Annotated in this window: 384 protein-coding genes, 4 tRNA genes, 3 rRNA genes, 8 pseudogenes and 1 riboswitch (2 of these 400 cut by a window edge); of the genes and pseudogenes, 170 read left to right on the top strand and 229 right to left on the bottom strand. The window is 71.2% G+C overall.

All coding sequences use genetic code 11. The features are described from left to right. The 8 genes from OHO83_RS27335 to OHO83_RS27300 form a co-directional block, all read right to left on the bottom strand. Positions 1-642, bottom strand: the 5' portion of a protein-coding gene (locus OHO83_RS27335) for a bifunctional glycosyltransferase/CDP-glycerol:glycerophosphate glycerophosphotransferase (protein WP_330279840.1). It extends 2115 nt beyond the left edge of the window; 642 of the gene's 2757 nt are visible here — the first part of the coding sequence; the start codon lies at positions 640-642; its stop codon lies off the left edge, out of view. Further along, the gene (locus OHO83_RS27330; protein ID WP_330279839.1) at positions 639-4148 is read right to left on the bottom strand and encodes a bifunctional glycosyltransferase/CDP-glycerol:glycerophosphate glycerophosphotransferase; all 3510 of its coding nucleotides are present in this window, start codon (positions 4146-4148) and stop codon (positions 639-641) included. The genes OHO83_RS27335 and OHO83_RS27330 overlap by 4 nt, the downstream gene beginning before the upstream one ends. 193 nt (positions 4149-4341) lie before the next feature. After that, positions 4342-5178 (bottom strand): TylF/MycF/NovP-related O-methyltransferase, encoded by an 837-nt coding sequence (locus tag OHO83_RS27325; protein ID WP_330279838.1) that lies wholly within the window; start codon positions 5176-5178, stop codon positions 4342-4344. 60 nt (positions 5179-5238) lie between these two features. After that, positions 5239-5955 carry a methyltransferase domain-containing protein gene (locus OHO83_RS27320; RefSeq protein WP_266671121.1) on the bottom strand — a complete coding sequence of 239 codons (717 nt, stop codon included), beginning with the start codon at positions 5953-5955 and terminating at the stop codon, positions 5239-5241. 66 nt (positions 5956-6021) lie between these two features. After that, positions 6022-7161, bottom strand: a complete 1140-nt coding sequence (locus OHO83_RS27315) for an acyltransferase family protein (RefSeq protein ID WP_329434949.1) — start codon at positions 7159-7161, stop codon at positions 6022-6024. Beyond that, on the bottom strand, positions 7158-8897 hold the full coding sequence (locus OHO83_RS27310) for a hypothetical protein (RefSeq protein WP_330279837.1): 1740 nt from the start codon (positions 8895-8897) through the stop codon (positions 7158-7160). The genes OHO83_RS27315 and OHO83_RS27310 overlap by 4 nt, the downstream gene beginning before the upstream one ends. Beyond that, positions 8894-10495 (bottom strand): glycosyltransferase family 39 protein, encoded by a 1602-nt coding sequence (locus tag OHO83_RS27305; protein WP_266671124.1) that lies wholly within the window; start codon positions 10493-10495, stop codon positions 8894-8896. The genes OHO83_RS27310 and OHO83_RS27305 overlap by 4 nt, the downstream gene beginning before the upstream one ends. Positions 10496-10687: 192 nt before the next feature. Further along, the gene (locus OHO83_RS27300) at positions 10688-11101 is read right to left on the bottom strand and encodes an organic hydroperoxide resistance protein (RefSeq protein WP_116512677.1); all 414 of its coding nucleotides are present in this window, start codon (positions 11099-11101) and stop codon (positions 10688-10690) included. A gap of 138 nt (positions 11102-11239) precedes the next feature. On the opposite strand from OHO83_RS27300, the gene OHO83_RS27295 reads away from it, so the two are divergent. The 4 genes from OHO83_RS27295 (at position 11240) to galE (OHO83_RS27280) (ending at position 15775) form a co-directional block, all read left to right on the top strand. Beyond that, complete coding sequence (locus OHO83_RS27295; RefSeq protein ID WP_330279836.1) at positions 11240-11713, top strand: MarR family winged helix-turn-helix transcriptional regulator; 474 nt, start codon at positions 11240-11242, stop codon at positions 11711-11713. 113 nt (positions 11714-11826) lie between these two features. Next, the gene (locus tag OHO83_RS27290; RefSeq protein WP_330279835.1) at positions 11827-13065 is read left to right on the top strand and encodes a glycosyltransferase family 87 protein; all 1239 of its coding nucleotides are present in this window, start codon (positions 11827-11829) and stop codon (positions 13063-13065) included. Between the two features lie 57 nt (positions 13066-13122). Further along, complete coding sequence (locus OHO83_RS27285) at positions 13123-14736, top strand: glycosyltransferase family 2 protein (protein ID WP_330279834.1); 1614 nt, start codon at positions 13123-13125, stop codon at positions 14734-14736. A 58-nt stretch (positions 14737-14794) separates the two neighbouring features. Beyond that, positions 14795-15775 (top strand): UDP-glucose 4-epimerase GalE, encoded by a 981-nt coding sequence (gene galE, locus OHO83_RS27280; RefSeq protein ID WP_266671131.1) that lies wholly within the window; start codon positions 14795-14797, stop codon positions 15773-15775. A 731-nt stretch (positions 15776-16506) separates the two neighbouring features. Here galE (OHO83_RS27280) and OHO83_RS27275 read toward each other — a convergent pair. Then, positions 16507-17127 (bottom strand): TetR/AcrR family transcriptional regulator, encoded by a 621-nt coding sequence (locus tag OHO83_RS27275; protein ID WP_266671133.1) that lies wholly within the window; start codon positions 17125-17127, stop codon positions 16507-16509. Positions 17128-17249: 122 nt separating this feature from the next. Here OHO83_RS27275 and OHO83_RS27270 point away from each other — a divergent pair, with 122 nt between their 5' ends. The 4 genes from OHO83_RS27270 (at position 17250) to OHO83_RS27255 (ending at position 22976) form a co-directional block, all read left to right on the top strand. Further along, positions 17250-18167, top strand: coding sequence for an ABC transporter permease (locus OHO83_RS27270; RefSeq protein ID WP_266671135.1), 918 nt, complete (start codon positions 17250-17252; stop codon positions 18165-18167). Next, positions 18160-18996: an ABC transporter ATP-binding protein gene (locus tag OHO83_RS27265; protein ID WP_266671136.1), complete on the top strand. Its 837-nt coding sequence runs from the start codon at positions 18160-18162 to the stop codon at positions 18994-18996. Before OHO83_RS27270 ends, OHO83_RS27265 begins: the two co-directional genes overlap by 8 nt. An 81-nt stretch (positions 18997-19077) precedes the next feature. After that, positions 19078-21288, top strand: coding sequence for a bifunctional glycosyltransferase/CDP-glycerol:glycerophosphate glycerophosphotransferase (locus OHO83_RS27260; RefSeq protein WP_330279833.1), 2211 nt, complete (start codon positions 19078-19080; stop codon positions 21286-21288). Continuing rightward, positions 21285-22976, top strand: coding sequence for a glycosyltransferase family 2 protein (locus tag OHO83_RS27255; RefSeq protein WP_266671138.1), 1692 nt, complete (start codon positions 21285-21287; stop codon positions 22974-22976). The genes OHO83_RS27260 and OHO83_RS27255 overlap by 4 nt, the downstream gene beginning before the upstream one ends. Here OHO83_RS27255 and OHO83_RS27250 read toward each other — a convergent pair. The 5 genes from OHO83_RS27250 to OHO83_RS27230 all read right to left on the bottom strand — a co-directional run bounded on the left by OHO83_RS27250 (position 22973) and on the right by OHO83_RS27230 (position 32031). Continuing rightward, the gene (locus OHO83_RS27250) at positions 22973-24487 is read right to left on the bottom strand and encodes a hypothetical protein (RefSeq protein ID WP_330279832.1); all 1515 of its coding nucleotides are present in this window, start codon (positions 24485-24487) and stop codon (positions 22973-22975) included. The genes OHO83_RS27255 and OHO83_RS27250 overlap by 4 nt on opposite strands. After that, positions 24471-24941: a GtrA family protein gene (locus tag OHO83_RS27245; RefSeq protein ID WP_330279831.1), complete on the bottom strand. Its 471-nt coding sequence runs from the start codon at positions 24939-24941 to the stop codon at positions 24471-24473. The genes OHO83_RS27250 and OHO83_RS27245 overlap by 17 nt, the downstream gene beginning before the upstream one ends. Continuing rightward, entirely contained in the window at positions 24938-25642 is a 705-nt protein-coding gene (locus tag OHO83_RS27240; RefSeq protein ID WP_266676390.1) for a polyprenol monophosphomannose synthase, read from the bottom strand. The genes OHO83_RS27245 and OHO83_RS27240 overlap by 4 nt, the downstream gene beginning before the upstream one ends. Before the next feature lie 86 nt (positions 25643-25728). Beyond that, positions 25729-26832 (bottom strand): NDP-sugar synthase, encoded by a 1104-nt coding sequence (locus OHO83_RS27235; RefSeq protein WP_330279830.1) that lies wholly within the window; start codon positions 26830-26832, stop codon positions 25729-25731. Positions 26833-27099: 267 nt separating this feature from the next. Further along, positions 27100-32031, bottom strand: coding sequence for an NAD-glutamate dehydrogenase (locus tag OHO83_RS27230; protein ID WP_266671143.1), 4932 nt, complete (start codon positions 32029-32031; stop codon positions 27100-27102). A 478-nt stretch (positions 32032-32509) separates the two neighbouring features. Between OHO83_RS27230 and OHO83_RS27225 the strand changes: the two genes are divergently transcribed. Then, a complete protein-coding gene (locus OHO83_RS27225; RefSeq protein ID WP_330279829.1) occupies positions 32510-33076 on the top strand; it encodes a DJ-1/PfpI family protein in 567 nt (188 codons plus the stop codon). A gap of 266 nt (positions 33077-33342) precedes the next feature. On the opposite strand, the pseudogene OHO83_RS27220 reads toward OHO83_RS27225, so the two are convergent. The 3 genes and pseudogenes from OHO83_RS27220 to OHO83_RS27210 form a co-directional block, all read right to left on the bottom strand. Further along, positions 33343-33544 (bottom strand): annotated as a pseudogene (locus OHO83_RS27220) (response regulator transcription factor); the annotation flags it as partial. A 58-nt stretch (positions 33545-33602) separates the two neighbouring features. Further along, on the bottom strand, positions 33603-34277 hold the full coding sequence (locus OHO83_RS27215; protein ID WP_266671147.1) for an HAD family hydrolase: 675 nt from the start codon (positions 34275-34277) through the stop codon (positions 33603-33605). A gap of 46 nt (positions 34278-34323) precedes the next feature. Beyond that, positions 34324-34839: a DUF6912 family protein gene (locus tag OHO83_RS27210; protein WP_330279828.1), complete on the bottom strand. Its 516-nt coding sequence runs from the start codon at positions 34837-34839 to the stop codon at positions 34324-34326. A 289-nt stretch (positions 34840-35128) separates the two neighbouring features. On the opposite strand from OHO83_RS27210, the gene OHO83_RS27205 reads away from it, so the two are divergent. Beyond that, a complete protein-coding gene (locus tag OHO83_RS27205) occupies positions 35129-35620 on the top strand; it encodes an Rv3235 family protein (RefSeq protein WP_266671151.1) in 492 nt (163 codons plus the stop codon). A gap of 12 nt (positions 35621-35632) precedes the next feature. Here the strand turns inward: OHO83_RS27205 and OHO83_RS27200 are convergent, their stop codons facing one another. The 3 genes from OHO83_RS27200 to secA are packed head-to-tail and all read right to left on the bottom strand — an operon-like array spanning position 35633 to position 39269. Next, positions 35633-35821 carry a hypothetical protein gene (locus OHO83_RS27200; protein ID WP_266671153.1) on the bottom strand — a complete coding sequence of 63 codons (189 nt, stop codon included), beginning with the start codon at positions 35819-35821 and terminating at the stop codon, positions 35633-35635. Then, the gene (locus tag OHO83_RS27195) at positions 35815-36417 is read right to left on the bottom strand and encodes a hypothetical protein (protein WP_330279827.1); all 603 of its coding nucleotides are present in this window, start codon (positions 36415-36417) and stop codon (positions 35815-35817) included. The genes OHO83_RS27200 and OHO83_RS27195 overlap by 7 nt, the downstream gene beginning before the upstream one ends. 47 nt (positions 36418-36464) lie before the next feature. Next, positions 36465-39269 (bottom strand): preprotein translocase subunit SecA, encoded by a 2805-nt coding sequence (gene secA, locus OHO83_RS27190; RefSeq protein WP_266671157.1) that lies wholly within the window; start codon positions 39267-39269, stop codon positions 36465-36467. A gap of 243 nt (positions 39270-39512) precedes the next feature. Between secA and OHO83_RS27185 the strand changes: the two genes are divergently transcribed. Both OHO83_RS27185 and OHO83_RS27180 read left to right on the top strand, forming a co-directional pair. Then, on the top strand, positions 39513-40085 hold the full coding sequence (locus OHO83_RS27185) for a GNAT family N-acetyltransferase (protein ID WP_266671159.1): 573 nt from the start codon (positions 39513-39515) through the stop codon (positions 40083-40085). 111 nt (positions 40086-40196) lie between these two features. Beyond that, a complete protein-coding gene (locus OHO83_RS27180) occupies positions 40197-41375 on the top strand; it encodes a winged helix-turn-helix domain-containing protein (RefSeq protein WP_330279826.1) in 1179 nt (392 codons plus the stop codon). A 60-nt stretch (positions 41376-41435) separates the two neighbouring features. Here OHO83_RS27180 and OHO83_RS27175 read toward each other — a convergent pair whose 3' ends face one another. The 8 genes and pseudogenes from OHO83_RS27175 to mtnA all read right to left on the bottom strand — a co-directional run bounded on the left by OHO83_RS27175 (position 41436) and on the right by mtnA (position 50783). Further along, positions 41436-42191, bottom strand: a complete 756-nt coding sequence (locus OHO83_RS27175; protein ID WP_266671163.1) for a response regulator — start codon at positions 42189-42191, stop codon at positions 41436-41438. A gap of 226 nt (positions 42192-42417) precedes the next feature. Next, positions 42418-43107, bottom strand: a complete 690-nt coding sequence (gene hpf, locus OHO83_RS27170; RefSeq protein WP_382482117.1) for a ribosome hibernation-promoting factor, HPF/YfiA family — start codon at positions 43105-43107, stop codon at positions 42418-42420. A 326-nt stretch (positions 43108-43433) separates the two neighbouring features. After that, positions 43434-44015: a ComF family protein gene (locus tag OHO83_RS27165; RefSeq protein ID WP_389574798.1), complete on the bottom strand. Its 582-nt coding sequence runs from the start codon at positions 44013-44015 to the stop codon at positions 43434-43436. 455 nt (positions 44016-44470) lie between these two features. Next, positions 44471-44786 (bottom strand): annotated as a pseudogene (locus tag OHO83_RS27160) (ComF family protein); the annotation flags it as partial. A gap of 183 nt (positions 44787-44969) precedes the next feature. After that, positions 44970-46763, bottom strand: coding sequence for an LpqB family beta-propeller domain-containing protein (locus OHO83_RS27155; protein WP_330280796.1), 1794 nt, complete (start codon positions 46761-46763; stop codon positions 44970-44972). 94 nt (positions 46764-46857) lie between these two features. Continuing rightward, complete coding sequence (mtrB, locus tag OHO83_RS27150; protein ID WP_266671167.1) at positions 46858-48939, bottom strand: MtrAB system histidine kinase MtrB; 2082 nt, start codon at positions 48937-48939, stop codon at positions 46858-46860. Between the two features lies 1 nt (position 48940). Next, a complete protein-coding gene (gene mtrA / locus OHO83_RS27145) occupies positions 48941-49630 on the bottom strand; it encodes a two-component system response regulator MtrA (RefSeq protein WP_189491636.1) in 690 nt (229 codons plus the stop codon). A 4-nt stretch (positions 49631-49634) separates the two neighbouring features. Then, entirely contained in the window at positions 49635-50783 is a 1149-nt protein-coding gene (gene mtnA / locus OHO83_RS27140) for an S-methyl-5-thioribose-1-phosphate isomerase (RefSeq protein ID WP_330279825.1), read from the bottom strand. 140 nt (positions 50784-50923) lie between these two features. On the opposite strand from mtnA, the gene OHO83_RS27135 reads away from it, so the two are divergent. From OHO83_RS27135 to OHO83_RS27115, 5 genes are read left to right on the top strand one after another with little or no spacing between them, the layout of a single operon-like run. Further along, positions 50924-52264, top strand: coding sequence for a glycerophosphoryl diester phosphodiesterase membrane domain-containing protein (locus OHO83_RS27135; RefSeq protein ID WP_330279824.1), 1341 nt, complete (start codon positions 50924-50926; stop codon positions 52262-52264). A gap of 4 nt (positions 52265-52268) precedes the next feature. Continuing rightward, entirely contained in the window at positions 52269-52967 is a 699-nt protein-coding gene (locus OHO83_RS27130) for a DUF4129 domain-containing protein (RefSeq protein WP_266671177.1), read from the top strand. Continuing rightward, positions 52964-54223, top strand: a complete 1260-nt coding sequence (locus OHO83_RS27125) for a DUF4350 domain-containing protein (protein ID WP_330279823.1) — start codon at positions 52964-52966, stop codon at positions 54221-54223. Before OHO83_RS27130 ends, OHO83_RS27125 begins: the two co-directional genes overlap by 4 nt. Then, positions 54220-55212, top strand: a complete 993-nt coding sequence (locus tag OHO83_RS27120; protein ID WP_266671181.1) for an AAA family ATPase — start codon at positions 54220-54222, stop codon at positions 55210-55212. Before OHO83_RS27125 ends, OHO83_RS27120 begins: the two co-directional genes overlap by 4 nt. 17 nt (positions 55213-55229) lie before the next feature. After that, entirely contained in the window at positions 55230-56540 is a 1311-nt protein-coding gene (locus OHO83_RS27115) for a DUF58 domain-containing protein (protein WP_330279822.1), read from the top strand. Between the two features lie 160 nt (positions 56541-56700). Here the strand turns inward: OHO83_RS27115 and rrf are convergent. The 4 genes from rrf to OHO83_RS27095 all read right to left on the bottom strand — a co-directional run bounded on the left by rrf (position 56701) and on the right by OHO83_RS27095 (position 63481). Continuing rightward, positions 56701-56817: ribosomal RNA gene (rrf, locus tag OHO83_RS27110) — 5S ribosomal RNA — on the bottom strand. A gap of 89 nt (positions 56818-56906) precedes the next feature. Then, a 23S ribosomal RNA gene (locus OHO83_RS27105) occupies positions 56907-60028 on the bottom strand. 319 nt (positions 60029-60347) lie between these two features. Further along, a 16S ribosomal RNA gene (locus tag OHO83_RS27100) occupies positions 60348-61875 on the bottom strand. The 16S, 23S and 5S rRNA genes sit together here, the layout of an rRNA operon. Positions 61876-62473: 598 nt before the next feature. Continuing rightward, positions 62474-63481 carry a stage II sporulation protein M gene (locus OHO83_RS27095; RefSeq protein ID WP_266671185.1) on the bottom strand — a complete coding sequence of 336 codons (1008 nt, stop codon included), beginning with the start codon at positions 63479-63481 and terminating at the stop codon, positions 62474-62476. A gap of 110 nt (positions 63482-63591) precedes the next feature. On the opposite strand from OHO83_RS27095, the gene OHO83_RS27090 reads away from it, so the two are divergent. Then, complete coding sequence (locus tag OHO83_RS27090; RefSeq protein ID WP_330279821.1) at positions 63592-64530, top strand: RDD family protein; 939 nt, start codon at positions 63592-63594, stop codon at positions 64528-64530. 17 nt (positions 64531-64547) lie between these two features. On the opposite strand, the gene OHO83_RS27085 is transcribed toward OHO83_RS27090, so the two are convergent. The 9 genes from OHO83_RS27085 to OHO83_RS27045 all read right to left on the bottom strand — a co-directional run bounded on the left by OHO83_RS27085 (position 64548) and on the right by OHO83_RS27045 (position 74351). Next, entirely contained in the window at positions 64548-65162 is a 615-nt protein-coding gene (locus OHO83_RS27085) for a hypothetical protein (protein WP_266563514.1), read from the bottom strand. A 124-nt stretch (positions 65163-65286) separates the two neighbouring features. Continuing rightward, positions 65287-66750 carry an adenosylhomocysteinase gene (ahcY, locus tag OHO83_RS27080; RefSeq protein ID WP_266671189.1) on the bottom strand — a complete coding sequence of 488 codons (1464 nt, stop codon included), beginning with the start codon at positions 66748-66750 and terminating at the stop codon, positions 65287-65289. Between the two features lie 266 nt (positions 66751-67016). Then, complete coding sequence (locus tag OHO83_RS27075) at positions 67017-67988, bottom strand: cation diffusion facilitator family transporter (protein WP_266671191.1); 972 nt, start codon at positions 67986-67988, stop codon at positions 67017-67019. Between the two features lie 128 nt (positions 67989-68116). Continuing rightward, complete coding sequence (gene manA / locus OHO83_RS27070) at positions 68117-69268, bottom strand: mannose-6-phosphate isomerase, class I (protein WP_330279820.1); 1152 nt, start codon at positions 69266-69268, stop codon at positions 68117-68119. A gap of 62 nt (positions 69269-69330) precedes the next feature. Beyond that, on the bottom strand, positions 69331-70455 hold the full coding sequence (locus OHO83_RS27065; RefSeq protein WP_266671195.1) for an SIS domain-containing protein: 1125 nt from the start codon (positions 70453-70455) through the stop codon (positions 69331-69333). A 44-nt stretch (positions 70456-70499) separates the two neighbouring features. After that, positions 70500-70670: a Trm112 family protein gene (locus tag OHO83_RS27060; protein ID WP_100597970.1), complete on the bottom strand. Its 171-nt coding sequence runs from the start codon at positions 70668-70670 to the stop codon at positions 70500-70502. A 110-nt stretch (positions 70671-70780) separates the two neighbouring features. After that, positions 70781-72145: a phosphomannomutase/phosphoglucomutase gene (locus tag OHO83_RS27055; protein WP_266676394.1), complete on the bottom strand. Its 1365-nt coding sequence runs from the start codon at positions 72143-72145 to the stop codon at positions 70781-70783. A gap of 68 nt (positions 72146-72213) precedes the next feature. Continuing rightward, complete coding sequence (locus tag OHO83_RS27050; protein WP_266671196.1) at positions 72214-73830, bottom strand: L-lactate permease; 1617 nt, start codon at positions 73828-73830, stop codon at positions 72214-72216. A gap of 143 nt (positions 73831-73973) precedes the next feature. Next, positions 73974-74351, bottom strand: a complete 378-nt coding sequence (locus OHO83_RS27045; protein WP_206302118.1) for a DUF3499 domain-containing protein — start codon at positions 74349-74351, stop codon at positions 73974-73976. Positions 74352-74673: 322 nt separating this feature from the next. Between OHO83_RS27045 and OHO83_RS27040 the strand changes: the two genes are divergently transcribed. Beyond that, the gene (locus OHO83_RS27040) at positions 74674-75129 is read left to right on the top strand and encodes a metallopeptidase family protein (protein ID WP_266676396.1); all 456 of its coding nucleotides are present in this window, start codon (positions 74674-74676) and stop codon (positions 75127-75129) included. 25 nt (positions 75130-75154) lie between these two features. On the opposite strand, the gene OHO83_RS27035 is transcribed toward OHO83_RS27040, so the two are convergent. The 3 genes from OHO83_RS27035 to OHO83_RS27025 all read right to left on the bottom strand — a co-directional run bounded on the left by OHO83_RS27035 (position 75155) and on the right by OHO83_RS27025 (position 80896). Further along, the gene (locus OHO83_RS27035; protein ID WP_330279819.1) at positions 75155-76651 is read right to left on the bottom strand and encodes a DUF5719 family protein; all 1497 of its coding nucleotides are present in this window, start codon (positions 76649-76651) and stop codon (positions 75155-75157) included. Further along, a complete protein-coding gene (locus OHO83_RS27030; RefSeq protein ID WP_330279818.1) occupies positions 76648-80358 on the bottom strand; it encodes a glycosyltransferase family 2 protein in 3711 nt (1236 codons plus the stop codon). The genes OHO83_RS27035 and OHO83_RS27030 overlap by 4 nt, the downstream gene beginning before the upstream one ends. 274 nt (positions 80359-80632) lie before the next feature. After that, positions 80633-80896, bottom strand: coding sequence for a WhiB family transcriptional regulator (locus OHO83_RS27025; RefSeq protein ID WP_093617031.1), 264 nt, complete (start codon positions 80894-80896; stop codon positions 80633-80635). 697 nt (positions 80897-81593) lie between these two features. Here OHO83_RS27025 and OHO83_RS27020 point away from each other — a divergent pair. The 3 genes from OHO83_RS27020 to OHO83_RS27010 are packed head-to-tail and all read left to right on the top strand — an operon-like array spanning position 81594 to position 84385. Then, positions 81594-82097, top strand: coding sequence for a cysteine dioxygenase (locus OHO83_RS27020; RefSeq protein ID WP_266671202.1), 504 nt, complete (start codon positions 81594-81596; stop codon positions 82095-82097). Between the two features lie 33 nt (positions 82098-82130). Beyond that, positions 82131-83090, top strand: coding sequence for a 2-phospho-L-lactate transferase (cofD, locus tag OHO83_RS27015; RefSeq protein WP_266671204.1), 960 nt, complete (start codon positions 82131-82133; stop codon positions 83088-83090). Beyond that, positions 83087-84385, top strand: coding sequence for a coenzyme F420-0:L-glutamate ligase (locus OHO83_RS27010; protein WP_330279817.1), 1299 nt, complete (start codon positions 83087-83089; stop codon positions 84383-84385). Before cofD ends, OHO83_RS27010 begins: the two co-directional genes overlap by 4 nt. A gap of 9 nt (positions 84386-84394) precedes the next feature. On the opposite strand, the gene OHO83_RS27005 is transcribed toward OHO83_RS27010, so the two are convergent. From OHO83_RS27005 to OHO83_RS26995, 3 genes are all read right to left on the bottom strand, one after another. Then, positions 84395-85420: a DNA-3-methyladenine glycosylase family protein gene (locus OHO83_RS27005; RefSeq protein WP_266671208.1), complete on the bottom strand. Its 1026-nt coding sequence runs from the start codon at positions 85418-85420 to the stop codon at positions 84395-84397. Positions 85421-85527: 107 nt separating this feature from the next. After that, complete coding sequence (locus tag OHO83_RS27000) at positions 85528-86610, bottom strand: nucleotidyltransferase family protein (RefSeq protein WP_266671210.1); 1083 nt, start codon at positions 86608-86610, stop codon at positions 85528-85530. 83 nt (positions 86611-86693) lie between these two features. Then, a complete protein-coding gene (locus OHO83_RS26995) occupies positions 86694-88073 on the bottom strand; it encodes a peptidoglycan recognition protein family protein (RefSeq protein ID WP_266671212.1) in 1380 nt (459 codons plus the stop codon). A 149-nt stretch (positions 88074-88222) separates the two neighbouring features. Between OHO83_RS26995 and OHO83_RS26990 the strand changes: the two genes are divergently transcribed. From OHO83_RS26990 to OHO83_RS26975, 4 genes are all read left to right on the top strand, one after another. After that, positions 88223-88978 (top strand): TIGR03089 family protein, encoded by a 756-nt coding sequence (locus OHO83_RS26990; RefSeq protein WP_266671214.1) that lies wholly within the window; start codon positions 88223-88225, stop codon positions 88976-88978. Positions 88979-89162: 184 nt separating this feature from the next. Next, the gene (locus tag OHO83_RS26985) at positions 89163-90419 is read left to right on the top strand and encodes an LCP family protein (RefSeq protein ID WP_266676398.1); all 1257 of its coding nucleotides are present in this window, start codon (positions 89163-89165) and stop codon (positions 90417-90419) included. A gap of 226 nt (positions 90420-90645) precedes the next feature. Next, complete coding sequence (locus OHO83_RS26980; protein WP_330279816.1) at positions 90646-92379, top strand: LCP family protein; 1734 nt, start codon at positions 90646-90648, stop codon at positions 92377-92379. Positions 92380-92460: 81 nt separating this feature from the next. Continuing rightward, positions 92461-94128, top strand: coding sequence for an LCP family protein (locus OHO83_RS26975; RefSeq protein ID WP_266671218.1), 1668 nt, complete (start codon positions 92461-92463; stop codon positions 94126-94128). An 81-nt stretch (positions 94129-94209) separates the two neighbouring features. Here the strand turns inward: OHO83_RS26975 and OHO83_RS26970 are convergent, their stop codons facing one another. Next, positions 94210-95238, bottom strand: coding sequence for a glycosyltransferase family 2 protein (locus OHO83_RS26970; RefSeq protein WP_266671220.1), 1029 nt, complete (start codon positions 95236-95238; stop codon positions 94210-94212). Between the two features lie 127 nt (positions 95239-95365). On the opposite strand from OHO83_RS26970, the gene OHO83_RS26965 reads away from it, so the two are divergent. Further along, on the top strand, positions 95366-96838 hold the full coding sequence (locus OHO83_RS26965) for an LCP family protein (RefSeq protein WP_443066063.1): 1473 nt from the start codon (positions 95366-95368) through the stop codon (positions 96836-96838). Between the two features lie 24 nt (positions 96839-96862). On the opposite strand, the gene OHO83_RS26960 is transcribed toward OHO83_RS26965, so the two are convergent. After that, positions 96863-97411, bottom strand: a complete 549-nt coding sequence (locus OHO83_RS26960; protein WP_266671224.1) for an acyl-CoA thioesterase — start codon at positions 97409-97411, stop codon at positions 96863-96865. Positions 97412-97529: 118 nt separating this feature from the next. Between OHO83_RS26960 and OHO83_RS26955 the strand changes: the two genes are divergently transcribed. Continuing rightward, complete coding sequence (locus OHO83_RS26955; RefSeq protein WP_329434903.1) at positions 97530-98828, top strand: LCP family protein; 1299 nt, start codon at positions 97530-97532, stop codon at positions 98826-98828. Between the two features lie 39 nt (positions 98829-98867). On the opposite strand, the gene OHO83_RS26950 is transcribed toward OHO83_RS26955, so the two are convergent. Genes OHO83_RS26950 through OHO83_RS26930 form a run of 5 tightly spaced genes read right to left on the bottom strand, consistent with a single transcriptional unit; the run spans position 98868 to position 103511 of the window. Next, the gene (locus tag OHO83_RS26950) at positions 98868-99839 is read right to left on the bottom strand and encodes a hypothetical protein (protein WP_329434901.1); all 972 of its coding nucleotides are present in this window, start codon (positions 99837-99839) and stop codon (positions 98868-98870) included. Further along, positions 99836-100927 carry a protein phosphatase 2C domain-containing protein gene (locus OHO83_RS26945; protein ID WP_330279814.1) on the bottom strand — a complete coding sequence of 364 codons (1092 nt, stop codon included), beginning with the start codon at positions 100925-100927 and terminating at the stop codon, positions 99836-99838. The genes OHO83_RS26950 and OHO83_RS26945 overlap by 4 nt, the downstream gene beginning before the upstream one ends. 17 nt (positions 100928-100944) lie before the next feature. Next, a complete protein-coding gene (locus OHO83_RS26940) occupies positions 100945-101610 on the bottom strand; it encodes a vWA domain-containing protein (protein WP_266671229.1) in 666 nt (221 codons plus the stop codon). Between the two features lie 27 nt (positions 101611-101637). Continuing rightward, positions 101638-102129 (bottom strand): hypothetical protein, encoded by a 492-nt coding sequence (locus OHO83_RS26935; RefSeq protein ID WP_329434897.1) that lies wholly within the window; start codon positions 102127-102129, stop codon positions 101638-101640. Next, positions 102126-103511 carry a hypothetical protein gene (locus OHO83_RS26930; RefSeq protein WP_330279813.1) on the bottom strand — a complete coding sequence of 462 codons (1386 nt, stop codon included), beginning with the start codon at positions 103509-103511 and terminating at the stop codon, positions 102126-102128. The genes OHO83_RS26935 and OHO83_RS26930 overlap by 4 nt, the downstream gene beginning before the upstream one ends. Positions 103512-103800: 289 nt before the next feature. On the opposite strand from OHO83_RS26930, the pseudogene OHO83_RS26920 reads away from it, so the two are divergent. After that, positions 103801-104036, top strand: a pseudogene (locus tag OHO83_RS26920) (MerR family transcriptional regulator); the annotation flags it as partial. Positions 104037-104079: 43 nt separating this feature from the next. On the opposite strand, the gene OHO83_RS26915 reads toward OHO83_RS26920, so the two are convergent. The 4 genes from OHO83_RS26915 to OHO83_RS26900 all read right to left on the bottom strand — a co-directional run bounded on the left by OHO83_RS26915 (position 104080) and on the right by OHO83_RS26900 (position 107832). Then, positions 104080-104466, bottom strand: coding sequence for a hypothetical protein (locus OHO83_RS26915; protein ID WP_266671232.1), 387 nt, complete (start codon positions 104464-104466; stop codon positions 104080-104082). Further along, positions 104466-105728, bottom strand: a complete 1263-nt coding sequence (locus OHO83_RS26910) for an amidase domain-containing protein (RefSeq protein ID WP_266671234.1) — start codon at positions 105726-105728, stop codon at positions 104466-104468. The genes OHO83_RS26915 and OHO83_RS26910 overlap by 1 nt, the downstream gene beginning before the upstream one ends. Positions 105729-105730: 2 nt before the next feature. Further along, on the bottom strand, positions 105731-106186 hold the full coding sequence (locus OHO83_RS26905) for a hypothetical protein (protein ID WP_266671236.1): 456 nt from the start codon (positions 106184-106186) through the stop codon (positions 105731-105733). A gap of 470 nt (positions 106187-106656) precedes the next feature. Beyond that, positions 106657-107832, bottom strand: a complete 1176-nt coding sequence (locus OHO83_RS26900) for an acyl-CoA dehydrogenase (protein WP_330279812.1) — start codon at positions 107830-107832, stop codon at positions 106657-106659. A 172-nt stretch (positions 107833-108004) separates the two neighbouring features. Here OHO83_RS26900 and OHO83_RS26895 point away from each other — a divergent pair, with 172 nt between their 5' ends. Continuing rightward, the gene (locus OHO83_RS26895) at positions 108005-109348 is read left to right on the top strand and encodes a UDP-glucose dehydrogenase family protein (RefSeq protein ID WP_330279811.1); all 1344 of its coding nucleotides are present in this window, start codon (positions 108005-108007) and stop codon (positions 109346-109348) included. Positions 109349-109352: 4 nt separating this feature from the next. Here OHO83_RS26895 and OHO83_RS26890 read toward each other — a convergent pair whose 3' ends face one another. Continuing rightward, positions 109353-109853 carry a CGNR zinc finger domain-containing protein gene (locus OHO83_RS26890; protein WP_330279810.1) on the bottom strand — a complete coding sequence of 167 codons (501 nt, stop codon included), beginning with the start codon at positions 109851-109853 and terminating at the stop codon, positions 109353-109355. 91 nt (positions 109854-109944) lie between these two features. Here OHO83_RS26890 and OHO83_RS26885 point away from each other — a divergent pair, with 91 nt between their 5' ends. Next, the gene (locus OHO83_RS26885; RefSeq protein ID WP_266671242.1) at positions 109945-110307 is read left to right on the top strand and encodes a VOC family protein; all 363 of its coding nucleotides are present in this window, start codon (positions 109945-109947) and stop codon (positions 110305-110307) included. Between the two features lie 21 nt (positions 110308-110328). Here OHO83_RS26885 and OHO83_RS26880 read toward each other — a convergent pair whose 3' ends face one another. The 4 genes from OHO83_RS26880 to OHO83_RS26865 form a co-directional block, all read right to left on the bottom strand. Continuing rightward, positions 110329-111435 carry a dipeptidase gene (locus OHO83_RS26880; RefSeq protein ID WP_330279809.1) on the bottom strand — a complete coding sequence of 369 codons (1107 nt, stop codon included), beginning with the start codon at positions 111433-111435 and terminating at the stop codon, positions 110329-110331. Between the two features lie 217 nt (positions 111436-111652). Continuing rightward, a complete protein-coding gene (locus OHO83_RS26875; RefSeq protein WP_329434890.1) occupies positions 111653-112840 on the bottom strand; it encodes a dipeptidase in 1188 nt (395 codons plus the stop codon). A 5-nt stretch (positions 112841-112845) separates the two neighbouring features. After that, complete coding sequence (gene purE, locus OHO83_RS26870) at positions 112846-113373, bottom strand: 5-(carboxyamino)imidazole ribonucleotide mutase (protein WP_266671248.1); 528 nt, start codon at positions 113371-113373, stop codon at positions 112846-112848. Next, entirely contained in the window at positions 113370-114533 is a 1164-nt protein-coding gene (locus OHO83_RS26865) for a 5-(carboxyamino)imidazole ribonucleotide synthase (protein WP_266671250.1), read from the bottom strand. Before OHO83_RS26865 ends, purE begins: the two co-directional genes overlap by 4 nt. Before the next feature lie 123 nt (positions 114534-114656). On the opposite strand from OHO83_RS26865, the gene OHO83_RS26860 reads away from it, so the two are divergent. Beyond that, on the top strand, positions 114657-115199 hold the full coding sequence (locus OHO83_RS26860) for a GtrA family protein (RefSeq protein WP_330279808.1): 543 nt from the start codon (positions 114657-114659) through the stop codon (positions 115197-115199). Between the two features lie 42 nt (positions 115200-115241). Here OHO83_RS26860 and OHO83_RS26855 read toward each other — a convergent pair whose 3' ends face one another. Continuing rightward, the gene (locus OHO83_RS26855) at positions 115242-116516 is read right to left on the bottom strand and encodes an ATP-binding protein (protein WP_266671254.1); all 1275 of its coding nucleotides are present in this window, start codon (positions 116514-116516) and stop codon (positions 115242-115244) included. Positions 116517-116531: 15 nt separating this feature from the next. Then, positions 116532-117209, bottom strand: coding sequence for a response regulator transcription factor (locus OHO83_RS26850; RefSeq protein ID WP_116512611.1), 678 nt, complete (start codon positions 117207-117209; stop codon positions 116532-116534). A gap of 491 nt (positions 117210-117700) precedes the next feature. On the opposite strand from OHO83_RS26850, the gene OHO83_RS26845 reads away from it, so the two are divergent. After that, on the top strand, positions 117701-119188 hold the full coding sequence (locus tag OHO83_RS26845) for a peptide MFS transporter (protein WP_266671257.1): 1488 nt from the start codon (positions 117701-117703) through the stop codon (positions 119186-119188). Between the two features lie 85 nt (positions 119189-119273). Here OHO83_RS26845 and OHO83_RS26840 read toward each other — a convergent pair whose 3' ends face one another. The 6 genes from OHO83_RS26840 to OHO83_RS26815 form a co-directional block, all read right to left on the bottom strand. Then, entirely contained in the window at positions 119274-120554 is a 1281-nt protein-coding gene (locus tag OHO83_RS26840) for a hypothetical protein (protein WP_266676402.1), read from the bottom strand. Between the two features lie 38 nt (positions 120555-120592). Further along, positions 120593-121723 carry a hypothetical protein gene (locus OHO83_RS26835; RefSeq protein WP_330279807.1) on the bottom strand — a complete coding sequence of 377 codons (1131 nt, stop codon included), beginning with the start codon at positions 121721-121723 and terminating at the stop codon, positions 120593-120595. Beyond that, positions 121720-122685 carry a COG1470 family protein gene (locus OHO83_RS26830; RefSeq protein WP_330279806.1) on the bottom strand — a complete coding sequence of 322 codons (966 nt, stop codon included), beginning with the start codon at positions 122683-122685 and terminating at the stop codon, positions 121720-121722. Before OHO83_RS26830 ends, OHO83_RS26835 begins: the two co-directional genes overlap by 4 nt. A 52-nt stretch (positions 122686-122737) precedes the next feature. Continuing rightward, positions 122738-123427, bottom strand: coding sequence for an LPXTG cell wall anchor domain-containing protein (locus tag OHO83_RS26825; RefSeq protein ID WP_266671263.1), 690 nt, complete (start codon positions 123425-123427; stop codon positions 122738-122740). Between the two features lie 194 nt (positions 123428-123621). Then, positions 123622-124143, bottom strand: coding sequence for an ATP-binding protein (locus OHO83_RS26820; protein ID WP_266671265.1), 522 nt, complete (start codon positions 124141-124143; stop codon positions 123622-123624). A gap of 214 nt (positions 124144-124357) precedes the next feature. Beyond that, a complete protein-coding gene (locus OHO83_RS26815; RefSeq protein ID WP_266671267.1) occupies positions 124358-124726 on the bottom strand; it encodes an STAS domain-containing protein in 369 nt (122 codons plus the stop codon). 262 nt (positions 124727-124988) lie between these two features. On the opposite strand from OHO83_RS26815, the gene OHO83_RS26810 reads away from it, so the two are divergent. Next, entirely contained in the window at positions 124989-125873 is an 885-nt protein-coding gene (locus tag OHO83_RS26810; RefSeq protein ID WP_116513615.1) for an RNA polymerase sigma factor SigF, read from the top strand. A 73-nt stretch (positions 125874-125946) separates the two neighbouring features. Here the strand turns inward: OHO83_RS26810 and hutI are convergent, their stop codons facing one another. From hutI to hutU, 4 genes are all read right to left on the bottom strand, one after another. Then, positions 125947-127116, bottom strand: coding sequence for an imidazolonepropionase (hutI, locus tag OHO83_RS26805; RefSeq protein WP_266671269.1), 1170 nt, complete (start codon positions 127114-127116; stop codon positions 125947-125949). 164 nt (positions 127117-127280) lie between these two features. Further along, the gene (locus OHO83_RS26800) at positions 127281-128618 is read right to left on the bottom strand and encodes a formimidoylglutamate deiminase (RefSeq protein WP_266671271.1); all 1338 of its coding nucleotides are present in this window, start codon (positions 128616-128618) and stop codon (positions 127281-127283) included. After that, on the bottom strand, positions 128609-129811 hold the full coding sequence (locus OHO83_RS26795; protein ID WP_330280795.1) for an allantoate amidohydrolase: 1203 nt from the start codon (positions 129809-129811) through the stop codon (positions 128609-128611). The genes OHO83_RS26800 and OHO83_RS26795 overlap by 10 nt, the downstream gene beginning before the upstream one ends. A 20-nt stretch (positions 129812-129831) precedes the next feature. Further along, on the bottom strand, positions 129832-131496 hold the full coding sequence (hutU, locus tag OHO83_RS26790) for a urocanate hydratase (protein WP_266671273.1): 1665 nt from the start codon (positions 131494-131496) through the stop codon (positions 129832-129834). A gap of 425 nt (positions 131497-131921) precedes the next feature. Here hutU and OHO83_RS26785 point away from each other — a divergent pair, with 425 nt between their 5' ends. From OHO83_RS26785 to OHO83_RS26770, 4 genes are read left to right on the top strand one after another with little or no spacing between them, the layout of a single operon-like run. Next, the gene (locus tag OHO83_RS26785) at positions 131922-132320 is read left to right on the top strand and encodes a hypothetical protein (RefSeq protein ID WP_266671275.1); all 399 of its coding nucleotides are present in this window, start codon (positions 131922-131924) and stop codon (positions 132318-132320) included. A gap of 59 nt (positions 132321-132379) precedes the next feature. Then, on the top strand, positions 132380-133114 hold the full coding sequence (locus tag OHO83_RS26780; protein WP_266676406.1) for a transcriptional regulator: 735 nt from the start codon (positions 132380-132382) through the stop codon (positions 133112-133114). A gap of 38 nt (positions 133115-133152) precedes the next feature. Beyond that, positions 133153-133626 (top strand): roadblock/LC7 domain-containing protein, encoded by a 474-nt coding sequence (locus tag OHO83_RS26775; RefSeq protein WP_266671277.1) that lies wholly within the window; start codon positions 133153-133155, stop codon positions 133624-133626. A 40-nt stretch (positions 133627-133666) separates the two neighbouring features. Continuing rightward, positions 133667-134041 (top strand): hypothetical protein, encoded by a 375-nt coding sequence (locus OHO83_RS26770; RefSeq protein ID WP_330279805.1) that lies wholly within the window; start codon positions 133667-133669, stop codon positions 134039-134041. A 22-nt stretch (positions 134042-134063) separates the two neighbouring features. On the opposite strand, the gene OHO83_RS26765 is transcribed toward OHO83_RS26770, so the two are convergent. From OHO83_RS26765 to OHO83_RS26735, 7 genes are all read right to left on the bottom strand, one after another. After that, the gene (locus OHO83_RS26765) at positions 134064-134639 is read right to left on the bottom strand and encodes a hypothetical protein (RefSeq protein ID WP_266671282.1); all 576 of its coding nucleotides are present in this window, start codon (positions 134637-134639) and stop codon (positions 134064-134066) included. Between the two features lie 87 nt (positions 134640-134726). Continuing rightward, a complete protein-coding gene (locus tag OHO83_RS26760; RefSeq protein WP_330279804.1) occupies positions 134727-135152 on the bottom strand; it encodes a hypothetical protein in 426 nt (141 codons plus the stop codon). A gap of 72 nt (positions 135153-135224) precedes the next feature. Beyond that, positions 135225-136625 (bottom strand): purine-cytosine permease family protein, encoded by a 1401-nt coding sequence (locus OHO83_RS26755; RefSeq protein ID WP_329434880.1) that lies wholly within the window; start codon positions 136623-136625, stop codon positions 135225-135227. A 14-nt stretch (positions 136626-136639) separates the two neighbouring features. Further along, positions 136640-137575 carry an ABC transporter substrate-binding protein gene (locus tag OHO83_RS26750; RefSeq protein ID WP_329434878.1) on the bottom strand — a complete coding sequence of 312 codons (936 nt, stop codon included), beginning with the start codon at positions 137573-137575 and terminating at the stop codon, positions 136640-136642. An 11-nt stretch (positions 137576-137586) separates the two neighbouring features. Then, positions 137587-138258 carry an ABC transporter permease gene (locus OHO83_RS26745; protein WP_116512595.1) on the bottom strand — a complete coding sequence of 224 codons (672 nt, stop codon included), beginning with the start codon at positions 138256-138258 and terminating at the stop codon, positions 137587-137589. A gap of 1 nt (position 138259) precedes the next feature. Beyond that, the gene (locus OHO83_RS26740; RefSeq protein WP_266671290.1) at positions 138260-138907 is read right to left on the bottom strand and encodes an ABC transporter permease; all 648 of its coding nucleotides are present in this window, start codon (positions 138905-138907) and stop codon (positions 138260-138262) included. Continuing rightward, a complete protein-coding gene (locus OHO83_RS26735; RefSeq protein WP_266671292.1) occupies positions 138904-140019 on the bottom strand; it encodes an ABC transporter ATP-binding protein in 1116 nt (371 codons plus the stop codon). Before OHO83_RS26735 ends, OHO83_RS26740 begins: the two co-directional genes overlap by 4 nt. Positions 140020-140173: 154 nt before the next feature. Here OHO83_RS26735 and OHO83_RS26730 point away from each other — a divergent pair, with 154 nt between their 5' ends. Further along, positions 140174-141745 carry an aromatic amino acid ammonia-lyase gene (locus tag OHO83_RS26730; RefSeq protein ID WP_443066062.1) on the top strand — a complete coding sequence of 524 codons (1572 nt, stop codon included), beginning with the start codon at positions 140174-140176 and terminating at the stop codon, positions 141743-141745. Further along, positions 141742-142575 carry a MurR/RpiR family transcriptional regulator gene (locus OHO83_RS26725; protein ID WP_266671294.1) on the top strand — a complete coding sequence of 278 codons (834 nt, stop codon included), beginning with the start codon at positions 141742-141744 and terminating at the stop codon, positions 142573-142575. Before OHO83_RS26730 ends, OHO83_RS26725 begins: the two co-directional genes overlap by 4 nt. Positions 142576-142857: 282 nt before the next feature. Here the strand turns inward: OHO83_RS26725 and OHO83_RS26720 are convergent, their stop codons facing one another. Continuing rightward, positions 142858-144249 (bottom strand): cystathionine beta-synthase, encoded by a 1392-nt coding sequence (locus OHO83_RS26720; protein ID WP_266671296.1) that lies wholly within the window; start codon positions 144247-144249, stop codon positions 142858-142860. A gap of 171 nt (positions 144250-144420) precedes the next feature. Here OHO83_RS26720 and OHO83_RS26715 point away from each other — a divergent pair, with 171 nt between their 5' ends. The 3 genes from OHO83_RS26715 (at position 144421) to OHO83_RS26705 (ending at position 147977) form a co-directional block, all read left to right on the top strand. Next, positions 144421-145449, top strand: a complete 1029-nt coding sequence (locus OHO83_RS26715) for an SGNH/GDSL hydrolase family protein (protein WP_329434875.1) — start codon at positions 144421-144423, stop codon at positions 145447-145449. A gap of 237 nt (positions 145450-145686) precedes the next feature. Continuing rightward, on the top strand, positions 145687-146907 hold the full coding sequence (locus tag OHO83_RS26710; RefSeq protein ID WP_266671300.1) for an acetyl-CoA C-acetyltransferase: 1221 nt from the start codon (positions 145687-145689) through the stop codon (positions 146905-146907). 251 nt (positions 146908-147158) lie between these two features. After that, the gene (locus OHO83_RS26705) at positions 147159-147977 is read left to right on the top strand and encodes a hypothetical protein (RefSeq protein WP_266676410.1); all 819 of its coding nucleotides are present in this window, start codon (positions 147159-147161) and stop codon (positions 147975-147977) included. A 52-nt stretch (positions 147978-148029) separates the two neighbouring features. On the opposite strand, the gene OHO83_RS26700 is transcribed toward OHO83_RS26705, so the two are convergent. Then, on the bottom strand, positions 148030-148341 hold the full coding sequence (locus OHO83_RS26700) for a hypothetical protein (protein WP_266563390.1): 312 nt from the start codon (positions 148339-148341) through the stop codon (positions 148030-148032). Positions 148342-148443: 102 nt separating this feature from the next. On the opposite strand from OHO83_RS26700, the gene OHO83_RS26695 reads away from it, so the two are divergent. Further along, a complete protein-coding gene (locus OHO83_RS26695) occupies positions 148444-148674 on the top strand; it encodes a DUF4287 domain-containing protein (protein ID WP_266671302.1) in 231 nt (76 codons plus the stop codon). 106 nt (positions 148675-148780) lie between these two features. On the opposite strand, the gene OHO83_RS26690 is transcribed toward OHO83_RS26695, so the two are convergent. From OHO83_RS26690 to OHO83_RS26675, 4 genes are all read right to left on the bottom strand, one after another. Then, positions 148781-149668: a Bax inhibitor-1/YccA family protein gene (locus OHO83_RS26690; protein ID WP_266671304.1), complete on the bottom strand. Its 888-nt coding sequence runs from the start codon at positions 149666-149668 to the stop codon at positions 148781-148783. 66 nt (positions 149669-149734) lie between these two features. Then, positions 149735-151099: an MFS transporter gene (locus tag OHO83_RS26685; protein ID WP_330279803.1), complete on the bottom strand. Its 1365-nt coding sequence runs from the start codon at positions 151097-151099 to the stop codon at positions 149735-149737. Positions 151100-151158: 59 nt separating this feature from the next. Then, positions 151159-152334: a 4-hydroxybenzoate 3-monooxygenase gene (locus OHO83_RS26680; protein WP_330279802.1), complete on the bottom strand. Its 1176-nt coding sequence runs from the start codon at positions 152332-152334 to the stop codon at positions 151159-151161. 232 nt (positions 152335-152566) lie between these two features. Then, positions 152567-152650, bottom strand: a tRNA-Leu gene (locus OHO83_RS26675). A gap of 391 nt (positions 152651-153041) precedes the next feature. Here OHO83_RS26675 and OHO83_RS26670 point away from each other — a divergent pair. Together OHO83_RS26670 and OHO83_RS26665 are read left to right on the top strand one after the other, a co-directional pair. Further along, positions 153042-153812: an ABC transporter ATP-binding protein gene (locus OHO83_RS26670; protein WP_266671310.1), complete on the top strand. Its 771-nt coding sequence runs from the start codon at positions 153042-153044 to the stop codon at positions 153810-153812. Positions 153813-153882: 70 nt separating this feature from the next. Continuing rightward, the gene (locus OHO83_RS26665; protein WP_330279801.1) at positions 153883-156414 is read left to right on the top strand and encodes an ABC transporter permease; all 2532 of its coding nucleotides are present in this window, start codon (positions 153883-153885) and stop codon (positions 156412-156414) included. A 62-nt stretch (positions 156415-156476) separates the two neighbouring features. On the opposite strand, the gene OHO83_RS26660 is transcribed toward OHO83_RS26665, so the two are convergent. The 8 genes from OHO83_RS26660 to OHO83_RS26625 all read right to left on the bottom strand — a co-directional run bounded on the left by OHO83_RS26660 (position 156477) and on the right by OHO83_RS26625 (position 165607). Further along, entirely contained in the window at positions 156477-157775 is a 1299-nt protein-coding gene (locus tag OHO83_RS26660; RefSeq protein WP_266671314.1) for an SAM-dependent methyltransferase, read from the bottom strand. Between the two features lie 226 nt (positions 157776-158001). Beyond that, positions 158002-159393: an NAD(P)/FAD-dependent oxidoreductase gene (locus OHO83_RS26655; protein ID WP_266671316.1), complete on the bottom strand. Its 1392-nt coding sequence runs from the start codon at positions 159391-159393 to the stop codon at positions 158002-158004. A gap of 509 nt (positions 159394-159902) precedes the next feature. Next, positions 159903-160847 carry a Ppx/GppA phosphatase family protein gene (locus OHO83_RS26650; RefSeq protein WP_266671318.1) on the bottom strand — a complete coding sequence of 315 codons (945 nt, stop codon included), beginning with the start codon at positions 160845-160847 and terminating at the stop codon, positions 159903-159905. Beyond that, the gene (locus OHO83_RS26645) at positions 160844-161374 is read right to left on the bottom strand and encodes a DUF501 domain-containing protein (protein WP_266671320.1); all 531 of its coding nucleotides are present in this window, start codon (positions 161372-161374) and stop codon (positions 160844-160846) included. The genes OHO83_RS26650 and OHO83_RS26645 overlap by 4 nt, the downstream gene beginning before the upstream one ends. A 90-nt stretch (positions 161375-161464) precedes the next feature. Beyond that, the gene (locus OHO83_RS26640; RefSeq protein ID WP_266671322.1) at positions 161465-161953 is read right to left on the bottom strand and encodes an FtsB family cell division protein; all 489 of its coding nucleotides are present in this window, start codon (positions 161951-161953) and stop codon (positions 161465-161467) included. 103 nt (positions 161954-162056) lie between these two features. Then, entirely contained in the window at positions 162057-163343 is a 1287-nt protein-coding gene (eno, locus tag OHO83_RS26635) for a phosphopyruvate hydratase (RefSeq protein ID WP_116512577.1), read from the bottom strand. A 318-nt stretch (positions 163344-163661) separates the two neighbouring features. Then, a complete protein-coding gene (locus OHO83_RS26630; protein ID WP_266671324.1) occupies positions 163662-164342 on the bottom strand; it encodes a transglycosylase family protein in 681 nt (226 codons plus the stop codon). A 4-nt stretch (positions 164343-164346) separates the two neighbouring features. Then, positions 164347-164517, bottom strand: a riboswitch (cyclic di-AMP (ydaO/yuaA leader). A 169-nt stretch (positions 164518-164686) separates the two neighbouring features. Then, the gene (locus OHO83_RS26625) at positions 164687-165607 is read right to left on the bottom strand and encodes a transglycosylase family protein (RefSeq protein WP_330279800.1); all 921 of its coding nucleotides are present in this window, start codon (positions 165605-165607) and stop codon (positions 164687-164689) included. A 459-nt stretch (positions 165608-166066) separates the two neighbouring features. On the opposite strand from OHO83_RS26625, the gene OHO83_RS26620 reads away from it, so the two are divergent. Further along, complete coding sequence (locus tag OHO83_RS26620) at positions 166067-167305, top strand: cytochrome P450 family protein (RefSeq protein ID WP_266671326.1); 1239 nt, start codon at positions 166067-166069, stop codon at positions 167303-167305. On the opposite strand, the gene OHO83_RS26615 is transcribed toward OHO83_RS26620, so the two are convergent. From OHO83_RS26615 to OHO83_RS26595, 5 genes are all read right to left on the bottom strand, one after another. Continuing rightward, a complete protein-coding gene (locus OHO83_RS26615; protein ID WP_266671327.1) occupies positions 167299-168297 on the bottom strand; it encodes a nucleoside triphosphate pyrophosphohydrolase in 999 nt (332 codons plus the stop codon). The two genes, OHO83_RS26620 and OHO83_RS26615, sit on opposite strands and share 7 nt — an antisense overlap. Positions 168298-168330: 33 nt before the next feature. Next, positions 168331-169011 carry a SurA N-terminal domain-containing protein gene (locus tag OHO83_RS26610; RefSeq protein WP_330279799.1) on the bottom strand — a complete coding sequence of 227 codons (681 nt, stop codon included), beginning with the start codon at positions 169009-169011 and terminating at the stop codon, positions 168331-168333. 147 nt (positions 169012-169158) lie between these two features. Continuing rightward, the gene (locus OHO83_RS26605) at positions 169159-170643 is read right to left on the bottom strand and encodes a serine/threonine-protein kinase (RefSeq protein WP_264484725.1); all 1485 of its coding nucleotides are present in this window, start codon (positions 170641-170643) and stop codon (positions 169159-169161) included. Positions 170644-170693: 50 nt separating this feature from the next. Then, positions 170694-171344: a hypothetical protein gene (locus OHO83_RS26600; RefSeq protein WP_330279798.1), complete on the bottom strand. Its 651-nt coding sequence runs from the start codon at positions 171342-171344 to the stop codon at positions 170694-170696. Positions 171345-171456: 112 nt separating this feature from the next. After that, positions 171457-173541, bottom strand: a complete 2085-nt coding sequence (locus tag OHO83_RS26595; protein ID WP_330279797.1) for an N-6 DNA methylase — start codon at positions 173539-173541, stop codon at positions 171457-171459. A 198-nt stretch (positions 173542-173739) separates the two neighbouring features. Here OHO83_RS26595 and OHO83_RS26590 point away from each other — a divergent pair, with 198 nt between their 5' ends. Both OHO83_RS26590 and OHO83_RS26585 read left to right on the top strand, forming a co-directional pair. Then, positions 173740-174231, top strand: coding sequence for a hypothetical protein (locus tag OHO83_RS26590; RefSeq protein WP_266671333.1), 492 nt, complete (start codon positions 173740-173742; stop codon positions 174229-174231). A 57-nt stretch (positions 174232-174288) separates the two neighbouring features. Further along, positions 174289-175044 (top strand): hypothetical protein, encoded by a 756-nt coding sequence (locus tag OHO83_RS26585; RefSeq protein ID WP_266671335.1) that lies wholly within the window; start codon positions 174289-174291, stop codon positions 175042-175044. A gap of 18 nt (positions 175045-175062) precedes the next feature. On the opposite strand, the gene OHO83_RS26580 is transcribed toward OHO83_RS26585, so the two are convergent. The 4 genes and pseudogenes from OHO83_RS26580 to OHO83_RS26565 form a co-directional block, all read right to left on the bottom strand. Further along, the gene (locus OHO83_RS26580; RefSeq protein WP_266671337.1) at positions 175063-175776 is read right to left on the bottom strand and encodes an HNH endonuclease family protein; all 714 of its coding nucleotides are present in this window, start codon (positions 175774-175776) and stop codon (positions 175063-175065) included. 273 nt (positions 175777-176049) lie between these two features. Beyond that, positions 176050-179601, bottom strand: a complete 3552-nt coding sequence (gene mfd / locus OHO83_RS26575; protein ID WP_329434863.1) for a transcription-repair coupling factor — start codon at positions 179599-179601, stop codon at positions 176050-176052. Positions 179602-179816: 215 nt separating this feature from the next. Further along, positions 179817-182387: an ABC transporter permease gene (locus OHO83_RS26570; RefSeq protein WP_330279796.1), complete on the bottom strand. Its 2571-nt coding sequence runs from the start codon at positions 182385-182387 to the stop codon at positions 179817-179819. Then, positions 182384-183174: pseudogene (locus OHO83_RS26565) on the bottom strand (ABC transporter ATP-binding protein). The gene OHO83_RS26570 and the pseudogene OHO83_RS26565 overlap by 4 nt, the downstream one beginning before the upstream one ends. A 406-nt stretch (positions 183175-183580) precedes the next feature. On the opposite strand from OHO83_RS26565, the gene OHO83_RS26560 reads away from it, so the two are divergent. From OHO83_RS26560 to OHO83_RS26550, 3 genes are all read left to right on the top strand, one after another. Then, entirely contained in the window at positions 183581-185197 is a 1617-nt protein-coding gene (locus OHO83_RS26560; RefSeq protein ID WP_266671345.1) for an MFS transporter, read from the top strand. A gap of 115 nt (positions 185198-185312) precedes the next feature. Further along, positions 185313-185903 (top strand): DUF485 domain-containing protein, encoded by a 591-nt coding sequence (locus OHO83_RS26555; RefSeq protein WP_323186883.1) that lies wholly within the window; start codon positions 185313-185315, stop codon positions 185901-185903. Then, positions 185900-187525, top strand: a complete 1626-nt coding sequence (locus OHO83_RS26550; RefSeq protein WP_329434858.1) for a sodium/solute symporter — start codon at positions 185900-185902, stop codon at positions 187523-187525. The genes OHO83_RS26555 and OHO83_RS26550 overlap by 4 nt, the downstream gene beginning before the upstream one ends. A gap of 639 nt (positions 187526-188164) precedes the next feature. Here the strand turns inward: OHO83_RS26550 and OHO83_RS26545 are convergent. From OHO83_RS26545 to OHO83_RS26535, 3 genes are all read right to left on the bottom strand, one after another. Then, positions 188165-189064 carry a cellulose-binding protein gene (locus tag OHO83_RS26545; RefSeq protein WP_330279795.1) on the bottom strand — a complete coding sequence of 300 codons (900 nt, stop codon included), beginning with the start codon at positions 189062-189064 and terminating at the stop codon, positions 188165-188167. Between the two features lie 271 nt (positions 189065-189335). After that, the gene (locus OHO83_RS26540; RefSeq protein WP_330279794.1) at positions 189336-192155 is read right to left on the bottom strand and encodes an SUKH-4 family immunity protein; all 2820 of its coding nucleotides are present in this window, start codon (positions 192153-192155) and stop codon (positions 189336-189338) included. A gap of 7 nt (positions 192156-192162) precedes the next feature. Continuing rightward, the gene (locus tag OHO83_RS26535; protein WP_266671353.1) at positions 192163-193188 is read right to left on the bottom strand and encodes an SMI1/KNR4 family protein; all 1026 of its coding nucleotides are present in this window, start codon (positions 193186-193188) and stop codon (positions 192163-192165) included. Between the two features lie 221 nt (positions 193189-193409). On the opposite strand from OHO83_RS26535, the gene OHO83_RS26530 reads away from it, so the two are divergent. Beyond that, positions 193410-193982, top strand: coding sequence for a YwqJ-related putative deaminase (locus OHO83_RS26530; RefSeq protein ID WP_266671355.1), 573 nt, complete (start codon positions 193410-193412; stop codon positions 193980-193982). Positions 193983-194052: 70 nt separating this feature from the next. Next, positions 194053-194538: an SUKH-3 domain-containing protein gene (locus tag OHO83_RS26525; protein WP_266671357.1), complete on the top strand. Its 486-nt coding sequence runs from the start codon at positions 194053-194055 to the stop codon at positions 194536-194538. 313 nt (positions 194539-194851) lie between these two features. Here OHO83_RS26525 and OHO83_RS26520 read toward each other — a convergent pair whose 3' ends face one another. After that, entirely contained in the window at positions 194852-196156 is a 1305-nt protein-coding gene (locus tag OHO83_RS26520) for a sensor histidine kinase (RefSeq protein ID WP_329434852.1), read from the bottom strand. A 167-nt stretch (positions 196157-196323) separates the two neighbouring features. Here OHO83_RS26520 and OHO83_RS26515 point away from each other — a divergent pair, with 167 nt between their 5' ends. From OHO83_RS26515 to OHO83_RS26485, 7 genes are all read left to right on the top strand, one after another. Continuing rightward, a complete protein-coding gene (locus tag OHO83_RS26515) occupies positions 196324-197196 on the top strand; it encodes a hypothetical protein (protein ID WP_266671361.1) in 873 nt (290 codons plus the stop codon). A gap of 11 nt (positions 197197-197207) precedes the next feature. Continuing rightward, positions 197208-197278, top strand: a tRNA-Gln gene (locus OHO83_RS26510). A gap of 117 nt (positions 197279-197395) precedes the next feature. Next, complete coding sequence (glmU, locus tag OHO83_RS26505; protein WP_266671363.1) at positions 197396-198844, top strand: bifunctional UDP-N-acetylglucosamine diphosphorylase/glucosamine-1-phosphate N-acetyltransferase GlmU; 1449 nt, start codon at positions 197396-197398, stop codon at positions 198842-198844. 119 nt (positions 198845-198963) lie between these two features. Then, a complete protein-coding gene (locus OHO83_RS26500) occupies positions 198964-199941 on the top strand; it encodes a ribose-phosphate diphosphokinase (RefSeq protein ID WP_100596162.1) in 978 nt (325 codons plus the stop codon). A gap of 179 nt (positions 199942-200120) precedes the next feature. Further along, positions 200121-200705 (top strand): 50S ribosomal protein L25/general stress protein Ctc, encoded by a 585-nt coding sequence (locus tag OHO83_RS26495; RefSeq protein ID WP_266671366.1) that lies wholly within the window; start codon positions 200121-200123, stop codon positions 200703-200705. Positions 200706-200805: 100 nt separating this feature from the next. After that, the gene (gene pth, locus OHO83_RS26490) at positions 200806-201402 is read left to right on the top strand and encodes an aminoacyl-tRNA hydrolase (protein ID WP_227295189.1); all 597 of its coding nucleotides are present in this window, start codon (positions 200806-200808) and stop codon (positions 201400-201402) included. Between the two features lie 94 nt (positions 201403-201496). Next, positions 201497-201952 carry a hypothetical protein gene (locus OHO83_RS26485; RefSeq protein ID WP_266671369.1) on the top strand — a complete coding sequence of 152 codons (456 nt, stop codon included), beginning with the start codon at positions 201497-201499 and terminating at the stop codon, positions 201950-201952. Between the two features lie 31 nt (positions 201953-201983). Here the strand turns inward: OHO83_RS26485 and ppc are convergent, their stop codons facing one another. Then, entirely contained in the window at positions 201984-204722 is a 2739-nt protein-coding gene (gene ppc, locus OHO83_RS26480; RefSeq protein ID WP_266671371.1) for a phosphoenolpyruvate carboxylase, read from the bottom strand. 275 nt (positions 204723-204997) lie between these two features. Here ppc and OHO83_RS26475 point away from each other — a divergent pair, with 275 nt between their 5' ends. Continuing rightward, entirely contained in the window at positions 204998-205993 is a 996-nt protein-coding gene (locus OHO83_RS26475) for an acyl-CoA desaturase (RefSeq protein WP_266671373.1), read from the top strand. Beyond that, positions 205990-206673 (top strand): TetR/AcrR family transcriptional regulator, encoded by a 684-nt coding sequence (locus OHO83_RS26470; protein ID WP_266671375.1) that lies wholly within the window; start codon positions 205990-205992, stop codon positions 206671-206673. Before OHO83_RS26475 ends, OHO83_RS26470 begins: the two co-directional genes overlap by 4 nt. Here OHO83_RS26470 and OHO83_RS26465 read toward each other — a convergent pair. Then, positions 206670-207044 carry a VOC family protein gene (locus OHO83_RS26465; RefSeq protein WP_266671377.1) on the bottom strand — a complete coding sequence of 125 codons (375 nt, stop codon included), beginning with the start codon at positions 207042-207044 and terminating at the stop codon, positions 206670-206672. The two genes, OHO83_RS26470 and OHO83_RS26465, sit on opposite strands and share 4 nt — an antisense overlap. Then, positions 207044-207835, bottom strand: coding sequence for a trans-aconitate 2-methyltransferase (locus tag OHO83_RS26460; RefSeq protein WP_266671379.1), 792 nt, complete (start codon positions 207833-207835; stop codon positions 207044-207046). Before OHO83_RS26460 ends, OHO83_RS26465 begins: the two co-directional genes overlap by 1 nt. Before the next feature lie 89 nt (positions 207836-207924). Between OHO83_RS26460 and OHO83_RS26455 the strand changes: the two genes are divergently transcribed. Further along, positions 207925-208422: a MarR family winged helix-turn-helix transcriptional regulator gene (locus OHO83_RS26455; RefSeq protein WP_100596154.1), complete on the top strand. Its 498-nt coding sequence runs from the start codon at positions 207925-207927 to the stop codon at positions 208420-208422. 25 nt (positions 208423-208447) lie between these two features. Here the strand turns inward: OHO83_RS26455 and OHO83_RS26450 are convergent, their stop codons facing one another. Then, positions 208448-209197 (bottom strand): LuxR C-terminal-related transcriptional regulator, encoded by a 750-nt coding sequence (locus OHO83_RS26450; RefSeq protein ID WP_266671381.1) that lies wholly within the window; start codon positions 209195-209197, stop codon positions 208448-208450. Positions 209198-209463: 266 nt separating this feature from the next. Between OHO83_RS26450 and OHO83_RS26445 the strand changes: the two genes are divergently transcribed. Continuing rightward, positions 209464-209919, top strand: a complete 456-nt coding sequence (locus tag OHO83_RS26445) for a GNAT family N-acetyltransferase (protein WP_266671383.1) — start codon at positions 209464-209466, stop codon at positions 209917-209919. A gap of 203 nt (positions 209920-210122) precedes the next feature. Here the strand turns inward: OHO83_RS26445 and galK are convergent, their stop codons facing one another. The 3 genes from galK to galT are packed head-to-tail and all read right to left on the bottom strand — an operon-like array spanning position 210123 to position 213322. Continuing rightward, positions 210123-211295, bottom strand: a complete 1173-nt coding sequence (galK, locus tag OHO83_RS26440) for a galactokinase (protein WP_266671385.1) — start codon at positions 211293-211295, stop codon at positions 210123-210125. 3 nt (positions 211296-211298) lie between these two features. Then, complete coding sequence (gene galE, locus OHO83_RS26435; protein ID WP_266671387.1) at positions 211299-212264, bottom strand: UDP-glucose 4-epimerase GalE; 966 nt, start codon at positions 212262-212264, stop codon at positions 211299-211301. Continuing rightward, on the bottom strand, positions 212261-213322 hold the full coding sequence (galT, locus tag OHO83_RS26430; protein ID WP_266671389.1) for a galactose-1-phosphate uridylyltransferase: 1062 nt from the start codon (positions 213320-213322) through the stop codon (positions 212261-212263). Before galT ends, galE (OHO83_RS26435) begins: the two co-directional genes overlap by 4 nt. A gap of 211 nt (positions 213323-213533) precedes the next feature. Between galT and OHO83_RS26425 the strand changes: the two genes are divergently transcribed. Both OHO83_RS26425 and OHO83_RS26420 read left to right on the top strand, forming a co-directional pair. Continuing rightward, positions 213534-215216: a sodium:solute symporter family protein gene (locus tag OHO83_RS26425; protein ID WP_266563290.1), complete on the top strand. Its 1683-nt coding sequence runs from the start codon at positions 213534-213536 to the stop codon at positions 215214-215216. 18 nt (positions 215217-215234) lie between these two features. Next, positions 215235-215513 (top strand): hypothetical protein, encoded by a 279-nt coding sequence (locus tag OHO83_RS26420; RefSeq protein WP_266671391.1) that lies wholly within the window; start codon positions 215235-215237, stop codon positions 215511-215513. 22 nt (positions 215514-215535) lie between these two features. On the opposite strand, the gene OHO83_RS26415 is transcribed toward OHO83_RS26420, so the two are convergent. The 4 genes from OHO83_RS26415 to OHO83_RS26400 form a co-directional block, all read right to left on the bottom strand. Beyond that, positions 215536-216273, bottom strand: a complete 738-nt coding sequence (locus OHO83_RS26415; RefSeq protein WP_266671393.1) for a helix-turn-helix transcriptional regulator — start codon at positions 216271-216273, stop codon at positions 215536-215538. Positions 216274-216519: 246 nt separating this feature from the next. Then, positions 216520-218376 carry an outer membrane protein assembly factor BamB family protein gene (locus OHO83_RS26410; RefSeq protein ID WP_266671395.1) on the bottom strand — a complete coding sequence of 619 codons (1857 nt, stop codon included), beginning with the start codon at positions 218374-218376 and terminating at the stop codon, positions 216520-216522. 73 nt (positions 218377-218449) lie between these two features. Beyond that, the gene (locus tag OHO83_RS26405) at positions 218450-220249 is read right to left on the bottom strand and encodes an outer membrane protein assembly factor BamB family protein (protein ID WP_266671397.1); all 1800 of its coding nucleotides are present in this window, start codon (positions 220247-220249) and stop codon (positions 218450-218452) included. A 180-nt stretch (positions 220250-220429) separates the two neighbouring features. Next, complete coding sequence (locus tag OHO83_RS26400; protein ID WP_266671399.1) at positions 220430-222250, bottom strand: ABC-F family ATP-binding cassette domain-containing protein; 1821 nt, start codon at positions 222248-222250, stop codon at positions 220430-220432. A gap of 91 nt (positions 222251-222341) precedes the next feature. On the opposite strand from OHO83_RS26400, the gene OHO83_RS26395 reads away from it, so the two are divergent. After that, the gene (locus OHO83_RS26395) at positions 222342-222425 is read left to right on the top strand and encodes a type II toxin-antitoxin system YoeB family toxin (RefSeq protein WP_266676414.1); all 84 of its coding nucleotides are present in this window, start codon (positions 222342-222344) and stop codon (positions 222423-222425) included. Here the strand turns inward: OHO83_RS26395 and OHO83_RS26390 are convergent. The 7 genes from OHO83_RS26390 to rsmI all read right to left on the bottom strand — a co-directional run bounded on the left by OHO83_RS26390 (position 222413) and on the right by rsmI (position 228545). Next, a complete protein-coding gene (locus OHO83_RS26390; RefSeq protein WP_266671401.1) occupies positions 222413-222685 on the bottom strand; it encodes a hypothetical protein in 273 nt (90 codons plus the stop codon). The genes OHO83_RS26395 and OHO83_RS26390 overlap by 13 nt on opposite strands. A gap of 76 nt (positions 222686-222761) precedes the next feature. Further along, positions 222762-223661, bottom strand: coding sequence for a 4-(cytidine 5'-diphospho)-2-C-methyl-D-erythritol kinase (locus tag OHO83_RS26385; RefSeq protein WP_330279793.1), 900 nt, complete (start codon positions 223659-223661; stop codon positions 222762-222764). Continuing rightward, positions 223658-224521: a 16S rRNA (adenine(1518)-N(6)/adenine(1519)-N(6))-dimethyltransferase RsmA gene (gene rsmA, locus OHO83_RS26380; RefSeq protein ID WP_266671404.1), complete on the bottom strand. Its 864-nt coding sequence runs from the start codon at positions 224519-224521 to the stop codon at positions 223658-223660. The genes OHO83_RS26385 and rsmA overlap by 4 nt, the downstream gene beginning before the upstream one ends. A gap of 65 nt (positions 224522-224586) precedes the next feature. Then, positions 224587-225936 carry a ubiquitin-like domain-containing protein gene (locus OHO83_RS26375; RefSeq protein WP_323186884.1) on the bottom strand — a complete coding sequence of 450 codons (1350 nt, stop codon included), beginning with the start codon at positions 225934-225936 and terminating at the stop codon, positions 224587-224589. A 135-nt stretch (positions 225937-226071) separates the two neighbouring features. Then, on the bottom strand, positions 226072-226953 hold the full coding sequence (locus OHO83_RS26370; RefSeq protein WP_266671406.1) for a TatD family hydrolase: 882 nt from the start codon (positions 226951-226953) through the stop codon (positions 226072-226074). A 75-nt stretch (positions 226954-227028) separates the two neighbouring features. Then, on the bottom strand, positions 227029-227454 hold the full coding sequence (locus tag OHO83_RS26365; RefSeq protein WP_266671408.1) for a hypothetical protein: 426 nt from the start codon (positions 227452-227454) through the stop codon (positions 227029-227031). A gap of 194 nt (positions 227455-227648) precedes the next feature. Continuing rightward, positions 227649-228545 (bottom strand): 16S rRNA (cytidine(1402)-2'-O)-methyltransferase, encoded by an 897-nt coding sequence (rsmI, locus tag OHO83_RS26360; protein ID WP_266671410.1) that lies wholly within the window; start codon positions 228543-228545, stop codon positions 227649-227651. Between the two features lie 110 nt (positions 228546-228655). Between rsmI and OHO83_RS26355 the strand changes: the two genes are divergently transcribed. The 5 genes from OHO83_RS26355 to OHO83_RS26335 all read left to right on the top strand — a co-directional run bounded on the left by OHO83_RS26355 (position 228656) and on the right by OHO83_RS26335 (position 235408). Next, positions 228656-230419 (top strand): dolichyl-phosphate-mannose--protein mannosyltransferase, encoded by a 1764-nt coding sequence (locus OHO83_RS26355; protein WP_266671412.1) that lies wholly within the window; start codon positions 228656-228658, stop codon positions 230417-230419. 151 nt (positions 230420-230570) lie between these two features. After that, positions 230571-232208: a penicillin-binding transpeptidase domain-containing protein gene (locus OHO83_RS26350; protein WP_266671414.1), complete on the top strand. Its 1638-nt coding sequence runs from the start codon at positions 230571-230573 to the stop codon at positions 232206-232208. A 91-nt stretch (positions 232209-232299) separates the two neighbouring features. After that, positions 232300-233964: a penicillin-binding transpeptidase domain-containing protein gene (locus OHO83_RS26345; protein WP_266671416.1), complete on the top strand. Its 1665-nt coding sequence runs from the start codon at positions 232300-232302 to the stop codon at positions 233962-233964. A 68-nt stretch (positions 233965-234032) separates the two neighbouring features. Next, a complete protein-coding gene (locus tag OHO83_RS26340) occupies positions 234033-234557 on the top strand; it encodes a YbaK/EbsC family protein (RefSeq protein ID WP_266671418.1) in 525 nt (174 codons plus the stop codon). Beyond that, on the top strand, positions 234554-235408 hold the full coding sequence (locus tag OHO83_RS26335; RefSeq protein ID WP_266671420.1) for a DMT family transporter: 855 nt from the start codon (positions 234554-234556) through the stop codon (positions 235406-235408). Before OHO83_RS26340 ends, OHO83_RS26335 begins: the two co-directional genes overlap by 4 nt. Before the next feature lie 9 nt (positions 235409-235417). On the opposite strand, the gene OHO83_RS26330 is transcribed toward OHO83_RS26335, so the two are convergent. The 5 genes from OHO83_RS26330 to OHO83_RS26310 are packed head-to-tail and all read right to left on the bottom strand — an operon-like array spanning position 235418 to position 240021. Further along, on the bottom strand, positions 235418-236191 hold the full coding sequence (locus OHO83_RS26330) for an SDR family NAD(P)-dependent oxidoreductase (RefSeq protein WP_266671422.1): 774 nt from the start codon (positions 236189-236191) through the stop codon (positions 235418-235420). Between the two features lie 40 nt (positions 236192-236231). Continuing rightward, positions 236232-237389 carry a serine hydrolase domain-containing protein gene (locus tag OHO83_RS26325; RefSeq protein WP_266671424.1) on the bottom strand — a complete coding sequence of 386 codons (1158 nt, stop codon included), beginning with the start codon at positions 237387-237389 and terminating at the stop codon, positions 236232-236234. A gap of 52 nt (positions 237390-237441) precedes the next feature. Then, the gene (locus OHO83_RS26320) at positions 237442-238218 is read right to left on the bottom strand and encodes an energy-coupling factor ABC transporter ATP-binding protein (protein ID WP_227295220.1); all 777 of its coding nucleotides are present in this window, start codon (positions 238216-238218) and stop codon (positions 237442-237444) included. Beyond that, positions 238206-238967 (bottom strand): cobalt ECF transporter T component CbiQ, encoded by a 762-nt coding sequence (cbiQ, locus tag OHO83_RS26315; protein ID WP_266671428.1) that lies wholly within the window; start codon positions 238965-238967, stop codon positions 238206-238208. Before cbiQ ends, OHO83_RS26320 begins: the two co-directional genes overlap by 13 nt. Before the next feature lies 1 nt (position 238968). Beyond that, positions 238969-240021, bottom strand: a complete 1053-nt coding sequence (locus OHO83_RS26310; RefSeq protein ID WP_266671430.1) for an energy-coupling factor ABC transporter permease — start codon at positions 240019-240021, stop codon at positions 238969-238971. A gap of 192 nt (positions 240022-240213) precedes the next feature. Here OHO83_RS26310 and OHO83_RS26305 point away from each other — a divergent pair, with 192 nt between their 5' ends. Further along, on the top strand, positions 240214-240543 hold the full coding sequence (locus OHO83_RS26305; protein ID WP_266671432.1) for an SsgA family sporulation/cell division regulator: 330 nt from the start codon (positions 240214-240216) through the stop codon (positions 240541-240543). A gap of 36 nt (positions 240544-240579) precedes the next feature. On the opposite strand, the gene OHO83_RS26300 is transcribed toward OHO83_RS26305, so the two are convergent. Then, positions 240580-242790 carry an MMPL family transporter gene (locus OHO83_RS26300; protein ID WP_266671434.1) on the bottom strand — a complete coding sequence of 737 codons (2211 nt, stop codon included), beginning with the start codon at positions 242788-242790 and terminating at the stop codon, positions 240580-240582. Positions 242791-242895: 105 nt separating this feature from the next. Beyond that, the gene (locus tag OHO83_RS26295) at positions 242896-243486 is read right to left on the bottom strand and encodes a TetR/AcrR family transcriptional regulator (RefSeq protein WP_266671436.1); all 591 of its coding nucleotides are present in this window, start codon (positions 243484-243486) and stop codon (positions 242896-242898) included. Between the two features lie 176 nt (positions 243487-243662). On the opposite strand from OHO83_RS26295, the gene OHO83_RS26290 reads away from it, so the two are divergent. Continuing rightward, positions 243663-246947: a S41 family peptidase gene (locus OHO83_RS26290; RefSeq protein WP_266671438.1), complete on the top strand. Its 3285-nt coding sequence runs from the start codon at positions 243663-243665 to the stop codon at positions 246945-246947. Positions 246948-247190: 243 nt separating this feature from the next. Here the strand turns inward: OHO83_RS26290 and OHO83_RS26285 are convergent, their stop codons facing one another. From OHO83_RS26285 to OHO83_RS26270, 4 genes are all read right to left on the bottom strand, one after another. Further along, the gene (locus OHO83_RS26285) at positions 247191-247403 is read right to left on the bottom strand and encodes a hypothetical protein (RefSeq protein WP_266671440.1); all 213 of its coding nucleotides are present in this window, start codon (positions 247401-247403) and stop codon (positions 247191-247193) included. A gap of 134 nt (positions 247404-247537) precedes the next feature. Further along, complete coding sequence (locus OHO83_RS26280; protein WP_266671442.1) at positions 247538-248413, bottom strand: SDR family oxidoreductase; 876 nt, start codon at positions 248411-248413, stop codon at positions 247538-247540. Then, complete coding sequence (locus tag OHO83_RS26275) at positions 248410-249363, bottom strand: alpha/beta fold hydrolase (RefSeq protein ID WP_266671444.1); 954 nt, start codon at positions 249361-249363, stop codon at positions 248410-248412. The genes OHO83_RS26280 and OHO83_RS26275 overlap by 4 nt, the downstream gene beginning before the upstream one ends. Then, positions 249360-250913 carry a flavin-containing monooxygenase gene (locus OHO83_RS26270; protein WP_266671446.1) on the bottom strand — a complete coding sequence of 518 codons (1554 nt, stop codon included), beginning with the start codon at positions 250911-250913 and terminating at the stop codon, positions 249360-249362. Before OHO83_RS26270 ends, OHO83_RS26275 begins: the two co-directional genes overlap by 4 nt. 211 nt (positions 250914-251124) lie before the next feature. Here OHO83_RS26270 and OHO83_RS26265 point away from each other — a divergent pair, with 211 nt between their 5' ends. After that, positions 251125-251751, top strand: a complete 627-nt coding sequence (locus tag OHO83_RS26265) for a MerR family transcriptional regulator (protein ID WP_266676416.1) — start codon at positions 251125-251127, stop codon at positions 251749-251751. A gap of 13 nt (positions 251752-251764) precedes the next feature. On the opposite strand, the gene OHO83_RS26260 is transcribed toward OHO83_RS26265, so the two are convergent. Together OHO83_RS26260 and OHO83_RS26255 are read right to left on the bottom strand one after the other, a co-directional pair. Next, positions 251765-252661, bottom strand: coding sequence for a DUF6528 family protein (locus OHO83_RS26260; RefSeq protein WP_266671448.1), 897 nt, complete (start codon positions 252659-252661; stop codon positions 251765-251767). 287 nt (positions 252662-252948) lie between these two features. Next, entirely contained in the window at positions 252949-253749 is an 801-nt protein-coding gene (locus OHO83_RS26255; RefSeq protein ID WP_266671450.1) for an exodeoxyribonuclease III, read from the bottom strand. Between the two features lie 67 nt (positions 253750-253816). Between OHO83_RS26255 and OHO83_RS26250 the strand changes: the two genes are divergently transcribed. Continuing rightward, on the top strand, positions 253817-254314 hold the full coding sequence (locus tag OHO83_RS26250) for a GNAT family N-acetyltransferase (protein WP_266671452.1): 498 nt from the start codon (positions 253817-253819) through the stop codon (positions 254312-254314). A gap of 96 nt (positions 254315-254410) precedes the next feature. Here the strand turns inward: OHO83_RS26250 and OHO83_RS26245 are convergent. From OHO83_RS26245 to galU, 7 genes are all read right to left on the bottom strand, one after another. Beyond that, positions 254411-254484, bottom strand: a tRNA-Ala gene (locus tag OHO83_RS26245). A gap of 86 nt (positions 254485-254570) precedes the next feature. Beyond that, positions 254571-255965, bottom strand: coding sequence for a divisome protein SepX/GlpR (gene sepX / locus OHO83_RS26240; RefSeq protein WP_266671454.1), 1395 nt, complete (start codon positions 255963-255965; stop codon positions 254571-254573). A gap of 171 nt (positions 255966-256136) precedes the next feature. Then, on the bottom strand, positions 256137-256808 hold the full coding sequence (locus OHO83_RS26235) for a GNAT family N-acetyltransferase (RefSeq protein WP_266676418.1): 672 nt from the start codon (positions 256806-256808) through the stop codon (positions 256137-256139). Further along, positions 256805-257305: a MogA/MoaB family molybdenum cofactor biosynthesis protein gene (locus tag OHO83_RS26230; RefSeq protein WP_266671456.1), complete on the bottom strand. Its 501-nt coding sequence runs from the start codon at positions 257303-257305 to the stop codon at positions 256805-256807. Before OHO83_RS26230 ends, OHO83_RS26235 begins: the two co-directional genes overlap by 4 nt. After that, positions 257302-257796 (bottom strand): cyclic pyranopterin monophosphate synthase MoaC, encoded by a 495-nt coding sequence (gene moaC / locus OHO83_RS26225; protein ID WP_116512507.1) that lies wholly within the window; start codon positions 257794-257796, stop codon positions 257302-257304. Before moaC ends, OHO83_RS26230 begins: the two co-directional genes overlap by 4 nt. Positions 257797-257881: 85 nt before the next feature. After that, positions 257882-259231, bottom strand: a complete 1350-nt coding sequence (gene glp / locus OHO83_RS26220; protein ID WP_266671463.1) for a molybdotransferase-like divisome protein Glp — start codon at positions 259229-259231, stop codon at positions 257882-257884. A gap of 4 nt (positions 259232-259235) precedes the next feature. Then, positions 259236-260138 carry a UTP--glucose-1-phosphate uridylyltransferase GalU gene (gene galU, locus OHO83_RS26215; protein WP_266671466.1) on the bottom strand — a complete coding sequence of 301 codons (903 nt, stop codon included), beginning with the start codon at positions 260136-260138 and terminating at the stop codon, positions 259236-259238. A gap of 84 nt (positions 260139-260222) precedes the next feature. Here galU and OHO83_RS26210 point away from each other — a divergent pair, with 84 nt between their 5' ends. Beyond that, positions 260223-260825 carry a 5-formyltetrahydrofolate cyclo-ligase gene (locus tag OHO83_RS26210; protein WP_266671468.1) on the top strand — a complete coding sequence of 201 codons (603 nt, stop codon included), beginning with the start codon at positions 260223-260225 and terminating at the stop codon, positions 260823-260825. A gap of 74 nt (positions 260826-260899) precedes the next feature. Here the strand turns inward: OHO83_RS26210 and OHO83_RS26205 are convergent, their stop codons facing one another. After that, on the bottom strand, positions 260900-263710 hold the full coding sequence (locus OHO83_RS26205; RefSeq protein WP_266671470.1) for a penicillin acylase family protein: 2811 nt from the start codon (positions 263708-263710) through the stop codon (positions 260900-260902). Positions 263711-263927: 217 nt separating this feature from the next. Here OHO83_RS26205 and OHO83_RS26200 point away from each other — a divergent pair, with 217 nt between their 5' ends. The 6 genes and pseudogenes from OHO83_RS26200 (at position 263928) to mscL (ending at position 270079) form a co-directional block, all read left to right on the top strand. Beyond that, a complete protein-coding gene (locus tag OHO83_RS26200; protein WP_266671472.1) occupies positions 263928-265499 on the top strand; it encodes a potassium/proton antiporter in 1572 nt (523 codons plus the stop codon). A gap of 478 nt (positions 265500-265977) precedes the next feature. Further along, positions 265978-267264, top strand: coding sequence for an MFS transporter (locus tag OHO83_RS26195; RefSeq protein ID WP_266671473.1), 1287 nt, complete (start codon positions 265978-265980; stop codon positions 267262-267264). Between the two features lie 67 nt (positions 267265-267331). Beyond that, positions 267332-267673 carry an FmdB family zinc ribbon protein gene (locus tag OHO83_RS26190; RefSeq protein WP_266671474.1) on the top strand — a complete coding sequence of 114 codons (342 nt, stop codon included), beginning with the start codon at positions 267332-267334 and terminating at the stop codon, positions 267671-267673. Between the two features lie 93 nt (positions 267674-267766). Next, positions 267767-268642, top strand: a complete 876-nt coding sequence (locus tag OHO83_RS26185; RefSeq protein ID WP_266671475.1) for an S-methyl-5'-thioadenosine phosphorylase — start codon at positions 267767-267769, stop codon at positions 268640-268642. A 239-nt stretch (positions 268643-268881) separates the two neighbouring features. Continuing rightward, a complete protein-coding gene (locus OHO83_RS26180) occupies positions 268882-269472 on the top strand; it encodes an RcpC/CpaB family pilus assembly protein (protein WP_266671476.1) in 591 nt (196 codons plus the stop codon). Between the two features lie 150 nt (positions 269473-269622). Next, a pseudogene (gene mscL, locus OHO83_RS26175) lies at positions 269623-270079 on the top strand (large conductance mechanosensitive channel protein MscL). Between the two features lie 6 nt (positions 270080-270085). Here the strand turns inward: mscL and OHO83_RS26170 are convergent. Then, positions 270086-270268 (bottom strand): hypothetical protein, encoded by a 183-nt coding sequence (locus tag OHO83_RS26170; RefSeq protein WP_266671477.1) that lies wholly within the window; start codon positions 270266-270268, stop codon positions 270086-270088. 344 nt (positions 270269-270612) lie between these two features. Between OHO83_RS26170 and OHO83_RS26165 the strand changes: the two genes are divergently transcribed. The 3 genes from OHO83_RS26165 (at position 270613) to OHO83_RS26155 (ending at position 274109) form a co-directional block, all read left to right on the top strand. Continuing rightward, positions 270613-271701 (top strand): P1 family peptidase, encoded by a 1089-nt coding sequence (locus tag OHO83_RS26165; RefSeq protein ID WP_266671479.1) that lies wholly within the window; start codon positions 270613-270615, stop codon positions 271699-271701. Positions 271702-271920: 219 nt separating this feature from the next. Then, positions 271921-273204 (top strand): L,D-transpeptidase, encoded by a 1284-nt coding sequence (locus OHO83_RS26160; protein WP_389568437.1) that lies wholly within the window; start codon positions 271921-271923, stop codon positions 273202-273204. Between the two features lie 134 nt (positions 273205-273338). After that, positions 273339-274109: a DUF6227 family protein gene (locus OHO83_RS26155; protein WP_266671483.1), complete on the top strand. Its 771-nt coding sequence runs from the start codon at positions 273339-273341 to the stop codon at positions 274107-274109. Between the two features lie 36 nt (positions 274110-274145). Here the strand turns inward: OHO83_RS26155 and OHO83_RS26150 are convergent, their stop codons facing one another. Then, entirely contained in the window at positions 274146-274379 is a 234-nt protein-coding gene (locus tag OHO83_RS26150) for a hypothetical protein (protein ID WP_266671485.1), read from the bottom strand. 1432 nt (positions 274380-275811) lie between these two features. Continuing rightward, positions 275812-277365 carry a hypothetical protein gene (locus OHO83_RS26145; protein WP_330279792.1) on the bottom strand — a complete coding sequence of 518 codons (1554 nt, stop codon included), beginning with the start codon at positions 277363-277365 and terminating at the stop codon, positions 275812-275814. Between the two features lie 167 nt (positions 277366-277532). Between OHO83_RS26145 and OHO83_RS26140 the strand changes: the two genes are divergently transcribed. Further along, positions 277533-277898 carry a hypothetical protein gene (locus tag OHO83_RS26140; RefSeq protein ID WP_266671491.1) on the top strand — a complete coding sequence of 122 codons (366 nt, stop codon included), beginning with the start codon at positions 277533-277535 and terminating at the stop codon, positions 277896-277898. Between the two features lie 231 nt (positions 277899-278129). Here OHO83_RS26140 and OHO83_RS26135 read toward each other — a convergent pair whose 3' ends face one another. Then, on the bottom strand, positions 278130-278345 hold the full coding sequence (locus OHO83_RS26135; protein ID WP_266671493.1) for a hypothetical protein: 216 nt from the start codon (positions 278343-278345) through the stop codon (positions 278130-278132). Between the two features lie 303 nt (positions 278346-278648). Here OHO83_RS26135 and OHO83_RS26130 point away from each other — a divergent pair, with 303 nt between their 5' ends. After that, positions 278649-278966, top strand: coding sequence for a hypothetical protein (locus OHO83_RS26130; protein ID WP_266671495.1), 318 nt, complete (start codon positions 278649-278651; stop codon positions 278964-278966). 115 nt (positions 278967-279081) lie between these two features. Here the strand turns inward: OHO83_RS26130 and OHO83_RS26125 are convergent, their stop codons facing one another. Together OHO83_RS26125 and OHO83_RS26120 are read right to left on the bottom strand one after the other, a co-directional pair. Continuing rightward, on the bottom strand, positions 279082-279846 hold the full coding sequence (locus OHO83_RS26125; RefSeq protein WP_266671497.1) for a glucose 1-dehydrogenase: 765 nt from the start codon (positions 279844-279846) through the stop codon (positions 279082-279084). A 63-nt stretch (positions 279847-279909) separates the two neighbouring features. Beyond that, positions 279910-280557: a TetR family transcriptional regulator gene (locus OHO83_RS26120; protein ID WP_266671499.1), complete on the bottom strand. Its 648-nt coding sequence runs from the start codon at positions 280555-280557 to the stop codon at positions 279910-279912. 71 nt (positions 280558-280628) lie between these two features. Here OHO83_RS26120 and OHO83_RS26115 point away from each other — a divergent pair, with 71 nt between their 5' ends. Then, entirely contained in the window at positions 280629-281888 is a 1260-nt protein-coding gene (locus OHO83_RS26115; protein WP_266671501.1) for an extracellular solute-binding protein, read from the top strand. An 82-nt stretch (positions 281889-281970) separates the two neighbouring features. On the opposite strand, the gene OHO83_RS26110 is transcribed toward OHO83_RS26115, so the two are convergent. Then, positions 281971-283473 carry an MFS transporter gene (locus OHO83_RS26110; protein WP_266671503.1) on the bottom strand — a complete coding sequence of 501 codons (1503 nt, stop codon included), beginning with the start codon at positions 283471-283473 and terminating at the stop codon, positions 281971-281973. A gap of 153 nt (positions 283474-283626) precedes the next feature. Between OHO83_RS26110 and OHO83_RS26105 the strand changes: the two genes are divergently transcribed. After that, positions 283627-284622 carry a helix-turn-helix transcriptional regulator gene (locus OHO83_RS26105; protein ID WP_266671505.1) on the top strand — a complete coding sequence of 332 codons (996 nt, stop codon included), beginning with the start codon at positions 283627-283629 and terminating at the stop codon, positions 284620-284622. 42 nt (positions 284623-284664) lie between these two features. Here OHO83_RS26105 and OHO83_RS26100 read toward each other — a convergent pair whose 3' ends face one another. Then, entirely contained in the window at positions 284665-285666 is a 1002-nt protein-coding gene (locus tag OHO83_RS26100) for a sigma-70 family RNA polymerase sigma factor (protein WP_266671507.1), read from the bottom strand. A gap of 154 nt (positions 285667-285820) precedes the next feature. Here OHO83_RS26100 and OHO83_RS26095 point away from each other — a divergent pair, with 154 nt between their 5' ends. Next, positions 285821-286393 carry a GNAT family N-acetyltransferase gene (locus OHO83_RS26095; protein WP_382475174.1) on the top strand — a complete coding sequence of 191 codons (573 nt, stop codon included), beginning with the start codon at positions 285821-285823 and terminating at the stop codon, positions 286391-286393. 78 nt (positions 286394-286471) lie between these two features. Here the strand turns inward: OHO83_RS26095 and OHO83_RS26090 are convergent, their stop codons facing one another. After that, entirely contained in the window at positions 286472-287233 is a 762-nt protein-coding gene (locus OHO83_RS26090) for a dioxygenase family protein (RefSeq protein WP_266676420.1), read from the bottom strand. 117 nt (positions 287234-287350) lie between these two features. Here OHO83_RS26090 and OHO83_RS26085 point away from each other — a divergent pair, with 117 nt between their 5' ends. Beyond that, positions 287351-287854 (top strand): MarR family winged helix-turn-helix transcriptional regulator, encoded by a 504-nt coding sequence (locus OHO83_RS26085; protein ID WP_116513600.1) that lies wholly within the window; start codon positions 287351-287353, stop codon positions 287852-287854. A 21-nt stretch (positions 287855-287875) separates the two neighbouring features. Here OHO83_RS26085 and OHO83_RS26080 read toward each other — a convergent pair whose 3' ends face one another. Both OHO83_RS26080 and OHO83_RS26075 read right to left on the bottom strand, forming a co-directional pair. Next, positions 287876-289360 (bottom strand): MFS transporter, encoded by a 1485-nt coding sequence (locus tag OHO83_RS26080; protein WP_266671513.1) that lies wholly within the window; start codon positions 289358-289360, stop codon positions 287876-287878. A gap of 153 nt (positions 289361-289513) precedes the next feature. Further along, the gene (locus OHO83_RS26075) at positions 289514-290185 is read right to left on the bottom strand and encodes a TetR/AcrR family transcriptional regulator (protein ID WP_266676422.1); all 672 of its coding nucleotides are present in this window, start codon (positions 290183-290185) and stop codon (positions 289514-289516) included. A 231-nt stretch (positions 290186-290416) separates the two neighbouring features. Between OHO83_RS26075 and OHO83_RS26070 the strand changes: the two genes are divergently transcribed. Then, complete coding sequence (locus tag OHO83_RS26070; protein WP_389562385.1) at positions 290417-291724, top strand: M6 family metalloprotease domain-containing protein; 1308 nt, start codon at positions 290417-290419, stop codon at positions 291722-291724. Positions 291725-291730: 6 nt separating this feature from the next. Here OHO83_RS26070 and OHO83_RS26065 read toward each other — a convergent pair whose 3' ends face one another. After that, positions 291731-293455, bottom strand: coding sequence for a class I adenylate-forming enzyme family protein (locus OHO83_RS26065; RefSeq protein ID WP_266671515.1), 1725 nt, complete (start codon positions 293453-293455; stop codon positions 291731-291733). Between the two features lie 294 nt (positions 293456-293749). Here OHO83_RS26065 and OHO83_RS26060 point away from each other — a divergent pair. From OHO83_RS26060 to OHO83_RS26045, 4 genes and pseudogenes are all read left to right on the top strand, one after another. Continuing rightward, positions 293750-293822, top strand: a tRNA-Arg gene (locus OHO83_RS26060). 336 nt (positions 293823-294158) lie between these two features. Next, a pseudogene (locus OHO83_RS26055) lies at positions 294159-295241 on the top strand (NAD(P)/FAD-dependent oxidoreductase); the annotation flags it as partial. A 366-nt stretch (positions 295242-295607) separates the two neighbouring features. Then, complete coding sequence (locus OHO83_RS26050; protein ID WP_266671517.1) at positions 295608-296456, top strand: alpha/beta fold hydrolase; 849 nt, start codon at positions 295608-295610, stop codon at positions 296454-296456. Positions 296457-296775: 319 nt separating this feature from the next. After that, complete coding sequence (locus tag OHO83_RS26045) at positions 296776-297255, top strand: GNAT family N-acetyltransferase (protein WP_266671519.1); 480 nt, start codon at positions 296776-296778, stop codon at positions 297253-297255. A 16-nt stretch (positions 297256-297271) separates the two neighbouring features. Here the strand turns inward: OHO83_RS26045 and OHO83_RS26040 are convergent, their stop codons facing one another. Then, entirely contained in the window at positions 297272-297568 is a 297-nt protein-coding gene (locus OHO83_RS26040; protein WP_266671521.1) for a hypothetical protein, read from the bottom strand. A gap of 537 nt (positions 297569-298105) precedes the next feature. Next, positions 298106-299473 (bottom strand): FAD-binding oxidoreductase, encoded by a 1368-nt coding sequence (locus OHO83_RS26035; RefSeq protein ID WP_266676426.1) that lies wholly within the window; start codon positions 299471-299473, stop codon positions 298106-298108. Between the two features lie 284 nt (positions 299474-299757). Here OHO83_RS26035 and OHO83_RS26030 point away from each other — a divergent pair, with 284 nt between their 5' ends. Continuing rightward, positions 299758-300885, top strand: a complete 1128-nt coding sequence (locus tag OHO83_RS26030; RefSeq protein ID WP_266671523.1) for a sulfite oxidase — start codon at positions 299758-299760, stop codon at positions 300883-300885. A 56-nt stretch (positions 300886-300941) separates the two neighbouring features. Here the strand turns inward: OHO83_RS26030 and OHO83_RS26025 are convergent, their stop codons facing one another. Further along, entirely contained in the window at positions 300942-302189 is a 1248-nt protein-coding gene (locus OHO83_RS26025; protein ID WP_266671525.1) for a globin domain-containing protein, read from the bottom strand. A gap of 127 nt (positions 302190-302316) precedes the next feature. On the opposite strand from OHO83_RS26025, the gene OHO83_RS26020 reads away from it, so the two are divergent. The 4 genes from OHO83_RS26020 (at position 302317) to OHO83_RS26005 (ending at position 308978) form a co-directional block, all read left to right on the top strand. Next, on the top strand, positions 302317-304596 hold the full coding sequence (locus tag OHO83_RS26020) for a serine/threonine protein kinase (protein WP_266671527.1): 2280 nt from the start codon (positions 302317-302319) through the stop codon (positions 304594-304596). Further along, positions 304518-305831 (top strand): hypothetical protein, encoded by a 1314-nt coding sequence (locus OHO83_RS26015; protein WP_330279791.1) that lies wholly within the window; start codon positions 304518-304520, stop codon positions 305829-305831. The genes OHO83_RS26020 and OHO83_RS26015 overlap by 79 nt, the downstream gene beginning before the upstream one ends. Then, complete coding sequence (locus tag OHO83_RS26010) at positions 305828-307144, top strand: extracellular solute-binding protein (protein WP_266671530.1); 1317 nt, start codon at positions 305828-305830, stop codon at positions 307142-307144. Before OHO83_RS26015 ends, OHO83_RS26010 begins: the two co-directional genes overlap by 4 nt. A gap of 127 nt (positions 307145-307271) precedes the next feature. Then, positions 307272-308978, top strand: a complete 1707-nt coding sequence (locus OHO83_RS26005; protein WP_405636101.1) for a hypothetical protein — start codon at positions 307272-307274, stop codon at positions 308976-308978. A 100-nt stretch (positions 308979-309078) separates the two neighbouring features. Here OHO83_RS26005 and OHO83_RS26000 read toward each other — a convergent pair whose 3' ends face one another. After that, positions 309079-311769, bottom strand: coding sequence for a D-alanyl-D-alanine carboxypeptidase (locus OHO83_RS26000; protein ID WP_443066103.1), 2691 nt, complete (start codon positions 311767-311769; stop codon positions 309079-309081). A 276-nt stretch (positions 311770-312045) separates the two neighbouring features. Between OHO83_RS26000 and OHO83_RS25995 the strand changes: the two genes are divergently transcribed. The 3 genes from OHO83_RS25995 to OHO83_RS25985 all read left to right on the top strand — a co-directional run bounded on the left by OHO83_RS25995 (position 312046) and on the right by OHO83_RS25985 (position 314434). After that, positions 312046-312777 carry a GOLPH3/VPS74 family protein gene (locus OHO83_RS25995; RefSeq protein ID WP_266671532.1) on the top strand — a complete coding sequence of 244 codons (732 nt, stop codon included), beginning with the start codon at positions 312046-312048 and terminating at the stop codon, positions 312775-312777. Positions 312778-313099: 322 nt separating this feature from the next. Then, positions 313100-313969 carry a helix-turn-helix domain-containing protein gene (locus OHO83_RS25990; protein WP_266671533.1) on the top strand — a complete coding sequence of 290 codons (870 nt, stop codon included), beginning with the start codon at positions 313100-313102 and terminating at the stop codon, positions 313967-313969. 255 nt (positions 313970-314224) lie between these two features. Beyond that, positions 314225-314434, top strand: a complete 210-nt coding sequence (locus OHO83_RS25985; RefSeq protein ID WP_266671534.1) for a DUF397 domain-containing protein — start codon at positions 314225-314227, stop codon at positions 314432-314434. Positions 314435-314580: 146 nt separating this feature from the next. On the opposite strand, the gene OHO83_RS25980 is transcribed toward OHO83_RS25985, so the two are convergent. Beyond that, positions 314581-315423 carry a hypothetical protein gene (locus tag OHO83_RS25980; RefSeq protein ID WP_266671536.1) on the bottom strand — a complete coding sequence of 281 codons (843 nt, stop codon included), beginning with the start codon at positions 315421-315423 and terminating at the stop codon, positions 314581-314583. An 81-nt stretch (positions 315424-315504) separates the two neighbouring features. Here OHO83_RS25980 and OHO83_RS25975 point away from each other — a divergent pair, with 81 nt between their 5' ends. Together OHO83_RS25975 and OHO83_RS25970 are read left to right on the top strand one after the other, a co-directional pair. After that, positions 315505-316287, top strand: coding sequence for an SDR family oxidoreductase (locus OHO83_RS25975; RefSeq protein WP_266671538.1), 783 nt, complete (start codon positions 315505-315507; stop codon positions 316285-316287). A gap of 207 nt (positions 316288-316494) precedes the next feature. Next, complete coding sequence (locus OHO83_RS25970; RefSeq protein WP_266671540.1) at positions 316495-318081, top strand: sodium:solute symporter family protein; 1587 nt, start codon at positions 316495-316497, stop codon at positions 318079-318081. Positions 318082-318140: 59 nt separating this feature from the next. On the opposite strand, the gene OHO83_RS25965 is transcribed toward OHO83_RS25970, so the two are convergent. After that, positions 318141-319280 (bottom strand): ADP-ribosylglycohydrolase family protein, encoded by a 1140-nt coding sequence (locus tag OHO83_RS25965; protein WP_266671542.1) that lies wholly within the window; start codon positions 319278-319280, stop codon positions 318141-318143. A 272-nt stretch (positions 319281-319552) separates the two neighbouring features. Between OHO83_RS25965 and OHO83_RS25960 the strand changes: the two genes are divergently transcribed. Both OHO83_RS25960 and OHO83_RS25955 read left to right on the top strand, forming a co-directional pair. Next, a complete protein-coding gene (locus tag OHO83_RS25960) occupies positions 319553-320623 on the top strand; it encodes a tyrosine-protein phosphatase (protein ID WP_330279790.1) in 1071 nt (356 codons plus the stop codon). A gap of 184 nt (positions 320624-320807) precedes the next feature. Then, entirely contained in the window at positions 320808-322238 is a 1431-nt protein-coding gene (locus OHO83_RS25955) for an FG-GAP-like repeat-containing protein (protein WP_266671545.1), read from the top strand. 55 nt (positions 322239-322293) lie between these two features. Here OHO83_RS25955 and OHO83_RS25950 read toward each other — a convergent pair whose 3' ends face one another. Beyond that, complete coding sequence (locus OHO83_RS25950) at positions 322294-324891, bottom strand: bifunctional FO biosynthesis protein CofGH (RefSeq protein ID WP_266671547.1); 2598 nt, start codon at positions 324889-324891, stop codon at positions 322294-322296. A gap of 98 nt (positions 324892-324989) precedes the next feature. Next, a complete protein-coding gene (locus OHO83_RS25945; RefSeq protein ID WP_266671549.1) occupies positions 324990-325820 on the bottom strand; it encodes an LLM class F420-dependent oxidoreductase in 831 nt (276 codons plus the stop codon). Between the two features lie 166 nt (positions 325821-325986). Here OHO83_RS25945 and OHO83_RS25940 point away from each other — a divergent pair, with 166 nt between their 5' ends. Beyond that, the gene (locus OHO83_RS25940; RefSeq protein WP_266671551.1) at positions 325987-327516 is read left to right on the top strand and encodes a CehA/McbA family metallohydrolase; all 1530 of its coding nucleotides are present in this window, start codon (positions 325987-325989) and stop codon (positions 327514-327516) included. 28 nt (positions 327517-327544) lie between these two features. Here the strand turns inward: OHO83_RS25940 and OHO83_RS25935 are convergent, their stop codons facing one another. The 7 genes and pseudogenes from OHO83_RS25935 to OHO83_RS25905 all read right to left on the bottom strand — a co-directional run bounded on the left by OHO83_RS25935 (position 327545) and on the right by OHO83_RS25905 (position 337073). Continuing rightward, positions 327545-329110 carry an APC family permease gene (locus OHO83_RS25935; RefSeq protein ID WP_266671553.1) on the bottom strand — a complete coding sequence of 522 codons (1566 nt, stop codon included), beginning with the start codon at positions 329108-329110 and terminating at the stop codon, positions 327545-327547. 257 nt (positions 329111-329367) lie between these two features. Then, positions 329368-330834, bottom strand: a complete 1467-nt coding sequence (locus tag OHO83_RS25930; RefSeq protein WP_266671555.1) for an aldehyde dehydrogenase family protein — start codon at positions 330832-330834, stop codon at positions 329368-329370. A gap of 89 nt (positions 330835-330923) precedes the next feature. Then, a pseudogene (locus OHO83_RS25925) lies at positions 330924-332657 on the bottom strand (N-acyl-D-amino-acid deacylase family protein); the annotation flags it as partial. A 154-nt stretch (positions 332658-332811) separates the two neighbouring features. Then, positions 332812-333930, bottom strand: a complete 1119-nt coding sequence (locus OHO83_RS25920) for an LLM class flavin-dependent oxidoreductase (protein ID WP_116512464.1) — start codon at positions 333928-333930, stop codon at positions 332812-332814. A gap of 145 nt (positions 333931-334075) precedes the next feature. Beyond that, entirely contained in the window at positions 334076-334855 is a 780-nt protein-coding gene (locus OHO83_RS25915; protein ID WP_266671559.1) for an SDR family NAD(P)-dependent oxidoreductase, read from the bottom strand. Between the two features lie 26 nt (positions 334856-334881). After that, a complete protein-coding gene (locus tag OHO83_RS25910) occupies positions 334882-335760 on the bottom strand; it encodes a TIGR03619 family F420-dependent LLM class oxidoreductase (protein ID WP_405638357.1) in 879 nt (292 codons plus the stop codon). Positions 335761-335822: 62 nt separating this feature from the next. After that, entirely contained in the window at positions 335823-337073 is a 1251-nt protein-coding gene (locus tag OHO83_RS25905; protein WP_266671563.1) for an amidohydrolase family protein, read from the bottom strand. Positions 337074-337238: 165 nt separating this feature from the next. On the opposite strand from OHO83_RS25905, the gene OHO83_RS25900 reads away from it, so the two are divergent. The 3 genes from OHO83_RS25900 to OHO83_RS25890 all read left to right on the top strand — a co-directional run bounded on the left by OHO83_RS25900 (position 337239) and on the right by OHO83_RS25890 (position 341198). Continuing rightward, positions 337239-340238 carry an AfsR/SARP family transcriptional regulator gene (locus tag OHO83_RS25900; RefSeq protein ID WP_266671565.1) on the top strand — a complete coding sequence of 1000 codons (3000 nt, stop codon included), beginning with the start codon at positions 337239-337241 and terminating at the stop codon, positions 340236-340238. A 204-nt stretch (positions 340239-340442) separates the two neighbouring features. Beyond that, the gene (locus tag OHO83_RS25895; RefSeq protein ID WP_266671567.1) at positions 340443-340613 is read left to right on the top strand and encodes a hypothetical protein; all 171 of its coding nucleotides are present in this window, start codon (positions 340443-340445) and stop codon (positions 340611-340613) included. 189 nt (positions 340614-340802) lie between these two features. Beyond that, positions 340803-341198, top strand: a complete 396-nt coding sequence (locus OHO83_RS25890) for a hypothetical protein (RefSeq protein WP_330279789.1) — start codon at positions 340803-340805, stop codon at positions 341196-341198. A gap of 261 nt (positions 341199-341459) precedes the next feature. Here the strand turns inward: OHO83_RS25890 and OHO83_RS25885 are convergent, their stop codons facing one another. The 3 genes from OHO83_RS25885 to OHO83_RS25875 are packed head-to-tail and all read right to left on the bottom strand — an operon-like array spanning position 341460 to position 342990. Beyond that, entirely contained in the window at positions 341460-342308 is an 849-nt protein-coding gene (locus tag OHO83_RS25885; RefSeq protein ID WP_266671571.1) for a DUF3626 domain-containing protein, read from the bottom strand. Between the two features lie 23 nt (positions 342309-342331). Next, the gene (locus OHO83_RS25880) at positions 342332-342571 is read right to left on the bottom strand and encodes a hypothetical protein (RefSeq protein WP_266671573.1); all 240 of its coding nucleotides are present in this window, start codon (positions 342569-342571) and stop codon (positions 342332-342334) included. Beyond that, positions 342571-342990: an ATP-binding protein gene (locus OHO83_RS25875; protein ID WP_266671575.1), complete on the bottom strand. Its 420-nt coding sequence runs from the start codon at positions 342988-342990 to the stop codon at positions 342571-342573. The genes OHO83_RS25880 and OHO83_RS25875 overlap by 1 nt, the downstream gene beginning before the upstream one ends. 119 nt (positions 342991-343109) lie before the next feature. Between OHO83_RS25875 and OHO83_RS25870 the strand changes: the two genes are divergently transcribed. From OHO83_RS25870 to OHO83_RS25860, 3 genes are all read left to right on the top strand, one after another. Beyond that, entirely contained in the window at positions 343110-343961 is an 852-nt protein-coding gene (locus OHO83_RS25870; RefSeq protein ID WP_266671577.1) for a helix-turn-helix domain-containing protein, read from the top strand. Continuing rightward, positions 343942-344148 carry a DUF397 domain-containing protein gene (locus tag OHO83_RS25865; RefSeq protein WP_266671579.1) on the top strand — a complete coding sequence of 69 codons (207 nt, stop codon included), beginning with the start codon at positions 343942-343944 and terminating at the stop codon, positions 344146-344148. The genes OHO83_RS25870 and OHO83_RS25865 overlap by 20 nt, the downstream gene beginning before the upstream one ends. A gap of 551 nt (positions 344149-344699) precedes the next feature. Further along, positions 344700-345728, top strand: a complete 1029-nt coding sequence (locus OHO83_RS25860) for a hypothetical protein (RefSeq protein ID WP_266671581.1) — start codon at positions 344700-344702, stop codon at positions 345726-345728. On the opposite strand, the gene OHO83_RS25855 is transcribed toward OHO83_RS25860, so the two are convergent. Then, positions 345638-347221, bottom strand: a complete 1584-nt coding sequence (locus tag OHO83_RS25855; protein ID WP_266671583.1) for a FadD3 family acyl-CoA ligase — start codon at positions 347219-347221, stop codon at positions 345638-345640. The two genes, OHO83_RS25860 and OHO83_RS25855, sit on opposite strands and share 91 nt — an antisense overlap. 123 nt (positions 347222-347344) lie before the next feature. Between OHO83_RS25855 and OHO83_RS25850 the strand changes: the two genes are divergently transcribed. From OHO83_RS25850 to OHO83_RS25840, 3 genes are read left to right on the top strand one after another with little or no spacing between them, the layout of a single operon-like run. After that, positions 347345-348496 (top strand): lipid-transfer protein, encoded by a 1152-nt coding sequence (locus tag OHO83_RS25850; protein WP_266671585.1) that lies wholly within the window; start codon positions 347345-347347, stop codon positions 348494-348496. 47 nt (positions 348497-348543) lie between these two features. After that, on the top strand, positions 348544-348996 hold the full coding sequence (locus tag OHO83_RS25845) for a Zn-ribbon domain-containing OB-fold protein (protein ID WP_266671587.1): 453 nt from the start codon (positions 348544-348546) through the stop codon (positions 348994-348996). Continuing rightward, positions 348993-349766 carry an enoyl-CoA hydratase/isomerase family protein gene (locus OHO83_RS25840; RefSeq protein WP_266671589.1) on the top strand — a complete coding sequence of 258 codons (774 nt, stop codon included), beginning with the start codon at positions 348993-348995 and terminating at the stop codon, positions 349764-349766. Before OHO83_RS25845 ends, OHO83_RS25840 begins: the two co-directional genes overlap by 4 nt. 19 nt (positions 349767-349785) lie before the next feature. Here the strand turns inward: OHO83_RS25840 and OHO83_RS25835 are convergent, their stop codons facing one another. After that, complete coding sequence (locus OHO83_RS25835; protein WP_266671591.1) at positions 349786-350382, bottom strand: hypothetical protein; 597 nt, start codon at positions 350380-350382, stop codon at positions 349786-349788. Positions 350383-350524: 142 nt separating this feature from the next. Between OHO83_RS25835 and OHO83_RS25830 the strand changes: the two genes are divergently transcribed. Next, a complete protein-coding gene (locus OHO83_RS25830; RefSeq protein WP_266671593.1) occupies positions 350525-351265 on the top strand; it encodes a hypothetical protein in 741 nt (246 codons plus the stop codon). On the opposite strand, the gene OHO83_RS25825 is transcribed toward OHO83_RS25830, so the two are convergent. Both OHO83_RS25825 and OHO83_RS25820 read right to left on the bottom strand, forming a co-directional pair. Further along, positions 351262-353676, bottom strand: coding sequence for an outer membrane protein assembly factor BamB family protein (locus tag OHO83_RS25825; RefSeq protein WP_266671595.1), 2415 nt, complete (start codon positions 353674-353676; stop codon positions 351262-351264). The genes OHO83_RS25830 and OHO83_RS25825 overlap by 4 nt on opposite strands. A gap of 216 nt (positions 353677-353892) precedes the next feature. Next, positions 353893-354576, bottom strand: coding sequence for a VOC family protein (locus OHO83_RS25820; protein ID WP_266671597.1), 684 nt, complete (start codon positions 354574-354576; stop codon positions 353893-353895). Positions 354577-354875: 299 nt separating this feature from the next. Here OHO83_RS25820 and OHO83_RS25815 point away from each other — a divergent pair, with 299 nt between their 5' ends. Beyond that, a complete protein-coding gene (locus OHO83_RS25815) occupies positions 354876-355523 on the top strand; it encodes a TetR family transcriptional regulator (RefSeq protein WP_116512450.1) in 648 nt (215 codons plus the stop codon). A gap of 101 nt (positions 355524-355624) precedes the next feature. Here the strand turns inward: OHO83_RS25815 and OHO83_RS25810 are convergent, their stop codons facing one another. Together OHO83_RS25810 and OHO83_RS25805 are read right to left on the bottom strand one after the other, a co-directional pair. After that, entirely contained in the window at positions 355625-356101 is a 477-nt protein-coding gene (locus tag OHO83_RS25810; RefSeq protein WP_266671600.1) for a nitroreductase family deazaflavin-dependent oxidoreductase, read from the bottom strand. Further along, the gene (locus tag OHO83_RS25805; protein ID WP_266671602.1) at positions 356101-357303 is read right to left on the bottom strand and encodes an acyl-CoA dehydrogenase family protein; all 1203 of its coding nucleotides are present in this window, start codon (positions 357301-357303) and stop codon (positions 356101-356103) included. Before OHO83_RS25805 ends, OHO83_RS25810 begins: the two co-directional genes overlap by 1 nt. 142 nt (positions 357304-357445) lie before the next feature. Between OHO83_RS25805 and OHO83_RS25800 the strand changes: the two genes are divergently transcribed. The 4 genes from OHO83_RS25800 to OHO83_RS25785 all read left to right on the top strand — a co-directional run bounded on the left by OHO83_RS25800 (position 357446) and on the right by OHO83_RS25785 (position 362133). Beyond that, complete coding sequence (locus OHO83_RS25800; RefSeq protein WP_266671604.1) at positions 357446-358624, top strand: thiolase C-terminal domain-containing protein; 1179 nt, start codon at positions 357446-357448, stop codon at positions 358622-358624. Positions 358625-358815: 191 nt separating this feature from the next. Further along, positions 358816-359772, top strand: a complete 957-nt coding sequence (locus OHO83_RS25795; protein WP_266671606.1) for a hypothetical protein — start codon at positions 358816-358818, stop codon at positions 359770-359772. Positions 359773-359925: 153 nt separating this feature from the next. Beyond that, positions 359926-361377 carry an amino acid permease gene (locus OHO83_RS25790; RefSeq protein ID WP_266676430.1) on the top strand — a complete coding sequence of 484 codons (1452 nt, stop codon included), beginning with the start codon at positions 359926-359928 and terminating at the stop codon, positions 361375-361377. Positions 361378-361479: 102 nt separating this feature from the next. Then, positions 361480-362133, top strand: coding sequence for a pyridoxine/pyridoxamine 5'-phosphate oxidase (locus tag OHO83_RS25785; protein WP_266671608.1), 654 nt, complete (start codon positions 361480-361482; stop codon positions 362131-362133). A gap of 9 nt (positions 362134-362142) precedes the next feature. Here the strand turns inward: OHO83_RS25785 and OHO83_RS25780 are convergent, their stop codons facing one another. The 4 genes from OHO83_RS25780 to OHO83_RS25765 are packed head-to-tail and all read right to left on the bottom strand — an operon-like array spanning position 362143 to position 364502. Then, a complete protein-coding gene (locus OHO83_RS25780; RefSeq protein ID WP_266671610.1) occupies positions 362143-362718 on the bottom strand; it encodes a GNAT family N-acetyltransferase in 576 nt (191 codons plus the stop codon). 6 nt (positions 362719-362724) lie between these two features. Further along, the gene (locus OHO83_RS25775; RefSeq protein ID WP_266671612.1) at positions 362725-363612 is read right to left on the bottom strand and encodes a GNAT family N-acetyltransferase; all 888 of its coding nucleotides are present in this window, start codon (positions 363610-363612) and stop codon (positions 362725-362727) included. Positions 363613-363636: 24 nt separating this feature from the next. Beyond that, entirely contained in the window at positions 363637-364053 is a 417-nt protein-coding gene (locus tag OHO83_RS25770) for a Zn-ribbon domain-containing OB-fold protein (RefSeq protein WP_266671614.1), read from the bottom strand. Beyond that, on the bottom strand, positions 364050-364502 hold the full coding sequence (locus OHO83_RS25765; RefSeq protein ID WP_266671615.1) for a DoxX family protein: 453 nt from the start codon (positions 364500-364502) through the stop codon (positions 364050-364052). Before OHO83_RS25765 ends, OHO83_RS25770 begins: the two co-directional genes overlap by 4 nt. Before the next feature lie 149 nt (positions 364503-364651). On the opposite strand from OHO83_RS25765, the gene OHO83_RS25760 reads away from it, so the two are divergent. The 4 genes from OHO83_RS25760 (at position 364652) to OHO83_RS25745 (ending at position 369811) form a co-directional block, all read left to right on the top strand. Further along, positions 364652-365803 carry a flavin-containing monooxygenase gene (locus tag OHO83_RS25760; RefSeq protein WP_330279788.1) on the top strand — a complete coding sequence of 384 codons (1152 nt, stop codon included), beginning with the start codon at positions 364652-364654 and terminating at the stop codon, positions 365801-365803. A gap of 249 nt (positions 365804-366052) precedes the next feature. Continuing rightward, positions 366053-368269: an acetate--CoA ligase family protein gene (locus tag OHO83_RS25755; RefSeq protein ID WP_266671617.1), complete on the top strand. Its 2217-nt coding sequence runs from the start codon at positions 366053-366055 to the stop codon at positions 368267-368269. A gap of 54 nt (positions 368270-368323) precedes the next feature. Then, entirely contained in the window at positions 368324-369112 is a 789-nt protein-coding gene (locus tag OHO83_RS25750; RefSeq protein ID WP_266671618.1) for an enoyl-CoA hydratase/isomerase family protein, read from the top strand. 81 nt (positions 369113-369193) lie between these two features. Next, positions 369194-369811, top strand: a complete 618-nt coding sequence (locus tag OHO83_RS25745) for a flavin reductase family protein (protein WP_266671620.1) — start codon at positions 369194-369196, stop codon at positions 369809-369811. Here the strand turns inward: OHO83_RS25745 and OHO83_RS25740 are convergent, their stop codons facing one another. Then, on the bottom strand, positions 369812-371140 hold the full coding sequence (locus OHO83_RS25740) for an MFS transporter (RefSeq protein ID WP_266671622.1): 1329 nt from the start codon (positions 371138-371140) through the stop codon (positions 369812-369814). Between the two features lie 104 nt (positions 371141-371244). Between OHO83_RS25740 and OHO83_RS25735 the strand changes: the two genes are divergently transcribed. Beyond that, complete coding sequence (locus tag OHO83_RS25735) at positions 371245-372306, top strand: GlxA family transcriptional regulator (protein WP_266671624.1); 1062 nt, start codon at positions 371245-371247, stop codon at positions 372304-372306. A 45-nt stretch (positions 372307-372351) separates the two neighbouring features. Here OHO83_RS25735 and OHO83_RS25730 read toward each other — a convergent pair whose 3' ends face one another. The 3 genes from OHO83_RS25730 to OHO83_RS25720 are packed head-to-tail and all read right to left on the bottom strand — an operon-like array spanning position 372352 to position 375536. After that, positions 372352-373401: a Zn-dependent alcohol dehydrogenase gene (locus OHO83_RS25730; protein ID WP_266671626.1), complete on the bottom strand. Its 1050-nt coding sequence runs from the start codon at positions 373399-373401 to the stop codon at positions 372352-372354. After that, positions 373398-374597 (bottom strand): acyl-CoA dehydrogenase family protein, encoded by a 1200-nt coding sequence (locus tag OHO83_RS25725; RefSeq protein ID WP_266671628.1) that lies wholly within the window; start codon positions 374595-374597, stop codon positions 373398-373400. The genes OHO83_RS25730 and OHO83_RS25725 overlap by 4 nt, the downstream gene beginning before the upstream one ends. A 27-nt stretch (positions 374598-374624) precedes the next feature. Then, a complete protein-coding gene (locus tag OHO83_RS25720) occupies positions 374625-375536 on the bottom strand; it encodes an SDR family NAD(P)-dependent oxidoreductase (protein ID WP_266671630.1) in 912 nt (303 codons plus the stop codon). Between the two features lie 85 nt (positions 375537-375621). Between OHO83_RS25720 and OHO83_RS25715 the strand changes: the two genes are divergently transcribed. Then, entirely contained in the window at positions 375622-376548 is a 927-nt protein-coding gene (locus OHO83_RS25715; protein WP_266671632.1) for a cyclase family protein, read from the top strand. A gap of 362 nt (positions 376549-376910) precedes the next feature. On the opposite strand, the gene OHO83_RS25710 is transcribed toward OHO83_RS25715, so the two are convergent. The 4 genes from OHO83_RS25710 to OHO83_RS25695 form a co-directional block, all read right to left on the bottom strand. After that, positions 376911-377372 (bottom strand): ATP-binding protein, encoded by a 462-nt coding sequence (locus tag OHO83_RS25710; RefSeq protein ID WP_266671634.1) that lies wholly within the window; start codon positions 377370-377372, stop codon positions 376911-376913. A gap of 427 nt (positions 377373-377799) precedes the next feature. Beyond that, positions 377800-378663, bottom strand: a complete 864-nt coding sequence (locus tag OHO83_RS25705) for an acyl-CoA dehydrogenase family protein (RefSeq protein WP_266676432.1) — start codon at positions 378661-378663, stop codon at positions 377800-377802. A gap of 2 nt (positions 378664-378665) precedes the next feature. Further along, complete coding sequence (locus tag OHO83_RS25700) at positions 378666-379901, bottom strand: acyl-CoA dehydrogenase (RefSeq protein WP_266671636.1); 1236 nt, start codon at positions 379899-379901, stop codon at positions 378666-378668. Between the two features lie 11 nt (positions 379902-379912). Further along, positions 379913-381103: an amidohydrolase family protein gene (locus OHO83_RS25695; protein WP_266676434.1), complete on the bottom strand. Its 1191-nt coding sequence runs from the start codon at positions 381101-381103 to the stop codon at positions 379913-379915. A gap of 189 nt (positions 381104-381292) precedes the next feature. Here OHO83_RS25695 and OHO83_RS25690 point away from each other — a divergent pair, with 189 nt between their 5' ends. Further along, positions 381293-382873 carry a class I adenylate-forming enzyme family protein gene (locus OHO83_RS25690; RefSeq protein WP_266671638.1) on the top strand — a complete coding sequence of 527 codons (1581 nt, stop codon included), beginning with the start codon at positions 381293-381295 and terminating at the stop codon, positions 382871-382873. Here the strand turns inward: OHO83_RS25690 and OHO83_RS25685 are convergent. Continuing rightward, on the bottom strand, positions 382857-383384 hold the full coding sequence (locus OHO83_RS25685) for an EF-hand domain-containing protein (protein ID WP_266671640.1): 528 nt from the start codon (positions 383382-383384) through the stop codon (positions 382857-382859). The two genes, OHO83_RS25690 and OHO83_RS25685, sit on opposite strands and share 17 nt — an antisense overlap. Before the next feature lie 171 nt (positions 383385-383555). Beyond that, a complete protein-coding gene (locus tag OHO83_RS25680) occupies positions 383556-383930 on the bottom strand; it encodes an STAS domain-containing protein (RefSeq protein ID WP_266671642.1) in 375 nt (124 codons plus the stop codon). 279 nt (positions 383931-384209) lie between these two features. On the opposite strand from OHO83_RS25680, the gene OHO83_RS25675 reads away from it, so the two are divergent. Together OHO83_RS25675 and OHO83_RS25670 are read left to right on the top strand one after the other, a co-directional pair. Beyond that, a complete protein-coding gene (locus OHO83_RS25675; protein ID WP_266671644.1) occupies positions 384210-384797 on the top strand; it encodes a sigma-70 family RNA polymerase sigma factor in 588 nt (195 codons plus the stop codon). Further along, positions 384794-386110, top strand: coding sequence for an MDMPI N domain containing protein (locus OHO83_RS25670; protein ID WP_266671646.1), 1317 nt, complete (start codon positions 384794-384796; stop codon positions 386108-386110). The genes OHO83_RS25675 and OHO83_RS25670 overlap by 4 nt, the downstream gene beginning before the upstream one ends. Positions 386111-386129: 19 nt before the next feature. Here OHO83_RS25670 and OHO83_RS25665 read toward each other — a convergent pair whose 3' ends face one another. The 3 genes from OHO83_RS25665 to OHO83_RS25655 form a co-directional block, all read right to left on the bottom strand. Beyond that, positions 386130-387713 carry a transporter gene (locus OHO83_RS25665; RefSeq protein WP_266671648.1) on the bottom strand — a complete coding sequence of 528 codons (1584 nt, stop codon included), beginning with the start codon at positions 387711-387713 and terminating at the stop codon, positions 386130-386132. Continuing rightward, on the bottom strand, positions 387710-388501 hold the full coding sequence (locus OHO83_RS25660; RefSeq protein WP_266671650.1) for an ABC transporter ATP-binding protein: 792 nt from the start codon (positions 388499-388501) through the stop codon (positions 387710-387712). Before OHO83_RS25660 ends, OHO83_RS25665 begins: the two co-directional genes overlap by 4 nt. Positions 388502-388610: 109 nt before the next feature. Then, complete coding sequence (locus OHO83_RS25655) at positions 388611-389318, bottom strand: bifunctional DNA primase/polymerase (RefSeq protein ID WP_382758126.1); 708 nt, start codon at positions 389316-389318, stop codon at positions 388611-388613. A 306-nt stretch (positions 389319-389624) separates the two neighbouring features. On the opposite strand from OHO83_RS25655, the gene OHO83_RS25650 reads away from it, so the two are divergent. Both OHO83_RS25650 and OHO83_RS25645 read left to right on the top strand, forming a co-directional pair. Next, on the top strand, positions 389625-391007 hold the full coding sequence (locus OHO83_RS25650; RefSeq protein ID WP_227295414.1) for a transcriptional regulator: 1383 nt from the start codon (positions 389625-389627) through the stop codon (positions 391005-391007). Between the two features lie 216 nt (positions 391008-391223). After that, positions 391224-392723, top strand: coding sequence for a hypothetical protein (locus OHO83_RS25645; protein WP_266671655.1), 1500 nt, complete (start codon positions 391224-391226; stop codon positions 392721-392723). A gap of 26 nt (positions 392724-392749) precedes the next feature. Here OHO83_RS25645 and OHO83_RS25640 read toward each other — a convergent pair whose 3' ends face one another. Then, positions 392750-394045: an ABC transporter substrate-binding protein gene (locus OHO83_RS25640; protein WP_266671657.1), complete on the bottom strand. Its 1296-nt coding sequence runs from the start codon at positions 394043-394045 to the stop codon at positions 392750-392752. A gap of 117 nt (positions 394046-394162) precedes the next feature. Here OHO83_RS25640 and OHO83_RS25635 point away from each other — a divergent pair, with 117 nt between their 5' ends. From OHO83_RS25635 to OHO83_RS25625, 3 genes are all read left to right on the top strand, one after another. Continuing rightward, complete coding sequence (locus OHO83_RS25635; protein WP_266671659.1) at positions 394163-394663, top strand: SCO4402 family protein; 501 nt, start codon at positions 394163-394165, stop codon at positions 394661-394663. A 73-nt stretch (positions 394664-394736) separates the two neighbouring features. Further along, positions 394737-395621 carry a formyltetrahydrofolate deformylase gene (gene purU, locus OHO83_RS25630; protein WP_266671661.1) on the top strand — a complete coding sequence of 295 codons (885 nt, stop codon included), beginning with the start codon at positions 394737-394739 and terminating at the stop codon, positions 395619-395621. A gap of 473 nt (positions 395622-396094) precedes the next feature. Further along, a complete protein-coding gene (locus OHO83_RS25625) occupies positions 396095-397492 on the top strand; it encodes a PAS domain-containing protein (protein ID WP_266671663.1) in 1398 nt (465 codons plus the stop codon). Between the two features lie 14 nt (positions 397493-397506). Here OHO83_RS25625 and OHO83_RS25620 read toward each other — a convergent pair whose 3' ends face one another. Continuing rightward, positions 397507-398262 (bottom strand): SIS domain-containing protein, encoded by a 756-nt coding sequence (locus tag OHO83_RS25620; RefSeq protein ID WP_266671665.1) that lies wholly within the window; start codon positions 398260-398262, stop codon positions 397507-397509. 202 nt (positions 398263-398464) lie between these two features. On the opposite strand from OHO83_RS25620, the gene OHO83_RS25615 reads away from it, so the two are divergent. Both OHO83_RS25615 and OHO83_RS25610 read left to right on the top strand, forming a co-directional pair. Next, positions 398465-399157: a metal-dependent transcriptional regulator gene (locus OHO83_RS25615; protein ID WP_266671667.1), complete on the top strand. Its 693-nt coding sequence runs from the start codon at positions 398465-398467 to the stop codon at positions 399155-399157. A gap of 561 nt (positions 399158-399718) precedes the next feature. After that, a complete protein-coding gene (locus tag OHO83_RS25610; RefSeq protein ID WP_266671669.1) occupies positions 399719-400579 on the top strand; it encodes an alpha/beta fold hydrolase in 861 nt (286 codons plus the stop codon). 48 nt (positions 400580-400627) lie between these two features. On the opposite strand, the gene pdxH is transcribed toward OHO83_RS25610, so the two are convergent. After that, positions 400628-401266, bottom strand: coding sequence for a pyridoxamine 5'-phosphate oxidase (pdxH, locus tag OHO83_RS25605; protein ID WP_266676436.1), 639 nt, complete (start codon positions 401264-401266; stop codon positions 400628-400630). 423 nt (positions 401267-401689) lie between these two features. Here pdxH and OHO83_RS25600 point away from each other — a divergent pair, with 423 nt between their 5' ends. Continuing rightward, on the top strand, positions 401690-402820 hold the full coding sequence (locus tag OHO83_RS25600) for a citrate synthase 2 (protein ID WP_266671671.1): 1131 nt from the start codon (positions 401690-401692) through the stop codon (positions 402818-402820). A 76-nt stretch (positions 402821-402896) separates the two neighbouring features. Here the strand turns inward: OHO83_RS25600 and OHO83_RS25595 are convergent, their stop codons facing one another. The 9 genes from OHO83_RS25595 to OHO83_RS25555 all read right to left on the bottom strand — a co-directional run bounded on the left by OHO83_RS25595 (position 402897) and on the right by OHO83_RS25555 (position 412356). Then, positions 402897-403499, bottom strand: coding sequence for a TetR/AcrR family transcriptional regulator (locus OHO83_RS25595; RefSeq protein ID WP_266671673.1), 603 nt, complete (start codon positions 403497-403499; stop codon positions 402897-402899). Next, complete coding sequence (locus OHO83_RS25590) at positions 403487-404233, bottom strand: enoyl-CoA hydratase family protein (RefSeq protein WP_266671675.1); 747 nt, start codon at positions 404231-404233, stop codon at positions 403487-403489. The genes OHO83_RS25595 and OHO83_RS25590 overlap by 13 nt, the downstream gene beginning before the upstream one ends. 157 nt (positions 404234-404390) lie before the next feature. Continuing rightward, positions 404391-404630: a hypothetical protein gene (locus OHO83_RS25585; protein WP_266671677.1), complete on the bottom strand. Its 240-nt coding sequence runs from the start codon at positions 404628-404630 to the stop codon at positions 404391-404393. Next, a complete protein-coding gene (locus OHO83_RS25580) occupies positions 404614-404865 on the bottom strand; it encodes a DUF6400 family protein (protein WP_266671679.1) in 252 nt (83 codons plus the stop codon). The genes OHO83_RS25585 and OHO83_RS25580 overlap by 17 nt, the downstream gene beginning before the upstream one ends. A gap of 292 nt (positions 404866-405157) precedes the next feature. After that, positions 405158-406327 carry an acyl-CoA dehydrogenase family protein gene (locus tag OHO83_RS25575; RefSeq protein WP_266671681.1) on the bottom strand — a complete coding sequence of 390 codons (1170 nt, stop codon included), beginning with the start codon at positions 406325-406327 and terminating at the stop codon, positions 405158-405160. Further along, a complete protein-coding gene (locus OHO83_RS25570; RefSeq protein WP_266676438.1) occupies positions 406324-408183 on the bottom strand; it encodes an acetyl/propionyl/methylcrotonyl-CoA carboxylase subunit alpha in 1860 nt (619 codons plus the stop codon). Before OHO83_RS25570 ends, OHO83_RS25575 begins: the two co-directional genes overlap by 4 nt. Before the next feature lie 17 nt (positions 408184-408200). Next, entirely contained in the window at positions 408201-409799 is a 1599-nt protein-coding gene (locus OHO83_RS25565; RefSeq protein WP_266671683.1) for an acyl-CoA carboxylase subunit beta, read from the bottom strand. After that, positions 409796-411562, bottom strand: coding sequence for an acyclic terpene utilization AtuA family protein (locus OHO83_RS25560; RefSeq protein ID WP_266671685.1), 1767 nt, complete (start codon positions 411560-411562; stop codon positions 409796-409798). The genes OHO83_RS25565 and OHO83_RS25560 overlap by 4 nt, the downstream gene beginning before the upstream one ends. Beyond that, positions 411559-412356 carry a TIGR03084 family metal-binding protein gene (locus tag OHO83_RS25555; protein WP_266671687.1) on the bottom strand — a complete coding sequence of 266 codons (798 nt, stop codon included), beginning with the start codon at positions 412354-412356 and terminating at the stop codon, positions 411559-411561. The genes OHO83_RS25560 and OHO83_RS25555 overlap by 4 nt, the downstream gene beginning before the upstream one ends. Before the next feature lie 291 nt (positions 412357-412647). Between OHO83_RS25555 and OHO83_RS25550 the strand changes: the two genes are divergently transcribed. Continuing rightward, positions 412648-413751, top strand: coding sequence for a hypothetical protein (locus OHO83_RS25550; RefSeq protein ID WP_266671689.1), 1104 nt, complete (start codon positions 412648-412650; stop codon positions 413749-413751). Between the two features lie 34 nt (positions 413752-413785). Here the strand turns inward: OHO83_RS25550 and OHO83_RS25545 are convergent, their stop codons facing one another. Continuing rightward, positions 413786-414748 (bottom strand): RNA-guided endonuclease InsQ/TnpB family protein, encoded by a 963-nt coding sequence (locus OHO83_RS25545; RefSeq protein ID WP_266671691.1) that lies wholly within the window; start codon positions 414746-414748, stop codon positions 413786-413788. Here OHO83_RS25545 and OHO83_RS25540 point away from each other — a divergent pair. Beyond that, on the top strand, positions 414735-414842 hold the full coding sequence (locus OHO83_RS25540; RefSeq protein WP_266671693.1) for a DUF397 domain-containing protein: 108 nt from the start codon (positions 414735-414737) through the stop codon (positions 414840-414842). The two genes, OHO83_RS25545 and OHO83_RS25540, sit on opposite strands and share 14 nt — an antisense overlap. A 13-nt stretch (positions 414843-414855) precedes the next feature. Here OHO83_RS25540 and OHO83_RS25535 read toward each other — a convergent pair whose 3' ends face one another. After that, complete coding sequence (locus OHO83_RS25535) at positions 414856-415773, bottom strand: EamA family transporter (protein WP_266676440.1); 918 nt, start codon at positions 415771-415773, stop codon at positions 414856-414858. 272 nt (positions 415774-416045) lie between these two features. On the opposite strand from OHO83_RS25535, the pseudogene OHO83_RS25530 reads away from it, so the two are divergent. Further along, positions 416046-416973: pseudogene (locus OHO83_RS25530) on the top strand (LysR family transcriptional regulator). A 120-nt stretch (positions 416974-417093) separates the two neighbouring features. On the opposite strand, the gene OHO83_RS25525 reads toward OHO83_RS25530, so the two are convergent. Then, the gene (locus OHO83_RS25525) at positions 417094-420039 is read right to left on the bottom strand and encodes an FAD-binding and (Fe-S)-binding domain-containing protein (RefSeq protein ID WP_266671695.1); all 2946 of its coding nucleotides are present in this window, start codon (positions 420037-420039) and stop codon (positions 417094-417096) included. Between the two features lie 61 nt (positions 420040-420100). Between OHO83_RS25525 and OHO83_RS25520 the strand changes: the two genes are divergently transcribed. Next, positions 420101-421312: a cytochrome P450 family protein gene (locus OHO83_RS25520; protein WP_266671697.1), complete on the top strand. Its 1212-nt coding sequence runs from the start codon at positions 420101-420103 to the stop codon at positions 421310-421312. 94 nt (positions 421313-421406) lie between these two features. Continuing rightward, positions 421407-422525: a phosphoserine transaminase gene (gene serC / locus OHO83_RS25515; protein WP_266671699.1), complete on the top strand. Its 1119-nt coding sequence runs from the start codon at positions 421407-421409 to the stop codon at positions 422523-422525. Positions 422526-422673: 148 nt separating this feature from the next. On the opposite strand, the gene OHO83_RS25510 is transcribed toward serC, so the two are convergent. Then, positions 422674-423648 (bottom strand): WD40 repeat domain-containing protein, encoded by a 975-nt coding sequence (locus tag OHO83_RS25510; protein WP_266671701.1) that lies wholly within the window; start codon positions 423646-423648, stop codon positions 422674-422676. Between the two features lie 69 nt (positions 423649-423717). Here OHO83_RS25510 and OHO83_RS25505 point away from each other — a divergent pair, with 69 nt between their 5' ends. Further along, positions 423718-424410 (top strand): GDSL-type esterase/lipase family protein, encoded by a 693-nt coding sequence (locus OHO83_RS25505; RefSeq protein WP_266671703.1) that lies wholly within the window; start codon positions 423718-423720, stop codon positions 424408-424410. A 30-nt stretch (positions 424411-424440) separates the two neighbouring features. Then, entirely contained in the window at positions 424441-425436 is a 996-nt protein-coding gene (locus OHO83_RS25500; protein WP_266671705.1) for an aldo/keto reductase, read from the top strand. Positions 425437-425597: 161 nt separating this feature from the next. Here OHO83_RS25500 and thpR read toward each other — a convergent pair whose 3' ends face one another. Then, positions 425598-426167 carry an RNA 2',3'-cyclic phosphodiesterase gene (gene thpR / locus OHO83_RS25495; protein ID WP_266671707.1) on the bottom strand — a complete coding sequence of 190 codons (570 nt, stop codon included), beginning with the start codon at positions 426165-426167 and terminating at the stop codon, positions 425598-425600. Positions 426168-426184: 17 nt separating this feature from the next. Here thpR and OHO83_RS25490 point away from each other — a divergent pair, with 17 nt between their 5' ends. Continuing rightward, positions 426185-426682, top strand: a complete 498-nt coding sequence (locus tag OHO83_RS25490; RefSeq protein WP_266671709.1) for a GNAT family N-acetyltransferase — start codon at positions 426185-426187, stop codon at positions 426680-426682. Positions 426683-426699: 17 nt separating this feature from the next. Here OHO83_RS25490 and OHO83_RS25485 read toward each other — a convergent pair whose 3' ends face one another. Both OHO83_RS25485 and OHO83_RS25480 read right to left on the bottom strand, forming a co-directional pair. Continuing rightward, positions 426700-428043 (bottom strand): MFS transporter, encoded by a 1344-nt coding sequence (locus tag OHO83_RS25485; RefSeq protein WP_266671711.1) that lies wholly within the window; start codon positions 428041-428043, stop codon positions 426700-426702. A gap of 69 nt (positions 428044-428112) precedes the next feature. Next, positions 428113-428550, bottom strand: coding sequence for a MarR family winged helix-turn-helix transcriptional regulator (locus OHO83_RS25480; protein WP_266671713.1), 438 nt, complete (start codon positions 428548-428550; stop codon positions 428113-428115). A gap of 154 nt (positions 428551-428704) precedes the next feature. Here OHO83_RS25480 and OHO83_RS25475 point away from each other — a divergent pair, with 154 nt between their 5' ends. Continuing rightward, positions 428705-428887 carry a ribbon-helix-helix protein, CopG family gene (locus OHO83_RS25475; RefSeq protein WP_266671715.1) on the top strand — a complete coding sequence of 61 codons (183 nt, stop codon included), beginning with the start codon at positions 428705-428707 and terminating at the stop codon, positions 428885-428887. Between the two features lie 55 nt (positions 428888-428942). On the opposite strand, the gene OHO83_RS25470 is transcribed toward OHO83_RS25475, so the two are convergent. Next, entirely contained in the window at positions 428943-430388 is a 1446-nt protein-coding gene (locus OHO83_RS25470) for an NCS2 family permease (RefSeq protein WP_266671717.1), read from the bottom strand. A 192-nt stretch (positions 430389-430580) separates the two neighbouring features. Between OHO83_RS25470 and OHO83_RS25465 the strand changes: the two genes are divergently transcribed. After that, positions 430581-430847, top strand: coding sequence for a DUF2530 domain-containing protein (locus tag OHO83_RS25465; RefSeq protein WP_227295457.1), 267 nt, complete (start codon positions 430581-430583; stop codon positions 430845-430847). A gap of 143 nt (positions 430848-430990) precedes the next feature. Beyond that, positions 430991-433393, top strand: a complete 2403-nt coding sequence (locus tag OHO83_RS25460) for a cation-translocating P-type ATPase (protein ID WP_266671720.1) — start codon at positions 430991-430993, stop codon at positions 433391-433393. Here the strand turns inward: OHO83_RS25460 and OHO83_RS25455 are convergent. The 3 genes from OHO83_RS25455 to OHO83_RS25445 all read right to left on the bottom strand — a co-directional run bounded on the left by OHO83_RS25455 (position 433390) and on the right by OHO83_RS25445 (position 438651). Then, positions 433390-434328: a hypothetical protein gene (locus OHO83_RS25455; protein WP_266671722.1), complete on the bottom strand. Its 939-nt coding sequence runs from the start codon at positions 434326-434328 to the stop codon at positions 433390-433392. The two genes, OHO83_RS25460 and OHO83_RS25455, sit on opposite strands and share 4 nt — an antisense overlap. A gap of 163 nt (positions 434329-434491) precedes the next feature. Continuing rightward, positions 434492-437638 (bottom strand): sacsin N-terminal ATP-binding-like domain-containing protein, encoded by a 3147-nt coding sequence (locus OHO83_RS25450; protein ID WP_266676442.1) that lies wholly within the window; start codon positions 437636-437638, stop codon positions 434492-434494. Positions 437639-437727: 89 nt separating this feature from the next. Continuing rightward, on the bottom strand, positions 437728-438651 hold the full coding sequence (locus OHO83_RS25445) for a DUF3027 domain-containing protein (RefSeq protein WP_266671724.1): 924 nt from the start codon (positions 438649-438651) through the stop codon (positions 437728-437730). 335 nt (positions 438652-438986) lie between these two features. On the opposite strand from OHO83_RS25445, the gene OHO83_RS25440 reads away from it, so the two are divergent. From OHO83_RS25440 to OHO83_RS25425, 4 genes are all read left to right on the top strand, one after another. Then, positions 438987-440384: an MFS transporter gene (locus OHO83_RS25440; RefSeq protein WP_266671726.1), complete on the top strand. Its 1398-nt coding sequence runs from the start codon at positions 438987-438989 to the stop codon at positions 440382-440384. 102 nt (positions 440385-440486) lie between these two features. Further along, positions 440487-440963 (top strand): DUF2771 domain-containing protein, encoded by a 477-nt coding sequence (locus OHO83_RS25435; protein WP_266671728.1) that lies wholly within the window; start codon positions 440487-440489, stop codon positions 440961-440963. Further along, entirely contained in the window at positions 440933-441640 is a 708-nt protein-coding gene (locus OHO83_RS25430; RefSeq protein ID WP_266671730.1) for a futalosine hydrolase, read from the top strand. Before OHO83_RS25435 ends, OHO83_RS25430 begins: the two co-directional genes overlap by 31 nt. Next, complete coding sequence (locus tag OHO83_RS25425; RefSeq protein WP_266671732.1) at positions 441637-442494, top strand: 1,4-dihydroxy-6-naphthoate synthase; 858 nt, start codon at positions 441637-441639, stop codon at positions 442492-442494. The genes OHO83_RS25430 and OHO83_RS25425 overlap by 4 nt, the downstream gene beginning before the upstream one ends. Before the next feature lie 6 nt (positions 442495-442500). Here OHO83_RS25425 and OHO83_RS25420 read toward each other — a convergent pair whose 3' ends face one another. Next, complete coding sequence (locus OHO83_RS25420; RefSeq protein ID WP_116512381.1) at positions 442501-442884, bottom strand: cold-shock protein; 384 nt, start codon at positions 442882-442884, stop codon at positions 442501-442503. A 154-nt stretch (positions 442885-443038) separates the two neighbouring features. Between OHO83_RS25420 and OHO83_RS25415 the strand changes: the two genes are divergently transcribed. Beyond that, positions 443039-443320 carry a hypothetical protein gene (locus OHO83_RS25415; protein WP_376223070.1) on the top strand — a complete coding sequence of 94 codons (282 nt, stop codon included), beginning with the start codon at positions 443039-443041 and terminating at the stop codon, positions 443318-443320. Here OHO83_RS25415 and OHO83_RS25410 read toward each other — a convergent pair. After that, positions 443299-443946, bottom strand: a complete 648-nt coding sequence (locus tag OHO83_RS25410) for an HAD family hydrolase (protein ID WP_266671734.1) — start codon at positions 443944-443946, stop codon at positions 443299-443301. The two genes, OHO83_RS25415 and OHO83_RS25410, sit on opposite strands and share 22 nt — an antisense overlap. Positions 443947-444011: 65 nt before the next feature. On the opposite strand from OHO83_RS25410, the gene OHO83_RS25405 reads away from it, so the two are divergent. From OHO83_RS25405 to OHO83_RS25390, 4 genes are read left to right on the top strand one after another with little or no spacing between them, the layout of a single operon-like run. Beyond that, on the top strand, positions 444012-445028 hold the full coding sequence (locus tag OHO83_RS25405) for a FecCD family ABC transporter permease (protein ID WP_266671736.1): 1017 nt from the start codon (positions 444012-444014) through the stop codon (positions 445026-445028). Continuing rightward, positions 445025-446086 (top strand): FecCD family ABC transporter permease, encoded by a 1062-nt coding sequence (locus OHO83_RS25400; protein WP_266671738.1) that lies wholly within the window; start codon positions 445025-445027, stop codon positions 446084-446086. The genes OHO83_RS25405 and OHO83_RS25400 overlap by 4 nt, the downstream gene beginning before the upstream one ends. Continuing rightward, positions 446083-446922 (top strand): ABC transporter ATP-binding protein, encoded by an 840-nt coding sequence (locus tag OHO83_RS25395; protein ID WP_266671740.1) that lies wholly within the window; start codon positions 446083-446085, stop codon positions 446920-446922. The genes OHO83_RS25400 and OHO83_RS25395 overlap by 4 nt, the downstream gene beginning before the upstream one ends. Next, on the top strand, positions 446919-447896 hold the full coding sequence (locus OHO83_RS25390; protein ID WP_266671742.1) for an ABC transporter substrate-binding protein: 978 nt from the start codon (positions 446919-446921) through the stop codon (positions 447894-447896). The genes OHO83_RS25395 and OHO83_RS25390 overlap by 4 nt, the downstream gene beginning before the upstream one ends. A 12-nt stretch (positions 447897-447908) precedes the next feature. On the opposite strand, the gene OHO83_RS25385 is transcribed toward OHO83_RS25390, so the two are convergent. Then, positions 447909-448910, bottom strand: a complete 1002-nt coding sequence (locus OHO83_RS25385) for a hypothetical protein (protein WP_266671744.1) — start codon at positions 448908-448910, stop codon at positions 447909-447911. Between the two features lie 141 nt (positions 448911-449051). On the opposite strand from OHO83_RS25385, the gene OHO83_RS25380 reads away from it, so the two are divergent. Next, entirely contained in the window at positions 449052-451577 is a 2526-nt protein-coding gene (locus OHO83_RS25380) for a helicase C-terminal domain-containing protein (protein ID WP_266671746.1), read from the top strand. A 117-nt stretch (positions 451578-451694) separates the two neighbouring features. Then, entirely contained in the window at positions 451695-453347 is a 1653-nt protein-coding gene (locus OHO83_RS25375) for a DNA repair helicase XPB (RefSeq protein ID WP_266671748.1), read from the top strand. A gap of 61 nt (positions 453348-453408) precedes the next feature. Here the strand turns inward: OHO83_RS25375 and OHO83_RS25370 are convergent, their stop codons facing one another. Next, on the bottom strand, positions 453409-455685 hold the full coding sequence (locus tag OHO83_RS25370; protein ID WP_266671750.1) for a heavy metal translocating P-type ATPase: 2277 nt from the start codon (positions 455683-455685) through the stop codon (positions 453409-453411). Positions 455686-455866: 181 nt separating this feature from the next. On the opposite strand from OHO83_RS25370, the gene OHO83_RS25365 reads away from it, so the two are divergent. Both OHO83_RS25365 and OHO83_RS25360 read left to right on the top strand, forming a co-directional pair. Next, a complete protein-coding gene (locus OHO83_RS25365) occupies positions 455867-456814 on the top strand; it encodes a hypothetical protein (RefSeq protein WP_266671752.1) in 948 nt (315 codons plus the stop codon). 134 nt (positions 456815-456948) lie between these two features. Continuing rightward, entirely contained in the window at positions 456949-457644 is a 696-nt protein-coding gene (locus tag OHO83_RS25360) for a copper homeostasis protein CutC (RefSeq protein ID WP_266671754.1), read from the top strand. A gap of 6 nt (positions 457645-457650) precedes the next feature. Here OHO83_RS25360 and OHO83_RS25355 read toward each other — a convergent pair whose 3' ends face one another. Then, positions 457651-459696 (bottom strand): HelD family protein, encoded by a 2046-nt coding sequence (locus tag OHO83_RS25355; protein WP_266671756.1) that lies wholly within the window; start codon positions 459694-459696, stop codon positions 457651-457653. Positions 459697-459958: 262 nt separating this feature from the next. On the opposite strand from OHO83_RS25355, the gene OHO83_RS25350 reads away from it, so the two are divergent. The 3 genes in view from OHO83_RS25350 to OHO83_RS25340 are tightly spaced (at most 50 nt apart) and all read left to right on the top strand, a layout consistent with a single transcriptional unit that may run on beyond the window. Continuing rightward, positions 459959-460150, top strand: a complete 192-nt coding sequence (locus OHO83_RS25350) for a hypothetical protein (protein ID WP_266671758.1) — start codon at positions 459959-459961, stop codon at positions 460148-460150. A gap of 50 nt (positions 460151-460200) precedes the next feature. Next, the gene (locus tag OHO83_RS25345) at positions 460201-460851 is read left to right on the top strand and encodes an HD domain-containing protein (RefSeq protein ID WP_266671760.1); all 651 of its coding nucleotides are present in this window, start codon (positions 460201-460203) and stop codon (positions 460849-460851) included. Positions 460852-460882: 31 nt separating this feature from the next. Continuing rightward, on the top strand, positions 460883-461373 hold the 5' portion of the coding sequence (locus OHO83_RS25340) for a GNAT family N-acetyltransferase (RefSeq protein ID WP_266671762.1). Its footprint extends 10 nt past the window's final position; only the first 491 of its 501 coding nucleotides appear in the window; it begins with the start codon at positions 460883-460885; the stop codon falls past the right edge of the window.

Raw genomic sequence — 461373 nt, 5'->3', positions numbered from 1 at the left:
GCGCTGGGCGCCGGCCGCGCGGGGCAGGTCCCGTACCGGGTCGGCCGGAGCGCATCCGGTGGTGATCAGGTTCGGGACGAGAGCGATGCGCCGGGCGGCGAGCGCGGCCCGCACGCCGAAGAGGGCCCGCCCGGCGTCGGGCAGCGCGCCGAGTACGCCGCGCCGCACACAGAACCCGCCGCTCAGGCTGTCCCGCGTGACGAGTTCGGGCGCGTCCGCGAGGTCCTCGACGACCCGGGACCTGGCGTGCAGCTCCTTGTGCCAGGCGGGCGCCCCGTCCCGGCGGCCCGCGACCAGGTCGGCGTCCGTGCGGCGGCCCGCCTCGAAGAGGTTGCGGCAGGCGTGCCGTTCGAGCCGCTCGCCCGGGGCGGCGACCAGGACGTACCGGCCGCGGGCGGCGGCGAGACCCAGGTCGCGCAGGACGCACGCGGGGCTCTCCGCGCCGGCGTGGACGACCCGGATCCGCTGCGGATCGGCGGCCGCGAGGGACGCGGCCGTGTCGTCCGCCCCGGCCGTGACGAGGACCGCCTCGGTGCCGGCCAGCGTCTGCTCGAGCACGGAGCGCACGGTGGCGCGCAGGCCGGCGGCGTCCGTGCCGCACACGACGACGCAGCTCATGTCGTACGCCTCGGGGGTGGTCATCGGCGGCCTCCCGGCAGCATGGCGTCGGCGACGTGGGCGGCGGCGCGCCCGTCGTCCAGGTCGCAGAACACCTCGCGGAAACGGCGGTAGGCCTCCTCGTGCCCTGCGGTCGCGGCGACCGGGTCGCGCAGCGCCTCGACGACCTCCTCGCCGGTGGCGAGCAGCGGCCCCGGCGCCTGCGCGACGAAGTCGAAGTAGAAGCCCCTGAGGGTGTCCCGGTAGTGGTCGAGGTCGTAGGTGTGGAACAGCATCGGGCGGCCGGTCTGCGCGAAGTCGAACATCAGCGACGAGTAGTCGGTCACCAGCACATCGCTGATCAGGAGGAGTTCGCCCACGTCCGGGTGGCGGGTGACGTCACGCACGAAGCCGGACGTGGTGCCCGGGACGGTGCCGCCGACCAGGTAGTGGCGGCGCACGAGCAGGACGTGGTCCTCGCCGAGCGCGCGCCGGGCCGCCGCCAGGTCCAGGCGCAGGTCGAGCCCGTAACGGCCGCCCCTGCGCGGCTGGTTCTCGCGCCAGGTCGGGGCGTAGAGGACGACGCGCCTGTCCTCGGGGATGCCGAGGCGTTCGCGGACCTCGGCGGCGACCTTGGCGCGGTCCGCCGCGTGCAGCAGGTCGTTGCGCGGGTAGCCGGACTCCAGGACCTCGCCGTGGTAGCCGAACGCGCCCCGCAGGACAGGGGTGGAGAAACGGTTCGGGGAGACGAGCAGGTTCCACTGCGCGGCACGCTCCGGCAGCGTGGCGATGTAACGCCGGTCGCCGGACGGGCTGTCCGCCAGGTCGCGGCCGATGCGCTTGAGCGGGGTGCCGTGCCAGGTCTGTACGACGTACTGGTCCTCGGCACGCTCGAACCAGTCGGGCAGCTGCGTGTTGGTGACGACGTAGCGGCTGCGGGCCAGCGCCTCGTACCACTCGGTGCTCCACAGGACCACGGGCCGGCCGCTCGCGGGCACCGTGACCTGCTGGTCGCGCACGACCCACAGGTGCTCCAGGGGTTCGCCCCGGGCGACGAGCTCCTCGTGCACGGCGCGCGGCGAGTCCGAGTACTGGCGGCCGTCGAAGCTGGAGTACAGGACCGTGTCGGTGCGGGGCTCGACGCGCAGGGACGCGTAGCGGGTGCGCAGCGCGCCCTGCTGGGCGCCGCCGCGCTCCGTGACGGCGAGGACGGATCCCGACTCGATGACGAGGCGGTCGTAGTGGCGGCGCCCGACGGTGAAGTCCCGGCCGCCCAGGGCGCGTACCAGGGGCAGGCGCTCGTGCCGGGCGGGCGCGACATGGACCTGGCGGTAGCGGCCGGGGTCCGTCTCGCCCGGCTCACGCAGGAACAGGTACCAGCGGCCCTCGGCGAGCGGCAGGACCCCGGCGGGGCCCGCGACCGCGTCCGGACACAGCGTCGCGCCGAACCGCCCGTCGGTCACCTCGACCGGGAGGACGGCCACCTCGTCGTGGCCGCTGTGCTGGAGCAGCAGCTCCCACGCGGTGTCGGACTCGTCGGGGAAGCTGCCCCCGACGGCGAGCAGCCCGTCCTCGTCCCAGGTCAGGGTGTCGACGAGGGGCCGTACGGTCTGGTTGCGCAGCTCCACGTTCCCGGCGGCGTTGGCGAGGACGAGCAGTTCGCGCCCGGCGCCGAGGGGGTGGCGGCCCGCCGGGGTGTCGGGGCGGACCGCGAGGGCCGACCACTCGTCCTCCCCGCGCACGAGGCCGACCCCCCACGGGTCGGTCTTGCGGGGCGCCCCGGAGTCGTCGGTCCCGGCGCCCGCGATCAGCTCCAGGCGCAGCTCGGCGGCGAAGGTGCGCCCCGAGCGCTCGACAGGGAGGTCGTGCGCCTCCTTGGTGTGCCAGTTCTCGACGCGCAGCGCCTTGAGGTCCGCGGGCGTCCCGGGGGCGAGTTCACCCTCCAGCCTGAGGGCGCCGCCGGACTCCTCGTGCCGCACCAGCCGGGCCTTCACCCGCTCGGCCCGCAGCCGCAGCCGGCCCGCGCTGAGCCGGGGCGCGATGCGCAGGAAGTCGTCCAGATAGCGCACGGGCAGGTCGGCGAGCCCGCCCATCCGCACGGGCCCGGTACGCAGCAGGCCGCCTCCGAAGGCGGCCATCTCGACGTTCCAGGTGGTGCTCGGCCGCTTGGTGACGAGCCGGGCCGGGTCGATGACCGTCTCGAACCCGGACCGGTCGTAGCTGTGCAGCCCCTGCTTGGAGCGGTAGGTGGCCTCGCGGGAGCGGACGGTACGGACCTTCAGGGGCACCGCGCGCCGCTTGCCCGCCCGCAGCCACGCGAACTTGGCGCGCGCCCCGACCCGGCCCGCCGGCAGGTTCCGCACATAGGCGAATCCCTTGAGCCGCAGCCGTCCGTCCTGGTCCCAGGACGCCTCGGTGATGTGCGACTTCAGCGGCAGGTCGGCCCGCCGCAGCGCGGTCACGCCACGCGGCAGGGGCCCGGTGACGGGCGGGAACTGCGCCCGGCTCCTGCGCGGCCCGCGCGCCACGAACGTCGTGCCGTTGCTCTTCTCGTACGTCATGAACGCGAGCAGCTCGGTCAGGCGGCGCTCCCGGATGAGCTGCCACTTGACACGCAGGGCCAGCGGAAGACCGGTGAGGACGGCCGGGTCGACGGTGTCCGCGAAGGAGTTGGCGTGGTCGAGGAACGCCTCGTGGTATTCGGCGTCGCCGAGCGGCAGCGCCTCCATGAACAGCCACAGGTCCCCGGCGAGCACCGTCGCGTCGTAACGCCGCTTGCCCTCCGCCCAGCCCGCTCCCTCCGGGGTGCCGGCCGTCTCGCGCACCCTGTCCCCGAGGAAACCACTGACCGAGCGGACGGCGGCGGTGCGGTCGGCGACGGCGCGCGGCCTGGCCCGCCGGTTGGTGATGGAGCCGTCGCGGTCGCGCCACAGATAGACGGGCCCGGACAGGACGTCGACGCTGCGGGCGAGGAAGTGCGCGGGCACCACGACCGGGGTGTCCTCGAAGAGCACGCCCACGGGGAACGCGAACGCGTGACGGTCCCAGAAATCCTTGCGGAACACCTTGTTGCAGGCGATGCGGTCCCCGAGCAGGTCCCAGTGCCGGGTGACGTGGGTGGCGGCGCGGTCCTTGCCCATCACCTTGCGGAACATGGCGGACTGCTCGGTCGTCCCGTCGACGCGCAGCCGGTGCACATTGCCGGTGGCGAAGTCGGAGCCCGACTCCTCCAGGGCGTCGAGCATGCGCTCGTACGCGTCGAGCGGCACCACGTCGTCGCTGTCCACGAAGGCGAGATGCGCGCCCGTGGCCCGCGCCGCACCCGCGTTGCGCGCCGCTCCGAGGCCCGCGTTCTCCTGCGCCACGTAACTGAAGCGCGGGTCGCGTCCGGCCATGGCGCGGGCGATCACCGGACTCCCGTCGGTGGAGCCGTCGTCGACCATCACGACTTCGAGGTCGGGCATGGTCTGCGCGGCCAGCGACTCCAGGCAGGCGTCGAGGTACGCCTCGACGTTGTAGATGGGGACGACGACGGTGAGTCGTGGTGTCATGCGCTGCGCACATTCCTTTCGGAGAACTGACGGGCACGGCTGCTCGACCCGCGAGGGACCTACTCGTAACAACCGGCCGTGCGGATCCGGGTCACCACGCCTGAGCCATTCGGGTGATCACGCACGCGATCCCGCGCAGCGGCCGGCGGGCGGCCGCTGCGCGGGATCGGACGGGTCGGGGTGGCGGGCCGGGTCAGGGCTTGACTGCGATGCGCCCCTCGTCCATGCGCAGGAGCAGCAGCCGCTCGCCGGTCTTCTCCAGGAATTCGTCGACGGCCTGGCGGGAGCCCTGCCAGTAGCCGTAGTCGTCGATGAGGAGGACGCCGCCGGGCACCAACCGGTCGTAGAGATGGTCGAGTTCGTGCTTGGTGGAGGCGTACCAGTCGGTGTCGAGGCGCAGGATCGAGATCTGTTCCGGCGCCTGCCCGGGGACGGTGTCCTCGACCTTGCCCCGCACGAAGTGGAGGCGGTCCTCGGGGTACGGCACGGCCCGGAAGCCGGACTTGACGTCGTCGAGGGTGGCGACGGCCCAGATCGGGCGGTCCTTGCCCTGGACGGCGAGCAGTTCCTCGGCGGACTTCCCGTCGCGCCTGAGGTCCTCCTCGGTGGGCGGCGTCATGCCCTCGTACGTGTCGAAGAGGTAGAGGTCGCGTCCCGTGTCGCCCTGCGAGAGGAGGGCCTTGGCGCACGCCTGCATCGAACCGCCGCGCCACACACCGCACTCGACGATGTCGCCAGGGATGTCGTGCCTGACGATGTGGCGGGTGGCGAGGATGAAGGCGTTGAGCCGCTCCGGGGACGTCATCGTGTACGGCTTGACCGCGCGGATGATGTCCTTCGCCTCGTCGTCGTAGTCCTCGGGGAGGACCAGGCCCTTGGGTTTCGGCGTCTGCTTCGGCCTGGGCGCCGCGGCCGGCGGCGCAGACTCGTGCGCGCGGGCGGCCTGCCGGGGAGCGGGCACCGGTACACGGGTCAGCTGGTACCCGGTGAGCTGCTTGATGACGCCATTCACTGCTCTTCGCCATGCCATGCGCGGCACCTTACGTCCGCGTTATTCCGCATGTCACTTTTCGTCAACCAGCACTGATTTCTAACCATTTGATACACCCGCGGGCCTGGGAATCGCCGCCGGGCGGCCGCACTGCTCCCGTCCGGCGAGCGGCGCGGGCAGCGGCACCCCGTCGACACCACCGACACGGTTGGCCCACCAGCGCGTGGTCGAGCGCACGAAGGCCATGGTGAGACGTGGGTACTTGGCCGGCTTACGGAAGACGCCGACGGTGTCGCCCCAGTAGGCGTGCTTGGCGTCGATGCTGCCGTAGGCGTGCCGGATGCCTTTCATCGGCGGGAAGTCGGTGTACGCCTCGCGCAGTTCGAGACGTGTGTACGCGGCCAGGGCGCGCATCCCGTCCGGGTAGTAGCGCCAGCAGTCCTGCACGTCGTGCACATGGCCGCGCGAGGGGGCCGTGATGAACGCCGTACCCTCCGGCTTGAGGACGCGGGCGATCTCCAGCATCGACGCCCAGAAGAACGGGATGTGCTCGAAGGCCTGGCCGGAGATGAGGAAGTCGGCGCTGTTCGAGCGGACCGGGATGCGGTACGGCTTCGCCATCACCGCGTCGACGTTGCGCCCCTTCAGCACGTCGACGCCCACGTACTCGGTGTCGTACCCCTCCAGGAGCGACTTGTGTGTGCGCACCTGCCCGTCCGACACCCGCGCCCCGAGATCGACCACCCGCAGCCGCCGCCCGCGCGGCAGGTAGCTCCGGACACAGAGCTCCATCTGTTCGTACGCGGACTGGTGCATGACGCGGCCTCCATCAAGAGGGTTGGGGTGACTTGATGGCTTTTCAACGCGCGTGTCCGCGTGGGGTCACCGTGCGAGACGGCGCGGCGTGTGCCGGGACCACCACTTTCTGGCCGGTTCCTCGACGTACGTGAACAGCGCCCAGGACAGCGCGACCACGGCGACGGCGAGCCCGCACAGTGCGAACAGGGCGGAGTTGTCGGGCCGCATCGGGCCCCAGGTGTCGTGCACGTACCGGTTCAGCGTCTGGTGCAGCAGATAGAACGCGTACGACCACGCGCCGAGCAGCACCATGGGGCGCGAACAGAGCGCTCCGCGGCGCCCGGACAGCTCGCGCTGGGCGTACGCGACGATGAAGAGCGCCGAGAACACGGCGACGAACGGTCTGACCGTCCATTCCAGTTGACCCACTGTGCCCGGCGGGAGCCAGTCCGCCCGGTGGCAGTACACGGCCGTGTACGCGGCGAAGGCGGCGAGCAGTACGGCCGGGCGCAGGGCGATCCGGTGGCCGCGGCGCAGGGCGATCGCGCAGACGAGGCCGGCCGCGAACTCGGGCAGGCGGGTCACCGGGTGGCGCATGACCCATTCGCGTGCGAAGGGCGAAAGGTGCGCGGCGGCCCACCAGTTGACGGCCCACATGACGGCCAGACCGGACGCCGCGAGGAGCACGAGGGTGCGGGTGCGCAGGCGCAGGGCCGGACCGATCACCCAGGGGAACAGGAGGTAGAAGAACACCTCGACGCTGAGCGTCCAGGCCACGCCGTTGCCCGGGAACATCGGCACGACGCCGGGGAACCAGGTCTGCACGAGCAGCAGCGACGTGACGAAGCTGAACGCGTCCGTGGGCACGCCGCCCCAGAGGTAGAACACCCAGACGCACGGGATCGTGGCGGCGAGATGCGCGGGCCAGATGCGGCCGGCGCGACGCCAGTAGAAGAGGCCGCGACGCGTGCCGGGGCGGTGCCCCCAGGCCAGCAGGAACCCGGACAGCACGAAGAAGAACCCGACCCCGTTGACGCCCATGGTCGAGTACGGGAACAGGACCGGCGCCTGAGCCAGGCCGCTGCCCGGGGCGAGCCCGGTGGTGTGGTGCACGAAGACGGCGAGCGCCGCCACGAAGCGCATCCCGGTGAGCGAGTCGAGCCGCGGCGCCCGCGCCTGCGCGCCGCGGGAGCGGGTGGGCGCGGGGAGGAGGGTGGCTGTCACAGGGCGGCTCCCCGACCCGGGGTGAGCGTGGCGCCGCAGCTGCCGGTGTGGTCCTGCTGCGCGATCAGGTGGTCGAGGCGGGGTGCGGCCCAGGCGCGTACGGCCGCGATGCGGGCCGGATCGTGGACGGCGTCGGCCCGGACGAAGTCACCGCCGTTCTGCTGCCGGTACAGCGGGACGTAGCCGGCGTCCGCCAGGCGGGCGGCGGTCAGGCCGGGCTTGTTCACCCAGGCCCCGTGGACGTGCAGGAGTTCGGGGCGCTCGGCGCGCAGGACGTGGTCGCGCAGGGCACGCATGTCACCGGAGGCGTACGCGTCCGCGATGCGGCGGTCGGTCAGGCCCGCCAGGTCCAGCACCCGCAGCCGCGTGGTGAGCAGCGTGCCGCCGAGGTCGGGCAGGGCGACGGTGGCGTGCCGCAGGCCGAGGCGCTCGGCATACGTGTTGAACATCCGGCCGTAGCGTTCGGCGACGAAACACATGGAGAGCGTCGGGTGGGCCTTGAACGAGGCTTCGCGTCCGGCCCGTCCGGTGTGCGCGAGGACGAGCGCGCCGGTCAGCGCCACGACGAGGACGGCCCGGCCACGGGCACGTTCCGCCTCCCACAGCACCACGGCCGACAGCGCGGCGACGGCCGCCGCGAGAACCCACACCGGGGTCGCGAACCGGTACAGGGCCATCCAGTCCCGGCCGAGCACCCCGTACGCGAGCAGCGACAGGAGCAGCGGCACGAGCAGCGCCGCCATGGCCCGGCGCGCCGTGCCGGGCCGGGCGAGCACGGCACCGGCGCACAGCGCGCCGACCAGCGCGAAGGCCCAGCCCGCGTACGTCAACAGGTCGCCGCTCTGGGCGAGTTGGGCGAGTTCGGGGGTCTGCTGCGCCTTGGCGACCGCGGTGTTCGGCACCCACAGTCCGAAGACGGCGTGCCGCCACAGCAGGAACGCGCCGTAGGGCACGGCGACGACACCGGCGTGCAGGGCCAGCGCGTGGACGGACCGGGCCAGGTCGCGGCGGCGCGCGAAGAGGGCGAGGACGAGGGGGTAGGCGGCGGCGAGCACGGCGCCGTCGGGCCGGGTCAGCGCGGCGAGCAGGGCGATCGCGGCGGCGGCCAGGGCGGTGCGGGGCGCCGCGAGACCGCCCCGGGCGACCGCCCGCACCAGCACCGCCCCCGTCCCCGCCGCCGTCAGCCCGTACAGCGGGTTTTCCAGTCCGGAGAAGGACCAGGCCACGTAGGAGAGGTTCGTGGCGAGGGCGGCTCCCGCGAGGAGCGTCACCGCCCACGCGCGGCCGGGGGCCACGGCGCGGGCCGCCCACGCGACGCACGCGAGCGTGCCGGCCGTGCACAGCAGGGCGAGCACCTTCGGGTAGAGCACGAGGTCACTGACGCCCAGGAACGCGCCGTGATCGAAGAGGCCGAACCTGCGCCCGACGGCCATCAGGACGAGCCAGGACGGGTTCGAGTAGCCCTCCACCGGTGACGCGCCGGGCAGTTGGACCGGACCGAGACCCTCGTCGAGGCTGCGCGCGTACGCGAAGGAGACGGCGGCGTCGTCGACGATCCAGCGCCCGAGCCCGGCGGCCCTGACCGCGATCAGCGCGGTGGCGGCGAGGACGGCGGCGGGGTCGGCCCACCGGCGCAGGCGGGGCGCGGGTCCGGTGGGCGAGGTGCGGGCGGCGGGCACGAGCCGCGCCCGGTCGGTGCGGCGGTGGTCGAGGAGGGCGAGGAGCGTGGCGTTCATGGGGACTCCGGCGTCGGCTCGGTGGGTGTGACGGTCGCCGTGACGGGCCCCGCGTCCGCCACGCACGCGGGCGCGGGGCCGCCCACACGCTCGTACAGGCGCAGCAGCCCGCTGCGGCGTCTCGATTCGGTGAGGGGGGTGAAGTCCCGTTCCAGGAGCGCGAGTTTGGCGAGCTCGACGTGACTTCGGGTGTGCCAGCCGGGGCGGCCCGCCTCCGCGTCGAAGAGGACCCAGACGCGGCTCAGGCACGCCATCCGGGCGCGGAGTTCGGCGGGGCTCGTATCCACGCCGTACAGGGTTCCGGAGCGGGCGCCCGTCGACTTCAGGGCCACGTCGCGCACGCCCGCCACCGCGCGCGGATACGTCTCCGTGAGGCGCCGGCCGGTCTTCGGCACGTAGAGCAGCGCGTCTCCGGGCCGCAGATGCCGCTCCGTCATGCGCGCGACCGCCCCGAAGTCGTCCCTGCGGCTCTCGGGCGACCGCTCGCGCAACTGCGCCGGGAACTGCGCCCAGAACGCCACCGCGACCAGGGCGGCCCCGGCGGTCACCTGGACGTACGCGGGGGGCCTCACCCGTTCCGGCAGGCGCCGCAGGACCGTGTCCGCGCCGGCCGCCGCCAGCAGGGGCAGCCCGGCGAACGCGAAGAACGTGTAGCGCGGCGCGTACAGCGGCTGCCACTGCGACACGGTGAGCAGCACCGCGGGCGGCACGACGGCGAGCGGCAGCGCGACCGCGGCGAGCCCGCACGTCCCGCGGCGGACCGAGGGGGCGAGCACGGCGGCCGCGGCGAGCAGGAGCGTGGTGTTGAAGACGGCGCCGGGGTGCCCGGCGGCGAGCCGCAGCAGCGCCTCGGCGTCCTCCCAGCCCGGCCTGCGGATCCACGCCACCTGGAAGCTCTGCCCCCGCGCCTCGTCGGCGAGCGGCAGCACCAGCAGGACGGCGGCAGCGGCGGCGGCCGCCCAGCCCCGCCACAGCACAGGGGCCGCGCGGGACACGAGGAGGGTGACGGCGTGCGCGACGAGGACGAGCACGGCGAACTCGTGGAGCCACGCGGTCACCGTCACGAGCGCGGCGTACCCGGCCCAGGCGGGCCACGAAGGACGCCGTACGCAGTGGACGAACATGAGCGTCGCCGCAGCCGCGCCCGCCGCGACGATCGCGTACGAGCGGCCTTCCTGCGCGTAGTAGCCGGTGAACGGCGAGGCGGCGTAGAGGAGTCCGGCCCACAGGCCGACGCGGGGCCGGGCGAGCCGGATGCCGAGCGCGGCGACGAGGCAAGCCGCCGCGGTCGCGCCCAGCACGGAGGGCAGCCGTATCAGGTAGGCGTCCGTCTGCCCGCCGAGCACGAAGTGGATCAGCACGTAGTAGAGGCCGTGCACCGCGTCGATGTTGCCGAGGAGATGGAGGATCTGGGGCAGGGAGCGGGTGGCGACGAGTATCGTCGCGGCCTCGTCGCGCCAGATCGTGCCGCGGTCCAGCCCCCAGAGCCCGAGGCCCAGCATCACCACGCCCGGCAGCACTACCGCGGTCACGGCGGGTGCGGCGACGGGAAGGGCCCTGGGGGTGCGGCCGCGCGGACCGTCCGTAGAGATGCGCACGCACCGATCCTGTCCCAATTGATCGGATTTGTGACGCAGCCTTGCCGTCGTGGACGCGCGGAGCGAACGCCGACGGCCGGCAACCACGGGCGCTACGCGCGCCCGGGCGAGGTGCTCGCACAGGTCAACGGGGGTCCCCCCAGGGAATGTTGACACCCCGGAAGCCGGACGAGCACCCCGCGGGCAGGGCGACTACTCGACGACGAGCTCGACGTCGATGTTGCCGCGGGTCGCGTTCGAGTACGGGCAGACCTGGTGGGCCTGCTCGACCAGCTTGCGGCCGGTCTCGGCGTCGACCGTCTCCGGCAGCTCCACGCGCAGCGTCACCGCGAGCCCGAAGCCCTCGCCCTGCTTGCCGATGCCGACCTCGGCGGTCACCGCGGCGTCGCTGATGTCGACCTTCGCGGCGCGGCCGACCAGGCCGAGAGCGCTGGCGAAACAGGCGGAGTACCCGGCGGCGAAGAGCTGCTCGGGGTTGGTGCCCTGGCCGTTGCCGCCCATCTCCGTGGGGATGCCCAGCTGGAGGTCGAGGCGGCCGTCGGAGCTGACGGCGCGGCCGTCGCGGCCGTGGGTGGCGGTGGCTACGGCGGTGTAGATCGCTTCCATGAAAAACATCCTCCTGCGATGGGGTCCGCGGTGACGTCCGCGGCGGAGTAGGCGCTGCACTGACGGATATAAGTAGAGCACGCAATTCAGTTGTGTACAACTGAATGGCACACCAGAGGTCCCGGTTACCCTGGACCCATGACCACCGAGACGACCGAGACGCCCGGCGACGAGGAATTCCTGCGACTCGACCGGCAGATCTGCTTCTCCCTGAACGCCGCGTCGCGCGCGTTCGGCGGCGTCTACCGCACGCTCCTCAAGGATCTGGGCCTGACCTACCCCCAGTACCTGGTCATGCTGGTGCTCTGGGAGGACGGCGAGCTGCCCGTGAAGCGGCTCGGGGAGCGGCTGCGGCTGGACTCGGGCACGCTGTCCCCGCTGCTCAAGCGGCTGGAGGCGGCCGGCCTCGTCCAGCGGGAGCGCAGCGCGCGCGACGAGCGCTCGGTGAACGTCCGGCCGACCGGCGCGGGCACCGAACTGCGGGAGCGCGCGGCACTGGTGCCGCGCCGGATCGCGGCGGCCACGGGGTTCGACCTGGCAGAGATCGAGGACATGCGCGCCCGCCTCGACCGCCTGACCGCGGCACTGGACGGGGCGGCGCTCGACGCGTGACCGGCCGCCCGCGCGACACCCCCGCCCGGCAGAACCGTCCGCCGTCCGACACGAAAGCCTCATTTGGCTGATTATCACTACATTTGCGGCCATACGCTCGTACGCTCGCACAGGTGACGCTCGACACTCAGCCACCCGCCGCCGCAGCGCCCGTCCACGCGACCTGGGTCCACCCCGGCCCCCTCGCCCGGGCGGCGCTTCCCCTCACCTGGCTGGCCACCCGTGCCGCGATGCTCGCCCTGCTCGCCACGGACGGGCGCGCCCCGCTCGGCGTCGGAGGCGTCGCACACGAGGTGCACACGCTGTACGCCCACTGGTACGTCACCCTCGCCGGCAGTGCCTTCCCGGCCGGCGACCCGATGTGGCAGTACCCGCCGGGCGCGGGCCCCGTCCTCCTGGCGCCCGGCCTGGTCCCCGACCTCACCTACTTCCAGGCCTTCGTCGCGCTCACCCTCGCCACGGACGCCCTGGTCACGCTCGCCCTCGCCCGGACCGGCGCCCGGCCGCGGCGCAGCACGGCAGGCGCCTGGCTGTGGGTGGCCGGGCTGCCGCTCCTGCTCCACATCCCGCTGGCCCGCTACGACATCGAGGTCACCGCGCTCGCCGTGTTCGCGCTGCTGCTCATGGGGCGGTTCCCGCGCGCGAGCGGCGTCCTCGCGGCATGCGGCGCGCTGGTGAAGGTGTGGCCCGCGCTCGCCCTGCTCGGCACCCCCCGGGGACCCACGAGCCGGGAGGCGTGGACGGCGGCAGCCACGTCCGCCGCCGCGATCCTGCTGGTCCTCTCGGTCGCGTTCCGCTCACCGTTCTCGTTCCTGCGCCACCAGGGCGAGCGGGGCGTGCAGATCGAGTCGCTGGGCGGCACGGTGCTGGCCTTCGCGCGGCGGGCGGGCTGGTCGGGGCACATCCGCTACCGCTACGGGGCGATGGAGTACGTCGGCCCGCACGTCGGCGTGGTGGCCGCGGCCTCCCTCGTGCTCACCGCCGTCGCGGCGGCGCTGCTGCTGTTCTGGCGGCTACGGGCACTGAACTGGAGCCCCGCGACGCCGTACGACGCCGCGCTCTGCGCCGTCCTGCTCTTCACCGTCACCAGCCGCGTGCTCAGCCCGCAGTACCTGATCTGGCTGCTCGGGCTCGCCGCGGTCTGCCTCACTTCGCGCCACACCACCCAGCGCCCCGTCGCCCTGCTCGTCGTGGCGGCGGCCGGCCTGAGCGCGCTCGCGTACCCGGTCCTGTACCGCGACGTCGAGGCGGCCACATGGACGGGCTCCCTGCTGATGCTGGCGCGCAACGGCCTGCTCCTCGGAGCGGCCGTCCTCTCGTTCCGCGCCCTCTGGAAGGGAACCAAGGCGTAGAAATTTTACTTACCGGACAATTACGGCAAAGGCCTAGGATTTCCTTCTGTGGAAGCCATGCAGTCCCAGCCCCGGCAGTCATCGCAGCAGCGCTCACAGGTCTCGGTCGTCGTCATCGGCTACAACGACGCCGCACGGGTCACCGACGCCGTACGCTCCGCCCTCTCCCAAGGCCCCGCCGTCCGCGAGGTGATCGCCGTCGACGACTGTTCGACGGACGGCAGCGGCGAGCTCCTCCAGCGCACGGCGGAGGAGGAGCCACGCCTGAAGGTGGTGCGCCGCGCCACGAACAGCGGCGGCTGCGGCACCCCGCGCAACGACGGCATCGACCGCACCTCGGCCCCGTACGTCATGTTCCTGGACAGCGACGACGTGCTGCCGCCCGGCGCCGTCGACGCCCTGCTCGGCGCGGCACTCACCCACGGCACCGAGGTCGCCGCCGGCCTGTGCGTGCGCCGCGAGCTCCCCTCGGGCCGCGACATCCCGTGGCAGCCCGAGCTGTACGCCGAGGCCACCGTGATCCCCCGCCCGGAGCGCCGCCCCCGCCTCGTCCACGACACGCTCTGCGTCAACAAGCTCTACCGCACGGACTTCCTGCGCGCGCACGGAATCCGCTTCCCCGACGGCCGCTTCGTCTACGAGGACTTCGTCTTCACCGCGCGCGTGCTCGCCGCCGGACCACGCATCGCACTCGTCCCCGACACGGTCTACATCTGGAACGTGCGCCGCGACGCCGACCGCCTGTCGCTCTCCCTCGACCGGAACGGACTCGACAACTGGCTCGCCCGCATCGAGGCGCACCGCCAGTCCGTCGACATCCTCCTGACCGCCTCGTACAAGCGCCTCGCCCGCGCGGCCCGCACCCGGTTCCTCGACCACAGCCTGCGCATGTACGCCCGCGAGCTCGACCTGCGCAGCCCCGAGTACCGCGCCGAGTGGTGGGACCGCACCCGCGCCTACCTCGCCACGTTCGACACGGCCGACATCGACGCGGCGCCCGCCCCCGGCCGCGTCGTCGCCCGCGTGATCCTCGCCTCCGACCACCCGCGCGACCTGCCCCGCCTCAAAGAGGTCGCGGCCCGCCCCGCCCGCCTGCGCCCGCCCTACGCACGCGGCGCCGACGGCACGCCCATCTGGTCCGACGACCTCCCCCAGGTGACCCTGGAGCACCTCCTCGTACGCCCCATGGGCCTGCTCCCCATCGCCATAGAGGCGGAACTGCGGCCACGCGCGCGTGGCTCACGGCTGCGGCTGCGCCTGCACGACCTGTACGGACGCGTCGCCGAGGCGGGCCCCGCCACCGTCGACATCGAGGTCATCGACCGCCTGCGCCACCGCCCCGCCAGACGCCGCACGGTGACCTTCGTGCCCGGGACCCACGCCGGGACCTGGGAGGCCGAGGCGTCCCTCGACCTGTCCGCGCTCGCCGCCGGCACCTGGGACCTGCGCCTCCACGTGAACTTCGCCGACGGCACCAGCCGCGACGCCAGCGCCCACGCCGCCACCGGCCGCGGCCTCCTGCGCCGCACCGCCCTGCCGAGCCTGCGCCACGGGATGCTGCTCGCCCATCCGTACGCGACCCACTCCGGCGCCCTCGCCGTACGCCTCGCGCCCGGCGTACGCGGAGCCCTGGCCGTGGCACGCGGCCGCCTCAACCGCCTGGTTCACTAGAACGCCGACCGCACGCGCAGGACGAGACACGACACGACCGAGGGGACCCTGGACCGACATGACCTGGCTGATCACCGGCGGTGCCGGATACATCGGGGCGCACGTCGTCCGCGCCATGCAGGAGGCGGGCGAGCGGACCGTGGTCTACGACGACCTGTCCACCGGCATCGCCGGGCGCGTCCCGGACGGCGTACCCCTGGTCGTCGCCTCGACCCTGGACGCCGACGCCGTGGCGCGCACCATCGCCGGGCACGGCATCACCGGCGTCGTCCACCTCGCCGCGAAGAAGCAGGTCGCCGAGTCGGTGGAGCTGCCGCTCCACTACTACCGCGAGAACATCGAGGGCCTGCGCGTCCTCCTGGAGGCGGTCACCGCGAGCGGCGTCCCGTCGTTCGTCTTCTCCTCCTCCGCCGCCGTGTACGGCATGCCCGACGTCGACCTCGTCACCGAGGACACCCCGTGCCTGCCGATGAGCCCCTACGGCGAGACGAAACTCGCCGGCGAGTGGCTGGTCCGCGCGACGGGCCGGGCCCACCGCCTGGCCACGGCCTCCCTGCGCTACTTCAACGTGGCGGGCGCCGCCACCCCCGAACTGGCCGACACCGGCGTCTTCAACCTCGTACCGATGGTCTTCGAGAAGCTCACCGACGGCGAGGCCCCACGGATCTTCGGCGCGGACTACCCGACACCCGACGGGACCTGCGTACGCGACTACATCCACGTCGCCGATCTCGCCGAGGCCCACGTGGCCGCCGCCCGCCGCCTCTCCGCCGCCGCCCCCGGAACGGATTTCACCCTCAACATCGGCCGCGGCGAAGGCGTCTCGGTCCTGGAGATGGTCGAGCTGATCAACGCGACGACCGGCCACGGCACCGACCCCGTCGTCACCCCGCGCCGCCCCGGCGACCCGGCCCGCGTCGTCGCCTCCGCGGACCGCGTCGCGACGGAACTCGGCTGGACGGCGAAGCGCGACGTACGCGACATGGTCGAGTCGGCGTGGCAGGGCTGGGTCCGGGTCCACGGAACCGCCGTGAGGTGAGTCCCCGCTCGGCGCGGTCCTACGCGCAACGGCTCCCCTGGGGGGCCGACCGGTCCGGAACCGGCACCGTCCACCCCGCTGCAAGCGAGCCCGGCGTGGCAGTCGCCACCGTCTTCGACCCTCCCGGAGCGTCCAGGCTCCGAAGCCTCCGTCCCGGCCCCACGCGCTGGTTCCGTCCGGGGCCAACGCGCTGGTGCCGTCCGGGGGCCAACGCGCTGACGCTGTGACCGAGCCCCACGCCCGGGTTCCGCCGGGGCCAACGCGGTGGTGCTGTGACCGAGCCCCACACCCGGGTTCCGCCCGGGGCCTACACGCTGATGCTGTGACCGAGCCCCACAGGCTGGTTCCAGCCGGGGGCCTACACGCTGGTTCCGTCCGGGCCCCGCGCGCCGGGGCCAACGCGCTGACGCTGTGACCGGGCCCCACGCCCGGGTTCCGCCCGGGGCGCGGCGGGTGAGCTGGTCCTGGCCTTGTACGGCCGCATTCCGCTGGACTCCCTGAAGCTCGAAGGCGACCGGGGCCCCAGGCCGGCTCGCGGGCGCAGGCGGTGGCTTGAGGCCCGAACCGAGGCCGACTGTGACCACGTCCGCCGGCCAACCCCTCGCGCGAGGGCCGTCCGCGACTCCAAGAACCCCGGTGGCCCCCGCCTCCCCCACCACCTGGTCGGCATTCGTCGCTTACGGAGCCCGGCGCCAGAGGCACCCACGAGATCCAACAGCCCCAAGCGGCAGCTACAGCGCCCTCAACCCCGCCGCCGTAGCCGATGCCAGTTTCCCCAGGTATCCCTTGGGCAGCGGCGTGCGCACCACCACGGCGCGCCAGTAGAGCGGGCCCGAGATCAGGTCGAGGGCGAGGTCCTCGTCGAGGTCCGCCCTGACCTCCCCGCGTGCGGCGGCGCTGCGCACGATGCCGTTCGCCACCCCGTGCTGGCCTTCGCGCAGCGCCTTCTGCATGGCCTCCGCGATATCCGGGTTGCGGGCCGCCTCGGCCTGGAGGTCGGGGATGATCTGGCCCGCGACGGGGTGCTTAAGGGCCCGGGACGTGACCTCGTAGAGGAGGCGCAGGTCGCCCTCCAGGGAACCCGTGTCCGGGGCCGGCAGTCCCTGTACCGCTATGGCGGAGACCAGGTCCAGGACCAGGTGCAGTTTGGAGCGCCAGCGGCGGTAGACGGCGGTTTTGCCGACGCCCGCGCGGCGCGCGATCCCCTCGATGGACATACGGGCGTAGCCCACGGCGGCGAGTTCTTCGAAGACGGCGGAGCGGATGGCTTCCGTCACATCCTCGCGGAGCACTGCTGCGCCTGCGGGAGCTCTTCGACGTGGCGTCGGCTTGGCGGAGTCGGCGTTGGTCATCCGTACAGCATAGGGCGGCACGACGAAACGGTTGCGTTCCGACGTAACGACGCCCTACGCTCACGTCACGACGATACGGACCCGTTCCGACGTCTCCGACCCCTTGAGCGAAAGCAGCGGATGTGAGTCAGGCAGTCGACACACCTCCCCCGCCGGCGGCCACCGCGCCGGTGGAAGATCCCGCGGAGCTGGCCGCGCGGTACGGCCTCTCGGTCAGCGGTGCGCGGCCGACCCTCGCGGCGTACGTGGGCCGGCTGTGGCAGCGGCGCCACTTCATCACCGCGTTCGCGACGGCCAAGCTCACGGCGCAGTACAGTCAGGCGAAGCTGGGCCAGGTGTGGCAGGTGGCGACCCCGCTCCTGAACGCGGCGGTCTACTACTTCATCTTCGGCGTGCTGATGAACACGAAGCACAACGTGCCGGACTATGTGCCGTTCCTGGTCACCGGCGTGTTCGTGTGGACGTTCACACAGAGCTCGATCATGGCGGGCACCCGCGCGATCTCCGGCAACCTCGGCCTCGTGCGGGCGCTGCACTTCCCCCGCGCCGCGCTGCCGGTGTCGTTCGCCCTCCAGCAGCTCCAGCAGCTGCTGTTCTCGATGTGCGCGCTGGTGGTGATCCTGCTCTGCTTCGGCGTTCCGCCGGCCCTCTCCTGGTTCCTGGTCCTGCCGGTTCTGCTGCTCCAGTTCGTCTTCAACACCGGCGTGGCCCTCGTCATGGCGCGGATGGGCGCGCGGACGCCTGACATCGCGCAGCTGATGCCGTTCCTGCTGCGTACGTGGATGTACACGTCCGGCGTGATGTGGAGCATCGACAAGGTGCTCAAGAACCAGCACCTGCCGCACGTCGTGCACCTGCTGCTGTCCGCGAACCCGGCCGCCGTCTACATCGACCTGATGCGTTTCGCCCTGATCGACAGCTTCCACCACAGCCAGCTGCCGCCCCACGTGTGGGCGATCGCGGCCGGGTGGGCGCTGCTCGCGGGCGTCGGCGGGTTCATCTACTTCTGGAAGGCAGAGGAGACGTACGGCCGTGGCTGACACCTTCGGGGAGCGGATCCCCACCGTCATCGTCGACAACGTCGACATCGTGTACCGCGTGAACGGCACCGGGGCGGGACGCGGCACCGCGACCGCCGCGCTCGGCCGCATCATCGGCGGCCGGAAGAAGGCCGAGGCCCGGGCCGGTGTGCGCAAGGTGCACGCGGTGAAGAAGGTCTCGTTCACCGCGTACAAGGGCGAGGCGATCGGCCTGATCGGCACGAACGGGTCGGGCAAGTCGACACTGCTCAAGGCGATCGCGGGGCTGCTGCCGACGGAGAACGGCCGGATCTTCACGCATGGCCAGCCCTCGCTGCTCGGCGTGAACGCGGCGCTGATGAACGACCTCACGGGCGAGCGCAACGTCCATCTCGGCGGCCTCGCCATGGGCATGAGCCGCGAGGAGGTACGCGAGCGCTACGAGGACATCGTCGGCTTCTCCGGCATCAACGAGAAGGGCGACTTCATCACGCTGCCCATGCGGACGTACTCCTCGGGCATGGCCGCCCGGCTCCGGTTCTCCATCGCCGCCGCCAAGGACCATGACGTGCTGCTGATCGACGAGGCCCTGGCCACCGGCGACCGGTCCTTCCAGAAGCGCTCGGAGTCCCGGATCCGTGAGCTGCGCAAGGAGGCCGGCTCGGTCTTCCTCGTCAGTCACAACAACAAGTCGATCCGCGACACCTGCGACCGGGTCCTGTGGCTGGAGCGCGGCGAGCTGCGCATGGACGGGCCGACGGACGAGGTCCTCAAGGCGTACGAGGCGTTCACCAATCCGGGCGGTGGCAAAACGGAACCCGGGAAGGCCAGGGTCGCGGTCTCCGCCTGAGGCCGATTGGACCCACTCCCCTTATCCCTTTTATCCGATTGGTGACACTATGGTGCGCCAGGAGAGGAAGGGACGGCGACCGTGCAGGAACTCAGCGTCATCGTGTACGGCCGGGACGTGCAGGGGCATCTCGCCGACTGTCTGGACAGCGTGACCGGCCAGCTGCCCGAGGGGGCGGAGCTCGTCGTCGCCGCCGTGGACGATCCGGCGCCGACCGCCGACGTGCCGGGCCGCGTCACCGTTCTGGCCCTGCCCGGCGCCCTCTCCGACGAGGAGGCCCGCGCGGCCGGCGGTGAGCGGGCCTCGGGCGAGTGGCTGCTGTTCGTGCACGCCAAGGACCGGGTGCCCCCCGACGCGCTGCGGGCGCTGCGGGACCGGGTCGAGGGCCTCCCGGACGGCGCCGAGCGCGTGGATGTCGTACTCGCCGACCAGGTCCACTCGACCTGGCACGCCTCCGGCATCCCGGGCCCCGACGCCCGTCTGCTGGCCAGGGCGGGCGACCGCGATCTGGCCCTCGCGGACTGCCCCGACCTCCTGCGGGTCACCCCACTGCTCGGCAACCGCGCCCTGCGCGCCGCGTTCTGGCGGGACCACCGCGACCAACTGGCCGCCACCGACGAGCGCTTCGCGGCGCGCGCCGCCCTCGTCCTCGCCGGCCGCGTCACCGCTCTGCAGCAGGTGGTGCTCGACGAGCGCAGGCTGCGCGCCGCGAGCCTGCCGCCGCTCACCCCGGAGGAGTACTACGCGCCCGTCGGCGAGTACGAGGACCTCCAGCGGCTGATGGCCGGCCGCGGCACACCGACCGGTCCCCGCGCGGTGCTGTACGACGTGATGGCGACCGAGTGCATGCGGATCGTGGCCCGCGCCGCAATGCCGGAGCCGGTGGGCCGCGAGTTCTTCCGCCGGGCCTCCCGCGCGGCCGTCGCATGGCGGCCGGAGGGCTACCGCAGACCCGCGGGGCTCGAAGGCATCCGGCGCCGGCTGCTCGAAGAGGACGCGTACTCCCGTTACCGCGCCTTCCAGAGCATCAACCACAAGCGGCGCGGCCTGAAGTCCGCGGTCCGGCAGCGCAAGCGGCGGATCGGCGCGAAGGTCCGCGACCACCGCTACCGGCGGGAACTGCGCCGGCCCGTGGACCCGTACCTGGCGGTGTTCTCCGCGTACTGGGACCGGGGGATGGCCTGCAATCCGGCCGCGATCGCCGCGAAGGTCACCGAACTCGCCCCGCGCGTCCACCAGGTGTGGGTCGTCTCGGCGGCCCACGCGCCGCTCCTGCCGCCCGGCACCGACCACGTCGTGCCCGGCTCCCGCCGCTACTGGGAGGTGATGGCCCGCGCCGCGTACCTCGTCAACAACGTCAACTTCCCCAACGCCGTGGTCAAGCGCCCCGAAGCCGTCCACGTCATGACCCACCACGGCACGCCCCTCAAGCGCATGGGCCTCGACCAGATCGAGTACCCGACGGCGTCCAAGGGCCTCAACTTCCGCCACCTCCTGGCCCGCGTCGACAAGTGGGACTACAGCGTCACGTCGAACAGCCACTCCACCCGGACGTGGGAGCGCGCCTATCCCGCGCACTACGTCCCGCTGGAGTACGGCTATCCGCGCAACGACGTCTTCTACCGCGCGACGGCCGCCGACATCCGGGCCGTTCGCGACCGCCTCGGCATCGCGCCGGGCCGGCGAGCCGTCCTGTACGCGCCCACCCACCGCGACTACGAGGCCTCCTGGACCCCTCGCCTCGACCTGGCCACGCTCGCCGAGCGCCTGGGCGACGACACCGTGCTCCTGGTACGCGGCCACTACTTCTACGGCGGGGCGGCCTCACCGCTCGCGGAGCTGCGCCGCAGCGGCCGGGTCATCGACGTCTCCACGTACGACCCGGTCGAGGACCTCTGCCTCGCCGCGGACGTCCTGGTCACGGACTACTCGTCGATCATGTTCGACTACGCCAATCTGGACCGGCCGATCGTGGTCTACGCGGACGACTGGGAGATGTACGCGAAGACCCGCGGGGTCTACTTCGACCTGATCGCCGAGGCGCCCGGGCCGGTCGCCCGTACGCAGGACGAGCTGACGGAGATCCTCACGGCGGGCGCGTGGCGCGACGAGGCGTCGGGGAAGGCGCGGGCCGCGTTCCGGCGCCGGTTCTGCGAGTTCGACGACGGCCACGCCGCCGAGCGGGTCGTGCGCCGGGTCTTCCTCGGCGAGAGCGACGCGTCGCTGCCCCCGGTGATCCCCGTCGACGAGCGCATCCCCGCGCCCACCCCCGAGGAGGCGGCCCGCCGATGACCACGCCCACGAAGACGATCACCCCCGACGTCACGGTCACCGTCATCGTCTACAACGACGCCGGGCGGCTGCCGCGCGCCGTCGCCTCGGTCCTGGACCAGACGCACGGCAACATCGAGGTCGTCATCAGCGACGACCACTCGACGGACGCCACCCCCGAGGTGGCGCGCCGTCTCGCCGCCTCGGACCCGCGCGTGCGCTACCTGCGCCTGCCGGAGAACAGCGGCGGGTGCAGCGCGCCCCGCAACCGCGCGCTCGACATCGCCCGCGCCCCGTATCTGATGTTCCTCGACAGCGACGACGAACTCCCCCCGGAGTCGGTGGGGTTGCTGCTCGCGGCGCATCGCGAGCGGGAGATCGACTTCGCGATGGGCGCGGTCGAGCGGGTCCGCGTCGACACGGGCCGCACGTCGACGTGGATGCCGCACCTGGTCGCGGAGCGCCGCACCGTCGAGGGGATCGACGCCGAACCCGGCCTGTTCTTCGAGCACTTGTCGACGAGCAAGATGTACAAGCGGGAGTTCCTCGACCGCAACGCGCTGCGTTTCCCCGAGGGCATCCACTACGAGGATCAGCTGTTCTCCGCGCAGGCGTACTGCCTCGCGAAGTCGTTCACCGTCATCCCCGAGCCGGTCTACCGCTGGTACATCGCGCCGTTCGTCGCCGCGGACGACGCGTCGATCTCCAACCAGCGGCACAAGCTGAGCAACGTCCGCGACCGCGTCCACGTGCAGGAGCTCATCGACGAGTTCCTCGCGGCGGGCGGCCACGCGGGGGTGCGCGAGGACAAGGACTACAAGTTCCTCAAGCACGACTTCCGGATGTACGCGGGCGACCTGCCCTCCCGGGACGACGCGTGGCTGGCCGGGTTCGCCGAGATCGTGAACCCGTATCTGGCGACGCTGTCCCCGAACGCGTACGCCCGGCTGCCGCGCCCGGAGCGGGTCGTCCTGCAGCTGGTGCGCGACGGGCGCCTCGCCGACGCCCGGCTCGCCGCGCGCGGGCTCGGTCACGCGGTGGCCCCGCGCGAGACGGCCACGGACGCGTCCGGCGCCGTGTACTGGGGGTCAGTGGTCCCGTCGTCGGACCAGGCCCGCACCGAACTCGACCTGTCCGACCAGGAGTTGTACTCGCGTCCGTTCCCCGGCGCCCAGTTCCGCCACGAGATCACGGCCATCGAGCGCGGCCCCGGCGCCACCGTCGACCTGTCGGTCCGCACGTACGACCCGGGTCTGCGTCTCGCCGTCGGGCCGCACGTCGCCTCGCTGGTCGTGGCGCCGGGACGACAGCGCATGACGACACGGCTGCGGCTCGACCCGGTGCGGCCCGGCGTCTTCGAGGGCCGGGTGCGGCTCGACCTTGCGGCGGCCCCGCTCCCCGTGCACGGCTTCGACGGCGTACGGCATCCGATGCTCCAGCTCCAGGAACGAAGCCTGCGCAACACGGCGGTCCTGCTCGCGCCGCTGGACTTTCCCACGCTCACCGCCCGCGTCGGCTACCACTCCGGGGCGGCCCCGCACCGGGTGACGCTGGAGCCGGAGGGGCGGGGCGCGGGACGCCTCCAGATCCGCTGGCAGCCGGCGGGGCTCACGGCCCGGGTGACGCACCCGGTGGCGCGCAGGCTGTCCACGGTGTCGGACGGGCGGGTACGGAACGCGGTACGCCTGGTGAAGAGCGCGCTGCGTTAGCCCGCGTCGCCGACGACCTCGTAGAGGGTCTGGCCTCCCGGGCCCGTCGTGACCTTGTGCAGGGCCGGGTCGGTGGCGGCGAGGCCGGCGTCGTCGCGGTGGCTCACGATCCACCGCACCTCGTAGCGGCGCAGGACGTCGAGGCGTTCGGCCCGCGTGGTGCCGGGTGCGAAGTAGGCGTCCACGGCGCGGACGCGGGCCGTCTCGTCGGGCAGGAAGAAGTCCGGGTAGCCGGGGGCGACGGTGTAGGGCCCGTAGCCGGGGATCTGCCGCGCCGGGAACATCGTGGCGAGGACCACGTCCCCGTACTTCGCCCAGGGCATCACCCACTGGTAGCCGCGCCACGGCGGGTTGTAGCGGTCGGCGATCGGCGGGGGCAGGACGTCGCGCGGCAGGACGTAGCCGAGTGTGCCGGACTGGGTCCACGCGCCCGCGAGGAGCGCCGCGCCGAGCACCGCGGCGAACGCCGTGCGTACCGCCCTGCGCCCCGCCCCGAACACCTCGAGGCCAGCCGCGACCTGCGCGGGGATCACGGCAGCCGGCAGGATCCGGCCCCACGAGTAGTGGCCGCTCACCCCGCCCGCCACGAACATCAGCGCCCCGAGCACGAAGAAGACCACCAGCGGATCGCGGCGGTCCCTGCGCCCGCGCAGGGCGAGGGCGAACACGCCGGGCAGCAGGAGCCAGTACCGGCCGAGCAGGTTCCCGTACAGGGCCTGGTGGATCTCCTCCAGGCCCTGCGCGTGGAAGAGCGAGAAGAACGAGTAGTACGGCCACGCGGCGAGCAGGACCGCACCGACGGCGAGCCCGGCCGCGAGCCGTGCCCACACCGCGCGTACCGGCCAGGGCCGCGCCCCGGCCACCATCGCCAGCGCGCCGAACGACGCGACGACGCCCGTGAACTGATGGCTCAGCAGGATCACGGACCAGAGCAGGCCGAGGCCGAGGAACACGGGCAGGCCCGAACCGCGTGCGAGCGCCCCGCGCAGCAGCGCCCAGAGGTGGAAGGACACCCCGAGCGCGAATGTGCTGGGGTAGGAGACGGTCAGGGCAAGGGAGTTGAGGCCGAGGAACCCGCTCCAGTTGAATTGGCTCGTGCCCCACAGGAGGAGCAGGCACAGGAGGACGAGCACGGTGACCGCCGTGCGCCGGGCGCGGCCCATGGACGCGTCGGTGAAGGTGGCGGTGAACCGCCACACTCCGGTCACGAGCAGCGTCAGCGAGATCAGCGCGGCGATGCGCAGGACGGTGAAGGTGCCGAGGCCGGTGACGTCGGCGAGGACACCGAGGAACACCGTCCACGGCGAGTAGTACGGGCTCGGCGTCTTCTCGTCGACCAGCGGGTTGCCCGGGGCGAGGAGATCGTGGCGCAGGCGCTCGACGGTGGCCGCGTGGATGCCGAGGTCGCCCGCCCATGGGAGCCGAACGGCGACTGCCACGAGCAGGGCGAGGAGCAGCAGGAGGACCAGCGGGGCGGCGGCCCTGAGGGCCGCGTTACTCGCGGCGCGCATCGTGCTGGAAGACCCACGTCCGGTAGACGAGGAAGCGGAACGCCGAGGCCAGGACGATGGACAGCGCCTTGGCGACGTTCGACGCGAGCGGTCCGGTCATCGAGGCGCCGTGGTACCCGGCGTAGAACAGGACGCTCTCCATGAGGACGCCGAGCGCGCTGAAGCCGAAGAACAGCGCGATCTGGCGGCGGGTGCGGGAGGCACGGTCCCGGTAGGCGAAGAAGCGGAAGCCCAGGTAGTTGGTGCCCATGGCGACACAGCTGGCCAGGACCGTCGCCGTCATCGGGGCCCGGCCGATGCCGTGCAGCAGGAGGTTGAAGACGAGGAAGTTGACGGCGACGCCGCTGCCGCCGACGACGCCGAACTTGGCGACCTCCATGGACAGGCGGCGCACGCGGACCCGGACGGGTGCGACGGCGGGCGGCGCCTCACGCACCGCGGTCGGGACCGTCATCGGCGCGCCCTCGCCCGCAGCTTCCACGGCATGGTGACCGATTCGAGCTGCACCATCAGGTTCATCTTGGACTCGCCCACCGTGCGGTCCTCGAAGTGGATGGGGACCTCCATGACGCCGAAGCCGCGGCGCACCGCCCGGTACTTCATCTCGACCTGGAAGCTGTAGCCCGCGCTGTCCACGGACGCCAGGTCGATGGCGCGCAGGGCGTCCTCGCGCCACAGGTTGAAGCCGCCGGTGATGTCGCGGACGCGGGTGCCGAGGATGGTGCCCGCGTAGGCGTTGGCCCAGCGGGACAGGAGCCTGCGGTGCGCGCCCCACGCGTCGGAGAGCGTGCCGCCCTGGACGTAGCGGCTGCCGATGGTGACGGCGGCGCCGGTGGAGAGGGCGGTGCCGAGGAGCGCGGGGACCTTGTCGGCGGGGTGGCTCCCGTCGGCGTCCATCTGGAGGACGTAGCGCGCCCCGTCGGCGACGGCCCGTGCCATGCCGTCCGCGTAGGCCCGGCCGAGGCCCTCCTTCCCGGCTCGGTGCAGGACGCTCATCCGGTCACGCCCGTGCCGTTCGGCGTACCGCTCGGCGATGTCGCCGGTGCCGTCGGGGCTGGAGTCGTCGACGACGAGGAGGCGCAGGCCCGGGAGCGGGAGCGCCATGAGGGCGTCGGCCATGCCGGGCAGGTTGCCCGCCTCGTTGTACGTCGGCATGACGACGGTGAGAGGCGTGCGGGCCCAGTCGTCGGGCAGGGGTTTCGCGGCGGCCGGTGTGGCCCCGATGTCGGGAGAGTTCGTGTTCACTGTTCGGTCAGCCCTTCTCCGGCGAGGGAGGAGAAGCGGACGGCCCGGTCGGGCAGTACGGCCTCGCACCACACGCGGGTTCCGTTCCGCAGATCGTTGTGGGCGCCCACGCGGGCGCCGTCACCGATGACGCTGCCGTGCAGGACGGAGCGCCGCCCGATCCGCGCACCCGCGCCGACCAGGCTCTTCCTTACGTAGGCACCGGCGCCCACGGTCGCGCCGTCGTGCAGCACCGAACCGTGGACGACGGCTCCTGAACCTACCCGGGCGCCCGCCCCGACGACGGTCCCGTCGGCGAGCCAGGCGTCGGCGGCCACCTTGGCACCGGGCAGTACGAGGGACTCGCCGCGCACTCCGGGCACGGCGGGTGAGTGCACGACCCCGCGCACGAGGTCGGCGGAGGCCTGCACGAAGGCTTCGGGCCGGCCGAGGTCGAGCCAGTAGGAGTCCTCGACCATGCCGTGCAGATAGGCGCCCGCGGCGAGCAGGCCGGGGAACGTCTCGTGCTCGACGGAGACGGGACGCCCGGCGGGGATGCTGTCGATGACGGACCTGCGGAACACGTAGGAGCCCGCGTTGACCTGGTCCGTGACGATCTCCTCGGGCGTCTGCGGCTTCTCGGCGAAGGCGAGTACGCAGCCGTCGGCGTCGGTGGACACGAGCCCGAAGTCGCTGGGGTCGTCGACGCGGGAGAGGTGGAGGGTGATGTCGGCTTCGCGCTCGCGGTGCCGGTCGATGAGGGCGCGGGTGTCGAGGCCGGTGAGGATGTCGCCGTTGCAGACGAGGACGGGGTCCTCGGGGGCGGAGACCAGGCGGCGGGCCGCGTGCCGGATCGCGCCGCCGGTACCCAGCGGCTCGTACTCGACGGCGTATTCGAGGTGGACGCCGTGCGCCGATCCGTCGCCGAAGTACGGCTCGAAGACTTCGGCGAGGTAGCAGGTGGCGAGGACGATGTGGTCGACGCCCGCGGCGGCGAGCCGCGCGATCTGGTGGGCCAGGAAGGGGACTCCGGCCGCCGGCACTATGGGCTTGGGCGTGTTGACCGTGAGCGGCCGCAGCCGGGTGCCCAGCCCGCCGACCAGCAGAATCGCTTCCGTCATGGACCCTTCCCGACCTCTCCGCTCCGTGTCGCGATCCGACAATCGGGTCCACTTTAGACGTAATGCCCGATTTGGCGGCTCATGACGAACCCCTGGGGGCCGACGCGCCGTCAGGAGCAACCGATTGGGCGCGGAGTCCATCAGGTCAGACCCGGTCAAGAGGCCGGCCGGAGAAGGGCAAGAGAACGGAAAGAGTCCGGACGGTGAAACGGAGGCGCCCCGCACCGGAGTTCCGGTGCGGGGCGCTCCCGTTCGCTGATGCGGACCCTACGAGTGCGTGCGCAGCAGCGTCCTCATCGTGCGCATCGCGACCGACAGGTTCGCCAGGTCGAACGCGTCCGAGCTCTGGATCTCCTCCAGGGTCGTCCGCGCGCGGCCCAGGATCGGCGCGTTCTTCTCCTGCCACGCTTCGAAGCGCTGCTCCGGAGTCGACACGCCGTTCCCGACGGTCAGCACATCGGCCGTGAGGGCGGCGTGCGCCGAGTACAGGTCCTCGCGGATCGAGGCGCGGGCCATCGACTGCCAGCGGTCGGCCCGCGGCAGCTCGATGATCCGGTCCATCAGCTGCGTGATGGACAGCCGGTCCGCGAGGTCGTAGTACACCTCGGCGACGGCCAGGGGGTCCTTGCCGGTGCGGTCGGCGATCGCCACGATGTCGAGCGTCGGGAAGGCCGAGGAGAACCCGGCGACCCGCTGGGCCAGTTCCTCCGGCACGCCCGCGGCGCTCAGCTCGTCCAGGATCGACTGGTACCACTCGGCGTCCGCGCCGCGCAGCATCTTCGGCATGGCCGACCAGACCTCGGCGACGCCCTCACGGAAGAAGTCGATCGTCTCGGCGAGCTGGAGCGGCTGCGGCCGGTTGTTGAGCAGCCAGCGCGTGCCGCGCTCGACCAGGCGGCGCGAGTGCAGCCTGATCCGGGTCTGGACGTCCGCGGCGACGACATTGTCGAGCGCCTCGACCGCGTCCCAGACCTCACCGAGGCCGAAGATCTCGCGCGCGGCGAGCTGCGCCCGCACGATCTCCTCCAGGGACGCCCCGGTCTCCTCGCGCAGCCGGTGCAGGAACGTCGAACCGCCCGTGTTCACCGTGTCGTTGACCAGCACCGTGGTGATGATCTCGCGGCGCAGCGCGTGCCCGTCGACCGCGTCGGAGAACCGCTCGCGCAGCGCCTGCGGGAAGTAGGCGTGCAGGAGCCTGCGCAGGTACGGGTCGTCCGGCAGCGACGTCTGGATCAGCTCGTGCGCGGCCGTGATCTTCGTGTACGCGAGGAGGACGGCCAGCTCGGGCTGGCTCAGACCGCGCCCGGAGTTCAGCAGTTCCTTGATCTGCCGGTCGGCCGGCAGGAACTCCAGGGCCCGGTCGAGGTTCCCGTCACGGACCAGGCGGCGCATGAAGCGCTGGTGGGCGTGGAGCAGGTCGGGCGCCTGGGCGACCGCGTTGGCGAGGGCCGTGTTCTGCGCGTAGTTGTTGCGCAGCACCAGGGCGCCGACCTCGTCGGTCATCTCGGCGAGCAGCTTGTTGCGCTGCTTGACGGTCATGTCGCCGTCGGCGACGAGCGCGTTGAGCAGGATCTTGATGTTCACCTCGTGGTCGGAGGTGTCCACGCCCGCGCTGTTGTCGATGGCGTCGGTGTTGACCTTGCCGCCCTTGCGCGCGAACTCGATACGGCCCAGCTGGGTCGCGCCGAGGTTGCCGCCCTCGCCGATCACCTTGGCCCGCACGTCCTGGCCGTCCACGCGGATCGCGTCGTTGGCCTTGTCGCCGACGTCCGCGTTCGACTCGGCGGACGACTTCACGTACGTGCCGATGCCGCCGTTCCACAGCAGGTCGACCGGCGCGTGCAGGATCGCCTTCATCAGGTCGGCCGGCGTCATCTTCGCGGCGCCCGACTCGATGCCGAGTGCCTCACGGATGTGCGCGTTGAGCTGGATCGCCTTGGCGGAGCGCGGGAAGATGCCGCCGCCCGCGGAGATCAGCTCCTTGTTGTAGTCGGCCCACGAGGAGCGCGGCAGGTCGAACAGGCGGCGGCGCTCGGCGTACGAGGTGGCCGCGTCGGGCCGCGGGTCGATGAAGATGTGCCGGTGGTCGAACGCGGCGACCAGGCGGATGTGCTCGGAGAGCAGCATGCCGTTGCCGAACACGTCACCGGACATGTCGCCGACGCCGACGACCGTGAAGTCCTCGGTCTGCGTGTCGGTGCCCAGCTCCCGGAAGTGCCGTTTCACGGACTCCCAGGCGCCGCGGGCGGTGATGCCCATGCCCTTGTGGTCGTAGCCCGCCGAGCCACCGGAGGCGAAGGCGTCACCGAGCCAGAAGTTGTACGACTCGGCGACCGCGTTGGCGATGTCGGAGAACGTCGCCGTGCCCTTGTCGGCCGCGACCACGAGGTACGTGTCGTCCTCGTCGTGGCGCACGACGTCCGCCGGGGGCACGACCTCGCCGGCCACCAGGTTGTCGGTGATGTCGAGCAGCGCCGAGATGAAGGTCTTGTACGACGCGACACCCTCGGCCAGCCAGGCGTCACGGTCGACGCTCGGGTCCGGCAGGTTCTTCGCGACGAAGCCGCCCTTGGCGCCGACCGGCACGATGACGGTGTTCTTCACCATCTGCGCCTTGACCAGGCCGAGGACCTCGGTACGGAAGTCCTCACGCCGGTCGGACCAGCGCAGACCACCGCGCGCGACCTTGCCAAAGCGCAGGTGCACACCCTCGACACGCGGCGAGTACACCCAGATCTCGAAGGCGGGGCGCGGCGCGGGCAGGTCGGGGATGGCCTGCGGGTCGAACTTCATGGAGACGTACGCGTGCGGCTTGCCGTCGTCGGCCTTCTGGAAGAAGTTCGTCCGCAGCGTCGCCTTGATGACGGTCAGGAAGGACCGCAGGATCCGGTCCTCGTCCAGGCTCGCCACCTGGTCGAGCGCCCCGTCGAGCTCCTCCAGGAGCCCGTCGATCAGCTCGGTCCCGGCCCGCTGGCGCTCCGGCGACATGCGCGCCTCGAAGAGGCTCACCAGGAGGCGGGTGGTGTGGACGTTGTTACGGAGGGTGTCCTCCATGTAGTCCTGGCTGAACGTCGCACCGGCCTGGCGCAGGTACTTGGCGTACGCGCGCAGCACCATCGCCTGCCGCCAGTTCAGGCCGGCGCTCAGGACGAGGGAGTTGAAGCCGTCGTTCTCGGCGGCACCGGTCCAGGTCGCCGTGAAGGCCTCCTGGAAGCGCTCGCGACCGTCGTCACCGAGGTAGTCGCCGTTGCCGTGGGACGACTGCGGCATGCGCAGACCGAAGTCGTAGATCCACGCGGTGGTCCGGTCCGAGCAGCGCAGCTCGTACGGGCGCTCGTCGATGACCTCGACGCCGAGCTGGTTGAGGACCGGCAGGACGGACGAGAGGGAGACCGGGGCCCCGGTGCGGTAGATCTTGAAGCGGCGCTCGCCGGGGGCGGCACCCACGGGCTCGTACAGCGAGAGCGCGAAGTCCTTCTCGCCGCGCTTGAGAGCTTCCAGGTGGACGAGGTCGGCGACCGCCGCGCGCGGCGAGTGGTCGGCCTTGTAGCCCTCGGGGAAGGCGCCGGAGTAGCGGCGGGCCAGCTCGGCCGCGCGCTCCTCGCCGCACTCCGCGTTCAGCGCCTCGCCGAAGCCGTCGGCCCACGAGCGGGCGGCGTCGACGAGCCGCGCCTCGATGCGCTCGGTGTCGGCCTCGGTCAGCGCGGGCAGCTCGGTGCCCGGCTCGACGCGGATGACGAAGTGCAGCCGGGACAGGATCGACTCGGTGTTCCAGGCCGTGAAGTCGACGCTGGTGCCGTTGAGCTCTTCCTTGAGGATGTCGATGATCCGCAGCCGGACACCGGTGGTGTAGCGGTCGCGCGGCAGGTAGACGAGGGCCGAGTAGTAGCGGCCGTATTCGTCCTGGCGCAGGTAGAGCCGCAGCCGGCGGCGCTCCTGGAGGTAGAGGACGCTGGTGACGATGGCGCGCAGCTCGTCGGCCGGGGTCTGGAACAGCTCGTCGCGCGGGTACGTCTCCAGGATCTGGAGCAGGTCGCGGCCGTCGTGGCTGTTGGGCGAGAACCCGGCGCCCCGCAGCACTTCCTGGACCTTGCGGCGCACGACCGGGACGCGCCGGACGCTCTCCGTGTACGCGGCGCTCGAGAAGAGGCCGAGGAAGCGGCGCTCACCGATGACGTTGCCCTCGGCGTCGAACTTCTTCACGCCGACGTAGTCGAGGTACGAGGGGCGGTGCACGGTGGCGCGGCTGTTGGCCTTGGTCAGCACGAGGATCTTGTGCTCGCGGGCCTTGGCGCGCGCGTCGGCGGGCAGCCGGCTGAAGGACGGGCTCACCGGGTGGTGGTCGTCGCCGCCGTGCTGCGGGTCGGAGCGCAGGATGCCGAGGCCGGTGCCGGGCACGGCGGACAGCGAGTCGTCCTCGCGCAGCTCGTACTCGCGGTAGCCGAGGAACGTGAAGTGGTCGGCGGACAGCCAGCGCAGCAGCTCGCGGGCCTCCTCGACGTCCTGGGTGCGCAGGTCGTCGGCGGTGGGCTCGCTGGGCAGGTCGTCGGCGATACGCAGCGCCGAGTCCCGCATCTTCTCCCAGTCCTCGACGGCCTCACGGACGTCGGACAGGACACGCAGCAGGTCGGAGGTGATCTGCTTCAGGTCGGCGCGGTCGGTCTCCCGGTCGATCTCCACGTGGATCCACGACTCGGTGAGCGTGTCGTGGCTGTCGGAGGCGCTGCCCGCGGGCAGGACCTCCTGGAGCTTGCCGGTCAGGTCGCGGCGCACGGTGACCTGCGGGTGGATCACGACGTGGATGCCGCGGCCCTGGCGGGACAGCTCGTTGGTGACCGAGTCGACCAGGAACGGCATGTCGTCGGTGACGACCTCGACGACGGAGTGGCTGCAGGTCCAGCCGTTCTCCTCGACCGTCGGCGTGTGGACCTTGACGTTCGCGGTGCCCTGCGGGCGGACCTCCGCGAGCCGGTAGTGGGAGACGGCTGCTCCGAAGACGTCGACCGGGTCACGGTCGGCCAGGTCCTCGGGGGCGGTGTGCAGGTAGTAGCGCTGGAGGAACGCGAGCACGGACTCCTGGTCCGGAGCCCCCTCGCCATTCGTCCCGGCCGGGAGATGCCCCCCTGCCGGGCTGTTCTCAGCTACCCGGGCGGCCCGTGCGAGCAGCTCGGCCTTGGCTTCGTCCAGCTTGGTCTGCATTGTCCTCTGGCTCCTGTCGCGCGCCGTTGCGTGACGTTGAAGAAATTGATGCGGCACAACGCCACGACGCGGGGTCTCCGGTCGATGTCGACGGTATGCCGGGATGAGAGATGAGCGGGCGTTTATCCGCCATTTTTGGCGTATTTCCTGCCCGGAGCCGGGGCGGCATCCATGTTCCGCCCCGAAGGGAACGGTCAGCGGAGCACCGGGCACGGATGTAGATCTCCGTGTGCTCCCGGCGCGGGCAGGGGGCGACGATGCCCCCGCGAGATATCGCGCTGATCACGGGTCAAGGCTATCGCCCCTCACCCGGGAGTCGTCATGAGCCGTATGTGTACAAATACAGCGGTCGAACTTTGACACTCTGCACAGGGACAGCGACGCGGATGGATGCCTCGAGGGGTTGCCTAACGGCGTGCCGGGTCCACGTTGAGGGGAAGACACCCCGGCCCGAAGGCTCCGAGGGGAGCGCACAGCCATGGCACCCAAGATCCTCCTGGTGACCGGCGACGCCGCCGAGTCACTGGAAGTCCTGTACCCCTACCAGCGCCTGCGCGAGGAGGGCTACGACGTCCACATCGCCGCCCCGGAGCGCAAGAAGCTGCGGTTCGTCGTCCATGACTTCGAGCCGGGGTTCGACACGTACACGGAGAAGCCCGGCTACACCTGGCCCGCCGATCTCGCGTTCGCCGAGGTCGAGCCGGAACAGTACGTCGCTGTCGTGATCCCGGGCGGCCGCGCCCCCGAGTATCTGCGCAACGACCCCGAGCTGCGCAAGATTCTGAAGTCTTTTTTCGACGCCGACAAGCCCGTGGCCCAGATCTGCCACGGTCCGCTGCTCACGGCGGCGGTCGACGGGCTGCGCGGGCGCAACGTCACGGCCTATCCGGCGCTGGAGCCCGACGTGCAGGCGGCCGGCGCGGCCTTCCGTGACGCGGAAGTGGTGGTCGACGGGACGCTGGTGTCGTCCCGCGCCTGGCCGGACCACTCGGGGTGGATGCGGGAGTTCCTCACGGTGCTGCGCGCCAAGGCGCCGGTGACCTGAGCGCTTGACGGCTGAGGCCTGACGCCTGAGGCCTGAGGCCTGAGGCCTGAGGCCTGAGGGGATGGTGGGCGGCTGCCCCGTCGGCGCGGGCAGCCGCCACGCATGGCGCTCAGGGGACTGCACGACGGAACCCCGTTGCCGTTCACGACAGCCGGGAGAGCCGACCGGATTGCCACCCGGCGCTCCGCCGCGCCGGGCCACCCGCGGAACGGCACGCCCCCAGCTCGCTACACCCACCGGGCGCGGGCACCGGCCGGCGCGCAGGGCTACGGCTTTCTCGCGACCGCCGCGATCTCCGTGCGGGACGCGACGCCCAACTTGGCCAGGATGTGCTCCACGCGCGCGTCCGCCGTGCAACGTCGGCCGGGAGATGCCGAGCAGCTCGGCGATGTCCCGGTTGGACAGGCCCTGCGTCACCAGCGCGGCGACCTCGCGCTCGCGCCACGTCAGCGCGTCCGCGCCGCCTGCGCCCCGCGCGGCCGGCACCGTGGCCGACGGCTCCGCCCCGCTGCGGACCGCGGTGAGGTCACTCCGCCAGGCGTCGCGCCACCCCCACGGCCTCGGCGAGAGTGTCCACGACCGGCGCGCCCACGCCTTCGAGGCTGGCCCTGCTGTGCGATCCGCCGGTGTAGAGCACGGCGCTGGCGCCCGCGTGCAGCGCCGCCACCGCGTCGTCGGCCGCGTCCCCGATGACCACCGTGCGCCCCGGCGCCACCCCCGAAACGGCCAGCGCACCGAGATGGCGGACCATGTGCTCGGCCTTGCTGCCGCCGGAGGGGCCGGTGCGCCCGTCGACCCGCAGGAAGTGCGACTCGATCCCGAACTCCCGCACCAGCGGGACGAGTTCGTCATGCCCGTACATGCTGAGGATCGACTGACTGCGGCCCGCGGAGCGCCAGTCGGCGAGGAGGAGCTCCGCGCCGTCGGCGAGCCCGCAGGCCGTGCGGTGGAGCGTGTAGTGCCGCTGGAAGGCGAGGTCCATCCGCTCCCACTCGGCCTCGGTGGGCAGCCGGCCCATCAGCCGCTGGTAGAAGCGGGGAATCGGCACGCAGTACAGCTCCCTGTACCGCTCCAGGGTGATCGGCTCCAGTCCGATCTCCCCGAAGGCGGCGTTGGTCGCGCTGATGACCGCGTCGTTGTCGTGGAACAGCGTCCCGTTCCAGTCCCAGACGATGTGTGCTCCGGCTGCGTGCTTCCCCATGCCGAGAACGTACCCGCAGGGACCGACAATCGTACGTTCGCGCCGGTCAGCCGCCCTGGCCGAGCAGGCTCGGGATCTCCTGCGTGGCGAACCAGAGGAGTTCGTGGTCCTCGGCGCCGTCGACGACGAACTGCGCGTCGTCGTCACCCTGGTCCGCCGCCCCGAGCGCCGCGGCCGCCGCCGTCACGTCCTTCTCGGCGTCGGCGGAGTCCACGTGCACCGCGGCAGCCTTGGCCAGGGCGACCGCGTTCGCGATCCGCACCTCGCCGAGCGCTCCCGGGTCGAGCCCGCGGTCCGGGTCGGCCACCGCGGCGCCGTCCGGCACGTCGAGCGCGATCACGACCCGCTTGCGGGGCGCTTCCGGCTCTCCGGCGATCAGCCGGAGCGACGCCACCGCCGCGCGGTTGAGGGCCGCGTACTCCAGCTCCTCGATGTCGTCGGAGACGTACCACTCGCGCAGCGCGGGTGTCACGGCGTACGCGGTGAACGGTCCGGGCCCCAGTTCGCCCGCCTTGTGCGCCTCGGCGAGACGGGGCAGGGACAGGGGGACGTACACGCGCATGGCGGGCCACTTTCGTCGACGAGAGGGCCTTCAGGATACGTGCGGGAGTCCCCCTTCGGGGTGCCGGTCAGCACCCGTCCGCACGTCAGCGCCGGACCCCTCCGTGACCCTCCCGAAGCCCGTCCCCGCATGCCTCGTCCGCCGTCCGGTCACTCTGATAGGTGATCTTTCCGGCTGCCCGCGCCGGGCGCCTCCGGCCTTGTGGGCGGTGCCGGCGTCCGCGTACAAGATCCCCAAGCAAAGTTACCGATCGGTATCCACCGGTCGGATGCCGAACGGGGAGCCAGACATGCACGAGCCCACCGCCCATGAGCCGCTGCGCAAGGTGATGGACCAGCCGCGCCGCCGCCCCGCGACGACCCGGCCCCCGGGCGGCCGCCCGCCCGGCAGGCAGGACGCGAGGCGCCCCGGCGCGCGGCCCGTACGCGTCCCGCCCCAGCTGCCGCCCCACCCCGCCGAGCTGTTCACCGAGCGCCTCCTGCTGATGCTCAGCGGCCAGCGCCCCGTCCACTGGGCGTCCCGCCACTTCGCCGGATCGCTCTACGACGCCCTGATCCGGCTCGCCGAGAACCGTCCCCTCAACGACCGGGGACGGCAGCCCGTCGTCCACGGCATCGGCCACTACCAGCCCGAACCCGGCGTCTACGAAGTCTTCGCCCGGATCAGCGCCGGCCCCCGGCTGCACGCCCTCGCCTTCCGCCTGCACCGGGGCGACGACCACCGCTGGCTCTGCACGGCCGTCGAGATGGTCGGGCGCCCGACCCGCGGTACCGGGGCGTGAGCGCCGCCGCCGTCAGCGCGCCCACCGCGCGTCGAGCCAGGCGTCGACCTCGTCCGGCGCGGTCACCGGCAGCGAGGGGTGGTCGACGCGCTCGTACGCCGTGTACGTCACCCGGGTCCCGGTCCGCGCCAGTGCCGCCGCCGTCTCCTTCGAGGTGACGGCCGGCACCGTCGTGTCCACGGCGCCCTGCACGATCAGCACCGGCTCGCGGTAGTGGGCGACGGGCGGCTCGGAGTGGCGGACCGGAGCAGCGCGGCCAGTCCGGGCGCTCCGTTGTGGGGCGTCCCGTTGCGGGGCGTCCCGTACACGAAGTCGGCGTTCTTCAGCCCCTCGCCGGCCTTGAACACCTCGGCGAGGCATCCACCGTCGCGGGCCGCTTCAAGGACCTTCATGCCCTGGGGCGTGAAGTAGTCGGCCGGCTTCACATCCGGCTCGGCCGCCGCCCTACCGGAGACGAGCAGCGCGATGTACGGGTTGGCGGTGGCCTGCGGGTCCCCTGCGCCGGCCAGGCCGAGGATCTGCGCCCAGTGGCCGGGCGGGGCGGCGGCCGCGGCGCCGCGGAAGTCCAGCGGCGAAGGCTTCGTGGACGCCGGATTCGGGCTGGCAGTGGCCGATTCGGGCGCGTAGCGGTGCGCGTACGCGGCCGTGAACAGGGCCGCGCCGCCGCCCTGCGAGTGCCCGTACACCGCCCCCTTACGGCCCACCCGGGGGTCGAGCCGACGGGCGCCCGCACGGCCGCCCGTGTTCCGGCCGCCCCCGCTGTGCCGTGCCGACACCGACGAGAAGGGGCCGGGCATCCCGTGCCCGGCCCCTTCTCCCACGCTCGGTCAGAGCGCGCCGCGCACTACTTCTTGCGGCGACGCCCGCCCTTCTGCTGCTTGCGGCGCTCCGCGCGCGTGAGGCCGTCGGCCTCGGAACGCGTCGGGCCGTCCTCGGTGACGTAGTCCATCTCGTCCACGCCGCCCTCGGCGTTCGGCGCCTGGAAGTGCAGGCGGTCCGGGCGCTGCGGGGCGTCGAGACCCTTGGCGCGGATCTCGGGACGGCCGACACCGGCCGGCACCGCGTCCTGCTTCTCCAGGGACGGCGCCGAGTCCTGCACCGGGATTTCCTCGACCTGCTGCTCGACCTGGACCTCCAGGTTGAACAGATAGCCGACGGACTCCTCCTTGATGCCCTCCATCATGGCGGTGAACATGTCGAAGCCCTCGCGCTGGTACTCGACCAGCGGGTCCTTCTGCGCCATGGCGCGCAGGCCGATGCCCTCCTGGAGGTAGTCCATCTCGTAGAGGTGCTCACGCCACTTGCGGTCCAGGACGGACAGGACCACGCGGCGCTCCAGCTCACGCATGATCTCGGAGCCGAGCTGCTCCTCACGCGCCGCGTACTGCGCGTGGATGTCGTCCTTGACGGACTCCCCGATGAACTCGGCCGTCAGACCCGCACGGTCACCCGCGGCCTCCTCCAGCTCGTCCACGGTGACCTTCACCGGGTAGAGCTGCTTGAAGGCGCCCCACAGCCGGTCCAGGTCCCACTCCTCGGCGAAGCCCTCGGCGGTCTCGGCGCCGATGTACTCGTCGATCGTGTCGTCCATGAAGTGCTGGATCTGCTCGTGCAGGTCCTCGCCCTCGAGGACACGGCGCCGCTCGCCGTAGATGACCTCACGCTGCCGGTTGAGGACCTCGTCGTACTTGAGGACGTTCTTCCGGGTCTCGAAGTTCTGCTGCTCGACCTGCGACTGGGCCGACGCGATGGCACGCGTGACCATCTTGTTCTCGATCGGCACGTCGTCCGGGACGTTCGCCATCGACATGACGCGCTCGACCATCTGGGCCTTGAACAGGCGCATCAGGTCGTCACCGAGCGACAGGTAGAAACGGGACTCGCCCGGGTCTCCCTGACGGCCGGAACGGCCACGCAGCTGGTTGTCGATACGGCGCGACTCGTGCCGCTCCGTGCCGAGGACGTAGAGCCCGCCGAGGCCCTTGACCTCCTCGAACTCGGCCTTCACCGCCTGCTCGGCCCGCTCCAAGGCGGCCGGCAGCGCGGCAGCCCACTCCTCGACGTGCTCGACCGGGTCGAGGCCGCGCTGACGCAGCTCCGCCTCGGCGAGATCGTCCGGGTTGCCGCCGAGCTTGATGTCGGTGCCTCGACCGGCCATGTTCGTGGCGACGGTGACGGCGCCCTTGCGGCCGGCCTGGGCGACGATCGTCGCCTCACGGTCGTGCTGCTTCGCGTTCAGCACCTCGTGCTGCACGCCGCGCTTGGACAGCTGCTGCGAGAGGTACTCGGACTTCTCGACGGACGTCGTACCGACGAGGATCGGCTGGCCCTGCTCGTGCTTCTCGGCGATGTCGTCGACGACCGCGTCGAACTTGGCGACCTCGGTGCGGTAGATCAGGTCGGCCTGGTCCTTGCGGACCATCGGCTTGTTCGTCGGGATCGGGACGACGCCCAGCTTGTAGATCTGGTGGAACTCGGCGGCCTCGGTCATGGCCGTACCGGTCATGCCGGAGAGCTTGTCGTAGAGGCGGAAGAAGTTCTGCAGGGTGATCGTGGCGAGCGTCTGGTTCTCGTCCTTGATGTCCACCCCTTCCTTCGCCTCGATCGCCTGGTGCATGCCCTCGTTGTAGCGGCGGCCGGCGAGGATACGGCCGGTGTGCTCGTCGACGATCATGACTTCGCCGTCGATGACGACGTAGTCCTTGTCCTTCTTGAACAGTTCCTTCGCCTTGATGGCGTTGTTCAGGTAACCCACGAGCGGCGTGTTCACCGACTCGTAGAGGTTGTCGATGCCCAGCCAGTCCTCGACCTTGGCGACGCCGGGCTCGTGGATGGCGACGGTGCGCTTCTTCTCGTCGACCTCGTAGTCGCCGGTCTCCTCGATGCCCTTCAGCGGGTTACCCGCCTCGCCCTTCTTCAGGCGGGTGACCAACTTCGCGAAGTCGCCGTACCACTTCGTGGCCTGGTCGGCGGGACCGGAGATGATCAGCGGCGTACGGGCCTCGTCGACGAGGATCGAGTCGACCTCGTCGACCACCGCGAAGTTGTGGCCGCGCTGGACGAGCTCGTCCTGGGACCACGCCATGTTGTCGCGCAGGTAGTCGAAGCCGAACTCGTTGTTCGTGCCGTAGGTGATGTCGCAGCTGTACTGCTCGCGGCGCTGCGCCGGCGTCATGTTCGCCAGGATGCAGCCCACGCTGAGGCCGAGGAACTTGTGGACGCGGCCCATCATCTCGGAGTCGCGCTCGGCCAGGTAGTCGTTCACCGTGATCAGGTGAACGCCCTTGCCGGACAGCGCGTTCAGGTACGTGGGGAGCGTGCCGACGAGGGTCTTGCCCTCACCGGTCTTCATCTCGGCCACGTATCCGAGGTGCAGCGCGGCGCCGCCCATCATCTGCACGTCGTAGTGACGCTGGCCGAGGACACGCTTGGAGGCCTCACGGACCGTAGCGAACGCCTCGGGGAGCAGGTCGTCGAGGCTCTCGCCGCCGGCGTACCTCTCCTTGTACTCGTCGGTGAGGGCCCGCAGCTCGGCGTCGGAGAGGCTGACGAAATCCTCTTCGATGGAGTTGACCTGGTCCGCGATGCGGTGCAGCTTGCGCAGGATCTTGCCTTCGCCTGCACGCATGATCTTCGAGAGGACGGACACGGGGGTTGGTCTCCTTGCCGGTCGGGCCTGGCACGGTCGGGTGTGACGGTATAGAGCAACGGCCATCGTATGCGAGGACCCCGGCGCGCCGGGAGGTCTGCCGTAACCACAGCCACACGGACAACGCACGAGGACCGCTCAAGGTGCCGCACGAAGGCGTACACCCCGACTACGAAAGGTAACAGCGCGCTCACCCCGCAAATTCTGCTGGCGCCGGTGTCGGCCTCCGAGCAGAATCGGCCGATGGAACCCGTCGTACTCACCACCGACCGCCTGCGGCTGCGCACGTTCACCGTCGAGGACACCGACGAGGTGTATCTCGCGGCCCAGGACCCCGACATCCAGCGCTGGACCACGATCCCGTCGCCCTACGCGCGCGTGGACGCCGAGCACTTCGTCGGGCGCATGGTCCCGGACGGCTGGCAGGCCGACACGGAGTACACCTTCGCCGTGCGGCTCCAGGAGGACGGCCCCGTGGTCGCCGCCGCGAGCCTGCACCACCCGCGCGCGGGCGCCTGGGAGGTCGGCTTCTGGACCGGCAAGGAGCACCGCGGCCGCGGCTACATGACCGAAACCGTCCTCGCCCTGGCCCACTGGGCCTTCACCGAACTCGCCTGTACGCGCCTGGAATGGCGCGCCGAGGTCGGCAACGTCGGCTCGCGCACCGTCGCCGAGAAGGCCGGCTTCACCATGGAGGGCGTCATGCGGGCGGGCCTGCCCAACAAGGGCGTGCTGCGCGACTGCTGGGTCGCCTCGCTCCTCCCCTCGGACCTCGGCCTCCCGGCGGCGCTGCCCTACCTCCCGGCGCCCGCGTGACGGCGTCCGGCGCCGGGACGGCACCCGGCTCGAGGGCTTCCGGCGCCGCCTGACGGGCAGGGCTTTGCGGTCCCGGCCCGACTGTCAGTGCCGCGCCCTATCGTTCGGGGCATGACGACCACGCCGCGCCCCGCCGCCGAACTCACCGCCGACGAGGCCCGCCGCATCGCGCTGCGGGCCCAGGGGTTCCTCGGCGCGCCGGACCGCAGGGCAGGGGTCCGCGGCGTGCTCCGTCACCTCGGAGCGGTCCAGCTCGACACCATCTCGGTGCTGGCCCGCTCCCACGAACTCATCCCGTACGCACGCCTCGGCGCGGTCGGCCGCAGAACGGTCGAGGACGCGTACTGGACCCCCGGCACATCAGGCGCGCCGCACGCCTTCGAGTACTGGTCGCACGCCGCGTGCATCCTGCCCGTCGAGGAGTGGCCGCACTTCGCGTTCCGCCGCCGCGCCTACCGCACCCGCCCGCACTGGCACCACGACCTGCCCGACGGCGCGTACGAGCAGGTCATCAAGCAGCTGCACACCGAAGGCCCCCTCACGGCTACGGAATTGGGCGGCGCGAAGAACAAGGGCGAGTGGTGGGACTGGTCCGCGGCGAAGGTCGCCGTGGAGCGCGCCCTGATGTACGGCGAGGTGGTGTGCACGCGGCGCCGCAGCTGGAAGCGGGTGTACGACCTCGCCGAGCGCGCCGTCCCGGCCGAGCTGCTCCATGACGACCTCGACGACCGGGAGTGCCTGCGCCGCCTGGTCCGCCTGGCCGGACAGGCCCTGGGCGTCGGCACACGCTCCGACATCGCGGACTACCACCGCCTGAAGAGCGAGCAGTTCGACGCGGTGGTCGAGGACTCGGGCCTGGTTCCCGTGACCGTCCAGGGCTGGGGGAAGCCGGCATGGGCGGACCCGGCGGCCCTGGAGACCGTCCCGCGCGGCCGCCACCGTACGACGCTGCTCTCGCCCTTCGACTCCCTGATCTGGGAGCGGGCCCGCACGGAGCGGATCTTCGGCTTCACGCACCGCCTGGAGGCGTACGTCCCCAGGCCGAAGCGGGTGCACGGCTACTTCGCGATGCCGGTCCTCGCGGGCGGGCGCCTGGTGGGCCGCGTCGACCCCGGGCGCGACGGGAGCACGCTGGTCGCCAAGCAGGTCTCCCTGGACGGCCCGAAGGCGGTCCCGGCCGTGGCGGAGGCGCTGCGGGAGGCGGCGCAGTGGGTGGGCTGTCACACGGTCCGGATCGAGCGCGTCGACATGCCGGACCTCAAGCCGGCCCTGGTCACCGCCCTCGACTGACCGCTCTCACCCGGCGGCCGCACCCGGTCGCCACCACCGGCGGCCGTCACCCGGTCGCCGTCACCGGATCTCGAGGATCTTCTCCCGCATCGCGTAGACCACGGCCTCCATCCTGGAGTGCAGCTGCAGCTTCTCCAGGATGTTGCGCACATGGTTCTTCACGGTGTTCTCGGAGATGAACAGTTGCTTCGCGATATCGCGGTTGTTCATACCCGTGGCGACGAGCTTCAGGACCTCCAGCTCGCGGTCGGTCAGCCGCGGAGCGGGGACGAGGCGCCGCTCGTCCGTGCGCTGGATCATCGACTTGAATTCGGTGAGGAGCTTCGACGCCATCGAGGGGCTGATCTGCGACTGCCCGTCGGCCACGGCACGAATGGCCGTCGCCACCTCGTCCGTGGAGATCTCCTTGAGCAGATAGCCCGTCGCGCCCGCCTTGATCGCGTCGTAGAGATCGGCTTCCTCGTCACTGATGGTGAGCATGATGATCTTGGCGCTGGGGGCCACCTCCTTGATGGAGGTGCACGCCTCGATCCCACCGCGCTTGGGCATCCGCACATCCATCAGGATGATGTCGGGCAGCAGGTCGGCCGCCTTGTCCACGGCCTCGGCGCCGTCACCCGCCTCGCCGACGACCTGGATGTCCTCCTCGGCCGCGAGAACGATCTCCAGCCCGCGCCGGAACAGCGCGTGGTCATCCACCACGAGGACCCGGATCGGCTCCTTGCGCGGCGCGCTCTCGTCCGGGCCCATGCCCGGGACACCGTCACCGGCCGCACCGGCGCCGTCGTCCCGCATCGGTCCGAAGCTGTCCGCCATCGTTCCTCCCCCTGAAGGCCATGGCCCGTCTTCCAGTGCCACGCCAACCCGAGGCAGCGGCACACCGGTTGACCCGGCACGGCCATGCTTTCATGCCTTGGCGTCGGTGCGGTGACAGAGCGGTGTGCACGGGGGTCGCACGATGGTGCCCCCGGGGGCGCACACGCTCCCAGGGGCACCATTTCCGGCTGTCTCCCGCGGGCTCAGCGGTGTTGTTCCGCCTGCCTCAGCCGCCCAGCGCCCCGCCCGCTTCGGACGACTGCGCCTGGGCGACCATCGGGTCGGTGTTGAGGTGGATCACGCCGTAGTCGTAGGCGTGGCGCCGGTAGACGACGCTGGGCTCCTTGGTCTCGGAGTCGACGAAGAGGTAGAAGTCGTGCCCGACCAGCTCCATCTCGTAGAGCGCCTGGTCGAGCGACATGGGCGCAGCGACGTGCGTCTTCTCGCGAACGATGAGCGGGCCTTCGCCCTGGACCTCGAGGGAGCCGATCCTCTTGGTCGGCACTCCGCCGGGCTCCTCGCTGTTGACCACTGAGCCGTCCCCGTTCAGAGTCGCCGTGGGGACGACATCGGGGACTTCGGCGGCCGTGAGCCTGCCGCTTCCGCGGCGGGTGGACCGCTTGCTGTGTTCCTTGCGCAGGCGCGCCTCGAGCTTGTCCGTAGCCAGGTCGAGCGCCGCATACGGGTCGCTGGCCGCCGCCTCCGCCCTGATGACCGGGCCACGCGTGCGGAGTGTGATCTCTACGCGGTCGCAGCGGTCGGCCTGTCGGGGGTTGGGCTCCTTGGACACCTCCACGTCGAGGCTGATCACCTTGCCGTCGAACTTCTGGATCTTCTCCAGCTTCAGCTTCTCGGCCACGTGCTTGCGGAACCGCTCGGGCACCTCTGTCTTGCGGCCCTTGACGACGATGTCCACGCAGAACTCCGTTCCCGGATCGCCCCGCTCCATCGGCGGAGCATCTCCCTGTTGCACCAGACTCCGGCCACTTCCGGAGTCTCTGACTCGGCGACTTCCACCTCCTCCTCCCCCATGGACAAGATCTACACCCCATCATCGCGGGTGATTGCCGAAAAAACATGCGGCACCCACGACATCGGCATTCTCGATTGCCGAGGACGGCGTCAACCATTCCTCACAACCGAACATATCTCGCCCGGACGGATGTCGTCACCCTCTACTGACGCGTACCTCCATTCAGGTGAATTGACCCTCTCACTACCTGCAACGACGCAGGTTTACGCTCAGTTCCGGTTTATTTCGAAAGAACCCGGAGAGGAGGCCACCACGGCCGCGCTGATCGAGTTGCGCGGGGGCAATTCCCGTGCTGTTTCCACCCATCCCGGCCTGAACCCGTCGCTCTCATCCTCTGCCGTCCTGACCACCGCCGCATGTATTGCGCGGGCCGCCTCCGCCAATGAGGCGCCCGTGGTCATGACGTCGTCGACCAACACGATCCGGCCACCCGAGGCGAGGAGCGCACGGGCTCCCGCGGGCACCTCCAGAGCACCGGCGAGATTGGCCAGGCGCTGCCGCGAGTCGAGTCCGGCCTGATCGGCAACGGCCCGCTTCTGACGCAACGCGGCCAGCACCCGGGCAGGCACTCCCGCCCGACGCAGCTCAGCCGCAGCGGCATACGCAATGCGCCGCGAAGGATCATGCCCACGCGCCCGAACGGCCTTCCGAGCGGAGGGAACGGGAACCAGAAGGAGGGGGGTGCAGGGTTGGATGCGGACGGCTGGCTGGGCGGGCGGGGCCGACTTTGTGGACACGGCCAGTCGGGTGGGCACGACTGATTGGGTGGGCGCGCTTGCCGGGGCTCGCATGCTTGCTGGGGTGGGCGCGCTTGCCGGGGCTCGCGTGCCCGCCTGGGGTCGAGTGTCCGCCTGGGTTCGAGTGTTCGCCGGGGCATGCAGGCTTGCTGAGGTTCGAGCGCTTGCTGGGGTGCGGTCGCCTGCTGAGCCACGCACGCCTGCTTGGGTGCGGTCCCCCGCCGAGGTTCGCGCACCTGCTTGGGTGCGGTCCCCCGCCGAGGTTCGCGCACCTGCTTGGGTGCGGTCCCCCGCCGAGGTTCGCGCACCTGCTTGGGTGCGGTCCCCCGCCGAGGTTCGCGCACCTGCTTGGGTGCGGTCGCCCGCCGAGGTTCGCGCACCTGCTTGCGTGCCGTCGCCTACTGGGCCACGCACGCCACGTACCTGGGTGTGCATGTCTCGCTGCGTACGCGTGTGTGCCGGGGTACGTCCATCGGCCTGTGTACGCCCTTCTACGGGGCCCCCGCCCCCTCTCCCTCCCCCATCCCCCGCTTCGCTCAGTCCCGCCCGCACCGCCCCCGCGAGGGCCGCGCCCAGGGGCTCCGCCAGACCCAGTGCCCCCCGCTCCTTGTGCGCGAGCAGTACGGCCCGTACCGCGTGCTGGTACGGAGCGGCCGCGTGCACCACCGGCAGCCCCGGCGGCTCCGGGCTCGGCCGCACCCGGCCCGGCGCACCGCCGTACAGGGCGTCCCTGCAGCGCGCGCAGAGCGCCGTACGCGGCCGACCGCAGCCTCCACACTCGGCCGGCAGCACAAGATTTCCGAGGTCCTGCAACCACCCCCGCATGTCCACCACTGTGCCAAGAGGGGCGCGCTGCGACCACCCCTGTGGATAACCCCCTGTGGATAACTCCCGGACGGACACACTCCGTTGCAATCGGAGGACTCAACTCCGTACGACGGGAGGGGGAACGGTGAATTTCATGCCGTCCCGCCGCCCGCCGGCTCCTTCTATCCCGGGTGGACGGGCCTATCCCGGGTAGACGGGCGCCGTCCCGTCCTTGAGCACCGTCTGCCACGGCAGACCCGGCGGCAGCCTGACGATCCCGTCGTCCGAGTGGGCGACGAGTGGCAGGCGGTCGTCCTCGGACGCCGCGATCTCCTTCACGCCCGTCAGGCCGGGCAGCGCCTGCCCCGTCGGCGCCGAGCCGTCGCACTGGACGTAACTCAGCTGCTGCACGCCCCCGGACTCGCGTCCGACGACCACGAGTCGGCTTCCACCGGCCCACGACATGGCCGTGACCTGCTCCATCTGAGGTGCCGCGGCGCGCAGTTCGTCGACCGAGACCGTCGGCTTGCCGTCCGGTCCCACGTCGCGTTCGACGCGCCCGATCCGCAGCGTGGTCTTGCCGTTCTCGGCCACGAGCAGCGCGATCCGCACTCCGTCGGCCGACATCTTCACGGCCTCGATGCGTCCGCCGTCGAGACCGGAGACGTCGGCTTCGTGGATCTCGTTCGCCAAGCCCCGGCCGAACATCAGCAGCCGTGGTTTCTTCGGGTCACGGTCGGCCACCCACAGGTCGCCGAGTCCGTCCCAACTGGGCGTCGTCAGCCGGTCCTTCTCGGACTTGGCATTGCTGCGCACGACAGGGTCGCCGAGCGAGGCGCCCGCCACCAGCGACCCGACGAACAGGGCGCTGCCGTTGTTCGACACCGCCGCGGCCTGTGCCTCGTCGCGCGAGACGGCGACCGAGCGCATCCGCTGCTCGCCGTCGCCGAGCGGCCCCGGCACCCGCTCCGGGTCCTTAGTGGTGCGAGAGGCGCCCGACATCTGTACGAGCCGTCCCTTGTCGTCCAGGAAGTACTGGTCGTCGGAGGGCCCGGAGGTGCGCGGCTCCACGAGGGCCTCGGCACCGCTCTCGCTCAGGACGCACAGTTGCGACCCGTTCGACCGCTCGAGCTCGATCTGCGACACGTTCGCCGACGTCACATCCCTCAGGGAGAAGAGGAGTTGGGCGGCCATCTCCTTGCAGCGGGCCTGCCCGACGTGGTCGGCCTTCGCGTTCAGCGGGACCTTCAGATTGTTCTCGTCGTCGGGCGCGAGGGATTTCACGCCCTCGCGCAGCCGCGTGTCGGAGGGGAACGTCGTGGTCACGACCGGGTTCAGCCAGTGCGTGGGTCCCGCGAGAAGGGCCCGCACCGTCTGTGTGAGGGGGTCTATCCACTGACGTACGTACACGGGGTCGGCGACCAGCCTCTTCTGACGGTTCGTCGAACCCGAACCCGAACCCTCACTGCTCTGTGCGCCGCCGGAGGACTCCTCGTCCAGCGCGAAGTAGTACTTGTTGACGGACTGGTAGATGCGCTGGAAGTCGGACTGCCCGAGGACGACGCCCTGCGGCAGCCCGTCGATGCGCCACTGCTTGCCCTTGGGCCCGTTCTCCTGCACGAGGTGCAGCGTCTTGCTGTAGGGGGTGCCGTCGGGCCGGTACGCCTGCTGCTGGTCGACGAACGCGACCTGATGGCCGCTCAGTCTGAACGTACGGCCCTCTTCGCCGGCGCTGGGCCTGCTCGCCGGTCCTGTGCTCGGTCCGTCCGTGAGGACGGTGGTGCGCTCCTCGGGGTGCCAGCCCTTGGCGGCCTTCTCCGTGAGGTACTTGCGCGCCATCGTGTACTGCGGGTCGTCGCTGGTCAGCGCCTCGAGGAAGCCTTCGACGATGCTGACGGGCCCGGCGTTCTCGCGGGGCGGCATCGCGAAGACCCGCACCTGTGAGTCGGGGCGCTGCGACGCCTCCACGGCCTGGAGTCCGCCGTTGTCCGGCATGGACGCGCAGCCGCTGAGCACCACTGCGCCGCAGCCGAGCAGCACACCTGTACGCAGCCCGCGCCGCCGTCCGGCCAACGGTGGCCGCCCCCGCTCACCGCGCACGCCCGCCCCCACTTTCCTCGCCGCTGCCGGCGGCCCCCTCGGCCGGTCCGGCCTGCTCTTCCCGGGGCCCTTCCGGACCCCTTGTGTCCTGACTGCGTGTCGCCGGTACGGCGGTGTCGCCGCGGGCCACGACCCGTGATCCGTTCCCGGGCAGTGCCGCGGGATCGACCGCGTACCGGGGTGCGGCCGGTTCCTTCGCCGGTACGGGCGACGGCACGCGGGACGCGCCCGCTGTCTGCGCCGGAACTGTCGCGAGCTTGCCGGCGCCCCCGCCGAGCGGAAGCCCTGCCTCGCTCAGGCCGCGGTTGCGCCGTGAGTCCTCCGGCTCCAGCGGTATCGGGGACCCGCGCAGGGGTTCGTCCGCCGTCCGCGGCAGTGTCAGCCGGAACTGTGAGCCGCCGCCGGGCTCGCCCCAGGCCTGGAGCCAGCCGCCGTGCAGCCGGGCGTCCTCGAGGGCGATGGACAGGCCGAGGCCCGTGCCGCCGGTGGTACGCGCGCGTGCCGGGTCGGCGCGCCAGAAGCGGCTGAAGACGCGGGTGGCTTCGCCGGGCTTGAGGCCCACGCCGTAGTCGCGTACGGCGACGGCGACCGCGCCGCCGGCCGCGGCGAGCCGCACCACGACGTCCTTGCCTTCGCCGTGCTCCACGGCGTTGACGACGAGATTGCGCAGGACGCGCTCCACTCGCCGGGCGTCCGCCTCGGCGACCACGGGCTGCTGGTCCCCGACGATCCGCACGTGGGTGCCCTTGTGCTCGGCGAGCGGCTCGGCGCCGCCCACCACACGCCGTACGACTTCCCGCAGGTCTATCGGCTCCGCCTCCAGGGCGGCCGCGCCCGCGTCGAAGCGGCTGATCTCGAGGAGGTCCGAGAGGAGTGACTCGAACCGGTCCAGCTGATCGGCGAGCAGTTCCGCCGACCGCGCGGTGACCGGGTCGAAGTCCACGCGCGCGTCGTGGATCACGTCGGCGGCCATACGCACCGTGGTCAGCGGCGTCCGCAGCTCGTGCGACACGTCGGACACGAAGCGTCGCTGCATCCGCGAGAGGTCCTCGAGCTGCTGGATCTTCGTGTGCAGGTTCTGCGCCATCTTGTTGAAGGCTTCACCGAGCCGGGCGATGTCGTCCTCGCCGGTGACCTTCATACGTTCCTGGAGGCGTCCCGCGGACAGCCTCTCGGCGACGCCCGCCGCCATCCGTACAGGCGTGACGACCTGCCGTACGACCAGCCAGGCGATGGCGCCGAGCAGCACCACGACGAACAGCCCGGCCGTGGCGAGCGTGCCCTTGACCAGGCCGAGCGACTTCTCCTCCTGGGTGAGCGGGAAGAGGTAGTACAGCTGGTAGGCGTGGCCCTTCGGGTCGGTCATCTGTTTGCCGATGACGAGGCCGGGCTGGGAGTCCTTGCCGTCCTCGTAGACGATGCGCGTGTACTCCTGGGACGCGCCCGTCATCTTCTCGACCCGTTCGCGCAGGTCGTCGGGGACGCTGGGGTCGAGGACCCCGCCGGAGGCCCGCGGTCCTCGCACGCTGTCGCCGCTGTCGGCTCCGGGCGGGCTGAGCGTCACCACGTCGAAGGCGCTCTGGCCGCCGGAGGAGAGCTGGGTGACCAGCTCACTCATCCAGTTGTTCGTGTTCAGGGGGGCGCGGCTGTCCGTGGGCGCGCCGTCGCGCGCCCCGGCCGCGGCTGTGTCGGCCTTGTCCTTGGCGGCCCGGAAGCCGCCCTCGGCCTGGCTCTGCGACGCCTTGACCTTGGCGTCGAGCAGGCCGTTGCGTACGGAGCCGATGACGACGATGCCGAGCAGCAGTACGACGCCGAGCGACATCAGGAGCGTCGTGACGACGATCTTGAGCTGGATGTTGCGCCGCCACAGGCGCATGGCGGGCAGCAGCGGCCGCCGCACCCAGCGCGTGAACAGGCGCAGCACGGGGCTGCCCTTCATTCCGCCCTGGAGCAGCAGACCGCCGTCGAGGAGCCGGCGCAGCACCGAGCCACGCCCGGCCTTCGGTCCCACAGGCCGCCCCGAGCGGATTCCCGGCCCCCCGGGTGCCGGAGCGGCACTGTCTCGGGACATATCAGCTCGGTCCGGCCTTGTAACCGACGCCACGGACGGTCACCACGATCTCCGGACGCTCGGGGTCCTTCTCGACCTTCGAGCGCAGCCGCTGCACATGCACGTTCACCAGGCGGGTGTCGGCCGCGTGCCGATAGCCCCACACCTGCTCGAGGAGGACTTCACGCGTGAACACCTGCCACGGCTTGCGGGCGAGCGCCACCAGGAGGTCGAACTCCAGCGGCGTCAGCGCGATCGACTGCCCTTCCCGCTTCACGGAGTGCCCGGCCACGTCGATGACCAGGTCGCCGATGGCGAGCTGCTCGGGCGCGGGCTCCTCGGACCTCCGCAGCCGCGCCCTGATACGGGCCACGAGCTCCTTCGGCTTGAACGGCTTCACGATGTAGTCGTCGGCGCCGGACTCGAGGCCCACCACGACGTCCACCGTGTCGCTCTTCGCGGTCAGCATCACGATCGGCACCCCGGACTCCGCCCTGATCAGGCGGCACACCTCGATGCCGTCCCGGCCGGGAAGCATCAGGTCCAGCAGGACCAGATCCGGCTTGGACTCCCGGAAAGCGGCCAGCGCCTTGTCGCCGTCAGCTACGAACGACGGCTCAAAACCTTCACCACGCAGCACAATGCCGAGCATCTCGGCCAGTGCGGTGTCGTCGTCGACGACAAGGACTCGTCCCTTCATAGGCCACATCATCCCATTAGCTAATCGTTACCTGGCGTGACCTGGCACACAGCTCGCCCAGTCCTTCAGCTGTCACAGGGGAAATCACTCCCCACTCTGTGACGATCGCCGTCACCAACTCGGGCGGCGTCACATCGAAAGCGGGGTTGTACGCCTGCGTCCCCAGCGGAGCCACCGGAATCACGCCACCCGCCTCAATCCCGGTCATCGACACCTGGGGTGCCGTGATCTCCGTCACTTCATGTCCGGCCCTCTGCTCCACCTCGACGGACGCTCCGTCGGGGGTGTCCGGGTCCACGGTCGTACTCGGCGCCACCACGATGAACGGCACGTGGTGGTACTTCGCAAGAACCGCAAGCGGATAGGTCCCCACCTTGTTCGCGACGGAACCGTCCGCCGCGATCCGGTCGGCCCCGACCAGCACCGCGTCCACCTCGCCGGCCGCGAACAGCGACCCCGCCGCATTATCCGTGAGCAGCGTGTATGCCATCCCCGCCCGCGCCGCCTCGTACGCGGTGAGTCGCGAGCCCTGGAGCAGCGGCCGTGTCTCGTCGACCCACAGCCGGGTCAGCCGTCCCACCCGGTGCGCGGCGAGCGCCACGGCGAACGCGGTGCCCTCGCCCCCGGAGACCAGCGCCCCCGAGTTGCAGTGTGTGAGGATCCGGTGCTGTCCGCCCGGCAGCATCTCGTCGAGCAGCGCGAGGCCGTGCCCGGCCATGGCGGTACTGGCGTCGGCGTCCTCCTGGTGGAGCGCCCGCGCGGCGGCGAGTGCGTCCCGGGCGGCCCGCTCCCGGTCCCCCTCGGCCCCGAGCCCGGCTCGGTACGCCGCATGAGCCCGGCGCACGCCTCTGGCGAGATTCACCGCGGTGGGCCGCGCGCCGGCCAGCGCGTGGGCCGCCTCGTCCACGTCGAACCCCCGTGCCGCGGCCAGGGCGACCCCGTACGCCCCCGCGATGCCGAGGACTGGCGCTCCCCGCACGGCGAGCGTTCTGATCGCCTGGACGAGCGCCTGCGCGTCGGTACAGACCAGCTCGACCTCCTCCACGGGCAGCCTGGTCTGGTCGAGCAGGACGAGCGCCGGCCCCTCGGCCGGCTCCTCCCATCGGAGTACGGGTATGTCGGTGGGCCGCTTGTCGTCGCCGGTTTGCGCGTACTGATCAGCCATCCGCCCAGTCTGCCCCGTACCAGGCGGACAATTGAAGGTGTGCAGCCCATACAGCACCCGGTCAACTCCGAGCCACACCGTGGCACGATGGGCGCCAAGCTGCCGCCGCGACCGCGGACGGGCACCGTGAAGGAGCGACGATGAACGACACTCCGGGCTGGGCCTCGCCCGGATCTGCCCCCTCCGACGGCCAGGACGACCAGCCTGCGCAGGACGGCCAGGACGGCCCCTCCGGCGACGGCAAGGACGCCGCTCCCGACCCGAAGTGGTCCAAGGAGCAGCCGCCGCCGGCGCAGTGGTCCGCCCCATCCGGCACCGGCCGGACCCCGCCCCCTCCGTCGCCTCCGGCCCAGGGCTGGGGCGGCGGATCCTCCGGCGGCCCCGCGGGCCCCGGCGGCCACGGAGGTGGTGGCTACGGCGGTGGTGGCGGTTACGGCGGCCCAGGCGGTGGCTACGGCGCCGGATGGGGCTCCTGGCAGGGCAGGCCCCCGGCCGCCAAGCCCGGCGTCATCCCGCTGCGCCCGCTCGGCGTCGGCGAGATCCTCGACGGCGCCGTGTCGACGATGCGCGCGCACTGGCGCACCGTCCTCGGGATCTCGCTCTCCGTGGCCGTACTCATCGAGATCGTCGTCGTCCTCCTCCAGGGCCTCGTCCTGAACAGCTCGACGAACACGGACGCCCTCGACGACCCGAGCGCGACCGCGAGCGAACTGACGCGAGCCGTGGGCGACACCCTGCTGAGCTCGGGCGTCGTCCAGATCGTCTACCTGCTCGGCACCATCGTCGCCACGGCCCTGCTCACGACCGTGACCAGCCGGGCCGTCCTCGGCAAGTCCGTGACGACCGGGGAGGCCTGGAAGGACGCCAAGCCCCAGCTCCTCAAGCTGGCCGGCCTGACGCTCCTCCTGCCACTCATCGCCGCCGCCGTCCTGCTCGTCTGCATGCTGCCCGGCATCCTCGTCGCCGCGTTGAGCTCCTCGGACTCCGGCGCCCCCCTCATCGCCCTCGGCGCCCTCGGCGGTGCCGTCCTGGCGATCTGGCTGATGATCCGCTTCTCGCTCGCCTCGCCCGCCCTGATGCTGGAGAAGCAGAGCATCCTGAAGTCGATGAGCCGCTCCGCCAAGCTGGTCCGCGGCTCCTGGTGGCGGGTCTTCGGCATCCAGCTGCTGGCCGGGATCATCGCCGGACTCGTCTCGTCGATCATCGTCATCCCGTTCACCTTCCTCGCCGCCGCGCTCGGGGGCGAAGGCGTCAGCGGACTCCTCGACGGCGGCACCGGCGACCTCGGCTGGACGTTCCTCATCGTCACCGGCGTCGGCTCCGTGATCGGCTCCATGCTCACGTTCCCGATCACGGCCGGCGTCACCGTGCTCCTGTACATCGACCAGCGCATCCGCCGCGAGGCCCTCGACCTCGAACTCGGCCGCGCGGCAGGCCTCCAGGGTTACGGCGACACCACGAGCCCCACCTCGGGGAGCTGATGCGGTGAGCCCGGCGGGGGGAGTGCTCTGGGCTGCCGCGCTGCGCTCGCGCACGGGCGGCGACGAACCACCGGTGACGATCGGACGCGACCCCGCACGGGAAGCGGCCCGACGCGAGCTGTCCGAGCCCGCGTACCACCAGGACGACACGAGCCTCCTCCAGCGGGGCCTCAACCGCTTCTGGGAATGGCTCGACAAGCTGTTCTCCGCCGCCTCCGGGGCGACCCCTGGCGGCGGATTCGGCCTGCTCGTCATCGTGCTCGCGGTCGTGGCCCTCGCCGTCGCCCTGTGGTGGCGCCTGGGCACCCCGCGCCGCTCCGCCCACGCCACCGCCGCACTCTTCGACGACCGCCCCCGCACCGCCGCCGAACACCGCGCGGCCGCCGAGGCGCACGCGGCCCAGGGCCACTGGACCCCGGCCGTACAGGAACGGATGCGCGCCATCGTCCGCTCCCTGGAGGAACGCGCACTCCTCGACCCGCGCCCCGGCCGCACCGCCGACGAGGCCGCCACCGAAGCCGGCCGCACCCTGCCCGCGCACACGGACCGACTGCGCACCGCGGCCCGCGACTTCGACGACGTCACATACGGCGGCCGTACCGCGACCCAGCAGACGTACGAGCGCCTCACCACGCTCGACTCCGAACTGGACCGCACCACCCCCACGCTCACCGGCAGCATCCCCCGAGGAGCCGCCGAGTGACCACCCAGCATCCGACGGCTCCCACCGCTGCCCCTCAGAGCGCACAGGGCTCCACGCCACCGGCGCATCCGGGCGAGCAGCCGCCGGCCACCTCCACGGCCCGCACCCCACGCCAGCTCTGGACCCGCACGCGCGGACTGCTCATCGCCGTCGCGATCCTGCTGATCGCCGCCGTCGCCATCGCGCTCGTCCGCTCCGAAGCCGCCCACGGCCGCCTCGACCCTCGCTCCGCCGACCCGAGCGGCAGCCGCGCCGTCGCCCGCCTCCTGGCCGACCGGGGCGTCTCCACGCGCGTGGTCACCACCACCGCCGAGGCCCGCACCGCGGCAGGCCCCGACACCACCGTCCTCGTCGCGTCCCCGGACCTGCTCACCGACCGCCAGCAGGCCCAACTGCACGCCGCCACCACCGACTCCGGCGGCCGCACCGTCCTGATCGCCCCCGGCGCCCCCTCGCTCGACGCCCTCGCCCCCGACGTCACCGTGGACCCCGCACCCAGCCTCGACGCACTCGCGCGCCCCGGCTGCACCCTGTCCGCCGCCCGCCGCGCCGGCGACGCCGAGACCGGCGGCCGCCGCTTCGCCACGTACCCCGCGGACGCCGACACCTGCTACCGCAGCGAAAGCCTTCCCACCTTGCTGCGCCTGCCGGAGGCCAAGGGCGGCGACACCGTCCTGATCGGCGCCCCCGACATCCTCCTCAACGACCGCCTCGACGAGCACGGCAATGCCTCGCTCGCCCTGCAACTCCTCGGTTCCCGCCCCCACTTGGTCTGGTACCTCCCCTCCCTCTCCGACGACGCCCGGGCCACCGACTCCGAGCGCCGCAGCTTCTTCGACCTGCTCCCCTCGGGATGGCTCTGGGGCACCCTGCAACTCTTCGTCGCGGCCGTCCTCGCCGCGTTCTGGCGCGGCCGCCGCCTCGGCCGACTGGTCCCCGAACGCCTCCCCGTGGCGATCCGCGCCTCCGAAGCCGTCGAAGGACGCGCCCGCCTCTACCGCAAGGCCAACGCCCGCGACCGCGCCGCCTCCGCTCTGCGCACCGCCACCCGCACCCGCCTCGCCCCCCTCATCGGCGTCCCCCCGTCCCAGGCCCACACGCCCGAGACCCTGCTCCCCGCCCTGGCCGCCGCACTCCACACCCCCGGCCAGGACCCACGCCCCCTCCTCTTCGGCCCGCCGCCCGCCGACGACGCGGCCCTGACAGCCCTCGCCGACCAACTCGACGCCCTCGAAAGAGAGGTACGCCACTCATGATGGCCCCGACCACTGACAACGCCGGGCCCACCGGAGATCCCCACAGCTCACGGGCGTCTCTGGAGGCCCTGCGCGCGGAGATCGCCAAGGCCGTCGTCGGCCAGGACCCCGCGGTCACGGGCCTCGTCGTGGCGCTCCTCTGCCGCGGCCACGTCCTTCTCGAAGGCGTCCCCGGAGTGGCCAAGACCCTCCTCGTACGCGCCCTCGCAGCCTCCCTCGAACTCGACACGAAACGCGTCCAGTTCACCCCTGACCTGATGCCGAGCGACGTCACGGGCTCCCTCGTCTACGACGCACGCACCGCTGAGTTCTCGTTCCAGCCCGGCCCGGTCTTCACCAACCTGCTCCTCGCGGACGAGATCAACCGCACCCCGCCCAAGACCCAGTCCTCCCTCCTCGAAGCCATGGAGGAACGCCAGGTCACGGTCGACGGCACCCCCCGCCCGCTCCCCGACCCCTTCCTGGTCGCGGCGACGCAGAACCCCGTCGAGTACGAGGGCACATACCCCCTCCCCGAGGCCCAGCTGGACCGTTTCCTCCTCAAGCTCACAGTCCCCCTCCCCTCCCGTCAGGACGAGATCGACGTCCTGACCCGACACGCCCAGGGCTTCAACCCGCGCGACCTGCGCTCCGCGGGCGTACGCCCCGTAGCCACCGCCGCCGACCTGGAAACCGCCCGGGCAGCCGTGGCGAAGACCGCGATCTCCCCCGAGATCACGGCCTACGTCGTCGACATCTGCCGCGCCACGCGCGAATCCCCGTCCCTCACCCTGGGCGTCTCTCCCCGCGGCGCAACGGCGCTCCTGTCCACGGCCCGCGCCTGGGCCTGGCTGACGGGCCGCGACTACGTCATCCCCGACGACGTGAAGGCCCTCGCCCTGCCCACGCTCCGCCACAGGATCCAGCTCCGCCCCGAGGCCGAGATGGAGGGCGTCACGCCCGACTCGGTCATCAACGCGATCCTGGCCCACGTCCCCGTTCCCCGCTGACGCAAGGCTCTGGACCCATGGCCCTCACCGGACGCACCGCCCTGCTCGCCGCCCTGGGCTCCCTCCCCGTAGGCATCTGGGAGCCCAGCTGGACCGGCATCCTGGCCGTGAACACCCCCCTGGCCCTGGCCTGCGCCTGCGACTTCGCCCTGGCCGCCCCGGTACGCCGACTGCGCCTGACCCGTTCGGGCGACACCGCAGTACGCCTGGGCGACCCGGCCGACGTCACCCTCACCGTCACCAACTCCTCGCGCCGCCCCCTGCGCGCCCAGCTCCGCGACGCCTGGCCGCCCAGCAGCTGGCTCCCCGGCACCGAGGTCGAGGCGTCCCGTCACCACGTGACGATCCCCCCGGGCGAACGCCGCCGCATCACCACCCGTCTGCTTCCCACCCGCAGGGGTGACCGAAAGGCCGACCGGGTGACGATCCGCTCGTACGGCCCGCTGCGCCTCTTCACCCGCCAGGGCAGCCACGACGTCCCCTGGACGGTCCGCGTCCTCCCCCCGTTCCACAGCCGCAAGCACCTGCCCTCGAAACTGGCCCGCCTCCGCGAGCTGGACGGCCGCACCAGCGTCCTGACCCGCGGCGAAGGCACCGAATTCGACAGTTTGCGCGAGTACGTCCCCGGGGACGACACCCGTTCCATCGACTGGCGCGCCACCGCCCGCCAGTCGACACTCGCGGTCCGCACCTGGCGCCCGGAGCGCGACCGGCACATCCTTATCGTGCTCGACACGGGCCGCACCTCCGCCGGCCGCGTCGGCGACGCACCCCGCCTCGACGCGTCGATGGACGCCGCCCTCCTCCTCGGCGCACTGGCCTCCAGAGCCGGCGATCGGGTCGACCTGCTCGCCTACGACCGCCGCATCCGCGCCTTGGTCCAGGGCCGCGCGGCCGGCGAACTCCTGCCGGCCCTGGTCAACGCCATGGCCCCACTGGAGCCGGAACTCGTAGAAACGGACGCCCGCGGCCTGACCGCGGCGGCCCTGCACACAGCGCCCCGCCGTTCACTCGTCGTCCTCCTCACGAGCCTCGACGCGGCTCCCGTGGAGGAGGGCCTCCTCCCGGTCCTCTCCCGCCTCACCAAACGCCACACAGTATTGGTGGCTTCGGTGGCGGACCCGACGATCGCGGAAATGGCCGGCGCCCGAGGAAACACAGAGGCGGTCTACGACGCTGCCGCCGCGGCCCAGGCCCAAGCGGAACGCCACCGCACGGCTGAACTGCTAACCCGTCGCGGCGTCACGGTCGTCGACGCCACCCCGAACGACCTCGCACCGGCCCTGGCGGATGCCTACCTCGCTTTGAAGGCAGCGGGCCGACTCTGAATATGAGGAAAAGGACCGGGCTCTGAAAGGGGTCCGGCCGAAAAGGTCCGGCCGAAAAAGAGAGGACTGGTCTGAGGCGGCCGGCCCGGGACCGGCCCCGAAACGCAGAAAACCCCCGCAACAGGATTCTCATCCGTTACGGGGGTTTTCTTCAAAAATAGTTCGGCGGCGTCCTACTCTCCCACAGGGTCCCCCCTGCAGTACCATCGGCGCTGTGAGGCTTAGCTTCCGGGTTCGGAATGTAACCGGGCGTTTCCCTCACGCTATGACCACCGAAACACTATGAAACTGTCAACCGCACCACGCTCTGTGACAAACGTGGGGTTGTTCGTGGTTTCAGAACCAACACAGTGGACGCGAGCAACTGAGGACAAGCCCTCGGCCTATTAGTACCAGTCACCTCCACCCGTTACCGGGCTTCCAGATCTGGCCTATCAACCCAGTCGTCTACTGGGAGCCTTAACCCCTCAAGGGGGTGGGAATACTCATCTCGAAGCAGGCTTCCCGCTTAGATGCTTTCAGCGGTTATCCTTTCCGAACGTAGCCAACCAGCCATGCCCTTGGCAGGACAACTGGCACACCAGAGGTTCGTCCGTCCCGGTCCTCTCGTACTAGGGACAGCCCTTCTCAATATTCCTACGCGCACAGCGGATAGGGACCGAACTGTCTCACGACGTTCTAAACCCAGCTCGCGTACCGCTTTAATGGGCGAACAGCCCAACCCTTGGGACCGACTCCAGCCCCAGGATGCGACGAGCCGACATCGAGGTGCCAAACCATCCCGTCGATATGGACTCTTGGGGAAGATCAGCCTGTTATCCCCGGGGTACCTTTTATCCGTTGAGCGACGGCGCTTCCACAAGCCACCGCCGGATCACTAGTCCCGACTTTCGTCCCTGCTCGACCCGTCGGTCTCACAGTCAAGCTCCCTTGTGCACTTACACTCAACACCTGATTACCAACCAGGCTGAGGGAACCTTTGGGCGCCTCCGTTACTCTTTAGGAGGCAACCGCCCCAGTTAAACTACCCATCAGACACTGTCCCTGATCCGGATCACGGACCCAGGTTAGACATCCAGCACGACCAGAGTGGTATTTCAACGACGACTCCCCCTGAACTGGCGTCCAGAGTTCAAAGTCTCCCACCTATCCTACACAAGCCGAACCGAACACCAATATCAAACTGTAGTAAAGGTCCCGGGGTCTTTCCGTCCTGCTGCGCGAAACGAGCATCTTTACTCGTAGTGCAATTTCACCGGGCCTATGGTTGAGACAGTCGAGAAGTCGTTACGCCATTCGTGCAGGTCGGAACTTACCCGACAAGGAATTTCGCTACCTTAGGATGGTTATAGTTACCACCGCCGTTTACTGGCGCTTAAGTTCTCAGCTTCGCACACCCGAAAGTGCACTAACCGGTCCCCTTAACGTTCCAGCACCGGGCAGGCGTCAGTCCGTATACATCGCCTTACGGCTTCGCACGGACCTGTGTTTTTAGTAAACAGTCGCTTCTCGCTGGTCTCTGCGGCCACCCCCAGCTCATGAAGTAAATTCAATCACCGGTGATGGCCCCCTTCTCCCGAAGTTACGGGGGCATTTTGCCGAGTTCCTTAACCATAGTTCACCCGAACGCCTCGGTATTCTCTACCTGACCACCTGAGTCGGTTTAGGGTACGGGCCGCCATGAAACTCGCTAGAGGCTTTTCTCGACAGCATAGGATCATCCACTTCACCACAATCGGCTCGGCATCAGGTCTCAGGCACAAGCTGTCCGGATTTACCTAGACAGCGCCCTACACCCTTACCCCGGGACAACCACCGCCCGGGCTGGACTACCTTCCTGCGTCACCCCATCACTCACCTACTACAAGTCTGGTCCGTCGGCTCCACCACTTTCCTTTCCCCGAAGGGTCCGGAACGGCTTCACGGACTTAGCATCGCCTGATTCAATGTTTGACGCTTCACAGCGGGTACCGGAATATCAACCGGTTATCCATCGACTACGCCTGTCGGCCTCGCCTTAGGTCCCGACTTACCCTGGGCAGATCAGCTTGACCCAGGAACCCTTAGTCAATCGGCGCACACGTTTCTCACGTGTGTATCGCTACTCATGCCTGCATTCTCACTCGTGAACCGTCCACAACTCGCTTCCGCGGCTGCTTCACCCGGCACACGACGCTCCCCTACCCATCCCAGCGGGCGTTGGCCCTACATGCTGGAATGACACGACTTCGGCGGTACGCTTGAGCCCCGCTACATTGTCGGCGCGGAATCACTAGACCAGTGAGCTATTACGCACTCTTTCAAGGGTGGCTGCTTCTAAGCCAACCTCCTGGTTGTCTGTGCGACTCCACATCCTTTCCCACTTAGCGTACGCTTAGGGGCCTTAGTCGATGCTCTGGGCTGTTTCCCTCTCGACCATGGAGCTTATCCCCCACAGTCTCACTGCCGTGCTCTCACTTACCGGCATTCGGAGTTTGGCTAAGGTCAGTAACCCGGTAGGGCCCATCGCCTATCCAGTGCTCTACCTCCGGCAAGAAACACACGACGCTGCACCTAAATGCATTTCGGGGAGAACCAGCTATCACGGAGTTTGATTGGCCTTTCACCCCTAACCACAGGTCATCCCCCAGGTTTTCAACCCTGGTGGGTTCGGTCCTCCACGAAGTCTTACCTCCGCTTCAACCTGCCCATGGCTAGATCACTCCGCTTCGGGTCTTGAGCGCGCTACTGAATCGCCCTATTCGGACTCGCTTTCGCTACGGCTTCCCCACACGGGTTAACCTCGCAACGCACCGCAAACTCGCAGGCTCATTCTTCAAAAGGCACGCAGTCACGACTGCATGTGCAAGCACATACAGCGACGCTCCCACGGCTTGTAGGCACACGGTTTCAGGTACTATTTCACTCCGCTCCCGCGGTACTTTTCACCATTCCCTCACGGTACTATCCGCTATCGGTCACCAGGGAATATTTAGGCTTAGCGGGTGGTCCCGCCAGATTCACACGGGATTTCTCGGGCCCCGTGCTACTTGGGTGTCTCTCAAACGAGCCGCTGATGTTTCGACTACGGGGGTCTTACCCTCTACGCCGGACCTTTCGCATGTCCTTCGCCTACATCAACGGTTTCTGACTCGTCTCACAGCCGGCAGACTGTGAAAGAGAGATCCCACAACCCCACATGCGCAACCCCTGCCGGGTATCACACGCATATGGTTTGGCCTCATCCAGTTTCGCTCGCCACTACTCCCGGAATCACGGTTGTTTTCTCTTCCTGCGGGTACTGAGATGTTTCACTTCCCCGCGTTCCCTCCACATACCCTATGTGTTCAGGTATGGGTGACAGCCCATGACGACTGCCGGGTTTCCCCATTCGGAAACCCCCGGATCAAAGCCTGGTTGACGGCTCCCCGGGGACTATCGTGGCCTCCCACGTCCTTCATCGGTTCCTGGTGCCAAGGCATCCACCGTGCGCCCTTAAAAACTTGGCCACAGATGCTCGCGTCCACTGTGCAGTTCTCAAACAACGACCAACCACCCATCACCCCGAACCAGCAGATTCGAGTGCACTGGGGTCGGCACTGAAGGCGACCGTTTCGGCCGTACCTTCAGACACCCAACAGCGTGCCCGACCCGGTTCCGCCCGGAGATCATGCTTTCCACGCTCCGAGGAGCAGTACTCACAGCCTCCGACCCGTGAACCCGGTCGAATAGTCAACGTTCCACCCTTGAGCGACCACCGTCGGACATTTGCCGACGAAATGGCTCTTGGACCACCAGACAATGCCTGGCAGCCAAAGTGCTCCTTAGAAAGGAGGTGATCCAGCCGCACCTTCCGGTACGGCTACCTTGTTACGACTTCGTCCCAATCGCCAGTCCCACCTTCGACAGCTCCCTCCCCACAAGGGGGTTGGGCCACCGGCTTCGGGTGTTACCGACTTTCGTGACGTGACGGGCGGTGTGTACAAGGCCCGGGAACGTATTCACCGCAGCAATGCTGATCTGCGATTACTAGCAACTCCGACTTCATGGGGTCGAGTTGCAGACCCCAATCCGAACTGAGACAGGCTTTTTGAGATTCGCTCCGCCTCGCGGCATCGCAGCTCATTGTACCTGCCATTGTAGCACGTGTGCAGCCCAAGACATAAGGGGCATGATGACTTGACGTCGTCCCCACCTTCCTCCGAGTTGACCCCGGCAGTCTCCTGTGAGTCCCCATCACCCCGAAGGGCATGCTGGCAACACAGAACAAGGGTTGCGCTCGTTGCGGGACTTAACCCAACATCTCACGACACGAGCTGACGACAGCCATGCACCACCTGTATACCGACCACAAGGGGGGCACCATCTCTGATGCTTTCCGGTATATGTCAAGCCTTGGTAAGGTTCTTCGCGTTGCGTCGAATTAAGCCACATGCTCCGCTGCTTGTGCGGGCCCCCGTCAATTCCTTTGAGTTTTAGCCTTGCGGCCGTACTCCCCAGGCGGGGAACTTAATGCGTTAGCTGCGGCACCGACGACGTGGAATGTCGCCAACACCTAGTTCCCACCGTTTACGGCGTGGACTACCAGGGTATCTAATCCTGTTCGCTCCCCACGCTTTCGCTCCTCAGCGTCAGTAATGGCCCAGAGATCCGCCTTCGCCACCGGTGTTCCTCCTGATATCTGCGCATTTCACCGCTACACCAGGAATTCCGATCTCCCCTACCACACTCTAGCCTGCCCGTATCGACTGCAGACCCGGGGTTAAGCCCCGGGCTTTCACAACCGACGTGACAAGCCGCCTACGAGCTCTTTACGCCCAATAATTCCGGACAACGCTTGCGCCCTACGTATTACCGCGGCTGCTGGCACGTAGTTAGCCGGCGCTTCTTCTGCAGGTACCGTCACTTTCGCTTCTTCCCTGCTGAAAGAGGTTTACAACCCGAAGGCCGTCATCCCTCACGCGGCGTCGCTGCATCAGGCTTTCGCCCATTGTGCAATATTCCCCACTGCTGCCTCCCGTAGGAGTCTGGGCCGTGTCTCAGTCCCAGTGTGGCCGGTCGCCCTCTCAGGCCGGCTACCCGTCGTCGCCTTGGTGAGCTTCTACCTCACCAACAAGCTGATAGGCCGCGGGCTCATCCTGCACCGCCGGAGCTTTCAACCCCCTCCCATGCGAGAGGGGGTGTTATCCGGTATTAGACCCCGTTTCCAGGGCTTGTCCCAGAGTGCAGGGCAGATTGCCCACGTGTTACTCACCCGTTCGCCACTAATCCACCCCGAAGGGCTTCATCGTTCGACTTGCATGTGTTAAGCACGCCGCCAGCGTTCGTCCTGAGCCAGGATCAAACTCTCCGTGAATGTTTTCCCGTAATCGGGACTACACCACGAGAGCGGAACCGTCGGGAGGAATAATCCCCACGATTCACTGCGTCCTCGCTAGTGCGCCTCACCCCGGTGTGGGAGTGAGGACTTTTTCAAAGGAACCTCCAACCCACAATGTGGGCCGGGGTTGTCAATCTGGCGTTGACTTTTGGCACGCTGTTGAGTTCTCAAGGAACGGACGCTTCCTTTGTACTCACCCGAGAGACTCTCTCAGGCTTTCCTCCGGGCAGTTTCCCTTCGGTCTTGCGTTTCCGACTCTATCAGACTCTTTCGTGTCCGATTTCCTCGGTGCCTTTCAGGTTTCCGCTCCGGCCTTTCGGCTTTCCGCGTTTCCCTTTCCGGCGGTTCCGACTTTATCAGAAGTTCCCGGCCGGATTGACCGGCGTTCGTTTTCCGATTTATCGGGGGTGCGCTTCTGGAGAAGAATTCTCGGAAGCGAGCTAGACCCTAGTCGTTGCCGGCCGACTCTGTCGAATCCCAGGCAACTGTTCAAATCTACCTCCCCAGTCCGTCCGTGTCAACGGCTTTTGTGGGGCGACGAGGAGACTAGCAGGTCAGACACCGTGAACGCACATCACGCGGCGGTGGGTACGGAGGCGCTGCGCTCCGTCTTGTCCAGGTCCCCCGTCTCACCGGCGCGGGCCGCTCTGCCGCCGAGCACGTAGACGTAGACGAGAAAGCCCAGCTCGGCGAGGACGCCGATGGTGATGCGGGCCCAGGTCGGCAGGCCCGAAGGGGTGACGAAGCCTTCGATGGCGCCCGAGATGAAGAGGATGAGTGCCAGGCCGATCGCCATTCCCAGGGCGGCGCGGCCTTCCTCGGCGAGGGCCGCGCGGCGCGTTCGGGGGCCCGGGTCGATGAGGGTCCAGCCGAGGCGCAGGCCCGTACCAGCCGCTACGAAGACCGCCGTCAGTTCCAGGAGGCCGTGAGGCAGGATCAGGCCCAGGAAGGTGTCGAGGCGGCCGGCCGAGGACATCAGGCCGATGCCCACGCCCAGGTTCAGCATGTTCTGGAAGAGGATCCAGAGGACGGGGAGGCCCAGGAAGACGCCCAGGACCAGGCACATGGCGGCCGCCTGGGCGTTGTTCGTCCACACCTGGGCGGCGAAGGAGGCCGCGGGGTGGCTGGAGTAATAGGTCTCGTACTGGCCGCCCGGGCGCGTGAGGTCGCGCAGTTCGGACGGGGCGGCGATCGACGCCTGAACTTCGGGGTGCGTTCCTATCCACCAGCCCAGGAGGGCGGCTATCGCGGTGGAGAGGAGTGCGGTGGGGACCCACCAGTGGCGGGAGCGGTAGACCGCTGCGGGGAAACCTTGGGTCAGGAAGCGGGTCACGTCGCGCCAGGAGGCGCGGCGGGTGCCTGTCACGGCACTACGCGCGCGTGCCACCAGTTGTGTGAGGCGGCCGGATATCTGGGGGTCCGGGGCGCTGGACTGGATGAGGGAGAGGTGGGTCGCGGCCCGCTGGTAGAGGGTGACGAGTTCGTCGGCTTCGGCGCCGTTGAGGCGGCGTCTGCGGCGCAGCAGCGCGTCCAGGCGGTCCCACTCGGCTCGGTGGGCGGACACGAAGACGTCGAGGTCCATCGGGTCGGCTGCTCCTCGGCTGCTGTTGCTGTGGCTACCTCTGCGGCGCGATGTGCCCTCAGCTTGGCAGACTGGCGGTTCCGAGGGCAGGGCAGGGAAGGACGGCCGGCGTGAGTGAGCTTGTGACGGGCGAGGCGGTGGCTCTTGAGCTGCGCCCCGCGAAGCTGCCCAGTCGGGCGTTGGCGGTGGTCATCGATCTCGTCGTGGCGTTCACCGTGTACATCGTGGTGACGATGGGGATCGTGGCGGCCACCGCTTCTCTGGACCAGGCGGCCGCCGCGGCGGTGGCGGTGGCGACGTTCGTGCTGGTGCTTGTCGGGGTGCCGATCGCTGTGGAGACGCTGAGCCACGGGCGTTCGCTGGGGAAGCTGGCGTGCGGGCTTCGTGTGGTGCGGGACGACGGGGGGCCGATCCGGTTCCGGCATGCGCTGGTGCGCGGGGCGGTCGGGGTCGTGGAGATCCTCATGACGTTCGGGGTGGTCGCGTGCATCGCGTCGCTGGTGTCCGAGCGGGGGCGGCGGCTCGGGGACGTGTTCGCGGGGACGCTCGTCGTACGGGAGCGGGTGCCGGCGGGGCCGGCGCGGTTCGTGCCTCCGCCGCCTCCGTGGCTGGTGGGGCGGTTCGCCGGGCTCGATCTGTCGGGGGTGCCGGACGGGCTGTGGCTGGCGGTCCGGTCGTATCTGACGCGGATGGGGCAGCTGGATCCGCAGGTGGGCTGGGCGATGGCGGAGCGGCTTGCCGGTGATCTGGCGGCGTGTACGGGGACTCCGGCGCCGCGGGATGTGCCGCCTGCGGCGTATTTGGCCGCGGTGGTGCATGAGCGGCAGTCGCGGGATGCGCAGCGGGCCTTCGGCGGCGGAGCGGTGCGGGTGGCTCCGGGCGTGACGGGTCCGGTGGGCGGGCCGGGGCCGGTGTATCCGGGTGCCGGGGCGCCGGTTGGGCAGCCCGGGGGTCCGGCTGTCGCGGCTGCGCCTCCCGCTCGCGATGTCGCGCCTTTGCGTCCGCGCGGGGACGAGGGGCCGGGGACGGGTTTCGTGCCGCCTGCCTGACGCGGGTCCGCCGTCTCTCAGGCGAACGTCGAGGGCGGGGATTCGAGGTGTTCGAGCTCGATGCCGGGGGCGGCGAGGACCACGTCGCCGGCGAGGTGGACGGCTTGCTGTTCCCCCGTGTCCAGGTCTGTGACCTGGTATTCGTCGACGTTCAGGGGGCCGGTGTCAGTGGCGTGTGTTTCTGTTTTCAGCAGGGCCCAGGACTGGTCGAGGGTGAGGGGGGCCAGGACGGGGTCGGTGAAGCGGACCAGGCGCACGCGGGTCGCGGGGGAAGCGGGGGTGAGGCGCAGCAGGCGTGCGGTGGCGACGAGGAAGGCCGGCGAGGTGCCGGTGAAGGCGTGGGCGGGGGCGTTTCCCTCGGTGGCGTGGGTGCCGGTGGGGTCGGTGCGTACCCAGGTGACGCCGTCGATGGCTGCTCCTCGTACCTGCCAGCTCGCCGCGTTGAGTTCGAGGCGGATGGGGCGGCCGAGTTCGTCGATGGCCAGGTCGACGGAGCCGGAGTGGTCGCCGGAGGGGGTGATGGTCTGGGAGACGTATCGCCAGCCGGAGGGGCCGGGGGCGCAGTGGAAGTGTTCTTCGCCGAGGGGGGTGTGGTCGTGGGTGTCGTGGAGCGAATAGCGGCCGCGGGGCATGGGGGCTCTCGAGGTCCTTCGGGATCGTGCGGACGTCGGGTGGTGCGGGATGCCGGGCCGGTACGGGGCAGGCCCCCCGCACCGGAGTGCGAGGGGCCTGCGTAGCACCGGGGTCCGCTCGGGATCAGTAGCGGTAGTGGTCCGGCTTGTAGGGGCCGTCGACCTCTACGCCGATGTACGAGGCCTGCTCGGGGCGCAGCGTCGTCAGCTTCACGCCGAGGGCGTCGAGGTGGAGGCGGGCGACCTTCTCGTCGAGGTGCTTGGGGAGCACGTAGACGTCGGTCGGGTACTCCTCGGGCTTCGTGAACAGCTCGATCTGGGCCAGGGTCTGGTCCGCGAAGGAGTTGGACATCACGAAGGACGGGTGGCCCGTGGCGTTGCCCAGGTTCAGGAGGCGGCCTTCGGAGAGGACGATGAGGACCTTGCCGTCGGGGTACTTCCAGGTGTGGACCTGCGGCTTGACCTCGTCCTTGACGATGCCCGGGGTCTGCGCGAGGCCGGCCATGTCGATCTCGTTGTCGAAGTGGCCGATGTTGCCCACGATCGCCTGGTGCTTCATCTTGGCCATGTCCGAGGCCATGATGATGTCCTTGTTGCCGGTCGTGGTGACGAAGATGTCGGCCTTGTCGATGACCTCGTCGAGCGTCGTGACCTGGTAGCCGTCCATCGCCGCCTGCAGGGCGCAGATCGGGTCGATCTCGGTGATGATCACTCGGGCGCCCTGGCCGCGGAGGGACTCGGCGCAGCCCTTGCCCACGTCGCCGTAGCCGCAGACGACGGCGGTCTTGCCGCCGATGAGGACGTCGGTGGCGCGGTTGATGCCGTCGATCAGGGAGTGGCGGCAGCCGTACTTGTTGTCGAACTTCGACTTGGTGACGGCGTCGTTCACGTTGATCGCCGGGAACAGCAGGGTGCCGTCACGATGCATCTCGTAGAGGCGGTGGACGCCGGTCGTGGTCTCCTCGGTCACGCCGCGGATCTCCGAGGCGAGCTGGGTCCACTTCTGCGAGCCCTCGGTGATGGTGCGGTTGAGGAGCTCGAGGATGACGCGGTGCTCGTCCGACTCGGCGGTGTCGGCCGAGGGGACCTTGCCGTCCTTCTCGTACTCGACGCCCTTGTGGACGAGGAGGGTGGCGTCGCCACCGTCGTCGAGGATCATGTTCGGGCCGCCGGTGGGGCTGTTCGGCCAGGTCAGGGCCTGCTCCGTGCACCACCAGTACTCGTCCAGGGTCTCGCCCTTCCAGGCGAAGACCGGGACGCCCTGGGGGTTGTCCGGGGTGCCGTTCGGGCCGACGGCGATGGCCGCGGCGGCGTGGTCCTGGGTGGAGAAGATGTTGCAGGAGGCCCAGCGGACCTCGGCGCCGAGGGCGACGAGGGTCTCGATGAGGACGGCGGTCTGCACCGTCATGTGCAGGGAGCCGGTGACGCGGGCGCCGGCGAGCGGCTGCGTGGCGGCGTATTCCTCGCGGATGGACATCAGGCCGGGCATCTCGTGCTCGGCGAGGGTGATCTCCTTGCGGCCGAAGTCGGCCAGGGAGAGATCGGCGACCTTGAAGTCCTGGTCCTGTCGGTTGTCGACAGTCGTCATAGGGAGCTTGCTCCTCGTGGTGGTGGGTCGAGGTGGGCATGGCTGGTCTGCGGCGATGGACATACGAGTGCCCGGCGCTCGCAGCGCAGTCCGTCGGAGGCCCTCTCTCCCTCGGCCGGTCCGTCGTGCGGGCCGCCCGACCGCCATCAGCAGCGACGTCTGGCTCAGTGACGAATCTACACCGATCGGCCCAGCCGGACCCAGCCCGCCTCCGGGTCCGGCGCCGGCGGGGAGGTCGGTCGGCGTCCGGGCCCGGGCTGTCGGGGCTAGTGGTCCGGGGTCGGGCTGTCCGGGGTCGTGGCCGGGTTGGTGCCGGCGGAAGCGGCCGCCTCGTTGTAGATGTCCGGTTCGAGGTAGATCACGCGGGCGATCGGGACGGCCTCGCGGATGCGGGCCTCCGCGGCGTTGATGGCGTTGGCGACCTCGGTGGCCGTGTCGTCGTGCTGGACGGCGATCTTGGCGGCGACGAGGAGTTCCTCGGGGCCGAGGTGGAGGGTGCGCATGTGGATGACGCCGGTGACGGTGTCTCCGTCGACGAGCGCGGTCTCGATCTTCTTGACGTCGTCCATGCCCGCGGCCTCGCCCAGGAGCAGCGACTTGGTCTCGGCGGCCAGGACGATCGCGATGGCGATGAGCAGGATGCCGATGCACAGGGTGCCGATGCCGTCCCAGAGGCCGTCGTCGGTGGCGAGGGCGAGGCCGGTACCGGCGAGCGCGAGGACGAGACCGATCAGCGCGCCGAAGTCCTCGAGGAGGACGACGGGCAGCTCGGGTGCCTTGGCGCGGCGGATGAACTGGGACCAGGTGAGCCTGCCGCGCAGCTGGTTGGACTCCTTGATGGCGGTACGGAACGAGAAGCTCTCGGCGATGATCGCGAAGACGAGGACGCCGATCGGCCAGTACCAGTTCTCGAGCGCGTGCGGGTGCTTGATCTTCTCGTAGCCCTCGTAGACGGCGAACATGCCGCCGACCGAGAAGAGGACGATGGAGACGAGGAAGGCGTAGATGTAGCGCTCGCGGCCGTAGCCGAAGGGGTGTTGCGGGGTCGCCTCGCGTTGGGCCTTCTTGCCTCCGAGCAGCAGGAGGCCCTGGTTGCCGGAGTCGGCGAGCGAGTGGACGCTCTCGGCGAGCATCGAGGACGAGCCGCTGAAGAGGAACGCCACGAATTTCGCTGCCGCGATCGCGAGGTTGGCGGCGAGTGCCGCCACGATCGCTTTTGTGCCGCCTGAAGCGCTCATGTGTTCCCGATGTCCCTTCGTACGCCGTCCCGGTCCTGGCTCGTACGGATCTGTCCGCGTACGCCGTCCCGGGCTTTGCCCACCCTTTGCGGTGGGTCATTGTTGCAGCCCGGGACAGCGGGGGTGCGTCAGGCCACCACGGTTGCCCGGAAGAGCGTGCCGGCTCCGGACACTTCGGCCTTTTCGCCTGCCGGGACGAACACCGACTGCCCTGCGGTGAGGGCGAGTTCACCGGCGCGGACGGTGCCCGCGGTGCAGAGCAGGATCTGCGGGGTGCCGGCGGTGACGTCGTGCGGGGCTGCGCCCTCGGGCAGGACGTGGCGGGAGAGGCGGAATTCGTCGATGGGGGTCGCGTAGACCTCTTCGCCGTCGGGGGACGCCTCGGGGCGGAGGGTGCCGGGGTCGGTGGCCTCGAAGCGGACGATGCGCAGGAGTTCGGGGACGTCGACGTGCTTGGGTGTGAGGCCGCAGCGCAGGACGTTGTCCGAGTTGGCCATGATTTCGACGCCGAGGCCGTCGATGTAGGCGTGCGGGACGCCGGCGCCGAGGAAGAGGGCCTCGCCGGGGTTGAGCCGGACGTGGTTGAGCAGCATGGCGGCGATGACGCCGGGGTCGCCGGGGTAGTGGTGGGCGAGCCCGGCGTAGGGCGCGTAGTCGCCGCCGAGGCGTTCGGCGGCGGCCTCGGCCTCGGTGACCGTGGTGGCCATCTCCGCGGGGTCCGCGCTCAGTACGGCCGTCAGGACCTCGCGCAGCGCGGCCTCTTCGGGGTGGGCCCGCAGCAGGTCGGCGTAGGGCTTGAGGGAGTCGACGCCGAGGCCTTCGATGAGGCGTGCGGCCTCTTCGGGGGTGCGGAATCCGCACAGGCCCTCGAACGGCGTGAGGGCGCAGATCAGTTCGGGCTTGTGGTTGGCGTCCTTGTAGTTGCGGTGCGGGGCGTCTATCGGGACGCCGGCGCGCTCCTCGGCCTCGTAACCCTCCTTGGCCTGGGTCAGGTCGGGGTGGACCTGGAGGGAGAGCGGGGCGCCCGCGGCGAGGAGTTTGAGGAGGAAGGGGAGGCGGGGGCCGAACTTCGCGACGGCCTGCGGGCCGAGTTCACGCTCGGGGGCCTGGTCGATCACCTCGTTGAGCGGGCCGCGCCCGGTCTGCGAGGGGGCTCCCGGGTGGGCGCCCATCCACATCTCTGCCTGCGGCTCGCCCGTCGGCTCGGCACCGATGAGGTGCGGGATGGCGGTGGTCGAGCCCCAGGCATAGGGGCGGACGGTGTTGGTGAGGCGGTCCATCAGGTGTTCTTCTCCGTACGCGGGTCAGGGGCCGGCCGGTGTTCGGACCGGCCGGGTCCACGTCATGCGCCCGAGGCGAGCGCGAGGTAAACGGCGGCGAAATCCGTGACGGCGATCAGTTCGGCGAGTGTCTCCAGCTCGCCGCCCTCTTCGGGTTCGAGCTCGCTGATCGGGGTGTCGTGGCCGAGGGCCAGCTCGCGGGCGGCGGGCGCGGCGGTGAGGCCGCCGGGCCGGTCGCGCAGGAGGACGACGCGGACGCGCATCGGCTGTTCCTCGTCGACGCGGTCGCGGAAGAAGTCGTCGGGGTCGGCGCCGCCCGCGAGGTCGCCGAGGAGGAGGCGGCCATGCGCGGGGAGCGCCTCGGGCAGGTCGGAGGCGAGGGCCGGGCGGCCGGCGAGTTCGGCGAGCGCGGCGGCGAAGCGACGGCCTGCCGGGCCCGCGGCGTGCCCTTCGGTCCAGATCAGGGGCAGTGCGTCGGCGAGCTCGGCGGCGAGGGTCTTGGCGGGGTTGCCGTAGGTCGCAATCGCCGGGCCGCAGCGTTCGGCGGTCTGGTCGAGCCGGTCGGCGACCTTCTCCAGGGTCTCGGCCGGCGCGGAGAGCAGACCGGTGCGGTCCAGGAGGGAGAGCAGCGGGGTGAGCAGGGCCCACAGGGCGCCGGGCGCGGAGGCCGCGGCGGGTTCGTCGTCCTCGTACGGGGCGGTCGCCATCGGTACGAAGAGGCCGTGTGCCCCGGAGACGGCTTCGCTCAGGGGGGCGCCCGCGGGGCTGACGGCGACGATGGTGCAGCCGCGCCGGTAGGCCTGCTCGACGAGGAGGGCGAGTCCCGGCTCGGTGCCGTCGGTGGTCGCGACGAGGAGGAGGTCCACGGGGCCCGCCCAGCCGGGCAGCTCCCAGCGCAGGGCGCCCGCGGCGGGGGCGACTCCGGTGGGGCGCAGGCGGGCTACGGGGCAGGAGGCGCCGGCGAGCCTGTTGAGCAGGTCGGCGACGCAGCCGGCGGCCAGTCCGGGTCCCGCGAAGAGGACGGCGCGCGGGCGGCCGTCCGGTTTGAGCTCGGTGATTCCGGCCTCCGCGGCGTGCCGGACCGCGGTGCGGACACGGGCGCCGGCCTCGGCGGCGCCGCGCAGGAGTCCGCGGCGGTCGACCCTGGCGAGGGCCTCGGGGGCGTCGAGCAGCGATTCGTCGAGCATGGTGTCAGCCTCCGGGACGGCCCGTGCGGGGCCTCTGGTGGGACCTATGCGGGGCGGCGGGCCTCGTCCACGAGGAGTACGGGGATGCCGTCGCGGATCGGGTAGGCGAGGCCGCAGTCCGATCCGGTGCAGAGCAGCTCGGCGTCCGCCTCCTTGAGGGGGGCGTGGCAGGCCGGGCAGGCGAGGATCTCCAGAAGGCCGGCTTCGAGCGGCATGGGGTGTCCCTTCAGCGGTGTGAATGTGTGTACGTGCGGCCTGGTCAGCGTACCGCCGGGGGCGGGGGCACGGCTGCTCGGACGGGGGTCCCGTTTCGCGTCGGCCGTGGTCAGGCTCTGATGATCGCCAGGACCTCGTCACGGATCTTGGTCATCGTGGCTTCGTCCCTGGCCTCCGCGTTCAGCCGGAGGAGGGGCTCGGTGTTGGACGGGCGCACGTTGAACCACCAGTCCGCGGAGGTGATCGTCAGGCCGTCGAGCTCGTCGTGCGTGATGCCGTCCCGGCCGGCGTACTCGGTCTTGATCGCGGCGAGGCGGGCGTGCTGGTCGTCGACCGTGGAGTTGATCTCGCCGGAGCCGGTGTAGCGGTCGTACTCGGCGACGAGGGCGGACAGGGCGCCGCTCTGGCCGCCGAGGGCGGCGAGGACGTGGAGCGCGGCGAGCATGCCCGTGTCCGCGTTCCAGAAGTCGCGGAAGTAGTAGTGCGCCGAGTGCTCGCCGCCGAAGATCGCTCCGGAGGTGGCCATCTCCTGCTTGATGAAGGAGTGGCCCACGCGTGTGCGTACCGGTGTGCCGCCGTGTTCCTTCACGACCTCGGGGACGGACCAGGAGGTGATCAGGTTGTGGATGATCGTGCCCGTGCCGCCGTTCCTCGCCAGTTCGCGGGAGGCGACGAGGGCGGTGACGGCGGACGGGGAGACGGGGTCGCCGTGCTCGTCGACGACGAAGCAGCGGTCCGCGTCGCCGTCGAAGGCGAGGCCGAGGTCGGCGCCCTCCTCACGGACGCGCTTCTGGAGGTCCACGAGGTTCGCCGGGTCGAGCGGGTTGGCCTCGTGGTTGGGGAACGTGCCGTCGAGCTCGAAGTACATCGGGACGAGGTCGAGCGGCAGGCCCGCGAAGGCGGTCGGGACGGTGTGTCCGCCCATGCCGTTGCCCGCGTCGACGACGACCTTCAGGGGGCGGATCTGCGTGAGGTCGACGAGGGAGCGCAGGTAGGCCGCGTAGTCGTCGAGGGTGTCGCGCCGGGTGAGGGTGCCCGCCTTCACGGCGGGTTCGGGGGCGCCCGTCTCCAGCCACTTCTCGGCCAGCTCGCGGATCTCTGCCAGGCCCGTGTCCTGTCCGACGGGGGCGGCGCCTGCGCGGCACATCTTGATGCCGTTGTACTGGGCCGGGTTGTGCGAGGCCGTGAACATCGCGCCGGGCAGGCCGAGCGCGCCCGACGCGTAGTACAGCTGGTCGGTGGAGCACAGGCCGATCTCGGTCACGTCGGCGCCGAGGGCGGCGGCGCCGCGCGCGAAGGCCCGGGAGAGGCCGGGTGACGAGGGCCGCATGTCGTGTCCCACGACGATGGCCGCGGCGTCCGTGACGCGCACGAAGGCCGCGCCGAACAGCTCGGCGAGGTGCTCGTCCCACTGGTCCGGGACCACTCCGCGTACGTCGTACGCCTTGACGATCTGCGACAGATCAGCAGCCACGGTCACCCAACTCTCCTGAAGTCCGCTTCGGACAGCACAAACTACCCGTACGGACCGACAGTCAGCTGTCAGGGCAGCATCCAGCCGAGGACCGCGGAGCTCTGCGCCATCACGATCAGACACATCACGAGCAGCAGTCCCGCGCTCCACGGCAGCACCTTGCGCAACAGGTCCCCCTCCTTGCCCGCGAGGCCGACGGCGGCGCACGCGATGGTGAGGTTCTGCGGCGAGATCATCTTGCCGAGGACGCCGCCGGAGCTGTTCGCGGCGGCGAGCAGTTCGGGTGACAGGCCCGACTGCTGAGCGGCGGTGACCTGGAGTGCGCCGAACAGGGCGTTGGCGGAGGTGTCGGATCCGGAGACGGCGACGCCGAACCAGCCGAGTACGGGCGACAGGAACGCGAGGCCCGCACCGGCCGCGGCCACGAAGTGCCCGATGGTGGCTGCCTGTCCGGAGAGGTTCATGACGTAGGCGAGGGCCAGGACGCTGGTCACGGTGAGGATCGCGAAGCGCAGCTCGTACACGGTCGCCAGCCACTCGCGTACGGCCACGCGCGCGTGGACGCCGATGACGGCGGCCGTGATCGCGCCGGCGAGGAGGACGAGGGTGCCGCCGGTGGAGACGAGCGGCAGGGTGAAGACGTTGCCGCCGACGGGCTTGCCCTCAGGGCTCGCGACGTTCAGGAAGGGCCAGTCGAAGACGCGTGTCGCCTTGGCGATCCAGTCCTTGACCGCGGGGATCTGCGCGATCGAGAAGATGACGACGATGAGCGCGTACGGGGCGTAGGCACGCAGGACCTCGGGCCGCGGGTCGTCCTGGTCGAGCTCCTCGCTGCGTACGCCGGTCAGGACGGCGGCGCGTACGGGTTCGGCGGCGGGCCTGCGCGCGTGCGGCACGGCGACGAGGGCGCCCGCGCCGATGAGGGCGGCCGCGATGTCGGCGAGCTGCGGGGAGACGTAGTTGGAGGCGGCGAACTGGGCGGCGGCGAAGGCGACTCCGCAGGCGAGGGCGGGTATCCAGGTCTCGCGCAGGCCCCGCCGCCCGTCCACGAGCCAGACGAGGATGAGCGGCACCAGCAGGGCGAGCAGCGGTGTCTGACGGCCCACCACGGAGGCGACGGAGTCGAGCGGGAGTCCGGTGACCTGAGCGAGGGTGACGACGGGGGTGCCCATCGCGCCGAAGGCCACGGGCGCGGTGTTGGCGACGAGGGCGACGACGGCCGCCTTCACGGGGTCGAAGCCGAGCGCGACGAGCATCACGGAGCAGATCGCGACGGGCGCCCCGAAGCCGGCGAGCGCCTCCAGCAGGGCGCCGAAGCAGAACGCGATGACGAGGGCCTGGATGCGCGGGTCGTCGGACAGCCGCCCGAAGGAGCGGCGCAGGATGTCGAAGTGCCGGGTGCGGACGGTCATCCGGTACACCCACAGGGCGTTGACGACGATCCACATGATGGGGAAGAGCCCGAACAGCACGCCCTGTACGGCGCTCGACACGGTCTGGCCGACAGGCATCCCGTAGGCGAGGCAGGCGACGAGGGCGGCCACGGCGAGCCCGATGAGGCCCGCGAGGTGGGCCTTCATGCGGACGGCGCCGAGCAGGACGAGCACGGTGACCAGGGGCAGGGTCGCGACAAGTGCGGACAGGCCGAGCGATCCGGCCACCGGTTCAAGCTGCTGGACGAACACGGGCGCCTCCCGGGGCTCTGGGTGGCGAAATTGTTGTGTCCGCAACAAACTCAGGTCAATGAGTGGGACGAAGGAGATTCCGTAAAGGGGAAACCGAAGTCCGAATTCCGGCTGGCGGTCCGGCTAACCGGATCGGGTCGGGCTCAGTTGTCCGGTGAGCGCAGCACCCGCAGATGGCCGCGGCGCGCGACCTCCATCGGGTCCGCCGTGCGGGGGCCCGAGCCGCCCGCCTCGGCCGCGCGCTCCTGCGGGCGGGCCGCCTCACGCACGGCGTTCGCCAGGGCCTCCAGATCGTCGCCGCTGGGGCGCGAGGGGCCGGAGGTGTCGGCGAGCCGGACGACCTCCCACCCGCGCGGGGCGGTGAGGCGCTCGGAGTGCTCGGCGCACAGGTCGTAGCAGTGGGGTTCGGCGTAGGTGGCGAGGGGGCCGAGGACCGCGGTCGAGTCGGCGTAGACGTACGTCAGCGTCGCGACGGCGGGACGGCCGCAAGCGGTGCGCGAACAGCGACGTACAGGGCTCACAGCGTTGGACGGTACCGCACTCTTGAGCGGGCCGCGACGACTCCCCGGGAGGTCACCCCACCGTGTCGTGGTGCGCAGCGGCGCACACGGGGTACCGGGAGCGCGTCGCTGACCTGCGCGGACCGGGGGTGGTACGCCCCGTGCCCCTGGTGCGTACGGTCACCGGTCGGGGCAAATACCGACAGGAGCCGCGAGGTCACCGGTCCGGGAGGGATGCCGAATCGCACCCAAGTTTGGCTTGATCGGTCGGGAAGCGACATGCCGGTTCCGTGCGGGCCACCGCGGGCGGGTGCGTCCGCGGGAGGTCTACGCTGCGTCAGTGATGGAGAACCCCGTACCGCCCCCCGCCGCAGAGCCGAAGCCTCCCCGCCGCCGCGACCGTCACGGCAGGGGCATGCGAGGGCCCGTCGCCCCTCCTCAGGTCCCGCTCTCCGCGAGCCGGGCCGCGGGGTTCGCCGATCTGGTGCAGGACTCCGTGGAGCGGCTCGAGCGGCGCCTCCCGCAGCTCGCCGACATCGATTTCCTCATTCTCGATGTGCCCTCGGTCGGCACGGCCGGTGAGGGCTGGAGCGACGAGGCGGTGCCCCTGGGGTCCACGATCGCGGCGCGCGAGGGGCACCCCGCGCGCGTGGTCGTCTACCGCCGCCCGGTCGAGATCCGCACCAAGGGCCGCGACGAGCGCGCGGCCCTGGTGCACGAGGTCGTGGTCGAGCAGGTCGCCGAACTCCTCGGGCTGTCCCCGGAGACGGTGGATCCTCGCTACGGCGACGAGGAGTGACCCGGCGGACCGGGTCACCGCGAGATCACTTCTGCAGTACCGACAGATCCTGGTCCGCGTGCGGCACCGACACCGTCCCCCGGTCGTCCGGGAGCGTCTGGACGGTGAACATGGGGACGCCAGGGACGTCCGCGTCGGGCACGTCCAGCATCCGCGAGCCGTAGACCTCCCCGCCCGACACCTGCTCCACCGTCAACGCGTACGACCCCTTGAGCCCGGCCGGGACCGGCGGCCGCACGGACATCGTCGTGCCGCCCTTCACGGTGTACGTCTTCGTGACCGGGGTGCCGCCCTCGGTGCCCGCCGACGCCGTCACCTTGACCGTGCCCGCCGCGCCGGGGGCCGTCAGCGACAGCGTCGAGCCCTTCGCGCGGTTGTCGGCGACGGTCGCCCGCGCGCCGACGGGCCGGGTCGCCGGGATGAACGCCGACTCCTGGTCGTCGCCCTTGCCGCGCACGACGCGCAGGGCGGCCACGACCGGGGCCGAGTCGCCCGTGGGCGTCAGGACGAGGGAGCCGGCCTCGCCGCGCGTCACGTCGCCCAGGTCGACGGCGGCCGTCATCCCCGACTTCACGTGCAGGCTCTCGTGCCCGGCCGGGGTGATGCGGCCGGTCGGGGAGGCCAGCTGGACCTTCAGGTCCGCGTCGTTGTCGCCGGGCGTGAAGGCGACCAGGCGCACGCTCGTGGCGTCCTTCGGGATCCCGGGAAGGACGACCGTGCCCGCGGGGTCCGCGGACGCCGGGAGCCAGTCGCCGCCGAGCTTGTCGTCCGCGGCGAGGACGGCGGCGGCGACCCGGCCGCTGCGGGCCGTCACATGGAGCGTGACGTTCGTCTGCGGCTTGTCGGTGAGGGTGGACAGCAGGACCGGCACGCTGGAGTGCGGCTGGACCTGGATGCCCTCGCCCACATCGGACTTGATGGCGCCCTTCGCCCCGAACAGCTGGACGTCGACCACCGCTGCCGAGTCGTCCGGGTTCGTGAGGTGGATGTAGTCGCTGCGCTCCTTGGCGGTGGAGGCGCCCGGGAACCAGAAGTCCGTGTCCGGCGCCGAGCAGTTCACCCCGAGCAGGCCGCGGCCGGTGCCGGCGGCCACCTCCGTCGTCTGCTGCACGGTCCAGCCGGGCGCGAGATTCCCGTCGGCGCTCCCCACGAGCGCGGGCGACTCGGCGCCCGACGCCTCACCCGCGACGGGCCTGCCCGGCTTCAGCGGGGACAGCACCGGCTTGTCGGCCTTGCCCTTGCCGCTCCCGGTGCCGTCCGTCAGCTCGCGCGTGGCCGGCGACAGGGCGGCCTTGCCGGAACTCCCCGAACCCTGCGAGACGGGTGTGTACGAGGTGTACGCGGTCTCGGCGAGGTCCGACGTGCTCGGCGCGGGGCACAGCAGGCTGGAGCGCTCCACCGGCAGCCGCGCGGCCGCCTTCGCGGAGTCGCCGTCGTCGCCGGGCGCGGTGGCCGCCGCGAAACCGGTGACGGCGGCGAGGGCCGCGGCCGCGGCGATCAGGGACAGGGTGGTGCGGTTCACTGCTGGCTCCCGTCGGGGCGCTCACTGTCGGTGCCGTGCGGCGGCTGCGCGGGCTGCTGCGGCTGCTCGTACGGGGCGTCGTAGGCCTGCTCGCCGTACTGCTGCCGGCCGTCGTACGTGCCCCCGTAGGCGTACGGGTCGTACTGGCCGGCCTGGTAGGGGTCGACCTGATAGGGATCCGCCTGCTGGGCCGGGTCGTACGGGCCCTGGTAGGCGCCGTCCTGGTACTGCTGCTGATCACCCGCGGCGTACTGGCCGTAGTCGGCGGCCGCGTACGTGGGGGCGTCCCACTCGCCGTACGACTGCTGGTGCGGCACACCGGCCGCGGCGAGCTCCTCCTCCGAAGGCGGCGGCGGTACCGCGCCGTCCGTGCTCTCGGCCGCGACCTGTTCGGCCTCCGCCTGGGCGCGCAGGCGACGGGCCCTGCGGCCCTCGCCCTCGACGGCCTGCGCGGGCACGACGGGCTCCTCGGGGAGGTCGTCGTCCACGTCCCGGCGCCGGCCCGGCAGCGCGAGCACGACGAGGACGAGAGCGAGCACGCCCTGCGCCCACAGCCAGGCCGCATGCGAGATCGGCGCGTCGAACGTGACGTCCAGGCGGCCGCCCGTGGCGGGCAGTTCGAAGCCCTGCGCCCAGCCGTCGACGGTCGTCCTCGTCAGGGGCGCCCCGTCCAGCGTCGCCGTCCAGCCCTCGTCGGCCGTGTCGGCGATGCGCAGGACGCGGCCGGCCTTGCCCTCGGGGATCTTCGTGTGGAGTTCGACGGGGCCCGCGGCGACGGGCTGCGGCTCGTCGGACCCGGACACGATCGCGGCGCGGGAGACCTGCCGGTCCACGCGCCACAGGGCGGTGCCGTCCTGCTGGCTGAGCCGGGACAGGCCGGGCGTGGAGTCGAGGACACGGCTCATCTGCCGGGGCGCGCCCGCGCGTACGAGGACGTAGCGCACGGCGAAGCCGCCGAGCTGGTCGGCCTGGTCGGCGCCGGAGCCGGCGACGAGGTTGGCGACGACCTTGTCGAGCTTCTTGTTGCTGCCGCCCGCCTCGGTCAGTTCGCCGTCACCGAGGCGCGCGCCGGCGCCGCGCACCAGGGTGTACGACACCCGGGCGGCCGAGTCGCTGTCCATGACGAGGGTGCGGGCCTGGTCCTGGGTGTCGCTCTCCTCGGCGACGAACGCGGGCACCTGGGTGGGGTCGCGGCGCTCCAGGGGGCCGTCGGCCCCGCGGATCATCCAGCCCGCCGCGGCGAGGAGCGGTCCGGCCACGGCGGCGAACGCGATGAGGGCCGCCACCGGCTGCCGCCAGCCGAAGCTCTGCTCGGCCACGCGCGAGCGTGCCCCATCCGCGCCGAGCACGGCGGCGGCGAGGAGGGCGATGCCGTAGACGAGGGTCGCGGGCCCGGCCCAGGCCGAGCTGTTCGACAGGGCCGCGAAGACCAGCGCCACCAGGGCGATCGCCCAGGCGGTGAGGACGGCGGGGCGGCGCTCGGTGCGCAGGAGCGCGGCGAGCCCGGCGAGGACGATGCCGATGAGCAGCAGTCCGCCGAGGGTGCCGGAGCCGCCGGGCGAGGCGCCGAGCAGGCCGAGCGCGGACGCCGACCCCTTCCCGTACGGAAGGCCCGCCTCCTTGAAGAAGCCGAACGGAAGCAGCGTCAGCGACCAGGGCGCGAGGATCAGGAGCGGGGTGCCGAGCGCGGCCAGGAAGCGGAGCCCGTACGCGGTGATGTCGCCGCGGCGGACCGCGAGGAGCGCGATGCCGAGGACCAGCGCGATCGGCCACACGATGGGCGCGAAAGCCGTCGTGACGGTCAGCAGGAGGGCGTACGCCCAGGTGGCGCGCCAGCTGCCGCGCGCCCCCGCGTGGTTCATCAAGCCGCTGGCGGACAACCCCGCGCGCGCGATGAGCGGCAGCAGGATCGCGAGCACCGCGGTGCCGATCCGGCCACCGGCGAGCGCTCCGGTGGCGGCGGGCAGGAAGGCGTACGCGACCGAGGCCCACGCGCGCAGCAGGCGCGAGGTGACCAGGGGCCGCGAGGCGAAGTAGGCGGTGAAGCCGGCGAGCGGCACCGAGCAGACGAGGAGCACGGTGACGGCGAGTCCGGTCGAGCCGAACAGGAGCGTGGAGAACGCGGCGACGAGCGCCAGGTACGGCGGCGCGGACTGGGTGCCGCCCGTGCCGGCCGCGTGCCAGCCGTCGAGATAGCGCGACCACAGGGCGGACGCGTCACCCGGAGCGGGCAGCAGCGCGCCGCCCGCGAGCGCCCCGCCGCCGAGCAGCGCGCGGCAGGCGATGAGCGACACGAACAGCAGCACCACGAAGAGCACCGGTCCCGGCTTGCGGGCGATGCGCTTGAGACGGGCGAACTGCTCGATCTCCAGGAAGTCCGCGTCGTCACCGCCGGGGCCGGACTCGACGGCGCTGCCGTGCCGTCCCGCGGCGTTGATCTCGGGGTCGGACGCGCCGAAGAGGCTGCCCGCGACCTGCTCGACGGTGAGCCGGACCGTGGCGCCCGGCGGCGGGAAGAGCGGCCGCAGCTCCTTGGCGTCGACCACTCCCTTGCCGCGCCTGCGACGGGCCGCGAGGATCCGCTCGGGCCGCAGCAGGGTGCCGAGGAGACCGGTGATCTCGTCGAGCGCCTGGCCGGGAACCTTGCCGACGAGGTACGCGAGCGTACGCGCGAGCGTGCCGATGACGAGGCGCAGGAGTACCCAGGGCAGCACGGCCGTAGGGGCGTTGACGAGCAGGGTGTAGACGGCGCCGGCCTTGTCGACCTTGTGCGGGGACGTCGCCGTGCGGCCCACGCAGTCGACGGTGCGGCGCTCGCGCGAGGAGGCCTCCGCGTGCCGGACGACGGCGTCGGGGGCGATGACGACGCGGTGCCCGGCGGCCTGGGCGCGCCAGCACAGGTCGACGTCGTCGCGCATCAGGGGCAGCCTGCGGTCGAACCCGCCGAGCTGTTCGAAGACATCGCGCCGGATCAGCATGCCGGCGGTGGACACGGACAGGACGGGCCGCACGTGGTCGTGCTGCCCCTGGTCCTGCTCGCGGCGGTCGAGGCCGGTCCAGCGGCGCCCCGAGTTGGCGATGGAGACGCCGACCTCGAGGAGCTGCCTGCGGTCGTACCAGCCGAGCAGCTTGGGGCCGACGACGGCGACCTCGTTGCCGATCTCGCGCTCGTTCTCGACGACGCGCAGGAGTTCGGCGAGCGCGTCGGGCTCGGGCGCGCAGTCGTCGTGCAGGAGCCACAGCCACTGCTCGGGCTCGCCGTGCGGCAGCTCCGGCATGTCGTAGGCGTCGTCGCGCCAGCTCCGGCTGACGGGGTCCCAGCCGCTGGGGCGCTTGAGGTACGGCAGCTCCTCCGGGGTCAGCACGCCCGCGGTGCGTGTCGCTTCGTCGACGGCCTGACCGAAGCCGGTGCGGCGCGCCAGGTGGAGAACGCGCTCGTCGCCGATCGCGTCGGCGATCATCGTGGCGGAGGCGTCCGCACTGCCGGTGTCGGCCGCTACGGCGTTCTGTACGGGGCGCTCCTGGCCGAGCAGTCCTGACAGGACGTCGGGCAGCCAGCGTGCTCCGTCGTGGGAGACAAGCACGGCGGTGACGACATGTCTGGGGAACTCGGGTGGCCTGGTCGGGTCTGGCCCTGCGGCGTGCCCCGGGTTGAACGCGGCTGCGGCAGTGTCGAATTGGCCTGCCGAATGGCTGTGCACGGACATCGAGGTACGGGCCCCGGTTCGTTGGACTGCGGTGGACGCCTGTGCCCTGCCGGGCGCTGGGTCGTCTCGGACGGGGCCCCACACTAACGGCTGACAACAACGGCGACCCGCCCCCTGTGGACAACCCAGGGCGACGGGCCGATCGCTACGCGGAAAAGTGTCTTCGGACGGCGTCCTTGTCGCGGTCCTCGGTGGGGCCCCGGCTCTGGTCCCGGCTACGGGCCCTGGCGCGGGGCTTCGTGCGGCCTTGCGGCGTTCTGCGGCCTTTGCCGCCTCAGACCGCGGCCTTCTTCAGGCGGCGCCGCTCACGCTCGGAGAGGCCGCCCCAGATGCCGAATCGCTCGTCGTTGGCGAGTGCGTATTCGAGGCACTCGGACCGGACCTCGCAGGCGAGGCAGACCTTCTTGGCCTCCCGGGTGGAGCCGCCCTTCTCCGGGAAGAAGGACTCGGGGTCGGTCTGGGCGCACAGTGCGCGCTCCTGCCAGCCGAGTTCCTCTTCCGCGTCCTCGACCAGCAGTTGCTGAAACGACTCGGTCATAGTGCGCCCCTCGTCCGTCTGTGCGTCCCCGTGATGCTGCCGTAACCGATTTCGGCTGAACGACACGAGTGAAATTACAAGTGTGCCGATCCGGGCCAGTCAAGCCGAGATCTGCTATTGGGTCCCTTATTCACTCTGCGGAACCAAGGGTATGCGGAAAGTGTTCAAATCGGCCTAAACCTTGACACTTGCCAGAGGCCCATCCCGGCCGTCACTCCCCCAGGAGCTCCGGCAGGCCTCGCGCGGACCTCTGCAAGGAAGGACGTCTCGGGCGTTGATCCCGTTCCGGGAGCGGCGCCGGAGCGTTCCGGATCACATTCGGATCACGGGGGCGCAACGGCGTTTGTACGCCCGGTTGATGCGCCATGTGTCCCGGCCGAAAGCTGAACAAACCTTTCGCCTGGCAGGGCAACCGGATGAGGTGAAACATATCCCACAATCCGGACACTCGGTTGACAGCGGAGGAATGAACCGGTGTGCTGGTGGGCATGCTCGCGAACTTGGCGCTTTCCGTGACCCGACCCGGGTCCCTCGGTGCTGCCCACGCGCGCTGTCGCTGTTGCTGTCCCAGCTGTTGAGCCCACCGCGCTCCGGCTGAACCCCCTCGCTCCACCGCGCTCCACTCCCCCGGCAGTTCATCCGTGCCGGGCGCCGTCAAGCGACACCCCCAGCACACCGCCGAGGAACCCCCATACCCATGAACAGCAACAGCGACCTGCAGATCGCCGGCGACATCCTCGAAGTACCCCACCTGCTCCAGCCCGCGCGCGAGCACCCGGTCACCGTCGCCGAGTTCGCCGGCCTGGCCCGCACCATCGCCGCCGACCGCGGCCGGTGGGAACACCTCGTCGAGTACGACGCCACCAGCCGCTGGTACCACCGCCTGCAGACGGGCCCCGGCTACGAGGTCTGGCTCCTGTCCTGGGTGCCCGGGCAGGGCAGCGGACTGCACGACCACGGCCGCTCCTCCGGGATACTGACCGTCCTTCAGGGCGAGTTGACGGAGCGTTCGGAGCGCGGCTCCCGCGCCCTCGCGCCCGGCGCACAGCGCGTCTTCGCCCCCGGCTACGTCCACGAGGTCGTCAACGACGCGCTGGAACCCGCCGTCAGCCTCCACGTGTACTACCCCGGCCTCACCGAGATGCCCATGCACGCCCCCCGCTGCGTCAGCGACGCCACGCAGGATGCCGTGACCGCCTGACGGACTGTCGTACCCGCCTGCGATGCTGGGCACATGCGCATTGTGGTTCTGGCAGGCGGCATCGGTGGTGCCCGGTTCCTTCGCGGTCTCAAGCAGGCCGCACCGGACGACGCGGTCATCACGGTCATCGGCAACACCGGGGACGACATCCATCTCTTCGGCCTGAAGGTCTGTCCCGACCTCGACACGGTGATGTACACGCTCGGCGGCGGCATCAACGAGGAGCAGGGCTGGGGACGTAAGGACGAGACGTATCTCGTCAAGGAGGAGCTCGCCGCGTACGGGGTGGGGCCCGAGTGGTTCGGTCTCGGCGACCGGGACTTCGCGACCCACATCGTCCGTACGCAGATGCTGGACGCCGGCTATCCGCTGAGCGCGGTCACCGAGGCGCTGTGCGAGCGCTGGAAGCCCGGCGTGCGGCTCATCCCGATGTCCGACGACCGCATCGAGACCCATGTCGCGGTGACCCTCGACGGGGAGCGCCGGGCCGTGCACTTCCAGGAGTACTGGGTGAAGCTGCGGGCCTCCGTGGACGCGCACGCGGTGGTGCCCGTCGGCGCCGAGCAGGCCAAGCCCGCGCCGGGTGTCCTGGAGGCCATCGCCGAGGCGGACGTCATCCTCTTCCCGCCGTCCAACCCCGTCGTCAGCGTCGGGACCATCCTCGCCGTGCCCGGCATCCGCGAGGCCATCGCCGAAGCCGGTGTGCCCGTCGTCGGACTTTCGCCCATCGTCGGGGACGCGCCCGTGCGCGGCATGGCCGACAAGGTCCTCGCCGCCGTGGGCGTCGACTCGACGGCCGCCGCGGTCGCCGAGCACTACGGGTCGGGGCTGCTCGACGGGTGGCTCGTCGACACGGTGGACGCGGGCACCGTGGAGCGCGTCGAGGCGGCGGGCATCCGCTGCCGCGCGGTGCCGCTGATGATGTCCGACCTGGACGCGACGACGCAGATGGCGCGTGAGGCGCTCACGCTCGCGGAGGAGGTCCGCGCGTGAGTGACGCCCCCTCCTTCCGCGCCTGGGCGCTCCCCGGCATCCCCGAGGTCCGGGAGGGCGACGACCTCGCCAAGCTGATCGCCACCGCCGAGCCCGGCCTCGTCGACGGGGACGTGCTGCTCGTCACCTCGAAGATCGTCAGCAAGGCCGAGGGCCGGATCGTCGAGGCCACCGACCGCGAGGCGGCCATAGACGCCGAGACCGTACGCGTCGTCGCGCGCCGCGGCACCCTGCGCATCGTCGAGAACAAGCTGGGCCTGGTCATGGCCGCCGCCGGCGTCGACGCGTCGAACACGCCCGCGGGCACCGTGCTGCTGCTCCCGGAGGACCCCGACGCGTCCGCCGCGGCGATCCGGGACGGGCTGCGGGACGCGCTCGGCGTGGACGTCGGGGTCGTCGTCACGGACACCTTCGGCCGCCCGTGGCGCAACGGCCTGACGGATGTCGCCATCGGTGCCGCGGGCGTGCACGTGCTCGACGACCTGCGCGGCGGCACGGACGCGTACGGCAATCCGCTCAGCGCCACCGTCGTCGCCACGGCGGACGAGCTGGCCGCCGCCGGGGACCTGGTGAAGGGCAAGGCGGCCGGGCTGCCCGTCGCCGTCGTGCGCGGGCTCGCGCACGTGGTGGGCGAGGGCACCGGCGCGCGCGAGCTGGTGCGCGTCGCGCGGGACGACATGTTCCGGCTCGGCACGTCCGAGGCCGTACGGGAGGCCGTGACCCAGCGGCGCACGGTGCGGGCGTTCACGGACGAGCCGGTCGACCCGGGAGCCGTACGGCGCGCGGTCGCCGCGGCCGTGACCGCGCCCGCCCCGCACCACACGACGCCGTGGCGGTTCGTGCTCCTGGAGTCGCAGGACTCGCGGGTCCGGCTGCTCGACGCGATGCGGGACGCGTGGGTCGAGGACCTGCGGCGCGACGGCAAGAGCGAGGAGTCCGTCGCCAAGCGCGTGCGCCGCGGCGACGTGCTGCGCCAGGCGCCGTACCTGGTCGTGCCGTGCATGGTGATGGACGGGTCGCACACGTACGGGCACGCGCGGCGGGACGCCGCCGAGCGGGAGATGTTCGTGGTCGCGGCCGGTGCGGGCGTGCAGAACTTCCTGGTCGCGCTCGCCGGTGAGCGGCTCGGGTCCGCGTGGGTGTCGTCGACGATGTTCTGCCGCGATGTCGTCCGCGAGGTGCTCGGGCTTCCGCAGGAGTGGGACCCGATGGGCGCCGTCGCCGTGGGGCACGCGGCCGCCGCCCCGGCCGAGCGCCCGGCGCGTGACGCCGGTGACTTCGTGGTCGTGCGCTAGAAGAGCGGGCTACCAGTCGGCGATGTTCGTACGGCGCATCTTCGGCTGTCTGCGCGGGGGTGTGCGGCCGCTGAGGAGGACGAGGCGGGCCGCGCGGTGGCGCTGGCCCTGCTCCTCGTACGGGGCGAGGAGCCGCAGCATCTCCGCGTCGTCGGCGTCGCGGTTGCCGGCGAGGGCGTAACCGACGATGCCGGGCAGGTGGACGTCGCCGGTCGTCACGGCGTCGGCGGCGCCGTTACTGCGCTGGACCGTCTCGGCGGAGGTCCAGGGGCCGATGCCGGGGATCAGTTCGAGGCGGGCGCGGGCGTCGGCCGGGGTCATCGCCGCGGCCTCCTCCATACGCCGTGCCACCTTGACGGCCCGCAGGATGGTCGAGGCCCGCTTGTTGTCGACGCCCGCGCGGTGCCACTCCCAGGACGGGATGAGTGACCAGGCGCGCGGCTCAGGCATGACGTGAAGGCCGAGCCCGGCGGTGGGGCCGGGCGCCGGGGTGCCGTACGTACGGAGCAGGATGCGCCAGGCGCGGTACGCCTCATCCGTCGTGATCTTCTGTTCCAGGATCGACGGGATCAGCGATTCCATGACCAGGCCCGTACGCAGCAGGCGCAGTCCCGGCCGGTAGTGGTGGGCGTGCGCGAGGAGCCTGTGACGCGGCTCGAACGCCTCGGGCTCGTCCGACTCGCCGAGAAGTTCCGGGAGTTGGGTAAGGAGCCAGGTCGCGCCCGGGCCCCACGCCTCCGCCTCGGCCACTCCGCCGCGCAGGGCCACGCGCAGGGTGCCGGGGCCTTCGGGGGTGCGGGTGGCCCTCCAGACCGAGCCGTCCGGTGTGACACGGAAGGCGGGGTCGGCGGGCCCCCGGCGCAGCGGGCCCAGGGTCAGACCCAGGTCGAACGGGCCCTTGGGGGTCCAGCGGCGGGTGTGCGCCGCGGTCGCCGGACGCGGCACGACGGCTCGGGGCACGACGGCCCTGGGCACGCCGGTCTCGCCGCCGCGCACCGTGGTGCGCGTGGGGCGGGGGGCGTATCGGCCGGCCAAGGGGTCCTCGTCGGGTGGTGGGGGTGCTCCTTGCAGCGTAGGGGGTCGCACTCGCCGGCCCCTAGTGGTCCGAGGAGACGACCCCTGCCGGTCCGAGGAGGCCGCCCCTACTGGTCCGAGGAGAAGCGCACCGCCGCCGCCGGGATACGGGCGTCGCACCACACCCGTACACCCGACTGGAGTTCGTTGTCCGCGCCGACCGTCGCGCCGTCGCCGATCACCGCGCCCGTCAGGACCGTGCGGGCGCCCACGTGGGCGCCGCGGCCGATCAGGGAGTCGGTGACGACCGCGCCCGCCTCGACCGTCGCGTCCGCGAGGATCGCGCTGCCCGAGATGCGGGCGCCCTCGCCGACCGTCGCGTTCTCGCAGACGACCGTGCCGTCCGTGAGCTTCGCGCCGGGGGCGACGGAGGCGGTGGGCAGCGTGAGGCTGTCGCCGCGCCGGCCGGGGACCGCCGGGGACGGCGCGCGCCCGAGGACGAGGTCGGCGGAGCCGCGCACGAAGGCCTGGGGGGTGCCCAGGTCCAGCCAGTACGTGGAGTCGACCATGCCCTGGAGGTGGGCGCCGGACGCGAGCAGGTCGGGGAACGTCTCGCGTTCCACGGAGACGGGGCGGCCCGTCGGGATCGTGTCGATGACCGAGCGGCGGAACACGTAGGCGCCCGCGTTGATCTGGTCGGTGACGATCTCCTCGGGCGTCTGGGGCTTCTCCAGGAAGGCCTGGACCCGGCCCGTCGCGTCCGTGGGGACCAGGCCGAACGCCCGCGGGTCCTCGACCCGGGACAGATGAAGGGAGACGTCCGCGCCGGTGGTCTCGTGCTCGTCCACCAGGGCACGGATGTCGAGGCCGGTGAGGATGTCACCGTTGAAGATGAGGACCGGGTCGTCGGGTCCCGAGTGGAGCCGGGACGCGACGTTGCGGATCGCGCCGCCGGTGCCGAGGGGCTCCTCCTCGGTGACGTACTCCAGATGCAGTCCGAGGCGCGAGCCGTCACCGAAGTACGGCTCGAAGACCTCGGCGAGGTACGAGGTGGCGAGCACGATGTGCTCGACGCCCGCAGCTCTCGCCCGGGCCAGCTGGTGGGTGAGGAACGGGACGCCCGCCGCCGGGACCATCGGCTTGGGTGTGTTCACGGTGAGCGGTCGCAGTCGGGTGCCCTTGCCGCCGACCAGGAGGATCGCTTCTGTCACCTGTCGTCTCTGCTTCCTGCTGGGGCCGGTCGAACTGCCTTTCGGCCGGCCAGTGTATGCAGACTGTGGGGTGCGGCCGGGCGTCAGCGGCCCTGGAGACTGGCCGATGTGGACCGGGCGGTGCCGAGCTTGTTGTAGAGGAGGCGCCCCGGGCACTCGGTCGCGAAGCCGTCCCGGTGCCCCGAGATCACGTTCAGTCGAACGCTCTCTCCCTTGCGGTACAGATTGCCACCGGCCGACGTGAGATATGTCTTACCGCTCGGATTCCCCCCGTAGAGGCCAAGCTTCCAGGCCGCCAGGCGGGCGAGGCCCTTCACCGCGGCGGCCGACGGCTTCGAGGAGCTGAAGGTCCCGAGCACCGCGACGCCCATGCTGTTCGTGTTGAACCCGAGGGTGTGGGCGCCCTTGACCGGCTTCGCCACGCCACCGGCACGGCCCTCGTAGATGTTGCCGCACTTGTCGACGAGGAAGTTGTAGCCGATGTCGCGCCAGCCCATGCTCTTCACGTGATAGCGGTAGATACCGCGGATGACTGAAGGGGCCTGCGAGCAGCTGTAGTTGTTGCCCGTGACGCTGTGGTGCACGAAGACCGCCTTGACCTTCGAGGTGTAGCCGAAGTTCGCCTCGCGCAGCGTCTCGTCGGCGCCCCAGCCCTTGCGCGTGACGATGCTCGGGCGCGGGCCGATGAAGGGGCCGGCCTTCGCGTGGGCCTCACCGCCGCGCGCCGCGATCAGTTCGCTCTCGGTCTCCTTCTTGCTGAGGGCGGGGATGACGTCCGCGCCGGGCGGGGCCAGGTCCGCGTTGACGGCGGAGGCAGCCGCCGACTCCGCGGTCAGCGCTCCGGCGCGGGGGACATCGGCGGGGGCACCGCCGGGCGGGGACTCGTGGCCGGGGTCGACCAGTTCGAGGTGCAGGCCCTTGGGCAGAGGCGCCTGAGCGGCGGAGTTCGCGGCGGGTCCGGCGGGCGCGGCGGCCCGGTCCGCCTGGGCGGCCCCGGGGCGCACACGCACCTCCACGCCGTCGGAGGCGCCGACCCACAGCGGGGCCGTGGCGCCGCGCAGCCGGCCCGAGTCGTGCTCGGCCGTGCCGGGGTCGGGGGCGTGGTCGCCGTTGTGGGTCTCGACCTCCTGCCAGCCGGACCAGCGGGCGGTGCCCGTGGCGCGCGTACGCACCTGGACGCTGCCCTCCAGGTCGGCGGCCGGGTCGTCCCAGATGACGCCGACGAGGGAGAAGGGGTGCACATCGCGCTGCGTCAGGCCCTGTTCGCCCGGGGCGCGCAGGCCGCGGTCGCGGGGCAGGACGGTCAGGGGCAGCGACTGGGTGCTGCCGGATATGGCTCCGGCGGTCAGGGCACTGGCGGCCGAAGGGGTCGTGGCTGCCCCGGCTCCGGAAGACAGGGCGAACGGAAGGGACAGGGCGGCCGCACACGCGACGCCGATCGAGGAAGCTATGAATCCACGCATGCAAACGATCGTGGACATAGCTGTACATATCTGTCCATCGGGAAGTGTCATCGGTGGGCAGGGGAATTGACAGTTCATCGGGCCGACACGGCGTCAAGGTTCCCCCGGTCGGCCGCACGCCGCCCCGCGCCCCGCGTACCCTTGCGCCCGTGAACGCCACCGACCGCACCCCCGCCGACCTGCTGCGATCCGCGCTCGCCGCCGATCCAGGACGCCCACTGGTGACCTTCTACGACGACGCCACGGGCGAACGCGTCGAACTGTCCGTGGCCACCTTCGCCAACTGGGTGGCCAAGACCGCCAATCTCCTCCAGGGCGACCTCGCCGCACAGCCCGGCGACCGGCTCGCGCTGCTGCTGCCCGCGCACTGGCAGAGCGCCGTGTGGCTGCTCGCGTGCGCGTCGGTCGGAGTCGTCGCCGACGTCGACGGTGACCCGGCCGCCGCCGACCTCGTCGTCAGCGGCCCCGACTCGCTGGAGCGGGCACGTGCCTGCTCCGGCGAGCGGGTGGCGCTCGCCCTGCGTCCGCTCGGCGGCCGCTTCCCCCAGCCTCCGGAGGGCTTCGCCGACTACGCGGTCGAGGTGCCGGGGCAGGGCGACCGGTTCGCTCCGTTCTCGCCCGTGGACCCGCAGGAGCCCGCGCTCGTCGTCGCGGGGGCCGAGCTCACCGGCGCCGAGGTCGTCGAGAAGGCGCGGGCCGACGCCGCGGACCTCGGCCTGACGGGCCCCGGTTCGCGCCTGCTGTCCGGACTCCCGTACGACACCTGGCGCGGCCTGAGCGCGGGCCTGTACGCCCCGCTCGCCACCGGCGGTTCCGTCGTCCTGTGCCGCCACCTCGACGGCCTGGACCAGGAGTCCCTGGCCAAGCGGGTGGAGAACGAGCGGGTCTCGACGACCGCACGCTGAGACACCCGGGCCGGCGTCACCCGTTCGGCCCTGTCCACCCCTGGGCCACCGGGCCCCGGGCGCCGTGCCGGGCGATGGTCGAAGGGGCGCACCTGCGCACCGTCGTCGTCATGAGGGGTGGACTCACGTGACCGAATCCGCAGGCCCGCCCCCGGAATCACGACACACGGGCGACGACGACGCGGTGGGGCCGGCCGGGCACGGGTCGGGCGCGGGCTCGTCCCCCACGGGGGCGGGCACGGCCCGGCGGCGCCGGCGCTGGCTGCGGTACACGGCGATCGGGGCCGGCGTCGCGGTGCTCGCCGCGGGCGGCACCGGCTGGGCGGTCTACGAGAAGCTCCAGGGGAACATCACCGAGGACACCGACGCGGCCGCCGAGCTCGCCCGCTACGAGAAGGAGCGGCCCACCTCGCTCGTGCGCGGCGCGCAGAACATCCTGCTGGTCGGCTCCGACTCGCGGGCCGGCGCCGGCAACCGCAAGTACGGCCGCGACTCGGGCACCCAGCGCTCGGACACGACGATCCTGCTGCACATATCCGCCGACCACAAAAGGGCCATCGCGGTCTCGCTGCCCCGCGACCTGATGGTGGACATTCCGAGCTGCCGCACGCGCAAGGGCTCCCGCACCGGCCCCATGTTCGCGATGTTCAACTACGCCTTCGAGCAGGGCGGTTCCGCCTGCACGATCCGTACGGTCGAGAAGCTCACCGGCATCCGTATCGGTCACCACATGGTCGTCGACTTCAGCGGGTTCAAGGACATGGTCGACGCCGTGGACGGGGTCGAGGTCTGCCTGAAGGAGCCCATGAACGACCGAGCGGCGCACCTGAAGCTGCCCGCGGGCAAGCAGACCCTCAGCGGCGAGCAGGCGCTCGGCTTCGTGCGGGCTCGCAAGAGCCTCGGCAACGGCAGCGACACCGACCGGATGGACCGCCAGCAGCAGTTCCTCGGCGCCCTGGTGAACAAGGTGCAGAGCAACCAGGTGCTGCTCAACCCGACGAAGCTGTACCCCGTGCTCGACGCGGCCACCTCGTCCCTGACCACGGACCCCGGGCTCGCCAGTCTGCGCGGCCTCTACAACCTCGTACGCGGCATGCGGGATATTCCGACCGAACGCGTCCAATTCCTGACGGTGCCGCGGCGCAGTTACATCTACAACGCCAACCGTGACCAGCTCGTCCAGCCCGCGGCCGAGCAGCTCTTCACGCAACTGCGCACCGACGCCCCCGTCGTGGTCGCCAGAAAGACGCCGAAGGAGAGCGCCGCCCGGAAATCCTCCGACGGCTCCGGCGAGGACAGCTCGGACACGGACGACATGGCGTACGAGCACGACGGATTCGACGACGGGAAGCCCGGCGACCCCTCCGTTTCGTCCGGTTCCTCCGCCAGTCCGGCACCCACGTTCCGCGGCAACACGGCCGCCCAGGATGCCTGCAGGTAAAGCGATTCCCAAGGGGTTCGCGTCACGTCCAAAGAAATAGGACGGATTGCCCAGTTGTAGGGGAGTGGAATTTGTCACCGCCGTCGCTTGACGCTGAACTGGGCGGATAGTGTGAGCGATCCGGTGCACCCGGCCAACGACGGTCGCGCACTGATTACCGACTGACCGAGCGCCTTCTTGAGGGGGACAAGGCGCCGCGTGGCCCCGACGGAGGATGCAGACAACCGTGGACGCGCAAGGCCGTGGGCGGGCGGACAACATCGACCCCGCAGACCAGTGGGTACTCAACCCGAACACCGGCGATTACGAACTGCGACTGAACCCTTCCTCTGGGCAGTCGGCCGTACCCGGACCTCGCAGGTCTTCCCAACGCTCCACCGGGCAACGGGGACAGACCGGACAGAACCGGCAGAACGGCAGGACCCGCGAGGAACAGGGCAGCCGCGAGGTACCCGGCCAGCGCAGGCGGCGGGCCCCTCAGCCGGAGCCGGCCAGCAGGCGCCGGTCCAAGAGCAAGAAGAAGTCCAAGGGCAAAAAGGCGCTCCTGTGGACGGGCGGCGTCATGGCCTTCGTCATGGTCGCGGGCGCGGGCGGTGCCTACCTGTATCTGCGCCACCTCGACGGCAACATCAACAAGCAGGACGTCGTCGGCGCGAAGAACGGCTTCAGCAAGGACGAGGCGTTCAACATCCTGCTGATCGGTACGGACAAACGCACCGGCAAGGGCAACGCGGGCTACGGCGACAAGAACAGCGTCGGCCACGCCGACACCAACATCCTGCTGCACGTGGCCAAGGACCGTTCGAACGCGACCGCGTTGAGCATCCCGCGCGACCTCATCACCGACATCCCGGCCTGCAAGGTGAGGGAGGACGGCGTGCTGAGGACGATCAGCGGAACGCCTGACACCCGCTTCAACACCAGCCTCGGCCAGAGCGGCCGGGACGCGGGCTGCACGATGGCAACGGTCAAGGCCATAACGGGAGTTCAGCCCGACCACTTCATGATGGCCGACTTCAACGCCGTCAAGACGCTCACGACGGCGGTCGGCGGTGTGGACATCTGCCTCGCCAAGGACGTCGACGACCCCGACTCGCATCTGAAGCTCTCCAAGGGCAAGCACACCGTCCAGGGCGAACAGGCCCTCGCGTTCGTGCGCACCCGGCACAGCTTCGGCAACCAGGGCGACCTGGACCGCATCCAGCAGCAGCAGCAGTTCCTCGGATCGCTGATGCGCAAGATGAGCTCCGGCGACACGCTCACCAGCCCGACCAAACTGAGCAGTCTGGCGGAGGCGGCGACCAAGGCACTGACGGTGGACAGCGGCATAGGAAGCCTCAGCGAGCTCAAGGACGTGGCCCTGGAGCTGAAGAAGGTGCCGCCGAAGAACATCACCTTCACCACGCTCCCGGTGATCGACAACCCCGCCGAGAAGGTCCACGCGACGGTCGTCGTCAACCCGGCCAAGGCAGACCCGCTGTTCGCGATGATCCGGGACGACGTCTCCCTGACCGAGGTGGCGAAGGACAAGAAGGCGGCCAAGTCGAAGCAGGACGCGCTGCTCAAGGGCTCCCGCGCCGACGCCTCCGAGGTCCGGGTCGACATCTACAACGGCAGCGAGACCGTCGGCGCCGCACAGACGACGCTGACCTGGCTGCAGAACACCGAGGGCGTCCTCAAGTCGAGCCAGCTGGGCAACGCGCCGAAGAAGCTGTCGAAAACGACGCTCGAGTACGCGCCGGACCAGGCCGACCAGGCACGCCGGCTCGCCGACATCATGGGGCTGCCCTCATCCGCCATGAAGCCCGGCAAGAGCGAGAAGAACGACCAGGGCCTGCCGGCGATGATCCTGACCCTCGGCTCGGACTTCAAGGCGGCCGGCACACCCATCGCCGCCCCGTCGAAGGCGCCGGAGGACATCCAGAAAGCAACAGCGGACAAGACTGTGTGCGCCAAGTGACCAACCTCGGCCGCCTCTTGACTGTCTAACAGACAGGATCGGGGCGGCCGAAGTGTAGGCCGGGGGCGGGAGGGGTGGGGCATGAGGCAGAGCAGTGTGCGCGGGGAAGTGCCGCGAGCACGGGTCCGTCGGCCGGTCGACTCGGGTGATCCGGGCCGACGCGGCGGTTCGCACGAGGCCGGGGGGCCCGAGGGCGGACAGCGGCGGGGCAAAGGGCAGGGCGACGGCGACGGGCCGCGCGGGCACCGCCGCGGCCGCGCGCGCCCGCGGCGCCGCAGACATCGGATACTGCGCTGGTTCTCGATCACCCTCGCCGTACTGACAGTCGGCACCGCGGGAGCGGGCTACCTCTGGTACGAGCATCTCAACAGCAACATCAAGACGGACAAGCTCAACATCGGTGAGCACCGGGCGGCGAAGCCGACGCCGAACGCGGCGGGCCAGACCCCGCTGAACATCCTGCTGATCGGCTCGGACGCGCGGGACTCCAAGGCCAACCAGAAGCTCGGCGGCGCCAAGGACACCTTCGGCGGCGTGCCGCTCGCGGACGTGCAGATGCTGGTCCACCTCTCCGCGGACCGCAGCAACATGTCGGTGGTGAGCATGCCGCGCGACACCCTGCTCAAGCTGCCGAAGTGCACCGACCCGAAGACAGGCAAGGAGTACCCGGCCACGGTGGGGCGGCAGATGACGAACGAGTCGCTCGGCCGCGGCGGCCCCGGCTGCACGGTGGCCACCTGGGAACTGCTGACCGGCATCCACATCGACCATTTCATGATGGTCGACTTCGCGGGCGTGGTCTCCATGGCCGACGCCATCGGCGGCGTACCGGTGTGTGTGGACGCCAACATCCACTCCAAGGACAGTCTGGGCCACGGCTCGGGCCTGAAGCTGGCGAAGGGCACCCACCCGGTCAAGGGCAAGCAGGCCCTGCAGTGGCTGCGTACGCGCTATGGCTTCGAGGACGGCAGCGACATCGCGCGCACCAAGGCGCAGCACATGTACATGAACTCGATGGTGCGCCAGATGCGGGAGAACGCGACCATCACCAACCCCGGCAAGCTGCGCAGCCTCGCCGAGGAGGCCACGAAGGCGCTCCGCGTCGACGAGGGCCTCGACACGGTCAAGAAGCTCTACGACCTGAGCAACGAGCTGAAGAAGCCTGCGCCGAAACGCATCACGATGACGACGATGCCGTTCGTGTACGTGGGCGCGCGCGTGGCCCCGAAGCCGGGCGACGCGGACAAGCTGTTCCGGCTCGTGCGCGAGGACGTGGCCCTGGACGGCAAGGACAAGAAGAAGGCGCCGGTGAAGGAGTCGGACGATCCGGCGGCGGCCGACGGCGAGATCGCGGTGCAGGTGCAGAACGGCACGCGGACGGCGGAGCTGCCCGCGGCGTCGGGCCGGGCCGGCACGGTGGCGCAGATCCTGACGGCGAAGGGCTTCACGAAGGCGTCCGCCGACCAGGCGCAGTCACTGAGCGAGGAGAAGACGGTCATCCGCTTCCCCAGCGTCGACCTGGAGGGCGATGCCCAGCGGGTCGCCAAGTCCCTTGGTATTCCGCTGAGTTCGGTGAAGAAGTCGACCGATGTCTCCGGGGTGACGCTCGTCGTGGGCGACGACTGGCGAGAGGGGAACTCCTACCCGAAGGCCTCGAAGGACGACGACACCACCCCGGACACGGCGCTGGCGCTGAACGGTTCGGACACGAAGGCCTGCATGAAGGTGAACAAGAACTTCACCTGGTGACGCGCGCTCCGGGGCCGACGGAATCGGCCCCGGAGAGACCGGCCCCTGGAGACCGGCCCCTCAAAAGACCAGGAAAGAAGCTCACGCCTCGCTGAGTACGGCCGGGCGCCGCGACGCGATGACCCTCTTCGCGAGAGAGCGCGGGCTGGTCAGGAAACCCCAGCCCCACGACATGTGCATCGTGGCGAGCGCGACCGGGATCTGCAGGCGCGCCTTCAGAGGCAGCCCCTTGCCGGCCGGCACCGAACCGGCCGCGATGGCCGCCAGGTAGCCGCCGGGGATCACGAAGCCCCACGGCGTCACGAGCGCGCCCACGACGACACCCGCGGCGATCGCGCACACGGCGACCGGCGGCGCGAGGTAGCGCAGGTTGATCGAGCCGGCGTGGTAACGGGCGACGACGTGCCGCCAGCGGCCGTAGTCCTTGTACTGCTTGGCGAGCGCCTTCACGCTGGGCCGCGGCCGGTACGAGACCTTCAGCTCGGGCGAGAACCAGATCAGGCCGCCGGCCTCGCGGATGCGGAAGTTCAGCTCCCAGTCCTGGGCGCGGATGAACTCGATGTTGTAGCCGCCCTGCTGCTCAAGGGCCTCGCGCCGGAAGACACCCAGGAACACGGTCTCGGCCTGCTGGGCCTCGCCGCCCGTGTGGAAGGCCGCGTTGCCGACGCCGATCTTCGACGTCATGGCGGCGGCGACCGCGTCCTCCCAGTCGTTCTCGCCCTCGGCGTGCATGATGCCGCCGACGTTCTGGGCGCCGGTCTCCTCCAGGAGGCGGACGGCCGTCGCGATGTAGTTCGGCGAGAGCATGCCGTGTCCGTCGACGCGCACCACGATGGGGTGGCGGGACGCCTCGATCGCGGCGTTCAGCGCCGCGGGCGTGCGGCCCGTGGGGTTCGGCACGGTGTGGACCCGGGGATCCTCGCGGACGAGCTCCGCGGCGATCTCGTCCGTGCGGTCCGAGGAGGGGCCGAGCGCGACCACGACCTCCATCTCGCCGCCGTACTCCTGCGCCAGGATCGCCTCGACGGCTCCGCGCAGGTGCCGCTCCTCGTTGAGGACGGGCATGATCACCGATACGGGCGGAAGCTGCTTGTCGGAATTCGCGTTCATCAGGCGTCACGTTACCGCTAATGGGGGACACCGGCGCGCGCCGCCGTGGTCACTACCGCGGGCAGGAGATCGTACGGGCCTACGGTGCTCGCGATCCCACGCCCACCTTCTCGGAGGTGTCCCCCACGTGCCCAGTCCGCCGACCCGCTCCCCCGCACGCCCACCACGTCCCCCACGGCAGGAGCGCGGCCGTCCCCCCGTGCCCGCCCCCGTACGGAGGAAGAAGCCCCGGTGGGCCATGCGGGTGGCGACGGCGGTCTCGGTCACGGTTCTCGCGGCCGGCGGGATCGGGCACGCGGTCGTCACCGGGCTCGACACCGAGATCAACCGCGTCGACCCCTTCAAGGACATGAAGAACCGGCCCTCCGGCGGTCACGGGATGAACGTGCTGCTCGTGGGCACCGACGGTCGCGACAACATCACCCCGGCGGAGAAGCAGAAGTACCGGCTGGGCGGTGCGCCCTGTCACTGCACGGACACGATCATGATCGTGCACCTCTCCGCCGACCGGGACCGCGCGAGCATCGTCAGCCTGCCCCGGGACTCGTACGCCGAGATCCCCGCGCACACCGACGGGACGACGGGCGAGCAGCACTACCAGCACCCGGTGAAGATCAACGCGGCGTATGCGGAGGGCGGGCCCCATCTGACCGTGCGCACCGTCGAGCACATGACCGGGGTGAAGATCGACCACTATCTCGAGGTCGACTTCACCAGCTTCATGAAGACGGTGGACGTGCTCGGCGGCGTCCAGATCTGCACGGCCAAGCCGCTCAAGGACTCGTACACCGGGCTCGACATGGCCGTCGGCACGCACACCCTCGACGGCGGCCAGGCCCTCCAGTACGTGCGCGCCCGGCACGCCGACGGGGCGGGCGACGTGGGCCGGATGCAGCGCCAGCAGCGCTTCCTCGCCGCGCTCATCGCGAAGACCACGTCGTCCGGGGTGCTCCTGAACCCGGTCAAGTTCCGTGATGTGGCGCGCACCCTGCTCAGCTCCGTGCGCGCGGACCGGGGGTTCGGCACGGACCAGATGGTCGAGCTCGGGCAGGCGATGCGGGGGTTCTCACCGTCGTCGTCGGAGTTCACGACCGTGCCGATCGGCAACGTCAGCTTCCCGGTCCCGGGCATCGGCTCGACGGTGAAGTGGGACCCGGCGAAGTCCGGGAAGCTGTTCAAGGCGCTGCGCGAGGACAAGCCGCTCGCCGTGCGCCGCACGAAGAAGAAGGAGACGGTCGTCGGCGTCGCCCCGCAGCAGATCCGCGTCCAGGTCGAGAACGGCACGATGACACCGGGTCTCGGCAGGAAGGTGGACGCGGCGCTGCGGGGGACGGGGTTCCGCACGAGCGGTACGCCGATGAACGCGGCACAGCGCACCGCCCAGCACACGGTGGTTCTCTACGACCCGCGCTGGGACCGGTCGGCGAAGGCGCTGGCGACGGCGCTGCCGGGCGCGCAGCTCCAGGCCGTGAACGGACAGGGCCCGGTACTGAAGGTGGTGGCGGGCCCCGACTTCAAGGCGGTCAGCGCGGTGCGGGCCGAGGACGTCCGCCAGGGCGAGTTCGGGGCGATCACCGGGGACCAGGTCGTGTGCGGCTGACGCCCCGCCGCCGAGCGGAAGGCCCTAGTCCTCGATGCCGTCGGCCGCGCGCTGTTCCCGCAGTTCCCTGATCGCGCGGCGACGTGCGAGCCGGTGCTGGCGGCGGATCTGGGCCTCCTGGTAACGCCGCTTGTCGCGCTCGCTCTCCGGGAGCACGGGCGGCACCGAGCGGGGCTTGCCGTCGGCGTCGACCGCGGCGAACACGAGGTACGCGGAGCCGACCTGCTGGGCCGGAGTCGACTCGTTCCAGCGTTCGGCCAGAACCCGGACCCCTACCTCCATGGAGGTGCGGCCCGTCCAGTTGACCTGTGCCTTCACATGGACCAGGTCTCCCACGCGCACCGGCTCCAGGAAGACCATCTCGTCCATGGAGGCGGTGACGGCGGGTCCGCCCGAGTGCCGTCCGGCCACCGCGCCCGCCGCGTCGTCGACCAGTTTCATGATCACGCCACCATGTACCGTTCCGAGCAGGTTGGTGTCGTTGTGGGTCATGATGTGCGACAACGTCGTACGGGAAGCTGAGGTCGGCTTACCCGGAATTTCGGATTCCGTGCCGCGGGCCTGGTCTGTCATGGCCTCCACCTTATGCCGGGCAGGACACGGGCTGCTTTGTGTCAGCTCTGCAACAGCCCCGACCCGATTCGCCACCCACCCTTGTGGGGCGCACAGTCCAGGACTGCACACTGGGGCCATGAACGATTGGCCAGAGGGTTGGGGCGAAAGTCAGGGCGGCGGCGACCGCGGTTACGGTCGCGGCAGTGCCAGCGCGCGCCCCGAGGGCGCCCGCGCGATGCCGCATGTGCAGCGCGGACAGGGCGGCGGTTCCCGCCGCTCCGCGCCGCCCCGGCCCACGGTCCCGGCGCAGCCCTCCTACGGCGAGGGCCACGGGGACCAGTACGACAGCGGCTACAACACCGGCCAGGTCTACGGCGGTGGCGGCGGGCGCCGCGGCGGCGGCTACGTACCGAACGACAACGACCCGGCCGACGGGTACGCGCCCCCGCGGCCTCGGCCGAACTGGCGCCGGCGCATCAAGTGGACCGTCCTCACCCTCGTCGTCGTGTTCGCCGGTGTGAGCATCGGCACGTACTTCTGGGCCGACTCCAAGCTCCACCGTGACGTCGACCTCTCCAAGGTCATAGAACGGCCCGAGACCGGTAAGGGCACGAACTACCTCATAGTCGGCACCGACAGCCGGGCCGGGATGTCCGCCGAGGAGAAGAAGAAGCTGCACACCGGGTCCGCCGAGGGCAAGCGCACGGACACGATGATGATCCTGCACACCGGCGACAACGGCAGCACGATGATCTCCCTGCCGCGTGACTCGAACGTCACCATCCCGTCCTACAAGGGCTCGGACTCCGGCAAGCTCTACCCGAACCAGGGCCGCCAGGTGAAGCTCAACGCCGCCTACGCGGAGGACGGCCCCGAACTGCTCGTGCGGACCGTCGAGTTCAACACGGGGCTGCACATCGACCACTACGCGGAGATCGGCTTCGGCGGCTTCGCGAAGATCGTGGACGCGGTCGGCGGCGTCGAGATGAACCTGAAGGAGGGCTTCAAGGACAAGTGGTCCGGAGCCGACTTCCAGAAGGGCAAGCAGACGCTGAACGGCCAGCAGGCCCTGGCCTTCGTCCGTACCCGCCACGCGTTCGCGGCGAGCGACCTCCAGCGCACCAAGAACCAGCAGGCGTTCCTGTCGGCGCTGGCCCACCAGGTGGCCACTCCGTCGACGGTCATGAACCCGTTCAAGCTCTACCCGACGATGGGCGCGGGCCTCGACTCGCTCGTGGTCGACAAGGACATGAGCCTGTGGGACCTGGGCTCGATGTTCTTCGCCATGAAGGGCGTCACGGGCGGCGACGGCAAGTCGATGAACATGCCGGTCTCCGGCTCCGTCAACGGCAACCTCGTCTGGGACAAGACCAAGGTCAAGCAGCTGGTGGGCGAGCTCAAGAACGACGAGACCGTGACGGTCTCGGGCAACTGACGCGAGAGAACGGGGCAGTTGGCCGGCCGGATCCCCGGCTCAGGCCGGCTGCCCCGGTCCTCCCCGGCCGTTCAGCTGTATCGTGCCGCGCTGCCGGGCGGTGTCGAACATCGAGCGGTCGACCACGGGGCGGGGTGCCGGAGCGGCCGCGATCAGCTTGATCGTCTCGCGCCCGGCGAGCGCGGTCTGCCACTGCCCGAGATCGGGCCGGCTCCCGTAGGGACCGGCCGCACGGGCCCAGAGACCGCGCACCGCCGCCTCGCGCCGGTCGTCGAGGACTCCGGAGAGCGGCGCCATCGGCCGGCCCGGATGCGCGTACGGGTCCCGCATCAGCACCCGCCCGATCATCAGTGACGCCTTGTACCGGTCGCTGTCGACGGTGGCCGTCCCGGCCGGGGCGAGCGGGTCGTGCCAGTCAGGGGTGTCCGCCTGGTCGAGCACGGCGGGCCGGCCGACGAGCCGGATCCCGTCGCAGTCGAGCAGGAAGACGGCGGGCTCGGGCGTGAGGGTCCACAGCACATTGGCCTGCGACAGGTCACCGACCACGAGCCCCGCCGCGTGCAGCCGCCCGAACAGCCCGGTCAGGGCGACGGCGATCCCGAGCCGGGCGTCCGGCTCCGGCTGCGGCACGGCCTGCCAGGCCGCCTTGGGCTCACGGAGCAGATAGGACAGCTCGATGAGCTTCGTATCGCCTTTGGGAGTACGCCAGTTGGTGGTCGCCGGAGCCCTGCGCATCAGGAACCCGGTGACCGTCCCCGCGTCGAGGACCCGGCACAGCGGCCACGCGGTCTCCGCGTCGAGGCGGTCCCTGTCGGCGGCGGCAAGAGCCTGACGGTACGCCACCAGGGCCGCCAGGGACGATCCGTCGACCTTGTGCGGCTCGCGGTAGCTCTTGTAGAGCAGGTCACCGGGGCCGCCGACCGCGTGCACCTCACCCTGCCCGCCGTCCCCGATCTTGCCGAGCAGCTTGAGCCCGCTGTACGGGAGATCGGCGCCGTTGTGGAACGTCACCGCGCCTCCCCGTGCTCCCACAGGACGACGGCGGTGCGATCGTCGTCGTAGGACTTGACCCGGTACTGGAACTGCCAGAGGAAGTCGGCCGGCGCCGGGACCTCGTCGCCGTTCCACGCACCGGCGAGGAAGTCCCGCATGCCGGAGTCTCCCGCCAGCGGGGACGACAGGCCGTCCGTGCTGAGGACGAGGACGTCGCCGGCGTGAGCGTGGAGCAGCCGTGTCACTGCGCTGCGGGCGCGCGGCAGCGCCGCGGTGCGCGTGTCGATGACGTCGCTGTCCTTGTCGTCGTCGGCGTCTCCCACGACGTCCAGGTGCCAGTAGCCGCGGCGCAGCAGGGCCGTGCCGCCGTCCCCGACCGCCAGGAAGCCGCGGGTGCGTATGCGCGGGTCGAGCGGGACCAGCAGGATCCGCAGTGTGGTGGCAAAGGCGTCCGGGCGCTCGCTGTGCTGCAACGCGAGGTCACCCAGCAGGTTGCCGATCTGGCGCACCACGGCGTCCGCCGTGTGCTGGAACCGCTCGGCGTCGCCGGTGCGGATCGACTCGTGCAGGGACGTGGAGTGGTCGAGGTAGCGCGCGGCCAGGCGGCAGGCCTCGTTGGACCCGACGTGTGAGCGCGGGGCCGAGCCCACTCCGTCGGCGACCGCGAGCATCAGCAGCTCACCGCCCTGCTCGCCGCCACCGATGCGGGTCACGCACAGCGCGTCCTGCCGCGGCTCCCCGGCATAGCGGTGGGAGTCCCCGCGTACGGAGGCGGCGCGGACGCTCAGTCCCGGGTACGCGGCACCGTCGAGAACGATGTCCGGCAGCACGGCCGCCGCCAGGTCCCCTGTCACGGCGGGCAGTCCCTGTGGGACCGGCGGATAGCTCGGCGCCTTCGGACCGCTGTGGGCGGGCGCGCCGAGAGCGGGGGCTGGAGCCGCCGTGAGGGCCGGGCCGTCGGCGCCCTGCACCGGCGCCGGCAGCTCGTAGTCGTCCCGCACCGGCGAGGAGTCGTCCCGCACCGGCGGGGTGCCGTCCGACACCACGAAGCCGTGCGGGTCGGTCGGCGTCCAGTGCAGCCGGGCCGCTTCCTCGCTCTCGTTCATCCGCGTACGCCCTTCGCTCACAGCTTGTCGAGGGAGACGGTGGAGAAGCCCGGGACGGTCTCGTCCACGGCCAGGGTGAAACCGCTCCCGCCGCCGGCCGGGATGCTGCTCGCCGACCGGACGATGGAACGGGTCAGGCTGGACGCGAACTCCCGCAGGGCCTTCGCCGGAGACACGGTCGAGTCCTGCTGCATGAACGCGCGGAAGTTCGCCACCTGCCCGATCGTCGCGGCCTCCGCGTCACCGATCCCGAAGGCGATGATCTTCGGGGCGTACTTCGAGCCGAGCAGGTCCTTGTGGTCCCGCTCCCAGCCGTCGTCGGTCGGAATGCCGTCGGACAGGAAGAACGCGACCGGCCGGTACACCTCGTGCCCCTGCGCCTTCAGCGACGCGACGTCCGCCTCGACGCAGCGCAGGAGCTCGCGGAAGGCCGCGCCGTACGACGTCAGTCCGCCCGCGGCGAGCGCCGGGACCTCCTCGATGTCACTCAGGTCGACCAGGGGCTGCAGCACCTTCGCGTCGTCGGAGAATCCGATCAGGCAGAACCGGGTCTTGTCGGCGACCGTCGGATTGGTGCTGATCTCGTGGTGAAGCTCGGGCAATGCGCTGTTGATCGCCTCGATCGGGTCCCCCGTCATCGAGCCCGACTCGTCGCACAGCAGGTAGAACGGCAGAATCTGCATGGCCTCGTGCCTCCGGAAAGCCTGTCGTCAGTTCGCGTAGGTGTAGAAGTAGATCTCGATGTCGGCATGGCCCCCGGTGGCCGCGCCCTTCCAGAAGTCGCGGGTGGTCGCGTTCCTGAACATGTCCGGACGGGCCTTCGCCAGCAGCGAGTTGACCTGGTGGGCGTACGCGCCGCCGGCGCCCGGGTCGCTGTTGCGGCCGAAGGTGAGGACGAACGCCGCCTGCCGTCCCCGGTACTTCTCCGTCACCGCGCGCAGCCGCTTCTCGATGCGGTCCCGGTCCCCCTGAGCGGCGTCGATGGACACCTTGACGGGCGTACGGGTCACCGCGCGCGGGCCCTTGTGCTCAGGGCTCTTCGACGGTGTGGGCTGCCCGCTCGCGGACGCCGAGGGCGCCGGTCGGGCCTCCGCGGCCTGAGGGTCGCCCTGGTCGCCCATCGCGACGAGCGCGAGGACCAGCAGCATGTCGGCGAAGAGCCAGCCCGCCAGGTGCAGCGGGTTGAACCTGCGCGCCCTCATCCCGCGGGGCCCGGCCGGCCCGGCACGGCGTCCTCGACGGAGTGTGCCCTGGCCTCACCCGCGTCACCGGGCTTGCCGAGATCGACACCGCGCGCGGGCCACGACGCGACGGGCGGCGCCGGCGGCGCGCCCTCCGGCGGCCGGGGGACGGGCAGGCCGACTCCCCCGGAGTGCTGCACCCCCGCCACGAGCTGCGCGAACTTCTCGGCGGTCTCGCGCAGGGCACCGGCCTGCTGGGCCATCGCCCGCACCACGGTCCGGGTCTCCTGCGCGGCGCTCTGCGAGTCCCGGACGGCGTCCTGCGTCTCCTCCGCCACCTTCCTGGACTCCCGTACCGCCTCCTCGGCGGCGGCGAACAGTCGCGCGGACTCCTCCGCGGCGGCGTCGAGACGCCCCAGAACCTGCGCCGACACATCGGCGGCGATTTCGATGCCGGTCGTGAACGACCGCTGCGAGGCGGCAAGTACGGTCACGGAGTCCTCGACACGCTCCCCGGCCCTGCCGAGGCTGTCGCGGACCTCGCCGTTCACCGCCCGGACCTCCTCCAGCGCCTCGCGCACCATCGCGCCGCTGCCGCTGACGGCCGTCTCGATCCGTCCGGCGGCCTCCTCCAGCGGCCGTACGGAGGTGCCGACCGCGCCCAGCTGGCGCTCCGCCTCCTTGAGCGCCGCACCGACCGTCTCGGCGGCGGCGGCGAGTTCGGCGTTGGTCTTCGCGGCCCGGTTGCCGAGCCGGGTCAGCGTCTTGGCGGCGCCCGTCAGCTCGGCGGCGAACCTGACCGGCGACGACATCCGGTGTTCGTTGAGGACGAGCTGGGCACGGCTGAGGGCCGGCACCAGACGGGCCATCAGCTGCTCGGCGGCACGGCGCGCAGCCTCCTCGCGACGGTCGACCGCCGCCCTGCGGAAGCTGTGCACGAGCGCCAGCGCGAACAGCACGGCGATCGCGACCGTCGCGCTCATCGCGACCGTGCCGAACGTGTAGAGCCCGGCGAGGTGCCCCTCGAACCCGGACTGCCACAGCTGGAGGAAGGGCCGCGCCGCGGCCTTCGGGTTGTCGCCCGTCAGGGCCCCGTACGCGCTGGACGCCTCGGTCAGACCGTGCCAGGTGAACAGCAGCGGCAGGAAGACCAGCGCGCCGAGCCCGGCCTCCAGCCAGCCCCACGCCTTGTGTTCGACGGCCGGGTCGACCGCCACGCTCTCGGGCCGCCCGTACGCGGCGAGCAGATCGAGGTCCGCCCAGGTACCGAGGCCGTCGGTGTCCGCGGCACGCAACGCCTTGGCCAGCGCCTGGAGTTCCTCGGCTCTCGGTGCGAGCCCGCGTTCATCGGCGAGGTCACCGATCCGCTGGCCGACCACGTGCCGGTCCGTCAGGCCCCCCATGACCATCCCCCAACTCCCTCGTGAGCACCGGGAGTGCGCGTCACGAGCCGGCCCGCAGGTACGGCGGCCCCCCGGCCTCACGCGGCCCGCGCCCCGCAGGACGCGACCACAGGCGCACAGCGTACGACACACGCCACGGAGCGCGTACGGTCCTTGGCGCATTGGGAGTTGGCCACTCCGGCGGGTTCATCGAGTGATCGAGGTGACACCGGTTGCCGCGACGGACAGGTCCCAGATGCGTGCGGCAGCGTCGGGGGCGACGGCGCACTCGCGGACGCCGCCGTCGTCCATGGGCATCGGCGCGGTGGCCGAGCGGCCCGCACTCAGCCTTCACGCGCTGCGCTTCTACGAACGCGAGTGCCTGCTGATCGGACCGGTTCAGCGCGCCGCGGGCGGTCAGCGAAGATATTCCGCCACCGATGTCGACCGGTTGCTGATCTCCGCCAAGCTGCGTGAATCCGGTATGCCGATCTCAAGCGGTTCGCCGAGCTTGTGCGGTGTGGTCCGGGCAACTCTGGAACGCGACCGCTTGAGACAAGGTCGGACTTCATGACCTCGGGTATGACCTTCAGGTCAGCCGGATGCCCTGTGACGTGAGGAGGCTGAGGCCCGAGCAGCCGGCGCCGCCGCTCGGATCCGGCGCGTATACCCAGTACAGCGCGAAGAGCTGGACGAACAGCACCAGCGCAACCACACAGACAAGCGCCACCTGAGCACCGGTGAAGCGCGAGGTACGGCGGCAGGTGAGCACCAGCGCGGCCACGCTGCACAAGGGCCCTGCCCACGCGGTGACGTACATCCGCGTCGAAGGTCCCAGGTACTCGCAGTTCTGGAACGTGTCCCCGTCGAAGGAGATATGAGCGGCCAACAGCCCGGCCGATATGACGGCCAGGACGACGGCGGCGACGAGGAGGCCGTTGCGGCTGCGGGAGGTGGTGGGGTTCATCGTTGCCATCAGTACCAGTCAGGGTTGGGGCGGACAATGCGGACGTTCTGCGCACCTTCATGCTTCTCTGTGGCGTTGATCCGGCCTTCGAGACTGACGTTCTGGTACGAGTCGGTGTGTTGGGTGTACTTGATCTCACCGTCCGGCATGACCGCCGTGACGATCGCCGCGTGGTGCGTGTTGCCCTTCTCGATCGAGTCGTTCGGGCCGGACTGTTCGTAGTAGAGGATGTCTCCCGGCTTCACGTCGGCGCGCGAGACCTCCTGCCCACCGTGCTGGAGCATGAAATTCTGATTGTTCTCGGCGGCAGTCCAGTTGTCCGAGTAGGCCAGCTTCTTGTCGATCCAGTCGTTGCCTGTCCGGTTGCCGATCATCCAGCTGTCGTCGTCGGTGGTGCCCTCCCAGAACGACGTCTTCTCCTTCATCCCTGCGGCGTGCAGCGCGTTGGAGACAAAGTTGGTGCAGTTGTTTCCGAAGTCGGTGGGGTCACCCTTGTCCCAGTTGTCCAGGGCGTACTGGACCAGCTTCACGCGGTCGTACTTGCCGTTGCCACGCAGATCCGTGCGCACGTCCTCCGGGATGCCGTCGAGATTGGCTATGAGGACCGGCTCGGCCAGCATCATGTCCTTGCGCTGCTGGGGGGTCAGACCGCCCCACCACTGACGGACCGTCGTCGGGTCCTGCCCAACGGGTATGTCGGCGGCCAGCATCTCCATCTGCACGTGCGAGGCGTGGGTCTGCAGTTCGTTGAGCGCTTTGTCGGGGTCGGTCAGACCCGTCTGGTTCGCGAGCTTGGTGAACTCGGCGGCGGCGAGCTTGTCGGCGGTCGTCACCTGCTCGACAGCCTGATTGATGAGGTCCAGCACTTGCGAGCGGTACGGGCCCAACTCCTCGGCCTCGGTACGGTTGCGCACCGGCGGGCCGGTGATAGTGCCGTCGACGCCGATCGTCAGGCCGTACTGGTCGGCCAGCTGCTGCGCCTCGCGCATGGTGCTGTGGGCGGTCTCGATGGCGGTGGTCATGCCGTCGGCAACCATGTTGACGGCGAGCAGAATGTCGTAGGCCACCTCGAACTGGTTGGCCAACTTCTCAAACTTGCCCGCGGCGGCCTTCCCCACCTCGTCGGTCCAGTTCTCGGCCAGCGGCTTGACCCCGTAGTCGCGCAGGTCCTTCGCGGCGGCCAGCGCGTACCCGGCCAGGGAGTGCCATTCGTCCGAAGCCGTCTTCCACTTGCTCGGGCGGGCGTTGTTGATGCCTTCGTACGAAACCATGCTCACGCCTTCCGCAGATCTTGGACGGCGGCCCGCAACCGAGCCTCAGCTTCGAGGTCCGCGCCACGGAGACCGTTGGCCGAATCCCTCAACTTCGCACTGAGATCACCCATTTGCCTGGCGAGGGACACCATGTGTTCCTCCCAGTTCAGGGCACACACCTGCAGCTGGACGGGGCTCAGCCAGCCGTTGCCGTAGTGGGCCGTGTACACCTCGTCGCTGGTGTCGAGAGCATGACTCAGCCGCTTCATGGCATCGTGCGACAGGGTCTCGGTGTCGTCGGCCGCACCGTGCACGCCCTTGTGCTTGATGTCGATGTCCGGGCGGCCCCCGCCGCCGTCCGGGGCGGCCAGCTGATTGAGCCGCATCTGCGCCGAGGGCTGATCGGATGCACCGGCTGCGTTCCGGTGCCGCTCCGCCGCCTCGGCTTTCAGCTGTTCCCACTCGTCCCATGCCATGAACGTCCCCGTCCCCCGTGTGCACGCGTACACCTGCGCGCCCGCGGCGACATCGCACTGCCCAAGCCCTCAAAGCCGCACATCGCCGCGAACCCGCCAACAGACAAAGGTAGCAAGCGACGGTAATGAACACGCCAAAACGCTTGGCGGGTGACACGTCCCTCATGTGAAGACTTTCAGGCGACCGCCCGAGGGGTGCCCCTGTGGGCTTCGCTCGCCAGGCCTGGAGACAGGCTTTGAGTACCACCAGGGCAAGCCACCCACGCGCCGGAGCCCACGCGAACGGCCCCCGGCACGCCGGGGGCCGTTGCATTTGTGCAGTTCAGAAGCGCCTCAGAGCCCAGTGTCAGCCCAGGATTTCCCCACCATGGCGCCCGCGATCAGCCCGAAGCGGACCCGAACGGACCGGAACGGACCGGAAGTCGATCAGCGCCCACGAGCGTCATAAAGCGCCTTGCCCTGCGAGAACCCTATGAAGGCAAGTTCCTGGCCATCACGATGCGCTGGACCTGGTTCGTGCCTTCATAGATCTGCGTGATCTTCGCGTCGCGCATCATGCGCTCGACCGGGTAGTCACGGGTGTAGCCGTAGCCGCCGAGGAGCTGGACGGCGTCCGTGGTGACCTCCATGGCGACGTCCGAGGCGAAGCACTTGGCCGCGGCGCCCTGGAAGGTGAGGTCCTCTCCTGCACCTCCGGCGGCGACTCGCTCCGACTTGGCCGCGGCCTGGTAGGTCAGGGCGCGGGCGGCCTCGATCTTCATGGCCATGTCGGCGAGCATGAACTGGATGCCCTGGAAGTCGGCGATCGGCTTGCCGAACTGCTTGCGCTCCTTGACGTAGCCCTTGGCGTAGTCGAGGGCGCCCTGGGCGATTCCGAGGGCCTGGGCCGCGATGGTGACGCGGGTGTGGTCCAGGGTCTTCATCGCCGTGGCGAAGCCGGTGCCCTCTTCCCCGATCATGCGGTCCGCGGGGATGCGGACGTTGTCGAGGTAGACCTCGCGCGTCGGGGAGCCCTTGATGCCGAGCTTTCGCTCCGGGGCACCGAAGGAGACGCCCTCGTCGGACTTCTCGACGACGAAGGCGGAGATGCCCTTCGAGCGCTTGGTCGGGTCGGTGACGGCCATGACCGTGTAGTACTCGGAGACGCCGGCGTTGGTGATCCAGCGCTTCACGCCGTTGAGGACCCAGAAGTCGCCGTCGCGGACCGCGCGCGTCTTCATGCCCGCCGCGTCCGAACCCGCGTCCGGCTCGGAGAGGCAGTACGAGAACATGCCCTCGCCCTTGGCGAGCGGCGTCATGTACTTCTTCTTCAGCTCCTCGGAGCCGGAGAGGATGACGGGCAGCGAGCCCAGTTTGTTCACGGCCGGGATGAGGGAGGAGCTGGCGCAGACGCGGGCCACCTCCTCGATCACGATGACGGTCGCGAGGGCGTCGGCCCCGGCGCCGCCGTAGGACTCCGGTACGTGCACCGCCTGGAGGTCATTGGCGACGAGGGCGTCGAGGGCCTCCTGCGGGAAACGCGCCTCTTCGTCGACCGCCGCGGCGAACGGCGCGATCTTGGCCTCGCACAGAGCCCGCACGGACTCGCGGAGCATGTCGTGCTCTTCGGCCGGACGGTACAGGTCGAATTCGGGCGAACCTGCCAAGGTGACTCACGCTCCAAGGACGCTAATTACCGTTAAGTAACCCAAATTTTATGCCTCTGCCCACCTGAGGGATACGTGAGCTACGCGACAGGGGAAACGTGCCCTGTGAGGGGCCGTGCCACGCCCGACTATGCTCGGGGCCGCACTGCAGCCGTCCACCTCTGGAGCTCTCATGGCCTTGAAGATCACCGTGATCGGCACCGGCTACCTCGGCGCCACGCACGCCGCTGCCATGGCCGAACTCGGCTTCGAGGTGCTCGGGCTCGATGTCGTGCCCGAGAAGATCGAGATGCTCACGCGGGGCGAGGTCCCCATGTACGAGCCCGGTCTCGAGGACTTGCTGCGCAAGCACGTCGCCGGCATCGAGGGGTCGACCGGGCGGCTGCGCTTCACCATGGACTGGGCCGAGGTCGCCGAGTTCGGTGACGTCCACTTCGTGTGCGTGAACACTCCGCAGAAGCACGGCGAGTACGCCTGCGACATGTCGTACGTCGACGCCGCGGTGGAGTCGCTGGCCAAGCACCTGGGCAAGCCTGCGCTCGTCGTCGGCAAGTCGACCGTGCCCGTCGGCAGCGCCGAGCGGCTCGCGGCCCGCATCCTGGAGCTGGCGCCCGCCGGCGGCGAGGTCGAGCTGGCCTGGAACCCGGAGTTCCTGCGCGAGGGCTTCGCCGTGCAGGACACGCTGCACCCGGACCGGATCGTGGTCGGCGTGTGCAGCGACCGCGCCGAGAAGACCCTGCGCGAGGTGTACGCGACGCCGGTCGGTCAGGGCTCGCCGTTCGTGGTGACGGACTTCCCGACGGCCGAGCTGGTCAAGACGGCCGCCAACTCGTTCCTCGCGACGAAGATCTCCTTCATCAACGCGATGGCCGAGGTGTGCGAGGCCGCGGGCGGTGACGTCGCGAAGCTCGCCGAGGCGATCGGCTACGACGAGCGGATCGGGTCCAAGTTCCTGCGGGCCGGGATCGGCTTCGGCGGCGGCTGCCTGCCCAAGGACATCCGCGCGTTCATGGCGCGCGCCGGTGAGCTGGGCGCCGACCAGGCGCTGACGTTCCTGCGCGAGATCGACTCCATCAACATGCGGCGCCGCGGCCAGATGGTCGAGATGACCCGCGAGGCGCTCGGCGGCGGCTCGTTCCTGGGCAAGCGGGTCGCGGTGCTCGGCGCCACGTTCAAGCCGGACTCCGACGACGTACGGGACTCCCCCGCCCTGAACGTGGCCGGGCAGATCCACCTCCAGGGCGGTCAGGTCACGGTCTACGACCCGAAGGGCATGGACAACGCGCGGCGCCTGTTCCCCACGCTCGGCTACGCGGAGTCCGCCGAGGCGGCCGTGCGGGGCGCGGACGTGGTGCTGCACCTGACGGAGTGGCGCGAGTTCCGCGAGCTGGACCCGGCGGCGCTCGGTGAGCTGGCCGGCACGCGGCTGATCCTCGACGGGCGCAACGCGCTGGACCCGGTGCTGTGGCGCAAGGCGGGCTGGACGTACCGGGCGATGGGCCGCCCGGCCGCCTGAGCCTCTATTTCGCGCGGTAGCGGCGCATCTTCGCGCGCGCTCCGCACACCGCCATCGAGCACCAGCGACCGCGGCCCGCCGGGCTGCGGTCGTAGTACACCCAGTGGCAGTCGGGGGCCTCGCAGGCCTTCAGGCGGGGCCAGGTGCCGTCCGCGTGCGCCTGGGCGATCGCCGCCGCGACGCGCGAGACGAGCGCGTGCGGGTCCGCCGGCGCGAGAGAGGCCGAGCCGTCCGTCGCGTCGACGGTGACCAGGAGCGGGGCCTCGGCGAGCAGCCCGTGCAGGGGTGTCACCGAGCGGTGGGGGGCGTGTCCGCCGTGTGCGAGGCAGGCGGCGCGCAGTGATTCGCGCAGTTCGCGCGCCGGTTCCGCCTCCTGCCGAGTGAGGCCGAGGGCCTCGCGCCCCTTCTCCGTGTCGAGTGCGTCGGCGCCCGTCTCGATGTCGAGGGTGTTCACCAGGTCCTGGATCAGGGCCAGTCCCCCGGGTGCGGGCACGCGGTCGTTCATGGTTGCGACGTTACCCCTATTGCGGGAGCATGCAGTAACGCGGTTACCTCATGAATGCTCCTACAGGTAACCCTCACACCGAGGAGATGTCATGGCTCTCGCCACGCTGGGTGTCGTCGTCCTGGACTGTCCCGAACCGCGCGCGCTCGCCGATTTCTACGCGGAGGTGCTCGGCGGCGAGGTGACGAGCGACGACGGCACCTGGGTCGACCTGGAGGTGCCGGGCGGCCGGGCGCTCGCGTTCCAGGCGGCGCCCGACTTCGTGCGGCCGGCCTGGCCCGCGCCCGACCGGCCGCAGCAGTTCCACCTGGACCTCACGGTCGAGGACCTCGACACGGCGGAGAAGGGCGTACTGGCCCTGGGCGCGAGGGTCCTCGACGCGGAGGACCGCTCGCGCACCTGGCGGGTCTACGCGGACCCGGCAGGGCACCCGTTCTGCCTGTGCGCCTGCTGAGTCCGCTCCCCCGGCCGCCCGTCAGGTGTCGAGGCGTTCGATCCTCGCCGTCGACGGCGGGCGGCGCAGCGCGGCCGCCCGCGCCGCGAACTCCGACTCGCGCAGCACACGCTGGACGTTGCCCCACGTGAGCTGTGCCAGATCGGACTCCGGCCAGCCACGCTCGACCAGTTCCGCGATGAGGTACGGGTAGCGCGAGACGTCGGCGAGACCGTCCGGGTGCACGGCTCCGGTGTCGTACGCGCCGCAGAGGCCGACGGACTCCGGACCCGCCACCCGTCTCACATGGTCGAGATGGTCGGCCACGTCGCCGAGTTCGGGGCCGGTGCGCTCCGCGGAGCACGGCACGAGGCACACTCCCCCGGCGGCGCCGAGGACGGCGAGCAGGTCGTCGGGGACGTTGTCGGGGTGGCTGTTGAGGGCGTGGGCCCCGGAGTGGGTGAGGATCACCGGGGCCCTGGTGACGGCGAGGACCCGGCGGGCCGTGCGCACGGAGGCGCCGGTGAGGTCGGCGAGGACGCCGAGCCGGTTCATCTCGCGCACCACCTCCTCGCCGAACCGGGTCAGCCCTGCCTCGGTGGCCCAGGAGGCGCCGCTGAGGGTGAGTACGCGCAGGCCGAGCGTGTGCAGGGCGCGCAGCGTGGCGAGGGAGTCGCCGATGGCGGCCGCGGGTGCGGGGCCCATGAGGACGGCGATACGGCCGTATGCGCGGGCGTCGCACGCCTCGGAGGCGGAGCGGGCCAGGCGCAGGCCCTCGGGGTACTCGGCCACGACGTGCTTGGCGAGGTCGAGCTGTTCGAGGACGGCGGTGACGGGGTTTTCGGCGTGTGCCGTGCCGGGCAGCAGGCGCAGCGTCCACAGAAGGGCGCTGACGCCTCCGTCACGCAGCCGCGGGAGGTCGGTGTCGACCGAGCTGTCGCCCAGTTCGAGGTCGTACCAGGGCAGTGTGCGCAGCGTTGCGGGCAGACCGCAGTAGCCGTCGGCGACGGGGTGGGTCGTGAGGAGGGCGCGGGCGCGGGTGAGCGCGTCGCCCGCGGCGGGCGCGGGAGGCTCCTCGATCGGTGAGGAGAGCTCGGCGAGCTCGCCCATCTCGGCGGTGGCGGTCAGTTCGTCCTGCAGTTCTGCCATGGCAAAGCTCCGGGCATCGACGGTGTCGGCAGTAGCGTTCACCGTCACACGCATGGCCCGCAGCCACCTGGTGGGCGGCGCGTTCGGGCGACACCGGCCCGCCCAAACCCCGGAGCGGCACCACTCCGGAGGTTTCTGCAGGTCGCCCGGCCTACGGGCCCAGGCGCCCGGCCGACGGGCCCGTCGCCTCAGGCGTCGAGCCCGGTCGCCCGGTCGCTCAGCCGTCGAGCTGGTCGAGCGTCGCGTTCGAGGGGCCGCGCCGCGCCTGCTCGTCGCGGGCCACGTCCTCCGCCGCGCCGAGGACCCGTACCGCGTTCTGCCAGGTCAGCTTGGCGAGATCGGCGTCCGACCAGCCGCGGTCGACGAGCTCCGCGATCAGGTTCGGGTAGCCCGAGACATCACCGAGGCCGTCCGGCAGGAATGCCGTGCCGTCGTAGTCGCCGCCGATGCCGATGTGGTCGACGCCGGCGACCTCGCGCATGTGGTCGAGGTGGTCGGCGACCGTGGAGACGGTGGCGACCGGGCGCGGGTGCGCCTCCTCGAAGGCGCGGTGGAGCTTCATGGCCTGCGCCGACGTGTCCAGGTGGTGGAAACCGTGCGCGCGCAGGTTGTCGTCCGCGGCGGCGGTCCAGTCGACGGCGGCCTGCAGGACGAACTTCGGCACGAACGTGGCCATCGCGACGCCGCCGTTCGCCGGAAGCCGCTCCAGGACGTCGTCGGGGATGTTGCGCGGGTGGTCGCACACGGCGCGCGAGGACGAGTGGGAGAAGATCACCGGCGCGACCGACGTGTCGAGCGCGGCCCGCATCGTGGTCGCCGCCACGTGCGAGAGGTCGACGAGCATGCCGGACCGGTTCATCTCCCGTACGACCTCGTGGCCGAAGGGCGAGAGCCCGCCGACGCCCGGCTCGTCCGTCGCCGAGTCCGCCCACGCGATGTTGTCGTTGTGCGTGAGCGTCATGTAGCGCACGCCCAGGGTGTGCAGCGCGCGCAGCGTGGCCAGCGAGTTGCCGATGGAGTGGCCGCCCTCGGCGCCCATGAGGGAGGCGATACGGCCCTCGGTGCGGGCGGCCTCCATGTCGGCGGCCGTCAGCGCGCGGCGCAGGTCGGCCGGGTAGCGCTCGATCAGCTGCTGGACGCAGTCGATCTGCTCCAGGGTGGCGCTGACGGCCACGTCGCCGGCCATGTCCGAGCGCACGTACACGGACCAGAACTGCGCGCCGACCCCGCCGGCCCGCAGCCGGGCCAGGTCGGTGTGCAGATGCGCGCTCTGGTCGACGGCGATGTCACGCGCGTCGATGTCGTACGCGACCTGCTCGCGCAGTGCCCACGGCAGGTCGTTGTGGCCGTCGACGACGGGGAAGTCGGCGAGTATCGCGCGGGCCCGCTCCAGGGAGGTGGTCATCGCGGTCACTTCCCGAAGCCGAAGCCGGACGCGCCCTCGACCTTGGCGCGCAGTCGCTTGCCCTTCTCCGTGGCCTGGTCGTTGAGCTCCTGCTGGAACTCCCGCATGCGGCCGAGGAGTTCCTCGTCGTGGGCGGCGAGGATCCGGGCCGCGAGCAGGCCCGCGTTGCGCGCGCCGCCGACGGAGACGGTGGCGACGGGGACGCCCGCGGGCATCTGCACGATGGACAGCAGGCTGTCCATGCCGTCGAGGTACTTCAGCGGGACCGGGACGCCGATGACGGGCAGCGGGGTCACGGAGGCGAGCATGCCCGGCAGGTGGGCGGCTCCCCCGGCACCCGCGATGATCGCCTTGAGGCCGCGGCCGTCGGCGTGCTCGCCGTACGCGATCATCTCGCGCGGCATGCGGTGCGCGGAGACGACGTCCACCTCGTAGGGGATCTCGAACTCGTCGAGAGCCTGGGCGGCGGCCTCCATGACGGGCCAGTCGGAGTCGGAACCCATGACAATGCCAACGACAGGGGACGTGCTCATTCGGTGATCGTTCCTCTGAGGTAGCCGGCTGCGTGACGGGCGCGCTCCAGCACGTCGTCCAGGTCGTCGCCGTAGGTGTTGACGTGGCCGACCTTGCGTCCGGGCTTCACGTCCTTGCCGTACATGTGGATCTTGAGCTTCGGGTCACGGGCCATGCAGTGCAGGTACGCGGAGTACATGTCCGGGTAGTCGCCGCCGAGGACGTTGCACATGACCGTCCAGGGGGCGCGCGGGCGCGGGTCGCCGAGCGGGAGGTCGAGGACGGCGCGGACGTGGTTCGCGAACTGCGAGGTCACGGCCCCGTCCTGGGTCCAGTGGCCGGAGTTGTGCGGGCGCATCGCCAGTTCGTTGACGAGGATGCGGCCGTCGCGGGTCTCGAAGAGTTCCACCGCGAGGTGCCCGACGACACCGAGCTCCTTCGCGATGCCGAGGGCCAGCTGTTCGGCGCGCAGGGCGAGGCCCTCGTCGAGGCCGGGGGCGGGCGCGATCACCGTGTCGCACACGCCGTCGACCTGCCGGGACTCGACGACGGGGTAGGCCACGGCCTGGCCGTGCGGGGAGCGGACGACATTGGCCGCGAGCTCCCGTACGAAGTCGACCTTCTCCTCCGCGAGGACGGGGACGCCGGCCTTGAAGGGCTCGGCCGCGTCCTCCAGGGACCGTACGAACCACACCCCCTTCCCGTCGTAGCCGCCGCGCACCGTCTTGAGGATCACGGGGAACCCGTCACTGGTGGAATCGCCGCCAGCGGCGCCCTCCGCCGCGAAGGCCGCCACGTCGGCGGGGTCCTTCACCAGGCGGTGGCGCGGACAGGGAGCACCGATCTGCGTGAGTCTCGCGCGCATCACACCCTTGTCCTGGGCGTGCACCAGAGCGTCGGGTCCGGGGCGCACGGGGATGCCGTCCGCCTCCAGGGCCCGCAGGTGCTCCGTGGGCACGTGCTCGTGATCGAAGGTGATCACGTCACAGCCCCGCGCGAAGTCACGCAGCGTGTCCAGGTCGCGATAGTCGCCTATGACGACTTCGCTGACCACCTGCGCCGCGGAATCCTGAGGAGTGTCACTGAGGAGCTTGAACTTGATGCCGAGCGGGATGCCCGCCTCGTGTGTCATACGAGCGAGCTGCCCCCCGCCGACCATGCCGACTACCGGGAACGTCACACCCCCAGGGTATCGGCCGACCCGCGGTGCCAGGATTACCGGCGTCCCCAGGCGCCCGACCAGCCGCCTGGTTAGCATGACGGGGTCGATATATCGGAATCTACGGGGGCTGGGGCGAGCACGATGAACGGACCTGCCACATGGCGTGCGCGGCTCGACCAGCTCGGCCGCGAGGTCGCCAAGTTCGGGGCCGTGGGCGCGCTCGGAACGCTGGTGAACTTCGGCGTCTCCAACTTTCTGTGGCACACCACGAGCCTTCAGGCCGTGCGGGCCAACATCATCGCCACGGTCATCGCGATCGCCGTCAACTACGTGGGGTTCCGCTACTTCACCTACCGTGACCGCGACAAGAGCGGCCGGACGCGGGAGCTCTCGCTCTTCCTGGCGTTCAGCGCGGTCGGCCTGGTGATCGAGAACGGCGTCCTGTACGTGGCGATCTACGGCTTCGGCTGGGACAGCTCGCTCCAGCGCAACATCTTCAAGGTCATCGGCATCGGCATCGCGACGCTGTTCCGCTTCTGGTCGTACCGCACGTGGGTCTTCAAGACCCTGCCCGGCCACGAGACCGTCACCCGCGCTGAATCGTTCCTGGAGACCGGGGACGGCCGGGACGGGCCGGACGGACGCGAGGACCGCCGCTCCGACGTGCAGCGCACCCACCGCTGACCGGGCCGGGTCCGCTCCCCCAGCCGCCGACCCGCCGGCCGGCTAACGGACCGTCTCGGGCCCGTCGCCGGGCGCCGGCTTCTTCAGCGGCGTACGCGACAGGAACAGCCCGAACACCGGCGGGTTCGTCTGGAGCATCTCCAGGCGGCCGCCGTCCGCCTCGGCCAGGTCGCGGGCGACCGCGAGGCCGATACCCGTCGAGTTGCGGCCGCTGATGGTCCGCTCGAAGATCCGCGCGCCCAGATCCCCCGGCACCCCCGGCCCCTCGTCCGTGACCTCGACGACGGCCTGGTTGCCGATGACGCGGGTGCGCAGCGCGACGGTGCCGCCGCCGTGCATGAGCGAGTTCTCGATCAGCGCGGCAAGGACCTGGGCGACGGCGCCCGGCGTGCCCACGGCCTTCAGATGCCGCTTGCCCGAGGAGACGATGGCGCGGCCGGCGCTGCGGTAGGCCGGGCGCCACTCCTCCAGCTGCTGCTTGATGACCTCGTCCAGGTCGAAGGAGACCGCGGAGCCGGTACGCGGGTCGCGGGAGTTGGTCAGCAGCCGCTCCACGACGTCCGTGAGGCGCTCGACCTGCGCGAGCGCGATCGTCGCCTCCTCCTTCACCGTGTCCAGGTCGTCGGTGACGGTGATCTCCTCCAAGCGCATGGAGAGGGCCGTGAGGGGCGTACGGAGCTGGTGCGAGGCGTCGGCGGCCAGGCGCCGCTCGGCGGTCAGCATGCGGGCGATCCGCTCGGCGCTGGAGTCGAGGACGTCCGCGACGCGGTCCAGCTCGGTCACCCCGTAGCGGCGGTGGCGGGGGCGGGGGTCGCCCGAGCCGAGGCGCTCCGCGGTGGAGGCGAGGTCGGTGAGCGGGGACGTGAGCCGGTTGGCCTGGCGCACGGCGAGCAGGACCGCGGCGATGACGGCGAGCAGCGCCACCCCGGCGATGATCAGCAGGGTGCGGCCGACCTCGCGGGTGACGGAGGAGCGCGGCTCCTCGACGGTGACCGTCTCGCCCTTCTCGCCCTTGGCGGTGGCCTGGATGACGTCCCCCGCGGGGCGCTCCCCGATCTCGATGGGGGCGCGCTCCGGCAGCTCGATCCTGGCGTACCGGTCGGGGCCGACCTGGTTCCTCAGGATCGCGCCGGTGACCTGTTCGTCACCGAGGAGCCGGCTGTCGACGATGCTGACGAGCCGGACCGCCTCGGAGTCCACCCGCTCCTGGGCGCTGTTGGTGATCGTGCGGGTCTCGACGATGACGAGCGAGACCCCGAAGACAGCGATCACGACGAGCACGACGGCGAGCGTGGAGTTGATCAGACGGCGGCGCATAGCTGTACCCGTACGTCAGCTCTTCTCGAAACGGAAGCCGACGCCGCGCACCGTGGCGATGTAGCGGGGGTTGGCGGCGTCGTCGCCGAGCTTCTTGCGCAGCCAGGAGATGTGCATGTCGAGGGTCTTCGTCGAGGACCACCAGGTGGTGTCCCAGACCTCGCGCATCAGCTGGTCGCGGGTGACGACGCGGCCGGCGTCGCGCACCAGGACCCGCAGCAGGTCGAACTCCTTGGCGGTGAGCTGGAGTTCCTCGTCGCCCATCCACGCGCGGTGCGACTCGACGTCGATGCGGACGCCGTGCGTGGCGGGCGGCTGCTGGGGCTCGGCGGCGCCGCGCCGCAGCAGGGCCCGTACACGGGCGAGCAGTTCGGCGAGGCGGAACGGCTTGGTGACGTAGTCGTCGGCGCCGGCGTCCAGGCCGACGACGGTGTCCACCTCGTCGGCGCGCGCGGTCAGGATGAGGATGGGCACCGTGTGCCCTTCGGCGCGCATCCGCCGGGCGACCTCGAGGCCGTCCATGCCGGGCAGTCCCAGGTCGAGTACGACGAGGTCGATGCTGCCCTGCAGTCCGGCGTCGAGCGCGGTCGGGCCGTCCTCACGCACCTCGACCTCGTAACCCTCCCTGCGCAGGGCACGGGCCAGTGGCTCCGAGATGGACGCGTCGTCCTCGGCGAGCAGTACACGGGTCATGCAGTGATGGTAGTCCGCGCCGGACCGCGGCCGGGGGGTGATCCACCAGGGCCGAGACCTGGCCGGGCGGGCCTGCGGCTGTGGGATGAGATCCTGGGAGACGCCTTCGAATCCGCGTGAACGGTTCCGTCAGGACCTGTGATCCATCTCTCAAGTCCTTCCATATGCCGCACTGTCGTGTCGTATGGTGAATCAACGCCTGATGCACTAAAGAACGGCCTTTGAGCGCACCGCGCTGCGAAGGTCTCTTTCATGTGTGAGCTGGTCACCGCCAGCGTTGCAGGAATGACCTTTGGGCCGGACCCCGGACGCGAAGTCGCGTACGGGGTGTGGATCTCGGGACAGCCGTACCTGGCCTCCGTAAGCGTCTTCGTACGCGGAGGCGATCCCCTGTGGATGTGGGGATGAGGACGGCAGGTCCCGGTGCCGGCCACCCCCCACTGGCCGCGCGGTCACCCACGACCCGCGACCCGTACCAGCAAGGACCCTCCATGGCGACCAGCCTGACGAAGGAATCCACCGGGGCACCCTCCGGCGGCAAGACCTTCTTCGGCCACCCTCGCGGTCTGGCCACTCTGTTCATGACCGAGATGTGGGAGCGTTTCTCCTACTACGGCATGCGCGCCCTGCTTCCGCTGTACCTGGTGGCCCCCGAGGGGCTCGGCCTCGACGCGGGCACCGCGATCGCCATCTACTCCGTCTACGTCTCGACGGTGTACCTGCTCGCCATGCCCGGTGGCTGGTTCGGTGACCGCGTGTGGGGTCCCCGCAAGACGACCGCGATCGCCGGTGCGGTGATCATGCTCGGTCACCTGCTGCTGGCCGTCCCGTCGAACGGCGTCTTCTACGTCGGTCTGCTCTTCGTGGCCGTCGGTTCGGGTCTGCTGAAGTCCAACATCTCGACGATGGTCGGCCACCTCTACAACGGCCCCGACGACCCGCGTCGTGACGGCGGATTCACCGTCTTCTACATGGGCATCAACCTCGGCGCGTTCGCCGCGCCGCTGGTCATCGGCACCGTCGGCCAGAACGTGAACTGGCACATCGGCTTCGCGCTCGCCGCGGTCGGTATGGCGATCGGCCTCGGCCAGTTCCTGCTGGGCACCCGCCACCTGTCGGAGACGTCGTCGGTCGTCCCGAAGCCGCTGGACGCCGCCGAGCGCGCCGCCACGCTGAAGAAGTCGATGATCTGGCTGCTCATCGCGGTCGTCTTCTACGGCATCGTCGTGGGCACCGGCACCTACACCCTGAACTGGGTGATGGTCCCGCTCATGCTGATCGGTCTGATCGTCCCGATCATGGTCCTCGGCCGCATCAAGCGCGACAAGGAACTGACGAGCGCCGAGCAGTCGAAGGTCTCCGGCTACATCTGGTTCTTCGTCGCCGCCGCCGTCTTCTGGATGATCTACGACCAGGGTGGCTCGACCCTGTCGATCTTCGCCGACAGCCACGCCAACACGAGCGTCCTCGGCTGGGACTTCCCGGTCTCCTGGTTCCAGTCCGTGAACCCGGTGATCATCATGGCGCTGGCCCCGGTCGCCGCCATGATCTGGCTGGCGCTGGCCCGCAAGGGCAAGGAGCCGAGCACGGTCACCAAGTTCTCGCTGGGTCTGGCCCTCGTCGGTATCTCCTTCTTCGTCTTCCTGCTGCCGCTGACGGCCGCGGGCGACGGCAAGGTCAGCCCCTGGTGGCTCGTCCTGATCTACTTCATCCAGACGGTCGGTGAGCTGACGCTCTCCCCGGTCGGCCTCTCGGTGACCACCAAGATGGCCCCGGCGAAGTACGGCTCCCAGATGATGGGTGTCTGGTTCCTCGCGGTGACGGCGGGCGACGCGGTGACGGGTCTGCTCTCCACCTACGGCGCCGACCTCAACGGCTCGGGCGTCGTGGCCCTGGAGGCCGCACTCGCGGTGATCGCGGGTGGCGCGGTCTTCATGTACCGCAAGAAGGTCAAGGAGCTCATGGGCGACGTCCGTTAGTCGCTCCGCTCGGCCAGCTGGCATCTGAAGGGCCGCCGCACCGGATTCGGTGCGGCGGCCCTTCGGCGTTGCGGGGAGTCTCCGGTCAGCGCAGCCTGGCCCGCCGCTTCGGCAGGAACGTGAAGACCGCTCCGCCCAGCAGGATCACCGTGCCCGCGACCAGGCCGAGGGCGCGCAGGATGCCGTCGTTCGAGGAACCTGTCTCCGCGAGGCCGCCGGAGGTGTCCGCGCCGCCCGCCGAGCCGCCGGCCGAACCCGAGCCGCCGGCCGCGCCGCCCGGCTGGGCCGCCGTGTCGATCTCCAGGGAGACCTCCGTCTTCGACGGGGTGCACGTCGTCGTCGTGCCGAGGGCCTTCACGGTGAGGACCCCGGGCGACAGCGTCGACTTGCCGTCGGCTCCCGGCTTGTAGGTGCCCGTCAGATCGGGGATGTTGATGGGCTCACCGGACTTGATGGGCTCCTTGTTCGTGGGGCCCTCCACGTGCACGGTGCCCTTGTCGGCGCCGCCCAGCTTCACCTCCATCGACGGCTTGACCGAGTCCGCGGGGATGTCGGCCGGGCTGTCCATGACGGACTTCTTGAACTGGACCGTGAGGCCGTAGTTCCCGCCGTCCTTCTTCGCGTTGATCTGCACGGGCGAGGTGGCGCTCTTGTCGCCGATGGGCGTCTTGCACTTGTACGGGATCTGGACTTCCTTGCCGGTGAAGTCGCTCTTCCCGCCACCGCTGCCACCGGTGTCGCTGCCGGAGCTGGGGGCGCCGGTGGGAGTGCTACTGGCGCTGCCCGTCGGCAGGCCCGTGGGGAGCCCCGTGGGCAGTCCCGTCGGAAGCCCGGTGGGCAGCCCGCCCGTGGTGGCGCCGCCCGCGTCGGTGACCTTGATGGTCGCGCCGGGCTTCACGGCCTCCTTGGGCGAGCACTTGGTGTCCGTCGAGATCGGCTTGCTGACGTTGATGTTGTACTTGTCAGGGGTCAGCGTCACCTCGCCGGGCGCCGTCAGCTTGATCTTGCCCTTCATGTCGGACAGCACCATGGGGCTGTTCTTCTTGATCGGCGGGTTGCTGCGCGTGCCCTCCACCGCCAGGTCCGCGGTCTGCGCGCCGCCCACCTTGACGGTGCCGGTGGGCTTGACGGTGTCCTTGTCCAGGTCGAGGACGTCGGGGTTGTTCGAGGCGGCCTGGGTCGTCTTCCAGACGACCTCCACCTCGTCCCCCACCTTCGCCTCGGCGGGCGCCGTGATCTCCACCTTGGTCGTGCCCTCCACGGGGGGCAGGCCGGAGATCGAGGGCGGGATGCACTCCGTCTTGTACGCGACTTCGGCGGCCTGTGCCGGTGCGGCGGCGAGCAGGAGGCCCGCACCGCCCAGCATCAGGGCGACGCCGGCCGCGCTCACTCTCCGTTGGGTGCTCACGTGTTTCCCTTCGTTGTCGGGCTGTTGTCTGACGGTGCGGAGAGCTGACCGGCCGGTGCGCCCGGATCGGTGTCCGGGGTGAACCAGGGCAGGGCCGTAGTGGTGGGGGTGCCGGTTCCCGTGGTGTCGCGCGGCGGCCTCGCGGCGCGCCGGGAGACCTCGGGCATGCGCAGCTTCGGTACGCGCGCGGCCAGTTCGGGAAAGTGCAGCGCGCCCCGGTGCCGGCCCGCGCCGCCGGACCGCCGAGGGCGGACACGGTCGACGACGGCCATCCCGATCCGGAACACGGCGGCCGGTACGACGACGCAGAGCAGGATCCAGAAGAGCGTCACGCCCCAGGGGCGGCCCACGCCCCACGGTTGCTCGGCGAGGACCTTGCCGCCGAACTTGAGGGAGACCAGGTAGTTGCCGTGTGCCCCCGAGGTGAGCTCGACGGGCAGCTTGATCTGCGCCTTCCTGCCGGGGGCGATCGTGCCGCGCCACTGCTGGTCCTCCCACTGCGGGGCGAACACGCCGTGGGAGGTGCCGACCTGGAAGACCGGGTCCTTGAGGGGGGCCGAGCCGACGTTGCCGACGGTGAAGACGAAGGTGCGCGACGCCGGGGCGCCGAACCAGGTCAGGACGCCGCTCGAACCGTCGAGCCGGGTGTCGGTGAGGACGGACAGCTTGCCGCCGCCCGACTGCGCGGGCAGCGCCTTGACCGGATGGCCAGCGACCTTGAGCACCGCGTCCGCCTGGGCCTTGTCGCCGGTGACGGTCGCCACGTGGACGACGCACGGGCAGGGCACGGGCGGCTCGGCGACCGGGAGCTTCTTGCTGAAGGTGCCCTTGTCCCCGGTGGTGACGGCGCGGCCGTCGGCGTTGACGCAGGAGTTCGTGCCGCCGATGACTCCCCTGCCGGGTTCGGACTGGCCGCAGATCAGCAGCATGAGCAGTGTTCTGGGACGCCAGCCCGAGCCGCTGACGGTGATCGAACCGCCCGTGCCCGCCTGGGACTTGGAGAGGGTGACGGCCGGCCCGTCGGCGGCGGAGGCGGCCTGCAGCGGCAGGGCGACGAGGCCGAGCGCGGTGACGAGGACGAGCGCTGCCGCCCACAGCCGGGGCCCGCAGCGGTGGCGGCGGTTCATGACCAACTCCCTTGGATCTCTTGGCTCCCGTGGTTCCCGCTGTTCGCGCCGTTCTCGCCCTTGCCGCCGTTCGCAGGCCGCCGTCGGCGTACGAACCAGAAGGCCGCGCCCCCGGCGGCCAGGATCACCGTGCACGTTCCGGCGACCGCCGCCCACGGCACGAACCGCTTCGTCGCCGTCGCCTCGTCGTGCGCTCCGCCCCCGGCCGTGACCGTGAGCCGCACCCGGACCGAGTCGAGGGCGGGGGTGTTCTTCCAGGGCTCGCTGAGGGTGACGCGACGGCCCGGCAGCAGCTCGACCGGCAGGGTGCGCGGGCGCCGGTCGAGCGCCCGGCCGAGTACGCCGTCGGCGCGCACGGCGAGCCTCGGGGTCAGGACGGTGTTGCCGCGGTTGACGAGGTCGTACGAGATCCGGCCGCCGGTGACCCGGACCCGCTCGACGGTGAGCGCCGAGAGGGTGGGGCCGCTGACCCGCAGATGGACGCTGACCCCGGAGTCCCGTCCGTTCGCGCTCACCACGACGGCGCCCGGGTGGTCGCCGGGTGCGGCGTCGGCCGGGACGGTGACGGTGAAGGGCACCTCGGCGCGGGTGCGCGCCGGGATCTTCACCTCGCGCCGGGCGAAGGCGATCCACGCGCCCGTGTCGGTCGACCTCGCGCGCAGGGAGAGGGCGCCGGTGCCGGTGTTGTCGGCGTCGGCGCCACGCAGCCGTACGGTCAGGGGGCGGGCGCCGGGGTTGGTGACGGCCACCTTGTCCTGGAGCACGGTGCCGGGCACCCCCTCCGCGTAGAAGTAGGGGCGCCCGTCCTGCGCGGGCCTGGTGCCGCCGCCGGCCGACGGCGAGACGGACCAGGCGGGCGCCGAGCCGGCCGCGGCCGCCGGGACCCCCGCCCCCGCGGTCAGCAGGACGGCGGCCCCGCACAGCGCGCGCAGGCGGGCGCGAGCCCGGGGACTGGACGGCATCGGCGGCTCCAGGTCGTCGCGTACGGATGTCGGACGGGCACGGCCGCCGAGGTCAGCGCGCCGCCTGGTTGCGCCGCGTCAGCCACAGCACGCCCGCGGCGCCCGCCAGCAGCACCGTGCCGCCGAGGGTGCCGAGCGCGATCGCGGAGTCCTCGGGTCCCGTCTGCGGCAGTTCGCCGCCGGACGGGGTGCTCTGCGAGCCGCCCGAAGTGCCGCCGCCCCCGGCCGACTTGACGTCCAGGGTCAGTGACGGCTTCGGACTGTTCGCGGGTGTGCACGTGGTCGTGGTGCCGAGCGCCTTGATGGTGAGGACACCCGCCGTGAAGGTGACCTTGCCGCTCTTCGCCGGGGTGTAGGTGCCCGACAGGTCACTGATCTTGATGGGGGTGTTGGCGGGGACCGCTTCCGCGTTCGGCGGCCCGGACACCGGCAGGGAGCCGGTCTCCGCGCCGCCCAGCTTGATGACGGCGCTGGGCTTCATGGCGCCCTTGCCGAGCTCGACCGGGCTGGACGAGACGCCCTTCTGGAAGGACATGGTGATCTTGTAGCCGCTGCCGCTCTTCACGCCCTTGATGTCGATCGGGGAGACCGCTCCCTTGTTCCCGATCGGCGTCTTGCACTGGTAGTTGACGTCCTGCACATCGGCCTGGGCTGCGGGGGCGGCCATCAGCACCCCGGAGCCGGCCAGGGCCGCGGCCAGCGCGAGCGCTGCCGTTCGCTTCTGGTACGTCCGGTACGACACCTCGAGTTCCCCTCATGCCGGGAGTTCCTGAGTTGCACGCGCCAAGTTACTGACGGCACATCAGATTGGGCGCTCAAGGTACGCCGGGGACCTTGTCGAGGGAAGACATAAGTGCGCGCCGGATCCGATGGGATCCGGCGCGTGCGAAGAGACGTGCGAACCCGGGGTAACCCCAGGCCCCCCAAGGGCTCCCGTCAGGCGGGCGCCCCGACTTCGGCCCACACGGTCTTGCCCGGGACGCCGGCGGTCCTGACGACTCCCCAGTCCACGCACAGGCGCTGCACGATGAACATCCCGTGCCCTCCGGGACGGCCGGCGCGGTGCGGGTTCCGGGGCGTGGGCTGTCCGGCCCCCCGGTCGGCGACCTCGATGCGCAGCACCTTGCTGTCGCAGGAGATGCGCAGCTCCTCGGGACCCTCGGCGTGCAGACAGGCGTTGGTGACCAGCTCGGAGACGACGAGCAGGACATCCTCGGCGGCGGCCCGCCGGTCGGCGGTGTCCGCAGGCATCCAGCCCCACGCGTGCAGCGCCTCGCGGGTGAAGTCACGGGCCAGGGGGACGATGCCGGCCGCCCCGACCAGGTTCAGCCTGCGGCTCTGGTGCCCGGCTGCCCGCCCGACGTCGACGGGGGACAGACCTGGCGTGCCACCGGTTTCGCCGGCGGCTTCCGGCTCCGGGCCGCGGTCGCCCGGCGAGTAAGGCCGGGTGGTGCTCATCAGCACTTCACCTCACCGAGACTCTTGACGTGTGATGTGTGGAAAAGATCCGCCGTGGCGGCGTGGTCCGGCGTGGGACCCAGCATGTCTCCTGCCCGACCGATCCGTGAGAACACCCACTTGTTCGGCATGGCTGGTGTGACACTGGTAACGCCTCGATCACGTAGAGACAACTGACGCGTAACTTCCGTGCTTCACCTGCGTACGCGTCCCGTCACTCGTCGAGAGCCGCGGCCAGCGACTCATGAACGGTGAAGACGGCCTCCGCGCCGGTGATCTCGAAGACCCGGGCCACCACGGGCAGCATCCCGGCCAGATGGACTCCGCCACCGGCGGCCTCCGCCTTGAGGCGGGCACCCAGCAGCACATTGAGCCCGGTCGAATCACAGAACTCCAGGCGTGAGCAGTCGATCACCAGCCGTGAGAATCCCGCGGTGAGACAGCTCTCCAGCGGTTCTCGCAATAGATCGGCGGTGTGGTGATCCAGCTCACCCGCCGGAGTCACGACGGCGCTGGCGCCCTCTTCCCGCACCTCGACCAGAAGCCGGCCCCGATGCGCGCTGCCGACTGTCCCGCGGTCCATGACGTCTCTCTCTTCCGAGTCTGCTCGACCGTCGTGGCTGTTCATTGACGCCCTCGAACACTACGCCTTCAGTATGCCCTCCGGTACCCGAACAACCCCTAGGAAACGGACATTTACGCACAGAACGCACTTGCGGGCAGAGCGTAAAAGCGGGTAGGCCTAGTAAGGACAGCTATCGACCACGGCCGGCTTTGGAGGCGCCGCACACCGCAGTGCACGTATTGGCATCGGCAGCCATATGCCGAGAACGATGGAGGACATCATGTCACCCCGGCTCGACGAATCGCGTACTGACCAGGCGTCGACGTCGACACCCCCACCGGAACACGAGGCCTTCGACAACCTGGCCGGCCTGCCGGAGATCCCGCCTTTCGACGAGGTGGCCCCCCAGGACGCACGGGCCCTGTCCAAAACGCTCTTCGAGCGGCTGGAGTCCCTCGAAGAGGGCACCCACGAGTATTCGTATGTCCGCAACACGCTGGTTGAACTCAATCTCGCCCTGGTGAAGTTCGCGGCGTCCCGGTTCCGCTCCCGCAGCGAGCCGATGGAGGACATCATCCAGGTCGGCACGATCGGCCTGATCAAGGCGATCGACCGCTTCGAGCTGAGCCGTGGCGTCGAGTTCCCCACGTTCGCGATGCCGACCATCGTCGGCGAGATCAAGCGCTTCTTCCGTGACACGTCCTGGTCGGTCCGCGTTCCGCGGCGGCTCCAGGAGCTTCGTCTCGACCTTGCCAAGGCGGGCGACGAACTCGCCCAGCAGTTCGACCGCGCACCGACGGTGGGCGAGCTCGCCGAGCGCCTGGGCATCACGAACGACGAGGTCGTCGAGGGCATGGCCGCCTCCAACGCCTATACGGCCAGCTCCCTGGACGCACAGCCCGAGGAGGACGACTCCGAGGGCGCGCTCGCGGACCGCATCGGGTACGAGGACCACGGGCTCGAGGGCATCGAGTACGTCGAGTCCCTGAAGCCCCTGATCGCCGAACTCCCGTCCCGGGACCGGAAGATCCTCTCCCTGCGCTTCGTCGCCAACATGACGCAGTCGGAGATCGGTGAGGAGCTGGGCATCTCGCAGATGCACGTGTCCCGGCTGCTGTCGCGCACGCTGGTGCGCCTGCGCAAGGGCCTCACGCTCGAGGAATAGCCGTCACGCCGGAGCCATGACCTCCCTCGCCTCCGCGCATGCGATGCAGCGCGGAGGCGAGGTGTTTTGCGGCTCAGGCGGCGCGCACTCCGCGCCGCCAGACCGCCGACACCAGCGGCACGCCCGGCCGGTAGGCCAGGTGCACATGGCTCGGCGCGTCGAGCAGGGCCAGGTCCGCGTACGCGCCCGGCGCCACGCGGCCGACGTCGTCGCGGCGCAGCGCCCGCGCGCCACCCGCCGTCGCGGACCAGATCGCCTCGTCCGGCGTCATCCCCATGTCCCGTACGGCCAGGGCGATGCAGAACGGCACCGAGGACGTGAAGGACGAGCCCGGGTTGCAGTCCGTGGACAGCGCCACGGTCGCTCCCGCGTCCAGGAGGCGGCGGGCGTCGGGCCACTCCGCGCGCGTGGAGAACTCGGCGCCGGGCAGCAGCGTGGCGACCGTCCCGCTGTTGGCGAGGGCGTCGACGTCCGCGTCCGTGAGGTGCGTGCAGTGGTCGGCGCTCGCCGCGTCGAGTTCGACCGCGAGCTGGACCCCGGGCCCATGGCCGAGCTGGTTCGCGTGGACGCGGGGGTGCAGACCGCGGGCCTTGCCGGCCGTGAGGATCGCGCGGGCCTGGTCGCCGTCGAAGGCGCCCTTCTCGCAGAAGACGTCGACCCAGCGCGCGTGCGGGGCGCAGGCGTCCAGCATCTCGCCGGTGACGAGCGCGACGTAGGCGGCCGGGTCGTCCGCGTAGTCCGGCGACACGATGTGCGCGCCGAGGTAGGTGACCTCGTCGGTGTGCCGCGCCGCGATGCGCAGCGCCCTCTCCTCGTCGTCGGTGGTCAGCCCGTAGCCCGACTTCGTCTCGAACGTCGTCGTGCCCTGGCGCAGCGCCTCGGCGAGGTAGTGGGTGAGGTTCGCCTCCAGCTCCGCGTCCGTGGCGGCGCGGGTGGCCGCGACCGTCGTGCGGATGCCTCCGGCGGAGTAACTGCGGCCCGACATACGGGCGTTGAACTCCTGGGTGCGGTCGCCCGCGAACACCAGGTGGGAGTGCGAGTCGACGAAGCCGGGGATGACGGCGCGGCCCTCGGCGTCGTGGGTGGCGTCGGCGGCGGGGGCCTTCGCCTGCGGCCCCACCCAGACGATCCGGTCGCCCTCGACGACCACCGCCGCGTTCTCGATGAGCCCGAGCGGGCTGTCGCCGTGGGCCGGGTCGTTGGTGACCAGGGAGCCGATGTTGGTGATGACGGTGGTGGTCATGGTTCCTCTCCGTGGGTGGGGGATGTGTTTTCCCCGAACCCGCCCCTTCCCGAATCCGGGGCTCCGCCCCGGACCCCGCTCCCCAAGCGCCGGAGAGGCTGTTTTCCAGCCCGTCCGGCGATCGAGGAGTTCGGGGAAGGGGCGGGGTCGGGGAGACGGAGCGTCTACGCCCGCAGCGCCCCGATCGCCGCGGCCAGCGCCCCGGGGACGTCTCCGACCAGCTCGTGCCGGCCGTCACGGACGATGTGCCGGCCGCCCACGACCGTGTGCCGCACATCCGCGGCCGACGCCGCGAACACCGCCGTCTCCGCCCCGAGGCGCGGCACCGGGCCCGCCGTCCGTACGGAGTCCAGCGCGACCGTCGTGAGGTCGGCGAGGGCCCCGCGTTCGATCCGGCCGGCGTCGTTCCAGCCGAGCGCCGCGTGGCCGTCGGCCGTGGCGGCGCGCAGCAGCGCCGCCGCCGTCCAGTGGCCCCGCGTCCGCGTGCGCAGCCGCTCGTTCAGCTCCATCGCCCGCGCCTCTTCGAAGAGGTCGATGACGGCGTGGCTGTCCGAGCCCAGGGAGAGCGGTGAGCCCTCCTTCTGGAGGGCGACGGCGGGGCCGATGCCGTCGGCCAGGTCGCGTTCCGTGGTGGGGCACATGCACGTGCCCGTCCCGGAACCGCCGAGCAGGGCGATGTCCTCGTCGGTGAGGTGCGTGTTGTGGACGCCCGTGGTGTTCGGGCCGAGCACGCCGTGGTCCGCGAGGAGCCGGGTCGGCGTGCAGTCGTGCGCGGCCAGGCACGCCTCGTTCTCCGCGGTCTGCTCGGAGAGGTGGACGTGCAGGGGCGCGCCGCGCGTGCCCGCCCACTCGGCGACCGTGTCGAGCTGGTCCGCGGGGACGGCCCGTACGGAGTGGATCGCCGCGCCGATGCGCGCGTGGTCGCGGTCCTTGAGGAGCGTGGCCCGCTCGGCCCACGCCTCGGTGGTGCCGTCGGAGAAGCGCCGCTGGTGGCGGTCCGGCTCCTTGCCGAAGCCCGAGGAGACATACGCCGTGTCGAGGAGCGTGATGCGGATGCCGGCCTCGGCGGCCGCCGCGATCAGGGCCTCGCCCATCGCGTTCGGGTCGTCGTACGGGGTGCCGCCCGGCGCGTGGTGCAGATAGTGGAACTCGCCGACGGTGGAGATCCCGGCGAGCGCCATCTCCGCGTACACCGCCCTGGCCAGCGCGTGATACGTGTCCGGGGTCAGCCGGTCCGCGACCGAGTACATGACCTCGCGCCACGTCCAGAACGTGCCCGAGCCCACCTGGACGGTGGAGCGCAGGGCGCGGTGGAAGGCGTGGCTGTGGGCGTTGGCCAGGCCGGGGACGGTCAGGCCGCGCAGAACGGTCGCGCCGGGGGGCGGGGTGCCGACGCCGGTGCGCACGTCCGCGATGCGGCCGTCCCGCGACACCTCGACGACCACGCCCGGCTCGACCTCCGGGTCGAGCCAGGCATGCTCCAGCCAGTACGTCACCTGCACGCCAAGCCCTCCAGTACGTCGGCGAGTGCGCTCACCCCGGCGAGGCAGTCGTCCTCCGCGGCGTGTTCGGCCGGGGAGTGCGAGACGCCCGTGGGGTTGCGCACGAACAGCATGGCGGTCGGCACGGAGTCCGCGAGGATTCCGGCGTCGTGTCCCGCGCCGGTGCCGAGCACCGGGACGGTGAGCCGGTCGTCGGTGCCGAGGATGCGGCCGAGCTCGTCGCGCAGCGCGTGGTCGAACTCGACGACCGGCGTGAACGACTCGCGCACGGTCTCCAGGTCGATGCCGTGCGCGTCGGCGTATTCGCGGGCCGCCTTCTCGACGGCCGTGACGACCGTGTCGAGGGTCTGCTGGTCGGCGGCGCGGGAGTCGAGCCAGCCGCGGACCAGGGACGGGATGGCGTTGACGCCGTTCGGCTCGACGGAGATCTTGCCGAACGTGGCGACGGCGCCCGCGAGTTCCGCCTCGCGGCGGGCCGCGAGGACGGTCTGCGCGTACGACAGCATCGGGTCACGGCGGTCCACGAGACGCGTGGTGCCCGCGTGGTTGGCCTCGCCGCGGAAGTCGAAGCGCCAGCGGCCGTGCGGCCAGATCGCGCTCGCGATGCCCACGGCGTCGCCGGACAGGTCCAGGGCACGTCCCTGCTCCACGTGCAGCTCGACGAAGGCGCCGATGCGCGCGAGCCGCTCGGGGTCCGGGCCGATCGCCTCCGGGTCGTGGCCCGCCCGCTCCATGGCCTGCGGGAGGCTGACGCCGTCGCCGTCCCGCAGCTGCGCCGCCTGCTCCGGGGTGAGCCGGCCCGCGGTGAGGCGGGAGCCGACGCAGGCGAGGCCGAACCGGGCCCCCTCCTCGTCACCGAAGTTGGTGAGGGCGAGGGGGCGGGTGAACTCCGCTCCCCTGCGGCGGAGTTCGTCGAGGGCGGCGAAGGACGACACGACCCCGAGGGGCCCGTCGAACGCGCCGCCGTCCGGTACGGAGTCCAGGTGGGAGCCCGTGACGACGGCGTCCCCCGCGGCGGGGTCGCCGAGCCAGGCCCACTGGTTGCCGTTGCGGTCGAGTTCGTAGGTCAGGCCGCGGGACTCGGCCTGGTCCTTGAACCAGGCCCGGCAGTCGGTGTCGGCGGCGGTCCAGGCGTAGCGGCGGTAGCCGCCGCTCCCGTCGTTGCGGCCGATGGGCGCGAGATCGCGCCACATCTCGCCGAAGGAAGGACTCGTCACGCGTCGTCACCCTCGCGCATCGGCACCCGCACCCCGCGCTCGGCCGCGACGTCGGCCGCGTGCTCGTAGCCCGCGTCGACGTGGCGGATGACGCCCATCGCCGGGTCGTTGGTGAGGACGCGCTCGATCTTCTGCGCGGCCAGCTCGGTGCCGTCGGCGACGCAGACCTGGCCGGCGTGGATGGAGCGGCCCATGCCGACACCGCCGCCGTGGTGGAGGGAGACCCAGGAGGCGCCGGAGGCCGTGTTGACCAGGGCGTTGAGCAGCGGCCAGTCGGCGATGGCGTCGGAGCCGTCCTTCATGGCCTCGGTCTCGCGGTACGGGGAGGCGACCGAGCCGGAGTCGAGGTGGTCACGGCCGATGGCGACCGGGGCGGAGAGCTCGCCGGAGGCGACCATCTCGTTGAACTTCAGACCGGCCAGGTGGCGCTCGCCGTAGCCGAGCCAGCAGATGCGCGCGGGCAGGCCTTCGAAGGCGATCCGCTCGGCGGCCATGTCGATCCAGCGGTGCAGGTGCTTGTTCTCCGGGAACAGCTCCTTGATCGCCTTGTCCGTCTTGGCGATGTCCTCCGGGTCGCCGGACAGGGCGGCCCAGCGGAACGGGCCGAGGCCCTCCTCGAACAGCGGGCGGATGTGCGCCGGAACGAAGCCGGGGAAGTCGAAGGCGCGCTCGCAGCCCGCCTTGCGGGCCTCGTCGCGGATGGAGTTGCCGTAGTCGAAGACCTCGGCGCCGCGGTCGAGGAAGCCGATCATGGCCTCGACGTGAAGGCGCATCGAGTGGCGCGCCTTGTCGGTGAAGCCGGCCGGGTCGGCCTCGCGCTCCTTGTCCCAGTCCTCGACCGAGATGCCGACGGGCAGGTAGGCCAGCGGGTCGTGGGCGGAGGTCTGGTCGGTGACGATGTCGATCGGGGCCTCGCGGCGCAGCAGCTCCGGGAAGATCTCGGCGGCGTTGCCCACCACGCCGATGGACAGGCCGCGGCGCTCGTCGCGGGCCTGGACCGCGAGCTCCAGGGCGTGGTCCAGGTTGTCGGCCTTCACGTCCAGGTAGCGGGTGCCGATGCGGCGGTCGATGCGGGTCTCGTCGACGTCGACGCAGAGGGCGACGCCCTCGTTCATGGTGACGGCGAGCGGCTGGGCGCCGCCCATGCCGCCGACGCCGGCGGTGAGGGTGATGGTCCCGGCGAGGGTGCCGTTGAACTTCTTGCGGGCGACGGCGCCGAAGGTCTCGTAGGTGCCCTGGACGATGCCCTGCGAGCCGATGTAGATCCACGAACCGGCCGTCATCTGGCCGTACATGGTCAGGCCCTCGGCCTCCAGCTTGCGGAACTCCTCCCAGTTCGCCCAGTCGCCCACCAGGTTGGAGTTGGCGAGCAGCACACGCGGCGCCCACTCGCTGGTGCGCATGACACCGACCGGCTTGCCGGACTGCACGAGGAGGGTCTCGTCCGACTTCAGCGTCTTGAGCGTGCGCACGATCGCGTCGTACGCCTCCCAGGAGCGGGCCGCTTTGCCGGTGCCCCCGTAGACGACCAGCTTGTCGGGGTGCTCGGCAACCTCCGCGTCGAGGTTGTTCATGAGCATCCGCAGGGCGCCCTCCTGCTGCCATCCCAGGGTGTTCAGTTCCGTACCGCGCGGGGCTCGTACGGGGCGGGGTCCTGACATGGCTGCCTCCTAGAAACTGTTGACGTAGTTATTCACATCCTGGCGTTCTGAATAGAGCTAGTCAATACATCTCCGCGGCCGGTTGCCGCGCCACCTCGCCGGACAGGAGTGATCGCCTGGTCGCGGGGATCGCCGGGAGGGCCGGAGACGGCGCGCCGGGGACTAGGGTCGGGGGTGCCGCCGGAGGTCCGAGAGGGCTCCTGCGGGGGCTTAGAGGGAGCTCTGGGAGCGCTCCGGGAGGGTCATGCGGAGGGGCTTCCTCCGGGCACGTCGATGTCCCCGACTCCCGCGATTATCAGGCTGGTTGGCGGATTTTAGTCGCTCCACGCATGTTCCACTGGAAAATGCCAGAACCCTCACCTGGGCTCCGTACGTTGCGTAGCGTCGTGCACACGGCCGAACGTCACGTACGGGAGGAGTCCGGTGTGCCCGGAATCGACGAGTGCCTGCTGGAAGCCATGCGGCTGCCCGGTGCGCGGGGTGCCTCCGTGGTCGACTGGACCAGCGGTCTCGCCCTCGGCACCGTCGGGGACTCGCCGAACGGGGACCACGAGGCGACCGCCGCGGAGGCCGCCGAGCTGGCCCGGATGACGGCCGAGCACCGCGCCTTCGCGCCCACCGGCGGCGCCGACTGGTCCGCCGGCGAGCCGCCGGTCGAGGACGTCATCGTCACCAGCCGGGACGGCTATCACGTACTGCGCTTCGTGCGGACCACGTTCGACAGCAGCGTCTTCCTCCATCTCTGGCTCGACCGGGAGCAGGGCAACCTGGCGCTGTCCCGCATCCGGCTCGGCGAGATGGCGGACCGGCTGGTGCTCGGGTGACCACGACGGCGGCGGCCAGGACCGAGGGCCGCACCACGACATCGGCCGGAGTCTCCCCGATGCTGCGCCGCCTCGCCGAGGAGCGGGCCACCGGCGCCCTGCTGCGCGACCGCGGCACGCTCTACCTCGCCGACGGACAGGTCGTGCACGCCGAGAGCCCCGCGACGCCCGGCATCGACGTCCTGCTCACCACCGGCGGCGCCCTGCACCCCGACGGCTGGTGGGAGGCCGTCGACGCGGCCGGGACCCGGCAGCGGGTCGGCCGGTACCTCGTGGAGAGCGGCAGGCTCACCGACGGCGCGCTCGAACTGTGCCACCTGGGCGCCCTCTACGACGCGGCGTTCTTCGCACTCGCGCCCAGCGGCGCCCCGGCCCGCTTCCGCTACGGCGCCGCCCACTGGTTCGGCACCGTCCACCCCGTCTCCGTCGCGTCCGTGGAGGCCGAGACGCTGCGCCGGCGCGAGCTGCTGCACGGCATCTGGCCCGACGCCGCCGCCGACACGGCACCCCTCGAGCGGGGCGGCGGCCACAGCCCCGCGGTCCCGCCGCGCCAGCGCGCCGTGCTCGCCCTGGTCGACGGGGTGCGCACCGCGGCCGACATCTCCCACGTCCTCGGCAGGCCCGCCTTCCACACCCTGGTGGACCTGCGCAGGCTCGCCGCCGCCGGCCTCGTACGGGCCGCGGCACCGCGTCCGCTGCCGCCCCCGGCCACGCCCACCTGGGCGGGCGCGGCGTCGACCGACCCCGATGTCGCCCTGTTACGCCGCCTCAGAGACGCGCTGGAGGCCCTGTGAGACGCGCGCTCCGCCAGCGTGCCGAGAGGAGACAGCTGATGACGGCCGAGGCCGAAGTCCTCGAAGAACTGCACCGGTTGAGAGCCCGCGTGCCCCGCCTCACGGGCGCGCTCGCGGCAGGTGTCGACGGGCTCGTCCTCGCCCACGACACCCCGGGCGTGGAGGCCGAGGGCATCGCCGCGCTCACCGCCGCCGCGCTCGGCGTGGCCCTGCGCATGGCCGACGCGACGGGGCGCGGCGACCTGCGCGAACTCCTCGTGCGCGGCACGCACGGCTATGTGGCCACCTACGCGGCCGGCCCGTCCGCGGTCCTGACGCTGCTCGCGGACGACCAGGTCAGCGTCGGCCGCCTGCACCTGGAGGGCCGCCGCTGCGGGGCGCGCATCGGCGAACTCGTGGCGGACGTCCTGACGCCCGTCGAACCGCCCGCGCCCGACCGGCGCCAGCCCCGGCCGTCAACCCGGCAACAGCGGCTGCCCACCCGCCCCGTACCGCCCCAGTCAACTTCCTGAGCGAAACCACCGCACACGCGATCCCTCGAAAGGACCGACCATGGCCAACACCGAAGCCGCCCTCAAGGACGCCGTCACCTCGATCGAAGGCGCCACAGCAGCCGCGCTCGTCGACTACACCAGCGGCATGGCGCTCGGCACCATCGGCAGCACCAAGGACTTCGACCTCGAAGTGGCCGCCGCGGGCAACACCGACGTCGTGCGGGCCAAGCTCCGCACCATGGAGCACCTCGGCCTCAAGGACGAGATCGAGGACGTCCTGATCACGCTCGGCACCCAGTACCACCTGATCCGCCTGCTGTCGGGGCGTTCGGGCAACGGTCTCTTCCTCTACCTGGTCCTCGACAAGAGCCGCGCCAACCTGGCGATGGCGCGCCACCAGCTGAAGAAGATCGAGACGGACCTCGAGGTCTGAGCCCTCCGGCCCGCACGCCCGGTCAGGGGCGGCGCCGCGCCCCACCGGGTGCGGCGTCGCCCGCGCCGGTGCCCGTCGACCGGTAGCCCTTGACGCGGGTGCCCGCGGGATTGCCCGCGCGCCCGTCGAGCCAGTCGACCCGTACCCACAGGAGCTGGTCGTCGCGTCGTTCCAGGCGGCCGAGGCGGGTCGCCCGCAGCCACAGGCCGGCGCCCGTGCCGGCGACGAGGAGGCCGCCCGCGGCGGGCAGCGCGAAGGCGGAGCCGAGAGCGGCGAGGAAGGCGAGGAGCAGCCACCAGCGGTGGCCGCGGCGCCAGTTGCGCACCGTCACCGCGCGGTCCTGGAGGACGTCGTGCTTGCCCGCGCGCGACGCCGAGCGCGCCAGACCCGCGTGGCGCTTTCGCCGGACGCCCGCGACCGTGGCCGCCGAGAGCAGGAAGAGGACCGCTCCCGCGAGCACGCCGATACGGCGGCCGGTGAGTCCCGGTGGGAGCACTCCGATGCCCGCGGCGCACACCCCGAGCCACCACAGGGGCACGGCCCCGGCCCTCACGACCACCGCCACCCGGGCCAGACCCTGCCCACCGCGCGTCGCCACGTCCGCCACCTCCGCACTCCGGTGTCACATCGACCGGGCGGAGACTAACGAGGCAATCTGAGGGCTCCCTGAGAGCGGGCCGGAGGCTCAGTCCTCCCAGTCCGAGGTGTCGCGGCGCTCCTTGCGCGACCCGAAGCGCGGCATCCACCGCACCGCGTGCAGCGCGTTCACCCCGACGATGCCCGTCCAGGCGATCAGCAGGCCGGGCAGACCGGCGTTGACGACGGCGATCGCGGACAGCGGGACGGCGAGGACCAGGGAGACGATGCCGAAGCCGAAGCGCTCGCCCCAGCTGTCGCTGTCGCCGCGCGGGGAACGCGAGCCCCGCGCGACGACCATCTGCTGCTCCGCCAGCTGCCGCTGCACGCGGCGGTCCACGGCACCGTCGAGGCGCTGCTCGACCTTGTCCAGGAACGAGTCGACGAGCGCGGACTCGTACTCCTCGCCGAGTTCCCTGCGTGCGTGCAGGGTGGCGTCGAGTTCCTTCTTGAGTTCGGCGTCACGGGCTTCCATACCGCCCCACGGTACGGAGCCGGCGCCGCCGTGACAGTGGGGCTAACCCCCCTCTTGTCCCTGGGCCGGGCCCTACTCGGCCGCCACCGGCTCGCGCAGCGTCCGCTCGGGGATGTGCGCCGTGTTGCGCCGGGCCACGGCCCAGTACAGGACGGCCGGCACCACGAGCCCCACGATCCAGGAGATGTCGGCGCCGCCGAGCGGCTCGACGAGCGGGCCCGTGTAGAAGTGCGTGGCGAGGAACGGGAGCTGCGCGAGGAGCCCGATCCCGTACACGGTGAGCGCGTCCCAGCGCCAGGCCCCGTAGCGCCCGTGCGGGTCGGAGAGGGCCGGGATGTCGTACCGCTCCTTGGAGATCAGGTAGTAGTCGACCAGGTTGATCGCCGACCAGGGCGTGAAGAACGTCAGCAGGAACAGCAGGAAGTCCTTGAAGGACGACAGGAAGCTGTCCTTGCCGACCAGCGCGACCGCCGTGCCCGCGACCATGATCAGCGCGATGTACACGGCCCTGGCGCGCTGCGAGAGGACCTTCTGCCCGCGGAATCCGCTGACGCTCGTCACCATCGACATGAAGCCGCCGTACGTGTTGAGCACGTTGATGGTCAGCTTGCCGAGCGCGATCACGAAGTACAGGAACGAGGCGATGATCCCGGCGCCGCCGAGGCCGACCACGTAACTGACCTGGTTGTCGAGGAACTTCGCGCCCGCCGTCGCCGCGACGAGGACGCCGAACGTCATCGACCACTGCGAGCCGATCGCCGACCCCGACAGCGTCCACCAGAACGTGGACTTCGCCGACGTCGTGCGGGGCAGATAGCGCGAGTAGTCCGCGACGTACGGTCCGAAGGCGAGCTGCCAGGACGCGGAGAGCGAGATGGCGAGCAGGAACATCGGGGCGTCGAAGTGCGCGTCGTGCAGCAGCGCGGACAGGTCGACCCGGTCCAGGAGCCGGATGCCGAGGTAGACGAAGGCGATCGCGCACACGATGCTGGCGACCCGGCCGAGCGCGTGGATGACGCGGTAGCCGACGGTCGCCATCACCCCGGTGACCAGGGCGAACACGATGATGCCCGTGGTGTCCCCGGTGTGCGTGAGCTCGCCGACGGCCTGCCCGGCGAGCACGCTGCCGCTGGCGAAGAACCCGACGTACATCAGGATCACCAGGAGCAGCGGGACGACCGCGCCGCGCACACCGAACTGGGCGCGGGACTGGATCATCTGCGGCAGGCCGAGCCTGGGGCCCTGTGCCGAGTGCAGTGCCATGACGGCGCCGCCCAGCAGGTTGCCGACGACGAGTCCGACGAGCGACCAGACCACGTCACCGCCGAAGACGACGGCGAGCGCGCCCGTCACGACGGCGGTGATCTGCAGGTTCGCGCCGAGCCAGAGCGTGAACTGCGAGAACGCCGTGCCGTGGCGTTCCGCGTCGGGTACTACGTCGATGGAGCGCCGCTCCACGAGTGCTTCGGCCATGATCCGACTCTCCTTCAGCCCTTGCTGATCCCGTGCTGACGCGCGTACGCGTCGGCGACGTCCTGGGGATCCTTCTTGTCCTTGTCCACCTGCCGGTTGAGCTCGGTGAGCTGCTCCGTCGTCAGTACGTTGCCCAGGCGCGCGAGCGCCTTGCGGACCGTCGAGTCGGCCTTGCGGTCGGCGACGAGCGGGACGACGTGCTGGCCGGGGACGAGGTTCTTGGGGTCGGTGAGGACGACCCAGTGGTTGTCGACGATGTCCGTGTCGGTGGTGAAGAGGTTCGCCACGTCGACGTCGCCCTTCTTCAGGGCGCCCTTGACCAGCGGCCCCGACGAGTCGAGGGACTTGAACTCCTTGAACTCGACGCCGTACACGTCCTTCAGGCCGACCGCGCCGACCTGGCGCTTCTTCACCTCGGGGGCGGCGCCGATGACGAGCTTGCCGTTGTGGTTCGCCAGGTCGGCGAGCGAGGTCAGCTTGTACTTCCTGGCCGTCTCGCGGGTGACGACGAACGCGTCGGAGTCCTCCGCCAGGCCGTAGGGCAGGATCTGCAGGCCCTTGGGCAGGGCGACGGCGAGGGCGTTCTGCATCTCGCCCTCCTCGGTGGCCTTCGACTTCGGGTCGAGGTAGTGCAGGAGGGCGCCCTGGTACTCGGGGAGCAGGTCGATGTCGCCGCCCTCGAGGGCGGGGATGAGGATCTCGCGGGTGCCGAGGTTGGGGCGGACCTTCGTCTTCACGCCGGCCGCTTCGAGGGCGGCCGCGTACAGGTAGCCGAGCACCTGGTTCTCGGTGAAGTTGGCGGTGCCGATGGTGACGCCGTTCTTGCTGGAGCCGCCGCCCCCGCCGCCCGAGCCCTGGCCGTCGAGAGAGGTGATGCCGCCGCTGCACGCGGCGAGCGCGGGGACGGAGGCTGCGGCGAACAGTCCGCCGATGACAGTCCTGCGGTTCATCTTGCGTGCTCCTAGGCCGACTTGGCGGGGCGGTGGCGGAAGAGGGCGCGCTGCAGTGCCGAGAGCGCGAGGTCGAGTACGACGGCGACGACCGCCACGAGGACGGCACCGCCGAGCACCTGCACGAGGTCGCGCTGGGCGAGCCCGTCGAAGACGTAGCGGCCGAGGCCGCCGAAGGAGACGTACGCGGCGATGGTCGCCGTGGCGACGACCTGGATCAGGGCGAGCCGCAGGCCGGTCATGATCAGGGGCATCGCGAGCGGCAGCTCGACCTGGAACAGGACCTGGTGGCCGCGCATGCCCTGGCCGCGCGCCGCGTCCTTGACCTCCGGGTCGACGGCGCTCATGCCCGCGTACGTGTTGGTGACGATCGACGGGACCGCGAGGGCCACGAGAGCGATGTAGACCGGCCACATGGACAGGCCGCTCGCCAGGAAGACGAGGACGACCAGGCCGACGGTCGGCAGCGCGCGCCCGAAGCTGGACAGGTTGATCGCGAGGAACGCGCCGCGCCCGGTGTGGCCGATGAGCAGGCCGAGCGGCAGTGCGATGACGGCCGCGATGAGCGTGGCGAGCAGCGAGTACTGGAGGTGCTCGGCGAGGCGGTGCCCGATGCCGTCGGGGCCCGCCCACTGGTCGCCGTCGACCAGCCACGCGCCGAGGTTCTTGAAGAGCTCGTACATCTCAGGCACTCCTCCGGCGGCGGGTCCAGGGGGTCAGCACGTACTGCACGGCGACGAGGACCGCGTCCGCGGCGAGCGCGAGGAGCAGGGTCAGCACGACGCCGGCGATGACCGGGGTCGGGAAGTTGCGCTGGAACCCGTCGGTGAACAGCTGGCCGAGCCCGCCGTCGCCGATGTACGTCGCCACGGAGACCAGGGAGATCGCCATGACGGTCGCGATGCGCACCCCGGCCATGATCACCGGCAGGGCGAGCGGCAGTTCGACGGTGAGCAGGGTGCGCAGCGGGCGCGTCCCCATGGCCTTCGCGGCCTCCTTGGTCTTCGCCGGCACCGAGTCGAGGCCCTCGACGGTGTTCCGCAGGAGCACCACGAGCGTGTAGATCGTCAGGCCGATGACCGTGGTGGTGCGGGTGAGCCCGGAGACCGGGAGCAGCAGGACGAACACCGCGATCGACGGGATCGTGAACAGGACGTTCGAGAACCCGAGCAGGAAACCGCGCAGCGGCTTGACGCGATGGGCGACGACGGCCAGCGGCAGCGAGATGAGCAGGCCCAGCGCGACGGCGGAGAGCGCCGCCTGGAGGTGCGAGAGCGTGAGCGTGGTGAGGTCGGAGGTGTGCTCCGAGATCCAGGACCAGTCGATGGTCATGAGGCCACGTCCGTGTCCTTGCGGACGGCGGTGTCACGGGTGCCGCCGGCGTCGTCGGCGGCCTTGGGCGCGTCCACGCGGGTGCCGGCGGCTATGTGGGCGAGGCCCGCGTGGTCATGGATCTCGTCGCGGGACGTGACGCCCGTCAGGACGCCGTCCGCGTCGACCCGGGCCACGAGGCCGCCGGGCGCCGCGATCGACTCGTTCAGCGCCGACAGGAGCGAGTCCGAGTCCCGCAGCGGGCGCACCGGCACCTCGGCGGAGGTGCCCTCGTCGCGCCACAGCAAGGGCTTGCGGGCCGCGTCGAGGACCAGTTCCCAGCCGGTGCCCTCGGGGGCCGGCCCCTGGCCGACGTCCGCGAGCGTGGTCAGGGACAGCAGCTTCAGGCCGCGCTCGGCGCCCAGGAAGTCGGCGACGAAGTCGTCCGCGGGGCGGGCGAGCAGCTCGGCGGGCGGCGCGCACTGCACGAGGTGACCGCCCGTACGGAAGACGGCTATCCGGTCGCCGAGCCGCACGGCCTCGTCGATGTCGTGCGTGACGAAGACGATGGTCTTGTTCAACTCCTGCTGGAGACGCAGGAGTTCGTCCTGGAGCTGGGTACGCACCACGGGGTCGACCGCGCCGAACGGCTCGTCCATGAGCAGCACCGGCGGGTCGGCGGCGAGCGCGCGGGCCACGCCGACGCGCTGCTGCTGACCGCCGGAGAGCTGGTGCGGGTAGCGCTTGCCGGCCTCGGCGGTGAGGCCGACGGTCTCCAGGAGCTCGGCCGCCCTCGCCCGCGCCTTGCGCCGGCCCCAGCCGAGCAGGAGCGGCACGGTCGCGATGTTGTCGAGGACGGTGCGGTGCGGGAAGAGGCCCGACTGCTGGATGACGTAGCCGATGGAGCGGCGCAGCTCTGCCGCGTCCTGCTCAAGGACGTCGCGGCCGCCGACGCGGATGGTGCCGGAGGTCGGGTCGACCATCCGGTTGATCATCCGCAGACTGGTCGTCTTGCCGCAACCGGAAGACCCGACGAAGACGGTCACGCCCCCTTCCGGCATGTCGAGCGTCAGGTCGTGCACTGCCGTCGTGCCGTTCGGGAAGCGTTTGTGGACCGTATCGAACTGGATCATGAGGAGTCCCCTTGCCCGGGCTGCATATCGTCATGCAGAGTTCTCTGTATCTGAATAAGTTGTCAATGCCCCGGCACACATCGCCAGGTAAATCGCTGGTTAACGAGGCCGAGGAACGAGACAAAACGTCCGTTTGAGGAGGGTTTGGCGCACCATGTCGTCTCACATCGCGGACACCGCGGGTAAGCCCCGAATGACGGCCACCCAGCGTCCCACGCCCGTCGTCGTGCTCGACGGACACGGTCTGCCCGTGCCCGACGTCGTCCGCCTGGCCGATTCCGCCGCCAGGCCCGTCCCCGGCACCGACGCCATGAAACGCGTCGAGGAGTCCTGGAACGCCGCCCGCGAGATCGCCGCCTGGGGCCGCGTCTACGGCCGCTCCACCGGCGTCGGCGCGAACCGGAACGAGGACGTGCCCACCGAGGCCGCCGCCGACCACGGCCTGCGCCTGCTGCGCAGCCACGCCGGCGCCATCGGCGAAGAGCTCCCCGCACGCCAGGTCCGCGCCATGCTCGCCGTCCGCGCCAACCAGCTCCTCGCCGGCGGCGCGGGACTACGCCCCACCGTCGTCACGGCCCTGTGCGAAGCCCTGGAGACCGGCGCCTACCCGGCCGTCAACGAATTCGGCTCCGTCGGCACCGGCGACATCGCAGCCCTCGCCCAGATGGGCCTCGCCCTCGCCGGCGAACACCCCTGGCGCGGCGACGGCGCCCCCGAGGCCCAGCCCCTCGACAACAACGACGCCCTCGCCCTGATCAGCAGCAACGCCCTCACCCTCGGCCAGTCCGCCCTGGCCCTCCACGAACTGCGCGACCTGATCTCCGCCACCCAGCTCGTCGCCGCGCTCTCCCTGCTGGCCGTCGACGGCTCCTACGAGGCGTACGCCCTGCCCGTCCACGAGGCCCGCCACCACCGCGGCTCGTACGACGTCGCCGCACGCATGCGCACCATCCTCGGCGCCCCCGAACGCCCCACCCCGCCCCTCGGCCGCATCCAGGACCCGTACGGCTTCCGCTGCGTCCCGCAGATCCACGGCCCGGCCCAGGACGCCGCCGACGCCCTCGAAGACGTACTCACCGTCGAGATCAACGCCGCCGCCGAGAACCCCCTCATCTCCCCCCAGGACATGGCCGCCTACCATCACGGCGGCTTCTACATGGCCCAACTCGCCCTGGCGCTGGACCACTTCAGGCTCGCCATCGCCCAGGTCGCCCGGCTCTCCACCTCGCGCCTGTCCACCCTCAACGAACCCTCCTACACCCGCCTGCGCCCCTTCCTCGCCGACGGCGAAGCCGCCTCGTCGGGCGTGATGATCCTCGAATACGCGGCCGGGGCGGCCCTCGGAGACCTGCGCGCCTTCGCCGCCCCCGCATCGCTCGGCCACGCGGTCCTCTCCCGCGGCGTCGAGGAACAGGCCAGCTTCGCGTCCCTCGCCGCCCGCCAGACCCTGCGCGTCTGCGACGCCTACCGTCTCGTCGTGGGCTGTGAACTCGTCGCGGCGGTAAGGGCGTTGCGCCAGCGCGACATGCACCCCGACCGCGAACTCCCGGTCGGCCGCGCCTTCGCCCTCGCGGATTCGGTCCTCGACCCCGATGCCACCGACCGCCCCCTGACGGAAGATGTCACCCGGGCCGCGGCGGGACTCCTGGACAGCTTCACCCGCATCGCCGACGGAACAGACGGACCGGCCACAGCCGGATCAGACCGCCCTGGGGGGACGGAATGAACGACAGCCCAGCCGCACGACTGCAACAGCTCTTCGAGGTTCACCGCCTGACGCCCACTCAGCGTCGCATCGCGCACTGCATGGTGCGCCGCGCCGCCGACGTCCCGTTCCTCTCCTCCGTGGAACTCGCCGAACTCGCCGGGGTCAGCCAGCCCTCCGTCACCCGCTTCGCCGTGGCACTGGGCTTCGACGGCTACCCCGCCCTGCGCAGACACCTGCGCGAGGTCGCCCCCGCCGAACCCACGACGCCCGCCTCGGCCAACGAGTACCAGCAGGCCGTCGAGGCCGAGATCGAGAACCTGCGCCACCTCGCGCAGCTCCTCGCCGACCCGGCCCCCGTCGAACGCGCGGGCCGCCTCCTCGCCGCCTCCCGCCCGCTCCTCGTCCTCGGCCTGCGCGCCGCCGCCTCCCAGGCCTACGGCTTCTCGTACTTCGCGGCGAAGGTCCACCCCGACGTACGGCTCCTCGACGAGGGCGGCACGATGCTCGCCGACCGCGTGGACGCCGCCGTCCGCGCCGGAGCCACCGCCCTCCTCTGCTTCGCGCTGCCCCGCCATCCCAAGGAAGTCGTCGACGCGCTCGCCTACGCCAAGTCGGCAGGCCTCACCGTGGTCACCGTCGCCGACTCGGCCTTCGCCCCCGTCGCCAAGCACTCGGACCTGCTGCTGCCCGCCGCGGTCGGCGAGGGCCTCGCCTTCGACACGGCGTGCTCACCTATGCTGCTCGGCCGCGTGCTCCTGGAAGCGATGTGCGACAACCTGCCCGAGGCGCAGGCCCGCCTGGAGGAATTCGACGTACGCGCCGCGGAGCGGGGCCTGTTCGTCGAATAGAAGAAGTGTGGCGCGGGGACCGCCGCACCCCCGTGAACGGGGGGCGGGACGACGGCGGTCCCCGCGAAGGACACGGAACCGGGTCAGGACCGGGGCACCGCGTCCGCAGGCGTCCATGGAGGTCCGGGAGCCGCTCCGGAGGTCCTTGACGCCGCTACAGTGCCGGCCTGAGCGGGGAGCCGCTCCCACCCCTGCCGACACCCACCAATGTGCCGGACCCGTGTTAAGCGGGTGCTGCGCGCACGTGTCGCGCTCGTACCGATTGCACGAACCCGCTCCGCCCTACTTCCCACCGCTCTTCGCGAGGAAGGCCAACAGGTCCTGGCGGCTCACCACACCCTTGGGCTTGCCCTCCACCAGGACGATCGCCGCGTCCGCGGAGCCGAGCACGGACATCAGGTCCTCCACCGGCTCACCCGAGCCGACCTGCGGCAGCGGGGCCGACATGTGCTTCTCCAGCGGGTCGCCGAGCGAGGCGCGCTGCGTGAACAGGGCGTCGAGCAGCTCCCGTTCGACGACGGAGCCGATGACCTCGGCCGCCATCACGTCCGGGTGTCCGGCTCCCGGCTTCACGATGGGCATCTGCGAGACGCCGTACTCGCGCAGCACCTCGATGGCCTCGCCGACGGTCTCCTCCGGGTGCATGTGGACGAGTGACGGCAGCGCGCCGCCCTCCTTGTCCTGGAGCACGTCGCCCACGCGCGCGCTCGTGCCCGTGTCGGCGAGGAAGCCGTAGTCGGCCATCCACTCGTCGTTGAAGATCTTGCTGAGGTAGCCGCGGCCGCTGTCCGGGAGGAGGACCACCACCACGTCGTCCGGGCCGAGGCGTTCGGCCACGCGCAGGGCCGCCACGACTGCCATGCCGCAGGAGCCGCCCACGAGGAGGCCCTCCTCCTTGGCGAGGCGGCGGGTCATCTGGAAGGAGTCCTTGTCGGAGACCGCGACGATCTCGTCCGCGACCGTGCGGTCGTACGCCGTCGGCCAGAAGTCCTCGCCCACGCCCTCCACGAGGTACGGGCGCCCGGAGCCGCCGGAGTACACCGAGCCCTCCGGGTCGGCGCCGATGACCTGCACGCGGCCCTCGCTCACGTCCTTCAGATAGCGGCCGGTCCCGGAGATCGTGCCGCCCGTGCCGACGCCCGCCACGAAGTGCGTGATCTCGCCCTCCGTCTGCTCCCACAGCTCGGGGCCGGTGGAGTGATAGTGCGAGAGGGGGTTGTTGGGGTTGGAGTACTGGTCCGGCTTCCAGGCGCCGGGCGTCTCACGCACCAGCCGGTCGGAGACGTTGTAGTACGAGTCCGGGTGCTCCGGGTCCACGGCCGTCGGGCAGACGACGACCTCCGCGCCGTACGCCCGCATCACGTTGATCTTGTCCGTGGAGACCTTGTCGGGGCACACGAAGATGCACTTGTACCCCTTCTGCTGCGCCACGATGGCCAGGCCGACGCCCGTGTTGCCGCTGGTCGGCTCCACGATCGTGCCGCCGGGCTTGAGGGCGCCGCTCTCCTCCGCCGCCTCGATCATGCGCAGGGCGATGCGGTCCTTCACCGAGCCGCCGGGGTTGAAGTACTCGACCTTGGCCAGGACGGTCGCCTGAATGCCTTCGGTCACGCTGTTGAGCCTGACGAGCGGGGTGTTGCCGACGAGGCTGATCATCGAGTCGTGGAATTGCACCGTTGTCTCCGGGCTGCGATGGATCTGTGAGGGATCCGCGATGTGATGTGCGGTCAGCGTAAGCCGAGTGCCGCCCCTTCATCGCCTGTTGCGATTGGCCGACCGTACTTACGGGGCAATGACTGGATGTACGGCTGAAAAGGACTACGCAGAGGCAGGTGGCTGCGACGCATGTCGAGGGCGAGGGTGGCACGGCGGATCGCCGCGGGCGCGGCGTACGGCGGCGGCGGTATCGGTCTGGTAGGTGCCGCCGCGGTCGGTCTGTTGATCGCAGAGGTCCAGCTGGCGAAGCGGCAGGTGGGCAACCACGGCAGGGGGGTGCAGGTCCCGTCCGCGAACGGTCTGTACGGGAGGGTGTTCGCCGAACGTCCGGCCACCGAGGTGGCGGAGAGCGAGCCGCTGCGGTTCGCGATGCTGGGTGACTCGACGGCGGCGGGGCAGGGCGTGCACCGGGCCCGGCAGACCCCAGGCGCGCTGCTCGCCTCGGGTCTCGCGGCGGTGGCCGAGCGTCCGGTGGAGCTGCGCAACGTGGCGCTGCCCGGCGCCATGTCGGACGACCTGGACCGTCAGGTCGCGGAGATCCTCTCGGATCCGGACTGGGTGCCGGACGTGTGCGTCGTGATGATCGGCGCCAACGACGTGACGCACCGGATGCCGGCGACCCGGTCGGTGCGTCATCTGTCGGCGGCGGTGCGCAGGCTGCGTACGGCGGGGGCGGAGGTGGTGGTGGGGACGTGCCCTGATCTGGGCACGATCGAGCCGGTGAACCAGCCGCTGCGGTATCTGGCCCGGCGGGCCTCGCGGCAGCTGGCGGCGGCGCAGACGATCGGCACGGTGGAGCAGGGCGGGCGCACGGTGTCGCTGGGTGATCTGCTCGGCCCGGAGTTCCTGGCCAATCCGCGGGAGCTGTTCGGTCCCGACAACTACCACCCGTCGGCCGAGGGCTATGCGACGGCGGCGATGGCGGTGCTGCCGACGCTGTGCGCGTCACTGGGCCTGTGGCCGGAGGAGGAGCGTCCGGACGTGTCGCGGCGCGAGGGCTTCCTGCCGGTGGCCAGGGCGGCGGCCCAGGCGGCGGAGGAGGGCGGCACGGAGGTGACGCCGGCGATGCCGACGGGTCCGAGGGGTCCCTGGGCTCTGCTGAAGCGCCGCAGGCGCCGGCGGGTGGCGACGCAGGACCCGACGCCGCTCAACATCTAGCGGGTACGGACGTCCGGAGGGTGCTTCGGCGAGTGAGGAGCGGGGTCCGGGGCGGAGCACGGTGTCCTGGACCACGCCCCCGGGCCGCAATCCCGCTACCCCGAAATCTCCCTGAGCAAGCGCTTAGAAAAATGCGGCGGGAGTCACACGCGCACACCGGTGACCCAGACAGTACGTACAGGTAACTTCCCAGCTGGTAGGCGAATAGCTCATACGCGTAGACCTCTTGGAGCCGTGATGCCCGAAGCCGTGATCGTCTCGACCGCCCGCTCTCCCATCGGCCGCGCCTTCAAGGGGTCCCTCAAGGACCTGCGCCCGGACGATCTGACCGCCACGATCGTCCAGGCCGCGCTGGCCAAGGTCCCCGAGCTCGACCCGCGGGACATCGACGACCTGATGCTCGGCTGCGGTCTGCCCGGCGGCGAGCAGGGCAACAACCTGGGCCGCATCGTGGCCGTGCAGATGGGCATGGACCACCTGCCGGGATGTACGGTCACCCGCTACTGCTCCTCGTCGCTGCAGACCAGCCGCATGGCGCTGCACGCCATCAAGGCCGGCGAGGGTGACGTCTTCATCTCGGCCGGTGTCGAGATGGTGTCGCGCTTCGTGAAGGGCAACTCGGACTCGCTGCCCGACACGCACAACCCGCTGTTCGCCGACGCGGAGGCCCGTACGGCCGCCGTCGCCGAGTCCGAGGGCGCCTCCTGGCACGACCCGCGCGAGGACGGCCTCGTCCCGGACGCGTACATCGCGATGGGCCAGACCGCCGAGAACCTGGCGCGGACGAAGGGCGTCACGCGCGCGGACATGGACGCGTTCGGTGTGCGTTCGCAGAACCTGGCCGAGCAGGCCATCAAGAACGGCTTCTGGGAGCGGGAGATCACCCCGGTCACCACCCCTGACGGCACGGTCGTCTCGCAGGACGACGGCCCGCGCGCGGGCGTCACCGTGGAGGGCGTCTCGGGCCTGAAGCCGGTCTTCCGCCCCGACGGCCTGGTCACCGCCGCCAACTGCTGCCCGCTCAACGACGGCGCCGCGGCCCTCGTGATCATGTCCGACACGAAGGCCCGCGAGCTCGGCCTGACGCCGCTCGCCCGCATCGTCTCCACCGGCGTCTCGGGCCTGTCCCCCGAGATCATGGGCCTCGGCCCGGTCGAGGCGTCGAAGCAGGCGCTGCAGCGCGCCGGCCTCGGCATCGGCGACATCGACCTGGTCGAGATCAACGAGGCGTTCGCCGCGCAGGTCATCCCCTCCGCGCGTGACCTCGGCATCGACGAGGACAAGCTGAACATCAACGGTGGCGCGATCGCCGTGGGTCACCCCTTCGGCATGACGGGCGCCCGTATCACCGGCACCCTGATCAACAGCCTCCAGTTCCACGACAAGCAGTTCGGTCTGGAGACCATGTGCGTCGGCGGTGGCCAGGGCATGGCGATGGTCATCGAGCGCCTCAGCTGAGCCCGCGGCCCACGGGGCCGGGTTGCTCCTCTGCTGAATCGTGATCCAATCTCCCCCAGGATGTGACGTATCTCCTGGGGGAGACGGTTTTTGCAGGTCAGCAGGGTTCCCAGGGCATAACACCCCTAAACACCCAGCCAAATACCTGTCCATTTCGTGACGTAATGCACTGACAGCGGGATGGTCCAGGCTTCAAGCTGATGTAGGAAGTCGGGGGTCGACTTGAAACCGGGAGTACGTCAGTGAGCGCCATGCCTCTTGCTCTGCTCATCACCACGGCCGCCGCCACGGCCGTGGGCGCCGCTGCCCTGCACACCGTCCACGGACTGCGCAGGCAGATCACCGAACTGCGGGACGAGCTCGCCCATGACCGCGCCGTCGGCGCCGGTCGTGGCGTGCCCGCCGCGCGCACCACGCCCGACACGGAGGAGATACGCGCGGCCGTCGCCGACGCACTCGCGGAGGAGCGGGAGCGCGAGCTCGCCGAGGCGCGTGCCTTCTGGGCCGCGCAGGAGGCCCGGGACGCCTCCGACGCGCCGACCGTGCTCGGTGGCGCGCTGGGCCTCGGTGACGATCTGTTCATGCCGCGCCAGGCCGACTTCGCGGGCCTGGAGCCGGGTCTCGCGGCGGGCCTCGAGCCCGTGGTGGAGCCGGCCGACGCGGGCGCCGACGAGTTCTCCGGGGAGTCCGCGGAGCTCGCGGCCGCCCGTCGCCGTCACCCCTCGCACCCCGACTTCGTGCCGGTGCAGTCGCCCGTCTCGGGCGGAAGCAGCGACCACGAGCGGACGGTGACGTGTCTGGAGGAGCTGGCCGACGCCCGCACCGCCCTCGCCGATGTGCGCCCGGGCCCGCTGGGCACGCTCGACGTGTACGTCTTCGTGGACGGCACCACGCTCTGCATGACCCCCGGCCACCGCGAGACCGCGGAGCAGCTGGCCGCGGCGTTGCGCGAGGGCGAGTCCCCGGTGCTGCTGGGCGGCTCGGGAGTCTCGGGCGCGTACGCGCTCACGTTCGCCTGCGGCCGCGACAACGTCTACATCCTGGCCGACCGGGTCATAGCCTCCGTCTGAGCGCACCCGCTCGGGTTTCGCCCCCACACATCGAAGAACGCGCCGGGTCGGCTCACACCCCGGCGCGTTTTTGTGCCTCCTCGACGAGCGTGAGCGCCTCACCCAGCTGGGTGGGATTCTGAAGGACGACGGACAGGTCGCGTGCGGCGACGGTGATCTGGTCGGCCCCGGCGAACATCCCGGCGTCCGGCATCTCCCGAACGGGCCCCTCCGGGTCCTCCAGGCGCTGCGCCCATGCGGACAGTTCCCTGGCGAGGGCGAGCGCCTCGGCGGCGGCCCCCCGCTGGAGCCTGCTCTGCGGCGCGGCGCGCAGCCGGTCGGCGAATCGGTCCACTGCGTCCGTCAACGGCGTCGTATCGAGCATGCCGCGACCCTATGCGCCTTCCCTCGACTGTTGCCAACAACCGAACGCTCAGGCACGGTGGCCTGAAGGACCGGCTACATCGCAATGCGTCCGGAGGCGCCGATGTCCCAAGTGTTCTCGCAGGAGACCCACCAGAATCTGTTGGCTCGCATCCCCCACTGCACCGGTCGTGAGATCTCCGACTGGCTGCGCACCGTCGAGGAAGGCCCCTGCTTCCTCCGCTTCGATGACAAGGTCAGCTGGCTGCGCGGGGAGCACGACCTCGCCTACGGCCACGCCAAGGCGATCATCCACGAGTACGACCTGCGGCGGGCCGCCCGCCGCCTCGGCTGAGCGCTCCACCCCCGACCCATCCGTCCCCACGACAGCCGCACCCATGAAAAAGAAAAAGGGCCCGCACACCGAGGGTGCGCGGGCCCTTTCAGGTCTGACCGGGTGATCAGTCGTTGCCCTGCAGGATCGCGATGAGGCGCAGGAACTCGAGGTAGATCCACACGAGCGTCATCGTGAGGCCGAAGGCGGCGAGCCATGCCTCCTCGCGCGGAGCGCCGTACGCGATGCCGTCCTCGACCTGCTTGAAGTCGAGCGCCAGGAAGCACGCGCCGAGCAGCACGCCGATGATGCCGAAGACGATGCCCAGGCCGCCGCTGCGGAAGCCGAGGCCGTCACCGCCGCCGAAGACGGCGAACAGCAGGTTCACCGCCATGAGCAGGATGAAGCCCATGGCCGCGGCCATCACGAAGCCGTAGAAGCGGCGGTTGACGCGGATCCAGCCGGCCTTGTACGCGACGAGGACGGCCACGAAGACCGCCATCGTGCCGAGCACGGCCTGCATGGCCGCACCGCTCGCGATGTAGTTGTCGACGATGCTGGACAGGACGCCGAGGAAGACACCCTCGAGCGCCGCGTACGCCAGGATGAGCGGCGGCGACGCCTTGCGCTTGAACGCCTGGACGAAGCCCAGCACCATCGCGACGAGGCCTGCGCCGATCGCGATGCCGTACGACTTGTTGATGTTCGCGGTGTCGACCGGCAGCAGCGCCCAGGCGAGCGCGGCCGTCAGGACGAGGACGCCGAGGGTGGTGGCGGTGCGCATGACGACGTCGTCCATCGTCATACGGCCGGTGGTGGCCGGGGCCTGCGGCGGAGCGCCGTACTGCAGGTCCTGCTGGGCGTAGGGGTTCTGCGCGTACGGGTTGTTGCCGGCGTAGGGGGCGCCCTGTGTGCCGACTGCGGGTCCCCCGGCCTGCGGCTGCGCGTTGAAGCCCGCGTAGCCGTTGTCGCGGCTGAACCCCCGTCGCGAGAAGACCGGGTTACTGCTCCTCATCTCACTCCTCCATAGCCACCCTGCGCGGCCTTGGCTCAAGGGTAATAGGCAGGCAAAGACCCCAGCCTAGTGCTCAGGGAGGATCTTTCCCATCCTGTTACCCGCAACGTCCGGGGCGTGCCCGGTGTTCCGCCGAACGAGTGGCACCAGGGAGATGGCGACGGCGCCGAGGACCGCGGCCGCGGCGAAGGTGGTGAAACCGAGGCTCGCGTTGCCTCCGGCGACGACCGCGCCGCCCAGCCAGGGGCCGACGACGGCTCCGGTGCGGCCCACGCCGGTGATCCAGCCGAGGCCGGTGGCGCGCTGGCCGGGCGTGTACACGGACGGGGCGGCCGCGTAGACCATGACCTGGGCGGAGAACAGCCAGACGCCGGTGACGAAGACCAGGGCGTACGCGACGCCGAGCGGCAGGTGGGCGCGGAGCAGGAAGGCACCGCAGGCGGTCAGGACGAACCAGAGCGCGGACACCCTGACCGCGCCGAACCGGTCGGCGGCGCGGCCCGCGACGAGCATGCCGACGATGCCGCCCGCGTTGATCACCATGAGGAAGGTGACGGACGAGGAGAGCGAGTAGCCGGAAGCGCGCATCAGCTCGGGCAGCCAGGTGGAGACGCCATAGACGAGGAGCAGGCCGGCAAAGGAGGCGACCCACAGGAGCGGGGTCGCGGCCCGGGTACCGGGTGCGAAGAGCGAGGCGACGGCGGAGAAGCGGCCCTTGGCGCCGGCTGCGGGGGCCTCGGCGCGGGTCGGCTCGGGCAGCCCGTAGCGGGCGGCGACGGCACTCGCGTCGGCGGTACGCCCCTTGGCGAACAGGACGGCAGGGGATTCGGGCAGCCACTTCAGGACGAGGGGCACGGCGATGACGGCCGGGATGACGCCCGTCCAGAAGACGACGCGCCAGCCGTGGTCGGGGCCGAGCGCGAGGCCGAGGCCCGTCGCGGCCATGCCGCCCGCGTGGTACGAGGTCATCATCAGGCCGGTGGCGAGGGCGGCCCTGCGGGGCGGGGCGAACTCGGCGACGATCGCGAGCCCGATCGGCATCAGGCCGCCGAGGCCGAGCCCGGCGAGGAAGCGGCCCCCGCCGAAGACGGCGGCGCTCGGGGCGAGCGCGCACACGGCGGAGCCGGCGGAGAAGAGGGCGACGGAGCCGGTGACCATGGGCTTACGGCCGAGCCAGTCGGTGAGTGTGCCGCAGCCGAGCGCGCCGATCAGCATGCCGAACGTGGTCCAGGAGCCGATCGTGCCGGCGGTGGAGGCGGTGAAACCGAAGCCCTTGTCGTCGAGGAGGTGCGGCATGACGGCGCCGTAGATGTTGACGTCCATGCCGTCGAAGAAGACGACGAGCCAGCACAGGGCGATGACGGGGGCGACGGCCCTGAAGGTGCGGGGCGGGGAGGGTATGGCGGTGCCGTGGGAGGTGTCGGGGGACATGAGCACTCACTTCGTCGTGGGTACGCGGGGACGGGGTTGCGGCGGTCGGGGGACGGGGCTCAGTCGAGGGGGAAGCCCGTGTAGCCCTCGGCGAGGTCGGTCTCGGCGGCGCGCGAGGCCGTGATCCGGTCGAGGTGGGCGCGCTGGACGCGGTCGTCGAAGGGCGTCGCGTCGGGGGCGCGGTGCAGCATCGTGGTCATCGCGTACGAGAACCGCTCGGCCTGCCAGACGCGGCGCAGGCAGGCCGGTGAATAGGCGTCCAGGAGCTCGGCGGAGCCGGTCTTGTGACGGTGTGCCAGGGCGCGGGCGAAGGTGACGACATCGCCGACGGCGAGGTTGAGGCCCTTGGCGCCGGTCGGCGGGACGATGTGGGCGGCGTCCCCGGCGAGGAAGAGCCGTCCGTGGCGCATCGGCTCGTGGACGTAACTCCTCATCGGGGTGACGGACTTGGACGTGATGGGGCCGCGCTCCAGCTTCCAGCCGTCGGCGGTCTCCAGGCGGCGGTCGAGTTCGTCCCAGATCTCCTCGTCGCTCCAGTCGCCCGCGTCCGTGCCGTCGGGGACCTGGAGGTAGGCGCGGGTGACGGACGGCGAGCGCATGGACAGGAGGGCGAAGCCGCGGTCGTGGCGGGCGTAGACCAACTCGTCGTGGGACGGGGCCACATCGGCGAGGATGCCGAGCCAGCCGAAGGGGTACGTGCGCTCGAAGACCCGGGAGACGTCGGCGGGTACGGCCTTGCGGCCCACGCCCCACGAGCCGTCGCAGGCGACGACGTAGTCGCAGTCGAGGACGTCCTCGCGGCCCTCGTGGCGGAAGCGGACGCGCGGGCTCTCGGTCTCGGCGCCCTCGACGGCCAGCGCCTCCGCCTCGAAGAGCAGCGGGCCTCCCTCGGCGACCTGGAGGGCGATGAGGTCCTTGCACACCTCGGTCTGGGCGTAGACCATGACCGACCTGCCGCCCGTCAGGGCGGGGAAGTCGACGCGGTGGCGGCGCCTGTCGAAGCGCAGCTCGATGCCGTCGTGCGGGAGGCCCTCGCGGTCCATGCGCTCCGCCGCGCCCGCCTCACGCAGTACGTCGACGGTGCCCTGCTCCAGGATCCCGGCGCGCTGGCGCCGCTCGACGTACGCGCGGTCGCGGCTCTCCAGGACGACGGAGTCGATTCCGGCGTTGTGCAGGAGCCGGGCGAGGAGCAGCCCGGCGGGGCCCGCTCCGATGATGCCGACGGTGGTGCGCATGGGTACCTTCTTTTTCGTTCAGCCTTGTTCGCGTGGTGAACTTTCGTTCATAATGTGCTCAGCGGAGTCTCCGCCCGGCTCGAACCGCTGTCAACGGTCCCGGGCGGAGAAAACGGTTCCGGGACTCCTCGGGGCACGAAAAAACGCCGCGGCGATCGGATGCGATCGGCACGCGGCGACAGGGAGCGGCTCAGAAGCGACTCGGTCGGGAGCGAGGAGGAAAAGTGGGAGGTGCCCGGAACCGGACTTGAACCGGTACGCCCGCGAAGGGGCAGCGAGGTTTAAGCTCGCCGTGTCTGCATTCCACCATCCGGGCAGGCCGTGGGCTCCGCAACGAGGTTCTGAGCCTATCGGGACAGATCCCCCGAACAGCGGAACGCCCGCTCGATGTTGTCTTATTTTATTGACGTCTGAGGGTGCATCAGACCACGGTAGCCGCCATCCGCACATGCCGCAGGCCCTTCCACGTCCCTCGGTGCCCTCGCCCCCGTCACCGTGGATTGACGGGATTTCACCTGCCGCGGTGATCTTCGCTCTCAGGGGCGCGGGTCATCCCCAGGTATGACCCGAGCGGCCCCGGTCCCCCCGAAGTCGCCCCCAGGAACCGGAACAGCGGCTGACTCCACGGCCCGAGACGGCCACGACGATGGAGAGGTCCCTCCAACGGGACCCCGTCCCCGTCCGTCGTCCGACAGGAGCCCCCTTCCGTGACCACCACCCCCATCGCCGGCAAGGCCACCGCAGTGGCCGCGCGCGCCACGGATCTGTCCAAGGTCTACGGACAGGGCGAGACCCAGGTGGTCGCGCTCGACCGGGTCTCCGTCGACTTCCGGCAGGCCGAGTTCACCGCGATCATGGGCCCGTCCGGGTCCGGCAAGTCGACCCTGATGCACTGCGTCGCCGGCCTCGACAACTTCTCGTCGGGCTCCGTGCGCATCGGCGACACCGAGCTCGGGTCCCTCAAGGACAAGCAGCTCACCAAGCTGCGCCGGGACAAGATCGGCTTCATCTTCCAGGCGTTCAACCTGCTGCCCACCCTGACGGCCCTGGAGAACATCACGCTCCCCATGGACATCGCGGGCCGCAAGCCGGACAAGCAGTGGCTGGAGAACGTGATCGCGATGGTCGGCCTGTCCGACCGGCTCGGCCACCGGCCCTCCGAACTCTCCGGCGGCCAGCAGCAGCGCGTGGCCGTCGCCCGCGCCCTCGCCTCCCGGCCCGAGATCATCTTCGGTGACGAGCCGACCGGAAACCTGGACTCGCGCTCCGGCGCCGAGGTCCTCGGCTTCCTGCGCAACTCCGTGCGCGAGCTGGGCCAGACCGTCGTCATGGTCACCCACGACCCGGTCGCCGCCGCCTACGCGGACCGCGTGATCTTCCTCGCCGACGGCCGTGTCGTCGACGAGGTGTACGCCCCCACGGCCGACTCGGTCCTGGACCGCATGAAGCAGTTCGACGCCAAGGGCCGCACCAGCTGACGCCCGCCCGCACAGCCGCCGCCCTGCCGCCCCGACGCCTCGTCGCCGTACTCCTGGACTGAGAAACCCCATGTTCCGTACCGCCTTGCGCAATGTGTTCGCGCACAAGGCCAGGCTCCTGATGACCGTGCTCGCCGTCATGCTCGGCGTCGCCTTCGTCTCCGGCACCCTGGTCTTCACCAACACCATCTCCGACGCCTTCCAGAAGAGCTCCGCCAAGGGCTTCGACCAGGTCGACGTCGCCGTCACGCCCAAGGCCGCCGAGTCGAAGGGCGACCGGCTCGCCAAGGACCCGAAGCTCACGCAGGCCACCCTCGACCGGGCCGCGAAGACACCCGGCGCCGCCTCCGCCGTCGGCGTCGTCAGCGGCTTCGCGGCCGTCGCCGACAAGGACGGCAAGCTCGTCGGCAACGGCTTCTCCACCCAGGGCGCCAACTACTGGGGCGACCACGACCCGCGCTACCCGCTCACGAGCGGCAAGGCGCCCAGCGGCAAGGGCGAGGTCGCGCTCGACTCGCAGACCGCGAAGCGCGCGGGCTACAAGGTCGGCGACACCGTACGGATGTCCATCGACGGACCCGTCCTGACGCCCACCGTCACCGGCATCTTCACCACCGAGGACGGCAACGTGGCGGCCGGCGGCAGCCTCGCCCTGTTCGACACGGCGACCGCACAGCAGCTCCTGCACAAGCAGGGCTCGTACGACGAGATCGACGTCAAGGCCGCGGCGGGCACCGGCCAGGCCGCCCTGCAGAGCGCGCTCGACAAGGCCCTGCCGAAGGGGCAGGCCGAGACCACGACCGGCAAGAAGCTCGCCGACGACCAGGCCGAGCAGATCTCGTCCAGCATGAGCTCGATGAAGTCGAGCCTGCTGGTGTTCGCCGGTATCGCGCTCTTCGTCGGCGTCTTCATCATCGCCAACACGTTCACGATGCTCGTCGCCCAGCGCACCAAGGAACTCGCGCTCATGCGGGCCGTCGGCGCCTCGCGCAGGCAGGTCACGCGCTCCGTCCTCGCGGAGGCGTTCGTGGTCGGCGCGGTCGCGGCCGTCACCGGTCTGGCGGCGGGCATCGGCATCGGCGCCGGGATGCGCTCCCTGATGGGCGCGACCGACGCGCAGATCCCCGACGGGCCGCTCGTGGTCTCGCCCGGCACGGTCGTCACGTCCCTCGTCGTCGGCGTCGTCATCACGATGCTGGCCGCGTGGCTGCCCGGCCGCCGCGCCGCGAAGATCCCGCCGGTCGCGGCGATGAGCAGCGTGCACGCCACGGCGACCACCCGCTCGCTCGTCGTACGGAACACGATCGGCGCGCTGTTCGCGGCGGCCGGCATCGCCTCCTCCCTGTACGCGACGACGATGAGCGACGGCACCTCGGCGCAGGCCCCCCTGGGCCTCGGCGCGGGCCTCCTCGTGATCGGCGTCTTCGTCCTCACCCCGCTGCTGTCCCGCCCGCTGATCGCGGCCGCGGGGCCGGTCCTGCGCGTCTTCGGGATCTCCGGCAAGCTGGCCCGCCAGAACGCCGTCCGCAACCCGCGCCGCACCGCCGCGACCGCCTCCGCCCTGATGATCGGCCTCACGCTGATCACCGGCATGACGGTCATCGCGGGCAGCGCCCAGCAGGCCATCGACAAGATGGCGTCGTCCGCCCTCAAGGCCGACTACGTCGTCTCCATGGCGAACATGAACTCCCTGTCCCCCGAGGTCGCCGGCAAGCTCGCCGAGGTCGACGGCGTCACCGCCACCAGCGGCCTGAGCAACTCGCCCTCGCGCATCGACGGGCAGACCGAGTTCCTGACCGGCGTCAACGGCGCGACCATCGGCTCGCTGACCGACCTCAAGGTCGACAGCGGCACCTTCCGGATCGGCGGCCGTGACGTCGTCGTGGACGACAAGACCGCGAAGGACCACGGCTGGCGCACCGGCTCGACGTTCACCACGAACTTCGAGGACGGCAAGAAGCAGCAGCTGACCGTCGCCGGGGTCTACGAGGGCAACGACATGATGCGCGGCATCATGCTGGACTCCGCCGTCCTGACCCCGCACGTCACGGACCCGTCCGACATGCAGGTCATGGTGAGGACCGACGGCGGCACGTCCGCCGCCGCGAAGGACCGCATCGAGAAGGCGCTCGGCGACAACCCGGCGATCCTCGTCCAGGACAAGCAGGACATCTCCAACGCGATCTCGAAGATGTTCACGCTGATGCTGAACATGCTCTACGGCCTGCTCGCCATGGCGGTCGTCGTCGCCGTCCTCGGTGTCATCAACACCCTGGCCATGTCGGTGTTCGAGCGCTCGCAGGAGATCGGCATGCTGCGCGCGATCGGCCTCGACCGCAAGGGCATCAAGCGCATGGTGCGTCTGGAGTCCCTGGTGATCTCGCTGTTCGGCGGTGTGCTCGGCGTCGGCCTCGGCGTGTTCTTCGGCTGGGCGGCCGGCAAGCTGATGGCGACGACCCTGACGACGTACGAGCTGGTCCTGCCCTGGGGCCGGATCGGGATCTTCCTCGCGCTGGCCGCTCTCGTGGGCATCCTGGCGGCCCTGTGGCCGGCCCGCCGCGCGGCCCGGCTGAACATGCTCGCGGCCATCAAGTCGGAGTAGCGAGAAGGCGGATGGGGCGCACCGGCCGAGTGCCGGTGCGCCCCGTCCGCCTGTCCGGGCCGTCAGTTCCAGGTACGCGCCCGCAGGGGCATACCCGGGTCGCCCGACAGGGGTGTCTTCACGGCGAGGATCTGGTTCACGCCGATCTTGTTGCGCTCGAAGCTCAGCGCGCACGCGGCCATGTAGAGGCGCCAGATGCGGGCCCGGCCGGGGCTCGTGAACTTCACGGCCGCGGGCCAGCCCGCCTCCAGGTTGGCCACCCAGCGGCGCAGCGTGAGCGCGTAGTGCTCCCGGATCGCCTCCAGGTCCCTGACCTCGAAGCCGGCCAGCTCCAGGAGCCCGGTGGTCGTGCCGACCGGCGCGAGCTCCCCGTCCGGGAAGACGTACGCGTCGATGAACTCGTCGACCTCGTAGGTCGACTCGTCCTTCTGGGGGCGCCGGCCGATCTGGTGGTTGAGGAGCCTGCCGCCCGGCTTGAGAAGGGCGTAGAGCGCCTCGGCGTACTCCAGGTACCGCTCGGAGCCGACGTGTTCGGCCATGCCGATGGACGAGATCGCGTCGAAGGGGCCGTCGCGCACGTCGCGGTAGTCCTGGACCCGGATCTCCACCCGATCGGTGAGCCCCTCCTCGGCGACCCGTTTACGGGCGTACGCGGCCTGCTCCTGCGAGAGCGTCACGCCGACGACGCGGACGCCGTGCTCGCGGGCGGCGTGGATGGCCATGGAGCCCCAGCCGCAGCCGACGTCGAGCAGGCGCTGGCCGGGCGCCAGGCCGAGCTTGCGGGAGACGAGTTCGAGCTTGTCGCGCTGGGCGTCCTCGAGGGTGCCGTCCGGCGAGTCCCAGTACGCGCACGAGTAGACCATCGAGGGGCCGAGGACCAGTTCGTAGAAGTCGTTGCCGACGTCGTAGTGGTGGCTGATGGCCCGTCGGTCGCTGTTCTTGGTGTGCAGATGGAGGCGGCCGCGTCTGCGCATCTCCTCACCGGGAGGGGCCGGCGGCAGGAAGGGCCCGGCAAGCTTGACCAGCTCGGCGACGGCGGCCCTGACCCTGGGCTCCCTCAGTGCCTCGACGAGGCTCCTGCCGTCCTCCTCGGGGCGCTCCCAGATGAGCCCGGCCATCCGGCCGAGGGCGTCGTACAGATCGCCCTCCACGTCCAGGTCACCGGCCACCCAGGCGCGGGCCAGGCCGAGTTCTCCCGGCTTCCACAACAGGCGGCGCAGGGCGCGGCGGTTGCGTACGACGAGGGTGGGTCCGGCGGGCGGCCCGGCCTCCGAACCGTCCCAGGCGCGAAGCCTTACGGGAAGCGGTACTCCGAGTAGCTGTTCGGCGAGGTTCTTCAGCCGCTGTGCGGCGTCCTGCATGGCGCACACCTCCGTAATGGGAGACGATCCCGGAATCGTCCAACACCACGTAAACACCAACGGAGCGCTCTCGCAGTCCCGTTACTGCGTTACGGATCGGCAAAATACATGTAGCGGCCACGCACATCGGCGGACCGGAGCGCCGGCCGGGCGGATCCGGGAACGCCGAAGGGGCGCTCGCACCACGGATGGCGAGCGCCCCTTCAGGGGTGTTACTGGACCGGGGTCAGGAGGCCTTGGCCTTCTCCTCGACCTTCGGAGCCTCGGCGGCGGCCGGGGCCGGCGCCGGCTTGGCGGCCTCGTAGAACTCCTCGCGCGGAGTCTCCAGGGCGCCGAGCGCGGTGATGTCGCGCTTCTGGAACATGTTGATCGTCCACTCGGCGATCACACGGATCTTGCGGTTCCAGGTCGGCATGGCGAGCCCGTGGTAGCCACGGTGCATGTACCAGGCGAGACGGCCCTTGAGCTTGATCTTCATCTTGCCCATGACGATCATCGCGACGCCCTTGTGCAGGCCCAGACCCGCGACAGCACCCTTGTTGGCGTGCTTGTAGTCCTTCTGCGGGAAGCCCCGCATGCCGGAGACCACGTTGTCGCCGAGAACCTTGGCCTGGCGCATGGCGTGCTGGGCGTTCGGCGGGCACCAGGCGTTCGGGTTGCCCGCGTCGCGGCCGACGAGGTCCGGGACCTGGGCGTTGTCGCCCGCGGCCCAGATGTAGTCGCTGCCCTGCACCTGGAGGGTGGTCTGGGTGTCCACGTGGCCGCGGGGGCCGAGCGGGAGACCGAAGCGCGCGAGGGCCGGGTTCGGCTTGACACCGGCGGTCCACACGACGGTGTTGGAGTCGACCTCGAGGCCGTTGCTGAGCACGACATGACCGTCGACGCAGGACGGCATCGTGGTCTTCAGGTAGACCTCGATACCGCGGGACTCCAGGTGCTTCCTGCCGTACGTGCCGAGCTCGGGCCCGACCTCGGGCAGCACCTTGTCGGCGGCGTCGACGAGCACGAAGCGCATGTCCTCGCGCTTCACGTTCTTGTAGAACTTGGCCGCGTCGCGCGCCAGGTCCTCGACCTCACCGATCGTCTCGGCGCCCGCGAAGCCACCGCCGACGAACACGAAGGTGAGCGCCTTGCGGCGGATCTCCTCGTCGTTCGTGGACTCGGCCTTGTCGAGCTGCTCGAGCACGTGGTTGCGCAGGCCGATGGCCTCCTCGACACCCTTCATACCGATGCCGACCTCGGCGAGGCCCGGCGTCGGGAAGGTGCGGGAGACCGCGCCGAGCGCGATCACCAGGTAGTCGAAGGGAACCTCGTACGCCTCGCCGACGAGCGGGGCGACCGTGGCGACCTTGCGGTCCTGGTCGATGGTGGTGACCCGGCCGGTGAGAATCTCGGCTCCGGGCACAGCGCGTCGCAGCGGGACGACGACGTTGCGCGGCGAGATGCTGCCGGCGGCGGTTTCGGGGAGGAAGGGCTGGTAAGTCATGTACGAGCGCGGGTCCACGACCGTGACGGTCGCTTCCGCATAACGCATCTTCTTGAGAATGCGTCGTGCTGCGTACAGGCCTACGTACCCACCGCCTACTACGAGGATCCTGGGACGCTCCGTGGTGCTCATGCCATCGAGTATCCACCCGTCCGGAGGGGGTCGCTCGTGCGCCCCTTCACAAGCACGGGTGGGGCCTCTGCTACACTCCGCGGCCCACGTGACCGAGGTCATGGCCCCGGCGGGGAACCACGGTATATCGCCGGTCGTTGCGCACCCCCCTTGAGCTGCCGCTCCGGGCGTCCGGCGGAGGTGGACCACTCATCCGGTTCATCAGTCCGTAACAAGCGTGGAACGTCCCGCCCGGCAGCCGACGGAGCCCAAAGACCCCCTCCTGCGGGCCATCTGGCCCGGAACCTCGCCCCATGAGGCCGAATTCCTTGTGAAGAACTTCACGAACTTTCCCGACGGGGTGTCGCCGGCGCGTGTCGCCCCCCTCCTCGACCGCGCTCAGACGACGTCCTGAGCGCTCAGGGGAGTCGCCCACGGGAGGTACCGGCAGGTCGGAAGGGGGGCCGGGAAGGGGGCCGCAAAGGGCGATGGAAGGGGTCGGGAAAAGCCTGGAACGGGCCGGGGGCGGGCTAGGCGATCGACCAGGCGATGCCGTCGAGGATGTCGTGCTCGCTCACCACGACCTCCTTGGCGCCGATCCACTCCATGATCAGGCGCAGCACCAGCGCCCCGGAGGCGATGACGTCGACGCGGCCCGGGTGGATGACCGGGTTCAGGGAGCGCTGGTCGTGGGTGGACGTCACCAGCCAGTCCGTGAGCTCGGCGACACGCTCGTAGGAGATGCGGGAGTGGTGGATGGCCACCGAGTCGTACTCGGTCAGGCCGAGCGCGAGCGCGGCGACCGTCGTCACGGAACCGGCGAGACCCACGAGCGTGCGGGCCGCGGTCAGCGGGACGGTCTGCGTCACCAGGTCGAGGGCCTCGACGATGTCCTCGCGGATCGCCTCGATCTGCGCGGGCGACGGCGGGTCGGTGACCTGGCCGTCCTCCCCCATGAGGTGGCGCTCCGTCATACGGACGCAGCCGATGTCGACGGAGCGCGCGGCCAGGACCGTGTCCTCGCCGACGACGAACTCCGTCGAGCCGCCGCCGATGTCCACGACCAGGTAGGGCTTGTCGAGGTCGGCCCGGCCCGTCAGCTCCTTCGTCGCGCCGGTGAAGGAGAACTCGGCCTCCTGGTCACCGGTGATGACCTCGGGCTCGACGCCCAGGATGTCCATGACCCCGCGCACGAAGTCGTCCCGGTTCTCGGCGTCACGGGACGCGGACGTGGCCACGAACCGGATCTTCTCGGCGCCGTGCGCCTCGATGACCTCGGCGTACTCGCGGCAGGCCGCGAAGGTGCGCTCCAGCGCCTCGGGCGCGAGGCGTCCCGTGCGGTCCACGCCCTGCCCGAGCCGCACGATCGTCATGCGGCGGTCCAGTTCGACGAGTTCACCCGTGGCGGGGTCGGCGTCGGCGACGAGCAGCCGGATCGAGTTCGTGCCGCAGTCGACGGCGGCGACCCTGGTCACTCGCCCTCCTCGGGCGCGGCCGACACGCAGGGGCCCTTCGCCCACCACTCGGGCAGCATCGCGATGGCCTCGTCGCCGAGCGGGTTCACGCCCGGGCCCGCGGCCAGGGAGTGGCCGACCAGGACGTGCAGGCACTTCACCCGGTCCGGCATGCCGCCCGCGCTCGGGAAGCCCTCGAGAACCTCGATGGCGTCGCGGCGCGCGATGTAGTCCTCGTGCGCCTTGCGGTACGCGTCCGCGAGTTCGGGATCCGTCTGAAGGCGCTCCGTCATCTCCTTCATGACGCCGTTCGCCTCCAGCGTGCCGATGGCGGACGCGGCGCGCGGGCACGTGAGGTAGTACGTCGTCGGGAAGGGCGTGCCGTCCTCGAGGCGCGGGGCCGTCTCGACCACGTCCGGGTTGCCGCACGGGCAGCGGTGCGCGATGGCCCGCAGGCCGCGCGGCGGGCGGCCGAGCTGCTCCTTGAACGCCTGGATGTCGGCGTCCGTGGGCGTGGTCGGCTCGGTCTGGGGCGGGGGCGTGTCCATGCCTGGGGGCTTTCCTTCAGTGAACTTCGGTGGGGGTACTGCGGATTCGGGGTTCGGGACTTCGGGGCTTCGGGCTTCGGTGAGGGCGGGTCAGCCGGCGGGGCGGTCGGCCTTGTCGACGCCGTCCCAGACGTTCGAGTACCAGGGCCGGCCCTCCGCGCCGCCTTCGGAGCGGGTGCGCTTCGCCGCGTCGGGGTCGCGCGCGATGTAGCCGGTCTCGCCCGGCATCACGAGGTGGAGCCGGTCGCGGATCCGCTGCTCGGCGTACGAGTCGTCCTGCCAGCGTGCCTTCTCGTCGCGCAACCTGTCGACCCTGCTCTGGGCCTCCTGCTGCCGGCGCTGGAGGTCGGCGATCTCCCCGCGCTGGGAGACGTACTGCCTTATGGGGTAGGCGAGTGCGACGACCAGGGTGCACAGGACGAGAGCCAGGAGTGCCGCGCGGCCGGTGAGGCGGGAGCGGCGGGCCTGGCGTCTGGTCTGGGAGCGGTAGACGCGCTCGGCGGTCTGCTCGCCGAGCAGACGCAGCCGGGTCGCGGTGGAGAACCGGTCACGGTCCCTGTCCCGGACTCTCCCGGCCATGTTCGCGCCTCCCCTTTACGTGCGTACGTCCCCGCACACGGTACGGGACCGGGTGCGGGGACGTACGTACGACGCTTCCTAAGGCAGTGCCTTAAGGGTGTGCTCAGCCCTTGAAGCGGGGGAACGCGCTACGGCCGGCGTAGACCGCGGCGTCGTCGAGGATCTCCTCGATGCGCAGGAGCTGGTTGTACTTGGCGACGCGGTCCGAGCGGGCCGGGGCACCGGTCTTGATCTGGCCGCAGTTCACCGCGACGGCGAGGTCGGCGATGGTGACGTCCTCGGTCTCGCCGGAGCGGTGGGACATCATGCACTTGAAGCCGTTGCGCTGGGCCATCTCGACGGCGTCCAGGGTCTCGGTCAGCGAACCGATCTGGTTGACCTTGACGAGCAGGGCGTTGGCGGAGCCCTCCTCGATGCCGCGGGCGAGGCGCTCGGGGTTGGTGACGAAGAGGTCGTCGCCGACGATCTGGACCTTGTCGCCCAGCTTCTCGGTGATGACGTTCCAGCCGGCCCAGTCGTCCTCGTACAGCGGGTCCTCGATGGAGACCAGCGGGTACGCGGAGACGAGCTCCTCGTAGTACTCGGTCATCTCGGCGGCCGAGCGGGACTTGCCCTCGAACTCGTACTTGCCGTCCTTGTAGAACTCGGACGCGGCGACGTCGAGCGCGAGCGCGATCTGCTCGCCGGGGACGTAACCGGCCTGCTTGATGGCCTCGACGATGAGGTCGAGGGCCTCGCGGTTCGAGCCGAGGTTCGGGGCGAAGCCGCCCTCGTCGCCCAGGCCGGTGGACAGACCCTTGGTCTTCAGCACCTTCTTGAGGGTGTGGTAGACCTCGGCGCCCCAGCGAAGGGCCTCGGAGAAGGACTCCGCGCCGATCGGCGCGATCATGAACTCCTGGATGTCGACGTTGGAGTCGGCGTGCGACCCACCGTTGAGGATGTTCATCATCGGGACGGGCAGCAGGTGCGCGTTCGGACCGCCGAGGTAGCGGAACAGCGGCAGGTCGCTGGCCTCGGAGGCGGCGTGCGCGACGGCGAGAGAGACGCCGAGGATGGCGTTGGCGCCGAGCGAGCCCTTGTTGTCGGTGGCGTCCAGGTCGAACATCGCCTGGTCGATCAGGCGCTGCTCGGTGGCGTCGTAGCCGACGAGCTCCGGGCCGATCTGCTCGATGACGGCGAGGACGGCCTTCTCTACACCCTTGCCCTGGTAGCGGTTCGGGTCACCGTCGCGGAGTTCGATGGCCTCGAACGCGCCGGTGGACGCACCGGACGGGACAGCGGCACGACCGGTGCTGCCGTCGTCGAGGCCGACCTCGACCTCGACCGTGGGGTTGCCTCGGGAGTCCAGGATTTCCCGGGCTACGACGACGTCGATGGACGGCACGAGCATCTCCTTCTGGGATGTGACGCAACTACGCCGGGCCGCATGGTCCGGCAACTGCTGAGCCTAACCGGCTCCGGGGCTCAAACCGGCCGACCGACCGGCCCGTGGACAAACCGAGAGCTAATTGTTTCCGAACGGAACAAAAAGCTCCGGCCGCCGACGGACGAAAGCCCAGGACCCCGCACACACCAAAACCCCGCCCCGGGTGCGACGGGGGAATGCGCACCCGGGGCGGGGAGTCCATGGGGGGACCTGGCGTGGTACCGGCCGTCCGCCGAGAGCCGGTACCCGAGCGGCCTGGAGGCTGCCGCTCTCCTCTAATACTTACTTGAGGTGGAGCTGCTGGCCCGGGTAGATCAGGTCGGCGTCCTCGACGATGTCCTTGTTCAGCTTGAAGAGCTTCGCCCAGCCGCCCTTGGTGCCGTGCTCCTCGGCGATGGTGCTGAGGGTGTCGCCGGCCTTCACCTTGTACTCGCCGTCACCCTTCTTGACCTTCTTGCCGGCCGGGGTCTCGACGGTCTTCTTCGCCTGCTGCTTCGGGGCGGCAGGCGCCGTGCGCTGCTGGCTGCGGGTGGTCGGCTGCTCGGTGCGCTCCTGCTTCTGCGGGGCGGCGGCCGGGGCGGAGCCGGTGGAGGCGGCGGACAGGCCCACGCCGCAGCTCGGCCAGGCACCCTTGCCCTGGCTGGCCAGGACCTTCTCGGCGACGGCTATCTGCTGCGCCTTGGAGGCCTTGTCGGCGCTGGAGGCGTAGGCGGTGCCGCCGTACGCGGCCCAGGTGGACGAGGAGAACTGGAGGCCGCCGAAGTAGCCGTTGCCCGTGTTGATCGACCAGTTGCCGCCGGACTCGCACTGCGCGACCGCGTCCCACTCAGAGGTGGTGGCGGCGGAGGCGCCGGTGGCACCCATCAGCGGCACGGCGACAGCGGCACCGGCGACGCCGGCGAGCGTGGCGACACGGACGGCCTTGGACGGGCGGCGGTGCTTGCCCTTGCTGGAAAACAGCATCGAGAGATCCCCTCACCGACGCCTACGAGGTGAGCTGTCGGGTTCGGGCCGGATGAGTGCCCGGTCGCACGTCCTGCGTGCGACTTCACCCCAAGCCGGTCGGTCGGCCGTCTCTCGACGGCCGGGGCCGGCACTTACCTGGGTCCCCCGCTCCTGCCTACGGCGCTTACGCGACGACTGTTCCCGTACGGACGTTGGCAGGATTCGGCGTGACATCCGACGGGGCCCGCTGTGGCGAGCGGTGATGACCGTAAGCAGTGGATCGCCCGAATTTCAAAGACGATCAGGGCCTTTGAGACCCATCTCTCACTCTCGCCAAAGCGGACAATAAGCCCGAACTGCCGCTACTTTTCGCCCGATTCGAGCCCAAGATCCAGACTCTGACCAGGAAGGATGAGGTCGGGATCGGCGCCGACCGTCTTCTTGTTCTCGGCGTACAGAGCGGCCCATCCGCCATCCACGTCATGGGTGTCGGCGATGTCCCAGAGGTTGTCGCCGGCGCGCACGGTATAGGCGCCTTCATCGGCATTCGCGCCCTTGCGCCCGTTTTCACTACCGCGCGAGGCATGGCGACCCGAACTGTCGTCAGCACGCGAGGCGCCCGCGGTATCGTCCTCGGCCGCTTCGCCGCGGTGGCGGCCGGAGGCGGGCGCGGCAGCGGAGTCCGAGCCGTCGGAGGCCTCCGACGAGGGCGCGCCGGAGGTCGAAGTCGCGTCTTCCTGACCGGACTTGTCACTCTTGGAGTCGTTCGCGGTGTTACCTGCGGTATCACCCGAGTCGTCGTGATTCTTCTCTCGGGAGTCGCCCTTCGCGCCCGAGGCCGCGGAGTCCCCCTGTCCGTCGCTCGCGTCGTCCTTCCTGGTGTCGCCGCTCGACGCGTCGCCACTGCCGGAGTCGTCGGCGGACGCGGACGGGGTCGGCAGGGCCGCCCCCGGATCGACCTTGGCCGCGGCGTCGTCCACCGTGAGGCCCGAGGTGACCGAGCAGACCGGCCACGCCCGCGGACCCTGGTCGGCGAGGACCTTCTCGGCGACGGCTATCTGCTGCGAGCGGCTGGCCTGGTCGGCGCGCGGCGCGAAGTCGAGGCCGCCGTAGTTCTCCCAGGTCTCCTGCGAGAACTGGAGCCCGCCGTAATAGCCGTTGCCCGGATCGGCGCTCCAGGAGCCGCCGCTCTCGCACTCGGCGAGCTTGTCCCACGTCGCCGTCGAGGCGGCGCTCGCGCTGGTCGCGCCGAGCAGGGGGATCGCGATGGCGGAGCCGGCCACTCCCGCGGCGACGATGAGCGCGGGAGCCTGGCGGGGGCGACGGTGACGACCGTTCCCGGTGAGCATGGAGGCGCCTTTCGGGGGCTCGGGGAATGCTGCGGCGGGTGGTGCCGCGATGACTGGTGAACGTAGCGGGAGTCGAACGCTTGTCACAAGTCGATGCAGCCGAGATCACGTGAAAGTCACAGTCTTGACGGACCGTCAGCTAAGGGGCTTTGTCCGGGCTCTACCTGATGCGGCGTGAACTCGGCCGGAAGCGTGCGCAATCCCCGCATGACGAGCCCGCCGCGCCGGAGCGCCTCCCGCGACGGAGTTCCGCGGCCGAGGAGCAGCGGCCGGAAATTCTCGCCCAAGCCGTGCCGTAATCCGCATAGTTCTTCCAGCCGTCCCTATCGCGCCAAAGCGGCTCAAGACCTCACGGGCGCCGGCTCGCAGGACGACTCCCTATACGGTCGTCTCGTGAACGCCCCGAACGCCGCACCCGAACTCTTCACCTGGGAGTTCGCCTCGGACCCGTATCCCGCCTATGCCTGGCTGCGGGAAAATGCCCCCGTCCACCGGACGAAGCTGCCCAGCGGCGTCGAGGCGTGGCTGGTGACCCGCTATGCCGACGCCCGCCAGGCCCTCGCGGACAGTCGGCTGTCGAAGAATCCCGAGCACCATGCCGAGGATGCGCAGGGCAAGAGCAAGACCGGCATTCCGGGCGAGCGCAGTGCCAATCTGATGACGCATCTGCTCAACATCGACCCGCCGGACCACACCCGTCTTCGCCGTCTCGTCTCCAAGGCGTTCACCCCACGGCGTGTGGCCGCATTCGCGCCGCGTGTTCAGGAGCTGGCGGACGACCTCATCGACCGGTTCGCACCGCAGGGCGAGGCCGACCTCATTCACGACTTCGCCTTTCCCCTCCCCATCTACGCGATCTGCGACCTGCTCGGCGTCCCCCGCGAGGACCAGGACGACTTCCGCGACTGGGCAGGGATGATGATCCGGCACGGCGGCGGCCCGCGCGGCGGCGTCGCCCGCTCCGTCAAGAAGATCCGCGGCTACCTCGCCGAACTCATCCACCGCAAGCGCAACGACCCCGGCGACGACCTGATCTCAGACCTCATCCGCGCCTCCGACCACGGCGAGCACCTCACCGAGAACGAGGCCGCCGCGATGTGTTTCGTGCTGCTGTTCGCCGGTTTCGAGACCACCATCAACCTGATCGGTAACGGCGTGTACGCGCTCCTCGGCAACCCCGAGCAGCGCGCCCGGCTTCAGGAGTCGATCGAGCGCGGCGAGCGGGAACTCCTCGACACCGGCATCGAGGAACTGCTCCGCTACGACGGCCCTGTGGAACTCGCCACCTGGCGGTTCGCCACCGAACCCCTCACCATCGGCGGACAGCAGATCGCCACCGGCGATCCCGTACTGGTCGTCCTTGCCGCCGCGGACCGCGACCCGGCCCGTTTCCATGAACCGGACACGCTTGACCTCTCCCGCCGCGACAACCAGCACCTCGGCTACGGCCACGGCATCCACTACTGCCTGGGCGCGCCGCTGGCCCGCCTCGAAGGCACGGTCGCCATCGAGACGCTGTTGCGTCGTCTGCCGGATCTGGAGCTGGCCGTCGACCGTGCCGACCTACGATGGCGCGGAGGGCTCATCATGCGCGGGCTGCGGACCCTTCCGGTGGAGTTCGCCGCTCACTGAGCGGCCGGCCCCTCCGCCGCCCGGATCGCGTCCCGGTACGCCCGGGCCGCCGCGCGCAGTGCCGCCTCCGGGTCGATGCCGTCGGCCTCGGCGCGCAGGGCGATGGCGAGCAGTTCGTAACCGACGCCCTCGCCGCCCGGCACCGGCACGTCGAGGCCGGCCGTGCGGACCCGGGATCCCAGCTTCGCCGCGAGCGCGAGGCCGGGCTGTCCCACCGGCACCCCGTCCGTGACGGACTCGCGCTGCTTCTCGACGGCCTTGGTGCGCAGCCAGTGCTCCTTGACGTCCTCCGGCGTGAGCGCCGTGTCGTCGCCGAAGACGTGCGGGTGACGGTGGATGAGCTTCTCGACGATGCCACCGGCGACGTCGTCCACGGAGAACGCCTCGTCCCCTTCCTCACCGGAGGCCTCCTCGGCGATCCGGGCGTGGAAGACGACCTGGAGGAGCACGTCCCCGAGCTCCTCGCGCAGCTCGTCCCGGTCACCGTCCTCGATCGCCTCGACGAGTTCGTACGCCTCCTCGATCGCGTACTTCGCCAGGCCCTTGTGGGTCTGCTGCGAGGACCACGGGCACTCTCGGCGGATGCGGTCCATGACCTGGACCAGGTCGAGGAGGCGCGCGCCCGGCAGGTCGTAGGAGGCCGGGAGCAGTTCCAGGTCGGGCATCGCGACGCGGCCCGAGCCGGCGAGCGCGGCCAGGCCGTCGGTCAGGCGCCGGTCGCCCTCGGCGGTGGCGACGACCACGACGGTGCGGCCCCCGGCACAGGCGTCGACGAGCTCGTGAGCCGTCGGCGCCGCCTCCCGCACCTCGATGCCGGCCTCCCGCAGATACGGCAGCTGCGGGTGCGCGGCGTCGGCGCACAGCACCTCGTCGGCGGCGTGCAGGAGCTGCCAGGCCGACCAGGACAGCAGGCCGGGCGCGACGCGGTGACTGGTGGTGAGCAGGACGATGCGGCCGGTCGGGACGGCGGCGGGTGCGTTCTCGGCGTTCACGCCTCGAACGTAACCCAGGCCGCCCGCCGCGCCCTACGCCGTCTGCTCGTCCCCCGTCTTCGGGGACGTGACCTCACGCACCCACGGCGTCTTCGCGTCGGCGCGGCCGTGGCTCTTGGCGATGTCCCAGGTGCCGTAGCGCGGGTTCAGGTCGACCTTCAGCTCCTTGGAGGCCTGGTCGAGCGCCTTCCAGAAGGGGGCCTGGTCGCTCTCGGACTGGGACTGCATGTTCGCGCCGACCTTCTGGGCAAGGCCCATGACCTCAAGATCGGTGCGGGCGCTCTCCGCGATGCGCTCGGGCGCGATGTTGTACTGCTCGAGCAGGGCGAGCCGCATCTGCCGGACGCCGCCGGCCTGCTGCGCCATCGCGGCTTCCCGCTCCTGGACCTGCCTGCGGCTCACCTTGACGCCCGCGTCTGCGGCCGCGCGGTGCAGGACCCGGTCGAAGACCATGGAGTGCAGCGTGTTCCGGGTGAGGCCGCCGGACTTGGCGATGGCCTGCTCGTACTGCTGGTCGTCCTTGGTGGCGGCCTGCTGGGCGTCGCGCACCTCGTTCACCCGGTTCTCCAGCTGGGAGACGGTGATGCGGTAGCTGCCCATGACGGCCGCGGCGCCGGGATGCGCGTCGTCGCCGCAGGCGGTGAGGAGGGGGACCGCGGCTACGGCGGCGGTGGCGAGGACGAGCGCGGTGCGGCGGCTGTTGCGGCGATGCAAGGTGGGCCTCCCTGCGAAGAGTTTGTGCGTCGGTGCACAAAGTCCGGCGGTGATCGATGTTAGGCAGTGGCCGTGCTCTCGGCCACCTATTCGACCCAACGATTCGCCGGGAGTTGAGGCACTCCCCCGCGCCCGGCCCGCTCCGGTTCAGCCCCGGACCTGCCCCAGCCACTGCAGGGTGCGGCGGATCTCGGCAGGGAACGGGTGTCCCGGCCCGTGCAGGCGCTCCGCGTCGTGCAGGAGACGTACGAGGGTGTCGTGCGCGGCGGCCCGGTCGCCGAGCGCGAGGAGCAAGTGGCCGATGCGGCGCCGGACTTCGAGGGGCAGCGTGATGTCCGTCGTCGCGTACTGGTTCTCGTAGTACGGGAGCAGCGCCCGGTATTCGGCGAGCGCGGCGGCCGGTTCGCCGAGCTGTTCCAGGCACTGCGCGGCCTCGTAGCGGAACTGGAGGGACTGCGGGTCGGCCTGGCCGGCCTCGGCGGAGCGCTCGTCTGCGAGGCGGCGCAGCTCGGGCAGGGCGCGGCGGTACTGGCCGTCGTCCATGAGCGTCGCGGCGTACTGCTTGCGCAGGGTCCGCACGACCGGTGAGTGCTCGCCGTGCTGGGCCGCGGCGGCGGGCAGGATCGCGCCGAGGATGTCGACGGCCTGCGTGATGCGGCCCTCGCCGAGGAGCCGCTTGACCTCGTCGACGGCGCCCGCGACGTCCGGCTTGTCGGTGTGGGGCGTGGGCGCGGCGGGCTGCGGGGCGGGGGTGCGGGCGCGGTCGGGCCAGGGGGCGTGCGGGCGCAGGAAGGGGCGGGTCGGGTCGAGGGGACCGCCGCTCGGCACGCCGCGCGCGGGCAGCAGCGGGAGCAGGGCCTCGTACGTCTCCTGCGCGGAGGCGGGCCGGTGCTGCGGGTCCTTGGCGAGCAGGCGCAGGACGAGCGCCTCCAGGGCTTCGGGGACCTCGGGGCGCAGGCGGCGGACCGGCAGGGGCGGCTCGTAGAGGTGGCGGTGCAGGACGCCGAGGGCGGTGGAGCCCGCGAACGGGACGTCTCCGCTGAGGAGTTCGTGCAGCAGCACCCCGAGCGCGTACAGGTCCGTGTAGGGGCCCACCGCGCCGCCCATGGCCTGTTCGGGCGCCATGTAGGCGGGGCTGCCGATGGGGGAGCCGGTGTGGGTGAGGCGGGTGGTGTCGGTGTCGAGCACGGAGGCGACGCCGAGGTCGAGGACGGTGACGGTGCCGTCCTGCTTGACCATCACGTTCCGCGGCTTGAGGTCGCGGTGCACGATCGGCACGGCGTGCACCGCGCACAGGACGGCGCACAGCTGGGCCGCGACGGAGACCGCCCACTGCCACGGGTAGGGGTCGTGCTCGGCGAGGTGGTCGGAGAGGTCGGCCCCGTCCACGTACTGCATGACGAGGTAGAGGTCCTCGCCCTGCGTGCCCGCGTCGTGGACGGTGACCAGGCCGGGGTGGTCGACCTGGGCCGTGACACGGCACTCGCGCACGAAGCGGCGGCGCAGCTCGTCTGCCTCCTGGCCGGCGACGCGGTCGGGACGCAGCAGCTTCACCGCGACGCGCCGGTCGAGCCTCTGGTCGTACGCCGTCCAGACCTGGCCCATGCCGCCCTGGCCGATGAGGGTGGACAGCTCGTAGCGCCCGGCGACGAGTTGTCCGCCGGACGCGTTCAGGGGGTGGGTCACCGTCCGCCTTCCTGCTTTCGCAGGTAGTCGCTGAGTTCGTCGAGCTCCGCGCGGACCTGGTCGATGCGGTGGGGCGGCGGCGCCTGGTGCTGCGGGGCGGGGGTGGGCACGGGCGTGGGGGCCTGGCCCGCGGTCTGGGTGAGCTGGTCGTGCACGGGCGGCGTCGTCGGCGGCGTGGGCTGCGGCGTGGGCGGCGCGTAGTGCTGCGCTTGCGGATACCCGTACGCGGGCTGCTGGAGCGGGGGTTGCCGGAACTGCTGCTGCGGCTGGTACCCGCTCGCGTAACCGCCGTAGAACCCGAGGCGCCTCTTGCGGCCGTGTCGGATGTCGGCCACGAGGTAGTACGAGACGACTCCGGCGAGCGTGAGCAGGAGGATCGTCATGCCCGCGTCGCCCCGCCACGTCGTGAACTCGTCGACGCCCGGGTCCGTGGCGAGCAGCGCGACCGTACCGGCCTGGAGCGCGGCGACGGACGCGAAGATGATCCAGTCCGTCCTGCTGCGCGTCGTCAGCGCGAGACGCAGCAGCGCCGTCCACGCGAGAAAGCCGATGCTCAGCACGGCGAGCGCCACGAACAGGACGCGCAACCCGATCTGCACGCCATGCGACGGGCGCTGTGGCGGTGGCATGTAGCCCTGGCCGTGCATGGCTTCTCCTGCTGCTCCTGCTGACGGGTCCTTTGTGTGTCGAGCGTATAGGCCGACTCCGACAACCCGCGCCGGGTTGTACGGAACCGTTGTCGTACGGATGTCAAACACGTCACTCGGGGCCGAGGGTGCCGTCCGTCAGTCCGTCGTGCAGGCCCCGCACGAGCTGTTCGCCGAGGCGCGCGGCCTGGCGCAGGGCGTCCTCGAACCCGGCCAGGGCGCGGAAGCGTTCGCCGTAGCGGCGCTGGTCGGCGAGGGGCAGGCGCGGGAGTTGGAGGCGGCGCACGTCCAGACGCGTCGCGGTGGACGCAAAGCTGCTGGCCTGCCGGTTGTTGGCGGTGCCGCGCAGGAACCCGGCGAGGAACCAGGGGTCGAGCGCGGCCCGGTCGGGGCGCAGCAGCGTCAGGCCGCGGCCGAGCGCGGCGCCCGCGGTGGCCTCGTCGACGACGCGGACGACCGCCCCGCCGCCCGCCAGCGGCACGACGACGTCGCCCGCCTCGACGAGCACGGCCTCCTCGTCGCCGCCCTGGGGCGAGCCGGAGGGTGCGGTGCCGGCGAGGACGTCGTGGTCGGTGAGGACGGGCGCGCCCGCGGAACCTCCGGTGGCGGGACCCGAGGCCGCCGCGGCGGTCCGCAGCAACACGGCGCCTGCGCGGGCGAGTTCACCCACCGTCGTCTGCGGCCAGCGGGCCGGGCTCTGCGCGGCGGGCGGGGTGTCGGGGGCGCGGTCGGCGGTGAGGCGCAGGGTGTCGCCGAGGCGGGTGCGGACCGCGGCGAGTTCCTCGGCGCCGCCGCCCGCGGCCGGGGGCGGCAGCCGGCGCGCGGGCGCGAGGTCGACCTCGTCGTCGAGCAGTTCGATCACGGGCACGGAGCGGGCGACGCCGGGCAGTTCCTCGATCGTGCCGTCGCGGTCGAAGGGCCGCCAGGCGTCGAGGACGGCCTGCTGGACCTGCTCCCACGGCAGCCTGTCGCGTCCGTCGCCGGAGCCCGCCGGGCCGCCCCCGGTCGTCTCGACGAGGAGGAGTTCCGGCGCGGGCGGCGTGCCGGCGCCGGGCCTGCGCAGGACCCACAGGTGCAGCGGGATGTTGTTGGGCGGGACGGAGCCCGCGGGCAGGGCGATCACGGCACGCAGGGCGCCGCGGCGCAGCAGGTCGGCGCGGATGCGGCGGCCGGAGCGGCGGGAGGCGGCGGCGGGCGGCATCAGCAGGACGGCGGTGCCGCCGTCGCGCAGGCGGGCCAACGCGTGCTGGATCCAGGCGAGTTCGGACTCGGTGCGGGCCGGGAAGCCGTACTCCCAGCGGGCGTCGTAGGCGAGTTCGTCGTGACCCCAGTTGCGTTCGTTGAACGGCGGGTGGGCGAGCACGGCGTCGGCGCGGACGTCGGGGAACGCGTCGGCGCGCAGGGTGTCGCCGGCCGCGGTACGCACGGTGGCGCCGCCGGCGGCCGGGGTGCCGAGCGCGAGACGGAGCGCGGTGAGGGCGGCGAGGTCGGGGACGCTGTCCTGGCCGTAGAGGCGCTGGTCCGGCTCGGGTGAGAGGTCGCGCACCGCGCGCAGCAGGGCGCCGGTGCCGCAGGCCGGGTCGAGGACGGTGCGGGCGGGTCCGGCGAGGGCGGCCATGAGCTGGGCGGGGCCCGCGGGCGTGAGCGTGTACTGGCGCGGGTTGGCGTCGAGATGACGGCCGAGCAGGAACTCGTACGTCTGGCGGGCGCCCAGTTCCGCGGCGAGTTCGGCGGCGCCGCGCAGCAGCGGGACGGAGGGCAGGAGGCCGGTGTCGGGCAGGCTCACGGCGCGCTCGCCGCGGGGGCCGAAGCGGCGGTCCAGGACGTCGTCGAGGGCGGCCGGGAGGCGCTGGGCGAGGTGCTCGTCGGAGACCGCGGCGAGTTCGAGCCAGTCGGTGGGCCGGTCGTGCACGAGGAGCAGGGCGCAGCCGGTGTGCAGGAGCGCGACCCCGGGGCCCGCGGGGTGCCCGGCGAGCTGCTGCCAGACACGTTCACGCAGCGGGACCTCGGCGAGCTTGCCCTGCTCGCGCAGCCAGGTCTCGACGTCGGTGAGGGCGAAGGAGGGGCTGGTCTCCGTCCCGCCGACGGGCTTGGGGAAGTCGGGGTGGCGGCGGCGCCAGTTGCTGACGGCGGCGCGGCCGACCCCCGCGAGCCGGGCGATCCCGGCCGCGGTCACTTCTGTGGCGTTGTCCTGCACCCGGCGTGCTCCCCTCGGCTCCCCACATGACTGTGACGCCGAGCATACCCGCGAACACGCAAGCGCCCCATTCACGAGCGTGTACACACTCGAATCCGTGAATCGTGTTGACTCGGTTCACAAGCTCTGCTCTTATTGACCCATCGAAACAAGCGGTCGCCGACATCGAGGGGCCGCCTTCTGTTGGGGGGATCAGCCATGGGCATGAAGACCAAGGTCGCGCTGGGTGCGGTGGTCGGGATCGTCGTGATCGGCGTCGTATCGGCCAACTCCGGCGACGGCGGCAACGGGGGGAAGGGCGGCGACACCTCCGCCGCCGCGGACAAGAACGCGGGCGGCTCCGGCGACAAGGCCGGCAAGACCGGTGGCGCCGCCAAGTCCGACGCCGGCGACAAGGGCACGTCGAAGGCCTCGCAGGCCGAGCAGTTCAAGGCCTTCGTGGCCAAGAACGGCACGCCCAAGGAGAAGGCCGCCGTCGCCCACGTCCTCAAGGTCCAGGGCGCCGACCAGCAGAACGACATCCTCGACAGCGCCGACGTCTACACCGACTTCACCGGCGGCCTGATGGGCGAGGGCTCCGGCCCCTCCAAGCTGATCGCCTCCGCGTTCGCGGACTGGAAGGACAGCAAGAACGGCCTCGTCACGGTCTACGACGCCGACGGCGAGATCATCACCAACGGCAACTTCTGACGGCCGTACACCACCGCTCCGCCTTCACCACCTCAACCACTCACACCGGGAACTCCCATGCGCCGCAGCACACTTGCCGCCCTCTGCCTCACCGCCGTCACGACCGCCCTTTCGCTCACCGCCTGCGGGCCCGGCGGGGCAGCGGGCTCAGGAGACAAGCCCAAGGCCCCCTTCGCCGACCTGTCGGGACCGCAGATCGCCAACAAGGCGATGAAGGCCACCCGCGGCGCCACGTCCCTCACCATCAAGGGAAACGCCGCCGACGGGGACGGCGGGCAGATCGCCCTCGACGTCGCCCTCGACAAGAAGGGCGAGTGCGCCGGCTCGATGGGCATGAACGGACAGGGCAAGGTCGACCTGATCAAGACGGGCCCGACCGTGTACCTCAAGTCCGACGAGGCGTTCCTGCGCGCGCAGAGCAAGGGCGAGTCCAAGGCGGACACCGACGCCGTCGTGAAGATGCTCGCGGGCCGCTGGATGAAGTCGAAGGCGGACAGCCCGGACGCCAAGGACATGGCGGACTTCTGCGACCTCGACTCGATGCTCGCCGAGTTCAAGAGCAATGACACCCTCGCCCGCAAGGGCAGGGCGACGACGGTCGACGGCACGCCCGCGTTCACGGTCACCGAGACCGACGGCAAGGACGAGTTCACGCTCTACGTCGCGACCGAGGGCAAGCCGTACGTGCTCAAGCTCGTCACCAAGTCCGCCAAGGAGCCGGCCTCGCTCACGTTCTCGGACTACGACAAGCCGGTCGAGGCGGCCCCGCCGGCCGACAAGGACATCGTCGACCTCGACAAGCTGGGCGGCTGAACCGGCCTGCTCACACGCTCACTTGGCGTGGAAGCGATCCGGCGCCGACGTCGGGTTGCCACCCGTGGGCAGCGCCTGGTCCGGGCAGGTCGACAGCACCCGCTTCATGGCGTCCCGCTCGCCGGCCGTCACCCACAGCCCGTACTTCTTCTTCACGGCGACCTGCCCGGCGACATAGGTGCACCGGTACCCCTTGCGGGGCGGCAGCCAGGTCGCCGTATCGCCCTCGCCCTTGCTGCGGTTGGGGCCCGCGTCGACCGCGAGGAGGTTGAGCGGGTCGTTGGCCAGGGCGATGCGCTTGCTCGGGTCCCACTTCTGGGCACCCTTCTGCCAGGCGTCGGAGAGGGCCACCAGATGGTCGATGTCGACCCGGCTGCGGCCGCGCGCGAACGCGATCTCCTTGCCGGTGTACGGGTCGGACGCGAGCGTCCCCGACACGACCGTGCAGCGCCCGTCGCGGAACTTCACCCCCGTCAGGTCCCGCTTGAGTATGTCGTCCCGGGTGTCGCAGCCGTTCGAATCGGTGTCGGCCCAGGCACTGCCGAAGCGGCCCCGGTCGTAACCGGTCTTGGGCGCCCGCCCCTTGACCGAAAGCGAGTTCACGGCGTCGAGCGCACTGCCCGCCTTGTACTCGGGTCCCGACGCCGCCCCGCCCTGCTGCTCCACGGTGCAGCCGGTGGCGGCGGCCACGGTCACCAGTACGGCGGCGACGGCCCGCCCAGCGCCTCGCATCACGACGCTCCCCCCTGCTAGTCCGGTTTCGGTGTCACCGTATCGGGTGAACGCGTCCGTCACCCGGGCGCACCGGGGCACGCGGAAGCAGCCGCCTTCACGTCACGCCTCCCGGTCACGCCTTCCCGATGACGTGCAGCACCGCGTGGGGCGGTTCGGGGAGGTGCCACAACTGGCACACCTGCCGGGCTCGGCCTCGGCGTTCTCGGACAGGACCGACCGCCCCCTCGCGCTCGCGCCGCGGGACGGGCGCAGGGCCCGTCCCGCGGCGCTCTACGAACCGAGGATCGACGTCAGGAACTCCCCGACCCAGCCCAGGAGTTCGCGTCCGACCAGCGGCTTGCCGCCCACCTTCGCGGTCTTGGGGCGCGGGACGAGCACCTGGTGCGCCGCCGGCTTGATGACCGTGCCCGGGTAGAGGCGCTTGAGGCGCAGCTCCTGCGACTCCCTCAGCTCCACGGGGGCGAAGCGGATGTTGTTGCCCTGGAGGACGATCTCGGCGACGCCGCACGCCCGCGCGAACATGCGCAGACCGGCGACGAGCAGCAGGTTCTCGACCGGCTCCGGCAGCTTGCCGTAGCGGTCGGTGAGCTCCTCGCGGACCGCCTTGACGTCCGCTTCCGTGTTCACGGAGGCGATGGCGCGGTAGGCCTGCAGCCTGAGCCGCTCGCCCGGCGCGTAGTCGTGCGGGACATGCGCGTCGACCGGGAGCTCGATCTTGACCTCCAGGGGCGGCTCCTCCTCGACGCCCCCTTCGAGCGAGGCGCGGTAGTCCGCGACCGCCTCGCCGACCATGCGGACGTAGAGGTCGAAGCCGACACCCGCGATGTGGCCCGACTGCTCTCCGCCGAGCAGGTTGCCCGCGCCGCGGATCTCCAGGTCCTTCATCGCCACGTACATACCCGCGCCCATCTCCGTGTGCTGGGCGATGGTGGCGAGGCGCTCGTGCGCGGTCTCGGTGAGCGGCTTCTCCGGCGGGTACAGGAAGTAGGCGTAACCGCGCTCACGGCCTCGGCCGACGCGGCCGCGCAGCTGGTGGAGCTGGCTGAGACCGAAGTTGTCGCCGCGCTCGACGATCAGCGTGTTCGCATTGGAGATGTCGATGCCCGACTCGACGATCGTCGTCGAGACGAGGACGTCGAACTTCTTCTCCCAGAAGTCCACGACCACCTGTTCCAGGGCCTGTTCGGACATCTGGCCGTGGGCCGTCGCGATGCGCGCCTCGGGGACGATGTCGCGCAGGCGGGCCGCCGCGCGGTCGATGGACTCGACGCGGTTGTGGATGTAGAAGACCTGGCCCTCGCGCAGCAGTTCACGGCGGACGGCCGCGCCGATCTGCTTCTCCTCGTACGGGCCCACGAAGGTGAGCACCGGGTGGCGCTCCTCGGGCGGCGTGGTGATCGTCGACATCTCGCGGATGCCGGTGACGGCCATTTCGAGCGTACGGGGGATGGGGGTCGCGGACATCGTGAGGACGTCGACGTTCGCACGGAGCTTCTTCAGCTGCTCCTTGTGCTCGACGCCGAAGCGCTGCTCCTCGTCGACGATGACGAGGCCGAGGTCCTTGAACTTCGTCTCGGAGGAGAACAGGCGGTGCGTGCCGATGACGATGTCGACCGCCCCGTCGCGCAGACCCTCCAGGGTGGCCTTCGACTCGGTCTCCGTCTGGAAGCGCGACAGCGCCCGAACCTTCACGGGGAACTGGGAGTAGCGCTCGGAGAACGTGCCGAAGTGCTGCTGGACGAGGAGCGTCGTGGGCACGAGGACCGCGACCTGCTTGCCGTCCTGGACGGCCTTGAACGCGGCGCGCACCGCGATCTCCGTCTTGCCGTAGCCGACGTCGCCGCAGATCAGGCGGTCCATCGGGACCGTCTTCTCCATGTCTTCCTTGACCTCGGCGATGGTCGTGAGCTGGTCGGGCGTCTCCACGTACGGGAAGGCGTCCTCCAGCTCGCGCTGCCAGGGCGTGTCCGGGCCGAAGGAGTGGCCGGGCGCCGCCATGCGCGCCGAGTACAGCTTGATCAGGTCCGCGGCGATCTCCTTGACCGCCTTCTTCGCGCGGGCCTTCGTCTTCGTCCAGTCCGCGCCGCCCAGCCGGTGCAGCGTCGGGGCCTCGCCGCCGACGTACTTGGTGATCTGCTCCAGCTGGTCGGTGGGGATGTAGAGACGGTCGCCGGGCTGGCCGCGCTTGGCGGGCGCGTACTCGACGACGAGGTACTCGCGGGTCGCGCCCTGGACCGTGCGCTGCACCATCTCGATGTAGCGGCCCACGCCGTGCTGCTCGTGGACGATGTAGTCGCCGGACTCCAGGGTGAGCGGGTCGATCGTCTTGCGGCGGCGGGCCGGCATGCGCTGGCCGTCCTTGCCGGCCGCCTTCTGGCCGGTGAGGTCCGTCTCGGTGAGGACCGCCAGCTTCAGGGCCGGGTCCACGAAGCCGTAGTCGATGGAGCCGCAGGAGACCTGCACGACCGCCGGGGTGAGCTCGGTGAGGTCCTGGTCGAGGCGCGCCGGGACGCCTTCGCCGCCGAGCACCTCGACGGTGCGGGCGGCGGGGCCGTGCGCCTCGGTGACGTAGACGGTGCGCCAGCCCTCGGACAGCCAGCCCTTGGTGTCGGCGAGCGCCCGCGCGGTGTCGCCGCGGTACGACTCGGGGGCGTGCATGCCGAGCTTGAGGGTGTCGGAGCCGCCCGCCGCGTCGGCAGGGGCGAACGTCTCGTCGGCGGCGAACGGGGAGACGGACCACCACATCATGTCCAGTTCGCGCGCCCGGTCGCGGACGTCGGCGATGGACCGCAGGGACGCCGCGTCGACGTCGATGGGGGCCTCGCCGCCGCCGGCCGTGGCCGCCCACGACGCGTGGAGGAACTCCTGCGACGTGGCCACCAGGTCGGCCGCGCGCGTGCGCACCCGCTCCGGGTCGCACACGACGGCCATGGAGCCCTCGGGCAGCACGTCGAGCAGCAGCTCCATGTCGTCGACGAGGACGGGGGCGAGGGACTCCATGCCCTCGACCGCGATGCCCTCGGCGATCTTGCCGAGGAGTTCGCCCAGCTCGGGGTGCTCCTCGGCGAGGGCCGCGGCGCGCTCGCGCACCTGGTCGGTGAGCAGCAGCTCACGGCAGGGCGGCGCCCACAGGCCGTGCTCGGCGACCTCCAGGGAGCGCTGGTCGGCGACCTTGAAGTAGCGGATCTCCTCGACGTCGTCGCCCCAGAACTCGACGCGCAGGGGGTGTTCCTCGGTCGGCGGGAAGACATCGAGGATGCCGCCGCGCACGGCGAACTCGCCGCGCTTCTCGACGAGTTCGACACGGGAGTAGGCGGCCGCGGCCAGCGACTCGACGATCTCGTTCAGATCGGCGCTCTGTCCGGTGCTCAGCGCCACGGGCTCCAGGTCGCCGAGCCCCTTGACCTGCGGCTGGAGCACGGACCTGACGGGGGCGACGACGACGGAGACCGGGCCGGTCTCGGGGTCGTCGGCGCGGGGGTGCGCGAGGCGGCGCAGCACGGCGAGGCGACGGCCCACGGTGTCGGAGCGCGGGGAGAGCCGCTCGTGCGGGAGCGTCTCCCACGAGGGGTACTCGACGATGCCGTCCGGCGGCAGCAGCGAGCGCAGTGCCGCGGCCAGATCCTCGGCCTCCCGCCCGGTGGCGGTCACGGCCAGCACGGTCCGCCCGGTCCGCCGCGCGAGGGCGGCCACCGCGAAGGGCCGCGCGGCGGGCGGGCCGACGAGGTCGACGTGAGGGCGGCGCCCGTCGGTGGCGGCCTTCACCGCTTCGGCGAGCGCCGGGTCTCGACTTACGGCGTCCAGCAGACCGTGCAGGCTCATGAAGGGCTTCCATCCCGGTGAGTGGGCAACGCGAACCGCCCGACACGTCGAACGGGCCGGGGGTCTTCCAGACTACGACGCGCCGCCGACACCCGCGTGCGGATCATTCGCGGATCACATGGATGGTCCCCACGGCGCACGGCGGCCCCGGAGTGTCCGGGAAGGACACTCCGGGGCCGCCGTCCCCGTTCCCCCGTTCGCACCGCCCCGCGGAGCTACTCCGTGGCGATCGCGTTCAGTACGTTCATCCGGCCCGCCCGGAACGCCGGGATCAGGGCGGCGAACAGGCCTACGAAGGCCGAGCCGATGAAGACGCCGATGATCGTCGGCCAGGGGATCTCCAGGACGTCCAGGCCCTCCAGGGCGAGGAGCTTCTGGGCGGTCGCGCCCCAGCCCATGCCCAGGCCGAGGCCGAGGAGGGCGCCGAAGAGGGCGATGACCACCGACTCCAGGCGGATCATGCGGCGCAGCTGCCGGCGCGAGAGACCGATGGCCCGCATCAGGCCGATCTCACGGGTGCGTTCCACCACGGACAGGGCCAGCGTGTTCACGACGCCCAGGACCGCCACGATGATCGCGAGGGCCAGGAGCCCGTAGATCATGTTGAGGAGCTGACCGATCTGGTCCTTCAGGGTCTGCTTGTAGTCGGTCTGGTCCTTGACGTGGACCGTCGGGTCGGACGCGACCGACGACTTCAGCGCCTTGTAGGCCTGGTCGGCCTTGCCGGCGTCCGCCTTGGCGAACATCATCCCGTTGAGCGGCAGCCGGTCGGCGGGCAGGTACTGCTTCGCGGTCGTGAGGTTGATGTACATCGCGCCCTTGTCGAACGTGGTGTCGTCCGACGTGATCGCCGCGATCCTCAGGTCGGCGGTACGGCCGCGCTCGAACGCGACGTTCATGGTGTCGCCGACCTTGAGGTGGTTCTTCTCGGCGAACTCCGAGCCGACCGACATCGCGTTCTTCCCGTACGCCGCCGACAGCTCACCGGCGGTCGTCTCGCGCCGCAGGTCCTGGGCGTAGGTGGGTGTCGCGGCGACGAGCTCCTCGTCCTCCTTCGTACCGCCCGGCGTGGTCAGCTTCGTCCTGACGTACTTCACCTCGGTGACGTGCGAGAGGTACGGAGCCTTCTTCAGGGCCTCGGCGGCCTGCGGCTTCAGCCCGTTCTGTCCCTCGATGATGAAGTCGGCGCCGACGGACTTGTCGAGCTCGCTGGTGGCCGAGGCGACCATCGAGGAGCCGACGACGGACAGGCAGGCGACGAGCGCGAGGCCGATCATCAGGGCCGCGCCGGTGGCGCCGGTGCGGCGCGGGTTGCGCAGCGCGTTGCGCTCGGCCATGCGGCCGACGGAGCCGAACATCCGCAGGAGCACGGCGCTGATGACGCGCACCACACCGCCCGCGAGCAGCGGTCCGACGACGACGAACCCGATGAGCGTGGCGACGATGCCGACACCGAGCCACAGGGAGCCCTCGCTCGCCTCGGCGGCCTGCGTGGCGGTGTAGAGCGCGAAGCCGCCGCCGCCCGTGAGGACGAGACCGATCAGGGCGCGGACCAGGCCGGCCTTGACGTCGGCGGGGGTGCCGGCGTCCCTGAGGGCCGCCATCGGCGAGACCTTGCCCGCGCGGCGGGCCGGAACGTAGGCGGCGAAGACGGTGACGACGATGCCGAGGAGCAGCCCGACCACGGGGGTCGTCCACTGGACGGTCAGGTCGTCCGTGGACAGGTCCATGCCCGCCGCGGACATCATCTTCATCAGACCGACGGCGAGTCCGACGCCCGCGCCGACGCCGATGACCGACCCGAAGACGCCGAGCAGCAGCGCCTCGACGAGGACCGAGCGGTTGACCTGCTTGCGGCTCGACCCGATGGCGCGCATCAGTCCGATCTCGCGGGTGCGCTGGGCGACCAGCATCGAGAAGGTGTTGATGATCAGGAAGATGCCGACGAGGAAGGCGATCCCGGCGAAGCCGAGCATGGCGTACTTGATGACGTCCATGAACTCGCCGACGTCCTTGCGGTTGGCGTCCGCGGTTTCCTTCTGGGTCTGGAACTTGTACGGGCCGTCGAGGGACGCCGCGACGTTCTTCTTGAGGACGCTGTCGCTGACGCCGGTGGCGGCGGCGACGTTGATCTGGGTGAACCGGCCGCCCCGGCCGATGAGTTCGCGCTGGGCGGTGGCCGTGTCGAAGTAGACGACGGCGGCACCGGGGTTGGTCACCTTGAAGGAGGCGATGCCGACGATCTTCGCCCTGAAGTCACCGGTGGCGGCGATGGTGCGCAGTTCGTCGCCCATCTTCAGGTGGTGCTTCTTCACCGTGTCGGAGTCGACCATGACCTCGGTGGGCCCGCGCGGGGCGTGGCCTGAGGTGATGTCCATGGAACGCAGATCGTTGTGCGTCCAGTTGCCCGCGATCGTGGGGGCGCCGTTCTCGGAGCCCATGTTCTTGTTGTCCGCGTCCACGACGGTCACGTTCATCGAACTGACCGCGCCCTCGGCCAACTTGACGCCGTCGGCCCGCTCGACCCGCGCGAGGACGGAGGCCGGCAGCGACTCGGGACGCCCGGTGTCGCTGCCCTCGCTCTTGGCGGCCTTCGGGCTGACGGTCACGTCGGACGACGTCGCCGCGAACAGTTTGTCGAACGTCGTGTCCATCGTGTCGGTGAAGACGAGCGTGCCGCACACGAACGCCACCGACAGCAGGACCGCGACAGCCGAGAGGGCCATGCGTCCCTTGTGCGCGAAGAAGTTGCGCAGGGAGGTCTTCATCACGGTGTTCGCACTCATGACGTGCGCCCCCGCGCGTCGAAGTCCTTCATGCGGTCGAGGACGGCGTCCGCGGTGGGGCGGAGCATCTCGTCGACGATGCGGCCGTCCGCGAGGTACAGCACCCGGTCCGCGTACGAGGCCGCGACCGGGTCGTGGGTGACCATCACGATGGTCCCTGGCCGAGCTCGTCGACGGACTGCCGCAGGAAGCCGAGCACTTCGGCGCCGGCGCGGGAGTCCAGGTTTCCGGTCGGCTCGTCACCGAAGATGATCTCCGGCCGGGCGGCGAGCGCGCGGGCCACGGCGACGCGCTGCTGCTGGCCGCCGGAGAGCTCGGTGGGCCGGTGCTTCAGGCGCTCGGCCAGGCCCACGGTCTGCACGACGCGGTCCAGCCACTGCTTGTCCGCCTTGCGGCCTGCGATGTCCATGGGAAGCGTGATGTTCTCCAGCGCGTTCAGCGTCGGCAGCAGGTTGAACGCCTGGAAGATGAAGCCGATCCGGTCCCGGCGCAGCTGCGTGAGCTTCTTGTCCTTGAGGCCGGTGATCTCGGTCTCGTCCAGGTAGATCTGCCCGGACGTGACGTTGTCGAGCCCGGCGAGGCAGTGCATGAGCGTGGACTTGCCGGACCCCGAGGGGCCCATGATCGCGGTGAACCGGCCGCGGGCGATGTCCACATCGACGTGGTCGAGCGCGACGACCCGGGTCTCGCCCGAGCCGTAGGCCTTGACGACCTGCCGCGCCCGCGCGGCGACGGCCGTCCGCCCTCCAGTGCCCCCGTGCCTGGGAATGGTCACAGCCGTTGTCACGGTAAATCTCCTATGTCGGTCATGCGGAATGTCAGGGGTGTGCGACGCACTTCAGGTATGGGCCCGGAGTGCGGTGAGGCTCTGCGGCGTGCTGTCAGGTCTCTGCGACGTGCTTCAGTCTGGTGGCGGGAGGTGCCCCGGCGCCCTGGTGTGGGTCACCCTCTTTCCCGGGGGAAAACCCCACCCCTTGAAGGTAGGAAGAACCCCCCACCCCTCTCGTCCTCCGGGGGTACGAACCGCCCCCGGTCCGTAGTACGGAGGTCCCCCTAGGGGGAGTCCACCCATCGGTGGAGCTCGTCTAGGGGTTCGCTCCACCTTCCCGCGCATCCGTGCTCCACCCTCCCGCGGCGGCAGGGTCGGGTGAGAAGGTGTCGGGGGCGAGATAGATGCAGGGGGAAGGAATCCGGTGGGCGGCGCGACAACGCAGGCGGGCACGGGAACGGACCGGCGCCGGGGCGCGGTCGTCGCGGCGCTGATGCTCTCCATGGCACTGGCGGCACTCGACTCCACCATCGTCTCCACGGCGGTCCCGCAGATCGTCGGCGACCTCGGCGGCTTCTCCGTCTTCTCCTGGCTCTTCTCGGGCTACCTGCTCGCCGTCACCGTCACGCTGCCGGTCTACGGGAAGCTGTCCGACACCTTCGGCCGCAAGCCCGTCCTGATCGGCGGCAGCATCCTCTTCCTCGTCGGATCGGTCCTGTGCGCGGGCTCCTGGAACATGGGCGCGCTCATCGCCTTCCGTGTCGTCCAGGGCCTGGGCGGCGGCGCCATCCAGGGCACCGTCCAGACCCTCGCCGCCGACCTCTACCCGCTCAAGGAACGCCCCCGCATCCAGGCCAGGCTGTCGACGGTGTGGGCGACCTCTTCCGTCGCGGGCCCGGCTCTCGGCGGGCTGCTCGCCTCGTACGCGGGCTGGCGCTGGATCTTCCTGGTCAACGTGCCCATCGGCGTGATCGCCCTCTGGCTCGTCGTGCGCCATCTCCACGAACCCGTACGGGAGAAGGGGCCGCGCGCCCGTATCGACTGGGCCGGCGCGCTCGCCGTGTTCGCGTGCGGCGGGGTGCTCCTGACGGCGCTCGTGCAGGGCGGCGTCGCCTGGGACTGGCTCTCGGTTCCGTCGATCGCCATGTTCGGTACGGGAGTCGCGCTGATCGGCGCCGTCGTCGCCATCGAGCGGCGGGCCGCCGAGCCGATCATCCCCGGCTGGGTCTGGCGCCGCCGCACCATCGCCGCCGTCAACCTCGCGCTCGGCGCGCTGGGCCTCCTGATGGTCGCGCCGACCGTGTTCGTGCCCACGTACGCGCAGGCCGTCCTCGGACTCGCCCCCATGGCCGCCGGGTTCGTACTCTCCGTGATGACACTGAGCTGGCCCGTCTCCGCGGCCCTCAGCCAGCACGTGTACCGCAGGATCGGCTTCCGCAACACGGCCGTCGTCGGCATCGCGGCCGCGCTCCTCATCCTGCTCGCGTTCCCGCTGCTGCCCTATCCCGGATCCGCCTGGCAGCCCGCGCTGGTCATGCTGCTGCTCGGCGCGGCGCTCGGACTCTTCCAACTGCCCCTGATCGTCGGGGTCCAGTCGACCGTCGGATGGGCCGAGCGCGGCACGACGACCGCGTCCGTCCTGTTCTGCCGGCAGATAGGCCAGACGGTCGGCGCCGCGCTGTTCGGCGCCGTCGCCAACACGGTGCTCGCCGGCCGCCTGGGCGGCGCGGGGTCCCTCGACTCGGTGGCCGAGGCCCTGGAGAACCCCGCGTCCGTGGCCGACCCGGACCGGCTGCGGCGGGCCGTGGCGGCGGCCGTCGACTCGGTCTACGTGGGCGCCGCGTGCGCGGCCGCGCTCGCGCTGATCGCCCTGCTGTGCCTCGCGCCGCGACGATTCCCGGTGCTCGACCAGGACGGTGAGAAGGACCCCGAGCCGGGCGGCGAGCGGTCGGACGAGGGGACATCAGGGGCCGCCGGCAACTCAGTTGGCTCACAAGATGCGCACCGGCATCACTCACCCCTCTCACAACGAACCGACTGAACAGTTCGCGAGAACCGTCGCGCAAACCCCCTACCTACGAGTAACGTTCCGGCTCCCCCCTCGCTCCCTGCGTCCGCAATCCCCGGCGGACCCAAGCCGCGCAAGGAGAACCGGGATGTCCGACACACCGCACCGCTCATATTCCGACCACCAGAACGAGCCATGGCAGGGCCCCTTCCCCACGGGCCGGAGCCAGTACGGAAACCAGAACCGGCACGGGTACCAGCAGCCACAGCAGCCGTACCCGCAACAACAGCCGTACCAGCAGCAACAACCGCCGCACCCTCACCCGCAACAGCAGCCCGACCCCGCCCTCACCTATCCCTGGGCACCCCCTCCCCCACCACCCGCGCCCGCGCACCGGCTCCCGCGCCACCCCGCGCTCGGCCACCACAGCGACCTGCGACTGCTGCGCAGCGCCTACCGCTGGCAGCGGCGCGTCGCCACGCTCACCGCGCTCGGCTACTTCACCCTCTTCCTCGTCCTGTCCGCGTTCGCGCCCTCCCTCATGACGGGCACGCTCCCCGGCGGCTTCTCCACCGGCCTCTTCCTCGGCCTGTGCCAGCTCCCGGTGACCGCGCTCGCGCTCTGGCTGTACGAGTACACCGCCCGCCGCCGCGTCGACCCGCTCGCCCACCGGCTGCGCAGACAAGCCGAGTCGGACCAGCGTCCGGCTCCCGGACCGGCCGGGGGGAACTTCCGATGACGGACTTCAGCAGCTCGGCCCAGGGCATGTCCCTGGTCGCCTTCACCGCGGTCGCCACCATCACGCTGCTCCTGTGCGTGATGACCGGCCCCGACCGCGACAACCTCGACGAGTTCTACACCGGCTTCGGCTCCCTCACCCCGATGCGCAACGGCCTCGCCATCGCGGGCGACTACATCTCCGCGGCGACCGTCCTCGGCACCGGCGGCATCATCGCGCTCACCGGCTACGACGGGATCGTCCTCGCACTGAGCACGTCCCTGTCCCTGATGCTCCTGATGTTCCTGCTGGCCGAACCCCTGCGCAACGCGGGCCGGTTCACCATGGGCGACGTGATCGCCCGCCGCCTGCCGGGACGCGCCGTACGCATCACCGCGTGCGTCACCACCCTCGCGGCGCTGCTCCCGCTGATGCTGGTCCAGCTGGCGGGCGCCGGCGATCTGCTGGCGTTCGTCCTCGGCTTCACCAGCGAGGGGTTCAAGACGGGCTGCGTCATCGCGCTCGGCGCCCTGATGATCAGCTACGCGGCGATCGGCGGCATGAAGGGCACCGCCCTCATCCAGATCATGAAGACCGTGATGCTGCTCGGGTCGGGCCTGGCCGTCGCCCTCCTGATCCTGTACCGCTTCGACTGGAACCCCGGCGCCCTCGCCTCACAGGCCGCGCAGGCCAGCGGCGTGGGTGACGCCTTCCTGCACTCGGGCCTCCAGTTCGCCGGCACCGCCAACCCCCGTCTGGACATGATCAGTTCGGAGCTGACCGTCGTCCTGGGCGGCGCGTGCCTGCCCCACGTCACGATGCGCATGTACACGGCGCGCAGCGCGCGTGAGGTGCGCCGTTCGATGTCCTGGGCGGTGTCGGCGGTCGGCCTCTTCGTGCTGATCATCGCGGTCGTCGGGTTCGGCGCGACGGCGTTCCTCGGCCGGGCCGCCGTCGCGGCGGCGGACCCGCAGGGCAACACCGCGTATCTGCTCGGGGCGCGGGCCGCGTTCGGCGCGGACGCCTCCACGGCGGAGACGCTGGTGTTCACCACGGTCACCACGGCGCTCTTCCTCACGCTGCTCGCCTCGGTCGCCGGAATGATCCTGGCGTGCGCCAACTCCCTCGCGCACGACGTCTTCGCGCACCGCAGGACGCCGCTCACCGCCCGCAAGGAGATGACGCTGGCCCGCGTCTCGGCGCTGTCCGTCGGCGTGCCCGCGATCCTCCTGGCCACGTTCGTCCAGCACTACAACCTCCAGCCGCTGGTCACGCTGTCGTTCTGCCTGGGCGCCTCGGCGCTCGCGCCCGCGCTCGTCTACAGCCTGTTCTGGCGCCGCTACACGAGTACGGGCCTGGTGTGGACGCTGCTCGGCGGCACGGCGTCCTGCCTCGTCCTGATGACGGGCACCAACCTGGTGTCGGGCTCGCCCACCTCGGCGTTCCCCGGTCAGGACTTCAACTGGTTCCCCTTCACCACGACGGGCATCGTCTCGATCCCGCTCGGCTTCCTCTTCGGCTGGCTCGGCACGCTGGCCTCCAGCCGCCGGACGGCCGACGGCCAACGCCGCCAGTACGAGGCGGTGGAGGCCTGGATCCTGGCGGGCGCAACGCGGCAGACCCCGAGGGGGGAGGACGGGTAGGCCCACCACGATCCACCCGCCCGGGCCACGACACCCCACCGGCGGCATGTGGCGCGTTCACGACGTCCCACCGACGCGCGGCCCCTTCACGTCGTTTCGTCGGCGGGGGCGCGCGGCGCCTTCACGGCGTCCCGTCAGCGTGGCTGGGGCTCCGTCACGACGCCCTGTCGGCGAGGCTGCGGCCTTTGCACGGCCTCCCGTCGGCGAGGGCGCGGCGCCTTCACGGCCCTCGCCGGCGAGGGCGCTGCCCGTCCGCGAGGCTGGCGCCTTTCACGGCGTCCCGCCGGTGAGGCTGCGGCCCCATCACGGCTCGCCGCCTGCGGGGCCAGGCGCCTTCACGGCCTCCCCGTCGGTGAGGCTGCGGCCCCTCACGGCCCCCGCCGGCAAAGGCACGGCCGCTTAGGGTGTGCCGTCCCAGTGGGCGCGTCCCGTTCGCGGGGCCCCGTCAGTGAGGCTGCGGCCCTCCACTGCCTCCCGCCGGCGGAGCTGGCCCCATCACAACGCCCCGTCGGCGAGGCTCGGGCCCCTTCACCGCCTCCCCGTCGGCGAGGCTGCGGCCCCTCACGGCCTCCCGCCGGCGAGGGCGCGCCCGTGTGCGGGGTGCCGTCAGTGTGGGCGCGGCCCGTGGCCGACAAGCGTCTACGGCGTTCCGTCGCCCGGGTTGCGGCCCGTGAGCATGGCCAGGGTGGTGCGGACGTGTTCCATGTGGGCGCGGACCTCGTCCCACTTCTCGCCGTGCTCGCGCAGCACCCGCTCCGTCTCGCGGCCCACGCCCTCCTCGTGCAGGGTCGCCTCCGCGAGGAGCTCCGCGGCGCGGGCCTCGGCGTCCTCCTCGCCGTGCCGGGCCGACTCCTCCGTCTCGGCGAACGCCCGCCGCGCCTCGGACAACCGCCCCTCGGCCAGCTCCAGGCGCTCCGCCTCGCGCGCGTCCGCCGCGGCCTCCTGCCCGGCGATCTCCCGCTCGGTCTCGTCCCGCCGCTCGGCGTGGTCCTTCTCCTGCGCGGCGAGGGTCGCCGCGGTGCGTTCCCGCACGTCGTCCAGCGCGGCGAGCGCCTCCTCGCGCCGCTCCTTCGCCTCGTCACGCGCGGCGGCGCGCACCCCGTCGGCCGTGACCCGGCCGGCGCCCAGCCGCTCGTCGGCCCACTGATCGGCCTCGGCCCGTACGGCGTCGGCCGCGGCGCGGGCCGCCTCACGCGTCTCCCGCGCGCGGGCCTCCGCGTCCTGCGTGATCCGCCGGACGTCATCGGCGGCAGCCGCCCGTACCCCGTCCGCCTCCTCCTCGGCGAGGGCGAGGATCTCGCGGGCGCGGTCGCCGAGGGACTCGTACGTCTGCGGGGCGAGCTGCGTCACGGCCAGCCGCAGCCGCTGCGCCTCGGCCTCCAGCTCCTCGACCCGGGCGGTCAGCAGGGCGACGCGCTCACGGGCGTCGTCGCGGCCCTGGGACAGCTCGGCGGCCAGCGCGTCCACCTGCTCGGGACGGTAGCCGCGGCCTCGTCCCGTGACGAAGCCGTGGGGCGACACCGACGCACCGCTGCTCATCCTTGATTCCCCTCTTCGCCTCTTCGGCTCTCCTACCCGGCACCTGATCGAGCCGAAGCGCTCAAAACAAGACACTCCGCCCAACCCACTCGACAAGGATGCGTCAAATACTGCCGAAAGTCGGAATCGTGAGCCCGCAGGGCGAGGGAGCTCACACCCGGCCCACCGAGACACACACGCACGACGCACACATGGGGAGAGGCGCGCGACCGAATCGGTCGCGCGCCTCTCCCCTGCCTCTGCCGGCACTCCTACCGGCATCTGCCGACGGTTACAGCAGGCCGTCCCACATCTGCTCGAGCAGCACCGACCACCAGCCCTCCGGCGACGCGAGCGCCGCCGGGTCGACCGCGGCCAGCTGTGCCTGGAAGTCGACGGTCCAGCGGCCCGCCTGCTCCTGGTTGAGCCCGAACCGCAGCGGCCACATCCGGCCGAGCACCGCGAGGCTGCGCGCGAACTCGGGCAGGCCCGTGTTCACGAACTGCGGCGGCACCGGCGCACCGCCGGGACCCGCCTCCACGGGCACGGCCACGATGTTCGCCGTGCCGTACTGGACGCAGATCGCCCGCCCGAAGTCGCTGCCCATCACGAGGTACGAACCCGCGTCCGAAGCGGGCTGCGCCCCCCGCTCCTGCGCCAGCTCGGCAAGCGTCGGCACCGGGCGGCCCGGCTGGGCCTGCGCCCAGAAGAACGGCCCGAAGTCGGCGGGCAGCCCCGCCACGACGAGAGTGTGCGCCACGATGTCCGGCACGCCCTGACGGGACACGGCCCGCTGGTCGAACCGGAACACCCCGGGGCCGAACGCCGCGGCCAGCTCCTGCCCGATCGCCTCCGGCGGAACCGGCGGCATCGGCTGCGCGGGCGGCAGCGGCGCACGCACCGGCGCGAGCCGAGCCGGACCGTCCGCCACCTGGTGCAACTCGCCCTGGTGCGCGATCAGCTGCTGCATGCCCTGCTGGCGCGACGCGTGGTCCCTGCCGTACGGGGCGATGGACGTGATCCTGGCCTGCGGCCACTGCTCACGGATCATGCGGGCGCAGTACGCGCCCGGCAGCTCGCAGGACTCCAGCTCCGTGTGCAGCTCCAGGACCTGGTCCGGCGGGACGTTCATGCCGCGCAGCTCATGGAAGATCTGCCACTCCGGGTGCGGCGTACCGGGCGCCGAACGGCGGATGAGCTGCTGCTCGGACCCGTCGGGCGCGCGGTAGCGCAGCACGGCCTGATAGCCGGGCCCGACGGTCGGCTGACCCGTGGGCTGCGGATACCCGTACGAGGCCGGGGGCGGACCCCCCGGAACCTGCTGCCCGGGCATCGGCGGCGGCATCGGCATACCGCGCGGCGCCTGCGGGGGCGCGGGAGGAGGCATGCCGGGACCGACCTGACCGGGACCGGCCAGCATCGTCGCGGCGTGATGGACACCGCCACCGGGAGCCCCCGGAGCGCCGGGCGCACCGGGTGCCGCCGGCGGGGGCGGCGTGCCGGGACCGGCCGGTCCCGGCTGGGCCAGCATCGTCGCGGCATGGTGCACACCACCGGGCGGCGTCCCCCCGGGCGGGCCGGGAGGCTGTGGCGCACCGGGGACGCCGGGCGGACCGGGCGGCTGCGGCGCACCGGGAGTTCCGGGGGCGCCGGGCGGCTTGGGAGCACCCGCACCGGGAGGACCGGGAGGACGGGGCGGCTTGGGAGCACCGGGGCCACCGATGCTCGGGTCGGCCAGCATCGTCGCGGCATGGTGCACACCGCCGGGCGGCGTACCCCCCGGAGCGGGCGGCGCCTCGGGCCCGTCGGGGCCGAGCTGGGAGACGAGCTGCGTCGGAACGTAGCCGCCCGCCGGGGTACCCGGCGCGCCGGGCCCCGAAGGACGCGCACCGGGAGTGCCCGGGGCACCGGGCGGCGGCGGAGTCGTCGCGCCGCCACCGCGCGCACCGCGGGGCGGGCCCTGTGCCTTGCTGGTCGCGGCGTCGGCGATGTCACCGGCCCCGGGCGCGAGCGGCCGCCCGGGCGCACCCTGCCCACCCGGCGGCGCAGTCTGCTGCGCGCCGGCACCCTGCGGATAGCCGTATGCGTCGGGAGCACCCGGCGGCGGGGTCTGCTGCTGACCCGGACCTTGCGGGTAGCCGTACGTGGGCGGCGGAGTCTGCGGCACACCGCCCTGCGAACTCCCGGGCGCCTGCGGCACGTTCGACGGGGGCGGAGTGCCCGGCCCCTGCGGGTGGCCGTAGTTCGGCGGGGCACCGGGCGGCGGCGTCTGCTGCGCACCGGGACCCTGCGGGTAGCCGTACGCGTCGGGAGCACCCGGCGCCGGGGTGCCCGGAGCGGCGGGAGCCGGCCCTCCGACCGCCGGGGCCACCGCCGTGCGCGGAAGCTGGCTGCCGCCCGACATCAGTGCCGTCTTGGCCTCCGGCGCGGCGGTGGGCGCAGGCACGTCGCCCCCGTCGACCAGCGGCGGCGCGAACACCGTCGCCGGAGGCGCGACCGAGCGGTCCTCCTCCTCGTCCGCGTTCGTGTCCGTACCGGCCCACGGGGTCGCCCCGGAAGGGGCCGCGGGCGAGGCGGGCCACGGCGTCGCACCGCTGCCCGCGTCGGCACTCACAGGCGCGGGGGCGGCCGGCGCAGGCGCGGACGCGGCGGAACCCGTACCCGTACCCGTGCCGGAAGCAGAACTCGCACCGGACCCAGAACCCGTACCGGAAGACGCATCCCCCCGCCGGTCCGGAATACCCAGCTTGTCCGCCGCCTCCTGGAGCCACTCCGGAGGGCTCAACAGGAACGACGTCTGATTCAGGTCCACCCGCTCCGGCGGCGCGTCCGCCGGCTCCGGCGAAGCCTCCGGCAGCCCGTACTCCTCCTCGTACCGCCGGATCACCTCGCCCACCGGCAGCCCCGGCCACAGCGAGGCGTCCCCGCTGTCGCGCGCGATGACGAGCCGCTGGCGCCCGCCGTCGGACACCGGACCGCCCTCGCGGTCCTCGGCCCACACCACGAACCCCAGCTCGAACTCCCGCACCCGCACCTCACGGTGCTGATAGCCGGGCACATCGCCGTTGATCCACTCTTCGGCGCGCTCCTGCGCCTGCGCGAACGTCACCATCGGACACTCACCCCTCGTCCGGAACAGCCGAAGCAGCCGGCACGGCCACGCCCGAGGCGTCGACCGCACTCGCGAAACCACCGTCCACCATCAGGTTCGCCACCGTCTCCAGCTCCGGCGGATTGCCCGCGAGCCGGGCCAGGAAAGCGTCGAAGTCGTCACCGCACGGCAGCAGCAGACGCTCCACCCGCTCCGCGACGGACCAGCCGGCCGTCTCCCCGCTGTCCCGCGCGTCGTCGTACGCGCAGAACCACACCGAACCCGCCCGGTCGCCCTTGACCTTCACGGCGAGAATGCCGCCCTGCACGAACCCGACACCCAGATAGTCCTTGGTCAGGTGATCACGCAGACACTTGTTCACGTACACCAGATCGTTGACGGCGGCCTCGTCCCGCACCGTGAAGAACGGCTGGTCCACCAGAAGCCCCAGCTCGGCGTCCAGCGCCGCCCCCACCGGAGCACACCCGCCCGCCGCCTTCAGGAACGCCCGGTACGCACCCGGCAACCGGTACCCCAAGTCCTCCTCGGCACCGAGGACCTGCTGCTCCGTCACCGCCACCGACGACTTCGGCAGCCCGAAGTGCGCCGGCCGCGTCTCCTGCAACGGACGCGTCCCCCGCTTGCCGTGATCCACCGCCGCCGTCGCGAGACCGCCGTGATGCCGCAGCAGCGCCTTCACCTCGACCGGGACCAACTCCATGCGGCGACCGCCCGGCACGTGATGCCAGGTCCAGCCGTGCGGCGTGGCCACCGGCACGATCGTGTCCCACAAGTCATGCCCGGCGGCGGCCATCGCCGCGTTCGCCGACACATAGTCCGTCAGCCGCAGTTCATCTACCCCGAACCCCTCCGGGGGATCGGCGATCTCCGCCGCGGCACGCGCGTAGGCCGAAAAATCCGGATAGCCGTTCCCGTCGATCCGTACGCCCCTGGGATGGCGCGCTGCACGGACCGGGTCCGGGAAGTGCACGACCTGCCCGGCGTAGGCCGCGTTCGGCGGCGCGGCTTGCTGCCCGAGCCGACCTGTCGTCATGGCGGTTGCCCCCTGCGGCACTGTTATGGATCGCGGATAGCGACAGCCTATGCGGTTGTACGACACCGGTCACCGGCCCTCCGGTTCCATGACCAGCAGTCACCCCACCGTGACGATGAGCCCACCCTCCCGCGTGTCGCCGCGCCCCAGCTTCCGCACCACCGGCCGCATTTGGCAGTCTGTGCACGCAACCCGGGGGATTGCAGGAGGGGAAGCACCACATGCAGAGCAGCACCGCACCGTCATCCGACACCGCCGTCGCAACCGACTCGGAGCACGACACGGGGCACCCGGCCACCGCCGACGGCGCCTCCGGCGACCCACGCGTCGGCTGGAGCAGCGCCGAGGACGCGCCCGCCCCAGCCCTGCGCCAGCGCCGCGACGGCATCCTGCCCACCGTCGCCGCCGCCCTCTCCGTACGCGGCACCACGCTGACCAGCACCGCAGCCCGCGGCGAACACGCCCCCGCCCTGCACCCCCTCGTACAGGACTTCCTCGACACCCTCACCAGCGCCCAGCGCGACCGCTTCACCGGACGCTGCGCCGAAACGATCCTCATCTCCCGCCACCTCACGGCCGCCGACGAGGAACGCTCCAAACGAGCCCGCCGCAAACCCATGACCAACGGCGAAGCCCGCAAAGCCCTCAAACACGCCAAACTCACCACCCGCCGCATCCGAGAGGACGGCGACCCCCTGCACGGCGGCTTCGCCCGTCCCTGCCGCGCCTGCGCCGCGCTCACCGCCCACTTCGGCGTCCACGTCGTGGACCCGGCCGCGGACACCACCGACTGACCCGGACCGGCGCACGGCAGCACACACGCACCACCGCAGGCAGCAGCAGAACAGGACGAGGCCACCCCACATGACCGCCGACCGCACCCGCTTCACCACCCCCGTCGACGCGGCACTGCGCGCCGCCGGCTGGCAGCCCGGACGCTGGGACATCAAACAGGCCGAATTCTGGGCCGACGCCCTGCGCACCCACGTATCCCCCGCCGGCCACCGCCACACCGTCTTCCCCGCCGCCGTCGAGGCCTGGGCCGAATTCGGCGGCCTCCACCTCACCCCGCAGGGCCCCGGCCGCCAGATAGCCCCCGCCCAGCCCCACCTCGACCCGCTCCACGGCCTCCACATGGCCCGCACCCTCGGCGACCTCGGCCGCGCCCTCGACACCGAGGTCTGCCCCCTCGGCGCCGAATCCGGCTCCGAAGCCCTCCTCGCCATCGACACCGAAGGCCGCGTCTACGCCCTCGACCACAGCGGCGACTGGTACCTCGGCCCCGACATCGACCACGCCCTGGAAACCCTCGTCAACGGCACCCAGCCGACCCGCCTCACCGCGGCATAAGTCCGCCACACGCCCCGAGCCCCCGAGCCCCCACCGGCCGCCAGCCGCGTACGAGACGCGAGGGGACGTGCCGGGATGTGCGCGCGGAGCCACCAGCACCACACGCGGGTGGCATGGGCCCGGCGACGAGGCTCCAATAGAACAGCGAGCACGTACATCCCGGCACGGCCCCGCCACGACCGATGCCTCGGCGTGGACGACCGGCCGCCAGAGAAGAACCCACAGCCTCACTCAGCCCCAAGCCCCAAGCAGCCGATCAGCCGCACTCAGCCCCAAGCCCAAGCAGCCGGTCAGCCGCACACCCCCGCGCCCTCTAGGCCGCAGGCAACACAGCCGACACCCGATACCCACCCGCATCGGTCGGCCCGCACACGAACACCCCGCCCAGGCCCGCCACCCGCTCCTTCATGCCGACGAGCCCGTTCCCCCCACTCGGCAGCCGCACATCCGACGCCGGATCCGCGTCCGGCGGCGGCTCGTTCTCCACCTGCATCGCGATCTCCGACACCCGATGAGCCAGCCGCACATACGTCTTCGCGCCCGCCGCGTGCTTGTGCACGTTCGTCAGCGCCTCCTGCACCACCCGGTACGCGGTCTGCTCCACCGCCGCGACATACGACCGCATATCGCCCTCGACGAGCAGCTCCACCACCATGCCCGCAGCCCGCGACTGACCCACCAGCTCATCGAGATCACCCAGAGACGGCCCGTCCTCGTCATCAACGGCACGCGACGCCGCGGCCGCGGCCGCCACCCCCACCGCCGCCAACGGCACCGCCGCACCCGGCTCACGCCCGCCGCCCCCGGACCGCATCACACCGAGCATCTCCCGCAACTCGGTCAACGCCTGCCGGCCCATGTCCCCGACCAGCGCCGCGTTCTTCACGGCCTTCTCCGGATCCTTACGGGCCACCGCCTGCAACGCCGCCGCATGCACCACCATCAGACTCACCCGGTGCGCCACCACGTCATGCATCTCCCGGGCGATCCGCGTCCGCTCCTCACCCCGCGCCCACTCGGCCCGCTCCTCCGCGCGCTCCGCGAGCAACTGAAGCTCCCGTTCCAGTGAATCCGCCCGCTCCCGCAGACTCTCCATGAGACGCCGCCGCGCACCGACATAGAGCCCCAGCAGCAACGGCGGAGCGGTCACACCCAACGACGTGGTGATGGCGACGAACGGAACGAACCAGTCCCCCACCCGCACGAGATTCCCGTGCCCCATGTCCTGCTGCGCCCGCACCACCGACACGATCAGCGTCCCGACGAACGACATCCCCGCCAGGGCCCCGATGATCCGCCGCGGCATCTCGGACGCGGCCAGCGTGTAGAGACCCACCACGCTCAGCAGCACACCCATCCGGGCCGGAGTCACCGCGACCCCGATCAGCACCACCGCGATCGGCCACCGCCGCCGCAGCACCAGCGTGGCCCCGGCGAGCACCCCGAAAACGACACCCACGGCCGCCGGCACCCCGGCGTCCCGCGCGAACCCGACCCCCTCCACCCCGCACTCCGCCGCCGACGCGACGGCCAGCCCGACATCGAGCACGGCACTGCGCCGCCGCTCCCACCACCACGGCCCCCCGGCCGCCCGGTGCATTTCCCCCGTCGTGGTCATGCCGTCCAGCCTACGGGCGCACCGTGCCCCTTTTCCGGTGAGTTTCCGCGACGGCCCTCTGCCACGGGCACCATTCGAACAGAAGCGAAACCAGCCGGTATCCCTCGAACTGCTGGCCCATATACAAAGACGACCCACCCACCCCCATCCCGAACGAGCCTGTGCCTATGACACAGAGCACAGGCAAGTACGCCGACTTCGAGCGGTTGCGGGAGCGGGCGATTGCGCTGCGACGCGAGGGTCTCAGCCGCCGCCAGATCAGAGACCGCCTCCGCGTCGACAACAACGACCTCCTCAACCGACTGCTCGATGGCGAACCCGCCCCTGAGTGGACGAAGCGCCCGAACGCGAAGGACGACCTTCGGAACCGCGCCCGAGAGCTACGACTCCAGGGATGGACGTACGACCAGATCCAGGTCGAGCTCGGATGCTCGAAGGGTTCGATCTCGCTCTGGGTACGGGATCTGCCGAAGCCTGAACGCAAGCGCACCCGCGAGGCAGCTTCGGCGATCGCGAGGCGCGGCTGGGAAGCCACCCTCCAGCGCCGGGAGGCGGGGCGCCAGGAGACCAGGCAGGCAGCAACCGAAGAGGTCGGCGTTCTGTCCGACCGCGAACTGTTCCTGGTAGGAGTCGGGCTCTACTGGTCCGAGGGCTCGAAGGCGAAGGCCCATCGCCGTCAGGAAAGAGTCGACTTCGTCAACAGCGATCCGGACATGATCCAGGTCTACCTGGCGTGGCTCCGCCTCCTTGGAGTCGCCCCGGAGCGACTGCGGTTCCACGTGCAGATCCACGAGACCGCCGACATCGCGACGGCCGAGAAGTTCTGGGCCACCCTGGTCGGCGCCGACCCCTCACAGTTCGGCAAGACCTCCCTCAAAAAGCACAACCCGAAGACCAACCGCAAACGTGTGGGTGCGGACTATCACGGCTGCTTACTCGTGCGCGTTCCCCAGGGGGCCGATCTGTACCGTCGCATTGAAGGCTGGTGGTACGGCATAGTGTTGTCCGCGCGCGGTACGGATCGTCAGATTCGGACATAGCGGACGAACCATCCCGGGTCGTCTAATGGCAGGACAAATGGTTTTGGTCCATTGAATGAGGGTTCGATTCCTTCCCCGGGAGCACAGATGAGGCGGGGCCCGACCATCAGGTCGGGCCCCGCCCCCATTTCGCGCCCACAACGCCCCGGTATCCTGCGGATGTCCACCCCACACAGCATCCGAAGCCGAAGGGCCACCCGTGAGCGCCAATTGCCCGGCCGCCGTCGTCGTTCTTGCAGCGGGTGAGGGCACCCGTATGAAGTCGGCCACACCCAAAGTCCTGCACGAGATCAGTGGCCGCTCCCTCGTCGGGCATGTGCTCGCCGCCGCGCGTGAGTTGAGCCCCGAGAACCTGGTCGTCGTCGTGGGTCACGAGCGGGACCGGGTGCGTGAGCACCTCGCCGGGATCGATCCGGACGCCCGTACCGCCGTGCAGGAGCAGCAGAACGGCACGGGGCACGCCGTGCGCATGGGGCTCGAGGCGCTCGGTGGCGCTGTCGACGGCACGGTGATCGTGGTGTGCGGTGACACTCCGCTGCTGACCGGCGAGACGCTGAAGCACCTGTCGGCGACGCACACCGGTGACGGCAATGCGGTGACGGTGCTGACGGCCGAGGTTCCGGATGCGACGGGTTACGGCCGGATCGTGCGGGACGGCGCGTCGGGTGCGGTGACGGCGATCGTGGAGCACAAGGACGCGAGTGAGTCGCAGCATGCGATTCGTGAGATCAACTCGGGTGTGTTCGCGTTCGACGGTGCGCTGCTGGCGGATGCGCTGGGCAAGGTGCGTACGGACAACAGTCAGGGCGAGGAGTACCTGACGGATGTGCTGGGGATTCTGCGGGAGGCCGGGCACCGTGTGGGTGCTTCGGTGGCGGCGGATCACCGCGAGATCGCGGGTATCAACAACCGTGTGCAGTTGGCGGAGGCGCGTCGGACGCTGAACGATCGGCTGCTGGAGCGGGCGATGCTCGCGGGCGTGACGATCGTGGATCCGGCGTCGACGTGGGTCGATGTGACGGTGGGGTTCGAGCGGGACGCGATCGTGCATCCGGGTACGCAGCTGCTGGGTGAGTCGTGGCTGGGTGAGGGCGCCGAGGTGGGGCCGAACACGCGGCTGCGGGACACGAAGGTCGGTGCGGGGGCGCGGGTCGACAACACGGTGGCGGACGGTGCCGAGGTGGGCGAGGGCGCTTCGGTGGGTCCGTTCGCGTATCTGCGGCCGGGTTCGCGGCTGGGTGTGAGGGCCAAGATCGGTACGTACGTGGAGACGAAGAACTCGACGATCGGTGAGGGTACGAAGGTGCCGCATCTGTCGTACGTGGGGGACGCGACGATCGGTGATTTCACGAACATCGGTGCCGCGAGTGTGTTCGTGAACTACGACGGTGAGAGCAAGCACCACACGACTGTCGGGTCGCATTGCAAGACGGGTTCGGACAACATGTTTGTGGCGCCTGTCACGGTCGGGGACGGTGCGTACACCGCTGCAGGGTCTGTGATCACGAAGGATGTGCCGGCGGGTTCGCTGGCCGTGGCCCGTGGCCAGCAGCGGAATATCGAGGGTTGGGTGGCCCGGAAGCGTCCGGGGAGTGCGGCTGCGAAGGCGGCCGAGGAGGCGTCGCGGGAGGCCGGCAGCGAGGGCTGACCGGAAACAGGTGCGTCCGACACGGCGTACCGTGATAGGTGCACACGATTCGGCTGCCTCGCTGCTAATGGGACGAGCGGGCGCAGCGGCGGAAGAACGCGTCTGAGGAGACAAGTGCTGTGAGCGGGATCAAGACGACCGGCGAGAAGAAACTGATGCTCTTCTCCGGCCGCGCCCACCCCGAGCTTGCCGAGGAGGTCGCGCACGCTCTCGGTGTCGGGATCGTTCCGACCAAGGCATTCGATTTCGCCAATGGCGAGATCTATGTCCGCTATCAGGAGTCCGCTCGCGGCGCTGACTGCTTCCTGATCCAGAGCCACACGGCTCCGATCAACAAGTGGATCATGGAGCAGCTCATCATGATCGACGCGCTGAAGCGTGCGTCGGCCCGCTCCATCACGGTGATCGTGCCGTTCTACGGTTACGCCCGTCAGGACAAGAAGCACCGTGGACGTGAACCGATTTCGGCGCGTCTGGTGGCGGACCTGATGAAGACGGCGGGTGCGGACCGCATTCTGACGGTGGATCTGCACACGGACCAGATCCAGGGCTTCTTCGACGGCCCGGTGGACCACCTGTTCGCGCTGCCGATCCTGGCGGACTACGTGGGGGCGAAGGTCGACCGCGCCAAGCTCACGGTGGTGTCTCCGGATGCCGGCCGTGTGCGTGTGGCGGACCGTTGGTGTGACCGTCTGGGCGCGCCGCTGGCGATCGTGCACAAGCGTCGTGACAAGGACGTGGCGAACCAGGTCACCGTGCACGAGGTCGTCGGTGATGTGAAGGGCCGTGTCTGCGTCCTGGTGGACGACATGATCGACACGGGTGGCACGATCTGTGCCGCGGCGGACGCGCTGTTCGCGCACGGTGCGGAGGACGTCATCGTGACGGCGACGCACGGTGTGCTGTCGGGTCCGGCGGCGGACCGTCTGAAGAACTCGAAGGTGAGCGAGTTCGTCTTCACGGACACGCTGCCGACGCCGGGTGAGCTGGAGCTGGACAAGATCACGGTGCTGTCGATCGCGCCGACGATCGCGCGTGCGGTGCGTGAGGTCTTCGAGGACGGTTCGGTGACGAGCCTGTTCGAGGAGCAGGCGTAGTCGCGCTGAGGCTCTTCTAGATCGATTTTGGGGCGGCCTTCCCGCCGGGTAGACTCACGGAGTTGCTCGGCGAGGGAGGCCGCACTGTCATGTGCGGCGGTCCGTTATCGACGCGCTCTTCGTAGCAGGCCCGTTCGTGGCCGGGTGACCACCTTTCCCCTTTTCTACGAGGAGTGCACATGGCTGAGATCAAGATTGCCGCCGACATCCGTACCGACTTCGGCAAGGGCGCTGCCCGCGCCGTTCGCCGTGAGAACAAGGTTCCCGGTGTCATCTACGGTCACGGCACCGAGCCGGTTCACGTGACGCTGCCGGGCCACGAGCTGCTGCTCGCCCTGCGTACCCCGAACGTTCTGCTGTCCCTGGACATCGACGGCAAGAACGAGCTGGCGATCCCGAAGGCCGTCCAGCGTGACGCCATCAAGGGTTACCTGGTCCACGTCGACCTGCTGCTCGTCAAGCGCGGCGAGAAGGTCACGGTCGAGGTTGCGGTCGAGACCGAGGGCGACCTGGCCCCGGGCAGCTTCCTCGTCGAGAACGTGCTGAACACGCTGTCCGTCGAGACCGAGGCCACGCACATCCCGACCTCCGTCACCGTGTCGATCGCGGGCCTGGAGGGCGGCGACGCCATCCACGCGAAGGACGTCACGCTGCCGTCCGGTACGACCCTGGTCACGGACCCCGACGCCGTCGTCATCCAGATCCTGGCCGCGCAGGCCGAGGAGCCGGCTGCCGAGTCCGAGGACGAGGCCGCCGAGGCCTGAGCCGTACGCTCTGCTTGACGGGGTGGCGGGCCACTGCGGCCCGCCACCCCGTTTTTTCATGTTCCCGTCCGTGTGTTGTACGTGAGGAGACGCGGTCCCGATGACGACCGATGCCACTGCCCCCTGGCTCATCGTGGGTCTCGGGAATCCCGGGCCCGAGTACGCGATGAACCGGCACAACGTGGGCTTCATGGTGGCCGATCTGCTCGCGGAGCGGATCGGCGGCAAGTTCAAGCGGGCCGGCAAGGCTCAGGCGCAGGTGCTGGAGGGGCGGATCGGTGCGCCGGGTCCGCAGAATCGCCGGGTGATCCTGGCGAAGCCGATGTCGTTCATGAACGTGTCGGGTGGTCCGGTGACGGGTCTGCGGGACTTCTACAAGGTGCCGGTCGGCAACATCGTGGCGATCCATGACGAGCTGGACATCGACTACGGGACGATGCGGCTGAAGCTGGGCGGTGGCGACAACGGGCACAACGGTCTGAAGTCGATCACGAAGTCGATGGGTGCGGACTATCACCGGGTGCGGTTCGGGATCGGGCGTCCGCCGGGGCGTATGCAGGTCGCGGACTTCGTTCTGAAGGACTTCTCGTCGACGGAGCGCAAGGAGCTGGACTACCTGGTGGACCGGGCGGCGGACTCGGTGGAGTGTCTGGTCACGGAGGGCCTGGAGCGGGCGCAGAGCGCGTACAACTCCTGAGTTCGCCGGGCATCTCGACAGGTCACGGGCATCTCGCCCGGGGTGTGCCGGCTCTTCTTGACTCTCCGCGGGGCCATGGCCAAGGATCGCGGCCATGCTCTCGTACACCCGGCGGGCCGCGATGACGGTCGTGGCCCTGCTGATCCTGATCGCGGGCGTCCGGGCGTCCTGGGCGTCGGCTCAGCACGTGATGCTCACCAAGGGCCGTGAGCGCGGCACGATGACGGTGACGCGGTGCACCGACGACACGTGCGCCGGCCCCTACGCTCCCCTGTCGCCGGGTTCGCAGCCCCGCGACCGTGTCGTCATCGACCGGTCGATCGCGGAGAAGAAGGGCGCGCGTATCCCGGTGGTGGTGAAGCCCGGTACGGGCGAGGTGGTGCGCTCGGGGGCCGCGGGGTTCTTCCACGCGTGGGTCCCGCTGGGCGGTGCGCTGCTGCTGGCCGCCGTGGTGATCGCGGGCGGGCTGCGTCTGACGCGCTGGGCATGGGTGACGGCAGCCACCGGGGTCGCGTTGCTGAGTGCCGCGTTCGCGACGCTCACCTGGTGAACTGCCGTCATCCGTCGTCCGGTCGCAGTGATCAGCCCGTGTTGCGCAGGCCCGCCGCCACTCCGTTCACGGTGAGCAGGAGCGCCCGCCCGAGCAGCGGGTCCGGCTCGGCGCCGGCGGCCGCGTCGTCACGCTGGCGCTTGAGCAGGGCCACCTGGAGGTACGAGATCGGGTCCAGGTAGGCGTCGCGGATCGAGAAGGTCTGCTGGAGCACCGGCTGCGTGTCCAGGAGTTCCTGGCCGCCGGTGATGCGGAGCACCTCCTGAACGGTCAGCGCGTGCTCCGCCTCGATGTCGGCGAAGACGTGCTTGAGCTCGTCGGGGACGAGCGTGTCGACGTAGTGCCGGGCGATCCGCAGGTCCGTCTTGGCGAGCGTCATCTCGACGTTCGACAGGAAGTTGCGGAAGAAGTGCCACTGCTCGCTCATCTCGTCGAGGACGGTGCCGAGACCGGCCTCGCGCAGTGCCTTGAGTCCGGAGCCGACGCCGAACCAGCCGGGCACGATCTGCCGCGACTGGGTCCAGCCGAACACCCACGGGATGGCGCGCAGGCCGTCGAGCGAGACGCCCGAGCCGGGGCGGCGGGAGGGCCGGGAGCCGAGGTGCAGATCGGCGAGCTGGTCGACCGGCGTGGAGGCGAGGAAGTACGTCGGCAGGTCCGGGTCCTCGACCAGCTTGCGGTAGGCGGCGTGCGCGGCGTCGGAGACGACGTCCATGGCCGCGTCCCAGCGGGCGAGGGCCTCGTCGGACTGGCGGGGCGCGGTGTGCAGCGCGGATGCCTGGAGGGTGGCGGCCACGGTCAGTTCGAGGTTCTCGCGGGCCAGGGACGGCACGAGGTACTTGTCGGAGATGACCTCACCCTGCTCGGTCACCTTGATCTCGCCCTCGAGGGTGCCCCACGGCTGGGCGAGGATCGCGTCGTGCGAGGGGCCGCCGCCGCGGCCGACGGTGCCGCCGCGGCCGTGGAAGAGGCGCAGGCGCACGCCGTAGCGGTGGGCGACGTCCCGCAGCCGGCGCTGGGCGCGGTGGATCTCCCACTGCGAGGTGGTGATGCCGCCGAACTTGGAGGAGTCCGAGTAGCCGAGCATGACTTCCTGGACGTCGCCGCGCAGGGCGACTAGGCGCCGGTAGGACGGGTCGGCGAGCATCTCGTCGAGGATGACGTCGGCGGCGCGCAGTTCGTCGGTGGTCTCCAGGAGCGGCACGATGCCGATCTTGGCCCAGCCGCCGTGCAGGTCGACGAGTCCGGCCTCGCGGGCGAGGACGGCGGCGGCGAACACGTCGTCGGCGCCCTGGCACATCGAGATGATGTACGACTCGATGACCTCGGGTCCGAAGACGTCGAGGGCGCGCTTGACGGTGTGGAAGACGCCGAGGGTCTTCTCGCCGGCGGCGTCGAGGGGTGCGGGCGAGGGGGCGAGGGGCCTGCGGGACCTGAGTTCCTTGGCGAGGAGCTTCTGGCGGTACTCGCGGGGCATGTCGGCGTAGCGCCAGGACTCCTCGCCGAGCCGGTCGAAGAGCTGGCCGAGGGCGTGGTGGTGGGCGTCGGCGTGCTCGCGTACGTCCATGGTGGCGAGCTGGAGGCCGAACGCGGCGAGTGTGCGGATGGTGCGGTTCATCCGGCCGTCGGCGAACAGGGCGCCGCGGTGTTCGCGCAGGGACGTCTGGATGAGCGTGAGGTCCTGGAGGAGTTCGCCGGTGCCGAGGTAGTCGCGGCCTTCCACGTGCGCGGTGCCCCTGGCGAGGCGCTCCTTGGTGTTCTCCAGCTTCTGCCGGATGCACGTGGCCTTGAGCCGGTAGGGCTCTTCGGAGTTGAGGCGCTTGTAGCGGGGGCTGATCTCCGGGAGGCGCTCCAGGTCGTTCTGGAGGGAGGCGAGGAGTTCCTCGGTGGCGCCGGTGTAGCGGATCGAGTTCGACAGGAAGCCGCGCAGCTCGTCGATGAGCTCCAGGGCGTCGTTGATGCCGTGCTCGTGCTGGAGGATCAGGACGTCCCAGGTGACGGCGGGGGTGACGTTCGGGTTGCCGTCGCGGTCGCCGCCGATCCAGGTGCCGAAGGTGAGGGGGCGGGTGGCGGCGGGGACGGTGACGCCGACGCGCTCCAGCTCGGCGGTGAGGTCCTCGAGGACGTCACCGACGGCGCCGGCGTGCAGCTCGTCGAGGTAGTAGATCGCGTTGCGTGCCTCGTCGGTGGGCTCGGGCCGTACGACGCGCAGTTCGTCGGTCTGCCACACCAGGTCGATGTTCTCGGCGAGGCGGGTGTCGTAGCGGCGGCGGTCGGCCTCGATGACGGGGGTCTCGAGGAGTTCGGCGACGCGGCGCAGCTTGTTGAGGACGGAGCGCCGGGCGGCCTCGGTCGGGTGGGCGGTGAACACCGGCCGTACGTTCAGGTTCCGGACCGTTTCGCGCAGGTGTTCGGCGTCAGCGTCCTTGAGCCGGTCGGCGGTGCGGGCGAGAAGGCTGCCCTCGGCGGCGCGGCGGGCGCGCAGCTCGCGGCCGCGGTGCACCTGCTCGGTCACGTTCGCCAGATGGAAGTACGTCGAGAAGGCGCGGACCAGCTTGGCCGCGGTCTCCAGTTCCGTCTCGCCGAGCAGGCGGGCGGCTGCCTCGCCGTCCTCCCGGGTGAGGCGGCGGACCTTCTCGACCAGTTCGAGGAGCTCGGGGCCCTCCTGGCGTACGAGTGTCTCGCCGAGGAGGTCGCCGAGTCGGCGGATGTCGGCGCGCAGCTCGGCGCTGGAAGTGGCCTCACGGCTCTGGTCGTCGGCACTGCTCACAGGTGCGGCTCCTTGCAGTGTTGAAGCACGTCTGGGAGGGAAATCCCGGGAACCGGGTATGAGTCCCGGGTGGAGATTCAGAGCGGACCGCGCTGTCCGACCGTTTCCAAGGATAGGTGTCCGCCCGGAGGGGCCGTTTCCGGGCCTCTTGCCGCTGGCCTGCGCGCTGCCATACTTACGACGCCGTAGGTTACGGACGCGTAGTAAAAGTTCTCCGTGCCACTCCCCGGCACCACATCCCCGTTCTCGACCCTCGACCCCACAGGGGACGCCCCATGACTCCAAGCCCCGATCTGATCGATGACGCCCCGGAGGCGTCGTCGAGTGACTCGACCGGCGCTCCGCTGCCCTCCGCCACGCTCGGCGGTGAGCAGAAGCGTTCGCTGGAGCAGCTCGCGCTGCTGCTCTTCATCACCGTCCCGTTCCTGGCGCTGGTCGCGGCGGTGCCGCTGGCCTGGGGCTGGGGTGTGAGCTGGCTCGACCTCGGCCTCATGGTGTTCTTCTACTACCTGGGCTGCCACGGCATCACGATCGGCTTCCACCGGTATTTCACGCACGGTTCCTTCAAGGCGAAGCGGCCGCTGCGGATCGCGCTGGCCGTCGCCGGCTCGATGGCGGTCGAGGGTCCTCTCGTGCGCTGGGTGGCGGATCACCGCAAGCACCACAAGTTCTCCGACGCGGAGGGTGACCCCCACTCGCCGTGGCGTTTCGGCGAGACGCTGCCCGCCCTGATGAAGGGCTTGTGGTGGGCGCATATCGGCTGGATGTTCGATGAGGAGCAGACGCCGCAGGAGAAGTACGCACCTGATCTGGTGAACGATCCCGCCATAAGGGCGATCTCGCGTCAGTTCATTTTCTGGACGATGCTCTCGCTGGCTCTGCCGGCGCTGATCGGCGGTCTGGCGACGATGTCGTGGTGGGGCGCGTTCACCGGGTTCTTCTGGGGCTCGCTGGTACGGGTGGCGCTTCTGCACCACGTCACGTGGTCGATCAACTCGATCTGTCACGCGGTGGGCAAGCGCCCGTTCAAGTCGCGTGACAGGTCCGGCAACGTGTGGTGGCTGGCGGTCCTGTCGTGCGGCGAGTCGTGGCACAACCTGCACCACGCGGACCCGACGTCGGCGCGGCACGGTGTCATGCGCGGCCAGGTGGACTCGTCCGCGCGGCTGATCCGCTGGTTCGAGCAGCTGGGCTGGGCGCATGACGTGCGCTGGCCGTCGAAGGAGCGGATCGCCTCCCGCCGCAAGCCGCAGGCCGCCGACGCGGCATGATGGAGCATGTGGCGACCGATCCGAACACTGCGAGCCCAGCCGGCAACGACAAGCCCCGGCGCGCGCGCCGCACCCGGATGACCGGTGCGGAACGCCGCCAGCAACTGCTCGAGATCGGTCGCACCCTCTTCGCCGCGAAGGGCTTCGAGGGCACGTCGGTGGAGGAGATCGCGGCGAAGGCCGGGGTCTCCAAGCCGGTGGTGTACGAGCACTTCGGCGGCAAGGAGGGCCTGTACGCGGTCGTCGTGGACCGTGAGATGCGCCAGCTCCTCGACATGGTGACCGGCTCGCTGACGGCCGGGCATCCGCGGGAACTGTGCGAGCAGGCCGCCTTCGCGCTCCTCGACTACATCGAGGAGTACACGGACGGCTTCCGCATCCTGGTCCGCGACTCCCCCATCCCGCAGTCCACGGGCTCGTTCGCCTCGCTGATCTCCGACATCGCGACGCAGGTCGAGGACATCCTGGGCCGCGAGTTCAAGAACCGCGGCTTCGATCCGAAGCTGGCGCCGCTGTACGCGCAGGCGCTGGTCGGCATGGTCGCCCTGACGGGCCAGTGGTGGCTGGACGCCCGTAAGCCGGAGAAGGCCGAGGTCGCGGCGCACCTGGTGAATCTGGCGTGGCACGGCTTGGACGGCATGGAGGCGAACCCGCATCTGATCGGGCGGCGCAAGAGCTAGGGCGGGCCTGGGGTGACCGGTTCGAGGAATTCGAGCCGGTTGCCCACCGGGTCGTCGGCGTAGAACCGGCGGTGGCCCGGCAGATCCCCGTCCCAGGTGATGCGCACGCCGTGCGCCGCGAGGCGCGCCGCGTAGGCCTCGATTCCCGTGACCCGCAGCCCCGGGTGGGCCTTGCGGGCCGGCCGGAAGTCCCGCTCGATCCCCAGGTGCAGCCGCACCTGGCCCGCCTCGAACCAGCAGCCCCCGCGCGCCGCGAGCGCCGGGGGCTTCGGCGTCTGCGTCATACCGAGGACGTCCCCGTAGAACCGGCGCAGCGCGTCCTCCGATCCCGCGGGGGCGGCGAGCTGTACGTGGTCCAGGGCCCGGAGCATCAGGCGTCGGCCGGCTTGCGGGCCACCGCGAAGAGGCGGCGGAAGGGGAAGACCGTGCCGTGGGGTGTCGCGGGGTAGGCGGTGCGGAGCAGGGCGCGGTACGCGACCAGGAAGGCCTCGGTGGCTCCCGGGTCGTCCGCGAGGGCGGTCAGGACGGGGCGCAGGCCCGTGCCCTTGACCCAGTCGAGGACGGGGTCCTCGCCCTGGAGGAGATGCAGATACGTCGTCTCCCAGACGTCCGCGTGGCAGCCGAGCGCGGTGAGCGCGTTCAGGTACTGCTCCGGGGTGTGGACGGCGTCCGCGTGGCGCAGTGTGTCGCCGAGCCGGTCCCGCCACCGCGCCGACTGTGCGAGTTCGCGCATCAGGACGTGGCTGGGGGCGTCGAAGTTGCCGGGGACCTGGAAGGCGAACGTGCCGCCGGGGGTGAGGCCGGCGAGCCAGTCGGGGAAGCGGCCGGTGTGGCCGGGGACCCACTGGAGCAGGGCGTTGGAGACGATCAGGTCGAAGGGCTCGCCGGGGGTCCAGGTGGTCGCGTCGGCGGGGGCGAAGTCGAGCAGGTCGGTAGCGTGGGCGGCGGCCTTCTCCAGCATCTGCGGGGAGTTGTCGTAGCCGGTGATCCTGGCCTTCGGCCAGCGCTCGGCGAGCAGGGCGGTGACGTTGCCCGCGCCGCAGCCGAGGTCGGCGATCCTCGCCGGGTCGCCCTGGACGCGGGCGAGGAGATCGGCGAAAGGGCGTGTGCGGTGGTCCGCGTGCCGGAGATACTGCTGGGGGTCCCAGGTGGGTGAGCTCATGGCGGTCAGGATCCTCCCGAATTTATCTCGATGTCAAGATAGTTGAATTCAAGAGACTTCATGTCGAGGGACCCACTAGACTGATCGTCATGGAGGACGAGGTCGACCGGCTGGTCGCAGCGTGGCGCCGAGAGCGCCCTGACCTCGACGTGGAGCCCCTCGAGGTGCTCAGTCGGGTCAGCAGGCTGGCGCGTCATCTTGACCGGGCCCGGCGCCTGGCGTTCGCCGAGCACCAGCTGGAGCCGTGGGAGTTCGACGTACTGACGTCCCTGCGGCGGGCCGGCGCCCCCTATCAGCTCTCCCCCGGACAGCTCCTCACGCAGACCCTCGTCACCTCCGGCACGATGACGAACCGTATCGACCGGCTCGCCAAGAAGGGCCTCGTCGAGCGCCTCCCCGACCCGAGTGACCGGCGGGGCGTCCTCGTCCGGCTGACCACCGAGGGGCAGGACCGCGCCGACCAGGCACTCGCCGGCCTCCTCGCACAGGAGCGGGCGATCCTCGCGGAGCTGTCCCGCACCCAGCGCGGCGAACTGGCGGGCCTGCTGCGGCAGTTGACCGCGCCGTTCGACAACATCCCCGGCTAGGACCCCAGCCGTACGGGTTCCCGCCCTACGACGCCGCTTCCAGGTCCGCGGGCCCGACCCCGGCCCTGCGCGCCAGAGCCACCGCCGCGAGCGTGGAGTGCACCCCGAGCTTGCCCAGCACGTTCTGCATGTGCGTACGGACCGTGTGCGGGGACAGGAAGAGGCGCTCGGCGACCGCCTTGCGGCCCAGGCCCGCGACCATGCAGCGCAGCACCTCGCGCTCACGCGGCGTCAGCGACTCCACCAGTCGCTCCGAATCGGTGCGGTGCTTGCGGGCCGCGGTCAGCTCCCGCAGGACGCTCGTGAGCAGGGCGGGCGGCAGATGCGTCTCGTCGCGCAGGACGCCCCGGATGACCGTGAGCAGCCGCGAGAGCGAGCAGTCCTTGGCGACCCAGCCGGAGGCGCCCGCCTGGAGCGCGAGGGCCGCGCGGCGCGGGTCGTCCTTGTCGGCGAGGACCACCGTCCGGACGGTGGGCTGGCCCGAACGGACGCCCGCCACCAGGGAGATCCCGTCGACCAGGCCGTCCTGGCCGGGCGTCGCGTCGGGCACGGCCGTCGCCGGGCGCGGGCCGTGCAGGGCCGCCCCCAGGTCGGCGTCCACGAGGAGGACGTCGAATCGGCGCCCTTCCGCCGCCGCGCGGTCCATGCAGCGCAGTGCGGCGGGGCCGCTGCCGGCCGCGGACACGTCCACGTCGGGCTCGGCGGCGAGAGCCGCGGCGAGCGACTCGGCGAAGATGCGGTGGTCGTCGACGACCAGGACTCGGATGCGAACCACGTGTATAACCCCCTCCCCCAAGCTCCTCGCGGAGCAGGGGATTCCCCAGCGCCGGGAGGCTGTCCGGCACGGGTACGGCGCCCGAAGAAGCAGGTCGTCGCGGTCGCACGGCCGCCGCCGTGCTCGTACCGCCACCCCCACTCCGGGCTCGTACCCGGCTGTCCCGCCCCCTGATCAGCACCGGCCCCCACCGGCGCTGCCCCTCAGAGTAGGGCCGCGGGCCAGGAGCGGAAGGCAATTTGCAGAACTGATTCGCCTGCGCGTTTATGGTGAGGCGTATGTTTCGTATTGAGACAGAAGTCGACAAACAGCGTCGCGATCTTCTTCACTTCCGGCTGCGTGAGGCGAATACCGCGGCGTCGGCGGAGCTCAGGTCTCTGCGCGGAACGCCCGATGACCGCGAAGTTCCGCTCCAGGTCTGGGCGTTGGACGAGAGCGGCGAGATCGCCGGCGGCCTCGACGGACACACCTGGGCGACCTGGCTCCACGTGAACCTGCTCTGGGTGGACGACCACCACCGCACGAAGGGCCTGGGCTCCCGCCTCCTCGCAGAGGCGGAACGCATCGCCCACGAGGACCGCGCCTGCCGCGGCGCCCGAGTGGAAACCTGGGACTTCCAGGCGCCCGGCTTCTACCGCCAGCACGGCTACGAACTCGTCTGCGTGATCCCCGACTACCCGCCAGGGATCAAAGAGTTCACCCTCACCAAGCGACTCGGCTGAACACACCCGACCCCACACCAGCGCCCCTGGGCCCGTGCGCGGAGCGCACCATGAGACACAGCCAGGCACCCGGCCTCTACCGCCGGCACGGCTACCAACTCGTCCGCGTGATCCCCGACTACCCGCCAAGAATCAAAGAGTTCACGCTCACCAAGCGACTCGGCTGATCCCCGGCTGTCCGCCGGGGATCAGGGAGTTCGCGCTTACGAAGCGGCCGGGGTGAGTTTGCGGGCTCCCGCCGACGGGACCGCCGGGAAGACTCGTGGCGCCGTGCGGCCCGCCGCGGCGAACGCCTCTGTGATCGACTTCGTCACCGCGTCCGCGTCCGTCTCCTCCACCAGGACGATCGCCGAGCCGCCGAAGCCGCCGCCGGTCATCCGGGCGCCGAGCGCGCCCGCCGCGTTCGCCGTGTCGACGACCAGGTCCAGCTCGGCGCAGGAGATGCGCAGGTCGTCGCGGAGCGAGACGTGGCCCTCGGTGAGGACCGGGCCGATCGCCCGTACGTCACCGGCGTCGAGGAGCTCGATGACCCGCTCGACTCGGTGGTCGTCGCAGACGATGTGGCGGACGTAGCGCACGATCCGCTCGTCGGTGAGGTCGGCCAACTTGGCGAGCGCTTGCGGCAGTTCCGCGTAGGACACGTCACGCAGATGGGAGACGCCGAGCGCGCGGGCACCCTCTTCGCAGCCCGCACGGCGCTCCGCGTACGCGCCGTCGCCGAGCTCGTGCTTGACGCGGGTGTCGACGACGAGGAGCTGGAGGCCGTGGGCGGCCAGGTCGAAGGGGACCTGGCGGACGGACAGGTCGCGGCAGTCGAGGTGCAGGGCGTGGCCCTCGGTGGCGCACGCCGACGCCATCTGGTCCATGATCCCGCAGGGCACGCGCACGAAGTCGTTCTCCGCGCGCTGCGCGATCCGCGCCAACTCGGGCCCGGTGAGCCCCAGCTCGAACAGGTCGTTGAGCGCGAGGGCCGTGACGACCTCGAGCGCGGCCGACGAGGACAGGCCCGCGCCGGTCGGCACGGTCGACGCGAGGTGGATGTCGGCGCCGGTGACGGTGTGCCCGGCCTCGCGCAGCGCCCATACGACGCCAGCCAGGTACGCGGCCCAACCGCCCTGCCCGAACTCGGAGAGCGGGGTCAGTTCGTCGGCCCGCAGTTCGGCGATCGGCGCGTCGATGTCCGCGGAGTGCAGCCGCAGGACGCCGTCGGTGCGGCGCGCGACGGCGGCCACCGCGGTGTGCGGCAGCGCGAGCGGCATCACGAAGCCCTCGTTGAAGTCGGTGTACTCGCCGATGAGGTTCACGCGTCCGGGCGCGGCCCAGACCCCCTCGGGCTCGTATCCGTACAGATCGCTGAACTGCGAGGCGACGGACATGACTTACCCCTCCTGGCGTGCCTGGGCGAAGGCCCAGGCGTCGGCGACGATTCCCGCGAGGTCCGCGCGGGACGGGTTCCAGCCGAGGCGCTCGCGCGCGGTGGCGGCAGAGGCGACGAGGACGGCCGGGTCGCCGCCGCGGCGCGGGGCGGTGATCTCGGGGATCGGGTGGCCGGTCACCTGGCGGACGGTCTCGATGACCTCGCGCACGGAGAAGCCGTTGCCGTTGCCGAGGTTGCAGATGAGGTGCTCGGCGGGGCGGGCGGCGTCCAGGGCGAGCAGGTGGGCCTCGGCGAGGTCGGCGACGTGGATGTAGTCGCGCACGCACGTGCCGTCGGGCGTCGGGTAGTCGTCGCCGTAGACGGAGATCGCGTCGCGCCGGCCCTGGGCGACCTGGAGGACGAGCGGGATGAGGTGCGACTCGGGGTCGTGGCGCTCGCCGCAGCTGCCGTAGGCGCCCGCCACGTTGAAGTAGCGCAGCGACACGGTGGCCAGGCCGTGCGCGGTCGCCTCCCCGGTGATCATGTGGTCGACGGCGAGCTTGGAGGCGCCGTACGGAGAGGTGGGGGCGGTGGGGTCGGACTCGGTGATGGGGGTGCTGACGGGCTCCCCGTACGTCGCCGCGGTGGAGGAGAAGACGAGCTTGCGGACGTCCGCCGAGCGCATCGCGGCGAGCAGCGCCATGGTGCCGCCGACGTTGTTGTCCCAGTACTTCTCGGGCTTCACGACGGACTCGCCGACCTGGGAGAACGCGGCGAAGTGCAGGACGGCGTCGAAGGACGGGTCGAGCCACTTGGCGGCGTCGCGGATGTCGCCCTCGACGAACGTCACCCCGGCGGGCACGCCCTCACGGAAGCCGGTCGAGAGGTTGTCGAGGACGGTGACGTCGTGCCCCGCCTCGACCAGGTGCTGCGCGACCACGCTGCCCACATATCCCGCACCACCGGTGACCAGGTACTTCCCGCTCATGTACTCGCTACCTCTCGCAGTCTCTCGGCCGCGGTCTCCGGCGGCACGTCGTTGATGAACACGCTCATGCCGGATTCGGAACCCGCGAGAAACTTCAGCTTGCCGGAAGTGCGGCGGATAGTGAAAAGCTCGAGGTGGAGCGCGAAGTCGTCCCGCTGGACGCCGGGGAAGTCGTCCAGGGTGCCGAACGGCGCCTGGTGCCAGGCGGCGATGTACGGCGTCGGGGACTCCCCCGCTCCGAAGAGCCGGTCGAAGCGCCTCAAGAGTTCCAGATAAACCTGGGGGAACTCTGTGCGCGCGTCGTCGTCGAGGGCGAGCAGGTCGGGCACGCGACGCTTGGGGTAGAGGTGCACCTCGTAGGGCCAGTGGGCCGCGTACGGGACGAAGGCCACCCAGTGGTCGCCCTCGAGGACGACCCGCTCGCCGGTGCGCTCCTCGGCGAGTACGTCGTCGAAGAGGTTGCGGCCGCCGGTCTGCTCCTTGTGCTCGGCGAGCGAGCGCAGCATGAGGGCGGTGCGCGGGGTGGTGAACGGGTAGCCGTAGATCTGGCCGTGCGGGTGGCCGAGGGTGACGCCGATCTCGGCGCCGCGGTTCTCGAAGCAGAACACCTGCTCCACGGAGTCCAGGTGGGACAGCTCTGCCGTCCGGTCGGTCCAGGCCTCCAGGACGAGCCCGGCCTGTTCCTCCGTGAGGTCGGCGAAGGACGACGTGTGGTCGGAGGTGAAGCAGACGACCTCGCAGCGGCCGGCGTCCCCGGCGAGCGAGGGGAAGCGGTTCTCGAAGACCGCCACGTCGTACGAGGAGTCGGGGATCTCGCTGAGCCGTTCGCCCTCGGACGGGCACAGGGGACACTCGTCGGCCGGCGGGTGGTAGGTGCGGCCCTGGCGGTGCGAGGCGATGGCGACGCTGTCCCCGAGGAGGGGGTCGCGGCGGATCTGCGAGGAGGAGGCGACGGGGTCCAGCGGACGCCGGTCCACCGCGTCCCGCACGACGTCGTCACGCGAGTCGTAGTAGATGAGCTCGCGACCGTCGGCGAGCCGGGTCGACGTCTTCTTCACGTCCGATGCTCCTCATTCGCATCAACTCAACATAATCAAACATAACAAAGCACGCTTCAACGGGATGGTCAAGGCCGCGCACGCATCCTTTGGTGCGTGGCGTGTCACTCGCATCACAATCCAACAAAGAACCTCAGCAGAAGTGTTCATTTATTGAACATAGAAGCGTAGGTTCCGGTCTGATCAGTTCGCGCAACGAAGCGAGTTCTCCATGCTGTCCCCCACACAAACCCTGGCCGCGGGGCTCCGGCTGCCCACCAACGGCCTCGACTACGCGATCCTGGCGATCTACTTCGCCGTGGTCCTCGGCATCGGGTTCGCCGCCCGGCGCTCCGTGAAGACCAGCCTCGACTTCTTCCTCTCGGGCCGCTCCCTGCCCGCCTGGGTGACCGGTCTGGCCTTCGTCGCGGCCAACCTGGGCGCCACCGAGATCCTCGGCATGGCGGCGACCGGCGCGCAGTACGGCGTCTCGGTCGTCCACTGGTACTGGATCGGCGCCATCCCGGCGATGGTCTTCCTGGGCCTCGTGATGATGCCCTTCTACTACCGCTCCAAGGTGCGCTCGGTCCCCGAGTACCTGCTCCAGCGGTTCGACAAGAGCGCGCACCTGCTGAGCTCCATACTCTTCGCCTTCGCGGCGATCCTGATCGCGGGCGTGAACCTGTACGCCCTGTCGATCGTCGTGGAGGCGCTGCTCGGCTGGCCGCAGTGGCTGGCGATCGTCGTCGCCGGTCTGTTCGTGCTCGCGTACATCACCATCGGCGGACTCTCCTCGGCGATCTACAACGAGGTCCTCCAGTTCTTCGTGATCCTCGCCGCGCTCATCCCCCTCTGCATCATCGGCCTCAAGCGGGTCGGCGGCTGGGGCGGCATGACCGACTCCCTGAAGAGCGCGCACGGCGACAACTTCCTCTCCGCCTGGGGCGGTACGGGCATCGGTGAGGCCAACCCGCTCGGCGCGAACTGGCTGACGATCATCCTCGGCCTGGGCTTCGTGCTCTCCTTCGGCTACTGGACGACGAACTTCGCCGAGGTGCAGCGCGCCCTGTCCGCGAAGAACCTCTCCGCCGCCCAGCGCACCCCGCTCATCGCCGCGTTCCCGAAGATCTTCATCGTCTTCCTCGTGATGATCCCGGGCATGGTCGCCGCCGTCCTCGTCCCGAAGATCGGCATGGCCGGCTCGGGCCTGACGTACAACGACGCGATCCCCTACCTGATGCAGGAGCTGCTGCCCAACGGCGTGCTCGGCATCGCGGTGACCGGTCTGCTCGCCGCGTTCATGGCGGGCATGGCGGCGAACGTGTCGTCCTTCAACACCGTGTTCACGTACGACATCTGGGCCAAGTACGTGAAGACCGGCAAGCCCGACGCGTACTACCTGAAGTTCGGCCGCCTCATCACGGCCGTCGGTGTCCTCGCGTCGATCGGCACGGCGTTCATCGCCTCGTCGTTCTCGAACATCATGGGCTACCTCCAGACGCTGTTCTCGTTCTTCAACGTCCCGATGTTCGTCGTCTTCATCATCGGCATGTTCTGGAAGCGCGCCTCGGTGAAGTCCGGCGTGTGGGGCCTGCTCGCGGGCACCACCGCCGCGATGGTCAACTACTTCTGGATCTACAAGCAGGGCGTCATCGACATCCCGACCGACCAGGGCGCCAACTTCGTGTCCGCGATCGTCGGCTTCGTCGCCGGCGCGGTCGTCATGGTCGTCGTCACCCTGTTCACCGCGCCCAAGCCGGAGGCCGAGCTCGCGGGCCTCGTGTACGGGACGACGGCACCGGGCCTGGAGGAGCCGCCCGCCGAGGGCGACGACGCCTGGTACCGCAAGCCCGCACTGCTCGGCTGGGGCGCCATCGTCCTCGCCGCACTGTGCTACGTCCCCTTCTCCCTCTGATCGGAGGCGCGATCAACCATGTCCGAACTCCATAACGAAGTCACCGAGTTGGAGCGCAAGTCCGCGACCGCGGCGCGGCTCTTCGACATCCGGCGCATCATCGGCGGACTGTTCGCGGTCTACGGGGTCATCGTCACGATCGCCGGTATCACGGCGTCCGACGCGGACCTGAAGAAGGCCGAGAACATCAACATCAACCTGTGGACGGGCCTCGGCATGCTCGCCCTCGGGCTGTTCTTCCTGGTGTGGCTGAAGCTGCGGCCGACACCCCCGCCGACGCCCGAAGCCGCCGAGTAACCAGCACTCCGGGGGCCGGAGTTCACCGCACAGGTGACTCCGGCCCCTGCGGCATCTCCTGACGGTCGCCGTCGTCGGCGTGGCCCGTCACCCGCAACGGCCCCGCCCGGTCGAGGAGCCCCGTGCGCGCGGCCAGCGCCGCCGCCTCCAGCCGCGAGCCGACCCCCAGCTTCATCAGGACCCGCTGCACGTGCGTACGGGCCGTGCTCGGGGCGATGCCCATGCCGGCCGCGATCAGCCGGGTGTCCTCGCCGTCCGCGACCCGCACCAGGACCTCGACCTCGCGCGGCGTCAGCATCTGCAGGAGCCGCTGCCCCTCGTCGTCGGGCTGCGCGGCCGGGTTGAGCAGCTCGCTGAAGGCCCCTTGCAGCAGCTGCGGCGCCACGGCCGCCTCTCCCGCCCGCGCCTTCATCAGGGCGCGCTCGACGCCCTCGATCCGCTCGTCGTGCCGTACGTAGCCGGAGGCGCCGGCCGCGAACGCCGCCGCGATCCCGCGCGGTGACGGCACGGGCCCGAGGACGACCACCGCCACCTGCGGACGCTCCCGCTTGATGCGCACGATCGGCTCGAAGATGCCCGGCTCCGCGGGCGTCGCCGTACCGATGAGACAGACCTCGGGCGCCCTCGCGATCACCAGCTCGGCCGCTCCCGCGGCGGGCGCGGCCGCCGCGAGCACCCGGTGCCCGCGCAGCTTGAGAGCCGAGGCGAGCGCCTCGGCGAGCAGTCGATGGTCGTCGACCACCATGAGCCGCACACCCATAGAGCCATCCCCCACATCCCCTGGGCTCCCGCGGGACCCCCAGAACCCCCTCGGTGCGGAAAGCCCCCCGACTCCCCGACCTCCTCCATCTCCCGGAAGCTACACGCTCGTTCGGCGTTGCGCTTCCCCTACTGGTGAGAAGTGACCCGGAATGCCGGATCTCCCGGCGGGCGGCGCACACGCCGACGGCCCCGCACCCTGTCCGGGTGCGGGGCCGTCGCGCGGCCGCGGTGAGCGGCGCAGGGGTTACTTCGCCGCGAAGACCACGGCCTCGTACTCCTTCTCGTCCGCCGAGTACGGCTTGGAGATCAGTTCCTTGCCCATGGCCAGCCTGCCGTTGGTGTAGAGCAGTTCGGACTGGGTGGGGGTCATGCTGCTGATGACGCTGGTCACGGTCTCCGTCGCCGGAGTGACCAGGAGCGTCTTCTGCTTCAGCGTCTTCGGGTCGATCGTGACGATCTCGGCGCCCTTGTCGTAGGGGCCGTCCTTGTACGCGAGGACGTTCCCGCCGTCCATGCGGACCGGGAAGAGCGTGTACTCGCCGCCGTCGACGCGGTCGCCGGTGAGCTGGCCGTTCGCCAGGGAGAACGACACGATCTCGTTGGTCTGGCCGGACGTGCCGCCGCCGTCGTGCTCACGGGTCGGCATGTAGACGCGGTCGTTGCCGACCGTGATGCCACGGCAGCCGTGCATCTCGCCGACCTCGCAGTCGAAGTCGTACCGGTCCTTCTCCAGCGAGACCTTGGCGCGCAGCTTGCCGGTGTCGTCGAGGGAGAACAGGTCCGACATCTCGACCTCCTCACCGGTGGCGATGACGAAGGTGACCGGCTTGGTGGAGACGACGGAGATGACGTTCACGTCGGCCGGGATCTTGTAGGTCCACTTCGGCTTGCCCGTCGTCGGGTCGAGGAGCTGCACCTGGTGCTTCTCGTCGCCGTAGTCACCGCACTTGCGCACGGCGACCAGCTGCTCGCCGCCGCGGTAGCCGACGTCCTCGCAGGAGCCGGTCTGCGGCTGCCACAGGATCTTGCCCGACTTGATGTCGAAGGCCGCGCCGCCGTCGTAGCCGCCGCCGACCGCCAGCGTGGAGCCGGTGATCGACAGTTCCTTGAACGGGATGTCACGGCCGCCGCTGCCGACGCTCTTCGTCCACAGCTTCTTGCCCGTGTCGACGTTGAAGACCGTGATCTTGGTGCACGGCTGGTAGTCGTACTCCTTGGGCTTGCGCGGAGCCGCCTCGCTGATGACCGCGCTCAGGCCGTCCTGGGTGACCTCGGGGGCGCCGCCGCAGGTCTGGCCGGGCAGCGGGAGCGTCCAGGACTTCTTGCCGGTGTCCGCGGCGTAGCCGTTGACCTCGCCCACACCCGCCTTGGCGTACGTCGTGTCCGTGAGCCAGGAGCCCTTGGTGCTGAACACCTCGTCCTTGGGCACCTCGTGCTGGGGCAGCTGGAAGAGGACCTGGGAGCTGGTGTTCCCCGGGACCTTCTCCTTGCTCGCGCCGCCGGTGGTGGTGCCGCCGGAGCCGCCCTTGTCCCCGCCGCCGCCCTTGCCGCCGGTGCCGCCGGTGGGGCCCGCGGTGCTGGCGTCGGTCTTGTCGTCACCGGACGACGCCGAGTACCAGACGCCGCCGCCGATGATCAGGGCGACCGCGACGACAGCGCCGATGATGATCATCATCTGGGAGCTGATCTTCTTGCCGGCGCCGCCCGCCGCCTGCATGGGCGTGGTGACCGGCGGCGGGTAGGCGCCGTACTGCGGCGGCTGCTGGCCCGGGTAGCCGTAGCCCTGCGGGGACGTCGGCGGCTGGCCCTGAGGAGCCTGCGGGTAGCCGTAGTTGGGGGCCGGCGGCTGCGGGTGGCCGTAGCCCCCCGGCTGGCCCTGCGGCGGCGGGGGCGGCGTCTGGGGCGCCTGCGGGTAGCCGTAGCCGGGCTGCTGCGCGGGCGGGGGCGGCGGCGTGGGAGCGCCGAACCCTCCCGGCGGCGGGTCCTGCGGGGCGCCGAACCCTCCGGGCGGCGGGTCCTGCGGCTTGCCGAAGCCCACCGGCGGCGGGCCCTGGGGCGGGCCCTGCGGCGGCTCGTTGGGCGGCTGGGGCGGCTGCGTCATGACGTCTGTACCTCGGGTGACGGGGAGAAGGAGCGGGCGGCGGAGCGGTGGGCGGTCACGGGGGCTGCGGCGGTCACTTGCCGTACGCCAGCATCAGTTTCTCCTCGCCCTTGGCGGTGCCGGACAGACGCGTCGTGGAGATGTAGAAGCGCCCGTCGACGTAGTCGATCGCCTTGGAGTAGAAGCCGTTCTCGATCTGCGCGGTTCCCGCCGGGTTCTGCAGCAGGGTCTTCGGCGTGTGCGAGCCCGCCGTCGCGATCGACACGACCCGGCCTCCGGCGTCGTACGAGGCGTTGACGTAGGCGATCACCGCGCCGCCCGAGGTCTTCAGCGGCAGCATGTTCTGCGCCACCGGCGACTTCGCGCGCCAGCGCTCCTTGCCGGTCTCCAGGCTGATCGCGACGACCTCGTTGGCGGTGCCGCTGGTGGCCTTGGTCGGCAGGTACAGGGTGTTGGTGTCGGCCGCGACACCCGTGCAGCCCTGGAGGTCACGGTCGAGGATGGCCCAGCCGCACTCGGGGGCGAAGTCCTCGTCGACCGAGACCTCGGAACGCACCGCGCTGCTGCCGTTCTTCAGCGTGGTGATGTTCCACTGCTTCTTGTCCTCGTTGGTGAGGTAGAGGACGACCGGCGAGACGGAGTAGGCGCGGGCGACCTTCCAGCCCTTGGGGAACGGCTTGGTCCACTTCGCCTTGCCCGTTGCCGGGTCCAGCTCCTGGATCTCGTCGTGCTCCTTGTCCGTGGAGGCACCGCAGGAGGAGACGGCCAGGAGGCGCTCGCCGCCGGCGAACGCGCCGGGGAAGCAGGCCGCGCCGTACTTCTTCTTCTCGAAGAGCTGCTTGCCGTCGCTGACGCTCAGGCCGAGGCCGGACATCTGGCGGCCGACCATCAACGTGCTGCCCGCGTAGGTGAGTTCGACGCCGGTACCGGTGCCGTCGAAGAGGTCCCCCTCGGGGATCTTCTTCTCCCAGTCCTTCTTGCCGGTCTTCAGGTCGATCTGCTGGACCTGGTTGCACTTGGCCCGGTCGGTGACACCGCTCATGTACGCGATGGCGACCTTGTCGTCGTCCGACTTCTGCACGCTGGCGCCGCAGATCTTCTGCGGCAGCTTGATCGTCGGCCAACTCGGCCTGCCGTCCGAGATGTTGTACGCGACGAGCTCGTTGTAGACCGCCTTCGCGGCGAGCGTGTCGGTGACCCACATGCCGGGCGCGTCCGCGCCGTCACCGGGAGCCTTGGGCGCCGTCTTGTACCAGAGGACCTTCGACTCACCGGCCTGGCGGCCCGCGTTGAGGTCTTCCTTGCCGTCGCGTCCGTCGCCGGAGCCGTCACCCGGGTCGACCGGAGCGGAGCCGGTGGGCTTGGGGTCCTGGCTCTTGTCGGCGACGGGGTCCTTCTTCTTGTCGTCACCGCCGCCCACGACCGACCACACCACACCGCCGGCGATCACGACGACGGCCACCGCGGCGGCCACGATGATCCCGGTCCGGCCCTTGAAGGGGTTCTTGCCGCCGCCGCCCGGGGTCGCGGGGCCACCGGAGAACGGGGGCTGCTGCTGCGGGTAGCCGTACTGAGGCTGTTGCCCGTAGGGGCCAGGCTGCTGCGCGCCGTACGGGCCGGGCTGCTGCGGAGGCTGACCGTAGGGTCCCGGCTGCTGCTGGGGCTGGCCATAGGGACCCGGCTGCTGAGGCTGGCCGTAGGGGCCGCTCTGCGGGGGCCGGCCGTACGGGCCGGGCTGCTGCGGGTAGCCGTACCCGGGCTGCGGGGCCGGCGGCGTCTGCGGCGGCTGGGCCGGCGGCTGCCCCGGAGGCTGCTGCGGGTCCTGTGGCGCTCCGAAGCCGCCTTGCGGCGGCTGGTTGGGCGGCTGAGTCATCAGCGCTCCCCCCTCTTCACTGATGTGTCTGCTCGCCTGGGTCGATTTCAGGACGTTCTCTGGTCGTTCTCAGGCAAACCCAGAGCGCCCTTTCTATCACCCTGCGCAGTACCACATCGGGCCGGTCGCTCCCCTGTTCCCAAGGGAGCACCGGCCCGTGATGGGTCTGTTACGGGAGCTTCACGCGTCCTCCGCGAGCTCGAGCCAGCGCATCTCCAACTCCTCGCGCTCCCCGATCAGTTCGCGCAGCTCGCTGTCCAGCTTGGCCACCTTCGCGAAGTCCGTTGCGTTATCGGCGATCTGCGCGTGCAGCTTGGTCTCCTTCTCGGAGATCTTGTCCATCTGCCGCTCGATCTTCTGGAGTTCCTTCTTCGCGGCGCGGGCGTCCGCGGCGGACACCGTCTTCTCCGGCGTGCCCGCGGCGGCGGCCGGGGCTGCGGCCGTCATCGAGGCGGCGACAGCCTCCTCCATGCGGCGGCGGCGCTCCAGGTACTCGTCGATGCCGCGCGGCAGCATCCGCAGTGCGGCGTCGCCGAGCAGCGCGAACACGCGGTCCGTGGTCCGCTCGATGAAGAACCGGTCGTGGGAGATCACGACCATGGAGCCGGGCCAGCCGTCGAGGAGGTCCTCCAGCTGCGTGAGGGTCTCGATGTCGAGGTCGTTCGTCGGCTCGTCGAGGAAGAGGACGTTCGGCTCGTCCATGAGGAGGCGCAGGAGCTGGAGGCGGCGGCGCTCACCGCCGGACAGGTCGCCGACGGGCGTCCACTGCTTCTCCTTGTTGAAGCCGAACGTCTCGCAGAGCTGGCCCGCGGTCATCTCACGGCCCTTGCCGAGGTCGACGCGGTCACGGACCTGCTGCACGGCCTGGAGGACGCGCAGTTCCGGGTTGAGCTCGGCGACCTCCTGGGAGAGGTAGGCGAGCTTCACGGTCTTGCCGACGGCGACGCGGCCCGCCGCGGGCTGCTCCTCGCCGTCGGTGCGGGCGGCCTGCGCCATGGCGCGCAGCAGCGAGGTCTTGCCCGCGCCGTTCACACCGACGAGGCCGATGCGGTCGCCGGGGCCGAGCTGCCAGGTCAGGTGCTTGAGGAGCACCTTGGGCCCGGCCTGCACGGTGACGTCCTCGAGGTCGAAGACCGTCTTGCCGAGCCGGGAGCTGGCGAACTTCATCAGCTCGCTCTTGTCGCGCGGCTCCGGCACGTCGGCGATGAGCTCGTTGGCGGCCTCGATGCGGTAGCGGGGCTTGGAGGTCCGGGCCGGGGCGCCACGGCGCAGCCAGGCCAGCTCCTTGCGCATCAGGTTCTGCCGCTTGGTCTCCTCGGTCGCCGCGATGCGCTCGCGCTCGGCGCGCGCGAAGACGTAGTCGCTGTATCCGCCCTCGTACTCGAAGACGTCGCCCTTCTGCACGTCCCACATGCGGGTGCAGACCTGGTCGAGGAACCAGCGGTCGTGGGTGACGCAGACGAGGGCGGAGCGGCGGGCCTGGAGGTGGCTCGCCAGCCAGGAGATGCCCTCGACGTCGAGGTGGTTGGTGGGCTCGTCGAGGACGATCAGATCGGGCTCGCCGATGAGGAGCTTCGCGAGGGCGATGCGGCGGCGCTCACCGCCGGACAGGGGCGCGATGACCGTGTCGAGTCCCTGCGGGAAGCCGGGCAGGTCGAGTCCGCCGAAGAGACCGGTGAGCACGTCGCGGATCTTGGCGTTGCCCGCCCACTCGTGGTCGGCGAGGTCGCCGATGACCTCGTGCCGGACGGTCGCCTCGGGGTCGAGGGAGTCGTGCTGCGTGAGGACGCCGAGGCGCAGGCCGCCGCTGTGGGTGACGCGGCCGGTGTCGGCGTCCTCCAGCTTGGCGAGCATCCGGATGAGGGTGGTCTTGCCGTCGCCGTTACGCCCGACGACACCGATCCTGTCCCCCTCGGACACGCCGAGCGATACGCCGTCGAGCAGGGCACGGGTGCCGTACACCTTGCTGACTGCCTCGACATTGACCAGGTTGACTGCCATTTCGCTCCTGACAAGGGGATGGATCAGTCTTCCAGCGTAGTCGCCGCGCCCGGCGTCCCGGCCGCGTGTCCAGGGCTGCGGGTCCCGGCGGATCACCGACGAGCACCGGCTCGTCCGCGAAGTCGTCGAGGACGAGGTCCGGGTCGCCGCCTGCCGGTACCGCTACAGCCGCTGACGCCTTCGTGCGGAGCGCCGTCGAGCGGCGCGGTTGCGGGGACCTGCGGCTCCCCGGCCGAGCACGGCGGCGACCTCGCGGGGCCGCGCGATCCGGCCCTGCCACCCGCCGCCGGACGGCGGCGGCAGGAGGTGGCCGCGGGTGGCGAGCGCGGAGTGCAGTCCGACGAGGGCGATCGCGCCGAGCGGTACGAGGACCTGCCCGCGGCCGATGCGGCGTCTGCGGCGCCGGTGCCGGGCGCTCGTGATGTCGGTGGTCATGGGACCACGGTGCCGCGGCGCCGTGGCGGTCGACAGCGCGGACGTACTCAGTTACCCGTGAGTACGTCCGGCTGCGTCAGCGCTGGACGACCGTCGCGCCCGGCGCCGGGGACGTCGTGACCCGTACGGAGCGGCAGGTGCGGGACGCCGTGAGGGCTGCGGCGACCGCCCGCGCCGACTTCTCGTCCGCGCACAGGAACGCCGTGGTCGGGCCCGAGCCGGAGACCAGGCCCGCGAGGGCGCCCGCCGACGTGCCCGCGTCGAGGGTGTCCTTCAGCGCGGGGAACAGGGAGAGCGCGGCCGGCTGGAGGTCGTTCGTGAGCGTCGCGGACAGCGCGCTCGCGTCGCCGGAGCGCAGCGCGTCGAGCAGGGCGGGCGAGGCCTCCGGCTCGGGGATCGCGCGCCCCTGCGCGAGGCGGTCGAACTCGCCGTACACGGCGGGCGTCGAGAGCCCTCCGTCGGCGGCCGCGAACACCCACCGGAACTCGCCGCCCACGTCCAGGGGTTGAAGCTTCTCGCCGCGTCCGGTGCCGAGGGCCGCCCCGCCGACCAGACTGAACGGCACATCGCTGCCCAACTCGGCGCAGATGTCGAGGAGTTCGTCCCGGGTGGCGCCGGTGCCCCACAGCGCGTCGCAGGCCACGAGTGCGCCGGCGGCGTCCGCGGAGCCGCCCGCCATGCCGCCGGCGACGGGGATGTCCTTGTCGATGTGCAGGTGGACAAGGGGCTCGATCCCGTACCGCTCGCCCAGCGCGATCGCGGCGCGGGCCGCGAGGTTGGTGCGGTCCAGCGGGACCTGGTCCGCGCCGGGACCCTCGCAGGTGAGGGTCAGTTCGTCGGCGGCGGTCGCCGTGACGTCGTCGTGGAGGCCGACGGCGAGGAAGACGTTGGCGAGGTCGTGGAAGCCGTCGGGGCGGGCCGCGCCGACCGCGAGCTGGACGTTGACCTTCGCGGGGACCCGTACCGTCACGCTCACTGCTTGTTCTCCGCGATCCGTGCGAACTCCTCGACCGTGATGGCCTCGCCGCGTGCCTGCGGGGAGACTCCGGCCGCGACCAGGGCGGCCTCGGCGGCGGCGGCCGATCCGGCCCAGCCGGACAGGGCGGCGCGCAGGGTCTTGCGGCGCTGGGCGAAGGCCGCGTCGACCACGGCGAAGACCTCGCGCTTGGAGGCGGTCGTCGCCACCGGCTCGGTGCGCCGGACCAGGGCCACGAGACCGCTGTCGACGTTCGGCGCGGGCCAGAACACGTTCCGGCCGATGGAGCCGGCGCGCTTCACGTCCGCGTACCAGTTGGCCTTGACCGACGGGACGCCGTAGACCTTCGAGCCGGGGGCGGCCGCGAGGCGGTCGGCGACCTCGGCCTGCACCATGACGAGCGTGCGCTCGATGGAGGGGAACGTGTCGAGCATGTGGAGCAGGACCGGCACGGCGACGTTGTAGGGCAGGTTCGCGACGAGCGCCGTGGGCGCGGGGCCCGGCAGTTCGCGTACCTGCATCGCGTCGGAGTGGACGAGCGCGAAGGCGTCCTTCTTCTGCGGGAGGCGGGCCTCGATCGTCGCGGGCAGCGCGGCGGCGAGCACGTCGTCGATCTCGACGGCGGTGACATGCGCCGCCGACTCCAGGAGCGCGAGGGTCAGCGAGCCGAGGCCGGGGCCGACCTCGACGACGTTGTCCTCGGGGGTGACCTGCGCGGTGCGGACGATGCGGCGGACCGTGTTGGCGTCGATGACGAAGTTCTGGCCGCGCTGTTTCGTGGGCCGCACGCCCAGGGCTGCCGCCAGTTCGCGGATGTCGGCGGGGCCAAGCAGGGGGCCCTGGGGGTCAGTGGTGCTCACGGTCTCAGGGTACGGGGCGCCGCGGCCGGGTCCCGACCGGACCGCGGGCCCCCGCACCGACCCGGTTACCCGTGCAGGCGGCCACCACAGTGCGGCCACGGGCTCGCGCCGCGCTGCACGTACAGCTTCTTGGCCCGGTACGTCTGCTCGGAGGCGGACGCGTCCTGGGGCCGGCCGCCGCCGCCCAGGCTGTGCCAGGTCTGTACGTCGAACTGGTAGAGGCCCCCATAGGTGCCGGTGGCGTCGGTCGCGCCGGGGCGCCCGCCGGACTCGCACCGGGCGAGTGCGCTCCAGTGCAGGCCGTCGGCGCCGACGACGGAGGACGGCGGGGGCTTGGTGCCGACCTTCACGAGCCGGCTGCGGGGCTCACGCACGACCTCTGCGCTCAGGCGGCGCGGCTTCTGCCTGACGCCGTTGACGGTGCGCAGGGCGTAGGTGACGCGCCGGGCGCCCTGGCGGCCCGCCCGTTCGACGACCTCGGTCCCACGGAACAGGGTCGGGTCCTGGGTGCGCTCCACCTCGTACGCGATGGGTTCCTCGCGCACCTCCCTGCTGCCCTTGATGCGCATGACGGTGATCGTCTGCCCGTCGCGCGGGAAGCTGTCCTGCGGCACGGACGTGGTGTCCTGGCCGTGCAGCGAGATGCCCGCCTCGTCGACGGCGTCCCCGACGGTGGCGGCGTTGGTGCGGATGGTGCGCTCGCGGCCGTCGGCCATGACCGTGACGCTGCGTTCGGTGCGGACGGCGAGCGCGAGGCCGTCGCGGGCGATGCGGCGCGAGCGGGACGCGGAGACATAGGCGCCCTCGGCGCGGACGCCGAGCTGATTCAGGGCGCCGTCGACGGTGCCCGCCGTGGTCCACACCTTGCGGCGCTCCCCGTCGAGGGTGAGGTGGACGAGCCTGCCGTAGTGCACGGCGACCTCGTCGCCGCTGGACAGGGCGGTCCCGGGGGCGGGGGCGACGACATCGTGCGGGCCGACGTCGACGCCCTCGTCGGCGAGCAGCTCACTGACGTCGTCCGCGAAGGTGTGCAGGGTGCGCGGCCTGCCGTCGACACTGAGCTGGACCGCCTTGTCGGCGGCGACGAAGGCGGTGGTGCCGCCGGCCAGGAACGCGACGACGAGGGCCTGCGGCAGCAGGCGTCTGAGGGTGTCGGGCCGTTCGGGCCGTTTCCTGCGCCGGGCCGCCCTGCGGGCCTCGGCGCGCCCGGCGGCCTGCGGGGCGGGGTCCGCGGCCGGGGCGGACGGGGGCGGCAGCAGCGCTCCGGGCACGGGCCAGGCGGGCTGGGTCTCCATCGACTCGTAGCCGGGGCGGTAGGTGTCCGCGTGCGGGGGCGGGCCGGGCGGTGGTTCGTGTGTCTCGAGCGTGACGAGCGTTTCCTGCGGCTCATACGTCCCGTACGGCGAATTGCTCACGACGACGCTCCTCGGTCCGGATCGGCGAGGAGAACCTAGCGGAGCGATCGTCACTCTCCAAAGCAGCGCGGCTACGCTGTGTCGCGGCCCGTTTCCGGCCTTCCGCGCCCGGCGCCGCCCCGAGGGCGCTGCCGGTCAGTAATCGAAAGCGCGGGCCGTGTTGGCGGAAACGGCCGCCGCGAGGGCGTCCTCGTCGAGGCCCTTCACCGCGGCCATCGCGCGCAGCGTGACCGGAATGAGGTACGGGGCGTTAGGCCGTCCGCGGTAGGGCGCGGGGGTCAGGAAGGGCGCGTCGGTCTCGACCAGGACGAGCTCGCGCGGGGCGGCCACGAGCGCGTCGCGCAGGGGCTGCGCGTTCTTGAAGGTGACGTTCCCGGCGAACGACATGAAGTAGCCGTTCTCGGCGCAGATCCGGGCCATGTCGGCATCTCCGGAGTAGCAGTGGAAGACGGTGCGCTCGGGGGCGCCCTCCTCCTTGAGGATGCGCAGCACGTCGTCATGGGCGTCGCGGTCGTGAATCACGAGCGCCTTGCCGTGCCGCTTGGCGATCTCGATGTGGGCACGGAAGGAGCGCTCCTGCGCGGCGATGCCTTCGGGCCCCGTACGGAAGTGGTCGAGTCCGGTCTCGCCGACGCCCTTCACGTGCGGGAGGGCCGCGAGCCGGTCGATCTCGGCGAGCGCCTCGTCGAGGGCCGCGTCACCGCCGGCCGGGCGCTCGCCCTGGCGCGACCAGCCGTCGGGGTCACCGAGGACGATGCGGGGCGCTTCGTTCGGGTGCAGCGCGACGGTGGCGTGCACGCCCGGGTGCGCGGCCGCGGTGTCGGCGGCCCAGCGGGAACCGTTCACGTCGCAGCCGACCTGGACGACGGTCGTCACACCCACCGACGCGGCCTTGGCGAGGCCCTCCTCCACCGTGCCCGACTGCATGTCGAGGTGGGTGTGCGAGTCGGCGACCGGCACCGCGAGGGGCGCGGGCAGCGGCGGCGGGGTGACGTCCTTCGAACGGTCAGAGCTCATGCCCCGATCCTACGAAGCCGGGGTCGGTGGGATCGTCGGGGTCCGGTCGCGGCTCGGTGGGTGATCAGGCGGTGATCAGTCGGTCTTGCGGTTCTGGAAGGGATGCAGCAGGTCGGAGAAGTGCCAGTGGTGTTCCTTCACGGGGTGCTCCTCGCCTGCGGGCTGATCCGCCGGCATGATCCCCTCGCGTTGCATCACACCGCGGATCGACGAGACCCGCCCCGCCCTCATGATCCGTACGACATGGCCGCCGCAGTTCAGGCACGTGGGCCGGGTCAGCGGCGACGGGACACGCTCGCCGCCCGCCACGTACATCACGAATTCCGCGCCGTCGCCGTCGATGTGGTGCTCGATCTCGAAACTCTGCTCCCAGCCGTGACCGCACCGCATGCAGGCGAAGGCGTACGACTCGTGGGCGATGGCTGTGGCCGCGCTCCGGTTCGGTATCTGGGGTGCGGCAGCACCGGTCGGGGTCGGTACGGCGCCTGCGATCTCACTCATGCCTGCTCCTCTTGCCCTCTGGACAAGGCACCTCGGGGTGGGGCATTACATCCACCCTGAAGCGTGGGACGGGTGCGTCCCTTCAACCAGTGGACGCTTCTCCCGGCGCGATCGCATCAGGCCTGTCGACTATTGGATCCGATTTGGCCTTTCCTTATCGGAAGGGGCCCGATGCGCGGCCTGCGCTTTGCCTTTCACGATAGTCCTTTGCTCTCCGATGGGGCGCCCCGAGCGGCATTCTTTGCCGCGACCACGGCATCGAAGACCTCGCGCTTGGGCAGACCGGCCTCGGCGGCCACGGCGGCGATGGCTTCCTTTCGCCGCTCCCCCGCCTCCTCGCGCACCTGCACCCTGCGTACCAGCTCGGAGGCGTCGAGTGACTCCGCGCCCTTCTCCGGGGCGCCCTCCACGACGACGGTGATTTCGCCGCGTACGCCTTCCGCGGCCCATTTCGCGAGTTCCCCGAGCGGGCCCCGCTTCACTTCCTCGTACGTCTTGGTGAGCTCGCGGCACACGGCCGCCCGGCGATCGGCGCCGAATGCCTCCGCCATCGCGGCGAGGGTGTCGTCGAGGCGGTGCGGGGCCTCGAAATAGACGAGGGTGCGGCGTTCCTCCGCCACGTCCCGCAGCCGGCCCATGCGCTCGCCGGCCTTGCGGGGCAGGAAGCCCTCGAAGCAGAACCGGTCGACGGGCAGCCCGGACAGCGCGAGCGCGGTCAGCACGGCGGACGGCCCCGGTACGGCGGTGACCTTGATGTCCCGCTCGACGGCGGCCGCGACGAGCCGGTACCCGGGGTCGGACACAGACGGCATCCCCGCGTCGGTCACGAGCAGCACCCGGGCCCCGCCCGCGAGCGCCTCGACCAGCTCGGGCGTGCGGGCGGACTCGTTCCCCTCGAAGTACGACACGACGCGCCCGCCCGGGGTCACCCCGAGCGCCTGCGTCAGACGCCGCAGCCTGCGGGTGTCCTCGGCGGCGATGACGTCGGCGTCGGCCAGCTCCTTGCTGAGCCGGGGCGGCGCGTCCGACACGTCTCCGATGGGCGTGCCCGCGAGCACGAGCGTTCCGGGGGAATCTGGGCTTGATGTCACGGATCCATCCTCGCAGGGACGGGGCGGGCCGACACGTCCCGCCCCGGGGCCGGCCGACTCGGCGGGGCCGCACACGGGACTCGCACAGTGACGTTCCCTACGATGGCGCGGTGACCAGTACTGCGTCCTCGCCGCACTCGCCCTCGACCAGCGCCCCGCCGGGCCAGAACCCCGGCGAGGCGCGGCAGCCGTCGACGTGGGAGCGCCGGCTGCGGCGGTTCGGTCATGTGGCGCGGCCCAGGGACGACGTGGGTACGCGGCTCGTGCCGCCGTACGCGCCGCCGTCGTCGCGGCTGTGGGCGACCCTCGGTCTCTCCGACGGCCTCGCGCGGGGCGTGACCCGCTGGTCCGGCTGGCTCGGTCCGCTGCTCGTGACGCTGGTCGCGGGCCTGATGCGGTTCTGGCATCTCGGCAGCCCCAAGGCCGTGATATTCGACGAGACGTACTACGCGAAGGACGCGTGGGCGCTGATCCACCGCGGCTTCGAGGTCAACTGGGACAAGAACGCCAACGACCTGATCCTGAAGACCGGCGGCCATGTGCCGCTCCCGCACGACGCCGCGTACGTCGTGCATCCGCCGGTCGGCAAGTACGTCATCGGCATCGGCGAGTGGCTGTTCGGTTTCGATCCGTTCGGCTGGCGGTTCATGACCGCGGTGCTCGGCACGCTGTGCGTGTTCCTTGTGTGCCGCATCGGGCGGCGGCTGTTCCGCTCGACGTTCCTCGGCTGCCTGGCCGGTCTGCTGCTCGCCGTGGACGGCCTCGCGTTCGTGATGAGCCGCACGGCGCTGCTCGACTCGGTCCTCGTGTTCTTCGTCGTCGCCGCGTTCGGCTGCCTGGTCGTGGACCGCGACAAGGCGCGCGGCAAGCTGGCCGCCGCGCTCCCGAGGGGCGAGGACGGCGTGCCGCGCCCCGACGTGCACATCGCCGAGACCCTGCGTCTGGGCTGGCGCCCGTGGCGGCTGCTCGCCGGTCTGTGCCTGGGGCTCGCCGCGGGCACGAAGTGGAACGGCTTCATCTATCTGGCCGCGTTCGGTGTGCTCACGGTCCTGTGGGACGTCGGCGCGCGCCGCGTCGCCGGGGCCGGCCGGCCGTACGTGACCGTGCTCAAGCGGGACCTCGGCTGGGCGTTCCTGTCGACGGTGCCGGTCGCGGTCGCCACGTACGTCCTGTCCTGGCTCGGCTGGATCCTTTCTCCTGCCGACGGGACCGGCGGCTACTTCCGCAACTGGGCGGCGACCGACGGCCGGGGCGGTTCCTGGACCTGGCTGTTCCCCGACTGGGTGCGCAGCCTGTGGCACTACGAGCACGAGGTCTACAAGTTCAACGTGGGGCTCAGTTCCCCGCACATCTACCAGTCGAACCCGTGGAGCTGGCTCGTCGACGGCCGGCCGGTCTCGTACTTCTACGAGTCCCCGCTGCCCGGCAAGGACGGCTGCCCGGCCGGCGCGGGCGACAAGTGCGCCCGCGAGGTCCTGGCGCTCGGCACCCCGCTGCTGTGGTGGGCGGCGGCGTTCGCCGTGCTCTATCTGCTGTGGCGCTGGTTCTTCCGCCGCGACTGGCGGGCGGGTGCCATCGCGTGCGCCGTCGCCGCGGGCTATCTGCCCTGGTTCAACTACCAGGAACGCACGATCTTCTTCTTCTACGCGGTCGTTTTTGTGCCTTTCCTCTGCCTCGGGGTCGCGATGATGATCGGCGCGATCCTCGGGCCGCCGGGGTCCGGGGAGCGGCGCAGAATCGTGGGCGCGGCGGCCGCGGGCGTGCTCGTCCTGCTGATCGTGTGGAATTTCGTCTACTTCTGGCCGATCTACACCGGGCAGGCGATCCCGTTCAGCTCCTGGCAGTCCCGGATGTGGCTCGATACCTGGGTCTGACCGCCCGGCGCCCCGGGGCCGGCCGCGGACGTCCGACCCCCCGGGAGCGGTCTCCGTTCAGACAAGTTCGGACAACATCTGCGCACTCTCGTCCCACCGGGCACGGCCGCCGCCTAAAGTTCCCCACCGGAACCTGGGGAGGGGACGCGGCATGCGCAAGGGGGCCAAGGCGGCTGTGATCGGCGGGGTGTTCGCCATCATGGTCGGGGGCGCGGGGTACGGCGCGTACAACGTGGTGACGGCGGTGACCGGTTCGGGCGGGTCGAGCACGGCGGGGGAACCCTCGCCGCGCAGGACCGGGCCGCCGACGGCGGACGAGGTCAAGGACGTGTCGCAGAAGTTCCTCGCGGCGTGGGCGAAGTCCGACCCGGACTCCGCGTCGGCGTACACGAACAACGCGGAGTCGGCGCTCTCGGCGCTGACCGGCTGGCACGACGACGCGCACATCACGCACACCACGCTGACGGCGGGGGCACCCTCGGGGGCCGAGGTGCCGTTCAAGGTGAAGGCCACGGTGTCGTACGAGGGGAAGAAGAAGACCCTCGCCTACGACTCCTCGCTCACCGTGGTGCGCGGACTCAACACCGGCCGGGCGCTGGTCGACTGGCAGGCGGCCGTCGTGCATCCGGACATGGACAGGGGCGACACCCTCGTCACCGGCGAGGCCTCGGCGCCGCCCATCGAGGCCGTGGACCGCTCGGGCAACGTCCTGACGAAGGAGAAGTACCCCTCGCTCGGGCCGATCCTGGACCAGCTGCGCGAGAAGTACGGCGACACGGCCGGCGGCCGAGCGGGAGTGGAGACGTACATCCAGCGCGAGAGCGAGGACGCCGGCACCAAGACGCTGCTCACGCTGGTGAAGGGCAAGGCCGGTGAGCTGCACACGACGCTCAGCGCCACCGCGCAGGCGGCGGCCGAGCGGGCCGTGAAGAGCTTCGACGAGTCGTCCGTGGTGGCCGTGCAGCCGAGCACGGGCCAGGTCCTCGCGGTCGCCAACCACCGCAAGGACGGCTTCAACGCCGCCTTCCAGGGCCAGCAGGCCCCCGGCTCCACGATGAAGGTCATCACCGCGGCGATGCTCATCGACAACGGTGTCGCCTCGGTCAACAGCCCGGCGCCCTGCACGGACACCGCGACCTGGCAGAGCCAGACCTTCCACAACCTGCCGGGCATGAAGGCCAACGAGGGCGCCAGCCTCGCGGACAGCTTCGCCCGGTCCTGCAACACCGCGTTCGTGAAGCTCATCGACGAGAAGCCGCTGACGGACGAGTCGTTGACGCGCGAGGCGCAGGACCGATTCGGTCTCGGTCAGGACAACTGGAAGACCGGCATCGCGTCCACGGACGGCAAGATCCCGCCGTCCGGCGGCCCCGACCGCGCGGCCAACGCCATCGGGCAGGGCCAGATCCAGATGAACCCGCTGAACATGGCGTCCGTCACGGCGACCGCGAAGACGGGCGTGTTCCGGCAGCCGGTGATCGTGCCGCGCTCCCTCGACGACCGGGAACTCGCCACCGCCCGCGGCCTGCCCCCGAACACCGCCGCCCAGCTGCGCCAGATGATGTACCGCACCGCGACGGTCGGCACCGCCGCGCAGGTCATGGCGGGTCTCGGCCCCGACGTCGGAGCCAAGACCGGCTCGGCGGAGGTCACCGGCCAGACCAAGTCGAACAGCTGGTTCACCGGCTACCGCGGGGACGTCGCGGCGGCCGCGGTCACCGAGGAGGGTGGCCACGGCGGCGACGCCGCGGGCCCGATCGTGGCCGCGGTGCTACGGGCGGGTAGCTGACCGCCGTCGAGAGCACCTGTCAAGACGCCTTAGTCTGAGCCGTCCGCGAGGAACCCAGTGGACCGGGCAGACAGGCAACGACGGAGGACCGGTGGGCAGCAGAGGCAGGCAACCCGAGCGCAAGAAGGCGAACGCGGCCGTGATCGGCGGCGTGGTCGCCGTCGTGGTGCTCGGCGCCGGGGTCAGCGCCTACGCCCTCTTCAGCGGCGACTCGGACTCATCCACCGCCGCCGACGACAAGCCCCACATCAAGACGGGCCCCGTCACCCCGGCCGAGGTCCGCACCGCGGCCGACCGGTTCCTGACCGCGTGGGCCGCGGGCGACACCGCGAAGGCGGCGGCCGCCACGGACGACGCCACCACGGCGACGGCCGCCCTCACCTCGTACCGCAAGGACGCCCATCTGTCGGGGATGAAGCTGACGCCCGGGAAGCGTGCCGGGGCCAAGATGCCGTTCGCGGTGTCGGCCACGGTCACGTACGAGGGCAAGTCGAAGCCGTTCGCCTACGGCTCCGAACTGACCGTCGTACGGCGGGTGAAGGACGGCAAGCCGCTCGTCGGGTGGCAGGCGTCCGTCGTGCACCCGGACCTCAAGGACGGTGACCGGCTCGTCACGGGCGCGGCCGGCGACCCGCCGATCAAGGCGACGGACCGCGACGGGAACGAGCTGACCGCGGCCAAGTACCCCTCGCTCGGCACCGTCATCGACGGGCTGCGCGAGAAGTACGGCAAGAAGGCCGGCGGCACGGCGGGCATCGAACTGCGCGTCGTCCACAAGGACAGCGGCAAGAAGAGCGAGCACACGCCCGACAAGACGCTCGTCACCCTCGCCGAGGGCACGCCCGGCACCCTGCGCACGACGATCAGCCCGACGTCGCAGGCCGCGGCCGAACGCGAGGTCGCCAAGCGGGAGAAGGCCGCGGTCGTCACCATCAAGCCGTCGACCGGGGAGATCCTCGCGGTCGCCAACTCCCGCCCCGAAGGCTTCAACACGGCCTTGCAGGGCTCCCTCGCGCCCGGTTCCACGATGAAGATCGTGACGTCGTCCATGCTCCTGGAGAAGAAGCTCGCGGGCGTCGACAAGAAGCACCCGTGCCCCAAGTACGTGACGTACGGCGGCTGGAAGTTCCAGAACGACGACAAGTTCGAGATCAAGGACGGCACCTTCCGCGCCAGCTTCGCGCGCTCCTGCAACACGGCCTTCATCAGCCAGGCCAAGAAGCTGGACGACGGCGATCTGACGAAGCAGGCGCAGGAGGTCTTCGGGCTCGGCCGCGACAACTGGTCGATCGGCGTGCCCAGCTTCGACGGCGCGGTCCCGGTGCAGTCGCAGGCGCAGATGGCGGCCTCGCTGATCGGGCAGGGCGGGGTGCGGATGAATCCGCTCAACATGGCCTCGGTCGTCGCCACCGCGGAGACGGGCGAGTTCAAGCAGCCCTACCTCGTCTCGCCCGACGTCGACCACCGCACGCTCGCCACGGCCTCCCGCAAGCTGTCCCCGTCGACCGTGAGCGCCCTGCGCGACCTGCTGCACTACACGGCGGTCGCCGGTACGGCGGTCGAGCCGATGTCGGGGCTCGGCACCGACATGGGCGCGAAGACCGGCTCGGCGGAGGTCGACGGACAGAAGAAGCCGAACGGCTGGTTCACGGCCTGGCGCGGCGACCTGGCCTCGGCGGCGGTCGTCCAGCAGGGCGGCCACGGCGGTGACTCGGCGGGTCCCGTGGTGCGGCAGATGCTGCTCGCGGGGGACTGACGGCGAGGACGGACGGCGCGGGCGATACCTGGTCGCGTGGCGGGTACACCGAGCGCTACGGTGCGGCCATGAGCACCTCGGAATCCGCTGCATCTGCCGCATCCACCGCAACCGCCGCGCACCCGCGTTTCGCCGAAGCCCTCGCCGAGCTGGGCCTGGCCGGCGTACTCCCGCTCGTCCGCCGCTTCCCGGAGGCGACCAGGACCGCGCAGGAGGCGGCGGCCGCGATCGGCTGCGAACTCAGCCAGATCTGCAAGTCGCTGATCTTCGCCGCGGACAACATGCCGGTACTCGTCCTGATGGACGGCGCGTCGCGGGTGGACGTGGAGCTGGTCCGGCGCGAGCTGGGCGCCGAGAAGGTCACCCGCGCCAAGGCGGACGTCGTGCGCGCGGCGACGGGTTACGCGATCGGCGGCATCCCGCCCTTCGGGCACGTCACCAGGACGCGGGTCCTCGCCGACCGTTCGCTCCTCGACCACGACACCGTGTGGGCCGCCGCCGGCACCCCGTACGCCGTGTTCCCCATGGACCCCAAGTCGCTGATCGCACACGCCGGAGCGGCCCTCGTGGACGTGCGCGAGAGCGCTCAGTGACCCCGGTGGTCGCGGCGGCCGTGCTCCTCGCGGCCGTCACGCACGCCAGCTGGAACGCGATCGCCCACCACATCACCGACAAGCTGGTCGGCTTCACGCTGATCTCGGGCGGCGGCGCGCTGATCGGGCTCGTGTGCGCGCCGTTCGTGCCGTTCCCGCACGCAGCGGCCTGGCCGTACCTGATCCTCTCCGCGCTCCTCCACGTCGCCTACTACGCCCTGCTCATGCGGTCGTTCAAGCTCGGCGACTTCGGCCAGGCGTACCCGATCGCGCGCGGCACGGCGCCGCTCGTGGTGACGGTGCTCGCGGCGGTGTTCGCGGGCGAGGTCCCCGACGGCTGGCAGGCGGCGGGCATCGCGGTCTCGTGCGCGGGCCTGACCGGGCTCGCGCTGTGGGGCATACGGGGTTCGGGGCGCAGGCCCGACTGGGCGGCGGTGGGCGCGGCTGTCGCGACGGGCGTGTCCATCGCCGCGTACACCGTGGTGGACGGCCTCGGCGTGCGCGCCTCCGGGAACTCGCTCGGCTACATCGCGTGGCTGATGATGCTCGGCTGCCTCGGTGTCCCGGTGTACGCGGCCTGGACGTGGCGCGGCGAACTGACCGCCCGCCTGCGGCCGTTCGCGGCGGTCGGGCTGCTCGGCGCGGCGCTGTCCGTGTCCGCGTACGGGCTCGTCCTGTGGGCACAGACGCGGGCGGACCTCGCCCCGATCTCGGCGCTGCGCGAGTCGTCGATCATCGTGGGCGCGGCGATCGGGACGGTGTTCTTCAAGGAGCGGTTCGGTACGCCGCGGTTGGTGGCGGCGGGGCTGATGGTGGCGGGGATCGGGCTGATGCTGCACACCGCCGGCTGAGCGGGGGCGCTACTGGAGCTGCGCGCGGAATCCCCGGTTCGCCGAGGTCAGGCCGCCGTCGACCGGGAGTGTGACCCCGGTGATCCACGCCGCGTCCGACGAGGCGAGGAACGTCACGGCCGCCGCGATGTCCTCCGGCTCGCCGACCCGCCCGAGCGGGTAGAGGCCGCTGACGGCGTCCAGGGCGGCGTCCCGGCCCGACCAGGCGGGGGTGCGCACCGTGCCCGGCGCGACGAGGTTGACGCGGACGCCGCGCGGGCCCGCGTGTCCGGCGAGGGTGCGGGTCAGCGAGCCGAGCCCCGCCTTCGCGGCGCTGTACGCGTGATTGCCGTAGTCCTGAAGGCCGTTGACGGATCCGACGCTCACGATCGCGCCGCGGCCCGACGCCACCAGGTGCGGCAGCGCCGCGCGGCAGCAGCGGTACGCGCCGGTGAGCGTGATGTCGAGGTCGCGGGCCCACACCTCGTCGGGCTCGTCCTCGAAGAGGGCGGCGTCCGGGGCGCACGCGTAGGCGTTGTTGACGAGCACGTCGAGGCGGCCGAACTCCTCCACGGTGGCCGCGACCGCCGCCTCCACCGACTCACGCGACCCGACGTCGCAGGTGAACGCCCTTGCCGAGCCGCCCTGTTCGCGGATCCCGGCGACCGCCTTCTCTGCTTCCCGCGGATCCACGTCGGTGACGGCGACCCGCGCCCCCTCGGCGGCGAACCTGCGCGCGGTGGCGGCGCCTATGCCGCGTGCCGCGCCCGTGACCATGACCCCGTACCCCTCGAAGCGCCTCATGCGCCGACGCTACCCGGCGCGGGCCCGGGCGACACGGGGGCTATCCGGCGAGAGAGGAGCGCACGGCCCGCACCAGCGCCTGAGCGCGCGGGTCGGCGGTGACGCCCTTCTGCCGGCCGTTCGTGACGTACCCGAAGGCGATCCCGGACTCGGGGTCCGCGAAGCCGAGCGCGCCGCCCCGCCCGGGGTGGCCGAAGGACCCGGGGCCGAGGAGTGGTGAGGCCACTCCGTGGAGCATGTAGCCGAGCCCGAAGCGGGTCGGGACGACGAGGACCCGGTCGGCGCCCGAGGACGCCTCGGTGCGGGCCTCCTCCATCGTGTCGGGCGTGAACAGGCGGACGCCGCCGTCGACCTCGCCGATCAGGGACGCGTAGAAGCGGGAGAGTCCCTCCGCCGTGGCGACGCCGTTCGAGGCGGGCAGCTCTGCCGCGCGGTAGGCCGGGTCGTTCTCGTCGGGCGCGGGGTGGATGGCGCCGAAGGCGCGGCGGGTCAGGGAGTCGGGGTCGGTGTACGCGTCGGCGACGTTCCTCTTGGGGCGGGTGCGCAGGCCGCCGGGCGCGGCCGGGGGTTCGACGGGTCCGACGAGACCGGCCCGGTGCGCCTCGGCATCGGGCAGCCCGACCCAGAGGTCGGCGCCGACGGGGGCGGCTATGTGCTCGGCGATCCAGGCGCCGACGGTGCGGCCGGTGACGCGGCGCACGAGCTCGCCGGTGAGCCAGCTGTAGGTCTGCGCGTGGTAGCCGTGGTCGGTGCCGGGTTCCCAGGCGGGGGCCTGGGCGGCGACGGCCGCGGCTCCGGTGTCGGGGTCGGCGGCCTCGGCCGGGGTGAGCGGGCGGTCGAGCGCGGGGACGCCGGCGCGGTGCGCGAGGACGTCACGGACGCGGACGTCCTCCTTGCCGTGCTGCTTGAACTCGGGCCAGTAGGCGCCGACCGGCGCGTCCAGGTCGAGCTCTCCTCGCTGGTGCAGGAGGAGCAGCGCGGCGGCGGCCACGCCCTTCGTGGCGGAGCGCATGATCTGGGCGGTGCCGCGCTCCCAGGGGGCGCCGCCGCTCACGTCGCGGGTGCCGGCCCACAGGTCGACGACCTTGTGCCCGTCGCGGTGGACGACCACGCCCGCGCCGCGCTCGCCGAGCGCCTCGAAGTTGTGGGCGAAAGCTTCCCTGACCGCTTCGAACCCGGTGGCCACTGTGCCGTTCATGTCACTCACCTCGGGTGCAACAGCCACGGATCGCTGCCGATTCCTCGGCCGCTCAGACCTTCACGGACTTCGGGTCGAAGCCGAAGGGGAGCTCCAGGCGGTGTGCGCGCATGAGGTCCTCGTCGGCGAGGAGGTCACCGGTCGTCCCGTCGGCCGCGATCACGCCCTCGCTGAGGATCACCGAGCGCGGGCAGAGTTCGAGCGCGTACGGCAGGTCGTGCGTGACCATCAGGACGGTGACGTCCAACGACCGAAGGATGTCGGCGAGTTCGCGGCGCGAGGCCGGGTCGAGGTTCGACGACGGCTCGTCCAGGACGAGGATCTCGGGCTCCATGACGAGGACGGTGGCGACCGCGACACGGCGGCGCTGCCCGAAGGAGAGGTGGTGCGGCGGCCGGTCGGCGAAGTCGGCCATGCCGACCTGGGCCAGGGCCTTGTGCACGCGGGCCTCGAGCTCGGGCCCCTTCACCCCGGCCGCGGCGGGCCCGAAGGCCACGTCCTCGCGGACGGTCGGCATGAAGAGCTGGTCGTCGGGGTCCTGGAAGACGATGCCGACCTTGCGCCGGATCTCGGCCATGTGCCGCTTGCCGACGGGCAGACCGGCGACGGTCACGGTGCCGGCGCCGCCGGTGAGGATGCCGTTGAGATGCAGCACGAGGGTCGTCTTGCCCGCGCCGTTGGGCCCGAGCAGGGCGACGCGCTCACCGCGGCCGATGGTCAGGTCGACGCCGAAGAGGGCCTGGTGCCCGTCGGGGTAGGCGTAGGCGAGGCCACCGACCTCGAGCGAGGCGGGGGAGAGCGGAGCGGGGGAAACAGTCACAGCATCCATCCCAGCAGACAGACGACAAGGGCGGCACAGGGGAGGGTGAGGGCGTAGGACCACTGCGCGCGGGACGCGCTCACGTCGTCGATGACGGGCATCGAGCCGGCGTACCCGCGGCTGACCATGGCCAGATGCACGCGCTCACCGCGCTCGTAGGAACGGATGAAGAGGGCGCCCGCGGACTTGGCGAGGACGCCCCAGTGCCTCACGCCGCTCGCCTCGAAGCCGCGCGACTCCCGGGCGATCCTCATACGGCGCATCTCGTCGGTGATCACATCGCCGTAGCGGATCATGAACGACGCGATCTGCACGAGGAGTGGCGGCAGCTTGAGCCGTTGCAGGCCGAGGAGCAGCTCGCGCAGCTCGGTCGTGGAGGCGAGCAGGACGGACGCGGCGACGCCGAGGGTGCCCTTGGCGAGGACGTTCCAGGCGCCCCACAGACCGTTGACGCTGAGGGAGATCCCGAGGACGTCGACGCGCTCGCCCTGCGCCACGAACGGCATGAGGACGGCGAAGGCGACGAAGGGGATCTCGATGAGGAGCCGCTTGAGGAGGAAGCCGGCCGGTACTCCGGCCGCGTACGCGACGGCCGCGAGCAGGACCGCGTACAGGGCGAACGCCCACATCGCCTCGCGGGGCGTGGAGACGACCACGATCACGAAGGAGAAGACGGCGGCGAGCTTGGTGTGCGGCGGCAGGCCGTGCACGGGCGAGTGCCCGTGCCGGTAGAGCTTGTGCGCGTGCCCCGCACCCATGTCAGACGGTCTCCGTGATCTGGCTCGGGGAGGTGTCCGCGGTGCGGCGCCTGCGCAGCACCCAGAAGATGCCGCTGCCCGCGACGACGGTGACGCCGACGCCGATCACACCGGCCAGGCCTCCGGAGAGCCGCGCGTCGCCGACGTCCTTGACGCCGTACCCGGCGAGCGGGGAGCCGTCGGAGGCGTGCTTCTCGGTCTTCTTGTCGATGCCCTTGTCGTGGGCGACCTTCTCCAGGCCGTCCGGATCGGCGGAGGCGTAGAAGGAGACGAAGCCGGCGAGGACGAGGGAGGTGACCAGGCCGGTGATCCAGACCTTGCGGTGGGAGCCGCGGGCTGCGACGGGCGCGGGCGCGGCGTCCGGGGCGTCGACGAGTTCGCCGGCCACGCGGAGCTTGAGCGGCCGGTACAGGCCGCGGGCGCCGTACACGAGGTCGGGGCGGACGGCGACGACGGCGCCGACGGTCAGCGCGGTGATGACGGCCTCACCGATGCCGATGAGGACGTGCACGCCGACCATGGCGGTGGCGACCTTGCCGATCGAGACGTCGGTGGTGCCGCCGATCGCGTAGATCAGGGTGAAGACGACGGCCGCGGCCGGTACGGACAGGAGCGCCGCGACGAAGGAGGCGACGGTGATGGAGCGGCGCTTGCGGGGCAGCACCTTCACCAGGCCGCGGAAGACGAGGTAGGCGACGACGGTCGTGGTGATCGCCATGTCGGTGATGTTCACGCCGAGCGCGGTCAGGCCGCCGTCGGCGAAGAGCACGCCCTGCATCAGGAGCACCACGGACACACACAGGACGCCGGTACAGGGGCCGACGAGTATCGCGGCCAGCGCGCCGCCCAGGAGGTGGCCGCTGGTGCCTGCCGCGACGGGGAAGTTCAGCATCTGCACGGCGAAGATGAACGCGGCGACGAGGCCCGCGAGCGGGGCCGTGCGCTCGTCGAGTTCGCGCCGTGCGCCCCGGAGGCTGACGGCCACGGCGCCCGCGGCGACGACACCGGCGGCCGCCGAGACGGGGGCGTTGATGAATCCGTCGGGGACATGCATGAGTGAGGGCTCCGCTTCGGGGCACGCGACAGGCTTGGTGACCGTCCGATGATAGTGCCTTGTTGCGAACCGCTTGCAAGAGCGCCGCAGGCACAACTAATCCCGTAGACACCTCTGAGCACATAGCCGCGCATATGACTTATATGGGACATTAGGTGACAGCACACACAAATAGACGAAGAGGAGTTCCCGATGTCTGACGTCGAGCAGTACGCACGCGCGCGCATCGTCACGGACTCCCCCGACGAGGCACCGGCCGTCCCCGCAGTCCTGAGCTACGACGGACGCGTCCACATCACCGTCCCCGAAGAGGGCGACTGGTACTTCACGCGCGAACTCCTGGAACAGGGGCTGCGCGCCCCGACCACCGTGGGCGACATCCACATCTGGCCCTGCGGCCGCGTCCAGGCCGTCATGGAGTTCCACTCGCCGAAAGGGGTGGCGGTCGTGCAGTTCGAGAAGAAGGCGCTGGTGCGCTTCCTTCGCCGGACGTACACGACCGCCACCCCGGTGGCTCACTGAGAGCCCTACGCATTCCCGGTCAGGGACGGGCCCCGGTCACACGCGGGCCAGTTCCCTGTCCTCCTGCGCGGGGTCGTCGCCGCCGGAGGCCGTCTTCAGGCCCTCGCCCTCGACGTCCACGTTCGGCAGGATCCGGTCGAGCCACTTCGGCAGCCACCACGCCCGCTTGCCGAGCAGCGCGAGCACGGCCGGCACGATCGTCATGCGCACCAGGAACGCGTCGAAGAAGACCGCGATCGCGAGGCCGAAGCCGATCATCTTGACCATCTGCTCACTGGAGCCGATGAAGCCCGCGAACACGGCGATCATGATGACGGCCGCCGCCGTGACCACCCGGGCCCCGTGCCGGAACCCGGTGACGATGGCCTGCGCGGGCCGCTCCCCATGGACGTACGCCTCCCGCATGCGGGTCACGAGGAAGACCTCGTAGTCCATCGCGAGACCGAAGACCACGCCCACCATGAAGATCGGCATCATCGACATGATCGGCCCGGTCTGCTCCACGCCGAACAGCGAGCCGAGCCAGCCCCACTGGTAGACCGCGACGACGGCGCCGAGCGCGGCGACCACCGAGAGCAGGAACCCGAGCGCCGCCTTCAGCGGGACCAGGACCGACCGGAAGACCACCATCAGGAGCAGGAACGCCAGGCCGACGACGAGCGCCAGGTACGGCACGAGCGCGTCGTTCAGCTTCTGCGACACGTCGATGTTCATGGCGGTGGTGCCGGTGACGAGGACCTCGGCGCGGGTGTCCGCCTTGATGTCCGCACCCTTGTCGCGGATCGTGTGGACGACGTCCTCGGTCTGCGTGGAGCTGGGCTTGGACGACGGCACGACGGTGATCGTCGCCGTGTCACCGGCCTGGTTGAACGCGGGCGGGGTGACCGTCTTGACTCCGTCGGTCGCCGCGATGTCCTTGGAGACGCGGGCGACCGCGTCCTTCGGGTCCTGCGAGTGCTTCACGTCGACGACCGCCACCAGCGGACCGTTGAAGCCGGGCCCGAAGCCCTCGGAGAGCAGGTCGTACGCCTTGCGCTGCGTGGTGTCCGTGGGCTGGACCCCGTCGTCGGGCAGGCCCAGCTCCAGCGAGGACACCGGCACGGCCATCACGCCGAGCCCGACCACCGCGGTGAGCAGCACGGCCACCGGCCGGCGCAGCACGAAGCGCGCCCAGCGCGTGCCCATGTTCGTCTTCGGCTCGGGCTTGTTCTCGGCGGCCAGGACCTTACGGGCCTTGCGGCCGTGGACCCGCTTGCCGGCGTAGCCGAGCAGCGCCGGGATGAGGGTGAGCGCGATGAGGACGGCGATGGCGACCGTGCCCGCGGCCGCGATGCCCATCTTCGTCAGCATCGGGATGTTGACGACGGCGAGCCCGACGAGTGCGATGACGACGGTCAGACCGGCGAAGACCACGGCGGACCCCGCGGTGCCGACGGCCCGTCCGGCCGCCTCCTCGCGGTCGCGGCCCTCGGCCAGCTCGGCGCGGAAGCGGGAGACGATGAACAGCGCGTAGTCGATGCCGACCGCGAGGCCGATCATCATGGCCAGCGTCGAGGTGGTGGTGCCCAGGTCGAGCGCGTTGGCCAGCGCGGTGATCGACGAGACGCCGATGCCGACGCCGATCAGGGCGGTGAGCAGCGGAAGCCCGGCCGCGACGAGCGAGCCGAAGGTGATCACGAGGACGACGGCGGCGATCGCCACACCGATGATCTCGGTGGCCCCGGTCTCCGGCATGGCCTGGAGCGCGTCACCGCCGACCTCGACGGTCAGCCCGGAGTCGCGCGCCTCGTCCACGGTTTTCTGGAGCGCGTCCCGGTCGGCGTCCGTCAGCTCCATCGAGGAGACCTTGTAGGAGACCGAGGAGTACGCGATCGTGCCGTCCTTGCTGACGGTCTTCGCGACGAACGGGTCGGCCGCCGCTGCGACCTCCTTCGAACCGTCCTTGAGCTCCGCGACGGTCCTGGTGACCTCGGCCTTGTTGGCCGCGGACGTGATCTTCTCGCCGTCGGGCGCCTGGAAGACGACGCGTGCGGTGGCACCGTCGGCGCTGGAGCCCGGGAAGCGCTGGTCGAGCAGGTCGAAGGCCTTCTGGGCCTCCGTGCCCGGGATGGAGAAGGAACTGGAGGCCGCCGTCGGCGCGGAGGCGGCGCCCACCCCCGCGAGGGTGAGCAGCGCCACCCAGATCAGGGCGACGAAGTGTCGTCTGCGGAAGGCGAGCTTGCCGAGTTTGTAGAGGAACGTGGCCACGAGGGCGTACTCCCGGTCAGTCGTATGGGGGCAGGGGTGATCGGCCCGACGACGTGAGCGGTCGCGTCAGGTGCTCGGGTGGGACGGGTCTTGAGTGGAGAGGGGTCAGGCGCCGAGAGCGGGGAGGACCACGGCGTCGATGTAAGAGGTGACGAAGGCCTGGGTGGGCGGCTGTTCGTCGATGAGGGTCCGCGCCGTGAAGGCGCCGACGATCATATGGAGGACGTAGTCGAGTGCCGGGTTGTCCGCACGGATCTCGCCCCGGTCGACGGCGCGCCCCAGCACATGCCGGAGCTCCTCCATCTCGGGCTCGATCAGCAGCTCGCGGAAGGCTCGCAGGAGATCCGGGTTCTCGTGGACCGCCATGGCCAGGCCCCGCATCAGCGCGGATCCCCGGGCCATCTCGCAGTCGTCCTCACGGAGGACCAGTTCGTGGAAGTCGCCCCGCAGCGACCCGGTGTCGATCTCGCTCAGCCGCGACGGCTTCTGGTGCCGCAGCGCTTTCACGACCAGCTCGGCCTTGCTGCCCCACTGGCGGTAGAGCGTGGCCTTGCTCGACCGGGTGCGGGCGGCCACGGCGTCCATGGTCAGGGCGTCGTAACCGACCTCGCGGAGCAGTTCGAGCACGGCGCCGTACAGCTCGGCCTCGCGCTCGGGCGTGATCCGGCTGCGGCGCGTCGTCGCGGCTTCAGCCATGGGGCACCCCTGTTCCGGTCCGGACGGTGTGTACGAAACCGTTTCGTACATAAGTACTGTACGACCGCACTTAACGAAACGAAACCGTTTCGTACGTGTCCTGCGCCACAAGCCGAGGGCGGGAACGGAGCGACCCACAAGTTGCCGGGGCCCGTGGAGCGGAAAAGCATGTGTAGGTGAGCGACAACGCGTACCTGCGGTTTCCCCATCTGCACGAGGACCGGCTCTGCTTCGAGACCGAGGACGACCTCTGGGTCGCCCCGCTCGACCGGCCGGGCCGGGCCTGGCGGGTCACGGTCGACCGGACCAAGGTGAGCAGCCCACGGTTCTCGCCCGACGGCCGCCACATCGCGTACACGACCTGGCGCAGCCTGGACCCCGAGATCCATCTCGCGCCCGTGGACGGCGGCCCCGCCCGGCGGCTCACCTACTGGGGCAGTACGGACACCCAGGTCCGCGGCTGGACACCGCCCGACAAGGACGGGCGGGCCGACATCCTCGCCGTGGCCTCGCACGGCCAGCCCTTCTCGTACTTCACCTGGGCCTACGACGTCCCCGTCGACGGCTCCCCCGGCGGCAGGCTGCCCTGGGGCCCGGTCTCCGACATCGCGGTCGCCGACTTCGACGGCGAGCGCAAGACCCTGCTCCTGACCGGCACCGCCCCGCACGAGCCGGCCTCCTGGAAGCGGTACCGGGGCGGCGCCCAGGGCCGCCTGTGGCTGCACGGCGAGCAGCTCGTCGCCGACCTGGACGGGCATCTGGAGGCACCGATGTTCGTGGCGGGACGCATCGCGTTCCTCTCCGACCACCAGGGCATCGGCAATGTGTACTCCTGTCTGCCCGACGGCTCCGACCTGCGCCGCCACTCCGACCATGACGCGTTCTACGCCCGCAACGCCTCCAGCGACGGGACCCGGATCGTCTACCAGTGCGCCGGCGACCTCTGGATCATCGACGACCTCTCCGCCGGCTCCGTGCCGCGCAAGCTGGACGTGTGCCTCGGTGGCCCGCGCGTCGGGCGCCGCCCCTACCAGGTGCCGGCCGCCCACCACGTCGACGGGCTCTCCGTCGACGAGACGGGCCGGGCCAGCGCCGTCGTCGTACGCGGCAGCCTGTACTGGCTCACCCACCGCGACGGCCCCGCCCGGACCATCGCCGACACCCCGGGTGTACGGGTCAGGCAGCCCGAGATGCTCGGCTCCGGCGGGCAGGTCGCGTACGTCACCGACGCGGAGGGCGAGGACGCGGTCGAGATCTCGTACCTGCCGCGCGCGAGCGGTGAGCGCGAGCCGCGCCGCCTCGCGTCCGGGGAGCTCGGGCGGGTCCTCGAAATGGTCAGCGACCCGGACGGCGAACGCCTCGCCATCGCGTCGGACGACGGCCGTCTCCTCCTCATCGACACGATCGAGGAGGACGAGGAGGAGGAAGGGGCGGAAGGGGAAGCAGAACGGACCGGCAGCGAGGTCACCGAACTGATCCGGTCGATCAACGGACCCGTGCGCGACCTGGCGTTCTCGCCGGACGGCGCCTGGCTCACCTGGTCCCACCCGGGTATCGGGCGCTCCCTGCGGCAGATCAAGATGGCCCGGATCAAGGACCGGACGATCATCGACGTCACCAATGGCCGCTTCGAGGACGAGAATCCGGTCTTCACGCGCGACGGCCGCTATCTCGCCTTCCTCTCCTGGCGCGGCTTCGACCCGGTGTACGACGTGCACACCGGCGACCTGTCCTTCCCACTCGGCTGCCGCCCGTATCTGGTGCCGCTGTCGTCGGCGACGCCCTCCCCGTTCGCCCTGTCACCCCACGGGCGCACGGCCGCCGGCGGGCTCGACCCGACCGACGACTCGGGGGCCGACGGGGCGCCGAGCGTGGAGATCGAGGGCCTGGCGAACCGTGTCGTGCCGTTCCCCGTCTCCGCCTCCAAATACTCGGCGCTGTACCCGGTCGCGGGCGGCGGCCTCGTGTGGCTGCGCTGGCCGATCTCCGGCGCGCTCGGCGAGACGTTCGTCAACCCGGCCGACACCTCGGGCCGCCCCACCCTGGAGTACTTCAACCTCAGCAAGGGCAAGAAGACCGAACTCGTCACCCACCTCGACTGGTTCGCGGTCAGCGGCGACGGCACCCGCCTCGTCGTCGTCGACGAGGGCGAGCTGCGTGCCGTCCCCTCCACCGAGACCGGCGACAGCGACACCACGGTCTGGATCGACCTGCGCCGCATCCTGCACGAGGTCGACCCGGCCGCCGAGTGGCGCCAGGCGTACGAGGAGGCCGGCCGGATCATCCGCGCCTACTACTGGGACCCGAAGATGTGCCACATCGACTGGGACGCGGTCCTCGCCCAGTACCGGCCGCTCGTCGAACGGGTCGCGTCCCCGGACGAGTTCGCCGACCTGCTGCGCGAGGTGCTGGGCGAACTGTGCACCTCGCACGCCTACGTCTCCGCCGCCCGCCGCAACGAGGGCCCGCCCCACTACCAGCGCGCCCAGGGCCTCCTCGGCGCCAACTTCGTGCACCGCGACGAGGGCTGGCAGCTCGTCCGCATCCTGCCCGGCGACTCGTCCGACTCCAAGGCGCGCTCCCCGCTGGCCGGCAGCGGCATCCGCGAGGGCGCCGTCCTCACGCATGTCGACGGCCGCCCGGTCGACCCGGTCGCCGGCCCCTATCCGCTGCTCGCGGGCTCGGGCGGCACGACGGTCGAGCTGACGTTCCGGCCGACGGAGGGCGAGGGCGGCCCCCGCCGCGTCGCGGTCGTTCCCCTCGTCGACGAGCGCCCGCTGCGCTACCAGGACTGGGTCGCCAAGCGCCGCGCGGTCGTACGGGAGCTGAGCGGCGGCAAGTGCGGCTATCTGCACATCCCCGACATGGGCGGCTCCGGCTGGGCGCAGTTCAACCGCGACGTACGCATGGAGGTCTCCCGGCCCGCCCTGATCGTCGACGTACGCGGCAACGCGGGCGGCCACATCAGCGAGCTGGTCGTCGAGAAGCTCACCCGCAAGATCCTCGGCTGGGACCTGACGCGCAACGCCCAGCCCGTCTCGTACGCGTCGAACGCCCCGCGCGGTCCGGTCGTCGCCCTGGCCGACGAGGCGACCTCGTCCGACGGCGACATGATCACCGCGGCGTTCAAGCTCCTCGGGCTCGGCCCGGTCGTGGGCCAGCGCACCTGGGGCGGCGTCGTCGGCATGACGGGCCGCCACACACTCGGCGACGGGACGGTCATCACGGTCCCGATGAACGCGGCCTGGTTCCCCGAGTACGGCTGGTCGGTCGAGAACAAGGGCGTCGAACCGGACATCGAGGCCCTGCGCACCCCCCTGGACTGGGCGGAGGGCCGCCACGCCCAGCTCGACGACGCGGTCTATCTGGCCCTGGACCTCCTGGTGGCCTCCCCGGCCAAGACTCCCCCGGACTATACGAACACCCCGAACCACGCCCGCCCCGAGCTCCCGCCGCGCTGACCCGGACAGGCCCGCTCACAACACTCCACCCGCACAAGCCCCCACGCCGACCCGGCACAAACCCGCACCACCGACCCGCACAAGCCCCCACGCCGACCCGGCACAAACCCGCACCACCGACCCGCACAAGCCCACCACGCAGGCAGGCAAACTCGCCGCCACGCTGATCCGCACATGAAAGAACGAGGGCCACCCGGCGTCCCGGGTGGCCCTCGTACGACTGGCTCAGCGAAGCGTCACGCGTCAGGCGTCGTAGTCCTGGTCGAGCCTGTCCTGCGCTTCCTGCCGCCGACGCTCGGAGTCCTCGGACTGCGAGCCACGCTCACGCATGGTGTCCTGAGTCTGCGTAGAGCGCTCACTCGCCTCGTCCCGGCGGTCCCGGCCTTGACCGGACCGCTTCTTGGCCTGGTCGGCGAGCTGCTCAGCCTTGTCCTGGAACTGGTCCTTCATGCCCATGCGATTTCACTCCCGTTTTTGGGTGAGGGGGTCGGGCCTCGACCAGAGTTACACGCTGGGAGATAGCGCGCATTTCGATCAGTGACGGACCGTGCTCGACCACCAAAACCGCAGGTCAGAGAGTTGAGGGACCGTCAGCCGCCCCTCACCGACTCGTCGGCGGCACCGCCCGCCCCGACCAGCCCCGTCGAGACACTGCCCAGGCGCGGCTCGAACCGCCGCATCTCGCGCTGCCCGACCGCCCCGATGACCCCGGGCAGGTAACCGCGGATGCCCTGCATGCCCCGCAGCCACCACTGCGCGTACACATGGCTGGAGCGCCGCTCGATGCCCGCGACGATCCGGTCCACGGCCGGTCCCAGCGGATACGTCTTGTTCGACGGCCACGGCAGCCGCTGCCTCAGCTCGCGCATCACGTCGTCCTGGTCGGCGCCCCGCACCATGTCGGTGTCGGTCCACGACAGGTACCCGACGCCGACCCGTACGCCCTTGTAGCCGACCTCGGCGCGCAGGCTGTGCGCGTACGCCTCGACGCCCGACTTCGACGCGCAGTACGCGGTCATCATGGGCGCCGGCGTGATCGCGGCGAGCGACGCGATCTGGAGCAGATACCCGCGGCTCTCCATGAGCACCGGCAGGAACGCCCGCGCCGTGACCGCCGATCCGATCAGGTTGACCTCGATGACGCGGCGCCAGGCGACCGGGTCGGAGTCGAGGAACGGGCCGCCATTGGCGACACCCGCGTTCGCGACGACGATGTCGACCTTGCCGAAGCGCTGCTTGACCTCCGCGGCGACCTGCGCCATCGCCACATGGTCGGTGACGTCGGCGTGCCAGAAGTCGCTGTCCGTGTCGAGGCGTTCCGACACCGCCTTCAGCTCGTCCGGCTCCAGACCGACCAGCGCGATCTTTGCGCCCCGTGCCGCCAGCTTGCGCGCGAGCAGCTCCCCCACGCCGCGCGCGGCACCCGTGACGACCGCTACCTGTCCTTCGAGACTGACCCTGCTCATGCGGACGCCGCTCCCTTCAGCTCGTCGTTCGTCTCGTCGTTCGTGACGTACCCGGCCAGTTCGCGGATGCGCTCGGTGACCAGGTCGGGCGCTTCGACGGGCGTCATGTGCCCGAGCCCGGTGAGTTCGGTGAGCCCCACGCACTCCGGCAGCGTCGCAGCCAGGCGCCGCGCGTGCACGACGGGCGTGAGCCGGTCGGCCGTACCGGCGATGACCGCCGTGGGCACCCGCAACTCGGCCACGCCCTCGTCGAGTTCGAGTTCGGCGAGGACGTGCGACCAGTGGTGGCGCACCTTGGTCGGGCAGGCGTGCACGATCCGCGCGCAGGCCTCGACCTTGTCCGGCGACGACCCCGCGCCCATGGTCGCGTAGCGCAGGACCTTCTTGCCGAGCGGTGTGACCGGTCCGAGCGGGGCCCGCGCGCCGAGCACGGCCGTCGTGATCCGGGTCCGCAGCCGCCCGGGCCGCAGCGGCAGCACGGTCGACTCGGCCACCAGGTGCGAACTGCCCGTGCTGCACAGCAGGACCGCGGCCGCGTGCTCACGGAACTTAGGCCGCCGCGACGCGGCCATCATCGTCATGCCGCCCATGGAGTGCCCGACGAGCACGGCCTTCTCACCCGGCGCGAGCGTCGCGCCGAGCACGGCCTCCAGATCGTCGGCGAGCATCTCCGTCGAGTACGGGGCCTGCGCCGCGGGGCTGCGACCGTGGCCGCGTTGGTCGTACGCGACGACCCGGTGGTCAGCGGCAAGGGACCGTATCTGCGCGGCCCAGAACGCCGTCGAGCACGTCCACCCGTGGGCGAGCACCACGGTGGGCGCCGCGGCATTGTCGACGGTTCCGTGCACCTCGACGTGCAGCCGGGCGCCGTCGGCGGACACCGCCGTCAGCTCACGCGCGGCCGCGGGCGGCGCGTAGGGACCGCTCACCACATGCATCAACCGGCTCATGCCGCTCCCGCCTCCACCTTGCCGCCCCGACCCTTCTTCGTACGTGCCGCGGGTGCCGCGGCCGGTTTCGCCGCCGGCGCCCTGACCACCTCGTACTCGCCGAGGTCGACCCGGCGCGTGGCGGACCGGAACTCCGTCGTCGTGCCCGGCCACAGCGTGGTGTTCACGCCGCTCTCGTCGAGGTACCAGCTGCTGCAGCCGCCGGAGCTCCACACCGTGCGCTCCATCCGGTCCTGCACACGGCGGTTCCACGCGTTCACCGCGGAGGCGCGCGGGTCGAGGGCGACGCGACCGCCGAGGACGTCCAACTGGCGTACGTAGTCGGCCAGATAGTTCAGCTGGGACTCGATCATCAGGATCATCGAGGAGTTGCCGAGGCCGGTGTTGGGCCCGATGACGGTCATGAAGTTCGGGAACCCGGCCGCCGTCGCGCCGCGCAGCGCCTTCATGCCGTCCTTCCAGGACTCCATGAGCGTGTGCCCCTCGGCGCCCACGACCCGGTCGGCGATCGGCATGTCCGTGACGTGGAAGCCGGTGCTGAAGACGATCGCGTCGACCTCGACCTCGCTCCCGTCGGTGGCGACCAGCGTGGAGCCGCGGATCTCGCTGAGCCCGGAGGCCACGACGTCGACATTCGGCTGCGCGAGCGCCGGGTAGTAGGCGTTGGACAGCAGGATCCGCTTGCAGCCGATGCGGTAGTCCGGGGTGAGCTTGGCGCGCAGGGCCGGGTCCTTGATCGACCGGTGGATGTTGCGCTTGGCGAGCTGCTCGACCAGGTCCAGCTCGTTGGGCCGCTTCGTGAACGCCTGCACCTGGAGCTCGCGGATGCCCCACAGCAGACCGCGGCGGGCCTGCGTGGTGAACGGCAGCTGACGGTGCAGCCAGCGCTCGGCGCCGGTGATGGCACGGTCGGCGCGCGGCATGACCCACGGCGGGGTGCGCTGGAAGAGGGTCAGCTGCGCCACGTCGCGCTGGATGGCCGGCACGATCTGGATGGCGGAGGCGCCGGTGCCGATCACGGCGACGCGCTTGCCGCGCAGGTCGTAGTCGTGGTCCCAGCGCGCGGAGTGGAAGACCTTGCCGGGGAAGGCGTCGAGGCCCTTGATGTCCGGCATCTTCGGGTCGGACAGCGGGCCGGTCGCCGAGATGACGACGTCGGCGGTGAGCGTGCCCTGCGACGTCTCGACCTCCCACCACAGCTTCTCGGTGTCCCAGCGCGCCTGCTTCACCTCGTGGTCGAAGCGGATGTGCGGGCGCAGCCGGAAGGTGTCGGCGACGCGCTCCAGGTATTCCCGGATGTGCTCCTGGCCGGAGAAGGTGCGTGGCCAGTCCGCGTTGGGAGCGAAGGAGAAGGAGTACAGGTGGGAGGGCACGTCGCACGCGCATCCCGGGTAGCTGTTGTCGCGCCAGGTGCCGCCCACGGCGCCGGCCCGCTCCAGGACCACGAAGTCGGTCACGCCTTCGCGCCGCAGCCGGACCGCGGCCCCGAGGCCGCCGAACCCGGACCCGATCACCGCCACCCGTACGTGCTCATGCTCGTGCTCAGTCATCCCGGCGCCTCCCTAGCCGCACGACCCTGCCAGTGAACACTGGCACAATGGGGAGAGTAGAGCAGCTGCGTACTGATGGGTAGGGGTCGGGCCCACGAAAGTTACCGGCGGTACAACATAGGGTTCTCACGTGGCGAAGGAAGCGGCGAAAGCATCCGTGGAAGAAGCGGCGAAAGAGGCGGCGAAAGGCACCGGCACCCGGGAGTTCCGCATGGAGGAGCTCGCGCGGGAGGCCGGCATCACCGTGCGCACCCTGCGCTTCTACCGCGAACGCAAGCTCATCCCGCCCCCGCGCCGCGAGGGCCGCATCGCCTGGTACGACGAGAGCCACCTGGCCCGCCTGCGCACCATCGCCGCACTCCTGGAACGCGGCCACACCCTCAGCGGCATCGCCGAACTCTCCGAGGCCTTCGACCGCGGCCGCGACGTCGGCGAACTCCTCGGCCTCGTCGAACCGTCCGAGGAGACCCCCGTCCGCCTCACCCCCGAGGAACTGGCCGACTACTTCGCGGGCCAGGTCACCCCGGAGAACCTCGAAGCCGCGATGGACCTCGGCTACGTCGGCATCGACGGCGAGGAGATCGTCCACGTCAGCCGGCGCCTGCTCGACGTCTCGGCCGCCCTGGTCCGCGAGGGCGTCCCGCTCGCCGACGTCCTGTCGGCCGCCAAACGCGTCCGCGCCCACGCGGAGGACCTGGCCGAACTCTTCACCGACCTGGTCCTCTCGCACGCCACGGAACACGACCTCCAGCGCCTGCGCCCGCTCGCCAAGAGCGTGGTCGAGGCGGAACTGTCCCTGGCCCTCGACCGCGCCCTAGCCAGGAAACCCGGAGAGTGAGCGGCCCCTCCGCCTACCTCGGCGACCACCAACGCGCTTTGTAGATCCCGCCGTTGACGAGGGTGTACGAGCCCGGCGGCCGGTGCACCGCCACCCTCGTCGTCCACCACGTCTCACCCAGGCCGCTCTCCGGCACCGTACTGAGCGCCTGCCCGGTCCGCGGATCGTCCCCGATCGCCTTCACGCCGGGCCGCGCGATCTCGGCCGCACCGGCGAAGTCCTGCACGAAGACCCCGCCCGCGATGTCGTACTGGAACACAGAAGCGCTCGTGGTCACCCACAGCCGCCCCGGGCGCCCCGCCACCGGGAACAGGTCGTGCCCGCCGGGCGACTTCCCCGGCTTGGCGACCGGCAGCCCCAGCGACGACAGCCGCGTCAGCGCGGGCCGCACCCGGCTGCCACCCACCCGGTACGCGACCAACTCGTCATCGCCCAGCGCCCACAGCACCTCACGCCGGGCGTCCCAGTGCAGCCCGTGCGCACCCTTCAGCGTCACCTCGGCGAACCGCTGCGCGTGCGGGCCGAGCGAGGCGGCGTAGAGCCGGACGAGCGCCCCCGTACTGCACGCGACGGCCACGTTCCCGTCCGGCAGGATCTCGATGCTGTGCGGGTTGAAGAGATCGTCGCCGGGCCCGAGCGTCGCACCCCAGTACCGCCGCCCCGACGGATACGAGACGACGGCCGCGAACCCGAAGGACGCGGTGGTCAGCAGATACGTCCGCCCACGATGCACCCGGACCTTCGCCTCGGCGGGGTACACCCAGCTCTCGTCCGGCACGAGATCCCGGTAGCGCGGGTCCCCGACGGGCGAGAACTGCCACCGCAGACAGGACGGATCGGCCGCCGGATCCCAGACGGTGCGCCCCGGATCGAGCACGAGGATCCGCTTGCTCGCCTGCTCGGTGACCATGACCGCGGGCGCCCCCGGGGCCACCGCGCGAGCCGCCCCCGGCGCCACCGCAGCCGCAATCCCGGCCCCGGCAGCCCCGAGCAGTACACGACGTCTGGAAGGAAGCACGGACATGAAGTCCCCCCGCACGATTGCCAGTTGACCACTCGGACGACTTGCCATGCACGCGCCGAATCTGCCATGCCACTCGGACGCGGGGACAGGCTCCTACCGGACTTTGTGACGCGGGACCACTCGCACCCCGAGGGCCTACTCGTACCCCAGGGGACTGCTCGCGCCTCGAGGGCCTACTCGTAGACGACGGTCACCGGCGCGTGGTCCGACCACCGCTCGTCATGCGTGGCGGCCCGCTCGACGAACCCCTTGACCGCACGACCGGCGAGCCCGGGCGTCGACACGTGGTAGTCGATCCTCCACCCAGCATCGTTGTCGAAGGCCCGCCCCCGATACGACCACCACGAGTACGGCCCCTCCTCGTCGGGGTGCAGGGAGCGCACCACGTCGACGTAGCCGCCGTCGGTCGCGTCGAGGACCTGTCCGAGCCAGTCGCGCTCCTCGGGGAGGAACCCGGAGTTCTTCTTGTTGGACTTCCAGTTCTTGAGGTCGGCCTCGTGGTGGGCGATGTTCCAGTCGCCGCACACGAGCACCTCACGGCCCTCGGCGGCGGCCCGCTCCCGCAGGCCCTTCAGATAGGCCAGGAACTCGCCCATGAAGCGGATCTTCTCGTCCTGACGCTCGGTCCCGACCTCGCCGGAGGGCAGATAGAGGCTGGCGACGACGACACCGGGGAGGTCCACCTCCACGTACCGCCCGCTCCCGTCGAACTCCTCGGACCCGAAGCCGATCTGTACGCGGTCCGGCTCACGGCGCGTGTAGAGCGACACACCGGCCCGCCCCTTCGCGCCGGCGGGGGCGTGCACGACGTGCCACCCCTCGGGCTCGCGCACCTCGTCGGGCAGCTGCTGCGGCTCCGCCCGCACCTCCTGGAGGCACAGGACATCCGCGGAGGTCCCGGCCAGCCACTCCACGAAGCCCTTCTTGGCGGCGGCTCGAAGCCCGTTCACGTTGGCACTCGTCACAGTCAGCACCGGGGCACCATACCGGCACACTTGAACGGACAGCCGCATTCGCCAGCATAGAGATACGATACTAAGCATGACTATTCAGCCCATGGCGCCCACCCTCCAGCGCGTCTCCTTCGGACACCCCGACGCGATCAAGCTGAACGACCGCGTCCAGCTCGAATACGCCGAGCGCTACGGCGACGACGGCGACGTCACCCCGCTCGACCCGACGATGTTCGACGCCCCACGCGGCCTCTACCTCATCGCGTACGACGACGGGGGCACCCCGCTCGCCACCGGCGGCTGGCGGACCCAGGAGCAGAACGACGAGGGATATTCGGACGGCGACGCCGAGCTGAAGAGGATGTACGTCACACCTGAGGCCCGGGGGCTGGGTCTGGCCCGGCGCATACTGGCGGCCCTGGAGGACGACGCCCGCGCCGCCGGCCGTTCCCGCATGGTCCTGGAGACCGGCCTCAAGCAGCCGGAGGCCATCGCTCTCTACGCGTCGAGCGGCTACACGCCCTGCAGCAAGTTCGGCCACTACCGCTTCGAGGAACTGAGCCGCTGCTTCGCCAAGGCGCTGTGACGCGCGCAACATCGCGGAAAGGGCGCCACGGGGGAGGAAGCGAGCAGGCAAGGCAAGAGCCCCACCGGACGAATCCGGTGGGGCTCTTAATTGCGGTGGACCTGTGGGGATTTGAACCCCAGACCCCCTCGATGCGAACGAGGTGCGCTACCAGACTGCGCCACAGGCCCTTGCAACGAGTGAAACTCTAGCATCCCGATCGGGGTGCTCGGAAATCCGTTCCTGGCTGGTCAGCCACGGTGGCCCCGGACGGGTCTCACTCGTTGGCCGCGCGGGGGCGGCCGCCGTCGTCGTACTGATCGAAGAGCGGGGTGCGGCCCCGCTCGCGCGAGCGGCGCGCGGAGGCGGCCCGGCGCGCGTCACAGCGCTCGTCCCCGATCTCGTCCGCGCCGTCGCACTCCTCGGACACCGCCGCCGGCTCCTCGCCGGTACGCCCGTCCGGCTCCTGCTGCGCCGCGCCCGCCGTGCTGGAGCGGGCCGAGCTCCACGCGTCGGGGTCGCCGAGGTCGACGCTGCCCGTGGCACGCGGGGCGACCGGGGCGGTCACATAGGTCGGCAGGGGCACCGGGACCGGGTCCCAGCTGTCGCCGCGGCCGGGGCCGCGCTGCCGCTCGCGCTGCTGGTCGACCCACTCGGCGTGGTCGGTCTGCTCGACGAGCGCGCGCCGGTCGGCCGCGAGCGCCTCGAGACCGGGGTCGGTCTCCACCTCTGGCGCAGGCCCCTCTTCGGCCTCCTCCGCGGCGGCCCGGCCCGCGGCGGGCTGGCGCCTGCGAGGCTGCCGTTCGCGCAGCCGCTGCGCCGCGACCTCGGCCTGGCGCCGGTCCATCGTGTACGCGAAGCGCCGCCGCTCCTGGGCCCGCAGATAGAAGATGTACGAGCTGAGCAGCACCGCGGGCACGGCGGGTGCCCACAGGAACGCGAGCCCGCCGACGGCGGCGACGACCGCGCCGGCCGTGAAGGCGAGGAAGAGCATGACGGTCGTACGGCGCCTGCGCGCGAGCACCTTGGAGCGGCGGGCACGGGCGGCGGCGTCCGCCGAGGCGGCCTGCCGCTCGGCCGTGGACCGGTCGGACGCGGACCGGTCGGACGGCTGGCGGTCGGACGGCTGGCGGTCCGACGACTGGCGGTCCGACGACTGCCGGTCGGGGCCCGGGCGTCCGGTTGCCGACCTGCCGTTCGTGTGCGGGTCGTTGGCGGGCCGGTCGTGGTTCGGCCGGTCGTGCGCCTGCTGGTCGTGGGGAGCCCGGGCGGAGACCTGGCGGTCGGGTGCCTGCCGGGCGGGCGAGGTCCTGGGCTGGGGCCGGGACTCGGGGCGGGGTTCGGATCCGGGGTGCCGCTCGTGTCGGGCGTCCCGGTTCTCGTTCCTGCGCTCCCCGCGGACCGGAGGCGCGGCGAAGGCCCGGACGTCCACCGAGTCGGTGACGTCGTCCGGGTCGCTGCGCTGCTCCTCCCCTTCGGGCGAGCGCGTCTGCAGGTCCTTGGCGTATCGGCGCTCCATGCCCGCCCGTCCGGACAGCAGCCGGATGGCGGTGCTGAAGCGTTCCGTCGGACGGGCCTCGTTCAGCTCGTCCTGCCTACGGAGCCACATCGGCACCAAGTAGGCGGCCCAGGCCCCGACGATGACTGCGTAGATGAGGCCGCTGCTGCTCACGCCTCACACGGTAGAGGGGTTTGCATGGGGGCATCCGCCAATTGCGCCGGTGTGTCGCACGATCTGGCTGATATTTCGAGCTTTTTTTCCGACTGAGGCATCAACGCGCCGCCCGTCGAGCGAATTTAATGCCTGCGGCGGACGATCCCCGATCAATTTCGAACACTTATTTCATTTTGGCGATGTGCCGGGCTGCCCCGCGGTGTTCGGACCACCCGGACCAGCGGCGTTGCCACCACGCTTGCGACGCCAGCGGCTCAGGAGGCCTTCCGGGACCTCCTCCGCGGTGAGCGCGAAGACGAGATGGTCGCGCCACCCGCCGTCGATGTGGAGATAGCGGGGTCGCAGCCCTTCCTCGCGGAATCCGAGTTTTTCGACGACCCGGCGGCTCGGCACGTTCTCCGGGCGAATACAGACCTCGATGCGGTGCAGGCCCACCGTGCGGAAGCAGTGGTCGACCGCGAGCGCCACCGCCGTCGGCATCACGCCGCGCCCGGCCACCGACTCGTCGACCCAGTAGCCGACATGCCCCGAACACATCGAGCCCCAGGTGATCCCCGCCACCGTCAACTGCCCGACCAGGCGCCCCTGGTACTCGATGACGAAGGGCAGCATGCGCCCCGCGCTCGCCTCGGCGCGCAGATGGCGGACCATCTGACGGTAGGTCGGACGGTGGGCGACGGGGCCGCTGGGCGTGGGCGGCGGGATGGTCGCTTCCCAGGGGCGCAGCCAGTCGCGGTTGCGGCGGTTGACCTCGCGCCAGGCCCGTTGGTCGCGCAGTTTTATCGGGCGCAGGCAGACGTCACCGTCCGTCAGCTCGACCGGCCAGGATGGGCTGTTCAGCTCGCACCGCCGTCAGGTCTGGGGTGGTCGCCGCCGCGCAGCTGGTCGACGGCGTGAGTCAGCAGGGGGCCGAGCACGGCGAGGCCGTCCTTGACGCCGCCGGACGACCCGGGCAGGTTCACGATCAGGGTGCGTCCCGCGACGCCGGCGAGGCCCCGGGAGAGCGCGGCCGTGGGCACCTTCTCGCGTCCGAACGCGCGGATGGCCTCGGGGATGCCGGGCACCTCGTGGTCGAGCACGCTGCGGGTGGCCTCGGGGGTCCGGTCGGTGGGCGAGATGCCGGTGCCGCCGGTGGTGAGGATGACGTCGTACCCGGCGTCGACACCGGCCCGCAGCGCCTCGGCCACCGGGTCCCCGTCCGGCACGACCCGCGGCCCGTCGACCTGGAAGCCCATGGCTTCGAGGCCCTTCGCGATCCGGGGGCCGCCCGTGTCGGCGTAGACCCCGGCGGCGGCGCGGTTGGAGGCGGTGACGACCAGGGCTCGGTAGGGGCTCATTCCCCGGCCTCCGGGCGGGTCCAGTGGCCCGACTTGCCGCCCGTCTTCTCCTCGACGCGCACGTCCGTGATGACGGCGCCCTTGTCCACGGCCTTCACCATGTCGATCACCGTGAGCGCGGCCACCGAGACGGCCGTCAGGGCCTCCATCTCGACGCCGGTGCGGTCGGTGGTCTTCACCGTGGCGAGGATCTCGACCGCGTCGTCGGCGACGGACAGGTCCAGTTTCACTCCGGACACCGACAGCGGGTGGCAGAGCGGGATGAGGTCGGGGGTGCGCTTGGCACCCATGATTCCGGCGATGCGCGCCGTGGCGAGGGCGTCGCCCTTGGGCACTCCCTCACCGCGCAGCAGCTCCACCACGCGGGGCGATACGAGGACACGGCCGCTGGCACGGGCGGTGCGCGCGGTCACGTCCTTCGCGGACACGTCGACCATGCGGGCCGCGCCCGCCTCGTCGATGTGCGTCAGTCGGTCCTGCGAACTGCTCATGCTGCTCTGGCGCTCCCGGTCCGTGGGCCGCGCGGTGCGGCGCGCGGCCTGTTGTGCGCGACACGGTATCGCGCGGACGGGGCGCTCAGCCGAGGAGGACCACGTCCACTTCCGCTCCGGGCTCGGCCGACGTGGTCTTCTCGGGCAGGACGATCAGCGCGTCCGCGTGGGCGAGCGCGGCGACGAGGTGGGATCCGGCGCCCCCTACCGGGGTGACGGTCCCGGCCTCGGCGTCGTACGTCCCCCGCAGGAACTGGCGTCGTCCCGCGGGCGAACTGAGCGCCTTGGCCGACTTCAGGACCGCCCGGGCCGACGGCCGGTGGACGTCCGCGGCGGGCAGGCCCATGAGGGTGCGCACCGCGGGGCGTACGAACAGCTCGAAGGAGACGTATGAGGAGACGGGGTTGCCCGGCAGGGCGAGCAGCGGGGTGTGCTCGGGGCCGATGGTGCCGAAGCCCTGGGGCTTGCCCGGCTGCATGGCGAGCTTGCGGAACTCGACGCCGCTGCCGGCTCCGATGCCGGTCTCGTCCTCGGAGTCGCCGACGGAGGTCAGCGCCTCCTTCACGACGTCGTACGCTCCGACGCTGACTCCGCCCGTGGTGACGATGAGGTCGGCGCGGATCAGCTGGTCCTCGATGGTGGAGCGCAGCGTCTCCGCGTCGTCGGCGACCGCTCCGACGCGGTAGGCGATCGCTCCGGCGTCGCGGGCGGCGGCGGTGAGGGCGAAGCTGTTGGAGTCGAAGATCTGGCCCTCGGCCAACTCCTCGCCCGGCTGGACGAGTTCGCTGCCGGTGGACATGACGACGACGCGCGGGCGCGGGCGCACGCGTACGGTGCCGCGGCCGATCGCGGCGAGGAGGGCGATCTGCGGCGGGCCGAGGACCGTGCCGGCCTCCAGGGCGCGGTCGCCCGTCTTCACGTCGCTGCCCTTGGCGCGCACGTGCGCGCGTGCTTCGGCGGGGCGGTGCACACGGACCTCGCCGGATGCGCCCTCGGGGGCGGCGCTGTGGGCGCGCATCCCGGAGACCGGGCCCTCGCCCAGGCCGCCGTCGGTCCACTCGACGGGGACGACGGCCTCGGCGCCGGGCGGGAGCGGGGCGCCGGTCATGATGCGGGCGGCCTGGCCGGGCCCGACGCGGAGCAGCCCGGCCTGGCCGGCGGCGACGTCCCCCACGACCGTGAGCACCGCGGGGAAGTCCTCGCTCGCGCCCGCCACATCGGCGGCCCTGACCGCGTACCCGTCCATCGAGCTGTTGTCGAAGGGGGGCAGCGAGAGTGGCACCGAGACGTCCTCGACGAGGACGCAGCCCTGTGCGTCGAGGAGCTGGAGCTCGATGGGCTCCAGCGGGCGGACCGTGGCGAGGATGTCCTCCAGGTGCTCCGCCACCGACCAGACGTGCTGCTGACCGGTGACGTGCGTGGTCGTGCTGCTCAAGGTGCTACATCTCCTCGGTGACGTAACTGCGAAGCCAGGCGCGGAAGTCCGGGCCCAGGTCCTCACGTTCGCACGCGAGTCTGACAATGGCACGCAGATAGTCGCCACGGTCTCCGGTGTCATACCGGCGGCCCTTGAAGACGACGCCGTGGACGGGGCCGCCGGCCTTCTCGTCGTCGGCGAGCTGCTGGAGGGCGTCGGTGAGCTGGATCTCGCCGCCGCGGCCCGGCTCGGTCCGGCGGAGTATCTCGAAGATCGCGGGGTCGAGGACGTAGCGGCCGATGATCGCGTAGTTCGACGGGGCGTCCGCGGGGTCGGGCTTCTCGACGAGGCCGGTGATCTTGACGACGTCGCCGTCCTCGGTCGCCTCGACGGCGGCGCAGCCGTAGAGGTGGATCTGCGCGGGCTCGACCTCCATGAGGGCGATGACGCTGCCGCCGCGCTGTTCCTGGACGTCGACCATGCGGGCGAGCAGGGGGTCGCGCGGGTCGATCAGGTCGTCGCCGAGGAGGACCGCGAAGGGCTCCTGGCCGACGTGGGGGGCCGCGCACAGGACGGCGTGACCGAGGCCCTTGGGGTCGCCCTGGCGGACGTAGTGCATGGTCGCGAGGTCGCTGGACTCCTGGACCTTGGCTAGGCGGCCGGCGTCGCCCTTCTTCTGGAGAGCCGACTCGAGCTCGTAGTTGCGGTCGAAGTGGTCCTCCAGGGGCCGCTTGTTGCGGCCTGTGATCATGAGTACGTCGTCGAGGCCGGCGGACACGGCTTCTTCGACGACGTACTGGATCGCCGGCTTGTCGACGACCGGCAGCATCTCCTTGGGCGTTGCCTTGGTGGCCGGCAGGAACCGGGTGCCGAGGCCTGCGGCGGGGATGACAGCCTTGCTGATCCTGGGGTGCGACTCAGTCATGCGGTGAACCATATCCGTAGCGTCTGGGCGGAAGATTTGCTTCCAGTTAAGTTGATGCCTATATGAGGGGTTTGTGAGCTGGCTATGTGTTTGTCAAAGGCTGACAAGAACGCGTTGCGGGCAGAACTCCTCCAGGTGAGATCAGGGTTGCCCGCCGATGACGTCGAGACGGCGGCCGGGGCGCTCGCCCGTCGGGCGCTCGAACTTCCCGAGCTGGCCGGGGCGCGGACGGTCGCCGCGTACGTCTCCGTCGGCCGGGAACCGGGCACCCGCGCGCTGCTCGACGCGCTCCACGCGCGCGGGGTACGCGTCCTCCTTCCCGTACTCCGCGAGGACAACGACCTGGACTGGGGCGCCTACGACGGACAGGGGTCCCTCACGCGCGTGCAACATGCCGGAAAGATGGCCCTGTTGGAGCCCTCCGGGGAGCCGCTCGGTACCGAGGCCGTCGTGGAGGCCGACGCGGTGCTGCTGCCGGGCCTCGCGGTCGACGGGCGCGGCATGCGGCTCGGCCGCGGCGGCGGCTCGTACGACAGGGTCCTCGCGCGCCTCGAGCGGGCGGACGCGGATCCGGCGCTCGTGGTGCTCCTGTACGACGGCGAGGTCGTCGAGCGCGTCCCCGAGGAGCCGCACGACCGTCCCGTGCACGCCGTGGTGACGCCTGCGGGAGTGCGCCGCTTCCGGTGAACCGCCTGCCCCGGTGACGCGAAAGGGCCCTCCACGCGTGCGTGGAGGGCCCTTTCATACGGTGTCGCCCGTCGTCAGGGCCGCAGCACCAGGGTGTCCTTCGTGTTCGCGCCGACCGCCTTCTCCGAGGAGACCCAGGGGAGGAGTTCGCCCTTGGACCACTTCTCGGTCTGGTCGGTGTAGTGCGCGCTGAACGCGTGCCCCGAGGCTCCGGTGAGGTTGATCCACTTGGACTTGTCGAGGTCCGCGAGGTTGACCACCATGCGCATCGACGGGACCCAGATGACGCCGTAGCCGCCGGCCGCGTTCCAGCCGGTCGCGTCCACGGCCGCCTCGCCGCCGCCGAGCTTCCACGGGCCGCGGTTGAGCGCGTACTGGAGCCAGCCGGGCCCGTCCGTGCCGAGGGTCTGGTTCTTCAGGCTCAGCTGGTGCAGCCGGCCCCAGCTCCAGGTGTCGACGTCCTTGCCGAGCTTGGCCGTGACGTCCCAGCGCGCGTCCTCCATGGCCCGCGCGAACAGCTGGTCGCGGGTCTTGGTCTCGGCGTCGGTGCGGGTCGCCGGGGCCTTCCACCAGTCGTTGTTCTCATCATTGATGATCTTGCGGACGACCTCGAACCAGCGGTCGCCGCCGTCCGGCTGCGCCGAGTCCGCGTCGCGCTCACCGCACTCGCGCACCCGGCGGTCCTCGTCCGCCGGGCCGGTGTCACCGGCCGGCTCGACGCTCAGGCACTGGCCCTTGACCCGCAGCTCCTTGGGGAGCTTGTTGCCGAAGGACAGCTTGAGGATGTTGCGCCAGACCGAGTTGAAGTACGCGGCGGCCGCCGAGTCCGGGTTCTGGGTGTAGTCCCAGTTCTCCAGGAGCTTCTGCGCCTCACGGACGTACTTGTCCGAGACATCGATCTTGAGCAGCTTGGGCACGAGCAGCTTGGCGATCTCGCTGCTGTTGTCCATCTGCATGGTGCGCATGTCGTCGGTGGAGATCTTGCCGCCGCCGGCGATCTTCGACTCGATCAGATCGGTGATGCGCTGGCTGCGCGTGCCGTAACCCCAGTCGGAGGTGAGGTGGTACGGGTACTTGTCCTTGTCGATGACGGCCTGGTTGGCGGTCACGATGTAGCCGCGCTTGGGGTTGTACTCGTACGGCAGCGCGGACTGCGGGATGTAGCTCTTCCAGCGGTACGCGGCGTCCCAGCCGGGGGCGGGCAGCGAGCCGTCGCCCTTGCCGCGGACCGGGATCTTGCCGGGCGCCTGGTAGCCGATGTTGCCCTTGGTGTCGGCGTAGATCAGGTTCTGCGAGGGCACCTCGAAGTCGGCGGCGGCCTTGCGGAACTGTGTCCAGTCCTTCGCCCTGTTCAGCTCGAACACGGCGTCCATGGACTTGCCGGGGGTCAGCGCGGTCCAGCGCAGCGAGACCCCGTAGCCGTCGCCCCGGTCGGGGGCGGCCGCGTCGACCTTCGCCTTCTTGCCGACGTTGACCAGCTCGTCGTCCCGGTCGGAGATCAGCGGGCCGTTGTTGGTCTCGCGGACGGTGATGGTCTTGTCGTCGCCGCCGGCGACCTTGATGGTCTCCTTGCGGGTCTTGAACGGGACCGTCTTGCCGTCGTACTGGTACCCGCCGCCGCTGTTCAGCTTCTCCAGGTACAGGTCGGTGACGTCGGCGCCGAGGTTCGTCATGCCCCAGGAGATGTCCTGGTTGTGGCCGATGATCACGCCGGGCATCCCGGAGAACGTGTAGCCGGTGACGTCGTACTGGCACGAGGCCGACAGGCTCCGGCAGTGCAGGCCCATCTGGTACCAGACGGACGGGAGCTGCGGCGACAGGTGCGGGTCGTTGGCGAGCAGCGGCTTCCCGGTGATGGTGTGCGCTCCGGAGACCACCCACGAGTTGGAGCCGATGCCGTTGCCGTTCGGGCCGACGGCCGCGGGGACCTGGTCCAGGGCGTCGGAGAGCCCGGTCAGCTGGCTCTGGAGGCCGTTGGGGGCCTCGGTGTCGCCGGCGAGACCGGTGCCTGCGGCGCCTTCCGTGCTGGTACCGGTGCCGGTGGAGGTACCCGTTCCGGTGCCCGTGCCCGTACCCGTGCCGGTTTGATTTCCGGACCCGCCGGAGCCCGCCCCGTAGGAGCCGGTCGCGCTGTCGTAGGAGCCCGACTGGACGATCGCCTTGTGCCGGTCGTACGGGTAGTCCGGATACAGGTCCGCGATCTGCTGCGGGCCGAGGCGGCTCGTCATCAGGGAGCGGTCGATCTCTTCCTGCATGTTGCCGCGCAGGTCCCACGCCATCGCCTTGAGCCAGGCCACGGAGTCGGCCGGCGTCCACTTCTGCGGCGCGTAGTCGTTGGTGAACCCGAGCGCCGCGTACTCGACGGAGATGTCCCCGCCGTCCTTGCCGGCGAGGTAGGCGTTGACTCCCTTGGCGTACGCCTGGAGGTATTTCTTCGTCTCGGGCGAGAGCTTGGAGTCGTACTCCTTCTGCGCCACCCGGTGCCAGCCGAGCGTCCGCAGGAACTCATCGGTCTTGACCTGGCTCTTGCCGAACATCTCGGAGAGCCGGCCGGAGGTCATATGGCGGCGGACGTCCATCTCCCAGAAGCGGTCCTGCGCCTGCACATAGCCCTGGGCCATGAACAGGTCCTCGTCGGACGAGGCATAGACCTGAGGGATCCCGTAGGAGTCCCGCTTCACATCCACTGGACCGGAGAGCCCGTCGAGCTTGATCGAGCCCTTCGTCTGCGGGAAGGAGGCACGCACGGTACTGACGCTCCAGTACGTGCCGTAGCCGATGCCCGCGACAATGGCCAGGACCAGCACGATCACGATCAGTCGGGCTCTGCGCCCCTTCTTCTTGCCGGACGAATGGCCGGAAGAGGCGTTGGTGTTCGAGGGCATCGCTGTCCTTGCTGTCCTTCGCGAGCGGCAGAGCGGGCTGCAGGCGGGCTGTGGGGTCACGGAGCGCTGGAGCAACCATAGGCGCAGGGCACGGCGGCCTCGGACGCGGTGTCAAGAACCCGGGGCCCCAACCCGCCCGAGGTCACCCTGGACGGCGTCAAGAAAGCGTTAACGATTAGGTAAGGTAACGAAGTACCTGGTCGTTCCGCGGCGTCCCGTGCACCCGTACGGGCCCTCCCGTACGACCTTCGGAGGAAGGAAACAGCCCCTGACTGTCCACCACCTCAACCAGCTCCTGCTCGTCTGTTCGCTGGTCCTGCTGATCGCCGTGGCCGCCGTGCGCATCTCCTCGCGCAGCGGTCTGCCGAGCCTGCTCCTCTACCTCGGCATCGGCGTGGCCATGGGGCAGGACGGCATCGGCAGCGTGTCGTTCAGCAACGCCGAGTTGACGCAGGTCATCGGCTACGCGGCCCTCGTCGTGATCCTGGCCGAGGGCGGCCTCGGCACGAAGTGGAAAGAGATCGAACCGGCGCTGCCGGCCGCCGTCATGCTGTCGCTGGTCGGCGTCGCCATCAGCGTGGGTGTGACGGCCGCCGGGGCGCACTACGTCGTGGGCCTGGAGTGGCGCCAGGCGCTCATCATCGGCGCGGTGGTGTCCTCGACGGACGCCGCGGCCGTCTTCTCCGTGCTGCGCAAGGTGCCCCTGCCGTCCCGCGTGACGGGCGTCCTGGAGGCCGAGTCCGGCTTCAACGACGCCCCCGTGGTGATTCTGGTGGTCGCCTTCTCCACGGCCGGACCCGTCGAGCACTGGTACGCCCTCGTCGGCGAGATCGCCCTCGAACTCGCGATCGGCGCCGCGATCGGGATCGCGGTGGGCTGGCTCGGCTCCTTCGGCCTGCGGCACGTCGCCCTGCCCGCCTCCGGCCTCTACCCGATCGCCGTCATGGCCATCGCGGTCACCGCGTACGCGGCCGGAGCCATGGCTCACGGCAGCGGGTTCCTGGCCGTCTACCTCGCCTCGATGGTCCTCGGCAACGCGAAACTGCCGCACTGGCCCGCCACGCGCGGCTTCGCCGAAGGGCTCGGCTGGCTCGCGCAGATCGGCATGTTCGTCCTGCTCGGCCTGCTCGTCACCCCGCACGACCTCGTGGACGACGCCTGGCCCGCGATCGTCATCGGCCTCGTCCTGACGATGGTGGCGCGCCCCCTGGAGGTCGTCTTCAGCCTCCTGCCGTTCCGCATGCCCTGGCAGGAGAAGGCCCTCATGTCCTGGGCCGGACTGCGCGGCGCGGTGCCCATCATCCTGGCGACCATTCCCATGGTGAACGGCGTCGACGACAGCACCCGGATCTTCAACATCGTCTTCGTCCTCGTCGTCGTCTACACGCTCGTCCAGGGGCCGACGCTGCCCTGGCTCGCCCGGAAGCTGCAGCTCGGCAGCGACTCCGCGTCCGCCGCCGACCTCGGCATCGAGTCGGCGCCCCTGGAGCGACTGCGCGGACATCTGCTGTCCGTGACGATCCCCGAGGAGTCCCGGATGCACGGCGTCGAGGTCAGCGAGCTGCGGATGCCCTCGGGTGCCGCCGTCACGCTCGTCGTGCGCGAGAAGCGGTCCTTCGTGCCGCTGCCGACGACCGTCCTGCGGCACGGCGACGAACTGCTCGTGGTGGCGACGGACCAGGTGCGGGACGAGGCCGAGGCCCGGCTGCGGGCCGTGGCACAGGGCGGCAAGCTCGCCGGATGGCTCTCGGGGAACGGGTCCCCGGGGCACGGACGGCGGGCTCAGTAGGCGGGGAGCGGGGGCTCCGGGCGGGACCTTCGGGCGTCGAGGCGGGAGCGGGGGCGCCAGGGCGGGAACTGGAGTGCCGGGCCGGAACCTGGGCGCCTGGGCCGGAGCGAAGGCACCGGGCCGTGGGTGCCGGGCCGGAACTGAGGGGCCGGGAGGGAGCCGGGGTTCCTTGCGGGAGCCGGCGAGTGGGTGGGGTGACGGGTGGGTGGCGGGTCGATCACCGGTGGATGAAGTTCCGCTACGCGGAAGAAATCGGCCCGTCCGGCCGTTAGCATGTCGGTACACACTTGAAGTTCCACCGACTCTGCCTGATGTAGAGCCGGCGCGACCGCAAAGCGGCCGCGGTTCCCTTGCATACCCTGCATGGCCCAGGCCCTCCTGGCGCGGACCCCGGTATCACTCGGTTCCCGGCGCATGAGGACGGCTCTCGGCGCGCCCCACCGGGTCAGCGCTACCAGGCGGCAGAAAGGCAAGGGCCGTGCCAGAGAATTACACGGCCACGGTCACCGACAAGCGCCCCGGATACGGACAGCTGCTGCGCACCCGCGGCGCCTGGACGTTCCTGCTCCCCGGCTTCGCCGCCCGGCAGCCGTTCGCGATGCTCACCATCTCGACGGTCCTGCTCGTGCAGCACACCACCGGCTCGTACGGCACCGCCGGCGCCGTCTCCGCCACCACCGGCGTCTCCATGGCGCTGTTCGCCCCCTTCACGGGCAAGCTCGCCGACCGCTTCGGGCAGCGCGCCGTCCTCGTGCCCGGCGTCCTGCTGCACACGGCGTCCGTGCTCCTGCTGACGCTGCTCGCGCTCAGCGGCGCCCCCTTGTGGGCCCTGTTCGTCGCGGCGGTCCCGACCGGCGCCTCCACCCCGCAGATCGGGCCCATGGTGCGGGCCCGCTGGGGCGTCAAGCTCCAGGGCTCGCCCCTGATGACCACGGCCGCCGCCTTCGAGTCGGTCACGGACGAGTTCACGTTCGTGCTCGGCCCGCTGTTCGCGACCGCCCTGTGCACCGGCGTGCACCCCGCCGCCGGTCTCGTCACGGAAGCGTCCCTGACGCTTGTGGGCGGCCTCCTGTTCGCCGCGCAGCGCGGCACGCAGCCCCGGCCCTCGCGGTCCACCGGCGACGTCCACGCACGCGTGGAGCACGTTTCCGCGCTGCGCGTCCCCGGAGTGCGTGTCCTGATCGTGGCGTTCCTCGGCATCGGCTCCGTCTTCGGCGGCATGCAGGTCGCCCTGGCCGCCTTCACCGAGTCGATCGGCGAGCCCGGCCTGAACGGTGTCCTGTACGGGACGTTCGCCGCGGGCAACATGCTCTCCGGCATCGTCTGCGGAGCCGTCGCCTGGAAGATCGCGCCCCAGCGCCGCCTCCTGCTCGCCTACACCGCCCTCGCCGTGACCGCCTCCGGCCTCTGGGCCGCGCAGTCCGTGCTCCTGCTCGCCGGGATCGGCCTGCTGGTGGGCACGTGCATCGCCCCGGCCCTGATCACCGGCTACACGCTCGTCGAGAAGCTGGTCCCCCCGACCGCCCGCACCGAGGCCTTCACCTGGCTCACGGGCGCGGTCGCGCTCGGCCAGGCAGCGGCCGTCACGGTCGCCGGCCAGCTGGAGGACCGCCTCTGGGACGGCGCCGGATTCCTCGTCCCGATGGGCGGCACGGTGCTCGCCCTGCTGATCCTGGCGACCCTGCGATCCCGTCTCGTCCCGCCGTCGACAGGCCTGACCGTGGCGCGTGGCGTCGGTCACCGAGTGCCCGTGTCAGTGGACTGATCTCGCGGAATACGTCACTATGGATTGTCGTTAGCACTCATCGAGTGAGAGTGCCAGGAGGAAGCAAGTGCCGACGTACCAGTACCAGTGCACCGAATGCGGCGAGGGCCTCGAGGCGGTGCAGAAGTTCACCGATGACGCCCTGACCGTGTGCCCCAGCTGCGACGGACGCCTCAAGAAGGTGTTCTCGGCGGTCGGCATCGTCTTCAAGGGATCGGGCTTCTACCGCAACGACAGCCGCGGCTCCTCGTCGAGCAGCTCGCCGGCGTCGTCGGCCGCGAAGTCGACCTCGGACACGAAGTCTTCGTCCTCGGACGCCAAGTCGTCCGGGTCGTCGTCCTCCACGTCGACGTCCTCGGCCTCCACTTCGTCTTCTTCGAGCTCGTCCTCGAGCTCTTCCGCCGCGTAAGGCCGCTCGGCCCCTTCGGTCACGTTCTTACGGAACCCTGTCGTCCTTCGACGACGGGGTTTTCGGCGTTCCCGGGCGGATACTGTGCCGGACATGGCGAATACAGTTCCGGGCACGGCTAACACGGCGAACACACGGGTCACGGCCGAGATCGGCGTCATCGGCGGCTCAGGCTTCTACTCGTTCCTGGACGACGTGACCGAGGTCCAGGTCGACACCCCTTACGGAGCGCCGAGCGACTCGCTCTTCCTCGGCGAGATCGCGGGCCGCAAGGTCGCCTTTCTGCCCCGCCACGGCCGCGGCCACCATCTGCCGCCGCACCGCATCAACTACCGCGCCAACCTCTGGGCCCTGCGCTCCGTGGGCGTCCGGCAGGTCCTCGGCCCGTGCGCCGTGGGCGGCCTTCGGCCCGAGTTCGGACCGGGGACGCTCCTGGTGCCGGACCAGTTCGTGGACCGGACGAAGGCCCGTGCGCAGACGTACTTCGACGGGGAGCCGCTGGCGGACGGGACCGTGCCGAACGTGGTGCACGTGTCGCCCGCCGACCCGTACTGCCCTGCCGGACGCCGGGTCGCCGTGAAGGCTGCGCGCGGCCTCGACTGGGAGCCGGTGGACGGCGGGACGCTGGTGGTCGTCGAGGGGCCGCGGTTCTCGACCCGCGCCGAGTCCCGCTGGCATGCCGCCCAGGGCTGGTCGGTGGTTGGCATGACCGGCCACCCCGAGGCGATGCTCGCCCGTGAACTCGAGCTCTGCTACACGTCGTTGACCCTGGTCACCGACCTCGACGCGGGCGCCGACGCCGGCGAGGGCGTGTCGCACGACGACGTCCTCCAGGTCTTCGCCGCGAATGTGGACCGGCTGCGGACGGTGCTCTTCGACGCCGTGGCGGGGCTGCCTGCGGAGGGCGAGCGGGACTGCCTGTGCGTGAGGGCGCTCGGGGGGATGGATCCGGGGATCGTGCTGCCGTAGCCGCGTGCTGAGAGGTGCTCACCGGTGTCGGCTGGTGCTGACCAGTATTCACCAGAGCTGCCCGGTGCTGAACTTCGCCTTCGGGTGAGGGAGTTGTCCACAACCGGCGAGTAGTGCACGGGGCTCAGCGGGAATCGGCGCGGGCCTGGATCGTGGAACGCGAGGCGAGCTTTCGAGCTTGCGCGTTCCGAGGCTCTTCGATGCTGTCCGATGCCTCTCGATCCAGGTGGTGGTCGCCCATGTCCCCGTTCAGCACTCCCCCGACGTGCGAGGTCCCGCATTTCGCGCCGCTGCGGGTGCGCGCTGGGCGGTGGCGGCCACGGCGTGCGGGCCGGCACCGGCGGCGGGCGGTCGCTGCGGGTCTCGCCGTGACGGCGGCGGTGCTGGTGGCCGCGGGCCCGTCGGGGGCGGGGTCCACCGGTTCCGAGTCCTCCGGTTCCGCCTCTGCCGGTGCGGGCCCCTCGGGCTCCGAGTCCTCGGGCTCCGGACGGGAGCGGGTGCGGCGATCGGTCGTGACGGTGTCCGCGCCGGTGCGCATCGCGGACGCGGCGGCGGTGCGGCTGCTGCGGCCCGGTGACCGGGTCGACGTCGTCGCGGCGGGCTCGGGAGCCGGCGCCGACGATGGGCAGGGACCCGGGGGTCAGGGCGGCAGGGTCGTGGCGGCGGGGGCGCGGGTCAGTTCCGTGCCGGATTCCGCGGAGTCCGCGGAGTCAGCCGGCGAAGTCGCCGCGGCGGGCGGTGCTCTCGTCGTCCTGTCCGTGCCTCGAGAGACGGCGGCGCGGCTGGCCGGGGCCGGTGCCACCTCGCGGCTGGCGGTGACCCTGTGGTGACCATTTCCGGGTGCCCGGGCGGGCCGGTCCGCAGGGTTTCGAAGTCAAGTCCCTCGTTCGAGTCAGCGAATTGGACAGGCCCGCCAAGCGCTGCCGTAGGTTGCGGAACTGTTTGCTCCACATCCTGCACAAGTGAAAAGAGGCCTTCTGGTGAGCGAGAAGAAGCAGCCGAGTCTGTGGGAGGGCTTCAAGGCCTTCTTGATGCGCGGCAATGTGATCGACCTTGCGGTCGCCGTCGTCATCGGAGCCGCATTCACCAACATCGTGAACTCCGTCGTGAAGGGCGTCATCAACCCCCTGGTCGGCGCGTTCGGCACGAAGGACCTGAACGGCTACACGTCGTGCCTGAAGGGCACCTGCCCGGGCGACGACGGCATCGATCCTGTGGGGCTCGGTGCTCAGCGCCACTCTCACGTTCCTGATCACGGCCGCGGTCGTGTACTTCCTGATGGTGCTGCCGATGGCCAAGTACCTCGCCAAGAAGGCGGCCCGGGATGCCGCGAAAGAAGGCGCCGCGGAGGTCGTGGAGCTGTCCGAGCTGGAGGTCCTGAAGGAGATCCGCGACGCCCTGGTGGCGCAGCGCGGCTCCGGACACAGCGAGCCCTAGGGCGGCTCAGAGGTGGTGGGGTGGCTTCTCGTCGAGGAAGCGTGCCAGGTCGGCGGCGCTGTCACCGCCGGCGGGGGGTCGCTCGCCCCACCCTCGGTCCGTGTCGTCCGAGGACTGCGTGCTCAGCGGATCGTCGAAGACCAGCGCGCTCTTCGGATCGCGCGGTTCGGGGGCAGGGGCGGTGCTCATACCCCCAGCGTACGTCCGTCGGGCGGCTGGGCGCGGGGAGCAGGGGCATGGCTCAGGGGCGGGGTGCAGGGGTGCAGCGCGGCGGGTGCAGGGGTGCGGGCCGTTCGGGTCGTGGGGTCAGCTGGGTGATTCGGCGCTCTTGCGGGCGTAGGACCACCGGCAGAGGCCGATGCACGTGACGTAGAAGCCCACGAAGCACCACAGGTGGCTGGTCACGGCGAAGTTCGCGGACGTCGCGGGTGGGCGTCGTGCCGCGCTCACCGTCGCCGTGGGCGTGAACCTGACGCCCGCAGGGCGTGCGCGGAGGCGGACCCGGGGCCCAACTCACGTGATACGGATGCCGTATGACGACGCCCACGCGCAATGCCCTGACCGATGTCGCCGGCCTGCGGGTCGGTCACGCCACCCGCGCCGGCGAGGGCGGCTGGCTGACCGGGACGACGGTGGTGCTCGCGCCCGAGGGCGGGATGACCGCCGCCGTGGACGTGCGAGGCGGCGGCCCGGGCACGAAGGAGACGGACGCGCTCGACCCGCGCAATGTGGTCCGGCGCATCGACGCCGTGACCCTGACGGGCGGCAGCGCCTACGGCCTGGACGCCGCGTCGGGTGTCATGGCATGGCTGGAGGAACAGGGCCGGGGCGTACGGGTGGGGGCCGGGCCGCGCGAGGTGGTGCCGGTCGTCCCCGCCGCGTGCGTCTTCGATCTGGGGCGCGGCGGGGCGTTCCGGGCCAGGCCCGACGCGGCGACGGGCCGCGCGGCGGTCGAGGCGGCGGCCGCTTCCGCGCCGGGCTCACCTGTCGCGGAAGGATCGGTGGGCGCGGGCACGGGCGCGGTGATCGGCGGGCTGAAGGGCGGAGTGGGCACGGCGAGCACGGTGCTCGACTCGGGGGTGACCGTCGCGGCGCTGGTCGTGGCCAACGCGGTGGGCTCCGCGGTCGATCCGGCGACGGGCGCGCTCTACGGACGGCTCTTCGGCCCGGACCCCGCCGACGAGCGGGACGGCGGACCCCACCCGCGCTCGGACCCGTATCCGTACCCCTCGCCACAGGCGCACGCGGCGGCGCGGGAACGGATCGCGCGGATCAAGGAGGAGGCCGCCGGACAGGCGCCGCCGATGAACACCACGCTCGCCGTCGTCGCCACGGACGCGGTGCTCACCCGTTCCCAGGCGCACAAGCTCGCGGGCACCTCGCACGACGGCATAGCGCGCGCCGTCCGTCCGGTGCACCTCCTCAACGACGGGGACACCGTCTTCGCCGTCGCGACCGGCACGCGCCCCCTCGACGAGGCCAACCCTCTCGCGCTGAACGACATCCTCGCGGCGGGCGCGGACATGGTGACGCGGGCGATCGTGCGGGCGGTGCTCGCGGCGGAGTCGGTGCGGGGGCCGGGCGGGACGTACCTCTCGTACGGGGATCTGTACGGGAGTTGAGGCACGGGGCGCCCACCACACGGGCGCGCGCCGAGGCGCACGGACACACGCCCCACGGAGCACGTGGCTCACGGAACTCATGGCTCACGAAGCCCAGGATTCACGTAGCGCCCGGCCCGCCCGGTTCCTGGCGTGACCTGTGTCTCCGTTCACACCGTCCCGCAGGAACCTTTCCGGTCAGTTCGCCCTCTCTACACACACTGGAGTAACTGACAGATCATGGAGCATCTCGTGACAACCCAGGACACAGCCGCGCACCAGCAGCACCCCCGGCAGCCCGAGCGGGGCCGCAGGCGTACCGCGCGGCAGGTCTTGGTGGCGACAGCCGCGGTCGCCGTCGGCGCGCTCGCCCTCACCGCCTGCGGCGGCAGCGCCGACGCGGAGAACTCCGACGGCAAGAACGGCGCCTCCAAGGGCAAGGGCTCGTCCGCCGCGCAGATCACGATCTCGGCCAAGGACGGTTCGACGGGGGCGTCCATCAACGCGACGGGCGTGAAGGTCAAGTCCGGCAAGCTCACCGACGTGAAGATGACGCAGCCCGACAGCGGGAAGACCGTGCCGGGTTCCCTCACCGCCAACGGCTCGGCATGGAAGCCCGAGGAACAGCTCGAGCGCGGGACGAAGTACCGCATCTCGGCCACCGCCCAGGATTCCGACGGCCGCACCGCCGCCGCCAACTCGATCTTCACGACGGTCACCACGTCGGGCAGCTTCATCGGCACGTACACGCCGGACGGCGGCACCACCGTCGGCGTCGGCATGCCGGTGTCGTTCACCTTCGACAAGGCGATCACGAACAAGAAGACCGTGCAGTCGCACATCACGGTCTCCTCCAGCAGCGGCCAGCGGATCGTGGGCCACTGGTTCGGCGCGCAGCGGCTCGACTTCCGCCCCGAGGAGTACTGGAAGGCCGGTTCCAAGGTCACGATGAAGATCGACCTGGACGGCGTGCAGGGCGCGAACGGCGTGACGGGCGTCCAGAACAAGACCGTCAGCTTCACCGTGGGCCGCTCCCAGGTCTCCACGGTCGACGTCAACACCCAGACGATGACGGTCGTGCGGGACGGCAAGACGGTCAAGTCGATCCCGATCTCGGCCGGCAGCGCGCAGCACACGACGTACAACGGGCAGATGGTCATCTCCGAGAAGTTCGTGCAGACCCGGATGAACGGGTCGACGGTCGGCTTCGGCGGCGAGTACGACATCCCCGATGTCCCGCACGCGATGCGCCTGTCCTCGTCCGGCACGTTCATCCACGGCAACTACTGGTACCCGAAGGGCAATCCGCCCTTCGGCCGTTCCGGCACCAGCCACGGGTGCATCGGCCTCGCGGACGTCCAGGGCGCGGGCGGCGCGACGATCGCCAAGTGGTTCTACGACAACTCGCTCGTCGGCGACGTGGTGACCGTCAAGCACTCCCCCGACACGACCATCGCGCCCGACAACGGCCTCAACGGCTGGAACATGTCGTGGAGCCAGTGGACGGCGGGCAGCGCCGTCTGACGCGCTCATCAGGACGGGCCGCGCGGGAACTTCTCCGCGCGGCCCGTTCGTTTCTGATTTCGAGGACATGATGTCCGACCTAGGGGCTACGGTATGCACCCACAAGGTGACATGTAGCAACGCCAGGAGATGCCTTGAGCGTTCCGTACGACACCGCAGCGTACGAGCCACCCGAGTCGCACGAGTCGCATCAGCCGGACGGCACGCACCAGCCGGATGAGCACCTCGGGCGCCTGCTGGGCCGGGCCCTGAACTCCTTCGAGCTGCCCGACGAGGCCCTCGCCCGCCTCGACTGCGCGCTCGCGTACGACAGTTCGCTGCACTCCGCACACCACAGCGCGGGCCTGCACCGCGAGACGTACCGGCACACGTGGCTGCTCGCGGACGGCAGTGCCCTCACCCTGTGGGAGCTCGTCCACAACACGATGCCCGAGCGGGGGACCCAGCACGAGGTGTACACGTCGGAGGAGGACCTCCACCTGGCGACCGACCGCCTCCCGCTGCCCCGCGAGGCCGCGCCCGACTTCGAGCTGCCGCTCCCGCTCCAGCTCCCGTCGATCCCCGAGCCGCGCCGCAGTTACGCGGCCGACGACTCGGCGGACCACGCCCGCCGCCTGCTGCGCCGCGCGGAGAACGAGGACCGCCCGGGACCCGACACGGCCCGACTCCTGCACACCGCGTACGCGCACCAGATCACGCAGGCTTTCGGCCGCCCGCGCCTCGGCTTCACGCTGTACGAGCACGCGTTCCTGCTGGACGACGGCAGCGAGATCAGTCTCTGGGAGATCGAGCACACGGCGACGCCGGACGGCCGTCACATGTGCGAGGTGTACGCCACGCAGGACGAGGCCCGCGCGGCGATGCAGCGCCGCGCCGCCGACCGCTCCCGCCCCAGCTGCGGCTAGCTCTGCCAGCGCCGGCCGCGGACCGCGGGCCGGCGACTAACGGCGGCTGAACTGTCGCACCAGGCCCGCGAACGCGTCGCGCTCGTCCGGCGTCAGCGGCACGGACTCCTGGGCGGGCGGACCACCCTGGACCGGCAGCGAGGCGAGGGGCTGCTCGGCGCCCCAGCCCACATGGCGCACCAGCCGGACGAGACCGACCACCCACACCACGGTGGCGGCCCCGAGGAACGCCACCCCTATCTGCTGGAAGTACGACAGGTGTTCAGGCATGGGCCCAGTCAACACCACGCTCCGGAACTTTGACCCCGGACCGTGACGTATCTCGCATGAGCGGACAGTTCGGAACTGTCCGCTCATGCGACAACCGGTGTCTCCTTCTCCTCTTCCTTCTCGACGATCGTGGTGGGGCACAGGAATGGGTGCCGATCAGCAGAACCACGAGGATGCCGTCGCGCGCGGCGCGCAGGGTGCAGCCGACGGTGACGGACAGGGCGCCGGTGGCCGCGCCCCCATCGAGGCGGGTATGACGCGCAGGGGCCCGTCGCGGCGAACGGGATCGCGCCCTCGGGATGAACGAGGTCCAGAAAAACTCCAGCAAGGGCCTTTACGCGCTCTGGAGCTCCTGGACCTATAAGGCAATGCTTATTCGGAATAATGCTCTCGAAGGAGTATCCGGCAGCGCGTAAATGCTGGTTCAACAAAATATAGGTTGCCTAGGCACACTTCCATGCAGAGGCCAGCCAGACGTTTCGAGGGGAGCCTCCTTCGAAGTGGTGCGGAGAGCGGACCACTTCGGTCTTGGTGCCTCACGTCTGGTCGGGGAAACCAGGTGCAGGACGCGCTCCCCATGCTTCTCCCGGAAGCCGGACCCGTGTTTTCGGCAGATCACCAGGCTGGTCGTCGCAGCGACCTGTGGGGTCACGACATCCGCATCTGCTGTTTCACAGAGTGAGGCCGGCCGCCGCCCGCAGAATCGCATCGACAGGACGGGGAGCAGCTGGATGCTGCCGTTGCGGTGCCCGTCGGCCGGAACTGCGCTCATACACAGGGCGGACCACGCTGCAAGCTGCGTTGGCGTCGCGCCGGGGCTAATGTGAGTGTATGGCCAGCGCCATGGCCGATATGGGCAGGGCAGGCGTCGGGCAAGCGGTCGCCGAAGGCTCCCCGACCTGGGGATATCCCTGTTCTCGCGCGACCGGATGCCATGGCGGGGAGAGCCGATGAAGCCATCTGCATTCTCCTGCACGACAAATCCAACTGAGTAGGCGGCGGATGTCGTACGGGATGTTCACTCGAGTGGTCGAGCCGCAACGTCTGGACTAGGCTGGAAATGTGAGTGGCAGTCAAGCGAATGTCTGGAGTTAATTGCTCCCGAGGGTGTGATTCCACATCTCGAAGAATCGCTTTCCCCGCGGCACTCCACTTGAGGATCGGGTTCTCAGAAGGATCCTCGAGCCATGGTCAGTGCTCGCCCAGCACGCACTGCGCACAGCCGGGGGTTTTCATCGTGCTGCCCGCCACAACAGTGGCTTCGGCTGGTGCGGACCATCCTCTGGAGCACAGTGCGGTTGTGTATGCCCTGGGCAGGTCGCAGCCACCCACCCCAGATCCCTATTCGGCGTCCTCGCCAACTCCTCCGGGAGGAGGTAACCCGGCTTGAACCTCTCAGCGTCGAATATTCACCGAGCGAATATTCGGGCACTCAATGTTTAGGCGAAATGCCGGCCGCCCAATGGGACGGTTCACCTGGTTGGAAACCGAGGGCGAGGTCTCCCATGTTCATTGCTCGAAACCGGATCACGCGTATCGCAGGGGCCTCCTGCGCCGCGGCGCTGCTCTCTGCAACAGTTGGCGTAGCCAGCGCAGAGGCTGTGTCCACGACCCAGGTCCCTGCAATTGCGCACCAACAGAACACCCCCAACACCCCCAACACACCGGGCGGTGATGGCGGAGGCAACACCCCCAACACTCCCAACACCCCGAACACACCGGGCGGTGGCGTCGGAGCCAACACACCGAACACCCCGAACACACCGGGCGGCGGTGGCGGAACCAACACCCCGAACACCCCCAACACCCCGAACACACCGGGCGGTGGCGTCGGAGCCAACACACCGAACACCCCGAACACACCGGGCGGCGGTGGCGGAACCAACACCCCGAACACCCCCAACACCCCGAACACACCGGGTAGGGGCACAGTCAACACCCCCAACACCCCGAACACTCCAAACACCCCGGGTAGGGGCCGAGTGAACACCCCCAACACCCCCAACACCCCGAACACCCCGGGTGGCAGGAACAGGTTCACACCCAACACCCCCAACACCCCCAACACCCCGGGTGGCAGGAACAGGTTCACACCCAACACCCCCAACACCCCCAACACCCCGGGTGGCAGGAACAGGTTCACACCCAACACCCCCAACACCCCCAACACCCCGGGTGGCAGGAACAGGTTCACACCCAACACCCCCAACACCCCCAACACCCCGGGGCGCGGAGTCAACACTCCGAACACTCCCAACACCCCCAACACACCGGGTGGCAGGGGCGGAGTGAACACTCCCAACACCCCGAACACCCCGGGCGGCGGAGTCAACACTCCGAACACGCCCAACACCCCCAACACACCGGGTGGCAGGGGCGGAGTGAACACTCCCAACACCCCGAACACCCCGGGCGGCGGAGTCAACACCCCGAACACGCCCAACACCCCCAACACACCGGGTGGCAGGGGCGGAGTGAACACTCCCAACACCCCGAACACCCCGGGCGGCGGAGTCAACACCCCGAACACGCCCAACACCCCCAACACACCGGGTGGCAGGGGCGGAGTCAACACTCCCAACACCCCGAACACCCCGGGCGGCGGAGTCAACACCCCGAACACGCCCAACACCCCCAACACACCGGGCGGTGGCGGCGGAGTCAACACTCCCAACACCCCGAACACCCCGGGCGGCGGAGTCAACACCCCGAACACGCCCAACACCCCCAACACACCGGGCGGTGGCGGCGGAGTCAACACTCCCAACACCCCGAACACCCCGGGCGGCGGAGTCAACACCCCGAACACGCCCAACACCCCCAACACACCGGGCGGTGGCGGCGGAGTCAACACCCCCAACACCCCGAACACCCCGGGCGGCGGAGTCAACACCCCGAACACGCCCAACACCCCCAACACACCGGGCGGCGGTGGCGGAGCCAACACCCCGAACACGCCCAACACTCCGGGTGGCGGAATGAACACGCCCAACACCCCCAACACCCCGAACACCCCGGTTTGACGCCACTGCAAGAAATAGAGATGGGGCAGCGCAGCAATCGCTTGCGCTGCCCCATCTTTACGACGTCAGGTCTCAGAGCAGCTGCCCCCCCGGCTGCAGCAGCGCGGTGAGCGCCCTCACGAGGCCCGGCGTGTTCGGCGTGTTCGGCGTGTTCGGCGTGTTCGGCGTGTTCGGCGTGTTCGGGGTGTTTGGCGTGTTCGGGGTGTTTGGCGTGTTCGGCGTGTTCGGCGTGTTCGGCGTGTTCGGCGTGTTCGGCGTGTTCGGCGTGTTCGGCGTGTTCGGCGTGTTGTGCTTCGCCTCATTCCCGGCACCATCATTCCCGGCGTCCCCAGACGGAGCAGCATCCACCCGTGCGCTTCCAGTCGACTGCTGCGCGAGCTGCGGAGTCTGGGGGGTCTGCGGGGTCTGGGGGGTCTGGGGGGTCTGCGGGGTCTGCGGGGTCTGCGGGGTCTGGGGGGTCTGGCCCCCCAGCAAACTGATCAAGTTCAGGTTGTAGGTCGGGCCGTTGTAGCTGTTCGTGGTGTCTGCATGAGCGACACCCATGCCTGCAACGGCGAAGCTCCCGACTGCGGCGACGGTGATTAGAACGTGCTGGATTCTACGCAAGGTTCTTCCCCTTGGATTCCGAGCTGTGCAAGCTCAAATATCGATGCAGGGCTGCATGACCGATAAAGACTCACATGCCGGAGGCTGGACCCCACCCAAGCGCTCAGTGTCGTCGCGAACATCACCCATTCATCGCTTTGAAATCTAACCCGGCATCCTGACGCCCGGGAAGTTGTCGGCGCCGGCCAGAGTGCCAGATGATCGCCCGATATGAATTGATTACTGGAATCATGAGTCGTGCGCCCGGCACCGCCGGCGAGTGTGGGATCAGGTCGCCCGCGGAGTCGGTGACGATGGCGATGGCGATGGCGATGACGATGACGATCTGGATATTCACTCCGTGCCGCCGTCTTGCCTTGCCGGAATTTTCCTGTTCGCAGCCGCCGGCACACCGCACTCCCGCCATGCGGAGCAAGAGTGGCCAACGAGACATCCGGCCAGATCAGTTGAGGCCTGAGGGCACCTTGAACCACTGTTTGAAGGCTCACCTGCACCCCCCGCCCACGACCGTCACCCGATCGGTGCGCACGTTGAGGTTCCTCACTGAAGATCGCGACGGATTCCAGGCGCCTCGCGCGTCTCCTGCCGGGGTGCGACGATGGAACAACTCCATTCACTCACACGCTTTTGGGGTGATGAGATGAAGAAGGCAGCGTTGCGGAGTGTCAGCATGGCCGCTGCGGTCTCCTGCTGTTTCGCGCTCGGTGAATGGAGCGCATCAGCGAGTGAGTCAGGTGCCCTGCCACAGAAGTCGCAGGCTGCACCGACGAAATCGAAGCTCAGGTGCTATGCGACGCGCAGCAGTCCGAACGCGATCGCCTGCTACCGGTTTTCAGCGAAGGCCGAGTTCAGGCACGGCGAAATGGTCTACGTACCCATTCTCATCCAGGTGCCCGCGCCGGCACAGCCGCCGTCCGTAACCATCGTCGACAGTCTGAACGACGTTCGGCCCGAGTGACACGGTTCGGGCCATGGGCCCAGCAGCGAAGGCCGTACAGGCAGAAGGGCCCGGCCTCCTCGCGGAGAACCGGGCCCCTCGGGGACATCTACCGTGCCTGCGGCACCTGGGGTCCCTACTGGCCCATCACATACTTGACCGTCGGGCCCGTGGTCCAGCCGCCGTCCACGGCGAGCTCGGCGCCGGTGACGTACGAGGAGTCGTCCGAGAGCAGGAACACGGCCGCCTTGGCGATCTCGTCCGCCTCGCCGACGCGGCCCATCGGGGTGTTCGGGTAGCCGCCGTCGCCCTGCGGGATGCCGAGCTGGGCCGTCATCGGGGTGTAGATCATGCCGGGGTGCACGGAGTTCACGCGGATCTTCGCCGCGCCCTGTTCGACTGCGGCGAGCTTGGTCAGGCCGCGCACGCCCCACTTGGAGGCGCCGTAGGAGCCGGTGAGGGCGAGGCCCATGAGGCCGGCGGCGGAGGAGATGTTGACGATGGAGCCGCCGCCGTTGTCCTTCATCGCGTTGATGGCCGTCTTCATGCCGATGAAGACGCCGGTGAGGTTGATGTCGAGGACCTTGCGGAAGTGCTCGACGGTCTCCGTCTCCAGGGGCTGGCCCGTGGAGATGCCCGCGTTGTTGACCAGGCCGTCCATCCCGCCGAACTCGGCGGTGGCGAACGCGGCGACGGCCGTCCAGTCCTCCTCCGACGTCACGTCGTGCCGCATGAATCGGGCGCGCTCGCCGAGCCCGGCGGCGAGGGCCTTGCCCTCGTCCTCCAGGACGTCGGTGACGACGACGTTGGCACCGGCCTCGACGGCGCGGCGCGCTGTCTCGGCGCCGATGCCGCGGGCTCCGCCGGTGATCAGGACGGTCTTGCCGGTGAGGTCGTTCATGGGTGCTCCAGTGGAAGTCGAGGGCGGAACAGGTGAGTTCAGGGGGTGCGGGCGCGGACGGGGCTAGGCCGGGGTCCACGGGAAGTCGCCGAGCGACGCGAGGCACCGTGCGGCGAGCGCCGCGGGCCCGAGCTCGCCGCCGGCCGGGGCGTCGCTCGCGGCCCAGGTCTCCACACCCACGCGAATGGCCGTGCAGGCGACCCCGGCGGCCATGCGCAGGGCGAGCGACGGGGGTACCCCCGTGTCACCCCCGCCCCCCACCCGCTCCTCGAGGACCGCCAGCAGCGTGGCTTCCGACGCGTGGCAGGCGGTGCCCCACACCGCTTGCAGCGCCGGGCTCTCCGCCGCCATGCGCAGCAGGGACCTGACCCACTCCAGGGATTCCACGTTCGCCGCGTCGTCCGCGGTGAGTGACCGGGCGACCGCGTGCCGCAGCGCCTCGGGCACGGAGAGTGCGGCCGGGGCGTCCCGCACGGCCTCCGCCCACTGCTGGGCTCCCGCGGCGAAGAGCGGGGCGACCGCTTCTTCCTTGGTCGCGAAGTAGCGGTAGAAGGTGCGCGGGGCGACCCCCGCGGCGCGGGCGATGTCCTCTGCGCGGGTGGCGCGCAGGCCGTCCTCCACGAAGAGCGCCGCCGCCGTGCGGGCGATGTCCAGGCGGGTGGCTGCCTTGCGTCGTTCCGTCAGCGTCTCAGTCGTCGAGCTACCGGGCATGAAGTCATAGTATGCCTATGTGGCAGAATCTGCCACCGATCTGGCGTGCGACCAAGGGGTGGGCGAGAGCAGTGCGGCGGCGACGTTTCCTTCTTCAGACGGCCGGGCTCGCCGGCGCCGCGGCCTACGGGCTCAGCGGCTGCGGTTCCGGCTCGTCGAAGTCCTCCCTCGACCTGATGGTGGCGAGCTACGACCAGAGCGTGGGTTCCTCGATCGGCGACCAGTGGGACCAGGTCGTCAAGGCGTACAAGAAGGTGAACCCGGACATCACGGTGCGCGTCGAACGGATTCCGTTCGCCAAGCTGGACCGGACCCTCGCCCAGCGGGTGAAGGACGGCAAGGCGCCCGACATCGCGCAGTCCAACGTCTTCGCGACGTTCGCCGACCAGCGCAAGCTGTACCCGGTGTCGGAGCTCTTCGACATCCCCACCCAGGCCGACTTCACGCAGTCGTTCGCCCAGGCGGGCACGGCGCACTACGTCCAGTACGGCATCCCGTTCATGGCGAGCACCCCGCGCCTCTTCTACAACACGACGCTCTTCGGGCGCGCGGGCATCTCCGCGCCCGGCTCGTGGGACGAACTGCGCTCCGCGGCAAAGGCGTTGAAGGCCATCGGCGTGAAGACGCCGTACGGGCTCCAGCTCGGCCCCGAGGCCGCCGAGGACGAGGCCCTCGCCTGGCTGCTGGCCGGCGGCGGCACCTACGCGGGCGTCACCGGCTACGACTTCGCGACCAACAGCAACATCGCGACGCTGACCTGGCTGCGCGACCGCCTCGTCGGCGAGGGCCTGGCCGGCGCCGCGCCCCAGCTCCTCGACCGGACGGCCGCGTACGAGCAGTTCCTGCGCGGGCAGATCGGCATGATGATCGCCCACCCGGTCCTGATGAACGCGGCCGACCAGGCGAAGGTCCCATACGCGCACGCAGCGTTCCCGCAGCGGGACGGGGGCGCGGCGGCACCGGTCGGGCTGAGCGACTGGCTGCTCGCGTTCAAGCAGAACGGCCGCAAGGCCGAGTGCGGCGAGTTCCTGACGTACCTCTACAGCCGTAAGTCGGCCCGTACGTACGGGGGCGGCCAGGCGGCGCTGCCCGTGACGGCGTCCGCGTCGGACTCCCTGCGCTCCGACCCGGCGCAGCGCCCGCTGTGGAAGTTCATCGACCAGATGCCGCGGGCGGAGTTCCAGCCGGTGAACCAGGCGTCCTGGCCCGACGTGCGGGCCGCGATCCGCGAGGACATCGGCTCGGCGGTCGTCCGGGGCGGCAACCCGCGCGCGGTGCTCCAGGCCCTGGACACGAAGGCGAGCCGCGCCGAGATGCGCACGTCCGGCTGAACGACGAGCCGAAACGAAACGAGGAGTGGGCGGTCCCCCGCGCCATTGCGCGGGGGACCGCCCACTCGAAGTCCCGTGGGAACTAGACCAGTTCCGGCGCCTTCTCCACCGTTCCGGCCTCCGGGTCCGCGTCCTGCGCGCCCCCTTCGACGTGCTGCGCGGGCCGCCCCGGCAGCGCGAACATCAGCAGGAAGATCACGGCGAGCACGCCGACGACGTACCACAGCGAGTTGCTGAACGCGTCGGTGAACGCCTGCCCGACCTCGGCCGGCGCGAGGTGGTCGCCGATCGTCCCGAAGAACACCACGGCGACCAGGCCGAGCCCGAGCGCCGTACCCATCTGCTGCGTGGTGTTGATCAGCCCGGACGCCGAACCGGCGTGCTCACGCGGCACGTCGGAGAGCACCGCGTCGGTCAGCGGGGCGACGATGAGGCCCATGCCGACCCCCATCACGACGAGCGGCAGCGCCATCTGCCAGGACGTGATCCCGGCGCCGTAACGCCCGGCCTCCCAGATGTAGATCAGCAGTCCGGCGATCATCGCCAGCGCGCCGGTCTGGAGCACCTTGCGACCGAACCTCGGCACGAGCTTCTGCACGGAGATCCCGGCCGCCGCCGACACGGCGATGGAGAACGGCACCCCGGTCAGGCCCGCGTGCAGCGCCGTCCACCCGAGGCCGACCTGCATGTACATCGTCCACACCAGGAAGAACACGCCGAGCGCGACACCGAAGACGACCTGCACGGCGACACCGGCCGCGAAGCTCTTCACCTTGAACAGCGACAGCTCGATCAGCGGCGAACCGTCGCGCCGCGTCTTGTACTTCTCGTACGCGACGAGCGCGCCGAACACGAGGACGCTGCAGCCCATCACGACGTGACCCCACACGGGCCAGCCCAGCTCGCGGCCGCGCGTCAGCGGGTAGATCAGCATGAGCAGACCGAGCGTGACCAGGACGACGCCGACGAGGTCGAGCTTGAGGGCGCGGGGCGCCTTGGACTCGCTGATGAACCTGCGGCCGAGGAGCAGTCCGGCGATGCCGACGGGCAGGTTGATCAGGAAGATCGGGCGCCATTCGAGACCGAACAGGTTCCACTCGGTGAGCAGCGCGCCGAGCAGCGGGCCCGAGACGGCGCCCAGGCCGACGATCATGCCGAAGAGGCCGAAGACCTTGCCGCGCTCCTCCGCGGGGAACGTGGCGTGCACGATCGACAGGACCTGCGGCACCATCATCGCGGCCATGCCGCCCTGGAGGATGCGCGAGGCGACCAGCATCTCGGGGTTCGCGGCGAAGCCGCAGAGCGCCGAGGCGAGCGTGAAGCCGGCGATCCCTATCAGGAAGAGCCGCTTGCGGCCGTAGATGTCGCCGAGCCGCCCGCCGGTGATCAGGCCCGCCGCGAACGCCAGCGCGTATCCGGCGGTGATCCACTGGATCTGGCTCACGGTGGCGCCCGCGTCGCGCTGGATGGACGGGATCGCGATATTGACGATCGTGACGTCGACCAGGTCCATGAAGGCGGCGGTCATCACGATGGCCAGGGCGAACCAGCGTCGCCTGTCGGGGGTGGTCACGGGTGAAGTCATAAGGGGAGACTAGGAGGCATGTAGGTCACACCGTGTCCTAGATGGCGCGCACCCTGGAATCTCCCGATAACGAATGCGCCGCGAAAGTCACGAGCGAGGGCGCCGCGAGCGGGACGGACACGATGACGGGACGCGAACGAGAGGGGACGCACCATGACCACCGACACCCCGGCACGGCTGCTTCAACTGCTCTCCCTGCTCCAGACCCCGCGCGAGTGGCCCGGCGGCGAGCTCGCCGCGCGCCTGAGCGTCTCCCGGCGCACGGTGCGCCGGGACGTGGACCGGCTGCGTGATCTCGGATATCCGGTGCAGGCGTCGATGGGCGCGGAGGGCGGCTACCGGCTGGTCGCGGGTAAGGCCCTGCCCCCGCTGGTCCTGGACGACGAGGAGGCGGTGGCGATCGCGGTCGGCCTGCGGGCCGGGGCGGGGCACGCCGTCGAGGGCGTGGAGGAGGCGTCCGTACGGGCCCTCGCCAAGCTGGAGCAGGTGCTGCCCTCGCGCCTGCGGCACCGGGTCTCCACGCTCCAGGCCGCCACGATGCCGCTGACCGGCGGGGACGGCGCGTCCATCGCGACGGAGACGCTCACGGTCCTCGCGTCGGCGACAGCGGGACAGGAGCGGCTGCGGTTCCGCTACCGCTCGGGCGACGGCACGGAGTCACGCCGTCTGACGGAGCCGTACCGGATGGTGTCGACGGGGCGGCGCTGGTATCTGGTGGCGTACGACATAGACCGGGACGACTGGCGCACCTTCCGCGTGGACCGGGTCGAGGAGCCGTTCGCCACAGGTGCGCGGTTCGCTCCGCGGGAGCTGCCCACAGGCGACGCGGCGGAGTATCTGCGGCGGTCCATGGCGGGGCGCGGCCGGCCCTCGTACGACATCGATGTGACGTTCGAAGCGCCGGCGGACTTCGTGGTGGCGCGGCTGCCCTCGGCGCTGGGCGCGCCCGAGGCGCAGCCCGACGGGACCTGCCGGCTGCGCGCGACGGCGACCGACTCGGTGGAATGGCTGGCGCTGCGGCTCGCGCTGGTGGACTGCGAGTTCACCGTGCACGGGCCGGACGAACTGGCGGTCTATCTCAGGGAGTTGAGCAGCCGTCTGGCCCGCGCCACGGACGGGCCGGTGGCATCCGGCCCGTCCGGCGCTTGAGGACTCGTGGCGCGGGGGTCCGGGGGCAGCGCCCCCGGGACCTCACGCGGCGGCATCGAACCCGGTGTCCCGCGCCAGCTTCTTCAGCTCGAGAAGGGCGTGCTTCTCGATCTGCCGGATCCGCTCGCGGGTCAGCCCGTGCTCCTTGCCGACCTCCGTGAGCGTGCGCTCACGGCCGTCGTCGATCCCGTACCGCATCTTGATGATGGACGCCGTGCGCTGGTCGAGGCGTCCGATGAGGTCGTCCAGCTCCTCGCTGCGCAGCAGCGTGAGGACGGACTGCTCGGGCGACACGGCGGACGTGTCCTCCAGGAGGTCGCCGAACTGGGTCTCGCCCTCGTCGTCCACCGGCATGTTCAGCGAGACCGGGTCGCGGGCCCAGTCCAGGACGTCGACGACGCGCTCGGGCTTGGATTCGAGCTCGGCGGCGATCTCCTCGGGCTCGGGATCCCGCCCGTTCTTCCGGTTGAACTCGCGCTGTACGCGCCGGATGCGGCCCAGTTCCTCCACCAGGTGGACGGGGAGCCGGATCGTGCGCGACTGGTCGGCTATCGAGCGCGTGATGGCCTGCCGGATCCACCACGTCGCGTATGTGGAGAACTTGAAGCCCTTGCGGTAGTCGAACTTCTCGACCGCGCGCACCAGGCCCGCGTTCCCCTCCTGGATGAGGTCGAGGAGCGGGAGACCGCTCCTCGGGTAACGGCGCGCGACGGCCACGACCAGGCGCAGATTGGACTTGATGAAGACGTCCTTGGCCCGCTCACTCGCGGCGACGAGCGCTTCGAGCTCCTCGCGGGACGCCTTGCCCGCGGCTTCGCTCTCCGCCTCGCCGTCGAGGATCTGCCGGGCGTACACGCCCGCCTCGATGGTCTGGGAAAGTTCGACTTCCTTGGCGGCGTCCAGCAGCGGTGTACGCGCGATCTCGTCGAGGTACATGCCGACCAGGTCGCGGTCGGCGATCTCGCCGCCTACGGCGCGAACACTGCGTGCGCCGTCGGTCTCGCCGGCGGCGGACTTACGACGGGCGACGGCACGGGTTGCCATGCGTGCTCCCTTGCGATGGTGGGCGGGGGCCTGCGGTGGACAGGTCCTGTGGTCCTGTGGTGCCCGGCACACCCTCCCGGGTGCCCTGCATCCGATGGAAACAACGACTGGAATCCGGACAGAATTCCCAACCGGACCATCGATTTTCGTGATCATGCAGTACCCTGTGCCACCACCGACCGGACACGGGGAGGTCCACAGCGTGACGGAGTCCACAGAAGTGCTGGTCAGGCCGGGCGGCGAAGCGGATCTCGACGCTCTCACCGACCTCTACAACCACTATGTGCGTGAGACGCCGATCACCTTTGACACGACCGTCTTCACCCCGCAGGAGCGCCGTCCGTGGCTGCTCTCCCACCTTGAAGACGGCCGGCACCTGCTGCTGGTTGCCCAGGAGCGCGATTCCGGCCGCATCCTCGGCTACGCGACCTCGGGCCCCTTCCGCGCGAAGGCGGCGTACGACACCTCGGTGGAGGTCAGCGTCTACTGCGCGCCCGACGCGGGCGGCCGCGGCATCGGCACCCTGCTCTACAAGGCGCTCTTCGAGGCACTCGCGGGCGAGGACGTCCACCGCGCGTACGCGGGCATCACCCAGCCGAACGACGCCTCGGTCCGCCTGCACACCCGCTTCGGCTTCACCTATGTCGGCACGTATCGCGAGGTCGGCCGCAAGTTCGACCGCTACTGGGACGTGGCCTGGTACGAGAAGCCGCTGAGCGGGCGCTGAGCGGCGCGGGCGGGTGCGCCTGCCCGTGCGGCTACGGCCGGCGGCCCCGGCCTCCGCCGCCCCGCACCCGACCACTCGCTAACCGAACTGCACCGACCGCTTCGCCAGCCCCATCCAGAACCCGTCGATGACGCTCCGCTGCGCGTCCAGCTCACCGGCCCGGTCCGCCGCACCCATCGCCACGAACAGCGGCGCGAAGTGTTCGGTCCGAGGGTGCGCGAGCGCACCCGCCGGGGACTTGTGGGTGAAGTCGAGCAGACCGTCCACGTCGCCGCTCTCCAGGGCACGGTGCCCCCAGTCGTCGAACTCCGCCGACCAGGCCGGGATCCCGCCCTGTCGCAGCGCGGCGAGGTTGTGCGTGAAGAAGCCCGAGCCGACGATCAGGACCCCCTCGTCACGCAGCGGCGCGAGCTTGCGCCCGATGTCCATCAGCTTCTGCGGGTCGAGCGTCGGCATGGAGATCTGCAGGACCGGGATGTCGGCTCCGGGGTACATCTCGACGAGCGGGACGTACGCGCCGTGGTCGAGGCCGCGGTCCGGGATGTCCTGGACCGGGGTGCCGGGCCCGCGCAGCAGCTTCCGTACGGAATCGGCCAGTTGGGGGGCGCCGGGGGCGTCGTACCGCACCTGGTAGTAGTGCTCGGGGAAGCCCCAGAAGTCGTACACGAGCGGCACGGTCTCGGTGGCGCCGAGGGCGAGCGGGGCCTCCTCCCAGTGCGCGGAGACCATCAGGATCGCCCTGGGGCGCGGCAGTTCGGCCGACCACGCGGCGAGCTGGCCGGTCCACAGGTCGTCGTCGGCGAGCGGCGGCGCGCCGTGGCTGAGATAGAGGGCGGGCATACGCATGGCGACACTCCTGGAGGACGTGACCCTGGATTACTTGAAGTCTCAAGCTATGGCTCCAGGATAGCTCCGGGTTGTTTAATCTTCAAGAAGGAGGTACGTACAGTGGAACCCATGACGACGGCACCCACCCAAGCCCCTCGCTGGCTCTCGGACGAGGAACAGCGCACCTGGCAGGCGTATCTCCATGCGACCACGCTGCTGGAGGACCACCTCGACCGCCAACTCCAGCGGGACGCGGGGATGCCTCACATCTACTACGGGCTGCTCGTCCAGCTCTCCGAGGCGCCGCGCCGGCGTCTGCGCATGACGGAGCTGGCCATGAACGCGAAGATCACCCGCTCCCGCCTCTCGCACGCCGTCGCGCGCCTGGAGAAGAACGGCTGGGTGCGCCGCGAGGACTGCCCCTCCGACAAGCGCGGCCAGCTGGCGTGCCTCACGGACGAGGGGTACGAGGTCCTGACGCGGACGGCGCCCGGTCATGTCACCGCCGTCCGGCAGGCGCTCTTCGACCGGCTCTCCCCGGAACAGCAGAAGTCCCTCGGCGAGATCATGAGGATCGTCGCCGAGGGACTCCAGCCGAAGGAGGCAGGGGCGGATCTCCCCTGGCTCCGGTAGTGCCCCGCGTCTTCTACGGGGTCAGTGCGCGATCACCGGGATCTGCACCTCGTCCTGCGCGCCCTCCGTGGAACCGGTGGCCTTCGGGGCGGCGCTGCCCGGGACACCCGTGTTGATGAGGGTGAGGGCGATCGTCGCCGCCGCCGCCAGGATGCCGACGGCCCACCAGATGGCGTGGGTGTAGCCGTTCACCATGGCCTGCGCCTGGAGCAGCTCGGGGTCAGTGGCGCCGGCCGCGTGCGCGGCGACGTAGGCGGTGGTCGCCGACGCGGCGATCGTGTTCAGCAGGGCCGTGCCGATCGCGCCGCCGACCTGCTGCGAGGTGTTGACCATCGCGGAGGCGACACCGGCGTCACGCGGCTCGACACCGTGCGTGGCCAGGGACATGGCGGGCATGAACGCCGTACCCATGCCGAGGCCGAGCAGCAGCTGCGCCGGCAGGATCAGGAACGGGTACGAGGAGTCGATCTCCAGCTGCGTCAGGATCAGCATGCCGAGCGCGGCGACCAGGAAGCCGGGGCCCATGAGCAGCCGCGGGCGGACCCGGGTCATCAGCCGGGCGCCGATCTGCGTGGAGCCCGTGATCATGCCGACGATCATCGGCAGGAACGCGAAGCCCGTGGTCACCGGCGAGAAGCCGCGCACGACCTGGAGGTAGTACGTCAGGAAGAGGAACAGGCCGAACATCGAGATGACGGCGAGACCGAGCGACATGTAGACGCCGCCGCGGTTGCGGTCGAGCAGGACGCGCAGCGGCAGGAGCGGCGAGCGGACCTTGGACTCGGTGAGGACGAACGCGAGCAGCAGCACGGCGGAGCCCACGAACATGCCGACCGTCACGGCGTCAGACCAGCCGTTGGACTCGGCGCGCGTGAAGCCGTACACCAGGGAGACCAGACCGAGGGTCGACAGGACGACGCCCGGGATGTCGAGCGACGAGCGGTTACGGGAACCGGCCGGCTCACGGATGACGAAGTAGGCACCCGCGGCCGCGATGATCGCGAACGGGATGTTCACGAAGAACGTCCAGCGCCAGTCCAGGTACTCGGTGAGGAAGCCGCCGAGGATCAGACCGACGGCGCCACCGCCACCGGCGATCGCGCCGTAGATGCCGAACGCCTTGGCGCGCTCCTTGGCGTCGGTGAACATCACCGCGAGCAGGGAGAGCGCGGCGGGCGCGAGCAGCGCGCCGAACACGCCCTGGAGGGCGCGGGCGCCGAGCATCATGGCCTCGCCCTGGGCCGCGCCGCCCAGCGCGGACGCGAAGGCGAAGCCGAGCAGGCCGGTGACGAAGGTCCGCTTACGGCCCCACAGGTCGGCGATGCGGCCGCCGAACAGGAGCAGTCCGCCGAAGGCGAGCGCATAGGCCGTGATGACCCACTGCTTGTTGCCGTCGGAGATGCCGAGGTCCTGCTGGGCCCACGGCAGCGCGATGTTCACGATGGTCGCGTCGAGCACGACCATCAGCTGGGCGAGTGCGATGAAGACGAGCGCCTTCCAGCGCATGGGGTCTGCCTTGGGCAGATCTATTTTTGGCAAGGGGGTAGCCACTACGGCACTCCAAGTCTCAAATAAGCGGAAATATCGGGCGTTACGGAAGCTGCTGAGGATGCGTGTGGGCTCCGCCGACGAGCCGGCGACGGCGGGGCGCGGGGTGGATCAGGCCTGCCGGAGGTCCTCCAGGGTCGCGGGCGTGCCCGGAAGCTCCGAGCGGGCCGGTGCCATCAGACCGTCGAGGAACAGCTGCAGATGACGGTGGACGAAGCGGTCGATGTCCAGGCAGGCGATGCCGGGCAGCGGCCGGGTGAGCTGGGAGAGGGCGACCATCAGATCCCCGACGGCGATGTCGGTGCGCAGCTGACCGGCCGCGCGGGCCCGCTCCATGAGGCCCTCGGTGCCGGCCTCGAGCCGGTCGCGGGCGGCCAGCAGATCGGGATGGTCCTTGTCGAAACCGGCCGTGAGCATCGGGCACAGGGCGCCGATCCTCTCGTCGGCGGCCGCGTGCACGAACGTACGCAGGGCGCCGAAGGAGGCGTCCGGGTCGGCGTCCGCGACGGCGAGCGCCCGTTCGGCGTGTTCGGTGACGCTGTCCATGACGGAGAGGACCACGTGCCGGAGCAGTTCGGCGCGGTCCGCGAAGTGCCGGTAGACCGTGGCGTTGCCGACGCCCGCGCGGCGGGCGATCTCGTCCATCGGCACCTCGGCCCCGAACTCGACGACCATCTCGCGCGCGGCGGCGACGATCCGCTCCCGGTTGCGCAGGGCGTCGGCACGCGGCTTGGGCACGCGCTTCCCCGTCGCGGGTGCGGTGGTGGCTGCGGCGCTCACGATTCTGGCTCCTTCCGGCGGACGTTGCGGTCATTCTCCGTTGCCCGCCCGTTCCGGGGAGTCACTCCCCGTTTCGTGCGGACACAGGGCTAAACGGGGAAGTCCTCCCCGGTTATTTCCCGCCATCCGTGTGACCTGAGTCACGCCTTTGAAAAACCCACGATCGGCGCACCCAGCGAGCGGCCCCGCACCCCCCGTCACAGGGTGAGCGAAGGACGCAGCCCGCTCCCGGAGCTGCCGGGGACCGAGGGCGAGGCGATCTCATTGCGGCACCGCATACGCAGGGCCCGGCGCAGCGCGGGGCTCGCGGGGCTCACCGCCGTGGCCCTCGCCGTCACCACCTCTGCGAGTACGGGCCGCTTCATGGAACAGTCCCCGTCCCCCTCCGGCTCGGGCTCCACGTCCCGGTCCCGGCCGGCCGCACTGACCCCCTGCATGATCGAGGGCGCACTGGGCGTACAGATGTCGGAGGGCGTGCCCACACAAGCGGGTTACGCCCGCTCCACGGGCACCGTCCACGCCCTGAACCTCATGGTCGACTTCCCCGACGCCCGCGGCCAGGGCACCGCGCTCGACCGCCTCGGCGAGTTCTTCCCGCAGACCCGGGACTGGTTCCGCACCGCCTCGTACGGGAAGCTCGACTACCGCCCGGAAGCGCCGATCAAGCACTGGCTGCGCATGCCGAAGACGTTCGCCGCGTACGGGATAGAACGGGGCGCGCCCTTCGACCCCGGCTACCGCGACCTCATCGACGACATCGTGGCCAAGGCCGACCCGGACGTGGACTTCCGCGACTACGACCTGGTCAACGTCCTGGTCACCCCGAACGCCGGCCCTTCGGCCCTGGACACGGTGCTGTCCGTGACGTTCGCCGGCAACCACGACGCGCCGGTCGCCGACGGCGTCCCGATCTCCAACGCGTCGTTCGTCTACAGCCGCCAGGACGACGGCTCCGGCTCGTACGCGGAGACCGGTTACCGCGTACTCCCCCACGAGAACGGCCACACCTTCGGCCTGCCCGACCTCTACACCCAGGACGGCGGCGGCGCCGTCGGCCACTGGGACATCATGAGCGAGGACTGGGGGGCCGACAACGACCTCCTCGGCTGGCACAAGTGGAAGCTCGGCTGGCTCGGGGACGACCAGATCAGCTGCGCGTCGGCGCACGGCACGAGCGAGCACGTCCTCTCCCCGCTCGGCCGCACCGGCGGCCTGAAGCTCACCTTCGTACCGCTCACCGCCAAGAGCGGGTACGCGATCGAGGTCCGCACGCGCGCGGGCAACGACGAGGCCGTGTGCCGGCCCGGCGTCCTCATCTACCGGGTCGACGCCGGAGTCGACACCGGCCACGGCCCGATCACCGTCGAGGACTCCACCAAGGACAGCGGCGGCTGCACCCGCAGCCCGAACGTCCACGCGGAACTCTCCGACGCCGCCTTCACCCCCGGCGAGACCTTCAAGGACCCCATGACAGGGGTGAAGATCAAGGTCGCGGGGGCGGATCCGAAGGGGGACTACCGGGTGCTGGTCACGCGGAAGTGACCTGGCCTAGGCGGAGGCGGCCGGGGTGTCCGGCGCCGGGCGGACGGCCTCCCCCACCGGCCCGCGCAGTTCCCGCTTCAGGAGCTTGCCCGTGGCGTTGCGCGGGAGCGGGGCGTCCCGCAGGAGCACGTGCGCCGGGACCTTGAACGCCGCGAGCGACTTGGCGACGTGCGCCCTGACCGCGTCGGCATCCAGCTCCGACCCGGGCCGCACCTGCACGACCGCGGCGACCTCCTCGCCGAGCACGGGGTGCGGCACACCGAGCACCGCCGCGTCGAGGACGTCCGGATGGTCGTGCAGGACGGCCTCCACCTCCACGCAGTACACGTTCTCGCCACCCCGGATCACCATGTCCTTGATCCGGTCGACCACGCTGACCCGCCCGTCCCGCAACGTCGCCAGATCCCCGGTCCTGAACCAGCCGCCCGGCGCGAACGCCGCGGCCGTCGCCGCCTCGTCGCGCCAGTAGCCGCGGATCACCGACTGCCCGCGCAGCCACAGCTCCCCCACCTCGCCGTCGGCGACAGCCTCGCCGCCGGGCCCGGCGACCCGCACCTCCACGGCGGGCGCGGGCCTGCCCACGCTCTCCGGGTGGGCCCGGTACTCCGCACCGAAGTTGGCGGTGACCCCGCCGAGCGTCTCGGTGAGCCCGTATCCGTTACGGGGCTCCACGCGCTCCCCGAACCGGGCGGTGAGCCGCGCCACCAGGTCGGGCGGCGCGGCGGCGCCCCCGGTGTTGAACATGGCGAGCGTCGGCATCTCGTCACCCGCGGCCTCGGCGGCTTCGAGCAGTTGCAGCGCGGTCGCGGGCACACCGCCGTAGTTGGTGATCCCGTGCTCCCGGATCGCCTGGAGCGCCTTGGCCGCGTCCCACTTGCGCAGCAGGACGAGCGTGCCGCCCGCCGCCATCGCCGCGTAGAACCCGGTGAACGCGGCGACATGGAAGAAGGGGAAGGTGAGCAGCGCGACCGGCGTGGGCCCCTGCCCGGGGATCTGCCCACGCCGCAGAGCCGAAAGCGCCGCGAAATAACGGGGGTTGGCGATGGCGCCGACATGTGCGCGATGCGTGGCGACGGCGCCCTTGGGCCGCCCGGTGGTCCCGGAGGTGTAGATGATGGTGGCGTCGTCGTCGGGCTGTACGTCGACGTCGGGCGGCCCGAGCGCGGGATCGGCGGCGGGCAGGTCCTCGTACCGCTCGACGCGGTCGCCGGAGAGGTCGCCGTCGTGATGGAAGACAAGGGTCCAGGGCCGCCGCCCCTCCCCCTCCCTCCCGTCCAGCCACGGCTGGACGCGCTCCAGCCGCTCGCCGTCGACGAGGAGCACGCCCGGCTCGCAGTCGTCGAGGGCGTACGTGAACTCGCCGGCGGTCCACCAGGCGTTCAGCGGAACGGCGACCAGGCCCGCCAACTGGGCGGCCCAGAAGGCGGTCTGCCACTCGGGGTGGTTACGCATGGCGACCACGGCGCGGTCGCCGGGCCGCAGCCCGTACTCGTCCACGAACCGGCGGGCGAGCGCGGACGCCTCGGCGAAGAACTCTCCGTAGGTGAGCCGCCCGCTCTCGGCGATCAGGAAGGGCGTGTCCCCGTAGGCCCAGGTCGTCTCGACGAACTCACGCAGCGTCCGCGGCCCGTCCGCGTACTCGAGCCCACCGCTCTCACCACGCACGACGGCGAAGGGTGCACCGGGTGAGGTGAGCAGGCCGACAGCGGGATCGGCGGGTTGCGGCTCCATGGACAAGGCCCCTTCCAACTGGCCGGACACGATCTACGGGCGGTCACGTCCCACAGGCGTTCACGATCTGCAGACGTTCCCGATCCGCACACGTTCACGATCTGCAGACGTTCCCGATCTACAGACGGTACGGACGCTACGTCGCCGGTGACGCGTGCCACAGGGGGATCCCGAGATTTCCGCGAGACCTCCTGCATCGGCCACCTCGCCGCGCCCCGGAACCTTCCTCGGCCCGGACCGCGAAACACAAGCGAGCCCCGGCGATCGCATCCGCTACCCTGTCAGTGGTCGCACGCCTTCGTAGCTCAGGGGATAGAGCACCGCTCTCCTAAAGCGGGTGTCGCAGGTTCGAATCCTGCCGGGGGCACAGACCGAAGGGCCGGTTCGGAGGCTTGATCCTCTCGAACGGGCCCTTCGTCATGATCGCGGCCGTGCCACAACGTGCGCTACGAGTCCGTGTCACCTCGTGCCTTGCGGATCATCGATCCAAGCCGGTCGGCAATTTCCCGATCACGTCCGCTGACCATGTGCTGACAGATCAGCGCGGCGCGCGAAGTGCTGTGGCCCATCCTCGTCATCAGCTCCCGCAGGCTCGCCCCGGATGGGGCGACGGCGGACGGGACGGGAGCAGGGGTAGATGGCGGGTTGCTGCGATCTGGGAGGGGGAAGGGGGCGTGCGTGAAGCCCTGAACGTGTTGCCGTCGTCGGAGTAGGCGTCCTTGGAGCCAGCGTGGGATGGAACCTGTCCCGGCGCGGCATCAAAGTGGTCTTCATCGACGCAGGCCAGCCAGGTGAAGGTGTGACCAACTGGTCCTTCTCATGGGCCAATGCCAGCAACAAGACGGCGCGCAAGTCCTACTTCGACCTGAACGTCGCGGGCATGGAAGCACACCGCGAACTCGCCGGGACCATTGGGCCGGACTCCTGGTGGTATCCGGACGGCCACCTACGGTGGGCAGCCGATCCAGCGGCAGAGGAAAAGCTACTGAGAGCAGCGGAGCTCCTGACGAGCTGGGACTATCAGGTCGAGGTGTGCACAGGAGCCGAGGTGCGTCGCCGTCTCGAACCCGCTCTCACACTGCCCGACGACATTCCCGTCGTGTTCTACCCCGATGAAGCCTGGGTGCACGGACGTCATCTTGTCAGGCGCTTGGTGAGCAAGGCCGTCGCCTCCGGCGCCGAGCACCGATTCGGCACCACAGTCCGCGACATCGGCACCGGTGCCGACGGGAGCATCCGGTCAGTTGCTCTGTCCGACGGGAGCCGTCTCGATGTCGAGATCGTCGTGAACGCGGCGGGCCCTGACGCTGCCGACGTGGCCGGGCTCGTCTCGCGGCAATTGCCGATGCGCCGGGAGCCCGGCATCGTCACGCGGATCGGCTGCGCTCAGGTTCCGGTTCGCCGGGCCATGCACGCTCCTCACATCGAGATCCGTCCTGACGGGAACTCTTCGGTGGTCCTCCACAGCCGCGAGATCGACGCACTCATCGACACCGGCGAAGATCCCTCGGAACTCGCAGGTTTGCTCCACGAATCGGCCCGTCAGGTCGTTCCCGATCTCGGCAGCGGTCACATCACACAGACACGTGTGGCCAACCGACCGATCCCAGCCGACGGATTCCCCTCAGTGGGAGCAGTGCCGTCAGTGCCGGGCTACTACGAAGCCGTCTCCCACAGCGGCATCACACTCGGACCGGTAATCGGCCGTCTGCTTGCTTCGGAGATCCTCAGCGGAGAGAGAGACGGGATGCTCGCGGACTTCAGACCCGAGCGGTTCGCCCTGTGACAGGGCGAACGAGAACGCGACGCGCCTGAACGTGCCGTACGGGGCGGTCGACATCAGCGGCTGACACCGACAAGCGCGAACATCAGCGGCCGAAACTGAACCTCAATGGATGATCGGCCGAGGCTCAGGCTGCCGAAGCTCTTCGGGCTCGTCGCCGAACGGCTCGTCGTGTTGGGCAGGGTCTCAGTGGCGCACGTGGGGGCGCGGTGGTGGGCGACTCAAAGGGGCGCTTCGGGCAGCCGGCCGCTGGTCGGGGGTGATCGGCTGCCCGCCGGGCGGTCGACGCCGAGGTACGCCGGCGGGCTGCGCCGTCGCCTGCCTCGGATTCTTGCGCGGGCACCCCTCAGACCCGCCAGACTCACCGGCATGGACGAGACGGTGTTGACGGAGGACGGCATCCGGCTCTGGGCGGTCCGGAGCGGGGCGGGCGGCCCCGTGGTGTTCTGCCATGGTGGGCCCGGGCTGTGGGACACCCTTGGGGATGTGGCCGCGCTGCTGTCGGACAAGGTCACTGTCCACCGCTGGGATCAGCGGGGATGCGGCCGGTCGGAGCGGCGTGGGCCGTATGCGATGGCTCGGTCCGTGGCCGACCTCGATGCCGTCCGCCGGCATTTCGGTCTGGCGCGGATGGCGCTGCTGGGTCACTCGTGGGGCGCCCAACTGGCATTGCAGTACGCACTGGAGCATCCCGGCCGCGTGAGCAAGCTGGTCTACGTGTCCGGCACCGGGATCGATCAGGACTCCACCTGGCACGCAGCGTACAAGCAGAACCTGCGCGCCAACCTCGGCTCCCACCTGGGTCGTTGGGAAGCCTTGAAGGGCAGGGGAGAGCGTTCCGACGCGGAAGACCGTGAGTACTCGGTGCTGCAGTGGTCGGCGGACTTCAGCGAACGGGAGCGGGCGGTCGAGCACGCCGAGCGCATGGCCACGCCCTGGCTCGGCGTGAACTTCGAGTGCAACGCCACCATCAACGCCGAGGGTAAGCGCACTTGGGGCACGACAGCTCTGCGCGCGGCATGCGAAGGGCTTGAGGTCCCGACGCTGATCGTGGACGGGGCGGAGGACATCCGGCCGCGCCGGGCCGTGGACTCGCTGGAGCGGGCCCTGCCTCGGGTGTCGCGGGAGGTGTTGCAGGGCGCTGGGCATCTTCCGTGGGTCGAGGCACCGGACGGCTTCCGGGCGGCGGTGGGCGGCTTCCTCGCCGATCGGCTGTAGCGGTCGGGCCCATGTGGCCGGCTTCTGCCGATCCGTATGTACGTCACCGGGGTGCCGCGCGCTGTCATCCCGCGAAACGGCTCCTGGCGGGGCAGGCAGCCATCCGCCCAAGGGGGGATCGGCAGAAGTCGGCCATCGCCGACGCCCCGCCACGACCGTCGCCGCGCCTTCGTCAGGGACCCCCGGACGTCCGCCCGGGCCCCGTCCCCAGAGCGCTGGACGGCAGTCACCCCTCTTGATCGAAGAACCCTGTGGGTGCCCTCTGGGTTGGCGAGCGCGTTCGACTGCGTGGGGTCGAGGCGGGGGACTGGGGGCGTTCATGCGGTTCGCCGAGGAAGAGGAGTCGCTGGCGGATCTCGTGCGGGTTCCCCGGTCCGGTGAGCGGCTTCGGGCCTGGGCCGGTGAAGAGGCCGGGGCGGCCGGGGACGGAGACCGTTTTCGGCTTGTCGTCGAGGAGGCGCGCACCGGGGATGCCGTCGGGTCCGTCGGGGTGCACCGTGCCGATCCGCGTGCCGGAGTCTTCGAGTGCGGCGTGACCATCGGGGCCGGTCACCGGCGCGAGGGGTACGCGGCCGAGGCCGTCGTGATGCTGCTGCGCCACATGTTCGACGAGCGGCGCCTCCACAAGTGCGAGGCACGCGTCTTCGCGCACAACGAGGCCTCGCTCGCCTTTCAGCGCCGGCTCGGGTTCGTCGAGGAGGGGCGGCTGCACGGTCACGTGTTCCGCGGCGGCCGCCCTCACGCTCTCGTTCTGCTGGGGATGCTGGGGCGGGAGTTCGCCCCCGGTCATCGGGAGTGAGGCGGTTCCCCCTGCTTCACGCGGTCAGGACGTCGTCGTAGCGGGCGTGGGCGACCACCGCGCGTACCGCTTCGTCGACGCTCTCCAGGCCCGAGGAGATCTCGTCCGTGGCGAAGATCCGGCCGGGGCGGACCCGTGCGTAGGCGCTCCAGGTTCCCGTGCGGGACGAGATGACGTAGCCGACCGGGTAGCCGCCGGGAAGGCCGTCGTCCACGCAGACGTACACCACCTCGGCGGCGTCGCTCCGCTCCACGCTGAGGAAGAGTCCGCGTCCTTTCAGCATGCGCTCCACAGGGCTGCTCGCTGCTTGCACGTTCTGCTCCTTCCGCAGGGGCGGCGGCCGTTCCCCGTCCGCGGCCGCCGCCGGTCCAGCGCGCCCCGGCCGCCGATGAACTCCCGGGGGTCGACGGGCACTTGCACACCATCGCGGCACACGCTGCAATGCCAGTGAAATTCTGATGATGCGCGGACCGGGTGCTCGGCGAGCGTGGAGCGGAGGCTGCGAGTGCGCGACGGCTCTCGTCGGGCGGTCCGGCTCACCGGGCTCGGGCCGGTGCGCGCCTGGCGCGGCCCTTCGCATGCGCGCGGCCACCGGTGAGCCGCCCGGCGACCTCGACGAGCTCACCGCCGTCCGGCGTGCGGCGACCAGCCCGCTGCCGCTCCTCGTCCTCGACGACGCCCTGGACGCCGACCGGATACGGTCACCGCTGCCCGCCGGGACCGGGCCGCCTGCGGGAGGCAAGGCGGGAGTTCCAGGCCGTGCTCGACCTGCCCGGTGGGCGTGCGGAGCACACCGGAGGATCCGGCCGACGGTGACCCGTCCGGTCGCCGAACCCGCGGTCCCAGGCTCCTACGCGGCCGCCCCCACCGCCGGTTCGATGTTCTGGTTGGCGTGGAACAGGTTGTTCGGGTCGTACTTCCGCTTGACCTCCGCCAGCCGGTCGTAGTTGTGCCGGTACGTCGCCTGGACGCGGTCCCGGTACTCGTCCTCGCCGATGAAGTTCACGTAGGCGCCGCCCATCGAGTACGGGTGCAGGTCGTGCCAGTACGCCCTCGCCCACTCCTTGACCGCGTCCGCGTTCGCCGGGTCCGGGTCGATGCCCGCGATGACGCCCGACCAGACCGCGTCCCGGTAGCCCCAGGCCGTCGCGTCCTCGGAGACCCGGGCCGCCGCCGCGTTCACCGGGTAGAGGTGCATCGTCGACAGCGCGGTGGGGAGGTTCTCGGCGAACTTGGCGTGTACGTCGATCGCCTCGTCCGTGATGCGGTCGAAGAAGTCACCGCGCCAGTACCACTGCAGGCCCTTGGGGAGCAGCTCGTCGAACATGGTCTGCAGCGCCGGGTACGGCATCGGTGCCGTGAACCGGAAGGCGGGCGGGCCCGCTTCCGCCACCGCCGCGATCGCCTCGTCCGTGCGGGCCAGGTCTCCCGTCCAGCACCACACCACCCCGCACATCTTCTTGCCGTGGATCTCCTCGGGGAAGGGCGGTCCCGGCGGCACGGTCATCGCGGCGAAGAAGCCGTTCAGGTCCTCGGGTGCCTGCGGCAGGAACTCCCGGTACCACTCCAGGACTTCACGCGTCTTCTCGACCGGCCACAGTGTCAGCGCGACGCCCACCGTGTGCACCGGATGCAACTGGAACTCGAACGCGGTGACGATGCCGAAGTTGCCGCCGCCGCCCCGCAACGCCCAGAACAGGTCAGAGTGTTCGGTCTCGCTCGCCGTGACGAAGCTGCCGTCCGCGAGGACCATGTCCACGCTGAGGAGGCTGTCGATCGTCAGGCCGTACTTGCGCGTCAGATAGCCGTGGCCGCCGCCGAGGGTCAGGCCGCCGAGACCGGTCGTCGACACGATTCCGGCGGGAATCGCCAGGCCGAACGCGTGCGCCGCGTGGTCCAGGTCGCGCTGTCGGCTGCCGCCGCCCACCCACGCCGTCTTCTGCGCGGGGTCCACGCGCACCCAGCGCATCGGTGACAGGTCGATCGTGATCGCGTCGTCGACGAGGCACAGGCCGCCGCCGCTGTGGCCGCCGCCGCGGACGGCGAGTTCCAGTCCGTGGTCGCGGATGAAGTCGACCGCCGCCATGACGTCCGCCGCGTCCGAGCAGCGCACCATCGCGGTCGGCTGCCGGTCGATCATCCCGTTGTAGATCTTGCGCGCCTCGTCGTACTCCGGGTCGCCCTGCGCAATGACCGGGCCACGCAGCTCGGTTCGCATCAAGCCGACGACGTCCGCGGCGGCGGGGTCCGTGGCGGTCGGGTCCGTGGCAGTGGTACCGGTGTCGGTCTCGTTCATGGCGCTCTCCTCGACGGGACGCATCGCTGGGCGGACCGCTGTCCCCCCGTCCCGTCCTCCCGCCTCTCGGCGGGCGTCGGTGAGCGGTTCGTACGCCGGCGTACGGGCACCCCCGTCAGCCACCGACACACCTCATCGAGCGCCGGCCGACACTTCCAGGATCCGCCCGCCCGGCAGGCCCCGCAATCGCGGAGCACCATGAAGACATGGACGGAGCGGACCACGCCATGCACGGACCTGACGGTCTCGGCGGCATCAGTCGCCCCGGCCGGCTCGCCACCCCCGGCGAGGGCATCACCCCCGATGAACTCGCGCTCGCCGCGCGTAATCACGGCCTCCCCCTCGAAGCCCTCCGCTACGACGTCTCCCCGCCCGGCCTGCACTACGTCCTCGTCCACTACGACATCCCGGACGCGAGCGCCGGCGACTGGCGGCTCGCGGTCGACGGCCTGGTCAGGACGCCGCTGACCCTCGACCTGGCGACCCTGCGGTCTCTGCCCGCCGTCACCCGCCGCGTCACGCTGGAGTGCGCGGGCAACGGGCGCGCCCTGCTCACGCCCCGGCCGGTCAGCCAGCCCTGGCTGGTCGAGGCGGTCGGCACCGCGGACTGGACCGGCGTTCCGCTGCGCGTACTCCTCGACGAGGCCGGGGTGGACGACGGCGCCGTCGAGGCCGTCTTCACCGGCGCCGACCACGGGGTCGAGCGCGGCGTCGAGCAGGACTACCGGCGCAGCCTGCCCGTCGCGGTGGCCGCGGGTGACGTCCTCGTCGCGTACGCGATGAACGGCGCGCCCCTGCCCCCGCAGCACGGCTACCCGCTGCGACTCGTCGTCCCCGGCTGGTACGGCATGGCGCAGGTGAAGTGGCTGCGCGGGATCACGCTCGTCGACACCCCCTTCGACGGGTTCCAGCAGGCCGTCGCCTACCGCTTCCGCTGGGCCGCCGACGATCCCGGCGAGCCCGTCACCCGGATCCTGCCGCGCGCCCTGATGATCCCGCCCGGGTTCCCCGACTTCATGTCGCGGGCCCGCGTCGTCCGCCCCGGGCCCGTACTCCTGGAGGGCCGGGCCTGGTCCGGGCACGGACCCGTGACCAGGGTCGACGTGACCACGGACGACGGCGCCACGTGGAGCGACGCCACGCTCGACCCGGCGGACGGGCACACGGCGGCCTGGCGTCACTGGCACGCCCCGTGGACCGCCGTGCCCGGCACCCACGTCCTCGGCGCCCGCGCCACCGACGCCACCGGCCGCACCCAGCCGCTCACCCAGCCGTGGAACCGCGGCGGCTTCGCCAACAACCTCGTCCAGCGCATCCCCGTCCACTGCCTCTGACGGCCGGTCCGGTCACGCCGGAACCGTCACGGGCGGGGCCGTCACCGCCGGGGCCGTCACGGGCGGGGCCGGATCCAGGGAACCTGACGCTTCACCAGGAACCACTCCGCCGCCGTCTCCGGGCGCTCGTCCGTGCCGTGGTGGGCCGCCGGGTCGTGGTGGACGCGGTCGGGCGGTACGCGGTGCAGCATGGCCAGTTGGGTCTCCACCGTCTCGACCATGGCCGGGGGGCCGCTGACGTACACGTGCGGCCACTCGGCGGGCGCGCGGCGCATGCTCTGCGCGGTGGCGTAACGCGTCAGTTCCCGCAGGAGCGCCGCGTCCGCGTCGAGGCGGTCGCGCGCGGGCAGCGCGCCGACCAGGCGCAGCCACGGGTGCGCGCCGCCGAGGAGTTCCAGGACGCCGAGGTCGTACACGTCGTCCTCCGTGCGGGCGCCGACGAGCAGCGTGGCGGTCGCGGAGCCGCGCCGGACGGCGAACTCCTCGATCAGCGCCTTGATCTGCGCCCAGCCCGTCCCCCCGGCGACGAAGAGCAGCTCCCCCTCCGGGGCCTTCGGGAGCGTCGTCGTGCCCAGCGGCGGGCCGAGGCGGACGGTGCCTCCCGGGGCGACCTCGTCGACCAGGGCGCTGCTCAGGAGGCCGCCCTCGACACGGCGTATGTGGAAGTCGAGGGTGCCGTCGGCGCGCGGGGCGTTCGCGATCGAGTACGGGCGCCAGACCTGCGGCGCCTCGGGGGCCGTCAGCGTCGCGTACTGGCCCGGAACGAAGGGATACGGCCGGTCCGGGCGCACGGTGAGGACGGCGATGTCCTCGGCGCGGCGCTCGTGGCGGAGCACCTGCGCGTTCCACCAGGCCGGTACCGACTCCGGCACGGACTCCGCTCCGGCGATCATGATCTTGGAGATGAGTTCGTACGCCGCGCGCCAGGCGGCCTCCGTCCTGGGTGTCCAGGCGCTGCCCGAGAAGTACTTCAGGGTCGCTATCAGGCTGCGCCCGACAGCCGGGTACTGCTCGTTGCGGACCCCGAACTTGCGGTGGTCGAAACCGAGCGTGCGCAGGTGGTCGACGAGCGCGCCGGTGTCCTCCAGGTTCAGGATCGCCGTGGTCAGCGCGGCGAAGAGGCGGTCGCGCTGCTCCTCCATGCGCTCCGGGAACATGGCCCGTACACCGGGGTTGTGCTTGAACAGATGGGCGTAGAAGTACTTGGTCAGCGAGTCGGCGCGGCGCTCCACCACCGCAAGGCTGGAGCGGATCAGGGCCGGGTTCAGGGCGGCGTACGGTCTGGTGCCGGTACTCGTCGTCACTGGCCGGGGCCTCCATTCCACGATCAGGCCGGAGGCCTACGCACGGGCGCCATCCGGACGCCGCGCCCCTATCCTGAGGCAGCATGCGGGGGGACGCGGGAGCAACGGGAGAATTCAGGGGCGGCCGATGACGGCGTCCTCCGGTCCGCTGTTCGTCATGCCGCCTCCGGACGGGCCGCGGGACGCCTGGGTCACGCTGCCCGACGAGGGGCCCGATCCGACGGCGCTGCCCGAGGTCAGGCCGCGCGACGACCGGGGCCGGGCCGCGGGTCCCGGCGAAGCCGCCCTGGAACAGGGCGAGTTACTGGCTGGGCAGTATCAGGTCGTACGGCGTCTCGGGCGCGGCGGCATGGGCGACGTGTATCTCGCGCTCGACCGGAAGGTCGACGACCGCGAGGTCGCCGTGAAGACCCTGCGGCCGGAACAACTCGCCCCGCGGCTCGGCTCGTTGGAGGACGAGCGGCAGGCGTTCGCCGACCTCCACCACGAGGGGATCATCCCCGTCTTCAACTACGGCCGCCACGCCCGCGTCGGCCCCTTCCTCGTCCTGCCGTACGTCGACGGGCTCAACCTCGAGGAGATCCGCGCACTGGCCCAGCACGAACCGGACCGGTTCGGCGGCGCCCGCTTCCACGAGTTCGTGCTCGCGTACGGGCTGCGCGTCCTGTCCGCGCTCGACCATCTGCACGCGCGGCCGGGCCCCCGCAAGGTGTACGGCGACCTGAAGCCGCAGAACGTGATGCACGACGGCGCCACCACCAAGGTCATCGACGTGGGGTCCATCCGCGAGGAGGGCGCGCCCGGCCTGACGACCGAGGGCTTCCGCGCGCCGAACGTGCCGCTCGCCCCGCCCGCCCTGGCCGGCGCCTCCGCCCCGCGCGACGACCTGTTCAGCCTGGGCGAGACGCTGCGCACGCTGAGCGGACTCGGCGCCGGACCCCACTCGCTGGCCGAACTCGGCGCCCTGGACCGGATGCACGACGGCGACCCGGTGACGGCGCAGGCCGCCGCGCTGACCACGACCCCGGCCCCGGAAGGCCTCGGCCTCGTCTCGCTGGCCCGCGCCCTGCGCCGCGCCACCCGCCCCGAACCGGCCGAGCGGTACGCGGACGCGGACGAGATGGCGGACCAACTGCGTGGCGTCTTCCGGGAGTTGAGGTCGCTTCGGACCGGGCAGGAGACGTTCGAGCCGTCGCCGCTCTTCATGCAGTCGCCGTACGCCCTGGACGGAGCCCTCGGGGTCGCGCCGGTCCTGCCCCGGTGGGCGACTCCCGGGGGCGTGACGCCCGCCCCGCTGCACGAGCCGCCGTCCGCCGCCGATGTCGCGGCCCGTCTGCCCGTGCCGCGCCCCGACCCGCACGACGCCCGCCACGACGGCCTCAGCCGCCTCGCCGACGCCGACCCCGCCGCGCTCCTCCAGCACACCGGCGACTGGCGGGACTCCCCCGAGGTGCGGCTCCTGCGGTGCAGGCTCCGGCTGCGCGTCGCCGTACGGGCCGAACGCGCGGCGGGCGAAGGGCCGGACCTGGAGTCCGCCGCCGAGGAACTGCGCGGCGCGGTCGACGGCATCGGGCGCGAGCTGTCCCGGCACGACTGGCGCATCGACTGGCACCGCGGCCTCCTCGACCTCGCCGCCGGCGACGTGGCGTCCGCGCGCGACTACTTCGACCAGGTCTACGGCGCCATCCCCGGCGAGTACGCGCCCAAGCTCGCCCTCGGCCACTGCGCCGAGCGGCTCGGCCACTGGCACGAGGCGCTGACCTTCTACGAGGCCGTACGGCTGCGCAACCCCTCGCTCGGCAGCGCGGCGTTCGGCGCGGCACGGGCCCGCCTCGCCCTCGGGGGCGCCACCCCCGACACGTACGCCATCGAGGCGCTCGACGCCGTGCCGCAGCACTCGCGCCACCGCACCGGCGCGCGCACCGCGACGGTACGTGTCGCCGTCGAGTACGCGACGACGGCCGACGGGCTGCGCACCGCGCTCACCCGGCTCGCCCGCCTCTTCAACGAGCACGGGCTCACCGACGAACAGGCCCGCGTACGGATGAAGGCCGAGGTGTGGGAGGCCGCGCAGCGCCTCGTGACGGACGGGAAGGTGGGGGCGGAGGCGCTCGGGCGGCTCTCGGAGGCGGCGGCCCGGCGTGACCAGGACGCGCGGGACGCGGGCGGACGGCTCGAATTCCCGGACGAGGACGTCATGCTGAGGCGTCAGCTCTCGCAGTTCTACCGGGCGCTCGCCCGGCAGGCCGCCCGCTCCGACAGCCCACACGCCGAGGCCGTCGCCGAACGCCTGTTGGACCGCGCCTACTTGGTCAGGCCCCTCGGACTGTGGCACCGCCGGGACCGGTCCCGGCCGCCCTTCCCGCGGCCCTGGCCCACCGGACGGCGACCGGCGGCGGACCGGTGACGTCCATGCGGGGGCGGTCCCGGCGCGCAGGGGCGTCGGCGAAGCGTCTCGCCGTCGCCGCGCTCAAGGGCGCACGCCTGCTGTGGCGGTACGCGTGGGCCCCGCCGGTGCCGGCCACGGACCGGCCGGGCCCACGGGCCGCGGAACCGCCTCGCAACCGCGCCTACCTCCACGACCGGCTCGTCGCCCTCCCCCTCCTCGCCGTCGTCGCCTTCGCCGGACTCGGCTTCACCGCCGCGTCCCTGCGCGACGACTCCGCCGAGATCCGCGCCCACATCGCGCCCGCGCTGCGCGACCTGGCCGACGCGCGGATCTCACTGCGGATCGCCCAGCGCGAGGCCGAGGTGAGCCTCGACGCCGGGGACGCCGTCGAGCTGAGCGGACTCACCCCCCGTTACGGCTCCCGGATCACCGGCGCGGCCCAGGACCTCAGCCAGGTCGCGCGCAGCGGCGCCCTGACCGCCGCCGAGCGCCAGGAACTCGACGTCGTCTCCGGCCTCGTCGACGGCTACGAACGCTGGATCGCCTGGGCCCAGACGAACGTCTCCGACGAGTCCCTGCGCAAGGCCGGACTCTCCTACGCCCAGAGCATGCTCTGCTCACCCGATCCCGGCGGTCCCTACGAACCCGCCACCGACCGCTACGCCACCTACCCCCGCTGCGCGCCCGTCACCGGCAGCGAGGCGACGACCGTCGTCGACCGCATCTCGGACCTCGAACGCGCCCTGCGCGACCGCCTGGAGGCCCGCGCCGCGCTCGGTCCCGCCGCCGTCACCGCCGCCGCCGTGTCGGCCGTCGCGTTCGTGCTGCTGATCGCCGGCCTGTGGCGCACCCTGCGCTTCCTGCGGGTCCGCTTGCGCATCTCGGCCAGCGTGCCGCTCCTCGCCGCCGCGCTGCCGCTGCTCGCCGTGCCCGCGATCGCCCTCGACGGGCTGTACGCGTACGCCGCCCAGGAGGACACCGTGCCGATCGCCCGCAGCCTGTACGCGGTGACCTCGCCGGTCACCGAGGTCGCCGTCGAGGAGCGCCGCATCGACCCGCCCGGTGACACCGCCGTCGTCACGCTCGCCGACTCGATGGACGCCGTCCTGGACAACGGGCGGCTCGCCGCCGTCGACGGGGCGGCCCCCTGGGTGGCGCCCGCCGGCCTGCTCGTCGCCGCCGTCACCGGCGCCGCCCTCCACGCCTATCGGCGCGAGTATCTGCTCGTGGGGCGCCCGGGGACCGCCGTATGAGGCGCCGGACCAGCGTGCTCCGGCTCGCGCTCGCCGCCTGCCTGCTCGCCCTCGCCGCGCTCACCGGCGGCTGCGCCGGCGGCGACACGCACCGGACCGTCGTCGTGCTCGGGCCGTGGACCGGACCCGAGGGCGCCGCGTTCGAGGACGCCCTCGCCCGCCTGTCGCACCGCAGCGGTCACCATTACGTCTACAAGGGCACCCGCTCCCTGCGCGAGACCCTCGTCGCGCAGCTGGAGGCCGGCGCCCCGCCCGACGTCGCGGTCCTCAACAGCATCGGCGAGCTCACCGAGTACGCGGCCGACGGCAGACTCGAACCGCTGTCGCCACAGGCCGCCGAACGCGGCTACCCGCCCTGGTCCCCCACCCTCACCCTCGACGGCAGGCACCGCACCTACTGGGTGCCGCTGCGGGTCAACCTCAAGAGCCTGGTGTGGAGCAAGCGCGCCACCGGGACCGAGGCGCCCGACTGGTGCGTGGGCATGGCCGCGCAGGCCACCTCCGGATGGCCCGGCACCGACTGGATCGAGGACATCCTCCTCCACCAGGCGGGCCCCGACACGTACACACGGTGGGCCACCGGCCGCCTCGACTGGAAGCACGACCCGGCCGTGCGCCGCGCCTTCACGACCTGGTCCGAGATCCTCGGCCCGCGGTCGCCGAAGTCCGTCGAGCGCTCCCTGACCATGTCGTTCGAGGGCACCCCCGACCCGAAGCATCCCAACGCCCCCAAGCGCGGACTCCTCGGCGGCTCCCTCCCGGGCTGCACCCACGAACACCAGGGCTCCTTCATCCGCTCCCTCTACCCCGGCGCCATGGCCGACAACTCTCTGCGCGTGGAGCCGGCCGCCCGGTTCCTGCACGGGCGGGCCGCGTACAAGGACACGTACGAGGTGTCGGGCGACATGGCCGCCGTGCTCACCGACAACCCGGCGGCGCAGGACCTCGTGACACTCCTGACCAGCGAGAACGGCCGCAAGACCTGGTCACGGCGCACGGAGCCCCACCTGCGGCCCTTCTTCCCCGACGCGACCGACCCCCAGCCCGACGACCCGACCGGCCTCGCCGTCGCCTCCTATCTGACCCACGACGCGGACACCCTGTGCTTCGACGCGTCGGACGTCATGCCGCCCGTGCTGCGCGACGCGTTCTACCGGGCCGTCCTGACGTACTTCCAGGACCCCCGGACGGGAACGCTCGACACGCTCCTCGGGCAGCTGGAGACCGTCCGCAGCCAGATCGCCGTAACGCCGTCGGGCCGCTCGGGGCAGGTGCACGCGCCGGACGACATCTGCGCGTCGCCGGGCGGTTAGCGGCGTCGGACTCCGACGGCCCTGCGTAGATTTGCCGCAAACATCAGGGGCGCGTCAACCAACTCTCGGGCCACGGCTAGCGTCTTTCCGAACACAATTGCCCGTCCGACCGGAACGGAACGCCGCAGTGGCCTCTGCCGAACTGTCTCCACCCTCTGCCGCACGCGCGCGCCGGTCCCCGGACATCCCCGAGCCCTGGCACGGCCGGCACCGGACCGCCCTGCTCGTCACCGCCTGCATACTGCCGCTGCACGTCCTGTGGCTGGCGTTCCTCGCGACCGGCGGCGGCGACCTCGCGGCACAGGTGGCGTGGGCCGAGTTCGCCAAGATGTACCCGGGCTCCGCCTACAACCTGTTCTGGTACGGCGGCCTCCACATCGCCAACTACAGCCTCATCTCGCCCTACCTGATGGCACTGTTCGGCGTCGTCCCCGTCACGCTCCTGTCCGGTGTCTCGTCCACCTGGCTCGCCGCGTCGATCGTCGAGCGCACCGGCATCCGAAGACCACTGTGGCCGGCCCTCGTGGTCGGGTTCTCGCTGTGGTGCCAGGTCGTGTCGGGGCGCTCGACATTCATGCTGGGCGTGGCCTTCGGACTCGGCGCCGTCCTCGCGCACATGAACGGCCGGCGCATCGTCATCGCCACCGTGTGCGCCGCGCTGTCCACGATGGCGAGCCCCGTCGCCGGGCTCTTCCTCGTCGTCGCCGGCACCGCGTGGCTCCTGAACCGGCAGTGGGGCAAGGCCCTGTCGCTGCTCCTGCCGCCGGTCCTCATCGTGGGCGTGACGACCTGGCTGTTCCCGTTCAAGGGGGAACAGCCCATGCCGTTCGGGCGGATCTTCCCGCCTCTCGTCGTGTGCGCGGTCGTCCTGCTGTGCGCGCCGCGCGCCTGGCGCGTGGCGCGCCTCGGCACCGCCGTGTACGCGCTCGGCGTGGTGCTCACCTATCTGATCGCCACCCCGATCGGCACGAACGTGGAGCGGCTCACGGAGATCGTGGCGCCCGCGCTGCTCCTCGCCGCCGTGATGAACCGGGACCACGGGCCCCGCTACGACGGCAGACTCGGCGGGTTCTTCCCGCCCCACCGGCAGCGCGTGATGTGCATCGCCGCCATCGTCCTCTCCCTGGGCTGGCTGTCCGGCAAGACCATCGCCGACGTCGTCGCCAACACCGAGGTCCCCGAGTGGGCGATCAAGACCGACGGCGTCGTCTCCACGCTCAAGAAGCTCGGCGCCGAACGCACCCGTGTCGAGGTCGTCCCCGCCCGCGACCATCGCGAGGCGGCCGTCCTCGCGCCCTACATCAACATGGCGCGCGGCTGGAACCGGCAGGCCGACGTCGAGCGCGGACGGCTCTTCTACGAGGGACACGGCGGCACCGACGTACCCGAGGGCGCCTTCTCCTCCGCCTCGTACCACGCCTGGCTCTCCCAGTGGGCCGTCGGCTTCGTCGTCGTCTACAACGGCGAGCCGGACGGCCCCGCGGAGCTGGAGCACAAGCTGGTGTCCAGTGAGCCGCACTACCTCGAATCGGTGTGGCGGGACGCCAACTGGCGGATCTACCGCGTGAAGAACGCGGTGCCGCTGGTGGACTCGCCCGGCTCGGTGGTCCGCTCCGACGGCGCCAACCTCGTCGTACGGATGCCGAAGGCCGGCTCGATCATCGTGCGGATCGCGTACTCGCCGTGGCTGTGGGCGGACAGCGGGTGCCTGCGCGAGGAGGGCGAGTTCACGCGCCTGACGGTGAAGGAGCCGGGCGACGTCCGGATCAGCTCGCGGTACGGGGGGCCGTCCGGCAAGACGGCACCCAAGTGCGTGCCGCCGAAGACGAAGTGAGCGGTCTGAAGCGAGCGGTCCGAAGTGAGCGGTCTTCCGACACAAGCGCCCCCACGGCTGTGTGCCGTGGGGGCGCTTGTGCGTGAGTCCGGCCGGGAGGTCAGCCGACGCGGGTGAGCTTCTGGCCGAAACCGGGTTCGGCCAGGTCCTTCTGGAGGGCGACCGGGACGGTGACCGCACCGCCCGAACCGTCGCCGACCTTCAGCTCGCCGACCTTCGTACCGGCCTTCGCGCTGTGCGGGACGGCGGCGCCCTTGGCACCGTCCGCCAGCTCCAGCTTCACCGTCAGGCCCGCCCAGCCGACGGCCGAGACGTTCTTCGTCACCACGACCGGGGTCTGCCCGCCGAGCCCGTCGTCCACGTAGCCGACGACGTCGCCCTTCTTCAGGATCGTCGACGCCTTCACGGCGTCCTGCGCCGCGAGCATCGCCGTCTTGCTGACCGCGTTCACGGTGTCGATGATCGGCGCCCTGTGCTGCCCGAGGATCGCGCCGACGACCGTCACGGTCTCGCCGCCGGCGTCCTTCGTCGCGGCGAAGAGCAGGTTGCCGCCGGCCTTGGTCGTCGAACCGGTCTTCACGCCGACCGCGTTGTTGTACGGGACGAGGCGGTTGTAGTTCTGCCACGTCTTGCCCGACGGGTCCTTCCACGTCGGCAGCTTGGTGATGTCCATCAGGGCCTGGATCTTCACCAGCTCGTTGCCGAGCTTGACCTGGTCCTGAGCGGTGGAGACGGTCGTCTCCTTCAGCCCGGACGGGTCCGTGTACGTCGTGCCGGTCATGCCGAGGTCCTTGGCGGCGGCGTTCATCTTCTTGACGAACGCCTCCTCGGAACCGGCGTCCCAACGGGCCAGCAGCCGCGCGATGTTGTTCGCGGACGGAATCATGATGGCCGAAAGGGCGTCCTTCTGGCTGAGCTTGTCGCCTTCCTTGACGGTGTTCAGCGTCGACTCGCCCTCGGAGTCGTAGCCGCCCTCCTTCTCCGCCTTCGCGTCCACGCCGATGGACGGGCCGTCCTTGCCCGGCTGCAGCGGGTGGTCCTTGAGCACGACGTACGCCGTCATGGCCTTGGCCACGGACCCGATCGGTACGGGCTTCTGCTCGCCGAACCGATCCATCGCGCCGATGCCGCTGACGTCCATCGAGCCCTGGCCCTCGGCCGGCCACGGCAGCGAGACCTTGTCCCCGTCGAACGCGAACGTCGACTTGGCGGTCAGCGCCAGCGTGGGCGCGGGCAGCGGTCGTACGGCCTGTACGACCGCAAACACGACGGCGAGCAGCAGGACGATCGGCGTCCAGATCTTGACCCTGCGCACGGCCGTGCGGACCGGGGTCTCCGCGGGCGGCGGCGTGTTCGTGAGCTCGGCCAGGAGGTCGAGCGGGGGCAGCGGCGGGAGCGGCTGCTGGGTGGTGCGCTCGGGCCCGACGTAGGGCTTCGCGGGCGGCGGGGCGGTGGGCTGCGCCTTGGACTGTGCCTCGGGCTGCGCCTTGGGCTTGGCCGGGGTGCCCGAGTCGAGCCCCCTGAGGGGCACGAACTTGCTGGTGCGCTCGGCATCGGACTCGGCCTTGCCCGCACCGGCGGGCTTGGACCCGAGCGACTTGAGCATCTGGGTCGGCTGATCGACGGGCGGTTTGACGGCCTTGAAGACGGCGGTGGCCTGGTCGACGGGGGGCTTGGCGTCGGCGGGTGCCTTCGCCGCATCGGCGGGCTTGCCATCGGCCTTCGCCTCGTCGGACGGCTTGGCGTCGACCTTGACCTCGGCGGCCGGCTCGGCGTCGGCGGGCGCCTTGGCCGCATCGGCGGGCTCGGCATCGGCCTTCGCCTCGTCGGCCGGCTTGGCGTCGGCGGGTGCCTTCGCCGCATCGGCGGGCTCGGCGTCAGCGGATGCCTTCGCCCCGTCGGCGGGCTCGGCGTCAGCCTTCGCCTCGTCGGACAGCTTGGCCTCAGCCTTGACCTCGTCGGCCGGCTCGGCGTCAGCGGATGCCTTCGCCCCGTCGGCCGGCTTGGCCTCAGCCTTGACCTCGTCGGCCGGCTTCGCGTCGGCGTCGGGCGCCTCGGCTTCCGGTGCCTCAAGGGCATCGGCCGGCTCGGCGTCGGCGGACTCCTTGACCTCGCCGGACGGCTTCGCGCCAGCCTTCGCCTCATCGGCCGGCTTCACGTCGGCGTCGAGCGCCTCGGCTTCCGGTACCTCAGAGGCGTCAGCCGATTCGGCGTGCGCGTCCTCGTCGGGCCCCTTGGCGGTGTCCGTGGCCTCGGCGTCGGCCGAGCCCTCGGCGGCGTCGGCCACGGCGCCATCGCCGTCGCCGTCGCCCTCCGCCGCGTCCGACGCGGTGTCTGCCGCCTCCGGCTCGCCCGGCTCGTCCGCCGCGGACGCCTCCGCTTCGTCCTCCGCCGCGTCAGCGGCACCGTCACCGGCCGCCTCGGGCCCGTCGGCGGAGCCGTCCCGCGGACCGGACACCCAGGCCGCCACAGCGGCACGCAGGCGTGCGTCGCCCGCCTCGTCGCCGGAACCCGGCTCCGTACCGTCCCCGGAACCCGCCTCGGGCTCCGGGCCCGCCCCGGAATCTGACACCGATGTCGATGCCGATGCCGAACCGGAAGCCGAGCCCGAGTCCTCCGCGCCGGAGACGTCCGCGTCCGCATCCGAATCCGATCCCGCCGGGGACTTCCCCGCCGAACCCGAACTCGAACCAGACCCGGAACCCGAATCCGATTCCGTCGTCGCCGGAACGTCCCGGACGGAGAACACCGCCGTCGCCTGATCGACCCGCTCCGGCGACTGCCTCGCCATCGCGAGCCTCGGGTCCCGTTCCTCCGGGATCGGTCCTCCCGACGACTCCTGCTGCTTCGACCTGTCGGGGGTCCCCGCCACCGATGCCTCCTCGCTACGCGCCACGCGCTACGCCGCTGCTGTCCGAACCATGTACCAGTGTCCTGTGTGGGGGCTTCACCCACGTGGTAGACGAGAACGACATACCTACTGGTTCCCGCACATAGCACCCACGCACCCTCGACAGACCAATGTGAGAGGGGTCACCCTGTCATTCATCCACGCGGGGAGGCATGGATGGGCAGGAGCCGCAGAACAATTCCGGAGGAGCTTCTGCTGCTCGCTCTGGACCCGGCCACGGGTACCACAGCGCAGCCGCAGTCGCTCGACCTAGGTCTGGCCGGAGCACAGCTAGTAGAGCTGGCGCTGGCCGGACGGATAGCCCCAGACGGGGATCGTATCGCCGTGGTGGCACCACGGCCGACCGGAGATCCGACTTTGGACTGCGCACTGGAGTTGCTGCGAAGGCGCGGCACCCCGGTACGCGCGGTGCACTGGATCGGCGGGCCCCGACTGGGGCTGCGCCAGACGTATCTCTCGCATCTGGAAAGGTGCGGCATGGTCCATGCCGTGGCCGGCCAGATGTGCGGAGTGCTGCCGACGACTCGCTACCAGGCGACGGACACGGCCATCAGCCGGGAGATCAGGTCCCGGCTGGACAGCGCGATCCGTACCGGCGTACCGCCGGACCCACGGACCGCGGCGCTCGCCGCACTGGCCCACGCGGTCGGACTCGGCAAGCATCTGTATCCGGGGAACGAGGGACGATCGTCCCGCTCCCGGCTGCGGGACCTGATCAGGCACGACCCCATGGGCGGCCTCGTGGCGCACGCCGTGATGGACGTCCAGAACGGTGTGGCCGCTCAGCCACGCCGCAGCCCGGCCCCGCCGGGCAGGGGAGCACCGGACCCCGGCAGGGTTCCGATGCAGCCGCACCACGGGTCGATGGCCCGCGCCGTGGCGCACTGAGCACCGCACCATCTGAACAGCCCGCACCGCAACAGCGCCGCGCCGCAGTCCCCAAAGACCGGTCCGGGAGCCGCTGAGCCGCGCGGGGTGCCGGATCCGGACGTCGGGACGACGACACGGACCGGCGCCCCGCGCGGCCGCATGTCCGGCCACGCCGACCACTCGTCCCCCTACACGTCCGCACGCATGCCCAACTGTCGTGTCCGCTGCGCATATCCGCCGTTTCCCAGCGGTATGAAGCCCAGGGTGGCAATCTGCTGAGCAGCAGATTCGCAAGATACGCAAAGAATCACAGAGGCACGCAGCCGGAGGTGCACGTCCCGTGGCGTCCAATGTCAATCCCACCGTCAGGCGACGCCGGTTGGGCCAGGAGCTGCGCCGGCTCCGCGAGCTCAAAGGCATGACGGCCGAAGAGGTGGCCGAGCGGCTGCTGGTCTCGCAGTCGAAGATCAGCAGGCTCGAGAACGGGCGGCGCAGCATCAGCCAGCGCGACGTCCGCGACCTGTGCGGGGTCTACGAGGTCGAGGACCACCGCATCGTCGACTCCCTCATGCAGATGGCCAAGGACTCCCGCCAGCAGGGCTGGTGGCACTCCTTCGGCGACATCCCGTACAGCGTCTACATCGGACTCGAGACGGACGCGGCGAGCCTGCGCGTCTACGATCCGCAGGTCGTGCCCGGTCTGCTGCAGACCCGGGCGTACGCGGAGACGCTGATCACGGGCGCGCTCCCGGAGACCACGCCGACCGACATCGACAAGCGGGTCCAGGTCCGCGTCCGCCGCCAGGAGCGCATCGCGGCCCCGGACAACCCGCTGCGGCTGTGGACCGTGCTCGACGAGTCGGCGCTGCGCCGCGTCGTCGGCAGCCGGGCCGTCATGCGCGAGCAGCTGGAGCACCTGGTCGAGCAGTCGCAGCTGCCCCATGTGACCGTGCAGGTCATTCCGTTCGACATGGGCGCGCACCCGGGCCTGAACGGCCAGTACGCGATTCTGGAGTTCCCGGACGCCGCGGATTCGAGTGTCGTCTACATCGAGGGCGTCACCAGTGATCTCTATCTGGAAAAGGCCAACGATGTACAGAAGTACAGCGTGATGTACGAGCATCTGCGGGCACAGGCGCTGAATGTGGAACAATCCAGACAGTTCATCGCGAAGATCGCCCAGGATTACGCGCTCCAGGAAGCCCTCTAGGGCACCGCGGAGGCCGCCCCCAGGTGTTCCAGAGGGACAGAATCCGCCCCGCGCGAGAAAAGTGCCGCACGGTACACCTTCGCCGCGGCGGGGCGGAAGACCCCACTGGAATATGCCATCCGGTCGAGTGAATGGCCTCTTCGCGCACCGATGTTGGCGAGTAGCGTCGATCACGCCATCAGGTACCACGTTGGCGCAAACCGCTTCACAGAAGCGGTGACAGCAATTCGACCACTGGCTAGACCGGAGCAAAAAATGGCAATTCAGCAGGGCGGCACGAATTCCTGGACCAAGTCCTCCTATTCGACGGGCAACGGCGCGTGCGTCGAGGTCAAGTCCCCCCTCCTGGCCGCGATCGCGGTGCGGGACTCGAAGGCCCCCGAGGGGCCCTCGATCGGCTTCGCCCCCGATTCATGGAACTCCTTCGTGACCGAGGTCAGCCGGGGCGCCTTCGACGCCGCCTGAGGCATCGGAGAGCTCCCCATCGCAACACAGCACCAACTCAGCATCACAGCACCATTTCGGCACCAACAGAGCACCACTGCGGTACTGAAAGAGCCCTCTCGACTGGCCCGCCGTCCTGGCCGAGGGGGCTCGGCTTTTTCACCGGATCACCCGCGCAGCCGGTCCACGTACGTGTCCGTGCCGGGGATCGTCGGGATGAACGGCGCCACCAGCTCGACGCGGCCGAGGCCCGACTCGTGAACGGCCGTGTCCAGACCCGTGAAGTGGTCCTCCCAGCAGAGGGCCGGGTCCGCCTCCAGGAACCACAGCAGGGTGAGGCGGGTGTCGACGCCCTCGACCTGCTTCACGTACGACATGCGGTCGCCCGGCAGCGGCGTCGGGCGGAAGACCGTGACCATCGCCGCCGGTGAGCCGGCCAGCCGCTTCGGCAGGTGCCGCGAGCGCAGCCACTCCAGCAACTCCTCGCGCCGCTCGGGTCCTTCGGCGTCGATGACCTCCACGACCAGACCCCGGTAGGGGTGGTCGAGGGCGTGGTGGTCGCGCGGTCCGGCCGCCCCGTCCCGGTACACGGTCGCCGCGTGGTCCTGGAACGCGGTGAAGACGTGCGTGCGGTCCTGATAGACGCGCCCGTCCCGGTTGAGCCGCTTGTTGATGCCGACGGTCCACTTCATGTGGTCGTCGTAGCGGCCGTCGGTGATCCAGTACGTGGAGATGTAGCAGCCCGCGGTGACCGGCTGCGCGACCGCCGACTTCTCCGGGTAGCGCAGGAGCTGAAGTTCGCGCGTGGCCACCCAGCGGCGCCCCGAGTTCATCCAGGGCATCGCCATCGCGCCGGCGTAGTAGTGGTCGTCCTCGTACCAGCGGTTGTACGCGTACTCGTGGCCGGGATGCGGCTCGACCATGGTGATCAGGGCGTGCCCGGGGCGCACCCCGTACGGGCCGACCGATGCCAGCTCCGCGTACACCTCACTCCTCGTGTCCTCGCTCACGACGCTCCCCTTCCTTCCTCCACCGGACGGGCCTACTCTGACGCCCCGTCAGAAGAACTGCCATAGCCGGGAGGCGACCGGATGCTCCTGAACGGAAAGACAGTGGTCGTGTCGGGGGTCGGGGCCGGGCTCGGCCACCAGGTCGCCGCGGCCGTGGTGCGCGACGGCGGCAACGCCGTGCTGGGCGCGCGCACGGAGGCGAACCTCGCGAAGTCGGCCGCCGAGATCGACCCGGACGGTACGCACACCGCGTACGCGGCGACGGACATCACCGACGAGAGCCGGTGCGAGGCGCTCGCGGGGCTCGCGCGCGAGCGGTTCGGCGGGGTCGACGCCGTGATCCATGTCGCCGCCTGGGACAGCTACTTCGGCGGCCTGGAGGACGCGGACTTCTCGACGTGGCAGCAGGTCATCGACGTGAACCTGCTGGGTACGCTGCGCATGACCCGGGCCTGCCTGCCCGCGCTCAAGGAGCGGGGCGGCTCCGTCGTCGTCATCGGCACACAGTCGGCCGTCGCCGCGCCCTCCCAGGTCCGGCAGGCGGCGTACGCGGCCTCGAAGGGCGCGCTGACCTCGGCCATGTACTCCATGGCCCGCGAGCTCGGCCCGCACCGCATCCGGGTCAACACCGTGCTGCCCGGCTGGATGTGGGGGCCGCCGGTCGAGGCGTACGTCCAGTTCACCGCGCACACCGAGGGCGTGTCGCAGGACGAGGTCCTGGGGCGCCTCACCGAGCGGATGGCGCTGCCCGAGCTGGCCACGGACGGGGACGTGGCGGACGCCGCCGTGTTCCTCGCCTCCGACCGGGCTCGGGCCATCACCGGCCAGTCGCTTCTGGTCAACGCGGGTGAGCTGATGCGGTAGTTCCGCACCACCGGCTGGATCCGACCGCACGGCACCCACCGCCGTGCGGTCCTTTTTGCCCCCATCCGGATTCATGGACATGAACGCAGGTCAATAAGTAGAACGATTTTACCGTCCCTTGACCCTCCGGTCCGTTGTCCTGGCCCTTCGGCTCCCCACACCATGAACGGCGTTCATAAGTAGGACCAGACCCCTGGAGGGGGCTCAATGAACAGTCTCGACTGGGCCGTGCTCATCGGCTACTTCGGCATCATGGTCGCGATCGGCGTCTGGTCCCACAAACGTGTGGACGACGTCTCCGACTTCTTCACGGCCGGCGGCAAGATGCCCTGGTGGCTTTCCGGCATCTCGCACCACATGTCCGGCTACAGCGCCGTCATGTTCACCGGATACGCCGGCATCGCCTACACGTACGGCGTGACGTCGTTCGTCACGTGGTCGTTCCCGATCGCGCTCGGCATCGCCATCGGCTCGAAACTGTTCGCGCCGCGCATCAACCGGCTGCGGTCACGGCTGCACGTGGCGTCGCCACTCGAATACCTCAAGAACCGCTACAACCTGAAGACCCAACAGGCGCTGGCCTGGTCGGGCATGCTCCTGAAGATCGTGGACGTGGCCGCCAAGTGGGCCGCCATCGCCACCCTGTTGTCCGTCTTCACCGGCATCTCCATCAACCAGGGCATCCTGATCACCGGCGTCATCACGGCGATCTACTGCACCATCGGCGGACTGTGGGCCGACGCGCTCACCGAGCTGGGGCAGTTCATCATCCAGCTCATCGCCGGTGTCGCCATGTTCGTCGCCGTCGTCTCCAAGCTCGGCCCGTTCGGCGGCATCTTCGGCGTCTGGGACGAGCCCGAGCTCGCGGGCCACGGCAAGCCGCTCGTCGGCCCGTACGGCACGGTGTTCCTGCTGGCGTTCCTCTTCATCAAGCTCTTCGAGTACAACGGCGGCATGCTCAACCAGGCCCAGCGCTACATGGCCACCGGCTCCGCCCGCGAGGCCACGCGCTCGGCCCGCCTCTCGGCGGTCCTGTGGCTGGTCTGGCCCGTCGTCCTCTTCTTCCCCATGTGGGTGTCGCCGCTCCTGGTGCACGCACAGAAGCCGGACGGTTCGGACTCGTACGGCCTGATGACCGAACAGCTCCTGCCGCACGGCCTGTTGGGCCTGGTCATCGTCGGCTTCTTCTCGCACACGATGGCCATGTGCTCCTCCGACGCGAACGCCATCGCCGCCGTCTTCACCCGTGACGTGGCACCCGCGGTCTCGAAGAAGGCGAAGGAGCAGTGGGTCGGGAACAAGGGGCTGCTGGCCGCCCGCCTCACCACGGTGATCTTCCTCGGTCTGTCCATGGCGGTGGCCACACAGGTCAACTCGCCCACGTTCAAGGACATCATCACCGTCGTCATCAAGTGGGTCGCGGGCCTGATGGGCCCGATCGCGATCCCGATGATGCTGGGTCTGCTGCGCACCTTCCGCAAGTCCGGTCCCACGGCGGCGCTCACCAGCTGGGCCATGGGTCTGCTCGCCTTCTGGCTGGTCAACTACCCGATCAGCTGGAACGTCGAGGGCGGGGTGCCGCTCGAGTACCAGGTGTCGATCCCGCTGGCCGTCTCGCTCGTGCTCTACATCCTCATCGGTTACCTCAAGCCGGAGGACTCCCCGGAGCGGGACGCCCTCATCGAGCGCATCAACACGGACGACGACGGGTCCACCGGGGCGGCGGCGGTTCCCGCGCCGGCGGAGCCGCAGGACGGGACCGTCGGCACGCAGCCGCCGGGACGCCTCTCGTAGGGCTCGTTCCTCACCGGGCGCCGGGCGGGCTGATCACAGCCGGTCCGGCGCTTCGGCGTTCACGCCCGCGGATAGCGGGCCAGCCACCCCGGCGAGGACGCCGCGGGGCTGTGCAGGGCGGGCCCCTGCGTCATCTCCATCGCGAAGTCGTCGGCGAGCTCCAGGACCGTGGGGCGGCCCTCCAGCTCGGTCACCCAGCCCGGCGGCAGCGCGGTCTCCCCGTGCAGCGCGCCGAGCAGACCCCCGCACAGCGCGCCGGTCGCCTCGGACGGGCCGCCGTGGTTCACCGCGAGACACAGTCCGTGCCGTATGTCCTCGCCCACGAGGGCGCAGTACACCGCCACGGCGAGCACGCCCTCCGCGAGCCCGTCACCCACCAGTTCGTCGACGCGGGCGGCCGACGGCATGCCCTGGCGGACCGCGCCGAGCGCGTGCTTGAGCGCGTCCGTGACCGGCTGGTGCCCCGGGCGCGCGGCCAGCAGGACGAGGACGCGCTGCACGGCGCCGTCCAGGCTCTCGCCGCGCGCGAGTCCGTGCACGACGACCGCGTACGCACCCGCGGCGAGGTAGGCCGCGGGGGCGCCGTGCGTCTGGACCGCGCACTCGGCGGCCAGCTGGAAGACGAGCTGCGGCTCCCAGCCGACGAGCAGCCCGAACGGGGCCGAGCGGGCCGCCGCCGCGGACCCGGCGGCCGCCACGTTCTTCGGCTTGTCCAGGGTCCCCATGACGTCGTTGCCGAGTCCGAGGAGGCAGTCGCGGGACGGGCCGCGGCGCGAGTACAGCCACTCCTCGCGGGCCAGCCAGCCGTCCTCCTTGCGCCGCTCGTCCGGGCCCCAGTCACGCTGGGTCGCCGCCCAGCGGAGGTAGGCGCGGTGCACGTCGGTCGGGGGATGCCAGGCGCCCGTGTCGCGCCGCACCTGCGCCCTTATGAGGCCGTCCACCGTGAAGAGCGCCTGCTGCGTCGCGGCGGTGACGGCGCCGCGGCGCCCGTACGCGGGAGCGAGGTCGGTCAGTCCCTGCGGACCGTGCGCGGCCCTCACCTCTTCGAGGGAGAGCTCGGCCAGCGGCGCCCCGAGGGCGTCGCCGAGCGCGGCCCCGATCAGCGTGCCGCGGACCCGGCTGCGGAAATCCTGCTGCTCGGCGCGGCCCCATACGGCCGATGAGGGTCCCCCCTGCTTGGGGGTCAGTGGGGCTGCCACGGGGAGCTCTCCCCTCCGGGTCTCGTTACGCGTGCGACGACTGCGCAGCACTGTAATCGACGGGGCGTACCCGGTTGAGAGCCGAAGCGGCACAGGCGAAGTCGCCCTTGAGGCCAATTCACCCGCTTTTCTTCCGCAAACCGGACGATGTCCCGGGGCGCGGCCGTGGGACCTGCGGTGCGCCGCCGCTCGACGGCCGTCCGACGTGCGCCGTTCACCGTGCGTTGGCTCACTCATCGCCGGACACCCGGAACATCCGCACCATGACGCAGATGACTCGTGTCAGGGCCTCCTCGTACGCCCTGGCCGCCGCGCTCCTCGTGGGCCTCTCCGCACCCGTCGCCGCCGCGCACTCCGCCTCTCACGGGCACACGTCGCATCAGCGCATCCCGTTCACGGCGGCGACCGTGGCGGCGGCCGAGGACGGCTCCTCCTACACGGTCGAGTGGAAGGCGCCCGGTGTCCGGCACGTGGCGGTCCGCGCGGGCGGCCGCACCGTCGCCTCCGGCGGCTCGTCCGGCAAGGTCACCGTGCGCGGTCTGCCCGCCGCCGACCGCCAGTGGTTCGACCTGGTCCCCGACCGGGGCCAGGGCCTGCGCCTGGCCGACCGCGAGATACGCCTCGACGGCGCGGTCAACTTCCGTGACGCGGGCGGCTACCGCACCACGGACGGGCACTGGGTGCGGATGGGCGAGATCTACCGCACCGCGTCCCTGGACAAGCTCACGGAAAGGGACCTGGCGAAGCTGAAGCGTCTCGGCATCTCCGTGGACTACGACCTGCGGACACAGCAGGAGCGCACCTCCGCTCCCGACCGCGTGCCCGCCGGCTCCCGCTATGTCGTCGCGGACGTGCTCGGCGACCTCGGGGGCCTGTCCGGCCTGCCCGCGTCGCCGGAGGCATCGGCGCAGCTGATGGTGGACGCGGAGAAGACCATGGTCTCCGCCCCGACCGCGCAGCAGGCCTACTCCACGGTCTTCCACGGCATCGCGGACGCCGACGGCGCGAACGCGCTGTTCCACTGCACGGCCGGCAAGGACCGCACGGGCTGGGCGAACGCCACGCTCCTGACCGCGCTCGGCGTGCCGCGTGACGCGGTGACGGACGACTACCTGGCCAGCAACACGTACCGCGCGAAGGAGAACGCGGCGACGCTCGCCGCGATGCCGCCCGCGCAGGCCGCCGTGTACAAGCCGATGCTGGATGTCCGCCCCGAGTACCTGAACTCGGGCTTCCAGGAGGTGGCGAGCCGCTACGGCACGTTCGACCGCTACCTGGACAAGGCCCTCGGACTCAGCCACCGCGACGTACGCGAACTGCGCGAGGACCTGCTGGTCGGCTGACGGTCTTCCTTCGGTGTTCAAGGCCCTCGTTCGGGGCGCACATCCTGAACGAGGGCCTCCGCATGCCCTGTTACAGGCTTGGGACGTTCGTACTCCGGGGCGCGTACAACGTTTTTCTTCGACGGTCCGTCTTTCTTCTCGTAACCACGAACACCCCCACAGGACACCAAGAAGGAGAGGAACAGTGCGCCGCACTCTCGTCACAGCCCTCGCCGTCACCGCGCTCGCCGTGCCGCTCGGCCTCGTATCCGCCGCCGGTACCGCCGCCGCTGCCACACCCGTTCCGCCTCGCGTCCCCGCCACCGACTTCAACCACGACGGGTACCAGGACCTCGTGCTCGGGGCGCCGGGCGCGACCGTCTCCGGGAAGGAGAACGCCGGGGCCGTCTCCGTCGTCTACGGCGGGAAGAACGGGCCGGACATCGCGCACGCCAAGGTCCTGACCCGCTCCACCACCGGGATACCCGGGGCCGCCGAGGAGGGCGGCTACTTCGGTGAGCGCATCACCAGCGGTGACCTCGACGGGGACTCGTACACCGACCTCGTCGTCGCCGGTCTCGGCGGCGCGCCGAGCGTCGTGCTGTGGGGTTCGGCCGCCGGGCTGAGCGGCCAGGGCAGCGTCGCCCTGCCCACGTCGACCGGGATGTTCGCCGTCGGCGACTTCAACGGCGACGGGCACCGCGACCTCGTCACCGACGACTACCCGCGCAGCGACGACCCGGACGACGACGTCGCCGGGATGACCGTCTCCTACGGCCCCTTCGACCGCGCGAGCGGCAAGCCGGCGAGCCAGGACTCCATCGCCACCAGCCAGACGTTCGGGCCCTCCGACATCGTCGTCGGCGACATGACCGGGGACGGCGCCGACGACATCGTGACGAGCCACGGCTTCGAGGAGTCGGCGTACGCCAGCAAGTTCTGGAAGGGCGGCAAGTCCGGTGTCAGCCACACCGCGAAGTCGCTGACGTCGTCGTTCCGCGGTGCCGTCGGTGACGTCGACGGCGACGGGTACGGCGACCTCGTCGTCCACGACATCGGCGACAACTACGAGGACATCCCGTACGAGAAGGGCACCGTCCTCGTCATGTACGGGACCGCGGACGGGCCGTCCACGACCCGCACGAAGACCATCACGCAGGACACGGCCGGCGTGCCCGGGGTCGGCGAGAGCGGCGACATGTTCGGCACCGACCTCTCCGCCGGCGACGTGAACGGCGACGGCTACGCGGACATCGCCGTCGGCGTGCCCGGCGAGGCCATCGGCAACATCAAGGACGCCGGCAGCGTCGTCCTGCTCAAGGGCGGCCGTGGCGGCCTGTCCGGCACGGGCTCGCAGGCCTTCAACCAGTCCACGACCGCGGTGCCCGGCGCCTCGGAGACGGGCGACGGCTTCGGCCAGAAGGTCCTCCTGTCCGACCTGAACGGCGACGGCAAGGCCGACCTGACGGCCACCGCTCCCCTGGAGGACGGCACGTACAGCGACTCCGGCGCCGCCTGGGTGCTGCGCGGGGCCACCGGCGGGCTGACCACGAGCGGCATCACGTCGTTCGGCGCCGCCGCCGTCCATGTCCCCGAGAAGAACGCCCAGTTGGGGCAGGACCTCATCGGGCACTGACGGACGGGGGTGGGTGAGCCCATGGGTTCACCCACCCCCTCGCGCGTGATCCCGCTCAGTCCCCCAGGACCGGCAGCAGTTCCGGCAGGTGGCCGTCCGAGGCCGTCGCCGCGTGCTGCCGCTCCGGCGGGACCTCGCCGTACAGCGTCGTGCGCGGCTTCGCCGGCCGGCCCGCTTCCTCCGCGATCGTGACGAGATCCTTGATGGAGCGGTACGAGCCGTAACTGGAGCCCGCCATACGGGAGATGGTCTCCTCCATCAGCGTGCCGCCCAGGTCGTTCGCCCCCGAGCGCAGCATCTCCGCGGCGCCCTCCGTGCCCAGCTTCACCCAGCTCGTCTGGATGTTCGGGATGTAGGGATGCAGGAGGACACGCGCCATGGCGGTGACGGCCCTGTTGTCGCGGGTCGTCGGGCCCGGACGCGCGATGCCCGCCAGGTAGACCGGCGCGTTGGTGTGGATGAACGGGAGCGTCACGAACTCCGTGAAGCCGCCCACGTTCTTGGACAGGGCGTCCCGCTGGATGCCGGCCAGCGTGCGGAAGTGGCCGAGCCAGTGGCGGGGCTGGTCCACATGCCCGTACATCATCGTCGACGACGAGCGGATGCCCAGCTCGTGGGCCGTCTTGATGACCTCGATCCACGTCGCCGTGGGCAGCTTGCCCTTGGTGAGGACCCAGCGGACCTCGTCGTCGAGGATCTCGGCCGCCGTGCCGGGGATGGAGTCGAGGCCGGCCTCCTTCGCCGCCGTGAGCCAGTCCCGGATCGACATGCCCGTGCGCGTCGCGCCGTTCACCACCTCCATCGGGGAGAACGCGTGCACGTGCATGCCGGGGACGCGCTCCTTCACCGCCTTCGCGATGTCGAAGTAGGCCGTGCCCGGCAGGTCGGGGTGGATGCCGCCCTGCATGCACACCTCGACGGCGCCCACGTCCCACGCCTGCTCGGCCCGGTCGGCGACCTGGGAGAGCGAGAGCGTGTACGCGTCCGCGTCCGTGCGGCGCTGCGCGAAGGCGCAGAAACGGCAGCCGGTGTAGCAGACGTTCGTGAAGTTGATGTTCCTCGTGACGATGTACGTGACGTCGTCGCCGTTCACCGTCTTGCGGATGTCGTCCGCGACGCGGCAGAGGGCGTCGAGCGCCGGGCCGTCCGCGTGCAGCAGGGCGAGCGCTTCGTCGTCGGTGAGCTTCGTCGGGTCGTCGGCCGCCGTCGCGAGCGCGGCGCGCACGTCGCCGTCGATGCGCTGCGGGACCATGCCGGGCGCGGCCTGCTCGCGCAGCGCCTCCCAGTCGCCGTACACGTCGTCGAAGTCGTCGCGCCGGTCGGACGTGCGGCCCGTCGTGTCGATGGTGCGGTGCAGGTCCGTGCGGCCGGTGGCGGTGAACCCCTCGTCGGGCTCCTGCCAGGGCAGGCCCGTGGGGCGCGCTTCCTCGTCGGCGAGACCGGTGTCGGCGCAGGCGAGGGCCCGTACGTGCGGCAGCAGACGCGGGTCGAGCCACGGCTCGCCGCGCTCGATGAACTCCGGGTAGATCGTCAGGCGTTCACGCAGCTCGAAGCCCGCCTCGCCCGTCTTCGCGGCGAGTTCGTCGATGTGCGGCCAGGGGCGCTCGGGGTTCACATGGTCCGGGGTCAGCGGCGACACCCCGCCCCAGTCGTCGATGCCGGCGCCGATCAGGAGCGCGTACTCCTCGTCGACCAGGTTCGGCGGGGCCTGGATGCGGGCGGAGGGGCCGAGGATGTGGCGGGCGACCGCGATGCACGCGGCGAGCTCCTCCAGCTCGGCGTCCGGCATGCCGCGCATCGCCGTGTCCGGCTTGGCCCGGAAGTTCTGGACGATGACTTCCTGGATGCCGTGGTAGCTGCGCTGGATGCGGCGCAGCTGGAAGAGGGAGTCGGCGCGCTCCTCGTAGGACTCGCCGATGCCGATGAGGACGCCGGTGGTGAACGGGACGTTCGACCGGCCCGCGTCCTCCAGGACCCGCAGCCGGACGGCGGGTTCCTTGTCGGGCGAGCCGTGGTGCGGGCCGCCCGGCTCGGACCACAGGCGCGTCGCCGTCGTCTCCAGCATCATGCCCATGGACGGCGCGACCGGCTTGAGGCGCTGGAGGTCGGTCCATGTCATGACGCCGGGGTTGAGGTGCGGGAGCAGTCCCGTCTCCTCCAGGACCCGGATCGCCATGGCGCGCACATAGGCGAGCGTGTCGTCGTACCCGTGCGCGTCCAGCCACTCGCGGGCCTCGGGCCAGCGGTCCTCGGGCCGGTCGCCGAGCGTGAACAGCGCCTCCTTGCAGCCCATCTCGGCGCCGCGGCGGGCGATGTCGAGGACCTCGTCCGGCGAGAGGTACATCCCGTGGCCGTCCCGGCGCAGCTTGCCGGGGACGGTCACGAACGTGCAGTAGTGGCATTTGTCCCGGCACAGCCGGGTCAGCGGGATGAAGACCTTCTTCGAGTACGTGATGACGCCCGGGCGGCCCGCGGCCTTCAGGCCCGCGTCGCGCACGCGCGCGGCGGACGCCGCCAGGTCCCGCAGGTCGTCCCCGCGGGCCTGGAGCAGGACCGCCGCCTCGGCCGTGTCGAGGGCGACGCCGTCGCGGGACCGCTTCAACGCGCGGCGCATCGCGTTGGCGGTGGGTCGTACAGGCTCCGGATCAGTCATGCTCCCGAGGATACGAGCGCCCACCGGCGGCGTCTGCGCCGCGCTGACGTGCGCGGGATCACGCGACATACACGTTTCACCCGCGCCCCGCGCCGCCTCTACAGGTACTGCTCGTACTCGTCGAGGATCTTGAGGACCGATGTCTCGTCCGCCGGGGGCAGTTGGAGGACGACCTCGTCGATGCCGAGCTCCGCGTAGTGCGCGAGCTTGCCCGGGCTCGGCAGGACCGCGTACGGGACGACGTGCAGGTCCGCCGGGTCGCGGCCCGCCTCCTCCCAGCCGGCCCGCAGCACGGGCATCGACTCGGTCAGGCCGCGCCCGCCGATGGGCAGCCAGCCGTCGGCGTACTCGGTGATGTGCGCGAACAGCTTCGGGCCCGCCGCTCCCCCGATCAGCGTGCGGGGCGCGCCGCCCACCGGCTTCGGGTAGGCGTGGCTGGCCCGCACCGACACCCCGAACTCCCCGTCGTACGCGGTCGGTTCCTGTGCCCACAGGGCCCGCATGAGGCCCATGCGCTCCCGGCCGAGCTCGCGCCGCGTGCGCCAGTCGACGCCGTGGTCGGCGGCCTCCTCGACGTTCCAGCCGAAGCCGAGGCCGAGCGTGAAACGGCCGCCGGAGAGGTGGTCGAGGGTGGCGATCTGCTTCGCCAGGTCGATGGGGTCGTGCTGGGCGATCAGCGTGATGCCGGTGCCGAGCCCGAGCCGCTCGGTGACGGCGGCGACCTGCCCGAGCGCGACGAACGGGTCGAGGGTGCGGCCGTACTCGGCGGGCAGTTCGCCTCCGGCCGGATACTGCGTCGCCCGCTCCACCGGGATGTGTGTGTGCTCGGGCAGATACAGCCCGGCGAATCCGCGTTGCTCCAGCTCACGCGCGAGCCGCACGGGGGTGATGGTCTCGTCGGTCAGGAAGATCGTGGTCGAGATCCGCATGGGGCATTACTACCGGCCCGCCCCTCAGGAGTCCATGGACTCTCCGGGCGGACAGTCGTAAGACTCCGCTCCCCTTCCCTTACGGGGGAGTTCACGGCTCAATACCAGAGTTGCATGCACCACCCACGTCACAGACGGAACGTCACGAGACCCTGGGAGCCGCAGCATGTGCGAGGACGACCACACCACGACCGGCATGGGCAGACGCGCGCTGTTCGTGACGGGAGCGGCCACCGCGCTTACGTTGAGCAGTGTGAGCTTCGCGAGCGCGGCCGACGGCCGCACACCGGTGGACGGAACGAAGACGACGCGCACCGTGAAGGGGACGCTGCCGCCCGGCGCGCCCGACTTCGTGTACGTGCCGGTCGAGGTGCCGCGCGGGGTCCGCGAGATCCACGTCGCGTACACCTACACGAAGGCGACCGTCCCGGCCGGTACGCAGAACAACGCCCTGGACATCGGGGTGTTCGACGAGCGGGGCACCGAGCTCGGCGGGAAGGGCTTCCGCGGCTGGTCGGGCGGCGCGCGCACCGAGTTCTTCGTACGGGCGGACGACGCGACGCCGGGCTACATCCCGGGGCCGGTCCGCGCGGGCACCTGGCACATCGCGCTCGGCCCGTACACGGTGGCGCCCGAGGGCCTCCCGTACGAGCTGACCGTCACGCTCACATACGGCGAGCAGGGGCGGACGCCTCGCCCGGTGTACCCGCCCTCGCGCGCCAAGGGCCGGGGCCGTGCCTGGTACCGCGGGGACTGCCACATCCACTCGTGGTTCTCGGACGGCAGGCGCACGCCCGCCGAGATCGCGGCGCTCGCGCGCGCGGCGGGCCTGGACTTCATCAACTCGTCCGACCACAACACGTACTCGTCGCACGCCCACTGGGCCGACCAGGCGGGCGACGACCTGCTCATCATGCTGGGCGAGGAGATCACGACCCGTAACGGGCACGTGGTGGCGCTCGGCACGGACCCGGGCACGTTCGTCGACTGGCGCTACCGCGCCCGCGACAACCGCTTCGGCACGTACGCGCGCGAGGTCCGGCGGGCCGGCGGCCTGGTGGTGCCGGCGCATCCGCACGCCACCTGCATCGGCTGCAACTGGAAGTTCGGCTTCGGCGAGGCGGACGCCGTCGAGGTGTGGAACGGCCCGTACACGGCGGACGACGAGATCTCCCTGGCCGACTGGGACAACACGCTGGTGGCGTCCGTGCGGGGTTCGCGTGAGTGGATCCCCGCGATGGGCAACAGCGACGCCCACCGCGACCCGGACCGCATCGGCGGCCCGCAGACGGTGGTCCTCGCCGACGACCTGACCCGGGAGGCCGTCCAGGCGGGCATCAAGGCGGGCCGCAGTTACGTCGCCGAGTCGAAGTCCGTGGAGCTGACGTTCACGGCGTCCGGCTCGCGCGGCGAGCACGCGGGCATCGGCGAGCGCCTCCCCGTGGACCCCGACGCGCCGGTCACCGTCCGCCTGGAGGTCAAGGGCGCCCCGGGCTGCACGCTCCACGTGGTCACGGACCAGGGCACGCTGTTCACCGCGCCGGCGCTCCCCGAGTCCGGGTCGGGCACGGCCGAGTGGCGCACGACGGCGTCGTACGCGGCCTATGTACGGGCCGAGGTCCGGCACGCGCCGACGGTCCCGGGCCTGCCGGGGGCGCTCACGGCGTTCACGAACCCGGTGTTCCTCGGCAAGTAGGGGCTGTCCCGGATCCGAACGAGGGGCCCTAGTCCTCGACGACCAGCACCGGCGTCTCCCGCGTCAGCACCTCGCCGCGGAAGAACGCCGGGCTGCGCCGCCCCATCACGAGCATGATCACGAAGCCGACGAGCAGCAGGCCGACGCCGATCACGAAGACGGAGCCGACGCCGAGGACGGAGGAGCCACTGCCGTACGCCGGGTTCCACATGTCGACGAGGGTCTTCACGAACACGGCGGACAGCAGGACACCGCCGAGGACGGGGAAGAGGGCCTTGAAGAAGAAGTCCCGGGGCGAGCGCAGCAGCTCGGAGCGGAAGTACCAGGCGCAGGCGAACGCCGTGAGCGCGTAGTAGAAGCAGATCATGAGGCCGAGCGCGTAGATCGTGTCGACGAGGACGTGCTCGGAGACCAGCGTCATGACCGTGTAGAACACGCCGGTGGCGACGCCCGCGGTGACCGTGGCGCGGCCCGGGGTCCTGAAGCGCGGGTGGACGCGGGCGTAGGAGGCGGGCAGCGCCTCGTACGTCGCCATGGCGAGGACCGTGCGGGCGACCGGGATGAACGTGGTCTGCAGGCTGGCCGCGGCCGAGGCGAGGACGGCGACGAAGAGCAGGATGCCGAGGGTGGGGCCCATGACGGGGCCGGCGAGGGCGGCGAAGACGTTGTCGGACGTCGCGGGGTTGGCGAGGCCGAGGCCCTTGCCGCCGGAGCCGACGACCATCTGGGCGGCGACGCCGGTGGCGAGGTAGGAGCCGACGAGCACGACCATCGCGATGAGGGCGGCGCGGCCGGGCGTCTTCTCGCTGCCGATGGTCTCCTCGTTCGCGGTGAGGCAGGTGTCCCAGCCCCAGTACATGAAGATCGACAGGGACAGGCCCGCGGTGAACGCGCCGAACGACTTCACCGAGAACGGGTCGAGCCACGTCCAGGAGAACGGCACGGACGTGGGGAACTCGGCCGATCCCGCCTTGACGACGGCCATCACGACGAACACGGCGAGCACGACGAGCTGGAGGCCGACGAGCGTGAACTGGACGCCCTTCGTCGCCGTCATGCCGCGGTAACTGATCGCGGTCGCGGCGGCGATCAGGGCGAGACAGGTGACGATGTGGACGGCCTTGTTGTCGTCCAGGGCGCCGACGGAGGTGTTGCCGGTGATCTCGCCCGCGAGGAGCCAGAAGTACGACGTCGCGACACCGGCCAGGTTGGACAGCACGATGATCGTCGCGATGACGAGGCCCCAGCCGCACATCCAGCCCACGCGCGGGCCGAAGGCCTTCACGGTCCATGTGAACGACGTGCCGCAGTCGGGCATGGCCTTGTTCAGCTCGCGGTAGGCGAAGGCGACGAGCAGCATCGGCAGGAACCCGGCCAGGAACACGGCGGGCATCTGGAGGCCGACCTCGCCGGACGTGGAGCCGAGCGTCGAGGTCAGGCAGTAGACGGGCGCCACGGTCGAGATACCGATGACCGCGCTGCCGACCAGCCCGACGGAGTTCCCGCCGAGGCCCTTGCTGCGGACGCCCCCGTCGGGGGCGCCGCCTGCCGTGTCGTGGGCAGCCTGCGTCGGCCGCGCGTCCAGCTCAGTCATGAACAGGACGTTAAATGCTGCGGTTTCCGCATAAGGGGGACATGGACTGAAACCGGCCACCTTTGAATCGATGGCCGATTCACGTAACCATCCCACGCCCTCAAGGCATCTTCAGGTTAACCCCATTCATCGGAAGGAATTACCGACGACGTCCGATATTCGGTAATCGCAGCAGCGCCCGATTTGCCGGGTTCAAAATTTTCCGTGTGATGTCTCCGGCGGTTACCCGCGCCGTCCCCCGCGGTCCCCTCCTGCCGTCACCCCTGCCACACGATCGACTGGAGCTCGCTGTAGGCGTGCAGCGCGTACGAGCCCACGTCCCGGCCCACGCCGCTCTGCTTGAAGCCGCCGAACGGCGCCTCCATGTTCCGGCCGACCGTGTTCACTCCGACCCCGCCGGCCCGCAGCCGCCGGGCCACCCGGAACGCCCGCGCCACGTCCCCCGACCACACGTAGTCGATCAGGCCGTACTCGCTGTCGTTGGCGAGAGCCACTCCCTCCTCCTCGTCGTCGAAGGGCACGACCACCACGACCGGGCCGAAGATCTCCTCCCGCACGACCCGCATGTCGTTGGTGCAGTCCGCGAGAAGCGTCGGGGCGACATAGAAACCCCGGTCCAGCGCCGGCCGCTCGCCGCCCGCGACGACCCGTGCCCCCTCCTTGCGGCCCAGCTCGACGTACGACTCGACGCGGTCGCGGTGCGCCGCCGAGATCACCGGCCCGACGACCGTCCCCCGCGCCCTCGGATCGCCCACCTTCATGTGGCCGACGTACGCGGCCAGCTTCGAGACGAGCGCGTCGTACACCCCGCGCTGCGCGATCACCCGCGTCGGCGCCGTGCAGATCTGCCCGCTGTAGAAGGCGTACGTCGTGCCGATCCCCGAGACCGCCGAGGCGAGACCCGCCTCGTCCAGGTCGTCGAAGACGAGCGCCGCGCCCTTGCCGCCCAGCTCCATCAGCTGCCGCTTCATCCCGCGCCCGCACACCTCGCCGATGCGCCGGCCGACCGCGGTGGAGCCGGTGAAGCTGACCATGTCGACGTCCGGCGAGTCGACGGCCGCCTCGCCCACGTCCACAGCCGTCCCGCTGACCACGTTCACCACACCGGGCGGTGCCCCCGCCTCCTCCAGAGCGGCCGCCATCCGGTACACCGACAGCGGGTCCTGCGGGGCGGGCTTCACGACGACCGTGTTCCCCATGGCGAGCGCCGGGGCGACCTTCCCGGCCGGGTTCGCCCACGGGTTGTTGTACGACGTGATGCAGGTGACGACGCCGACAGGCTGCCGTACGGCGAGCGCCCCGAGCACGCCCGCCTTCCCCATGGGTCCCGCCTCGTTGATCTGCGGCGGCAGCCCCTGCTCGACGGGTTCGAGCGCGCCCTTCGCGTAGCGGCGGAACCGCGCCACCCCGACCGCGACCTGCATCCCGCGCGCCGTCCCGCTCGTCGCGCCGCTCTCCGCCTGCGCGAGTTCCGCGTTCGCCGCGAAGTCGCGCTGCATCACGTCGGCGGCCCGGTCCAGGATCGCGGCGCGCTCCTCCGGCCTCGTGGCGGACCAGGACGCGAAGGCCTCGCGGGCCGCCGACGCCGCGTCGTGGACCTGCGCGCGGGACGCCTCGGGGGCGAGCCCGACGACCTCCTCCGACGCGGGGTCGACGACCTCGTAGTGCCCGCCGTCCGGCTCGGTCCACTCGCCGCCGATGAACAGCCTCTGCGCGTGCGTCATGTGGTGCCGCCCGGGGTCTCACTCGCCGAGCCCCGGACCGCCTTCTTGTCCGGCCGGGGGTCCGGGGGCTGCCCCCCGGGAAGGTGCAGCGTGCTCACCGTCCTCGTGTCGCGGCCCGACCGCAGCACGGTCCCGGGCACGGCCCCCGTCACGACGTCCTCGCGGATGACCTCGACGCCGTTGACCCAGACGGCGTTGATGCCGATCGCCTTCGAGTCGAGGCGCGGGCTGTCGCCGGGCAGGTCGTGGACGAGGGTGGCCTTGCCCGCGTCGATCCGCTCCGGGTCGAACAGGACGAGATCCGCGTGCCAGCCCTCCTCGATCCGGCCGCGTTCACGCAGCCCGAAGAGCCGCGCCGGATCGTCGGTGAGCATCTTCACCGCCTCCTCGATCCCAGCCAGCTTCCGCCCGCGCAGACAGTCCCCGAGGAAGCGCGTCGTGTACGGCGCCCCGCACATCCGGTCCAGGTGAGCCCCCGCGTCGGACCCTCCGAGGAGCACGTCCTCGTGGCTCCAGGTCTCGGCGCGCAGGGCCCACGAGTCCGGGTCGTTGTCGCTGGGCATGGGCCAAAGGACCGTCCGCAGACGGTCGTTCGCGCAGATCTCGATGATGCACTCGAAGGGTTCCTGGCCGCGCTCGGCCGCGATGTCGTCCACCACGCGCCCGGTCAGGCCCTCGTTCGCCTGCGCGTACGTGTCCCCGATGACGTACCGCCCGAAGTGGGCGAGCCGCCGGAAGACGCCGACCTCCTTGCTGTCCGCGCGCCGCAGCATCTCCGCTCGCACGGCCGGGTCGCGGAGCTTCGCGATCCGCTCGTCGACGGGCAGGGAGAGGATCTCGCCCCAACCGGGGATGAGGTTCAGGGCGCAGAACGTGCCGAGCGACATGTTCATGGGGGTCAGGATCGGCATGGTCAGCGCGACGATCCGGCCGCCGGCCTTGCGGGCCCGCTCGCTGGGGATCAGCTGGCGCGGCACCCGCTCGGGGACGGCCGCGTCGATGGTGAGGACGTTCCAGTTCAGGGGCCGCCCGGCGGCCGCGCTCATCTCGACGAACAGGTCGATCTCGTCGTCGCTGAACTGGTCGAGGCACCCGGCGACGATCGCCTCGATCTGGGTGCCCTCGTGCTCGGCGACGGCGCGGCTGAGCGCGAGCAGTTCCTCGGGCCGCGCGTGCCGCGAGGCGACCGGCTGCCCGTCGCCGTCCGAGTGCGTCGAGGACTGCGTGGTCGAGAAGCCCCAGGCGCCCGCGTCCATCGCCTCGTGGAACAGGGCGAGCATCTGCTCAAGCTGCTCGGGCGTCGGCTGCCCGCCGACCGCGTCCGCGCCCATCACGTACCGGCGCAGCGCGCAGTGCCCGACCATGAAGCCGGCGTTGACGGCGATCCGCCCGTCGAGGGCGTCCAGATACTCACCGAACGAGTTCCACGTCCAGGGCGCGCCCTCCTCCAGCGCGACCAGCGACATGCCCTCGACCTTGGACATCATCCGGCGCGTGTAGTCGGCGTCCTCGGGCCGCTCCGGGTGCAGCGGGGCGAGCGTGAAGCCGCAGTTGCCGCCCGCGACGGTCGTCACCCCGTGGTTCAGGGACGGCGTCGCGTACGGGTCCCAGAACAGCTGGGCGTCGTAGTGGGTGTGCGGGTCGACGAAGCCGGGGGCGAGGATCCGGCCGCGCGCATCCTCGCTGCCCGCCGCGGGCTCCGCCACGGCCCCCGGCTCGGCGATGACGGCGATACGCCCGTCGCGTATCCCCACGTCGGCGACGTAGGCGGGGGCTCCCGTCCCGTCGACTACGGTCGCTCCTTTGATCAGGTGGTCGAGCACGAGGTCGTCCCCCTCCTGAAGGGTGAGTACTGGCGAGTTCGCGTCACTCGGCGGTGCGCCCGTCCGGCGCGTTCGAGGAGTGACCCGCAACCCCAGGGGCCCCGACCCCCGTCCGGGAAAGGAGGGGCCGGGGCGGTCCATGGGCCGGGCCTGATCAGACGGCCTCACGGAAGCGCGTCGTCCGGTGCACCGGATCCGTGTCGATCTTCGGGATGACGTGCTCGCCGATCAGCTTGATCGACTGGAGCGTGTCCTCCTTGGAGATGCCGATCGGCATGCCGAACGACAGCTGGTCGGCGCCCGCCTGCTCCCACCGCTTGCACTGCGTGAGCACCTCGTCCGGGTCGCCGCAGATCAGCAGCTCCTCGGCGATGAGGAGTTCGATGATCTCCTCGTTGAACTCGGGCAGCGTCTCGGGCCACACGGGGAAGCCCTCGGGCCGCGGGAACGTGTCGTGGTAGCGGAAGACGAGCGACTGGAGGTAGTGCAGCCCGCCGGTCGCGGCGATCCGTACGGCCTCCGCGTGGGTCGGCGCGCAGATCGCGGTCGAGGTCACCATGACGTTGTCGTTGACGAACGCCCCGACGGGCTCCGCCTTGCCGATGTTCGACTTGTACTGGTCGAGCACCCACTCCATGTCGGAGACCTTCTGGACACTGAAGCCCAGGACGCCGAGTCCCTTCCTGGCGGCCATCGCGTACGAGGGCGGGGAGCCGGCCGCGTACCACATGGCGGGGTGCGCCTTCCCGTACGGCTTGGGGAAGATCTTGCGCGGCGGCAGCTGCCAGTGCTTGCCCTTGAACCCGACGTACTCCTCCTGGAGCCACATCTTCGGGAACTCGGCGATGGTCTCTTCCCAGATCTCCTTCGTGTAGTTCATGTCGGTGACGCCGGGGATGAAGCCGAGGATCTCGTGGCTGCCCGCGCCGCGCCCGCTGCCGAACTCGTGCCGCCCCTCGCTGAGGTGGTCGAGCATGGCGACCTTCTCGGCGACCTTCACCGGGTGGTTGACCTGGGCGAGCGGGTTGAAGATGCCGGAGCCGAGGTGGATGCGTTCGGTGGCGTGGGCGAGGTAGCCGAGGAAGACGTCGTTGGCGGAGAGGTGCGAGTACTCCTCCAGGAAGTGGTGCTCGGACGCCCAGGCGTACTTGAAGCCCGACTTGTCCGCCTGGATGACGTACTCGGTCTCCTCCATCAGCGCCTTGTGCTCGGCGAGCGGGTCGGTCTCGGCCCGCTTGCCCACATATCCCTGTACAAAGAGCCCGAATTCCAAGGAGGTTCACCGTCCCCTGTCTGTGACCGGCGGCTGCGTCAGAAGCTCCTGCGCTCTTTCTGACGTACCGTCAGATTCGATGTGCCGACTGTTTCACCGTGCCCGTACAGCGTCAATACCTGATGCAGCGTCAGATCAGGTGGGATCACAGCACGCTGACGCCCGCCAGCCACCCGCCGTCGATGACGAACGGCTGGCCCGTGATGTACGCGGAGTCCTCCTGCGAGGTCAGGAACAGCGCGAGCCGCGCCACCTCCTCGGGCTGCCCGACCCGCCCCAGCGGCACGAGCTTGCGGTACAGCTCGTCGAGCGCCTGCGAGGCCTCCTCGGTGTCCGCGCCCGGGTCCAGCTGCGAGGGATTGCTCATCGCGGTGTCGATGGCACCGGGACAGACGGCGTTCACGCGGATCTTCTTCGCGGCCAGTTCGAGGGCCGCCACCTTCGTCAGCCCCACGATCGCGTGCTTGGTGGCGGTGTACGCGCCGACGTACGCCATGCCCGTCACCCCCGTGTAGGAGGCCGTGTTCACGATCGTGCCCCCGCCGGCGGCCTCGATCTCGGGCGCGACGGTCTTGATCCCGAGGAAGGCACCCACCTGGTTGACCTGGATGATCTGCTGGAACTCGTCCAGAGGCGTGCTGACCAGCTCGTTGAACCGCAGGATCCCGGCATTGTTCACGAGCCCGTCGATCTTCCCGTACGCCTTCTTCGCGGCGGCGACGGCGGCCGTCCAGTCGTCCTCGCGGCTCACGTCCAGATGGACGTAGTGCCCGCCTATCTCCTTGGCGAGCGCCTCGCCCTGGTCGTCCAGGACATCCCCGAGCACCACCCTGGCACCCTCCGCGGCGAACAGCCGCGCCTCCTGCTCGCCCTGCCCGCGCGCCGCGCCCGTGATGACGACGACGCGCCCGTCCAGCTTGCCCATGCCGGTACTCCTAGTCCTTGAGGTGCCTAGTCGTTCAGGTGCGGAGCGACGTCGGCGGCGAACGCCGCCATCTGGTCGGTGAGTTCACCGAGGCTCCGGGAGCGGAACCTGACCTGGATCTGGTCCACGCCCATCGCGCCGTACGCGCGCAGTGACTCGGCGAGGGCCTGCGGGGCGCCGGACAGGGTGCGCCGCCCGACGTGCCACGCGGGTACGCCCACGTAGAGAGGCTCGGCGATCGCGCCCACGGTGACGGGAGCCTCGACACCCGCCTCCTCCCGCAGCCGCTTCAGCTTCGCTATCTGTCCCGGCAGTTGCTCCCGGCTGTCCCCCTGCGGCAGCCATCCGTCCCCCTTCACGGCGGCGCGGCGCACCGCCGGGACCGAGGAACCGCCCACCCACACGGGGACCCGGCTCTGCGCGGGACGCGGCCGCTGCCCGAGCCCCTCGAAGGCGTACCGCTCCCCCTTGAACGACGGATACTCCTCCGGCCCGAGCGCCGCCCTCAGCGCGTCCACGGCCTCGTCGAGCACGGCCCCGCGCCGCGCGAAGTCCACCCCTAGCGCCTCGAACTCCTCCTGTACGTGCCCTGCCCCCACCCCGAGGATCAGCCGGCCCCCGGAGAGATGGTCGAGGGTCGCGTACTGCTTGGCGGTGGCCAGCGGATGGCGCAGGCCGACGATCGCGACGTGGCTCATGAGGCGCACGTTCTCCGTGATGCCCGCGAGGTACGCGAGCGTGGCCACCGGGTCGTACCAGGTGGTGCTCATCGCGTCGGCGAGGCGGCGCGGGATCGCCACGTGGTCGCAGCAGGCGATGTAGTCGAAGCCGGTCCGGTCGGCGATGCGGGCGATCTCGGCGAGGTCGGCGGCTCCGGCGCCGGCCTCCCAGCTCTCGGCGTACATCGTGGACTGGGACTGGACCGGGAGCTGGATGCCGTAGGCCAGACGCCCCGGCGCCCGGCCGCTCACCGCTGCCCCGCCCAGAGTCCGTCGTCGGTCAGCCCCAGCAGGTCGATGGCGTTGCCGCGCACGATGCGCTCGACGACGTCGGCGTCCAGGTGCCCCATCTGCGCCTCTCCGACCTCCTTGGACTTCGGCCAGGTGGAGTCGGAGTGCGGGTAGTCGGTCTCGTAGAGCACGTTCGCGACGCCGATCGCGTCGAGGTTCCTGAGCCCGAACGCGTCGTCGAAGAAGCAGCCGTAGACATGGTCGGCGAAGTACTCGGAGGGCCGCTTGCGGACCTTGTCGGCGACGCCGCCCCAGCCGCGGTTCTCCTCCCAGACGACGTCCGCGCGCTCCAGGATGTACGGGATCCAGCCGATCTGCCCCTCGGCGTACATGATCCTCAGGTTCGGGAAGCGCTCGAACTTGCCGCTCATCAGCCAGTCGACCATCGAGAAGCAGCAGTTCGCGAAGGTGATGGTCGAGCCGACGGCGGGCGGCGCGTCGGGCGAGGTCGACGGCATCTTGCTGGACGACCCGATGTGCATCGCGATGACGGTGCCGGTCTCGTCGCAGGCCCGCAGGAAGGGGTCCCACTCGTCCGTGTGGACGGACGGCAGGCCCAGGTGCGGCGGTATCTCGGAGAAGGCGACGGCACGCACGCCCCGGGCGGCGTTGCGTCGCACCTCCGCCGCGGCGAGCTCGGCGTCCCACAGCGGGACGAGGGTGAGCGGTATGAGCCGGCCCCGGGCCTGCGGCCCGCACCACTCCTCCACCATCCAGTCGTTGTACGCGCGCACGCCGAGCAGCCCGAGTTCACGGTTCTTGGCCTCGGTGAACGTCTGCCCGCAAAAGCGCGGGAAGGTGGGGAAGCAGAGCGCGGACTGGACGTGGTTGACGTCCATGTCGGCGAGCCGGGCCGGCACGTCGTACGAGCCCGGACGCATCTGCTCGTACGTGATGACCTCCAGCCTGATCTCGTCACGGTCGTAGCCGACGGCGGTGTCGAGGCGGGTGAGGGGCCGGTGCAGGTCCTCGTAGACCCACCAGTCGCCTATCGGCCCCTCGTCCCCGGGCGCGCCCATGACCGGCGCGAACTTGCCGCCCAGGAACGTCATTTCCTTCAGGGGGGCGCGCACGATGCGCGGGCCTTCGTCCCGGTACTTGGCCGGGAGGCGGTCCTGCCAGACGCCGGGCGGTTCCACAGTGTGGTCGTCCACCGAAATGATCCGGGGGAAGACCTGCGGGCTCTCCTTGGTCTCCTTGGTCTCCATGTCGACCACGGTAGCGCTGATCTGACGACCCGTCAGCTCTCCGGACGGCGGGGACATGAGGTGAGGTGTCTGTGATGGCTGTCTCGCGTGGCTGACGCATCCGCCATGAACAAGGCAAACTGGCCTCGTCGTCTTTGGATCCGACGCGTGCGGCAGGGGGCAGCGATGGACGGTGTACCGCGAGTACCGGAGCAGCGGTACGCCGGGACCTCCGAAAGCACCGGGAGCGCTGAGCTGCCCGAGGCCACGGAGGTCCCGGCGCGCCTGCGCTTCAGTGTGCTCGGCCCGGTGCGCGCCTGGCGCGGCGACGAGCTCCTGACCACGGGCTCACCGCAGCAGCGCGCCCTGCTCGCGGCGCTCCTGCTGCGCGAGGGACGCACCGCGACCGCCGCCGAGCTGATCGACGCCCTGTGGGGCGACGAACCCCCGTCGCAGGCTCTCGCCGCCGTCCGTACGTACGCCTCCCGGCTGCGCAAGATCCTCGACCCCGGCGTCCTCGTCAGCGAGTCCGGCGGCTACGCGATCCGCTCCGTGAGCGGCGACGCGCTCGACCTGGCCGCGGCGGAGGCGCTGCGCTCCGACGCGGAGAAGGCCCGGAGCGCCGGGGACCTGTGCAAGGCACGCGAACTGGTCAACCGGGCGTTGGCCCTGTGGGACGGCGAGCCTCTCGCCAACATCCCCGGCCCGTACGCCGAGACCCAGCGCGCCCGCCTGGAGGAATGGCGCCTCGGCCTGCTCGAGTCCCGCCTCGACATGGACCTGGAGCAGGGCTGCCACGCGGAGGCGGTCTCCGAACTCACCGCCCTCACCGCCGCTCACCCCCTGCGCGAACGCCTGCGCGAGCTCCTCATGCTGGCCCTCTACCGCTCCGGCCGCCAGGCCGAGGCCCTCGCCGTCTACGCCGACACCCGCCGTCTCCTCGCCGACGAACTCGGCGTCGACCCCCGCCACGGCCTCGCCGAACTCCAGCAGCGCATCCTCCAGGCGGACCCTGCGCTCGCGGAACCGTCCGCCCCCACGGCGGAGCCTTCGGCGGCCCCGCTCCGCCCGGCCCAGCTGCCCGCCACGGTCCCGGACTTCACCGGCCGGGCCTCATTCGTGACCGAACTGCGCGACATCCTGGCCTCCGCGTCCTCCCCCGACGGGGAGGGCCAGGTCATGGCGGTGTCCGCGGTGGCCGGGATCGGTGGCGTGGGCAAGACGACGCTCGCCGTCCACGTGGCCCACGCCGCCCGCCCGTCCTTCCCCGACGGCCAGCTGTACGTCGACCTCCAGGGTGCCGGCTCACGCGCGGCGGAACCGGAGACGGTCCTCGGCTCGTTCCTGCGCGCGCTCGGCACGGCCGACTCGGCGATCCCCGACTCCCTGGAGGAACGCTCGGCGCTCTACCGTTCCACGCTCGACGGCCGCCGCGTCCTCGTCCTCCTGGACAACGCCCGCGACGCCGCCCAGGTCCGCCCCCTGCTCCCCGGCACGGAAGGCTGCGCGGCGCTCATCACGGGCCGCGTCCGCATGGTCGACCTCGTGGGCGCGCATCTCGTGGACCTCGACGTGATGTCACCGGAGGAAGCGCTCCAGCTCTTCACGAAGATCGTGGGCGCGGAACGGGTCGCCTCCGAGCGGGAAGCGGCCCTCGACGTGGTCGCCGCGTGCGGCTTCCTTCCCCTCGCCATCCGCATCGCGGCGTCGCGCCTGGCGGCACGGCGCACATGGACGGTCTCGGTCCTCGCGGCGAAGCTCGCCGACGAGCGCCGTCGCCTGGACGAACTCCAGGCGGGCGACCTGGCGGTCAAGGCGACGTTCGAACTGGGCTACGGCCAGCTGGAGCCCGCGCAGGCCAGGGCCTTCCGGCTGCTGGGCCTCGCGGACGGCCCGGACATCTCCCTCGCTGCGGCGGCAGCGGTCCTGGACCTCCCGGTCGAGCCGACGGAGGACCTCCTGGAGTCCCTGGTCGACACGTCCCTGCTGGAGTCGGCGGCCCCCGGCCGCTACCGCTACCACGACCTGGTCCGGCTCTACGCGCGTGCGTGCGCGGAGCGGGACGAGCTGCCGCCACAGGAGCGGGAAGCGGCGATGTCCCGGCTGCTGGACTTCTATCTGGCCACGGCGGCCCGGGTCTATGCGATCGAGCGGCCGGGGGACCGGACGGTGGATCACCTGGAGACGACCCGCCACCCGGGCCAGGAATTCACGGACGACGGCACGGCACTGGACTGGCTGCACGCGGAGGCGGCCTGCATTCTGGCCTGCGTTCAGCAGTCGCTGGGGGCAGGCACACTGCGGCGGGCAGTCGATCTCCTGTTGGCTTCGAAAGATCTGGCCGAGTCCGGAGTCAGCGCATTGCGCTACGAAGTCGCTGCCATGTCTGCTCGGGACGCGGCGGCAGGCGCTCGCGAAGCACACGCTGAGGGCCGAGCCCGTACAACACTCGCGCAAGTTCTCAGCAGGGCCGGAAGGTTCGACGAAGCCGGCGCGGAGGCTGAACGAGCCATAGCCCTTGGGAACAAGTCCGGCGACCCATGGACCAGCGGCAACGCCCCCAACGAACAGGGGATCATCGCTGCTCTCCGAAACGAGCCAACACTGAGCGAATCTCACTTGCTCACAGCAATCGAGTCGTTCCGGACAGATGGAAATCGTCCCGGTGAGGCCAGCGCGGTCTGCAACCTCTCCCGGGTCCTTGTCTCCATGGGCCGCACAACGGCAGCCATCGAACTGGCTCGCCAAGGCGTGACCATCTACGACGAACTGGGGCTGACTTTCCGCCTCGCCAACGCCCGATACGCCCTGGGGATCGCCCTGAGCAACAAGGGGGAGCAAGCCGAGGCTCTGGGAGAGCTCACCGAGGCGCTGAAGGTCTTCGTGGAGAACCGGCAGCGGCTCTGGGAAGGCACGACACATTACCGCCTCGCACAGGTACACCTCTCGGCGCGCCGACCTGCGCAAGCCGCACAGCATGCGGAACAGGCCCTGGGTACCGGCTGTATCGGCGGCGAGTGGATGCGCGCCAACGTGCTGACACTTCTTGGACGCGCCCTGGACGCCCTTGCCCAGGTCGACCGAGCACGAGCCTGTTGGCGTGAGGCTTTGGCCATCCATGAGCTGGCGGACGCTTCCGAGGCCGTTGAGCTGCGGCAGCTCCTTTCTCCGGTCGCCGCCGCCTGACACCCCGGGCGGACGTTCATCGAACGTTTATGAGCAGCTGCGACTCTCAATCCATCGATCCGTCGCGTCGGGGGGCAGACGGATTGTCACGGGCCTCACAGATAGGGTGAGCGGCCCCGGAACGCCCGTTCGGCGACCCACGGGGGAGTTGCCGAACGGGCGTTTCCCACCCAGCACACCGTCAATCCATGGGAGTTCGCGAGTATGAGCGACGCAAAGAAGACCGAAGAAATCACCACCCAGGACAGCCACATGCCCGCGCCTCCGAGCGACGGCAAGGTGACCACTCAGGACAGCCACATGCCCGCGCCTCCGAGCGACGACGCCATAGTCACCCTGGACAGCCACATGCCGGCTCCGCCCAAGGACGCCTGAGACTTTCTTCCCGACGGGGATCGGCCGCGGCGGCGCGGAGGGGGAGCCGTCGCGGCCGAGTCATGTCCGGGCGGGGTGACTCGCTCAGGCCGAACTCTGGCGGAAGCCGCTCGATTTCACGCTGGCGCCCACCGCCGTGTCAGCGACGATTGATCCATTGCCACCGAAGTTTCCTGCAAGCGAGGGTTGATGAGCCGCCGAATATCACAAGGCGTACTGGTCATCTGCTCGATCGGCGTTGTGATCAACATCGTGGACGCAATCGGGACGGGGCATCTGGAGCCGCACGATGCTTTCCCCGCGCTGGTCGCGCTCAGCACGGGGAGCGAACTGCTCAAAGAGCGGCGCCCCAGGGCCGCCAAGGTGTTGGGCGCCGTGATGTCGGTGCTGCTGGTGGTTGCCGGATCCGTCGCGGGGGCCAGGGCGTGGGCCTCACTCTTCAGGGGCACCGCCCATGACTGGCTCGACCTCGGAATCGGGGTCCTGGTCGCGCTCTACGTTGCCGTCGGTGCGGTCCGGCTGCTCGCGCGCCTGTACCGCAGGGCATCGAGGTCTCGCATGGATGCCGGCATGTTCAGCGCGTAACGCCGGTATCGGTCCAAGTTCGTTGGCGATGGATCAATCTTCGGTGTCGCAGGACAGTCACCGCTGCCATGGTCGTCGGCGCGGCTGCGCCGGCACTGGCGGACAGCCACATGCCCGTGAGCCCGCTGGACAGCCACGCGCCGATCGCGCCCCAGGACAACCACATGCCGATCGCCCCGCTGGACAACCACCAGCCCTGATGCAGCTCCCTCTCGACGGGGCCGAGCTCGCCGAGTTCGGCCCCGTCGTCGTGCGCGCGCCCTACGCGCGGGGTGCCCCGAAGCGCGCCAGGTAGTGCCACACCTTCTTGACCGACTGCGGGTCGTAGCGGCCTGCGCGCGCCGCGTCTCCGATGATGCGGGGATCGAGCACGCCGCCGACGGCGATCCGCGTGGCCAGGTCGACGTACTCCTGACCTCGGTAGCCCGGGTGCCGGCGGAGTTCATCGACCCCGAGACGGAAACCGCCGTGCCACTCCACCGGGCAGCCGAGGCGCAGCGCCGCAGACTCGACCGGGGAGTCCCGGTAGCACGGGTCCAGGACCACCGCCTCCACATGACAGTTCAGCCGGACCGGACCGTGCACCTGCGCCTCGATGTAGTCGTCCAGGTCGTCCTGACGGTCGGCCAGGGCGAGACCGATGAGCCCCATACGGGCAGCGACACCGAAATCCGCGGGCTCAAGGAAGCTGTCCGGGTAACAGAACGTGGTCCGCGACACCGCCTTCGCACTCAGCCGGAAATGGGCGGATCCGAACCGCGGCGCCGCCCCCACCGTCTTACGGCGGAAGTTCAACGCCCCGTAGACCGGCCGCTCATGAGCAGCCGCCTCGTCATAAGACCCGTCGAAGATCCGGCTCTCCCAGCGCCACCGGTCCCCTCCGGGATACGCGGTGAGGCCGCCGTTGCTCGTCCCCGTCACGAACTGCGAGCGGTACAGGCCGTCGTCGGCCAGGGCGTCCAGGGTCGCCTTGCCGTGCAGCAGGCGGTCCGGGTGGAAGTTGAGCGTCACCCTCAGCGACGGGTCCAGCGGAGGGCCCGTCGCCACTGACGCGACATGACGCAGGGCCCGTTCCTGCGGCGTGAGGGAGGCATCGGGACCGGGGCTCATCCGGGCAGTGTTCCTCAAGCCGCTCAACCGGCGCACATGTATTCCGACGCCCGGTGGTCGCGGTAGTACGGCCGGGTCAGCGGCTCGTCGGACACATCGACCCGGCAGTCCGTCGCGGCCTCGCGCGCGTACGGGCTGCGGGGCCGCGCACGCGGGGGCGGAGCCGCGACCGGCCCCGGCTCCGTCACCGTGACGGCCCGCCGCCGGGTGCCCCGGCCCGGCAGCAGCCACGCGAGCACCCGCCCGAGCAGCGCCGGCAGCACTACTCCTCCCCCGCCTCGACCTCGCACCAGACCGTCTTCGACGCCGCGCCCTGCTCCACGCCCCATCGCCGCGCCACCGCGTCGAGCAGCACGAGGCCCCTGCCCGACTCGTCCTCCCCCGTCGCGTGCAGCAGCACGGGGAGTACGCGCGGATCGGGGTCCGTGACCTCGACCCGGATCCCGACGCCCTCCACCCGCGCCACCCGCACGCGAACCGGCGTCCCCTCCCCCACATGCCGGATCACATTGCCCAGCAACTCGCTCACACAGAGCTGTACTTCGAGGCAGGCGACACCCAGGTGCCCCCGCACCGCCCGGCGCAGCTCCGGTACGGCTTTCGGGACGGCGAGCAACTCGGCCTCCAGGTCGGGCGGGGTCCCTACTTTCGCGCCGACGGCGGTGGGGGTATGGCGGTGCATGCGGACGCCTTCCTGTTGAGTGCACTCCGTGACGAATCAGTCACACAGTGACGGCGGGCGGCGTAGCGTGAAAGGGGTTTGGGTTACGCAGAGCAACTGGCAAACGGTGGTGGTGAGTTGTGTCCTCCCGCAAGGATCCCGACGCGTCGGCGAACGTCCCCTCGTTCTACGGCGCCGAGTTGCGCTTCAAGAGGGAACTGGCTGAGCTCACCCTCGAACAACTGGCGGAGGGAAGCTTTCGTGGGGTTCCGTTCCTCAGTCAGATCGAGCGTGGCGAGCGCCGCATGCCCCTGGACCTGGCCAGGCACGTGGACGAGAAGCTGGACACCGACGGCTTTTTCCAACGGCGTTGTGAAGATGCACGCAAGGCACGGCAGTCGGGGCACGCGGAGTACTTCGCGGACGTCGCCGAGATGGAACAGCACGCGGAGACCATCGAGGACTGGGCTCCGATGATCGTGCCCGGGTTGCTTCAGACCGAGGCGTACGCCACGGCAGTCGTGCACACTTCCCTGCCATGGCTGCGTCCGGAGACCGTCGAGAAGCAGGTCGGCGCTCGTATGAAGCGGGCGAAGCTCTGGGAGCGCGAGGACCATCCGACGTTCTGGGGAATCGTGCACGAGTCCCTGATCCGTAACCCACTACTGCAACCAGTAGAGATGGCGGGGCTGCTGGAGCACATCGTGCGTGTGATCCGGTCTACGCAGAGCGTTTTACAGATCCTTCCGGAAACTGCGGCCGCACACCCGATGATGATGGGCATGATCCGGATCATGACCTTCCCGGACGCGCCACCGGTGGTGTACACGGAGGGACTCCACAGCGGCCAACTCATCGACTATCCAGCCCTCGTGAAGGACTACCGCAGGTCGTACGATCTGCTCAGGGCCGCCGCTCTGCCGCCGGAGGCGTCCCTCGCCCTGATCGAGGAAGCGGCTGAGGACTACCGAAATGGCAAGCAAGGAATTTGACTTGAGCGGCGCGCGCTGGAGGAAGAGCAGCTACAGCAACGGCAGTGGCGGCGAATGCGTCGAGGTAGCCGACGGCCACCCCGCCCTCGTACCTGTCCGGGACTCCAAGACCGCCCGCTCCGGCGGCCCCGTCCTCCTCTTCCGTACCCGCGCCTGGGCCTCCTTCGTAGCGAACCTGAAGCGCTGACCCGGCCCCGAATCCACGCCATTGGCAGATCCCGGCCACCCACCCACGCCCACCGACCCCACCCCCTGGCCCATACCCGCCAATCCCGACCACCCCGGCCCGAGCGCCACGGGTATGCGGCGATTGCCCCTGCCGCGAGCGCGGGGAAGCTGGGCCCCCGTTCCGTTCCTGGAGACCTGGGCCGCCGTCGCCGTGAAGGGCGCCGCACGCGGCAGCTCTCGACCCGCTCAGGGCTGAGTGGCTGACGCCGAGCACACGACTCGGACGTGAGCAGCCACGCAACTGCCCTACCGGCGGAAGCGTTCCCGGGAAAGATCACCGCGCAGCGGGCCCCGGACCATCACGAGCGCGTGACGGCGGCTCCGAGGGACAGGACGGGAAAGCGAAGGGACGCAGGGCCCTGACGTCGACAGGGCTCTGATGCACCTCGCAGAACCTCGCCGCGCGCTCTGAGGGGCGCGATCGAGAGTGGGGCGGGAAGCGAAGCTCGTCCAGGGGCTGGTTATCCACAGGCGTGAGCGCGAGATCCCGCGCTCCGGCAGAGTCGTCTCATGGCGGGGACGGAGTTGCGGGCGTTGGCGCGGGGCGGGGTGCTGCTCACCTCGGCCGCGCTGGAAGCCGGCTGGGCGGGGCGTACGCTCACGCGGCGGTTGCGCAGCGAAGGGTGGGTCCGGCTGCGGGCCGGGGCGTGGGGCGAGCCGGGACGCAGGCCCGACCTGCCGATACGTCTCCTGGCCGTGCAGCTCCTCAAGCCGGGGCTCGTCGTCAGTCACCGCAGTGCCGCCGCGCTCTGGCGGATCGAGACGCTCACCCCCGCGCGCGGCGCCCACACCCTGTACTTCACCGACCCCGGGCTCACACTCCGCCGGGAAGGGACAGGGGTGCGCGTGCACCGGATGCCCCTCGCGGCGGGCGAGATCGCGGTCCGACGGGGGCTGCGCGTCACGCACGTGAACCGCACCGTCGCCGACCTGCTCCGGGCAGGCGGTCCCACGGACGACGCACTGGTCGCCGTCGAGTCGGCGCTCACCCGGCGCACGGTGGGCCACGTGCGCCGGGCCCCGCTCACGACGGCCGCCGCGCTCGCCGCCGAACTGGAGGCGCCGCTGCTCGGGGCGTCCCGCGCCCGGGGCCGGCTGAAGCTCGTGGACCCCGGCGCCGGGTCCCCCGCCGAGACCGTCGCGCGCCTGCGCCTGCACGACGCGGGCCTGCGCCCCGAGAGCCAGGTGGAACTGCGTACGCCGGACGGGCGGCGCCGATTCCTGGACTTCCTGTTCCGGGCGGAAGGACTCGCCGTCGAGATCGAGGGCTACGCGTACCACGGCTCCCGGGAGGCGCACCGGCGAGACATCGACCGCTTCAACCAGGTACTCCAGTGCCCGGGGGTCCGCCTCCTCCTGCGCTACACCGCCGCCGACGTCTTCCGGCGGCCCGAGCGGATGGTCGAGGAGATCCGCACAGCCCTCAGCCAGCTACCGCCTACGGTGGCTCACCGGCCCCGCAGCTCCCCCTTCACCACCTTCCCGCTGGCGTTGCGCGGGAGTTCGGCCACGAAATCGACCTCTCGCGGCACCTTGTAGTTCGCCATCTCACGGCGGGACCAGGCGATCAGGTCGTCGGCCGTGACGACGGATCCCGGGCGCCGTACGACGTACGCCTTGCCGACCTCGCCCAGCCGCCCGTCCGGGACGCCGATCACGGCGACGTCGGCCACGTGCGGGTGGAGACCGAGGAGCTGCTCTATCTCGGCCGGGTACGCGTTGAAGCCGCCGACGATGAACATGTCCTTGATGCGGTCGGTGATACGAAGGTTCCCCGAGTCGGACAGGACGCCCACGTCACCCGTGCGGAGCCAGCCGTCCTCCGTGAACGCCTCGCGCGTCGAGTCCTCGTCCTCGAAGTAGCCGCTCATGACGTTGAAGCCCCTGACCAGGACCTCGCCGGGTTCGCCGGGGCCGGGCGAGTCCACTCGCACCTCCGTGCCGGGTATCGCCCGGCCCGACGTCGACGCGATCACCGACGCCTCGTCGCCGCGGCGGCACATCGTCACGATGCCGCTCGCCTCGGAGAGGCCGTATGCCGTGAGGACGGTGTCGATGTGGAGTTCGGAGCGGAGGCGTTCGACGAGCTGGAGGGGGACCACTGCCGCTCCCGTCACCACGAGGCGCAGGGCGGAGAGGTCGTGGGAGCCGCGGTTCGGGTGGTCCAGGAGCGACTGGTGGAGCGTGGGCGGGCCGGGGAGTACGGAGATGCGTTCGGCGGCGATGTTGGCGAGGACCGTGTCCACGTTGAAGACCGGCTGCGGGACCATCGTCGCGCCGCGCATCAGGCAGGCGATGATGCCGGCCTTGTAGCCGAAGGTGTGGAAGAACGGGTTCACGATCAGGTAGCGGTCGCCTTCGCGCAGGCCGGCCAGGTCGGACCAGATCGCGTAGCCGCGCAGGGTCTGGGCGTGGGTGATCACCGCGCCCTTGGGGCGGCCCGTGGTGCCCGAGGTGAAGATGATGTCGGAGGGGGAGGTCGGGGCGATTCCCGCCGCGCGGGCCCGGACCGTCTCGCCCGAGATGCCCTCGCCGCCCGCCAGGAAGTCCTTCCAGGTCCGCCAGACGCGCGGGTCCTCGTGGTCGGTGGAGGTGTCGGGGGCCGTGTCGGCGAGGACAACCACCTGTTCCAGGCAGGGGAGTCCGGCGTTCGCGCGGCGCAGGGACGCCACGTACGACGTGCCGAGGAACGTACCCGTCACGAACAGGAGCTTCGCGCGGGAGCGGGCCAGGATGTAGGCCGCCTCCGTACCCTTGAAGCGGGTGTTGAGGGGGACGAGGACCGCGCCCGCGCTCACCGCGCCCAGGGCGGAGACGATCCAGTCGAGGGTGTTGGGCGCCCAGACCGCGACCCGGTCGCCGGGTTCGACGCCGCTCGCGATGCACGCGGCGGCCGCCCTTTCGACGCGGTCGCCCAGTTCCGCGTACGACAGGCGCGTACGGCCCTCGACGACGGCCTCACGCTCCCCGTACCGTTCGGCTGCCGCATGCACCAGTTGGGGAACGGTGCCCCACTCCAGGTCCCCGCGCATCGCACGACCTCCACACCCGTAGCCGACCCGTAGCTGACTATCCGTCAGATTAACGGTAGCCTGACGCGCTGTCAGCAGACGGGACGATCGTGGTGGCATCACGACGCGCGGAGGTGGCTTGCGATGGCGGGGCTCAAGGACGCGACGGCCATAGTGGGGATCGGGCAGACGGCCTTCGGCAAACAACTCCCCGAGAGCGAGAAGACGTTGGCCTGCCGGGCGATTCTCGCCGCGCTCGACGACGCCGGGATCGCGCCGTCCGAGGTCGACGCCTTCGCCTCGTACACGATGGAGGAGACCGACGAGGTCGAGGTCGCCAAGGCCGTCGGCGCGGGGGACGTGACCTTCTTCAGCAAGGTGGGGTTCGGGGGCGGCGGGTCGTGCGCGACCGTCGCGCATCTGGCCGCCGCCGTAGCCACCGGGCAGGCGAGCGTCGGGGTCGCGTGGCGCTCGCGCAAGCGGGGGTCGGGGCCGCGCCCGTGGAAGAACACGACGGTCCAGCTGCCGACGCCGGCGCAGTGGACCCGCCCGTACGGGCTGCTGCGCCCCGCCGACGAGATAGCGATGCTCGCGCGGCGCTACATGCACGAGTACGGGGCTACCAGGGACCACCTCTTCAACGTCGCGCTCGCCTGCCGCAACCGCGCCAACCAGAACCCGGCCGCGATGATGTACGAGCGGCCGCTGACACGCGACATGTATATGACGGCCCGCATGATCAGCGAGCCGCTGTGCCTCTTCGACAACTGCCTTGAGACGGATGGCGCGCTGGCCTGCGTCATCGTCTCCGCCGAGCGGGCGCGCGACTGCCGCCAGAAGCCGGTGTACGTGCACTCCGTCGCGCAGGGGCTGCCGTCCCAGCATCACGGGATGGTCAACTACTGGAACGACGATCCGCTGACGGGGCCGGCATGGACCGCGGCCCGGCACCTGTGGAAACAGGCGGACTTCGGGCCGCAGGACGTGGACGTCGCGCAGATCTACGACGCGTTCACGCCGCTGATCCCGCTGTCCCTGGAGGGCTACGGGTTCTGCGGGCGCGGCGAGGGCGGCGCGTTCACGGAGGGCGGGGCGCTGGAGATCGGCGGACGGCTGCCGCTCAACACCGGCGGGGGCGGGCTCAGCGAGGCATACGTCCACGGCTTCAACCTGATCAACGAAGGCGTCAAACAACTGCGCGGCATCAGCACGGCGCAGGTACCGGGAGCGGGGACGTGCCTGGTGACGGCGGGCGAGGGGGTACCTACGTCGGCCTTGCTGCTGCGGGGGGCGTGAGGCGGAGTTGGACTCACCCATGACAAAAAGGGAAGTTGGATTGACCAATGACAGAATCTGAAATCTGTTATCTGTCACCTGTCATCGATGACGACGGTGCACCCTTCTGGCGCTACGCCGCCCAGTCCGAGCTCCGCATACAGGCCTGCGCCTCCCCCGCCTGCGGTGAGCTGCGCTTCCCGCCTCGGCCCTGCTGCCCGCACTGCGGGTCGTTCGAGAGCGAGTGGCGGCTCATGAACGGGCGGGGGCGGATCTGGTCCTATGTCGTCCCGCACCCGCCGCTGCTGCCCGCGTACGCCGCCGTCGCCCCGTACAACGCGATCATCGTCGAGCTGGCGGACGCGCCCCGGATCCGCCTCGTCGGGAATCTGGTCGCCTCCGCCGACGCGGCCCTGAACTCCGTCGACCCCGCGCGGCTGCGCATCGGCGCGAAGGTGCAGGTCGTCTTCACCGACATCGACGGTGTGACCATGCCGCGCTGGGTTCTGGAGCGGCCGTGAGCGTGCGCGTCGAGACCGACAAGGAGACCGGGGTCGCCGTCGTCACCCTCGACCGGCCCGAGCGCCACAACGCGATCGACCTGGCGACCGCCGACGAACTCACCGCCGCCTGGCGGGGGTTCAGGTTCGACGACACGGTGCGCGCCGTCGTCGTCACCGGCGCCGGCGAGCGGGCCTTCTGTACGGGCATCGACCGCGACGCCGAGGTGCCGCAGCCGCAGTCCCCGTACAGCATCGACGATCCGCTCGTCGCGGTCGGGCCCAAGGCCAACGATCTGTGGAAGCCCGTCGTCGCCGCCGTCAACGGGATGGCGTGCGGCGGGGCGTTCTATCTCATCGGCGAGAGCGAGTTCGTCGTCGCCGACGAGAGCGCCACGTTCTTCGACCCGCACACGACCTACGGCATGGTCAGCGCCTACGAGACCATCCACCTCGCCCAGCGCATGCCGTTCGGCGAGGTGGCACGGATGGCGCTCATGGGGACCGCCGAACGGATCTCGGCCCGGCGCGCGTACGAGACCGGGCTCGTGTCCGAACTGACCGCGCCCGGCGGCGCGTTGGCGGCATCGGTGCGCTGCGCCGAGACGATCGCGTCGTATCCGACCGAGGCCGTCCAGGGCACGGTGCGGGCGGTGTGGGCGGCCAAGGAGGCGGCGCGCACGCAGGCCCTCGCGCACGCGCCGCAGTTGATCGCCCTGGGCAATCTGCCTCCGGAGCGGCAGGCCGAGCTGTTCGCCGCGCGGCGGCCGGGCGGGTACCGGGTGCGGTGACCGGCGGGGAAGCAGGGCCTCAGCTCGTGGCCGGGGCTCCGTCGAGTTGGCAGTGGTCGATCGACTGGAGCAGGTCCGCGCCGCCGCCGGGCTTCACCTTGGCGACCTTGGTGCCGTTGGCCGGGACGGTGACGGACGTGCTGCCGTCGATGACGGTGATGTCGCTCGCGTCCTGGAAGTGAAGGGTGAGGTTGTAGCGGCCGTCCCGGCTGCCGCGGTTCCTGAGCTCGACGGTCGCGTACGGGGAGTCCTTGCCCGCGCACTTGAGGAGCTTCGCCGTGATGTCGGCGCTCCGGCCGCTCCCCGAGGTGCTGGAGGTGCTGGGGGTGCGGGTGGGGCGCCTGTTGTAGCTGCTGCCACCCGACGTGTAGCCCGAGGAGCCCGAGCTGGAGCTGCCGTACGAGTCGTCGTCATCGTCGTAACTCGAACCGCCTGTCGTGCTCGACGACGATCCGCTGTGGTTCTGCTTCGAGCTGGAGCAGCCGCCTCCACTACTACTGCTGCTGCTGTGTCCCCTGCTCTTGGACGACCCGTGGCCGCGGCCCGTCGAGAATCCGGTCAGTGCGAGTACGACCACGGCTGCCAGTGCCGTGAGCTTCAACCCTCGTCGCAGCATCCTTCTGCTCCCCCGAAAATATGGTGATCCGTGCGTTCCGTTCAGCGGCCCGACACCGTAGCAGCGCCGCGTGGCGAGGGGTGTGGTCCCGGCGTAGCGTCGGGACCGAGAGCCGAACCGGACCGCACTCAGGAGGCTGCGCATGGTCCGCAACGTCCTTGGGTCGATCCTCGCTCTCCTCGGAGCGACGGCCGCCGTTTCCAGCCCCTTCCGTGCGTGGTACGACGGCCGTCACGGGCGCTACTACCGCCTCGGTGACCTGTTCACGAGTACTGGAGTGACCGACGCCCGCACGCAGTTGTTCGGTTCCCTCCTCCTGCCCTTCGTGGTGGCCGCCGCGGTCACGCTGATCGGGGTCGTGCTGCGGTCGCGGCTGCTCGTCGCGTTCGCGGGCGTGGTGGTGCTGGCGTTCACGGTGCTGTGGATGGTGCGGGTGGGGCAGGCCGAGGGGCGGATGGTGGTGGCCGGTGACGGTTCCGGGCTCGGGCTCGGAGTGGCCGGCGCGGGCGTCGGCGGCGCACTGCTGCTGCTCGGCGCGGCCGTGATGAGCGGGCGGCAGAAGCGGCAGCCGCCGCTCCCCCCGTACGCGGACCAGGGGTACGCCGGTGACGCCGGCCCGGAGCCCACGCACTTCACCGACCCGGTGCCGCCCCCGGCGCCCACGCTCGACGGGCCCCAGCACACGCTGGAGGGCCCGATGCAGCCGTACGCCGAGCAGCCCCCGTACCCGGATCCCCCTTATGAGGAGCCCCCGTACGAGGACGAGCGGTACGACGAGACGGCGCCGTACGAGCAGCCGCGCGACCGGCCGACCGAGCCCTACGAGCAGCCGGGCCGGCCGCCCCGCGACCGGCCGACCGACGGGCCGACCGACAGGCCCTAGCGCGCCGAAGCCGTCCCGGTGCCCTTTTCCGCGTCCAGTGCGTACACACAGCGGTCCTTGCTGCACGCGTACACCACGCCGTCCTTGACGACGGGTGCGCCGGTGATCTCGCCGCCCGTGGCGAGCTTCCAGCGGAGGCGGCCGTCGTCGGCCTTGAGGGTGTAGAGGAGATGGTCGGTGGCGCCGAAGTGGATGCGGTTGTCGGCGACCACGGGCGAGCCGACGACCTCGCCGCCCGCCTGGAAGCGCCACTTGGGCGTGCCGGTGACGGCGTCGAGGGTGTAGAGGCCCTGGCCGCTGCCCACGTGGACGTGGCCGTGCGAGACGAGGACCGGTTCGACGGAGGAGGGGCGGGGTTCCGTCGCGATGCGCCAGCGATCGCGGCCGTCGGTGGCGTCGAGGGCGTAGACGGTGCCGAGGTGGTCGGCGAGGTAGACGCCGCCGCCGGTGACGGCGGGCCCGGGGGCGAAGGCGGGCGGACAGAGGAACACGGCGGGCGCCTCGAAGTGCCAGCGGACATGGCCGCTCACGACGTCGACGGCCAGGACGCGGGTGCCGGCGGCCACGTAGACGTAGCCGTCGGAGGCCTGGGTGAGCCGGACGGGGACGCCGCCGCAGGAGGCCGCGTCGCCGATCGGGTACGACCAGCGCTCCTCGCCGGTACGGGCCTCCAGCGCGCGCAGCCGGGCGTCCTGCCAGACGTAGACGGTGCCGTCGTGGATGACGGGTCCGGCCTCGGGGGACTCGAAGTCGGTCTGGGCGCCGGTGATCTCCCACAGCTTGTCGCCGTTGACGGCTTCCCAGGCCTGGACGCCGCCGCCGCGGGTGCCGGTGACGACGGTGCCGCGGTCGGCCTTGAGGGAGTACACCCAGGCGTCGGTCTGGAGCCGCCACAGGTCGTGTCCCTCGCGGGCGTCGAGCGCGTAGAGGGTGGGGCCGTCGGAGGCGTGGATCCGGCCGTCGGCGACGGCCATGGACCAGGCGACGTCGCGCGTCTTGAAGCGGCGTCGGCCGGTGGACACGTCGAGCGCGTGTACCTCGAAAGAGGTCACGTAGACGAGGTCGCCGGCCACGGACGGGGTGCCCCACACGTCGTTCGACATGCGGAAGCGCCAGGGGCGCCAGGCGGCGCCCGCCTCGGGGGCCGGGGCGGGGACCACGGGATCGGGGGTGCCGTTGACGCCGGTCTTGGGGCGGGACCAGGACGCGGCGAGGCCGGCGTCGGCGGGCGGTGCCTTCACGGCGGCGGCGCGGGCGTCGGCGACGCGCGGGCCGGGGCCGATCGGCACCTTCACTCCGGCCAGGCGCACGGGCCCGGCGTCGGGTGCGAGGCCCGCGGTGGCGGCGACCGGTCCGGGGGCGGGCTCGGGGCGCCAGCCGCCGGTGCCGGGGGCGTGGGACGGGGGCGGGCCGGGGGGCTGCGCGGGCATGGCCGGCATGGGGCCGGGGCCGCCGCCGTGCACGCCACGGCCGCCGCTGCCGCCGCGGCCGGGTCCGCTGCTCTTGACCGGGGGCCGTCCGCCCCTGCGCTCCTCGATGAGAGCGACGGAGCGCTCGGGGAGCCAGGCGGACGCGGTGCCGCTGTCGTCGCTGCCGGAGCCGAAGAGGTGCGGGGCGAGCTGGGCCTGGAGGTCCGCGGGCGAGGGCCGCAGCGGGGCCTCCATCTTCATGCAGGACTCGATGAGGGGCCGCAGTTCGGCGGGCAGCCCTTCGGTGTCGGGGCCTTCGCGCAGCAGCATGAAGACGGTCTCGACGGGGTTGGCGCCGTGGAAGGGGGCGTGTCCGGTGGCGGCGAAGACGAGGGTGGAGCCGAGGGAGAAGACGTCGGAGGCCCCGGTGACGCTCCGGGAGTCCTTGGCCTGCTCGGGCGACATGTAGGCGGGGGTGCCGACGGCGACGTTCGTCATGGTCAGGCGGGTGTTGGAGACACCGGAGGCGATACCGAAGTCGATGACGCGGGGGCCGTCCTCGACGACGAGCACGTTCGACGGCTTCAGGTCGCGGTGGACGAGGCCCGCGCCGTGGATGGACTGGAGGGCCTCGGCGATTCCGGCGGCGAGCCAGCGCACCGCCTGGGCCGGCAGCGGCCCGCACTCGTTCACTATTTCTTCGAGGGAGGGCGCGGGGACGTAGGCGGTGGCGAGCCACGGCACGGCGGCGCGCGGGTCGGCGTCGACGACGGCTGCCGTGTAGAAGCCGGATACGGCGCGGGCCGCCTCGACCTCGCGGGTGAAGCGGACGCGGAAGAGCTGGTCCTCGGCGAGTTCGGTCCGCACGGTCTTGATCGCCACGCGCCGGCCTGATGCCGAGCGCGCGAGATAGACGAGTCCCATGCCGCCGGCGCCTAGCCGTCCCAGGACCTCGAACGGGCCGATCCGCCTCGGATCGTGCTGCGTCAGCTGATCCACCACTTGCCTGCCTCCCCGTACGGGACCGGGTCGCTGTGCACAGTCCCCGCTCAGCGTCTCACCACCGAAGCGCTACGGCGGCACGCACCCCGATTCTTCCTGTACGGGGCTCCGGTTGCGAACCCGGGGGCAAATCGGGGTGTCACGGGAGAGGTGCCGCATTACGGGTGGTTTCCGCGGGGCCGGAAGGGGGCCGGCAGGGAAGCGGGAGGGGCCTGTTCAGCCCTGGTGGACGGCGAAGGCGGCGCCCTGGTTGTCGGTGAGGACGGCCACGCGCCCGCGCGGGGTGTCGAACGGTTCATCCTTCACGCGGCCGCCGAGGCGGGTGGCGGCGTCGGCCGTGGCCTCGCAGTCGGTGACGGCGAAGTGGACGAGGAAGTGGGCCGGGGCGTTGCCGGTGGCGGATATGCCGAGGTCAGCGGCGCCCTGCCGCAGGACCGACGCGTAGAAGGGGGCGACGGCCGTCCTGTCGCGTGCGTGGAGCTCGGTGCGGCGGAACGTCCCGGGTTCCCCTCGGGTCTCGAAGCCGGTGTGGGTGCCGGCCTGCCAGAGGCCGAAGACGGTTCCCTCGGGGTCGGCGGCGAGCGCCATGGTCCCGAAGGGGCCGATGGAGAGGGGTTCGACGAGGAGGTGTCCGCCGCGGTCCCTTACGGCGGAGGCGACGGTCTCGGCGTCGCGGGCCCTGAAGTAGACGGTCCAGCCGGTGGGCGTGCGCCCGTCGCGGTCCGGGGCGAGGGCTGCGACGTTCCTTCCGCCGATGTAGGCCTGGGTGTAGTAGCCGTACTCGGCGCCCGCGCCCTCGTCGAAGGTCCAGCCGAAGAGGTCGCCGTAGAAGCGCTTGCCCGACTCCACGTCGGGGAGCGCGGCGTCGGCCCAGCAGGGGGCGCCTTCGGCGAACTCCATCGGCGTGCGTCCTTCCTGTTCACCTGCCGTATGCGGGTGTGCCGTCCGTGACCGCGGGGAGGGGTGTCCCCTGGGTGGCAGGGTGTCGCGTCCGGGGGCCGTCGGCACGGCTAATTCGAACACTTGGCCAATTTTATCCACCGGGTTTTCCACAGGCTGTTGATAACTTGCACGGCCCCACCGGCCCCCACATGCGCAAAAGCCCCGGGCGACCCCTCATCAACCCATGTGCCGGAGCCCCCAACCCCATTTGCAGTCGGCCGAATCGCGCTCCGATCACCCCTCGGTAAGCTGACGGCATGACAGGACAAGTACGTACCGTCGACGGCCGTGTGGCCGGGCGGCGTGGTCAGGCGACGCGTCAGAAGCTGCTCGAGTGCCTCGGCGAGATGCTCAGCTCCTCGCCGTACCGGGACGTCAAAGTCATTGATGTGGCCCGGAAGGCAGGCACTTCACCGGCGACCTTCTACCAGTATTTCCCGGACGTCGAGGGCGCCGTTCTGGAGATCGCCGAGCAAATGGCCGCGGAGGGCGCCGGGTTGACCCAGCTCCTCGAGGGCCGCTCATGGGTCGGCAAGGCCGGCTGGCAGACCTCGCAGGAACTCGTCGACGGATTCCTCGAGTTCTGGCGGAAGAACGATGCGATCCTGCGCGTCGTCGACCTCGGCGCGGCCGAGGGCGACAAGCGCTTCTACAAGATCCGCATGAAGATCCTGAACTCCGTGAACAACTCCCTTACGGACACGGTCAAGGAGCTCCAGGCCAAGGGCAAGGTCGACAAGGACGTGAGCCCCGCCGCGATGGCCGGTTCGCTCGTCGCGATGCTCGCGGCGGTGGCCTCGCACCAGAAGGGCTTCCAGACCTGGGGCGTCAAGCAGGCCGAACTCAAGCCCAATCTGGCCCTGTTGGTGCACCTCGGCGTCACCGGCAAGAAGCCGACGAAGTAGCCCTGGAGCGTTCCTCCGGGGTTTTCCAGTTCCTGTCGAGCAGCGGCGGTTCGCGTGTCACGTGAGCCGCCGCTGTTGCAGTTCCATCCCCTGGGTCCGCCCTATCGGCGTGCCAGCCGGAAGAGCCTGATCTCCCGTTCCACCCTCGCCTGGTACGTCGCGTAGGGCGGCCAGAACTTCAGCACCGCCGCCCAGGCCTCCTCCCGCTCGGCGGAGTCGAGCAGCCGCGCGGTGACCGGGATGTCCTCGCCCTTCCAGTTGATGTCGGCGTCCGGATGGGCCAGCAGGTTCGCCGTCCAGGCGGGATGTCCCGGGCGGCCGAAGTTGGACCCGATCAGCAGCCAGGTGCCGGCCTCCCTCTCGGGCATGCACGCGAGTGGCGTACGCCGTGGGAGTCCGCTCTTCGCGCCCTGCGCCGTGAGGATGACCCCCGGCAGCATCTGGGCGCTGAGCAGCACCTTTCCCCGGGTGAGCCGGTGCACGGTGCGGTCCATCGCGGGGATGAAGTGGGGGGCGACGCGGGCGAAGGCGCGGGTCGACGAGACCTTCTGCAGCAGTCTTGCTCCGGGTGGTGCCATCAGGCCGTCGCCTCCTGGCGGGTGAAGAGCTCGGCGGATTCCGCGGCGCGGGCGCGCAGCAGGTGGACGGGTCCGAAGAGCAGTTCGTCGCCGGTCGCGCGCTTGAGGTAGAGGTGGGCGTCGTGCTCCCAGGTGAAACCGATGCCGCCGTGCAGCTGGACAGCCTCGGACGCGGCGGTGCGCAGCGCTTCCAGCGCCTGGGCGAGGGCGAGGCCGCCCGTCCGTTCCCCGCCCCCGGCGCCCGCGGACCAGGCCGCGTAGTACGCCGCGGAGCGCGCCGCCTGCACCTGGACGTAGACGTCCGCGAGGCGGTGCTTGACCGCCTGGAAGGAGCCGATGGGCCGCCCGAACTGCTCGCGCCCGCGTACATGCTCGACGGTCCGCTCCAGGGCGCGCTCGGCGGCGCCGACGGCTTCCGCGGCGAGCACGGTCGCGGCCGCGTCGCCCATGGCCGCCAGGGCCGCGGCCACCTCGTCGCCTTCGCCGGAGCCCAGCAACTCGGCTGCCACGTCCCGCAGTTCGACCCGGGCGCGGGGGCGTGTCTCGTCGAGGGACGTCCGACGGGTCCTGACGACGCCCTCCGCGTCGCCGCGCACGAGGAAGAGCAGGGTGCGTGAGCGGGCGAAGCCGCCGGTGTGCGCGGCGACGACCAGGAGGCCGGCGCTGTGCCCGTCGAGGACCTGGTCGGCCTGTCCGTACAGGCGCCAGTCACCGTCGTGGCGGTCGCCCTGCCTGGCCTGGACGCCGCCCGCGCGGCCGCCACCCGACCAGTCGCCGCGGTTGTCGCCGGTCAGGCCGAGCGCGGTGGCGAGGCTCTCGCCGGGGACGGCGAGCGTCGCGGTCAGGGTGCCCGACGCGATGCGGGGCAGCAGTTCGGCACGCTGCGCCTCGGCGCCGAGGGCGAGGACGAGCGGGGCGGCGAGCGCCGCGGTGGCGAGGAGCGGGGAGGGAGCCAGGGCGCGGCCCGACTCCTCGCAGGCCAGGGCGAGTTCGGTGGTGGCGCAGCCGACCCCGCCGTATCGCTCGGGGAGCGCCAGGCCGGGCAGGCCGAGTTCGCCGCCGAGGGCCGACCACAGGGCCGGGTCGTAGCCGGCGGGGGTGGCGACGGCGGCCTTGACGTCCTCGGGGCCGCAGCGTTTGTTCATGAGTTCGTGCAGGGTGCGGCGGATCTCGTCCTGTTCCGCGGTGAAGGCGGCGTCCATACGGGCTCCTCCCCGGGGCCCGGCGACCCCGGAACCCCTGCTCTGACGGGGCGTCATGTTAGGGCGGCGGGGGCGGGAATCACAGAGATGTGCACAGAGAGAGCGTCTGGCGGATCAGGCGATCTGATGTACCGTCAGATTCATGACTGCCGCACTTCACGGTTCCCGCCGGGTCGCCATCGCCGGCATCGCCCTCTCCGACTGCGGCCGCGTGGACGAGGCCACTCCGTACGCCCTGCACGCCCAGGCCGCCCGCCGCGCCGTCGCCGACGCCGGGCTCACCCCCGATGTCGTCGACGGGTTCGCCAGCGCGGGCCTCGGCATCCTCGCGCCGGTCGAGGTCGCCGAGTATCTCGGCCTCAAGCCCCGCTGGGTGGACTCGACCTCGGTCGGCGGCTCCACCTGGGAGGTCATGGCGGCGCACGCCGCGGACGCCATCGCCCAGGGCCACGCGCGCGCCGTCCTGCTCGTCTACGGATCGACGGCCCGCGCCGACATCAAGGCCCGGCGGCGCACGTCGAACCTGAGCTTCGGCGCCCGCGGACCGCTCCAGTTCGAGGTGCCGTACGGGCACTCGCTGATCGCCAAGTACGCGATGGCGGCGCGGCGCCACATGCACGAGTACGGCACGACCCTGGAGCAGCTCGCCGAGGTCGCCGTGCAGGCGCGGGCGAACGCGGCGCTGAACCCCGAGGCCATGTTCCGCGACCCCGTCACCGTGGACGACGTGCTCGACGGGCCGATGATCGCGGACCCGTTCACGAAACTGCACTGCTGCATACGCTCGGACGGCGGCGCCGCCGTGCTGCTCGTCGCCGAGGACCTGCTGCCCGACTGCGCCAGGTCCCCGGTGTGGGTGCTCGGTTCGGGCGAGTACGTGTCGCACACGACCATGTCCGAGTGGGACGACTTCACCGTGTCCCCGGCGGCCGTCAGCGGGAAGCTCGCCTTCGAGCGGGCGGGCGTCACACCCGACGAGATCGACCTCGCGGAGATCTACGACGCCTTCACCTACATGACGCTGGTGACGCTGGAGGATCTGGGGTTCTGCGCGAAGGGCGAAGGCGGATCGTTCGTGGAGAAGGGGCGGCTGCTGCGGGACGGCGGGCTCCCGACGAACACGGACGGCGGCGGACTGTCGGCCCAACACCCAGGAATGCGCGGGCTGTTCCTGCTGGTGGAGGCGGTGCGGCAGCTGCGGGGCGAGGCCGGGGAGCGCCAGGTGCGCAAGGCGGGCGGGCGGCTTCCGCGGCTCGCGGTGGCGTCCGGTACGGGCGGATGGTTCTGCTCGTCGGGAACGGTGGTGCTCGGTACGTCCTGAGGCCGCCATAAGAAACCGGAAATCGGCACAACAAATTTGCAATTTCAATAAACCGATCGCGGACCGCTCGACCTGCCGCGTCATAAACAACCCGGAACCTGTTATTTCGGATGCGCAGTTTCCGTAGGGCATGATCCTGAGTAGGGTGCTCCCCGTCATCCGTACGGAAAGCAGAACAGTGGCAGGGGAGCATGACCGCCGGCTCGTTCGAAGGACAGTACGTCTGGCATCCCGCCGCCGACGACCGAGAGCTGGCCAGGGCCTGCACGGATTTACGGGCGGGCCGCTACTTCGGCGCCCACTCGGTCCTCAAGGAGACGCACGGCGACTTCGGACTGCGCGCCCACCGCTCCCTCGTCCTCGCCTCCGTCGCCGCCGACTCCGACCTCGCGGAACGCTGGCTCGAGGAGGAGCCAGGCCCCGACGCCGCCCTGCTGTGGGCGCGCGTCGCCGTGTTCCGGACCCTGCGCGCGGCCCAGTCGCACGACCGGCGCATCGGTGCGCTCGGGCGGATAGCGCTCGCCGCCTGCGACCGGGCCGCGGACCTCTCGCCCAAGGACCCCACCCCGTGGGCCGCCCGGCTCTCCCTGGCCCGCCTCCAGCGGCCCCGCGACCGCGCGCCGCAGGGCCTGCTCACCGAACCCCGCGGCCCCTGGGCCCAGTTCGAGCACGTCACGCGCCTCGACCCCTGGCACCGCGAGGCCCACCACCAGTTCCTCGCGTTCTTCTTCACCCGGCACGGCGGCAGCGCGAACGCGGCCTGGGACGTGGCCGCGTATCTGAGCCAGCGCGCCCCGGCCTCGTCCCCGCTGCGCCTGCTGCCCCTGGTCACCCTCGTCGAGGGCCACAACCCGGCGCACCTCCTCGCCGAGCACACCTGGGACCAGCCGCAGTGGAAGGCGACGGCGCTCGGCGCGTACCGGAACTGGCTGCCGCAGGTGGCCGGTTACCGCTTCACCCCGGTCCTCGACCTGGCGTATCTGGCCCATGCCCTGCACATGGCGCAGTGCGCCTTCGAGGCGCGGGCGGTGTTCATGGCCATGGGCCCGTACGCGTCCCGGATGCCCTGGAGCGTCTTCGGCGACCCCGAGGAACAGCTCAGCAGGGCGCGGCGCGCGTGCGGCCTGCCGGTCCCCCACAGCACCTGACCCCCGCCCGCCCCCACAGGTTTCGGAAATTCCCCCCACCGGAAGGCCGAGGTTGTGTCCGACCCCCTGACCAGCGCACCCACTCCCCCCACGTCCCCCAGCAGATCCGGGCGGCCCGCCGCCGCGCTCGACGACGACGCGACGCTGCACGCGATGGGCTACCCGCGGAAGCTGACCCGGCGCTTCAAGGCGTTCGACAATTTCGCGATTTCCTTCACGATCATCAACATCATCTCCGGCATCTTCTCCTCCTTCGGGTTCGGAATGAACGCCGGCGGGCCGCGCATTCTCGTGTTCGGCTGGATAGCCGTCGCGGCCATGGTGCTTTTCGTCGGAGCGTCGATGGCCGAAATTGCATCGGCGTATCCGACGAGCGGAGCGCTCTATTTCTCGGCGGGCAAGCTGGCGAAACGGCACAAGGGCGCCTGGTCCTGGTACACGGGCTGGCTGAATTTCGTGGGACAGGTCGGCGGGACCGCGGCGACGGGCTACGCCGCGGCGACGTTCATCCAGGCGTTCCTCGTCATGCAGTGGCCGTCGTACCACGCGACGGCGCAGCAGACGGTCCTCATCACGGCGGTGATCCTGCTGCTCCAGGCGCTCGCCAACACGTACACGGTGCAGCTGGTGGCGCTGGTCAACCGGATCTCCGTGTGGTGGCTCCTCATCGGCATGGTGGTCATCGTCGTCGCGCTGATCGCCGTACCGGACCACCACCAGTCGGCGTCGGTCGTCACGCAGTTCACCAACAACACCGGCTTCTCCAACGGGATTTACGCGGCTCTGCTCGGCCTCCTCGTGACCAGCTGGACGTTCACCGGCTTCGACGGCAGTTTCCACATGTCGGAGGAGACGGTCCAGGCGACGGTCAACGCGCCGAAGGGCATCATGCGGTCGATCGGCTACTCCGCCGTCACCGGCCTGATCCTGATGCTGGCCCTCGTCTTCGCGATCGGCGACTACGCGGCGGAGGCGAGCGCGTCGGCGCCGCCCGTGCAGATCCTCATCGACGCGCTCGGCATGACGACGGCGAAGCTCCTGCTGCTGATCGTGATCGGCTCGATGCTGTTCTGCGGCCTGGCCAACATGACGAGCAACACCCGCCAGATCTTCGCCTTCTCGCGTGACGGCGCCATGCCGGGCTCGCGCTGGTGGCACTCGGTCTCCTCGCGCACGCGCACGCCCGTGAAGGCCGTGTGGCTCGCGGCGGCCTGCTCGCTGGTCCTCGTGGTGCCGGGCTGGTGGTCGCACACGGCGTTCACCGCGATCGTGAGCGTCAACGTCGTGGGTCTCTACCTCGCGTACGCCGTTCCGATCTATCTGCGCCTGCGCCACGACGACTTCCAGCAGGGGCCGTGGAACCTGGGCCGCTGGGGCAGGCCGGTGGCCGCGGTCGCGGTGGTCTGGATCGTGGCGAGCAGCGTCCTGTTCATGCTGCCGCAGGCGTCCCCGATCAACGCGACGTCGTTCAACTACGCGCCGATCGCGCTGGTCGCCGTCCTCGTGATCGCGACGGTGTGGTGGTTCGCGACGGCGCGCCGCCGCTTCCAGGGACCGGTCAGTTACGGCAGCCCGGACGAGGTCGCGGCGATGGACCTGATCTGACGGGCCTCGCCTGACGGGCCTGACCCGTCCGGCGTACGGGTCGCCCCGCCTTCCGGACGTACCGGTCGGCGGGGTGTTCGCGTTCACCGCCAGAATCGGTGCATGCCGGAACTGCGAGAGATCCTGAAGTCCCTGCGCGTCTGGGACACCGAACTGCCCGACTTCGACCCGTCCGCGGCCCCGTCCGCCCCGCTGCCGCTCTTCGTCGAGTGGTTCGCCGAGGCCGTCGCCGCCGGCCAGACGGAGCCGCACACCCCGTCCCTGGCCACGGTGGACGGCGACGGCCTGCCCGACGTCCGTACCGTGATGCTGCACGGCGCCGACGAGAACGGATTCCACTTCGCGTCCCACGCGGGCAGCGCCAAGGGCCGCCAGCTCGCGGCGCACCCGCAGGCCGCGCTCGGCTTCTACTGGCCGGCGCGGGGCCGCCAGATCCGCGTACGCGGTGATGTCACCGCTCAGTCGCCCGAGGTGAGCCAGGCCGACCTCCACGTCCGCTCGACGGGAGCCCTGGCGGCGGCCCTGGTCGGCCACCAGAGCGAGGTCCTCGGCTCGCAGGAGGAACTGGAGTCGGCCTCGGCCGCCGCCTGGGAGCGCGCGCAGGCCGACCCGACGGCCCCCGCCTCGACCTGGACGGCCTACGCGCTGGCGCCGCGCGAGGTGGAGTTCTTCCAGGGCGACGCCCGCCGCCGCCACATCCGCCTCAGGTACCGCTCCACAGGGACGGGCTGGGTGCGGGAGCTGCTCTGGCCGTGACCGGCGGCCTCACGCCACCGGGGGCTCGGGGTCCGAGGCGAGGCGGGCGTGCAGGTGCATGTCCCGGAAGGCGTCCCTCCGCCCCTCCTCGAACATCGCACCCCGCAGCGTGCCCTCGTACCGGTATCCGCCGCGCTCGGCGACCCGGCAGGACACCTCGTGCCCGAGTGCGTGGTCGAGTTCGATCCGGTAGAGGCCGAGTTCGCCGAAGGCCAGGCGCGAAGCGAGGCTCAGCGCGCGGGTCGCGACCCGGCGCCCGCGTGCCTCGGGCAGCACCCAGTAGCCGACGCGGGCGCTGCGGAACGCGGGCGTGATCGCGCTGACGGCGACGTTCCCGAGCACTTCCCCGGTGCTCTCGTCGGTGACGCAGTACGCCACGGATTCGCCGCTCGCCAGCGCATTCTGGCGTGCGCGCAGGTATTCGTGCGCGGCGGCGAGGTCGTCGACCGGGACGAGCGGGGTGTTCCAGCGCCGGAACTCGGGGTCGCCGAACCCGCGCAGCACGGCGGCGGCATCCCCCTCGTCCCCGGCCCGCCAGCCGCGCAGAAGCAGTCCGTGGCCACGTATCTCAAAGGTGTCGATCACGAGGTGTCAGCCGTTCTCGGGGGCGGTGAAGGTGTGGACGGCGAAGTCCCGCACGGGACGGTAGCCGATGCGCAGGTACAGGCCGTTGCTCGTCGCGTTGGCAAGGTCGGTGAAGAGGAGCACCTCGCTCGCGCCCGCGGCCCGGGCGGCGCGGCTGACCTCGGCGGTGACCGCTCCCGCGTAGCCGCGGCCGCGCAGTTCCTCCGGTGTGTAGACGGGTGCGACCCGGACGGCCCCGGCGGCCTCGCGGGTCACGCCGGCCATGGAGACGGGCACACCGTCCGCGGTCTCCCAGAGGGTGACGCCGCCGTACGAGATCCGCTCGTCGGCCCATTCCCGCGAGCCCGCGGCGCCGCCCGGAGTGCCGGCGTCCGTGGCGAACGCGGTGTGCCACCGCACCAGCAGCTCCCGGTCCGCCCCGGTGGCGACGCGGGGTCGCCCGGCGGGTGCGGGCAGCGGCGGGGTGAGGTCCCCGAGCCGGTACAGGCGCTGCTCGACGGCGCGGTGGGCCCGCGCTCCCGTGCGGGCCCGCCAGGCGTCGGCGAAGGCGGCCGAGGCCGAGTCGACCCCGAACACTCCGGGCACCGCCCGCCCTTGGAGCGCGACGGCGAGCGCGTCCGCCTGCGCCCTGTCCAGAGGGCTGATGCTGATCCGGTAGGGCTTCGTCCACAGGAAGGTCCCGCTCACGCCGCCGTCCGGCCCGTACAGCACCCCGAAGAGCTGCCCTCGCGCCCCGTACACCGCCGGCCCCCGTTCCCGCAGGCTCGCGGTGACGCTCAGGGCGACCGTGTGCAGGGCGGGCTCGGCGCGCAGGTAGCCGCCCGCTCGGGCGAGGAAGTCGTCGACGTCAGCGGTCAGGTGCCAGCCGGGCAAGGGAGCGGGGCTCTCTGTCATGACCGCATGGTGCCGCCCGTCCCCTCACGTCCGCGAGCGAAATACGGGCACGGAGAAGTCCTCGACCTGACGGAAGGTGACCTCCAGCGGCATTCCCACGCGCAGATCGTCGCCCTCGGTAGCCACGATCTCCGTCATCATCCGCGGGCCCTCCGCGAGGTCGACGACGGCCGCGATGTACGGGGTGCGGGTGCCGAAGGGGGGCAGGTCGTTCCGGTGGACGACGGACCAGGTGTAGAGGACGGCCGTCCCGGAGGCCCGCTCCCACGCCACGTCCTCGCTCCAGCAGTGCGGACAGAACTCGCGCGGATAGTGATGGGCCCGCTCGCACGCGCGGCAGCGGCGGAGCAGCAGCGTCCCGTCGGCGGCCGCGTCCCAGTAGGGGCGGGTGAAGGCGTCGGGCTCGGGGAGGTCGAAGCGTACGGTCGCGGGAAGACTCACAGGAACAGTCCGATCGCCGCGTCGAGGGACCAGGCCTGCCAGGACATGGCGAAGAGCGCCACGAGCGAGATGAGGGCCATCATCGCGTTCTGTCCCTGCTCGGCCCAGTCGTGGATCATCAGGACCAGGTACAGGAGGTTCAGGAGCAGTCCGCCGATGAGGGCCACGGGCGTCAGCAGACCCACCACGAGACCGAGGCCCAGGGCCAGTTCGGCGTAGACGACGATGTACGCCATCACTTTCGGCCGGGGGGTGACGACCGCGCCGAAGCCCCTGCGTACGGCGTTCCACCGGTGCTTCGCGGCGACGTCGGCGGCCCAGGCGATGCCGGTGCCCCGCTCGAACCAGCCCTTCTTGTCCTTGTGCCGCCAGCTCTCCAGCCACCACAGTCCGAGGCCTATGCGCAGCACGGCCAGCCATTCGACGCCGTCGAGCCAGATCGAGTCCACGACCGGGGCCCTCCTCTCCGTTTCTGACGGGACGTCAGTTCAGCGCACGCGGGGGCGCCACCGCAAGGGGCGTACGCCGTGATGAATTCGCAATCGATTCCGGTCTTGACCGAGACCCATCAAATCGAACGGTGATTACGCTCGCACTCATGGTCACCGAGCCCGCGCCCGCCGCACGCACCCAGGACCGCCCCGTGTACGTCGTCGGGGGCGGCCCGGGCGGCCTCGCCGCGGCCGCGGCGCTGCGCGAGCGGGGTGTACGGGCCGTGATCCTGGAGAAGTCGGAGCACGTCGGGGCGTCCTGGCGCCGTCACTACGACCGCCTCCATCTGCACACCACCCGCAAGCTCTCCGGGCTCCCCGGCCTCGCGATCCCGCGCCGTTTCGGCCGCTGGGTGTCCCGCGACGACGTCGTGCGCTACCTGGAGAAGTACGCCGAGTTCCACCAGCTGGAGATCGTCACCGGCGTGGCGGTCTCCCGCCTGGAGCGCACGGAGGACGGCTGGCTCGTGCACGCCTCGGGCGGTCGCGAACTGGCCGCGAGCGCCGTCGTGGTCGCCACGGGCTTCAACCACACCCCACGCCTGCCCGACTGGCCCGGCCGCTCCTCGTACACGGGCGAGCTCCTCCACGCGGGCGACTACCGCAACGCCAAGCCGTACGCGGGCCGCGACGTGCTCGTCGTCGGCGTCGGCAACACGGGCGCCGAGGTCGCCGTGGACCTGGCCGAGGGCGGCGCGTCCCGCGTCAGGCTCGCGGTCCGTACGGCGCCCCACATCGTGCGCCGGTCCACCGCGGGCTGGCCCGCGCAGCGGACCGGCATCCTGTGCCGCAGGCTGCCCGTGGCGATCGTGGACCGCCTGGCCCGCCCCATGGCGAAGCTCAGCGTGCCCGACCTGACGGAACAGGGCCTGCCCAGACCCACGACCGGCCTCTACTCGCGGGTGCGCGAAGGCGCGATCCCCGTGCAGGACGTCGGCCTGATCGACGCCGTGCGCACGGGCAAGGTCGAACCCGTCGCGGCCGTCGAGTCGTTCGAGGACGGCAAGGTGGTCCTCGCCGACGGCACGCACATCGCCCCCGACGCGGTGATCGCGGCGACGGGTTACCGCCGCGCGCTGGAGGACCTGGTGGGCCACCTCGGCGTCCTGGACGCCCGGGGCCGCCCCACCACGCACGGCCGGCGCACGGACCCCGCCGCGCCCGGCCTCTACTTCACCGGGTACACGAACCCGATCAGCGGCATGTTCCGCGAACTGGCCCTGGACGCACGGAAGATAGCGAAGGCGATCGCGGGCTGATCCCGGCCACCGCCGTCCCGTCGCCTGCCCACCCGCACGCAATCACGCACACACGCACGCAGGGGTCATCCGCGTGCGTCCCGTCCACCACACCCGCCCACAGTGGCCACATCCCGCCGTTCCAACCCGCCCGCCCGTGGGAACACCCGTAACAGCCTTTGCGTGCAGCCCTGTTCCTGACACAGCGTCAGTTCAGTAATCTGACACTACGTCAGTTAGTGAGCACCAGTCGAGGAGCGGGCGGACCCGATGCTTGGATCGACATACGGCACCCTGACCACCGACCCCCGCCGGGCCCGCACGATCGCCTGCGGAGAGCAGCCGGCACCTGCCGTGCACGGCAGGGCGGACGACCTGGACGTGAGCGGCAGGCCACTGCACCGCGAGGTGCCCGACCTGGACCGATTCTTCCGGCCCGAATCGATCGCGGTCATCGGCGCGTCCGACGCCGAGGGCCGCCCGAACACGGGCATCACGCGCCAGCTGATCGCGTGGGCGGAGCGCGTGGGCGCCCGCCTCCACCCCGTGCACCCCACCCGCGAGAGCGTCTTCGGCATCCCGTGCTCGCCGGGCGTCTCCGCATTGCCCGAACCCGTCGACCTCGCCGTACTCCTCATCTCGGACCCCCTGCCGGTCATCGAGGAACTGGCCCAGGCCAAGGTGAAGTTCGCGGTGGCGTTCGCGTCGGGCTTCGCGGAGACCGGCGAGGAAGGGGCGGCCGCGCAGTCGTCCCTGTCCGCGGCGGTCAGCCGCTCGGGCATGCGGCTGCTGGGCCCGAACACGAACCTGAACGCGTTCTCCGAGTTCCGCGACGACCTCGAAGGACCGGCGATCGCCCTCATCACGCAGTCGGGCCACCAGGGCCGACCCCTCTACACGATGCAGGAGCTGGGCGTACGGCTCTCGCACTGGGCGCCCACGGGCAACGAGGCGGACCTGGAGACGGCGGACTTCATCTCGTACTTCGCGGAGCAGCCCGAGGTCGGGGCGATCGCGTGTTACGTGGAGGGACTGAAGGACGGCCGCGGATTCCTCCTCGCGGCGGACCGCGCGGCGCGACGCGGCGTGCCCGTCGTGGCCGTCAAGGTCGGCCGGACCGAGACGGGCGCCCGGATGGCGGCCTCGCACACCGGCAAGCTGACCGGCGCGGACACGGTGGTGGACGCGGCGATGCGGCAGTTCGGCGTGATCAGGGTCGACGGACTCGACGAGCTCCAGGACACCGCGGCCCTGCTGGCGCGGGCCCGGCCCCCGCGGGCGGACGGCGTGGCGGTCTACTCGATATCAGGCGGCACCGGCGCCCACTTCGCCGACCTGGCCACCCGCGCGGGCCTCACCCTGCCCTCGCTGTCCGAGGCGAAGCAGCAGGAGCTGCACCAGTGGATCCCGGAGTACCTCAACGTCGCGAACCCGATCGACAACGGCGGCCACCCGGTGGGTGACTGGCGCGGCCCCAAGATCATCGAGTCGATCCTCCAGGACCCGTCCATAGGCGTCCTGATCTGCCCGATCACCGGCCCGTTCCCGCCGATGAGCGACAAGCTGGCCCGGGACCTGGCGGAGGCGGCGGAGCGCACGGACAAGCTGATCTGTGTCGTCTGGGGCTCGCCCCTCGGCACCGAGGACGCCTACCGCGAGACGCTCCTCGGCTCCTCGCGCCTCGCGACGTTCCGCACGTTCGGGAACTGCATCACGGCCGTCCGCGCCTATCTGGACCACCACCGGTTCACCGCCGCCTACCGCTCCCCGTTCACCGACGCGCCCCGCACGCCCTCCCCCTCCTTCCGCAAGGCGCAGGCCCTGATGCGTCCGGGCCGCCAACTCAGCGAGCACGCCGCGAAGCAGCTCCTGCGCGCGTACGGCATCCGCGTACCGCGCGAGCAGCTCGTGACCAGCGCCGCGGCGGCGGTGCGGGCGGCCGGGCAGGTCGGCTACCCCGTCGTCATGAAGGCGTCCGGCGCGCGGCTGGCCCACAAGTCCGACCTGGGCCTGGTCAAGGTCGGCCTGACCTCGGCCAGCCAGGTCAGGGACGCCTACCGCGAACTCACCGACATCGCCCGCTACGAGGGCCTCGACCTGGACGGCGTCCTGGTCTGCCAGATGGTCGAGCGGGGCGTCGAGATGGTCGTCGGGGTCACCCAGGACGACCTGTTCGGCCCGACGGTGACGGTGGGCCTGGGCGGCGTACTCGTGGAGGTGCTGCGGGACACGGCGGTGAGGGTGCCGCCGTTCGCGGAGGACCAGGCGCGGGCGATGCTCGACGAACTACGGGGCAGGCCCCTCCTGGACGGGATGCGGGGAGCGCCGCCCGTGGACCTGGACGCGCTGGTGGAGGTCGTCCTGCGGGTTCAGCGCATGGCCCTCGAACTGGGCGACGAGCTCGCCGAGCTGGACATCAACCCGCTCATGGTGCTCCCCCGGGGCCAGGGCGCCGTGGCGCTCGACGCGCTCGCCGTCTGCCACTGAGATCCGCCGGTACCGCCCATTCGCGCCCGCCCTCCGTACAGAGAAGAAGAGGTCATGTCCGCCACCATCGAGTGCACGACCGCCGACGCCGTCACCTGGATCACGCTCAACCGCCCCGAGGCCATGAACGCGCTGACCTGGGACCAGCGCGAGGAGATCATCGGCATCCTGAACAGCGCCTCCGCGGACCCGGACGTGCGCGCCGTCGTCATCACGGCGACCGGCAGGGGCTTCTGCGCCGGCGCGGACCTGCGGGGCGCTCCGGCCACCGGGCCCCGCGTGCCCGGCGACGTCGCCCGCACGATCCGGCTCGGCGCGCAGCGCCTGATCGCGGCGGTCATGGACTGCGAGAAGCCGGTCGTCGCGGCGGTCAACGGGACGGCGGCCGGCATCGGCGCGCATCTGGCGTTCGCCTGCGATCTGGTGCTCGCGGCGGAGTCGGCCCGGTTCATCGAGGTCTTCGCGCGCCGCGGCCTGGTCCCGGACGGGGCCGGCGCCTATCTGCTGCCGCGCCTGATCGGGCCGCAGCGGGCCAAGGAACTGATGTTCTTCGGCGATGCGCTCTCCTCGGCGGACGCGGAACGCCTGGGCCTGGTCAACCGCACGGTCCCGGACGGGGAGCTGCGCAAGACGGCCCAGGAGTGGGCGGCGCGCCTGGCGTGCGGTCCGACCCGGGCCATCGCCCTGACCAAGCAGCTGGTCAACGCCTCCCTGGAGTCGGACCGCGCGACGGCGTTCGCGGCGGAGGCGGCGGCGCAGGAGATCAACATGACGACGGCGGACGCGCAGGAGGGCGTCGCCTCCTTCCAGGAGCGGCGCGACCCGACGTACCAGGGCCGGTAGCCCTTCGCAGCCGGACGCCGTCATCGAATTCGGGCCCACCACTTCCTATCTGACGCATCGTCAGCTTCAATCGTAGGTGTGATGGGACACGCAGGTATGGCAGCGACGGTGGTCAGGTACCTCCGGTCGGTCGGTGCGCCCACGTCGGCCGAGCCGGTGGACGCACTGCCCCGTCCGGAACTACGGGCCGTGGGCGAGGACGAGCGGGCGCCACTGGACCCCGGCGAGTTCCGCCGCGTCCTCGGGCACTTCGCCACCGGCGTCACCGTCGTCACGGCGCCGCCCCCGCACCCCGGCGCTCCCCCCGCGGGGTTCGCCTGCCAGTCCTTCTCCTCGCTCTCCCTGGACCCGCCGCTGGTGGCGTTCATGGTGGCCCGTACGTCCACGACCTGGCCGCGCATCGCGAGCGCCGGCGTCTTCTGCGTGAACGTACTGGGCGCGGACCAGGGGCCGCTGTGCCGGTCCTTCGCCGTGAGCGGCGCGGACAAGTTCGCGGGCGTCGAGCACGACGCGGCGCCCGTGACGGGCTCGCCGCGGATCGCGGGCGCGCCCGCGTGGGTCGACTGCACGATCCACGCCGTCCACACGGGCGGGGACCACCTCATCGTGGTGGGACGGGTGGAGGCGCTCGGGACGGGGGACGGCGAGGCGCCCCCGCTGCTGTTCCACAAGGGCGCGTTCGGCCGCTTCGAGCACTGATCAGGCGAGCTCCGCCACCAGGCCCGTACCGGCATCGACGTGCCGACGCCGGATGACCAGCGCCATCAGTGCCGCCGCGGCGCACAGCGCGCCGGACGCGTACCAGACGACGTCGTACGAGCCGAACGTGTCACGGGCGACGCCTCCCAGGAACGCGACGAGCGCGGCGCCCACCTGGTGCGAGGCGAGCACCCAGCCGAACACGATCGCGCTGTCCTCTCCGTAGTGCTCACGGCACAGGGCCAGGGTGGGCGGCACGGTGGCGACCCAGTCGAGCCCGTAGAAGACGATGAAGAAGATCATCGGCGGGTGGACGGACGGCGCGAGGAGCATGGGCAGAAACAGCAGGGAGATCCCGCGCAGCGCGTAGTACACCGCGAGCAGCCGCCGCGTGTCGAAGCGGTCGGTGAACCAGCCCGACGCCACCGTTCCGACGACGTCGAAGACACCCACCACGGCCAGCAGCGAGGCCGCCGCGGTGATCGGCATCCCGTGGTCGTGGGCGGCCGGCACGAAGTGCGTCTGGACGAGCCCGTTCGTGGAGGCGCCGCAGATCGCGAAGGTCCCGGCGAGCAGCCAGAAGGGCCCTGTGCGGGCAGCCTTGAAGAGCACGCTCACGGTGCGGCGGGCGGCCCCGGTGACGGGCGGCGGCTTCTCGGCGAACTCCTCGGAGCCGTACGGGGTGGTGCCCACGTCGGCCGGGTGGTCGCGCAGCAGCAGCCACACGAACGGCACGACGGCGAGCGCGGCGAGCGCCACCGTCACGGCCGCCGGCCGCCACTTGTGCGCCTCGACGATCCACGAGAGCAGCGGCAGGAAGATGAGCTGCCCCGAGGCGGACGCGGCCGTGAGGATGCCGGTCACGAGCCCGCGCCGGGCCGTGAACCAGCGGTTGGTGACGGTCGCGGCGAACGCGAGGGCCATCGAGCCGGAGCCGAGCCCGACGAGCAGGCCCCAGCACAGCAGGAGCTGCCACGCCGAGTCCATCCACACGGTCAGGCCGGAGCCGGCCGCGATGACGACCAGGGCGACGGCGACCACGCGCCGGATGCCGAACCGGTCCATGAGGGCGGCGGCGAAGGGCGCGGTCAGCCCGTACAGCGCGAGGTTGATGGAGACCGCGAGCCCGATGGTGCCGCGGGACCAGCCGAACTCCTCGTTCAGCGGGTCGATCAGCAGCCCCGGCAGGGACCGGAAGGCGGCGGCGCCGATGATCGTCACGAAGGTGACGGCGGCCACGAACCAGGCGCGGTGGATACGGGGACGGGGGCGCGGCGGACGGGAGGCGCCCGCGCCGGGCGAGCCCTCGGCCGCGGTGGTCGGTGTCATGTCCGATGTGTGCGTCACAGCAGACAGCATCGGATCACCGGCCCGCCCCGGACGAGTGGCCCGAAAGACAGCCTTCGCTAGGATCGGGCCATACACTCGGAACCATGCCCGAGACTCCCGCAGCCCGCGTCCGACGCCCCCACCGCGTGGTCGTCCTGGCCCTCGACGGCGTGCTCCCCTTCGAACTCGGCATCACCCAGCGCATCTTCACCCGCGCCAAGGACACCGGGGGCCGGCCGCTGTACGAGGTCGTGACGTGCTCGGTCAGGGAACCCGGCCCCGTGGAGACGGACGCCGACTTCGCCGTCCTGATCAGGAACGGCCCGGAGGCGCTCGCGACCGCGGACACGGTGGTCGTTCCCGCGTCGTACGAGCACGGACCCGTCCTCGACGAGGGCGTACTCACCGACGAGCTGACGGCGGCCTTCGCACAGGTCAGGCCCGGTACGCGGATGGTGTCGATCTGCACCGGCAGCTACGTCCTGGCCGCGGCGGGCTATCTGGACGGGCGCCCGGCGACCACGCACTGGGCGTCGGCGGAGCACTTCCAGCGGCTCTTCCCCAAGATCAAGGTCGACGCCGATGTCCTCTACATCGACGACGGGGACGTCCTGACGTCGGCCGGGGTCGCCGCGGGCATCGACCTCTGCCTGCACCTGGTCCGCCGCGACCACGGGGCGGCGGTGGCCAACGAGGTGGCCCGCCGCACCGTCGTCCCGCCCCACCGCGACGGCGGGCAGGCCCAGTACATCCACCGCCCCGTCCCCGAACCCCAGCTCGCGACCACGACCAAGGCCCGCGCCTGGGCCCAGGCCCGCCTCCACGAACCGCTCCAGCTGCGGGACCTGGCCGCCCAGGAGGCGATGTCGGTCCGCACCTTCACCCGCCGTTTCCGCGAGGAGGCCGGCGTCAGCCCGGGCCAGTGGCTCACCCAGCAGCGGGTGGAGCGGGCCAGGCACCTGCTGGAGTCCAGCGACCTGTCGATGGACCAGGTGGCGCGCGAGTCGGGCTTCGGCACGGCGCAGTCGATGAGGCAGCACCTCCAGGCGGCGCTGGGCGTGACCCCCACGGCCTACCGCCGCACGTTCCACGCCACGAACCCGCAGGACACGGACCGGACGGCGCAGGCGCGGTCAGCCGACGCAGGCGCGGGCCGGCGGGTGTAGGCGCGGGTCAGCCGGCGCAGGCGCGGTCCGGAGTGTAGGCGCGGGTCAGAACACCAGCACCCCCCGCGCCACCCTCCCCTGCATGGCGTCCTCCGCCGCCTTCGCGAAGTCCTCGACCGGGTACGTCTCCGTGACCAGCTCGTCGAGCAGCAGCCGGCCCCGGCGGTACAGATCGGCGTAGAGCCTGATGTCGCGCTGGGGCCGCGAGGAGCCGTAGCGGCAGCCCAGGATGGACTTGTCGAGGAAGAGCGAGGCGACGACGAAGGACGCCTCCGCGTCGGCGCCCGGCATGCCGAGCAGCACGGCCTGGCCGTGCCGGTCGAGGAGGTCGACGGCCTGCCGGACCAGCTCGACGCGGCCGACGCACTCGAAGACGTGGTCGGCGCCGTGCGGCAGAACCTCCCTGACCCCGTCGGCCGAGGTCAGGAAGTCGGTCGCGCCGAACTGCCGTGCCACCGCCTCCTTGTCGGGGTTCGCGTCGACGGCGACGATCCGTGAAGCGCCCGCGATCCGGGACCCCTGGAGCACGTTGAGGCCGATCCCGCCGGTCCCGATGACGACGACGGTGTCGCCCTGGTCCACGCGGGCCCGGTTGAGGACGGCCCCGACACCGGTCAGCACCCCGCACCCCATGAGCGCGGCCGACGTCAGCGGGATCTCCGCGGGGATCGGCACGGCCTGCACGGCCTTCACGACGGTCCGTTCGGCGAACGAGGAGTTCGCGGCGAACTGGTGGAGCGGCGTGCCGCCCCGCGAGAACGGCTGCGTGGGCCTCCCGATCGCCTTGCGGCACATGGTCGGCCGCCCCCGGTCGCAGTCCGCGCAGGCGCCGCAGTTGGCGAGCGTGGACAGCGCCACATGGTCCCCGGGCGACACATGCGTGACACCCGAGCCGACGGCCTCCACGACCCCCGCGCCCTCGTGCCCGAGCACGACCGGCGCCGGGAACGGGATGGTCCCGTCGATGACCGACAGATCGCTGTGGCACAGCCCCGCGGCCGCGACGTGGACGAGCACCTCCCCCGGCCCCGGATCGCGCACCTCGAGATCGTCGACCACGTCGGCCCGGACCCCGTCGAACACGACACCCCTCATGACGACTCCCTCGTCTCCCTGGGCAGCCCGAGCACACGCTCGGCGATGATGTTGCGCTGGATCTCGTCCGAGCCGCCGTAGATCGTGTCGGCCCGGCTGAAGAGGAACAGCCGCTGCGCGGCGTCGAGTTCGTACGTACGGTCAGGCGTCCAGTCCCCGGGCCCGGCGGCGGCGCGCGCGCCCCGCGCCTGGAGGGCGAGTTCGCCGAGGCGCTGGTGCCAGCGGCCCCACAGGAGCTTGGCGACGCTCGGTGCGCCCGGGTCCTGCGCGCCGCCGAGCGTGCGCAGCGCGTTGAACCGCATGACGCGCAGCTCGGCCCACTGCCGTATGAGACGGTCCCTGAACAGCGGGTCCCCGGCCGCGCCCGTGCGCACCGCGGTCCGTACGACCTCGGCGAGTTCGGCGGCGAAGCCGATCTGCTGGGCGAGCGTCGAGACGCCGCGCTCCAGGGCGAGCAGCCCCATGGCGACCCGCCAGCCGTTCCCCTCTCCGCCGACGACGTGCTCCACGCGCGCGTGCGCGCCGTCGAAGAACACCTCGTTGAACTCGCTCGTGCCGGTCAGCTGCCGGATGGGCCGCACCTCGATCCGGTCCGGCTGGTCCATCGGCACGAGGAGGAACGACAGGCCGTGATGGCGCCGCGAGCCCGCCTCGGTGCGGGCGAGCACGAAGCACCAGTCGGCCTCGTGCGCGAGCGATGTCCACACCTTCTGCCCGGTCACGCGGTACGTGTCCCCGTCGCGCACGGCGGTCGTGCGCAGGCTCGCGAGGTCGGAACCGGCGCCGGGCTCGCTGTACCCCTGGCACCACAGCTCCTCGCCGGAGGCCACGGGCGGCAGGAAGCGCCGTTGCTGCGCCTCGTCGCCGTAGGCGATCAGGGTCGGGGCGAGCAGGTTCTCGCCGATGTGTCCGTGGCGAGCGGGTGCCCGGGCCCGCGCGTACTCCTCGGCCCAGACGACCTGCTGCGTCAGCGAGGCGACCCGGTTGCCGTACCCGCCGCGCGGCCAGCCGAGCCCGATCCACCCGGACGCGCCCAACTCCCGTTCCCAGGACCGCCGTACACCGGCGTCCTCGTGTTCACTCCCGGGCCCGCCGCGCCCCCGGGCGACGGCGTACTCGCCGGTGAGATGCTCCGCGAGCCACGCGCGGGCCTCCCGCCGGAACGCCTCGTCCTCATCCCCGAACCCGAACTCCACAACGCGCCTCCGCCCCCGGCCTCGACGTCACTGATTGGGCCGCGCTTTCGCCGCGGCCGCCTCGGCCATCGCCTCCAGCTGCGCGAGCATCGGCATCGGATCGACGCCGACGGTGCCCGGCAGGAAGTCCGCGATCTTGTCGGGGGTCCAGCCGCCTTCCGCGTAGCCCGAGCGCAGTTCCCTCGGCTGGGCCCACACCGCGATCTTCGGGCCGGCGATCGTGTACACCTGCCCGGTGATCTTCTCGGCGCGGGCGCGCTCGCTGAGCAGATAGACGACGAGCGCGGCGACGTCCTCCGGCTCCCCGATCTCCTTGAGCTCCATGGGCACGTTCGCCGACATGCGGGTACGGGCGACGGGCGCGACCGCGTTCGCCGTGACGCCGTACTTGTGCAGTCCGAGCGCGGCGCTGCGCACGAGCGAGATGATCCCGCCCTTGGCGGCGCTGTAGTTGGCCTGCGCCACGGAACCCTGGTGGTTGCCGCTGGTGAAGCCGATGAGCGTGCCCGACCCCTGCTTGCGCATGACGGCGGACGCGGCCCGGAACACGGTGAACGTGCCCTTCAGGTGTGTGGCGACCACCGGGTCCCACTCCTGCTCGGACATGTTGAACAGCATCCGCTCGCGCAGGATCCCGGCGACGCAGACGACGCCGTCGATCCGTCCGTACTGCGCGAGTGCCACGTCGACGATCCGCTGTCCGCCCGCCATGGTCGAGATGTCGTCGGCGACGGCGACGGCCTCGCCGCCGGCCGCCTCGATCTCCTTGACGGCGGACTCGGCGATCTCGCTCGCCGGTTCGCCGCCCTCGATGGACACCCCGTAGTCGTTGACCACGACCCGTGCGCCCTCGGCGGCGCAGGCGAGCGCGACGGCCCTGCCGATGCCGCGACCGGCCCCGGTGACGGCCACCACCTTGCCTGCCAAGAAGTTCCCCACGTCCGGCCCCTTCCCGCGGTTTCTGACGGACCGTTAGATTCTATGACCCGTCAGATACCCGAAGACAAGCCCCCGGGGAGCACTCATGTCGTTGCCTGCCGAGTTCCACGAGATGGCCAAGCGCGTCAACAACTGGGGCCGTTGGGGCGCCGACGACCAGATCGGCACGCTCAACCTGGTCACCGACGAGGTCGTGCGCGAGGCCGCGGCGACCGTCCGCACCGGCCGCCGGACACCGCTCGCGCTGCCCCTCAAGGAGGACGGGGTGCAGACCGGGATGATCCCCGGCCGGGTCAACCCGCTCCACACCATGGTCCAGATCAACCATGAACTGTTCGGCCCCGGCACCGTCGCCACCAGCGACGACGCGGTGACCATGGGGCTCCAGACGGCCACGCACTGGGACGCCCTCACCCATGTCTCGCACTCGGGCCGGATCTACAACGGCCGCCCCGCCGACACCATCACGGCGCACGGCGGAGCGGAGTTCAGCGGCATCGACAAGGCCCCGCACATCGTCTCGCGCGGCGTCCTGCTCGACGTCGCCGCGGCGAAGGGCGTGGACCGGCTGCCCGGCGACCACGCCGTGACACCCGAAGACCTGGACGAGGCCGCGGAGTTCGGCCGCGTCACGGTCCGCCCCGGCGACATCGTCCTCGTCCGCACCGGTCAGATCCAGACGTATCTGGCGGGCGACAAGCACGCGTACGGCTATCCGTCGCCCGGCCTGTCCGTGCGCACGCCCGAGTGGTTCCACGCGCGCGACGTGGCCGCGGTCGCGAACGACACCCTCACCTTCGAGATCTTCCCGCCGGAGATCGAGAACCTCTGGCTGCCCGTGCACGCCCTCGACCTGGTCGAAATGGGCATGCTCCAGGGCCAGAACTGGAATCTGGAGAACTTGTCCACAGCCTGTGCACAAGAATCGCGCTACGCGTTCCTGCTGTCGGCGATGCCCGAGCCCTTCGTCGGCGGCACCGGCACACCCGTGGCCCCGGTCGCGATCCTGTAGAGCCCAAGAGGCTTGCCTCGCAAGGGAGTTCAGAACCGGACGGCGATGCGGCCCGCACCGCCGCCCGGCCCCCGGCGCCCGGGCCCTGCTCCCCCGGCCCCGGGGGGAGCCGGCCGCCGCGGCACGACCCGTACTCGCCGAGGGCTCCCGTCACCGGAACCCTTGGCGTCCCCTCGCCACGAATCGCTGACCACAAGCGTGATCAAACGGACACTCGGCGTCAACACCCGTAAGGAGATTTGCCAGTTATGTGACATTTATGACGGCGCACGCCCGGCTCGAACCGACGCACTCAGGCGCACTCGGACGCGCGGGGACACCCACTGCCGCCCCGAGGGCACCGGGAGGCACGGGAGGCGGAACTACACCGCCTCGTACGCCATCCCCTGATACGTCACCGGCCCCGCGCCCTGAGCGCCGCAGCGGTCGATCTCGCACCAGATGGCCTTGCCCGTGCCCTCGGGCCGCCAGCCCCAGCGGTCCGCCAGGCCGTCGACGAGTTCCAGGCCGCGGCCGTTGGTCTCTTCCCCGTCGGCGTGCCGCGGCGCGGGGGGCCGGTCGCTGGCGTCGGCCACCTCCACGCGGACCGTGCCGACGCTGGCCTCCGCCGGGACGCCCGGCAGCAGCATGCGCAGAACGGCCGGGCAGCCGGTGTGCACCACGGCGTTGGTGACGAGCTCGGAGACGATCAGGATGAGCGTCTCCGCCAGTGGCTCATCGGCCTCTATCCCGGACCCTGCGAGGCGCGAACGCACCCACCTGCGGGCTCGGCCCACCTCCGCGGGATCCGCCCCGACCTCCAGCTGAACTTGAAGCACCTGCACCGCTCACACCATCCGAACCGGCGGACACATCGCCTCGCGACTGTGACAAGTCAAGGAGCTCACGGACCGTGATCCCCCTGGAAGACAGCATGGTTGACGTACAGTCACCCCAACAAGCGCTTCGGGCATATTCCAGCGCGAAGGAGTACGCGTGCGCCATACTGTGCGACGCGTCCTGCGGGGAGTCGAACGGGCGGGCGCGAGGCCCTCCCGTGCGCTGCGAGCGGCGCGCATCGCCGGATCCGGAGCCGCCTCAGGGGCGGCACCGGGATGGCTCGGACTCGGAACCACTCGCATCCCACACAAGGTACCCGAGCGGGACCCCGACTCCGTGCCGTGACGAGTCCCGCGCAGGACACAACCAGATATCGACGCTCCGTGACCGTCCGTACACGAGTTCGCCCCGCGTCGCACGTGTCCCCGGACGTCACAGCGCCGCCGCCAGCTCCTCCTCCGTCTCGCGCGCCGTACGGCCCGTTCCGGCGCGCACCCAGGACCGCTTGAGATGCAGGTGCACGTCCGCCTCCCAGGTGAAGCCCATGCCGCCGTGCACCTGGACGCAGTCGCGCGCGTTGCGGACCGCCGCCTCGTCGGCGAGCAGTTCGGCGGCGGCGATCTCGACCGGGTCGGCCGTGACAGCCGCCGCGTACACGGCCGCACGGGCCAGCTCGGCCCGTACGAGCATCTGGGCGCACAGGTGCTTCACGGCCTGGAAAGCGCCGATGGGCTGCCCGAACTGCTCGCGTTCACCCGCGTACCGGACCGCCAGCTCGCAGGTGCGCGCGGCGGAGCCGAGCTGTTCGGCGGCGGTGAGAAGTACGGCCTCGGGGCTGCGGGGCGCGTGCGGGCCCGGCAGCTTGTGCAGGGGCGTGAGCGGGTCGACGGAGGCCAGGGGAACGGCGCCGGTCGCATCTCCCTGGACGACGTCCGACGCGTCGCGCCACGGCAGGAGTTCCCCGGCGGGCGCCGTCACGACGCGCTCGCCGGTCGCGGCACCCGGTACGGTGCCCGCGGCGAGATGCGTGGCGACGAGCGGGCCCGGCAGCAGGACCCGGCCCGCCTCCTCGAAGACGAGGACGGCCTCGGGCAGCCCCAGGCCGACGCCGCCGTCCGCCTCCGGCAGGCACAGGGCGAAGAACCCCGCGTCACCCAGAGCCCGCCACAGTGCCCGGTCCAGGTGCCCGGGCGTGTCCACGGCGGTGCGCAGGGCGTCGCGGTCGAAGCGGCCGGCGAGCAGGTCGCGTACGCCGTCGCGCAGGGCGCGCTGGTCGTCGGTGAGCTGGAAACGCATGGTCACCGGCCTCCCTTCTGGAGATCCTTCCGCAGGCCCGTCGGCCGGTCCTTCGGCAGGCCGAGGATGCGTTCGGCGACGATGTTGTGCTGGATCTGGGAGGTGCCGGCGGCGATCGTGTACGAGAGGGACGACAGTCGGTCGAGGGTCCACTCGTGGTCCGTGTCGAGAGCGCCGGCGACGCCGAGCACTTCGGCGGCGGCGTCGAAGAGTTCCTGACGGGCGTGCGAGTACCGCAGCTTGAAGACCGAGCCGCCGATGCCGGGGACGCCGCCCGCCTTCCCCCGAGTTCTCGACTCCGCTCGAGCAGGGGGGACCCCCATCGCCTCGCTGACGTTCCACTGGGTGAGCCGCCACAGGGCGCGGAACTCGGCGTTGAGGCGGCCGAGCCTGCGGCGCAGCACGGCGTCGTCCCAGCGTCCGTTCTTGCGAGCCTGCGCGGCCAGCTCGCCGAGGACGCGGCGGCAGGCGACGACCTCGCCCACGAACGCGGTGCCCCGCTCGAAGGACAGCGTCACCATCGTCACGCGCCAGCCGTCGTTCTCCTCGCCGACCCGGTTGGCGACCGGGACGCGTACGTCGTCGAGGAACATCTCGGCGAACTCGGCGGACCCGGCGAGCGTGCGCAGCGGCCGTACGGTGATCCCGGGCGCGTCCATCGGCATGGCGAGCCAGGAGATTCCCCGGTGTTTCGGAGCGGACGGGTCGGTCCGCACGAGGAGTTCGCACCAGTCGGCGACCTCCGCGTGCGAGGTCCATATCTTGGACCCGCTCACCACATAGTGGTCGCCGTCCCGCGTAGCGCGCGTGCGCAGCGCCGCGAGATCGGACCCGGCGTCGGGTTCGCTGAACCCCTGGCACCACACCTCGTCGCCGCGCAGGACGGGCGGCAGCCAGCGCGCCCGCTGCTGCGGTGTCCCCTCGGCCGCGATCGTCGGCCCTGCGTGCAGCAGCCCGACGAAGTTGGCCCCCACATAGGGCGCGCCCGCCTTCTCGGTCTCCTCCAGGAAGATGAGGTGCTGCGTGGGCGTGGCACCGCGGCCGCCCGCGTCGGCGGGCCAGTGCAGGCCCGCGTACCCGGCGTCGTACAGCCTGCGCTGCCAGCCGAGGTCGTAGGCGCGCCTGCCGGGCCAGTCGTTGGGCGACGGCTTCGGGGGGAGCCCCGGAAGCACGGACGCGAGCCACTCCCGCAACCGCGCCCGGAACTCCTCTTCCTCGTCCGTGTACGTGAGATCCACGGCGCGGCCCGCTACCTGTCGAGGTCCAGGTCGAGCATGCGGATCGCGTTGCCCCGCATGAGCTTGTAGACCGTCTCGGAGTCGAGGCCCTTCACATGGTCGAGGGCGACCTCCTTGGTGTGCGGGAAGGTCGAGTCGACGTGCGGGTAGTCCGTCTCGAAGGTCGCGTTGTCCCGGCCGACGACGTCGAGGGACGCCACCCCGTGCTTGTCGCGGAAGAAGCAGCAGAACATCTGGCGGTAGTAGTACGTGGACGGCGGCTCGGGGATGAGGTCGCGCACCCCGCCCCAGGCCCGGTGCTCCTCCCAGACGTCGTCCGCGCGCTCCAGGGCGTACGGGATCCAGCCCATCTGGCCTTCGGAGTAGGCGAGTTTGAGCGTCGGGAACTTCACCAGGACCCCGGAGAACAGGAAGTCCATCATCGACGCCATCGCGTTGTTGAAGCTGAGCGAGGCCTGCACGGCGGGCGGGGCGTCGGGGGACGCGGCGGGCATCTGCGAGCTGGAGCCGATGTGCATGTTGACGACCGTCCCGGTCTCCTGGCACACGGCGAAGAACGGGTCCCAGTAGCCGGAGTGGATCGACGGGAGCCCCAGATAGGTGGGGATCTCGGAGAACGTCACGGCCTTGACGCCGCGCGCGGCGTTGCGCCTGATCTCGGCGACGGCGAGGTCGATGTCCCACAGGGGGATGATGCAGAGCGGGATGAGGCGGCCCCCGCTGTCGCCGCACCACTCGTCGACCATCCAGTCGTTGTAGGCGCGCACGCAGGCGAGCGCCACCTCCTTGTCCTTGGCCTCGGCGAACGTCTGGCCGCAGAAGCGCGGGAAGGTGGGGAAGCAGAGGCTGGCCTCGACATGGTTGAGGTCCATGTCCGCGAGGCGGGCCTTCGGGTCCCAGCAGCCGCGTCGCATCTCCGCGCGTGTGATGCCTTCGAGGGTCATGTCGTCGCGGTCGAAGCCGACGGCGGCGATGTTGCGCTTGTACGGGAACTTCAGGTCCTCGTAGATCCACCAGTCCGTCGGTGGCCCGTCCGGGTCCATGGTGATCTGGTACTTGCCCGCCACGTAGGCGAGCTCGCCGATCCCGGCGGTGAGCGGCTGCGGCCCCCGGTCCCGGTACTTCGCCGGAAGCCAGGTCGAGAAGAGGTGCGCGGGCTCGATCACATGGTCGTCGACGCTGATGATCCGGGGCAGTTCCATCGGGTCCATCGTGTCCCCTCACCTGACAGTTTCTGATGGCGTGTGCGACGCTGCTTCTGGCGCTGTTTCTGATGGGTCGTCAGATAGCAGGCTAGCCCCGCACCCCTGGACCGACAAGGCGCAGCGCTCTACGCTCTCCGCACGATCTGACTATCCGTCAGGTACGGTCTGTCTTTCCGAGGGGGAGCAGTGAACGACACCGCACACGCCCTGGGCGCCGCCGGGACGCTCTGGGAGCTGATCGAGCGCCGCGCCGCCCTCACCCCCGACACTCCCGTGCTGATCCAGTCCGCCCCCGACGCGAAGGACGACCGGCGCCTGACCTTCGGCGAGCTGCGCGACCGCGGCGAGCGGGTCGCCGCCGGCCTGTACGGCATGGGCGTACGCCCCGGCACGGTCGTCGCCTGGCAGCTCCCGACCCGCATCGAGACCGCGCTGCTCTCCTTCGCCCTCGCCCGCATCGGCGCCGTCCAGTCCCCCGTCATCCCCTTCTACCGGGACCGCGAGGTCGGCTTCGCGCTGCGCGAGTCGAAGGCCGAGTTCTTCGCGACCCCGGGCGTGTGGCGCGGCTTCGACCACACGGAGATGGCCCGGCGCCTCGGCGCACGCGGGATCTTCGAGGCGTACGACACGCTGCCCGACGGCGACCCGTCCGTACTGCCGCCCCCGCCCTCCGACGGCACGTCCGTGCGCTGGATCTACTGGACCTCCGGCACGACCTCCGACCCCAAGGGCGTCCTCCACACCGACCGCTCACTGATCGCCGGCGGCTCCTGCCTCGCGCACGCCCTGCACCTGTCGGCGTCCGACGTCGGCTCGATGGCGTTCCCCTTCGCGCACATAGCGGGCCCCGACTACACGGTCATGCTGCTCCTGTACGGGTTCCCCGCGGTGATGTTCGAGCAGTTCGCGCTGCCGGACGCGCTCGACGGCTACCGGCGCCACGGGGTCACCGTCGCGGGCGGCTCCACGGCCTTCTACTCGATGTTCCTGACCGAACAGCGCAAGTCCCCGGCGGACCCGATCGTCCCGACGCTGCGGCTCCTCGCGGGCGGCGGCGCGCCCAAGCCGCCCGAGATCTACCACGCGGTCGTACGGGAGATGGGCTGTCAGCTCACCCACGGATACGGCATGACCGAGGTCCCCATGATCACGATGGGTGCCCCCGACGACACCGCGGAGAACCTCGCCACGACGGAGGGACGGCCCCCCGAGGGCATGGAGATCCGGGTGACGGACGCGGACGGCAAGCAGGTCCCGTACGGCGTGGACGGCGAGGTCAGGCTGCGCGGGGAGGCCGTCTGCCAGGGCTATCTGGACCCCGTGCAGTCGGCGGCCGCCTTCGCCGGCGACGGGTTCCTCGTCACCGGCGACCTCGGGCACGTGAGGGACACGGGGCATCTGGTGCTCACCGGGCGGGCCAAGGACATCATCATCCGCAAGGGCGAGAACATCTCCGCGAAGGAGATCGAGGACCTGCTGCACGCGCACCCCGCCGTGGGTGACGCGGCGGTCGTCGGGCTCCCGGACCCCGAGCGCGGCGAGCGGGTGTGCGCGGTCGTCGTCCAGCGCGACGGCACCGAGCCGCTGACCCTGGAGGCGATGGCGTCCCATCTGCGGTCGGAAGGGCTGTCCACGCACAAGCTGCCGGAGCAGCTGGAGCTGGTGGACGCCCTTCCGCGCAACGACACCCTGCGCAAGGTGCTCAAGTACAAGCTGCGCGAGCGCTATGCGGGCACGAGCCCGGCGAACGCTATTCCGAAACGGTGAAGTAGTGGGCGAAGGCGGTGACGATCTCCTCCTCGGAGATCCGCCCGTCGCCGTCCGCGTCCAGCGCGGCGGCGACCGGGCCCACCAGGGACGGGTCGACGCCGAGGACGCGCAGGACGCGCTCCGCGCCCGCCGGGGTGAGGCCCGAGCCGTTCTGGTCCGCGACGGCGATGGCGGCCCGCAGGAAGGGGCGGGCGATCTCCGCGAACCGCTCCGGGTTGTCCCGCAGCCGCTTCACCGCGCCCGTCACGAACTCCTCGCGCGTGACGCGCTGGTCACCGTCCACGTCCGCTATGCCGGCCATGCCCTGCCAGAAGGCCTCGGCGCCCGCGTAGAGCGCCTGGCCCTTGTCGCAGCGCGCCGTCGTGGTGAACTCGGCAAGCAGGCCCTTGGCCGCGGTCACGAAGTCCTCGCGGTCGATGTAGCCGTTGCCGTCCTGGTCGAAGCCGGCGAACCGGGCAGCGATCCTGCGCTCGTACTCGGCGTGATCGGTGCTCTCGGCGTGGTCCATGTCCCCTCGGCCGCCTCTCGCATCGGTGGTGGTACGGGTCCTGCCCGTCCTCTCGCCAGGGAGCGTACGTCGTGGAGCGGCGCCGGGGGCCCTCACAGCGACGCTTGTGCCAAGACCGGGGAAATTCCGCAACAACTTCCGTGTCCGGCCGCCCGGACACACGGGTGTGCGTCAGGCCGAGAGGGGCGCCGCCTCGTCGTTCACGGCGGTCAGCACGTCCGGGTACACCTCGAAGAGGCGGCGCACGCCGAGCGCCGACAGGACGCGGTTGACGTGCGAGCCGTCCTCGGCCCCCTTGGCGGGCAGGATCAGCCGGAGCTCGCCACGGCAGGAACGCATCAGACGGCGGGCCGCGATCAGCACGCCGACCCCGCTCGAATCGCAGAAGAGGACCTGCGAGAGGTCGAGGACGAGGCTGTGCCGGCCGTCCGCGACCGCGTCGTGCACCTGCTGGCGCAGCGCGGGTGAGGTGGCGAGATCCATCTCGCCCGACACCCGCACGACGGCCCAGCCGCCTTGCTGTCCCTCGGTCACCCTGAGCGTCACGTGCCACGCCTCTCGTTGATCCGGAACCTCTGCTTACGGTTGTCTTCTTTCGCGGCTGCCCGACCGCGAGGTGCTGAAACACCACTGCAGGCGTATCACATATGGCCCGGTTAAGACCCAAGTGATCGGATTTTGGGTCGCTCTCGGCACCAAAGGTCCGCGCATCGTGACCGTCTCCTTACCATCCGCATCCGGGCAGGTCGACCTTTGCCGCAAAGACACATGCGTTGTCGGCGGGTCCGACTACATTCGAGGGAAGGCACACGGTGAGGGGGCCGCATGGCCAAGGAGACTCCGACCCGGTGGGACCGGAGGATGCAGCAGCGGCTCGCGCACGGGGAGGCCGCCGCGCTCGGCGAGCTGTACGACCGCTTCGCGTCACTCGTGCACGGGCTCGCGCACCGCGTGCTCGGTGACGAGGCCGCGGCCGACCGCATCACGCGCGACGTCTTCACCCACGTCTGGGAGAACCCCGACGCGTACGACCCCAAGCAGGGTCCGCTGCGCTCCTGGATCGCCACGCTGACCCACCGGCGCGCGGTCCACCGCCTGCGCCAGACCGAGTCCGCCGCGCTCGTCCGCAGCGGCGAGGGCACCACGGAGGACCTGGAGCGCAGGGTGCGGCACGCCTCCGCCGCCGCCCGCGCCGACTACATCGTCACGTCGATGCCCGCCCCGCTGCGCGCCGCGCTCGAACTGGCGTACTTCCAGCGCAGGGACTACCGCCAGACCGCCGTCGACCTCGGCGTCACCGAGGACGAGGCACGCCGCCGCCTGCGCCTCGGCCTCCAGCTCCTGTCCACGGCGCACGACAGCGGCGCCTCCGGCACCCCGCCGGGATCTCCCGGACACGGGAGGGCGCTGTGAGCGGGCCCAACCCCTTCGGCAACGCCGAACAGCCCGACCACCCCGACAACCGTGACGGCTCCGGGGAGCCCGAGGGCACCGGCCGTTCCGACGCCGCCGCGAGCGCCCGGATACCGACGCCGCGCTCGTCCGTGGAGGACACCGGGCGCCCGCTGCCGGACCACGTCCCCGAGCCGCTCGTCCTGGAGCACCGCGTCCTCAAGTCCCTCCTCGGCGCGTGGGCGCTGGCCGCGTGCTCGGCCGAGGAGAGCGTCGCCGTGGAGGTGCACCTCGGCGGCTGCGGCCCGTGCGCCGAGGAGGCGCTGCGGCTGCGGGACGCCGTGGGCCTGCTGCACTCCGAGGAGAGCCTCGACCTCGACCCGATGCTGCGCTCCCGCGTCCTCGAAGGCTGCCTGACCCGGCGTCCGCCCCGCATCCCGGTCCCCGAGTGGGCCGCTCCGTACGACGCGGAGACCGCCCGCCTCGACGCCCTGCTCCAGGACATCGGCGACTCCGAGTGGCACGCGCCCATACGGCTTCGCTGGTACGAGGGCGACGACCGGGTCAGCCGCAAGACGACCGTCGCCGGGGTGCTCACCCACCTGATGAGCGTGGACGGCCTCGTCGCCGTCGCACTCGGTCTCGACGACCCGCTGTTCGGCGTCGCACCCGAGGAGCGCCGCACCCCGGAGAGCCGCACGGAGACGTTCTGGAAGGCCTCTCACTTCCCGCCCACCCGCGCCGTCCGCGGCCCCTGGCGCGAGCAGTCGCACGCCGTGATCCGCACGGTGTCGTTCGCCGCCGACCCGAGCGGCTCCACGGGCCGCACCCGCACCTCCGGGCAGCTGGCGGTCCCGTACGGGGACTTCACACTGCCGCTGCGCGACTCGATGCTGGACCGCGCCTTCGAGTGCTGGGTGCACGCCGAGGACATCGCGGAGGCGGTGGACTACCCGTACGAGCCGCCGTCGCCCCGCCATCTGAACCGCATGATCGACCTGGCGGCCCGGCTCCTGCCCGACTCCCTCGCGGGGCGCCGCCGTGCGGGCCTCGCCGCACCGGCCCGCGGACTCGTCGCCGCGGGCGCGCCGGGCCGCACCCTGCGCCTCGAGGTCGAGGGGGCGGGCGGGGGCGAGTGGCTCATCTCCCTGGACTCCCCCGGCGCGGTCGGCTCGGCGGAGCACGAGGTGGCCCATGTCGCCCTGGACGGCGTCGAGTTCTGCCGTCTGGCGGCCGGTCACGTCACCCCGGAGGAGGCGGCCGCAGGACAGGACGGCGACCGCGAGGCGATCCACGACGTCCTCTACGCGACGGCGTCGCTCAGCAGGATGTGACGGCGCGCCGCGGCACGCGTCATCCCTTGCTGACCGCCGCGAGGATCTCCGGCAGCCGGGCCGCCGTGCGCGGGGCGGCCAGGCGCAGGCCCGCCAGGGTGATCCCCGCTCCGTACGCGGCCCCGACCGGCAGCAGCAGCCAGGTCGCGGACTCGGCGCCCGACACGTGCAGCCAGATCGCGACGGCGATGACCGGGGCGCACAGCAGGGCCGCCGCGACCATCCCGCCGAAGATCGATATCCAGGCGAGGCCCGCCTGCCCCGGGGCGACGTTCTTGTAGCCCTCCTGGGGGATCGAGTACGGGAAACGGGCCGACGACCAGGCGCCGGTCGCGAGCATCGCGCCGAGCAGCGCGAAGGAGAGGCCGAGGACCTCGGGCAGGGCCCGCCAGTCGCCGAGCATCGCCGTCGTGACGACGGTGACCAGCGTCGCGTACGGCAGGGTGATCGTCAGGAGGGCGAGGGCGCGGCCACGCAGTTCCACATAGGCGTCGTGCGGCGAGGAGATGGTCATGGCGACCATCCAGAACGCCGAGGTGTCCTGCCCGAACTGGTTGTACATCTGGATGCCGAGCATTCCGGCGGCGAAGCACGCGAAGTAGATGGAGCCGGTGCCCTGGAGCGCGTTGAAGACCGGCACGATCAGGCCGATGGCGAGGGACGTCACCCAGGCCGCCTTCGTCTTCGGGTCGCGCCACACATAGCGCAGGGCGCGCTCCATGACCGTGCCCGTGCGGCCGTCGGGCAGAAGGCGGGGGCCGCGGGACGTGCGCCTGCGGCGGGTGGGTTCGGCGGCCTGGAGCGTGGAGCCGTCGGGGGACGTCATGAGGCGGGTCAGGGCGTGCTGCCAGGCGTACAGGAGTCCGGCGAGGGCGGCCGCGCACAGGACGAGGCGGGCCGCCGCGACGCCGTACGAGCCCTGGCTGACCGAGTCGACGGCGCCGATCGCGGACGCCGGCGGGATCCAGGCCAGCACCTCGCCCGCCGGGTCGAGCGCCCCGAGGCCGCCTGACGAACCGAGCTTCTGCGCACCGAAGTTGACGACCTGTGCGCCGACGGCGATGACGAGCCCGCTGAGGACGGCGAGGTCACGTCCCTTGCGGCTGGTGAGCAGCCGGATGTTGGCGGCGGCCACGGCGCGGGCGAGGGCGACGCAGGTGAGCAGGGTGAGGGCGACGGCCAGGACCGCGACGGCAGCCGCGGCCGCCCCGTGTGCCAGCGCGATCACCGCTCCGACCGCGAGGCAGAGCGTGAACAGGGGGCCGATCCCGACGAGGGACGCGATGAGCAGGCCCCTCACGAGCGGGCGCGGACGCAGCGGGAGCATGACGAGGCGGGTCGGGTCGAGGGTCTCGTCGCCGGAGGGGAAGAAGAGCGGCATCACCGCCCAGCCGAGGGCGAGTACGGCGGTGAGGATGACGCAGAGCGTCGCCGCGTGCGTGCTGCCGCGCAGGGCGATCAGGCCGATGAGCTGGAGCGCCGCGACGAGGAGCACGACGACGAGCGTGGCGATGTAGGCGGCGCGGCGGCCCGTGGACCCGCGCAGGCCGTTGCGCAGGAGCGCCAGCTTGAGGCGGACCAGCGTGACGGTCGTCGTGGTCACCGGCCGCCTCCCAGCCAGTCCAGGTCGGAGGTGGTGTCGCGGCTGTTCGCGCCGACGAGTTCGAGGAACGCCTGCTGGAGGGAGGGCGCGTCGCCTCGCACTTCGGCGAGGGGCCCCTGCGCGCGGATGCGGCCGGCGGCCATGACGGCGACCCAGTCACAGAGCGACTCGACGAGCTCCATGACGTGGGAGGAGAAGACGACGGTCGCCCCGGAGCCGGTATAGCGCTCCAGGACGCCGCGGATGGTCTGCGCGGAGACCGGGTCGACGCCCTCGAACGGCTCGTCCAGGAAGAGGACTTCGGGGTTGTGGAGGAGCGCGGCGGCGAGCCCGATCTTCTTGCGCATGCCGGTCGAGTAGTCGACGACGAGTTTGTGCTGGGCCCCGGAGAGGTCGAGCACGTCGAGGAGCTGGGCGGCGCGCTTGTCGACCTCGGCGCCCGGCAGACCGCGCAACCTGCCCGTGTAGGCGAGCAGTTCGCGCCCCGAGAGCCGCTCGAACAGGCGCAGGCCCTCGGGGAGCACGCCGATGCGGGCCTTCACCTCGACGGGGTCCCGCCACACGTCGTGGCCGACGACCTCGACCGCTCCCCGGTCGGGCCGGAGCAGTCCGGTGACCATGGACAGGGTGGTCGTCTTTCCCGCGCCGTTCGGCCCGACGAGGCCGATGAACTTGCCCGCGGGAAGGGCGAGATCGATCCCCGCGACGGCGACGCTCTGGCCGAACGCCTTCCAGAGGTCCTTCACGCGTACGGCCGGCGCACCGGCCTCGGTCCCCGCCTCGGTCACTGTGCCGCCCGCCGTCCTTCGTCGCCGTCACCCTCCCCCAAGCTCTCGACTCCGCTCGAGCAGGGGCCCGTCCGCACCATACGTGGCCGCGGGACGCGCTGTTGTGGTTCTACCGGCGGCCTTCCCGCCCGCACGCGTACGCCAGTGGGGAGATGAGCTCCTCGGCGTCCGGCAGCCAGCGGTTCGCGGCGGTGGGGCGGCAGGCCCACTGGACGGCGCCCCGGCCGCCGAAGCGGGTGGGCGGCGCCGCGACGTAGGAGCCCTCGCCGAACGCGTCCAGGTCGAGGGAGGCGGGCGGCCAGCCCAGCTTGCGGACCAGGTCGGGGACCTTCGCGGCGGCGCCCGGCAGGACGAAGAACTGCATCCGGCGGTCGGGGGTGCAGGTGACCGGGCCGAGGGTGAGTTCCATGCGCTCCATGCGGGCCAGGGCCAGGAACCCGGCGGTCTCGGGCACGTCGATCGCGTCGAACGTGCGCCCTGTCGGCAGCAGGATCGAGGCGGTGGGCTGCTTGGACCACAGCCGGCGGGCGGCGGTCGCGCTCCCGGTGGCCTGGTTCGCCCAGTCCTCGCGCGCGTGGTGGGCACCGGGGGCCGCGCACCTGGCGTCGCCGCAGGAGCAGCGCTGCCTGCCCTCGTCGACCTCCAGCCAGGTGCCGGGGAACACGTCCCAGTGGCGTTCCTCCGCGTAGCGCACGGCGGCGTCGAGGAGGGCCTCTCCGCGCTGCTTGGGGATCTGGGGAGGCGAGGTGACGGACGAGGTGACTGCCGAGGTGACTCCGATGGTCTCTTCCACGACGTTCTCAACTCCCGCCGCCATCCGGGGTTACGGGCGCACGCGCGCGGGGGCCCGCAGCACCGATCCTGCACGTGGGGCGCATGGATGCATGGGCGGGGGCGCGCGGGAGGAATGGCCCCGGCCGGGGGGTAGCCAGCCCGGAGGACCAGACGAGGGTGCTGTCCACCGACCGGCCACCAGTTGGGGCTCTTGCTTGTTTTGCCCTTCTTTGTGGCGCATCTTCCGTTTGATCTCAGGGCATTGATCACCTCAAGGCGGGCCCGACCGGGAGTGTGACGACGGGCCCGAGTCCGCCCGATGGTCCACGGTGCACACAGGGGGTACGCCATGGCCGCAAGGCCTCTCGTAGCGCGACAGCCCAACGAACGGCTGCAGGCGCTCATCCAGGAAGCCGGCTGCTCGAACGCCGGACTGGCCCGCCGGGTCAACATGTGCGGATCGGAGCACGGCCTCGACCTGCGCTACGACAAGACGTCGGTGGCGCGCTGGCTGCGCGGCCAGCAGCCGCGCGGCCGGGCGCCCGGCATCATCGCCGAGGCCATCGGGCGCAAGCTCGGCCGCACGGTCACGATCGACGAGATCGGCATGGCCAACGGCAAGAACCTCGCCTCGGGCGTCGGCCTCCAGTTCTCGCCGACCGTCCTCGGCGCCATTGAGCAGGTGTGCGAGCTGTGGCGCAGCGACGTGGGGCGCAGGGACTTCCTGTCCGGGTCGTCGGTGGCCTCGTCCGCACTGGTCGAGCCGAGCCGGGACTGGCTGATCTCCGTACCCGACTCCCAGGTCGCGCGGTCGGCGGGGCCGCGGGTCGGGACGTCGGACGTGGCGGCCGTGCGGGCGATGACCCAGGCGCTGACGGACCTTGACCACCAGTACGGCAGCGGGCATGTGCGGCCGGTGGTCGTCCACTATCTGAACAGTGTGGTGTCGGGGCTGCTCGCGGGCTCGTACCGCGAGGCCGTGGGGCGTGAACTGTTCGCGGCGGTCGCCCGGTTGACGGAGCTGGCCGGATACATGGCCGTCGACACGGGACAGCCGGGTCTCGCCCAGCGGTACTACATCCAGTCGCTGCGCCTCGCCCAGGCCGCCGGGGACCGCGGATACGGCGGATACGTACTGGCCGCGTCCATGAGCCACTTGGCGGCGCAGCTCGGCAACCCACGCGAGATCGCCCAGCTGGCGCGCGCGGCGCAGGAGGGGGCCCGCGGGCGGGTGACCCCGCGTGCGGAGGCGATGTTCTACGCGGCCGAGGCGCGCGGCCACGCCCTGCTCGGGGACGCGCGGGCCACGCAGGCGGTGGCCGGCAGCGCGCTGGCCGCGCTGGAGCGGGCCGAGCCGGACTCGGGCGACGACCCGGCCTGGATCGCGCACTTCGACGCCGCGTACCTCGCGGACGAACTGGCCCACTGCTACCGGGACTTGGGGCAGGCCGAGGCCGCGCGGCGGCAGGCCGAGGCGTCCCTGGCCGGGCATCCTCAGTCGCGGGCTCGGCGCAGGGCGATCGGCCTGGTGCTGCTCGCCACGGCGCAGGTGCAGCAGCGCGAGGTCGAGCAGGCCTGCCAGACGGGGACGCGGGCGGTGGAACTCCTCGGCACGCTGCGCTCGAACCGGGGCGCCGAGTACCTGGACGACTTCAGGCAGCGCCTGGAGCCGTACCGGGACGAACCCGTGGTCCGGGAGTTCGGTGCGCGCCTCGATCTTCAGGCCGCGTGAAGTTTTGTGAGCGGCGCGCAGGAGACGTACACGTGAACCTTGTGTGACGGACGCCTCAACCCGCTTGGGGAGGGCGCTAATCAGCGTTCTGCGGGCCTGTTTTGTTACTTGGAGGTGTGGGGAGGCTGTGGGGTTCTGAGCTGCGTGGCACGTGTGTGCGGGGACCCGGTAGCGTGAGCCGACGATTCCGAAGGTCCCCCAGTCGTAGGAGTCCCGGTGACGCAGCAGAGCGGACAGGGCGAGGATCCGCACCTTCCCTCGGTGCGGCAGGCACACGAAGGCGTCGTGCTGCCCGCCGACGGCAGCGAGCCCTTGCTGCCGGGTACCTTCGGCGACCAGTCGCACGTCGCCCCCTCGGGCGGCAGCCCCTGGGGCCAGCCGTGGGGCCCCGAGTCCGCGCAGGCGGCCTCCGGCGGCCCGATGCCCACGTACGAGTGGGGCGCGCCGTCCGCGCTGCCGGGTGAGAACGCGCCGCAGGCCGCGGCCCCGCTGCCCCCGGCCGCCCCGCAGCAGCACTACTCCGCGCCGCTGCCGCCTGCCGGTGCCCCGGCCGCCCCGTACGGCTCCGCGCCGCTGCCGCCGGCCTCCGCCTCGGACGCGACGCAGTACATAGCCCCGACCGCGCCCTCCGACGCGGACGCCACGCAGTACATCGCGCCGGTCGCGCCCGGGGCCCTGCCGCCCGAGGTGCCCGCCGACGCCACCCAGTACCTGGGCCGCGCGAACGCCCCCGGCCAGATGCCGCCGCCCCAGCAGCAGCCGTACGGCTCCGCGCCCATGCCGCCCGCGGGCACCGACAGCGATGCCACGCAGTACATCGCGCCCGTGCCCTCGCCGCCGCCGCCGAGCGCGCCCTACGGCATCCGCCCCGGCGCCCCCGGCGACCGCCAGCCCCCGGCCGAGTTCGACAGCCTCTTCCGCACCGAGCCGGAGCCGGACGCGCCCGCCTCGACTCAGCAGATGCCCCGCTTCGACCCGCGCGCCGGCCAGCCCGCGGGCCCCGGCGGACCCGGAGGGCCGGGCCAGGCCGGGCAGCCGCAGGCCCCGTACGAGCCCACCGGGCGGGCCGCCGCCCGCAAGGGCCAGAGCCGCACCGGCTCGAAGGTGCCGCTCATCGCCGCCATCGGCGTCGGCATCCTCGTCGTCGGCATCGGTGCGGGCGCCCTCATCAGCAGTGGGAGCGACGAGAACAAGGGCGACGACGCCAAGCCCGCCGCCGCGACTGGCGCGCCGGACAGCTCGTCCCCGACGCCCGCCGACCCGGCCAAGGCGCAGGCCGTCGCCCTCGACAAGCTCCTCGCCGACTCCAACAACAGCCGCGACACGGTGATCAGGGCCGTCGCGAACATCGGTGCCTGCAAGGACCTCGGCAAGGCCGCCAGCGACCTGCGCGGCGCCGCCACCCAGCGCACCGGGCTCGTGACCCGGCTCGCCGGGCTCTCCGTGGACAAGCTGCCCGACCACGCGGCGCTCACGCAGGCCCTCACCAAGGCGTGGCAGGCCTCCGCCTCCGCGGACAGCCACTACGCGGCGTGGGCCGACCAGGTCGCGGGCAAGAACGGCTGCAAGAAGGGCCACGCCAGGCCCACCCCGCAGCGCCGCGCGGGCGACCAGGCCAGCGGCACGGCCTCCACGCAGAAGACCCAGGCGTCGAAGCTGTGGAACAGCATCGCGACGCAGTGGAGCCTCCCGCAGCGCAAGCCGTACCAGCTCTAGCCGATACGGAGGCGGCCCGGGCGGGATCAGCCCGTGGGGGTCGCCTCCAGCGTGCGCGACACGTCGACGAGTCCGCGGCGCGCGGCCACGAGCCGCCCGTCGCGCACCACCTGGAAGGTGACGTCGGCATTGACGAGCCGCGGGAAGCCGCTGGCCGCGATCATGTCCTCGAAGCGCCAGCTCAGCGTCGGCGTCAGCCCGCCCGTGCGCACCTTCAGGCCGCCGTCGAGCGCCCCGCGCACCGTGCGCGCCGTCACATCACCGTCGCCGAGCGACTCGACGACCTGCCTCAGGACGGTGTACGCGATCCATGTCGTCTGCACGCCCGCGTCCGCCGGGTCGATCCGGTTGTCGCCGAACGCCTGCTCACTGATGACCTTGCGCATCGTCGCCCACCGCCGGTCGGTCGCCACCGGATACCAGCCGGTGACGTACGCCCCTTCGTAGACGCCCGACTTGCCGCCCGAGCGGTCTATGACCGTCTGGTCGACGCTGCCGAGGACGGTCGAGATCCGCACCTTCGGATAGGAGTCGCGGGTGCGGCGGAACGAGTCGAAGAACGTGTCCGTGCGGTCGCCGAGGACCGCCGTGACGCAGCCCTTCCCGACCGGGTCGGCGCCGGCCCGCAGGAGCGCCTGGCGGGCCTGCTCCGTGTAGTCGGTGGCGTCCTCGGCGGCGCGCACGTCGGACGCGCGGTTGCGGCCCGCGGACAGGCCCGTGTCGAGGAGCAGCGGCAGCTGGTCGCCGGCGACGGTGTCGGGGCGCACGAGCGAGGTGCGGTCGCAGCCCGCGGCGGCCAGCTGCCGTCCGTTCCCGGCCATCAGGGCGGGCTGGCCGCCGTTGACCGGATACGACAGAGGGCTGGCGAACTCCTCGTCGGTGACGCCGTAGCCGCCGATGTAGGGGATGCCGGCGGACTCCAGGGGGCCGAGGAAGGAGCGGGCGTGCTGGCTGTAGGAGCCGACGACCGCCACGGCGTTCTGCTCGACGGCGTCCCTGGCGCAGCGGGCGGCGCCCACGGTGTCGTTGTTGTCGTTGCAGGTGATGACCCTGAGGTCGCGGCCGCCGATGCCGCCGTGGGCGTTGACCCAGCGCGCGTAGGCGCGTGCCATGGCGGGCATGCCGGGCATGTTGGTCGCCTGGGTCTTCTCGGGCGCCCATGTCATCACCGTGATGGGGTCCTTGGAGCCCCCGGTGACGTCGGAGACGAGACCGCATCCGGCGGCGAGCGACGCACAAGCCGCCCACACCGCCGCCGAAAGCACGGTGGAACGAAGGGTGCGGGTGGTGCGCGGGATGGTGGTGCGACGCCGGCCAGTCATGAACCTGCACGATTCCGCCGCATCCCTAACCCACGAGTGACCTGCGGTCAACGTGCGGTGACGTGGAGGTGAATTACGGGGGCCGGGACGGGCCGAAGAGGACGGCACGTACGATCGATGACCGTGCAAAGCTCGGAGAAGTCTTCCCGTCGCGGCCGTCGCTCCTCCACCATGGGCGGCATGCCACTCAACGACATGCCGTGGTGGCGCTGGCGCAGCAATGTGCGCTCCGCGCTGCACATGCTCTCCGACCCCGCGTTCCAGCGAAACGTCTGGCTCGCGGGCGTGGACGGGTTCGGGGACGTCACCGACGCCGTGTACCGCCTCGTCGAGGACACCTGGCTCGACAACTGGTCCGCCGAGAAGTACGTCGGCACGATCTTCCGGGACTCCCAGGAGGCACAGCTCGTCGACACCGCCGTGCTGCGCGTGCTGCGGATCATGCACCAGGTGGGCCCCGACGCACCCGTCTCCGCCTATCTCGACCACCAGGCGTGGCCGGAAGCGGTGCACTCCGCGCGGGACGCGCACGTCGCGCTCGCCACGAGCGACGGCGACGACCCCGACGCGGCGCCCCGCACCCTCGAAGTCCTGCGGATCATGACGCGCGCGGCCTGAGCGCCGCGCGGCTGCCGTCCGACCAGCGGGACGGCGGCCCGGCGGGGGTTACGCGTATGGGACCCTTGCCTGCATGAATGAGCAGTCCTCCGCGTCCGGCGCCGCCGGCGGCGAGCAGTACGTCCTGACTCTCTCCTGCCCCGACAAGCAGGGCATCGTGCACGCCGTGTCGAGCTACCTCTTCATGACCGGCTGCAACATCGAGGACAGCCAGCAGTTCGGCGACCACGACACGGGCCTGTTCTTCATGCGGGTCCACTTCTCGGCGGACGCGCCCGTCACGGCGGAGAAGCTGCGGGCCAGCTTCGCCGCGATCGGCGACTCCTTCCACATGGACTGGCAGATCCACCGCTCCGCTGAGCGGATGCGCGTCGTCCTGATGGTGTCGAAGTTCGGCCACTGCCTGAACGACCTGCTGTTCCGCGCCCGGATCGGCGCCCTGCCCGTCGACATCGCGGCGGTCGTCTCGAACCACACGGACTTCGCCGAACTCGTGAAGTCGTACGACATCCCCTTCCACCACATCCCGGTGACGAAGGACAACAAGCCCGAGGCCGAGGCGCAGATCCTCGACCTGGTGCGCGCCGAGGGTGTCGAACTGGTCGTCCTGGCCCGCTACATGCAGGTCCTCTCGGACGACCTGTGCAAGGAGCTCAGCGGGCGGATCATCAACATCCACCACTCGTTCCTGCCGAGCTTCAAGGGCGCCAAGCCGTACCACCAGGCACACGCGCGGGGCGTGAAGCTGATCGGCGCGACCGCGCACTATGTGACGGCCGACCTCGACGAGGGCCCGATCATCGAGCAGGAGGTCGAGCGCGTCGGCCACGACGTGACGCCGGACCAGCTCGTGGCGATCGGCCGCGACGTGGAGTGCCAGGCACTGGCCCGCGCCGTGAAGTGGCACGCCGAGCGCCGGATCCTGCTGAACGGGCGCCGGACGGTCGTCTTCACCTGATCACAGGTGTCCGGGCCCGTCCGCACACGCGGACGACCCGCGAGCCAGGTCTCCTCCCGTACGGGACGGGTGGAAGCCGGCCGGACGTACCGGCGGCTCGCGGGTCGGGCGACTGCTTGGGATTGGGGCCGGCTGCACGCAGCTCTCACGTGCTGGTCCGGCGCCGAAATCGAGTTGCGACGCCGGGCTGCTAGCCCGCAGTCACCTCACGCGTCCGGTATTCATACATCTGCCGAACCACCTCCCTTCCTGTGTACCCCCCAGCCTAAGAAGGGTCCGGGATGCCTTCAAGTGAATTAACGGGCCCACGGCTCGGCCCGTGCGCGAGGTCGTAGGCTGTGATCAAGGAAGGGAACGTTCCCCCGGATCTCCGGGACGCAACGATTTCCCCGAACTCCGTGTGTGCTGCGTCACGTTCGAGTTGAATGATCTGAAGTGCGGAACACGCGGACACAGCCTGCAGGGGGTGCCAGGTGAGTGCTTCCCGGCGTAGTGGGGCCACCGACGAGCTCGGGCCCGACGAGCCCGAGCGGGACGGGGCCGATCTTCTTGCCGCGTTGCTCGACGGGATGGACGCCGCGCTCTGCGCGTTCGACGCCGACGGGATCGTGACCCATTGGAACCGGGAGGCCGAGCGCATCCTCGGCTGGTCCGCCGCCGAGGCCGTGGGACGGCGCGGGTTCTCCGGATGGGCCGTGCGCAGCGCCGACGCCGACGAGGTCGAGGCCCGGCTGATGGCCGCGATGCGGGCGCCGGGCCGGCAGGTCCACGAGTTCGCACTGCTCACCAAGGACGGCGGGCGGATCCTCGTGCGTACGCAGTCCGCCGCGGTGCGCGGGCCCGACGGCAAGCCGGCCGGGCTGTACTGCGCGTTCAGCGAGGTGCACACCCAGATCGACCTGGAGCGGTCGATCGCCCTGAGCGAGGCCCTCTTCGAGGACGCGTCCTGGGGAGTCGTCCTCGTCGACGCCGACCTGCGGCCCGCCGTCGTGAACGTGCACGCCGCGCGGGCGCTCGGCGCCGGCCGCACCGCGCTGCTCGGACGCCCCCTCGGCGACCTGATCTCGCAGGGCGTCGAGGAACTGGAGAGCGCGCTCGCCCATGTGCTCGCCGAGGGCGCCCCGCCGGCCCCCGCCGAGCTGTGGGTGACGGTGCGGCTCCCGGAGGGCGACGCGCGCAGGTGCTGGCGCAGCGGCTTCGTGCGGCTCGCCTCACCGCTGGCGGAGGAACCCGTACCGCTGGGCGTCGGATGGCTGTTCCAGGACGTCACCGAGGCCAAGCAGACGGAACAGGAGGCGGCGCAGCTGCGGTTCCGGGCCAACCAGCTGCACCGGGCCACGCGGGCCGCCGCCGAGTGCGAGGACCCGGCGGAAGCGGCGACCACCCATCTGGACTTCGCGCTGGCCGGGTTCGCCGACCACGCGCTGATCGACCTGGTCGTCGGCGACGAGCAGACCGGCCGGGGCGCCGACGAGGACCGCACGGGCCCGGTGCGCCTCGCGCGGGCGGCCGCGACGCCTTCGGGAGCGCCGGGGCCGAGCCTGCTGGTGTCGCGCACGACGCTGCCCCTGCGCTATCCGGAGGGCCACCCGGCGCTGCAGTGCGTGGAGCGCACGGGTTCGGTCCGGGCGAGCGCGAGCGGGCGTGACGCCGCGCGGGCGCGCGAGTGGGCCGAGACCAGACAGTGGCCCGAGGGCACGGTGCACGCCCTGTGCGCGGTGCTGCGCAGCCGGGCGCGCACCCTGGGCGTGGTGACGTTCCTGCGTGGGCCCAGCCGCACACAGTTCGAGCGGACCGACGCCACGTACGCGGAGAGTGTCGCGGCCCGGATCGCCGGGACGCTCGACCTGGTGCGGGTCCTCGACCGGTAGCCGCGACCCTGGCGTCAGTGCCGGTAGAAGATCCGGTCGCCGTACTCGGTGAAGATGCGGCCGTTCCACTCGTGGCCGCCGTCCACGTTCCCCGAGCGCAGGAGCGGCGGCTGGATGCCGCGGTCGGCGAGCTCGGCCGCGGCCGTCGCCATGGTGGCCTGCATCAGGGCGCTGGCCACCATCGTGGAGGCCGGCCCGAAGGGGGCGTCGACGGTGTCGTACGTGAGCTCCGCGTCGCCGACCTCGATCTTGGAGTCGAGGACGATGTCGCAGTGGTCCTTGAGGAACGTCCCCGACGCATGGCGGGACTTCGTCTCCTCGGCGTACGCCACGGACGTCACGCCGATCACGCGCAGGCCCAGCGCGCGGGCGTTCATCGCCATCTCCACGGGCAGGGAGTTGCGGCCGGACAGCGAGATGATCACGAGGGTGTCGCCGGCGCGGACCGGGCTGGAGTCCAGGACGGCGCCCGCGAGCCCGTCGACGCGTTCCAGGGCGGAGCCCAGCGTGGCGGGCATGACGTCGACGCCTACGACTCCGGGTACGGACAGCAGGTTCATCAGGGCGAGTCCGCCCGCGCGGTAGACGACGTCCTGCGCGGCGAGCGAGGAGTGCCCCGCGCCGAACGCGAAGAGCCGGCCGCCGTCGGCGACCGTGTCGGCGATGAGCGTGCCGGCGGCCACGATGTTGCGGTCCTCCTCGTCGCGCACCCGCCTCAGCAGGCCGATCGCGGCGTCGAGGTACTGACCGGCCAGCTTGCTGTCGCTCATCGGCGGAGCCCCTTCGTCGTCCCTTACTGTCCGCATGCCGCGCATCACGTTGCGGTCCGGACCAGTTCCCTGTCAATACGTTCCTGCCGTACGGAGCCCGGTTCCCCCGGCGCGGCACGGTTGTCAGCGCTATGCGTCAGAATTGGGTCAGGGCCAGCGCACGAGCTAGCGGTGAGCTAGCAGAGCTAATCGAGGGGCACGTATGTCCGGACTGATCGACACCACGGAGATGTATCTCCGCACCATCCTCGAGCTCGAAGAGGAAGGTGTGGTCCCCATGCGCGCCCGGATCGCCGAGCGGCTGGACCAGAGCGGCCCGACGGTGAGCCAGACCGTGGCCCGCATGGAGCGCGACGGCCTGGTGGCCGTGGCCACGGACCGCCACCTGGAGCTGACGGACGAGGGCCGCCGGCTGGCCACGCGCGTGATGCGCAAGCACCGCCTCGCCGAGTGTCTGCTCGTCGACGTGATCGGCCTGGAGTGGGAGCAGGTGCACGCGGAGGCCTGCCGCTGGGAGCACGTGATGAGCGAGGCGGTCGAGCGCCGCGTGCTCGAGCTGCTGCGCCACCCGACCGAATCGCCGTACGGGAACCCGATCCCGGGGCTGGAGGAGCTGGGCGAGAAGGACGGCGCGGACCCGTTCCTCGACGAGGGCATGGTGTCCCTCGCCGATCTCGACCCGGGCGCGGACGGCAAGACGGTCGTGGTGCGCCGGATCGGTGAGCCGATCCAGACGGACGCGCAGCTGATGTACACGCTGCGGCGTGCGGGCATCCAGCCGGGCTCCGTGGTCAGTGTGACGGCGTCGCCGGGCGGGGTCCTGGTGGGCAGCAGCGGTGAGGCGGCGGAGCTGGCGGCGGACATCGCCTCGCACGTGTTCGTCGCCAAGCGCTGAGCCCGACGCCCCGACCGGGGGTAACTTACCGACGCGTCAACTCCTGTTCCCACAGGCGCAGTTGGGACGTCACCGCATTCTCCGAGAACTCTCGCAGAAAGCAAGATTCACTGTGCGGAATCGCAGCGCGCGGACGTTTTGCGTGCAAGGCTGTCGCGAGAGGCATATGACCTGAGGACTCTTGACCGTCTCGGTTTCGGGTCCGCACCGGTCCGGCCGCGCGGGCGGGGAGGGGGCGGGACGATGTGCCGACGTACCCAGACAGGGCGCAGACGGACAGGGCGCAGTCAGACAGAGGGCCCCGGCGCCTTGCGGCGCCGGGGCCTGTCCTCCCCTGTGCTGACCCGGAGCCCCGAGCTCCCAGGGTCATCCCCTTCGGACCGTTTTCCCCGAGCGGTCCGCCTCCCGTTGAAGATCTCCCCTCGACGGCGGCGGTCAATCCTTGAGCGAGGTCACTCGAACGAGGGGTGTTGCCGAGAACGACCGCGCTTTCGAAAAAGAGTTCGATAGCGTGCGCGGGTATGCCACTGCAGGCGCGACCACAAGGGGGTGCCAGAGCCTATGGTGCGGCGCATCGACGTGACCGGGGCGGGCGGCGTGAGTCTCGCCGCGTGGGAGTTCGCCGACCCGCCCAAGACGGGCGAGGTCGACCAGTCCCCCGGCGTGCTGTTACTGCACGGCCTGATGGGCCGGGCCTCGCACTGGGCGGGCACCGCCCGCTGGCTCTCCGAGCGCCACCGCGCCGTGGCGCTCGACCAGCGCGGCCACGGCCAGAGCCAGAAACCCCCCGAGGGCCCCTACGACCGCGAGGCGTACATCCAGGACGCCGAGGCCGCCCTCGTCCAGCTCGGCCTCGCGCCCGCCGTCGTCATCGGCCACTCCATGGGCGCGCTCACCGCCTGGCAGCTCGCCGCGCGCCGCCCCGACCTCGTACGCGCCGTGATCATCTGCGACATGCGGGCCTCCGCGCTCGGGGCGGCGTCCCAGCGGGAGTGGGAGGACTGGTTCGACGCCTGGCCCACGCCCTTCGCCACGCTCGCCGACGTACGGAAGTGGTTCGGCGAGGACGACCCGTGGGTGGAGCGGCCCCAGCCCTCGCGCGGTGAGTTCTACGCCGAGGTCATGGCGGAGAGCGCCGACGGCTGGCGGCCCGTGTTCGACCACCGCCAGATGCTGGTCTCCCGGGCCACCTGGGTCTACGACGCGCACTGGGAGGAGCTGGCCCAGGTCCGCTGCCCCACCCTCGTCGTCCGCGGCCTCGACGGCGAGCTGGGCCGCGCCGAGGCGCAGGAGATGGTCCGCGTCCTGCCCAGGGGCGAGTACGCGGAGATCGCGGACGCCGGGCATCTCGTCCACTACGATCGGCCGGAGGCGCTGCGCTCCGCCATCGAGCCTTTCCTGGACGGCGTACTCACCTCGTAGCGGCGCGGCCTCCGTACCGGCGCGACTTCGCAGCGGCGGATCCGCGGGTCAGGGGCCGAGGCGTTCGACGCGCCAGGCGCCGGACGGCTCGTGGACGTAGCGCAGCCGGTCGTGGAGGCGGTTCTCGCGGCCCTGCCAGAACTCGACGGTGCGCGGGGTGACGCGGAAGCCGCCCCAGTGGTCGGGCACCGGGATGTTCTCGCCCTCCGGGTAGCGCTCGGTGAGTTCGGCGTACGCGGCGTCGAGTTCGGCGCGCGAGGTGAGGATCTGCGACTGCGCGCTGGCCCACGCGCCGAGCTGGGAGCCGCGCGGGCGGGAGCGGAAGTACGCGGCCGTCTCCTCGCGGCTCGTATGGGCGACGGTGCCGGAGACGATGACCTGGCGGGCCATCGGGTGCCAGGGGAAGAGCAGCGCGATCTCGTGGTTCGCCGCCAGGTCGCGGGCCTTGCGGGAGCCGTAGTTCGTGTAGAAGACGAAGCCCCGGTCGTCGTAGGCCTTGAGCAGCACGGTGCGCGAGCTCGGCCGGCCGGCCGCGTCCGCCGTGGAGACGACCATCGCGTTCGGCTCGTACAGGACGCCGCGCGCCCGCGTGGCCTCGTTGAACCAGAGCTCGAACAGTTCCATCGGGCGCGCGGGGACGTCCTCCTCCAGGAGTCCCTCACCCGGCAGGCGGTACTGCGCACGCATGACGGCGGGGTTCTGGGGTGCGTGGTGGTCGTGGTCGCTCACGCGGTCATCCTGCCGTACGCGTGGGGCAGTCGGCCGCGTGGAGTTCATCACTGAGTGGCACTGAGTGCCGCGCACTCTCCCCAAGGGTGGCACCAGCGGATATCGTCGTCGGTCCAGCCGCCCCTTCGGTTGGGTGACCGCCTGCCGAAACGGGCATCACCGTGGTGACCGATCCGGCCCCTGAGCCCCGGAGCCGCGCCGGCACCGCGGATCCGGACAGGCCAGAACAGGCCGGACGGGTCGCCACAGTCCGGAGCATTCCGGCACATACCGCCGCAGAACCGTTACGCCCATGCGGACCGCACACGACCACCGCGGTCCTCCGCCGTACACACGCAGAGCCGCACACGCAGAGTCGTACACATTCAGAGGAGCCGCCTGATGTCCGACCCCGGCCTTGACCCCGGCAGTGCCCCCGGCTTCGTGCCCGGCCTCGAGGGAGTCGTCGCGTTCGAGACGGAGATCGCCGAACCGGACAAGGAGGGCGGCGCCCTTCGGTACCGGGGCGTCGACATCGAGGACCTGGTCGGCCAGGTCTCGTTCGGCAACGTCTGGGGCCTCCTCGTCGACGGGGCCTTCAACCCGGGCCTGCCGCCCGCCGAGCCGTTCCCCATCCCCGTCCACTCCGGCGACATCCGCGTCGACGTACAGTCCGCGCTCGCCATGCTCGCGCCCGTGTGGGGCCTCAAACCCCTTCTCGACATCGACGAGGCGCAGGCCCGCGAGGACCTCGCCCGCGCCGCCGTCATGGCCCTCTCCTACGTCGCCCAGTCGGCGCGCGGGCAGGGGAGGCCGATGGTGCCGCAGCACGAGATCGACAAGGCGGACACCGTCGTCGAGCGGTTCATGAAGCGCTGGCGCGGCGAGCCGGACCCGAAGCATGTCGCCGCCGTCGACGCGTACTGGACGAGCGCCGCCGAGCACGGCATGAACGCCTCCACGTTCACCGCGCGCGTCATCGCCTCCACGGGCGCCGATGTCGCGGCCGCCCTGTCGGGCGCCGTCGGCGCCATGTCGGGCCCCCTGCACGGCGGCGCGCCCTCCCGCGTCCTCGGCATGATCGAGGAGATCGAGCGCACCGGCGACGCGGAGGCGTACGTCCGGCGGGCTCTCGACAAGGGCGAGCGCCTCATGGGCTTCGGGCACCGCGTGTACCGCGCCGAGGATCCCCGTGCGCGCGTGCTGCGGCGCACGGCCCGCGAGCTGGGCGCACCGCGCTTCGAGGTCGCCGAGGCGCTGGAGAAGGCGGCCCTCGCGGAGCTGCACGCCCGCAGGCCCGACCGGGTCCTGGCGACGAACGTGGAGTTCTGGGCGGCGATCATGCTGGACTTCGCCGAGGTCCCGGCGCACATGTTCACGTCGATGTTCACGTGCGCCCGCACCGCCGGCTGGTCGGCGCACATCCTGGAACAGAAGCGCACGGGCCGCCTCGTACGTCCCTCGGCCCGCTACATCGGGCCGGGCACCCGCGACCCGCGTGACATCGAGGGGTATGGGCAGATGTCGGGCTGAGCAGCACCCCCGGCTGAGCGAGCGGCGCCGCACGGATTTCCGTGCGGCGCCGTTCCCCTGCGTCACCTGCCCCGGGTCACCCCAGCGCCCCGTCGAGAATCGCCGCCCACTGCGCGACGACCCGCTCGCGGCGCGGCCCGTCGTCGGTGAGGAGGTTCGCGAGGCCGAGGCCGCGCGCCATGTCGAGGAGGCCCTGCACGGTCTCGCGGACACCGGGGTGCGACTCGTCGGCGGCCAGGAGCTCCACGGCGATGCGGTGGGTCTCGCGGCCGACGCGGGCCTCCAGTTCGGTGACGCGGCCGCCCAGCTGCGGCTCGTTCGACGCCGCCACCCACAGGTGCAGGGCGGCCCGGAACAGCGGGCCCGTGTACAGGTCCACGAGGGCGGCGACGACCTCGGTGCGGCCGCGGGGGCGCAGGGCGCGCAGCGCGGTCGAACGCTCCTCGGCGACGTACTCGACGGCGGCCGTGAACAGGTCCTCGCGGGTCGGGAAGTGGTGCTGGGCGGCGCCGCGCGAGACCCCGGCCCGTTCGGCGACGACGGAGACCGTGGAGCCCGACCAGCCGTGTTCGGCGAGGCACGACACGGCCGCTTCGAGGAGCCGACGGCGGGTGGCGCGGCTGCGGTCCTGTTTGGGGGCGCGCTCCACCGCCGTACCGGATGAGGTCACAGCACCCATGCGGGATCCCGTCGTTCGAGGAAGGCCGTCATCCCTTCGCCTGCCTGCGCGGAGGAGAACAGCCGGGCCGAGAGCGCGCTCAGGTCGGCCGCGTCCCGGTCGAAGGCCTCCAGCACCTTAGCCGTGAGCAGCCGTTTCGTCTCGGTCAGGCCCTGCGGGGCCGACCTGCGCAGCCCGTCGAGGACGGGGGCGAGGGCGGCGTCGACGTCGTCCCCGGCCGTCGTCAGGAGCCCGATGCGGACCGCCTCCGCCGCGTCGAAGCGCTCGCCCGTCAGGTAGTAGCGGGCGACGGCGCGCGGGTCGCTGCGGGGCAGCAGGGGCAGCGAGATGACGGCGGGCGCCACCCCTATACGGACCTCGGTGAACGCGAACGAGGCGGCGTGCGAGGCGGCCGCGATGTCGCAGGCCCCGAGCAGGCCGAGCCCTCCCGCGCGCACATGCCCGGCGATCCGCGCGACGACGGGCCGGTCGAGCGCGACGATCTGCCGCAGGAGCGCGACCAGTGCCTCGGGCGGGGGCGGGGACTTCAGGTCGGCGCCCGCGCTGAACGTGTTGCCGGTGTGGGTGAGGACGACGGCCCGTACGGCGTCGTCCTTGCCGCACGCCGTGAGCGCGTCCGCCAGCTCGGCGACGAGCGTGACCGAGAGGGCGTTGCGGTTGGCCGGCGAGTCGAGGGTGAGGGTGGTGATCCCGCGCTCGTGCGAGGAGTGGACCAGGGTCTTCTCAGTGCTCACGATGTCTCCCGGAGCTGTCGACGGAGGATCTTTCCCGAGTCGGCGCGCGGCACGGCCCCTCTCCGGTCACGTGGGCGCGACATTCAGAGAGTGGCAGCGGGCACAGAAACAATCAAGCATGCCCGCTTGAATCAGGATCCGGCCGTCCGGCCGCGGGTCAGAGCGTTCTGCCGTCGGGCCCGGTCACGCCCGGCCGGGTGTTCAGGGACCACATGTGGGTGCACTGCGGGCACTGGAGGTGGAGGACCGGCCCCTGATTGGAGATCAGGTAGCGCCAGTGCTCCCGGCAGTTGCGGCGGTCGGCACAGGGTGCGCAGTGACGGGCGTCGTCGCAGACGGGGCAGGCCACCCAGGCGCGCCGGGCGATGTCCGCCTGCGGGTCAATGGGAAGCCGCACGGCCCGGCCCCTCTCCCGGCAGGACACCGGCTGCCACCAGAAGGTCGTAGGTGCGCTGCTGCCCGGCGTCCAGACCCGAGTAGAGGAGGGCGTGCGCCTCGTCCTCGCCCCGCAGGACGGCCGCCGGATCCCAGTCGGGTCCGAGCGCGGCCACGACTTCGGCACGGCGCCGGGCCTCCTCGAAGGTCAGGTCGATCGTGAAGGGTATGAGGCCAGGGGAATTGTCTTGGTTCATGGCGAGACTTCCGATGAGCTGAGCAGAACCCGACCATCAGTACCAGGCACCCCCAGCCCCGGGGAAGGGTTACCTAAGTTGCCCTGCGGTGACCGGGAGCGACATACGGCCCGGACGGTCGACGGGGCGGCCTCGGATTCACCTACGGGGGTGGGCCGTTGCCGATGTCGGCCCCGAAGAGACCGGCACGACCCGCCGGCGGAACTATGACGCACTTCACGGCGCCCCACGGGGAGAGCCCGGCCATGATCCGCCGGACACCCCCAGGAGCCCGGATCCCGGCTCGAGGTCGCTAGTACGACTTCGGCAGTCCCAGGGTCTGGTGGGACACGTAGTTCAGGATCATTTCCCGGCTCACGGGCGCGATGCGGGCCACCCGGGACGCCGTGATGAGCGAGGCGAGGCCGAACTCGCGGGTGAGCCCGTTGCCGCCGAGCGTGTGCACCGCCTGGTCGACGGCCCGCACGCAGGCCTCCGCCGCCGCGTACTTGGCCATGTTCGCGGCCTCCCCCGCCCCGATGTCGTCGCCCGCGTCGTACAGATGGGCCGCCTTCTGCATCATCAGCCGGGCCGTCTCCAGCTCGATGTGCGCCTGCGCGAGCGGGTGCGCGATGGCCTGGTGCGCGCCGATGGGCGACTTCCAGACGCTGCGCTCCTTCGCGTACCCGACGGCCCTGGCCAGCGCGAAGCGGCCCATGCCGATCGCGAACGCGGCCGTCATGATGCGCTCGGGGTTGAGACCCGCGAACAGCTGGAGCAGGCCGGCGTCCTCGTCGCCGACGAGCGCGTCGGCCGGGAGCCGCACGTCGTCGATGACGAGCTCGAACTGCTTCTCCGGCGCCTGGAGTTCCATGTCGATCTGCCGCCGCCCGAACCCCTCGGCGTCGCGCGGCACGATGAACAGGCACGGCTTGAGGCTGCCCGTACGCGCGTCTTCCGTACGGCCCACGATGAGGGTCGCATCGGCTATGTCGACGCCGGAGACGAACACCTTGCGCCCGGACAGGATCCAGTCGCCGCTGTCCCCGTCGCGGCGTGCGGTCGTGGTGATGCGGTGCGAGTTGGAGCCCGCGTCGGGCTCGGTGATCCCGAACGCCATCGTGCGGCTGCCGTCGGCGAGACCCGGCAGCCAGGCCGCCTTCTGCTCGGGCGTGCCGAAGCGGGAGATGACGGTTCCGCAGATCGCGGGCGACACGACCATCATCAGCAAGGGCGCGCCGGATGCGCCCAACTCCTCAAGGACCAGCGACAGTTCGTACATGCCGCCGCCCCCGCCGCCGTGCTCCTCGGGCAGGTTCACGCCCAGGTACCCGAGCTTCGCGGCCTCCGCCCACAGCTCCTCGGGGTGGCCCTCCTCACGGACGACGCGGGTCATGTAGTCACGTCCGAAGCGGCTGCCGAGAGCGGCGACGGCGGCGCGCAGGGCCTGGTGCTCCTCGGATTCGAGGACGGGAGCGTTCATGACTGATCCTCCTGTACGACGGCGAGCAGGGCGCCGACCTCGACCTGGCGGCCGGGCGCGGCGTGCAGGGCGGTGAGCGTGCCGGAGGCGGGAGCGGTGACGCGGTGCTCCATCTTCATCGCCTCCAGCCAGATGAGGGGCTGACCCGCGGCGACCGTGACGCCCTCGGCGAGGCCTTCGGCGAGCCGGACGACGGTGCCGGGCATCGGCGCGAGCAGGGATCCCGGCTCCTGGCGCGCGACGGGCTCGGGCAGGCGGGGCAGGGCGGTGAGTGCGACGCCGTTCACGTACACGTGCTCCCCGTGGGCCGCGACGTCGAACTTCCGCACCACACCGTCCACTTCGAGCACGACGAGCGCCGGCGTCGCCCGCACGACACGCACCCCGTCCGCGGCCAGACCGTCGCGGGTGTGCCGGTAGCGCACCTCGTGCTCGACCCCGTCGGGTTCGGTGCGGTAGTGCTTGACCTGCGGCTGCGAGGCCACATTGCGCCAGCCGCCGAACCGGGACCGGCCGTGCGCGTCCGCGAGCGCCGCGGCGAGCGGTGCGTACGGGTCCGGGCTCGGCGCCGTGAGCGCGGCCAGATGCCGGTCGTAGAACCCGGTGTCCGCGCCGCCCGCGATGAACTCGTCGTGCCGCAGCGACCGTACGAGCAGTTCCCTGTTGGTGACCGGGCCGTGCACGACGGCCCGCTCCAGGGCGCCCGCCAGCTTGCGCAGGGCCTCGGCGCGGGTCGGCGCGTGGGCGACGACCTTGGCGAGCATCGCGTCGTAGTGCACCCCGATCGGGTCGCCGTCGGTGAACCCGGTGTCCAGGCGTACGGCCTCCGGGACGGACAGCCGGTGCAGCGTGCCGGTCTGCGGCGCCCAGCCGGCGGCCGGGTCCTCCGCGTACAGACGGGCCTCGACCGAGTGGCCTCGCGCGACGGGCGGCTCCTCGTCCAGGGGCTCGCCCTCGGCGACGCGCAGTTGCAACGCGACGAGGTCGACGCCGAACACGGCCTCCGTGACGGGGTGTTCGACCTGGAGGCGAGTGTTCATCTCCAGGAAATGGGCCGTGCCGTCCGCGACGAGGAACTCGACGGTCCCGGCACCCCGGTAGTCGGTGGCGCGAGCGGCCCGCACGGCCATCTCCCGCAGAGACGCCTCGAGTTCAGGCGTGAGTCCTGGGGCGGGCGCCTCCTCGATGACCTTCTGATGGCGCCGCTGGAGCGAGCAGTCACGGGTGCCGAGCGCCCACACGGTGCCGTACGCGTCGGCCATGACCTGCACCTCGACATGCCGTCCACCCTCGATGTACGGCTCGACGAACACCTCACCGTCCCCGAAGGCACTCAGCGCCTCCGCGCCCGCGGCGGCCAACTGCTCGTCCAGATCGGACAGTTCACGTACGACGCGCATGCCGCGCCCGCCACCGCCGGCCGCTGCCTTCACGAGGACGGGCAGGTCTCCCGCCGTGATGTCATCGGTCTTCAGGGGCTCGACGCCCATGAGTTCCTTGGCGCGCGTCTTGGACGCCATGGCCTCGATCGCCTCGGGCGGCGGGCCGATCCAGGTCAGGCCCGCGTCGGCGACGGCCCGCGCGAAGTCGGCGTTCTCGGACAGGAACCCGTAGCCGGGGTGCACGGCGTCCGCGCCCGCGGCAAGGGCCGCCTTCACGATCAGGTCGCCACGCAGATACGTCTCGGCGGGCGACGCCCCGGGCAGCCGTACCGCGGCGTCGGCCACCCGCGCGTGGAGGGCGTCCTCGTCGGCGTCCGAGTACACGGCGACGGTCCGGATGCCCAGCTCGGCGCAGGTACGGAAGACGCGGCAGGCGATCTCGCCGCGGTTGGCGACGAGTACAGAGGTGATCATTCGCGTGGTCATGGGCCTCACATCCGGAACACGCCGAATCCACCGCGCGCGCCCTCCACGGGCGCCGTGTGGATCGCGGACAGGCACAGGCCGAGCACGGTCCGGGTGTCGCGCGGGTCGATGACCCCGTCGTCGTACAGCCGCCCGGAAAGGAACATCGGCAGGGACTCGGACTCGATCTGCTGCTCCACCATCGCGCGCAGCGCGGCGTCCGCCTCCTCGTCGTAGGGCTGCCCCTTGGCGGCCGCGGACTGGCGGGCCACGATCGACAGGACTCCGGCGAGCTGCTGCGGCCCCATCACGGCCGACTTGGCGCTGGGCCAGGCGAACAGGAAGCGGGGGTCGAAGGCCCGCCCGCACATCCCGTAGTGCCCGGCGCCGTACGAGGCGCCCATGAGGACGGACAGGTGCGGCACCCGGCTGTTGCTGACGGCGTTGATCATCATCGAGCCGTGCTTGATGATGCCGCCCTGCTCGTACTCCTTGCCGACCATGTAGCCGGTGGTGTTGTGCAGGAACAGGAGCGGGATGTCGCGCTGGTTGGCGAGCTGGATGAACTGGGCGGCCTTCTGCGACTCCTCGCTGAACAGGACGCCCTGCGCGTTGGCGAGGATGCCGACCGGATAGCCGTGCAGCGACGCCCAGCCGGTCGTGAGGCTCGACCCGTACAGCGGCTTGAACTCGTCGAAGTCGGAGCCGTCCACGATCCGGGCGATGACCTCGCGCGGGTCGAAGGGGACCTTGAGGTCGCCGGGCACGATGCCGAGGAGTTCGTCGCCGTCGTACTTGGGCGGCTCCACAAGCTGTGGATCCCCGTACGCCTTGCGGTGGTTGAGGCGGGCGACGACGCGGCGGGCCTGCCGGATCGCGTCCCGCTCGTCGAGCGCGAAGTAGTCGGCGAGCCCGGACGTACGGGCGTGCATCTCGGCGCCGCCGAGCGACTCGTCGTCGCTCTCCTCGCCGGTCGCCATCTTCACCAGGGGCGGCCCGCCGAGGAAGACCTTCGCCCGCTCCTTGACCATGATCACGTGGTCGGACATGCCGGGGATGTACGCGCCGCCGGCGGTGGAGTTGCCGAAGACGACGGCGACGGTGGGGATCCCGGCGGCGGACAGGCGCGTGATGTCGCGGAAGATGCCGCCGCCCGGGATGAAGATCTCTTTCTGGGACGGCAGGTCGGCGCCACCGGACTCGACGAGGCTGATGCAGGGCAGCCGGTTGGCGAACGCGATCTCGTTGGCGCGCAGGGCCTTCTTCAGGGACCACGGGTTACTGGCTCCGCCACGCACCGTCGGATCGTTCGCGGTGATCAGGCACTCGACGCCCTCGACGACCCCGATCCCCGTGACGAGGGAGGCACCGACGGCGTAGTCGCTGCCCCAGGCCGCGAGGGGGGAGAGTTCGAGGAAGGGGGTATCGGGGTCGAGAAGCAGCTCGATACGTTCGCGGGCGAGCAACTTGCCGCGCTTGCGGTGCCGTTGGACGTACTTCTCACCACCGCCCGCGAGCGCCTTGGCGTGCTCGGCGTCGAGCGCGTCGAGCTTGCCGAGCATGGCCTCGCGGTGAGCGGCGAAGTCGGCACCGCCGACGTCCAGGGCCGAGGCGAGAACGGTCACAAGAGGACCTCCGGTATGTCCAGATGACGGGAGCGCAGCCACTCGCCGAGCCCCTTGGCCTGAGGGTCGAAACGGTGCTGGGAGGCGACGCCCTGGCCGAGGAGGCCGGTGATGGTGAAGTTGAGGGCACGGAGGTTGGGCAGCACGTGCCGGACAACTGTCAGATGACGACTTTCAGTTATCAGACTCTGAAATCTGTCAGCTGTCAGTTCATGGACGAGCCACCGCCAGGCCTCATCCCCCTCGCCGCCCCCGCCACTGCCGCCGGCTCCGTCCCTGCCGCCGGCCTCGCCCCCGCCCCCGTTGCCGTCTACCCACACCCCCACGTTCGCGTCCCCGCCCTTGTCGCCGCTGCGGGCGCCCGCGACGAGGCCGAGAGGAACGCTCCGGGTGGGGCCGGACGGAAGAGGTGCGGGCAGGGGTGGGGCGGCCACGTCCACGAGTGCGCGGGTGGCACCGTCGTACATGATCACCTTCCGCTCCCCGTCCGGCAGTACGGCGACGTGCTCGACCTCGTCCCGGTCCACGTACGCGGCCTCGAACACCCCGTACGGCGCGCCCTTGCCCGGCGGGGCCGTCACGTGGAAGCCGGGGTAGCTGCCGAGGGCCAGCTCGATCGCGGCGCTGCTGAGGGTGCGGCCCACCGCGTCCGCGTCGCCGTCCCGGACGACGAGCCGCAACAGCGCGCTCGCGGTCTCCTCCGTGTCCGCGTCCGCCCGATCCGTGCGCGCCAGCTCCCACGTCACCTGCGCGGGGCGGGACTTGGCACGGTCGAACGCCTCGTCCATCTGCTCCCGTACGAGCGCCGCCTTGGCCTCGATGTCGAGACCGGTCAGCACGAACACGACCTCGTTGCGGAAGCCGCCGAGCCGGTTGAGGCCGACCTTGAGGGTGGGGGGTGGCGCCTCGCCGCGCACACCGTCGACGCGGACGCGGTCCGGTGCCTCCTGCGTGAGCCGTACGGTGTCCAGCCTCGCCGTCACGTCAGGTCCGGCGTACCGGGCGCCGCCGGTCTCGTAGAGGAGCTGTTCCGTCACCGTCCCCACGGTCACGAGCCCGCCCGTACCGGGGTGCTTGGTGATGACGCAGGAGCCGTCCGCGTGGAGTTCGGCGAGGGGGAAACCGGGGTGCCGCAGATCGCGGGCCCGCCCGGCGAAGCGGGAGTAGTTGCCGCCCGTCGCCTGGGTCCCGCACTCCAGGATGTGCCCGGCGACGACAGCCCCCGCGAGCCGGTCGTACGCATCCTGCTCCCACCCGAAGCGCCAGGCCGCGGGCCCGGTGACCAGGGCGGCGTCGGTGACGCGGCCGGTGACGACGATGTCGGCGCCGGCATCGAGGCAGGCGGTGATCCCGGCGCCGCCGAGGTAGGCGTTGGCGGTGAGGGCGCCCGGGAAGCGCCCGCCCGGGGAGAGGTCGTCGCCCTCGACGTGTGCCACGCGCGCGTGGAGGCCGAGCCGGTCCGCCAGCTCCCTGACGGCGTCGGCGAGTCCGGCCGGGTTGAGCCCGCCCGCGTTCGCGACGATCCGCACGCCCCGGTCGAGCGCCAGGCCGAGGGTCTCCTCCAGCTGGCGCAGGAAGGTGCGGGCGTAGCCGCGCGCGGGGTCCTTCAGGCGGTCGCGGCCCAGGATGAGCATGGTCAGTTCGGCGAGGTAGTCGCCGGTCAGGACGTCGAGGGGGCCGCCTTCGAGCATCTCGCGCAGGGCGTCGAAGCGGTCGCCGTAGAAGCCGGAGGCGTTGCCTATGCGCAGTACGTCCTCGGTCACCGCCCGGCCCCCTTCGCCGCACGCCCCGGTCCCGGGGGTCCCGCGAAGGCCTGGGCGATGTCCAGCCACCGCTCCGCGTCGGCGCCGTCGGCCCGTACGTCGACGTCGTCGCGGTGCGCCCGCTGGGTGACGAGGAGGCAGAAGTCGAGAGCGGTCCCGGTGACGCGCTGGTCGGCGCCTTCCGGCCCGTAGACCCACACCTCACCACCAGGAGCGGCGAGTTCCACCAGGAACTCTTTCTCCGGCGCTTCGATCCCCCGTACCCCGAAGGCGAAGTCGCGTGTCCGTACGCCGATGCGGGCGATATGCCTGAGCCGGTCGGTCGGAGTACGCACGACACCGAGGGCGTCGGCGATGTCCTGGCCGTGGGCCCAGGTCTCCATCAGCCGGGCGGTGGCCATGGAGGCGGCGGACATCGGCGGCCCGTACCAGGGGAACCGTGTCTTGGTGGCGGCCGCAGATCGAAGCACGGGCTGCAACTTCTCGCGCCCGGCCCGCCATCGGGCGAGCAGTTCGGCGGGCGGCAGCGCGGCGCCCTCCTCGGCCCCTTCGTCGACGAAAGAGTCCGGCGCGGCGACGGCCTTCTCCACCTCACCGGCGAAGGCGTCGGCGTCAGTGACGGCAAGCAGCGCGGCACGGTCGGTCCAGGCCAGATGGGCGATCTGGTGGGCGACGCTCCAGCGGGCTGCGGGCGTGGGCAGTCCCCACTGACAAGGCCGCAACTCCGCCACCATTGCGTCGAGTTCCTGGCTCTCGTCCCGCAAGTCGTCGAACACGGACGGCAGATCGGACACGGTGCACTCCCTTGGGGCACGGCTGCGCGCGGCGTGCCTGGAGCATGGCAGCGCACCGGGAAACAATCAAGCGTGCTTGTATGAAAAATTGACACGAAGGACGTAGCGCTGCCCTGGAGGGAGCGGTTCGGTGATGAAGCAGCTGACGGTGCGTCTCCCGAAGAGTTCGCCGAGGGGATGCCCCAGAAGTCCGAGGAGTTCACAGAGGGTGGGACGGGGCGGCTTGCCGAGCGCCGTAACGGAAGAGATAAGGCTGCACATGGCGTGATCAAGGTGCCTACCCTGCGTGGCATGGGTGGGATTGACGTTGCCAATGGAGTCGTCGGGGCTGTGCTGGGGATGCTGGTTGCGGTGCTCTTCCAACAGCCGTTGCAGAACGGTTGGTACAGGCTGCGCACTCGCTCCACGCGTGCCGTGCGCAGTTTGAGACTGCGGGAAGAGTCCAGCCCCGCGTGGAGAACCTTCTCCCTGGGGCCACTTCATACTTCCGCCCTGATCGTCGAAGGGGACGGCGACTCATCCATCCCCGGTGAAGCGGTCTACATCCAGGTGCTTGACGAGGAGGTCGAGCTGCCTTCGGACATGGCCGACTGGCGGGCCGAAATCGAGGAGGAAAGTACACGGCTGCGGGCAGAGGGTCGGACACCGCTGTGGAACGGTCCCCGATACGCGGTCGAATCGTTCGACGTCTCCCGGACCGCTCTTGACGAGCAACCCGAGGTCCACCTGCGGCTGCGCCCGACCGACTACTACACCTTTCTCGCGGCTCAGCAAATCGATCGCCGACTACCCGACGGGGCAACCCCTCGTTCCCGTTATCTCGATCCGGACGATCCGCTGCGGGCACCAGCATTCCTGCACTGCAGTTTCGCGGTGAACATCGCGGTGGTCACGGCTGACGACATGGTGGTCGTCAGCCGGCGCAGCGATCGGGTCCGTATGGCGCCGGGCGTCTGGAACTCCTCCGTCAACGAAGGCATGTCGCGGCACATCGACTCGTCCGGCAGGAGCGCCCCGGACCTGCACGCGGTCGCTCGGCGCGGCATGCGGGAGGAACTGTCCATCGAACCGCACGAGTACTCACTCGAGCTGCTCGCCTTCGTGCTGGACATCGACAAGCGCCACTGGAGTGCGCATTTCTACGCGAGGCTGAACGACTTGACCCGTGAAGGCCTGCAATCACGTATGAGCAGGGGAGTCGCGGATCGATGGGAACATCAGACGATCGATTACGTGCCGTTCCGGCCCGTAACAGTGATCAAGTACATGCTGCGCGACGATCGCATACACCGGTGGGCCCCTCTCGCACCCGCCCTCTTCCATCTCGCATTGGTGCATGTCTACAGCCGCACACCGGTCGAAAGGGCGGGGGCACAGATTGTTCGGCGGATTTGAAGTGTTCTCCCTCGTGAACGAGGGAGATTCCTGCCTACCTTGCGGTGGCGGGCTTGACGCCGCGGGGACGCCTGACGACTGCCCTCCCGGCAGCCGGGATGAGCGCGTGGCCCATCCGGTACAGGTGCAAGATGTTCCGGGCCGCGTTCCAGTCGGCGTTGCCGGACCATCCGCAGCCTTCGTTCTTGCACACGAACGTGGCCTGGTCCTGTCGGCTGCCGGGTGTGGTGAACCCACAGGCCGAGCAGCGCAGGGAGGTGCCGGGGGCGGGGACCTTGTGCAGGGTGCCGCCCTGGCGGGCGGTCTTGTACGTCAGCATCGTCACGGTCCGGCCCCATGCCTCCTGGCTGATGGAGCGGTTCAGGCCGGACTTCTGCGCGACGTTCTTCCCTGGTTCCTCGATGGTGCCCTTGGCTGACTTGACCATGTTCGTGATGGTGAGTGCTTCGACCACGACGGTGCCGTACTGCTGGGCGATGGCGGTGGTGGTCTTGTGCTGCCAGTCAACGGCGCGACGCGTGGCTGTTGCGCGGAGCTGCTTGATCTGGTCGTAGGTGCGCTGCAAGCGGCGGGAGGTCTTCTCCCCGTTCTTGCGGTGCTGCTTGCGCTGGGCAGCACGCTGTTCCAGGCGCAGCAGTTTGGCCTTCTCGTCCGGGGTCAGCCACTTGTCGCGGTCGGCCGTCCCGTCGGGGAGACGGGGCGGGCGGCCGTGGTTGTGGTGGTTGCCGTCGGAGAGGGCGAGGGGCAGGTTCACCCCGGCGTCGATGCCGACCTCCGGCCCCTGGTGGGGCTCTGGCTTGGCTTCGAGGGTCTGGACGCGGAAGGCGATGTGCCAGCCGAGGGCGTCCTTGACCAGCCGGGCTCCGGTGATCCGGTTTTCGGTGTTCGCCTGCTTGCCGACCGGGAGGTCTTTGGTCCAGCGGAAGGGGACCCGGCCGATCCTGGGGATGTTGACCATGCCCCAACGGCGGTGCACACGGGTGATGTTCAGGGCCATACGCGACTCCAAGGCCCCCCGCCTCGGCACCTTCCGCGTCTCGCCGGAGGCGTTCACCGCGTTCGTGGGGGCGGCGGCGCGCGGGCGGATCTGAGCGGACGGCTCGGTCAGACGTTCTCCGCGGGAATCTTCGCCCTCCCCCGGCCCACCTGTGTGCGCACCGCGCCGATGCTGGCCGCGATGACCAGGGCGATCGCCAGGGCACCGAGGGCGGACATGGCCTGGTCGAGGATGAGGAATCCGGCGAGCGCGGCGATGGCCGGTTCGAGGCTCATCATGACCGCGAAGGTGGACGCGGGCATGCGGCGCAGCGCGAGGAGTTCGAGGGTGTACGGGAGGACCGAGGACATGACGGCGACGGCCGCGCCGAGTGCCAGCGTCGTCGGCACGACGAGCTTCGAGCCGGACTCCGCGATGCCGAGCGGCAGGCAGAGCACTGCCGCGACCGCCATCGCGAGGGCGAGCCCGTCCGCCTGCGGGAACCTGCGCCCCGTACGGGCGCTGAAGACGATGTACGCCGCCCACATGCCGCCCGCCGAGACGGCGAAGGCCGCGCCGACCAGGTCGAGTCCGCCGAAGCCGCCCCCGCCGAGAAGGAAGACGCCGCAGAGCGCGAGACCGGCCCAGACGGCGTTGACCAGGCGGCGGGAGGCGAAGACCGACAGGGCGAGCGGGCCGAGCACCTCCAGGGTGACGGCCGGGCCCAGGGGGATCCGCTCCACCGCCTGATAGAAGAGCATGTTCATGCCGCCCATGGCGACGCCGAAGGCGACGACGGTGCCCCAGTCGGCGCGCGAGTGGCCGCGCAGTTTCGGCCGGCACACGATGAGCAGCACGATCGCGGCGAACACGAGCCGCAGGGTGACCACACCGACCGCACCGGCGCGCGGCATCAGGGTGACGGCGACGGCCGCGCCGAACTGCACCGACACACAGCCGCCGAGCACGAGTCCGACCGGGCCGAGCGCGCCCCAGCGGGAGCCGTTCGGCGCGGCACCCTCGGGTGCGGCGGGAGCGCCCGCCACCTCCGGCTGCGCCACCGCGACCTCCGGCTGCACCAGTGCGGCGGCCGCCGCGTCGGCGCCGGCCGCCGACCGGTCGGTCCGTGAGACGTTCACGTCTGAGCCTTCCCTTTCATCGCCACCCCCCACAGTTCAATAGGGTGGACTCCACCGTCCAAGGTAGTACACCACGTCATGATCGTGGACCCCTTTTACGGCTGACGTTCCACCGCCCGTACGTTCGGCGCGACGCAAGCCCACCCGCCACGCTAGGACCGCCGCACTCGGTCCGTGAAATGCCGGCTGCGCTCCCGTTATGCTCCGCAGACATGAGCGGTCCGTATGCCCTCCACTCGCTGGAGCTGCGCCATCTGCGCTGCTTCCTCGCCATCGCCGAGGAGGGCAACGTCACACGCGCCGCCGCCCGGCTCCGCCTCACCCAGCCCGCCGTCTCGCGCACCCTCGCGACCCTCGAGGACGCGCTCGGCGTACGGCTCGTCGACCGCTCCACCCACCACCTCGCCCTGACCGCCGAAGGGCGCGCGTTCCAGGAGAGCGGCGGCCGCCGTCGCCGCGTTCGAGGACGCCCTGGACTCCGTCCGCGCCCTGCGGCGCCCGCTGCGGCTCGGGCACGCCTGGTCGGCGGCGGGCCCGTACACCACGCCCCTGCTGCGGCGCTGGCGCGAGCGGTATCCCGACGTGCCCCTCGAACTCCTGCGCATCGACGACCGCACGGCCGGACTGACCCGCGGCGCCGTCGACGTCGCGCTGCTGCGCGGGCCCGTGGACGCGCCCGGTTTGGTCACCGAGCTCCTGCACACGGAGAGCCGGGTCGCGGCCGTGCCGTCCGACAGCCCGCTCGCCCCGCGCGGCGCGCTCACGCTCGCCGATCTCTCCGGCCACACCATCGCCGTGAACACCGTCTCCGGCACCACCGCCCTCGACCTCTGGCCGCCCGCCGCCCGGCCGACCGCGACGATCACCGTGGCGAACACGGACGACTGGCTCGCGGCCATCGCGGCCGACCGCGCGGTGGGCGTCACGACGACCGCCACTCCCGGCATGCACCCGCACCCGGGCGTCGTCTACGTCCCCCTGACCGACGCCCCCGACCTGCCCGTCGTCCTCGCCTGGCGCGACGGCCCACGCCACCCCGCCGTACGGGACCTGGTCGAACTCGCCCACGAGGTCATGCCGTCCGACGGGGCGCGATCTGCGGAGTGACCAGGAGGTCGGGCAGATCGCGCCATCCGGCGGAACGTGCCCTACGGAGTGCCCCGACGGGACCGACGGACATGCCCCACGAAGTGACCCAGGAGGGCACGCCCTCCGGCGGAACACGCCCTACGGAGTGATCCCCAGCGCCTCCGCGAGGACCTCCGCCAGGTGCCGCCCCGGCCGGCCCCCTTCCCGTTCCAGCTGCTCCAGCTGGGTGCGGCACGAGAAGCCGTCCGCGAGGACCACCGCCCCGTCGTCGGCGGCGCGGACCGCCGGCAGGAGCTGCTCCTCCGCGCAGGCCACCGACACGTCGTAATGCCCCTCCTCGAAGCCGAAGTTGCCCGCGAGGCCGCAACAGCCGCCACTCAACTCGCCTTCCAGTCCCGCCCGTTCGCGCAGGCGGCGCTCGGCGGCGTCGCCGAGGACCGCGTGCTGGTGGCAGTGGGTCTGGCCGACGGCGGGACGGTCGACGCGGGGCGGGTCCCAGTGCGGGGCGAACCGCTCCAGGGCCTCGGCGAACGTGAGGACCGAGTCGGCGAGGCGCCGGGCGCGCGGCTCGTCCGGCAGCAGCTCCGGCAGGTCGGTGCGCAGCGCGGCGGCGCAGCTCGGCTCCAGGACGACGACGGGCAGGCCCGAGTCGATGACCGGCCGCATCAGGTCGAGGGTGCGGCGCAGGACGGCGCGGGCACGGTCGAGCTGGCCCGTGGAGACGTAGGTGAGGCCGCAGCAGACGCGGCCGCGGCGCGACGGGAGAAGCCCGGCGACCGCCGAGAGCCCGTCCGGCCTGTAGTCGAAGACGCGCGTCGGGGGCAGCAGGACGGAGAGCCCCGCCTCTTCGAGGACCCGCACGGCGGCCCGTCCGACCTGCGGCGCGAGGTGCTCCGTGAACGTGTCCGGCCACAGGACCACCTCGGGCCCGTCGCCGCCGAACCGTGCCGCGCCGCCCCGCCGGGCCACCCGCACCCTTCGCCGCAGATCACGCCGCCACCACGCGCTGAACGCCTCGGGGGCCACCCGCGGAATCCTCCGCTCGGAGGCGATCCCGCCGAGCCGTTTGCCGAGAGCGGCCAACGGCCCCACGCGCGCGAGGGTGTTGACGGCACCCGCCGCGCGCCCGTGCTGCACGAGACGCAGCCAGCGCGGCAGCCACCCCATGGAGTAGTGCGCCGCGGGCCGCCTGCGGCCTTCGTAGTGGTGGTGCAGGAACTCCGCCTTGTACGTGGCCATGTCGACGCCGACCGGACAGTCCGTACGGCACCCCTTGCACGACAGGCACAGGTCGAGCGCGTCCCGTACCTCCGTGGACTGCCAGCCGTCCTTGACGACCTCACCGGCGAGCATCTCGTGCAGCAGGCGCGCGCGCCCGCGCGTGGAGTGCGCCTCCTCGCCGGTCACCCGGAAGGAGGGGCACATGACGCCACCCGAAGGGGCCGATTCCGTACGGCACTTGGCGACGCCCACACAGCGGCGCACGGCGGCGGAGAAGTCGCCCCCGTCGTGCGGGTAGGCGAACTCGACGTCGACAGGGCCGCGCGGCAGGACGGCGAAGCGCAGGTTCTCGTCGAGGCGGGCGGGGCGCACGAGCACGCCGGGATTGAGGAGGCCGTCCGGGTCCCACACGTCCTTGATCCGCCCGAAGAGGTCCACCAGCTCGGGCCCGTACATCTTCGGCAGGAGTTCGGCGCGGGCCTGCCCGTCGCCGTGCTCCCCGGACAGCGATCCGCCGTGCGCGACGACGAGTTCGGCGAGATCCTCGGAGAAGTGCCGAAAGCGCCGCACGCCGGTCTCGCTGAGCAGGTCGAAGTCGATGCGCACGTGGATGCAGCCGTCGCCGAAGTGCCCGTACGGGGTGCCGCGCAGGCCGTGCTGCGACAGGAGCCCCCGGAAGTCCCGCAGATACGGGCCGAGGCGGGCGGGCGGCACGGCGCAGTCCTCCCAGCCGGGCCACGCCTCGGTGCCGTCGGGCATGCGGGTCGCGGTGCCGGAGGCGTCCTCGCGGATGCGCCACAGGGCGCGCTGGCCCGCGGGGTCGTCGACGATGAGGGAGTCCGTGGTGCCGTCGGCCGCGGCCCGCACGATCGCCTCGGCATGCGCGCGCGCCTGCGCCGGGGTGTCGCCGCCGGTCTCGACGAACAGCCAGGCGCCGCCCTTCGGCAGGCCGGCCTGTTCCCGTACGAGGTCGGCGGCCATGCCCTCGACGGTGAGCGGCCCGTGCGGCAGGAGCCCCGCGGCGGCCTCGGCGGCGGCACTCTCGTCGGCGTAGGCGAGCACCGCGAGGGCACGCGCGCGTGGCGCCTCGACGAGCCGGACGGTCGCCTCGGTGACGATGCCGAGGGTGCCTTCGGTGCCGCAGAGGAATCGGGCGAGGTCGACACCGTTCTCGGGAAGCAGGGCGTCGGCGGCGTACCCGGAGATGCGGCGCGGCAGGTCGGGGAATCCGGTGCGCAGGAGCGCCAACTCGCCCTCGATCAGCGGGCGGAGGGCGTCGGGGGCACCTTGCCAGCCACGGGCCAGGGTGGGCTGACGAATGTCACCGTTGGATTGACAGATGACAGATGACAGAGAACAGATATTGTCAGCTGTCGTTCCATAGGCCACCGAATGCGACCCGCACGAGTTGTTCCCGATCATCCCGCCGATCGTGCACCGACTGTGCGTGGACGGGTCGGGCCCGAACCGCAGACCGTGCGGTGCGCCCGCTTCCTGGAGCCGGTCGAGCACAACTCCCGGCTGCACCACAGCAGTTCGCGTCTCCGGGTCGAGCTCCACGATGCGGTTCATGTGCCGCGTGAAGTCCATGACGACACCCGTCCCGGTCGCCTGCCCCGCGATCGACGTTCCGCCCCCGCGTGCCACGACCGGCACTCCGTGTTCGCGGCAGACCGCGAGCGCGGCCGCCACGTCCTCGGCGTCGCGCGGCGCCACGACACCGACGGGAACTCTCCGGTAGTTCGAAGCGTCCATGGTCATCAGAGCCCGCGCGGCCGCGGAGAAGTCGACCTCCCCGCGCACGACGCCGCGCAACGCCCTCGCGATACCTTCCGGATCCTGGTTTCCCACGGTGCCAGCCATGCCTCCCAGCATGCATCTCCCCCGGGAACGACAACAGTTCGCCACGACAGGAGCAACTCCCATGCCCCGCATAGCCCTCGACCCGTTCGTCACCGACCTCGACGCCGAGAGCGCCGCACTGCGCGCCGCGGGGCCCCTCGCCGAGGCCGAGCTGCCGGGCGGCGTACCCGTATGGGCCGTCACGCACCACGCCGAGGCACGTCAACTCCTCACGGACCGACGCCTGGTGAAGGACATCGACGTGTGGGACGCGTGGCGGCGCGGCGAGATCCCGGCCGACTGGCCACTGATCGGCCTCGCCAACCCGGGCCGTTCCATGCTGACGGTCGACGGCGAGGACCACCGCAGACTGCGCACGCTCGTCGCGCAGGCCCTCACGCCCCGCCGGGTGGAGCTGATGCGCGACCGGATCGCGCGGCGCACCGGGGAACTCCTGGACGCCCTTCCCGAGGACGGCACCACCGTCGACCTCAAGGCCGCGTTCGCCTACCCCCTCCCCATGTACGTGATCGCCGACCTGATGGGCATCGACGACTCGGCGCTGCCCCGCCTGAAGGTCCTGTTCGAGAAGTTCTTCTCGACGCAGACCCCGCCGGCGGAGGTCGTCGCGACGCTGACGGAGCTGGCCGGGATCATGGCGGCCACGGTGGCGGCCCGGCGCGCCGAGCCCGGCGACGACCTGACGAGCGCGCTGATCCTGGCGGCGGGCGACGACGGCGACCGGCTCACCGACGAGGAGATCGTCTCCACGCTCCAGCTCATGGTCGCGGCGGGCCACGAGACGACGATCTCGCTGATCGTCAACGCCGTGGTGAACCTGTCCGCCCACCCGGAGCAGCTCGCCCAGGTCCTCTCCGGCGAGGTGTCGTGGGAGGCCGTGGTCGAGGAGACGCTGCGCTACTCCACACCGACGTCGCACGTCCTGATCCGCTTCGCCGCCGAGGACGTACCGGTCGGCGACAAGGTGATCGCGAAGGGCGACGCGCTGATCGTGTCGTACGGGGCGATCGGCCGGGACGAGGCCGCCCACGGCCCCGACGCGGGTGACTTCGACATCACCCGCACCTCCCCGAACCGCCACATCTCGTTCGGCCACGGCCCGCACGTGTGCCCGGGGGCGGCGCTCTCCCGGCTGGAGGCGGCGGTGGCGCTGCCCGCGCTGTACGCCCGCTTCCCCGGCCTCACCCTCGCCGTCCCGCCCACGGCCCTTCGCCACAAGCCGGTGGTGACCCAGAACGACCTGTTCGAGCTGCCGGTACGGCTGTTCGGCTGACTCGGAGCGCCTGGATGCCACTGCGGGGCGGGCTGTGAGTCTCACCGGGCGGACACGGTGATTCCAGGCTCCCGCGAGCCGCTAGGCTCGCCCCGTGGCTGAGATCCAGATTCCCGCTGACATCAAGCCCGCCGACGGACGTTTCGGCGCGGGCCCCTCCAAGGTGCGCACGGAGGCGCTGGACGCCCTGGCCGCCACCGGCACGTCCCTGCTCGGCACCTCCCATCGCCAGGCCCCGGTGAAGAACCTGGTCGGCCGGGTGCGCGAAGGGGTCAAGGACCTCTTCCAGCTCCCCGAGGGCTACGAGGTGATCCTGGGCAACGGCGGCTCCACCGCCTTCTGGGACGTGGCGACGCACGGCCTGATCGAGAACAAGTCGCAGCACCTGAACTTCGGCGAGTTCTCGTCCAAGTTCGCGAAGGCCTCGAAGCTGGCCCCGTGGCTGGCCGAGCCGACCGTCATCGCCTCCGAGCCCGGCACGCACCCCGAGCCGCGGGCCGAGGCGGGCGTCGACGTGTACGGCCTCACGCACAACGAGACCTCCACCGGTGTCGCCGCCCCGATCAAGCGCGTGGCGGGTGCCGACGAGGGCGCCCTCGTCCTGGTGGACGCGACCTCCGGCGCCGGCGGTCTGCCCGTCGACATCGCCGAGACGGACGTCTACTACTTCGCTCCGCAGAAGTCGTTCGCGTCGGACGGCGGCCTGTGGCTGGCGGCGTTCTCGCCGGCCGCCCTGGAGCGCGCCGAGCGCATCCACGCGTCGGGCCGCCACATCCCGGAGTTCTTCTCGCTGCCGACGGCGATCGACAACTCCCGCAAGAACCAGACGTACAACACCCCGGCGCTCGCGACGCTGTTCCTGCTCGGTGAGCAGCTGGAGTGGATGAACAGCCAGGGCGGTCTGGCCTGGACGACGGCCCGCACCAAGGACTCCTCGACACGCCTGTACAGCTGGGCCGAGGACTCGAAGCACGCGACGCCGTTCGTCACGGACGCGGCGAAGCGTTCGCAGGTCATCGGCACGATCGACTTCTCGGACGAGATCGACGCGGCCGCGGTCGCCAAGGTGCTGCGCGCCAACGGCATCGTCGACACGGAGCCGTACCGCAAGCTGGGCCGCAACCAGCTGCGCGTCGCGATGTTCCCGGCGATCGACCCGGCGGACGTCGAGGCACTGACGAAGTGCATCGACTACGTGATCGAAAAGCTCTAGTCGCACCGGTTCTACGACGATGGGGCGCCCGGCACTTCCGCCGGGCGCCCCATCGTCGTAGAGGGTGACAGAAAGCCCGCGGAGTGCCTCCATGGAGGCGTGACGGCTGAACCGACGAGCCCCGTGCTCGCGTGGCAGCCCGGCCGCGCTACTTCTTCGGCCGCCTCAGCAGCCGCCCGATCCCGAAGACGGCGATGACCACGACGACGAGCCCGACCGCGCTCGCGCTGAGCCCCGTTTCGATGGGTCCGTCGCCCGAATCACCGCTCCCCGAGGGCGACTTCGAGTCGGCGCCGGACCCGTCGCCGACCTGCACGGGCTCCACCGAGCTGCCCCGGCCCTCGCTCCCGTAGAGCAGCGTCTTCCCGTCGGCGGTGTACGTGACGGACTCGCCCTGGGGTTGCATCGGCACGTTCAACTGCCCCTCGCGCACGGGCTTGCCGTCCTTCCAGGCGTACGAGATGCCGCCGAAGTAGCCGCGCAGGGCGAGGTGCTTGCCGTCGGGCGAGAACGCGCCGTCCGTCACCCACAGGTCGATGCCGGAGACGCGACGGAAGACGTTCGTGCCTGACGCGGACAGGTTCTGGGGGCCCTCGTAGAGGCCGCCGCCGTCCTCGTTCTTCTCGGCGATGTAGACGCGCCCGGTCTTCGGATGGACCATCAGCGCCTCGGCGTTGCGGGGCCCGTCCGCGTACTGCACGGTGAACTGCGTCGCCCGCACGGTCTGGTCGCGCAGTTCCTTCGGCTCCGGCAGCTTGTAGATCCACACGTGGGACCACTTGCCGCCGAGGTTGTCGCCGATGTCGCCGACGTAGAGGTTGTCGTCGGGGCCGATGGAGATGGCCTCGACGTCGCGCGGGGCGCCGACGCCGGTCAGGGTGAGGGTGGCGACGGTCTTTCCGGTCCTGCCGTCGATCGCGTACAGGTACGCGCCGTCGCTGCTGTCGTTGTGGGTCCAGTAGATGCCCGGGTGGATCCGGGAGGCGGCGAGGCCGCTGGACTCGGTGATGCGGGGGTCCTTGATGGTGAACCCGTCGCTGCCGGGGTCGTCCGCCACTGCGGGGGCGGTGGCACCGAACGCGAGAACGACGGCGGCTCCGGCCGCACCCAGAAACGAACGCATGCCCCCAGCTTGCCAGGGCGTGCTCAGCGTCACACACTCCGCCCGCCCGTGATCCGCGATGATGAGCGGATGCTCAGGTTCACATTCGTCGGTGACTCCATGACGATAGGCAGCGCGGGCGAACTCACCTGGCGTTACCGGATGTGGCAGCATCTGCGGGCCACGTACGGCGACGGCGCGTTCGAGATCGCCGGGCCGCGCGAGGCGCTCTACGACAAGACGGCGAACGCCGCGGTGTCGCACGACTACGCGGACGCGAACCCCGCGTTCCCGCGCGCCCACCTCGCGGGCTGGGGCGAGGGCTGGCTGCACATGGCTCCCGTCATCGAGGAGGCGGTCGCGCTCGCCCGCACCGACGTCCTGCTCATCTCGCTCGGCCTGATAGATCTCGGCTTCTACACGAACGCGGAGCAGACCGCGCAGAACGTGCGCCGCTTCGTCGCCGGCGCCCGCGCCGCGAACCCTCGGGTGCGGATGGTCCTGCTGCCGGTCATCCCGAACGTGCGCGCCGAGACGGACGCGCCGTTCGCCGCGGAGGTCGCGCACTTCAACATGCTCCTCGCGAAGGCGGTCGCCGACCTCGACTCGGGCCGTTCTCCCCTGCTCCTCGCGTCGGTGCCGGAGTCGTACGACATCCACGTGGACACGTACGACGGCACGCACCCGAACGCGAGCGGTGAGCGCAAGCTCGCGGACACGTTCGCGCGGGCGATGCGGCAGGCGTGGGGTCCGGTGAACGCCCGGCCCGGGGGCCTTGCCTAGAGTCCACTCCACGCCGTTGGCTGGGGACTCATGAAGTACACGCAGCTCGGACGCACAGGTCTCAAGGTCAGCCGGCTCGTTCTCGGCACGATGAACTTCGGTCCGCAGACCGACGAGGCCGACAGCCACGCCATCATGGACACGGCGCTGGCCTCGGGGATCAACTACTTCGACACCGCCAACGTCTACGGCTGGGGCGAGAACAAGGGCCGTACCGAGGAGATCATCGGCAGCTGGTTCGCCCAGGGCGGCGACCGGCGGGACAAGACGGTCCTGGCCACGAAGGTCTACGGCAACATGGGCGGCGCGGGCACCGATTCGCCCTGGCCCAACCACGACAAGCTCTCCGCGGTCAACATCCGCCGCGCCGTCGAGGCCAGTCTCAAGCGGCTGGGGACGGACTACATCGACATCTACCAGTTCCACCACGTCGACCGCGAGACCCCCTTCGAGGAGATCTGGCAGGCCGTCGACGTCCTGATCCAGCAGGGCAAGATCCTGTACGCCGGATCGTCGAACTTCCCCGGCTACAAGATCGCCCAGGCCAACGAGAAGGCGGCCGCGCGCGGCACCCTCGGTCTCGTCAGCGAGCAGTGCCTCTACAACCTCGCGGAGCGCCGCGCCGAGATGGAGGTCATCCCGGCCGCGCAGGAGTACGGCCTCGGGGTCATCCCCTGGTCGCCGCTGCACGGCGGTCTGCTGGGCGGGGTCATCAAGAAGGAGGTCGAGGGCGGGCGCCGCGCGAGCGGCCGGGCCGCGGACGCCCTCGCGAACCCGGAGACACGCGCCCAGCTCCAGGCCTACGAGGACCTGCTCGACAAGCACGGCCTCGCACCCGGCGAGGCGGCGCTGGCCTGGCTGCTGACCCGTCCCGGCGTCACCGGGCCCATCGTCGGCCCGCGCACCTCGGAACAGCTCGACTCGGCGCTGCGCGCGGTCGAGCTGGAGCTGAGCGAGGAGGTCCTCACGGGCCTGGACGAGATCTTCCCCGGCCCGGGCCCTTCACCGGAGGCGTTCGCCTGGTAGGGCCTGAGCCCCGCGCGGCCCGGTAGCGGTGCGGCTGCGGGTACGGCGCGGCGCGGCCGCGGTCACTTTCCGACCGCGGCCGCCACGGCGACGACGGCGAACATCAGTACCAGCACAACGGCCATGATCCGGTTACGGCTCTTCGGGTCCACGCTTCGAGATTAACCCGTGGCCGAAAGAGGCCAGCCGCCGACCTTCTCGTAGCGGGGCCGCTCGCCGCGCACCCCGGACGTCGGGAGCCGGCTGCGGACGAGTGCCAGCTCGCCGACCGTCCACTGTTCGCCGGTGAAGGTGTCGAGGGCGGCCGCGTACGGCGTGAGGTGGACGGCGCCGGAGCCGCGGGCCAGCGTGAGGTGGGGCCGGTAGTGGCGGTGCTCCTCCGTGTCGAGGCCGACCTTGCGGGCCGCGGCCCCGGCCCGCTCGGCGAGCCGCCGCAGCGCCGCCACGTCACCGGCCGCGCCCACCCACAGGGCCCGGTCCCCGAAGTGCCCGCCACCGCGCAGGGCGAGCGGGAAGGGCGCGGTGCGGGCCGCGGCCCGTTCCAGGCGCCGCGACAGCTCGGGCACGGTCTCGTCGGGCACATCGCCGTAGAAGGCCAGCGTGAAGTGCCAGCCCGGGCGGCCGGTCCACCGCAGGTGCCCGGCCCCCTCGGAACCAGTCAACTGCTCGACGGCGCGTCCCAGTTCGGCCAAGGCCTCGTCCGGCGGAAGCACTGCTGCGAAAAGTCTCACGGGGTTAGTGTCCCCGTATGGAGATCAGAAAGGGCAGCACGGCGGATATCCCGGCGATAGTCGGCCTGTTCGACGGCGCCATGGAGTGGCTGGTGTCACAGGGGCGCACGGGGCAGTGGGGCGAGCGGCCGTGGTCGCAGCGTCCGCAGGCCGTGGCGATGGTCGAGGAGTACGTGGCCAAGGGCCGGCCGTGGATCGCCGAGGTCGACGGCACCCCGGTCGGCACGCTCACCCTCTCCGACGGACCCGGCTCGTACGTGGAGCCGGCCGGTGAGCCCGAGCGCTACGTCCATCTGCTCGCGGCCCGGCACGGCAGCGGGGCGGGCGCCGCGCTGCTCGCCCACGCCGTACAGGAGACGCGCAGGGCGGGTGTCCCGCTCCTGCGCGTCGACTGCTACGCGGGCGACGACGGCAAGCTCGTCGCGTTCTACGAGGCGAACGGCTTCGTCCGCACCGAGGCGTTCACCGGGCCCGACGGCGTCTGGCCGGGCCAGGTCCTGGCCCGGCGCGTCTGACGGTCAGGCCCCCCGGCTCACGCCGCCGTGGCCAGTTGCTCGCGCGGCACGAACTGCACGTGCTGTTGTCCGCGGCGCAGATCGAGCTTGAGCCGCAGGTTCGCGGCGCGGGCCAGCATCAGTCCGACGCCGACCGCGGCCGTGGCGCACACGAGGCCGCCGAGGGCGAAGCTGATCCGGACCCCGTACTGGTCGGCGATCCAGCCGAACAGGGGCCCGCCGAGCGGCGTACCGCCCGTGAACACCATCATGAACAGGGACATGACGCGGCCCCGCATCTCGGGGTCGGTGGCCATCTGGACGGACGAGTTCGCGGTCACGTTGACCGTGAGGCCGAGGATGCCGAGCAGCACGATCAGCGGCGCGAAGACCCAGACGTCGGGCGCGAACGCGGCCACGACCTCCAGGACACCGAAGCCGACCGCGGCTCCCGCGAGGACGCGCAGCCGGGTGGAGCGGCGCCGCGCGGCGAGCAGCGCACCGGCCAGCGAGCCGAGGGCCATGAGCGTGTTGAACACGCCGTACATGCCGACCCCGCCGTGGAAGACGTCGTCGGCGTAGGCGCTCAGCCAGATCGGGAAGTTGAAGCCGAAGGTGCCGACGAAGCCGACGAGGACGATCGGCCAGATCAGCTCGGGGTGCTTGGAGACGTAGTCGAGGCCCTCGCGGAGCTGGCCCTTGCCGCGCGGGGCGCGCGGGGTGTGGTGCAGCTCGCGGGTGCGCATCAGGCAGAGGCTGGTGAGCGGAGCGAGGAAGGACAGTCCGTTGGCGAGGAACGCCCAGCCCGGACCGACGGCAGCGGTGAGTCCACTCGCGACCGCGGGACCGATCAGGCGTGCCGACTGGAAGTTCGCCGAGTTCAGGCTGACCGCGTTGCGGACCTGGTCGGGGCCGACCATCTCGGAGACGAAGGACTGGCGGGTCGGGTTGTCGACGACGGTGACGAGGCCGGTGAAGAAGGCCGCGAGGTAGACGTGCCAGACCTGGACGTTCCCGGTGAGGGTGAGCGCGGCGAGGAAGAGCCCGGACAGGCTCATGGCGCCCTGGGTGACGAACAGGAGGTTCCGCTTGGCGAAGCGGTCGGCGATGACACCGCCGTAGAGGCCGAACAGGAGCATCGGCAGGAACTGCATGGCGGTGGTGATACCGACGGCCGCCGAGGAGCCGGTGATGCTGAGCACCAGCCAGTCCTGGGTGATGCGGGCCATCCAGGTGCCGGTGTTGGAAACGACGGCCCCGGTCGCGAAGAGCCGGTAGTTACGGATCTTCAGCGAGCTGAACATCGAGCTCTTGCGGGGGCGGTCGGTCTTGTCGAGGGCGGTTGGTGCGGGGGCGGAGTCTGCTCCGGGTCCCGTACTCAATGCGGGTTCGCCTCCTTGGCGGCCGTGAACGGCAGGTCGACGACGCCCCTAGGGGCATTGCTCAGTGACTTACAGGTGGGCGAGCTTCTCCAGGACGGGGGCGGCGGCGCGGATCTTGGCCCACTCGTCCTCGTCCAGGTTCTCCACGAGCGAGGCCAGCCACGCGTTGCGCTTGCGGCGGCTCTCTTCGAGCATGGCCTCGGCCTGCTCGGTGGAGGTGACGACCTTCTGTCGCCTGTCCTCGGGATGCGGCTCCAGCCGGACGAGCCCCTTGGCCTCGAGCAGCGCGACGATGCGGGTCATCGACGGCGGCTGCACGTGCTCCTTGCGGGCGAGTTCGCCCGGAGTCGCGCTGCCGCAGCGGGCGAGGGTGCCGAGCACCGACATTTCTGTGGGGCTCAGCGACTCGTCGACCCGCTGGTGCTTGAGTCGGCGCGACAGGCGCATCACCGCTGAGCGCAAGGCGTTCACTGCGGCGGCGTCGTCGCCACGGGAGAGGTCCGGCATGTCCTTAGCTTAACTCATTACTCTTTCTAAAGACCACTCGGGTGCCCGTGACTTCGCCCACCGAATCCTCCGCGACCCCCTCCGTCACCCATATGAGTGACGTCGCCACGAAAAGTGACACGCGGGCGGACAGGGGCCCGCGACCCTGTTGCGCATGGGATCGACAGTGCTCAGCCTGCGGATGGACGGTGAGCTGCTCGAGCGGCTCAAGGCCCACGCCGCCAAAAGAGGAATGAGCGTCCAGGACTATGTGGTCCGGACGCTCATTCGAGACGACTTCGACGAACGTTTCGCGACGTCCGTCGAGAAGACAGAGGCTTTCTACGGGGCCGCGTGAGATCTGCGGGCCGTCAGGAGCCGGGCGCGCGGTTACCCGCGCCCCTTCAGGGTGCTCAGGTAAGACCCAGCGCCGGCATCAGGTAGTAGAAGGCGAAGACCCCCGCGACGATGTACATCGCGACCGGCACCGAACGGCCGCGGCCCGCCGCGACCCGCAGCACGGCGAAGGTGATGAAGCCCATCCCGATGCCGTTGGTGATCGAGTACGTGAACGGCATCATCAGCATCGTCACGAAGGCCGGGACGGCGATCGTGTAGTCGCTCCAGTCGATGGCCCCGATCGACCCCGACAGGATCAGGAAGCCGACCGCGAGCAGCGCGGGCGTGGCGGCCTGGGACGGGACCATCGTGGCGATCGGCGTGAGGAACAGCGCGACGGCGAAGAGACCGCCGGTGATCACGTTGGCGAAACCGGTGCGGGCACCCTCGCCGACGCCGGCGGTGGACTCCACGAAGCAGGTGGTGGCCGACGAGGACGAGGCGCCGCCCGCGGCGACGGCGATGCCGTCGATGAAGAGGACCTTGTTCATCCCGGGCATCTGACCGCTCTCGTCGGTCAGCTTGGCCTCGTCGCTGATGCCCATGATCGTGCCCATCGCGTCGAAGAAGCACGACAGCAGCACGGTGAAGACGAAGAGGATGCCGGTCAGCATGCCGACCTTGGCGAAGCCGCCGAACAGGCTGACCTGGCCCACCAGCCCGAAGTCCGGCATCTCCACCGGGTTGCCGGGCCACTTGGGCGTCGTCAGACCCCAGCTCGGGATGTCGGCGACCGCGTCGATGAGCACCGCGACGAGCGTCATGACGACGATGGAGATCAGGATGGCGCCCGGCACCTTGCGCACGATCAGCGCGAGGGTGAGCAGCACGCCGAGCACGAAGACGAGGACGGGCCAGCCGTTGAGGTGACCGTCGCTGCCGAGCTGGAGCGGCACCGTGGTGTGCGCGGCGTCCGGGATGCGGGAGACGAAGCCCGAGTCGACCAGGCCGATCAGCATGATGAACAGGCCGATACCGATCGCGATGCCCTTGCGCAGGCCGAGCGGCACGGCGTTCATGACGCGCTCACGCAGGCCGGTCGCCACCAGGAGCATCACGACGAAGCCCGCGAGGACCACCATGCCCATCGCGTCGGGCCACGACATGCGGGGCGCGAGCTGGAGGGCGACGACGGTGTTCACGCCGAGGCCGGCGGCGAGCGCGATCGGGACGTTGCCGATGACACCCATGAGCAGGGTCGTGAACGCGGCGGTGAGCGCGGTCGCGGTGACCAGCTGGCCGTTGTCGAGCTGATGCCCGTACATGTCCTTCGCGCTGCCGAGAATGATCGGGTTCAGCACGATGATGTAGGCCATCGCGAAGAAGGTGGCGAAGCCGCCACGGATCTCCCGGCCGACCGACGAGCCCCGCTCGGAGATCTTGAAGAAGCGGTCGAGGCCGTTCTTGGGGGCCGACGGCGGCTCGATGAGATCGACCGGGGCGGGGGCCGAGCTGGACATGGATGACCTCTGGATCGCTGTGCTGGTGGGGGGCGCTGTTTGGCGTTTTCTACGAACAGAAGTGGCCAGACTCAGGCCGTTTCAGTATGAACATATGAGCAAGAATTCGCTATCTCCGCGCGTAGACCCTTGACCCATAAGGGTTCCGGGGCGACTGAAGACGTCGTTTCGTGCTCCTCGTAAGCTGTGCCCATGGAGAAGTGGACCCCCAAGCACGAGGCACCCGAGCCCCTTGAAGGGCCCGTGGTCGCCACCATCACGGGCGGCACGATCCTGTGGTTCGTCCTCTTCCTGGTGCAGCTGCCGTTCTACGGCTGGTTCGACGACCACGGCCACACCTGGTGGGTGTGGACCTGCCTGGCCGGCGCCGGACTCGGACTCATCGGCATCTGGTACGTCCGGGGGCGCGACGCGGCGCTCAAGCGCGCGGCCGCCGAAGCGGGCCCGGCACCCGAATAGCGGCCGGCCCGGCACCCGGGCACCGGCCGGCACGCCGCGCGTACCACCACGGGACCGGCCCCCGCCCCTGCACGTCCTCCCCGGGTCGGATCTTTGGCGCACCCGAGGGGTGAAGCCGCAAATCCGCCCGTACTGTCGTTGGCATGACGCACATCGACGCGGGCGCCGAGCTGGACCCGGTCCACCCGGTGCCGATGCCCCAGCGGGCGAGGGGCCTCACCACCGGCGAGGTGGCCGAGCGCGTCGCGCGCGGCGAGGTCAACGACATACCGGTCCGCAGCTCCCGCTCCACCACCGAGATCATCCGCGCGAACGTCTTCACGCGGTTCAACGCGATCATCGGCATCCTCTGGCTGATCATGCTGTTCGTCGCGCCGTTCCAGGACAGCCTCTTCGGCTACGTCATCCTCGCGAACACCGGCATCGGCATCATCCAGGAGCTGCGCGCCAAGAAGACCCTCGACTCACTCGCCGTCATCGGCGAGGCGAAACCGACGGTCCGGCGCGACGGGCGCGCCACCGAGATCTCCACCTCCGCCATCGTCCTCGGCGACCTGATCGAGATCGGGCCGGGCGACAAGATCGTCGTGGACGGCGTGTGCGCCGAGGCCGACGGGCTCGAGATCGACGAGTCCCTGCTCACCGGCGAGGCCGACCCCGTCGTCAAGCGCCACGGCGACCAGGTCATGTCCGGCAGCTTCGTCGTCGCCGGCGGCGGCGCGTTCACCGCCACGAAGGTCGGCCGCGAGGCCTACGCCGCGCAGCTCGCCGAGGAGGCCAGCCGCTTCACCCTCGTCCATTCCGAGCTGCGCACCGGCATCTCCACGATCCTCAAGTACGTCACCTGGATGATGATCCCGACCGCGATCGGCCTCGTCATCAGCCAGCTCGTGGTCAAGGAGAACGACTTCAAGGACTCCGTCGCGCGGACCGTCGGCGGCATCATTCCGATGGTCCCCGAGGGACTCGTCCTGCTCACCTCCGTCGCCTTCGCGATCGGCGTGATCCGCCTCGGCCGAAAGCAGTGCCTCGTCCAGGAGCTTCCCGCCATCGAGGGCCTCGCCCGCGTCGACACCGTCTGCCTCGACAAGACGGGCACCCTCACCGAGGGCGGCATGGACGTCACCGAGCTGCGCCCGCTCGGCGGCGCCGACGAGGGCTACGTACGCAAGGTCCTCGGCGCGCTCGGCGAGTCCGACCCGCGGCCCAACGCCTCGCTCCAGGCGATCATCGACGCCTACCCCGACAGTGAGGAGTGGCGCTGCACCGAGTCGCTGCCCTTCTCCTCCGCCCGCAAGTACAGCGGCGCCGCGTTCAGCGAGGGCGACGGCACCACCAGCGCGTGGCTGCTCGGCGCGCCCGACGTTCTCCTGCCGGCCGGGCACCCGGTGCTCGCCGAGACCGAGGAGCTCAACCACCGGGGCCTGCGTGTCCTGCTGCTCGCCCGCGCCCGCGGCGACCTCGACGACCCGGCGGTCAAAAAGGGCGCCGAGGCCGTCGCCCTGGTCGCCATGGAGCAGCGGCTGCGGCCCGACGCGGCGGACACGCTGCGGTACTTCTCCGACCAGGGCGTCCACGCGAAGGTCATCTCCGGGGACAACGCGGTGTCGGTGGGCGCCGTCGCCGGGAAGCTGGGCCTCGCGGGCGCGCAGGACACGGTCGACGCCCGCTCGCTCCCCGCCGACCAGGCCGGGATGGCCAAGGCCCTCGACGAGAACACCGTGTTCGGCCGCGTCACCCCGCAGCAGAAACGCGACATGGTCGGCGCGCTCCAGTCCCACGGGCACACGGTCGCCATGACGGGCGACGGCGTGAACGACGTGCTCGCCCTCAAGGACGCCGACATCGGCGTCTCCATGGGCTCGGGCTCGGAGGCGACCCGCGCCGTCGCGCAGATCGTGCTCCTCAACAACAGCTTCTCCACGCTGCCGTCGGTCGTCGCCGAGGGCCGCCGCGTCATCGGGAACATCACGCGCGTCGCGTCCCTGTTCCTGGTCAAGACGGTCTACTCGGTGCTGCTCGCCGTCCTCGTGGTCTGCTTCCAGATCGAGTACCCGTTCCTGCCACGGCACCTGACGCTGCTGTCGACGCTCACGATCGGCATCCCCGCGTTCTTCCTGGCGCTCGCGCCCAACAAGGAGCGGGCCAGGCCGCACTTCGTCCGGCGGGTGATGCGATACGCGATCCCGGGCGGCGTCGTCGCCGGGACCGCCACCTTCGTGACGTACATGATCGCCCGGCACTACTACACGGGCTCCGGCGCGCTCGACGCCGAGACGAGTTCGGCGACGCTGACGCTGTTCCTCGTCTCGATGTGGGTCCTCGCCATCATCGCGCGGCCCTACACGTGGTGGCGGGTGTGCCTGGTGGCCGCGATGGCAGCGGCGTTCCTGCTCGTCCTCGTGGTGCCGTGGCTCCAGGAGTTCTTCGCGCTGAAGCTGGTGGGCGCGTCGATGCCGTGGACGGCGGTCGGCATCGCGGCGGTGGCGGCGGTCGCCCTGGAGTTCCTGTGGAGATGGGTCGACCGCCGCTTTCCCTGTGACTAGCGCACGTCGACGAAGTCGCTGGTCGACGTCACGGACGGGGTGGTGGAGGTGCCGGCGAACGAGTAGCGCCAGTAGCCGTCGGAGGCGGCAGTGACGGTGGTCTTCAGGCTGCCGGTCGAGGACGACGTCACCGTCTTGACGGTGGTGTAGCTTGCGGCGCCCTTCTTCTTGAACTGGAGCTTCACGGGCTGCTTGGTGTAGCCCATGTACTTGCTGGTGTCCCAGTTGGCGCGGGTCAGCGAGCCGGTCACCGTGATGGTCTTGCCCTTGGTGACGGGCTCGGGGGAGGCGTTGGTGGTGAGCTTGGAGTAACGCTGCAGGGCGGGAGCGGTCAGGCCGTACTGCTCGGCCACGCCGACCTTGCTCGCGTCGAAGTCGTCGGCGTCCGGGTCCTGGCCGTTGAAGGCGATGGCATAGCCCTCGGCCTTCCACTTGGCTCCGGCGTCGTCGTTGGTCAGCTCCTCCTGCGGATAGATGTCGAGCGTGCCCTTGCAGGTGGCGACGGTCGAGGAGACGACCGAGCAAGCAGGCCAGTCGTCGCCTATGAGGACGTTGTCCGGGGCGTCGATCGTGCCGCGGTAGATGTCCACGTCGAGCATGAAGTCGTCGGCGAAGATGTCGACATCGGCACCGTGGGTCACGGTGTAGGTGACGGGGACGGTGACCTGCTTGGTGGTGCCGGAGACGATCGGCTTGCCGCCGTTCACGCTCACCTTGGAGAAGGACAGGTCGAGCTGGTACGGCGTGCCGGTGTCGTCGGCGGCGCGGAGCGACTTCGCCTGCTGGCCCGACTTCTGAGCCGTCAGCTGCTGTACCAGGGCGCGGGCCTGCGACGGGGTGGGCTGGTCAGCGGCCTGCGCGGCGGGCACGGCGAACGCGGTGAGAGCCAGGGCGCCGGAGACGGTCGCGGCGGCCACAGTGGCACGAATGCGCATGTGTTCCCCAAGTTGGAGAAGGGGTCCCGCGGTGCGTGTGCCTTCACGCGGGACCCAAGTGATCTAGGAGTCTGTTGACTCGGAAGATCAGACACACGGCAGGAGTGACTGGTTGTACGGCAGGTGAAGACTTTGTGACCGCTTTACGATCACGGGCCTCGCCCTAGTCGAACCAGCGGTCCCGCGCCAACTCCGCCGTCCGCGACGGGTCTTCGAGCAGGGCCGCGACCTCGAAGCGGCGCGGCCACTGCTCCGCCGCCCACGCCAGGCCCGCCGCCACGCCCTCGAGCGTCGAGGCGTGGACCGTGCCGTCGGACGGGCGCCGCCAGTCGACCTCCACCCCGGCGACGAACAGCTCCTCGTGCTCGACGTACGTCTGCGGGGTCGCCGGTCCGAGCAGGGTCCGTACGGAATCCGGCACCGGGTGCTCGGCGCCCTCCTCGGTGACCTCCGCCTCCGCCGTCGCGCTCAGCCGCCGCACCTGGAACAGCTCGGCGAGGTCCGCGGCCCGACCCGGGCTCACCGGCAGCAGGGCCAACCCCCCGGCCAGGGGCAGCAGATCGGGCGCGTCCGCGACGACGGCGTCGGCCGCGTCCACGACCCTGACCTCACCGTCCACCACGGCCCGCAGCTCGTCGGGCAGGGTCACCTGCTCCGGGTCGAGGTCGGCCAGCGCCCCGTACAGGGCGTGGAGTTGGGCCGCGCCGACTTCGCGCTCCGGGTCGGCGAGCCGGTCGAGGAGCTCGGCCGCGCCGCCGGGCTCGTCGAGGAGCGCGGCGACGGAGGTGCGGACGCCGAGGGCGCGCAGCACCTGCTCGTCCTCGAACCCGGTCGCGTCCGCCGGGTCGTAGAGCCCGGCGAGCAGCGGGTCTCCGCCCGCCGCGCGCAGACCGGCAGGCCTGCGGCCGTCGAGGACGGGGTGGTCGCGCAGCCACCAGGCGGTGTACGGGCGGACGATCTCATGCGTGCCGTCGGGCAGCAGGACCCGTACGGGCTGGGTGAGGGCGTCGCGCAGCGGGGGGCGGGACAGCAGGGCGAGGGCCTGGGGCCAGTGGTCGTCGTCGACGAGGTCCAGGTCGCGTACGGCGACGAGTTCGGTGGCGACGGGCGGCACGGGGCTGTCGGGCAGGCGGTCGAGTACGTCCTCGCACCACACGTCGACCGCGTCGAGCAGGCCCGCGTCGTCCGGCTCCGCGAAGTCGCTGTCGCGCGGGTCGAGTTCGTCCGGGTCGAGGACCACGTCGGTGGCGCGGACCAGGGCGAACCCGGCGAGGACGCCGCACGCGGCGAGCGGCTGCTCGCCCCACCGCTCGGCGAGGTCGCCGTCCACCATGGCGAGTTCGCCCTCGCGGACGACCTGCGCGAACGGACTGCCGGGCAGCACGAGTTCACCGGCGGGCACCAGCTCGCCCTCGTCGTCGGGCAGCGCGAGCGCGCCCAGCCACGGCTCGTCCCCGGGCTCCAGGTTCGCGTCCCGTACGAGGGTGAGGACCAGGTCGGCCAGCTCGTCCACGCCGACCGGGCCGTCGTCGTCGAGGGACCAGGCGTCGTCGTCGAGCGAACCGGCGACGGCCGCCCGCACCTGAGGTGTCGTCAGGACGGCGCGGGGCGTCGCGGGCAGCGCGCCCAGCTTCTCGAGCAGCGGGTGCGCGGCGTCGACGTGGGCGACCTTGAGGCCGAGCCGGGCGAGCGTCTCTCCAGGTGTCACGTCCGGCATGGGCAGCAGCACCTGCCGCGGCCCGATCGTCGTACGCCCACCGGCCAGCGGCACCGGGAGCCCGGTGAGCCGGTCCGGGTCGACGCCCGCGAGGCTGTCGTACAGGCGCCGCCACCAGCCCGGCTCCTTCTCCAGACCGGCGAGCCGGTCGACCGCCTCCGTCAGCGGGACCCGGGCGACCTCCAGGGTCCGCAGCTCGACGCGGCGTTCCAGTCCGGCGGGCAGCAGGCTCGGCAGGACCTCGGCGAGGACCCGCACGGTCTCGGCGCCGGCACCCTCGACGACCTCGGCCTCGCGCGGCCGCAGCGTCTCGGGCAGTCCGTCGGCGTCGTCCTTCGCACGCGGCAGCGCGGGCGGCAGGAACGCGGTGCGCGGCAGCCGGGCCAGGATCGCCCCGCGCAGGCTGCCGTCCAGTTCGCCCCGGCCGAGCGGGCCCGGCACCAGGCCGAGGACGGCGGTGCTCACCGGGCGCCATCCGGCGAGGAGTTCGGCGTAGGCGTCGGCGGCGCGCTCCACCAGGAAGTCGGTGAGCGGCCCGGAGGCGGTGTGCCGCCGGGTCGTGTCGAGGGGGAACGAGGCGATGAGCAGGGCGGGCACGCCGAGCGGTTCGTCGCTGGGGGTCGGCGCGTGGAGCACGGGCGCGCTGCGCGGCGGCTCGGGGGCGCCGTCGGTGTCCACCGGCACGGCCCAGGTCACGGACCAGTGCGGGCGCAGGCGCTCTTCGAGGGGACGGTCGGCGAGGAGCGCGGCTTCGAGCGGGCCGTTGCGGACGAGGACACGCCAGCGGGTCGTGACGCTCTCGCGCCCACCGGACGCGGCGTCCTCGCGCTCGTCGTCCACCGCCACGTACGGTCCGTCGGTCCTGCGGCGCAGGATGCGCGTCCCCGACTCGGTCTCCACGACGACCTCGTCGAGACCGGGCAGGGCGAGGAGGAGCGTGTCGTCGATGGCGTCGATGAGCCGCGCCGCGAGCGCCTGTGCCGCGGCGTCGCGCAGCGGCAGGATCACGACGGTCTCGTACGGGTCCGGGGCCGAGCCCTCCGCGGCGAACGGGAGCCTGAGGAGCGGCACGTGGCCGTCCCGGCGGCGCAGTTCGTCGCCGAGGCCGGGGCTGTGCCGGGCCGTGTCGGCGGCGAGGCCGCGCGCCTCGGCGAGCGACCAGCGCACCCCTCCCGTGCGGCCGACGACCGCGGGCTCGTCGGTCACGGCGAGGACGGCGGCGAACCCGACGCCGAACCGGCCCACCGCGCCGTCGCCCTGCTCGCGCTTGGCGGAGGCCCGCAGCGTGGACAGCGACTCGACACCGGCGGCGTCCAGCGGCGCGCCGGTGTTGGCGGCGACGAGCACGCCGTCGCGCAGGGTCAGGGAGAAGCGGCCGGGGACACCCGCGCGGGCGGCCGCGTCGGCGGCGTTCTGGGCGAGCTCGACGACGAGACGGTCGCGGTAGCCGCCGAGGGCGAGATCCTCCTCGGCGTTGGCGTCCTCACGGAAGCGGGCCGCGCTGCCGGCCCAGGCATCGAGAACCCCACGCCGCAGACGGGCCGTCCCGAACGGGTCCATCCCCTCCGCTGCCGGGCGCACGATCTTGCTCACGCTCACGGTGTGGTCTCCCTCTGACGTTCACCCAGGCCAACCCTGGCGACGCAGACGCTACCGCGCGGGCGGAAGGAGAACGGCGAGGGCTACGAGTGCCCCAGGTCCTCCGTACCGTCCGGGGCGCTCGGGACCGAGCCCGAGTCCGCCGCCGGGCGGAGCGGGAACGGGTCCACTCGCGTCTCGTCGATCACCGGCGGGGCCGGGCGCGGGGGCTTCGGCATGACGGCCGCCTCGGAGTGGCCTCCGCAGCCGTACGAGAGGGAGACGACCCGGCCGTCCGCCGGGGAGAACTCGTTGCCGCAGACACCGAAGGCCTGGCCGAGCGAGCCGCCGATCGGGGCGAGGAACCCGCAGGACACGCAGGTGGCGGGCGCCGCTTGGGCCATCTGTGTCTTCGCGCCGTACGCCTCGTCCCAGCGGTCGGCCGCGACGTGGAGGCCGTACCGGGACAGAACCCGGGCGCGCCGCATGCCGAGCTCCTCGGCGACCGAGGCGATGGAGCCGCGCTCGGGCGCGACGGGCAGTTGCGCGGGCGGTCCCACCGTCAGCTCGGCGTCCTCCGCCTCGGCGAGTTCGGCCATCTCCTCGGACACCACGGAGTTCGGCGGCGGGACGTCCTCACCCGAATAGCCGGGCTCGAGCCGAAGATCCTCGGCGTCGGTCGGGAGCAGGTCCCCGGGGCCCATGTCGCCGGGCCGCAGCCGCTCGCTCCACGGCACCCACTCGGGGGCGAGGAGCGCGTCGGGACCGGGCAGCAGAACCGTCTCGTCGAGGGTGACGACCTTGGCGCGGGAGGCCCGCGCGACCGTCACGGCCCACCGCCAGCCGCGGTAGCCGAACTCCTTGCACTCGAAGAGATGCGTGACGACACGGTCGCCCTCGACGACCACGTCGACGTGCTCGCCCACGACTCCTGGCGCGGCGGCCTCCTCGGCCGCGGTCCGCGCGAGGCCTACCGCCTCGGCGCACAGACGGTCAGGGGTGCGGCTTCGCGTTGTCGCTGCGCTCACAGGTATCGCTTCTCTCCTACGCCGTCTCACGAGTGCGCCACCCTTGCGCGGGGGTACGGACGGAGCGGACCAGGGGGCCGCGTCGACGTCCGCGCCCGAACGTCCCCGGGCGCACCTACGTCACCCATTCTGCGGGATGACCGAGAGGCGCGCGGCCGAGCACAGCTGCCGCAGGCGCGTTACGCACGCTACCTTCTCCCGGCCCGTGCGCCCACACCGACGTACAAGTAGCTGTGTCCTGCACCACGCGGCGGGGCGGTTCCGAGGGGCCACGGCGGCGACCCGCTCCGCCGATATCGGCACTAGTCACCACCTTCCGAGGGCACTATGGCTGAGTGACTTCCGCAAGGTCGTCGTCGCGCGCAGCAGGCGGATCGGGCCCGGTACGCAGGGCGGTCCGCAGACTCGGGCGCGCCCTGCACCTGCCGTTCACCGGCACGGCACGCGGGATCCGCAAGGCGACCCACGCGCACGGCGCGGGCGAGTCGGGTCTCGGAAAACTGATCGAACTGCACGCGGTGAACGGCGCCGGCGATGTCATGATCACCATCGCGCTCGCGTCCACGGTGTTCTTCTCGGTGCCTACGGACGAGGCGCGCGGGCGCGTCGCCCTGTACCTCGGCATCACGATGGCGCCCTTCACGATCCTCGCGCCCGTCGTCGGGCCGCTCCTGGACCGGCTGCCGCACGGGCGGCGCGCCGCGATGGCCGCTTCGATGCTGGCGCGGGCCCTGCTCGCGATCGTCCTGTCCGGGGCGGTGATCAGCGGCGGCGTGCAGCTGTACCCGGCGGCGCTGGGCGTCCTGGTGGCGTCCAAGGCGTACGGCGTGGTCCGCAGCGCCGTCGTGCCGCGTCTGTTGCCGCCCCGCTTCTCCCTGGTCAAGGCCAATTCGCGGGTGACGCTCGGCGGGCTCCTCGCCACGGGTGTGGCCGCGCCGGTCGGCGCCGGGCTCCAGATGCTCGGGCCGCGCTGGCCCCTCTACGGCGCGTTCGTGATCTTCATTTCGGGGATGGTCCTGTGCTTCCAGCTGCCGCACAAGGTGGACAGCGCGAAGGGCGAGCGGACAGCGCTCCTCGCGGCCGACGAGCAGCATCTGCACGGCCCTCACAAGGAGACGACGAAGCAGAAGCGCCCCGGCCTGCGCACGGTCGGCCCGGCCGTGACGCACGCGCTGTTCGTCAACGCCTCGCAACGCTGCCTCTCCGGCTTCCTGATCTTCTTCCTGGCGTTCCTGCTGCGCGAGCACCCCATGCCGGGTCAGAGCGCCGCCGTGTCGCTCAGCATCGTCGGCGTCTCGGCGGGCGCGGGCAACGCGCTGGGCACGGCCGTCGGGGCGTGGCTCAAATCACGGGCGCCGGAGATCATCATCGTGACGGTGGTGGCGGCGGTCCTGGGCGTGGCGATCACGGCCACGCTGTTCTTCAGCGCCGCCCTCACGGCGTGCCTGGCGGCCGTCGCCGGGTTCGCGCAGGCCCTCTCCAAGCTGTCCCTGGACGCCCTGATCCAGCGCGACGTCCCCGAAGAGGTCCGTAACTCCGCGTTCGCCCGCTCCGAGACCCTCCTCCAGATGGCGTGGGTCCTCGGCGGCGCCATCGGCATCGCACTGCCCCTGAACGGAGCACTGGGCCTCGGCGTCGCCGCGGCGATCGTCGGAACCGGCTGGCTGACGACCGTACGGGGGCTGCTGGCCGCCGCGCGCCACGGCGGCCAGGCACGCAGCCGCGTGGCGTGAGGGGCGGCCGGGAGAGCGGGAGATCCACCACGGATGGCGTGAGCATGCGGCACGCCGTACCCGCATGGCGAGTGTGTGCGGGCCGCCAGATAGCCTGCCCGCATGACCTCCCTGCGTTTCACCGTGCGCAACCGCCGCACCGTGGCAGCCGCCGGCGCCGTCGCTGCCGGACTGCTCGTCCTCTCGGCCTGCGACAAGCCGACGCCGCTGGCGACCATCACGGTCGGCCGCTCCACGGTGACGTCGGAAGCCGCCTGCTACAACGACGGCAAGGCTCTGAACGCCTCCGCGCTGAAGGACTGCCTCAAGAACAAGGACATCAAGTCCATCAAGGTCGACCCCGACGCGACGGTCCGCTTCGGCGTCGACCCGAAGATCGCGGATAAGGGCTGGACCCTGCTGATGAACGGTCAGCCCCTGACCGACGCCAGCAACAAGACCTACCGCACCGTCCCGGGCAGCGTGTTCTTCAACCAGCAGTACGGCGCCACGGGCAGCTCCACGACGGTCTCCATCGTCGAGGGCAGCGGCTCGAACGCGACCGGCCTGTGGTCGTTCAAGCTCAAGAAGGACGCCTGACGGAGCACGGGCGGGTCCTGATCGCCACCGCCGTCCCCGCGGAGCGGGACGCGGTGGCCAGGGGCCTGTCCGGGGCGGGCGCCGCGCACCCTGCCGTCGATGTCGTCGCGGTGGGCGTCGGGCCCGCCGCCGCGGCGGCCGGTACCGCCACCGCCCTCACCACCGCCGCCCTGTCGGGGCGGCCGTACCGGCTGGTCGTCTCCGCCGGGATCGGCGGCGGATTCCAGCCGGACGCGCCCATCGGCTCTGTCGTCGTCGCCGACGCGCTGACCGCCGCCGACCTGGGCGCCGAGACACCCGACGGCTTCCTGCCCGTCACCGAACTCGGCTTCGGCACGGTCACGCACCTCCCGCCGCCCTCCCTCGTACGGGACGTCGCCGCGGCCACCGGCGCGCTCACCGGCACCGTCCTGACCGTCTCCACCGTGACCGGCACCGCGGACCGCGCCGCCGAGCTGCTGCGCCGTCACCCCGGCGCCGCCGTCGAGGCGATGGAGGGCTTCGGGGTCGCCGAGGCGGCCGCCGCGCACGGCGTGCCCGTCCTGGAGATCCGCGCGGTCTCCAACGCCGTCGGCCCCCGCGACCGCGCGGCCTGGCGCATCGGCGACGCCCTCGCGGCGCTCACCGAGGCGTTCGGGAAGTCCGCGCCCGTACTGGAGAGTTGGAACCGCACATGACGCACCCCGAAGATCTCAGGATCGCCTTCTCGCCCTGCCCCAACGACACGTTCGTCTTCGACGCGTGGGCCCACGGCCGCGTCCCCGGGGCGCCCGCCCTCGACGTGACCTTCGCCGACATCGACATCACGAACGGTGTCGCCGAGCGCCGCTCCCCCGAGTTCGACGTGCTGAAGGTGTCGTACGCCGTCCTGCCGTACGTCCTCGACGACTACGCGCTGCTGCCCTGCGGCGGCGCGCTGGGCCGGGGCTGCGGCCCGCTCGTGCTCACGCGCGAGCCGGGCGTCGACCTGACCGGGAAGACGGTCGCCGTCCCCAGCGAGAAGTCGACGGCGTACCTGCTGTTCCGCCTCTGGACCGCGGACGTCGTGCCCGGCGGTGTCGGCGAGGTCGTCGTGATGCCGTTCGACGAGATCATGCCCGCCGTGCGGGACGGCAAGGTCGACGCCGGACTCGTCATCCACGAGGCCCGCTTCACGTACCGGAACTACGGCCTGCACTCGCTCGCCGACATGGGCGAGCACTGGGAGAACACGACCGGGCTGCCCATCCCGCTCGGCGCGATCATCGCGAAGCGGAGCCTGGGCGAGGACCGGCTGCGCCGGCTCGCCGACGCGGTCCGCACCTCGGTGCGCATGGCCTGGGACGACCCGGAGGCCTCCCGCCCCTACGTCCAGGAACACGCCCAGGAGATGGACCCGTCGGTGGCGGACCAGCACATCGGCCTGTACGTCAACGAGTTCACGGCCGACCTGGGCGAGAACGGCTATGCGGCGATCCGCGGTCTGCTCACGCGCGCCGCGGCCGAGGGGATCGTGCCCGCCCTCGGCCCGGGTGCGCTCGCGTTCCCGTAGCGGTGGTCAGACGTCCAGTTGGTCGGCCACCGCTCGCAGCAGGCCCGCGATCTTCGCGCCGGAGGCCTTGTCCGGGTAGCGGCCCTTCTCCAGCATCGGCGTGATGTTCTCGAGGAGCGTCGTCAAGTCCTGGACGATCGATGCCAGTTCGTCCGGCTTGCGGCGCTGCGCCGCGGCCACGGACGGGGTCGGATCAAGGATGGTCACGGAGAGCGCCTGGTCGCCGCGCTGTCCCGCGACGACGCCGAACTCGACACGCTGGCCCGGCTTGAGAGCGTCCACGCCGGCCGGGAGTACGGAGGAATGCACGAAGACGTCGCCGCCGTCGTCGCGGGAGAGAAAGCCGAAGCCCTTCTCGCTGTTGAACCACTTGACCTTGCCGGTAGGCACGTGAAGTCCTCGTCCTCGTACTCGTCATGCCGTTTCGTGCGATGAAGAACGGCGCTGGAAACGGCTCTGGATAGCACTGCAGCGGGTCGCCCGACCCGCCGGCACCAGGCTAATGGCCCAGGAGCCCGTGACAAGACGGCCCGAGGAACCCGGATTGTTCCTTCGCGCTGGGAACTACCCTGGTCGGGTGCGTGACAAAACCCAAGCGAATTCCGCCGGCCCCGGCGACGGCCTCGTCAAGGCGGGCGGCATCGTCTTCATCGTCGGAGCCGTGGCCACCCTGGCCACGATGGCTCCCCTGTTCCTCGGAACCGACCCGTTCCCGCCCGTCGCCTACGCGGTGTGCATGCTGATGGGTGTCGGCTTCCTGATCTCCGCGGCCGGAGTGCTGCGCGGGATCGCCGTGCAGCGCCGTCAGGCCCGCTCGGCGACGTAGCGCTCCAGCCAGGCGGGGAACTCCGTCAGATCCGCGAGCACGACGTCCGCGCCGGCCTCGCGCAGCTCCGCCGCGTCGCACGGCCCCGTCGTGACCGCCACGGACAGCGCGTCGGCGGTGCGGGCGCCGCGCACGTCGCCGGTGTGGTCACCGACGTACACGGACGCGCCGTGCTCGCGCAGCGCCGTCGCCTTGCCCTCGGCCCACAGGTTGCCGATGACCTCGTCGGCGGCGATGTCCAGGTGTTCGAGGTGGAGCTTCGCGTTGGGCTCGTACTTCGCCGTGACGACGATCGCCCTGCCGCCCGCCGCGTGCACCGCGGCGACGGCCTCGTGCACGCCCGGCATCGCGTACGTCCCGGTGATGGCGTGCGCCGGGTAGAGCTGCCGGTACAGGTCGGCCATCTCCGGGATCCGCTCCTCGGGGAACCAGTACGCGAGCTCCTGCTCAAGCGGCGGGCCGAGCCGGGTCACGATGAGGTCGGCGTCGAGCCGCGCGCCCGTACGGCCGGCGAGTTCCAGCCAGGTGTCCCTGATCCCCGGCCGTGAGTCGATCAGCGTCATGTCGAGGTCGAAGCCGACCGTCGGTCCCGCGGCTGATCCGTTCGCGCTCTCGTATGCACCCATGAGGGCCATTGTGCCTGGGCGTACGATTGCCGCTTAGCTAAGCCTTACCAACCTCGGATTGGTCCATGGGTCAGATCACAGCCGCCCCCGCCGCGCGGCGACGCATCGTCTGGACGGCGGCCGCGCTCGTGGCCCTCGTTCTCGCGGTCCTGCTCAGCCTCGCCGTGGGCGCCCGCGCGATCGCCCCGTCCGCGGTCCTCGACGCGCTCGTGCACGGCGGCCACAGCGACGACGCCGAGGTCATCAGGGGCCTGCGGTTGCCGCGCACGCTCGTCGGCCTGATGGTCGGCGCCGCGCTCGCCCTCGCCGGGACCGTCCTCCAGGGCATCACCCGCAACCCCATCGCCGACCCCGGGATCCTCGGCATCAGCCAGGGCGCGTCGGTCGGCGTCGTCCTCGCGATCGCCTTCGCCGGCATCCACACGCTCACCGGCTACGTCTGGTTCGCGTTCGCGGGCGCGGCGCTCGCCTCCGTCGCCGTCTACGCCATCGCCTCCAGCGGGCGCGGCGGCGCCACGCCGGTGAAACTCGCGCTCGGCGGTGCCGCGATCAACGCCCTCCTGGTCTCCGTCACCACAGCCGTCCTCACCACGAAGGCGTCCGCCATGGACGAGTTCAGGTTCTGGCAGGTGGGCTCGCTGTCCGGCCGGGACACTCACATCGTGGGCCAGATCTGGCCGTTCCTCGTCATCGGCGTACTCCTCGTGCTGTCCGTCGCCCGCGGCCTCGACGCGCTCGCGCTCGGCGAGGACGTCGCCAAGGGGCTCGGCCAGCGGGTCGCGACCGTACGGATCGTCGGAGGCCTCGGCGCGACCGTCCTGACCGGCGTCGGGGTGGCCGCCGCGGGACCGATCGCCTTCATCGGCCTGGCCGTTCCGCACATAGCCCGGGCCGTCGTGGGCAGCGACCACCGCTGGGTCCTGCCGATGGCGGCCCTCATCGGCCCCGTCATGCTTCTCGTCTCCGACACCGTGGGCCGCGTCGTCTTCCCGCCGAGCGAGGTGCCCGCGGGCGTGATGACCGCGCTGATCGGCGTCCCGTTCCTCGTCACCCTGGTCCGGCGCAAGGCGGTCCCCGCATGAGTACGACCACCGCGCCCCGGGTCCGCCCCGCCGGGTACTCCGTCGTCCGCGCGGGACGCGCCGCGTTCCTCCTGCACCGCAGGGCCGCCGTCGTCGCCGTCTCCCTCGTGGTCCTTCTCGCGGCCGCCTGCCTCGCCTATCTCTGCGTCGGCGAGTCCTTCATCGCCCCTGCCGAGGTCCTCAAGGTCATCACCGGCCGGCCGTCCCCGGACGAACTCGTCGTCGGCACGCTGCGCGCCCCCCGCATGGTCGTCGGGCTTCTCGTCGGCGCTGCGTTCGGCGTCGCGGGCGCGCTCATCCAGACCGTCGCCCGCAACCCGCTGGCGTCCCCCGACATCATCGGCATCAGCCAGGGCGCGAGCGCTCTGACGGTCGGCGCCATGACGTTCGGCGTCACGTCGTACGCGGTCCTGCCCTACCTCTCCGTACTCGGCGGCCTCCTCGCCGCGCTCCTCGTGTACGCCTTCGCCTGGCGCGGCGGACTGCACGCGACGCGCTTCGTCCTCATCGGCATCGGCTTCGCCATCGCGCTGCGGTCGGTGACGACGCTCTTCATGACGAAGGGCGACTACCTCGTCGCCCAGCAGGCCCAGATCTGGATGACAGGCTCCCTCAACGGCCGCGGCTGGGCGGAGGCCGCCCCGCTCGGCTGGACCCTCCTCGTCCTCGTCCCGTTCGTCGCGTGGGCCGCCCGCGCCCAGCGCACCGTCTCCATGGACGACGACACGGCGACCGCGCTCGGCGTGCGTCTCGGCCGCGTACGCCTCGGCCTCGTACTCCTGGGCGTCGTCCTCGCGTCCGTCGCGACCGGCGCCGCGGGGCCCGTCGACTTCGTCGCGCTCCTGGCCCCGCAGATCGCCCGCCGTGTGACCCGCACCGCCCAGATCCCGCTCCTGTGCTCGGCGCTTCTGGGCGCGTTCATCGTCGTCGTGGCGGATCTGCTGGCCCGGCGCCTGTTCTCCCCCACCGAACTCCCGGTGGGTGTCCTCACGGCCGCCGTCGGGGCGCCGTACCTGATCTGGCTCATCATCCGCAGCCGCACGGGAGGAAACCGGTGACCCGGCTCAGCACCAGCGCGCTCACCCTCGCCTACGAGGACCGCACCGTCGTCCACGACCTCGACCTCGCCGTCCCCGACGGCCGCGTCACCGTCATCGTCGGACCCAACGCCTGCGGCAAGTCGACCACGCTGCGCGCTCTGGGCCGGCTCCTCAAGCCGAGGAGCGGCTCCGTGCTCCTCGACGGCGAAGCCCTCACCCGGCTGCCCACCAAGAAGATCGCCCAGCAGATCGGGCTGCTGCCGCAGACGCCCGTGGCGCCCGAGGCGATCACCGTCGCCGACCTCGTGGCCCGCGGCCGCCAGCCCCACCAGCACTGGTGGCAGCAGTGGTCCGACGCCGACGAGCGCGCCGTCACGGAGGCCATGGAACGCACCGACGTGGCGGCCCTCGCCGACCGCTCCGTCGACGAGCTCTCCGGCGGCCAGCGCCAGCGCGTGTGGATCGCCATGGCGCTGGCCCAGGAGACCGAACTGCTGCTCCTGGACGAGCCGACGACGTATCTCGACATCGCCCACCAGGTCGAAGTCCTCGACCTCGTACGCCAGTTGAACCACGACAAGAACCGCACCGTCGTCCTCGTCCTGCACGACCTCAACCAGGCGGCGCGCTACGCCGACCATCTCGTCGCCATGAAGTCGGGCCGCATCGTCGCCGAGGGCCCGCCCGCCGAGGTCGTCACGGCGGATCTCGTACGGGAGGTGTTCGGCCTGGACTGCGTGGTCGTCCCCGACCCGGTGACCGGTTCCCCGCTGATCGTCCCCGGCGCGCCCTGGCAGGCCGGCGCCCGGTCCGGCGCCCCGTCCGAGTCCCTTTCCCGAGAGGCAGCCTCATGACCCGCAGCGCCCGCCCCGCCCTGACCGCCGGCGCCCTCGCCCTGACCGGCGCCCTGGCCCTGACCGCCTGCGGCTCGTCCGGCGGGGACTCCGGCTCCGACGCGGCCGCCTCGACATCCCCGAAGACGCACACGGTCAGTACGGCGATGGGCGACGTGAAGGTGCCCGAACACCCGGCCCGCGTGGTCGTCCTGGACACCGGCGAGCTCGACTCCGCGCTCACTCTCGGCGTGAGGCTCGTCGGCGCGACCCACGCGGCGACCGAGGAGGGCTTCCCGTCCTACCTGCCCCGAGACGAGGTGAAGGGCATCAAGGAGGTCGGCGAGATCGCCGACCCCGACATGGAGGCCGTCGCCGCCCTCGATCCCGACCTCATCCTCACCAGCAAGGTCCGCGACGGCGCGCGCTACAAGCAGCTCAGCGCCATCGCCCCGACCGTGATGACGGAGTCCACCGGCACCGCCTGGAAGGAGAACTTCCAGGTCCACGCCGACGCGCTGGGCAGGAAGGCCGAGGCGAAGAAGGTCGTCGCCGACTACGACGCGCACGTCGCGAAGGTGACCACCGCGATCGGCGGCAAGGAGAAGGCCGCCGCGACGGACATCAACTTCGTCCGCTTCGTCGAAGGCGCCGACATCCGCATCTACGGGAAGCAGAACTACGTCGGCTCGATCCTCGGCGACCTCGGCGTGGGCCGCCCCGCCGTCACCGACAAGGCCAAGGACGGGTTCTCGTACGACGTGAGCCCCGAGAAGATCGACCTCGCCGACGCGGACGTCATCTTCACCTCGACCTACGGCGACCCGGACAAGGCCGGGGCCACCGGGACGATGAAGAGCGGGCTGTGGAAGCACCTCAAGGCGTCCGAGGACGGCAAGGTCTTCAAGGTCGACGACAACCTGTGGATCGCGGGCATCGGCTACACCGCCGCGCACCAGATCCTCGACGAGTTCCAGAAGGACCTGACCACGTAACGGGCCCTTGCGTCACGGCCGTTGCCGCTGCGATCTCCACACCACGAAGAGCGCGGAGGCGACGGCCGCACCCCGCACCACCCACGGCCACGTCGTGCCGATCGCGTCGCTCATCCGCCCGTCCGCGATCGGCTCGCCCCACCGCCCGGTGTTACGGCCCCACAGCCACACGAGCCCGGCCGTCACCGCTAGCCCCGGCAGCCACAGCACGGCCACCTTCGACTCGCCCTCGCTCAGCCGCCGCGACGCGTACGCGATGATCCAGCCGAGGCCCAGCGCGAACCAGTTGCCCATGACCGCGCCGGCGACCAGGAGTGCGGCGGCGAGCAGCAGGAGCGGGTTCGACCAGCCGGGCAGGGACGGCAGGCGGCGCCCTGCCGACGCCTTCTCCGTTCCCGTCTCCGGCTCGTCTTCCGGGAGTTCGTCCTCCGCAGCGGCCTCGCCCCTGCGTGGCCCGGGCGGGCGCGGGCCGTCCTTGCCCGGCGGCCTGAGTATCTCCGGGATCTCCACGCCGCCCACGAACCCCGGCACGCTGTCCGCGACTCCGAACGGGCTGCTGTCCACCCGCCACCAGTCCGGCTCCGAACCCGGCTCGCCCAGCTCGTCCGTCCCCGCCAGATGCGGCGGCGACGGCACGTCCCGCGGCGTCTCGTCCTCCTGCGGCTCCGCCCGCGGGCCCGGCACGATCCGCCGCAGGCCCTTCGGGCGCGGCTCCTTGGGCCGCTGGTCCTTCGACCGCTGCACGGGCACCGCCGCCCGCGGCGCCTCCGGCTGCGCCGCACCGCGGCCCGTGCCCGCGCCCGTGACCACCTCGTCCGGCGAGCCGAGGCGTTCCAGGATCCGGCGCACCGCCGCCGGACTGTCCACCGTCGTCTTCGCGCGCCGCGCCTCGATCTCGTTGCGCAGCTCCGACACCAGACGCATCCGGGTGCCGGAGGGCAGCTGACGCTGCTGGGCCAGGTCGCCGACCCGGCTCAGATAGTCGAAGACGAGCTGATCGCTCTCGATCCCCACGAAGTCCCCTCCGGGGTGGTGCTGTTGACGGTTCGTTCACCCGTTTTACGACGTTACCGTGCCCGGCCCGGCACCGGGGGCCTCTTCCGGGCCCAGCGGGGCCGCCGCCCGCCGGGCCGGTCAGGCGCTACCGTGGCCCGGATGAGCACTCACGAGCCGGACCGCGCCGCCGAGGACGGGAGCGGGGCGGGGAGTACGGCACCCCGGTCCCTCGCCGAGGCGTTGCGCGCCCGCGACGACGCCTCCCTCGGCGCACTCCTGCGCGCCCGCCCGGATCTGCTCAACCCCGTCCCGGGCGACCTCACCCAGCTGGCCACCCGCGCGGGCACCCGCGCCTCCGTGATCCGCGCGCTCGAACACCTGGACCGCTTCACGCTCCAGACCGCGGAAGCGCTGGCCGTCGCCCCGGAACCCACCACGTACGGCACGCTCCTGGCCCTGCTCGCCGGCGACGAGGGCGACGACGCCGGCGTGGACGCCCGTACGGTCTCCGCGGCCCTGCCGCACGCCGTCGCCGCCCTGCGCGAACAGGCCCTGCTCTGGGGGCCCGACGACCGGCTCCGCCTCGTGCGCACCGCCCGTGAGCTGCTCGCCCCCGCACCCCAGCGGCCCTCCCCCACGGGCCTCGGCCCGACGGTCGCCGAGGCCACCGCGGGCATGTCCCCCGGCCGCGTCCAGGAGATCGTGACGGCCGCGGGCCTCCCCTCCACGCACGACCCGGTCTCCGCCGTCGCCTCGCTGACCGCACTCTTCACCGAGCGGCCCCGCATGTCGGCCCTCCTCGACGAAGCGCCCGCGGACGCCGTCGAGGTCCTCTCCCGGCTCGTCTGGGGCCCGCCCTACGGCCAGGTCACCGCCGAACCCGCCGCCCATCTGCGCTGGCTCCTCGACCGCGGTCTCCTGCTGCCCACGGCTCCCGGAACCGTCGTCCTGCCCCGCGAGGCCGCCCTCCATCTGCGCGGCGGACGCGCCCACCGCGCCCTGGAACCCGTGCCTCCCGCCGTCGGCCCGGCCGCCACCCACCGGGCCACCGTCGTGAACGCGACCGCCGCCGGGCAGGCCTACACCGCGCTCGCCACCGTCGAGGAACTCCTCAAGGACTGGGACGAGGGCGGCCCCGCCGTCCTGCGGGCCGGCGGGCTCAGCGTGCGGGACCTCAAGCGCACCGCCGCCGCCCTCGACACCACCGAGCCCCTCGCCGCGTTCTGGGTCGAACTCGCCTACGCCGCCGGGCTCATCGCCTCCGACGGAGAGGCAGACGAGCAGTACGCCGCGACGCCCGCCTACGACAACTGGCTGGAGCAGCCCGCCGCCGAGCGCTGGATCCGGCTCGTCGCCGCCTGGCTCCCCGCCACCCGCACGTCCGGCCTCGTCGGCGGGCGCGACGGCGCCGTCACCGTCGCCGCCGCGGGGCGCACCCTCTCCGCGCTCGGGCCGCACCTCGACCGCTCCGCCGCTCCCGAGGTCCGCCGCCGCGTGCTGGCGCTCCTGTCCGAGCTTCCCGAGGGCGCCTCCCCGGACCCCGAGACCCTGCTCGCCCGGCTCCGCTGGGAGCGGCCCCTGCGCGGCGCCGCTGCCTCCTCCGACGAGGCCGGTGACCCCGACGACCTGCGCGCCCGCATCGCCCGGTGGACCCTCACGGAGGCGGAGCTGCTCGGCGTCACGGGGCGGGGTGCCCTGTCCGAGCACGGACGGACGCTTCTTGACGGCGGGGGCGGTGCCGCCACGTCGGCGGAGGCGGCCGCTGTCGCCCTGCTCGCGCCGCTGCTGCCCGAGCCGCTGGACCATGTCCTTCTTCAGGCCGACCTGACCGCCGTCGCCCCCGGGCCCCTGGAACGGCCGCTCGCCGAGGCGCTCTCCGTCCTCGCCGACGTCGAGTCCAAGGGCGGGGCGACCGTCTACCGGTTCACGCCCGGGTCCGTACGGCGCGCCCTCGACTCCGGGCGCACCGCCTCCGACCTGCACGACTTCCTGAACACGCACTCCCGTACGCCCGTGCCGCAGCCCCTCGCGTACCTCATCGACGACGTGGCCCGTAAGCACGGGCATCTGCGCATCGGCGCCGCCTCCGCCTACGTGCGCTGCGACGACGACGTGCTCCTGGGCGAGATCCTCGCCGACAAGCGCTCGGCCGGCCTGCGTCTGCGGCGCCTCGCGCCGACCGTCCTCGCCGCGCAGGCCGATCCCGCGGCACTCCTGGAGGGCCTGCGCCAGATGGGGTTCGCGCCTGCCGCGGAGAGCGCCGAGGGCGATGTGCTGATCACCCGCGCCCACGCCCTCCGCACTCCGCCGCGCAGCGCCCCCGAGCCCGTCCCGGAGGGGCCGCCGGTTCCGGACGGCACGCTCCTGACCGCCGCCGTGCGCGCGATCCGCGCGGGTGACCTCGCCACCACGACCCCGCGCAAGCACGCGCCGGGCGAGCAGAGCGGGGCGCTTCCCCGCACCAGCGCGGCGGACACGCTGGCCACGATGCAGGCGGCCGTCCTGACCGGCGAGGCCGTGTGGATCGGCTATGTGAACGCGGAGGGCTCCGCCAGCCAGCGCGTCATCGCCCCGATCCGGGTGGAGGGCGGGTTCGTCACCGCGTACGACCACACCGCGGACGAGGTCCGCACGTATCCGCTGCACCGGGTGACCGGGGTGGCCGAGCTGGAGGCCGAGGCCTGAGCCGGGGTTCGTGCCCCCACGTCCCGTCGGCGACCGACCGTACGCGGTTCGTACGCGCCATGCGGCACACTGGACGTTTGGCCCCGCGCCTCGCGGAGCGCGGTGGAAGGGATACATGTGAACGGACCGCTCATCGTCCAGAGTGACAAGACGCTGCTCCTCGAGGTCGACCACGACCAGGCCGACGCCTGCCGTCGCGCCATCGCGCCCTTCGCCGAGCTGGAGCGCGCCCCGGAGCACATCCACACCTACCGGCTGACGCCGCTGGGCCTGTGGAACGCGCGGGCCGCCGGCCACGACGCCGAGCAGGTCGTGGACGCCCTCGTCGAATACAGCCGCTACCCCGTCCCGCACGCGCTCCTGGTCGACATCGCCGAGACCATGGACCGGTACGGGCGTCTCACGCTGTCCAAGCACCCGGCGCACGGCCTCGTCCTGACCACCACGGACCGGCCGGTCCTGGAGGAGATCCTCCGTTCCAAGCGCGTGGCCCCGCTGGTCGGCGCCCGCATCGACGCCGACACCGTCGCCGTGCACCCCTCGGAGCGCGGGCAGATCAAGCAGACGCTCCTCAAGCTGGGCTGGCCCGCCGAGGACCTCGCCGGTTACGTGGACGGCGAGGCGCACCAGATCGATCTCGCGGAGGACGGCTGGGCGCTGCGCCCGTACCAGCGCCAGGCCGTCGAGGGTTTCTGGCACGGCGGGTCCGGCGTGGTCGTGCTGCCCTGCGGCGCCGGTAAGACGCTCGTGGGCGCCGGCGCGATGGCCGAGGCCAAGGCGACGACGCTCATCCTCGTCACCAACACCGTCTCCGCCCGGCAGTGGAAGCACGAGCTGGTCAAGCGCACGAGCCTGACCGAGGACGAGATCGGCGAGTACAGCGGGACGAAGAAGGAGATCCGGCCCGTCACCATCGCCACGTATCAGGTCCTGACCACGAAGCGGAAGGGCATCTATCCGCATCTGGAGCTCTTCGACTCCCGCGACTGGGGGCTCGTGATCTATGACGAGGTGCATCTGCTGCCCGCGCCCGTCTTCAAGTTCACCGCCGACCTCCAGGCCCGGCGGCGCCTCGGCCTCACCGCGACGCTGGTGCGTGAGGACGGGCGCGAGTCGGACGTCTTCTCCCTGATCGGGCCCAAGCGCTTCGACGCTCCGTGGAAGGAGATCGAGGCCCAGGGCTACATCGCCCCCGCCGACTGTGTCGAGGTGCGCGTCAATCTCACCGACAGCGAGCGGCTCGCCTACGCGACCGCGGAGGCCGAGGAGAAGTACCGCTTCTGCGCCACGACGGCGACCAAGCGGAAGGTGACGGAGGCCCTCGTGCGTAAGCATCAGGGTGAGCAGACCCTCGTCATCGGGCAGTACATCGACCAGCTCGACGAGCTCGGCGAGCATCTGGACGCCCCCGTCATCAAGGGCGAGACCAGCAACGCCCAGCGCGAGAAGCTCTTCGACGCGTTCCGCAACGGCGAGATCTCCGTCCTCGTGGTGTCCAAGGTCGCCAACTTCTCCATCGACCTGCCCGAGGCCACGGTCGCGATCCAGGTGTCCGGCACCTTCGGGTCCCGGCAGGAGGAGGCCCAGCGCCTCGGCCGTGTCCTGCGCCCGAAGGCCGACGGGCACGAGGCCCGCTTCTACTCCGTCGTCGCCCGCGACACCATCGACCAGGACTTCGCGGCCCACCGCCAGCGCTTCCTCGCCGAGCAGGGCTACGCGTACCGCATCATCGACGCCGACGAACTCCTCGCGGGCGGGCAGGGCGGCTGAACGGTCGAGGGTGAGGGCCCGTCCACCGTGTGCGGACGGGCCCTGCTTGCCTGCGGCCTTCCTACGTCTGCGGCCTGAAGTTCCTCAGCCGCAGGCTGTTGCCCACGACGAACACCGATGAGAACGCCATCGCCGCGCCCGCGATCATCGGGTTCAGCAGGCCCGCCGCGGCCAGCGGCAGCGCGCCGACGTTGTAGGCGAACGCCCAGAACAGGTTGGTGCGGATCGTCCCCAGCGTCCGCCGGGACAGGCGGATCGCGTCGGCCGCCGCCCTCAGGTCGCCGCGGACCAGCGTCAGGTCGCCGGCCTCGATCGCGGCGTCCGTGCCCGTGCCCATCGCGAGTCCCAGGTCGGCCTGTGCCAGGGCCGCCGCGTCGTTGACGCCGTCGCCGACCATGGCCACGGAACGCCCTTCGCCCTGAAGCCTCTTGACGACGTCGACCTTGTCCTGCGGCATGACCTCCGCGATCACCTCGTCGATGCCCACCTCGGCGGCCACGGACCGCGCCACGGCTTCGTTGTCGCCGGTGAGGAGGATGGGCGTCAGGCCCAGGCCCCGCAGTCGGCGTACCGCCTCCGCGCTGGTGTCCTTCACCGCGTCCGCGACCTCGAGGACGGCCCTGGCCTGCCCGTCCCAGGCCACCGCGACGGCCGTACGCCCCGCCGCCTCGGCCTCCGCCCTGGCCCGCTCCAGCTCCGCCGGCAGCCGGATCTCCCACTCGCCCAGCAGCTTCGCGCGGCCGACGAGTACGGCGTGGCCGTCCACGATGCCCTGCACGCCGAGCCCGGGAAGGCCGGCGAAGTCCTCGACCACGCCGAGCTCGCCCACCTTCTCGCGGGCCCCGTCGGCGATCGCCTGCGCGATCGGGTGCTCCGAGGAGTGTTCCAACGCTCCTGCCACACGCAGGACTTCACCTGTGTCCGTGCCGTCCGCCACGTGCGTGGCGAGCAGCGTCATCCGGCCGGTCGTGACCGTTCCGGTCTTGTCCAGGACGATCGTGTCGACCGCGCGCGTGGTCTCCAGGACCTCCGGGCCCTTGATCAGGATGCCGAGCTGCGCGCCGCGCCCCGTGCCGACCATCAGCGCCGTCGGTGTGGCGAGGCCCAGGGCGCAGGGGCAGGCGATGATGAGGACGGCGACGGCCGCGGTGAAGGCGGCGGTGATCCCGGCGCCGTTGCCGAGCCAGAACCCGAGCGTGGCCAGCGCGAGCCCGATGACGACCGGCACGAACACGGCGGAGATCCTGTCGGCGAGGCGCTGCGCGGCCGCCTTGCCGTTCTGCGCGTCCTCCACGAGGCGTGCCATACGGGCGAGCTGGGTGTCGGCGCCGACGCGGGTGGCCTCGACGACGAGGCGTCCGCCGACGTTCAGCGTCGCGCCGGTGACGGCGTCCCCGACGGCGATCTCCACGGGCACGGACTCGCCGGTCAGCATCGATGCGTCCACGGCGGACGCGCCCTCGACCACGGCCCCGTCGGTGGCGATCTTCTCGCCGGGCCGCACGAGGAACCGGTCGCCGACCGTCAACTCACCGACGGGGACGGTCTCTTCGCGTCCGCCCTCGCGCACCAGCGTGACGTGCTTGGCGCCGAGTTCGAGCAGCGCCTTGAGTGCCGCGCCGGCCTTCCGCTTGGACCTGGCCTCGAAGTAGCGCCCGGCGAGGATGAAGGCGGTGACTCCGGCGGCGGCCTCCAGGTACATGTTCCCGGCGCCGTCACTGCGGGCGATGGTCAGCTCGAAGGCGTGCGTCATGCCGGGCGTGCCGGCGGTTCCGAAGAAGAGCGCCCACACCGACCAGAGGAACGCGGCCGACGTGCCGACGGAGATGAGGGTGTCCATGGTCGCGGCGCCGTGCCGCGCGTTGGTGAAGGCGGCCTTGTGGAAGGGCCAGGCCGCGTACGTCACGACGGGTGCCGTCAGCGTGAGGGACAGCCACTGCCAGTACGCGAACTGGAGGGCGGGGATCATCGCCATCGCCACGACGGGCGCGGCGAGCACGACGGCGGTGACCAGTCGCTGCCGGAGCGGCGCGAGCGGGTCGGCCGATGCGTCCGGCTCCGACTCCTCCGCCTTCTCCTCGACGGTCCGGGGCGGCTCCTGGGCCGTGTACCCGGTGGCCTCGACCGTGGCGATCAGGTCGGCCACCGCCACCCCGTCGGCGAAGGTGACCTTCGCCTTCTCCGTCGCGTAGTTGACGGTCGCCTCCACGCCGTCCATCCGGTTCAGCTTCTTCTCGATCCGGGCGGCGCACGAGGCACAGGTCATGCCGCCGATGGCGAGTTCCACCTCTGCCGCCTGAGCGGCAGGGGGCGCGGTGGCGGCTGGATGCGCCGACATGAGGCCTCCTCGGTTGCGGTCTGCTCCGGTACCCGGGGTGGGTATCGATCACGTCATCCAATCTATACCCATGGGGGGTATCCGACGCAAGCGCTCCGACCGCTTGACTTCATACCCCCTGGGGGTATGGTCGGGCTATCAGCCACCGGACATCGACACCGTCCGCACACCAGGAGCCGCCATGAAGACCGGACTGAGGATCACCGCCTTCGCAGCCGCCGTCGCCGCGACCTTCGGCACCGCGTACGGGGTGGGCAAGGGCGTCGGCCCCGTCACCGCGGGCGAACACGAGACGGCAGGGCACGGGGAGGGAGGGCATGCACAGGAAGCGGGGGAAGCGCAGGGCGGGCACGCCGGCCACGGCACATCGGCCGCCGGGGCCGCCGCCGCCCCGGGCGGGCTGCAGATCTCCGAGCGCGGCTACACGCTCGACCTGCGGACCCGACGCATCGCGGCCGCCGGCGAGCGCACCGAGCTGAGTTTCGCGATCACCAAGGACGACACGGGCCGCAAGGTCACCGCGTACCGGACGGAGCACGGCAAGCAGCTGCACCTGATCGTGGCCTCGCGGGACCTCACGGTCTACCGCCATCTGCACCCGGCCCGCGCGGCCGACGGCACCTGGAAGACGCCGGTCGAGCTGCCGAAGGCGGGCGGATACCGCGTCTTCGCCGACTTCACCCCGCAGGCCGAGAAGGAGGGCCTCACCCTCGGGGCGGACCTGGCGGTCGCCGGAAAGTACGCGCCCCGGAACCTTCCGGCGGCCTCCCGGACCGCCGACGCCGGCGACGGCTACGAGGTGCGGCTGGGCGGCAGCCTCGGCGCGGGATCGGCGAGCGAGCTGACCCTGAGCGTCACGAGGAACGGGAAGCCGGTCACCGACCTCCAGCCCTACCTCGGCTCGTACGGGCACCTGGTCGCCCTGCGCTCCGGCGACCTCGCGTACCTCCACGTGCACCCCGACAAGGGCGGGCCGGGGCCGGAGGTGTCGTTCACGGCGACGGCACCCAGTACCGGGATGTACCGCCTCTTTCTGGACTTCAAGCACAACGGCGCCGTGCGGACGGCGGAATTCACGGTGCACGCCGGGCAGAGCGCGGGTGATCGTCCGAAGGAGCACGGCCACTGATCACCTGTCGGCGCGGGCCGTCTGCGCGTAGGCTGACCTATTGGACTAGACCTCTAGGACCTGTTGTGACGACAGGCCGGGGGCCCGGCCGCCACCGCATCCGCACCCGCCTTCGCAACCGACAAAGGGGTCCCATGAGCAAGCGTGCAGTCCTGGAGGTGATCGCGCTCGGCCCCGAGGACGCCGTCGCGGCCCAGGCAGGAGGGGCCGACCGGCTGGAGCTGGTCACCGACATGGCGGCGGACGGGCTCACCCCGTCGCGCGAGACGTTCGGCCGGATCCGCGCGGCCGTCGGCATCTCGCTGCGGGTCATGATCCGGCTCGCGGACGGCTTCGCCGCGGGCGACCTGGACGCGCTGGCCGAGACCGCGCGCGGGCTGCGCGCAGAGGGGGCCGACGAGTTCGTGCTCGGCTTCCTCGACCCGGCGGGCGGCCCTGACCTCGCGGCGGTCGAACGGATCACGGCGGAACTGGACGGCTGCCGCTGGACCTTCCACCGCGCGATCGACCGGGCCGCGGACCGCGACGCCCTGCGCAAGCATCTCGCGCACGCGCCGGGCCTCGACACGTATCTGACGGCCGGATCGCCGGACGGCGTGGACACGGGGCTCGACGTCCTCGCCACGGAGGCGGCCCGCTCGGGCGAACCGGGCTACGAACAGCGGATCCTGGTCGGCGGCGGCCTCCGCCTCGACCACCTGCCGCGCCTGAAGGCGGCGGGCATCGACGCCTTCCACATCGGCGGCGCGGCCCGCCCCCAGGGCTGGACGGCCCCCGTGTCGACGGACGCGGTCCGCACCTGGCGGGAAGCCGTCGACACGGGGATCTAGGGCCCCCTACAGCGCTCCCCCGAGCTGCTCCGGCAGCTCCGCGGCGTGGACCACGACCAGCCCGGAGACGGCTCGGGTCAGCGCCACGTACAGGCGACGCAGTCCGGTCCGCTCGTCGGGCTCGCCGTCGACCACGGCGGCGGGCTCGTCGAGGACCACGTAGTCGTACTCGAGGCCCTTCGCGAGCGAGGCCGGTACGAGGGTGAGGCGGGTCCGCGCGGTGGTCTCCTCACCGGGGCCCAGGTAGGTGAGCCCTGCGTCGGCGAGGGCCTCGGCCAGGGCCGGGACACGGGCGTCGGCGGCGATGAGGCCCACGGACCCCTCGCGCTCCAGCGCCTCTACGCAGGCGATGACCACGTCGTCGGCCCCGTTCGCCGCCTCCCGGACCTCGAAGGCGCCCGGGTTCTCACGGACGGACGAGACGGGCGCGAGGCCGGGCGCGATGTGGGGCAGCAGCCGGGACGCGTACGCGATGACGTCGCGCGGCACGCGGAATCCGACGGTCAGCTCCTCGACCACGGCCTCCTCCTTGCCCAGATGCCGCAGCGCCTCGGCCCAGCTGCGCGTGGCCCAGGGCGTCGTGCCCTGGGCCAGGTCGCCGAGGACGGTGGCGGACCCGGTGGTGCAGCGCCGCCCGACGGCCCGGTACTGCATGGGCGAGAGATCCTGCGCCTCGTCGAGCACCACATGCCCGAGAGAGTGCGTACGGGCGACGAGATCGGTGACCTCGTCGATCAGCACGGCGTCCGCGGAGGACCACTTGGCGGCCCGCACACTGCGCGCCGGCCGCTCCCACAGCACGCACTTCTGCTCGTCCTCGCCGAGCACGCCCTCCGCGTGCTCGGCGAGGAACTCGGCGTCGGACAGCAGCCGCAGCACGAGCTTCGCGGGATCGACGGCGGGCCACAGGACCTTCACGGCGGCCTTGACGGCCGCGTTCCTGGCGACGGAGTCCTGCACACGGTCGTCGGGGGCTTCGCCCGACCGCTCCATCTGCACGAGAACGGCGTGGGCGATGCGCTGCGGAAGGGCGTCGCGGGCGGCACCGTACCGCATGTCGCGGCCCATCAACTCCCGCACGATCTCCTCGAGTTCGTACGCGGGCACGCGCCAGCGCCGGGACCCGCGCACGACCACGACGGGCTCCACGGGCAGCGTGATGTGCGAGCGCACGGCCCTCCGCAGCACCTCGGCCATCCGCGCGTCCCCCTTGATCACCGCGGCGTCCGCGGCGTCGGCGCCCCGCACCTCCACATGGGCGACGAGGTCGTCGACGGTGGCCTGCTTGACCTCCAACTCGCCCAGGGCAGGGAGCACTTGCTCGATGTAGTGGAGGAAGGACCGGTTCGGCCCGATGACGAGGGTCCCGGTCCGGGCCAGCCGCTCGCGGTGGGCGTACAGCAGGTAGGCGACACGGTGCAGGCCGACGGCGGTCTTCCCGGTCCCGGGCCCTCCCTGGACACACACGGACCCCGAGAGCCCGCTGCGCACGATCTCGTCCTGCTCGGGCTGGATGGTGGCGACGATGTCGCGCATGGGTCCGACGCGGGGGCGCTCGATCTCGGCCTGGAGCAGCGCGCTCACGACCTCGGCCTCGGCGGGGTCGGACAGCCGCTCGTCCTCGTACGCGGTGAGATCCCCGCCCGTGTAACCGAACCGCCGCCGCAGCCCGACGTCCATCGGGTCCTTCTTCGAGGCGCGGTAGAAGGGCTGCGAGACAGGGGCACGCCAGTCGATGACCATCGGATCGCCCACGGCGTCGTGAACATGCCGCCGCCCGATGTAGAACCGCTCCCCCTCGGCGCCCTCGGCCCGGTCGGCGCCGGGGGCGTGCAGGTAGTCGAGCCGCCCGAAGAACAAGGGGGTGTGCGACAGATCGGCCAGCGCCTTGATCCGGTCGTCGATCTGGCGCTGCAGAACGGCGGCGTTCACCCAGTTCGCGGTGACGTCGGCGATGTCGAGGGATTCCACGTCCTCGCGCATGGCGCGCAGGGCGGCACGGGACGACGTGAGGTGGGCGCGCTCGCGGGAGAGCGGGTCGTCGAGGGACACGGGCTATGCCTCCGGGCTCCGGGGGGTTCGGTTACACACGGCAGCCGGCCGGTTTCCGTCCGGGCGGCGGCGCTCCACGGAGGGAGGCGGGCAAGGCGGACCACCTTACTCCCGCCCCGACCCACGACCAACGCATTTATTTCCCCGGGGAGCCATGGAGGGCCCCCAGGGGCGGAGTCACCCCCCAGGACGCACCCCCCGCCGCCGCAACCTACGACTCCGGACCGATGTGCACGGAATGCCCGTATTCCACCATGGAGGCATGACCACCATGACCTTCACCCACGGTGCCACCGCCGCCACGGAAACACACCACCCCCACCGCCTCGGAAACGTCCTGCGCGCGGCCAAGGTCATCGTGACCTCGGCGCTCGGCGTGGTCCTTCTGGGCGAGTACGACGAGGAGGCCGGCGTCCAGAAACGGTCGGCCGCGCACGAGCCGCCACCGGACTAGAGCACCAGGGCCTGCCGACAGGGCCCGCCGACAGGGTCTAGGGTCGCCGCATGCGGGACGACCTGAGGAAAGCCTGGGCGGACACACTCGCCGCGGCGCAGCCCACGCCGGCCACCCCGACGACCCCGGAGGCCTACGCGGACGACCTCCTGGCGCGCTGGGCGGAGCCACAGCGCCGCTACCACACGACGACGCACCTCAAGGCGGTCCTGGACCACATCGACGTACTGGAGGACCACGCCGACGACCCGGCCCTGGTCCGCCTCGCGGCCTGGTTCCACGACGCGGTGTATCTCCCCGAGCGCTCGACGAACGAGGACCGCTCGGCGCGTCTCGCGGAACGGGCCCTGACGGAAGCGGGCCTGACGGAGCAGCAGGTCGACGAGGTGAGCCGGCTGGTCGTCCTCACGGTGACGCACGACCCGGACGAGGACGACCGCAACGGCGAGGTCCTGTGCGACGCGGACCTGGCGATCCTGGCGGCGTCCCCGGGCGCGTACGCGGCCTACGCGGCGGCGGTCCGGGAGGAGTACGGCTTCGTGCCGGACGAGCCGTTCCGCGAGGGCCGCGCCGCGGTTCTGCGCCAACTCCTCACCCTGCCCCGCCTGTTCCGCACCCCGCACGGCGCGGCGCACTGGGAGGAGCGGGCCCGCGAGAACCTCACGGCCGAGCTGGCCCTGCTGACTCCGCAAACCGGTTGATCGGCGCCCGCCGCTGTCGCATCCTCGGCCCATGACACTGCTCACCATCGCGGCCGCGCGCGTACGCCTGCACGAGCTGTCCCTGGAGTCGGCCAGGGACCTGAACGCGGACAGCGGGTCGGGCGGCTTCGCCTGGCTGGACGGCGACGCACCGGACGGCACCCGGACCGGCTCGGGGACCACGGTGAAGGCGCACGCCGCGGGCACGTACCGCGAGGGCTGGGGAACGTACGTGATCGTGCGGGCCGAGGACGGACGCGCCGTGGGCGGGATCGGCTTCCACAGCGCGCCGGACGAGGAGGGCCGCGTGGAGATCGGTTACGACGTGACGGAGGGGGCGCGCGGGCGGGGCTACGCGACGGAGGCGGTGACCGCGATAGCCGCGTGGGCACTGTCGCAGCCGGGCGTCACGGCGGTGACGGCGAACACGGACCTGGACAACGCGCTGTCCCAACGGGTGCTTGAGCGCGCCGGTTTCGTACACATTTCGACGACGACGGACCTCTGCGCCTACGAACTGTC

It is taken from the genome of Streptomyces sp. NBC_00569 (assembly GCF_036345255.1).
GTDB lineage: Bacteria > Actinomycetota > Actinomycetes > Streptomycetales > Streptomycetaceae > Streptomyces.
The sequence above is the reverse complement of the archived record's forward strand: the minus strand, read 5'-3'. Positions and strand labels throughout refer to the sequence as shown.

Coding starts and splice junctions, on each gene's coding strand:
- OHO83_RS26600 (WP_330279798.1), bottom strand. CDS start 171,344: ATGCACGGCCAGGGCTACATGCCACCGCCACAGCGCCCGTCGCATGGC.
- OHO83_RS25570 (WP_266676438.1), bottom strand. CDS start 408,183: ATGATCACCTCTGTACTCGTCGCCAACCGCGGCGAGATCGCCTGCCGC.
- OHO83_RS26540 (WP_330279794.1), bottom strand. CDS start 192,155: ATGGTGACGTTCGCGCAGGCGCAGGAGCGCGCCGAAGAGTGGATCAAC.
- mtrB (WP_266671167.1), bottom strand. CDS start 48,939: ATGTCCCGAGACAGTGCCGCTCCGGCACCCGGGGGGCCGGGAATCCGC.
- OHO83_RS26655 (WP_266671316.1), bottom strand. CDS start 159,393: ATGAGCACCACGGAGCGTCCCAGGATCCTCGTAGTAGGCGGTGGGTAC.
- OHO83_RS25800 (WP_266671604.1), top strand. CDS start 357,446: ATGACTGCCGCACTTCACGGTTCCCGCCGGGTCGCCATCGCCGGCATC.
- cofD (WP_266671204.1), top strand. CDS start 82,131: ATGCGCATTGTGGTTCTGGCAGGCGGCATCGGTGGTGCCCGGTTCCTT.
- OHO83_RS27185 (WP_266671159.1), top strand. CDS start 39,513: ATGGAACCCGTCGTACTCACCACCGACCGCCTGCGGCTGCGCACGTTC.
- OHO83_RS27115 (WP_330279822.1), top strand. CDS start 55,230: ATGGCCCTCACCGGACGCACCGCCCTGCTCGCCGCCCTGGGCTCCCTC.
- moaC (WP_116512507.1), bottom strand. CDS start 257,796: ATGAGCAGTTCGCAGGACCGACTGACGCACATCGACGAGGCGGGCGCG.
- OHO83_RS26365 (WP_266671408.1), bottom strand. CDS start 227,454: ATGAGTGAGATCGCAGGCGCCGTACCGACCCCGACCGGTGCTGCCGCA.
- OHO83_RS25675 (WP_266671644.1), top strand. CDS start 384,210: ATGGCCAAGGAGACTCCGACCCGGTGGGACCGGAGGATGCAGCAGCGG.
- OHO83_RS25550 (WP_266671689.1), top strand. CDS start 412,648: ATGGGTGGGATTGACGTTGCCAATGGAGTCGTCGGGGCTGTGCTGGGG.
- OHO83_RS25345 (WP_266671760.1), top strand. CDS start 460,201: ATGCGGGACGACCTGAGGAAAGCCTGGGCGGACACACTCGCCGCGGCG.
- OHO83_RS26470 (WP_266671375.1), top strand. CDS start 205,990: ATGATGGAGCATGTGGCGACCGATCCGAACACTGCGAGCCCAGCCGGC.
- OHO83_RS26795 (WP_330280795.1), bottom strand. CDS start 129,811: ATGTGGCGCGATCTCGCGCCCATCGGCCGCAACGACGGGAGCGGCGGC.
- OHO83_RS27285 (WP_330279834.1), top strand. CDS start 13,123: ATGCAGTCCCAGCCCCGGCAGTCATCGCAGCAGCGCTCACAGGTCTCG.
- eno (WP_116512577.1), bottom strand. CDS start 163,343: ATGCTCGTGCCGTCCATCGACGTCGTCGTAGCCCGGGAAATCCTGGAC.
- OHO83_RS26150 (WP_266671485.1), bottom strand. CDS start 274,379: ATGCCTGAACACCTGTCGTACTTCCAGCAGATAGGGGTGGCGTTCCTC.
- OHO83_RS25995 (WP_266671532.1), top strand. CDS start 312,046: ATGGGCAGGAGCCGCAGAACAATTCCGGAGGAGCTTCTGCTGCTCGCT.
- OHO83_RS26860 (WP_330279808.1), top strand. CDS start 114,657: ATGAACGGACCTGCCACATGGCGTGCGCGGCTCGACCAGCTCGGCCGC.
- OHO83_RS27030 (WP_330279818.1), bottom strand. CDS start 80,358: ATGTCCGTGCACAGCCATTCGGCAGGCCAATTCGACACTGCCGCAGCC.
- OHO83_RS27075 (WP_266671191.1), bottom strand. CDS start 67,988: ATGAGCGCTTCAGGCGGCACAAAAGCGATCGTGGCGGCACTCGCCGCC.
- OHO83_RS27060 (WP_100597970.1), bottom strand. CDS start 70,670: ATGCCGCTCGAAGCCGGCCTTCTGGAGATCCTCGCCTGCCCGGCCTGC.
- OHO83_RS26310 (WP_266671430.1), bottom strand. CDS start 240,021: ATGCATGTCCCCGACGGATTCATCAACGCCCCCGTCTCGGCGGCCGCC.
- OHO83_RS26705 (WP_266676410.1), top strand. CDS start 147,159: ATGCCTCTTGCTCTGCTCATCACCACGGCCGCCGCCACGGCCGTGGGC.
- OHO83_RS26090 (WP_266676420.1), bottom strand. CDS start 287,233: ATGCCCGCCCTCTATCTCAGCCACGGCGCGCCGCCGCTCGCCGACGAC.
- OHO83_RS26835 (WP_330279807.1), bottom strand. CDS start 121,723: ATGAACCGCCGCCACCGCTGCGGGCCCCGGCTGTGGGCGGCAGCGCTC.
- OHO83_RS25490 (WP_266671709.1), top strand. CDS start 426,185: ATGGAGATCAGAAAGGGCAGCACGGCGGATATCCCGGCGATAGTCGGC.
- OHO83_RS25410 (WP_266671734.1), bottom strand. CDS start 443,946: ATGGGTGCATACGAGAGCGCGAACGGATCAGCCGCGGGACCGACGGTC.
- OHO83_RS25545 (WP_266671691.1), bottom strand. CDS start 414,748: ATGGCCCTGAACATCACCCGTGTGCACCGCCGTTGGGGCATGGTCAAC.
- OHO83_RS25510 (WP_266671701.1), bottom strand. CDS start 423,648: ATGCGTTCGTTTCTGGGTGCGGCCGGAGCCGCCGTCGTTCTCGCGTTC.
- OHO83_RS25795 (WP_266671606.1), top strand. CDS start 358,816: ATGACCGCCGGCTCGTTCGAAGGACAGTACGTCTGGCATCCCGCCGCC.
- OHO83_RS26370 (WP_266671406.1), bottom strand. CDS start 226,953: ATGAGCTCTGACCGTTCGAAGGACGTCACCCCGCCGCCGCTGCCCGCG.
- OHO83_RS26885 (WP_266671242.1), top strand. CDS start 109,945: ATGGCTCTCGCCACGCTGGGTGTCGTCGTCCTGGACTGTCCCGAACCG.
- OHO83_RS26730 (WP_443066062.1), top strand. CDS start 140,174: ATGTCGTCTCACATCGCGGACACCGCGGGTAAGCCCCGAATGACGGCC.
- OHO83_RS26770 (WP_330279805.1), top strand. CDS start 133,667: ATGGCCAACACCGAAGCCGCCCTCAAGGACGCCGTCACCTCGATCGAA.
- OHO83_RS26445 (WP_266671383.1), top strand. CDS start 209,464: ATGGTGAGGCGTATGTTTCGTATTGAGACAGAAGTCGACAAACAGCGT.
- pth (WP_227295189.1), top strand. CDS start 200,806: ATGACGACCGATGCCACTGCCCCCTGGCTCATCGTGGGTCTCGGGAAT.
- OHO83_RS25945 (WP_266671549.1), bottom strand. CDS start 325,820: ATGCGGATCTCGACCACGATCTTCCTGACCGACGAGACCATCACCCCC.
- OHO83_RS25760 (WP_330279788.1), top strand. CDS start 364,652: ATGGTCACCGAGCCCGCGCCCGCCGCACGCACCCAGGACCGCCCCGTG.
- manA (WP_330279820.1), bottom strand. CDS start 69,268: ATGGACCGCCTCACCAACACCGTCCGCCCCTATGCCTGGGGCTCGACC.
- OHO83_RS25865 (WP_266671579.1), top strand. CDS start 343,942: ATGGCAAGCAAGGAATTTGACTTGAGCGGCGCGCGCTGGAGGAAGAGC.
- OHO83_RS26185 (WP_266671475.1), top strand. CDS start 267,767: ATGGCGAATACAGTTCCGGGCACGGCTAACACGGCGAACACACGGGTC.
- OHO83_RS27180 (WP_330279826.1), top strand. CDS start 40,197: ATGACGACCACGCCGCGCCCCGCCGCCGAACTCACCGCCGACGAGGCC.
- OHO83_RS26320 (WP_227295220.1), bottom strand. CDS start 238,218: ATGGATGCTGTGACTGTTTCCCCCGCTCCGCTCTCCCCCGCCTCGCTC.
- OHO83_RS27135 (WP_330279824.1), top strand. CDS start 50,924: ATGAACGACACTCCGGGCTGGGCCTCGCCCGGATCTGCCCCCTCCGAC.
- OHO83_RS25810 (WP_266671600.1), bottom strand. CDS start 356,101: ATGGCACCACCCGGAGCAAGACTGCTGCAGAAGGTCTCGTCGACCCGC.
- OHO83_RS26665 (WP_330279801.1), top strand. CDS start 153,883: ATGTTCCGTACCGCCTTGCGCAATGTGTTCGCGCACAAGGCCAGGCTC.
- OHO83_RS25755 (WP_266671617.1), top strand. CDS start 366,053: ATGCTTGGATCGACATACGGCACCCTGACCACCGACCCCCGCCGGGCC.
- OHO83_RS26050 (WP_266671517.1), top strand. CDS start 295,608: ATGGACGAGACGGTGTTGACGGAGGACGGCATCCGGCTCTGGGCGGTC.
- OHO83_RS26265 (WP_266676416.1), top strand. CDS start 251,125: ATGGAGGAGCTCGCGCGGGAGGCCGGCATCACCGTGCGCACCCTGCGC.
- OHO83_RS26905 (WP_266671236.1), bottom strand. CDS start 106,186: ATGGCATGGGACGAGTGGGAACAGCTGAAAGCCGAGGCGGCGGAGCGG.
- galU (WP_266671466.1), bottom strand. CDS start 260,138: ATGACTGAGTCGCACCCCAGGATCAGCAAGGCTGTCATCCCCGCCGCA.
- OHO83_RS25480 (WP_266671713.1), bottom strand. CDS start 428,550: ATGCCGGACCTCTCCCGTGGCGACGACGCCGCCGCAGTGAACGCCTTG.
- OHO83_RS26535 (WP_266671353.1), bottom strand. CDS start 193,188: ATGACGACAGGTCGGCTCGGGCAGCAAGCCGCGCCGCCGAACGCGGCC.
- OHO83_RS26850 (WP_116512611.1), bottom strand. CDS start 117,209: ATGACCCGTGTACTGCTCGCCGAGGACGACGCGTCCATCTCGGAGCCA.
- OHO83_RS27155 (WP_330280796.1), bottom strand. CDS start 46,763: ATGCCGGACAACGGCGGACTCCAGGCCGTGGAGGCGTCGCAGCGCCCC.
- OHO83_RS25350 (WP_266671758.1), top strand. CDS start 459,959: ATGACCACCATGACCTTCACCCACGGTGCCACCGCCGCCACGGAAACA.
- OHO83_RS26995 (WP_266671212.1), bottom strand. CDS start 88,073: ATGCGTGGATTCATAGCTTCCTCGATCGGCGTCGCGTGTGCGGCCGCC.
- OHO83_RS25465 (WP_227295457.1), top strand. CDS start 430,581: ATGGAGAAGTGGACCCCCAAGCACGAGGCACCCGAGCCCCTTGAAGGG.
- OHO83_RS25365 (WP_266671752.1), top strand. CDS start 455,867: ATGAAGACCGGACTGAGGATCACCGCCTTCGCAGCCGCCGTCGCCGCG.
- OHO83_RS25705 (WP_266676432.1), bottom strand. CDS start 378,663: ATGCGTTTCCAGCTCACCGACGACCAGCGCGCCCTGCGCGACGGCGTA.
- OHO83_RS26125 (WP_266671497.1), bottom strand. CDS start 279,846: ATGAACGACCTCACCGGCAAGACCGTCCTGATCACCGGCGGAGCCCGC.
- OHO83_RS26715 (WP_329434875.1), top strand. CDS start 144,421: ATGTCGAGGGCGAGGGTGGCACGGCGGATCGCCGCGGGCGCGGCGTAC.
- OHO83_RS26210 (WP_266671468.1), top strand. CDS start 260,223: ATGTGTTTGTCAAAGGCTGACAAGAACGCGTTGCGGGCAGAACTCCTC.
- galE (WP_266671131.1), top strand. CDS start 14,795: ATGACCTGGCTGATCACCGGCGGTGCCGGATACATCGGGGCGCACGTC.
- pdxH (WP_266676436.1), bottom strand. CDS start 401,266: ATGCGTGCGCAGTACCGCCTGCCGGGTGAGGGACTCCTGGAGGAGGAC.
- OHO83_RS25985 (WP_266671534.1), top strand. CDS start 314,225: ATGGCAATTCAGCAGGGCGGCACGAATTCCTGGACCAAGTCCTCCTAT.
- OHO83_RS26180 (WP_266671476.1), top strand. CDS start 268,882: ATGTCCCCGTTCAGCACTCCCCCGACGTGCGAGGTCCCGCATTTCGCG.
- OHO83_RS26585 (WP_266671335.1), top strand. CDS start 174,289: ATGCGCCGCAGCACACTTGCCGCCCTCTGCCTCACCGCCGTCACGACC.
- OHO83_RS27310 (WP_330279837.1), bottom strand. CDS start 8,897: ATGAACGCCACGCTCCTCGCCCTCCTCGACCACCGCCGCACCGACCGG.
- OHO83_RS26205 (WP_266671470.1), bottom strand. CDS start 263,710: ATGCCCTCGAACACCAACGCCTCTTCCGGCCATTCGTCCGGCAAGAAG.
- OHO83_RS27255 (WP_266671138.1), top strand. CDS start 21,285: ATGACCACGCCCACGAAGACGATCACCCCCGACGTCACGGTCACCGTC.
- OHO83_RS25575 (WP_266671681.1), bottom strand. CDS start 406,327: ATGAACGCTCCCGTCCTCGAATCCGAGGAGCACCAGGCCCTGCGCGCC.
- OHO83_RS26740 (WP_266671290.1), bottom strand. CDS start 138,907: ATGACCATCGACTGGTCCTGGATCTCGGAGCACACCTCCGACCTCACC.
- mtnA (WP_330279825.1), bottom strand. CDS start 50,783: ATGGCTGATCAGTACGCGCAAACCGGCGACGACAAGCGGCCCACCGAC.
- OHO83_RS25830 (WP_266671593.1), top strand. CDS start 350,525: ATGGTCCGCAACGTCCTTGGGTCGATCCTCGCTCTCCTCGGAGCGACG.
- OHO83_RS27245 (WP_330279831.1), bottom strand. CDS start 24,941: ATGACGGTCCCGACCGCGGTGCGTGAGGCGCCGCCCGCCGTCGCACCC.
- OHO83_RS26895 (WP_330279811.1), top strand. CDS start 108,005: ATGGCCTTGAAGATCACCGTGATCGGCACCGGCTACCTCGGCGCCACG.
- OHO83_RS27230 (WP_266671143.1), bottom strand. CDS start 32,031: ATGCAGACCAAGCTGGACGAAGCCAAGGCCGAGCTGCTCGCACGGGCC.
- OHO83_RS26410 (WP_266671395.1), bottom strand. CDS start 218,376: ATGACGCAGCCGCCCCAGCCGCCCAACGAGCCGCCGCAGGGCCCGCCC.
- OHO83_RS26700 (WP_266563390.1), bottom strand. CDS start 148,341: ATGCTCGATACGACGCCGTTGACGGACGCAGTGGACCGATTCGCCGAC.
- OHO83_RS26640 (WP_266671322.1), bottom strand. CDS start 161,953: ATGGCCGGGAGAGTCCGGGACAGGGACCGTGACCGGTTCTCCACCGCG.
- OHO83_RS25635 (WP_266671659.1), top strand. CDS start 394,163: ATGACCGTGCAAAGCTCGGAGAAGTCTTCCCGTCGCGGCCGTCGCTCC.
- OHO83_RS26065 (WP_266671515.1), bottom strand. CDS start 293,455: ATGGAGCCGCAACCCGCCGATCCCGCTGTCGGCCTGCTCACCTCACCC.
- OHO83_RS27300 (WP_116512677.1), bottom strand. CDS start 11,101: ATGGAAGCGATCTACACCGCCGTAGCCACCGCCACCCACGGCCGCGAC.
- OHO83_RS26940 (WP_266671229.1), bottom strand. CDS start 101,610: ATGCAGATTCTGCCGTTCTACCTGCTGTGCGACGAGTCGGGCTCGATG.
- OHO83_RS27275 (WP_266671133.1), bottom strand. CDS start 17,127: ATGACCAACGCCGACTCCGCCAAGCCGACGCCACGTCGAAGAGCTCCC.
- OHO83_RS25960 (WP_330279790.1), top strand. CDS start 319,553: ATGACTCGTGTCAGGGCCTCCTCGTACGCCCTGGCCGCCGCGCTCCTC.
- OHO83_RS25715 (WP_266671632.1), top strand. CDS start 375,622: ATGTCGTTGCCTGCCGAGTTCCACGAGATGGCCAAGCGCGTCAACAAC.
- OHO83_RS26515 (WP_266671361.1), top strand. CDS start 196,324: ATGACACAGAGCACAGGCAAGTACGCCGACTTCGAGCGGTTGCGGGAG.
- OHO83_RS27175 (WP_266671163.1), bottom strand. CDS start 42,191: ATGGCGGACAGCTTCGGACCGATGCGGGACGACGGCGCCGGTGCGGCC.
- OHO83_RS26110 (WP_266671503.1), bottom strand. CDS start 283,473: ATGACTTCACCCGTGACCACCCCCGACAGGCGACGCTGGTTCGCCCTG.
- OHO83_RS25910 (WP_405638357.1), bottom strand. CDS start 335,760: ATGTACGCCGAGAGCTGGGAGGCCGGCGCCGGAGCCGCCGACCTCGCC.
- OHO83_RS26280 (WP_266671442.1), bottom strand. CDS start 248,413: ATGAGCAGGGTCAGTCTCGAAGGACAGGTAGCGGTCGTCACGGGTGCC.
- cbiQ (WP_266671428.1), bottom strand. CDS start 238,967: ATGGGTGCGGGGCACGCGCACAAGCTCTACCGGCACGGGCACTCGCCC.
- OHO83_RS26390 (WP_266671401.1), bottom strand. CDS start 222,685: ATGACCACCGACATCACGAGCGCCCGGCACCGGCGCCGCAGACGCCGC.
- OHO83_RS26530 (WP_266671355.1), top strand. CDS start 193,410: ATGCAGAGCAGCACCGCACCGTCATCCGACACCGCCGTCGCAACCGAC.
- OHO83_RS25595 (WP_266671673.1), bottom strand. CDS start 403,499: ATGGGTGCTGTGACCTCATCCGGTACGGCGGTGGAGCGCGCCCCCAAA.
- OHO83_RS26685 (WP_330279803.1), bottom strand. CDS start 151,099: ATGTCCCCCGACACCTCCCACGGCACCGCCATACCCTCCCCGCCCCGC.
- OHO83_RS25905 (WP_266671563.1), bottom strand. CDS start 337,073: ATGGAGACCAAGGAGACCAAGGAGAGCCCGCAGGTCTTCCCCCGGATC.
- OHO83_RS26250 (WP_266671452.1), top strand. CDS start 253,817: ATGACTATTCAGCCCATGGCGCCCACCCTCCAGCGCGTCTCCTTCGGA.
- OHO83_RS26270 (WP_266671446.1), bottom strand. CDS start 250,913: ATGACTGAGCACGAGCATGAGCACGTACGGGTGGCGGTGATCGGGTCC.
- OHO83_RS26165 (WP_266671479.1), top strand. CDS start 270,613: ATGACGACGCCCACGCGCAATGCCCTGACCGATGTCGCCGGCCTGCGG.
- OHO83_RS27225 (WP_330279829.1), top strand. CDS start 32,510: ATGGCACCCAAGATCCTCCTGGTGACCGGCGACGCCGCCGAGTCACTG.
- OHO83_RS25475 (WP_266671715.1), top strand. CDS start 428,705: ATGGGATCGACAGTGCTCAGCCTGCGGATGGACGGTGAGCTGCTCGAG.
- OHO83_RS25370 (WP_266671750.1), bottom strand. CDS start 455,685: ATGTCGGCGCATCCAGCCGCCACCGCGCCCCCTGCCGCTCAGGCGGCA.
- OHO83_RS26695 (WP_266671302.1), top strand. CDS start 148,444: ATGTCCCAAGTGTTCTCGCAGGAGACCCACCAGAATCTGTTGGCTCGC.
- OHO83_RS25390 (WP_266671742.1), top strand. CDS start 446,919: ATGACCCGCAGCGCCCGCCCCGCCCTGACCGCCGGCGCCCTCGCCCTG.
- OHO83_RS25470 (WP_266671717.1), bottom strand. CDS start 430,388: ATGTCCAGCTCGGCCCCCGCCCCGGTCGATCTCATCGAGCCGCCGTCG.
- mfd (WP_329434863.1), bottom strand. CDS start 179,601: ATGAGCCTGCACGGTCTGCTGGACGCCGTAAGTCGAGACCCGGCGCTC.
- purE (WP_266671248.1), bottom strand. CDS start 113,373: ATGAGCACGTCCCCTGTCGTTGGCATTGTCATGGGTTCCGACTCCGAC.
- OHO83_RS26960 (WP_266671224.1), bottom strand. CDS start 97,411: ATGACAGACCAGGCCCGCGGCACGGAATCCGAAATTCCGGGTAAGCCG.
- OHO83_RS25500 (WP_266671705.1), top strand. CDS start 424,441: ATGAAGTACACGCAGCTCGGACGCACAGGTCTCAAGGTCAGCCGGCTC.
- OHO83_RS26275 (WP_266671444.1), bottom strand. CDS start 249,363: ATGAGCCGGTTGATGCATGTGGTGAGCGGTCCCTACGCGCCGCCCGCG.
- ahcY (WP_266671189.1), bottom strand. CDS start 66,750: ATGACGACTGTCGACAACCGACAGGACCAGGACTTCAAGGTCGCCGAT.
- OHO83_RS26820 (WP_266671265.1), bottom strand. CDS start 124,143: ATGAGCACCACCCGGCCTTACTCGCCGGGCGACCGCGGCCCGGAGCCG.
- OHO83_RS26875 (WP_329434890.1), bottom strand. CDS start 112,840: ATGACCACCTCCCTGGAGCGGGCCCGCGCGATACTCGCCGACTTCCCC.
- OHO83_RS25935 (WP_266671553.1), bottom strand. CDS start 329,110: ATGACTGAGCTGGACGCGCGGCCGACGCAGGCTGCCCACGACACGGCA.
- OHO83_RS27065 (WP_266671195.1), bottom strand. CDS start 70,455: ATGCTCGACGAATCGCTGCTCGACGCCCCCGAGGCCCTCGCCAGGGTC.
- OHO83_RS26120 (WP_266671499.1), bottom strand. CDS start 280,557: ATGCCCGGTAGCTCGACGACTGAGACGCTGACGGAACGACGCAAGGCA.
- OHO83_RS26295 (WP_266671436.1), bottom strand. CDS start 243,486: ATGGCTGAAGCCGCGACGACGCGCCGCAGCCGGATCACGCCCGAGCGC.
- OHO83_RS26095 (WP_382475174.1), top strand. CDS start 285,821: ATGCAGTACCCTGTGCCACCACCGACCGGACACGGGGAGGTCCACAGC.
- OHO83_RS26425 (WP_266563290.1), top strand. CDS start 213,534: ATGCTGTCCCCCACACAAACCCTGGCCGCGGGGCTCCGGCTGCCCACC.
- OHO83_RS26130 (WP_266671495.1), top strand. CDS start 278,649: ATGAAGAAGGCAGCGTTGCGGAGTGTCAGCATGGCCGCTGCGGTCTCC.
- OHO83_RS26000 (WP_443066103.1), bottom strand. CDS start 311,769: ATGGCGAGGCAGTCGCCGGAGCGGGTCGATCAGGCGACGGCGGTGTTC.
- OHO83_RS25455 (WP_266671722.1), bottom strand. CDS start 434,328: ATGCGCATTCGTGCCACTGTGGCCGCCGCGACCGTCTCCGGCGCCCTG.
- OHO83_RS26045 (WP_266671519.1), top strand. CDS start 296,776: ATGCGGTTCGCCGAGGAAGAGGAGTCGCTGGCGGATCTCGTGCGGGTT.
- OHO83_RS26170 (WP_266671477.1), bottom strand. CDS start 270,268: ATGAGCACCGCCCCTGCCCCCGAACCGCGCGATCCGAAGAGCGCGCTG.
- OHO83_RS27325 (WP_330279838.1), bottom strand. CDS start 5,178: ATGGCATGGCGAAGAGCAGTGAATGGCGTCATCAAGCAGCTCACCGGG.
- OHO83_RS25805 (WP_266671602.1), bottom strand. CDS start 357,303: ATGGACGCCGCCTTCACCGCGGAACAGGACGAGATCCGCCGCACCCTG.
- OHO83_RS26760 (WP_330279804.1), bottom strand. CDS start 135,152: ATGGAAGCCCGTGACGCCGAACTCAAGAAGGAACTCGACGCCACCCTG.
- OHO83_RS26915 (WP_266671232.1), bottom strand. CDS start 104,466: ATGGCAACGATGAACCCCACCACCTCCCGCAGCCGCAACGGCCTCCTC.
- OHO83_RS25895 (WP_266671567.1), top strand. CDS start 340,443: ATGAGCGACGCAAAGAAGACCGAAGAAATCACCACCCAGGACAGCCAC.
- OHO83_RS25580 (WP_266671679.1), bottom strand. CDS start 404,865: ATGAACCAAGACAATTCCCCTGGCCTCATACCCTTCACGATCGACCTG.
- purU (WP_266671661.1), top strand. CDS start 394,737: ATGAATGAGCAGTCCTCCGCGTCCGGCGCCGCCGGCGGCGAGCAGTAC.
- OHO83_RS26845 (WP_266671257.1), top strand. CDS start 117,701: ATGGCGACCAGCCTGACGAAGGAATCCACCGGGGCACCCTCCGGCGGC.
- OHO83_RS25360 (WP_266671754.1), top strand. CDS start 456,949: ATGAGCAAGCGTGCAGTCCTGGAGGTGATCGCGCTCGGCCCCGAGGAC.
- OHO83_RS26550 (WP_329434858.1), top strand. CDS start 185,900: ATGACGGACTTCAGCAGCTCGGCCCAGGGCATGTCCCTGGTCGCCTTC.
- OHO83_RS27120 (WP_266671181.1), top strand. CDS start 54,220: ATGATGGCCCCGACCACTGACAACGCCGGGCCCACCGGAGATCCCCAC.
- OHO83_RS25975 (WP_266671538.1), top strand. CDS start 315,505: ATGCTCCTGAACGGAAAGACAGTGGTCGTGTCGGGGGTCGGGGCCGGG.
- OHO83_RS25460 (WP_266671720.1), top strand. CDS start 430,991: ATGACGCACATCGACGCGGGCGCCGAGCTGGACCCGGTCCACCCGGTG.
- OHO83_RS26230 (WP_266671456.1), bottom strand. CDS start 257,305: ATGAGCCCCTACCGAGCCCTGGTCGTCACCGCCTCCAACCGCGCCGCC.
- OHO83_RS26035 (WP_266676426.1), bottom strand. CDS start 299,473: ATGCGAACCGAGCTGCGTGGCCCGGTCATTGCGCAGGGCGACCCGGAG.
- OHO83_RS25520 (WP_266671697.1), top strand. CDS start 420,101: ATGCCCCGCATAGCCCTCGACCCGTTCGTCACCGACCTCGACGCCGAG.
- OHO83_RS26400 (WP_266671399.1), bottom strand. CDS start 222,250: ATGGCAGTCAACCTGGTCAATGTCGAGGCAGTCAGCAAGGTGTACGGC.
- galE (WP_266671387.1), bottom strand. CDS start 212,264: ATGAGCGGGAAGTACCTGGTCACCGGTGGTGCGGGATATGTGGGCAGC.
- galK (WP_266671385.1), bottom strand. CDS start 211,295: ATGTCCGTCGCCTCGCAGTTCAGCGATCTGTACGGATACGAGCCCGAG.
- OHO83_RS26975 (WP_266671218.1), top strand. CDS start 92,461: ATGAGGCAGAGCAGTGTGCGCGGGGAAGTGCCGCGAGCACGGGTCCGT.
- OHO83_RS25610 (WP_266671669.1), top strand. CDS start 399,719: ATGGTGCGGCGCATCGACGTGACCGGGGCGGGCGGCGTGAGTCTCGCC.
- OHO83_RS27025 (WP_093617031.1), bottom strand. CDS start 80,896: ATGACCGAGTCGTTTCAGCAACTGCTGGTCGAGGACGCGGAAGAGGAA.
- OHO83_RS27320 (WP_266671121.1), bottom strand. CDS start 5,955: ATGCACCAGTCCGCGTACGAACAGATGGAGCTCTGTGTCCGGAGCTAC.
- OHO83_RS26810 (WP_116513615.1), top strand. CDS start 124,989: ATGTCACCCCGGCTCGACGAATCGCGTACTGACCAGGCGTCGACGTCG.
- OHO83_RS26745 (WP_116512595.1), bottom strand. CDS start 138,258: ATGTACGAGCTCTTCAAGAACCTCGGCGCGTGGCTGGTCGACGGCGAC.
- OHO83_RS25950 (WP_266671547.1), bottom strand. CDS start 324,891: ATGACTGATCCGGAGCCTGTACGACCCACCGCCAACGCGATGCGCCGC.
- OHO83_RS25915 (WP_266671559.1), bottom strand. CDS start 334,855: ATGGGCAAGCTGGACGGGCGCGTCGTCGTCATCACGGGCGCGGCGCGC.
- OHO83_RS25655 (WP_382758126.1), bottom strand. CDS start 389,318: ATGGCGGCGGGAGTTGAGAACGTCGTGGAAGAGACCATCGGAGTCACC.
- OHO83_RS25790 (WP_266676430.1), top strand. CDS start 359,926: ATGGGCTACCCGCGGAAGCTGACCCGGCGCTTCAAGGCGTTCGACAAT.
- OHO83_RS25930 (WP_266671555.1), bottom strand. CDS start 330,834: ATGACGCACGCGCAGAGGCTGTTCATCGGCGGCGAGTGGACCGAGCCG.
- OHO83_RS26750 (WP_329434878.1), bottom strand. CDS start 137,575: ATGAACCGCAGGACTGTCATCGGCGGACTGTTCGCCGCAGCCTCCGTC.
- OHO83_RS26890 (WP_330279810.1), bottom strand. CDS start 109,853: ATGAACGACCGCGTGCCCGCACCCGGGGGACTGGCCCTGATCCAGGAC.
- OHO83_RS25620 (WP_266671665.1), bottom strand. CDS start 398,262: ATGAGCGACAGCAAGCTGGCCGGTCAGTACCTCGACGCCGCGATCGGC.
- OHO83_RS25400 (WP_266671738.1), top strand. CDS start 445,025: ATGAGTACGACCACCGCGCCCCGGGTCCGCCCCGCCGGGTACTCCGTC.
- OHO83_RS25735 (WP_266671624.1), top strand. CDS start 371,245: ATGCCCGAGACTCCCGCAGCCCGCGTCCGACGCCCCCACCGCGTGGTC.
- OHO83_RS27240 (WP_266676390.1), bottom strand. CDS start 25,642: ATGCCGACGTACAACGAGGCGGGCAACCTGCCCGGCATGGCCGACGCC.
- OHO83_RS25815 (WP_116512450.1), top strand. CDS start 354,876: ATGACAGGACAAGTACGTACCGTCGACGGCCGTGTGGCCGGGCGGCGT.
- OHO83_RS26710 (WP_266671300.1), top strand. CDS start 145,687: ATGCCCGAAGCCGTGATCGTCTCGACCGCCCGCTCTCCCATCGGCCGC.
- OHO83_RS26495 (WP_266671366.1), top strand. CDS start 200,121: ATGGCTGAGATCAAGATTGCCGCCGACATCCGTACCGACTTCGGCAAG.
- OHO83_RS26970 (WP_266671220.1), bottom strand. CDS start 95,238: ATGAACGCGAATTCCGACAAGCAGCTTCCGCCCGTATCGGTGATCATG.
- OHO83_RS26010 (WP_266671530.1), top strand. CDS start 305,828: ATGAGGCGCCGGACCAGCGTGCTCCGGCTCGCGCTCGCCGCCTGCCTG.
- OHO83_RS26325 (WP_266671424.1), bottom strand. CDS start 237,389: ATGAACGGCACAGTGGCCACCGGGTTCGAAGCGGTCAGGGAAGCTTTC.
- OHO83_RS26285 (WP_266671440.1), bottom strand. CDS start 247,403: ATGGGCATGAAGGACCAGTTCCAGGACAAGGCTGAGCAGCTCGCCGAC.
- OHO83_RS25730 (WP_266671626.1), bottom strand. CDS start 373,401: ATGAGGGGTGTCGTGTTCGACGGGGTCCGGGCCGACGTGGTCGACGAT.
- OHO83_RS26485 (WP_266671369.1), top strand. CDS start 201,497: ATGCTCTCGTACACCCGGCGGGCCGCGATGACGGTCGTGGCCCTGCTG.
- OHO83_RS25875 (WP_266671575.1), bottom strand. CDS start 342,990: ATGCACCGCCATACCCCCACCGCCGTCGGCGCGAAAGTAGGGACCCCG.
- OHO83_RS26945 (WP_330279814.1), bottom strand. CDS start 100,927: ATGAACGAGAGCGAGGAAGCGGCCCGGCTGCACTGGACGCCGACCGAC.
- OHO83_RS26645 (WP_266671320.1), bottom strand. CDS start 161,374: ATGGACACGCCCCCGCCCCAGACCGAGCCGACCACGCCCACGGACGCC.
- OHO83_RS26680 (WP_330279802.1), bottom strand. CDS start 152,334: ATGCGCACCACCGTCGGCATCATCGGAGCGGGCCCCGCCGGGCTGCTC.
- OHO83_RS25695 (WP_266676434.1), bottom strand. CDS start 381,103: ATGGAACTGCCCCGGATCATCAGCGTCGACGACCATGTGATCGAGCCC.
- OHO83_RS25885 (WP_266671571.1), bottom strand. CDS start 342,308: ATGAGCCCCGGTCCCGATGCCTCCCTCACGCCGCAGGAACGGGCCCTG.
- OHO83_RS26855 (WP_266671254.1), bottom strand. CDS start 116,516: ATGCGCCGCCGTCTGATCAACTCCACGCTCGCCGTCGTGCTCGTCGTG.
- OHO83_RS26455 (WP_100596154.1), top strand. CDS start 207,925: ATGGAGGACGAGGTCGACCGGCTGGTCGCAGCGTGGCGCCGAGAGCGC.
- OHO83_RS26260 (WP_266671448.1), bottom strand. CDS start 252,661: ATGGTCACCGAGCAGGCGAGCAAGCGGATCCTCGTGCTCGATCCGGGG.
- OHO83_RS26780 (WP_266676406.1), top strand. CDS start 132,380: ATGCTGCGCCGCCTCGCCGAGGAGCGGGCCACCGGCGCCCTGCTGCGC.
- OHO83_RS26100 (WP_266671507.1), bottom strand. CDS start 285,666: ATGGCAACCCGTGCCGTCGCCCGTCGTAAGTCCGCCGCCGGCGAGACC.
- OHO83_RS27020 (WP_266671202.1), top strand. CDS start 81,594: ATGAACAGCAACAGCGACCTGCAGATCGCCGGCGACATCCTCGAAGTA.
- OHO83_RS26630 (WP_266671324.1), bottom strand. CDS start 164,342: ATGCTGTTTTCCAGCAAGGGCAAGCACCGCCGCCCGTCCAAGGCCGTC.
- OHO83_RS26690 (WP_266671304.1), bottom strand. CDS start 149,668: ATGAGGAGCAGTAACCCGGTCTTCTCGCGACGGGGGTTCAGCCGCGAC.
- OHO83_RS25525 (WP_266671695.1), bottom strand. CDS start 420,039: ATGGCTGGCACCGTGGGAAACCAGGATCCGGAAGGTATCGCGAGGGCG.
- OHO83_RS27195 (WP_330279827.1), bottom strand. CDS start 36,417: ATGCCCGGCCCCTTCTCGTCGGTGTCGGCACGGCACAGCGGGGGCGGC.
- OHO83_RS26735 (WP_266671292.1), bottom strand. CDS start 140,019: ATGATCCAGTTCGATACGGTCCACAAACGCTTCCCGAACGGCACGACG.
- OHO83_RS26545 (WP_330279795.1), bottom strand. CDS start 189,064: ATGAGCAGCGGTGCGTCGGTGTCGCCCCACGGCTTCGTCACGGGACGA.
- OHO83_RS26520 (WP_329434852.1), bottom strand. CDS start 196,156: ATGACCACGACGGGGGAAATGCACCGGGCGGCCGGGGGGCCGTGGTGG.
- OHO83_RS26305 (WP_266671432.1), top strand. CDS start 240,214: ATGTCTGACGTCGAGCAGTACGCACGCGCGCGCATCGTCACGGACTCC.
- OHO83_RS26570 (WP_330279796.1), bottom strand. CDS start 182,387: ATGAGTGCGAACACCGTGATGAAGACCTCCCTGCGCAACTTCTTCGCG.
- OHO83_RS27040 (WP_266676396.1), top strand. CDS start 74,674: ATGGAGAACCCCGTACCGCCCCCCGCCGCAGAGCCGAAGCCTCCCCGC.
- OHO83_RS26555 (WP_323186883.1), top strand. CDS start 185,313: ATGTCCGACACACCGCACCGCTCATATTCCGACCACCAGAACGAGCCA.
- OHO83_RS26340 (WP_266671418.1), top strand. CDS start 234,033: ATGAGCACCTCGGAATCCGCTGCATCTGCCGCATCCACCGCAACCGCC.
- OHO83_RS26955 (WP_329434903.1), top strand. CDS start 97,530: ATGAACGATTGGCCAGAGGGTTGGGGCGAAAGTCAGGGCGGCGGCGAC.
- hutI (WP_266671269.1), bottom strand. CDS start 127,116: ATGACCACCACCGTCATCACCAACATCGGCTCCCTGGTCACCAACGAC.
- OHO83_RS25845 (WP_266671587.1), top strand. CDS start 348,544: ATGACAGAATCTGAAATCTGTTATCTGTCACCTGTCATCGATGACGAC.
- OHO83_RS26350 (WP_266671414.1), top strand. CDS start 230,571: ATGCGCAAGGGGGCCAAGGCGGCTGTGATCGGCGGGGTGTTCGCCATC.
- OHO83_RS26405 (WP_266671397.1), bottom strand. CDS start 220,249: ATGACTCAGCCGCCCAACCAGCCGCCGCAAGGCGGCTTCGGAGCGCCA.
- OHO83_RS26460 (WP_266671379.1), bottom strand. CDS start 207,835: ATGAGCTCACCCACCTGGGACCCCCAGCAGTATCTCCGGCACGCGGAC.
- OHO83_RS26030 (WP_266671523.1), top strand. CDS start 299,758: ATGGACGGAGCGGACCACGCCATGCACGGACCTGACGGTCTCGGCGGC.
- OHO83_RS27235 (WP_330279830.1), bottom strand. CDS start 26,832: ATGACGGAAGCGATTCTGCTGGTCGGCGGGCTGGGCACCCGGCTGCGG.
- OHO83_RS27205 (WP_266671151.1), top strand. CDS start 35,129: ATGCACGAGCCCACCGCCCATGAGCCGCTGCGCAAGGTGATGGACCAG.
- OHO83_RS27095 (WP_266671185.1), bottom strand. CDS start 63,481: ATGGACCTCGACGTCTTCGTGTCCGCCCACCGAGCCGAGTGGGACCGC.
- OHO83_RS26880 (WP_330279809.1), bottom strand. CDS start 111,435: ATGGCAGAACTGCAGGACGAACTGACCGCCACCGCCGAGATGGGCGAG.
- OHO83_RS25405 (WP_266671736.1), top strand. CDS start 444,012: ATGGGTCAGATCACAGCCGCCCCCGCCGCGCGGCGACGCATCGTCTGG.
- OHO83_RS26160 (WP_389568437.1), top strand. CDS start 271,921: ATGGAGCATCTCGTGACAACCCAGGACACAGCCGCGCACCAGCAGCAC.
- OHO83_RS25615 (WP_266671667.1), top strand. CDS start 398,465: ATGTCCGGACTGATCGACACCACGGAGATGTATCTCCGCACCATCCTC.
- OHO83_RS25775 (WP_266671612.1), bottom strand. CDS start 363,612: ATGACAGAGAGCCCCGCTCCCTTGCCCGGCTGGCACCTGACCGCTGAC.
- OHO83_RS25860 (WP_266671581.1), top strand. CDS start 344,700: ATGGCGGGGACGGAGTTGCGGGCGTTGGCGCGGGGCGGGGTGCTGCTC.
- OHO83_RS26930 (WP_330279813.1), bottom strand. CDS start 103,511: ATGGGGGGCCTGACGGACCGGCACGTGGTCGGCCAGCGGATCGGTGAC.
- OHO83_RS26660 (WP_266671314.1), bottom strand. CDS start 157,775: ATGCAGGACGCCGCACAGCGGCTGAAGAACCTCGCCGAACAGCTACTC.
- OHO83_RS25600 (WP_266671671.1), top strand. CDS start 401,690: ATGTCCGACCCCGGCCTTGACCCCGGCAGTGCCCCCGGCTTCGTGCCC.
- OHO83_RS25640 (WP_266671657.1), bottom strand. CDS start 394,045: ATGACTGGCCGGCGTCGCACCACCATCCCGCGCACCACCCGCACCCTT.
- OHO83_RS26725 (WP_266671294.1), top strand. CDS start 141,742: ATGAACGACAGCCCAGCCGCACGACTGCAACAGCTCTTCGAGGTTCAC.
- OHO83_RS25745 (WP_266671620.1), top strand. CDS start 369,194: ATGGGACACGCAGGTATGGCAGCGACGGTGGTCAGGTACCTCCGGTCG.
- OHO83_RS25380 (WP_266671746.1), top strand. CDS start 449,052: ATGAGCACTCACGAGCCGGACCGCGCCGCCGAGGACGGGAGCGGGGCG.
- OHO83_RS25740 (WP_266671622.1), bottom strand. CDS start 371,140: ATGACACCGACCACCGCGGCCGAGGGCTCGCCCGGCGCGGGCGCCTCC.
- OHO83_RS25425 (WP_266671732.1), top strand. CDS start 441,637: ATGACGCACCCCGAAGATCTCAGGATCGCCTTCTCGCCCTGCCCCAAC.
- OHO83_RS26590 (WP_266671333.1), top strand. CDS start 173,740: ATGGGCATGAAGACCAAGGTCGCGCTGGGTGCGGTGGTCGGGATCGTC.
- OHO83_RS26420 (WP_266671391.1), top strand. CDS start 215,235: ATGTCCGAACTCCATAACGAAGTCACCGAGTTGGAGCGCAAGTCCGCG.
- OHO83_RS26910 (WP_266671234.1), bottom strand. CDS start 105,728: ATGGTTTCGTACGAAGGCATCAACAACGCCCGCCCGAGCAAGTGGAAG.
- OHO83_RS26105 (WP_266671505.1), top strand. CDS start 283,627: ATGACCACCGACACCCCGGCACGGCTGCTTCAACTGCTCTCCCTGCTC.
- OHO83_RS27085 (WP_266563514.1), bottom strand. CDS start 65,162: ATGCCCCGCGGCCGCTATTCGCTCCACGACACCCACGACCACACCCCC.
- OHO83_RS26935 (WP_329434897.1), bottom strand. CDS start 102,129: ATGAGGGCGCGCAGGTTCAACCCGCTGCACCTGGCGGGCTGGCTCTTC.
- OHO83_RS26020 (WP_266671527.1), top strand. CDS start 302,317: ATGACGGCGTCCTCCGGTCCGCTGTTCGTCATGCCGCCTCCGGACGGG.
- OHO83_RS25900 (WP_266671565.1), top strand. CDS start 337,239: ATGGACGGTGTACCGCGAGTACCGGAGCAGCGGTACGCCGGGACCTCC.
- OHO83_RS26580 (WP_266671337.1), bottom strand. CDS start 175,776: ATGCGAGGCGCTGGGCGGGCCGTCGCCGCCGTACTGGTGACCGTGGCC.
- OHO83_RS27165 (WP_389574798.1), bottom strand. CDS start 44,015: ATGCGAGCCCCGGCAAGCGCGCCCACCCAATCAGTCGTGCCCACCCGA.
- OHO83_RS25785 (WP_266671608.1), top strand. CDS start 361,480: ATGCCGGAACTGCGAGAGATCCTGAAGTCCCTGCGCGTCTGGGACACC.
- OHO83_RS25435 (WP_266671728.1), top strand. CDS start 440,487: ATGACCTCCCTGCGTTTCACCGTGCGCAACCGCCGCACCGTGGCAGCC.
- OHO83_RS25855 (WP_266671583.1), bottom strand. CDS start 347,221: ATGCGCGGGGACCTGGAGTGGGGCACCGTTCCCCAACTGGTGCATGCG.
- hutU (WP_266671273.1), bottom strand. CDS start 131,496: ATGTCAGGACCCCGCCCCGTACGAGCCCCGCGCGGTACGGAACTGAAC.
- OHO83_RS25850 (WP_266671585.1), top strand. CDS start 347,345: ATGGCGGGGCTCAAGGACGCGACGGCCATAGTGGGGATCGGGCAGACG.
- OHO83_RS26840 (WP_266676402.1), bottom strand. CDS start 120,554: ATGCTGGGCGGTGCGGGCCTCCTGCTCGCCGCCGCACCGGCACAGGCC.
- OHO83_RS25890 (WP_330279789.1), top strand. CDS start 340,803: ATGAGCCGCCGAATATCACAAGGCGTACTGGTCATCTGCTCGATCGGC.
- mtrA (WP_189491636.1), bottom strand. CDS start 49,630: ATGATGTGGCCTATGAAGGGACGAGTCCTTGTCGTCGACGACGACACC.
- OHO83_RS26830 (WP_330279806.1), bottom strand. CDS start 122,685: ATGCCGTCCAGTCCCCGGGCTCGCGCCCGCCTGCGCGCGCTGTGCGGG.
- OHO83_RS25685 (WP_266671640.1), bottom strand. CDS start 383,384: ATGGACCACGCCGAGAGCACCGATCACGCCGAGTACGAGCGCAGGATC.
- OHO83_RS25505 (WP_266671703.1), top strand. CDS start 423,718: ATGCTCAGGTTCACATTCGTCGGTGACTCCATGACGATAGGCAGCGCG.
- OHO83_RS27295 (WP_330279836.1), top strand. CDS start 11,240: ATGACCACCGAGACGACCGAGACGCCCGGCGACGAGGAATTCCTGCGA.
- OHO83_RS26525 (WP_266671357.1), top strand. CDS start 194,053: ATGACCGCCGACCGCACCCGCTTCACCACCCCCGTCGACGCGGCACTG.
- OHO83_RS27330 (WP_330279839.1), bottom strand. CDS start 4,148: ATGACACCACGACTCACCGTCGTCGTCCCCATCTACAACGTCGAGGCG.
- OHO83_RS25970 (WP_266671540.1), top strand. CDS start 316,495: ATGAACAGTCTCGACTGGGCCGTGCTCATCGGCTACTTCGGCATCATG.
- OHO83_RS25750 (WP_266671618.1), top strand. CDS start 368,324: ATGTCCGCCACCATCGAGTGCACGACCGCCGACGCCGTCACCTGGATC.
- OHO83_RS25540 (WP_266671693.1), top strand. CDS start 414,735: ATGTTCAGGGCCATACGCGACTCCAAGGCCCCCCGCCTCGGCACCTTC.
- OHO83_RS26465 (WP_266671377.1), bottom strand. CDS start 207,044: ATGCTCCGGGCCCTGGACCACGTACAGCTCGCCGCCCCCGCGGGATCG.
- OHO83_RS27215 (WP_266671147.1), bottom strand. CDS start 34,277: ATGGGGAAGCACGCAGCCGGAGCACACATCGTCTGGGACTGGAACGGG.
- OHO83_RS26080 (WP_266671513.1), bottom strand. CDS start 289,360: ATGCGCTGGAAGGCGCTCGTCTTCATCGCACTCGCCCAGCTGATGGTC.
- OHO83_RS25650 (WP_227295414.1), top strand. CDS start 389,625: ATGGCCGCAAGGCCTCTCGTAGCGCGACAGCCCAACGAACGGCTGCAG.
- OHO83_RS26755 (WP_329434880.1), bottom strand. CDS start 136,625: ATGGCCGAAGCACTCGTGGAGCGGCGCTCCATCGACGTAGTACCCGAC.
- OHO83_RS26330 (WP_266671422.1), bottom strand. CDS start 236,191: ATGAGGCGCTTCGAGGGGTACGGGGTCATGGTCACGGGCGCGGCACGC.
- OHO83_RS26775 (WP_266671277.1), top strand. CDS start 133,153: ATGACGGCCGAGGCCGAAGTCCTCGAAGAACTGCACCGGTTGAGAGCC.
- OHO83_RS25835 (WP_266671591.1), bottom strand. CDS start 350,382: ATGCTGCGACGAGGGTTGAAGCTCACGGCACTGGCAGCCGTGGTCGTA.
- OHO83_RS25940 (WP_266671551.1), top strand. CDS start 325,987: ATGTGCGAGGACGACCACACCACGACCGGCATGGGCAGACGCGCGCTG.
- OHO83_RS26815 (WP_266671267.1), bottom strand. CDS start 124,726: ATGGACCGCGGGACAGTCGGCAGCGCGCATCGGGGCCGGCTTCTGGTC.
- OHO83_RS26085 (WP_116513600.1), top strand. CDS start 287,351: ATGACGACGGCACCCACCCAAGCCCCTCGCTGGCTCTCGGACGAGGAA.
- OHO83_RS26415 (WP_266671393.1), bottom strand. CDS start 216,273: ATGGGTGTGCGGCTCATGGTGGTCGACGACCATCGACTGCTCGCCGAG.
- OHO83_RS25820 (WP_266671597.1), bottom strand. CDS start 354,576: ATGGAGTTCGCCGAAGGCGCCCCCTGCTGGGCCGACGCCGCGCTCCCC.
- OHO83_RS27210 (WP_330279828.1), bottom strand. CDS start 34,839: ATGCGCGTGTACGTCCCCCTGTCCCTGCCCCGTCTCGCCGAGGCGCAC.
- OHO83_RS27250 (WP_330279832.1), bottom strand. CDS start 24,487: ATGCGCGCCGCGAGTAACGCGGCCCTCAGGGCCGCCGCCCCGCTGGTC.
- OHO83_RS26475 (WP_266671373.1), top strand. CDS start 204,998: ATGACTCCAAGCCCCGATCTGATCGATGACGCCCCGGAGGCGTCGTCG.